Origin of the sequence: Phocoenobacter uteri, assembly GCF_900454895.1 — a bacterium.
Classification (GTDB): domain Bacteria; phylum Pseudomonadota; class Gammaproteobacteria; order Enterobacterales; family Pasteurellaceae; genus Phocoenobacter; species Phocoenobacter uteri.
The window spans coordinates 461,372-922,744 of record NZ_UGTA01000001.1 but is presented as its reverse complement, the minus strand read 5'-3'; the positions used below and the strand labels follow the sequence as shown (position 1 = coordinate 922,744).

The window sequence follows — 461,373 nt, the reverse complement described above, 5'->3', positions numbered from 1 at the left end:
TAAAAGCTCTTGCTCGTAAAGGCTATATTGAAATTTTATCTGGTACGTCTAGAGGAATTAAATTATTAGTTGTAGAAGAAGAGCAGGAAGAGGGTTTACCTTTAGTGGGACAAGTAGCAGCAGGAGAACCTATTTTAGCCATTGAAAATATTGAAAATCACTATCCAATTGACGGAGCAATGTTTTCACCAAATGCAGATTATCTTTTAAGAGTAAATGGGAATTCAATGATCAATGTAGGGATTTTAGATGGTGATCTTTTAGCTGTTCATAAAACCAGTGCTGTTCGTAATGGGCAAGTTGTGGTTGCTCGAATTGATGATGAAGTGACAGTGAAACGTCTTGAAAAGAAAGGCAAAATGATTTATTTACATCCAGAAAATGATGAGTTAGATGTTATTGTCGTTGATCCTAGCACTCAATATATTGAGATTGAAGGTTTAGCCGTTGGGGTTATTCGTAATAATGCGTGGATGTAATAATTTACATTAGAAGAAGTTAAGGGCAAATTTTTATTTGCCCTTAATTGTTTTCTATGACTAGCTTACGATTTAAAAAGGGAATAATGTAAGCCTTTTACAATATGATCCACTTCATCATCGTTTACTAACATACAAATATTATTGGTACTTGCCCCATAACTAATCAGACGAATATTATAATTTTCTAACTCGTTAAAGAGATCTTTAGCAATACCTTTTTTGGTATGTAAGCTATTGCCAACGATGGCGATTAACGCCAGTTGTTTTTCAATTTGAACTCGACAATATTGGCTCAGTTCATCAATTACTGATTTTGATAAAATTTCACTCTGTGATGTTGACCCTTTTTTATCTAAGGTTAAAGCAACACTGATTTCAGAAGTTGTAATCACATCGACAGAAATTTTATGTTTTTCTAGTACATTAAAGATATTTGCCAAAAATCCTTTGGCGTGGAACATACCTAAACTTGATAAGGTCACTAAGGTTTGATTACGGCGTAGTGCAATTGCTCGGAATGTTGGGCGCGGTTGCGGATCTTTGGTTACCCAAGTTCCACCTTGTTCAGGTGCTTTACTTGAGCCAACAAATACGGGAATATTACTACGAACGGCGGGTAATAAAGTAGCTGGGTGTAATACTTTTGCTCCAAATGTTGCCATTTCTGCTGCTTCATTAAAGCTGATTGTTTCAATGCGTTTAGCATCTTTTACTACACGCGGATCGGTGGTATAAATACCTGCAACGTCCGTCCAAATTAGTACATCTTTTGCGTCTAATACTTCAGCAAGTAGAGCTGCTGAGTAGTCACTCCCACCACGTCCTAACGTTGTGGTTTTACCATTTGGATCTCGTCCAATAAAGCCTTGTGTGATAACAACTTTTTGCTCTTGAATAAGAGGGAGAATAATTTGCTGAGCTTGTTTTTTTGTTTTTATATCATCAGGAGATGCTTTTCCATAGCAATCATTTGTTGCTACAATTTCTCGAACATCTACCCAAACAGCAGGAATGTTTTGTTCTTTTAGAAGCTGTGTGAATATGAGGGTAGACATCATTTCACCGTGGCTTATTAGTTCATCTGTTAAAGCTGGAGATGTTGCAAGGCTCGCTGATTCAGCAAGGCTTTCAATGTGTTTGAGTAATAATTCAATTTGATTTAGAACGGCGTCTGGAGACTGTAATTGATTGATGATGTTATATTGGATTTGGCAAACTTTATCTAGAATAATTTTACGTTGGGAAAGTTCGCATCCAGCAGCAAGTTCAACTAAAAAGTCCGTAATTCCTGCGGAGGCAGAAAGAATAACAACACGGGTATTTTTGTCAGAGGCAATAACATTGGCACAAGCAGACATTGCCTCAAAGTTCGCAACGCTTGTGCCACCAAATTTTGCAACGGATAGTTGGATCATTATATAATTCCTGTATTTAATGGGGATAAAGAAGATTTTTTATTAAGTCATCTCTTATCTAAAATTGTAAACACAAGTTTCCATTTTAGCATTTTAATAGTATGATTCCACCCCTTAATTAAAGATTAAGTGAATAAGTTTGATTAAGTTGGTTAAATATAGAACATTTTAAGTTTTAAATTGAATGTTTATTAACTATTTTGATAAAATTTAACTTAGTAATAAGTTTATGAATTTAAAGAATTAAATGAAAAGTGGTAGTATGAAAAAACAAGCGGTCAAATTATGTTTATTTTTTGCAATTTTAGGGGTAAGTTTTCACTTAAATGCGGCACCGAGAATACCTGAAAAATTATTAGCAAAAAGTTTAGTGTATTGTACCAATTCGTTGGGATTTTCATTTGATCCACAAAAAGCAGATGTGGGGACGAATATGAATGTCGTCACGGAGCAAATTTATGATAAATTGGTTGAATTTGATTCTCAAAATAATCGTTTAAAACCAGCCTTAGCAAAAAGTTATAAAGTGAGTGATGATGGTTTAGAAATTACATTTTATTTGCGTAAAAAGGTTCAATTTCATACCACAAATTGGTTTAATCCAAGTCGTGATTTTAATGCGGAGGATGTACTTTTTTCTTTAAATCGAGTGATGGGGCGAACTGCTGATTTACCTGAATTAAATAACCTTGATACACCTAAATATAGAAAGAAAAATTATAATAATGATGTTTTCCAAACTAAGGCAAGACGCACGCACTTTCCTTATTTTGAAAGTATTAACTTGAAAAGTAAAATTTCGAGTATCACCGCACCCTCTAAGTATGTTGTAAAAATAACCCTAACTGAGCCGGATGCCTCTTTACTTGCCCATCTTGCGAGTCAATATGCAGTTATTTTATCCAAAGAGTATGCCTTGCAGTTGAGTGCAGATAATAATCTTGCACAGCTTGATACATTGCCTGTCGGAACAGGTGTTTATCAGCTCAAAAATTATGTGCATAATAATTATGTTCGTTTACAAAAAAATGAAAATTATTGGGGTAAAAAAGCAAATATTGAAAATGTAGTGATTGATTTTTCAACCAGTAGTACGGGAAGAATGGCTAAATTCTTAAATAAAGAGTGTGATATTTCTGCTTTTCCTGAGCCAAGCCAGCTATCATCTATTTTAGATGGGGATATTATCAATACAGAAGGGGCGAATCTTTCATTTTTAGCATTTAATTTTCAAAGCGAGAAAATGAACGATATTACACTACGTCAGACGATAGTGAATGCGATAGATCGTGATCGTTTAAACCGTCAGTTATTCTATGGAACGGCTCGTGTGACAAATAATATATTACCCGCAGCATTATTTTCAGATAAATTAGTGGAACAACGTGAGCGGAATACTAACTATTCTGATTTTGCAAAAAATGAAAAAAATATGACCGCTTCTTTGAAACTTTGGGTATTGGATGAAAAGCACGTTTATAATTTACATCCATTAAAAATGGCTGAGTTGATAAAATATGATTTGGCTAAAGTAGGAATAAGTGTTGATATTCGTCAAGTAAACCGTGCATTTTTGGTTCAGCAATTGGATAACCGTACAGCGGATTATGATATGATTTTGACGGGTTGGTTAGCGAATAATTATGATCCAGATAACTTTTTATCTGCAATTTTAGGTTGTCGTTCGCAGTTTTCGATCACTAATTTAGCGAATTGGTGTGATACGGAATTAGATTCGTTATTGCTTCAAGCAAGAACCAATGAGGATAGTAAGCAACGAGCTAAGTTATATCAAGTTATAGAAAAACGATTACGCGAAGTGTTGCCTATTTTACCTTTAGTGAATGTTAATCGTGTTTTAGTTGTGAGCGATAGAGTCAAAAATGTGAAAATAACACCTTTTGGACGAGTAAATTTATCACAATTAGAATTAGTTTTATCGAAACAGAAATAGAAGAAAAATATGTTATTTGTTTTAATTCGCAAATTATTTTGGATTATTGTAACTTTATTGATTTTATCAATAATGAGCTATTATATTTTATTAAAAGATCCTCTTAATCTTTTAATTTATGATGATAGCCTACTATCTTACTGGCACTATTTACAATCTTTATTACAAGGTGATTTTGGTGTGAGCTATACATCAGGAGAGCCGTTGTTTAATCAAATTCTACGTGTTTTTCCTGCTACACTTTCTTTATGTATTTCAACAACGTTACTCTCTTTATTATTTGGGATTCCATTAGGTTTTCTCGCTTCTTATAATACACGCAATGTTATTGGTAAGTTTCTTACAATGTTAGGATCGTTAAGCTTGGCCCTTCCTGTATTTTGGTTGGCAATTGTATTGCTTTATTATGCATCGATAAACCAATGGGAAGTTGCAGCGGTAGGCGAAATTCATCCTATTTATGAAATTCCAACTATTACCCATTTTAAATTATTAGATATGTTTTTAGTGGATGTGGATATAGAATATAAATTAAAAATTACGCAGAGTTTGGCACACCACCTTGCGTTACCGACCTTGATTCTCGCGATCCCCGCGACCTTAGAGGTAATGAGAATGACTAATGAGCAAGCTAACTTTGTGATGAAGCAGAATTACGTGCAGGTTGCTCAAATTCGAGGTTGGTCAGGTTTTAAAATTTGGCGACGTCATATTGTGTGTAATACACTTCCACCGATTATTCCACAATTTGCCCGTAATATTACGTTGATTTTCGCATTTGCGATGTTAGTTGAAAATGTTGTAAGTTGGGGAGGAATTGGTCGCTGGTTAATCAATGCTGTGGCGGTACAAGATTATAATGCTGTCTCTGTTGGAGTTATTGTAATTGGTGTTTTTGTATTGATTGTAGATATTTTGGCAAGTTTCATTACAACCTTGTTAGATCCTTCAAATAAGAAAGAATGGTATGTTAGATAAAAATTTAGAACAATTTAGAGAAATGGCATACATTGCTAATTTTTGGAAAAGTTTAAGAAAAGATATTATGGCTTTAATTAGCGTGTATCTTTTTCTGATTTTACTTTTTTTAATTTTTTTTGGTTATTTAATTGCTCCTTACTCCGCTCACGAACAATTTGTTGGATTGGAATTATTGCCACCGTCGTGGAGTACTGTGGGGCAAGTGCAACATTTTTTTGGTACGGATGATCTTGGACGTGATATTTTTAGCCGAATTTTATATGGCTTTTATTATACAGCTGGTTCAGCATTACTGATTACTTTTGCAATTGCGATTATTGGCGGCATAATTGGTGTGTTGGCGGGTACTAAAGCACATTCTTATTTTTCTATCGTAAACCACTTATTTGATACGTTTTTAGTTACTCCAACATTACTGATTGCTATTATTATTGCAATTTTATTAGAGGCAAGTTTAGTTAATGCAATGCTGGCGATATTTTTAGCGATGTTGCCTCATTTTATTCATAAAATTTATTTGTTGACTCAACAAGAATTGAAAAAAGAATATGTGGTTACATTGCGATTGGACGGTGCAACACGTTGGGATTTGGTTAAGTTAGTTGTACTGCCAAATTTGACGGCGATTGCAGTTAAAGAGTTATCTCATATTTTTGTATTAGCGATTTTGGATATTAGTGCGTTAAGTTTTATTTCATTAGGTGCTCAATATCCAACACCAGAATGGGGTGCGATGATCAGGGATTCAATAGAGTTAGTTTATATTGCACCTTGGACGGTCTTTTTACCGGGGATTACTATTGTAATGGTTATTTTAATCGTGAGAATGCTGAGTAATGGCATTATTCGTGTGTTGGAAAATTACCGTTACTAGATTGAGGTTGAATTATTTATGGCATTATTAGATATTCGTCACTTAACCATAGATCTTAAAACGCCTAATGGTTATGTCAGAATGATTGACAACGTCAATTTAACCTTAGAAAAAGGCGAGATTTGTGGTCTAGTGGGTGAATCAGGCTCAGGTAAGAGTTTGATTATTAAAGTAATTTGTGGAATGGAAAGGGACGACTGGATTATTAAAGCGGATCGTTTTCGTTTTGATAATGTGGAACTTTTGAAATTATCTCGTTATCAACGCAGAAAGTTGATTAAAGATGATATTTCAATGATTTTACAAAAACCTCGTGAAAGTTTAGATCCAAGCGAAACCATTGGAAAACAGCTGATTCGTTGTATTCGTTTTACTGGAAAATGGTGGAAGTATATTGGCTGGAAAAAGAAAAAAGCGATTGAGTTATTACATCGAGTTGGTATTAAAGATCATAACAGTATAATGAACAGTTATCCGATAGATTTGACCAATGGTGAAGCCCAAAAAGTGATGATTGCGATGGCGGTGGCAAATAAACCTCGTTTATTGGTTGCTGATGAACCAACGACGATGATGGAACCGACAACAGAGCTTCAAATTTATCGTTTGTTATCGAGTATGAATAAAAATTTAGGCACTTCAATTTTATTAGCAAGTAATGATATTTTAGGTATACATAAATGGGTGGATTCCTTTAATATCTTGTATTGTGGTCAAAATGTGGAAATTGGTGCTAAGGAGCAAGTAATGGCGAATCCTTATCATCCTTATACTTCGGCTTTATTGCATAGTGTGCCTGATTTTTCACAACCATTACCTTTTAAAGGAAAATTAAATTCTTTAAAAGGTGCAACGCCAACATTAAGTCATATTTATGCAGGGTGTAGAATGGGACGACGTTGTCCTTTTGCACAAAAACAATGTATTGTAAAACCACCATTGCATCGTATCAAACAACGTGAATTTGCATGCTATTATCCATTGAATTTTCAGGGAAATAAGCAATTACAACAGATACAATCAACGCCTATTTTCACAAATGAATAATGAACTATTCACGTTTAAGATAATCAAAGGGAAATCACTTATTAAGGAGATAAAAATTGAACAATTCATTTATTAAAATATTTTCTGTGCTAAAATTAGCATTATTCACAGGGGTTGTATTTGCAAATACGCAAGCTGAAACTGAATTACAAAAACGTTTGAGTTTAGTATCACAATACAAAGCCGATTTTTCACAAATTGTCCGTTCTGTAAAAGGTAATATCATTCAGGAAGGTGAAGGAACATTCCAAGTGAAGCGTCCAAATTTATTTAAAATGGATGTAAAAACACCGCAAGAGAATGAGATTATTTCGGACGGTAAAAATTTATGGTTTTATGATCCTTTTGTTTCTCAAGTCACAGTGAATTGGTTAGAAAATGTGGTCACGGATACGCCTTTTGTATTATTAACAAATAATGAACCAAAAAATTGGAAACAATATGACGTTACCCAAGAAATGGATAATTTTGTTTTAAAACCGCTTTCTAAGCACAGTGGTATTGAACAATTTGATATTAGAATAACAAAAAATGGCGTCTTAAAAGGATTTAGTACAATTGAAAAAACGGGGCAGAGTAACCTTTATTTATTGAAAAATATCTCAAACCAAGTAGATAAAGATGTATTTAAGTTTACTGTGCCAGAGGGGGCTGAAATTGATGATCAGCGAATTAAAAAATAATAGAAATTAACGACAATGAAAGAATTTTTTGCATTAAAAGATCCACAAGCTTGGCAAAAGTTTATGGATTTATTAAAACAAGCTGTTATTGAGGATAAACTAGAAGAAGTATTATCAATGCTTTTAACTATTGAAGAGCGTAATTCATTAGGATTAAGAGTACAGGTAATCCGCTTACTTTTGGAAAAGAATTTATCACAACGTGATATTCAAAAAGTGTTAAACACCAGTATTGCAACGGTTACGCGTGGTTCAAATATGTTAAAAACAGTGAACCCAGAAATGTTGGAATGGGCTAATAATAAATTGAATGATAAAAGCTAAATTTAAAAAGGCTGTTACTTTATTGTTCTGCTTCTTCATTCCTAGAAAAATAGGTTCGATTAAAAAAATACTTTGGTTTTTATTTAGTCGAATCTTTGTTTTTTTCTTGCTACTGACATTGATTTTTTCTATCGTGCCAGTTCCTTATTCTGCCTATATGATAGAGAAAAAAGCCACTTCACTATGGCAACAAAAAAATTATTCTATTCAATATCAATGGGTTAGTCTGGATAAAATTTCGTGGAAAATGCAAATGGCAGTCATTGCAGCGGAAGATCAAAAGTTTAAGGATCATTTTGGAATTGATCTACAAGCAATAGAAACCGCAATAGAACATAATCTAAGCTCTAGAAAAACACGAGGTGCTTCAACTATTTCACAACAAATGGTTAAAAACTTGTATTTGTGTTCTTCACGCTCTTGGCTTCGTAAAGGAATAGAATTGCCTTTAACGCTTGGAGTGGAAGCCATTTGGAGTAAGGCTCGTATTTTAGAAGTCTATTTGAATATTGCTGAATTTGGCAAAGGTATTTTTGGTGTAGAAGCTGCCTCACAATATTTTTTTAAAAAACACGCAAGCCAATTAACAATGCGTGAGGCATCACTGTTAGCAGCATCGCTGCCTAATCCCTTAATTTTCAAAGTAAATAATCCGAGAAAAATGATGCGAAATAAACAACGTTGGATTATTCATCAAATTTATAATTTAGGGGCAGAAGAGTACCTAAAACATTTAAAATAACGCTGTAATCTTCATATTGAGTTGCTATAATAGTCGATGGATTATTAGTAGGATAGAGAGTATGGTAAAGAAAATATTACAAGCGGTAGGATTTGGTGTGTTTTGTGCAATTTTAATTCTTTTTGTTGCACCACAGGTTAATAATAAATTAAATTTTAATCAGAATACAAAAATAGTTTCTTATCACCACGCAGTTAAAATTGCCGCACCAGCAGTTGTTAATATTTATAATCAATCTTTTGATCTTGCATCTGATAATAATGGGCTACAAGTTAGTAGCTTAGGATCGGGTGTAATAATGACATCATCGGGATATATTTTAACAAATAGACATGTTATTGATAATGCAGATCAAATTATTGTTGCGTTACAATCAGGCACAATTTATGAGGCAACATTGGTTGGTTCGGATATTTTAACTGATTTGGCAGTGCTTAGTATTGATGCAGAAAATTTACCGACGATTCCTCAAAACCCTCACCGTCCTTATCAAATTGGCGATGTCGTTTTAGCCATTGGTAATCCATTCAATCTTGGACAGAGTATTACGCAGGGAATAGTTAGTGCCACAGAACGCAATGCACTTTCTGAAGGTGGACGACAAAATTTTATTCAAATTGATGCCTCTATCAATAAAGGAAATTCAGGTGGTGCGTTAATTAACACAGCAGGTGAGTTGATAGGAATCAACACACTAAGTTTAGGTAAAAATGCGAGTGATATTGCAGAAGGATTAAATTTTGCAATTCCAATTAGTCTTGCTAATAAAGTGATGACAAAAATTATTCGTGATGGACGAGTGATTCGTGGTTATTTTGGCGTGGGCACAGAATTATTTTATTCTGCTAAACAACTTGGTGTTGGAGATCGAGGTGTCGTGGTTACGTCTGTTTCCGAAAATGGGCCAGCGGCAAGAGCAGGGGTTAAAACAAATGATGTTATTTTACAAATAGGGGATATTGAAGCAGAAACACCTCGTCAAATAATGGGGGCTATTGCTGATATGAAACCTGATACCAATGTTAAAGTGTTAGTACTGAGACAAGGCAAAGAAATTCTCTTAAATGTAACTATTGGTGAATTTCCAGAAATAAAATAAGCGGTCATTTTTATAGTAAAATTTACAAAAAATTAGGAATAAAGATCAATGATAAAAAACAAAAATAGAGTAATTACCGTCGATGGCCCAAGTGGTGCAGGTAAAGGGACGTTATGCTATGCCCTTGCAAAACAATTAAATTTTGATTTATTGGATTCTGGTGCAGTATATCGTATTTTAGCATTAGCAGCCTTAAAAAGTAACGTAGCCTTTGATGATGAACAGGCATTATCTGATTTAGCTGAAAATCTTGATATTCAGTTTATCCCGCAAAATGATGAAGTAAATGTAATTTTAAACGGTGAAAATGTAGGTGACCAGATTCGCACTGCTGAAGCAGGGCAAAATGCCTCAAAAGTGGCAGCTTTTCCTAAGGTTCGTGCTGCATTATTACAACGTCAGCGTGATTTTAGCACTGAAAAAGGCTTAATTGCGGATGGACGAGATATGGGAACTGTTGTTTTTCCTGACGCTCAAGTGAAGTTATTTTTAGATGCAAGTGCAGAAGAACGTGCAAAAAGACGCGTTAATCAGTTGCAAAGCAAAGGATTTAATGCTAATTTTGACAAAATTTTAGCTGAAATTAAAGAACGAGATGATCGTGATCGCAATCGTGCGGTTGCTCCGCTTGTTCCAGCCTCTGATGCATTATTGTTAGATTCAACGAATTTATCTATTGAAGAAGTTATCAAACAAGCATTGGATTATATTCAAAAAACGGTTAAAATATAACGTCTGCTAGAATTTACTCTAGAAGACGCGTTTTGTTTGGCAAGGGAATGCTGGACTTTTATTATCAACCCCATTTCGCAGGAAGCAAAGTGGATGTTTTTATTTAAGAAGATTTTATTATGACTCAATCTTTCGCTCAATTATTTGAAGAATCACTACAAGCTGGAACAGAACCTAAATTAGGTGATGTTGTTAAAGGAACTGTTGTTGCAATCCAAAAAGGCTTTGTTTTAGTAGACGCTGGTTTAAAATCAGAATCTGCAGTACCTGCTGAAGAATTTATTAACGCTCAAGGCGAATTAGAAGTTCAAGTAGGTGATGAAGTTGATGTAGTGCTTAAAGCTGTTGAAGACGGTAACGGTGAAACTATCGTTTCTCGTGGTGACGCTAAACGCAACGAAGCGTGGATCGCATTAGAAAAAGCATTCGAAGCACAAGAATCTGTAACTGGTTTAGTTAACGGTAAAGTTAAAGGTGGTTTCACTGTTGAGCTAGACGGTGTTCGTGCATTCTTACCAGGTTCATTAGTTGATGTTCGTCCAGTACGTGACATTAACCTTGAAGGTCAAGAATTAGAATTAAAAGTAATCAAACTTGATCAAAAACGTAACAACGTTGTTGTATCTCGTCGTGCAGTTATCGAATCTGTAAGCAGTGCTGACCGTGAAGCGGTATTAGCAAGCTTAGAAGAAGGTGCAGAAGTTAAAGGTACAGTTAAAAACTTAACTGACTACGGTGCATTCGTTGATTTAGGTGGCGTTGACGGTTTATTACATATCACAGATATGGCTTGGAAACGTGTTAAACACCCAAGTGAAGTTGTAAACGTTGGTGATGAAGTTTCTGTTAAAGTATTAAAATTTGACAAAGAACGTACTCGTGTATCTTTAGGCTTAAAACAATTAGGTCAAGATCCTTGGGTTGCTATCGCTGAAAATCACCCAGTAAACAGCAAATTAACTGGTAAAGTAACTAACTTAACTGACTACGGCTGTTTCGTTGAAATTTTAGATGGTGTTGAAGGTTTAGTTCACGTTTCAGAAATGGATTGGACAAACAAAAATATCCACCCTTCTAAAGTTGTAAGCGTTGGCGATACTGTTGAAGTAATGGTACTTGAAGTTGATGAAGAACGTCGTCGTATTTCATTAGGCTTAAAACAATGTAAAGCGAACCCTTGGGATCACTTTGCAGAAACTCACGCTAAAGGCGATAAAGTTTCAGGTAAAATCAAATCTATCACAGATTTCGGTATCTTTATCGGCCTTGAAGGTGGTATCGATGGTTTAGTTCACTTATCTGACATTTCTTGGAAAGTATCAGGTGAAGAAGCTGTTCGTAACTACAAAAAAGGTGATGAAGTTGAAGCTGTTGTATTACAAGTTGATGCAATCAAAGAGCGTATCTCACTAGGTATTAAACAATTAGAATCAGATCCTTTCACTAACTTCCTTGACACAAACAAACGTGGTTCAGTAGTTAAAGGTACTGTAGCTGAAGTTGATGCTAAAGGTGTTAAAGTTACATTAGCAGGTGGCGTTGAAGCTTATATCCGTGCTAATGAAGCAACAAGTGATCGCGTTGATGACATTACAGCAGTAATTACTGTAGGTAGTGAAATTGAAGCGAAATTTACAGGTGTTGACCGTAAAGCACGTGTAATTAACCTTTCTGTTCGTGCAAAAGATGAAGCTGAAGAATCAGCAGCATTAGCTAAAGTAAACAAACAAGAAACTGTTGAAGTTCCTAATGCGTTTGCAGAAGCATTTGCAGCAGCAAAAGGTGAATAATTAGTTCATTTAAACGGATACATTAAGTTGTATCCGTTTCATTCTTTTGTTGAGGAGAATAATAATGACAAAGTCAGAACTTATAGAATTATTAAGCCATAAATCACCTTATTTGTCACAAAAAATGACAGAAATGAGTGTAAAGCTTATTCTAGAACAAATGAGCCAATCACTAGAACAAAAAAAACGAGTTGAAGTGAGAGGTTTTGGTAGTTTTTCATTACATTATCGCCAACCAAGAATTGGTAGAAACCCAAAAACAGGGGATAGCGTAAAACTTACCGCAAAATATGTACCGCATTTTAAAGCAGGGAAAGATCTGAAAGAGCGAGTGGATTTTCGTTAAAATAGATCAAATATCATATAAAATTAATAGGAGAATTAAAGATGAAATATATTATTGGAATAGTGGTTATTTTAGCGATTGTATTGGTTACCGTAACTATTGGTGCAAACAACGATCAAATGATTACATTTAACTACATTGTTGCTAAAAATGAACTACGTCTTTCAACTTTAGTTGCTATTTTATTTGGTTTTGGTTTGATTTTAGGCTGGTTAATCACTGGTTTCTTCTATTTGAAATTAAGAGTAAAGAATATTGCTTTAAACCATAGAGTAAAACGTCAAGCAAAACAAATTGATGAATTGACTTTACCAAAGGCATAATAAATGCTTGAATTATTGTTCCTATTACTGCCTATTGCAGCACTATATGGTTGGTATATGGGGCAACGTAGTGCAAGAAAAGCACAAGATAACCAGAATAATAAGTTTTCCCGTGATTATATGACGGGATTAAACTTTCTTTTATCAAATCAGCAAGAGAAGGCCGTCGATTTTTTCTTATCAATGCTTCAAAAACAGGAGCAAGAAGACAGCGACTCTGTTAATTTTGAAACAGAATTTGAAGCAGAATTAACATTAGGGAATCTTTTTCGCTCTCGAGGTGAAGTAGATAGAGCGTTATTTATCCATCAAAAATTAGATGAAAATCCTAACTATTCTATTGAGCAAAAGTTACTAGTTAAGCAACAAATTGCTAAAGATTTTATGAAAGCGGGTTTTTATGATCGAGCAGAAAATTATTATATTATGTTGCTTGATGAACCTGAGTTTGCAATTCATTCATTAACTCAGTTAATGAATATTTACCAACGTACTAAAGAATGGGAGAAAGCAATCAATATCGGTGAAAAGTTGCTTAAATTAACCCCTCAATCCGATACAATTCCACTATCACATTATTATTGTGAATATAGTAATGTGCTAAATTCATCGCAAAAACCTTATTTAGACTTACTACATAAAGCACTTACGGTTAATCCTAATTGTACAAGAGCGTCTATTCTACTTGGCGATTATTATTTTTCTATTAAAAACTATGAAGCTGCATTGATTCGTTTTAAGAAAATTATTGAACAAGATCCGACTTATATTAGTGAAGTTTTAGATAAAATAGAGCAGTGTTATATTGCGTTAAATGATCTTGACCGTTTTGAATCTTTTTTATATCGTGCAAATGAGATAAAACATAATAGTATTATTGATTTAGCACTAATTAAATTGATCGAAAATAAAGAAGGGATTATTCCCGCAAAATCGAAGCTTTATCAACAAGTTAGTCAATATCCTAATATACTCACGTTCCAACGTTTTATTCAATATCAAATAGAAGAAGCGGAAGGAAATGGTAAAAAGAGTCTAATTTTACTTGATAAAATGGTAGATATTAGTATCTCTCAAAGAGAAAAATACCATTGCTTGAGTTGTGGTTATAAGAGTTTCCACTTAAATTGGCTTTGCCCATCTTGCCGTAGTTGGGAAACAATGAAACCAGTAGAAAGTATTGATAAGATTTTATAATTTGCAAATTTTGATCAAAATCTTACCGCTATAACTTTATCATTCACCCCTTTTCTCAATGCCAAATAACCCAATCTAAGGTATAATCTCCTAAATTTTTTTAAACTAAATTAAGAGATTTCCATGGGGCACCGACAAGAAAAAATCAATGTTAATCAACATATAATTGATTATTTAGATTATTACTTAGATTCTCAAAGTGTTTATAAATCAAATTATGCCGTCTTATTAAGAGGGGATTGGGGTTGTGGTAAAACTTATTTTATTGATAAATTTATTGAAGAAAAGAAAAAGAATAGTAAGTGGAATTTTTGTTTCTTATCAAAACAGAATAAATATAAATTTATAAAAGTTAGCTTGTTTGGACTTAAAAATACTAATTCAATTACAGAAAAAATTTTTCAAATCTTATACCCAATAAGAGCATCAAGATGTACTAAATTTATTAAATATACACTTAATAAACATTTAAAAATTGATTTAGATCTTATTCTTAAGGGATCAATAAACTTAAATTTTATTGATGATTATCAAAGTAAAAATAAAGTAAAAATTATCTTTATTTTTGATGATTTAGAAAGAACAGATATAGATATAAAGGAAATATTAGGCTATATAAATTACTTTGTTGAACAAAATAATTTTAAAATAATACTTCTAGCAAATGAATATAAGTTATTACCGAATAAAGAAAATGATAACAGTCAAAACCAGTTATATCTTGAATTTAAAGAAAAAGTTATTGGAAAAACATTTGAAGTAAAGCATAGTTTTGAAATGATTTTAGAAGGTTTTTTAGAACATCATAAAATAGATCTTAATGAAGAATTAAATTTATTTGACATAATAAAAGAGGTATATGAATCCTCAGGATATAAGAATTTACGTTATATAGATCAGTCTATTAGTGAGTTTAAATATGTATTTAATAGAATTGACAGTAAATATAAACAAAATATTGAGTTTCTTTCGCAGTTTGCTAAAGTTTTTTTTGTAATATTAATTGAACTTAAAAATGGAAATTTGACTGAAGATACGCTTAATCCTTTGAAGGATACAAATCATACTTTAAAAGGAGATGAAAGTAAGGAAAATAAATTAAGCTCTTTATTTAAAAAGTATAATTTATCCGTTAGCGATATTTTATTTGATATTGGGGACTGGGAGATAATTTTAGTTAAGGGAGATATTTCTCAAATTAATAATATGATTCAAGGTCTTCATTTCTTTATTGAAGAAGAACAGCAGTCTTGGGTTAAACTATGGCATTTTAGAGAACTAGAAGATGATGAGTTTGATATCCAACTTAATGATATGATTAAAAAATTTAAAAATAATCAGTACTTGGATATTAAAACATTATTACATGTTACAGCACTATTAGTATTTTTTAATAATCAAAAAATAAATAGTTATGCATTGGAAGATATTAAGAATCAGATGTTATCAAATTTGGAAAATTGCTACTCTGATGGGCAGGAAGGAGTACTTATAGAAGATACTTTTTGGGGAGCTTATGGATTGGGATATTATGATAAGACTAGCCTAGAATTCCAAAACATGTTTGAGGTTTTTAAAGAACAGAACAAAATATACTATGATCATGCGGTGAATCAAAAAAAGAGAGATGATTTAAAAAATATTATTTCTAACCTTAGTAAAGGTAATATAAAAGAAATTTCTGACTTTTTAAATGGTGATGGTCTTTATATACCTATATTTGTAGAAAAAGATTGTGCTAAAGAATTTGTTGGTACCGTTATAAGCGTAAGAAATCAAAAAATGTTTGATTTCTTATATAATATTTTTTTCTCAAGATATTCAAATAGAAGAAATTTTAAAGATTATTTCTCTCAGGAATTAGATTTTTGGAAAGAAGTACAAAAAGAATTATCTAATCAACCAGTAGATTTACGAGATCGAAAAGTTAAACAATTTAATTTAAATCTTTTTAAAGAAAAAGTAACAGAAATTGTAGATAAAATGCAAAATCATAATCAATAATAAAGGAATACCAATGGCAACAATCAAAAAAAATCCGTTCGTTTTAGTGGACGGTTCATCTTATCTTTATCGTGCATTTCACGCATTTCCCCCTTTAACCAACAAAGATGGTCAGCCGACAGGGGCGATGTATGGCGTGTTGAATATGTTAAAAAGTTTAATCGCACAGGTTGAGCCGAGCCATATTGCGGTAGTGTTTGACGCTAAGGGTAAGACATTTCGTGATGAACTTTTTGAGCAATATAAAGCGCATCGTCCACCAATGCCTGATGATTTACGCACTCAAATTGAACCACTTCACACTATTATCAAAGCATTGGGTATTCCATTGATTTCGATTGAAGGTGTAGAGGCGGACGATGTGATCGGAACCCTTGCTCTACAAGCCTCAAAAGAGGGTAAAGATGTGTTGATCAGTACGGGCGATAAGGATATGGCACAGTTAGTTGATGATCATATTATGTTGATTAACACAATGAATAATACTTTATTGGATCGTGATAGTGTGGTTGAAAAATATGGTATTCCACCTGAATTGATTATCGATTATCTTGCATTGCGTGGCGATGCATCAGACGGTATTCCAGGTGTAAAAGGTGTGGGTGAGAAAACCGCATTAGGCTTGTTACAAGGTATAGGTTCGCTTAAAGAAATTTATCAAAATTTAGATAAAATCGCTGAATTAGGCTTTCGTGGTGCAAAAACCTTAGCACCCAAAATGGAGGCTGAAAAAGAAATGGCAGAGCTTTCTTATACTCTTGCGACCATTAAAACTGATGTGGAGCTTGATGTAACCCACGATCAACTTGTCACGGAACAACAAAATCAAGATCTATTAGTTGAACTGTTTGAGCGTTATCAATTCAAACGTTGGTTGGCGGAAGTTAAAGGTAACGCAAACCCTGTTACCCTGCAGCAAGAAGAAAAAGCCCCGAATAACTATCAAGCAACGACGACACAAGCGGTCAATTTAGATCAAGAATTTGCAAAAATTGAAATAAATCGTACCGCTTATCAGCAAGTAGATAGCGAAGAATTGTTACAACAATGGCTTGAAAAACTACAACAAGTGAGCGTGTTTGCGGTCGATACTGAAACCGATAGCCTTGATGTGATGACAGCAAATTTAGTGGGAATTTCATTTGGTTTAGAAAATGGCGAAGCCTGTTATATTCCACTTGAGCATAATTATTTAGGCGTGCCACAGCAGTTGGATAAACAGTACGTTTTAACCCAATTAAAACCAATTCTAGAAAATCCAGCGATCCTAAAAATAGGGCAAAATATTAAATATGACTTGACAATTTTTGCTCAAAATAACATTGAATTACAAGGTGTTGCTTTTGATACAATGCTAGAATCTTACACCCTAAACAGCACAGGGCGACACAATATGGACGCATTGGCGGATCGTTATTTAGGGCATAAAACTATTAGCTTTGAAGAAATCGCAGGTAAAGGAAAAAATCAGCTTACTTTTGATAAAATTGAACTTGAACAAGCCACGCAATATGCTGCCGAAGACGCAGACATTACAATGAAATTGCACCAAGTGTTATCCGCTGAGTTGCAAAAAATACCTGAATTAGTGAAATTATTTAATGAAGTAGAAATGCCATTGGTTAATGTGCTTTCACGTATTGAGCGTAACGGTGTGTTGGTTGATGATTATCTTTTATTAGAGCAATCGGGCGAAATTTCAGCACGTTTGATCGAGTTAGAAGAGCAGGTGCATAACGAGGCAGGCGAAGTATTTAACCTTGCATCAACTAAACAGTTGCAAGAGATTTTATTTAATAAATTAAACTTACCTGTTATCAAAAAAACACCAAAAGGTGCACCTTCAACGAATGAAGAAGTGTTAGAAACCCTAGCAAATATGGGGCATAATGTACCAAAATTGATTATTGAGCATCGTGGTTTAAGCAAATTAAAATCGACTTATACCGACAAATTACCACAAATGATCAACCCAACAACAGGGCGTATTCATACTTCGTATCATCAAGCGGTAACCGCAACAGGACGCCTTTCATCAAGCGATCCAAACTTGCAAAATATCCCAATCAGAAATGAAGAAGGCAGACGTATTCGTAAAGCTTTCATCGCTCGTGAGGGTTATGTAATTTTAGCCGCCGACTATTCACAAGTTGAATTAAGAATTATGGCACACTTATCGAACGATCAAGGAATGATTACTGCATTCGCAGAGGGAAAAGATATTCACAAAGCAACCGCAAGTGAGATTTTTGGTGTACCACTTGATGAAGTTACAGGCGAACAACGTCGCAGTGCCAAAGCGATCAACTTCGGCTTAATTTATGGAATGTCTGCTTTTGGGTTGTCAAATCAACTTGGCATTTTACGAGGCGACGCACAAAACTATATGGATCTCTATTTCAAACGCTATCCAAATGTCCAACAATTTATGTTAGACATTAAACAAAAAGCCTCAGAACAGGGCTATGTCGAAACCTTGTTAGGTCGCCGTTTATACCTACCTGAAATTCAATCAAGTAACCAAATGCGTAAAAAAGCCGCTGAACGTGTTGCAATCAATGCCCCAATGCAAGGCACCGCTGCGGATATTATCAAAGTCGCAATGATCAGCATTGATAAACAAATCCGAGATTGTGATGATATTCTAATGATTATGCAAGTCCACGATGAATTGGTGTTTGAAGTCAAAGCGGACAGAGTGGAGCATTATAGTCAGTTGATTAAAGCTGAAATGGAAAAAGCCTTTGAGTTGAAAGTGCCATTGATTGCTGATGTTGGAGTTGGGGGTAATTGGGATGAGGCGCATTGATATTTGAAAGGGAGTTAAAAATGGATTCTAAAATTTATGAAAATTACTATGCTGATATTGAGAAAATGTCATTAATACTCAATAAAGAAATAGAGGATGATGAGGTTTTAACATGAAGGAAGATATGTGGGTATATTTGGTATGATAAGTCTTTAAATATTCCTAAAGGTCCTGAAAAAATAAAAAGATATGAAGAAAGAATACAACTTTTAAAAGAGTTGCATTTGAAGTTTTTAAAGAAGAACGCCGATAATAAAAAGTATCAATATATAAGTAAAGTTGATTATATAAAAAAATCACTAGAGAGATATGATTTTTTACTATTATGTGTAAAAGCATTAGGTAAAAATAAGGATATCACTATTAGATATGAATCTCTTTTTAGTCATGGATTTTTAAGAGAATATGACTCTTCTAAAAATGCAAAGAATATATTAAAACATGGGATTTCATTCAGGGATATTATTGATGATACTAGAACTAGATATTTAGGAATAGAAGGAGGAATAGATATATTTTCTGATAAAAATGGAAATAGTGTTGTATTAGCTGAGATTTATTCAGGAGAGTTTATAATACTTATTAGTGGTTCTTCTTTTAGATTAATTTCAGCTAGATTTTTTTCAAATAAAAAAGATTTAAAAGCAATATTTTCTTATGATTTAGATTTTTTAAACTTTATATGGGAAGAAATTTTATTAAAAGATAAAAGTTTTAAAGAGTTTTATGAAAAACTTAATGGGGTTACAGAGTGAATAACTGGGTTATAAAAAAATCACCATATTCTTCTAAAATTTTACTAGAAAGCAAAATTTTTGGAGACTCAATTTATTTGTTAGATCATTATTCAGGAAGAGAACCATTTTTATATAATGGTAAAAAAAGTAATAACTTTGCAATGACTCCTCATGCTTTATTAGATTCAAATATGGTATCTGAATTGTACCTTTTTATAGAGAATAACAAAAAATCAGGTAAAAATGATTTTAGAGACTTTTTATATTTTATAACTAAAAATAGATGGAATGTATCATTACATTTTTATTATTTGGAATCATTTTGTAAAAGTGATCTTGATACTTTTAGAAAATATGCAATTAGAGATACCAAAGCTTGGTTAGAATTAATGTTAATGGATGAAGAATATTTTCTTAAAACTAGCATTGTAAAAAGAACGAATAATTCTCAACAAATTGACCATTATTTACAAAATAAATCTTTAGATGAACAGGCGACTGAACAAGTTTCTCAATTTATTGATATGTATTGTCAATTTAAAAATGATTTAGAAATTATTCAAATTTTACTAATAAAGATGATTTTAATTAAAAACTTTGAGATGAAAGATAAAAAAATAGAAAAACAATTAGAATATTTTGATTTTTTTATGCAGGAGCAATTTGGAAAAGTTTTAGGTCGAGAACTTTGTTTAGCCTACCAATATTTTACAAATAAAGCAGGAAAGTTTTTAGGTATTCAAAAGGGCACAAAATATGAAAATGCAGTAAAAAATATTATTTCAACAGCTTGGGATATATTTTTGTTAAGAATTCCTGAACTCTTCTTAAAAGAGCCTGATACTGATAAAATTTTTGATTTACAATATATAGTAACTAAAGAAAAAAGATTATTTGAGTTCTCTCAATTATTTGAATATGAAGCGATCTTGTTTGTAGATGGAGTTGCTAAGCCAATTTTTAATTTTAATATAGAGGAGCAAATAAATTATTATCCAATCAAATCAACAGATAAAGGGAAACATACAGGAGATATAGCATTATTATTAGAAGCTATGAAATTGTGTTTACAAAAGCTTTTATAAATGTAATTTATAATTATAAGAGGTGAACAATGAATTTTGATAAAGCAAAAGATTATCTTAATGAACTTTTAAGAAACCCTAAACCAACAGAAATGTTAATAGTATATTTTTCAAGTTATGGTGATAATCATAATTGTGGGATTCATCCAGCTCTTATTCCTATAGACCAAAAAGAAGATATACTCTTAGATTATGGTTGGGATTTACGACATGAAGAAGGGCTTCCTGAAAATATTGCTTACTGTTCAAATGGAGAAAAAAAGATAGAGTATCTGCGTTTTGGTAATGACAGAGGTATAGAACCATTGGTAATTTGTCGAAACTTTCATGGAATAAAAGAAGATTGTATAGAAATATCTGAAGAGTTTAGATTGTATCATAATTTATATTATGATGCTAAAAATAATACTTATCTAAAAATAGAAAGCGATGGTAGTGAAACAACAATAATTGAAGTTTCTAAAGATCAAGTGAAAATAAGAGTAAAAGAATTAAAGCAATTTTTAGCTGTAAAAGATATGTTTTTATCTATCCAATTTGATTATAGAATTGATAGTAACTTGTCTCTTGAAGAACTTAATAAAGAACAGAATTTAGAAGAGTATAAAAATGATCTATCTATATGGTCTATAGGCTATGGTGATTTTAATGGTTTTTCTTGTAAAGGATATAAATCTTTTGTACGTTTTACAGGAAAAAAACTTATTTTTCCATTTGATAAATCTAAGAAGAAGTCATCTATTAAAGATGAATATATTGATTTTATCATTGATGTCAATGATGATGGTGAAGAGATTCTATTTAATTCAAATCCTAGATTATTAGGAAATTATTTTGGAGAAAATCCTAATAATCCTCATTATTTAACTCCAGTATATTTTGATAAAGAGGTATTAAGTAAATATTATAATTTACCAAGTAAATATTCTGTAGAAGACTCATATTTAAGATGCGGAACATTATGGGGGCTTCAAATGGATAATCATCATCAAGATATGATTTGTGTTTGGCTAGGAGATCTTGGTCGGGATTTACCCTATAAAGAACAATTACATTGGCGATCTTATAATATTTTACCTAAAGGGAAAGTTAGTAATACCTTTGTTAAAAGACAGCTATTAGCAGAACCGACTGACTCAGAAGAAATAGATCATATTTTTAAAATAAAGTATCAAAAGTTGTTATCTCAAAATAACGATGGTTGGTTATTACCATTAAAGCAAAATGATCAGCATCATCTAGCGAGCTTAAAATTACCATTGACAAATGAGCAAAAAGAATTTGATGAACTTGTACTTAGTCTCACGAAAATACTTGTGGATTCATTAAATGAGAAGTTTTTAAACTCTTATCTTGATAAACAAGATGTAGAGTCTTTGAAAGGTAGTATTTCTAAATTAGAATTTGTATTAGATAAATTAGATTTAGAAAATTTTGAAGAACACATTCAATTTCTTAGAACTTTGCAAGGGCTGCGTTCAAGTAGTTCTGCACATAGAAAGGGACGTAATTATGAAAAAATTTCTAAGACTTTAGATATCGAAAATAAAGACTTGATTACTATCTTTACAGAAATATTATCTAAAGCAACAAAATTATTAGATTATTTTTTAAATATCAAATAAAAATGACAAGAATAAACCTTATCCCCCCAAAAGAACTCTGCGATCAACACCTTCTCGCAGAGTTCAGGGAACTGACTCGTATTCCTAATGCAGTCGCAAAAGGAAAATACAATTTAGTTGGAATGCCTGATGATTATAAGCTTGGTACTGGGCACGTTCGTTTTTTCTTTAATAAATTGGCGTTCTTAAAAAAGCGTTATCAAGATTTATATGAAGAATGCAAAGCAAGAGGCTTTAATGTGAAATATATTTGGTCAGATAGCTTACCAGATGATGAAAGCTTGTGGCTAGATTACGTTCCAACGATGAATGCGATTGCTGTAAATAGGGCGAGAATTCAAGAAAGAATGCCTGTAAAACCAAGATTTACGGTTAGGGATAGAAAAGTTAAATAGTATTAGTTATTCTCATAAAAATGGAAACTATCTTCACTTAAATAGATAGTTTCCATATTTATAATTATAAGTTTTATTTACCTGTTGACTTGCTTGGTTTTAAACCTGGGGTATTTCCTGGAGTATCTTTATTATCACGTCTACGTCTATCAGGTTTACCCGTCGATTTAGCAATTGGTTTTGGTCCTGGTTTAAGTCCCATTATAGTTCTCCTTCTATTATTTTGAGAGGAAGTTCTCTCAGTATTCATATAGTGTCTAGATTATAATTATCAATAGTTAAATATAATTTTTTATAACAAATTAAAAAAAATTTGCAAAAAAGCAAAAAAATCTGACCGCTTGAATTTCTTAAAATTCTCTTCAAATACAGATAAACACAATGCAAACGCTTTCCTGTGACAAAAATCAAATTTTCACAAAAATAAGGGTGCAAAAGCGTTAATTTTCGTTATAATTCAATGAAATTCTTAATCAGATTATTCAACAAAAAAGGAAAACAAAATGACAGACTTCATTAGTATTGCAAAAAATTGGTTAGAGCAAGATCCTGATGCGGAAACTCGTGCAGAGTTGCAGGCGATTATTGATCAAAATGATATTAAAGAGTTAGAAGCTCGTTTTTCAGGTCGTTTACAATTTGGTACAGCAGGATTACGTGGTAAATTACAAGCGGGTTCAATGGGGATGAACCGTGTGTTAGTTTGTCAGGCAGCAGCTGGTTTAGCACGTTTCTTATTAAGCAGAGAAAAAAATCCTACCATTGTAATTGGCTATGACGGTCGTAAAAATTCATTGCGTTTTGCACAAGATACCGCTGAAATTATGCAAGCAGCGGGCATTGAAGCTCAACTTATGCCAAGCTTACGCCCAACACCAGTGTTAGCATTCTCAGTACGTCGTTTGAAAGCAAGTGCAGGTGTAATGGTAACAGCAAGCCACAATCCACCAGAAGATAACGGTTATAAAGTTTATTTAGGTGGTGAGGATGATGGTGCTCAAATTGTTTCTCCTAACGATAAAGCGATTGCAGCAGAAATTCAATGGGTTGCAGATAATCAACGTGTTGATGAATTACCTCGTGACACTAATTACAAAATGATCGATCAAGCAATTATTGATGAATTTATTGAGCGTACTGCAAAATTAGCAACAGCCCCAATCGCTGATTTAAGCTATGTTTATACAGCGATGCACGGCGTGGGTAAAGAAACTTTATTAAGCGTGTTGGATAAAGCTGGTTTACCAAAACCGACCTTAGTGTTAGAACAATGTGAACCAGATGGCACATTCCCAACAGTTGCATTCCCTAATCCAGAAGAAAAAGGTGCATTAGATTTAGCGATTGCACGTGCAAAAGAGGTTAACGCTGAATTTATCGTGGCAAATGACCCTGATGCAGACCGTTTAGCGGTAGCTATTCCAAATGAAAAAGGTGAATGGGCAACCTTACACGGTAATGAAATTGGTTTATATTTAGGTTGGTTTATCGCAAGTAAAGCCCAAAAAGAAGGTAAAACAGGTGCGTTAGCGTGTTCATTAGTGTCTAGCCCATTACTTGGCAAAGTGGCAAAAGCGTGTGGTATGGCACACCAAGAAACCTTAACAGGCTTTAAATATATCGGTCGCGTTCCAGGTTTAATCTTTGGTTTTGAAGAAGCATTAGGTTACCTTGTAAACCCAACAGAAGCACACGATAAAGACGGTATTTCAGCGATTACTTGTTTCTTAAACTTAATCAACACATTGAAAGCAGAAGGCAAAACATTTGCACAGTATCGTCAAGAATTTATGGATACTTTCGGTGCAGCAAACAGCGATCAATTAAGTATCCGTGTTGAAGATTTAAGCCGTATTCAACGTATTTTAAAAGCAGTTCGTGCAAATCCATTTAAAGAAATTGCAGGCATTGCAGTTGAACAATACATTGATCATTTAGAAACTGAAACACCAAATGACATTTTAGTATTCCATTTAGCTGGCGGACAGCGTGTGATTTTCCGTCCATCAGGTACAGAACCTAAATTAAAAATGTATTTAGACACAACAGGTAAATCACTTGCCGAAGCACAAGAAATTTGTGCAAACATTAAAGCAGATTTAGCGGCATTTGCAGATAGCGTTGCTTAATAATTTGTTTTAATAAACTTTTTAGTTTAGTTATAAGCGGTCGTATTTTGTAAAACTTTTGCAAAATATGACCGCTTTGGTTTTATTTATACATTGTTTTTAAACTCACAGCTTGAAATAACAAAAAAATTAGCACCCTATCCCAAATTATAGGATAATAGCCCCTTATGAATTATACCTATGAGAATATTATGCTAATTTGTCCCCATTGTAAGTCTGAAGTAACCCTATCCGAAAAATCCTATCGTTGTGAGAAGAATCACTGTTTTGATCTTGGTAAAGCAGGTGATCTTAACTTGCTGCCAGTGAATCAAAAACGCAGTAAATCACCGGGTGATAGCAAGGAGATGGTTAATGAACGCCATAACTTTTTAGAAAGTGGGGCGTATTCGCCAATTGCAGAATTATTGGCGAAAACAGTGATGAAATTAACACAGGGAGAGCCTAAGATTATCGCTGATGCTGGCTGTGGAGAAGGCTATTATTTACGTCAAGTACAACGTCTTTGTTTTTCGCATTCAGAGTATTTTGATAATAACGGCGGACAGTTTGTTGGTTGGGATATTTCAAAATTTGCAGTTCAAAAAGCAGCGAAATCAGCTAAGTTTTCAGCAAAATGGTTAACAGCAAGCAATGCACATATTCCATTGGCGGATAATAGCGTGGATATTTTAATTAGTGCTTTTGGTTTTGAGGTGTCAGAAGAGTTTGCTCGTGTGTTAAAACCAAATGGCTATGTGATTACTTTAGATGCTGGCGAGAAGCATTTGCTATCACTTAGAAAAGTCATCTATCCAATGATTAAACCATTTCGTGAAAAGCCATTTTTAGATGAAATGTTGTTCCGTTGTGTTGGAACGGATTCAACTACTTATCATACGTTATTGAATAAAAAGCAACTTGCAGAGCTAATGACGATGACACCACATCTTTATCGTGCAACTTATGAAGGAAAACTTGCGGTGCAACAGCTTGATGAATTAGAGATTGATGTCGATGTGCAGTTGAGAATTTATCAACTTAATAACTAAGTATCGTTGTGTTAAGTAAGCGGTCATATTTTGTATAAAATTTGCAAAATATGACCGATCTTATATACACTAATTTATTGTAAATTTTTGTCAACATTATTTGTATAATTTTAAAATAGGTCAGATTTCCTTATCTTTGAGTTTATTGAGCTAGACAGTGTTTCTAAAATTTGTAACAATCAACCTTCACTTATTTAAGGAGAGATTATGAAGAAGATATTGGTATTAACTGGCGTTTTAACGATGATATTAAGTGGTTGTTCCAATAGCTCAGAGAATAAATTAAAAACCTATCAAATAAGTTATCATAAAGCTCGTACATTAGATAATTTCAATGATTATGTTGATTATTTAAAATATCAGACACAACAAGCGGGTATCTCTTCACAATTTCTTACTAATCAAAATGAAATTTTTTATATAGAAAAAGCTGTTGAATTAGATGAGCGGCAATCTTCTAAGAAAACGCATTCTTCTTCGCCTGCTAAGCCAAATCCTCATGGTATTACTCGTTATTTAAACCGAGTTTTAACATCTGCAAAGATAGATAAAGCATCTGAATTATGGTGGAAATATCAACCACAATTAAACTATGCGAGTGAAAAATATGGTGTGCCAAAGGAATATTTAATGGCGTTGTGGGGAATGGAAAGTAGCTTTGGTTATTATCAAGGAAATTATGATGTGCTTTCTGTTCTTGCTACGCTTGCTTTTGATGGCCGTCGTGAAGAATTATTTAAAAAAGAATTTATTAGTGCGATGAAAATTCTAGAAAATAAAACCATTCCTCGCTTTAAAATGCAGGGTTCTTGGGCCGGTGCAATGGGGCAATCTCAGTTTATGCCAAGTACTTATTTAAAATTTGCTGCCGATGGCAATAATGATGGCGAGAAGAATATTTGGTCAGAGCATTATGATATCTTTGCCTCTATTGCAAATTATTTATCTTCTGTAGGGTGGGATAAAAATATCCCTTGGGGGGTAGAAGTCCAACTTAATACACCATTAAATTTGAAATTGTCAGGCACACAACAAAGAAAAGCGAAAACATTAGCTCAATGGCAAAAATTAGGCGTGAGAATGTTGAATCCAAAAACAGAAAAGATAACAGAACTAACACAGACAAAATTATGGTTGGTTCGTCCGAATAAGGAAGCGGGCAGAGCATTTTTAGTGTCTAATAATTATCGTACCTTAAAAAATTGGAATAATTCTAATTATTTTGCTGTGAGTATTGGTAAGTTTGCAGAAGAAATTAAAGCACGAGTTTATTAAATTTATGAATGAAAATTCAGTGTAAATATTGTAAAATAACAAATTGTCATTAAAAAATAATAAAGAAATATAAAGGAAAAAATAATGGATAAGATTTGGTTCAACAATTATCCGCCACAGGCTGAAAAAACTGTTGATGTTGATAAATATGAATCGTTACTAGAGATGTTTGAAAATGCAGTGCGAAAACATCCTGATATTCCTGCTTATATCAATATGGGGCAAGTTTTAACTTTTCGTAAGTTGGAAGAACGTAGCCGTGCTTTTGCAGCTTATCTGCAAAATGAATTACGTTTAGAAAAAGGCGATCGTGTTGCCTTGATGATGCCAAATTTATTGCAATATCCAATAGCGTTATTCGGTGCATTGAGAGCAGGTTTAGTGGTGGTTAATGTCAATCCACTTTATACTCCAAGAGAATTAGAGCATCAGTTAAATGATAGTGGTGCGAAAGCGATAGTGATTGTATCAAACTTTGCAGCAACACTTGAAAAAGTAGTATTTAACACACCAATAGAACACGTTATTTTAACCAGAATGGGGGATCAACTCTCTTTTGGGAAACGTACGTTAGTTAATTTTGTGGTTAAATATGTTAAAAAACTAGTACCAAAATACAAATTACCACACGCGGTTACTTTCCGTGAAGCGTTAAATATTGGTAAACATCGTCAATATATCAAACCTGTGATCGAGAAAGAAGATTTAGCCTTTTTACAATATACCGGTGGTACGACAGGGGTTGCAAAAGGGGCTATGCTTACTCATAAAAATGTCGTTGCAAACTTAATGCAAGCAAAATGGGTGGGTGAGCCATTATTAGGTTCAGGAACTGGAAATGTGGGTGTCATTGCGCTACCAATGTATCACGTTTTTGCTTTAACAATTAACTGTTTACTGTTCGTTGAATTAGGTTTGACAGGATTGTTGATTACTAATCCACGAGATATTCCAGCTTTTGTTAAGGAGCTTAGAAAATATCCTTTTGTTGCTTTAACAGGGGTTAATACTTTATTTAATGCGTTATTAAATAATGAAAACTTTAAAGAAGTGGATTTTTCAAAATTAAAAATGTCAGTAGGTGGCGGTGCTGCGGTTCAACGTTCTGTTGCAAAACGCTGGCATGAAACCACAGGGTGTCACATTATTGAAGGTTATGGGATGACGGAGTGTTCGCCGCTAATTTCTGCGACACGTATTGACTCAACAGAATATTCAGGTTCAATTGGTGTGCCAATGCCAAATACGGATATTCGTATTGTTGATGATGAAGGAAATGATGCACCACTTGGGCAACGTGGTGAGCTTTGGGTTAAAGGTCCACAAGTAATGAAAGGTTATTGGAACAGACCAGAAGATACCGCTGATTCAATTAAAGATGGTTGGGTTGCGACGGGTGATATCGTTGAAATGGGCGAAGATCTGAATTTACGTATTGTTGATCGTAAAAAAGATATGATTATCGTGTCAGGTTTTAATGTATATCCAAATGAAATTGAAGATGTGGTTGCATTGCATCCAAAAGTAAATGAAGTCGTTGCGGTGGGTATTCCGAATGAACGTTCTGGTGAGAGCATTAAAGTTTATGTGACGAAGAAAGATGAAAGCTTAACGCGTGATGAATTGAAAAAGCACTGCCGTGAACATTTGACTGGTTATAAAATTCCTCGTGATATTGAGTTTAGAGATGAATTACCAAAAACGAACGTAGGCAAAATTTTACGTCGTGTACTAAGAGACGAGGAAATTGCAAAATTAAATGCGTAAAAAATAAAATTTTTGTGAACTTATTAGAAAATGCTCGGTCTTACTATACGACAATATGCTGAATTAGATGATTAAGTGTAGAGTTTTTCATAATCCTTAAGTAAGACCTCTCCCGATACCCCACTTGGTATCGGGTTTTTTTATGCTTTTTATTCTACTTCTGGTAACGCGTTGATTACTGCTTTAACAAGGGTAGCAAGAGGGATCGCAAAGAATACACCCCATAATCCCCATAATCCTCCAAAGATAATCACTGCGATAATAATAGTCAGTGGGTGCAAATTGACTGCTTCTGAGAATAGGAAAGGAACGACAAGATTACCATCTAGTAATTGACTGATAGCAAAGGCAAGTAAAAGATAATAGAAATCAGGCGATAGACCGAATTGAAATAATGCAACAAGTGCGATAGGTATAGTGACTAATACTGCACCAATATAAGGCACTAAAACAGATAATCCAGCTGCCACTGAGAGTAATAAAGGGTAGCGTAGCCCAAATCCTAATAAAATGAAATAAGTTACAAAACTTACGATCAAGATTTCAAGGAATTTACCACGAATATAATTTGCAATTTGTAATTGCATTTCAGTCCAAACTCGTGTTGCAAGATTACGATCTTTAGGCATAAATCTTAGAAAAGATTGTACGAAAAGATTTTTATCTTTAAGCAAAAAGAATACCATTAGCGGTACTAAGAACGAGTAAATACCAATCCCTACAATGCTGATAATTGAGTTGAGAGATAATGTGAGTAATGAGTCGCCAAAACTTAATATTTTTTGTTGTAGCGAGGTCATCATTGAGTCAAGCATTGCATAACTAATTAAATCTGGATAGTGTTCAGGTAGCGTTTGCAACCACTCATTTAAAGAATTTAACATAGAAGGTAAATCTTTTAAGAATGTCGTGGTTTGGTTCCAAAGTTTTGGTAATAGACCAACAAATAGGAGGATCAGTAATGAAATAAATGTGCCTAATACAATCATTAAACTAAACACACGAGGAAGTTTAAAACGTTGTACGAGAAAATGGATCGGCCATTCAAGTAGATAGGCAAAAACGATTGCAACGAGTAATGGCATGAGTAAATCACTAAAAAAATAGATAATACTAAAGCCAATAAAAAGGATACCTAGCAAGACGGCTGTTTGTGGGTCGGAAAATTTCTTTTTGTACCAATTTTGTAACATATCAAACATAAAGGTATCCTTTTTAAAATTATTTTTGACTACAAATTGCAATAAACTCTAATGTATTTTCAGCATCACGGAATGCTTTTAGCATTTTAATAAAAGAGGTGTGATTCTTACTTTTTAAGGCACTGCCCATAATTTTTAACACCCCAGCTAAACCTTTATAATCGATCAATCCTTTTGGAGAAATTAACGAAATTTCGCCAGAAAAGGTTTCTACATTACGAAAACCAGATTGTTTGAAGGTATCTTTCCATTCTGATTTTGTTAAAGGGGCAATCGTTGCGTTAATCACCTCTTCCAACTCCGTAATAACATCATCCGCTTCATTTTTAGCTTCCAGCATAATATCGTGTGTAAGTAATAGACCATTTGGTTTTAGAACTCGCTGATATTCCGTTAAAGCTTGTTGTTTCATTTCAGCAGGCAATAAGGTTAGCATTACATCATTCACGATAATATCGAATTGATTATCTTTAAAAGGCAGTTGAATAATGTCGCCTTGTACAAATTCAATTAACTCTGTGATTTGCTTATGTTCAGTGGCATTATGACGTGCTTTTTCTAATGTGGTTTCGTCTAAATCAATCGCTGTGATATGGCAACCAAACTTTGTGGCCAATTGAATTGCTGTATCACCATTGTTACACGCAATATTCAATACTTTTTTGTCTTTATTAAAATCACCATTTGCAATTAACCATTCATTTGCTACTCGACCGCCAGGGCGTAAATGCGTTTTACCTAAACGAGCTAAAAAGTCATATCCCATTTTTTCTTTTTCCATTTCCATAAAATCCTCACATTTTGTAAAATTATGGTTTAATATAACCGCTTGTAATTTGTATTATAAACGTTTTTTTGATTGTGATATACTAGATTAAGCAATGTTAGTCAATTTAAAATGTAATTTAAGGAGTAAAAATGGCTAAATTAAACTATAACCATCAACGTGGTGAAATAAAAGAGAGTGTGATTAAAGCAATGGTCACTGATCCATTATTTAGAACACGAATAGTTAAAAGTAAAAAAGGAAAGGGAAGCTATCAGCGTAATGAAAAACACCGAAAAGCAGTCTTAAAAGGTGAAAGCCCATTTAAAAATATTCTAGTTAGATTCTTTTTAAATGGGTTTTTTAAATCCTATTATCATCACAACTAAATTAGTTATAATAAAAAAATATATAAATTTAAAGGAATAAAAATGGAACAACTACAAACCCCTTACTATTTAATTGATAAATCAAAACTACAACGCAATATGGAAAAAATTGCGTATGTGCAACAAAAATCAGGGGCAAAAGCCTTATTAGCATTAAAATGTTTTGCAAGTTGGTCGGTGTTTGATTTTATGAATCAATATATGGCAGGGACGACTTCATCATCACTTTATGAAGTCAAACTTGGTAAAGAAAAATTTGGCGGAGAAACTCACGCTTACAGCGTGGCGTACAGCCCAGATGAAATTGATGAAGTGGTAGCAAATGCAGATAAAATTATTTTTAACTCAATCAATCAATTAAAACGCTACAAAGATAACGCAAAAAATATTCAACGTGGTTTACGAGTCAATCCACGAGTCAGTACATCTAGTTTTTTACTTGCTGATCCCGCTCGTCCTTATAGCCGATTAGGTGAATGGGATTTGCAAAAAATCAAAAAAATCTTACCGCTTATCAATGGTTTTATGTTCCATAATAATTGCGAAAATCCAAGTTTTGAGAAATTTGATGAAATGCTAACTCATATTGAAAACACCTTTGGTGAAGTATTACATCAAGTGGATTGGGTCAGTCTTGGGGGCGGAATTCATTTTACTGGCAAAGATTACCCAATCGATCAATTTGCGGATCGTTTAAAACAATTTTCAGACACTTTTGGCATTCAGGTTTATTTAGAACCAGGTGAAGCCTCAATTACATTAAGTTGTAGTTTTGAAACGACTGTTTTGGATATTGGCAAAAATGAGAAAGATTATGTGATTGTGGATAGCTCAATCGAAGCTCATTTATTGGATCTGTTGATCTATCGCAGTGAAGCTCGTTTGTTAGAAGATGAGTTTCACGGAAAAGGAGATTATCAATATTTAGTGTGTGGAAAATCTTGCCTAGCGGGCGATATTTTTGGTGAATATAAATTTGAAAAACCGCTACAAATTGGTGATCGAGTGTCATTTTGTGATACGGCAGGTTATTCAATGGTTAAAAAGAACTGGTTTAATGGTGTAAATATGCCGTCTATTGCCATTAAAGAGCTGGATGGAACGGTGAGATTGGTTAAACAGTTTGGGTATCAGGATTATGTAGAGAGTTTGTCGTAATTCCTTAATTTATAGAGAGTAAATAGCAATGAGTTTATTTGAAGCAATGTTAAGTCTTATTGTGCTGATAGTCATCAGTGCAATAGTTTCGTCATCAGAGATAGCTTTAGCAGCGGCAAGAAAATTAAAATTGCAAGATCTTGCGGATAAAGGAAATAAAAAAGCTTCGCAAGTGTTAAAGCTACAAAAGCATCCTGGTCATTTTATTACAGTGGTGCAAATTTTTCTTAATATGGTAGCGATTTTAGCTGGTATTATTGGAGAAGGTGCAATTAGTCCATATCTGTATGAAGTGTTTAGACCTTATCATCATATTAGTGGAATGGAAAATGTTAGTTCTTGGCTCTCTTTTTTAATTGTAACTATTTCTTTTGTTTTATTTGCTGATTTAATCCCTAAGCGTTTTGCTATTATTTATCCTGAAAAAGTAGCTGTGTTTACTGTTAATATTCTTCTGCTATGTATTGTAATTTTTAAACCACTAGTTTGGGTATGTGACTACATCGCAAATACATTTTTCCGTTTGTTCAGGATTTCAACGATTCGGGATGATAATATGACATCAGAAGATCTTTTTGCGGTGGTTGATGCTGGGGCTAAGGCGGGATTATTAAAGGTTCAAGAGCATTATTTAATTGAGAATATTTTTGATATGCAGGAACGTACGGTGACTTCTGCGATGACAATGCGTGAAAATATTGTATTTTTAAATCGTTCTTTTGGGAAGGAGCAAGTATTAGCGACGATTAAGGCAAATTCTCATTCTAAATTGTTAGTGTGTGATGAGAAAGGAATTGACAAAACATTGGGTTATGTAGAGAGTCATCATTTATTGACATTGTACTTGCAAGACAAAGAGGTAAAATTAACGGATCAACAAGTGTTACGCAATGCGTTATTTATTCCTGATACTTTGTCATTATATGAGGTGTTAGAGCAATTTAAGTTATCTGGTGAGGATTTTGCAGTTGTTGTAAATGAATATGCATTAGTTGTGGGTATTGTAACCTTAAACGATGTGATGAGTATTGTCATGGGTGAGCTTGTTTCGAGTGAGGAAGAGCAGATTATCAAACGTGATGAGAGTTCTTGGTTGATTGATGGAGTCACGCCATTGGAAGATGTAATGCGTGCATTGGATATTGAAAAATTTCCTGAGACTGAAAACTATGAAACTATCGGTGGTTTTATGATGTATATGCTACGTAAAATTCCAAAGAAAACGGATTTTGTGTTGTGGGATAAATACAAGTTTGAAATCATAGATACTGATAATTTTAAAGTGGATCAGTTGTTAGTTTCGATTAAAAAAGATAACTAATGTTAGAAAAAAATTTTTAATTTGTGAGCTAAATCATATTTTTTAAAATTAAATCAATTAGTTTGTAAAAATACTTTGACGAATTGCATCAAAAGTTCTAGGATTTACGCAGTTTAATTTTAATATTTTATAGGAGCACTTTATTATGGGAAAACAAACACAATCTTTTCAAGATATGCTTGACTACGTACATTTATATCGTTTAAAAAACAAATTGTTACGTGAAACAGCAGAAAATGATCGTAAAATTCGTGATAATAGAAAACGTGTTTTATTACTTGATAACTTAAATCAGTATATTACAGATACAATGACTGTTGAGGAAATTCGAGCAATCATTGCACATATGAGAGATGATTATGAAAGCCGTGTTGATGATATTACTATTCGTAACGCTGAGCTTTCGAAAGAGCGTCGTATTATTCGTCAAAAAATGGCGGTACACGCAGGTAAAAAACCAGTAAAAGATGCTGAAAAGTAATAAAAACTGATTTTAAATAAAGAAAAAACACCAAGCTAAAAAGTTTGGTGTTTTTGTATTTAAGTATTAAAAAATCAGGCTGGATTAGGAATATCAATAAACTCCACATCTAATCCATATTCATCTGCTAACCATTGCCCAACCGCTTTTATACCATCTCTTTCTGTGGCGTGGTGTCCTGCTGCAAAATAGTAAATGCCTTGTTCACAAGCACTGTGATGCGTTCTTTCTGAAATTTCCCCTGAGATGAAAGCATCTAAGCCTTTTGACGCAGCTAGATCAATATAATCTTGTCCACCACCGGTACAAATTCCGACAGTTTTAATTTGTTTTTGAGAATATTCTTCTATGAAATCATTACAAAGCGTTGGTGTTCTGCCTAATGCTTTTTCAATGCGTTGTGATAATTCTTCGGCTGAGATAGGTGTCTCTAATTCGCCATAAACAGGAATAGAATAAGTAGTATCTTCTAAGCCTTGTAAGTTTGAAATGCCTAACTGTTTAGCGAGCAAGGCATTATTTCCTAGTTCTGGGTGTACATCAACGGGTAAGTGATAACCGTATAGATTGATATCATTTACTAGTAATTGTTTAATACGTTTACCTTTCATTCCACGAATGCAAGGGGATTCATTTTTCCAAAAATAACCGTGATGTACTAAAATAGCATCGGCATTACGTTTAATTGCTTCATTGATAAGATGTAAACTTGCTGTTACACCTGTTACAATTTTACGAATTTCAGTTTTCCCCTCAACTTGTAAACCATTTGGGGCGTAATCTTTTATTGCATTACTGTCTAATTTTGAGTCTAAAATACGTTCTAATTCTAAATTATGTAACATTTACTTTCCTTATAAGCGGTCATATTTTTAATAAAATTTGCAAATTTATTAGTGTTGTTTTTCTATAAATTGATTGCTATCAAGGATAAGTTGTAAAAACAGATTAAGTGGTGGTTCAACATTCTGTTTTTTGCCTTGTGCATCAAAATATCTAAATGAGCCTTTACTTGGTCTGAGTTGGAATTGTTCATTGGTTGGCATAATTGCTACTCGCCAGTGATGATTTGCACTTAATAGCCATTTGCGATCATTATCTTTCATTAGGTTGATTCCTTGAGCGTAGTCAGAAATCGGATTTTTAACACCTAAAAACTCATTCAGCAATGTTGGCATTATATCTAAGTTGCTTGATAGCTGTTGATAATATTGGCTTTTTTCTTGCCAGTAAATCATCATTGGTATGTGAGTACGCAATTTTTCAAACGAATTATTGGTTCTGTTCGTTTTATTTATATCAGATGTGATGATGACAAGCGTATTTTGCAATAATTCTTGCTGTTCTAAGGTTTGCCATATTTGAGCGATTTGCTTATCTAATGACTGTGTTGACTGAGCTAAGTTTAAATCTAAATAGCTGAAGAAAGGCGTTGAGTGGTTATTTACAAACCATTGCTGCCATTTCTGTATTGCTTGATAATTTGAGTCCGTTGGATACAGATTTTGCTTATTAAACACGTTTTTATCATTAAATAAAGCTTGGTGATAGATCGGCTCTTTAAATCCATTTGCTGAAAAAGCCCCTAATTTATATTGATGGTGCTGCAACGTTGTGATTAACGGCGAGGCTTTATGTTCATTCAAAATAGAATCTACATATTGCCCTGTTAAACCATAGAATAAATTGACAGTGCTTGCTATTTTGGTATCACCAGCAGTGTAATGTTGTGTGAAGTTCAGAGATTTTTGACTAATTTCAAACAGGTTAGGCATTTTCTCCGCAGAAATAACCTGATTAGTTAAATTTGAAATATTGATAATGACAAAATTAACTTTCTGCTGTGGTTCTTTCATTTCTAATGCGTGTTTTGGATAGTCCAAATAAAATGCATCAGAATGCCCACGCTGTTTAACTTGTTGTTCTAATATTGAACGATTCGCTAATCCGTGTTTTTCAAAGAAGGTTTTTGCCGTCATTGGGTAAGAAAGAGGATAGTTTGCTTTTTGAGCGGTAATTGGGCGATATAACATAATATCAGCCCAAGCATAAAATAAATGTGTTGCCATAAAGCAAGTGATGAAGAAAACTGCAACAAATTTCCCCCACTTTTGACGACCGAAGCGGCGTAATTTATGCCATACCCAATAAGCACTTGCGATTTCAAAAAGCAGAATCGCAAAAATTGGAATAATAAATTGCCAATGACTAAAAAAATCAAATCCCTTAGGGCTAATAAAGAGTTTCCAGACCAAAGGGGATAAATGTAGATAGAGAGTTTTAAATACTTCAGTATCAATAAGAAGAATGCTCATTCCTATTGTTGCCACAACGACCGATACTGCACGAAAAGCTCGCTGATTTTTAATGATGAAACTTAATGGAAAAAGTAACAGCACATAAACAGCGAATATAATAAAACTAAAATGCCCGAATAAACTAATAAAAAAATAGAGCTTACCAAATAAAGTATTTGGCCAGTCAGCATTAAAGGCATAGCGAGAGGCGATAATTAAGCCAAGCCCGATATTAAATAATGCAAACCAATGTCCCCAAGTAATTTTTGGGGAAATTGTCTCGGCACGTTGTTGAAAGTATTTAAACATAGTTAGTGTTTAGTAATAAGTGAATTTTTTAATGCTTGTGAAAATGTTTCTGCCAAGCGTTCTCGTTGTTGTGGGTCGTTTACATTATTCAGCAAAATATTACTTACCATATTGCCTAATACCATTAAAGACAAATCCACTGGGGTTTTGTTCTTTTCAAGGACGATAAGTAATTCATTTAATAGTGTATCGAGTTGTTCGTTTTGATATTTTGATTTGATTGCCATGATTTTTATGAAGTTTGGTTTGTTAACTTGGATGGAATGATAGCATAACTTTTTATTTGTTATGAATAACTTTATTTAACTATTTTGATGTTTTAGGAGGTGTTTTTTGATTATAGACTGTAAAAATAGGAGAGATTAGATAATATTGTAGATGATTATTTCGTAACGAAAGGCTAATTTTATCTCATATTTTGAATGAAATGCCACTGAGCGGATCAAATTTTAAACAGGTGTGTTATAATTGGACGCTCTGCACCATATTAGATGGAGGTGCTTATTTTAATTTCTAGAAGAAGTTATATAGGTTTTTTACCACTTATGAATTAAGAAAATTGTATGTTGGTAAGTTAGGAATTAAAAGGGTGCAGTAACACTAATGATTAAATAGACAACTAAATAATTAAGTATGAGAAAATATTTTAATAAAAGCATAGTTGTTATGATACGACATAACGTATCTGAATTTTAACAAATCTATAATATAGAAATTCAAAAATTTAGAGGAAAAATAATGACAAATATTCAAGTTATATTACGTGATAATCAAGAAGTAGAAAAAGTATATGATGTCACAAGTGGAGATTTATTAACAATTCAAAATGTGAGGGGAGTGAATTATGAACTTTATAATACTCTAAATAAAACGGCTCCTCAGAATATTATTGCGAGACGTGTAGGGCAAGATCTCCTCATTATATTAGATGAAAATGAAGGGAAAGGTAGTTCACTAGAAATTGAACCAGATATTCTTATTAAAGATTATTATGGAAATATTGAAGAAGAAAAAGCCAAGGGTTTAGATAAAAGTGATGGAGAAGTAACGAATGCGACAGGTATTTTAATTGGCTTGCATGAAAATGGTAAATATTATGCTTATATTCCAGAATCAGCAGAAACGGTAGATGCAGTTAGTATTTTAGAAGATGGAGACGCAAAACCACAAGCCATTGGTGGTGATGAATTAGCTTATGGAGTCTTTTTTCCTTGGTGGGGATTATTAGGATTATTCGCTCTTATTCCTTTATTTTATGATGATTCTGAATCATCGGAACATACAGAACCTACAGTGATAGAACTACCAAATATTGATGAAAAAGTCACTCAAAATATGGGTGATCCAGTGACAATTGATATTATTGAAAAAAGTAAAGGTAAGCTTGATCCTAAAACGATTAAATTATTAGACAAAGATGGTAAGGAAGTTACAGTTATCGATGTGGCAGATGAGGGGACGTGGACGGTTGACCCTAATACAGGGAAAATAACATTTACGCCTGATATAGGCTTTGAAAAAGATCCGACGCCAATTAAATATACTGGAACTGCTATTGATGGAACTAAAGTAAAAGAACCATCAATTATAAAAATTGAGTATAAAGATACTATCGAAAATGATGTTCCGACATTAACTATTGAAGCAACCCCTGTTGTAGAAGGAGAGGAATCAACGGTCACAGTTAAATTAAATAAAGTATCAAATGAAGATATTGTTGTGATGATTACTAAGCCAGATGGTACGAAAGAAGATGTAACAATCGTAAAAGGTCAGAAAGAAGCTTCTATTAAAGTGCCAACAACGGATGATGGTCATGTTGAAGCAACACAGCACTTACCTGTTAAAGCTGTTGTGAAAGCAGGGACAACCACGAATGGTAAAACAGTTCTGAAAACAACGATAGAAGAAACGGATAATGATCAACCGACGGTGAGTTTGGTAGGTGATGAAGTTGTTGAAGGTGAAAATGCAACGATTATCGTGAGACTAGATAAAGTATCAACAACAGATGTTGTAGTGGCATTGAGCAAACCGAATGGGGAAGAAGTTGAGGTTATCATCCCGAAAGGAGAAAAATCTAAAAAAGTCATTGTTGCGACGGCGGAAGATGAGAATGTAGAAGATACACAAAATCTTATCGTGAAAGCGGTAGTGAAAAGTAATAATACAACAAATGGTACGAATGAAATCACCGCAACAATCGTTGAAAATGATAATGATGTTCCGACATTAACCATTGAAGCCACCCCTGTTGTGGAAGGAGAGGAATCAACGGTCACAGTTAAATTAAATAAAGTATCAAATGAAGATATTGTTGTGACGATTACTAAGCCAGATGGTACGAAAGAAGATGTAACAATTGTAAAAGGTCAGAAAGAAGCTTCTATTAAAGTGCCAACAACGGATGATGGTCATGTTGAAGCAACACAGCACTTACCTGTTAAAGCTGTTGTGAAAGCAGGGACAACCACGAATGGTAAAACAGTTCTGAAAACAACGATAGAAGAAACGGATAATGATCAACCGACGGTGAGTTTGGTAGGTGATGAAGTTGTTGAAGGTGAAAATGCAACGATTATCGTGAGACTAGATAAAGTATCAACAACAGATGTTGTAGTGGCATTGAGCAAACCGAATGGGGAAGAAGTTGAGGTTATCATCCCGAAAGGAGAAAAATCTAAAAAAGTCATTGTTGCGACGGCGGAAGATGAGAATGTAGAAGATACACAAAATCTTATCGTGAAAGCGGTAGTGAAAAGTAATAATACAACAAATGGTACGAATGAAATCACCGCAACAATCGTTGAAAATGATAATGATGTTCCGACATTAACCATTGAAGCCACCCCTGTTGTGGAAGGAGAGGAATCAACGGTCACAGTTAAATTAAATAAAGTATCAAATGAAGATATTGTTGTGACGATTACTAAGCCAGATGGTACGAAAGAAGATGTAACAATCGTAAAAGGTCAGAAAGAAGCTTCTATTAAAGTAGCAACGAAGGATGATCAAGAAGTTGAGACAGTACAGGAATTACCAGTTAAAGCGGTTGTAAAAAGTGGTGATATTGCAAATTCAAAAGATCCATTAGTTACAAAAATTATTGAATCAGATAATGATAATAAGGCTGACAAACCAACATTAAGTATTATTGGTGATGAAGTTATAGAGGGAGAAACGGCAACAGTTACATTAGTGTTAGATAAACCATCTAATGAAGATGTTGTAGTGACCTTGACAGAACCAGATAACACGACAGTTGATATAACTATTCCAAAAGGTGATGTTAAAAAGACAGTTGAAATAGCGACAAAAGAAGATGGTATTGTGGAAGATACCCAAAAATTGCCTGTGAGAGCAGTTGTGACAAGTAACAATACGACAAATGGTAATACAGCAGTCACAACAGAGATTGAAGAGTTGGATAATGATAAACCAACGGTAAGTTTGAGTGCGACGTCAGTTGTTGAGGGTAACGAATCTACAATAACAGTTTCCTTAGATAAAGCATCTAATGAGCCAATAGTCGTTACAGTTACAAAACCAAATGGTGATAAAGTTGATGTTACGATCCCAAAAGGAGCGACATCACAGACAATCCAAGTAGAGACGGAAGATGATGGAGAGGTTGAAGATACTCAAGAATTACCTATTGTTGGTGTGGTTAAGTCAGGGGATACAACGAATGGAAAAACACCACTTAAAACGGTAATTGAAGAAACGGATAATGACAAACCAACATTAAGTATTATTGGTGATGAAGTTATAGAGGGAGAAACGGCAACAGTTACATTAGTGTTAGATAAACCATCTAATGAAGATGTTGTAGTGACCTTGACAGAACCAGATAACACGACAGTTGATATAACTATTCCAAAAGGCGATGTTAAAAAGACAGTTGAAATAGCGACAAAAGAAGACGGTATTGTGGAAGATACCCAAAAATTGCCTGTGAGAGCAGTTGTGACAAGTAACAATACGACAAATGGTAATACAGCAGTCACAACAGAGATTGAAGAGTTGGATAATGATAAACCAACGGTAAGTTTGAGTGCGACGTCAGTTGTTGAGGGTAACGAATCTACAATAACAGTTTCCTTAGATAAAGCATCTAATGAGCCAATAGTCGTTACAGTTACAAAACCAAATGGTGATAAAGTTGATGTTACGATCCCAAAAGGAGCGACATCACAGACAATCCAAGTAGAGACGGAAGATGATGGAGAGGTTGAAGATACTCAAGAATTACCTATTGTTGGTGTGGTTAAGTCAGGGGATACAACGAATGGAAAAACACCACTTAAAACGGTAATTGAAGAAACGGATAATGACAAACCAACATTAAGTATTATTGGTGATGAAGTTATAGAGGGAGAAACGGCAACAGTTACATTAGTGTTAGATAAACCATCTAATGAAGATGTTGTAGTGACTTTGACAAAACCAGATAACACGACAGTTGATATAACTATTCCAAAAGGTGATGTTAAAAAGACAGTTGAAATAGTAACCAAGGATGATTCAGAGATTGAAGATACTCTAGATTTACCTGTTAAAGCTGTTGTTAAATCAGGTAAAACAACAAATGGAACTGAGGAGCTTACAGCCTCCATTGTTGAAAGTGATAATGATATCAGTATGGATATTACACATATTGGTCGAGTAGATCAGCCAGTAGCGGGAGACGGTAGAGAAGATAACACGGCAAATGAATATGGTCTTATTGATAATCAAACGATAGTGATTAAAGGAACTACTCAAGGTGTACCAGCAGGAACTCCTGTTACAGTTATTATTTCTACGAACACAGATGTAGTTGAAAGTAGTAAATACACTAAAATTGCAACAGTGAAAGAGAACGGTGATTGGGAAACTACGTTACCAGCAAATCAAACTGTGAATTTAATATTTGCGAAAAATCAGCCGCTTGAGGTGAGTGCAACGGTAACCGCGAAAGGTAAAACGGTTACGGATATAGATAAATCGCCAGTAACTAATACGAATGTATCTATTTATCGTACAGGGGCAGATTTTATCCAAGAAGATGTAATAGAAAAACTAACCTTTGAAATTAAGCAAACAGAGGATAGTAATAATGATGTTGCCGTAAGTTTATTGGATACGACAGTAACGGTCAAAATAGATACGATGATTACAAATAGTATTAGTAAGAATGATATTGACCATATTATATTTACTGACGCTACGGGTAATTCAAATAATTTAACAGAAGCTCAAATTAACGATCTATTTGCAAATGGGATGAATATTACGATCCCTGCTGGTTCAACAGGTATACCGAAGTTTGATATTTATCCAAAACCGGATACAGCAGGAGAAAGTAATGAAGTGGTAAAAATGAAGATTGAAAATTCCACAAATGTACTTTCACCTATCGGGCAGGATTCACAGCAAGGAACAATTATTGATAATGATCTCCATATTGATATTACGTCTATTGGCGATAATCAACAGCCAGAATCAGGTAATAATAGTGAAAATGGTGTAAATATTGTAGCAAATGCGAATGAATACGGGGTACTTAAACCTAATGGCGATCTTGTTATTAGTGGTACATCTGATGCTCCAAATGATTCGGTAGTTACTTTAACTGTTGCAACGAATAAAACATCTTTATCAGATCTAACAACAAAAGTTAAAGATGGACATTGGTCGTATATTGTACCAAAAGCCCAAATGGATGAATTAAGCTTTGAAAATGGAAAACCTCTTGAAGTGACAGCAAGTGTAACCAAAGTTAATTTAACAGTGGAAGATATTGATAAGACCAATATTCAGCTTGCACTACCAACGATTGATATTGTATCGATCAATGGTACTACACAGCCAGCCGATCAAGATACTGTGGTAACAAAAGATACAGCTAATAAATATGGCTTTATCAATAAACCAAACTTTAACCTTAATGGCGTAACGACTGAAGTTGAAGATGGTAAGGATGTGACGATTACTATTACAGATGCAAATGGCACAACGACACGGGTTACTACAACAGTAATAAATGGAGCTTGGTCTGTTGATGTAACAGAGCAAAATATTTCAAATCTTGATTTAACCAAAGGTAATTTAACCTTTAAAGCTAGTGTAACTAATGATGCTGCTCAAACTGCGACAGATACTGATTTAGCACCGATTGCAAAAACTAAGGTAATAGTGGTCTCTCCCAAAACAGTAACAGAAGGTGATAGCACAAATACATTTATTGTAAATGAAGTGAAATTAGATAATCCAACAGCAAGTGATGTAGTAACCAAAATTAGCTTTCCTGTGATTACAGGTGAGGAAATGGCAACTAAGCCAACTGATTACACAGATGTTGAATACTTTGATGTTGCAAGCAATGCTTGGAAAGCAATATTTTCAGCGGATAATCCAAATGGTGAGGGTAACGTTAAATTACCACACAACGGCTCTGTTGTGAAAATCAGAGTTAAAGTAGCCAATGATGATGTTGCAGAAGCAACTGAAAAATTACAACTAAAAGTGACCGCTTTACCGGAATATAATGGTCTGTTTGAAACTGATACAGATAAATCAAGTGCTGTGGTAAATATGATCAATGATGATGATATGACAATTGATATTACATCAATTGCTGGTGTAGTTCAGCCAAATGAAGAAAGCAATAACTCATTAGGCGATAATAAATACGGTAAGATAACTGATTTAAGTCAAGGTATAACGATTGAAGGTAAAACAGAGAATATTCCAGCTGGAACGCAAGTGAATGTGAAAATTGAAACTAATGTGGATAATGTATCAGGAAGTAAATACGATAGTGAAAAAGCGATTGTTAAAGCCGATGGTACTTGGTCATTAACGTTATCTAATGAGCGTGTGAAAGCATTAAGTTTTAAACAAGATGAGCCATTGAAAGTAACTGCGACGATTTCAAAAGAGAGTAAAACAGTTAAAGATGTGGATCAAATCGATGTGATTAAAACTGAACTAGCGATTGAGCGTACAAGTGCGACAAGTATTAACGAAGGTGATAATGATGTGAAACATACCTTTGTGATTAGTCAAATAGAAGTTGGAACCCAAACCCAAACAGCAAGCCCAATGCCGACGACGGTAAAAGCAAAAATTGATACAAGTGTGACGGATAGTATTGACAAAGCTGATATTAAGAAAGTGGTTTATACAGATTCAGAGGGTCATATTCATAACTTAACGGATACTGAAATCAATAACTTGTTAAATGAAACAGGTTTTGATGTGGTTATTCCTGCAAATTCAACAGGTAAACCAACATTTGACGTAGTTATTGAAAATGATGACAATGCAGAAAGTACCGAAATTGTTAAAATGACTATTTCTGAGACTATCAATATGGCTCAAAAAGGGTTGACGAGTATCGTTAAAGCTCACGCAGAAGGCACAATTGTAGATAATGATTTACATATTGATATCACCTCAATAGGTACAGGTAATGATCAACCTAAAAATGGTAATGGTGCTGAAAATGACGAGGATAATGTTGCGAATGCAAATAAGTATGGCGAAGTACAATCTAATAGCGATATCGTTATTAGTGGTACATCTGATGCACCAAATGGCTCAACGGTTAATTTAACAGTTGCTACAAATACAGATGTTGCATCAGGAAGCAAATATACATCAGGGCTAAGTACAACCGTTGAAAATGGACATTGGTCATATACTCTACCAGCTGAAAAAGTGGCTCAATTAACTTTTGCAGAGGGAAAACCTTTTGAAGTTACTGCAACGGTCACCAAAGGTAATTTAACTGCAATGGACACAGATAAAACAGATGTTCAAATTGAACCGACTATTATACCAAAATCTGCTCACGTTTCAGAGGAAGGTCTAGTATATGGAGTTAGAGATAATGTCGGCGTAACCACTGATGCTGATACAACCAATGCAGTTGAAGGTTTTGGTAAAGTAGCAACTACCTCAACAGTAAATAATGTGGATATTGATGCACTAAATGCACTTAAATTAACCCAAAATGGTGAGCCTATTACTTGGGAATACAACAATGGAAGTAAAGAACTGATCGGAAAACTTGCAGATGGTTCAAATTTTGTAACGGTGAATTTCAACGATCAAAAAGCAGGAGAGGGAGAAAATGAAGGCTTAGATTATAAAGTAACATTGCATAAATCAATTGATCACACTGGTGGTGTTAAACTTGATTCTAACAACAGTGGTGCGAATGAGCAGGATTTAACCATCCCAATTCAATTAACCACTGCGGATGGTTCAAGTATTTCAACAAGCATTGTGATTGAAGATGATAGTCCAAATGCAGAAGATGTAACCAAAAGTGTGAGTAAAGAAGATTCACTTACCAGATTCAATATTATGCTTACAATTGATGGTTCAGGTTCAATGGTACGAGAAGATCAAGGGGAAAGTGCTGTCCCTAAACCGGGTGGTGGTTTCTATACTAAATGGGAATTGGCTGTTGATGCAAGTTTAGCAGTATTACAAAAATATGAAGAAAACAGCAGAACAATGGTTAAATTTAACCGTTACAGTGATGGTTTAGTTCAACGAGATGGATCGAATGCTGATGTTATTACTGACTGGATGACCGTAGAACAAGCAAAAGCATTCTTATTAAATGATGATCCTAAAGGTGGTAACAGTAACTTTGCGAAAGGATTAAGACAATGGAATGAAACAACGAATGATATTCCGTATGCAGATAAAACAATTTCGTACTTTATTACCGATGGTAACCCAGAAGGTTCATTAAATCCTTGGAGATTTAATCGTTTTATTCGTAAGGGGGAATGGCAGGATATTTTAAATACCTATAAGGTTGATATGTCATATGCTGTTGCTGTGGGACGAGATGCTGATGATAATAATTTAATGAAACTATCATATGATAGAGAGCATCCGGAGAATCCACAAGCAGGGCTAATTCGTGTTGAAAATGGTTCATTGATTAAAACAGCAATATTACAAACCGTTAAAGAATATAAGCCTATAGCAATTACACAATCGCTATTAGAAGGCGACATTACTAGTGGTACAGCGGGTGTTGATACAATGTTTGGTGGAGATGGTGGTTTTGTTTCAACTATTCGAGTTGAAGGTAAAACTTATACCTATGATGCTAAAATGAATATCTCAACATCATATGATGGAACACATAAGCAAGGTGATCACATAGAAGTTACGTTAAATGATGGAAGCACGATTGACTTTAATATGCACTCAGCACAATATACTTACAAACCTTCGGTTAAAGCACAAAAAGCAGCGACGAAGGCAACGCAACAAGTTAATATAGAATTTCAATTAACGGATAGTGATGGGGATACATCGGAATTTGCAACCAACCACTTAGACTATACTGTAACAGCAAGAGCACAGGATAGAGCAGCAAGCGACATGGTTGGGTTAAACGAAAATGGTACAGATGATAATGATGTGATTGCGTACAGTAATGATCATCACATCGACGGTAGTACAGGTTTCGATGTATTAGTATTTGACCAGATTTCAGGTGAAATCCATTTAGATACAAGTAAAATCTCTAACATTGAACTGTTTGATTTAGAGGATAAACAAACACAAAATATCACTCTTACAGAGAACGACGTACTCAATATGACAGATACACATAATCAATTATTGATTGTGGCAGATGAAAATGACACTGTTACGTTAAAAGGGTTTACTCAAACTGTGGATCCTAAGCATGAAGGTGTTTACCACACCTATGTCAATGGAGACGCAACGGTGTATGTTGATAACAATGTGGAGAACATTATTTTATAATATGTTGATATAAAAATAAAAACAGCGACTTCAGTCGCTGTTTTTTTATGAAAAACTTGATTTGCAAATTTTAGTTAAAATATGACCGCTATATTTTAAATTTTTTTTAAAGACCAGAAAAGAAACTTAGTTACAGTTTCACTTATGATATAAATCTTAATTGAGCTTATCAATTTAAAATATAATGAGAAATGGCTTGTTGCCGCCGTTTATTTAATTCTTCCCGAATTGCCTGTTTTTCATAGCCATCTGCAATCACTTGTTGTACGCTTACCTGACTTGCAACTAAATAAAGCTGCTTTGCATATTCTCTTTGTGGATATGTTCGATCTTCAAAACCTAAACGTCCTTTACTGTCTGCTTCACAGACCAATAGAAAATCAAAAAAACGTTCAGGTTTTCGCCACACATCAAATTTATTAAATAATTTCATTACCGTTTTAGGCTTTAATTCCATAATCTTATGGCAATGAGTGTGATATTCAGCGGTTAGCTTCGCAAAATCTTTCAAATGTGTAGGTACTTTTAAACGATTCGACAAGGTCATTGATAAACCGACACCACGTTGTTCGTGTCCATAATGATGGGGTAAAATTGCCTTATCTGTCGTGCCTTTGCCTACATCGTGACATAATGCACCGAATAACGTCATTTCAGGATCATTGGCTTCAAGGCTTAATTTTTTTGCTTGCTCCAATACCATTAAAGCGTGTACGCCACAGTCTATTTCAGGATGATGCTTTTCAGGTTGAATAATCCCAAAAAGTTGATCAATTTCAGGAAATAGCACTTTCAATGCCCCAACCTCTCTTAACGCATAAAAATAAATATGAGGTGATGGCGTATTAAATGCTTTACGTGTTTCTAGCCAGACACGTTCAGCCGTAAGATGATCAAGTTCACCACTAGCGGTCAGATTTTTCATTAAATTTACCGTTTCTTTGGCAATCGTAAAACCTAAATGATGAAAACGAGCAGCAAAACGAGCAACACGTAAAACACGCAAAGGATCTTCTGCAAACGCAGGAGAAATATGGCGAAGAAGTTTATTTTTTAAATCTTGAACACCATTAAAAGGATCGTGCAAATTGCCATCAAGATCTTGAGCAATCGCATTGATAGTTAAATCTCGGCGGATAAGATCTTCTTCAAGGGTAATTTCAGGGGAAAAATCACAAATAAACCCATTGTAACCTTTGCCACTTTTTCGCTCCGTGCGAGCAAGGGCGTATTCTTCTTTGGTTTTAGGGTGTAAAAAAACAGGAAAATCATTACCGACTTGTTGAAACCCTTGATCTAATAAGCGTTGAGGTGTTTCACCCACCACAAGCCAATCTCGATCTTTTACAGGAATATTTAATAATTGGTCACGAACGGCACCGCCGACAAGGTAAATTTGCATAGGTTATACACGTAGAAACAGGGTATGCCCTGTTTATCAAAAATAAATATTAAAAAGACAGCGTTATACGCTGTCTCTACGAAGAATTACTCAACAGTGACTGATGTGATAACCACTTCTTCTTTTGGTACATCTTGGTGGAAACCACGATTTCCTGTTTTCACGCCTTTGATTTTATCAACTACATCCATTCCTTCAACAACTTCAGCAAATACAGCATAGCCCCAGCCTTGCATTGTTTCTGATTTGTGATCTAAAAACGTATTATCTGCAACATTGATAAAGAATTGAGCAGACGCTGAATGTGGATCAGAAGTACGAGCCATTGCAAGCGTACCACGAGTATTGCTTAATCCATTATTTGCTTCGTTACGAATAGTCGCTTTGGTTTTTTTCTCAATAAAACCGCTCTCCATACCACCACCTTGAATCATAAAACCGTCAATAACACGGTGGAAGATAGTATTATCGTAAAAGCCTTCTTTACAATAATCTTCAAAGTTTTTTGCGGTAACTGGTGCTTTTTCAAAATTTAATTCAATTTTAATGTCACCGAAATTAGTATGTAATGTAATCATTTTGTATCCTTTATTTATTAAAAATTATAAGCGGTCATATTTTCGCATTTTTTTGCAAAAAGTGAAAGAAATGTTATTTATTCATTGGAATAAACTTTGTATGGACATAATTGAAAAATGAATAAAAAATGTAAACAAATTGTTAATAGGCGTATATTTAAACAGAATTTTTAAATGCTTTATTTTCAATATAATAAGAATATGGTATATTTAAAAATCATTTATAGGATTCTCATTTTCATTTAGAGTGGGCAATAAAAAGTGTGATAATTTAATGGCAAAACAAGACGTAGATTGTATAACCTTAGATTTATTTGCACAAGAGCCAAGAGTTGGGCGTCCTCGTAGTAATCCGTTAAGCCGAGAGCAACAAATTCGGATCAATAAACGTAATCAATTAAAAAGGGATCGTTCATCAGGCTTAAAGCGAGTAGAACTGAAGTTACACTCTGATCTCGTAGCAGTTTTAGAAGAAATGTCTAAAAATCAAAATGTTACACGAGGTCAGTTAATTCAAAAAATTTTAAACGAGTATATCAATAAACAATTTATTGATTATGATTAAATTAAGATAGGAAATAAAATGGCAGCTGTTGGTTTATTTTATGGAAGCGATACAGGGAACACAGAAGCTGTATCAAAAATGATTCAAGATCAATTAGGTGCAAACTTAATTGATGTTCACGACATTGCAAAAAGTACAAAGGAAGACATAGAAGCCTATGATTTCTTATTGATTGGTATCCCAACTTGGTATTATGGCGAATCGCAAGCCGATTGGGACGATTTTATGCCGACATTGCAAGAGATTGATTTTACAGGAAAAATCATCGGTATTTTTGGTTGTGGTGACCAAGAAGATTACGCAGAATATTTCTGTGATGCAATGGGAACAGTACGTGATGTGGTTGAACAAAATGGCGGTATTATCGTTGGGCATTGGTCAACAGAAGGTTATAGTTTTGAGGTTTCTCAAGCCTTAGTTGATGAAAACACCTTTGTTGGATTATGTATTGACGAAGATCGCCAACCAGAATTAACGGAACAACGCGTTCAAAAATGGTGTGAACAGTTAAAAGATGAAATGTGTCTTTCAGCTTTAGCTTAGTAAAATCATTAGAAATAGGAAAATTTAAGGGGAATAAGATGTCTGAGCAAACTCAACAAAATAAAGAATTGCTTAAAAATGTAGGGCTAAAAATAACAGAACCTCGTTTGACTATTCTTGCGTTAATGCAAGATAATCGTGATGTTCTACAACACTTTTCAGCAGAAGATATTTATAAGCTACTTTTAGAGCAACAATCTGAAGTGGGTTTGGCGACAGTATATCGAGTGTTGAATCAGTTTGAAGAAGTTGGGATTTTGACGCGTCATTTATTTGATTCAAATAAAGCCGTATTTGAATTAAATTATAATCATCAGCACGATCATATTATCTGTAAAGATTGTGGTAAAGTGTTTGAATTTAAAGACGCTGAAATTGAACGTCGTCAAAAAGAAATTAGTCAAAAACACGGTATTGAACTTGAAAAACACAGCTTATATCTTTATGGCACTTGTTCAGATCTAAGCAGTTGTGATAATAAAGAAAAATAATTTTCTTTGACTATTTCAATATAAATCATTTAAGCTAAGCGGTATGAATTTGTAAAAAATTTACAAAATCTTACCGCTTTTATTTTTTTATTTGGTACTAAATTATGTCAGAAAACACCGCAGAACAAATTCCAGAAGCTAAAATTCGACCACCTCGCAAAATTTCAGCTTTTTGGCTATTACCACTGATTGCCTTTATGATCGGCGTCTTGCTCTTTTTTCAAATTTTAAAAGAGAGAGGTGAAACGATCACGATCCATTTTAATGATGGTGCAGGGCTTACAGCGGGTAAAACAGCGATTCGTTATCAGGGAATACAAATTGGAATGGTAAATAAAGTTATTTTTACCCCTGATTTTAAAGGCGTGGACGTACAAGCTGAAATCAATCCAGAAGTCACCTCCGTATTGCGAGAAGATACCAAATTTTGGTTGGTGCAACCGTCGGTTTCTTTGGCAGGGGTTTCGGGATTAGATTCAATCGTCTCAGGAAATTACATCACTTTATTACCTGGAGTGGGTGAGGCAGCTGATGAATTTACTGCTGTGACAGAGCCTCCCGCAGCACCTATTGCAGATGGTGATTTATCGATTAAGTTGATGGCCAAAGATCTTGGATCGATCTCCATTGGAGCGAATGTTTATTTTAAAAAAGTGCCAGTGGGAAGTGTGCTGAATTATCGTTTTACTGAAGATAAACAACAAGTTGAAATTGATATTATCATCGATAAAAAATATGCTGAGCTCGTTAAAAAAGAGAGTCATTTTTGGAATGTGACAGGTATCAATGCAACGGTAAACTTAGACGGCATTTCAGTTGCAATGGATAGTTTACAATCTTTATTGCAAGGTGCTATTGCGTTTGATTCGCCACAAAATTCAGAGATTGCTAAGCAAAATCAACGATATACGTTATATGCTAGCCAGCTTGCGGTGAAACAAATTGAGCTAGCGAAACAAAAGACATCAACCAAAATATTAAAAGCCACAAAATTATCTGGCATTAGCAAAGGCTCACTCGTGCTTTATCGAGAGTTTGAAGTGGGCGAAGTGCTGTCTGTCACGCCAAATAAAAAAGGCTTTGATGTTGCTATTTTTGTTCAACCAGAATATCAACACTTACTTTCATCAAAAAGCCGTTTTTGGGTTGAGGCAGGGGCGGAAGTTGACGTTTCGTTAAAAGGCGTGAATATTAAAACCGCACCACTAATGAAAACCTTAAAAGGTGCAGTGAGTTTTGATAATGTAAGCAATGCAAGCAGTGAAAACTTAACACTATTTTCCGATTATAAAAAAGCGACAACCCATTATTCGACGTTAACGCTTTATGCAAAAGATGGTGCAAAATTAAGTGAAGGAATGCCATTAAAATATATGGGCTTAACAGTAGGAAATGTTGAAAAGTTACAGCTAGAAAATGCAAAAAAACGTATAAAAATAACCGCTTCAATCAATGATGAATACTATTCTATCATTGCTCGTTCAGGTAGTTTGTTTAAAACGATTTCGCCAGAAATCAACAGTGCGGGTTTACAACATTTAGATGCCGTATTGCAAAATTATATTGATATTGAGGCGGGCAGTGGCAAGTATCGAACGTGGTTTTACTTAAAAGGCACGGATACCTTAAAAACAGAATATCAAAATGGCTTTCCGATTGTATTGGAATCAAGCAATGCTGAAGGGTTAGACATCAACACGCCAGTGTATTATCGTGGTTTGCAAGTGGGAATTGTAGAACGTTTGAGTTTAAATGAATTGGGCAACCGAGTCTTTTTACACTTACGCTTAAACTATAAATATCGTCACTTAGTTCGTCAAAAAACACAATTTTGGAAATCATCTGGCTATACGATGAATGTTGGATTGAATGGAGCAACCATCACATCAGGTACAATGACACAATTATTAAATGGTGGAATTTCATTTTCAACGCCATCAGATAAAATTGTGAGCCGAAAAGCAAAAGCAAATCAACACTTTATTTTGAAACCAACAATGCCTAAAGGGGCGGAGAATTGGAATCAAGGCATATATAAATAGCCAATATAATGGCGGTCAATCTCATTTTTGGGGCGTGTGACAAACACCCCCGAATACATAATATTCAAGAAATTTATAACAAATAAGCGGTCATATTTTTCATAAAATTTACCAAAATAAAAATAACATAATTTTATTTATAATAATGAAATCACTAAGCGGCTTAGTACGTATTGGATATATTCAATGTTAGATAAAATTTAAAAGAGGGAAAAATGTTTCATAGGATATTTCACTGGTTTGAATCTCGTATCGATCCGTATCCGAGTAACGAGCCTCAAACTCCAAAATCGGGTCTTATACCTTTTATTTTTGATGCAACAAAAGGAATGCGAGTTTACATCGTTTTGATGATGTTAATGACGGCAGGGATTGGTGTCACAGAGGCAATGTTGTTCAAATTTATTGGTGAACTGGTCGATTGGGTGAGTAATCTGCCACCAAGCGAGCTTTGGCAAATGAAAAAAAATACGATCTTTTTTATGCTAGGCGTTGTTTTTTTAGGTTTTATTGTGACTTATCTCAATGCAAGTTTTCGTTTTCAAACATTGCAAGGCGTGTTTCCAATGCGACTACGATGGAATTTTCATCGTCTTATGCTTGGGCAAAGTATGGGATTTTATCAAGATGAATTTGCAGGACGTGTCTCTGCAAAAGTTATGCAAACGGCTCTAGCAGTGCGAGATGTTGTGATGACGCTTACGGGGGTCATTGTACAAATTTTGGTTTATCTCATTACTTCAAGTGTGATTTTAAGCCAATTCGATCACTGGTTACTGCTACCTTTTACCCTTTGGTTAATCGGTTTAACGTTTATTATGAAAAATTTTATTCCGAAACTAGGTAAAGCATCCCAAGAACAGTCTGACGCACGAAGTTTAATGACAGGACGGATCACGGATGCTTATTCAAACATTGCCATTGTGAAGCTTTTTTCACACGGTGATCGAGAATCGCAATATGCAAAAAACTCAATGCAAGATTTTATGAAAACCGTACATAAACAAATGCGATTGGTGACATCTATTGAGGCACTTCACTATGTTAACAGTATGACATTAGTCACTTTCACGGCAATTATGGGAATAGGTTTATGGTCAAATGAATTGTTGAATGCAGGAGCGATTGCAACTTCAACTGCATTGGCATTACGGATCAAAGGCTTATCTCAATGGATTATGTGGGAATCGGCACGTTTATTTGAAAATATTGGTACTGTGCAAGATGGAATGCAAACGCTTTCAAAACCCCATCTTATTTTAGATAAACCGAATGCAACAGAACTTGTTGTGACAAAAGGCGATATTAAATTTGAACAGGTTGATTTTACTTATAATACGAACCAACAACTACTTAAAAACTTTAATTTACACATTAAAGCAGGTGAAAAAGTGGGGTTGATAGGGCGAAGTGGAGCAGGAAAGTCGACATTAACCAGTCTTTTATTGCGTTTTTATGATATCCAAAAAGGATCGATCACGATTGATGGTCAAAATATTTGCGATGTTACTCAAACGAGTTTGCGTTCTCAAATTGGATTAGTCACTCAAGATACATCCTTATTACATCGATCTGTGCGAGATAATTTGCTTTATGGGCGTCCGAATGCGACAGAAGAAGAAATGTATAAATCGGCCCAAAAAGCAGAAACCTTAGACTTTATTGCTCGTTTAAGAGACAGTAAAGGTCGTACAGGATTTAATGCTCACGTTGGAGAGCGAGGTGTTAAGTTATCAGGTGGACAACGTCAGCGGATTGCTATTGCTAGAGTGATGTTGAAAGATGCTCCTATTTTATTACTTGATGAAGCAACCAGTGCGTTAGATTCTGAAGTAGAAACGGCTATTCAAGAAAATTTAACAAAATTGATGGAAGGAAAAACCGTATTGGCGATTGCTCACCGTTTATCGACTATTATGGCGATGGATCGTTTAATTGTAATTGATAATGGATCAATTATTGAGCAAGGCACCCACGATGAGTTATTGTCTAAAAATGGCGTTTATGCAAAATTATGGCAACACCAAAGTGGCGGTTTTTTAGCCTCGCAATAATCAAATATAAGATAACGCAATTGATATTATATTTGTTAAAATGAGCATTGTATTTTCGAATTGTGAGCATTTTGATTTATTTTGCACACTATTGTGTTTTTTTATTGTGCATTATCATATTTTTTATACTTTTTTGTTCCATTTTGGCTACATAATTGTAATTTAAAAATGATTTAATAATCATTAGTGAATTTTTTAATATATTCATATTATTAGGGATATTTTTGTTAAAAATTGTTACTTTTAACATAAAAAACAACCAACTGGTCGGATGAGTTGATTAAAAAATGTAAAACCTATGTTAAATCAATCATTTACATAAAAACACAGTAATAGTCAATAGGCTATATAGGGTTGAATTTTGATATAAATCAAAAAAAAAAAAATACTCAAAATTGTCTTATGATTTTTAAAGATTCTTATTGATTTTTTTTTAGGTAGACTGATAATTGGGCTAACGAGATAGTCAAATATTTTTGGAGTATCATCGTGGTGTACAATAATGTACAATGTCTTTTTATTTATATTTTATAAATAAACAATAAGGAAATTTTAATATGTTTAACAACTTAACAACTAAAGCATATGTTTCAATCACTGAAGCATTTCACTCATTTAAAAACGACCAACGTGGTGTAACTGCGATTGAGTACGGTCTGATTGCTATTTTCATTGCTGCTTTCATTATCTATGTATTCAATACAGATGGTGGCTTCATTGACAATATGGTTAGCAAATTCAGTTCATTAAGCTCTAAAATTGCAAGCGCATCAGCAAGTCGTTGGGGCGGAAACTAATTTAATAATTAGTTATCACATACTTGCAAAGGACTTCACTCTTAGGAGTGAAGTCCTAAATTTAAGTTAGAGGATAAACAATGACTCTTTTTTTAATCGTTCTTGTTGTCCTTGTTTTGTATTGGGTCTCTTGGACAGATATATCGGCTAGAATTATTAGTAACAAGGCTGTTCTGATATTATTTAGTGTGTTATTACCTTTCTGTTGGATTTATTATGGAAAAGTATTTTTTATTCCAGCAATAGTAACATTCGTAATCGGTTTTCTATTATTTTTATTAAAAGTAATTGGTGGAGGTGATGTGAAACTGATGGCTGTTTTAATGCTCGCTGTACCTCACGAACAGATTACCTCTTTTCTATTTTTAACAAGTTTTTTCGGGTTATTACTTGTAATTTTTGGCTTGCTCTTTTTTAGAAAAGCAATTAAACAGCTGGGGTTACCCTATGGTGTTGCAATTAGCTTAGGTTTCTTAGCTAATTTGGGGTTGTACTACTAATTTCATCAGTGGATACCCTTAATCCGATAAAGTGCTAACTTTATTTTCAATTTATTATTTAAGGATTAAAGATGAATTACCGTGTCTTATTTATTATTTCCTTCCTTATACTTGGCATTGGTTTTTTGGGGCTGTTTTTTGCGCCTGAAATTACTAATAACGAAAAAGTTTCTCAAGAAATTCAAAGTGTTGTTCAAAAAGTAAAAACTAAAACTGTAGTTGTTACAACCGCAACATTGAAAAGAAATGTTGAGAAAGGTTCTTTATTACAAGAAGATGATTATCAACTTTCTGATTTAACATTAGAAACAACGGAAGGCGACGATGAACCGTTATTGGCTTACGATTTGAAGCCATTATTCGAACAAGCAAAAGTAAACTCATTACAAGGCTTTTTATTAGATCAAAATATGACAAAAGATTCAATTATTGATCCAACAAAAGTCATTGCACCAAATTCACCAGAATTTTTGGTGTCGAGTATCAATCCTGCTCAGGAAGTTGCGTATAACGTACCAGTAAAAGGTAACGATGATTATATTTTACAAACAGTGAAAAGCGGAACCTATGTGTCTGTTTATTCTTATCAAGACGGTGTGGGAAGTGAAAATCAAAATCGTAATGATTTAGTAAAAGTATTGGATAATTTACTTGTATTACAAGTTGTTTCAGGACAACAAGAAGAACAAGAAAAGAAATCGCCGGTTGCGGGTTTTGTAACGTTGAAGATGACAGCAGAACAAGCAAAAAAACTATATACCTTGCCAAAAAGAGCAAGTTTAGTGTTATTGCCTACGGATAAATCAACACCAGTAAATTCTCACGGCACATTTATTCGTAAATTAAGAGGTTAAGTTATGCGTAATATTATTTTTGCAATTCTATTTGTGGCGACGCTTTTTACATCGAGTCAGGTGTCAGCGAAGAAGTTTTATCTTGAACAAGGACAGAGTCAACATTTCCAGTTGAAAGATAAGATTGATACAATTTTTATTTCAAATCCTGCCGTTGCAGACTATGAAATTCTTGATGATAATAGTTTTGTAGTTTATGGAAAAGCGGATGGGCGTACAGAAATCAATGTATTAGATGCTGATGGTAATCAGATTATGACAGATACGTTTTTTGTAAATGCTGCAATCAACAATTTATCTGATGTAAATCAACAAGTTAACATTCGCTTTCCAAAAAGTACGTTAAGAGTTAAAAAAATTGGTCAAGCTTATGTGATTGAGGGGAAAGCAAAATCGAAACGTGAAGCTGAAGGTGTAGAGCGAGTGGTTGGTGCCGCAATTGGTGATACTGCAAAAATCACTAAACGTAGTTTAGGAGGGGAGGAAATCCCATTTTTAGACTCTTATGCTTACGAAAAAGTGATCAATAACGCAGAGGTACCTCTTGCTGAGCAAGTTAATGTAAAATTAACAGTCGTTGAGGTAAATAAGCAATTTAGTGAATCGTTAGGTATAGATTGGAGTAGTGTATCTGGTAATGCGTTGAAAAATTTGACAAGAGGACCAGGGCAAATTGTAGAGAATGCTTCAGGTGGTTTTAAAGAGCTAGGACGTATTCAAGGTAGTTTTAAAGGTGGTAAAGCTACGTTATCTTTATTTAATGCCGATAATTTAGCTGTGTTTATCAATGCGTTGAATAACCAAGATAATGGTCGAATTTTAGCTCAACCAAATATTTCAATGCTTTCAGGGGAAACGTCTAATTTCTTAGTGGGTGGTGAAGTACCTTTTGTTCAATACGATAAAGAAGGGCAGCCAACAATTATTTATAAAGAATTTGGTATTAAATTAGGTGTAGGAGCAAAGATTTTGGATAATGATAATATCCGATTGTTCCTTAAACAAGAAGTAAGTAGCTTAAATAAATCTGCGACTTATGGTAGTTTGAATTTACCATTCTTTAACACTCGTCGTTCAAGCTCAACATTAGAGTTGGCAGATGGTGAAAGTTTTGTGATTGGTGGCTTATATTCATCAGAAGATGCGGAAGGATTAGCGAAAGTACCATTCTTAGGTGATATTCCTATCTTAGGTTCATTTTTCCGCCAAGCGAAAACAAGTAAATTGGAACGTGAGTTAGTCGTGGTTGCAACAGTTAATTTAGTAAAACCAGTACAGGACGATGATATTGTTTACCCTGATTTTGAACGCACTGGTACAATGGAGCGTTTCTTTAACACAACACCATTTAAAAACATCTATCATCGTACATTAACGACTAATTTCTTAAAACGTGGAGGATTTATTCAATGATAAAATTTATAAAAATAACATTACTATTGAGCATTTTCTCTTTGATTAGTGGAACAAGTGTTGCAAAAGATAGGGATATTGCAAGATTAAATGGCGGAGATTTCACGCCTTTTGTTAATAAAAGTGCTGTGTATACTTTAAACGATTCTGATGAGGCGGGATTATTTAATTTTACGAATGATATTCGCCAAGCAGTTGGTAGTAATGTTCATAAAAAAGTAACACTTGTTTATGAAAAAAATTATAAAAAACAAGCTCTTATTGTACGTAAGGGCTTAATAAAAAAAGGTGTGTTACCAGAACGTATTCGTTTGATTTACAAAAAAAGAGCAATCTATCCTCTTTATGCTAAAGTGCATAGTATTGCAAAACAAAAATCAAACTGTCGTGATAAACGCACTGATTTAGTGTTTAACGAGGCTAGAGGCTCTTGTGCCGTAGATAGCAATCGTCGTGTTCAGTCAAAATATTAAGGATAAGGAGTAGAATTATGTTATTGCTTGATAATGAAAGTTCTACATTAAGTAGTGTTAGAAAAATAATTATTATTTCAGATGATGATGGTGTTCAAAAGGAAGTTTCACAACTATTACGTTCTCGAGGGCTTGAGAATATTGGAAATATAAAGCGAAGCCTTCATTGTGAGACAATTGCACTTGATCCAGAAGATACATTGGGTGCAATTATTGATATTAAAGATGAAGAAAACATTCAAGATATTGTTGAATGTGTAAATGCTATTGTACCACAGCAAATGTGGTGCTGTTTAATTGGAAATAGTGATTCAATTTCTCTTGCTCAAGAGTTATTAAATAAGAGCATTCTCTATTTTCATCGTGCTTCACAGTTAAACTTAATGATGGAGAGAATTCTTTCTTCAAGCATCTCTATTCCTCGTACAAGACATACTGTAAAAGTGTGTGTGTTAGGATGTAAAGGTGGTATTGGTGCAAGTTTTATTAGTGCTCAAATAGCAAATCAAATAGCGAATCAGAAAAAAGTACCAGTTTTACTTGCTCAAGGTGATAACGGATCGCAGGATTTAGATTTATTATTTGATAAAAAATTGCAGGGCGATATTGTTGAATATGATAATAATTTAGATTTATTTAGTGGTGACATTGATGTGTTATCACCAGAAGAAAAAGAAAAATATAATTTTATTATTTATGACCAGCCAATTTTTAATATTCATAAAGATAATTTCTCTAAATTTTTTGAATATAGTAATAGTTTTGTGCTGGTTGTTGGGCGTCACGTAAGTTCATTACGTGTTGCGAAACAGTTCTTAGATCAATGTCAAAGGGAACAAAGTGCGACAGGTAAACCAATTCGTACTTTTGTGTGTATTTCGGATTGTAAGTTAGAACATTCATCGCAAATGGCAAGAGCAGACGTGGAAAGCTTACTTGGCTGTCCTGTTGATGCAGTAGTTCCATTTTTGAAAAAAACAACAGCAAAAAATGTACTAGAAGTGAAACTCTCAAAAGCACATACAAAAATTTTGAATATGCTTACAATGAAAATCATCGGTGTGTTGTCGCGACAAACATCAAAAGAAAAAACAAGCTTATTCAAAAGAATTATGCAAACAATATTGAGTAACTAATTGATATGTTAACAAAAGAACAACAGATTTTTTTTAGGAATGAAATTTTAAGCAACTTAAATGTTGAGAAACTTGATTTTATAAAAAATAATCGAGATAAATTGATTGATGAGCTTATTCAGGTTATTTATCAATTAACTGCAAAAAGTAATAATTATTTGACCGCTTCAGATGCCAATATGATGGCTGAAATGATAGCCGATGAAATTATGGGCTATGGACCATTAAGAGAATTGATGGAAGATGATTCGGTCAATGATATTTTGGTTAATGGACCGGATGATGTATGGGTTGAACGAGCTGGTAAATTAGAAAAAACGCCGAAGTCGTTTATCAATAATGAGCAGTTAACAGATATTGCAAGACGTTTAGTTTCATTGGTGGGGAGACGTATTGATGATAGTTCACCATTAGTGGACTCTCGTTTACCAGATGGTAGCCGTTTGAATGTGGTTGTGCCTCCTATCGCATTGGATGGGACATCGATCTCTATTCGTAAATTCAGTAAATCAAAAAAATCATTACAAGAGCTTGTTGGATTTGGTTCAATGACTCGACAAATGGCAAACTTTTTGATTATTGCGGCACGTTCTCGTGTAAACATCATTGTTTCTGGTGGTACAGGTTCGGGTAAAACCACTTTGCTAAATGCTTTGTCTGGTTATATTTCAGAAGATGAACGTGTGATTACACTAGAAGATACGGCAGAGCTACGTTTAGACCAACCTCACGTTGTGCGTTTGGAAACTCGTGTTGCAGGGGTTGAAAACACTGGGGCTGTGACAATGCAAGATCTGGTTATCAATGCTCTGCGTATGCGTCCTGAGCGTATTATTGTGGGGGAGTGTCGTGGTGCGGAAGCGTTCCAAATGTTGCAGGCAATGAATACTGGACACGATGGTTCAATGTCAACGCTTCACGCCAACTCACCTCGAGATGCGATTGCTCGTCTTGAAGCGATGGTGATGATGTCGAGTGCAAGTTTACCTCTTGAGGCGATTCGTCGTAATATCGCCTCTGCGGTGAATATTATCGTACAAGCGTCTCGTTTAAATGATGGTTCAAGAAAAGTTATTAACATTACAGAAATTATGGGGATGGAGAATGGGCAGGTTGTATTGCAAGATATTTTCTCTTATCACCCAAGTAAGGAAAGAACAAAAGACGGTAAGATTATCGGTGAATTTGTTTCGCACGGTTTACTTTCTCGCTCAATTGTGGCTCAAAATGCACAGGTCTTTAATTTAAGTAATGAATTAGAGAGTATTTTCAGGGAGGGATAATGATTTTATATTATTTTATTCTCGCTTTTGGTGTGTTGCTTGCAATTTATACGGCGAGTAACTTTCTTAGAACAAAGCGACAAATTAACCCTTTAGATCGTGCTTCAGATACGTTGGCTGATATAGGTAGAAGCATAAAAGCAAAATTTATTTTGTGGCAGTTTTATTTTGTTGCAGGAAATCCTAAAAATCTGATTCGTAATATTTTGATTACATTGGTGGTTTTTGTGGCGATGTTTTATGCGAATGATCTTTTCTTGCAAATGGCACGTTACATTTTTATTCCTCTATTTTGGTTATTATTTGTATTGTTAGTATGGAAGTGGGGGCAAAGACGCAACCGCCTTATTTTTGAAAACTCATTTCCTGAAGTAATTCAGATTTTGAATAGTGCAACAACTGCTGGTGCAGGTTTATTACAAGCGTTAGAGCGTTGTGGACAAGATGTAACTGGGCAGCTTGGTGGGGAATTTAAAAGAATTCATAAGCGTCTTGCAATTGGGGAAGATGCGGGAGCTGTTTTTGAAGACAGTTATACTCGTTATCCTTATAAAGAGTTTTATTTCTTCGTGACTATTGTGCGTGTAAACCTTGATAAAGGTGGACAAATGCGAGAAGTAATTAGTCGTTTAGGGCGAGTAATTGCGGATAGTAAGAAAATGGAACAGAAGAAAAAAGCAATGACATCAGAAGCACGTATTTCAGCAATGATTGTTGGTTCTTTTCCAATATGTTTCTTTATCTTTATGAAAATAACAATGCCAGAGAATTTTGATTTTGTTATCAATAATCCAGATGGTCGTATCGTACTTTATTATGTATTGGGTAGTGAGGCATTGGGAATGTTCATAATTTGGTGGTTAATGAGGAAGGCAAGCTAATGACGAGATTATCCTTTTTTATTGCTTTAATTTGTTGTGGCGTATTTATTTTTATTTTTGCTATTTTAGGCAGAAATAAGTTGCAACGTAATAAAAAAATTCTTGCAGGAACACACCATAAAGAAAAAGTAACAGAAGAACCTAAAAGCGGTAAGAATAAACAGCAAATGGATCTTGAGCTATTATTGATTAGTAATAACCGATTTTTGAAGCTATTAGGTGAGATTGATAAAAATATTAAAATCAAGTTATTGATTACAGCTGTTTTATTTGCTATCTATGCTGTTGCGACTAGAGGTGGAACGCCTGATAAGATTCAACAGGCTTTTGTGTTCTTTGGTATTTTAGTGGTAACTATTGTAGTACCAGGTATTTTTACAGGTATTATTATTAAGCGAAAAATTAAATCAATTATGGTGGATTTACCTGGATTTATTGATTTGGTTGCGGTGTGTGTTCAAACAGGGATGACCATTGATATGGCATTGAAACAAATTGCGACCGATTTTAAAACATTAAATCCAGATTTGACTTACGTGATGTTACGTATTATCCGTAAGGCTGAATTAACGAGTTTAAGTTCTGCATTAGATGATTTAGCGATTTCTTTGCCTACCAGAGAAATCCGAATGTTTACCACTGTATTACAACAAAGTTTAAATTTTGGTTCATCGATTTATGGGCAGTTAATTCAGCTTTCTGCCGATATAAGAGAACTACAATTATTAGCAATTGAAGAACGTTTAGGGACACTGGCTGCAAAAATGAGCATTCCGCTAATTGCATTTATTATGTTTCCAATAGTTATTTTAATTTTAGCCCCAGGGGCGATGAGGGTCTTTCCACATGTATTCTAAAATTTTTAAAAAAACACTAGGTTTATCTTTTATTCTCGCTTTAACAGCTTGTGCTGATTTAAGATTAACACTAGCAGATAATGAAAATCACCTTGCGTCACAAGTTCCAACACCGCAGAATATTGCGACGAAGGAAAAACTTTATGAATCAACCTTGAATTATAGAGGGCTTATTTCTCTTTATAGAGAAGTCTTAAAAAATCAAGAAGATCCAAGAATTCGTTATAAATTAGCAAATAGCTATTATCAAAAAGGTAATAGTAAAGCTGCATTATTCTATTTACAACCTTTGTTGAGTAATCCAAGATTTATGGAAATGGCAATGCTATTACAAGTAAAATGTTTGGTACAAAGTCAGGAATATAATAAAGCAGTAGCTGAGGCAAATAAGTTGATTGCTAAATTCCCACACAATCCAGATTCGTATAATGCGAGAGGTATTGCTTTAACGCAAACAGGTAAGTTTGATAAAGCTGAGCAAGATTTTATTAAGGCAAGAGAACGCTTTTTAAGTGATGTTGTTGCGGTTAATAATCTAGCGATGTTAGAAATTGTGAAAGGTGAATATAAAAATGCAGTGCGACTATTATTACCGCAATATTTGGACGGTCAAAAAGAGTCACGCTTATTGCATAATTTAGTTTTTGCATTAGTGAAATCAGGTGATACCAAATACGCACTAGATATCATTAAAAAAGAGCGTTTAAATACGTCTGCAACGGATCTTGTGAATGCGTTGGAGAAAACAGAACGAGTATCTAAAGGACTAGCGGTTCGTTAATCGTAAATATGAATGAGCAGAGAGTGAATATGAGCAAATTTTTCCAAAAACTTAAACAGTTTGTAAATCATAAAAAGGGGGTATCAAGCATAGAGTTTACCCTCACAATTGGTATTTTCTTTACCGTACTATTTATCCTTTTGGAGTTTGGTCGTATCGCTCTGTTATCTGCTTATTGGGATTTAGCAATTGCGGAGGGCGTTCGTTTAACCAAGAACCAACAAGCACCAAATGGTGATTATGCAACGCTCTTGAAACAAGAATTGATAAAACAACATCAATTAAGAGAAAACGGTGGAATGGCACTTTTTATGCCTGAAAATGTCTCAATTAAGGTTGATGTTAAATATGCTGATTCGATTGATAATTTGGTTAAAGGGGTCGAGGGCAATCCTAGCGGTTTTAGACAACCTAAAAATGATGGTAATGGAAAGATAACGCCTCCAACGGGTGAGACAGCAGCGATAGCAAGCTATCGCTTAGAATATAAGTATCATTTTTTGGTTGCTTTGCCATTTTTAGGTCCTTTTGTTGACTCCCTTTTTACTCGTGAAATTTTTATGGTACAAGAAAATGAAAGATCAGTATTTTAATAGTAAGTTATTGAGACGTTTTATCAAAAACACCAAAGGTGCGGTGGCAATTGAGTTTGTCTTTATGATTATTGTACTGACAATTATGTTGGTCTTTATGGCGGATTTAGCGTTGTTACGTTCACATTTAGGTAAAATGGACAATGCTTCTTATTCATTAGTGAATTTATTACGTGAACGTACTCAGTTATATGGTAAAGGTCACGAAACGCTTGCTTTGTCTCAGATGGTAAATGGGAAGTTAGAGAATAAAGATCTGTCTGATTTTACAAAACTTGCGAAGCATATGATGTATGGGGATGCAAATAGTAAAAAAGAATTAGTGGTTGTTTTAGAATCATTACAGTTCGGTGAATCACCAATAGATGCTGAACCAACGGTAACGCATTCATTTTTAGGTGATAAGCAAAGATGTGAGCCAGCAACAAATTTACCTTCATTAAAAGATATTGCACCTCGTTCTGAAGTGAAAGAAACAAGAACGATTCCAATGTATCAAGTGACAATATGTATTAAAGATTATAGTATTTTTAAAGCTATTGTTCTGGGTGAATCTGAAAGATCAGGGCGTTTATTACGTTCTTCTTCTGTTGCAGTAGGGCGTTAATAAAAAAGTAAGGAATAAGGTATGAATAGTATAAAACGAATATATAAAAATTGTGGCAGGATTTCGCTACAATTTTTAAAAGATGAGCAAGGCGTTTATACGATAATGATGACACTAATGAGCTTCGGTTTATTAGGGTTTATGGCGTTAGTTGTTGATGGGTCTGGTATTTTATTGGATAAAGCTCGTTTCACGCAAGGGATGGAACAAGCGGGCTTACTGCTAGTAGCAGAAAATAATAAAGATAGACGAACGCACGAACACGCTAATGTTAATCGTCAGAAAGTAACAGATGAATATATTAAAGAAAAATTCAATAATAATAGATTAAAGGCGAAACAAGATAAGCGTAATAAAGAAATGATTGCGGCGGTTGTACGTAGTTATTATCAAGGTGCGACGTATAAACCAGATGATCATACAGTGACAGACCAATATACTTATCATTGTAGTCGTTTAAAAAGATCACAATCTGTTGCTTGTGCAGTAGATGGTAACTTTGACCGTCCATCGTGGCTTTATCTAGGTGAGAATTTTGGGTTAACTTTTGCAAAAACAGTAAAAATTTCAGCGGATACTATTTATGTAACGAAGAGAAGAGATGCGACTCCACCAATTGATTTGATGTTAATTACCGATTTATCAACCTCAATGACTAAAGTGGTGGATGGTAATGGTTCCCGAGATAATAAAATCACAATTCTTCGTCGTGTGTTTGGTAAAGTTTCTGATAAATTATTGAAAGATAGAAAAGATAATTATAACAGAATCGGATTTACTTCTTTTGCACTTGGTTCTCAACAGAAGGATGATACGACACAGTGCGTGTTACCTTATAAATGGAATAGCGAGGCAAACAGAACACATCAGTTGACTAAGCGAGTTACTCGGTATGAATATGATGGATATTGGAGACGTTATTATTGGAATGGTCCCTATGATTATAAATATCAAAATAGTTATCTAGATGATATAAAAGATATGTTTTCGTATAGCGAGTGGAGTTCTAATCGTCAGGGGTATCACCGTTTTAATGATGGGAGAGCTACTTATCGAGAAACTAAAGGCGATATTTTTTACCGAATGCGTGATTTGTTAAATAAAAGTGTTGATTATCCAGCAACAGTGGGGATGATCGATCAGTTTGATGGAAAGGACTTAAAAAACATCGTTACTTTTGATAAAAATGTTCTTTGTTTATTAGATGAACCCAGTAATAATGCGACGCAACAATGGTTTAAAAACAGTGAAAATAGTAAGCTAAATCAAGCATTCAGTCGAGTTAATCCACAAGGGGGGACACTTTCTAGTAGTGGATTATTGGTTGGGGCAAACTTGATGATGAATAAAAATGAAGATCCAAAAGCAAGTCCTGATAATTTGAGTGTGAATACTCAACGAACTATTATTATTCTGTCTGATGGCTTAGATGGAATAAATGTAAATCTCCCTTTTGATATTACTAAAAATTTAATCCGTAATGGGATGTGTAATAAAATTAGAAAGAGAATAGATACGTTACAAGATAAGGACTATCAATTACAAAAAACCAAAATAGGCTTTGTTGCCTTTGGTTATGATAAAGATCAGAGAAACAGCCCTCATGCTGCAACACAAGCACAAGCTTGGAAAGAGTGTGTGGGTGACGGAAACTTTTTCGTTGCGAATAACGAAGAAGAATTGTTGAAAGCCTTTGATCAGTTATCAAAACCACCAGAAGAAGTGGGACGTAGTACTAACAAAAACCCTTTTAAAAAATAAGTTGTTATCATAAGTCACAAAGCGGTAATATTTTTTATAAAATTTACCGCTTTTTTCTTTTCATAATCCGTGTGTAATTTCTCGGATTATATTGCCATCATTCCTTTTGCTAGGTAAAATCAGCCACTAAATTAAATCACAATAAATTTATATAGAGAAAAAATGTTAGATATCGTTTTATTTGAACCTGAAATTCCACAAAATAGTGGCAATATTATCCGTTTGTGTGCAAACTGTGGCTTTCGTTTACATATGATTGAACCATTTGGTTTTACGTGGGATGACAAAAAATTACGCCGTAGCGGCTTGGATTATCACGAGTTTGTGGATATTCAAAAATATAGCTCTTTTGAAGATTTTATGGCTCGAGCTAAACCAAAACGCTTGTTTGCTTTAACCACCAAAGGCGAGCCAAATCACAGTGATGTAAACTATGAATTAGGCGACTTTTTGATGTTCGGACCTGAAAGTCGTGGTATTCCAAAACCAATTTTAGACAGCTTACCGATGAGCCAAAAAATTCGTATTCCGATGTGTAAAGATAGCCGTAGTATGAATTTATCAAATTCTGTTGCGGTGGTAGTTTATGAAGCGTGGCGACAATTTGGTTATCAAAATTGCGTGCCTAAACAAGATATATAGTTAGGATACTTAATTGATGAAAAATGTTGATGTCATCATTATCGGTGCAGGCGCTGCAGGGCTGTTTTGTGCAAGTCAGTTAGGACAAGGTGGCAAATCGGTTGTTGTCTTGGATAATGGCAAAAAATTAGGACGCAAAATTTTGATGTCTGGCGGTGGAAATTGTAATTTTACTAATATGGATATTTCATCGCACCATTATCTGTGCAAAAATCCTCATTTTGTGAAATCCGCTCTTGCACGCTATACTCAGTGGGATTTTATCTCAATGGTGGCAACTTATGGCATTGCTTATCACGAGAAAGAGTTAGGGCAGCTTTTCTGTGATGATGGTGCAGAGCAAATCGTAAAAATGTTGAAAGCAGAATGCGATAAAAGTGGTAACGTGGATATTCGGTTGAGACAAGCGGTCACTTTTTTATCACTTTTTGCAAAAAATGAAAAATCTGCAAATTGTTATCAAATTCAGACCGCTAATGAAACCTATCAAACAGAAAATGTCGTGATTGCGACAGGTGGTTTATCAATGCCAGCACTGGGGGCGACACCTTTTGGTTACCAAATCGCAGAGCAATTTAATATTCCCGTATTACCACCACGAGCAAGCCTTGTGCCTTTCACTTATAAAGAAAAAGATAAAGGATTAGTTTCTCTTTCAGGGATTGCATTGCCTGTCACCGTGACCTGTGGCGAGCAATCTTTTTCAAATCAAATGCTCTTTACTCATCGTGGATTGTCAGGTCCAGCAATGCTACAAATTTCAAATTATTGGGAATTGGGTGACAGTGTTGAAATTGATTTATTACCGACAGCGTCTATCCTCGATATTTTAAACGAACTTCGTCAATCTTCGCCGAAATTACAACTAAAAAGCGTGTTATGTCGCCATCTTCCTAAAAAATTAGTTGAGCTATGGTTTGAACAAAAATTATTAAAAGAAAAAATCATTGCGGACTTAAGTAAGGTAGAATTGACCCACTTAGAACAATTTATTCATCATTGGCAATTTGTGCCAAATGGTACAGAAGGTTATCGCACCGCCGAAGTCACCAAAGGGGGCGTGGATACCGATTTTATCTCGTCAAAAACAATGGAAGTTAAACAAACCAAAGGGCTTTATTTTATCGGCGAAGTACTTGATGTCACAGGCTGGCTTGGGGGTTATAACTTCCAGTGGGCGTGGTCATCAGCCTTTGCTTGTGCAACTGGAATTTTAGAGCATTAAATTTGTTGTAATATATTAATACGTTAAACATAGGAGTATAAAATGTTGAAACAAATTAAATATTGTATAGTTCTTCTGTCTCTATTTTGTTCACCAATGAGTTTTGCTACTGCAATAACCGATGTCAATCAATTAGGACAACAAATGATGAATTTTTATCAAAATCCACAACAGCAAAATTTTGATGAAATACAGCAAAGTATGATGACTTTAATGGGAAATGACCACTCTAATATTCCGATTATGGTGGTATGGGCTAATGCGATTTCACAAAAATATGGTTGGAAAATCAATCAAAATTTTTACCCAGAATTAGTACAACAGTTACATAATCCCCAATTAGAATTTAGTCAATTTTTAGCAAATGATGAAATTGTCGTTCCTATGAAGTTGGATATGTGGTGGTCTAGCTTTTCTGCAACTGGCGAAGGTAAATATGTAAGAAAAGTTTTTGATCAAGCGATTAAACTTAAAGAAGTGAAACAATATTTGGATAATAAAAAGCAAAAAACTAATCAAGATGCATTTTATTTGATGACAGTTTCTTCTGCTAGTTGGTCATTTAAAGCCAATTGTAAACAGCATAAAAAAATTCGTGAATTTGCTCATAATTGGCAACAGGACAAGAATCTAACAATAGAAGCTAAGCAATTACTCGCCATTTGTGTAAATAGTAATTAAATAATGGCAGAGCTACGAATATTAAAAATACAAGTTCAGCGTAAATTAAAGCAAACTTTAACCTTAGCGAATATGTATTTTGAGAAAGAGTTTATAATGCCACAAGTCAATTTTAATGTACGTGGTGCAAAGGCAGGTGTAGCATATTTGCAACGCAATGAAATTCGTTTTAATCCGATTTTGTTGCAAGAAAACAGCGATGAATTTATCAAAAATGTCGTGCCACACGAATTGGCTCACATTATTGTTTATCAGCAATTCGGCAAAGTAAAACCGCACGGCAAAGAGTGGCAAGGCGTAATGGAACAAGTTTTTGGCGTGCCAGCTGAAACCTGTCATCAATTTGAATTAAGCTCAGTTAGGCAAAGTTTTCAATATAAATGTGCGTGTCAGATTCATTCGCTAACCATAACACGCCATAATGCGATACAGCAAAAAGGGCGGAGTTATGTTTGTAGAAAGTGTCGTCAAACATTGACATTACAACAGTAAATAAGCGGTCATATTTAGAACAAAATTTACAAATTTTTATTAAATCAGGAAGTTAAAATGAAACAACAACATATTCATATTTTAGGTATTTGTGGCACATTTATGGGCGGGATTGCAATTATTGCCCGTGAGCTGGGTTATAAGGTAACAGGTTCAGATACCAATGTTTATCCGCCGATGAGTACTTTTTTGGAGAAAAGTGGCATTGAGATTATTCCTAATTATGATGTAGCACAGCTTGATCCAAAGCCTGATATGGTGATTATTGGGAATGCAATGCGTCGTGGCAATCCTTGCGTGGAATATGTGTTGAATAATCAGCTTAATTTTACCTCAGCACCGCAGTGGTTACACGATCATTTATTAAAAGATCGTTGGGTGTTGGCGGTATCAGGCACGCACGGTAAAACAACCACAACGGGAATGTTAGCGTGGATTTTAGATAAAAATGGTATTGATACAGGCTTTCTAGTCGGTGGAATAGCAGGGAATTTTGGCATTTCAGCACGTTTAGGAACAAGCAAATTTTTTGTAATTGAAGCTGATGAATACGACAGTGCCTTTTTTGATAAACGCTCTAAATTTGTCCATTACAATCCAAAAACCTTAATTGTAAATAACTTGGAATTTGACCACGCCGATATTTTTGATGATTTGAAAGCGATTCAGCGACAATTTCATCATATGGTGCGAGCAATGCCTCAAAATGGCGTGATTTTATCTCATAAAGAGGAACAAAATGTTCAACAAATGTTGGATATGGGCAATTATAGTGAATTACAATTTGTGGGCAAAGAACAAGAATGGCACGCTGAGCCACTAAATCAAGATTATTCGCATTTTGCGGTTTACTATAAACAACAAAAACAGGGTGAAGTGCAGTGGAATGTAGTGGGAAAACACAATATGCACAATGCGTTAATGGCGATTGCTAGCAGTCATCACGCAGGAGTTAGCGTGGCGGACGCTTGTAATGCGTTAGGCACTTTTGTGAATGCTAATCGTCGTTTGGAAGTGAAAGGCACGGTTAATGGTGTCACCGTTTATGATGATTTTGCCCATCACCCAACCGCGATAAAATCAACCATTGAGGCATTGCGAGGAAAAGTGGGTAAGGAACAGCGGATTTTAGCGGTGTTAGAGCCACGTTCAAACACAATGAAAATGGGCGTACATAAAGATGAGATTGCCCCTGCATTGGCAGACGCAGATCAAGTTTTTATCTTACAACCAGATAATATTGATTGGAGCGTGGTGCAGATCACAAATAATCTCACCCAGCCTGCACAATGGAGTGCCGACTTAGATGAATTAGTACAAATGATCATCGCTCAAACCAAGCCAACGGATAATATTCTTGTGATGAGCAATGGGGCGTTTGGTGGAATTCATAACAAGTTATTAGAAAAACTAGAATAAATGTAATTTTTGTATAAAAACGCAGTAGATTATGGTATAAATCGTGCCGTAATTGTTATTGGCAATCAGCACTAATAAAAGGGAAGTAAGATGAGTCAGTTTTTTTATATCCACCCAGATAATCCGCAACAACGTTTAATCAATCAAGCAGTTGATATTATTAAGCAAGGTGGCGTTGTGGTGTATCCAACCGATTCTGGCTATGCGTTAGGTTGTGGCATTGGCGAAAAACGAGCGATTGATCGTATTGTTGATATCCGAAAGTTGCCCCTTAATCATAATTTTACCTTAGTGTGTAGTGATTTATCGGAGCTTTCAAATTATGCGTTAGTCACCAATGTGTCTTATCGCCTAATTAAAAATAATGTGCCGAATCCTTATACTTTTATTTTGCCAGCAACAAAAGAAGTGCCACGCCGTTTATGGACAAAACGCAAGACGATTGGCATTCGTGTACCGAAAAATAATATTGCGTTAGCCTTGTTACAAACCTTAGGCGAGCCAATTTTATCTTGTTCATTGATGTTACCCGATGAAACAATTACTCAGTCTGATCCTGATGAGATCAGAAATTATTTAGAACGACGTGTCGATTTGATTATTCACGGTGGTTATTTAGGGCAAACCCCAACAACCGTGATTGATTTAACGGATGATACGCCCGTTATTATTCGTGAAGGAACGGGCGATGTAACGCCATTCCTCGCGTAAATGTATTTATAACCGACGCTTGTGAAAGCGACAACAAAAAGGAAAGACAATGAAAGATTTGCAAAAAAAGATCACAAAACGACCGCTTAGATCTAACTCAAAACCCGCGACAAGAAAGCCAACGGTAAAGAAAATCGATAACAGATCAGAAAAAAGCATTGAGAATAAAGCTGCTGAAAAGAAAGTGAAAGTAGAAGGCGAAAAACTACAAAAAATCTTAGCAAGAGCAGGCAAAGGCTCTCGTCGTGAATTAGAGAAAGTGATTGAAGAAGGGCGAGTAAGTGTTGATGGAAAAATTGCAAAATTAGGCGATCGAGTTCAATTAGCAACAGGCACAAAAATTCGTATGGACGGACACCTTGTGCAGCTTAAAGCAACACAAAAAGACGTGTGCCGAATCTTGATGTATTACAAACCAGAAGGTGAACTTTGTACACGTTCTGATCCAGAAGGTCGCCCAACCGTATTTGATCGTTTACCACGTTTAACAGGCTCAAGATGGATTGCAGTTGGACGTTTGGATATCAACACCTCTGGCTTGCTTTTATTTACTACCGATGGTGAACTTGCTAACCGTTTAATGCACCCAAGCCGAGAAGTGGAACGTGAATATTCGGTGCGAGTATTCGGTAATGTGGATGAGGCGATGTTGCAACGTTTACGCAAAGGCGTGCAGCTTGAAGACGGAATGGCAAACTTCAAACAAATTAAAGCCGCAGGCGGACAAGGTATTAACCAATGGTTTGATGTAACCCTAACCGAAGGGCGTAACCGAGAAGTACGTCGCTTGTGGGAGTCCCAAGAAGTGCAAGTAAGCCGTTTGATTCGTATTCGTTATGGTAACATTAAACTAGAAAAAAGCTTACCACGAGGTGGTTGGGAAGAAATGGATTTAACCAACGTAAACTATTTGCGTGAGCTTGTAGGGCTGCCACCAGAAACAGAAACAAAAGTGGATGTGTCGAAAAACCGCAGAAAAACCAACGTGCGTAAGATCAGAAAATCGGTTCAACAGCATTTAAAATACAGAAATCAAAAATAATTTTTCTATGTTAGTTACATTGTTTTTTGTACAATTAGCAGGACTGGTTAGCCCCGGTCCTGATTTCTTTTATATCAGCCGCCGAGCGGCGAGTAGCAATCGCCGTAATGCAATATTTGCAGCAATAGGGATTTCACTTGGCATTGCATTTTGGGCGATGCTTGCTGTCTTTGGTCTGGGTTTCTTAGGGAAGACTGTTAAACCAATTTCTTATATTATAATGTTATTGGGTGGGCTTTTCTTAGGTTATACAGGGCTAAAAATGGTACGCGTTACTGAAAATGCACAATTTGACAATCGAAAATTAGAACAGAAAACTTCCGCTAAACAAGAAATTTTAGATGGTTTATGGATCAATTTATCGAATGCCAAAGTTGTTGTATTTTTCAGCAGTATTCTTTCTGGCTATACCGCACAATTCACTCAAATTTCAGACTATTTTATTGTTCTCGCAATGCTTGTGTTAAGCACATTTTGCTATTTTTCACTGGTTGCCATTTTATTTTCACATCAAAAAATTTGCAAATTTTATGCAAAATATAACCGCTATATTGATAATTTTTCAGGCTGTATTTTCCTCTTTTTCGGAGGAAGTTTGGTTTATGGTGCTGTGAAGTTTTTTATGTAAACGCCATTTTCTAATGATTAAGGAGGTTTTATGAGTAAAATGATTATTGGTTTTTCTGGTAGTGCAAATAGTGGGAAGACAAAAGCATTACATCGATTGATTAGTATTTTAGAAAATACTCAAGTAATAAGTGATCAAGATCTAGTCAAGGTCATAAGTTACAAAGGGAAAAATATAGGGATCAGCACAGGTGGAGATTATAAAGACCATGTTACACAGAGTCTTAGTACGCTAGTTCCAGAATGTGACATTGTTATTACCGCTTGTAGAACTTATGGTGGAACACACGATGCTATTGATGCATGGCAGAATATTTCAACTAACATTACCTATATCAGTTGTCCCTATTTTTCACCGCAAAAAGTTCGCAATAAGGATATTCCAAAGAATGAATTAGAGGTGTTTTATGAAGCAAAAGCTAGAATGCTTTTATCATATTTAGATAGCCTTATTTCATAATACAACGATAAATCTAGCTCAACGGCAATAAAAAGTTGAGCTAGAAATTTTAATCCACCATCAACAAAAACTCTTTTAACTGCTTAATTTTATCCCTTGTTGCAGCGGCTTTTTCAAATTCAAGGTTTTGAGCAAACTCTCGCATTTCAGCATCCAGTTTTTTGAGATCTTTTTCCAGAGCTTTGCGGGTTTTAGGAATATAAGCGGTCGGATTTTCTTCCACTTTTGCAGATTTTTTACCTCGTTTAGGATTGTTATTCTGTCCAATATCAAGCAGTTCAGCGACTTTTTTATTTAAGCCTTGTGGGGTAATCCCCATTTTTTCATTGTGTGCTTGCTGTTTAGCTCGGCGACGTTGGGTTTCGCTGATGGCTTTTTCCATTGAGTTGGTAATTCTATCGCCATATAAAATGGCTTTTCCGTTTAAGTTTCGAGCCGCACGTCCAATGGTTTGGATCAGTGAGCGTTCAGAACGTAAAAAACCTTCTTTGTCAGCATCTAAAATGGCGACAAGCGACACTTCGGGAATATCTAAACCTTCACGTAATAAGTTGATTCCAACGAGTACATCAAACATTCCCATTCGTAAATCGTGGATAATTTCCACTCGCTCAACGGTGTCAATATCGCTGTGTAAATAACGCACTCGCACACCGTGTTCATCAAGATAATCCGTTAAGTCTTCCGCCATTTTTTTTGTTAGAACGGTCACTAAAACACGTTCTTCTACTTCGGTACGTTTATGAATTTCTGAAAGTAAATCATCGACTTGGGTTGCCACTGGGCGAACTTCAATAATTGGATCGAGCAGTCCTGTTGGGCGAACCACTTGTTCAACCACATCGCCATTTGATTTTTCTAATTCATAATTGCTTGGAGTAGCGGAAACGTAAATCGTTTGTGGTGCAAGGGATTCAAATTCTTCAAATCGGAGTGGACGATTATCCAATGCAGAAGGTAAGCGGAAGCCATATTGTACAAGGGTTTCTTTACGAGAACGGTCACCTTTATACATTCCACCAATTTGTGGTACGGTCACGTGAGATTCATCGATAATCAACAAACCGTCAGCAGGCATATAGTCAAATAGTGTTGGCGGAGCTTCGCCTTCTTTTCTACCTGAAAGATAGCGAGAGTAGTTTTCCACCCCTGAGCAGTAGCCGAGTTCATTCATCATTTCAATGTCAAATTGGGTACGTTGTGTCAGACGTTGTTCTTCAACCAGTTTATTTTCTTTGATCAGGTATTCACGACGTTCAACAAGCTCAGCTTTGATTTTTTCAATTGCTTCTAAAATACGTTCACGAGGTGTGGCATAGTGGGTTTTAGGGTAAACCGTATAACGAGGCACACGTCCAGTAGTTTGCCCTGTTAATGGATCAAAAAGGGATAAATTTTCAATTTCATCATCAAAAAGTTCGACGCGTAATGCAAGATCATCTGATTCTGCAGGAAAAATATCAATCACTTCGCCACGTACTCTAAATGTACCACGTTGAAAGGCTTGATCGTTACGAGAGTATTGCAATTCCGTTAAGCGAGATAAAATATCTCGTTGATTGATAATTTCGCCGATTTGCAAATGCAACATCATTTTAAGGTAAGCGTCTGCATCTCCCAATCCATAAATCGCAGAAACAGAAGCAACAACGATCGTATCTCGGCGTTCAAGAAAAGATTTGGTCGCTGAAAGTCGCATTTGTTCGATTTGCTCGTTTACGGACGCGTCTTTTTCAATAAAGGTATCGCTCGCTGGAACATACGCCTCTGGCTGATAATAGTCATAATAAGACACAAAATATTCAACGGCATTTTCAGGAAAAAAGGCTTTCATTTCAGCATAAAGTTGTGCCGCAAGGGTTTTATTTGGGGCGAGTAACATTGCAGGACGGTTTAAGTCTGCGATCACATTTGCGATCGTAAAGGTTTTCCCTGATCCCGTTACACCCAGTAACGTTTGATGAGCTAAACCGTCTTCTAATCCTTCCTTGAGTTGAGCAATTGCAATTGGTTGATCTCCTGCAGGTTTAAAAGGGCTATGTAAAATAAAAGGCTTTTGTTTTTGCATTGTTTTGTTGTTGTTTGTTTCTTTGTAAAATAAGTAAATTCTTATAAAAATTTGACCGCTTAGTCAAATTTTGCTTTACCTTCAAATTCAGGAATATCAACACCCGATAGTACATATTCTTCGACTTCTGCGGTTAATTTTGCAATCGCATTTTGATAAGTTGTTTCTAAGCTCTCTTGGCTGGTTGCCATTACACCTTGATCGTTTAGATAGCCATCGTGAACATCATACATCCAACCGTGTATCGATAATGCTTTTCCTCTTTCCCAAGCCGCACGAACCACAGAAGAACGCCCTAAGTTATAAACCTGTTCAGCCACGTTTAATTGTACAAGAGTACGGGTTCTTTTTTCAGGTGGTAATTTATCTAAGATAGTTCTATATTTAGTACGAATATCTTTGATATGTAGTAGCCAATTATTCACTAGTCCGTAATCTTCTTCCGTTAATGAAGCTTGAATGCCCCCGCAGTTGGTGTGTCCGCAGATGATAATATGATGAATATCCAAGACATCAACGGCATATTCCACCACAGAAAGGCAGTTTAGATCGGTATGTACCACCAAATTTGCGATATTACGGTGAACAAAAAGCTCCCCTGATTCCAAGCCTAATAATTTCTCGGCGGGCACACGGCTATCAGAACAACCGATCCATAGAATTTGTGGTTTTTGTTGCTCTGCAATTGCATCAAAATAATCGGGCTGTTGTTTTTTCATATTCACAGCCCAAAGGTGATTCTGTTCAAAAAGTTCTTCAACGGATTTCATAATAATACCTAAATAAATTAACAACGATTGATAATAACATAAAGTCGATCTTCTGATAAGCGGTCAAATTTAAAAGAGAATTTACAAAAAGGAAAATTATTTTTACATGGCTTTTCCAACGATATATTTACTTGAACCTCAAATAATTAAATGCTAAGTAGTGAAAAATTCAGTATAATGCTCAGCTATTTTGATTGTTAAACTAAATAATTATTACGGACAATATAGATTATGGATAACAAATATCAATGGCCACAAGCAATGGCGATTTATCCCGATAGAAATAACAAAACTTATCGTTTAAAAAGGTTGCGTTATAAACTTCGTTCATTAAAGAGTTATTCAAATATTAAAAAATTTGAACAATTTATGAATGAAAATCCTGATTTTATTGGATTAGTAAATTCGCACCCAAATTATAGTTATCCTGTGGTGTATCGCTTTTTGGATAAGCGTTTTAGTGCCAAACAGCGTTTACAGATGATTTGTGAAAATTTGACTTTTTTGCCAAATAAATTATCTGAATTAGGACATGATCCATTATGGGAAAAGGAGATCAATTTTGGTGAGGTTATTCCTGATTTTGATCTTCGTCTTAAAATCAATGAATTTCAACCTATGGAAGGGTATTGGAATTTAGAATTATTTTATAAACCAACAGAAGAACTGATTTATTTGCTTAGTTTTGGCAAAATTGAACAAAGTTTATTGATTGCGGTAATTCAAGGGCCGAATCAAGAAGGTTCAAAAGAAATGGTTAAATTATTAACCAAAAAATGTCACGGTTTGCGCCCAGCTTACTTGATGGTAGAAGCGATGAAATCACTGACGCAGTTACTTGGCTATGAAAATTTACAGGGCATTCCGCAGAAATATCAAAATAAATCACGTTTTGTTCAAAGTAAGCATTACGCGGTCAATTATGATACTATTTTCAGTGAAAGTAACGGTGTGTTACAGGGATATTGGCAGTTGCCTTTATCATTAGAAAATAAGAACTTAGATGATATTCCAAGTAAAAAACGCTCAATGTATCGTAAGCGTTATGCAATGTTGGAGCAATTACAATCATCAATGAAGGAAAAATTATTTCTTTCTTAAAGGAAATAAAATGCTTAAAAAAGTTGTATTTTTAATGCTAATTTTAACTGCTACGGCGTGTTCCTCAATTTCAGGAACAGGTACTGTCGGTGGCGGTTCGAGTGGCGTTGGTGTCAGTTTAGGTATTGGCACAGGCATTAGTTTTTAATCGTTGATTAAGGACTAATAATTTTAATATTAAATTTATAGACTGTTTATCTATAAGGAAAAAAATGAAATATACACTACACAAAACAAGCGGTGTGGCTCGCCGTGGACATATGAGCTTCGAACGCAATGTAAATGGCGAAATCAAAGAATTTAAAGTACAAACCCCAGCGTTTATGCCTGTGGGAACGTACGGTACGGTAAAAGGTATGACCCCAGAAGAAGTGGCGGCAACAGGGGCAGAAATTCTGCTAGGAAATACCTTCCACCTTTGGTTACGTCCCGGTCAAGACGTGATGAAAATGCACGGTGATTTACACGGATTTATGAAGTGGGATGCACCAATCTTAACGGATAGTGGCGGTTTTCAGGTATTCAGCCTTGCAAAAATGCGTAAAATTACCGAAGAAGGTGTGAATTTTAGACACCCAATCAATGGCTCAAAAATCTTTTTATCTCCTGAAAAATCAATGGAAATCCAATATGATTTAGGCTCAGATATTGTGATGATTTTTGATGAATGTGCCCCTTATCCATCAACCTTTGATTATACAAAACAATCAATGGAAATGTCAGCACGTTGGGCAAAACGTAGCCGTCAGCGTTTTGATGAATTAGGCAATAAAAATGCGTTATTCGGTATTGTGCAAGGTGGTGTATTTGAAGAATTACGCAAAATTTCTGTTGATGAATTGCTGAAAATTGGTTTTGATGGTTATGCGGTTGGTGGCTTAGCCGTTGGCGAACCAAAAGAAGATATGCACCGTATTTTAGAATTTACTTGCCCACTATTACCAGCAGATAAACCACGTTATTTGATGGGCGTAGGTAAGCCAGAAGATTTAGTGGAAGGCGTGCGTCGTGGAATTGATATGTTTGACTGTGTAATGCCAACACGTAATGCACGAAATGGTCATTTATTTGTCACTGATGGCGTGGTAAAAATCCGTAACGCCAAATACCGTGAAGATACAAGCCCATTAGATCCACACTGCGATTGCTATACTTGTAAAAACTACACCAAAGCCTATCTATATCATTTAGATAAATGTGGGGAAATTTTAGGGGCAAGATTAAATACGATCCATAATTTACGCTACTATCAACGTTTAATGGCAGAAATTCGTCAATCTATTGATGAAGATCGTTTTGATGATTTCGTGGTTGAGTTCTATCAAAGAATGGGCAGAGAAGTGCCACCATTACAAAAGGAAGTACAAAAATAAGCGATTGAAAGAAGGTGGAATATGCAAAAGGTATTGTTGAGTCAAATTGGATTAAAAATTTCACAACAAAATGATATTTTGATTATTCGCCAAAGTAATTTATGGCGATTTGTTGGAATGTTTATTGCTGTTTTAATGCTGTTTTTGATCGCAAATTACCTTGATGATCCGAGCATAAAAATGCCACCTGCTTTATTTATACTTTTTATGGCTATCCCATTTATAAATGGAAATGCAGCAATGACAACGTTAACTATTGATCGTCAGTGACAAAAGATCATAGAGCATAAAGCCCGAGTGGTTTTCTTTATGTCATATCAAAAAGAGTATGATCTAACAGATACAACAGTAAAGCTTGAATGCTCTATTCGTGGTGGAGGTAGCGGTGTGGTTATCTCGCCAAATGAGAAAAATGCTATTATAATGAAGCTATCTTTTAAAAAAGCACAGAAAATTCAAGGAATTATCAATGAGTTTTTAGCTTTTTATTCAAAAGACTAAAATTTGCAAAATCGTAACAAAAATAAACCGCTTGTAGTAATACAGGTGGTTTTTTATTATAATCAACCAAGTTAAAACCAGCCTTAGAAATGTATATAAGTCGTTATTTTTTATCAAATTTAATTTTTGATATGTCGTATTTCATACTATATATCTTTGATTAAAAGAAGCACGACTGTGACAAAAGGAATGGTAAAAACAAGCGGTTGAAAAAAGAGGGGAATATGCGAAAAATATTATTGAGTCAGGGGAGATTAAAAATTTCACAAGAAGATAATGTTTTGACTATTCGCCAATATTTTTTATGGCGATTTATCGGCACGGGTGTGATAGGGTTAATGATTCTGAGGGCACTTTATCTTCGTGATTCAAATATTACGCCTTACTTGTTGCTTCTCGCCTTTATACTTTTTGTATTTATAAATATAAAACCCGCCATAATAGAGCTAAAAATTAATCGTAAACAACGCACAATAACAGAGTATAGAGAACGTGTATTATTTGGAAATTTCTTCTTTATGCCAACGCTAATGGATTATAAGATCATCAATCTCTATGTGAAAGCTGAACCTTCCGCTCGTGGTAAAGGTTATGATGTTTTTATCGCCTCTAATGTTAAAAATCATCTTTTCATTAGAACCTCTTTTAAAAAAGCACAGAAAGTTCAAAGAATCATCAATGAATTTTTAGCGAATGTCTCAATGGGTTTTTAATGGTCTTGTTTGGATTATCAAAACTATTGAACAAAAGATTAAAATTTGTAAAATCATGACAAAAACAAACCGCTTGTAGTAATACAAGTGGTTTTTTATTATAATCAGCCAAACTAAAATCAACACTAGAAATTTACAGAAATAATTATTTTGTATCAAATTTAATTCCTGATGTGTAGGGGCATATTATATCCCCTCTATTATCTAAATTATTCATTTGGGCGTATATAATGCGTCACTACATTAAATATAATAAATTTATTATTTCATTCTCAATTTAATTCACTATAAAAATAAAAGGAATAATATGAACAAACTTGCACTCTATTGCCGAGCTGGATTTGAAAAAGAAGTGGCGGGCGAGATTTCGGATAAAGCGACTGAACTGGGCGTTTATGGCTTTACTAAACTAAAAGAAAATACGGGCTATGTGATTTTTGAATGCTATCAGCAAGGCGATGCGGATAGACTTGCTCAAGAGTTGCCTTTGAGTGATTTGATCTTCGTGCGTCAAATGATCGTTGTTGGGGATTTATTAGAAAATTTACCTGAAAATGATCGTATTACACCGATTTTAGAGCAGTATTTGGCAAATAAAAATGAGCATTTTAATCCAGTAAAAAGTAGCGATTTAGTGGTTGAAACACCGGATACTAACGAGGCAAAAGAGCTTTCAAAATTTTGCCGTAAATTTACCATTCCATTACGTAACGCCCTGAAGAAACAAGGCTGGTTACATACTGGCTCACAACGTCAAAATAGCATTACATTACAAATTCTCTTTGTACGTTCAGGCTGTTGTTATGTGGGTTATGCCTATAATGATAACCGTTCTTCAAATCCAATGGGCATTATGCGATTAAAATTTCCAAATGAAGCACCAAGCCGCTCAACGTTAAAATTAGAAGAAGCTATTTTAACCTTTATCCCAAAATCAGAAGAAAGCTGGCATTTTAATGAAAATGTTAAAGCGGTGGATTTAGGGGCTTGTCCTGGTGGTTGGACGTATCAATTAGTGAAACGAGATGTGTTTGTGTATTGTGTGGATCACGGTAAAATGGCGGATAGTTTGCACGACACAGGGCGTATTGATCATTGTCCAGAAGACGGTTTCAAATTCCAGCCACCAAAACGTACCACCATTGATTTATTGGTGTGTGATATGGTGGAACAGCCAATGCGAATTAGTCAGTTAATTACAAAATGGCTCGTGAATGGCTGGTGTAAAGAGAGTATTTTTAATCTCAAATTACCGATGAAAAAACGTTATCACGAAGTACAACGTTGTTTGAAATTTATGACGGATACCTTAACCGAACAAAATATTCAATTTAAACTTCAAGCCAAGCATTTGTATCACGATAGAGAAGAAATCACGGTGTTTATTAAGGTTAAGAAGCAGTATTAAATAAGAAAATAAAATTAAAAAACTGATCTACGAATTTTCATAGATCAGTTTTTTATTATTTAACTCAGTTAAACCTATTCAACTTTTAAATCAACCCATACCATACGATGGTCGGAAGATACTTTTTTGCCTGTGTCAATTTTGCCATCAATCTTCGCACGCACTAACTCGCTACCTTCTTCGCCATTTTTAGGCCAGAAAACACCGCTTGCTACGGCATTCAAATTTGCTGATGGCAATACGTAGTCTAAACGCATTCCGCCGTGATGAGTAATTTGTTCTGGGTTTGCTCGATCTTTATTACGGCGAGCATCTTCACTTGCTAAAAATTCTACAGCCCCTTTACTTGTTGGAAGAAGATCGCCATTGGCAACGTTTTGATTTACACGTTTATGTGAATAAAGTCCAATAATTGCATTTTTATCGCCATCGCCAACAATAGGATCGGCATTGAGATCCCCTGCAATAACAAAGGCTTCATTTGGTGCAAGACCACCTTTTTTACCTTGATCATCGGTTAAATAATCTTGGTTATTCAAATATTCTGCCCAGAAATTTAATTCGTCACGATTGCGTTTTAAGTTATGGCGAGCAGCATTATTAAACACCGGTGGAGTAGGGTGGCTTAATAGCATATGAATCGAGGTTTTTCCGACTTTAACAGGAATGTCTACGTGATTTTTTGATGATAAACGAAAGTTATTCCAAGCGTCATCGCTGTACCATTGATCGCCACAGGCTTTGTTCTGTGGAATTTTAGCACGGACATTATTACAATCATCAATAACTGGATTTGACGCCCCTTTTAGATCTTTTTGCTTAAATTGTTGGAATGAACGAGTTTTCTCTGCATCAATCGGAAATTGCGACAAAATCGCAAAGGCGTAATGCCCAGTAAATTTACCAAAACCAAAGGCATCATTTGGCGTGCCAGTTTTTCCGTCGTTATCTAAATCAAAGCCACTTTGTAGCCCTGTATTAGTTGGAATAACTTGACCTGTTGCAAAAGGAATACCTTTTAATTTTTCTTTTTGAGCAACGGCTAAATAGTTATTCACAAAATTTTTAAGGGCAATATTACCTGCCTCTGGGCGTGTATTGTAATCAAATTCATTTAATACAAAAATATCAGGGCGCACACGCTGTACAATCTCGGCAACATTACGAATTTGTTGCACGTGTTGAGCCGTTGCTTTTTCTTCTTTTGTTAATGCTGGATCGTTTTGTGCTAAGCGTTTAAGTAACATATCTTGCTCAGCACGATTTAAAAGAAGCTCATTTTCTAAGGTTTCAGGGCTGTTTCTATCAAATGAAACATTAAAGGTTGCAACACGAACGGTATCACCTGTTTTGACATCCTTAAATTGTGGGGTTAGTGCATTCACACCAAGTGAAATTAACGGTAAAGAGGCAACTAAAAGTGTTTTGACAGTTTTCATAGAATTTTCCTTAAAAAATAGAGAACATCTGGTTGTTTATAAAAAATAAATTTATTTTTTAATGCGTCAAAATTATAATTATTTCATTATTTAGATTCAATAATAAAATGAATGTGTTAAAGGGCGGTCATTGAGGGGAGATGTCGTATTACACGTAAATTTAAGGGTGTTTAGTTAGATTGTTTTACGGGAATTTTATTATTATTTATTTTTACCTATTGCTGATTAAATAAAATTATAAAAAACAAAGCCTTAATAAAATATTATTAAGGCTTATTTATCACTAGCTATCTAAAATAACCATTTTCAAATATTGATAAATTTCACGATAGTTTTTTGGTGGTTTATTATTTTCACGTTCTTTTAAAGTACCTCGTACAAGGCTACGTAATTTTTGGCGATCTAAAGTTGGATATTCTTGCATTAACTCATTGATTGCACCATCGCCTTGTTCAATGAGCTGCTCACGAATAACTTCTAATTTATGTAACATTGCTTGTTGTTGCTTGTGCGTGTTATTCAATTTATCTAATGCTTCTTGAATAGGTTCAACATCGCATTTTCGGAGTAACTTTCCAATATATTGAATTTGACGACGACGAGCTTCCATTTTTAAGCGTTGCCCTAATTCTACTGCATCTTTAAGGCTGTCATTCAGAGGAACTGTCTCTAATTTTTGTGCTGAAAGTTCAACAAGGCTTGCACCAAGTTTTTTGAGATCTTCTGCATCACGTTTTATTTCACTTTTACTTACCCAGATGATCTCTTCTTCTTCCTCATCTGTCCAATCAATTTCATTATGTCGTTTCTTAGCCATTCTTTTTCTCGCTGTTGTTATATTTAGTCATACTTAAAATGATAGTGTAACAAAATTTGCAAAAAATTAAAAAAATTTGACCGCTTATTCGTTATTTTCTTTGAAATAAAATAGCCCAAAGTCAATTAGCATTCTCACTCGTGCAAAATATTCACGAATTCGTACTTTATAATGTCCTTCTGGATGCTGAGCAACGAAGCAGATCGCATCAATATTATGTACTTTGGCAATCAGTAAAGCACGTTCACAGTGAAATTGTTGGCTAACAATCGTAAATTTGGGAAGGTGGAATGTTTCATCAGCTCGAATAATAGAAGAAAGCGTGCTATATCCTCGATAATCTTGACGTAATAAATCGTTAGGAATCCCTTTTTTATGTAGATCCTTGGTCATGTTTTTGGGTTCATTGTAATAGCGAGAGCTGTTATCACCACTAAGTAAAAAATATTTTGCTTTTTTATGTTTAAAAATCTCAAAAGTAGCATTTAAACGGTATTTATAATAAAGGTTATCTCGTCCAGATGGAAAGTATTTTGCTGTACCGAGTACCACAGCATATTCACGGTAAGGAAGTTTATTTATATCTTTATAAAGTCTGTCTTTAACGAGATAGCCTGTTATAAAATCAATGCTAAAAATAGCCATAATCAGCAGAATAAGGCTGATGAGACTAAATTTTATAAAACGTTTAAAGAATAGTTGCATTATAACACTCGTTTAATTGCTCTAATTACTGTATCAGGCTTAGTTGCGTGAACCCAATGATCAGCATTGCTAACAATAAATAATTTTGCTTGTGGAAATTGGTTTAATACTAATTGTTTATGTTCTTTTGTGATGTAATCGGATAATGCCCCCTTGATAAAAAGGGTTGGTTTATTCACCTTAACGTCACTCCAATCGCTGATATTATCATAATTTTGTTTGAGAGCGGTCAAGTTAAATAAAAAGCGATCTGGCTGGTTAGCATCAAAAGATTTTAGCATAAAGAGCTGCACGCTTTTATCTTTAATATAAGGTTCCATCGCTCTTTGAGCTTGAACACGATTTTCTGAATCTGAATTTTTAATTGCAAATAAGCCTGCAAATGTGTTTTCGTGGCGAGATTCAATGTATTTGACAGGTGAGATATCAATAATGACCAACTGTTCTACGAGATGTGGGGCGATATCTGACAGCTTCATTGCGACTTTTCCGCCCATAGAATGCCCAATAACGACGGCTTGCTCACGGTTTAAATGCTCTAATAAATTTTTAACGTCAGTTGCCATTGATTCAAATGTCATCTCATCACGGTGAAAAGATCGACCGTGATTGCGAAGATCTAAACACAAAATATCATAATCATCTTCAAATGCACGAGCAATTCGTCCTAAATTATCAAGATCGCCAAACAGCCCGTGAATAAACACCAATAAGCGGTTATTTTTTTCAAGGTTTTTACTATTTTTTGCTGGACGTAATTTATAGTTTAAAAGTGATTGTTCCATTTTGCTATTATCCTAACTTTCATCTTAATTCTTAGGAAATTCTACCATAAAATAATAATGTTTCACTTAAATAGATCATATTCCTTTCTTTTGCCCTAAATTTAGGCAAATAAATGATCTTTTGAGATGAGAAAAAGATCTATTTTTAGTATAATGTGACTAACTTTTGCAATCTAAGAGAATAAAGGAATAATAATGAAAAACATAGAAATTGATGATGAGTTATATCAGTATATTGCAAGTCGTACTCAATTTATTGGCGAAACAGCGTCAGATATTTTAAGACGTTTATTGAGATTACCTGCAACGCCACAGCCTTTTGTTTTAGTGCAAGAAAATGTAAAAACCGAGCCAAAAACGACCGCTAAAAAAACGGTAGAAAGCAAAAAAAGTGCAGAAACAAAGAAAGATGAAGTAAAAGATCAAGACATCAGTTTCTTATTAAAACATTTGGATAACACATTAAATTCAGACGATTTTATCAATGAGAAAAAAGCAGTACGTCGTTTCTTGGCAGTGTTATCTGCCTTGCATTTTGCAGCACCACAGCGTTTTACCTACGGAACAGAAAATATTAAAGGCAGTGAGCGTGTTTATTTTGCAAAAGATGCTGAAACGATCTTGTCGACAGGTAATGGCGTGAAAGTAAAACAAATTCCTGATTCGCCATTTTGGGTGATTACCAATAATAATACGGCTCGTAAAGGGATTATTTTAAGCAAGCTAATGAACGCAATGGATATTCCACAAGATTATATTGAACGCACTCAGGCTTTCTTTATCTAAAATGCGTTTTTGTGTTTTTCCTACGAGCTTTTGGGCGGATCAAGATCCGTCTAAAACAGCAATCGTATGGAATAAATCAACGAATGAGCAAGCAAGATCTGCTTGTTTCTACGAGCAACTGCCACAAGAAATATCGTGGCAGTTGTTTGATCAACTTATTGCAAAATTTATTCAAAATTTGACCGCTTTGGGTATTCAACCACAGCAGCTCATTGCTTATTCAGGGCAACATTCCCTTATCAATTTATTATGTTATTGTGCGGTGCTTAAAATGGGGGCGAGAATTTTAATGCTTAACCCACAATTAAGTGAATCACAACGCCGTCAAATTTTAGAACAAAATCAGGTTGAAATTTTCATAACCGATCATCATTTTTTTAATCTTTCAGAAAGGGATTCATCTTATTCATTCCCTTTTGATATTCAAGCCCCCGCAACGTTTACTTTAACTTCTGGTTCATCAGGCAAACCAAAGGCAGTGGTACATTCAATTCAGCAACATTTAGCCAGTGCCGATGGCGTGTGTGAATTGATGGATTTTCAACATCAGCATAGTTGGTTGCTTAGCTTGCCACTTTTTCACGTATCAGGGCAGGGCATTGTGTGGCGTTGGTTATCGCAAGGGGCAACGCTTTATATTGATGAAAATAAGGCGACAATCTGGGAAACTTTATCAAAAGTAAGTCACGCCTCGCTTGTACCAACACAGTTACAGCGTTACTTGGCTTGGTTAGGGGGTAGAACCAAAGATCAAAAAATTCTGTTAGGCGGTGCAAATATTCCTGCGAAATTGATCGAACAGTCTCAAAAGCTAGGAATCACAACCTTTGCAAGTTATGGCTTAACAGAAATGGGTTCAACCGTGACTGCAATAAAAAATGAATGCCACGATGAATACCGTAGCGTTGGCAAAGCGTTACAAGGTAGAGAAGTTTGCACTGTCGAAAATGAAATTTGGGTAAAAGGCAAGCCCTTAGCCTTAGGTTATTGGCTTAATGGTGAAATTATTTCTTTAACGAATAAATCAGGTTGGTTTGCAACCAAAGATTGTGGTTATTGGGAAAACGGAAATTTAGTGGTTACAGGGCGGTTGGATAATATGTTTATTTCAGGGGGCGAGAATATTCAGCCTGAGGAAATAGAAAGGGTGTTATTTCAATCAAATTTAGTGCAAAATGTTGTGATTGTGCCGATAAAAGACGATGAATTTGGGGAACGTCCTGTCGCATTGGTTGAATTTAAACAAGATTTTTGTGAACAAGCGGTGCAATTTTTACAACAATTTGCAAAAAATCAGTTAGAAAAATTTAAGCAACCTGTGGCATATTTATCCCTTGAAACAGACAAATTTCAATCAGGTATTAAACTTTCTCGTCAAGTTTTGAAAGATTACGTATCAAAGAACGTTGATTTAAAAGGATAACAAATGGCAGGCAATACGATAGGCACTTTATTTAAAGTCACAACTTTTGGTGAATCGCACGGCGAGGCATTAGGTTGCATTGTTGATGGCGTACCACCGAATATGGCGTTATGTGAAGAAGATTTGCAAATTGATTTAGATCGCCGTCGTCCGAATGGTTCTCGTTACACGACTGCTCGCCGAGAAGAAGATAAAGTTCAGATTTTGTCAGGGGTTTTTGAAGGGAAGACCACCGGCACAAGTATTGGTTTGCTAATTAAAAATAGCGACCAACGTTCCCAAGATTACGATCAAATCAAAGATCGTTTTCGTCCTAATCACGCCGATTACACTTATCAGCATAAATATGGTATCCGAGATTATCGTGGTGGCGGACGTGCATCTGCTCGTGAAACGGCAATGCGTGTGGCGGCTGGGGCGATAGCGAAAAAATATTTAAAAGAGCAGTTTGGGATCAAAGTGAATGCTTTTTTATCTCAAATGGGATCGATTAAGGTTGCTCCGCAATATACGGCTAATCTTGAAAAAATGGATTGGCAACAAGTAAACAACAATCCTTTTTTCTGTCCTGATGAGAAAGCGATTCCACAGTTTGATGAGTTGATTAGAAACTTAAAAAAAGAAGGCAATTCAATCGGTGCAAAAATTACTGTGATTGCTGAAAATGTCCCTGTTGGTTTAGGTGAGCCTGTTTTTGATCGTTTAGACGCTGATTTAGCTCACGCACTGATGTCGATCAATGCGGTAAAAGGGGTAGAAATTGGCGATGGTTTTGATGTGATTGAGCAAACAGGCACGCAACACCGAGATGAAATCACCCCACAAGGTTTTAAATCAAATCACGCGGGGGGAATTTTAGGCGGGATTAGCTCTGGGCAACCTATTATTGCACATATTGCGTTAAAGCCAACGTCAAGCATTGCCATTTCAGGGGATACGGTGGATATCAATAATCAAGCTGTTGAAATTGTTACCAAAGGTCGCCACGATCCTTGCGTAGGTATTCGTGCTGTACCTATTGCAGAGGCAATGATGGCGATTGTGTTGTTGGATCATCTATTGCGGTTTAAGGCACAGTGCAAATAGAATGGTGAAGGAGGATTTAATGAGTATGGCGAATGGAATATCCTCCTGTTAACACTATTATTTGTAAAGTAAAGCGGGAGCATATCTAATGCTCCTTTACATTAAAGCATATGCAATATTAAAAAATTAGGAAACAAAATGAAATTATTAAAACTAGTGCTAGTTTCAACATCGTTGTTATTAACAGTATCAGCCAATGCGAGTTCTTGGGAAAAGATCAAATCGCCAGTGCAGGGTAAAATGCAATCGGTGGGGAGTTATGCAAATGGTTGTATTATTGGGGCGGATACCCTTCCATTAAAAGGAGAGGGGTATCAAGTAATCCGTTCGTATAAAAACCGTTTTTACGGGCATTCCAAGTTGGTGAGTTTTATTCAGCGTTTAGGAAAGAATGCTCAAAATGAAGGTTTACCGACTTTATTGATTGGCGATATGGGAATGCCTGCGGGGGGGCGTTTTGCTTCTGGTCACGCGAGTCATCAAACGGGATTAGATTCAGATATTTGGCTACGTTTTGGGCCTTTAAGTGATAAACAGGCCGAAAAACCAACGGCAACGGTGATGGTAAGTGGAAATTCTGTAAATAGTAATTGGACAAGCCATCAAGCGGATTTAGTGCGTTTGGCGGCAACGGATAAAAATGTTGCACGTATTTTTGTTAATCCAGCGATCAAAGTTAAATTATGTCAAACTGCAAAAGGTGATCGTTCGTGGTTGCGAAAAGTTCGTCCTTGGTTTGGTCATACCGCACATATGCACGTGCGTTTAACTTGTCCAGAGGACTCGACTAGTTGTAAGAACCAAGCCCCTATCCCAGCAGGAGAAGGTTGTGATGCAACCCTTTATTCGTGGTTTGAGCCAAGAAAACCGTCTAAACATACAAAGAAAAAAGCATTACCGACACCTCCAATTCAATGTCAAATGCTACTTTCATCTCAACATCTAAACTAAAAAAGATAAGTTATTATGCGTTTATTCATAGCAGAGAAACCAAGTTTAGCCCGTGCGATTGCTGATGTTTTACCAAAACCCCATAAACGTGATGATGGTTTTATTCAGTGTGGGCAAAATGATGTGGTCACTTGGTGTATCGGGCATTTATTAGAACAAGCAGAGCCAGATGCTTATGATGAACGCTATAAAAAATGGCGAATGGAACACTTGCCGATTGTGCCTCAAAAATGGCAGTGGCTACCGAAAAAAAATACCCTAAAACAGTTTAAGGTAGTTGAGAAACTGATTAAACAAGCCGATGTGTTAGTCAATGCGGGCGACCCAGATAGAGAAGGGCAGTTGTTGGTTGATGAAATTTTTGGTTATATGAATTTATCTGCTGAAAAGCGTTCACAAATTCAGCGTTGTTTAGTCAGTGATCTTAACCCAAATGCGGTAAAGAAAGCGGTCGAAAAATTGCAAAATAATACCAATTTTATACCGCTATCTACTTCAGCCCTAGCACGAGCCAGAGCAGATTGGTTGTATGGAATTAATATGACGCGTGCTTATACTTTGCAAGGGCAACGAGCAGGATATCAAGGTGTGCTTTCTGTGGGACGAGTGCAAACCCCTGTTTTAGGTTTAATTGTTCGCCGTGATTTGGAAATTGAAAATTTTGTACCAAAAGATTATTTTGAGGTGTTGGCTCACGTTGTTGTGCCTGAAACCCAAGAGCGTTTTACGGCTCAATGGAAACCAAGTAAAGCCTGTGAAGATTATCAAGATGATGAAGGAAGAGTGCTTTCAAAAGGCTTGGCAGAAAATGTTGTAAAACGTATTACAAATCAGCCCGCTACGGTCAAGGAATATCAAAATAAAATTGAAAAGGAAACCGCCCCTTTGCCTTATTCTCTTTCTGTTTTGCAAATTGATGCAGCTCGCCGTTTTGGACTTTCTGCCCAAGCAGTGCTAGATATTTGTCAAAAATTATATGAAACCCATAAATTGATTACTTATCCTCGTTCTGATAATCGTTATTTGCCAAAAGAGCATTATGGGGATCGTTTTAAAGTCACTAATGCTATTTCACAGCATTTGAATGAATATCAACACTTACCAGAAGTGGTTGATTTAGAAATACAAAATCGTTGTTGGAATGATAAAAAAGTGGAAGCCCACCACGCTATTATCCCAACGGCTCGTAAAGGTAATGTACATTTAACCGAGAATGAAAAGAATATTTATCAGTTAATTGCTCGTCAATATTTAATGCAATTTTGCCCTGACGCAGAATATCGTAAAGCAAAAATTACCTTGGAAATTGCGGGCGGAACCTTTGTGGCTCAAACAAGAGGTTTAATTGTTGCTGGTTGGAAGGAATTATTAGGCAAAGAAGACAGCGAACAACAAACCGAAACCGCCTTGCCCGTGGTTAAAAAATCTCAGCAACTTCACTGTGAAAAAGGCGAAGTTGTGAGTAAAAAAACGACACCGCCACGCTATTTTTCTGATGCGACTTTACTTTCTGCAATGACGGGGATTGCTCGCTTTGTGCAAGATAAAGAATTAAAGAAAGTGTTGCGAGAAACGGATGGTTTAGGAACAGAAGCAACCCGTGCGGGTATTATTGAATTGCTTTTTAAACGTGGCTTTTTAATTAAAAAAGGCAGACAAATTCATAGTACTGAAGCAGGACGCATTTTAATTCAAGCATTACCAGAGGTGGCAACGATTCCTGATATGACGGCATATTGGGAAATGCAGCTTAATGATATTAGTAAGAAAAAAGCAACTTATCAGCATTTTATGTCAGATCTTACCCACAAACTTCCTGATTTACTCATAAGTCAAAATCAACAAATTTTGCAAAATTTAAGCAAAATCACACCGCTTGCAAAGCCTAAATATAGAAAATAAAAGGTCAATTTTTTTATTACAAAAGAGTAACTATTTTTTTGAATTGATATTTATTATTTATATTTAATTAGTTAAAAATGATGAAAAAATATAACTTTTTTGTATGAAAATATTGTATAAATAGTACTGCTAGAGTAGAATTAAGAGAATATTCACGGCGATCATCCTGTGGTTGTTAAATTTATGTTATGTAATTGTTTTTTGATGATTACACCCATCTATATTTAAAAGGAAAAATTTCAATGAAAAAATTCATCGTATGCAGTTTAACTGCTTTGTGTTTGTCTGCATGTTCATCTAATGGGGGAAGCTTTGGTTCTAGTTCAAATGGAAAATTAGAAAGTTGGACTACTTTTGATGGCAACACAGTTAATCTACAAGAATTGGGCGATAAGCAATCTAAAGTTTATTTTTATAGAGAAAAAGACGCATTTCAAGGCCCAGCAGTAAATGTATTTATTGATGGTGATTATTTAGCATCTGTACTTGATGGTGGCTATCGTGCGGCTATCGTATGTTCAGCAGGGGATCGTATTTTGCCTTCATTTACTCGTAATACAAGCTTTGCTGATCGTGATACAGGGGTGGATTACAACTTTGTTACTGGTGAAACTGAATATGTTAAAATTATGTTAAGCAAAGAAGGGCAACCAATTTTCCAACGTGTTTCACAAGCAGAGGGTGAGGCAGCTGTAAGTAACCTTAAACAAGAAACTCAAACATTACCACGTGTTAAAGCAAATCGTTTTTGTGATAAAGCGGTGTTAGATAAATTTACATTACAAGCACATTCTTTATTTAAGTTCGATAAATCAAGTTATAAAGATATGTTACCAGAAGGTCGTGAAGAAATTAAAGAGATTGCTCGTAAAATCAATTTAGGTATTGTGGATATCAAAAATATTAAAGTTGTGGGTTATACCGATCCGATGGGAGACGATAATTATAATTTAGCATTATCAAAACGTCGTGCTAAAACAGTGAGACAAGCATTATTAAATTCAAATGTTCAAGCAGATGTTGAAATGGAAGGATTAGGAGAGCGAAATTTACTAGTGAGAGATTGTTTGAAGAAATATCCTCATGATAAAAAAGCAAGAAGGGTTTGTGATCAACCAAACCGTCGTGTAGAAATTATTATTTATGGTAATAGAAACGATAAATAATTATCCTAAAGCTATAAAGCTATAAAGCTATAAAGCTATAAAGCTATAAAGCTATAAAGCTATAAAGCTATAAAGCTTATTAGTAAAAGGGAAAGCAGTTATGTTTTCCCTTTCTAGTAAGCGGAACTTAGTCGGGACTTTATTCTTTTGAATGAAGGCTAGGTGTATAGTGATTACAAGGAAAATTTTATGAACAGTGTACAATTAAAACTTAGAGACCATTTAATAACAGTATAAACTTATCATTTAAACAATTCAAAACCCTCGTAATTAACGCACAAAAGGCCGTTAATTACGAATCATTCAGTACAGCAACTCAAGTTACTCCTCAAAATATTATTGCGAAATGTATAGGTCAAGATTCATTCATTATTTTAGATGAAAATGAAGGTGATACCAATGCAACAGGGATTCTTATAGGACTTCATGAAAATGGTAAATATTATGGTTATGTTCCAGAATATGCACAGAATGTTGATGAGTTAAAGGACGTACTGTTGGAGAGTGTTAGTGTTGCAGATTATATTATTTCTGAGGATAGTTTTAGTCCAATTGATGGTCATTCTCATCATGATTCATTAGTTATTAAAAATCAAGCGGGTAAATTTTCACTAGATTTTACAAATTTAGATTTACAACAAAAAGTAGATAACATCAGTGAAATTGATCTTACACAAGATGGTAATGATGTGACCATTTCGCAAGTGTTAACTCTTGATTATGATGCTGTGAAATCTATAGCGAAAGAGGATACTTTAATAATTAAAGCAGATGCTGAAGACGTGATACATATTGAAGGTGCTCAGTTGCTTGATCAAAATGTGTCAGGCAGTAATGCTTCTTATGTTGCCTATGACTTAAATAATGATCAATCTGCTGATTTATTTATTCAAGGTGGTACAATAATTATTTAATGTCGTTTGATAATAATACAATATGAGAAAGCCACTATTATGATATGGTGGCTTTTTATTGCTTAATTTTTATATTAAACAAGAATAAACAGGATATCTACTTGATTATATTTATTCTTTCCTTAAAATAGATAAGCCTTTATTTCTAGGGTTAGGTATTCTAGGTTTAGAATGAATTTCTAGCAGTATTTATTATTAGGATTTAGAACAATGCAAAGATTTTTTCAATTAAATAACTGTACCAAAGCGATGGCTATCGCGTCATTTATGATGTTAGCAAATGTATCTGTATCACAAGCAAAAGATTTGCGTAATATTTTACAATATGCATTAAATAATGATCCTATTTTGTTAGAAGCAGATGCGGATTTGCAAGCTGCCGAAAACCGAGTTGGACAAGCAGAATCTCTTCATTTGCCAACAATTCGAGTTGTAGGTAATAGCTTAGTTACTGAACGTACGAAAGAGGAAAGTCATAAAACAAAAAATAAATTTTCTCCAGAAGTTCAAATGAAATTGAATTTATATTCTTTTGGTGCAATTGATGCTGAAATTAAGAAAAATAAAGCATCAAAGGATTATTACACGAATAAATATAATGTTTCAAAAGAAGAATTAGGCTATAAAATTGGTGAATTATATCTTAATGCTTTAAATGCAAAACAAGCAATTTTAGTTCTACAAAAATCATTAACAAGACATAAAGCTTTTTTAAATGAGGTTCGTTCTATTGCCCGTTATGATGAGGGGCGTCAATCAGAGGTTGTTCAGGCAGAAGCACGTAAGATTTTAGTTGAACAAAAAATCAATGATCAAACAAGATTATTGGAAACAACCCTTAAAACGTTATCAAAATATTATGTGAAGCCTATCACAGTTAAAGATCTTTCTGATCCATTTGTGAAAATGACTCAAAAGAAATTAGTTTCGGAGTATTCTTTAAAAGATTTTTCAGCTAATCCAACCTATCTTGCTCAACAGGCAGAATTAGAAAGTAAAAGACACGAACTTGCAGCAGAAAAAGCGAAGCAATTACCTTCTATCAATTTAGTTGGTATGGCGGATCGAGAAGATCAGAAATTGATGGTTCAATTCTCTTGGGATATTTTTGATCGAGCGACAAGTTATTCAATAAAAGAAAAAGAAAATTTAACGAGTGCGGCAGGAATTAGACTTGATCGTGTAAATCGTGATGTTGAAGAAGAGGCTCGTTTAGCAATGATCAACATAGAGCGTAGCCGTCTTCAACTCGATATTTTAAAACGTCAAATTAGTGCAAATAATAAAGTTGCTAATTTTTATAAATCACAATTTAGGGTTGCACGCAGATCATTATTAGATGTATTGAATGCAGAAACGGAACTATCAGATGTAGAATTAGCTTATATAAATACGCAACGTGATCATAGTAAAGCGATATTAGATTATTTGCATTCTCAAGGAAAAATAGTGAGCTGGGTTAAATAATATTTAGCGACCTAAAATTTAATATCAGGACAACTTAATTTATGCAATTAATTATAGAAAATATTTCGTTATTAACACGTTTAACGGGACATCATTTACCCACTTCGGCACTTATGTCACATGTTCAACGTGATAATAAAATGCGAATTGATTTTAATTCACTTTCAGAATACCTCAAAAGTGAGGGATTTGATAATATGATTTCAGAACGTAAGTTAAATGAAATCCCAAAACTATCCCTTCCTGTGTTAGTCATTCTGAAAGATGAAGAAGCTGCTGTTATCACGCATATAACAAGCGCAGAAGAGGATGGTACAAAATATACTGTTCAACAAGTTGGCGGTATATCTCAAACTTTTACTGAGCAAGAGCTAAATCAAAATTATCTAGGTTATTGCTGGTTTATTAAGCCAAAGGTTGAAGCTGATATTCGTTCAGAATTACCTGAATATCATTTGCCAAAAGCGTGGTTTTTAAAGGTAATCTGGCGTTTTAGACGTTATTATTATCAAGTTATTCTTGCCACAATTCTAATTAACTTTTTAGCATTGGTGAGTTCATTGTATGTAATGAACGTGTATGATCGTGTGATTCCAAACAAAGCTTATGAAACCCTATGGGTGCTTTCTATTGGGGTTTTCGTTGCGATCAGTTTTGAGTTTATTGCAAAAATAATTCGAGGACGCTTAACGGACATTGCAGGCAAGAAAGCTGATTTAATTATTAGTTCTGCATTGTTTAGACGAGTAATGGGACTACGTTTCCAAGAGCGTCCTGCATCCTCGGGATCTTATGCAAGTAACTTACGTGATTTTGAATCCGTACGTGAATTTATGACCAGTGCAAGTTTATTAACGTTGGTGGATTTACCCTTCTTATTGTTATTTTTAACCGTACTTTGGTTAATCGCGGGTAAATTGGTTATTGTTCCAGCTATCTTAATTCCAACTGTTATTATTATTGGGCTTTTAGCTCAGTTCCCATTACAAAAATATATCAATGAATCAATGAAAGAGTCTTCGCAACGACAAGGTTTAGCTGTTGAAGCAATTGATGGTATTGAAACATTGAAAACTAATAATGCTTACAACTGGGCTCAGACTCGTTGGGATAACTACACAGCGAAAACAGCAAAATCTCAAATGAAAGTAAAAGATATCAGTAACTTTGTTATCTTTATTACAATGAGTTTACAGCAGTTAAATACTGTATTTTTGGTATTGTTGGGTACATATTTAATTCATAGTGATGATCCCGCAAGCCGTATCACGATGGGGGCATTGATCGCATCGGTTATTTTATCAGGACGTGCGTTAGCTCCATTAGGTCAGATTGCAGGCTTAGCGGTACGTTTTCAACAAGCAATGGTGGCTCTAAAAGGAGCGAATGGTATTGCGGAACGTCCGATTGAGCGTGATCCAAATAAAAAATATATTACTTTTGATAAGGTTCAAGGAAGAGTCAAATTTGATAAAACGACTTTTAGTTACCACAAAGATTTACCACCAGCGATAAATGAATTTAATCTGTCTATTCAAGCAGGTGAAAAAGTAGCAATTTTAGGAAAAATTGGTAGCGGGAAATCAACAGCATTAAAAATGGCGTTAGGTTTATATGAAGCACAGCAAGGTTCAGTGACCTTAGATGATGTTGATTTACGCCAAATAGATCCTAATTATCTGCGTAATCAGGTATTGCTTCTAGAACAAAAACCACACTTTTTCTTAGGTACGTTAAGAGAGAATCTTGATCTTGCAAGAATGGATGGTTTCTCGAATGATCAAGATTTATTACAAGCATTAGCACGTTTTGATTTAGTGAAATTTATTCAGCAACATCCTCAAGGTTTAGATATGCCGATTGGTGCTGATGGTCTTGGTTTATCAGGGGGACAGAAACAAATTTTAGCACTTGCTCGAATGACGTTACGTAATCCAAAAGTGGTGTTATTAGATGAGCCAACAACAGGATTAGATCAAAATTCAGAAGTGAAAGCATTGCAAGCAATTGCAGTGTGGTCTAAAAATCGTACTATGGTTGTTGTAACACATCGTCCACAAGTACTACAAATTGTTGATAGAATTGTGGTTGTTGATAATGGAAAAGTTGTTATGGACGGACCTCGTGACCAAGTTTTACAACGTTTAAAAGGTAAAACGCCTCAACCGACAGAACAAACTCAATAGTGAAAGAATAGAAAATGAAAAAAGTACATCAACTAATAAATACAGTAATAAATAAAGCAAAAAATCTGAAGGAGCCTCAAGAGCCAACTCATTCAGGTTTAAATAAAAAAGATCTTCATTTAGTGAATGACTTACATGCTGCAATGCAAGAAGAAAAACATCAGGGTATGTTTTGGAGTATCATCCTTTTTATTCTATTTGCTCTTGCTTTTCTAATTTGGTCTTATAATAGCACCGTTGAAGAAGTAACACGTGGACAAGGTAGTATCATTCCAAGTAGTCGTGAGCAGGTGATTCAGAGTTTAGATCCAGGTATTTTGAGTGAAATGCTTGTGAAGGAAGGTGATCTTGTTGAAAAAGGACAAATCTTATTACGCTTAGATAATACTCGAAGCTCTGCGATTCTTCGTGAGAGCCAAGCAAAAATGGCAAACTTAGAAGCAATTGCTGCACGTTTGACGGCTGAGTCTCAAGGAAAAAAATTAGTTTTTCCAGAACATATTCCAGATGCGTATAAACAGCGTGAAGAATCAGTTTATGACTCTAAGAAAAAATCCTTAAACGAGTCTATTGCAAGTCTGAAGAAAACGAAATCTCTATTAGATCAAGAAGCAAGAATTACAGCCCCACTTGTGAAAAGAGGAGCGGTTTCTGAGATTGAATTGTTACGAATTAAGCGTCAAGCCAGTGAGTTGCAATTACAGATCACCGAAAGAGAGAATAGATATACAACGGATGCAAACAATGAGTTGGTTAAAATTGAATCAGAGTTGTCTCAAGCAAGAGAGAATGTAAAACGTCTAGAAGATCCTGTTAATCACTCAGAAATTAGAGCACCACTAAAAGGCGTGGTTAAAAATATTCGAATCAATACAATTGGTGGCGTTATTTCAGCGGGTCAAAATATTATGGAAATTGTCCCTGTTGATGAAACATTGCTTGTAGAGGCATATATAAGCCCTAGAGACGTCGCTTATGTTATTCCTGGTATGAAAGCCGTTGTTAAGCTAACAGCTTACGATTATGCGATTTACGGCGGTTTGGATGGCGTTGTTACTTTATTAAGTCCTGGTGCATTAAGAAATGAGAAACGTCCAAGTGATTTAAACTTGAATCCGAATGAAGCATTTTATCGAGTGATTGTTCGTACGAATGACAGTAAAATGACAGATAAAAACGGTAAAGAATTGCCTATTATTCCAGGTATGATCGCGTCAGTAGATATTAAAACTGGTGAGAAAACGGTGTTCCAATATTTGATTAAACCTATTACCAGAATGAAACAAGCTTTACAGGAAAGATAAGTAGAACGCTTGTTATTATTATAAAAAGAAGCGGTTAAATTTTTATGAGATTTTACAATTTGTAAATTTAAATAAAAATTTAACCGCTTTGTTATTGCAACGTTGAGCGAAGAGTTTAAATCTGCTCAGCCATTACCGCTTCAATATCTGCAATTTCTTTTGGACAGCCAGAAGTGAGATTTTTGCAACCATATTCCGTAATTAAAATATTATCTTCAATACGAATACCAATGCCTTTATATTTTTCAGGGACATTGGCTGATTTTGGAATATAGACACCTGGTTCGATAGTGAATACCATTCCAATTTCTAATGGACGATCACGGTATTTTTTATTACGTCCGATTTTACCAACATCGTGAACATCTAAACCTAAACTATGCCCTAAGCCGTGCATATAAAATTCTTGCCAAGCTTCTTGCTCGATCAACGTGTTAACATCACCTTTTAAGATACCTAATTCAACTAATCCAGCGGTGAGCTTTTCAATATAGATTTCATTTAAGGCTTGCATTGAAATGCCCGCACGAGCTTGCTCAATAATGGATTTTTGAGCATCTAACACTAATTGATAAAGCTCACGTTGTGGTTCGCTAAATTTACCATTTACAGGGAATGTACGGCTAATATCTCCAGCATACATTGCAAATTCAGCCCCTGCATCAATCAGTAATAAATCGCCGTCTTTTAAGATTTGATCGTTTTCATTATAATGCAAGATACAGGCATTATCACCACCAGCAACAATTGAATTGTAAGATGGACCACGTGAACCAAAACGGCTAAATTCATAAATGATTTCACCTTCAATTTCCATTTCATAGCGATTTGGGCGTGTGGTTTTCATTGCACGAATATGTGCCATTGATGAAATATGACAAGCTTGTTGCATTAAATCAATTTCTAATTTAGATTTAATTAAACGCATTTCGGAAAGCATCGTTTCCCAACTAATCACTTCATCAAATACTTTAGATACGATAGCGTCGCCCCAAGTTTGTAAGCCTTCTGCATAGTAACAAGCGGTCAAATTTTCACATTTTTTTGCAAAAATTTCTTCAATATTTTCAATATTAAATGCTTCATCCATTTCTAATGTTTTTGGCGCATCTAGTGTACCTAAACGGCGACCATTCCACGTTTCCATTAAAGGATCTTTTTCACGTAAAAAAAGGATGCTTTGTGTTTTGCCTTGCTTTTTAATAAGAAGAAGTGCGGATTCCTGTTCCGCAAAACCTGTTAAATACCAAAAATAACTATCTGGTCTGAATAAGTATTCACAATCATTATTACGGCGTTTTTCCGTTTCGGTAAAGACAACTAATGCAGAATTATCTTGCATTTGTTCAAAGACTTTTTGACGACGAGCAGTAAACTCGGATTGTGGCATTTTAGCCATATAACTAAGATCCATATTTAGTTCCTTTTAAGTAAAAAATAGTTTCGTAACTTTAAGCAGTTTTAAGATGAAATTCAATAGGATTTTAAATATTATCTGTTTATCAGGTTGAAACATAAAAACAGTTGTTTTTTTAGTCAAATAATCAAATCAATTATATTTCTATTGTATTTTTTAAGAAGCCTTGCTATCTTAAATAATGGATTAAAAGCATAGTGGAAAAAATTCGTTTTTCTACTATGTTTTTCAAATTTAGGCATAATCAAAATTTTAGGTATATTTAATGGCAAAATCATTAGTAATTGTGGAATCACCAGCCAAAGCAAAAACAATAAATAAATATTTAGGCAAAGACTATGTGGTTAAATCAAGTGTTGGACATATTCGTGATTTACCAACTGCAGGTAGTAATAAAGGTGAAAAAGCAAAAGCAGTTTCAACTCGTGGAATGACAGCAGAGCAAAAAGCAATAATTAAAGCAGAAAAAGATCGCAAAGCACTTGTTAAAAGAATGGGGATTGACCCTTATCACGATTGGGAACCTAATTATCAGATTTTGCCAGGTAAAGAAAAAGTTGTTTCAGATTTACAAGCCCAAGCCAAAAAAGCCGATCATATCTATCTCGCAACCGATTTGGATAGAGAGGGAGAAGCGATTGCGTGGCATTTACGTGAAGTAATTGGGGGCGATGACAGTCGTTTTAGCCGAGTGGTTTTTAATGAGATCACTCGCAATGCGATTCAAAAAGCGTTTGAAACACCAGAACATTTGAATATGGATCGGGTATATGCACAACAAACAAGACGTTTCTTAGACCGTGTTGTGGGCTTTATGGTTTCACCATTATTATGGAAAAAAGTGGCACGAGGTTTATCCGCAGGGCGTGTTCAATCTGTTGCCGTAAAACTGTTAGTTGAACGTGAACGTGAAATTAAAGCCTTTTTACCCGAAGAGTTTTGGGAAGTTGTTACACAAAACACTACAAAAAATGGTGAAATTTCATTGGATTTAAGCCATTTTAAAGGTAAAAAATGGTCAGCAAAGAATCAACAAGAAGCCGATGAAACCGTTAAAGCCTTGCAATCAAGTGCGTTTATCGTTAGCAAAATTGATAAAAAACCAACTTCATCAAAAGCAAAACCCCCTTTTATTACCTCAACTTTACAGCAAAGTGCGAGTACACGTTTGAGTTTTGGCGTGAAAAAAACAATGATGTTGGCTCAGCGTTTGTATGAAGCGGGTTACATCACTTATATGCGTACCGATTCGACGAATTTAAGCCAAGACGCTTTAACAATGGCACGTGATTATATTGAAAATAAATTTGGCGGAGATTATTTACCAGCGAAACCAAATTTCTATTCAAGTAAAAATAATGCCCAAGAAGCCCACGAAGCCATTCGTCCTTCTAACGTAGCAACCAAAGCCAGTGATTTAGTGGGAATGGATAAAGACGCAGTGCGTTTATACGAGTTAATTTGGCGACAATTCCTTGCGTGCCAAATGACAGAAGCAAAATACGACTCTACGAGCTTAACCATTAGAGCGGGAGATTATGAATTAAAAGCCAAAGGACGTGTGTTACGCTTTGACGGTTGGACAAAAGTACAGCCTTTATTAGGGAAATCAGCGGAAGATCAAGTTTTACCTGAATTAAGCCTAAATGAAGAATTAAAACTTAATAAAGTATTACCAACCCAACATTTCACTAAGCCACCTGCACGTTTTAGTGAGGCAGCATTAGTGAAAGAATTGGAGAAAAAAGGGATTGGTCGTCCTTCAACTTACGCGGCAATCATTTCAACTATTCAAGATCGAGGTTATGTGCGTGTCGAAAATCGTCGTTTTTATGCAGAGAAAATGGGTGAAATCGTCATCGATCGTTTAGATGAATCATTCAGCGAATTGATGAACTATGATTTTACCGCAAATATGGAAGATACCCTTGACCAAATCGCCTCAGGAAATAGCAACTGGAAACAAGAATTAGATAGTTTCTTTAAAGATTTTTCAGAGCAATTAACCAAAGCAGAATTAGACGAATTAGAAGGCGGAATGCGTCCAAATAATGTGGTTGAAATTGATGTCGCTTGTCCTGATTGTCAGCGTGATATGTCAATTAGAACGGGGACTACTGGGGTGTTTTTAGGCTGTACAGGCTATGCATTGCCTCCAAAAGAGCGTTGTAAAAAGACGATCAATTTAATTCCAGAAGCTGAATTATTGAATGTATTAGATGAGGATTCAGAAACTAATGCACTATTGAGCCGTAAACGCTGTCCGAAATGTGATACGGCAATGGATAGCTATTTGATTGATCCTGAGCGTAAATTACATATTTGTGGGAATAACCCTAACTGTGATGGCTATGTGATTGAGCAAGGTACATTTAAAATCAAAGGCTACGATGGTCCGATTGTTGAATGTGATAAATGTGAAGCGGAAATGCACTTGAAATTAGGGCGTTTTGGTAAATATATGGCGTGTACTGCTTGTGATAATACTCGTAAAATTCTGAAAAATGGCGATGTTGCACCACCTCGTGAAGAGCCAACGCACTTCCCTGAATTAAAATGTGAAAAATCTGATGCCTATTTTGTGTTGCGTGATGGTGCGAGTGGCGTGTTTATGTCAGCCCATAACTTCCCTAAATCTCGTGAAAGCCGTTCGCCAAAAGTGGCGGAGTTAGTTCAATTTAAAGAACGTTTACCTGAAAAATTACGTTATTTAGCCGACGCACCACAAAAAGATCCTGAGGGTAACGAGGCAATTATTCGTTTTAGCCGTAAAGAAAAACGTCAATATGTCACTTCTGAAAAAGACGGTAAAGCAACGAAATGGCTGGTGGATTATATTGATGGTAAATGGGTGGAAAGAGCCACTGCGTCAAAATCAAAAACAACTAAAAAGAAATAATTTCTTGCAAAAATCCTCGTAAATTTAACCGCTTACGAGGATTTTTTTATCATAATTAAATACTTAAACGGAGGTTTAAAATGGACATTAAATTATTAGATGCCATTCTTGGCGATGAAGATGACATTATTTCAAGAATGGCAAATATTAGTGCTTTTTTATATGAACATATATCCGATATTAACTGGGTTGGTTTTTATATTGTACGTGGCGATGTGTTGAAAGTAGGGCCTTTTCAAGGCAAAGTTGCTTGTTCTAATATTCCTAAAGGTAAAGGTGTTTGTGGCACGGCGTGGGAGCGTTTAGAAACCATTGTCGTACCAGATACGCATCAGTTTGAAGGACATATCGCTTGTGATGCTGCTTCTCGTTCTGAAGTGGTTATTCCTATCTTGGATGAAAATGGGGAAATGTTTGCGGAACTTGATGTGGACAGTCCACTGTTAGATCGTTTTTCTGAAAAGGAAGTCGAGTTTTTAACACAAGCGAGTAAACTTGTGTTTTATAAAGGAGAAAACTAATAATTTAGAGGGATAAATTTTAAAAGATTTATCCCTTTTTGATACGACAAAGCTAAATTTCAGTTTTATCTTTATATTCACAAAGATCTTCAATAATACAAGAACCGCAACGGGGTTTACGAGCGATACAAGTGTAGCGTCCGTGCAAAATTAACCAATGATGCACATCCACTTTAAACTCAGCAGGCACGACTTTCAATAATTTTTCTTCTACTTTGACGACATCTTTTCCCATTGCAAATTTTGTACGATTACTCACACGAAAAATATGGGTGTCAACTGCTATAGTCGGGTGCCCAAAAGCCGTATTTAACACCACATTGGCTGTTTTTCTTCCGACCCCCGCAAGGGCTTCAAGCGCTTCACGGTTTTCTGGTACAATGCCATTGTGTTTTTCAATTAAATCGCGACAGGTTTTGATCACATTATTTGCTTTGCTGTTAAATAACCCTATCGTTTTTATATATTCTTTTAAACCATCCACCCCTAAATCAAGAATTGCTTTTGGTGTGTTTGCAACAGGGAATAGCTTAGCCGTTGCTTTATTTACTCCTACATCCGTTGCTTGTGCGGATAAAATTACCGCAATCAATAATTCAAAAGGTGAGCTATAATTTAACTCTGTTGTTGGATGCGGATTTTGATCTCGCAGACGTGTTAATATTTCGATTCGTTTTTCTTTATTCATAATTTTTAAAAGTAACCTTGTTCCCAGAGCATTTTTGCCACCATAAGCAGTGAAATGGTGACAATCAATGGTCGAATCAGTTTTTTTCCTTTGGTAACGACCATTCTAGCTCCTAAATTTCCCCCAATAATTTGCCCAATCATCATTATAAATCCTACCTTCCAAATAACAACACCGCCTAAAATAAAGAACAGCAACGCGGCAAGATTGGAGGCAAAATTTAATATTTTTGCGTGAGCGACCGCTTTTGATAGATTAAACCCAAGTAATGACACAAATGCAAGAGTTAAAAATGATCCTGTGGCAGGTCCAAATAAACCATCATAAAAGCCTAATCCAATGGCAACTGTAAAGCCAAATAACGTTAAACCAATACGTTGTTTGCGATCCTCATCGCCTAATTTAGGGCTAAATAAAAAATAGATAGCAATCACTAAAATTAAAAAAGGCAGTATATTTTTAAGTGCATTTACATCAATATTTTGTACTAAAATAGTGCCTGCCGATCCCCCTAAAAAGCTAAGAAGCAAGATCCATTTTATCTGTTTAAAATCGATAGCTTTTTTGCGAATAAAATACAAGGAAGCTGAAAATGCGCCCGCACAGCTTTGTAATTTATTTGTGCCAAGAACCATTGCTGGTGGAATTCCAACAGAAAGCAGGGCGGGAATCGTGAGTAGTCCGCCTCCCCCCGCAATAGCATCAATAAAACTTGCAATAAGTGCCACAAAAAATAAAAATGTTAAAATTTCAATGCTTAATTCCATAATTAACTTCCTTGAATAAAATAAGCGGTCAAATTTTTATTATTTTTTACAAAAATGGGGTGCTAGATTACCACTTATTTAATTTTGCTGGAATAATAAAAAGCGAAAAAAGTAAAATTTTGTTAGAATTATTCAAATAGGAGAAAAGATATGAAAATTAGTTTAATTGTTGCTCGAACAAGAAATAAAGTGATAGGTAAAGATAATGCAATGCCGTGGCATTTACCCGTAGATCTTGAGTGGTTTAAGCAGAATACGTTGCATAAACCAGTGATTATGGGACGTAAAACCTATCAATCTATTGGACGATTGTTACCTAATAGACAAAATATTATTTTGTCTCGTACTGACTTTCAGGTTGAAGGTGCATTATCTGCAAATAGTTTAGAAGAAGGCTTAAAAATAGCGGAATCTTTAAATGTGGCAGAAGTAATGATTATTGGTGGTGGTGAATTATTTAAACAAAGTATTCCATTAGCGAGCAGTTTATATTTAACGGAAATTCAAGCTGATATCGAAGGCGATACTTATTTCGATTTTGATGAAACGCAATGGAAAGTAGCACGAGAGCAGTGGTCTGAAATTGATGAAAAAAATAATCACCGTTGCCACTTTATGCAGTTAGATAAAATAGCGAATAAATAAGCGGTTATTTTTGAACAAAAATTTGCAAAAAAAGAATAACTATTTATTTCATAAATGAAATTCTGTTATAATCCGCGACTTATTTTTTGAATAAAAATAAACAACATTTTGCTCGATATTGACTTTTTAGGTTTTCAATATGTATCGAGTTTATTTTATTACCTAGACCTTTAATATTCTACTTTTAAAGGGAATTTGGAGAAAATGCTATAATGAAAAAAAATGTTTTAATTATTGGAGCGGGTGGGGTTGCACAGGTTGTGGCACATAAATGTGCTCAAAATAATGATGTGTTAGGTAACATAGCGATTGCCTCTCGTACCCTTTCAAAATGCCAAAATATTGTTAAAGATATTGAAGCTCGCAATAGTTTAAAAGTGCCAGCAACAATCAATTGTTATTCATTGGATGCTTTTGATATTGAACAAACCAAAGCGTTAATTCAAGAAACAAACTCACAAATCGTGATTAACGTGGCACAATCTTTTCAAAATATGCCTATTTTAGAAGCTTGTATTCAAACGGGTGTTGCTTATATTGACACAGCAATTGCAGAAGATCCTGAAAAAGTTTGCCCAACACCACCTTGGTATGCCCATTATGAATGGAAACGCTTAGATCGTTGTAAAGAAAATAGCGTTACCGCTATTTTAGGGGCAGGATTTGATCCTGGTGTGGTAAATGCGTACGCTAGCTACGGCGTAACGCTTTTTGATGAGGTAGAAAGTATCGATATTATCGACATCAATGCGGGAAATCACGGTAAATATTTTGCAACTAACTTTGATCCTGAAATCAATTTTAGAGAATTTACCGGCGTGGTTTATTCTTGGCAAAATAGCCAGTGGCAAACCAACCAAATGTTTGAAGTAAAACGTACCGATGATTTACCTGTGGTCGGTGTGCAAAATTCTTATTTAACTGGACACGAAGAAGTACATTCGCTGGCTAAACATTTAGGTGTACCAAATATTCGCTTTTGGATGGGCTTTGGTGATCATTATATTAACGTATTTAATGTATTGAAAAATTTAGGTTTATTATCAGAAAAACCAGTTAAAACAGCAGAGGGTGTAGAAATAGTGCCACTTAAAGTGGTCAAAGCCTGTTTGCCAGATCCTTCATCATTAGCACCAAATTATACAGGTTATACTTGCATTGGTAATTTAATTAAAGGTAAAAAAGACGGTAAAGACAAAGAAATTTTTATTTATAACACCGCAAGTCATGAAGACTCTTTTGCCGAAGTGGGAAGCCAAGGAATTTCTTATACCGCAGGTGTGCCAGCCGTCGCTGCTGCGATGTTAGTGGCAACAGGGGAATGGGATTGCCTTGAAATGCGTAATATTGAACAGCTTGATCCAAAACCTTATATCAATTTATTGAATAAAATGGGCTTACCAAATCGCATTAAAGATGAAGATGGCGATCGAGAGCTAGCATTTTAAGATAAAAACCTTTCTTTTTTACAGAAAATCATTATAATGTTCGCTTGCCGTTTTTATATGAACGGCAATAATTTTAGGGAAGTAGCTGGGTCGCCTGCTACTTTTATTTTTAACGGAACAATAGTTCCTTTTATATGAGAATTTAAAAATGTCATTTACATTTAAAGCCGAAGTTCGTTCAGCGCAAGGTACGGGTGCGAGCCGCCGTCTGCGTCATAATCATCAAGTTCCTGCAATCATCTATGGTGGAAGTGCAGAAGCAGTTGCGATCACATTAGATCACGACAAAGTAAACAACGCACAATTTGAAGATTCATTTTATAGTGAAGTTTTAACATTAGTTGTTGACGGTAAAGAAGAGAAAGTAAAAGTTCAAGCAATTCAACGCCACCCAACTAAACCAAAATTATTACACTTAGATTTCAAACGTGTTTAATCACTAAACTAAGTTTTTAATTTCAAAAAGATTAAGTTCGTAAGGGCTTAATCTTTTTTTTATACCAAATTTTATCTTTCTGAAATCGTAATGTGTATTTTGATAAATAAGCTATGTATATTTAAAAACAGAAATTTTACTTGTTTTGGTATCATCTTGTTTAATAAGCGTTCTGAGATGAAATTCTTATGAAATAAAACAACATAATGATTTTTATCATAAAATTTTATGTTGTTTTTTATGTTATACTTTGGTCTAATATTGTGTCATTTTCTCAACGTAATATAAGGTTAAAAAATGAGTTGGATTGAAAGAATTTTAGGTACAAAATCATCATCTCAAAGTAGTAAAGCAAGTATCCCAGAAGGGATTTGGACGAAGTGTACAAGTTGTCAGCAAATTTTATATGCTGAGGATTTAAAACGTAATATGCAAGTGTGTCCAAAGTGTGATCATCATATGCGAGTGCCTGCACGTACTCGTTTGTTAAATTTATTTGATGAAGGCAGTACACAGGAAATTGCAGCGGAATTAGAACCACAAGATATTTTAAAATTTAAAGATTTAAAGAAATATAAAGACCGTTTAAGTGCAGCACAAAAACAGACTGGCGAGAAAGATGCGTTAATTGCAATGTCAGGAACTATTTATGATATGCCAGCTGTTGCTGCGGCCTTTGATTTTGCTTTTATGGGCGGATCAATGGGAACAACCGTAGGGCAAAAATTTGTATTGGCTGCGGAACAAGCTTTAGAAAAAAATGTGCCGTTCATCTGTTTTTCAGCGTCAGGTGGTGCGAGAATGCAAGAAGCGTTATTCTCTCTTATGCAAATGGCGAAAACTAGTGCAGTATTGGCAAGATTAAAAGAAAAAGGTGTGCCTTTTATTTCTGTGATGACCGATCCAACCTTTGGTGGCGTATCAGCAAGTTTTGCAATGTTGGGTGATATTCATATTGCTGAACCAAAAGCGTTAATTGGCTTTGCGGGAGCGAGAGTAATTGAGCAAACGGTGCGTGAAACTTTACCAGAAGGTTTCCAACGAGCAGAATTTTTATTAGAACACGGTGCAATTGATATGATTGTTCATCGTCGTGATATGCGTGAAACGTTAGCTCGATTAGTGGCAAAAATGACTAATCAGCCATCGCCTTTTCAAAAAGATGTTTTGTTACTTGATAATCAAATTGAACAAAACGATCAAATGGTAGAAGAAGTCACCGAATGACAGTAACGTGTTATCCAACAGCCACGGATTCTTTGGATACGTGGCTTTCCTATTTAGAAACCAGTCATAGTAAAGCGATTGACTTAGGCTTAGAGCGTATTAAATCAGTAGCTTGTACCTTAGATTTGCTTAAACCTGCACCTTATGTGATTACTGTCGCGGGGACAAATGGCAAAGGATCAACCTGTAAATTTTTAGAAACCGCCTTACTTAAAGCAGGCAAGCGAGTGGGGGTATATTCTTCGCCACACTTAATGCGTTACAATGAGAGAGTACGAATCAATGGTGAATTGTTAGATGATGATGCACACATTCGCTCTTTTGTAAAAATCACTAAAAATAAGACCGCTTCATTAAGCTATTTTGAATACAGCACGCTTTCTGCCTTAGATTTATTCAAACAGGCAAATTTAGATGTGGTGATTTTAGAAGTAGGGCTTGGTGGGCGCTTAGATGCGACGAATATTGTCGATCCTGATTTTGCGGTGATTACCTCTATTGATATCGATCATATTGCATTTTTAGGGGATAACCGAGAAGATATTGGGCGAGAGAAAGCGGGTATTTTTAGAAAAAACATTCCTGTTGTGATTGGTGAGAGGGATTGTCCAAACAGCATTATTGAACAAATAAAATCGCTACAGTGTCACGCCTTTTTTTGTGGTAAAGAGTTTCAATATTCAATCAATGGTGAGTATTTTGAATGGCAATCTAACAACATTCATTTTGATAATTTAGCTTTACCAAAAATTCCTTATCCAAATGTTGCGACAGCCTTAGCCGTTTTAACGCAGTTGCCTTTTGATATCAGTGAGCAAATTATTCGAGAAACCGTGTCAGAAACGGAGCTAACAGGACGTTTTCAGTTTTTAAAATTACAAGATTTTGCAAATTTCTCAAAAAAACAACCGCTAGCACAGGTGATTATTGATGTAGGGCATAACCCCCATGCAACACGTTATTTAAGTGAGCGATTATCTCAGATTAAACAGCCTAATCAGAAAATTTATGCAATATTTAGTGCATTGGAAGACAAAGATTTGGCGGGAATTGTTGAGCCGTTAAAAACTATTGTTGATGAATGGCACTGTGTTACCCTTGATTGTTTTAGAGGGCAACGCAGCCAGATTATTTTGGAAAAAATTGCAAAAATCATTCCAAATATGACCGCTTATTCTTATGAAAATATGGATGTGGCAACAGAAAAAGTCTTTGATCTTGCAACAGAAAAGGATATTGTGCTGGTGTTTGGATCATTTCATACGGTTAGCGATTTTTTATTAACGATTAAACAATAAACATTAACAAGGACACAATTATGTGGAAAGAAGTTTTATTAAACTACGGTATTTTCTTATTGGAATTATTAACCGTATTTGGTGTGATCATTGCGATTGTAATGATGGTATTAGAAAGCAAAAAGCAGAGTCAGCAGGGCGAGATTTCTATTACGAACTTAACTGAAAAATATAAAGAGAGTAAAAAAGCCCTTAGCCAGTTTTTCCTAACGGAAGCTGAGCAGAAAGCGCAGGAGAAAGCTGAGAAAAAAGCCCAAAAAGAGAAAGCAAAAGCGGATAAAAAACGCTTAAAATTAGCGAAAAAATCAAAAGCTAAAAATTCAGAACAAGCTGAATTAGAAGAAGCACAAGAAGAAAGTGTGAAATCTCGTCTTTTTGTGGTTAATTTCAATGGTGATGTAATGGCAAGTGGTGTAGATTGTTTGCGTAAAGAAATTGATGCAATCGTCACCCTTGCAAGACCTGAACACGATGAAGTATTATTGAAATTAGAAAGCCCTGGTGGTGTGGTTCACGGTTACGGTTTGGCAGCGTCACAACTAGTGCGTTTAAAAGAGCGTAATATTCCATTAACCATTACAGTTGATAAAGTGGCTGCAAGTGGTGGCTATATGATGGCGTGCGTAGCGGATAAAATTATTTCAGCACCATTTGCGGTGTTAGGCTCAATCGGTGTGGTGGCACAAGTGCCAAATATTCATCGTTTGTTGAAAAAACACGATGTTGATGTGGACGTGATGACCGCGGGCGAATATAAACGCACTGTGACTTTAATGGGTGAAAATACCAAAACAGGCAAGAAAAAATTCCAGCAAGAATTAGAAGAAACCCACACTTTATTTAAACAGTTTGTCAATCAATACCGTCCACAGTTAGACATTGAAAAAGTGGCAACAGGCGAGCATTGGTTTGGTAAACAAGCATTAGAACTAAATTTAGTTGATGAAATTGCAACGAGCGATGATGTGATTTTAACGATGATTGAACAAAAAGACGTGATTGAAGTGAAATTTACGCAAAAGAAAAATGTGTTAAAACGTTTTGGGATTGAGCTTGAACAGAGTGCTGAACGTTTAATTACGAAGTTGTTGAATAAATCGGGTTCGTCAATGCTGTAGAGAACTTAATATGGAATTTCTTAGTTTTATTTCAAATATCATTACACTCAATGGTCATTATGATAAAGCTCTGTTTGTTTATGGTACTCCTATTTTTATAGCTTATGAGTTTTTTAAATTTAAAACTGATATTGTAGCAAATGTAAAAAAAGATGAGTTATTTATAAGTATTTTTAATAAAAATATAAAATCTTATGAACCATTAGTTATAGAAGAGATGTTTTATAGATATTATAAGTTTTATCTTAGCTTTGAAGAAATTCTTTATTGTACCAAAGTAACCAAACCAAAATTATTTATTAGTGATTTAAAAGCGTGTTTAAGCAAAGGATATGTTGAATTTTTTAAGGGCGAGTATTGTGATAGTTTAAGATTTAAGGGTAAATATAAAAAAGTTGCACAAAAAAATAATTTCCAGTTTTGGTGTTTGACAATATGTTTTGTTCTTTTCTATATTGTGTTATCAATTATCTTTTTAGCTCCTTATGAATTTTTAGGTTTATCCGAAAAAGAAGGGCGTAGTTTTATTATTCTTATAATTGTTATAATGGTATTGATTGGCGTCTTATCGTTTATGTTTGTATTCCCTGAAACCAAAGCATTATTTGCATATAATAGAATTATGAATAAAAAAATCTATAAATTAAGAAAGAGTGATAAATTAGAAAATATGACATCAGAGCAAATACGAGATGTGATAAATCGCTGTGTTCAGTATAAATTGTGATATTAACTTTACTAAATATAAGCGGTCATTTTTTTAATAACTTTTGCAAAAATAAATTTCTTAGAAATTATTTTATAATTACTAAAAAATTTGAACTTTTTAGGATGGCTGTACACTAAGCTGGTGTAGAGAGAGTAACAATGGAGAGTTTTAGGAGAATTAAACTCAATGAGTGAACAAAAAACCGATCAGGAACTGGTTGAACTTGCACAACAAGGAAATAAGATGGCATTTAACTTGCTGGTTGTTCGTTATCAAAATCGAGTTGCTGGATTACTCACTCGTTATATTCCACAAGATGATATTCCTGATATCGTTCAGGAGTCGTTTATCAAGGCTTATCGTGCCTTAAACTCTTTTCGTGGAGAGAGTGCTTTTTATACTTGGCTTTACCGTATTGCAGTGAATACAGCGAAAAATCACTTAACGGCATTAGGACGTCGTCCTCCTAGAGAAGATATTTTAGCCGAAGATGCGGAAAGTTATGATAGTGGAACGTATTTAAGAGAAGCAGATACACCAGAAAATTTGGTGTTATCAGAAGAATTGAAAAGAGTGGTTTTTGAAACGATAGATAATTTACCTGATGAGCTTAGAAGTGCAATTACGTTGCGTGAGCTTGAAGGACTAAGTTATGAAGAAATAGCAGAAGTGATGGAATGCCCTGTGGGAACGGTTCGTTCTCGTATTTTCAGAGCAAGGGAAGCGATTGATGCTAAAATCAAACCGTTAATGCAATAAGTTAAAGTAATTGGAGTTAATTATGCAACAGAATGAGAACCTTTCTGCTTATATAGATGGGGAACAAGTAGAAGGTAACCTTGCTGAAGCGTTATGTTCGTCACCAGAATTACAACAGAAATGGCAAAGTTACCATGCAGTTCGTAGTGTAATGCGGGGCGAAAATGTTATTTTAGGTAATGATTTTTCTATGAAAATGGAAGCATTACTTGAAAAAGAAGAGATAAAAATGCAGCCTAAGGGTATTGTGCTGACACTAAAACGTTGGAGTACACCTCTAATTCAAGTTGGGGTTGCTGCGTCAGTATGCTTTGCTGTTGTTCTGGGCGTGAATACAATGAATCTGAATAACGATGATGAGTTTGTTCAGGATCAACTTATATTACAAACCTTGCCTTTTACGGATAGCATTCAGCAAGTGAGTTTGAATCTTCAAGAAGAGATACAGAAAATTGAAGATGAGAAGAAAAAGCAAGAAGAGTTGAAAAAAGAGCTAGATGAATTAGATAAAGTTCAACAATAATAGTCAATAAAATGCGATAATAGAAAACCACCTTATGGAATAGTAAGGTGGTTTTTTAGTTAGAAGAGAGTAGAAATGGATAGTATTTTAAAACAAATTCAAGTGGTGTTAGTGGAAACCTCCCACAGTGGTAATATTGGTTCAGCTGCACGAGCAATGAAAACAATGGGGTTGTCGCAATTACGTTTAGTCAATCCTTTACAACCAATAGATGAGCAAGCGATAGCGTTATCTGCAGGGGCAAAAGATGTTTTAGAACAAGCTCAAACTTTTGCAACGTTTGATGAAGCGATTGCAGATTGTCAGTTAGTAGTTGGTAGTAGTGCAAGATTACGTCATTTACAATCAACCCTTGTTAACCCTAGAAAAGGGGGAGAGATTGTTATGACGCAGGCTCAACAAGGGAAGATTGCTGTTGTTTTTGGGCGGGAGCGAGTTGGTTTAACCAACGATGAGCTATTAAAATGTCATTATCATTTGAACGTGCCGACTAATCCTGAATATGGTTCACTAAATTTAGCAATGGCTGTTCAGTTGATTTGTTATGAAATTAGAAATGCTTATCTTGAATTAGAAAATTTGCAAAAAATAGAAAAAAAACAACCGCTTGTAGAGTATCCTACGGCACAATCTCTAGAATATTTTTTCCAACATACAGAAAAAGTGTATAGAGCCTTAGGTTTTATAAAAAACGATGCTATGATGCCCAAAATTCGTCGTTTATATCAGCGAACTCACTTAGAAACGACGGAATTAAATATTCTAAGAGGTATGTTAAGTGCCATAGAAAATCATAGAAATAAGTGATATTACATGCTTTCTGCGATTAAAAGATAGCCTTTGCCTCGAATAGTTTTGAACCAAGCAAGGCTATCTTTTCTTTTGGGTAATTTTTTACGCAAATTAGAAATATGCATATCAATGGCACGATCATAAGGACTTAGTTCTTTACCTAATATTTTAAGGCTTAATACATCACGAGAGAATAGGGTATTAGGTTTATCAACAAATAGACTAAATAATAAAAATTCAGTGGATGTTAATTGCAAATCTTGTTGATTATAACGAGCTTGCTGGGCATTTATATTTAATTCTATCCCACAAAACATAATTTTTTTACAAGGTGTATCTTTATTTGTTGATGAGGGCATTGATCTGCGTAAAATCGCCTTGACTCTAGCAACTAGCTCTCGTTCATTAAAAGGTTTTGCCAAATAGTCATCTGCCCCTAAATCAAAGGCAAGAATTCGGTCGATATCTTGATTACGAGTGCTGACCATAAGAACTGGGGTTTGATATTTTTGACGAATTTGTTTTAAGGTTTCAATGCCATTTAAGATAGGCATATTGATATCAAGTAAAATTAGATCATACTGTTGTGCTTCTAATCTAGCTAAAGTATCTTGGCCATTATGAACAGCCTGAATCTCAAAATTTTCTAATGTAAGTAATTTCATTAGGGATTGAGTAAGAGTTATATCATCATCAACTAAAAGAATTTTTGACATTACGTATTTCTACCCTCGCTTTTTTGAAGAAAATTGCACTTTTTCTAACTGTTATCTAAGAATATAACGAATTTTGTTTATTTATTCCAATCTTATTTAAAAATAATTTGAAAGTGGTTGATTTAATTGCTGATTTAAGAGAACTAATAACTTAATACGTGCTTTTTGCCCATTCAATCCTGTACTAAAAATAACCCCTTCTTGTTTTAAACGTCGTCCTCCACCCACATAATCGTACACATCTTGTGTAACACCATTGAATGCACGAGAAACCAAAACCACAGGAATCTGAGCATTTAATAAAGCAGAAACGCCAGCTAAGCAGGTTGGTGGTAAATTTCCTGCTCCTAATGCCTCAATTACCACCCCATCACATTCACTGTTTGCAAGATACTTTAATAATTCACTGTCCATCCCTGCATAGGTTTTAATAAGGGGAACATTGGTTTTTTCTAAGTGTTCAAAAGGAAAATGTTCATAACAAGTTAAACGTTGAAAATATAATACATTGTGTTTCGCAATTAACCCACAGGGTCCAAATGTTGGTGTTTGAAAAGTAGCCACATTAGTCGTATGAGTTTTAGTTACAAATTTTGCGTGATGAATTTCATCATTCATTACCACCAGTACGCCTCGATCTCTACTTTCTGGCGTTAGGGCGACTAAAATAGCACTTTGTAAATTGATTAAACCATCGGAACCGAGTTCATTATTGGAACGCATTGCACCGGTTAGCACAATAGGAATATCTGTATCAATACTTAATTCTAAAAAATAAGCGGTCTCTTCCAAAGTATCAGTGCCGTGAGTAATGATTATACCTGTATAGTGTTCCTGAAAAATTGCTTTTTCAATTCTCGTTTTTAAATAGATCCAATGGGTTAGGTTAATATGAGGAGACGGTACATTAAAGATAGCTTCTTGATCGATTTTAGCGGGGCTGTGCAATGTTTTAATTGATGCGAGTAATGGGTTCTCTTGTGAAAGGACAACGTGACCATTATCACCTTCATTCATAGAAATTGTGCCACCAGTATGCAAAATCAATAGTTTGTTTATCATTTATTTCCCTATATTCCTATTTTTCGAAGCATTATAAAAATATTTGTGAATTTTATAAAGCCGTTTATATACATTTTAAGTGAAAAATTATTTTTTTAAATCAATATGTTATAAAGCTGTTAAATAATACTTATTTCAAATGAGAATATGTTAAAGAATTTTCGTTATTGAAAGTGGAATGATTTATGTGTTGTTCAATATGATTGGATATCATCGTGAAATTTGGTAATCAATACTTGTGATACTGATTACCAATATCCAAAGAATAACTAAAATAATTAGTGAGAACTATCAGGAGTGCGTTTAATTCTCTTCCAAATATTGCCTGGTGCTGATGTTGGTGGTGCTTTTTGATTATCTTTAATAGTAGAATAACGTTCTTTTTTATGACCTCGAGGATCTATTTCTTGATAGATACCACCATTTTTACCAGTATTTTGACCTGGTTTAATTGTATTTACCATATGATTTCCTTGTAGGTTACGCTGCACTATTACAGCATTATGCTATATGGGAGTTGATTGTTTTAAAATCAATATGCTTTAGTATAAAAATTTTTGAGGATATATATACTAGATAAGTGACAAATAATTTATTGATTTATTATGTCGTTGTAATGGTCTCCTTCTCTATCTGTATTTCTAGGAATATCCCGAGTTGTTGTACAAAAGCAAAGAGGGGCATACCAGAGAGAAAGAAATCTTGACAAGTAAACAGGTTCGGAAGAACACACCTTTTATTTATATTATCACTGATAGTATTGTCACAAAGCGATAGTGAGCGTTTTCCTTATTCTTGTCCATATACATATTGAAATATATGTATTAAATAAAATTTCGGAACATTTTTTGTTTTGATCTTTGATTTATTCAATATTTTGCAAATTTTTGAAGAAAATGACCGCTTATTATATTAGAATGTTAGCGTTATATTATAGGAAAGGAATATATTATGCCATTTAGCTCTGCTCCTCGTGAATTTGCTGCTATTGATTTAGGATCAAATAGTTTTCATCTTATTATTGCTCGAGTCGTTAATGGCTCTATTCAAATTTTGTCTCGTATTAAGCAACAAGTTAGATTAGCAGAAGGCTTAGGGGAAGATCGTATTTTGAGCGATGAAGCAATGAAGAGAGGAATCGATTGTTTAGCGTTGTTTGCGAGTCGTTTACAAGGGTTTGAGGTTGAAAATGTTAAGGTTATTGGTACATATACATTACGCCGAGCATTAAATAATGATGAATTTCTTCATCAAGCAAAAGCAGTCTTTCCTTATCCAATCAATATTATTTCAGGTCGAGAAGAAGCTACATTGATTTATTCTGGGGCAAGTCATACTCAGCCAGAAAAAGGTCGAAAATTTATTATCGATATTGGTGGTGGCTCGACGGAGATGTGTATTGGTGATGATTTTTCACCGATTCGAGCAGAGAGTCGTCATATGGGATGTGTAAGTTTTGCAAAGCGTTTTTTTTCACAGGGACATTTAAGTGAACACGCATTCGAAAGTGCTTATAAAGTGGCAATGGAAAAAATTGAGGATCTTGAAGGTGATTATTGTGAATTAGGTTGGCAACACGTTCTTGGATCATCGGGTACAATAAAGACAGTGGTTTCTGTATTAAGAGCCAATGGTTATAAAGATGGTATTATTACGCTTGAACGTTTAAATTATTTAATTGAGAATTGTTTGAAATTTAATTCATTATATCAGATACAACTAAAAGGGCTATTAAAAGAACGAGCAGATGTTTTTGTGCCGGGTCTAGCTATTTTAAAAGCACTTTTTCATACCTTTCAAATAGACACAATGCGGTATTCTGATGGTGCAGTTCGTGAAGGAGTGATGTATAGCTTAGATGCTCAGTTCCAGCAGCAGGATATTAGACAGCGTACTGCGACATCTCTTGCACAACAATTTAATATTGATGTGGAGCAAGCAACAAGGGTAGAACGGACAGCATATCAATTAGTTAAACAAATTCCATTCTGGCATACTCATTCTTTAAAACAAGAATTTTACGATATTTTAAAATGGGCGAGTCAATTACACGAAGTGGGCATTACGATTAACCATAATCGTTACAATTATCATTCAGGTTATATTTTAAACAATATAAATTTACCAGGTTTTGATAATGAACAACAACTTCTTCTAGCAACGATTGTGCGTTACCATCTTCAAGACATTAAATTAAATTATATTCATCGTACTTATCGTTATAGTAAGCGTAACATTATCACATTATTAAGATTGTTTCGCCTTGCAACATTATTAAATCGTTCACGTCAAGCGACAATAAGGCCACAACAAGTAAAATTAAGAATAGATGGAAATACGTGGTTTTTATCTTTTGAAGATGATTACTTAACAAATAATCCCTTATTAGTGAATGATCTCAATTTAGAAGTAAGGGAGCTGCAAGCGGTCGGATTTGATCTAAAATTTGCATAATTATTTTTTAGTTATTTGAATTAGTTAATAGAAATTTATGATGAATCAGATTGATTTAACAACAAAGCGTTTGAATTTAAAGCAAAAGAGATCTTTTTTATAAAAAAGACTTGCTTTCATTTTAAATCTATCTATAATGAGCTACATCAGACGCGGGGTGGAGCAGCTTGGTAGCTCGTCGGGCTCATAACCCGAAGGTCGTTGGTTCAAATCCAGCCCCCGCAACCAGCTTTTTAAGCTCATCTTTCATTAAAAGATGGGCTTTATTTTTATCAGAACAAAAGATAAAAATAAACGATAGGAAGTCCAAACAGATGTTTGGGCTTTTTTGTAGGAATTAAACTATTTTCTAAGAAGGAGCTTATTATAGCTCTTTTTTTGTATTTAATTATTAGGAGGTATCTTTGGCAACATTAGAGCAAAAGTTACAAGAACTTACTCACGATTCTATTGAAGCAATGGGATTTGAATTAGTTGGAATTGAAACAGCACGAGCAGGACGTTTTCTTACTGTTCGTATTTATATAGATAAAGAAGGTGGCGTAACAGTTGAAGATTGTAGTAGCGTTAGCCGTCAAGTAAGTGCCATTTTTGATGTTGAAGATCCAATCAGTGATAAGTACAACTTAGAAGTATCTTCTCCTGGATTAGATCGACCGTTATTCACATTGGAGCATTATCAACGTTTTATTGGAAGAGATGTGATTATTCATCTTCGTATACCAATGTTTGATCGCCGTAAATGGCAAGGTGAGCTTGTGAATGTCGAGAATAATCTAGTTACATTAAAGGTTGAGAATGAAATGCACAGTTTTGCATTTGGTAACATTCAAAAAGCAAACTTAATTCCCGTTTTTAATTTTTAATATAAGGTATGTAAAATGAGTAAAGAGATTTTATTAGCAGCAGAAGCCGTATCTAACGAGAAGTTGCTACCAAAAGAAGCAATTTTTGAAGCGTTAGAAACAGCACTTGCTATTTCGACAAGAAAAAAGAAAGAATTAGATATTGATGTACGTGTGGTGATTGACCGTAAAACAGGTAATTTTGCGACTTTCCGCCGTTGGGCTGTGGTTGAAGAGGTACATAATACAACCCGTGAAATCAGTATTGAAGCAGCACAATATGATGATCCAAATGTACAAGTTGGTGATTTTATTGAAGATGAAATTGATTCAATTCCTTTCGACCGTATCACAATGCAAACTGCACGTCAGGTTATCACTTCTAAAATTCGTGAAGCTGAACGCAATAAAGTGGTTGAGCAATATCGTTCACAGTTAGGTTCTATCATTAGTGCAACAGTGAAAAAATCAAGCCGTGAGCAAATCATTTTAGATTTAGGTAATCAAGCGGAAGCAGTAATTGTACGTGAAGATATGTTACCTCGTGAAAACCTTCGTCCAGGTGACCGTATTCGTGGTGTGTTATATGAGATTAAACCTGAATCAAAAGGTCCTCAACTTTTTGTTACACGTTCAAAACCAATTATGCTTGAAGAGCTATTTAGACTTGAAGTACCAGAAATTGGCGAAGAGCTGATTGAAATTAAGGGTGCATCTCGTGATCCAGCATCTCGTGCTAAAATTGCAGTGAAAAGTAATGATAAGCGTATTGATCCTGTTGGTGCGTGTGTGGGAATGCGTGGTGCCCGTGTACAAGCGATCAGTAATGAGCTAGGTGGTGAACGAATTGATATTGTACTTTGGGATGATAATCCAGCACAATTTGCTATCAATGCGATGGCACCTGCGGATGTTGCTTCTATCGTAGTTGATGAAGATGCGCATACAATGGATATTGCTGTTGAAGAAACTGCTTTAGCACAAGCTATTGGACGCAATGGTCAGAATGTTCGTTTAGCAACACAGTTAACAGGTTGGACATTAAATGTAATGACAACCAAAGATTTAGATAAAAAACATCAAGCAGAAGATAACAAAGTACTGAATTTATTTGTAGAAGCTCTTGAAATTGATGATGAGTTTGCACAACTTCTTATTGATGAAGGTTTCTCATCGTTAGAAGAGATTGCTTATGTGCCTGTTAATGAAATTACCTCTATTGATGGTCTTGAAGATGAAGATTTAGTTGTCGAATTACAAGAGCGTGCAAAAACGGCAATTACTAAACAAGCAATGCTTGAAGAAAAAATGCTTGAAGAAGCACATATTGAAGATAAATTATTAAATCTTGAAGGTATGGAACGTCACATTGCATTCAAATTAGCAGAAAAAGGCGTAGTGACATTAGAAGAATTAGCTGAACAAGGTACTGATGATTTAGCTGATATTGAAGAGTTATCATCAGAAAAAGCGGGCGAGTTAATTATGGCTGCACGTGAAATTTGTTGGTTTAGTTAGTCGTTGTAAGGAGAATTTAAGATGACAGAAGAGAAAAAAGCACCCAAAAAATTGAGCTTACAACGCCGTACTAAGACGACTGTAAGCAGTACAACAACAGGTGGAAAAGCAAAACAAGTCCAAGTTGAAGTACGTAAATCTCGCAAAATTGATGTTGCAGCTGTAGAAGCCGCGAAACAGAAAGAATTAGCTGAAGCAAAAGCTAAAGAACAAGCTGAAAAAGAAGCAAAATTAAAAGCCGAGAAAGAGGCTAAAGCTAAAGCGGAATTAGAGAAAAAACAAAAAGCAGAGCAGGAAAAAGCAAAAGTCGAAGCTGCAGCTAAAAAAGCGAAAAAAGCAGAAGAGAAAAAACCAGCTAAATCGAAAGAAGAAGAGGAGTTCCGCCGTAAACAAGAAGAACTTGCTCTGAAAAAAGCTGAAGAAGCTGCGAAAAAAGCAGCTGAAGAAGCACGTCGTTTAGCTGAGCTTGCTGCTGATGAAGGTAAAACAGATTCATCAGCAGATGAATTTGAAGATGCTCGCTTTACTTCAAACTATGCACGTGAAGCGGATTTTGATTCGGATCGTAAGAGTGAGTCAAAAGGTCGTAAAAAAACCAAAAAAGCAACACGTAATGAAGATTCTAAAAAGAATGAACGTGAAGAAAATCGCCGTAACCAAAAAGGTAATTTAAAAGTTGGTAAAGGTAAACGCAATGTGAAAAAAGGTAATTCATCTATTCAACAAAGCTTTACTAAACCAGCAGCACCAGTGACACGTGAAGTTGTGATTGGTGAAACGATTACTGTTGCAGAACTTGCGAATAAAATGGCAGTCAAAGCGACCGAAGTGATCAAAACGATGATGAAAATGGGTGCAATGGCGACCATTAACCAAGTAATTGACCAAGAAACAGCACAACTCGTGGCTGAGGAAATGGGACACAAAGTCGTTCTTCGTAAAGAAAATGAACTTGAAGAAGCGTTAATGAGCGATCGTGACTTAAATCTTGAAAAAGTAACGCGCGCACCAGTTGTAACTATTATGGGACACGTGGATCATGGTAAAACGTCATTGCTTGACTATATCCGTAAAGCAAAAGTAGCTGCAGGCGAAGCAGGTGGTATTACACAGCATATCGGTGCTTATCACGTTGAAACAGACGATGGTAAAATGGTTACTTTCTTAGATACTCCGGGACACGCGGCCTTTACGTCAATGCGTGCACGTGGTGCAAAATCAACAGATATCGTTATCCTTGTTGTTGCAGCAGATGATGGTGTGATGCCACAAACAATCGAAGCGATTCAGCACGCAAGAGCAGCGGAAGTACCTTTAGTTGTTGCAGTAAATAAAGTCGATAAACCAGAAGCAAATCCTGATCGTGTTGAGCAAGAATTATTACAATATGAAGTTGTTTCTGAAAAATTCGGTGGGGATATTCAGTTTGTTCACGTATCAGCGAAACAAGGTACGGGTGTTGATGAATTATTAGATGCGATCTTATTACAATCAGAAGTACTTGAATTAACGGCAGTTAAAGAAGGTATGGCAAGTGGTGTTGTTATTGAATCTTACCTAGATAAAGGTCGTGGTCCAGTTGCAACAATCCTTGTTCAATCAGGTACGTTAAACAAAGGTGATATCGTACTTTGTGGCTTCGAATACGGTCGTGTTCGTGCAATGCGTGATGAAAATGGTAAAACTATTGAATCAGCAGGTCCATCAATCCCTGTTGAGGTATTAGGGCTTTCAGGCGTACCAGCAGCAGGGGATGAAGCTACCGTTGTACGTGATGAGAAAAAAGCACGTGAAGTAGCATTATATCGTCAAGGTAAATTCCGTGATGTGAAATTAGCTCGTCAGCAAAAAGCGAAACTAGAAAATATGTTTAGCAATATGACTGAGGGTGATGTTGCAGAATTAAACGTGATTGTTAAAGCAGACGTTCAAGGTTCAGTAGAAGCAATTAGCCAAGCGTTAGGCGAGCTTTCAACGGAAGAAGTGAAAGTGAAAGTTGTTGGTTCTGGTGTCGGTGGTATCACTGAAACAGATGCAACTCTTGCAGCAGCGTCAAATGCGATTATTTTAGGATTTAACGTGCGTGCTGATGCATCAGCACGTCGTGTGATTGAAACGGAAAATATTGATTTACGTTACTACTCAATCATTTATGAATTATTAAATGAAATTAAAGCAGCGATGAGCGGTATGCTTGCACCTGAATTTAAACAAGAGATCATCGGTTTAGCAGAAGTACGTGATGTATTCCGTCACCCTAAATTTGGTGCGATTGCAGGTTGTATGGTGACTGAAGGTATCGTAAAACGTAGCAACCCAATCCGTGTATTACGTGATAATATTGTTATCTTCGAAGGTGAATTAGATTCATTACGTCGTTTCAAAGATGATGTAGCAGAAGTACGTAGTAATATGGAATGTGGTATGGGCGTTAAAAACTACAATGATGTTAAAGTTGGCGACCAAATCGAAGTCTTTGAAGTGGTTGAAATTAAACGTTCAATCTAATGAATATACGTAGAGACAAGGCTCGCCTTGTCTATTTATGATATATTTTAACAATTTATAAGCGGTCAGATTTATCAAAAAATTTGCAAATTTTTTATAAAATCTTACCGCTTGTTTGCTAACAAAAGGATATAAAAAATGGCGAAAGAATTTACACGTTCAGACCGAGTCGCACAGGAATTACAAAAAGAAATTGCAATTATTTTGCAACGCGAAGTAAAAGATCCTCGTGTAGGAATGGTGACGGTTTCAGATGTTGAAATTAGCCGAGATCTTGCTTATGCAAAAGTATTCGTGACTTTCTTATTTGATGAAGATGATAGCGTAGTAGAACGTGGTTTAGAGGGCTTAAATAAAGCCTCAGGTTACATTCGTAATCTTGTTGGAAAAGCAATGCGTTTACGTATTGTGCCAGAACTACGTTTTGTTTACGACCAGTCATTAGTTGAAGGAATGCGTATGTCTAACCTTGTGACTGATGTTGTACGTAAAGATAAGCAAAAGCATTCTGAGGAATAATCGTGGGCAGAAGACCAAGTAAAAAGGGCAGAGATATTCACGGTGTTTTTCTATTAGATAAGCCTCAAGGAATGAGCTCTAATGATATTTTACAGAAAGTAAAACGTCTATTTAAAGCAAATAAAGCAGGGCATACTGGAGCATTAGATCCATTAGCCACAGGAATGTTGCCGATTTGTTTAGGTGAGGCGACCAAGTTCTCACAATTTTTATTAGATTCTGATAAACGCTACGTTGTAACGGCTAAGTTGGGCGAGAGAACAGATAGTTCTGATGCGGATGGCGAAGTGGTACAAACTCGTGAAATTAAGGTTGATCAAACTCAGATAATAGAAAATCTTGATCAATTTCGTGGCGATATTTTACAAGTTCCAACGATGTTTTCAGCATTGAAACATAATGGAAAGCCTTTGTATGAATATGCTAGAGCAGGAATTACCGTTGAACGTGAAGCACGTCCAATCACGATTTTTAAGCTTAAATTTATCAGTTATGAAGCCCCTTATTTAACTTTGGAAGTACATTGTTCAAAAGGGACTTACATTCGTACTTTGATTGATGATTTAGGCGAAGTTTTAGGTTGTGGTGCACATGTTACAGTGTTACGTCGTATTGGTGTATCAAATTATCCAAAAGATAAAATGATGGGCTGGGACGAGCTACAACAACTTGGTGAGCAAGATAATTTAGCCCTTTTAGATCAGCATTTATTGCCTGTAGATAGTGCGGTAGCGAGTTTACCTCAAATTACCTTAAATGCGGAGCAGACCAAAGCGATTGGATTTGGGCAGCGTTTGAAATTTATGAACGATCAGCAAATTTATGGTCAGGTACGTTTATTTTCAGATAAAAATAGCTTTTTAGGTACCGCAGAAATAGATGATAGGGATATTATTAGACCGAGCCGAATGGTCAATTTATAAAGGACCAGCTACTAGATTTTATATTGATAACAAGAATATGACTTATAAGAATAACGATAAAAGAATAATAAAAATCGAACCATTATTATCGCCAAAGGAATTATTAGAAAAATTGCCTGCCAGTGAAGTGGCGACAAATACCGTCGCTCAGGCACGTAACAAAATTCATAATATTATCAATGGATTGGATGATCGTTTGTTGGTTGTTATTGGACCTTGTTCTATTCACGATCCTAAGGTTGCATTGGACTATGCCCGCAAAATACAAGCGGTCAGATTACACCCTGAAATTTACCAAAATTTAGAAGTGGTAATGCGTGTTTATTTTGAAAAGCCACGTACCACGGTAGGTTGGAAAGGACTGATTAATGATCCTTATTTAGATGAAAGTTATCAAGTGAATGATGGTTTAAAAATCGCACGTCAAGTGTTATCAAATATTAACAACTTGGGCGTACCAACAGCGTGTGAGTTTTTGGATATTGTAAGTCCGCAATATATGGTTGATCTTGTAAGTTGGGGAGCGATTGGGGCGAGAACCGTTGAATCACAAATTCATCGTGAATTAGCCTCAGGCTTACCTTGTGCGGTTGGTTTTAAAAATGCGACCAGTGGTTCGGTTCAAAATGCCTTAGATGGAATGCGTTGTGCGAATACGCCACATCATTTTTTATCTATTACTCAAGATGGGCGTTCAGCGGTGGTTTCAACGCAAGGAAATAGTGATTGCCATATCATCTTACGAGGTGGTAAAGCAGGCACAAATTATCATGCTGAAATGATTGAAAAGATTGGTGAAGAAATTGCAAAAGTAGGCTATCGCCCACACGTTATGGTTGATTTTAGCCACGCCAACAGTCAAAAACAGTTTAAACAGCAATTAACCGTGTGTGACAGTATTTCAGAACAGATCACCAATGGTTCTGAATTGATTTCAGGTGTGATGATTGAAAGCCATTTAGTCGAAGGGCGTCAAGATTTGATCGCAGGGCAAGAATTGGTTTATGGGCAGAGCATTACGGACGCTTGTATTAACTGGCAAGACAGCGAAAAAGCATTATTCCAGTTAGCGAATGCTGTTGCGACTCGTCGTAAGAATAGAGAGAAACAAATTTAAAATAGGTTTAAAATGTCAAAAACAATTTTAGTGATAGATACTGCCACAGAATCTTGTTCTGTGGCTTTGTTACATAATGAAAAAACAACAACACTTAATGAATTAAGCCCACGTAGCCACACGCAACGTATTTTACCGATGGTTGATGAGCTATTAAACAATGCAAATATTCAATTATCAGATGTTCACGCCCTTGCGTTTGGACGTGGTCCAGGTAGTTTCACAGGCGTACGTGTAGGTGTCAGTGTTGCACAAGGCTTAGCTTTTGGTGCAAATTTACCAGTTATCCCAGTTTCAAACCTAACCACAATGGCCCAACAAGCCTATCAACAACTTGGTGCAGAAAATGTGATTTGTTTAATTGATGCAAGAATGAACGAGGTTTATTTCTCGCAGCTAATCAAGACAGAAAATGGTTGGCAAGAAGTCATTCAAGAACAAGTTTGCTCACCTGAAAATGCAATTGAACAGTTCAAGCAAAGTGAATTACAAAATTGTGTTGTTGTAGGAACAGGCTGGAATGCTTATCCACAGTTTAAAGAAAGTGATTTAGCTATCACAGAAACAGATATAACCCTGCCACAAGCAGAGTATATGTTGCCTTTGGCTCAAATGGAATTAGCACAAGGAAATACGCAAAATGCGTTAGAAATCGAACCTATTTATTTAAGGAATGAAGTGACTTGGAAGAAGTTGCCAAATAAAGAATAGGTTTTGAAATAAATTATATTTTTAGGAGCAAATAATGAATAAATTAAGTCTTTCAATCCTATTATCGTTAATGGTAATGGGATGTAAAACTACTGTAAATGAAGAACAGCCACTCGTATATAAAGATTATGTATTTGAAAAAAATAGTCTTTCAGCTGAAAATAAATCCGCTTTTTTTGATAAAGATTTAAAAGAATGTTTAGCTATAGCTGAAAAACAAAGTTTAGATAATTTGACAGATATAGACTTATTATCAAGCCTCTATGGCAGAAAAATAGATGCAGAGGCAATAACAGTATTAAAAGATGCTCAAGTGATTGAGTGTATGACAGGTGCTATTAGAAAAGAAAATAATGGCAAAGGCTGGGATATTAAAGAGGCTAAATAACCTTATCACTATTTATAAAGTAGGAATAAATTATGAAAAAAATTATTATATTCACAGCACTTACCCTTATTTCAGGCTGTAAAAACCTAGATACATTGCAAGTGACTCAACAAGTAATGCAACAGCTTCCATCTGTTATGCAACAAAATACTGCTTTATCGCAAGGCGATATTGCAACGGCATTACGTCAAGTATTAAATAATGGCGTGGCTAATCAAGTAACAAAGCTAACAGCTGTAAATGGCTTTTATAACAATAAATTAGCAAAAATTATGCTACCAAAAGAATTGCAAATGGTCAGCGATACGTTGCATAAAGTGGGGTTAGGCAGTTTAGCTGAAAAGGGTACAAAAGCACTGAATAGAAGTGCCGAAGAAGCAGTGAAAACAGCAACGCCAATTTTTGTGAATGCAATTCAAAATATTAAGTTTGCTGATGCAAAAAATATTTTAATGGGGCAGGATAATGCAGCCACACAATATTTACAAAATCAGACATATAATCAATTATATCGCCAGTTTACTCCTGTGATTAAACAATCATTTAGCAAGGTTGGGGCTGATTCTATTTGGCAGAATATCATCACTCAATACAACAATATTCCTTTTGTGAAAAAAGTAAATCCTGATTTGAATGATTATGTGGCACAACAAGCATTAAAAGGCGTATTCACAATGATTGCTCAAGAAGAAAAAGGCATTCGTAATAATGTTGGATTACGTAATACAAAATTATTACAACAAGTATTTAGTTTGCAAGATTATAAATAATCACATAGTTAATTCTAAATGAAAAAACTCACAATATCTCCAATTTCTAAAATCAACGGCAAAATCAATTTGATAGGCTCAAAAAGCCTATCAAATCGTGCGTTGTTATTATCCGCTTTAGCCACAAGGGCAACTAAAATCACTAACTTACTAGACAGCGATGATACTCGCCATATGCTTAATGCGTTACGAGAATTAGGTGTAAAATTCCAACTTTCCGATGATAGAACGGAATGTGAAGTGCAAGGTGTCGGTGGGGCGTTTGATATTCAAGATAGTTTAGCACTATTCTTGGGGAATGCTGGCACGGTTATGCGTCCTTTAGCGGCTGTGCTGTGTTTGAAAGGAAAAAATACTGTCGAAGTTGTGCTAACAGGCGAGCCTAGAATGAAAGAGCGTCCGATTGCACATTTGGTTGATGCGTTAAGTCAACTTGGGGCTGACATTGATTATTTAGAAAATCAAGGTTATCCGCCGATTGCGATTAAAAACAGAGGCTTGCAAGGGGGGAAAGTTAAAATTGATGGTTCAATATCGAGTCAGTTTTTAACCGCGTTATTGATCGTTGCTCCTTTGCTTGAACAAGATTTAGATATTGAGATCATCGGTGATTTGGTTTCTAGACCTTATATTGATATAACTCTTACAATGATGAAAGATTTTGGCGTGACAGTGTGTCACGAAAACTACCAAAATTTTTATATCAAAGCTAATCAGCGTTACATTTCTCCAAAAAATTATTTAGTGGAAGGGGACGCGTCTGCTGCCTCTTATTTTTTAGCCGCTGGGGCGATTAAAGGTAAAGTAAAAGTAACGGGAATTTGCAAAAATTCAATACAAGGTGACCGCTTATTTGTTGATGTTTTGGAAAAAATGGGAGCAAAAGTTACGTGGGGAAGTGATTTTGTCGAAGTTGAAAAAGGCGAATTAACAGGTATTGATGTCGATCTTAACCATATCCCTGACGCAGCAATGACGATAGCAATCGTGGCACTTTTTGCAAATGGTGAAACGGTTATTCGCAATATTTATAACTGGCGAGTAAAAGAAACCGATCGCCTAACTGCAATGGCAACGGAATTACGCAAAGTAGGAGCAGAAGTGGAAAAAGGCGAAGATTTTATCCGTATTCAACCTTTGCCTTTAAACCAATTTAAACACGCTGAGATTGAAACTTATAATGATCATCGAATGGCGATGTGTTTCTCGTTAATTGCATTATCAGGTAACCCTGTCACGATTTTAAATCCTGATTGTGTATCTAAAACTTTTCCGAATTATTTTCAGGAATTTAAGCATATTTGTTCAACTGAAATATAATATTTTTGAGCCTGTTAAAAGGCATTCTGAAAAAGCACATATGTTTTTACAGGCTCAGTAATCATACTTCAATAAACTCAGAATCCATATTTCATTCTTTAAAGAAAAATTTAGACATTTTCTTAAAAATTTGCAAAAACTTAATAAAAATAGACCGCTTATAGACTTAAAATTTAACTTTATTTAATTGTTAATGAGTTGTTTTTGCTTTGTTGCAATAGTTTTAAATTTGATTCGTTTATTTGAGAAATATCATTATCTCCCTTATTTTTCAGTGCTTTGCTTTGATTTTTCAATGATTTTACGGTATATCTGTATCCTGAAATTTTTAATTATTAGGGAAGCAAAATTATGAATCAAAATATAGCACCAGTTAAAGATACATTGAGTAGCAATATTCATATGTTGGGGGATTTTCTTGGGGAAACAATTAAGGATGCTCAAGGAAGTGAAATTCTTGATCTCATTGAAAATATTCGAATGCTTTCAAGAGCGTCTCGTTCAGGTGATGAGAAAGCAAGAGAGCAATTATTAGATACCCTTTCTACCATTTCAACTGAAAATGTTTTGCCTGTTGCTCGTGCATTTAGTCAATTTTTAAATTTGACCAATATTGCAGAGCAGTATCAAATGATTGCTCGTAATAGCAAAGAATCTTCATTTGGTGAACGTTCTTTGGGTAAGCTTTTTGAACGTTTAAAAGCGGAGAACGTGCCAGTCAATAAGGTCATTGAAACCGTTGAAAAATTATTGATCGAATTGGTGCTAACGGCACATCCAACAGAAGTGACTCGTCGTTCGTTGGTGGGAAAACACGTTGAAATCAACCGTTGTTTAAGCCGTTTAGAGCATAATGATTTGCCTGAACCTGAAGTTATCCGTTTAAAACGCCGTTTAATGCAGATGATTGCATTAGCGTGGCATACCAATGAAATTCGCACGCAGCGCCCAACACCGATTGATGAAGCAAAATGGGGTATGGCAGTTATTGAGAGCAGTTTATGGAAAGCGGTGCCTGAATTTTGTCGTCAATTGAACTTCCATTTAGAGAAAAATTTTGGTGTTCAACATAACGTTGGTTTAACACCTATTCGTTTTTCATCTTGGATGGGGGGCGATCGTGATGGAAATCCTTTTGTTACTCACGAAACAACACGAACTGTACTTGCAATGAGTCGTCGTAAAGCTGCGGAGTTGTTTTTAAATGATATTCGAGAATTAGCTGATGAGCTTTCAATCGTGGAATGTACCCCTGAATTTAGTGCGAAATATGGCGAACATTTAGAGCCTTACCGTGTGGTTGTAAAAGAGTTACGTACAAAATTGATCAATACGGTAGCTTATTATACTGAAGTATTAGACGGTAAAAATTTAACTGTTCGTAAAGAAGATATCATTACAAGCGATGAGCAGTTATGGGAACCGTTATATGATTGTTATCAATCCTTACACGCTTGTGGAATGCGTATTGTAGCAAATGGCGAATTATTGAATACATTACGCCGAGTTCGCTGTTTTGGTGTGGGATTATCTCGTTTAGACATTCGTCAAGAAAGTACACGTCACGAAATGGCAATTGCAGAAATTACGCGTTATATCGGTTTAGGTGATTATTCTCAATGGTCAGAAGAAGATAAACAGGCTTTCTTGGTAAGAGAATTGAACTCTCGTCGTCCACTTATTCCAACAAATTGGACACCAAGTGCAGAAACTAAAGAGATTTTAGACACCTGTAAAGTGGTTGCAGAGCAGCCAGAAGGCGTGATTTCTGCTTATGTAATCTCAATGGCACGTGAAGCATCTGACGTGTTAGCGGTGCATTTATTATTGAAAGAAGCAGGCTGTAAAGCGAGCATTCCAGTTGCACCATTATTTGAAACCTTAGATGATTTAGATCGTTGTGAATCAGTAATGACACAATTATTTAATATCGGTTGGTATCGTGGCATTATTGCTAATAAACAAATGGTAATGATTGGCTATTCAGATTCTGCAAAAGATGCGGGAATGCTAGCGGCATCGTGGGCTCAATATCGTGCACAAGAAGCCTTAGTGAATTTATCTGAGAAAAATGGTATTGAATTAACCTTATTCCACGGACGTGGCGGTACAATCGGTCGTGGTGGTGCACCAGCTCACGCAGCCTTATTCTCACAGCCACCTCGCTCATTGAAAAATGGTTTGCGTGTAACGGAACAAGGTGAGATGATTCGCTTTAAATTAGGTTTACCAACCGTTGCCGTAGAAAGTTTAGAATTGTATGCAAGTGCGATTTTAGAGGCGAATATTTTCCCACCGCCAGAGCCAAAACAAGCTTGGCGTGATGTAATGGCGAAGGGATCAGAGATTTCTTGTGAAGCGTATCGCAATATCGTGCGTGGCGAAGCCGATTTTGTGCCTTATTTCCGTAGTGCAACCCCTGAATTAGAATTGGGTAAATTACCGCTTGGTTCTCGCCCTGCAAAACGTAATCCAAATGGTGGTGTTGAAAGTTTACGTGCTATTCCTTGGATCTTTGCGTGGATGCAAAACCGCTTGATGTTACCCGCTTGGTTAGGTGCTGGATCTGCGTTACGTCAGCTTATGGATGAAGATAAAAACGGTGTTTTAGCTGAGATGTGTACAGAATGGCCGTTTTTCTCAACCCGTATCGGTATGCTAGAAATGGTGTTTACCAAAGCGGATTTATGGTTAGCAGAGCATTATGATCAACGTTTGGTTGATCCAAAACTACACCATTTAGGTAAAACATTAAGAGCCCAATTACAATCTGATGTAGATACTATTATGCAATTAGCTCACCACGATACGCTAATGGGGGATTTACCTGAGGTAGTTGAGTCAATCCGTTTACGTAATGTTTATACTGATCCACTTAACTTATTACAAGTTGAATTGTTACACCGTTTACGCCAACAAGGTGAGGAAAATAGAGATCCTATTTTAGAACAGGCTCTTATGATAACCATCACAGGAATTGCAGCAGGAATGCGTAATACAGGTTAATGAATATACATTGATATTAGTTAAAAAGCAGGGAATTCCCTGCTTTTTTATTGTTTAGTGCAACTAAAAGTGTAACTTGAAAAATCAGATGAGGGACGACATATTTTTATGGATTGGTACTGAAAAATAGCCACAAAAAAGCCCTAGTTACTAAACTAGGGCTTTTATTTATCAATAAAATTATGAAATGCTTGGGACTGAATTATCCGTGTTATCTTCTTTTTCAGTTTCTTCTAGTTTACCTTTTTCATCAGAATCGTTATCTGATGAAGTTGGTGTATTATCATCATTCCAGCTTTCAGGCTCACCAACAGGTCGGCGTTCCATTAGGGCTTTAATTTGTGGCATATCAATGGTTTCATATTTCATTAACGCATCTTTCATCGAGTGTAAGATATCAATATTATCTAACAAACATTGTTTTGCACGCTCGTAGCTACGTTCAACGATTTTACGAACTTCTTCATCAATCAATTTAGCGGTTTCTTCTGAAACGACTTTTGGTGCACCAAAACCTTCTTCATCTTTATAAAGAATTGGCCCTAGATTTTCAGAGAAGCCCCATTCAGTTACCATTCTGCGAGCTAAATTCGACGCAACTTGAATATCACTTGCAGCACCTGTTGAGATATTTTCTTTACCATAAATGATCTCTTCTGCTAAACGTCCGCCGTAAACACTTGCTAATTTACTTTCAAGTTGTTTGTGGCTAATGCTGATTTGATCGCCTTCTGGTAAGAAGAATGTTACCCCCAACGCACGTCCACGTGGAATAATTGTCACTTTGTGAACAGGATCGTGTTCAGGCATTAAATAACCCACAATTGCGTGTCCAGCCTCGTGATAAGCGGTCGATTTTTTCTGTTCTTCCGTCATAATCATCGAGCGACGTTCAGGTCCCATATTGATTTTATCTTTCGCTTTCTCAAAGTTTTCCATTGTGACGGTTCTTTGATTTGCACGCGCAGAGAATAGAGCAGCCTCATTTACAAGGTTTGCTAAATCTGCACCTGAATAACCTGGTGTACCACGTGCGATAATCATTGGGTCAACGTCCGCAGCCACAGGGACTTTTTTCATATGTACTTTTAAAATGTGTTCACGACCACGCACATCAGGTAATCCAACCATCACTTGACGGTCAAAACGTCCTGGACGAGTTAATGCGTTATCAAGCACATCTGAACGGTTGGTTGCTGCGATAACAATCACGCCCTCATTTCCTTCAAAACCGTCCATTTCAACCAGCATTTGGTTTAAGGTTTGTTCACGTTCATCGTGTCCACCGCTAAATCCAGCCCCGCCACGTTTACGACCAACAGCATCAATTTCATCAATGAAGATGATACAAGGTGCATTCTTCTTCGCTTGTTCAAAAAGATCACGTACACGAGAGGCACCAACCCCAACGAACATTTCTACAAAGTCAGAACCTGCCATTGTGAAGAAAGGTACTTTTGCCTCGCCTGCGATTGCTTTTGCTAAAAGTGTTTTACCGGTTCCCGGTGGTCCAACCATTAAGATACCTTTTGGAATGCGTCCACCGAGTTTTTGGAATTTAGAGGGATCACGTAAGAAATCCACGACTTCGCCGACTTCTTCTTTTGCCTCATCACAACCAGCAACATCAGCAAAAGTGGTTTTAACTTGATCAGGTGAAAGCATTTTGGCTTTACTTTTTCCAAAGCTCATCGCTTTACCGCCACCGCCTTGCATTTGTCGCATATAGAACAACCAGAATCCGATCAACAACATCATTGGGAACCAAGAAATAAAGATTTGTGATAATAAACCGCGTTTTTCTTGTGGTTGCCCTGACACAACAACGTCTTTCTTTAGAAGATCATTTAATAAGTCACGATCAGGAAGTGGCATCACAGTTTGATATGTCGCCCCATCTTTTTTAGTCACTAGAATAGCTTCATCATTTGATTTAAAATCGACTGCTTTTAAACGCTCATCTTTTAAGTCTTTGATAAATTGGGAGTATTCTACCGTATTGGCAGAAGTACTAATAGAATTGAATCCTTCAAAGGCCGTCATTAAAACAACAGCAACAACAACCCAAAGTAAAATATTTTTAACCATATCGTTCAAGGTTAAGTTCCTCTATTTGTAATAAAATTATGTATAAGGGTACTACAAAAAATAAATTTTAACTATCTATTTACATTATTGTGTAAAATTAAGCGGTTAAATTTTTATCAGTTTTTGCAAATTATCCTTTATACCCAGTTGCAACAATATAAACCTCACGAGAGCGACCACGAGATGCCTCCGGTTTACGCACTTTTACTTTTGTAAACATTGCACGAATTTCTCTTAAATACTCATCGAATCCCTCGCCTTGAAACACTTTAACTACGAAGCTACCATTTTTTGCTAAAACTTGACGGCACATATCCAAGGCTAATTCAACAAGATACATTGCACGAGGAATATCAACAGAAGGCATACCACTAAAATTAGGTGCCATATCTGACATTACCACATCAACTTTTTTCTCACCGACGCGTTCAAGCAAAGCACTTAACACGCTTTCTTCACGGAAATCGCCTTGTAAGAAGTCAACGCCAGCGATAGGGTTCATATCCAAAATATCACAAGCGATAACACGTCCTTTACCACCGATTTGTGAAACAGCATACTGTGACCAGCCACCTGGTGCAGCACCAAGATCGACAATGGTCATACCTTGTTTAAAAAGACGGTCGGTTTGTTGAATTTCATCAATTTTGAAGTATGCTCGAGAGCGTAGCTTTTGTTTATGTGCTTTTTGGACAAATTGATCTTTAAAATGTTCTGCAAGCCAACGAGAAGAACTTGCACTGCGTTTTTTACTCATTAAATTATTTTTCTTAAAAGTGAATACATTGCTCCATAATAAGGGCGAAATAATTTAATTCAAGAGGAATTGTACTTTATTTAGTTTTTATTGCTAAAAAGAAAGGCGGAGATTTTCATATGAAACGATCTTATTTGAAATTTTGTAAATTTTACTCAAAATATAACCGCTTGTTTCTTATAATGACCTAAAGGATTGAAGTAAAAAACAGCATAATGCGGATAACTTCATAAATTTCATAAAAGAATTTCAAGTTTTAATAAAAACTCAGCTATAATAGGCACAATTTTATGTGTTTTATTTTAAGGTAATAGTCAATGGCAACAATTAAAGATGTAGCAAAATTAGCAGGCGTTTCAACAACTACCGTTTCTCACGTGATCAATAAAACACGCTTTGTCGCCGATAAAACTACGCAAGCAGTTTGGGATGCGATTTCTGAACTTAATTATTCTCCAAGTGCGGTGGCTCGTAGTTTGAAAGTGAACACCACGAAGTCTATCGGTATGATTGTGACGACCAGTGAAGCTCCTTTTTTTGCTGAAATTATTTTGGCGATGGAACGTCACTGCTATGAAATGGGCTATTCTCTTTTTTTATGTAATACGCAAAATGATCTTAATAAAATCCAAAACCACTTAGATATGTTGATGACAAAACGTGTCGATGGCATTTTGGTTATGTGTAGCGAATATACTGAAAACTCCCTTGCGTTGTTAAATCGTACTAATATTCCAATGGTAGTGATGGATTGGGGGCAAGAGTGCAATAGTGATGTGATTATCGATAATAGTTTCACAGGGGGCTATTTAGCAACAAAACATTTAATTGAAAATGGGCATAAAGACATTGCGGTCATCAGCGGTAATTTGTTTAAGACATTATCTAAAAACCGTTTTCAAGGTTTTAGCAAGGCGATGTGTGAAGCGAATCTTTTGATTGAGCCAGATTGGATTCAAGAAGGGGATTTTGAGCCAGAAGGTGGTTTTGAATGTATGAATAATATTTTAGATTCAGGCAAAATCCCAACAGCGGTATTTTGTTTTAATGATGTGATGGCACTGGGTGCGATTTCTGCGATCAATCTAAAAGGATTATCTGTACCGCAGGATATTTCTGTGATTGGCTATGATAATATTCACAATTCTCGTTTTTATGCACCGCCTTTAACCACAATGCACCAATCTAAATCTCGATTGTCTGATAGAGTATTGGAATTATTGTTAGAACGTATTGCTGAAAAAGATAAGCAAAATAAACCACAAACATTGGAGTTTATGCCAGAGTTAGTGGTACGTGATTCGGTAAGAAATTTAAACAAGAAATAAGTAGGAATTTTAATGGAATTTTTAATTGATTTTTTTAGTGGATATGGCTATTTTGCCGTCTTTTTTGTATTGCTCGCGTGTGGTTTTGGTTTACCGATTCCCGAAGATGTGACTTTAGTTTCAGGTGGTGTCATTTCAGGGTTAGGCTATACCAACGTACATATTATGCTTGTGGTAAGTATGATTGGTGTGTTAGCTGGTGACAGCACAATGTATTGGCTGGGTCGTATTTATGGCAAGAAAATTTTACGTTTTCGTTTAATTAAGCCTCTCGTGCGAGGCGGTCGATTATCCGCTGTGAGAAAAATGTTCGATAAATATGGCAACCGTTTATTATTCACCGCTCGTTTTTTACCAGGTTTAAGAGCCGTCGTTTATTTGGTTTCAGGGATTACAAATCGTGTAAATTATGCTCGCTTTGTGTTTGTTGATTTTTGTGCGGCAATTATTTCTGTACCGATTTGGGTTTATTTAGGTGATTTTGGTGCCTCAAATCTGGATTGGGTAGAGGAACAAATGCACAAAGGTCAGGCGATTATTTACGTTATTCTTGTTGCAGTCATTGCTTTTGTGGCTTGGAAAATTTATAAGATGAAAAAGAAAAAAAAGGTAAAAATCAATGAAGCAAATTGAGATTTTTACTGATGGTTCGTGTTTAGGTAACCCCGGTAAAGGTGGCATTGGAGTTGTGTTACGTTATAAACAACACGAAAAAACTGTCAGTAAAGGTTATTTTCAAACGACCAATAATCGAATGGAATTGCGTGCGGTTATTGAGGCGTTGAGCTTGTTGAAAGAGCCTTGCCAAATCACGCTATTTAGTGACAGTCAATATATGCAAAATGGCATTCAGAAATGGATTTTTAATTGGCGTAAGAATGATTGGAAAACCAGTGCGAAAAAGCCTGTTAAAAATAAAGATTTATGGATTGCCTTAGATCAGCAAATTCAACAGCATAAAATTGATTGGCGGTGGGTAAAAGGGCATTCAGGGCATCGTGAAAATGAAATTTGTGATGAATTAGCCAAACAAGGGGCAAATAATCCAACCTTAGATGATGTTGGATATGAAGGTTAAAAAGAGGTTTTATGATTGATTATATTATTATTGGTATTATTGTTTTTTCTGCGTTAGTGAGTTTATGGCGTGGTTTTATTCGAGAAGTGATGTCGCTAGTTGGTTGGGTAACCGCATTTTTTGTGGCAAGTTATTTTTATCCTTATTTAAGCGGTTATTTTACACAGGTTAATTCTCCTTATTTACAAGAATCCGAGTTTTTAAGAAATAGCCTTGCCGCAGTGTTACTTTTTATTGGTACGTTGATCGTAATGAGTATTATCAATGCGTTATTAGGCAAACTCGTCGATCATACTGGATTAAGTGGTACAGATAGAGTGCTAGGCGTAGTATTTGGTGGTTTGCGTGGCGTGTTGATTGTGTCAGCAGTGCTATTCTTCTTTGATAGTTTCACACAAGCAAATCAAAGTGATTGGTGGAAAGAATCACAACTTATCCCTCATTTTGGGTTTATTGTGAGTTGGTTCTTTGAGCAACTTCAAGCTAATTCAACTTTGTTAAATAAAGCATAAGTAGATCGTTAAATGGAAAATTGCAAAATTTCTCAAAAATCTGACCGCTTACCAAAGCGTTTAATTATTGCAATTAGCGGAGCAAGTGGGGCGATTTATGCCATTCGCTTGCTTGAAGTATTGAAATCCACTGAAATTGAAACGCACTTGATTATTAGCAATGCTGCTAAGCAAACAATTTCAGCGGAAACGGATTACACCTTATCAGAAGTGAAAGCTTTAGCGGATAAAGTCTATGATATCAGAGATATTGGGGCAGCGATTTCATCGGGGTCGTTTCGTACCAAAGGAATGATCGTGTTGCCTTGCTCAATGAAAACCTTGTCAGGTATCGCCCACAGCTACACTGACGATCTGATTACACGTGCCGCTGATGTAATTTTAAAAGAGCGTAAACCCCTAGTGCTTTGTGTGCGAGAAACACCATTACACTTAGGGCATTTACGTTTAATGACACAAGTTTCGGAAATTGGCGGACAAATTATACCGCTTATGCCAGCGTTTTATCATCGTCCACAAACTGTGGCGGATATTGTTGATCAGGGGGTAAATCGCCTGCTTGATCAATTTGACATTTACCTTGAAAAGGAATTATTTAAGCGTTGGGAGTAAATGGATAAGACAATGATGAATAACGAGAATATGATTCGGTTATCTTACATTATGTTAATGGGGCTAGGATTTCCGATTATGCGTTTTATGAGTATTCATTTTGATACATTAAATAATAATGCGGTTCGGTTTTTATCTGGTGGTCTTGTTTTTTTATTTATTTGTCTTTTCAAATATAGGTATGAAGTCTATAAACTTATTAAAAACCCAACACTGATTCTTAATTTATTGATTCTAGCTGTGTTTATGACAGCGAATATGTATTTTTTCATTACAGGTCTAAAATATACCTCTGCATTAGCGGGGAGTATTTTTGGTATTTTAGCAATGCCTGTGGCGATTATTATGGCCGCTATTTTTTTCGCTGATGAACGCTGTCGAGTGAGACAAAAACATTTTTACTCGGGCAGTCTTTTAGCGATTTTTGGTTCGTTGATTTTTGTGTTTTATGGAAAGCAAGCCCACAATGGTTCAGATTTTTTCGTCGGTTCACTATTTTTAACCCTTGCCATTTTTATTCAATCTATCCAGAACTTACTTGTTAAAAATATATCAAAGACACTATCAATATTAGTTATTAGCACTTCAACGGCAATTTTATCAGGTTGTATTTATTTAATTTTTGCTGTGAAGACAGGCGTTATTTTTCAGTTACAAGATGTACAAATAGGCTTATTGCTAGGGCTTGGCATTGCAGGTATTTATGGTATGCTTACAGGTATGCTATTTGCCTTTTATATTATTCAAAAACAAGGTATTGCGATTTTTAATGTGATTCAGTTAATGATCCCTTTGGCAACGGCTGTAATAGGATATTTCGTGTTAGATGAAACATTAAATTTGTATCAAGCAATAGGGTGTATTATTGTTGTTTTAGGCTGTGTTCTTGCTTTAAAAACTTCAAATAAACAAGATAGAATTAAAGGGCTATCTACGAGCAAATAGATTATTTTCAGTTTAATCCCATAAAATATAACAGGAGGATTTATGGTTGCAATTCGTCGTTCTCACTCATTGGAACTCGCTAATTTTGAATTAGTTAGTTGGGGTGCGTCTTTGCAAATGTCCCCCGTTACTTTTGAAGAAATTCAAATTGTATGGCGTTATGCACAGGAACGATTAGAGGTAGAGCAATATCCTTTAATGTGGTTTGGGATTGAAATGGTAGAAATTTTACACGGCTTGAATATGGACGATGATAGTCTTGTTGCTGCTTTTCTTGTGCCTTTGGTTAAACATAAAATTATTGATTTAATCGAAGTTAAAGATGTGTTTAATGCCAGTATTACCGAGCTTGTGAAAGGCGTACTGGAGATGGATAACATTCGTCAATTAAATGCAGGCACGACATCTGATCTTCAAATCGATAATATTCGCCGTATGCTTCTTGCAATGGTCAAAGATTTCCGTTGTATGGTTATTAAACTGGCGGAGCGAATCACTTATTTGCGAGATGAAGATAAGACCGAAGAAGAAATCGTGCTTGCTGCCAAAGAATGTTCACAAATTTATGCTCCACTTGCCAATCGCTTAGGAATTGGACAGTTAAAATGGGAGCTGGAAGATTACTGTTTTAGAGCCTCACACCCTCAACAATATAAACAAATTGCTAAAGCACTGAGAGAACGTCGTCTTGATCGTGAAAAATATATTGCAAATTTTGTGACAAATCTGACCGCTTTATTTGACGAAGAGTTAGACGATTTTCAGGTATATGGTCGTCCAAAACATATTTATAGCATTTGGAAAAAAATGCAACGCAAACAGCTTTCATTTGAGCAATTATTTGATATTCGAGCAGTACGAATTATTGTTGCAACCCTTGAAGATTGCTACACGGCATTAGGCATTGTACATACGAATTATCAGCATTTACCCGAGCATTTTGATGATTACGTTTCTAATCCAAAACCAAACGGCTATCAATCATTGCACACCGTTGTGTTGGGTAAAGGAAATAAACCAATAGAAGTGCAAATTCGTACTCAACAAATGCACGATGACGCTGAGCTGGGTGTGGCAGCACACTGGAAATATAAAGAAGGAGCAACGGCAGGACGAGCAGGTTACGAAGATAAAATTGTTTGGTTGCGTAAATTATTAGACTGGCAGAATGATATTGCTGAATCAAGTGAGTCAATCAGCGAGTTGCGTAGTCAAGTTTTTGATGACCGAGTATATGTCTTTACCCCTCGTGGCGAGGTGATTGATCTCCCTAAAAATGCCACTCCTCTTGATTTTGCCTATGCAATTCATAGTGAAGTAGGGCATCGTTGTATTGGGGCGAAAGTGGCAGGGCGAATTGTGCCTTTTACCTATCAGCTACAAATGGGGGATCAGGTTGAAATTATTACCCAGAAAAACCCAAATCCGAGTCGAGATTGGCTAAATCCAAACAATGGTTTTATTAACACGGCGAGAGCCAGAGCCAAAGTGGTTAATTTCTTTAAAAAGTTGGATCGTGATAAAAACATTCCACTTGGCAAAGAACAGCTTGAAACGGAAATGGCAAAATTCAAGTTTACACAAAAACAGATTGAGCAATATGCACTGCCACGTTATAACCTGAAGCAGATTGACGATCTTTATGCAGCGATTGGTGGTGGCGACATTAAAGTAAGCCAGTTAAGCCATTATTTACAAAGTAAATTGATTAAACCAACAGCAGAGCAAGAAGATGAAGCAGTGCTGAAAGCGGTGACTTATAAAGCTGCAAATAACGTAAATAATAAAGGAAAGAGTAGTGACATTATTATTGATGGTGTGGGAAATTTAATGCACACTGTTGCACGTTGTTGCCAGCCAATACCGGGCGACAGCATAGTGGGCTACATCACACAAGGACGAGGAATTTCTATTCATAAATCTGATTGTGAACAACTGTTTGAATTAAAATGTATTAACCCTGAACGTGTCGTACAAGCTCAGTGGGGTGTGAATGATGCAAGAGGATTTAGCTTAACCATCAGAATCATTGCGAATGATTTTAGTGGATTACTAAGAGATATTACTGGTATTATGGCGAATGAAAAAGTTAATGTACTGGGTATCTCAAGCCGAACAGATATTAAATCTAATCTTGCGACGATCAACCTAGAAATTGAATTAACCAATATTGATTTATTGGCAAAATTACTTTCTCGTATTCAGCAGATTGATGAAGTAATTGAAGCGAAACGTTTTGTAGGATAGAACTTATGCTTCGACAAGCTCAGCAACCATGTTTTGACAGAGTTCGGTTGCTGAGCCTGTCGAAGCATAAGCACTTTTAGCGCCCCTTGGATTCTTCAATAGATCCAATAATCAAAATTAAGGAATAAAAAAATAATATGGATAACAAAGAATGAATTATGATTTACACTGCCATAGTACGGCCTCTGATGGAATGCTAACGCCCACGGAAGTTGTGCAACGAGCAGTTGAAAAAGGCGTTGATGTGTTAGCATTAACGGATCACGACACAATCAATGGGCTGGCAGAAGCAAAGCAAGCAGCACAAGACTTACCGATCACGCTAATTTCAGGTGTTGAGATTTCCATTGTTTGGCAAGATAAAAATATTCATTTAAGTGCGCTCAACTTTGATGAAACCAATGAAAATTTGGTAAATTTACTTGAAAATCAGACCGCTTTAAGAGAGCAACGTGCAATTCAAATCGCAGAAAAACTTGCCAAAGCAGGTATTCAAAATGCTTATGAAGGGGCAAAAAATCTCGCAGAGGGTGAGATTACGCGTGCCCATTATGCACGTTTTCTTGTCGAAATCGGTGCCGTAAAAAGTATCGAAAAAGCCTTTAAAAAATATTTAGGGCAGGGCAAATCTGCTTACGTTAAACCGATGTGGTGTACGATGGAAGAAGCAATCGACACTATTCATCAAGCAGGCGGAGTCATCAATGTTGCCCACCCACTACGTTATAAATTAACCGCTCGTTGGGTACGTCGCTTAATCACCGCTTTTAAAGAAGCTGGGGGAGATGGTATTGAAGTTTCTGGTTGCGGGCAATCACGAGATCAACGTCAACTTCTTGCTCGCTGGGCAGAAGAATTTGAACTTTATGCTTCTGTTGGCTCAGATTTTCACTATCCAACCCAATGGCTTGATTTTGGTAAGGATCTTATATTACCGAGCAACTGTAAACCGATTTGGACGTTGTGGGAAAGTTGATATGGGAAAATGATGATCTTTATTTTTTGCAAAAAATGAATTAAAAATGACCTCTTAAAAATAGAATCATTTGTGAGATTTGATTGTTGAGTTTTCACAAGATAATTATCAATAAAAAAAGATTAAGTCATAATGGCTTAATCTTTTTTATATAAGTTAATGAATAGAACGACTTAGTCTATTTTATTTGAAGGGGTTAGATATTCTTCTCTGTTTGGGTCAACAAGCTTTGCCTGTTGAATTGTTTTCTCAATAGTAACACCTTGAACGAGAATAGAGAACATCACCACAGAGTAGGTCATAATCAAAATAAGATCACGAACGTCCATTCCAGTATCGCCAATAAAAGCGGTTTGTGGCGGAATAGAAAGAGCCATTGCGAGTGCTAGTCCACCACGTAACCCACCCCAAGTCATAATTTTTAAAGTATAAGGGTTATAAGTTCTAAAACATTGATAGAATTTAAATGGTAACCATAAGCTAATATAACGACTAGCTAAACAAACGGGGATAGCAACGATCATTAAAATAAAGCCATAGATATTAAAATCAATCAGTAGAACGGCAAAACCAATGAGGAAGAAAAGTAATGAATTTAGGAAGTGATCGATCATTTCCCAAAAGTGATCTAAATAACGTTGACTTTGTTCTGAAAAGCCAGAATGACGAGTCCAGTTTCCGATCATAATGCCTGAAACCACCATCGCTAATGCACCAGATACGTGCAGAATATTGGTTGCAAACATAAAGCCTGCGGTTGGAATAGTTAGTGTTAGTAAGATTTCCATACTTCCATCATCAGTAGCAGAAATCAATAAGTGAGCAATAAAACCTAAAATAAAACCTAACACAATGCCGCCGACAGCTTCGTGTAAAAAGAGCTCTAAGATACTTCCAAAGGTTGCTTCTTCTCCTCCGAATGCGACTGCAAGCACGGTTACAAATATCACTAAACCTACACCATCATTAAAAAGGGATTCACCTTCTACTTGCATTGAGAGACGTTTTGGGGCTCTTAAATTTTTAATGATTGCAAGCACAGCAATTGGATCGGTTGGTGAAATCAATGCACCAAATAAAATGCAGTAAATCAGTTTGATATCTAAACCAATTAGATGGCTAATACCATAAATTAGATAGCCAATGATCATTGTTGATATAAATGTAGAGAAAAGAGCAAAAATTGAGATTTCCCATTTTTGATCTTTTAATACAGGTAATTTGATTCCTAATGAACCAGCAAATAATAAGAAGCCTAAAATACCATTTAACAAGAAACGTTTGAAATCGACTTGTTGCATTACATCTTTGGCAATGGTGTCGATATTGAACCAACCAAGCCAGCCTAAAATAAGTAAAAGTAGAGAACCAACCATTGCGGCTGCTGTAATAGCAATCGTTGATTGCACTTTGTCGCTGATTTTATGGGTAAAGAAACCGAGTAAAATAGAAAGAGCTGAAAGAAAGCAGATATATGCGTAAATATCCATTGAATACCTTTGATGATCATTTGTTAATAATTTGTAAGGGGTGAATTAAAACAATTTATAAGGGAGCTGTAAAGTAAAAAGAGACATAAGCGGTGAGATTTATATCATAATTTGCAAAATTAGCATTTTGATAATCATTGATTTTTCAGTATAATCAGCAAGATATTTTTCATTTTTAGGATAATTTACAATGATTGAAAAAATGCACGATAAAACAAATAGCTTAGGGTTCAAAATCATTTTTGGTCTTGTGGCTGTTTCTTTCGTATTAGGTGGTGTCGGCGGAACCTTGATATATAGTAAAGATGACTATGTAGCAAAAGTAAACGGTGAATCTATTTCACAACAAACCTTTAATTACACCAAAAATCGCCAACAAAGTATTCAAAGCGAACGTTTAGGGGCAGAGTTTTGGGATCTTTTAGATACCACAGAATTTGCAGCACAGTTTAACCAACAAGTATTAACAGGCTTAGTTGATGATGAATTATTAAAACAGTATATTCAAACTTTAAATTTAGGTGTGAGTGCTGAACAAATCAAATTGGCGATTGTGAATAATCCGCAATTCCAACAAGATGGTAAATTCAATAATGAGTTTTATCAAAATGTGTTAAGAAATAATAATATTTCTCCAGATTATTATGCCTCAATGGTTGCTGGTGATGTATTGAATGCTCAAATTCAAGAGGGCATTTTAGGTTCACAATTTAGTGTACCAGTTCAAGATCAACAATCAGCAAAATTATTATTACAACAACGAGTAATTAGAACAGCAACACTCTCTCTTGCAAAAGAAGTTGAAAAACAGACCGCTTCTACGGAAGAATTACAGGGCTATTATGATGAGCATAAAGCTCAATTTATCACACCTGAAAAAATGCAGGTTGAAATCGTAACGGTGACACCAGAAGATGTGGCTGATGCTTCTTCAATTAGCGATCAAGATGTTGAGGATTATTACCAACAAAATCGTGATAAATTTATTACTAAAGGCGAGCGTCATTTAGCCCATATTCAAGTGGCTGATAAGAAAACAGCTGATGAAGTAGAACAAAAATTAAATGCAGGTGAAGATTTTGCTAAACTAGCGAAAACATATTCAAAAGATATGATTTCTGCTCAAAAAGGCGGAGATTTGGGCTGGGCGAAAGCAGGTGTATTTCCTGTAGTATTTGATCAGGTTGCTGATGTATTAGAAGTTGGCAAACCAAGTAAAGCAGTTGAGATTGACGGTAATTTTCATATTATTAAAGTACTTGATCGCAAAGCTGATGTAGGTATGAGTTTAGAACAAGCAAAAGCACAAATTAAGCAGACTTTACTTAAAAATAATAGTTTGGCAGAATACGGTAAAATCTCAAATGAAATGGCAAATAAAGCGTTTGAATCGCCAGATTCATTAACGGATGTAGCAAAAGTAGCGGGATTAAAAGTGAAAACTACAGAAGAGTTTTCATTAGATAATATTCCTTCATTGTTAGCTAATCCAAAAATTCAAAATGTGTTAGTCAAAGATGAATTCCGTCGTGGTCGTCAAGTTTCTGAGGCGATTGATTTAACCGATGGTGACAAAGCAAAAACGGCTTTTATTCGTGTGATTAACAATAAGCCCGCTCACGAACAAAGTTTTGCAGAAGCAAAATCAATGGTTGAACAGCAAGTTAAAATAGCTAAAGCACAAAAAGTACTTACTGAAAAAGCACAAGCGGCCTTAACGGCATTAAATAGTGGTAATTCGACTGATGTAACATTTAGTCAGCCACAAACGTTGGTTTATATTCAAGGCTTATCACAACAACCACAGCTTACAAAAACTGTTTTTGCAATGAAAAAAGAAGCAGATAAAGTGGGTTACCAAGTTATCAATGATCAACAAGGCAATGCTGTTATTGTTGCACTTGATAAAGTAGAAGAAGGTAATAAAGAGAGTTTTAAAGCAGTTAAAGCGGCTTTATCTCAAGCGGATTTATTACAGCTTCGTGAAGAAATGTTAAGTGATTTACGTAATAGAGCAACCATTGAATATAACGAAGAGTTTTTAAGACAACAGGAACCTTAGTGTTTTACTCTTAGTTTCCTCTCTAAACTGCCCCAACTTTTTCGAAGTGGGGCAGTTTTATTTTCCTCTCTTTAAATTAGTAAATCTTCAATAAAATATTACCGCTTGATGAGAGTAAAATCGCACATTTCTGAGTATTAAAATTATTGTAAAAAATAAATTTAGTTTTTGTCTTAAAAAAATTGCAAATTCTTATTAAAATCTGACCGCTTATGATTTTATTCTAAATCTGATTCAGGTAGAATGATAAGATATTTAAAAATAATAAATTTATAACAACGTAGAAACGTAAAAACTATGGCGAAAGCAAAGAAAAAATTAGCAGATAATACGATTGCTCTAAATAAACGAGCAAGACACGAATATTTTATTGATGATGAAATAGAAGCGGGTTTAGAATTACAGGGCTGGGAAGTGAAATCTTTACGAGCGGGTAAAGCGAATATCGGTGATAGCTATGTGATTTTTAAAGATGGTGAGGCTTTTTTATTTGGGGCAAATTTTACGCCATTAAGCGTTGCATCAAGCCACGTAGTGTGCGACCCAACTCGTACTCGCAAGCTATTATTAAGTCGTCGTCAATTAGATTCACTTTTTGGTAAATTAAACCGTGAAGGCTATACTATTGTTGCAACGGCTCTTTATTGGAAAGGGGCGTGGGCAAAAGTGAAAATCGGTTTAGCGAAGGGTAAAAAACTCCACGATAAACGAGCGGATATCAAAGATCGTGAATGGCAAGTTGCAAAAAGCCGTATTATGAAAAATGCGGCACGATAATTTTCAAATTCAGTTTAAAATTAAATAAAAAAAGAAGGAAGTTAATATGATCGACCAAAATTTATTGCGTAATCAATTAGACGAAGTGGCACAAGCTCTTAAAACAAAACGTAATTTTGATTTAGATGTGGGACTTGTCGCAAGTTTAGAAGAGCAACGTAAAGCGTTACAAATTAAAACAGAAACATTACAAGCGGAACGTAATGCACGCTCGAAAAATATTGGTATGGCAAAAGCAAAAGGCGAAGATATTACTGCATTGTTAGCAGAAGTGGATTCAATGGGATCAGAATTAGACAATGCAAAAGCAGAATTAGAAAAAGTTCAAGCACAAATCAATGACATTTTATTAAGCGTACCAAATTTACCTGCCGAAGAAGTGCCATTAGGTAAAGATGAAAATGATAATTTAGAAGTTTCTCGTTGGGGCGAACCACGTTCATTTGATTTTGATGTGAAAGATCACGTTACTTTAGGCGAAGATTTATTAGGGTTAGATTTCTCAGCTGGGGCAAAATTAACAGGTAGTCGTTTTGTGGTGATGAAAGGACAAATCGCTAAATTACACCGTGCGATTACTCAATTTATGTTAGATTTACACACAGAACAACACGGTTATTTAGAAACTTATGTGCCTTATTTAGTGAACCACGACACCCTTTATGGTACAGGACAATTACCAAAATTCGGCGAAGATCTATTCCATACACGTCCACTTGAAGGACAAGATCCAAATGAAGTACAAAAATCTTATGCGTTAATCCCAACGGCGGAAGTACCAGTAACAAACTTAGTGCGTGGCGAGATCGTAGAAGGCGAAATGTTACCACTTCGAATGACGGCTCATACACCTTGTTTCAGAGCAGAAGCAGGTTCTTATGGACGTGATACGCGTGGTTTAATTCGTATGCACCAATTTGATAAAGTGGAATTAGTGCAAATTGTTGAGCCTGAAAAATCAATGGATGCATTAGAAGAATTAATAGGACACGCTGAAAAAGTATTACAGCTTTTAGGCTTACCTTACCGTAAAGTGCTACTTTGCACAGGCGATATGGGCTTTGGTTCAGCAAAAACTTACGATTTAGAAGTTTGGTTACCAGCTCAAAATACTTATCGTGAAATTTCATCTTGTTCAAATATGTGGGATTTCCAAGCTCGTCGTATGCAGGCTCGTTTCCGTATGAAAGGCGATAAAAAACCTCGTTTAGTACATACTTTAAATGGTTCAGGCTTAGCGGTAGGTCGTACCTTAGTGGCGATTTTAGAAAACTACCAAAACCAAGATGGTTCAATCACTGTTCCAGAAGTGCTACGTCCATATATGGGTGGTGTAGAAGTGATTGGTAAGTAAATTTCAGTTAATTTCTTATAAAAAAACAACCGCTTATTAGAAATGATAAGCGGTTATTTTTTGATGTTAATTTACTATTTTTTGTAAAATAGTCAGTGGGCTAGTATTCATTGCCTCACAAAGTTCAATAAACTCTAAAATATCAAGTTTCCTTTCACAACGCTCAATTTTTGCAATATAAGATTGAGGCTTATTTAATTGATCAGCAATTTGTTGCTGTGTAATGCCTTTTTCCTTTCTTGTTGCAATCAGGAATTGAATAATTTTCTGATATTTTTCTTTGTAAATTGTTTTCAAAATAAATCACAGTTAGCTATAAGTTTAGCTTGTGATTATTATCCTGTTTTAGTATTATCCCATTTTGGGATATTTGTTTGAACATATAGGAGAAAAAAATGGCTTATCGTTATGATCCCGATTTAGATTTTTTACAACACCTTGAATCTGCTGATTTAAAAGAGCTTTATGATGTACTTGTATATGGTAAAGATGGGCAATCATCTGAAACCACAAATACTTTAATGGGCGTTATTGCCAATCCTTTAGTTGCTACTGTATATAATAAAGTTACATCTAAACGCATTACAGAAACGCTTTCTTCATCAGATGAAAGAAAAAAATATGGAGATAGTTATTCTGAATATTGGCAGAGAATTGCTGAAGAATTTCAGAAGTTTGGTGGAAGTTCGTTACTGAATTTCACCCGTAATAGTGGCGTTCCTTATCGAGAAATTTTATTTGATGTATGTGATAAATTGAAGGTCAATTATAATAAAAATGCTTCAACTGTAAAAATTGAGCAGGACTTATTGATGAAGATTTTAGAAAAATCATTAGAAGATATGTCAGCTTCGGAAAAAGAGGAATTAGCTCGTAATATTGGTATTGAAAATACGGATCATATTACGCCGGAATTATTAACCGCAGCATTTTTAAAAATCTTTAGAATGGGCGGCTTTAAGTCTTATCAACTCACCGTTACGATTGTTAATGCGATATTAAAAGTATTGATTGGTCGAGGTTTACCGCTTGCGGGTAATGTGCTTTTAACAAAAACAATGAGCATTTTAACTGGCCCGATTGGTTGGGCGATAACAGGATTATGGACGGCTGTTGATATTGCAGGACCAGCATATCGAGTGACAATTCCAGCTGTAATCACAGTGATTGGATTAAGACAAAAATATATCAATAAGGATCTTTTAGCAGATCTTGATATTAAATAATTTTATGAATGCCAAACAGCCCTAAATATTTTTTATATTTAGGGCTGTTTTGTTTGTTTTTTGTCTAATTTTGGTTAGAATGAAAACTCATTTATAAAAATTAAAATAGGAAATGAATATGTCTAACACAATTTTAGAAAGTATCCCCTTAGGGGAAAAAGTAGGAATTGCTTTTTCTGGGGGATTAGATACGAGTGCAGCACTTCTTTGGATGCGTCAGAAAGGTGCAGTTCCTTATGCTTATACTGCAAATTTAGGGCAACCAGATGAAGAGGATTATAATGAAATCCCGAAAAAGGCGATGGAGTATGGTGCTGAAAATGCACGTTTAGTTGATTGCCGTACGCAACTTGCTCACGAGGGTATTGTTGCTATTCAATGTGGGGCGTTTCATATCTCAACAGGAGGAATGCCATATTTTAATACCACGCCTTTAGGACGTGCCGTCACAGGGACGATGTTAGTTGCTGCAATGCAACAAGATGGCGTGAATATTTGGGGCGATGGAAGCACTTATAAAGGGAATGATATTGAGCGTTTTTATCGTTATGGACTATTAACCAACCCACATTTGAAAATCTATAAGCCTTGGTTGGATGAGCAATTTATCGAGGAATTAGGCGGACGTTCAGAAATGTCACAATTCTTAATTAAACATGGGTTTGATTACAAAATGTCGGTAGAGAAAGCCTATTCTACGGATTCAAATATGCTAGGGGCGACCCACGAAGCAAAAGATTTGGAAGATTTGGATGTTGGAATGCATATTGTTAAACCAATAATGGGGGTGGCATTTTGGGATGAAAAGGTAAAAATTGATAAAGAAGAAGTCAAAATTACGTTTGAACAAGGAATGCCTGTCGCTTTAAATGGTAAACGTTTTGATGATTTAGCTGAGTTGATTTTAGAAGCAAATCGCATTGGTGGAAGACACGGATTAGGTATGTCTGATCAAATCGAAAATCGTATTATTGAGGCAAAATCGCGTGGTATTTATGAAGCACCGGGAATGGCATTATTACACATTGCTTATGAACGTTTAGTTACCGGTATTCATAATGAAGATACGGTTGAGCAATATCGTATCAATGGATTACGGTTAGGGCGTTTATTGTATCAAGGACGTTGGTTTGACTCGCAAGCGTTAATGTTGCGTGAATCGTCTCAGCGTTGGGTGGCAAAAGCCATCACAGGTGAAGTGACATTAGAGCTACGTCGTGGTAACGATTATTCAATTTTAAATACTCAATCGCCAAATTTAACTTATAAAGCAGAGCATTTGAGTATGGAAAAAGTCGAAGATGCTCCATTTACACCTACGGATCGTATTGGTCAATTAACGATGCGTAATCTAGATATTCAAGATACGCGTGATAAATTAGGGCTTTATACTCAAGTTGGTTTGATTTCTGGGCAGGATAGCGTTGTGCCTCAGTTGGAAAATCAATAAAAAATTAAATTAACATAAAATTCCTTTCTTATTGTAAAATATAGGGAAGGAATTTTTTTATAAGGAAACTATGAGTATAAACGTAACAGAAATCGTACTTCATCAGCTAGCAAAGACACAAACCGAGCCAGTTGAATTGAACACTATTTTAAGAGAGCAATTATTAACAGTTACGCCTGAGGTTGAGCAGATGATGTTACAGCTTCATCAAGCGTATCAAGGTAAAGCAAAAGGGTATGGATTATTTCAAGAAAATTCCAATTTTGCTCAGGAATTAAACCGCTTATTAGAGCAAGAAAATGAGTTTTTACCTTTTAGCCATAGTTGTGCAAAAATGTTGGCGAGCGAGCTAGTTAAGTATCCGTTTGCGACAGGGGGAAGCTTTATTTTATGTCGTTATAATTTCTTAGCGACAGATTATCTTTTTATTGCTCTTATTGATAACCGTTCATCGGTTTTAGTTGATGAAAAATTAGATATTAAACGCACCCAGTATTTGGAAATGGCACAGTATGATATAGCGTGTCGTATCAACCTAACTGAATTGAAATTAGACGCGCAATCTAACCGCTATTTAACCTTTATCAAAGGACGAGTAGGGCGTAAAGTGTCTGATTTCTTTATGGATTTTTTAGGTGCAGAGGCAGGGCTTGATCCAAAAGTACAAAACCAGACCTTATTACAAGCTGTTCATGATTATTGTGATCAAGGGGAATTAACGAAGGATCAAACCAGAGAGGTTAAAGCTCAGGTGTTTGATTATTGCAAAGGGCAAATTAACAGTGGTGAAGAAATTGCGATTCAAGAATTAGCAAAAGAGATCCCAATGTTAAACGATCAAAACTTTGCACAATTTACCCAAACACAAGAGTATGATTTAGAAGAAACGATCCCGCCTGTTCGTAATACATTAAAAACATTAACCAAATTTTCAGGGTCAGGAAAAGGCATTACCTTGACATTTGACGCTCAATTATTAAACGAGCGAGTAATTTGGGACGAACTAAATGATACTTTAACAATCAAAGAGATACCGCCAAATTTACGAGATCAACTTCAACGTAATAAATAATGGTATTTCAACGTCAGTTTCGGTATCATTTAGCAATCAAAATCAATAAAAGGTTAAATTATGAAAATAAAACTTCTTCTAGCAACAGTATTATTAGCATTAGGTGTAACAGGCTGCTCAACAGTTAAAAAAGTGGTTTATCGAATTGATGTACCACAAGGTAATTATCTAGAACAATCTAAGATAGATTTATTAAAAGTTGGAATGACTCAAGAGCAGGTACTTTATGTGCTTGGAACGCCAGTATTAAGAGATATTTTTGGTCAAAACCGTTGGAGTTATGTATTTATCAAACGTAAAGGACACGAAGAGCCAGTACAACGTACCCTGTTTGTTTACTTTGGTGCTGATGGGCGAGTAAGTGATATTCAGTTAGATAAGCCCCTCAAAAATACTAAAAAATAATTTTTCTATTTTATAAAGAGTAAACGTTTTATAAGCGGTAAGATTTAGTCAAAAATTTGCAAAAATTGAATTAAATCTTACCGCTTGTTTATATTAGCCTGATAATCAGTAAGCGCTTTTTTGACTAAAGATTACATGTGTTTTTAAAGGTAATAGGAGAAGTATGCAATTTCCGTTACTATGTATAGATAAGAATTATGAAAATTTACATGATGTAGAAATAACAGCTGATATAATTGACCAAGATATATGTGTAATGAGCCTAAATATGTTAGATTTTCCTAAAAGGAAAGAGCATGTATTGGAGTTAATTACTAACAATTTTTTATATTGGGAAAAATTGCTCGAGAAAGCAAATGAATTATTTTGGTTAAAAAATGATGGATACGGGGTGGCGGTATTTTATCCTGATCAATGTTGTGGCTATACAAGAATTTATAGGTATCAATGCTTAAGAAATATTGAAATTAGACGAGATAAAGTGTGGGATATTGGCTCTTGGAAATATATTCAATCAGAGACTTCGTTATTTAGTATATTGGATTCAATAGAATACGTTGCAATATTCAATAATTGGAAATCACATAATCTAAAAATTAATCGTCCTCTTACTGAACTTGCAAGTGGCCGAATTTCAAACACAACGGTTGACAGGGTAAATGTTGTTAGTAAAAGAAACGGTTGTGCTGTGTGTGGGAATTCAGCAGGCTATTATATGGCTACAACCTTAAACGCTCATGATATAGCTAATACAGTTATGTTATCAATTTTACTTTGTAAGACTCATTATCAAGAAGCCAGAGAGTCTCCTTGTATACTTCAATTTTTTGCTAGTTTATTTTACCTAAATCTTGATATACCTGCGTTAATGAAATTAGATTATATTCCTGATAATTTAATTGTTCCTTTGGCGGAGATAATAGCTTCAAATCTGAATGCAACGTTTAGTAAACCAGAGAAAAAGAAGAGAGGTTGGCATATTTGGTTTAAAATGGAAGATGACTGGGAGTGGTTACTTAGACTTAATAAGTTAACAGATTATGCTTATATACTGTTTGATCCATCAAGAAAACAAGCTCATCGCATTGATTCTGCTAATGATCATCCTGATGTACCATTTGGCCCAGATCATCAACATTTTAATCCCAAAACAAAAGGAGAATCAATAGAGCCTAGTTTCTCATATGGAATTCCTATTTTGGATTTTCCGTTGCTTAAAAAAATCAAGAATTATTATATTGGTAAACAATATTAATTTCAGATGATCTAGAAATATTTAGGTATTAGGTAAAGTCTATTTTTAGAATAGACTTTATGATCATTTTAAACTTTTATAATATCATGATCGTTTATTCCTGCTCCTTCACGTTATCCCAAATTTTATCTAATTCTTTGAGCGTACACTCTTCTAATTTCTTACCTTGTTTCAACACTGTTTTTTCAACCTGTCTAAAACGGTTTTCAAATTTGAGATTGGCATTGCGTAATATAGTTTCAGGATCGAGTTTTTGATGGCGACACACATTAACCGTTGCAAATAATAAATCCCCTAATTCTTCGGCGATTTTGTCTTCATTTTGTGGTTTGGTATTAAGCTCTTCTTCAACTTCCAAAACTTCTTCTTTTACCTTATTAAAAACATCCGTCGGATTATCCCAGTCAAAGCCTACTTTGGCACAACGTTTTTGTAATTTATTGGCACGAGTGAGAGCAGGTAAAGCAAAAGGTAAATCATCTAAAATAGAGTTGTGATTTTTAGCTTGCTTTTGTTGAGCTTTCATTGTCTCCCAATTTTGCAATGCTTCTTCGCTGTTATTTGCTTTTTGATCGCCAAAAACGTGTGGGTGGCGGAAAACCAATTTTTCAATTAAATCATTTAATACATCATTAAAATCAAAGCTTCCTTCTTCTTCGGCTAATCGGCTTAGAAAGACCACTTGAAGTAATAAATCGCCTAGTTCTTCACGTAATGCGATTTTATCTTTGGTATGAATTGCTTCTGCCACTTCGTAGGTTTCTTCAAGTAAGCAGGGGAGTATGCTGTCAAAATTTTGTTTAATATCCCAAGGGCAACCTGTTTCAGGGTGACGGAGTTGGGCTGTAATGTTGATAAGTTTTTGGATATCGGGCATTTTTGTTCCTTGCGTAACGCATTAAAATTCCGGTCATTCTAAAATTTTTTCATCTTTGACACAACCTGTCTTAGTGTCTTGGCATTCTTTGTGTATTTAACGTGTTTATGATGACTTGGAGGTGATGAAATTAGAGAAGATAACGTTATTTAGTTTCTATGGGGATTATGACGGGTAAATAGAATAAAAAGCACGTTTGAATCGTGCTTTTTTTCTCTTTATCTGATATAATCTCTCCAATTTTGCGGCTTTTCATAAGCCGTTTTTATATGAGAGAAATAAAGGAATAACAATGTCTGAACAAAGTCAAACAAACAGTTATGATTCTTCCAGTATCCGAGTGTTACGTGGATTAGATGCGGTGCGTAAACGCCCAGGTATGTATATTGGTGATACTGACGACGGTACAGGTTTACATCATATGGTGTTTGAAGTTGTAGATAATGCAATTGATGAAGCATTAGCAAATTACTGTAACGATATTATTGTCACAATCCATTCTGATAATTCAGTATCTGTGCAAGATGATGGTCGTGGTATCCCAGTGGGTATCCACCCAGAAGAAGGCGTTTCAGCAGCGGAAGTAATTATGACAGTGCTTCACGCGGGTGGTAAATTTGATGATAACTCTTATAAAGTATCTGGTGGTTTACACGGTGTGGGTGTTTCAGTTGTAAATGCATTATCAGAAAAATTACAATTAACTATTCGCCGTGATGGCCACGTTCACGAGCAATTCTATTCAATGGGTGAGCCTCAAGCACCATTAGCGATCATTGGAGACACAGAAAAAACAGGAACAAGTGTTCGTTTCTGGCCAAGTTATGATGTATTTAAAAACAAAACAGATTTTGAATATTCGATCCTTTCAAAACGTTTACGTGAGCTTTCTTTCTTAAATTCAGGTGTTTCAATTAAATTGATTGATGAGCGTGACGGTAAAGAAGATCATTTTAAATATGAAGGCGGTATTCAAGCGTATGTTGAGTTTTTAAGCGAAGGTAAAAATACAATTCACTCAACGCCTTTCTATTTAACCACTGAAAAAGACGGTATTGGTGTTGAAGTATCAATGCAGTGGAATGACAGTTATAGTGAAAATGTGTATTGTTTTACCAATAATATCCCACAACGTGATGGTGGTACTCACTTAGCAGGTTTTCGTGGGGCTTTAACTCGTGCGTTAAAGAACTATATGGAAAAAAATGTTAAGAATAAGAAAAACGCTAACGTTGATGCGTCAGGTGATGATGCTCGTGAAGGGTTAGTGGCGGTGATTTCTGTTAAAGTACCAGATCCAAAATTCTCATCACAAACCAAAGATAAATTGGTTTCATCAGAAGTAAGAGCCGCCGTTGAAAGTTCAATGAATGAGCGTTTGGCGGAGTTTTTATTAGAAAATCCACAGGATGCACAAAATATCGTAGCAAAAATTGTGGACGCAGCTCGTGCCAGAGATGCAGCTCGTAAAGCACGTGAAATGACTCGCCGTAAAGGTGCGATGGATTTAGGTGGTTTACCAGGTAAATTGGCGGATTGCCAAGAGAAAGATCCTGCATTATCTGAATTATACTTAGTGGAGGGAGACTCTGCGGGTGGTTCAGCAAAACAAGGGCGTGAACGTAAAAACCAAGCGATCTTACCGTTAAAAGGTAAAATCTTAAACGTTGAAAAAGCACGTTTTGATAAAATGCTTTCTTCACAAGAAGTCGCAACCTTGATTACAGCATTAGGTACAGGTATTGGACGTGATGACTATAATCTTGAAAAATTACGTTATCACAAAATCATTATTATGACCGATGCGGACGTTGATGGTGCACATATTCGTACTTTATTATTAACATTCTTCTATCGTCAAATGCCAGAATTGATTGAAAATGGCTATATTTACATTGCACAACCACCACTTTACAAAGTGAAGAAAGGTAAGCAAGAAACCTATATTCAAGATGATGGCGAGATGACACAATATGAATTAGAGCTTGCGTTAAGCGGTGCGGCAGTTTATGTGAGTGAAAATGCTCCCGCAATTAACGGTATTGCATTAGAAAACTTAATTAAAGAGTTCAATAATGTTCAAGCGATGATTGAGCGTATGTCAAGACGTTACCCTGTGTCGCTTTTAAAAGAGTTAGTTTATCAACCAGACTTAACGGAAGAATTTGCAAAAAATGAAGTAAATGTGACCGCTTGGGCGAATAAATTGATTGAAGTGATCTTTGAAAAAGGCACAGACGGAAGTAGTTATAGTGCAACAGTGGTTTATAATCCTGAACGTAAGATTTATGAACCACAAATTGTGGTAACTACACACGGGATGGATACCACTTATAATTTAGATTATAACTTTATTTCAGGTACGGAATATGGACGTATTATGAAATTAGGTCGTCAATTAAGAGATTTATTAGAACCAACCGCTTATGTGCAACGTGGCGAACGCAAAATGCCAGTTGAAAGTTTTGAACAAGCGATTGATTGGTTAGTAAAAGAATCTCGTAAAGGTTTAACTGTTCAGCGTTATAAAGGGTTAGGTGAGATGAATCCTGAGCAATTATGGGAAACAACAATGGATCCTGTGGCACGTAAAATGTTGCAAGTTTCAGTAACAGACGCCATTGCAGCGGATAAACTCTTTACCACTTTAATGGGCGATGATGTAGAACCACGTCGTAAGTTTATTGAAGATAATGCGTTAAATGCGAATATTGATATTTAATATTCTTAAATGATGATATAGGTCAAAGCCGTAGAACTTTCTACGGCTTTTTGTTTGTAAAAAACAAAGGCTCTTGTCATAATTAAACTTTATTTTTAGTTCGTGGGGAGCTTATGTTATTACTTATTTTAGGTTTAATTCTATTTTTGGGTATGCATTCGATTGTGATTTTTGCACCAAATTTTCGTGAAAAATACCGTTCAAAAGCATTGTTAACGTGGAAAATAGGCTATGGTTTAGTATCAATTATTGGTTTTGTTTTGATTGTTATTGGCTATAGCGACGCTCGTTTATCGTCGACTGTCTTGTATATGTCACCAATATGGTTAAAACAGATCACAATGGCAATGATGATTCCTGTTTTCGTATTCTTTTTTGCTCCTTATTTACCAGGTAAAATCTCAAATTTAACTCGTCATCCTCAATTGATGGCAGTTAAACTTTTTATGATGGCACATTTATTAGCAAATGGTACAGTGGTGGATCTTGTGCTATTTGGTGCCTTTCTAGTATGGGCTGTACTAGATTTGATGGCATTAAATCGTTTGCCGAGTCATAATCCGCCCAATGAGCCGATTAAATTAAAAGCAACAAAGTTGAATGATATCATTTTAGTTATACTGGGTATTACGGTTTATATTGCCTTCTTGACGTGTTTGCATACTCAACTTATCGGAGTGTCGTTAATATAATTGAGTACAATAATCAGCCCTTAGCATTATCGCAAGGGCTGATGTGATTTTTCTGTAAAATAGCTATTAGGTTCTTGTTAATTTTTTGATTATTTCTCTATGTTGAGGATATTTATCTAATAACTCTTTTTGAGTAAATAAATAGAATTGCTCATAGCTAAATGCAGGAGAAACAGTACAACTTACAAGTGCATAATCATTCTCTACACTAGAACCAAAAATAGTGCCAGCTGGAACGGTATATTGCAAATGTTCATCTTCTTTGAGTCCCATTTTTATCATTGAATAGTTTCCTTTTGGATCTATCATGTGAACGCAAAGACTTTCGCCACAATGATAGAACCAAGTTTCATCAGAGTCTAATTTATGAAAATGCGAGGGACTTTCATTGGTCAAAAGGAAAAGGATATTTGAAGATAATCCTCTATATGTTTCTGCAAAATATCCCCCTTCCTGATGAGGTTCTAAATTTAGTTTTTGAATCCAATATTCTTTATCCATTTTAAATACCTTATTTTTGTAAAAACTCATTAAAATATGACCGCTTCATTTTTATTATAACTTGTTGAATATCATTTAAAAAGATTTAGCTTAATTTGTTCTATTTCATTTAAGTCTGCCGTGATTATTTGATTATCACAAGAGCTATCACTTCCCATAGAAACATCAGTTTTCGTTATTTGTTCATATTGTACTTTTTTAGCAGAAAAGTGAATATGATTTACCCCTGTACTTTTAACAATGTCCAATGCATTTTTAGAATTTATTCCAGCCCCTGCCATAATTTGCATACGTCCCTTACTTTGTTGTACGAGCTGAGCAATATTTTCCCTGCCTAACCACGCTGTTTTTTTCAATCCCGACGTTAATAAACGTGTACAGCCAAGATCAATAATTTGTTCTAATGCTGTTTTAGGCTCACGACATAAGTCAAAAGCACGATGAAAAGTCACGTCCATACCATCAGCAGCCGAAATCAATTTTTTACAGGCTTGAATATCAATATCATTATTTTTTGTTAAAATACCAATAACCACACCATTAGCACCTAATTCTTGTGCAATTAAAATATCGGTTATCATCATTTCAATTTCTGCTTGATTAAATATGAAATTACCTGCACGAGGGCGAATCATGACGTGATGAGATAATTCTTTAAAATGAAGAGCCTGTTTAATCAATCCATAGGACGGTGTTAAACCACCTAATGTCAAAGCAGAGCAGAGTTCTACACGATCTAGTTTAGCTTTACTTGCTGTTTCGACAGATTGGATATTATCAATACAGAGTTCAAGTTTCATTGTTATTAGCCTGTTTAGAAATAAAGCAAATAATAGCGTATAGAATAGAGGTTGAATAGTGTTTTTAATTATTTGTAAAAAGTAATAAAAAAGTTACCGCTATAGCTGAGGTAAGTAGCTCCTTGATAACATAAAATCTGCAATAGAAGATATGTACAAAGGTGAAAAAATGAAGCACAAAAATAGCTGATGAAACCTTAATAAAGGTTAGGATTAAAAGATATACTTATAATTTAGATAATGTTGAAATGAAAATATCGCCAGCAAATAGAAAATACGCTTTTTTTGTCAAAAATGTATTTCAATATTCAAAATATCACAATCGAAGAGTATTTACTAATTTTAGAAGACGGTAAGACGGGGTATTTTCTGAATTGGAAAGATTATTCACTTGAAGTATTACCTGTAATTTATCCTGACTGAAGCAATATTAAAGCACCGGAAAGAGTAGAAAAAGAATAAATTCATATTTATATATACCATTTTATTTCATAAAACTAGGCGACAATCTTTAAAAGTTGTTGTATAATGCAAACGTTTTATTTCTGTGTACTGAGAGGCGGCTATCAAAAGTTATTTTTCTACCTGAGTAATGAAGGGAAGATGATTTTTGCTAGTCGCAATTTTTTAGGAATAAAACAGAACCTTAGATATTCAAACTTATATAGGTAATGTAATGAATCCAATTGTAAAACAATTTAAATACGGTCAACATACCGTGACACTAGAAACGGGTGCAATCGCTCGTCAAGCAACAGCTGCTGTAATGGCAAGTATGGACGATACAACAGTATTCGTTTCTGTTGTTGCTAAAAAAGATGTAAAAGAAGGGCAAGATTTCTTCCCATTAACGGTAAACTATCAAGAACGTACTTACGCAGCGGGTCGTATTCCAGGAGGTTTCTTTAAACGTGAAGGTCGTCCATCAGAAGGCGAAACATTAACGGCACGTTTAATTGACCGTCCTATTCGTCCTTTATTCCCAGAAGGTTTCTTAAATGAAATCCAAATCATTGCAACAGTGGTGTCTGTAAACCCACAAGTTAGCCCTGATTTAGTGGCAATGATCGGTGCGTCAGCAGCACTTTCATTATCTGGTGTGCCTTTTAATGGTCCTATCGGTGCGGCTCGTGTTGGTTTTATTAACGATCAATTTGTTCTTAACCCAACTATTTCTGAGCAGGCTATGAGCCGTTTAGACTTAGTCGTAGCAGGTACGCAAAATGCAGTACTTATGGTTGAATCAGAAGCAGACATTTTATCAGAAGAGCAAATGTTAGCAGCGGTTGTGTTTGGTCACGAACAACAACAAGTTGTAATCCAAAACATCAATGAATTAGTTGCGGAAGCGGGTAAACCTCGTTGGGATTGGAAAGCACCTGAAGCAAATACAGCGTTAATTGAAAAAGTAACAGCATTAGCAGAATCTCGTATTGGTGACGCGTTCCGTATTACTGAAAAACAAGAGCGTTATGCAAAAATTGATGAAATCAAAGCAGACGTTATTGCACAATTAACAGCAGAAGATGCAGAAGTATCAGAAGGTGAAATTGTTGATATTATTACTTCATTAGAAAGTAAAATTGTTCGTGGTCGTGTAATCGCAGGTGAACCTCGTATCGATGGTCGTACCAAAGAAACCGTTCGTGCGTTAGACATTTGTACTGGTGTACTTCCTCGTACTCATGGCAGCGCAATCTTTACTCGTGGTGAAACACAAGCATTAGCTGTAGCAACATTAGGTACTGAGCGTGACGCTCAAACTATTGATGAATTAACAGGTGAGAAAGCAGATCGTTTCTTATTCCATTATAACTTCCCTCCATATTCTGTGGGTGAAACAGGAATGGTTGGTTCGCCAAAACGTCGTGAAATCGGTCACGGTCGCTTAGCAAAACGTGGTGTTTTAGCGGTTATGCCAAGCGCAGAAGAATTCCCTTATGTTGTGCGTGTTGTTTCTGAAATTACAGAATCAAACGGTTCTTCATCAATGGCTTCAGTTTGTGGTGCTTCATTAGCATTGATGGATGCTGGTGTACCAATTAAATCAGCGGTTGCTGGTATTGCAATGGGTCTAGTGAAAGAAGGTGATGATTTTGTGGTTCTTTCAGATATCTTAGGTGATGAAGATCACTTAGGCGATATGGACTTTAAAGTTGCGGGTTCTCGTGATGGTATTACTGCATTACAAATGGATATCAAAATTGAAGGTATCACACCTGAAATTATGCGTATCGCATTAAACCAAGCAAAAGGTGCAAGAATGCACATTTTAGGTGTAATGGAACAAGCAATTTCTGGTCCTCGTGAAGAAATTTCAGATTTTGCACCAAGAATTTATACGATTAAAATCGATCCTAAGAAAATCAAAGATGTAATCGGTAAAGGTGGTGCAACTATTCGTTCATTAACTGAAGAAACAGGCACTTCAATTGATATCGATGATGATGGTACAGTTAAAATTGCCGCAACTGATGGCAATGCAGCGAAAAATGTAATGGCTCGTATTGAAGAAATTACCGCAGAAGTAGAAGTAAATACTGTTTATAACGGTAAAGTAACACGCGTTGTTGATTTTGGTGCATTCGTTGCTATTTTAGGTGGCAAAGAAGGACTTGTTCATATTTCACAAATTGCTGAAGAGCGTGTAGAAAAAGTTGCTGATTACTTAACGCTTGGTCAAGAAGTAAAAGTAAAAGTTGTTGAAATTGATCGTCAAGGACGTATCCGTTTAACAATGAAAGGTATTGAAGCCGCACAAAGTGAAGAATTACCACAAGAAGAAACTGTTTCAGAAGTGGAACAAACAGAAGAATAATCAATATTATTTTATTCTAAAATTATGTAGAGATGGGGGATTATCCTCTGTCTCTGCAGTGTTTTATAATTATTTTTATAAAACACAACTGCAAAACAAACACTCAAATTTAATCAAATAGAAAAGATGATTATCTTTTCCATCTAATTAGCGGGTCAGTAGTAACTTTGTTGGGTATCGTTTTGCATTATTTAGTTTAGCTTAATAAAAGGCTAAAACTAATATCCCGTTATTGTTGGGAAAATTGAAACGATAAAGCGGTCAGATTTTTATTAAAATTTGCAAATTTCTAGCAAAATTTAACCGCTATACTCAATAAATGTTAAACAGTTTTGACTGCTTATCTCAACGATATAATTTTTTATTCAATGAAAAGTCATTGGGGCTTTTCATCATTTTTTTGGACATATATGACAACCGAAACACAAATTCAAACAGAAACTCAAACACAAACTTTTGCCGATCTAGGTCTACCAGCAGCATTACTTGATGCTGTAACAGAAATGGGATTCGTGACACCGTCACCAATTCAAGCAGAATGTATCCCACATTTATTAAATGGTAACGATGTGCTTGGTATGGCACAAACAGGGAGCGGTAAAACGGCTGCGTTTGGTTTACCTTTATTAGCACAAATTGCACCAAGCCAACGTCATCCACAAATGTTGGTAATGGCACCAACTCGTGAGTTAGCGATTCAAGTTGCTGACGCATTAGAGCAATTTTCAAAAAATATTAAAGGGTTAAATGTTGTGACCGTTTATGGTGGACAACGTTATGATATTCAATTACGTGCTTTAAAACAGGGTGCACACGTTGTTGTGGGTACACCAGGTCGTATCTTAGACCATATTCGTCGTAAGACTTTAGATCTTTCACAATTAAAAGCGATTGTATTAGATGAAGCAGATGAAATGTTACGTATGGGCTTTATCGATGATGTTGAAACAGTAATGGCTGAATTACCAGAAGATCACCAAACAGCATTATTCTCTGCAACAATGCCAGAAGCAATCCGTCGTATCACTCGTCGTTTTATGAACAATCCGCAAGAAGTGAAAATTAAAGCGACACAAAAATCAGCACCTGATATTGATCAGAGCTACTGGTTAGTAAATGGTTTCCGTAAAAACGAAGCATTATTACGTTTCTTAGAAGTAGAAGATTTTGATGCATCAATTATCTTTACTCGTACTAAAAATGCAACTATCGATGTAACTGAATTATTAGAGCGTAACGGTTTCCGTGCAGCAGCATTGAATGGTGATATGACACAAGGTGCGAGAGAACAAACCTTAGAGCGTTTAAAATCAGGTCGTTTAGATATCGTGGTTGCGACGGATGTGGCAGCACGTGGTATTGATATTGAGCGTATTAGTTTAGTGGTAAACTACGATATTCCATTAGATTCAGAAAGCTATGTTCACCGTATTGGTCGTACTGGCCGTGCTGGTCGTTCGGGTAAAGCATTATTATTTGTTGAGCCAAGAGAGCGTCGTTTATTACGTAACGTTGAAAATTTGATGAAGAAAAAAATTGATGAAGTTCAAGTACCAGATCATTCAATGTTAATGGAAAAACGTAGCGAGAAATTCAAATTACAAGTGTCTAAACAATTAGAACACCGTGATTTAGAAATGTATCGTCAATTATTAGAAGATTTATTCACTGCGGATCAAGATCACGAAGAATTAGCAGCAGCAATGATGATGATGTTAACTCAGAATAAAAAATTGATTCTTCCACCAGATGCAAAAGTACGTCCTGCAAGAGCAGAGCGTAGAAATGATCGTGATGGAGGTCGTAATGATCGTCGTGGTGGTCGTGAACATCGTGAAAGTAACGGTGTAAAAATGGATGTATATCGTATTGAATTGGGTCGTGAAGATGGTGTTGAAGCACGTCATATCGTGGGTGCAATTGCAAACGAAGGGGATATCAACAGCCGTTACATTGGTCATATCAAGTTATTTGATAAACATACAACTTTAGAATTACCACAAGGTTTACCAAAACACGTTGTACAACATTTTGCGAGTAAATCACGTGTATTAAATAAACCAATGCAAATGTCATTTGTTGGCGAAGCTGATCAACAATCGGGCGGTCGTCGTGATGACCGTGGTGGCAGAGGTCGTGGACGCTCAGATGATAGACGTGGTCGTTCAAATGGTGGACGTGGCCGTCGCGATGATCGTGGTGGTGCACCAAAAGAAAAACGTTTTAATGAGCGACGTTCTGATAGACGCAGTAGCCGTTAATTATCAACAATCCTAATAAAAAGCTGAGTTTTCTCAGCTTTTTGTATTCTTTATTACCGAGAGAAATATATGTCTGAAAAAATGATTTTTTCACATTTTCCTAGTGCCGTAGAAATGTATATTCAAAATGGCGATCGTCGTTTTTTGAAGCGTTGTCGTAATATGCTTCGTTATAGTTTAGCTCGTTTAATATGTGGAAATAATACGGATAAACTGATTGATTTTATCAATAAAAATCCAATTTGGAGCAATGTATTTAAGCAGGATCTTCACCGTTTTAATGCCATTTTATTTAAACATGCTGATAAACGTTTTTCAGCTCAACAGCGACTAGATACTATTTGCAATACGTTTGTTGAAATAGAATCGTTATTAGGGTCGCAAAAGAGTCAGCAACTTGTTGAAGATAACACAATCAAATTGGTGCAGCTTACCGACGATTTTTCCTTAAATTTAGATATTTATACTATCGATCCTTTTGAAGGGTTTTTCTCTTTGAGTTTGGTCGATAATGAAAATAATCATCTTTATAACGCTTCTTTTGTACTTCTTTCTGAAAATAGATTATTGGTTACTTGTATTCAAGGACCTCGTGGTGAGGAAGCACAGGCGATTGTGAGAAATTTGACTAAGAAATTGCACGGCACACGCCCAATGTATTTGTTAGTTGAAGGATTTAAAGTAGTTGCACAAGGAATGGGTAAAACACTTGTTGGGATTCCATTGGAAAACCAAGTTAAAAAACGTTGGTATGGTTCACAAAAAGTCCATTTTGATTATAACGCTTTTTGGCAAGAAAATGGGGCAATGCGTGCCAATGATTATTGGCAACTACCATTACAAATTGAACGTCGTAATTTAGATGAAGTTGCAACAAAAAAACGTTCTATGTATCGTAAACGTTATGCAATGTTTGATCTTATGGAAACTGAAATAATAAAAGGAATCAAGGCGTAAATGTTTATTCAATCTACGCAAACGAGTTGTTCTTTAGCTATTTCAGAACAAGATGAAGCCTTTATGCGTTATGCCTTAACACTCGCTGATAAAGCTGAAGCTGAAGGCGAGATTCCTGTTGGTGCTGTATTAGTTGATAAGCTGGGTAATATTATTGGTGAGGGGTGGAATCAATCCATCTCTCTTTGTGATCCAACGGCTCATGCTGAAATACAAGCGGTTAGATTTGCAGCAAAATTTGCAAAAAATTATCGATTATTAGATTGTACACTTTATGTAACATTAGAACCTTGCACAATGTGTGCGGGGGCTATTTTGCATAGTCGAATTGGGCGTTTGGTTTTCGGTGCGAGTGACTACAAAACGGGGGCGATTGGTTCGCGTTTTCATCTTTTTGAAGACTATAAAATGAATCATTTTTTAGAAATTCGAGGCAATGTCTTACAGGCTGAATGTAGTCAAAAAATCAGTCAGTTTTTTAAGAAGCGACGATTAGAAAAAAAGCGTCAAATTAGCCAAAATAATATTTAATAAAAAGTAGCATTCTGTTAATCTATATAGGCATTTCATTTGCTACTTAATAGGGAGGAATCATGCTTGCGTCCATTCTTAATTTAAACACCACTCTTTTTAATTCCTCTTTATTTTGGACTCTTACTTTTCTTATTATTGCCGTTATTCTATTTATTAGAAATAAATTGCGAATGGATATCGTCGCATTATTGGTTATTCTCGCATTTAATTTAAGCGGTATTTTAACCATTCAAGAAACCTTTGCAGGGTTTAGTGATCCTAATATTATTTTGATTGCATTACTTTTTATTGTCGGAGAAGGGTTGGTTCGTACAGGCATTGCTTACCAAGTTAGTGAATGGTTAATGAAAGTTGCTAAAAATAGTGAAGTAAAAGTATTAGTGTTGCTAATGCTATCTGTGGCTGGATTGGGGGCTTTTATGAGTTCGACGGGGATTGTCGCTATCTTTATTCCTGTGGTGCTTGTGATCTGTCAGCAAATGAATATCTCGCCAAAACGTTTAATGATGCCATTAAGCGTGGCAGGGTTAATTAGTGGAATGATGACATTGATTGCCACAGCCCCAAATCTTGTGGTAAATGCTGAATTGATTAGAGAAACTAATGTACGATTAAGCTTCTTTTCTTTTACACCAATAGGGATTTTGATTCTTATTTTAGGTATTTTTTATATGCTTATTGCCCGTCGTTGGTTAAGTGATTCGACAACAGATGAAGATAGCGAAGAAAACAAACATTCCATAAAAGATCTTATTGATGAATATCATTTACAAGAGAGAACCCGCAGTTTTATTGTTCATCAAGGATCTGATTTTATCAATACCCCTGTCGGAGATTTACATTTACGTACGAATTACGGCTTAAATATTTTGTTTATTGAACGTTGGAAACGCTTTAGACCCATATTTTTAACCTCTTTTTTAAGTAAAATTGAGATTAAGGAAAAAGATATTTTATTAGTGGATGTGAGTGATCCTGAATTAAATTTGGAAGAATTTTGTCAACAGCATAATTTAGAAGTAGTTGAAATTCGTCAACAAAATTTTACTCGCACCTCAAAATCTATGGGAATGGTTGAGATTACACCAACACCAACAAGCGACTATTTAGGGCATTCTGTCAGTGAATTAAAATTTCGATCAAAATACCGTTTAAATATTATTGGTATTAAGCGTAATAATGAAATATTGGAAGGAAATATTGCAGAAGAGCCTTTGAAAGCGGGTGATTTATTATTAGCTGTTGGCGATTGGAAGTTTATTCAAGAAATGCGAAATAAAACTTATAGTTTTTTTGTTTTAGATTATCCTGCTGAAATTGAACGAGTGTCTCCGGCTCAGAGTCAAGCACCTCACGCACTTTTAGCTATTTTTATAATGGTGTTTTTAATGGTAACAGGCATTGTTCCGAATGTTGTTGCAGCCTTGATTGCTTGTCTAATGTTAGCTCAATTTCGTTGTATTGATGCTAAATCTGCCTATAGTTCTATCCAGTGGTCAAGTTTAATTTTAATTATTGGAATGATGCCTTTTTCTATCGCACTTCAAAAAACAGGTGGTGTGAATTTAGCAATTGATTATTTATTAACTATTGTGGGTGGCTGGGAAACTCACTTGCTTTTGATGAGTTTATTTGTTGCTTGTGCGGTGGTTGGATTATTTATTTCTAATACAGCAACAGCGATTCTAATGGCACCAATAGCGATAGAAATGGCGAACCAGTTAAAGGTTTCTCCTGTACCTTTTGCTATGGTTGTGGCTATTGCTGCCTCAGCCGCTTTTATGACACCTATTTCCTCACCAGTGAATACAATGGTGCTTGGTCTAGGGGGGTATAAATTTAGTGATTTTGTAAAAATAGGCGTACCTTTTACTGTATTGGTTATGTTGGTAACCGTATTTGTTGTACCTGTGCTATTTCCATTATAAAAATAATTTATTTTTTGTTGAAAATGTGATCTATACCAAGTTTTTTTATTTTATAAAGTGTTAGTATGAAGTTGGTAGAGTAATCATTAACACAAGGAGTTCATTATGTATAAACACGTATTAGTTGCTGTGGATCTTTCCGAAGAAAGTCTTGTTTTATTACGTAAAGGAGCAGAAGTAGCAAAAGCTTGTAATGCAAAACTATCCATTATTCATGTCGATGTTAATTTTTCAGATCTTTATACTGGATTGATTGATATAAATATGACTTCTGTTCAAGATAACGTCGTAGAAGAAACTATTCAAGTTTTAACAGAACTTTCTGAGAAAGTGGATTATCCAGTCACAGAGCGTTTAAGTGGAATGGGGGATTTTAGCCAAGTCTTACAAGATGCTGTTGATGAGTATAATGTTGATTTGTTAATTACAGGGCATCATCAAGATTTTTGGAGCAAATTGGTTTCATCGACTCGTCAAGTAATGAATGCACTGTCAGTGGATATGTTAGTTGTACCATTAAAAGATAGTTAAAATTTGAAGGGGATATCCTGATATTTACAAAATTTTATGAGAAATAAACCGCTCGTGACCGTGCTAGCGGTTTATTTTTATAAAATTAGTAATAAAATTATGTAATCTAACTAATAAATATTTTATAAAATAATAAATTTATGACAAAATAGCCCCCTAAATTGATACATAGAGTAATTACCAATGAAAACGACTTCACAAATAAGACAATCTTTTTTAGATTTTTTTGAAAGCAAGGGGCATTCAGTTATAGATAGTAGCTCGCTTGTACCAGAAAATGATCCAACATTACTGTTTACCAATGCGGGGATGAACCAATTTAAAGATGTATTTTTAGGTTTAGATAAACGCAATTATTCGCGTGCAACAACCTCACAACGTTGTGTGCGTGCAGGCGGTAAACATAACGACTTAGAAAATGTAGGTTATACTGCACGCCATCATACTTTCTTTGAAATGCTAGGTAATTTTAGCTTTGGGGATTACTTCAAGAAAGATGCGATCCATTTTGCGTGGGAATTTTTAACATCATCACAATGGCTTGCTTTACCAAAAGAAAAATTATGGGTAACTGTTTATAAAACAGATGATGAAGCGTACAATATTTGGCGTGATGAAGTAGGCGTGCCAGCTGAACGTATTATCCGAATTGGCGATAAAAGTGAAGACCAACCGTATAACTCAGATAACTTCTGGCAGATGGGTGATACAGGACCTTGTGGACCTTGTTCTGAAATTTTTTACGATCACGGAGATCACATTTGGGGAGGCCCACCAGGAAGCCCAGAAGAAGATGGTGACCGTTATATCGAAATTTGGAACTTGGTATTTATGCAATTTAACCGTCAAGCAGACGGCACAATGGAAAAATTACCAAAACCATCTGTTGATACAGGAATGGGCTTAGAGCGTATCAGTGCAGTATTGCAACACGTTAATTCAAACTATGAAATTGATATTTTTGAGACCTTAATCAAGGAAGTTGCAACACAGTTAAATGTGACCGATTTAGATAATAAATCATTACGTGTTGTAGCGGATCATATCCGTTCTTGTGCTTACTTAATCGCTGATGGGGTTGTACCTTCAAATGAAGGGCGTGGTTATGTTCTACGTCGTATTATTCGTCGTGCAGTAAGACACGGAAACTTATTAGGTGCAAAAGAGAGCTTCTTCTATAAATTAGTACCAACCCTTTCTAAAGTAATGGGTAAAGCGGGTGATTTATTAACAGAAAAACAGGCTCACATTCAAAAAACCTTAAAAGCAGAAGAAGAGCAGTTTGCTCGTACACTTGAACGTGGTTTGAGTTTATTAGAAGATGCGTTATCAAAAGTTGAAAATAACGTATTATCTGGCGAAGTAGCCTTTAAACTTTATGATACCTATGGCTTCCCATTAGATTTAACGGCGGACGTTTGTCGTGATCGTGAAATCAGTGTTGATGAAGCGGGCTTTGAAAAAGAAATGCAAGCTCAACGTGAACGTGCGAAAGCGAGCAGTAGTTTTGGTATGGATTACAACAATGTAATCAAAGTTGAAGGTACAACTATTTTTGAAGGTTATACTGAAACAACGTTAGATGAATCAAAAATTATTGCGTTATTCTGTAATGGCGAAAGTGTTGAGAGCATTCAATCTGGTGAAAATGCGGTTGTTATTCTAGATCGTACGCCGTTCTATGGTGAATCGGGTGGTCAAGTTGGCGATAGCGGTCATATTTTTACAGAAATTTGCAAATTTGCGGTAAATGACACGCAAAAATACGGTGGTGTATTTGGACATATTGGTCAGTTAGAGAGTGGTTCACTTTCTGTGGGTGATACGGTTAAAACTCAAATTGATGAACAACGCCGTAACGCAATTAAGCTGAACCATAGTGCAACGCATTTATTGCATTCAGCGTTACGTCAAGTTTTAGGCACACACGTGGCTCAAAAAGGTTCATTAGTTGCCGAAGATATTTTGCGTTTTGACTTCTCTCAACCTGAGGCAATTACTAAGCAACAGCTTGAAGAGATTGAACAAATCGTGAATCGTGAGGTACGTAAAAACTCGCCAGTCACAACCGAAATAATGGATATTGAAACGGCAAAAGAGCAAGGTGCAATGGCATTATTTGGTGAGAAATATGGCGATAAAGTACGCGTTGTTAAAATGACGGAATTCTCTGTTGAATTGTGTGGAGGAACACATGTAACACAAACAGGTGAAATCGGCTTATTTAAACTTATTTCAGAAGGTGCTGTTGCGGCGGGCATTCGTCGTGTAGAAGCAGTAACGGGCGAAAAAGCACTAGAATGGGTACAACGTCAGCAAAAAATGGTACAGCAAAGTGCTGAACTTTTAAAAGCAGATAGTGCTTCATTAGTAGAAAAAATTCAACAGTTGCAAGAGAAAGCTAAACGTACAGAGAAAGAGTTGCAACAGTTGAAAGAGAAAATGGCTTCACAAGCAGGGGCAGACTTAGCAAAACAGGCTGAAAATATTAATGGCGTAAATGTAATTATTCAACAATTAGAGAATGTTGAAACAAAAGCATTAAGAACAATGGTTGATGATCTTAAAAATCAATTAGGTTCTGCTGTTATTGTCTTTGCGTCTGCAATGGGAGAAAAAGTTAATTTAGTTGTCGGTGTTTCTAAGGATACGACTTCAAAAATTAACGCAGGGCTGTTAGTTAATGAGATGGCTCAACAGGTTGGTGGTAAAGGTGGTGGTCGTCCAGATATGGCAATGGCGGGCGGTACACAACCAGAAAACATCAATGTTGCTCTTGCGAAAGCAAAAGACTGGATTCAAACAAAACTATAAATAAAATTTCTGTTTGATATCTATAGGAGATATTTTCAATAAAGGAGAAAAATCATGCTAATTCTTACACGTAAACTAGGTGAAAGTTTGCTTATTGGCGACGAAGTTGAAGTTACCGTACTTAGCGTTCGTGGCAGTCAAGTGAAACTGGGTATTAAAGCACCTAAAGAAGTGTCTGTGCATAGAGAAGAAATCTATAAACAGATTAAAGAAACAGAAAAAGAGACTCAGCAAGATCAAGATTCGTAAAAAATCAAGAAAATCAGACCGCTTATTATAAGCGGTTTGACTTTATTTATAAGGATTCACAATGAAAGTTATTATCCCTGTTGCGGGCTTAGGAACAAGAATGTTACCTGCAACGAAAGCGATACCAAAAGAAATGCTAACTATTGCAGATAAGCCATTGATTCAATATGTTGTGAGTGAATGTGTAGCTGCAGGTGTAAAAGAGATTGTTCTTGTGACACATTCGTCAAAAAATGCCATAGAAAACCATTTTGACACCTCTTTTGAATTAGAAACGATGTTAGAAAAGCGAGTGAAACGTCAACTTTTAGATGAAGTACGTTCCATCGTGCCAAAAGATGTGACGTTAATCCATGTGCGACAAGGGCACGCCAAAGGATTAGGGCATGCGGTATTATGTGGTAAAGCGGTGATTGGGGATGAGCCTTTTGCTGTTGTGCTTCCTGATGTGCTATTAGCAGATTTCTCTGCGGATCAAACAAAAGAAAACTTAGCTGCAATGATTACACGTTTTGAAGCAACAGGGCATAGCCAAATTATGGTGTCGCCAGTACCTGAAAGTGAAATTAGTAGCTATGGTATTGCTGATTGTGATGGCGTTGAACTTAACGGTGGTGAAAGTACTAAAGTCGTTAGAATGATTGAAAAACCTAAATTGGAAGAAGCACCCTCTAATTTAGCGATTGTTGGTCGTTATGTTTTCTCAAAAAGCATTTGGAAACTGCTAGAAAGAACCCCAATAGGTAAAGGTGATGAAATTCAGTTAACAGATGCAATTGATATGTTGATTGAGAAAGAAACCGTAGAAGCCTTTAGAATGACAGGTAAAACCTTTGATTGTGGTAATAAGATCGGCTATGCCTCTGCGTTTGTGGAATATACCTTAAACCACCCACAATTAGCTCAAGATTTTAAAGCTTACTTAAAAACATTACTCTAATTTCACTGCTTGTTTTATAAACTAATTGAATGAAAACACAAATACTCCAGCACTTAAATGAATTACAAGCTGTAATGCAACAACACCAATTATGGGAATCTATTCCGCCTTCACAGCAAGATCTTGCGAATGATCAACCTTTTTGTATTGGTACGCTTTCAGCGACACAATGGCTACAATGGGTATTCATTCCTAGAATGAATGCATTGATAGATGCGAATGCGGGTTTGCCACAAAACTTCTCTATTACACCTTATTTAGAAGAAGCCTTGAAAAATGAATCTTATTTGGCTTCATTATGTAACCCTGTTCATCAAATTGAAACCAAGCTATCTAGTAGCAAATGAAGTCGTAATGGAATTAGAAATTTTATATCAAGATGATGATCTTGTTGCCATCAATAAACCAGCAGGAATGTTGGTGCATCGTAGCTGGTTAGATAAGCACGAAACTGTTTTTGCAATGCAGACGTTACGTGATCAACTTGGGCAACACGTGTTTCCTATTCATCGTTTAGACCGTCCAACTTCTGGTGTGTTACTCTTTGCGTTAAATAGTGAAACCGCACGCTTGATGAGTGAGCAATTTGAGCAACATCAAGTTAAAAAAAGTTATCTCGCCATTGTGAGAGGGTATCTTAATGGCGAGGGTAGAATAGATTATCCCCTTAAAATTCAACTAGATAAAATTGCTGATAAATTTGCCTCACAATCAAAAGAGCCACAACAAGCTATCACGGATTATTGCTGTTTAAAACAAGTAGAAATGTCTTATCCTGCAGGGAAACATCAAACCGCTCGTTACTCATTGGTTGAATTATATCCTCAAACAGGACGAAAACATCAATTAAGACGCCATTTAAAACATTTATTCCACCCAATTATTGGGGATTCACGTTATGGCGATTTACATCAGAATAGAGCATTTGTGGAACATAATCCTTGTTCTCGTTTATTTTTACATTCACAATCATTGCATTTTATTCATCCTAAAAAAATGCAAAAAATTGAAATTATTGCACCGCTTGATGAACAGTGGCAAAAGACATTTCAGTTCTTTGGTTGGGAATAATGAAAATCACAAACTGAGGTATAATCTATGAAGGATAAACATTTATCCGTCATAGATTATTTTAATAGCTCAGCCATCGCTAATGCTTTTCTTTCAATTTCTTGCCATTCTGAATGTGGATCAGAATCTTGCATAATGCCAGCACCAGCGTAAATAGTAATGGTATTTTTGTTTATTTGAGCTGAGCGTAAGGTCACGCAAAATTCTGCTTGAGCTTGGTTAAAAAAACCGAGTGTGCCAGCATACCATTGACGTTTGAAATTTTCAGTTTGGTTGATAAATTCTATCGCATTCGGACGAGGTAACCCTGCAATAGCCGCCGTTGGGTGGATTTGGTTTAGGCAATCAATATCACTAATATTTTCTTTTAATTGCATTTCAATAAAACGACGCAAGTGTTGTACTTTTGGTAAGCGTTTGAGATGTATATCACTCACAATCACAGAACTTATATAAGGTGCTAGGTGAGAACAGATGTCATCAACAACATATTGATTTTCAAGAGTGTTTTTTGAATCATTCAATAACCATTGCCCATTTTTTTCTGTTTGAGTCGGATCTTCGGTTACGGCCACTGTACCTGCAAGTGCTTCGGTGTAAAACCGTTGTTGTTCTCTTTTATAAAGTCGTTCAGGGCTTGAACCAATAAAGGCTGAGTATCGGTCTTCTTGGTATAAAAAATGAAAACAGTGTTGGTTTTTTTGTTGGCTGAGAGCGAGCAGTTCATAAGCTGAGATCGTTTCTTTACACTTAAAATTGGTAGCATTTGCAAGCACGACTTTGTTAAAACAGCCCTGTTTTATTTTTTCAATAGCCGACTGAATATTACGCGACCATTGTGAAAAGTCTGTCGCTTGGGTTGTTTCTAATATTGTGTATTGCGTTTGATTTAAGGTGCTGGCATTGTCAAATTTTTCCAAAATATCGTGAATTTGTGGTATTTCGGTGTCTAAATGATCAGTGTCAACCATTAAACAAGCGGTCATTTTTTTTTGATTTTTTGCAAATAGTAGACGAGGAAGTATAAATGTGGTTTGCCCACAAAATTTTATTCCGCCTAATAACGTATTATTATTTTGTTGATTAAATTGTTGAGCCTGTTGGATATTATCAAAGCTTTTCACTGTCCCGATAGCTGTTAATGTTAAATTATCATCTCGGTTTTGCCAGTAGAATTTAGGGAAAATTGATTGAGCATTGAGCCAACGTAAAAACAAAGTGTTTTCAGCCTTTTTATTAGATTGAACTTCAATTTTAATTAACCCTTTGTTTGGAATAATTTGTGTTAATTCATATTCAAGTTGTTGTTTTAATTGATTAAATAACATAATTTACAAATTTTAAAAAAAATCTAACCGCTTATCGTGTAAAAAGATGACTATTCTAGCGTATTTTTTCTTTAAATTCTTAATAAATCAAGGTAAAGTTATTCAAAATAGAAATTTAGTCGCAGTATGAGGATAAAATGAAACAATTTCTAAAATCAGCTAAATTAAATGATGTGCGTTATGATATTCGTGGCCCAGTTCACAAAGAAGCCTTACGATTAGAAGAGGAGGGGCATAAACTTTTAAAATTAAATATTGGAAATCCTGCTCCTTTCGGTTTTGAAGCACCAGATGAAGTCGTGGTAGATATTATTCGCAATTTGCCAAAAGCACAGGGCTATGGCGATTCAAAAGGGCTTTATTCGGCACGAAAAGCAATAGTTCAATATTATCAATCAAAAGGAATACGTGATATTGATGTCAATGATGTTTATATCGGTAACGGTGTATCTGAGTTGATAACAATGACAATGCAGGCTTTATTAAATAATGGCGATGAAATTCTCATTCCGATGCCAGATTATCCACTTTGGACGGCTGCAGCGACCCTTGCTGGGGGAAATGTAAAACATTATTTATGTGATGAAGAAAATAATTGGTTCCCTGATATTGAGGATATTCGCTCTAAAATCACTCCAAAAACTAAAGCGATCGTTGTTATTAACCCAAATAATCCAACAGGCGTGGTATATAGCCGTGAGATTTTATTAGAAATTGCACAAGTTGCTCGTGAGCATAATTTGATTATTTATGCTGATGAGATTTACGATAAGATTTTATATGATGGTGCGGTACATCATCATATTGCTGCTCTTGCCCCAGATTTGTTTACTATTACGTTTAATGGATTATCTAAGGTGTATCGTGTGGCAGGATTCCGTCAAGGTTGGTTTGTGTTAAGCGGGGCAAAACATAAGGCGAAGAGCTATATTGAAGGTTTAGATATGCTTTCATCTATGCGACTTTGTGCCAATATGCCAATGCAACACGGTATTCAAACAGCGTTAGGCGGTTATCAAAGTATCAATGAGCTTGTACAAGAAGGGGGGCGATTATTAGAGCAACGTAATATTGCGTATGATTTAGTCACTCAAATTCCAGGTATTACTTGTGTAAAACCACAAGGTGCGATGTATCTTTTCCCTAAAATTGATACTGAAATGTACAATATTGAGAACGATCAGCAATTTGTTCTAGATTTTTTAAAGCAAGAAAAAGTGTTATTGGTTCACGGAACAGGTTTTAACTGGCATAAACCTGATCATTTCCGTATCGTAAGTCTTGCTTATACACATCAGCTTGAAGACGCAATGGAACGATTAGCAAGATTCTTGAAAAACTATCGTCAATAATATTTAAAACAAGAAGGCGATACAATGTTTAATACGATTACACATAAAGTAAATGATGTGGTGCATAGGGTAACGGATGATCATTTACGATTAGCCGTAACAGGATTGAGCCGTAGTGGTAAAACAACGTTTATTACAAGTCTTGTTGATCAACTATTACATATCAATTCGATTAACAATGCACATTTAAAATTATTTGCTCCAGTGAAAAATGGACAGATTTTATCTGTAAAACGAGTGGAGCAGGGCGATTTAACTTTGCCTCGTTTTGATTATGATAAAAATCGTCGTTGTTTTGAAACATTGTCACCAAGTTGGTCGCCTTCTACTACTGGAATGAGTGAAATTCGTTTAGCTATTCATTATCAGCGTCAAGATGGCTTATTCCGTTATATCAAAGAGAAAAATACGCTTTATTTAGATATTTTTGATTATCCTGGTGAATGGTTATTAGATTTGCCAATGCTTTCTCAAGATTTTAAACAATGGTCTTTAAATCAACAACAAGTACATTATGGTGAGCGCGCGGAATTAGCTCAACGTTGGCTGACAGAAGTGCAGCAGTTAGATTTGATGGCTGAAACTGATGAAAACCAACTTGCAGATTTAAGTGAAAAATACACCGCTTATTTACTGGAATGCAAGAAGCAAGGTATGCAATATATTCAACCTGGACGATTCGTGTTACCAAGTGAATCAAAGGGAGCCCCTGTTTTTCAATTTTTTCCATTGTTAAATCTATCAGAAGAACGTTGGGCTGAGTTAGAAAAAAGCTCAAAGAAGAGCACTTATCATACATTGAAAAAGCGTTATCGTTATTATCAACAAAAAATAATAAAGCCTTTTTATGAAGATTATTTCTCGCAATTTGATCGACAAGTTATTTTAGCGGATTGTTTAACACCTCTCAATCATAGCCAACAAGCGTTTATTGAAATGAAAATTGGGTTGCAACAACTCTTTAAACATTTCCATTATGGCGAGCGTTCGTTATTTTATCGTTTATTTTCTTCTAAAATTGATAAATTACTCTTTTTAGCAACGAAAGCTGATCATATTAGTAGTGATCAACTTAGTAATTTAGAAAGTTTAATGCGTCAACTGGTGCAAGAAGAAGGGCAATATAAACAGTTCGGTAATATTGAGACAGGCTATTATGCCGTTTCAGCCATTCGAGCCACAGAACCCATTATCGTAACTCAAAATAATGAGACATTTAAAGCAATAAGAGGTATTAGAAGTTCAGATAAAAATTTAGTCACTTTATATCCAGGCTCAGTACCAAATCGTTTACCTTCTGCTGATTTTTGGGATCATAATCATTTTGAATTTGAGCAGTTTGAACCAAAACACTTGGAATTTGATGAAGTAATACCTCATTTAAGAATGGATAGTGTATTGCAGTTTTTATTGGCAGATATGTTGGATTAAAAGAAATCCCTCAGTTCGAATGAATAGAGGGATGTTCTTCATAGTATCGTTAAATTTCAAACTCAGTTAATAAGCAACCATTATTTAATGCTTTTTGTATTATTTTTGGTGTTCGCCCTTGACCTGTCCACGTTTTTTCATTACCAAATTCATCAATATATTTATATTTTGCAGGGCGTGGTTTTATTTTTTTACGCGGTTTAATGCCAGTCTTGGCTGAATTTAAAAATGAAGCGAGTTCTTCAGGCGTCAATCCGTCTTCTTGCAACATCTTTTTATATTTACTTAAATTCTCAAGATATTTTTTGTGAGCTGTCTCACGTTTTTTTACATCGCATTTTCTTTCTTCGACAACCTGTGTTAATTTTTTTAAGGCTAATTCAAGTTCTGGTAAAGAATATTCATTTGCCATTTTTCTTAACGAGCGAATATTTGTAAGTATTTTAAATAGTTCTGCCATATAGCCCCCAAACAATTAAAATTGTTTATATTTTAACTAATGTTTTAGATATTACAAATAAAATTCTTGTAATTTATTAAAAAAATTAAATAAAAATGTAATTTTTTATTGGCAAAATAAATTTTTTAATGTAGTCTTATCTCATCCTGCAAATTGTAGAGGTGCGAAAATCAAGAGTATTCTATTCGAGTGGATAACGTTGAAGATAGAAAAAAGGGAGATTCGCCGAAATCAGTTTAAGTGTCGGCTTGACTGGTTGGGGTTATATCCGAAAGGAATAACACTGTCATCATCAATAATATTAATTTTATAGATGATGGAGGGCTACTGTGATGGATTAAAATATAATGGATTATCACTAATCTTTTCTATGTTAATCAAATTTCATTTCTAGTAGAACTCGCCTTTATTTTTGTTTGATATTTATTTTTATAAACACAATTGGAGGTTTTATGAGTTTCATTGATTATTCAAATTCTATGTGGTCGTTAGTTCCACCTTTAATAGCACTATTACTTGCTATTTTTACGCGTAGAGTTATTTTATCGTTAAGTATAGGTATTATTGTTGGCGCTATTATGCTAAATAATGCAGACATATTAAATACCCTTATTTATATTAAAAATAGTATTATTTCATTGGTTTATGACGATGGAATAAATTCTAATAGCGTTAATATTTTACTCTTTCTTGTTATATTGGGTGTTTTAACAGAATTATTGAATATTTCTGGTAGTAATCAAGCTTTTGCAAACTGGGCTCAAACAAAAATTAAAAATCGTCGTGGTGCAAAATTGATGACTGCTAGTCTTGTTTTCTTTACTTTTATTGATGATTATTTTCATAGTTTAGCAGTTGGAGCCATTGCTCGCCCTGTCACGGATAAATTTAAAATTTCCCGAGCTAAACTTGCGTATATTTTAGATTCAACAGCAGCTCCGATGTGTGTGTTAATGCCCATTTCAAGTTGGGGAGCATATATTATGACTCTTGTTGCTGGTTTATTAGCTACGCATTCAATTACACAATATTCACCGATTGAAGCCTTTATGACGATGAGTGCGATGAACTTTTATGCTATTTTCTCAATTATCATGGTGTTTGTTGTCTCTTATTTTTCATTTGATTTAGCTTCAATGACAAAATTTGAACGCAAGGCTCAAGAACAAGAAGATAAAATAGAAGAGCATTCTATTGAAGAAGGAAAAGTTCGTAATTTAATATTGCCTATTATGGCTCTTATTTTAGGTACAGTTGCTATGATGATTTACACTGGGTATGATGCTCTCATTAGTGATGGTAAAGAGTTTAGTATTTTAGGTGCATTTGAAAATACAACTGTTGGTATTTCATTAGTTATCGGTGGGCTTTTAGCTTTAGGTGTTGCGACAATCTGTATTCTTATTGATCGTAAATTCCGTGCAATTAACTTTACAAAAGTTATTTTTATTGGTGCAAAATCAATGTCGGGAGCAATTTTAATTCTGTGTTTTGCGTGGACAATCAACGGTGTAGTTGGTGATATGCACACAGGAAAATACCTTTCAACTTTAGTTGCAGGTAATATTGATGCAGCATTCTTACCTGCTATTTTATTTGTACTTGCAACAGGCATGGCATTTTCAACAGGTACAAGCTGGGGAACATTTGGTATAATGCTACCAATTGCAGCTTCAATGGCCGCAAATACGGATCCAACGCTTGTATTGCCTTGTCTGTCTGCTGTAATGGCGGGAGCTGTTTGTGGCGATCATTGTTCTCCAATTTCAGATACAACCATTTTATCTTCAACTGGAGCAAGATGTAACCATATCGATCATGTAACATCGCAATTACCTTATGCTTTACTCGTTGCATTTTCTACAATACTTGGTTATTTAACTTTAGGATTTAGTAATTCGATACTTGCTAGTTTAGGTGTCACTATGTTTACATTTATTACATCCATTGTCATTTTTAAGAAAAATGATTAGTTAAAAATAATTTTCTCTTAAGCCGTTGTATATAACAACGGCTTTTTTTATTCCAAAATGAAATAACTGTTTTTATTTATTGTCTTTAAAGCAAAGGTTATTTGCATTTTATTGTATTTATCATAACTAATAAAAATATATAATATGCTCATCTAGACAGCAGAGACTTTTTACGTCAGTTGTTTTAACTTTATTTTTCATAGTAATTAAATTAAGGAGCTTTATATGAAATTAAGTAAATATGCGTTTATTATGCGTGATCCAAGTTTTGAAGTGCCACAATCAGCCCAAGTAGATTCACCTGCTTTTGCAATGACGGTTTATGGTGTAGGTTCAATGGAACAAGCGTGCGATGTGGCTAAAGAATTAGTCGCGGGCGGTATTCAGTTAATTGAATTATGTGGTGCATTTAAAGGTGAGCAGATTGAGCAAGTGATCACTGCCATTGACGGTAAAGTGCCAGTAGGGCATATGGAATACTCAGATGTTGAGCGTAAGAAATTAGTGGATTTCTTTAATAGTTAATAAGAGGTAAATAGTGTCCATTTTAGAAACAGCAAAGCAGCGTTATTCAGCAAAAGTGTTTGATACAACACGTAAAATCAGTGATGATGATATTCATACATTAAAAACAATTTTTCAATTAAGCCCATCAAGTATCAATATTCAACCTTGGCACGTGTTGATTACGGATAATCAAGAAACCAAAGCGAAGATTACCCAAGCAACGCAAGGTTATTATGCGTTTAATGAGCAAAAAATTCTTGATGCCTCTCACATAATGGTTTTATGTGTTAAAAATGAGATCAATCAAGCACATTTAGATAAATTATTAGCGAAAGAGCAGGCTGATGGACGTATTCCAAATGATGATATTTTGAATATGACCAAAACCTTGCGTGATGGTTTTCTAGCAAGTCAAAGTGAACATCCTGAGAAATTGCAAGCTTGGGCAGCGAATCAGGTTTATATTGCATTAGGGCAACTTTTATTAGCAACTGCAGATATGGGTATTGATGCTGTGCCGATTGAAGGTTTTGATGTCAATATTTTAGCGGAAACCTTTAATTTAACAGAAAAAGGGTTAACACCTTTAACTTTAGTTGCATTTGGTTACCACAGTGACGCAGATTTTAATGCAAATTTACCAAAATCACGCTTTGAATTAGACGATATCTTTACCACATTCTAGGATTTATTTTGAAAAAATTATTTAACACATTTATGGATAATTTAGCCCCTGTAACTATGATGGTTGGGCGAGTGCTACTTGGCTTATATTTTGTTGTACCAGGTATTATGAAATTTGCATTTTGGGATATGCACATTGGTTTAATGCAACATCACAATATGATTTTTATTCCTTTCCTTTTAGCAACGGCAGGAATTGTTCAGATTGTATTAGGCTCAGCCCTGATTATTAACCGTTATACCGCATTTTCAGCCTTGATTTTGGCGGGATTGGTTATTCTTATCAATATCAATTTACACGACTTTTGGAATTTCCCCGCAGAACAACAAAACTTTATTAAAAATATGGCAATTTTTGGTGGGTTATTAGTGCTTTCAGGATTTAGTTGGAAGAGCAGTAAAAAATAAGAAAAAAACAGCTAGCTTTTAAAGGCTAGCTGTTTGTATTTAGGTTAATGATTTAGATAATCAACATTAAAATGTACAATTATCATAGGCATATTTAGGGGAGGAGGTTACCATTTATACCCAAAATCTACTCCAGCAAAAGGCGATACCCCAATACTACTACCTGTAGATATTCCCCCTGTAAGTGATAGATTCATTGCACCAAATTTTACATTTCCATTTAATCCAAAACGTGCTTGAGGTGCAAAATCACTGCTGAAAGCGGTTGGATTTTGTTCTTTATTTACATAAATTTTTGGAGAATTTGCAAAACCAGCATATTCAGCAAAAATTGAACCGTTTAAATCCATTTGTGGCTGTTTTATGCCATAACCCATCGCACTTTTAACATTATAGCCAAATAAACCGGTATGCTCATTGCTGATTTTTGCACCTTTATAAGTCATAGATTGTGCTGGAAGTTGATGGTAATGTCCCGCACCGCTGAGATCAACAAACCAATTATTCCCAACATCAAAATGTTGCCCAACAGTCATACCAACTTTTGGAATAACAGCGGTATTTGTTGTACCGTCAATACTATTCTTGGCAAAAGTGACACCTGCATTTGCACCAACTCTTAACCCAGAATCAAACTCTTTTTGTGCAAATAACGTTGCTCTGGTATGCGTATTTGAACCTTTGATATGGTCATCAAACGTGCTTTTTGCTACATTCACATTCAATTGTCCGCCCAGTGTTAATCCATCTGAATTATAAAGAGCTGTTAAATGCTGATTTGCTACATCATTGCTAAAATCACGATAGTCTTCGCTCTTATGCTTAGTGAAATGACTAGAATGCCCCGCACTAGCATAAAGCGGCATATTCCATACATCATTATTATCAGCGATTAACAATGCATTTAAGCCAGATTGCATTGATGAAATCCCAGCATTAGTATATTTACTGATTTGATCTTTTTGTGAGACCTTAACCGTTGGGGTTTTCGGTGTTTCTACAACGTCTTTTTTAGGTGGTTTTACCACGTCAGTTTTTGATGTCGTTGCAGATTGTTGCTTACTTTCATTTTTATGTGTAGATGGTTTAGCAGGTTTTGACGTTACAATCGTCTCTTTAGCTTTACGTTTTGCTTGTGTATCTTTGAATAATCCTAAGAGAGTCTCTTTTGCTTTATCAACAGCAATTCCTTTTGAAATCGCTTTTTGCCAATTTGCTTTTGCTTTTTCGTACTTAGCCTGTTTTTGAGCATCGGCATCACGTTTTGCCTGTGCATCTTTTGGTAAGTCTAAGAGAATATCTTTTGCTTTATTAACAGCAATTTCTTTTGAAATCACTCTTTGCCAATTTGCTTTTGCTTTTTCGTGCTTAGCCTGTTTTTGAGCTTCGGCATCACGTTTTGCTTGTGCATCTTTTGGTAAGTCTAAGAGAATATCTTTTGCTTTATTAACCGCAATTTCTTTTGAAATCGCTTTTTTCCAATTCGCTTTTGCTTTTTTGTGCTTAGCCTGTTTTTGAGCCTCGATATCACGTTTTGCCTGTGCGTCTTTTGGTAAGTCTGAGAAATTATTGACAGTTTTCGCAAATACCCCCGCCTTATGCCAGTTGGTTTTGTATTTTTTAGACTTATCTTTATCAATCTTTGTATTATTTTCTTGTTTTGTTGCTGACAGCACATAATTTTTATCATTTTTATTTAAGTGATAACGATATGCGCCTAAATCAACATAGCCCTCAGTATTTAATGTCGCAGTAAGGGTATTTTCGCCTTTTACTTCAAAAAGCGTTAAATTTTGATTGAGTGGCTCTCTCCCTTGATCTCTCACATTAAATTTAGTGTGACCTGTGGCATTTTTATTCACAAGTACTTTATCACCTTGCTGGCTACTTAAATCAGTTAGGAAATCAATTTGTCCGCCTTCACCAATAAAACGCTCAGTGGTCAGCGTACGATAATGATCCGTTGTTGAGCGATCAAAATTATTATTAAGCGTAATACGACCTTTATCTTTTAAGGTTAGCTCGCCCACTTTTGTATCTTCTTTTAGCGTCCAGTGAGCATCATCTTGTAATGTTAAATGGGAATTGTTAAGCGTTACAGTGCTATTATTAGGTTGGTTAGTTCTCAGACGTTCCCATTCAAAAAATGGCGAAGTTTTAGCGTCGTCACCAAAATAAAGTGATGCACTGACAGTTAAATCAGGTTTTTCATTTTCTTTGATACTTCCTGTGAAATTTGAACCGCTTGCAAGGGTTACTTGGCTACCGTGATCCAGTTCAATGTTACCAGCCCCAGTGACAGCACCTTGATAATTGGCTTTGCTACCAAATTTTACTTTTGCGGTATCTGTCACAGTTAAATTACCACGAATTTCAGTTTGTGGCATTGCGTTAAAGCCTTGTGGGGTAAAGGTTGAAGTATTATCTCGGCTTCCACCATAATAACGGTTTTCAATAAATGATTTATCATTTTTGGTATAGCCTAAATTGGCAGTTGCATTCTGTTCAAGGGTAATATCAGCTGTTAGGTTTGCTACATTACGTCCTATTGCAAATTTTGCTCCATTTTTAACCGCTATATTCGCAAATTTAAATGCAGGATTTTGATAATCGTCATCATAGACAACTTCACGTTTCTCCGTATATGTTTTATTGTTATAAACAACAGGTTTATAATCTACATCATAAGCGTGCGGTGTTGGGCTACCTTGTAGAATAACCGTGCCTTTATTCACATTTAAATTATTCGCATTTGCTCCACCAGTTAAAAAGAGCGTATCGCTGTCTTTATCTGCATTTTCCACTGGTGCAAAAGTAAGATTGATTTTACCCGAATTCATTGTGTTGCTAGCGGTGTGATTTTTATCCGTTTTTGCAATTTCTTTATGACCTAAATATCCCTCAAAATAGGTGGCTTTACTTGCACCTTCACCATTTTTAGAAAGATTAGGAATATTCGGATCTTCTGACCAAATGGCGTTTTGTCCAGTAAGGGTTAGGGAAGCGGTCTGATTTTTGTTAGAATTTACAATATTTGCACCATCATCAATATGATGAATACGCTGAAATTGTAGTGCGTGACCATTTAGATCCAACTTACCACCTCGAAAACCAAAGCGAATTTTATCAGTATCAAGGGTATCGCTATTGATGACTTTAACCGTTGGACGACCGCTTACATTAAAATTAGCATCAAAATATAAACCGCCAGCATCTTGATCAATGTCGTTGTTTAAAACAAGTGAACCATCTTGTCCTGTGAAAGTAACATTCATCGCATCATTATAGTCTTGACGATAAATATCGCCTCTTTGAGCACGATGAGCAGAATTAAATAGGTTAAGTGTTTTATTTTCATTGCCACCTGTTAATGTTGCTGTTGTGGTACCGTTTTCTGGATTAGGGGTTGGATTAGCGGTAAGGGTATATTCTGTATTTGGTGTTGTATTATTAACTTCAAGATTTTTATAGCGACTTTGTTCAAGTTTATTAAATGAAGGTTTGGTTTTTACACCATAAATTCCTGCGTGTTTTAGAAAACTGTCCCAACCATATCCCTCTAATAAACCGATAAGAAGATATTTTTGCTCTTGTGCATCATAAACATAAATAGCTGAACCACTATCGCCATTCATTGCAAAAGTGATAAGAGGTTGTTCATTATCTTCTTTAGCTAATGATGGTTGATATCCCCAAATAAAATCATAATATTTTTCATTTCTATCATCATAGTCAAAATTTTTAAGACGTTCAGGCAACATTGCACCGCCAGTAAGGTAATTATATATACCGCCTGCAAAATCTCTTTTACGAGAACCATCTTCATTAAAGATAATTCTATATTGATCCCCAGAACCACGTCTTACAAAGAAAGGAAAGCGTGTTTTATCTGATAAGTCATAGGTTTTGCCATTAGCTGTATCAGGTAATTCTGCTGGTGCTGCCTCTGTAACTAATTTTGTTAAGCGAGGAAGCATATAATCGTAATTGTTAAGCTCTGTACTCGGATCTCAATAATGATGGCGATTAGCGAAAGAGTATTCAAATTCAGGATTATCTGGGTGGAATTTTGCAGTGCTTCCAAAAGAAGATTTTGTTAAATAGGTTCTATTATGAGAAACGCTCACAACATACTGTGGATCGATAAGTGTTGCGTTTCCTTTTAAACTATTGGATGAGAAATCAATCATCGGTGCATTATTTTTGAGCATTGTGCCAATATGTTTACCTTGATTATTGTAAATAGGCACATTGCTTGCCCCAACGTTAAAAGCTCCCATGTTTTCAGCAAAATCACGGAAATATTGATAAGGAATATTCGCGTTGACTTCGGATGAATAGGCTTGTTGAGATAAAACTTGTGTGATGACAAGTGCGATAAAGGTAGGTTTTAACTTTATTGTTTTCATCATTTAATCCTATTAGTAAGACATAAAATAAATAAGGTTATTATAATATATTTTGTATAAGCATTAGCTAAAATTGTAAGATGACTTGATCAATAATTATTTAAAATTATGGTTAAGTGTTGTTATAGCTTATTAAAACAAAGAAAGTAAAAGACATCAGAGCATTGGTGGGCAGAATAGAGTATAAAGGGATTTATACGGTTTTACCCCTAAATAGCGAAAAGAACGAAAATACTTAGTTTAAGTCATCTGACATTTCTGTGAGATTGATTATTACTGTTTAGCTCTTTTCAGAACTTCTGCGAAAGCATTGTAATAAATGTTCTTCATCGCGGGTTAATTCAAGCTCCTTCACGCTTGAATTAACCTGATAATCGTCTATTTATTCACTGAATTTTAAATGGCTTAATAGAAAATCAACCGCCACTTTAATTTTAGGAATTTGATAATGATGTTTTTGGTAGAGCAGATAGACACCCAGCTCGCCTTGCGTGGAAATAGTCACTTTAGGATTGATATCTAAAATTTGTAATTCTCCTGTGTCTAAATAGTTTTGTACCGTCCATTGAGGTAAAAATCCGATCCCTTTTCCTGTTAATAAATTATCCAATAACCAATTGTAATTATTGCTAATTGTTACCGCAGGGGCGGAGACATTGTGCCATTGCCCATCAATTTGGGTAAGCCAAGGTGTCACACCTTGTGGCGTACGATAATAAATGCCTTGATGATTTTTCAATGCTAGGGCAGTTTTTGGAATGCCATATTGTGCTAGATATTCTGGCGAAGCCATTGCAACAAATTCATTGCTACTTATTTTTTTAGCAATAATGCGTTCATTTGGCACATAGCCCCCACGAATTGCAATATCAACATCGTTTTCATTCAAATCTGATAATTCATCACTTAAATAAATATTTAATACGATATCAGGGTACTGCTGTTTAAATTTCTCTAATAATGGCAATAAAAAGAGTTCACCAAAAATAGTCATACTGCTAATACGTAATTCGCCCTGTGGTTGCTTCTGATAATTCGTGACAACGTCACTTGCTAAGTTTAATTGAGATAGCACCGCTTGGGTATGTTGGTAATAAGTTTTACCAATTTCTGTTAAATGCACACTTCGAGTTGTTCGTTGTAGCAATGTTGCTTGTAATTTCTTCTCTAAATCAGCAATCCGGCGAGAAAGAGAAGAGGCAGGCACGCCAAAGAAATCAGCCGATTGAGAAAAACTCCCCGTTTCAGCGACTTTGTTGAAATATTTAATTGCTTTTAATTCATCCATTTTATTTTATTGCTTTTTTGACAAAAGATTTCAGCCATTTTAACTATTTTTGATTTATTATTAAAGCTACAATAACGTATAGCTAAAACGAGCATAAGGATTTAACGATGAATATTGCGACCATTATTGAAAAACAAAAAGCCTTTTTTAATACGAATCAAACTAAAGATGTTGATTTTAGGCTTTCACAATTACGCAAATTAAAACAACTTTTAAAAGAGAATGAAAAAGCGATTTATTCCGCATTACATAAAGATCTGGCGAAATCTGAATTTGAAAGCTATTTGACGGAACTCTCAATTCTTTATTCTGAATTGGATTTTTTTATCAAAAAGATTAAAAAATTTAGCAAGCCAAAGAAAGTCAAAACCAATTTAGCGAATTTTCCTGCAAAAAGTTATCGCATTCCAGAGCCATTAGGCACAACCCTTGTGATTGGTGCGTGGAATTATCCGTTACAACTTGCGTTATTGCCTGCTTTAACCGCCTTAGCCGCAGGGAATACCGTTATTTTGAAGCCAAGTGAATTAGCCTCTCACACTGCTGACATTATTGCAAAACTGATTAACCAACATTTTGAACCTGAGTATTTTTATGTTTATCAAGGGGACGTGGCAGAAACCACAGAATTACTTTCTTATCGTTTTGATAAGATCTTTTTTACAGGAAGTAGTGAAGTGGGCAGAGTAGTGTATCAAGCGGCAGCAAAAAATTTAACCCCTGTTACTTTAGAACTTGGCGGAAAAAGCCCAGCCTTTGTTTTTGCAGATTGTGATCTAAAAATGACCGCTAAACGATTAGTTTGGGCAAAATGTTTAAATGCTGGGCAGACCTGTGTCTCACCAGATTATGTTTTGGTTGAAAAATCTATTGAAAACGCATTTTGTGAAGCTGTAAAAAATGAAATGCAACAGCGATATTCCAAACCAGAAGTCAAAATTATCAATGAAAAACATTTTTCAAGAATAGAGAAACTGATAGATAAAGAAAAGGTTTTTTATGGTGGTGTTATCGATCCACAAAATCAAACAGTATCGCCGACAATTCTAACTCATATTTCATTTGATGATCCGATAATGCAACAAGAAATTTTTGCTCCTTTATTACCTGTTATCGCCTTTGATGATCTAGATGAAACGATCGATAAAGTGAAAAAATACGAAAAACCACTCTCGTGTTATATTTTTAGTAAAAACCAACAAAAAATTGACCGCTTATTAACAGAGATTTCATTTGGCGGTGGGGCAGTGAATGATGCAATTATGCACCTTTCTAATCATAACTTGCCTTTTGGCGGTGTAGGTTTTAGTGGAATAGGGAGTTATCACGGCAAGGCTGGATTTGATTGTTTCTCGCATTATAAAAGCATATTACATAAACCATTTTGGTTTGAAAGTAGCTTGAAATATCCGCCTTATAACAAATTAAAGAAAAAACTATTGGAATTCTTAGTAGGATAAAAGTAGGGCGTACTATTTATGTTCGCCCTAAAATAAATCTTATTTTGCAGCTTTCTTTGCTTTTAATTCTTTTACAATATAATAAGCATTGATAGAGGCAACAAAAATATTTAGCCCCATTACAGGATAAGCACCTGTTAAAAATCCATAAACGATAAATAGCGAACAACCAATCGCATTCACAAAACGAAGTTTAGTTACATCCTTAAGTAAAAAAGATAAAGATACGGTAACCATTGCTACATAGCCCAAAATTTCAATATAGTTCATTGTTATTTCCTCTTATAAAAATTAGGCGGGCATTATAAAAGGATTTATTTCATATTGAAATAGCAAAAAAAAGAGCAAAGGTTTGCGTGCTAAAAATTTATAAAATCTCTGGTAAAAACAGTGGGCCAAGCGGTGTTTTAGGGATATTAAAAACTTCTGGATAATGTACATCGACCAAATATAATCCTGCTGCTTTGGCGGTTGGTGCAGCAAGTTGGCGGTTTTTCTGTTCCAATAACCATTTAATCCATTCAACAGGTTGATTGCCACAACCCACTTCAATCAAGCTACCAACAATATTTCTGACCATATGATGAACAAAAGCATTCGCTTGAATATCAATCACTACGAATTGTCCTATACGAGTAACATTTAAGTGATGAACATTACGGTTAGGGCTGTTAGATTGACATTGAGCTGCACGAAATGAGCTAAAATCATTTTCTCCTAATAAGAATTGTCCAGCTTCGTGCATTTTTTGATGATCCAACGGCATATTATAGTGGGATACGCCTTTTGGTAAGATCGCAGAACGAAGATTATTGTTATAAATAACATAACGATAACGGCGAGCAGTGGCACTAAAACGAGCGTGAAAATCCTCATTGACTTCAACAGACCACTTCACCGAAATATCATTAGGTAAATGTGCGTTTGTACCAAAGCACCAGCTTTTTAACGGACGAACAGCCACTGTTTCAAAATGGACGACTTGCCCTGTACCGTGTACACCAGAATCCGTACGCCCAGCACAAAATACCTCAACGGGAGAGTTAGCAATAATGGATAATGCTTTTTCCAATTGTTCTTGAACGCTTATTACAGATTGTTGTTTCTGCCACCCAAAATAGTGACTACCGTCGTATTCAATACCTAATGCGATTTTCATTTTATGTGATTTTATAGTTGATAAAGGAAATTTTTAAGCGGTTATATTTTATGCTGAAGTTGCAAAAAGTTAGATTTTTTTAACCGCTTAAATGAAAAATTTAAAGGCATTATTAAATGCCTTTAAAAATTATTTAACTAATTTAAGCTTAGAATTTTTTCTAGGCTTAGTTTTGATAGATTGTTTAGTTTCAGATTTAACGCTTTTTAAACGAGCAGAGTAACTTTCTTCGCTGAAATATTCTTCCTCCTGAAACATCACACCATCGCCCGTTTCTTGGGCATATAACGCGATCATTGCACCGAAAGGAATATAAATATCTCTTAACATTCCACCAAAACGAGCATCAAAACTAATTGCATCTTCATCAGCAATATATTTACCAATTGCGGTTGGTGAAAGGCTTAAAATAATACGCCCTTCATTGATATATTCTTTTGGCACATCCGTATTCAGATATTCAGCATTAACCAATATGTAAGGCGTATTATTGTTATCAATAATCCAGTTATAATACGCGTTAAATAAATAAGGTCTTAATGGTTTCATTATTCTTTATCGTCCATTAAATCTTTTGGTGGCTTACCACCGATAGATTGAATAAAGCTTTTACGTTGGAAGATGCGTGTCATATAACTTTTCACAGCTTTGCTACCTGCACCAGTAAACTCAACGCCTAAATTGTGCATACGCCATAAAAGTGGGGCAATGTAACAATCTAATAGTGTGAAATCATCATTTAAGAAGTATGGTTTTGCAGCAAAGATATTACCTAATGCTAAAAACTCTTCACGTAATTGGTTTAAGGCTTTTTTGCCTTCTTCTGCATTTGGATCTTTATTTACGATATCAATTAAAGAGTACCAATCATTTTTAATGCGGTGAATAGTTAAACGTGTTTCAGCACGAGCCACTGGATATACTGACATCAATGGTGGGTGAGGGAAACGCTCATCTAAATACTCCATAATGATACGAGAATTAAAAAGAACTAAATCACGATCAACTAATGTAGGAAGACTACCACGAGGGTTTAATTCTAATAAATCTTCATTGATTGTATTTGGCTCTACATTTTCAATTTCGTAAGGCACGCCTTTTTCAGCTAATGTGATACGTACTTGGTGGCTATAAATATCTTCTTTGTTGGAAAAAAGGGTCATAATCGAACGTTTATTTATACTCGTCATTTAATACTCCTGCAAATAATTGGTTTAAAACTTGAAAGTAACGGCAAATTATAGCATAAGTTATAAGAAGTTTTCACTTGAAAAATTTAAACAATATGAATTATCAGTAAGTTTTTCTAAAAATGTTATTTATGGTACTGAAAAAATGGTAAATTTTTACTTAAATTTAACCGCTTATTCAGTGAGGGTATTTAATAAAATAGAAACAACCGAATCGAATAGTGCCAAAAAATAATTATTTTTTCTTGTAATTTCGCTAATTTTTGTTACATTTAGCAAGTTTTGTATAACTAAATATTGAGCTTAAACTATGAACCAAAAACTAGAACTAATTAAATCTTCTATTAAATCTATTCCAAACTACCCAAAAGAAGGGATTATTTTTCGTGATATTACTTCGCTTTTAGAAGTACCAGAAGCATTCCAAGCAACAGTTGATATTATTGTTGAGCAGTTTAAAAATAAAGGAATCACGAAAGTTGTAGGAACAGAATCAAGAGGGTTTATTTTTGGTGCACCTATTGCATTGGCTTTAGAATTACCTTTTGTTTTAGTTCGTAAGCCTAATAAATTACCTCGTGAGGTTCTTTCTCAGTCTTATGAATTAGAGTATGGTCAAGATACCTTAGAAATTCACACAGATGCTATCGTTGAAGGCGATAATGTTTTAATTATTGATGATTTATTAGCAACAGGTGGAACAGTTGAAGCAACTGTTAAATTGATCAATAAATTAGGTGGAAAAGTAGAACACGCTGCATTTGTGATTGGATTACCTGCATTGAATGGTGTAGAACGTTTAGAAAAAATGGGCGTAACCTCAACAACTCTTGTTGATTTTGACGGACACTAATTAGGAAGGTTAGGGGAATGTCTTATCAGGTTCTTGCTCGTAAATGGCGACCACAACGTTTTCAAGATGTTGTAGGACAAAAGCACGTTTTAACCGCATTAGAAAATGGATTACGAGAAGAGAGATTGCACCACGCTTATCTTTTTTCTGGTACACGTGGCGTAGGGAAAACTTCTATTGCTCGTTTATTTGCAAAGGGGTTAAATTGCGAAAAAGGAATTAGTGCTACACCGTGCGGTGAATGCGAGAACTGTAAAGCAATCGAAGAGGGGCGTTTCATTGATTTAATTGAAATTGACGCGGCCTCTCGTACAAAAGTTGAAGATACCCGAGAATTATTGGACAATGTTCAATATAAACCAACCGTAGGGCGTTTTAAGGTTTATTTAATCGATGAAGTGCATATGCTTTCTCGACATAGCTTTAATGCGTTACTTAAAACCTTAGAAGAACCGCCTGAATACGTTAAATTCCTATTAGCGACAACTGATCCACAAAAATTACCAATTACAATTTTATCTCGTTGTATGCAGTTTCATCTGCGTGCTTTAGAGCAATCGCAAATTAGCGATCATCTTGCGTTTATTCTAGATAAAGAAAACATTCCTTTCGAGCATTTGGCTTTAGAAAAATTAGCAAAATCAGCACAGGGCAGTGTACGTGATGCGTTGAGTTTAACGGATCAAGCGATTGCCGTAAGTAATGCTCATATTACACTTGCTATTGTACAACAAATGCTCGGTTTATTAGATGATAATCAGCCTCTTGAATTAGTACAAGCACTTGCATTGGCAAACGGTGAAAAAGTAATGGCGATTATTGATGACGTTGCACATAAAGGTGTGGATTGGTTTGCACTTTTAAATGCGATTGCTGAAACGTTACACCGTGTCGCTATTTTGCAATTGTTACCTAGCTCATCGTCACAAGAAGAAACGCCATTACATTTTCTTGCAAAACAAATTTCGCCAGAAGATGTACAGTTTTTTTATCAACTAATGTTAATTGGTAAAAAAGAATTACCTCTTGCAAGTGAACCACGTGCTGGGGTTGAAATGACAATGTTGCGTGCATTAGCATTCCATCCGAAACGAGTTGTAGAAATTCAAAATGTGACAGCCGTAACGAATAATATTTCTCCATCTGTTAATGCTACACAAGAAAATATTAGCAAGTTAAAAGAACGCTTAAATGTGCAAGAAACACGCTCAACTACGGTAATACCAGCAAAAACAGAAGCAGTAAAAATTGCAAATAATACACAAAATCAGACCGCTTCGATACAGACAAGTGCAGTAACTGAACAAACATTAGATAATACATTAAATGTATCGCCGGCAATGGCAGCATTAAAGGCTCGTCAGCAGTTGAAAGCACATAAAACAAATTCAGAGAGCGAAAAAAAAAACACTAAATTAGTGGCTAAACCAAGTGTTGTTGAGCGTGAGATCAAGAAAAAAGAGACAACACTAGATTTACAACAACGGTTAGCTAATTTAGCCCAATCGCAACCTAAAACTCCAGACAATCAACCTAATCAAAGCACTGAGCAAAGTGAAGAACAGTATCGTTGGCAGTGGCTTGATCCTGAATTAGCAAATGAGATTGAAACTGCTAAGCCTTCAGATATTAAGCGAGCGATGATACAAGAACGTACACCTGAATTAACACAAAAGATTACAACGCTTTCTTGTGAAAAAGATGCTTGGTGTAAAATTATTTATGATTCAAAGGTTACGGGTTTATCACGTTTAATGGCATTAAATTGCTATATAATCAATCAACAAGATAACAAGTTACAGCTTGCTTTAAAGCCAGATATGGCTCATTTAGATAAAGCTGATATCCATCAAACTTTAACGACAGCCTTAGAAAAAATAGGGCTGAATTATTCATTAGTAATAAAAGAAAGTAATCAACATCAAACCGCATTAGAAATTAAGCGAGAAATTTTAGATCAATTAGTCAATGAGGCAAAAAATGCATTGTTAAGCGATTCTAAACTAAAACTTTTAAGTTCAGCCTTTGATATTTCACTTGATGAAGCAATTATTCGTCCTGTGGCATAGCGTTGTTATCTCTTTTATTCCTCTTATTTTCAAGAAAAGATGAACGCATTAGAAATTAAACAATTAGTTAAAGCTTATTCCAATGGGGTAAAAGCCGTTAAGGGAATTGATTTAACTGTAAAAAAAGGCGACTTTTATGCACTTTTAGGGCATAACGGTGCGGGAAAATCCACCACAATAGGTATTATTAGTTCATTGGTTAATAAAACCAGTGGGCAAGTGAAAGTATTTGGATTTGATTTAGATTCGCAAAAACAGCAATTAAAACAACAAATTGGTTTAGTGCCACAAGAATTTAATTTTAATAGCTTTGAAAAAGTGGAAGATATATTGATCAATCAAGCGGGCTTTTATGGTGTACCACGTCGTGAAGCAATAAAGCGGGCGGAGTATTGGTTAAAAAAATTAGATTTATGGGATAAACGCCATAGTCTTTCTTATGCTCTTTCTGGTGGAATGAAACGTCGAGTAATGATTGGGCGGGCGTTAATGCACAATCCAAATTTATTGATCTTAGATGAACCAACGGCAGGTGTAGATATTGAATTACGCCGCTCTTTATGGGATTTTCTAAAAGAACTTAATCAACAAGGCACAACAATAATTTTAACTACACATTATTTTGAAGAAGCAGAGAGCTTATGCCGAAATATTGGGATTATGCAAAATGGTGAGATTGTTGAAAATACCTCAATGAAAGCGTTATTATCTAAACTAACTAGCGAAACTTTTTTACTAGATTTAGATAAAAAACAACCGCTTAATTTAGCTGGATATTCATTCAGCTGGATAGATGATACAACCATTGAAGTTGAAGTAACAAAAGAGCAAGGGTTAAATCAATTATTTCAACTTCTTAGCGAACAAAATATCAATGTATTGAGTATGCGAAATAAAGCAAATCGTCTTGAAACATTATTTATCAATATGGCAGATTAAAATGCAAAATTTTACAGGTTTTTATACATTAGCAAGAAAAGAAACAAAACGCGTTTTTAGAATTTGGCGACAAACCTTAATTCCACCGATGATCACAACGGTGCTTTATTTCTTTATTTTTGGAAAATTGATTGGCACAAGAATTGGGGATATGGATGGCGTGAGCTATATGCAATTTATCGCTCCTGGTCTAATTATGATGTCTGCAATAACCGCCGCTTATGGTAACACTGCCTCTTCTTTCTTTTTAAGCAAATACGCTAAACACATTGAAGAGCTGTTGGTTTCTCCACTTTCTACTCATACTATTATTGCTGGCTATGTAATGGGAAGTATTGTACGAGCAGGCATTATTGGCGTGTTAGTAACAAGTGTTGCTTTTTGTTTTGTTTCTTATGATGTGCATTCGTGGCTTGTCGTGATCACCATAATGTTGATGACAATCACAATGTTTGCACTCGCAGGATTGATCAATGCGATTTATGCGAAAAGTTTTGATGAAATTAACTTAATTCCCACTTTTATTTTAACGCCTTTAACGTATCTAGGGGGCGTATTTTATTCTATTTCACTGTTATCAGACTTTTGGCAAGGTGTATCAAAATTCAACCCTATTATGTATATGATCAACGGTTTCCGTTATGGCTTTTTAGGAATCAGTGATGTGCCAATTCTTTATACATTTGCGATGTTAAGTGGTTTTATTCTGATCTTATATAGCTTAGTTTATTACTTAATTGAGAAAGGTATAGGTCTGCGTAGTTAAAATTCAAAAATCGACACCTAAAATTCATATTAGGTGTCGATAAGGATAACTATTTTAATAGCCAAACACGTCCATAATGTTTCATTAAACCTGCTTTTCGTCCTGCTTTTTTACCAATACCCTGATAAATATCAAAATGTTGTCCTTTTACAGCACCACCAACATCTAATGCGACCATTAAACGCATTTCATGTTCTCCTGTCCAATCACCATCTTCATCAACAACTGGTGTTTCAACTAATAATGGTGTACCAGAAGGCACGATATTGCGATCAGAGGCAACAGATGCAAGTGCAATCAAAGGAACGCCAGCTGAGCCTTTTACTTTTCCAGAGTAATCATTTTTAAAGAAAACATAAGATGGATTACGTTCTAACAAACCTTGCACTTTATTTGGATGACTTTCGCCCCATTCTCTGATTGCTTTAATAGACATTTTTTCTTTAGGAATTTCACCATCTTCGACTAACAATCGTCCAATGCTAACGTATTTGAAACCATTTTGACCAGCATAAGCAAAATAGTTTAAGTTACCATTACCAAAATCAATATAGCCACTACCTTGCACACCAAGTAAAAAGTTATCTAACATTGAATCACTATATGCAAGTTCTAGTCCCTTTCCTGCTAATGCACCATTATAAATTTGTTCACGAGTAAAATGTTTATTACGAGGCATCGCATAAATAGGGTGTTGGAATTGTCCTATTTTAGTATGGCGAGCATTAACTACAGGTGAATAGTATCCTGTCATCAATACATTTTTAAAACCTTCTTCTCCAGTCATTTGCTGAATATTAACGCCATAAGAAGATAAATTTTGGATTTTTGCACCTGATCTTACCCAATTTGCTAATTTATTATATGTATGAGCATAATCTTTTGTTAGAGTGTCAGAATATTGCTGAACGTTGCCAAGCTGATAAAGAAAATCGTTAGGATTCACAATTTTTTTCTGTGAAGGAATTTTCTTAACAGGAACATAAGGTGCATAAGGGTAATATTGATGCTCCTTATATTTTGCACCGAATTTTTCTTTATCACTATAATTTAATTTAGAATTGTGTGATGAATTTGAAGAACAAGCAACAACGGAAAGTACAAGAGTAGTTAAAAGTGATAATTTGGTATATTTTATTAAAGCCATAATGAATCTTATAATTGATAGTAAAGTTGTCAAAGAATAGCAAATTTTTATTTAAAAAGGTATAAAAAATAACATTGAACTGTATTTGTACTGAAAAAGATCTAATTTAAAGCACTTAAACATTAAATGTTATTTAATTATTGTATTATAAAAAAATTACTGTATTATACAAATCTCTGACGCGGGGTGGAGCAGTTTGGTAGCTCGTCGGGCTCATAACCCGAAGGTCGTTGGTTCAAATCCAGCCCCCGCAACCATTTCTTTCTGAATGTTTCTATTCATTTATCATATAAATAATCACCATATAACATTTACTCTGATTTAAAATTTGTTATTATGCTTCTATCTTTTTATCTACTCAACAATTTAACAAAATAATCAGTTATTATTATGCAAGATAATCAAGAAGAGCTTACTAAAGATGAATTGTTGGAATGCTTATTACTGATAAGTTCAGAAGATTTATTAGAAGCGTTACAAGATCCTACTATTTCTTACCGTCTAAGTGATGATGAAATATTGGAGCTTGTTATTGAGCTTGAGGCAGAGGATATATTACAAGCTGTTCAAATCCCAATTATTGTACAGCGCCTGAATACTGAAGATATAGCTACATTAATTACACAAGCTCAGTATGAGCAAAAGGAAGAGATGCGACAAGTACAGCAATCATTACAATCAAAAGCTCAAGATCAAGATGCTTGTATTATATTATTTAGCATTATTATAATTATCTTATTCTTATTAATTTTATAATAGATGAGGCTTCTTTTATTTTTATATAATCCTTTCTTTATTTCAATTTTTTAGTAAACTTATCCTATATTTTTATTTTCTATATTTAAAATGAATAATATCTTAACCGTTACTCAACTTAATTATACCGTTCGCAACGTACTTGAAATGGAGCTAGGCTATATTTGGCTTACTGGCGAAATTTCTAATTTCAGCCAGCCTGTTTCTGGGCATTGGTATCTCACGTTAAAAGATGATAAAGCACAAGTACGTAGTGCGATGTTTAGAATGAAAAATAGAGCTGTTAACTTTCAGCCTCAAAACGGAATGCAAGTACTTGTCCAAGCTAAAATTAGCTTATATGAACCAAGAGGAGATTATCAGCTTATTATTGAAAGTATGCAAATGGCTGGTGATGGTTTATTGCAACAGAAATTTGAACAATTAAAAATAAAGCTCGCTAATGAAGGGCTCTTTTCTCAAATATATAAAAAGAGCATTCCTTCATTTGTAAAAACAGTTGGAATTGTAACATCTTCCACAGGGGCGGCATTACAAGATATTTTAAATGTGTTACAACGTCGTGATCCTAGTTTAAATATTATTATTTATCCAACAATGGTGCAGGGAAGTGAAGCAACTCGTGACATTGTCACGAGTATAGAAATAGCTAATGTACGTAAAGAATGTGATGTGCTTATTGTTGGTCGAGGCGGTGGCTCTCTTGAAGATTTATGGTGTTTTAATGAAGAAGCTGTTGCCTATGCTATATTTAATTCTACAATTCCGATTATAAGTGCAGTGGGGCATGAAATTGATGTCACTATTGCAGACTTTGTCGCAGATCTACGAGCAGCAACACCTTCGGCGGCGGCAGAATTAGTGAGCCGTGATCAGCAAGAACTGTTACGCCAATTGCAACATTATTCAGATAAAGCAAATTTTGCATTCGATCGTTTATGGCAAATAAAATTGACTAAATTTGAGCAATTACAAAATCGCTTGAATTCACAGCATCCGTTACATCAAATTACACATCAAAAGAATTTATTAAACCAGCAAAATGCTTATCTATTAAAGGCTTTTCAACAAATAATTCAACATAAGAAACAAAAAATAACTCATCTTGAATATAAGATTCAATTAAATCCTCTTTCGTCTTATATTATGCAGCAACAAAAACAGCAAGATTATTTATCTCAACGACTGAATTATATAATAGAAAAAAAATTCATACAGAAGCAACAGCTATTCCAACAGCAATGTGCCAAGCTTGAAAGTTTAAGTCCATTGAAAGTACTTGCAAGAGGGTATAGTGTCACTCAAAATGAGAAGAATGATGTCATTACATCAATTAAACAATTAAAAATCGGTGATCAGATCCATACAAAGATCGTGGATGGAGAATTAACGAGTAAAATTATAAAAATTCAAAAATAGAACGATCTTAAGCGGTCATATTTATATTTAATTTTGCAAATTTTATTATAAATATGGCCGCTTGTTTTTTCTAAAAATAATTAAAATGATCTAATAAAAAATTAAATTATTTAGATTCTTTTTCATTCGCAAATTGTTGATAATCTGCATCAGAAATATGTTCTAATCCTTTATTTATTAACATTTTCAATATCTCAGTATCTTTAAAACTAGTTTTAGTTAAGATTACTGCTTTCACATGCTCTTTTTGAACACGTTCCCAAGTTAAGTTATCAATATGTTTGGTTGGCATTGTCTCTCTCTTCACATAACTAATTATAAACAAAAGAAATAATAGCAACTTTTTAAAGAAAAACAAACCATTTATGAGTTCTAATTTATTAGAAACTTAGAAATTAAATTTAAAAGCAAGTAATCACTTACTTTTAAATGGGTTAAGCAAATACCTTGTAAGCAATTGCTCACAAAATGCACTAAAATAGACTCTAATAATAGATTACAAATAAAACATTACTCACATTATTGTTTTAAAAGGATATTTTTGGAGTGGGGAAGGAGGGCGTATTTTATCTTAAAAATAAGAATAATTCAAAAAAAAACACCTGATAAAATATTAAGATGAAAATTTTATTTTTATATAAAAAATAAAAACTGGAATAAATAATAATTTTAATAAGATTGTTTGTAACAAAAAATATGGGCTAAAAATATTCTTTTAGCCCATTAAATAAATATATTTTAATAAAAAGTTTTATAATTTACATTTTTCAATAATATTATTAGTCGTTAAAAATTTTAATTCTTTTGTATCAAATCTTACGGTACGAATTCCATTTTTAGAGAAAAACTCATCTCGTTCTTTATCTAAATACCTCTTGTTTTGATGACTTGCTCCATCCAATTCAATAATCAAAATAGTTTCTAGGCGTTCATTGCAAATTAAAAAATCGACTCTTTTTTGGTTTATTTTCCAGAATAATCGCCTATTTAACTTATCATCACAAGAGGCTGGTTTTACAATGCAGGAGAATGGTATTTGTGTAAAAATGTGCAGTGATGGAAATGCTTTCTTTAGTTTATAAAAAAGTATTTTTTCAGTTCTATTCATCACTTCCATTTTATGGTACAACTTCCCATCGGGTAATCGCTTATTCTTTGAGGACTTTCTTTTTTTATTTGATGTTAAAAGCATTTTTAAACTAATAATGCCTACTAAAATAAGTAATATATAGAATTGTTGATTATTCATATGTTATTTTCCTTAATAATTTTGTGCTACCACCATATATTTTACCAGTACTTAGTTTATAAAAACACAGCCTTACCATAAATTAAGCGGTCATATTTTTTTGAAAATTTGCAATTATTTTATAATTTTTAGATTTTATCTAATAAAAATTTATAACAGGGGAGTAATAACCTTTCAAAAATGCCCTTTTTAGAATTAAAAGCTAGTCCTGCAAAAAACTGTTACAGGGTCACAACGTTTTTGGTTCAACAGATATTGAATTATGTGCTTTTGAGATGTTAAACACGTTAATGATTGCACGCCCAGAGCTTTATGAGATGTTAGATATTCAATCAGCAACGGTTGATTGGATAGATGTTACTTATTCGGCTCACATTCCCTCCGACACACTTCAAAAACAAGTCATCGCATTTTTGAAAAATGTTCATTCAGGGCAAACGAAACAAACTCGCTTCAATCGTGATTATGAAACGACAGTTTGTTGGAACAGCGGAAGCCGTAGAAAATCATTAAAAGCCTATTTAAAAGGTTATGAAGTTAATAAACGAGCAGAGGAGATCAAAAAGCAATTACAGAAAAACCCAAATTCCCCTTATTTAATCAACTCATTAAAAGTCCTTACTGATACAAAATTACAAGAATTTGCAAATAAATGTGTACGCTTTGAAGCGAGATTATTACAACGTTACTTAGATGATAAATACATACCGAGAAATTTATTTAATTTAATCAAATATCAACGAAATTATGAAAAAAATGGTAAAAATTTAATACAAGATTTATGGAATGAAGCTTTTAAAGAAATATTTAATGCGATTGGAGATACTAAAATGAATGTTTATAATGAAGAAAAAATTGTTAATTTATTACGTAGAAATTACTCAAAAATAACCCCAAAAGGCAACGTTAGTTATTCAAAAGCGGATCGTTTATACGGTTTTTATGAGCGGTTGCTAGATCGTGGCTATGACACTGTTTATCGCTCAATGTCTCGTGAAACATTTAGACGACACTTAGATGATTTAATGGCAATCGGTCTTACAAAAGCCCAACTTCAAAATCTAAAATCACACGAAAAAAATAACATTATCCCATTGATGAAGCTTGTTGTTATTGATTTCAGTCATCAAAAGCCATCGTGGTATGTTGAACCAACCTACACACATTTAAGAAAAGTCGCTTAAAGGGGAGTATCATTTATGAATAAATCAAATTTAGACCTATCAAATTATCTTTTAAAAGTGGAAATCTTGCCATCTTCACAGGTTTTTGAACGCTCAGGCGTTAGCGAAAAAACGCAAAAAGAATGGCTAATCAGACACCAACAAGCCTATATTCATTTGGGTAAACCTTACCCAAGTGAGTTCAGATTAAACCTAAAAGATGGACAAGAGCCTTATAAATCAGGGCTTTACTATATACACCCACAATCATTTAAAACGAATAATTATTCGGATAATTTACAGTTGAACGATCTTTTACTTATACCAGTAGAGTAAAGGAGTATCAAAATGTTAGCCAATACTTCGATTGAAAATATCGCCTTAAATTTAAAATACATTTCTGAGCTATTGAAGTCATCTTCGGTTTTACTTCCAGAAGGTACAGAAGATGATGAGATTTTAAATCTGATTCGTTTTTTTCTTGAAAAAGTCGGATTTGATTTAGATAAAATATCTTCTGACTTACTTAAAATAAGACCGCATTAAAAACTTAAATTGATCCCGTGATACAAACGCAGAGACGCCCGCACGGTAGGAGGACGTGAATGCGTTTGTATTACGGGAATATTTTTGATTTATAATCAAAACTTATAAGTTTTGACCATATAAATTTAGTACAATCAAAACTTTTAAATCTGAGGTTTTGACTATAGTCAAAATTAAACTCAAAGTTTTGAGTGTTAATTTATCCCTTTTTCACTTATAACCTTAACTTCGCATAAGGTATATAAAGATTATGTTAATATCCGAGTGCTATATAATCGCCCCATAGGGGCATAGCACGAGAATTTACACATAATCTGAGATTATGCGATGTTATGGTGGTTTTAAACTATGGCAAACATCACTTTACAGCACATCACCCCAATTCACTTCCACGAGACCGTAAAAGCCCTTAAAACGCTTGAATACGATATCTACTTATCAGTTGACAGGCTGGATATTAGATTTCGAATTAAAGAATTTGAGAGTCATTCAGAAACGATGAAACGCTTTGAGCAAATGGAACACATTCAAGCATTCTTATATGAGCTGACAAACTCATCTGTTCCCATAGATGACTGGGATGAGTTTATCCGCACTTATAGACGTTGAGGGGGGTTATTAGGGGAGTCTCCCCTAATATAGCGTAAGCGTAGACCAGCTATGCTTATGAGCCATTTAGGTTAGTTGTGCGTAGATTTATTTAATAATCCCACAAAACAACCCTCACCCCCTATTAGACCCATAGCGATATCGACACCTAACAGAAGTCTGAAATTGTACAAAAAAAGTTCGGGAGTTCTGTACATCCGAACTTTACCGTCTATTTGGACGGTATTTTATATTTAATCGTTATCTTTGTTGTTTTTTTCTTTGTATATTAGATCTTGCTTTGCCTCATTAAGATAGTTATCTAACAAGTGGTTTACTATGTCACTCATTTTGATTAGTTTCCCACTTTTATGACTTATCTCAATAGCTAATATTTCTAGTTTATTCCGTCTTTGGGCATTTATTCTTACCGATGTATCTTTTCTCATAATTTTCCATTTTTGGGGTTACTTAATTGAATAACTATTATATATATTTTTGATTATAAGAATAACGTATGCTTGTATGTTGCATATAAATATGCTAGATTTTATTCATTGTATGTATGTATGCGGTATATAATAAGGTGTTTTTTGACTGGCTCAAAATAGAACAAACATTTGAAACTGAATTGCCACTACTTGGTAACTTCGGTTTTGTTGGTGTTTGTTTAGAAACTGGTCAATTACAGAACACTGTAAACATTCCCACTTTTCGCCATCAAGGGAGTTTTTGCGATGTAGTTTCAATAAAAATCAATGGCTATAAATTGACAATGAGTGGTAATCCTAGTCGGTGGGGTAAATTAGAAAATTTATTTGGATTAACAACAGTGGACGCTTGTGTAAATTGTTTTAATTCGATTTTAACTGAATTGGGTTTACCGAATTTTACAAAATGCACAAAGGTTTTTTTAGGTCAATCAGAAGATGGAGTAAAAGTCACAAAATATACTGATGGGGCAATTATTAAAGAGTTGCATATCACTGAAAATAGAGCAGTAGGCAAAGGAAATGTTGAACATTATTTATCGGGGCTTGCTTCATTAAATTATAGAAATTCAGTTGCTCGATTACATTCCAATGGTCAAACAGTTGACTGGTTATCTAAACAGGGTAACGCAAATCTTATCTATCCATCCGTATATAACAAAGCATTCGAATTAGAATTACATTCCTTACAAAAAATCAAGAATAAATTTGGTGAACAATCTTCGGAAGTTAAAGAATTACTTAAAGTTATAAATTATTGTAAAGATAACGGTGTAGTCCGCTTTGAACAGAAATTAAAATCTAGATATTTACAACGTGAAAATTTGAGTTATTACGGTCTAAGCGACTTTTCTAAATTATATAAATTAAATGATGAATTTTTAAATATAGATAAAAAATTACAGGTTACTGCTATGAATTTTGAAACAATTTCCGAGACATTAGTCAATCAAGGTGTAGTTGATAATTATCGTTCAGCTAATACAACATCAATGTATGCCATTCAATGGATGCACGGTCAGGTCTTTGATTTATCAAAGAGACATTTGCAACGTCATCGAGCAAGACTTCGTAAAATTGGGATTGATATTGCTTATAAATGTGATGTTTCAACATTCAACCCAGTTAAAGTTATTGAAGTCCGTCAAATTAAAACACGAGTTTTAGAAATTCCATCTTGGTATAAAATCCCAAATTATCATTTAAAATTAGTCGCTTAAAGGGGAGTATCATTTATGAATAAATCAAATTTAGACCTATCAAATTATCTTTTAAAAGTGGAAATCTTGCCATCTTCACAGGTTTTTGAACGCTCAGGCGTTAGCGAAAAAACGCAAAAAGAATGGCTAATAAGACACCAACAAGCCTATATTCATTTGGGTAAACCTTACCCAAGTGAATTCAGATTAAATCTAAAAGAGGGGCAAGAGCCTTATAAATCAGGGCTTTACTATATACACCCACAATCATTTAAAACGAATAATTATTCGGATAATTTACAGCTGAACGATCTTTTACTTATACCAGTAGAGTAAATGGGGATTTAAAATGGTGGAAAACACGTCTATTGAAAATATCGCCTTAAATTTAAAATACATTTCTGAGCTATTGGAGTCATCTTCGGTTTTACTTCCAGAAGGTATAGAAGATGATGAGATTTTAAATCTGATTCGTTTTTTCCTTGAAAAAGTAGGATTAGATTTAGATAAAATATCTTCTGACTTACTTAAAATAAGACCGCATTAAAAACTTAAATTGATCCCGTGATACAAACGCAGAGACGCCCGCACGGTAGGAGGACGTGAATGCGTTTGTATTGCGGGAATATTTTAGGATTAAATCAAAGCTAATTACCCTTTTTTAGTTATAACTTTAACTTCGCATAATATATATTATGTTAAATAGAATATTAAAATAATAAATTTTAGATATTTTAATTATAGGTAGTCATTGGAGTTTGAAAGTAAATGCGAATTGGCGTATTACATTTAAGTTTGAAAATGGTGATGCAGAAATTGTAAATTATCAAGACTATCATTAGGAGTAAGAAAATGAGAATGTATAACCCAGCCCACCCTATGGCTATTGTAAGAGAAGATATCTTGCCAGAACTTAATATTACGATAACAGAGGCAGCGAGACAGTTAGGTATTTCTCGAGTAACCTTATCGAGATTGCTTAATGAAAAGTCAGGTATTACACCTGATATGGCTATTCGGTTGCATAAATGGTTAGGTAGAGGTCCAAGTCCTGAAGCGTGGTTAAAAATGCAGTTAACTTATGACTTGTGGCAAGCAGAACAGAAGCATAAGGAATATAATGTTATTCCTGTAAAATATGAGAGTGAATCTCTTGCTTATGCTTAAGGCAAAAAATAGCTACTAGGAAATTAGTAGCTATTATGAATATTAAGTCTTGTGTGCCACTATTCAAATAAATGAATTTTTAATGGTGCTTAAATTCCAATTTATAGCTACCCGCTTGGGATAATAGCTTGGTTTTTTGAAATTTAACATAAACGTCGATAGAACAAACATCATCTTTCGAATCTAGCTTCGTTCGCATTTGATTTCCTTCGATAAAATAAACATCGGCACTTACTCTGCCCCCTTTTCCATTATGGCAACACAACATTTTCCGCAACACCCAAAGTACCTCTTTTTGAAATATATCTTATATTTTGATTATTTACAGTCATATTTTTGAAAAAAGTATAATACCAAGTACTAACAATCTGCTTGATTCCATATAATGAATAATTATCACAATCACTTGTATTCTTTAATATTTTTGTATAAAAACGGAAAAGACCACTCTTCCCATTATTCATATTTTTATTATTTTTTTGTTTCTGTAAATAATATGGTGGAGGCATTTTAAATTTGGTATTTGGCATTGCCACATTATTACTCATCACAATAGTATGATTTGGTGAGTTGTAATTTATTGCAGAAGACCTATTGCCAAGTGATATTACCAACTCGTTAAGCAAATCGCGTGGTGAATAATCTATATTCTCTGCATTATCTAAACGGCACACTCGAACTAGATCATACCAATTTGGATCGCCACTCAAATAGGCGGATTTATGCCAATCACAAGCTGATAATACAGAATTAGATGAACTTAATAATATAATAGCGAATAATCTCTTCAATTGATATAACATATCTGTTAACGATCTAATTACTATTGATGCTTAAATTGCAATTTATAACTTCCTGATTGAGATAATAAATCAGGTTTTAATTGAAGATGTACATAAACATCAATAATACACATATCAAGGAGACTTCCTGTTCTTTGTTTATTGCGTCCTTCTATCAAATACAAATCAGCACTTACTCGCCCTCCCTTTTTATTTCGTAAAATAACATCTCTTGCTACGGCAAAAGAACCACCTTCATTTGTAAGAACAATATTTTTACCATTAACTTTCATATTTTTAAAGAAATTATAGTACCAAATGCTTCTAATATGCTTAAATCCTAAAGGGGCGGTTTCGCAGCGCCATGGTTTGAATATCTCCGTATAAAAACGAAAAAGACCCAATTCTCCATTAGCGGTTTCTCTATTATTCTTATCTTTTTGTAAATAAAAAGGTGTGGGCATTTTAAATGAAGTCGAAGGAAAAGGCATTGTATTACGGATCGTAATATTGCTGCTTGATAATTGAGCATTACTCACTTGCGGAGAATTATTGTTCACTGCAATACTACCTGACTTATTCAATAAATCACTTGGCAAAAACTTAATCTTTTCCTCATACCCCATACGACAAACAGAAACGACAGCCAATCCATAGCCTGAGATTGTCTCTGAAGCATGCCAATTTCCTAAAACAGAATCTTCATCACAAATTGCCAATGTAGAATTCGATATTGTTAATAACATCGCTGTGAATAGTTTTTTCATTTTTATAACCCCACATCAAACAAAATCTCATCTTTGATTGTCACTTTTTTACTTGGTTGTCCTGCTGTTTTAATCATATAATCCCCTTTTGGCAAGCCAATAACTTGATAGTAGCCATATTGCACCGTATAAGTTTCAGCCACTTTTTTATCATTTTGATAAAACTCAATTTTCACGTTCTCTTTTTCCGTACGTAACTGCCCTAAAATACCAAAGGTTTTCGTCAATGTATAGTCAACAAATGTTGGCGTTGCTTTTTCAACCTTAACAATAGGCTCTGGTAAGTTTTTATTTTGATATTCTAACGGTAAATTACCCATTGGGAATGAAAGTTTATATTTTCCCGTTTTAATATTTTCAAGCATATACTGATTATCACTTATTTTATATGCCTGAACAGGATATTGATCCAATTGTAGTTGAATTTCATCATCTAATGTCAATGGCTCATTATTTTCACTCTCTAAATTAACCACAATGTTTCCATAATGGCTTGGATGATACTGCCCTAACTGCACACCTTGTTTACTGTTAAACAAATTAAATGAAAATTGCAGATAAAAATAATGAGATTGATCGAAATAATTTTCACTACTTTCATTGTTAATAGATTGTTTTACTTGATTTTTATGGAAGCCAAGTTGAACGTTTGCATCATTATCAAGTTGATATTGCCAACTTAAATCATAACCATTTTGATGATTAAAATAGTCAAATGCCGCGTGTAATTTATGCTGCTCATTATAACGATAATCTGCATAAACATTATAAGCGTTATGCGAATTATTATTCCAATGCGTAACAGACGATCCCAAAGATAAATTGCTCAAAACATCCTTACTTATACGTATTTTTTGATGTTTATTTGTCCATTCTGCATTCAGGTTCGAATTATAATCAGGTAAATGCCAATTTAAGTGGTAATAATAATCGTTATAGCGATCTCGGTTAATGTTAAAATTCACATTATCTGTTAATCTCGTACTTAAATAGGCTGAAAAATACTGCTCTGCTTTCTCTGAACCATCTTTATAATGTGTGCCGTGAAAGCTAAGGTTAATTCTATCTATTGGATAAAAATTCACATTCAAATATTGTCTTTTTCCTTCTTTTTTCAGGAAATTTTTATTCATTATCTGTTGATAATGATAGTTCAAACTCAAATATTTGTTTGAATAATCTAATTGAGAATTATAAATTTTTTGTGAAATTAAGTTTTTATAAGATAAATCTAGGTTGATCTCAAACGGCAAGCCAATATTCATCCCCACCATTGTTTCATAAGGTGGATTATCACGATTTTCAAAGCTTGATTTTGTTACGCTACCACGAATAGCGACGTTATTATGCAAACCGTATTCTGCATAAAGATGGCTCGTAAAATCATTTTTCGAGACGTTGTCACGCTTTTTAAAAATATTGCCACGCTTCCCTGCCCCTGCTTCAATTAACACTTCATCGGTTGCCACTTGCGAACGTCGTCGTGATAAAAAAGGTTTATCAATGCGAATCGGCGGTTCGGATAAACTATATTCAAAAATAGCGACTTCAACGTTGTAATTATGATCGCTATAATTATCTAAATTTAAACCAACAAACTCATATTTTTTATCAAGAGCAATCCTCACTCTCGCGATAGGTCTGCCATCGACTCGCAACTCGGCAATGCCTCCCGCTGGCCCTGTGCCTTCAATGTTTCGAGCAGAAGAATAACCATTACGAGCTAACAAATGCTGAGAATAACTGCTGGTATAAGCAAGGTGTTTGGTAATATTTTTATTACTATAAGCAAAGGTTAAACCACTGTAATCGCCCTGCCCTAGCCCATAGCTATGGCGATTATTTCCCAAACGCATTGCCCAATGGTCTCTTGATTTTAACCAATATAAATTATTTACTTTTAAGCGGTCATTTTTTGATGAAAATTTACCATTTTGGTAAACCCCCAGCTCCAAGCCCCATAATCCCCCTAATAAATAACCATTCAAACCCATATTTAACGCTTGGCTCTCTTTATTTTGCTCACCGTTATACAGATCGCCATTTAATTTAATTCCTCCCAAACCAAAAATGTCAGGATAAAAATCAATTTTACGATCGCGTTTTGGCGTGTTTTGTGCTTTCTTCCCAAATGGATTTTCACTGTCCCAAGGAATATACAGCTTAATCGCTAATGAAGATTGATGATAAAGAGCGTGAATTCCTAGTGATTTAAAGGCATTTAATGGTAGATAAGGTTGATTTTGATAGACGACAATCTGATTTTTTGCAATTTGAGCGTCACCTAAAGGCGAATGAAACGCCCAATCTGTCGCTGTTTCACTTACTGGTTTTAGCCCCATTTTTTGAATAAAAAGTTCAAATGGGAGGTAGTATCCGTTTTTATTTTGCAAAACATCAATATTGGTAATTTCTTGATCGTTCACAAAAAGCCCAACTAATGCAATTTCATTATTTAATGAACTGGATTGAGCAAGATTATTCATCGGAATCACACCGAGCAATACTACGCTTGAAAAACGAAATAATAATTGCAAATTTTTCACAAAATGTCACCGCTTAATATAATTTTTGGATATGCTAAATAGAGTATAAGGGTGTATCCATACGCCCTTACCAAACAAATCCACAATGTGAAATAACTGAACAAATCGTTATTTTGTCGTTACAATAATTGGAAATCCGTAACTTGCCCCTAATGTCACTGTAATTGATTTTTGCTTCTGATCCACTTTTAATGGATTTTTGACAAAATTATCAATTTTTAACAGTGCATAATGGCGTTTTTTAGGAAAATTAGACGGCGGTCGAATAGATAATCGAACCGTCTGCTGCCCGCCCGCAGGAATCACAAAATTCTTTGGATTGATCATCGCCCAAGGAAATAATGTTTTCTTGCTTGGCTTAATTGCACGATGTTTTTTATCGACATCCACTAAGCTCAATTTAATATGTTTTTCACGTGATGGGTTATAGTTATAAATCACAAAAGATTCGTCTAATCGCTCTCCTTTGCTAACCTTCACCTCACCTTCAATACGAGAAGGTGCAATACCTAATTGAGCTGGTGGCGTGCCTGTATTATTTTTAACAACGATTTGTGTAGCACACACCACACCTGCTGTGGCAAACGCCACAGCAAGTAATATGCTTTTTTTTGAAATTGATAATCTCATTGAGGATTAGTTACCTGTTAGGGTAAATTTAAAGGTATTTGTACCTGCTGATGGAGATGCTGCCGCTTTATGTTCACCAGATTTTGTTATATGAGAAAGATCTAATGTAAAGAGTAGATCTCCAACAGTTGTTGCCCATTTAGATGGTAAACTTAATGTAGCATTCTCTTGAGAATCAAGCTTCAATTTTGTTGAATCTGATTTTATCACTACTTTACTACTATCATCAGTACCATCTTTTATCAAGTTAGGTGATTGATTTTGAACTTTTAAAGTTACATTGTTAGAAGATAGAGAACGAACGCCCCAAGCATCTTCAATAACAACATTTAACTCTTTATTTGCTAAAGGATCAGATATTCTTAAAGAACTCTCATTATCTGCAAATGTATGGTCGGTATTACTAATATCCGTTGATGACTGAATTGAAGAATTAGAATTGTAAGCCTGCTCTCCTGTTAGGGTTAACGTCGCACTATTTAAATGATATAGAACCAAAACTTCTGGAATATTTACTGTAAAGTTCGTTGTTCCACTCACTTCCTCAGCACTTACGCCTGCCGAGATTGTAGTTGCTAATAATGTCGATAATAATAGTTTTTTCATAAAAATAATCCCCTTAATTATAGAAATAAATTCCTTATTATTATAGCCTAAAATATAATAACTTGTGAACCCCAAAAGTTAAAAAACAAATGAAAACACAACAATTACAATGAGTTACTGGTAGATTTTTATCACAAACATTTAACAAAAATATAACAATGGGTTTTATTTGTTATATTTTTTAATTAAATTTATGGCATAAAAATAAAAATAAAAATAAAAATAAAAATAAAAATAAATTTTAATGTATAAATAATAGATGGCAAGCGGATATTTTTTTATCAAAATTTGCAAAAATAAATATCAATAATGAAAAGGGATTATTTATAATGTTTACATAAAATAAGACAAGGCGTGCCTTGTCTCTACGTTTTATTTGATGACCGTAGAGACAGGGCATGCCCTGTCTATTTTGCAATATTAAATTTGCAAATTTTGAATTTAATATGACCGCTATATTTTATCACCAGAGTCAAGATAACATGTTGATTTATAAGTAATTATATGAATTTGCTATCAAGTTTATTTTTGTATATATTCCTAAACGTTAATGATACTTTTTAAGAGAATATTCCCTTTTGGGGTTATAAAAAACAGACAAAGCGTGCCTTGTCTCTACGTTTTATTCGATGATCGTAGAGACAGAGTATGCCCGATCTATTGTGCAATATTAAATTTGTAAATGTTAAATTTAATATAACCGCTATATTTTATTAGTAATTTTTATATAACCAATTGATTTATAAAATATTATATGAGGTTCGATAAGTTTGTTGGTGTGTGTTTTTCAAACATTAACGATATGTTGTAGCCTGTTTGTTTATCAAACAGAAACCTATTTAACAAAGTCACAACACCCGAAATCAATAACACAACCTATTCTAAACAACATAATTACCATTCAACAACCAATCTGTTACCTATTTATTACACCTTGCAATATTTAGACAAGGTTCGGCTTTGTTGATATTAAAAATTCCTATATAATCCTCCCCATTCAGCCATTAAATTCCGCTCATAAGCGGTCATTTTTATATAAAAATTTACAAAATAAACCAAATGAATATTACTCTTCCCCCTTTAAGCCTTTACGTTCATATCCCTTGGTGTGTGCAAAAATGTCCCTATTGTGACTTTAACTCACACGCCCAAAAAGGAATAATCCCAGAGGCGGATTACATCCAGCATTTATTAACGGATTTACGTCAAGATTTGAATCGCCACAAAAATGCGATTCAACAACGTAAATTACATTCTATTTTTATAGGTGGGGGAACACCTAGTCTATTCTCTCCTGAATCTGTCACTTATTTACTTAATGAGATCAAACAGTTGATTGGTTTTGATAACGATATTGAAATAACCTTAGAAGCAAATCCTGGTACGGCAGAAGCAGAAAAATTTATGGGATACGCAAAAGGTGGAGTGACACGCCTTTCAATGGGCATTCAAAGTTTTGAACCTGAAAAATTGCTTAAATTAGGACGTATTCATAATGGTAATGAAGCCAAGCAAGCGGTCAAATTTGCACAAGATTCTGCAAATGTTGGTTTAAAAAGTTTTAATGTTGATTTAATGCACGGTCTGCCAAATCAATCGGTTCAACAAGCATTAAGCGATTTAAAACAAGCTGTTGAGTTATCTCCTCCTCATTTATCTTGGTATCAACTGACGATTGAGCCGAATACGTTATACTATTACAAACCACCAACGTTACCCTGTGACGATGAGCTGTGGGATATTTTCGAACAAGGTCATCAAATTTTAACCGACGCAGGTTATGAACAATATGAAACCTCAGCCTATTCAAAAAAAGGGTTTCAATGTAAACATAATTTGAATTATTGGCGATTTGGTGATTATCTTGCCATAGGTTGTGGTTCTCACGGAAAAATTAGCTACACTAACGGCGAAATTTATCGTTTCAGTAAAACCAAGCACCCCAAAGGCTATATGCGAGGCGAATATTTATATCAAGAAAATCAAATCGAAATGGATGATCGTGCATTTGAATATTTTATGAATCGTTTCCGCTTGCTCGAACCCACTCCGAAAATCGAATTTGAACAATACACGGGATTAAATCGCAACAGTGTCACGAAAGAAATTGGATTAGCGATTGAAAAAGGTTATATTTTAGAAATATCAGATCATTGGCAAATTACCCAAAAAGGCAAATTATTTTTAAATGAACTGCTAACTATCTTTTTGAAAGATTGATGAAACATAGCGGTCAAATAAAATTCAATATTTGCAAATTTTATATTGCATAATAGACGTGGTATGCCCTGTCTTTACAATCATCAAACAAAACGTAGAGACAAGGCACGCCTTGTCTGTTGTGAAAACATTATTGTAGTCCGTAATATTTGTAAATTTCAATCAGCCCTTTGGTGCTGTTTGATGTTGCAATAAAATCGGCTATATCTTTTACTTGTTCGCTGGCATTATTTGGGCAAGCTTTGTTTTCACAAAGTGACATAAATCCGATATCTCCCATTGAATCGCCGACGGCAATAGCCGTATTGAGGTTTATATTGCACTTTTCAGATAGCCATAATAATCCTTTTTCTTTATTGATATTTAGAGGCGTGATGTCAACGGCGGTGGTTGAATGTGCGATATTTACCCCTTTAAGATCGATGTTATCTAAAATGAGGTTATATAACGCTTCAATCCCTATACCTATAGGATTTAAACTGATACAAATTTCTTTTCCCAATTCAATTTCTGCTATTTTTGTGAACTGAGGCGATGTCGTTAAAATATCTTGAATGCCTTTTAATTGTTGCTTTGTTTTAGGCGTAATATTTGGATGATAAAGAATCTCCTCCGTACCTGTATGGTAAATATAAGCCCCATTTTCACAAATACACCAGTTTGTTAGGTTTAGCATTTGTGCAATGGCTTCCACATAAAGTGCGGAACGCCCTGTGCATAATATTGTATTTTTGTCAGTATTGTGAATTCGTTGTTTTAATTGATTTAAGGCGATGAGATCAATTTCTTCGCCTTTACCCTCTGTAATACAACCATCAATATCCAAAATAAACATAAATTTCCTCAATAATATCAATTAGGCGAAATAGTATATCGCAAATTAAAATAATGAGTTGAAACTCGAATAAAAAAAAGGATAATAGTGCCTTGATGTACCGAATATTTCAGGCGTATTGTGTATGCCAAAATCGATATAATTTATAGGATGATAAAATGAATACATTACAACCAAATTCCCCTGCTCCACTTTTCACACTTTTAGACCAAAATGAAAAAGAAATCTCACTTGCTGATTTTAAAGGAAGAAAAGTCTTAGTTTATTTCTATCCAAAAGCAATGACACCGGGTTGCACAACACAAGCCTGTAATCTGCGAGATAGCAAAACAGAATTAGAAGAATTGAATGTGAGCGTGTTAGGAATCAGCCCAGACCTACCAAAAAAATTGGCCAATTTTGAACTAAAAAAAGAGCTAAACTTTACATTACTTTCTGATCCAGAACACAAGGTTGCTGAGGCTTTTGGTGTTTGGGGAGAAAAGAAATTTATGGGCAAAACTTATGATGGCATTCATCGTATTAGCTTTTTAATTGATGAAAATGGTCAGATTGAACAGGTTTTTAGTAAATTTAAAACTAAAGATCACCATCAAGTGGTTATTGATTATTTAAAAGGAAACAAATAATGAAACAAAAAGCGATATTTTTAGATCGTGATGGCACGCTGAACATTGATCACGGTTATGTACACCAAATTGATGATTTTGAATTTATTGAAGGGGTTATCCCAACTTTACGTAAATTAAAACAAATGGGCTATTTACTTGTTTTAGTAACGAATCAATCAGGCATTGCTCGTGGTTATTTTACTGAAGATCAATTCTTACAATTAACCGAGTGGTTTGATTGGTCGCTAGCAGAACAAGGCATTGATTTTGACGGGCTTTATTATTGTCCACACCACCCTGATGGCATTGGTGAATATAAAGAAGATTGTGATTGCCGTAAACCCAAAGCGGGAATGTTTATCCAAGCGATCAATGACTTAAATATCGATCCTACAAAATCCATAATGGTCGGCGATAAATTGGAAGATTTATTAGCAGCGGAAAATGCAGGGGTAAAAACCAAAATTTTAGTAAAAACAGGTAAACCTGTCACAGATGAAGGCATTAAAAAAGCCGATTTTGTGCTGGATAGTTTAGTAGACTTACCAAAAATGTTATAGTTTTGCTGAAAAATAAAGCAAACATATAAAAAGCGGTATAATTTCCTCTTGCAAGAAAAATATGAAAACGTTATTATACCCCTCGTTTTATAGGTTCTGTAACAGAGAGTTACAGAATTTTATTTTTATAATAGAATTTGAGAGAAAATAATGTTAATAAATGGTTTAATAATTGCGTATTTAATCGTTGCGATTATCCTAATTGGATTTATCCTAATGCAACAAGGTAAAGGGGCTGATGCTGGTGCTTCTTTTGGTGCTGGTGCGTCAGGAACAGTTTTCGGTTCTGCTGGTTCTGCTAACTTTTTATCAAGAACAACTGCCTTATTAACAATTGTTTTCTTCGGAATTAGTTTAGTGATTGGTAACTTAAACTCGCACAGTACTAAAGTACAAAGCCAGTTTGAAGATTTAAGCAACGTTCAACAAAAAGTAGAAGTTGCTCCAGTATTACCAGCAAAAAAAGAAAATAACGATATTCCTCAGTAAATAAAATTTCCAAATAGCGCTCTGATGGTGGAATTGGTAGACACGCTATCTTGAGGGGGTAGTGTCCATAGGACGTGCGAGTTCAAGTCTCGCTCAGAGCACCAAATTTAAAAGCCTTGATAATTTCAAGGCTTTTTTATATCTGTATTTATATCTATTCTCAATAAGAAATCTACACAGTAAATTAAAAGTGAGCTAACAACGGCTCGCTATAAGTTTACTCAGTTAGAAATATTTTATTAAATAAATGAGTTAGATAATGGTCGTTACCAAAATTTCAGCTGTTTAATTTATATAATAAAAAAGCAAAGATAAAAATTTACCTTTGCTCTACTCTTCTAAATTAAGATTTAAGACTTATTTATTTGTTTTTTCTTTATAATGGCGACGACAAACCGCTAAATAAGTATCATTTCCTCCAATTTGGATTTGTTCACCTTGTGTGATTGCTTCACCATTTTCATTCATTCTTATAACAAAATTAGCTTTTGAACCACAATAGCAAATTGTTTTTAGCTCTTTTAATTGGTCAGCCCAAGAAAGTAAATAGCGACTACCTTCAAATAATTCAGATTGAAAATCCGTGCGTAATCCATAGCATAATACTGGAATATTAAGTTTATCAACGACTTCGGTAAGTTGATAAACTTGCTCTTTATTTAGGAATTGAGCTTCATCAATTAAAACGCAATGTAACGGATTATTTGCAACATACTGCTCTATTTCTGAAAATAAATCAGATTCGCTGTTAAATAGTAATGCTTCTTGTGAAATTCCAATACGTGATGAGACTTTTCCCACACCAAAACGATCATCAATCGCTGCGGTATAAACAAGGGTGTTCATTCCTCGTTCTTGGTAATTATAAGAAGATTGTAATAACGTTGTAGATTTTCCTGCGTTCATTGAGGAATAGTAAAAATAAAGTTTAGCCATAATAATGTCATCTATAATTTTTAAATATAAAAAAACGGCTAATCAATAGCCGTCTCTCTAAATAACAATTAAATGTTGTCAATTTGACCAAGCAAAGAACGTAAACGATCTTGGAAGTTTGCTTGTTCCATTTTCAATTGCTCATTTTCTTGTTTTAAATTTTCTTTTTGAGTTGTAAGTTCATTATTTTTCCCTTTTAACTCATCAAGTTCAAGTTGTAATAATTGAATAGTCTCAACTGCTTCTCTTACTTTATTTTCTAATTGATCAAGTATTTCAATAGACATAATTTTTCCCTAATTGTTTAATGGTTGACTTTTTTATAGTACCAAAGTTAGGTACTTTTTTCAGCTAAAAATTCGTAAATAATCAAAAAAAAGCATTGAGTGGCGAAATTTTAACAAAGCAAATGTTAATTATGCTGTTAAAATAACATTTATTTATAAACACTATAAGGAGTAAAGATGAATAGAGTATTAGCAATCGAGTTTTCTCGAGTCACCGAAGCCGCTGCTTTAAGTGCATTTTCTTGGATAGGAAGAGGCAATAAGCACGCTGCTGATGATGTTGCAGTTAAAGCAATGCGATTAGTTTTAAATCAAATTGCCATAAATGGAGAAATTATTATTGGAGAAGGTGAAATCGATGAAGCACCCATGCTATATATTGGTGAACGAGTCGGATTACTCTATTCTAAAGAAGCAGATATAACAATTGCCGTGGATCCAATTGATGGTACTCGTATGACTGCAATGGGACAAGCTGATGCAATTTCCGTTCTTGCCGCTGGAGGTAAAAACTCTTTCTTAAAAGCACCTGATATGTATATGGAAAAATTAGTTGTCGGAGGTGTAGAAAAAGGGATAATTGATCTCAACTTACCACTTAGTGAAAATATTAAGCGAATAGCAAAAAAGAAAAACAAAGTATTTAGTCAATTAACAATCGCAATTCTAGCTAAACCTCGTCATCAACAGGTTATTGAAGAAATGCAACAATTAGGTTTACGCGTTATGATGATCCCAGATGGTGATGTGGCTGCAGCTGTTCAATGCTGTTTACCTAATTCTGAGATAGACATTATGTATGGTATTGGTGGTGCACCAGAAGGTGTCGTTGCTGCGGCTGCTGTTCGTGCTTTAGGTGGCGATATGCAAGCTCGCTTAATTTTACGAGATAAAGTAAAAGGCGATACCCCTGAAAATGTGGAATTAGCCCAACAAGAAGCAAATCGTTGTAAACAAATGAATGTTCCCGTTAATAGAGTACTGAAACTAGAAGAGTTGGTCAGAGATGATAACATCATTTTTTCAGCGACAGGCATAACCTCAGGATCATTATTAAAAGGTGTCAAGAGAAGTGGCGATCTTGCTACAACAGAAACATTACTGATTCGTGGTCGTTCTCAAACTGTCAGAAAAATTGAAACGATGCATTATTTGAGTAAAAAAGATCCACAGCTAGTCAGTTTAATGTAATCCAGTATAATAAGCGGTCATTTTTTTATTAAATTTTGCAAAAAATAAATTAAAATCAAATAATTAGGTTAATTTTTCATACAAAATCAAAGTATCATTAGAATTACTTATATGTTATGCGATATAATCTAATTTGTTTATATTTGACTGTAATTTTGTTAAGAACAAGATCTTTTTTTATACATTTTTAATGCAAATTTAATGTTTGTTTTTCATAACGTTTCATTTTGCAACATAGTATGGGGCATAAAATTTGATCTTGTTCACATAATAATAATCTTACACTATTTTTTGATTGCGAATGAATGATTTATCATTATGATACGCGTGACCGAATTCAGGTTACATTTTCATTTTTTATATTCACAAATACTCATCAAGGAGAAATTACAATGAGTTCTGAAAATTCTAAAGTAAAAGGTTGGAATAAATTTGACGCCGCTTGGGTAGTCAATTTATTCGGAACTGCTGTTGGGGCGGGGGTATTATTTTTACCTATTAACGCAGGTAGAGCGGGCTTTTGGACACTTGTGGTGATGGCGATCTTAGTTGGTCCAATGACTTACTTTGCTCACAGAGGTTTATCTCGTTTTGTATTATCTTCAAGTAAACCAGGTAGTGATATTACTGAGGTGGTTGAAGAACATTTTGGTAAAACAGCAGGTAAATTGATTACGCTTCTCTACTTTTTTGCGATTTTCCCAATCCTATTGATTTATGGAAATGGTATTACTAACACCGTAGATTCTTTCATCGTTCACCAATTAGGAATGGTATCACCAAACCGTGTTATTCTTTCATTAGTACTTATTGGTGGCTTAATTTCTATTATGTTGATGAACGAGAAAGTAATGTTAAAAATTACTGAAATGTTAGTGTTCCCATTAGTGGCGATTCTATTTGGTTTATCACTTTACTTAATCCCACAATGGAATGGCTCAATGTTAAGCGAAATGCCAACAATGGGTGAATTCATTACCACATTATGGATTACCATTCCTGTGTTAGTGTTCTCTTTCAACCACTCACCTGCAATTTCATCTTTCTCACAATCTCAACAAAGAGAATATAAAGAATTTGAATTAGCTGAAAAACACGCAAGTAAAACATTAAAAGGCACTGCAACTATGTTGTTAGTCTTCGTAATGTTATTCGTATTCAGCTGTGTTTTAACTTTAACACCAGAAGAGTTAGTGTTAGCAAAACAACAAAACATCAGTATTTTATCATTCTTGGCAAACAAATTTGATAATCCGTTCATTTCATATTTAGGTCCATTGGTTGCATTCTTAGCAATCACAAGTTCATTCTTTGGTCACTACTTAGGGGCAAGAGAAGGCTTAGAAGGCTTAATCATCAAAATGAAAAATGATGTGAATCCAGAACCAATCAACAGAAAAAAATTAAACAAAGTAACCGCTGTTGTATTCTTACTTGTACTCTGGGGTGTTGCAGTAATTAACCCAAGTATCTTAGGCTTAATTGAATCATTAGGTGGTCCAATCATCGCAATGATCCTATTCATTATGCCTATGTATGCGATTGCAAAAGTACCTGCAATGAAACGTTATGAAGGTCAATTAAGTAATATTTTTGTTACTGTAATGGGCTTAATTGCAATTTCAGCTGTTGTATATGGCTTATTCTAAAAAAAATTTGAGTGGGGCAATTTCCCCCACTCCTTCTTATATCGAAAAGGGATAGTGTATGATTAGTGTATTTGATATGTTTAAAATAGGTGTTGGACCTTCGAGCTCGCACACTGTTGGACCGATGAAAGCGGGTAAAGAGTTCATTGATGACCTTATTAAAAACAATCAACTAAACGGTATAACCAAATTACACGTTGATGTTTATGGTTCTTTATCAATGACAGGACGAGGACACAACACAGATACTGCGATTATTATGGGGTTAGCAGGTTATCTTCCTCACAATGTTGATATTGACGGTATCGCACCCTTTATCTTAGAAGTAAAGAAAACATCAAGATTACCTATTGCTAAGGGCGAACATATTGTTGAGTTCAATTTTGACGAAAATATGGCGTTTCACAGTAGTTTCCTTTCTTTACACGAAAATGGAATGCGAATTACCGCATTAAGTGGCGATGAGGTCGTTTATCAACAAACTTACTACTCTATCGGTGGTGGATTTATTGTTGATGAAGCTCATTTTGGTGTTGAGGAAGAACAAGAAATTAAAGTGCCTTTCCCTTATAAAAATACCGAAGATGTGATTAAACATTGTGAAGAAAATGCATTATCTGTATCAAGCTTTATGATGCAGAATGAACTGGCATTACATTCAAAAGAAGAACTAAAAAAACATTTATTGTTGGTGTGGGACACAATGAAAACCTGTATCAACACAGGATTGCATAATGAAGGCGTATTACCTGGTCCATTAAAAGTGCCACGTCGTGCAAATATGCTATTACGTCAATTAGAATCAAAAGATCATTTATTTAATGACCCAATGGTTGTTGTTGATTGGATCAACTTATTTGCACTTGCAGTAAATGAAGAAAATGCAGCTGGGGGACGTGTGGTGACCGCACCAACTAACGGTGCTTGTGGTATTGTGCCAGCTGTACTTGCCTATTATGATAAATTTATTACTACCCTAACACCAGAAACGATTGAACGCTACTTACTTGCTTGTGGGCTAGTTGGGTCATTATATAAAATGAATGCGTCAATCTCAGGTGCAGAAGTGGGTTGTCAAGGTGAAGTGGGCGTTGCTTGTTCAATGGCAGCAGCAGGTTTAACAGAAATTTTAGGCGGAAGTTGTGATCAAGTCTTTATTGCTGCTGAAATAGCAATGGAACATAACTTAGGCTTAACTTGCGACCCAGTAGGCGGACAAGTTCAAGTACCTTGTATCGAACGTAATGCGATTGCATCGGTTAAAGCGATCAACGCAAGCCGAATGGCATTACACCGTACAACCAAACCAAAAGTAAGTTTAGACAAAGTGATTGAAACGATGTATGAAACAGGTAAAGATATGAATACCAAATACCGTGAAACATCACAAGGCGGACTTGCAATAAAAATATTGTGTGATTAACCTTTATTTTTACTAACATTAAATAAAAAAGCTTGTTTAAAAAAACAAGCTTTTTTATTCGTTTTTAAGCGGTTATATTTTTATAAGAATTTGCAAATTTTGATAAATTACTAACTTACTCTATTGGTTTATTATTGGTAGGGGCGGATTGAATGAGCAAAGCGAATGGAATATCCGCCCGTTACTCAGCATAAAAATTTCACAAAATATTGTTAAATTCACATACAGTAAAATCTTCATTTTAACGTAAATTAAGTTTATACCAATACTTACTCTTTGTGCATTGCAGATGGATATACGCAAACTACGTTTGCTAATGCCGTCCCTACTTTTCATAATGAGTACATCAAAGTATAAACACGCTTATTTTCTAACAAATGCACATTACAAATGTTAAAAATATGTTGCAAAAACATCTTTTGTTCATATAATTCCAAACTCCACAAATTCTTCATTATGTACTCTGATAAGAAAGGAAATCTTATGAAAAATTTAACCAAAAACTCGCCTTTTATCTTATATCTTTTAGTAACATAAAGTCCGCTTGGCATTGATTTGCATTTGCCCGCATTAGTTGAAATCAAAAACTATTTTAGGATTGGTAACAACCTTGCTCAACTTTCCATTTTAGTCTTTGTTTTCTATCAGAACATTTTGGAAAATGCAAAATCGGACATATTGGGGCATTATTTTTTATCATCGGATCAATTGGTGTACTCGCCATTAAAAACTACAATTTTGTGTTGCTATCTCGCGTCTTGCAAGGCTTAGGGGCATCAGTATTAAGCGTAATTGCTTAGGTTTTATTATGGCATACCTAAACATCGCCCCAATCCTAATGATGGAACAATTCGACACAACCACCTTTGTTTTCTCCGTTTGCTTTGCAATTAACGCCGCTATAATTTCCACAATGTCTTTTTTACTCAAAAAAATCATTGAAAAATTTGGTGCAATAAAATGTGTTTTGCAGGATTATCGCTACTTATCATTGCCTCACTCGGTTTATTGATTGTAGAAATTAGCATTATCCTATTTTGGGGATTGATCATTCTAGGCAGTATCGGCTTTGCTCTTGAACTCGGCCCCTCAATCTCATTCGCACTTGCAAATCATCAAGCCTACTCATCGATCGCCTCAGGTATTTTAGGTTTTTGTTATATGTCATTCTCCCCAATTATCGCTTTTATCGTATTAAGCATTAGTGGAATAAACACCCATATTTTTGGTGGCTTCTTTGCTATTTTAGGTGTGGTGTTATTTGCAATGTTGAAATTTAGAAAAATGTAATTCGTTTTTAAATAAGCGGTCATTTTATTAAAGGAATTTGCAAATTTTGTTTTTAATCCATTACAGAAATATAATATAAAGCTATAAAAATTTATAGGCTCTAAAAAATTAAGGGTTGAAACATTCAACCCTTATTCTTTTTATATACGTTAAAAAGCGAACAAACTTCACTTTTATTCATTAGAATCGTCTGCTCTAGCCTCTTTGAAACGGAAACTGTCATCTTCAATTTCGATATTATGCACGGATTCTAATAATCTATTGAAATCATTAAAGCCGTATTCTTTGTAATTCCAATGTGCATTTATATATTGTTCAACAACATTGATTTTTGCCCAACCTTTTTTATTTTTAAACTGCTGAAGGGCTTTATTTAATAATGGGATTAACTCGCCATAAGGTATTTTACGGCAATACATTCTATTTTCTGTATCATAAGTGAATTGCAAACTCTCTAATTTTTTCAGCATATTTGATAGTTTTGCATACCCATAACTACGAGGATCAAAATCAGGCTGAGTTTGAATTAAATAATTACGAATATCCCCCATATATGCCCAGCCAGACTTATCATCATTTATACTCTCTTTTACGGCCTTATATAATAAAGATCTTAATGGATTTTCTATCGTTTGCTGTGTTGTCGCAATATTTTTACTTGATGGTTCAGAGGATGTGGCTGTTTTTTCTTTTGATTCTTCTCTTGATTCCTCCACTTCTTGTAAATTTTCTATATAAAAGAACCGATCACAAGCCTGTTTGAATGCTTCAGGTGTCGTTTTACGCCCAAATCCATAAACGATTAAACCACTTTCTCGAACACGCATTGCCAATGGTGTAAAATCGCTATCACTAGAAAGTAAACAGAAACCATCAAATGTATTACTGTATAACAGATCCATCGCATCAATGATTAACTGCATATCTGTTGCATCTTTCCCTTTGGTATAAGCAAATTGCTGTACAGGAATAAGAGCGTGTTTAAGCAAGTTATCTTTCCAACCTTTTAAATGAGGGCTACTCCAATCTCCATAAATACGTTTAGCACTTGCAACACCATATTTAGCAATTTCTGCCATAATTTCTGTTATTGCAGATGAAGAGGTATTATCTGCATCAATAAGAACCGCTAATTTTAGTTGCTTATCTGACATTCAGCCTCCTTAGTCAAATTTCAAAATAAAATAGTACTACCATTTCCTGAGAATATTTTCACTTCTGACATGATTGAAAAATAAAAAAGGGCTATAAAAATTTATAGCCCTTAAGAAAGGTTATTTAGTTTGTAGCTGTGGATCTTTTTTATATAAAGGATGTTTTGGACCATAAAGGATGTTTCCATTATGTCCAGTATTAAATAATTGGGCGGTTGTTTGCCCAGCTACTTTATAACCTTTATCTGTTACCGTATTGATGATTTGATTAACCACCGCAGCAAGTAATGAGCCTAAAACTCCACCATTTTGGTTTTGGTTATCACGTGTTGCAATTCTAGCACTACCAGACCATAATGTTTGCCCCGATTTTAAATCGACCAACTTCGCTGTAGCAGAAACCGTCGTTACGCTATCTAACACTCGATAACTTGAACCGTATTCATCTACGGTCATATACATCACAGCATCAGCACCAAAAATCTGATGTAGTTTTTTCGTGTTTATACTCTGAATATCATTTCCGTTTGTTACACCATTTTCCTTAAATAACTCATTAACTAACGTAACCGGAAAAACGTAGTAGCCGTTTTCTGCCAATGGCATTGTTGCTTGAGCTAACACTGCAACATCAGCTTTTACTTCTGGGGAATTATTTTGAGGAAGAACCAATAAAATTGATTTTGGATTACTGCTCTGTAATGCCGAATAATCATAAGGTGTTGACTGATTAGCACAACCAGATAATAATGCAGCGGATAAAGAAGCCAACAATAAATAGCGTTTTTTCATTATTTAACCTCTCCTTTTTGCATTTTTAATGAATTATTTTTACGTTGTAAAAACTGAATAAAATTCGCAGACTCTGGATAAAGTGTCATTTCTTTTTGGAAATACGACTGAGCTTGTGAAGACATTCCTTGTTTTAATGAAATCAATCCTAAATGAGCATAAATACCTGGTCCTACTTGTTTACCTGATTTCTGAGCTTGACTGATAATTTGTAACATATTCTCTTGTTGTTGATCCAACGAGGTCTCATCACCGTAATATGAATAAATAGCATCTGAGTAATTTCCCCAATAATAAAGAGAAGTGTTAGGTGATTGACAACCAACCACCGCTAACCCGCATAATAAAACAGGAACCAATTTCAATGTTTTTAACATTAACCTCTCCTTATTTACTTGGTGTCCATTGACCTGATTCAATACCTTTTACTAAATTATTGACAGCTTCACGTATTGCTAAATCTAACACTTTACCATTTAATGTTGCATCGTATCCTGCTGTACCACCAAATCCAATAATTTCTCTATTAGATAAACTATATTCTCCAGCACCAAAAGAAGAATAAACAACTTCAGATGTATTAACATTTAATACATTTAATGCGACTTTCGCATAAGCAATCTGTTGTTTACCACGACCTAAAATACCGAATAATTGATGGTCACCTACGCTTTTACGACCAAATTCAGTAACATCACCAGTAATAACATAAGTTGCACCTTTTAAATGCTGTTTTTTACCCGTGATTTTTGCTTCTTTTGCCATTTCAGTTAAATTAGCACGTTCTAGAACAGAAAAACGTCCAGTCTGTTGCAAATGTGTCAGTAAAATCGTCTTCGATTGGTTACCTAAACGATCACTACCATCAGAAAAAATACCGTTTTGATAACTTGACCGATTATTAAATTTACCCAATGCAATAGGTGATTTTTGACCGTGATAAGCGGTATTATAGGTTGCTACTTTTTGTGTTTCGACGACTCTAGAGCCTTCAGTTGCACAACCAACAAGAGTAAGAACAGAAAGTCCAACGATAGGTAAGAATTTTTTCATAAATTTTCCTTAATTAGAGATGAGATTCGAAAGAGATATTAGATCATTTATTCATTATCGTCTAGTAGATTAACTATTATTTTTTCAGCAAAAATCGTTTTTTTATAAAGCTAAATCAAGTTGCTTTCCAATCTCTGTCAAGCTATTAACCGTCATCACCCCCGCCTCTTGCAATACTCTGTATTTTTCTTCTGCTGTACCTTTACTGCCACTAATAATTGCTCCCGCATGTCCCATTCGTTTGCCTTTTGGGGCGGTTATTCCCGCAATATACGCAACAACAGGTTTAGTGATATGGTGTTTAATAAATTCAGCTGCTTCTTCTTCGGCTGAACCGCCAATTTCACCAATCATTACTATTGCTTCGGTTTGGGGATCATTTTCAAATAATTTCAAAATATCGACAAAATTTGAGCCTGAAATCGGATCGCCTCCAATACCTACACAAGTCGATTGTCCTAGTCCTGCATCGGTGGTTTGTTTTACAGCTTCATAAGTTAGCGTGCCAGAGCGGGAAACAATCCCAATTTTGCCTTTTTTATGAATGCTTGCTGGCATAATTCCAACTTTACATTCATCAGGTGTAATCACACCGGGGCAGTTTGGCCCAATCATCATTACACCACTTTGATTTAAACGTTGTTTTACATCTAACATATCTAACGTTGGAATACCTTCTGTTATGCAAATAATCAGCTTAATTCCACCATCAATCGCTTCTAAAATTGCATCTTTACAGCCACTCGCCGGTACATAAATCACCGACACCGTCGCACCAGTTTGCGTGACAGCGTCTCGTACAGTATTAAAAACAGGTAAGCCTAAATGTGTTGTCCCGCCTTTATTTGGCGATACGCCACCAACCAGTTGCGTTCCATAGGCTAAGGCATCAGTACAATGCAATGTGCCTTGACTCCCCGTAAATCCCTGACAAATTACTTTTGTGTTTTTATCAATTAAAATCGCCATATTCGTTCCTTTTACTGCTCTTCCGCTATTTGAACAACTAACTGTGTCGCTTCGCTAAGTGTCGTCGTACTCATAATATTCAAATCACATTCTGAAAGAATTTGATGTGCGATTTCCGCATTATTGCCTTCCAAACGCACCACAACAGGAATTTGAATACCGATTTCATTTACCGCTGCAATAATTCCTTTTGCGATTAGATCACAACGTACAATACCGCCAAAAATATTGACTAAAATAACCTTGATATCGTGATCTGATAAGATAAGTTTAAAGGCTTCCGTGACACGCTCAATGGTAATTTTTCCGCCAACATCAAGAAAATTAGCAGGGTGTCCGCCAAAGGCTTTAATACTATCCATTGTACCCATTGCAAGCCCAGCCCCATTCACCACACAGCCAATATTTCCTTTTAAGGCGACATAATTTAAGTGATAGGATTCTGCAATTACTTCACGAGGATCTTGCTGAGTCGGATCATTCATTTGCTGTAACTCAGGCTGGCGATACAACGCGTTATCATCCACAATCATTTTAGCGTCTAAACAAACCAAATCGCCTTTTTCTGTTACCGCCAATGGATTGATTTCTAATAACGATAAATCTTTTTGCTTAAATAACGCCACTAATTGCAGAAAAATATGCGTAAATTGTTTAACTTGCTCACCTTGTAAACCTAACTTAAACGCTAGCTCTCGCCCTTGATAAGGCATTGCACCCAAAGGATCAATCACTATTTTATGAATTAAATCAGGCTCTGCTTCTGCCACATCTTCAATATTCACGCCCCCTTTACTTGACGCAACAAATACAATTTTTTGCAAAGCACGATCAATCGCAACGCTAACATAAAGCTCACGTTCTATGTTTGTACTTTCTTCTACATAAATTGTATTCACTGGTAATCCAATCGTATCAGTTTGATAAGTCACTAAACGTCTGCCAAACCACCTTTGTGAAAAAGATAATGCTGCCTCTTCATTATTAACGACTTGAATTCCGCCTGATTTGCCACGACCACCTGTATGAACTTGGCATTTTAAGACCCATTGTTCAGCTGGAATTTGTTGTAAAGCGTGTTTAATTTGGGCTGTATTTTGACAAGCAATACCTTGAGGAATAGTAATGCGATAATGATTAAGAAGTTGTTTTGCTTGATACTCGTGTAAATTCATCTATTTTACCACTTCATATGGAAATATAAGCGGTTACTTTAGCAGAAAATTTTGCAAATAAAAGAGAGGAGAAAAAGTTATTGAGCATTCCGTAAATTTTTATAAAAAAATAACCGCTTGTCGTTGTGTTTTATTAAAAAACTTTTTACAAGCGGTCAGATTTTTTTACAAATTTACAAAAAATAGTTTATAACATTTGAACTTAGCAATGATGTTATTAACGCTATGCTTTCGCCATTTTTACTAATTGAACACGAGCCATTTTCGCATCTAATGCCTCTTCTTCAAAAGCAATAAAATGAAGGCGATTATGATAGGAAATAGTCACGCCAAATTGATTAACCGCAACCATTTCAGGTACAACACCTAATTGTAACTTGATACTATTTTGAGTAAGGTATTTTTCCATTGCTTCAATATGATCTTTATTCATATGCTCAATGATTTTTAATTCCGTTTCCTCATCAAAGACTGATGCTCTTTTTAACACGTCAGCCTCAACCCAAGCAATTCGTCCAAAACCTAAAATAACGCGTGCTATTTTTACATCTAGACGATAAAACTTAAATTCATGAAAATTTTCATACATTTTTGCTCTTGGATAATGACGGAAATAATGGTTTCTTACTCGCATTAAATCAGCTTGATCAGTAATTTCAACTAGATCCCCCATTACACCTAAACGCCAACCCGTTTCAATACGATGATTACGATTTACTTCACGCATAAATAATGAAGCCTTTGGATTTTCAAGAATATTTTTAGTACGTTCAGCAACAGCTGCAGTATACACAACAGGACAACCGGTATGATCAATCACAAAAGGAGCAACCGATCCCATAGGGTAACCTGCTGATTTACTTTCTTCACGACTAATCGTGCTTAATTCACCGGCAAAATTGGTAAGATAAATATTTTGAGCATCAACATCCCCACTGCTATAACGGTTATGTTGCTTCATATTTTCATCTGTAATTTTAACTTGTGAGGATTCCATCATTTTATTTTCCTTTTTAATACGCTATTTGTCGGTAGCTTGATTTAGGATTTAATTATCATTTGTATCTAATACCGTGTCAATAAATTTTACAAAAATGTTTTATTTGTTAAAAATTTGTATAACACAAATAAATGGAATCTTATTTGTTTTTGTAAATTTATCTAAAAATATGACCGCTTCACACTAATCTAAATCCACACAAAGATATTTAAGTTCTAAATAATCATCAACGCCATATTTACTGCCTTCTCGCCCTAGACCACTAAGTTTTACACCACCAAATGGAGCAACTTCATTGCTCATTATCCCTGTGTTAATCCCAACCATTCCATATTCTAAGGCTTCAGACACTCGCCATTGTCGTGCAGTATCTTGGGTAAAAACATAACTCGCTAAACCAAATTCGGTATCATTCGCCATTTGTATCACTTCATCTTCCGTCTCAAATTTGAATAATGGACAAAGTGGACCAAAGGTTTCCTCTTTTGCAACTAACATTTGTTGAGTCACATCTCGTAGTAAGGTCGGTTCAAAGAAGGTTTTACCTAATTCACTACGTTTGCCCCCGACCAAACAAGATGCCCCTTTTGATAAGGCATCTTCAATATGTTGCTCGACTTTTAACACCGCTTTTTCATCAATAAGTGGACCTTGATTAACCCCGTCTTCTAACCCATTCCCTAATTTAAGAAATTGCATTTTTTCAACTAACTTAGTCGCTAAAGCTTCATAAATTGAACGATGGGCATAAACACGATTTGTACATACACAAGTTTGCCCACTATTACGGAATTTACTGGCTAAAATCCCTTCAGCCGCTTTATCAAGATCGGCATCTTCAAATACTATAAGCGGTGCATTTCCGCCTAATTCAAGGCTGAGTTTTTTAATATGATTGGCACTATTTTTAAAGATCAACGCTCCCACTTCTGTTGAACCGGTAAAGCTGATTTTACGAATTAAAGAATGCTGAGTGAAAGTATCACTAATTTCGCTTGCTTTACCATTGACGATCACAAAAAGATCCTGCGGAATACCCGCTTGATACGCTAGCTCTGCCAAAGCATAAGCACTTAATGGGGTTTGTGTCGCAGGTTTCACCAACATAGCACAACCCACTGCTAATGCGGGTGCGGCTTTACGAGCAATCATTGCCGCTGGAAAATTCCAAGGTGTAATTGCCGCAGTCACACCAATCGGCTGCTTTATCACCATCAATTTTTGCGTACTCTTTACGCTTGTTAAAATATCCCCATCAATACGGCGAGCTTCTTCAGCAAACCAACGAATAAAGGAAGCGGCATAATCCATCTCCCCCATCGCTTCCGTTAAACACTTCCCTTGCTCCATTGTCATTAAGCGAGCCAATGGTGCTTTATGTTGTTTAATTAAATGATACCAATACCATAAAATATCAGCACGTTCTAAAGCTGTTTTTGATGCCCATTGTTTTTGAGCAATGCCCGCTTTTTCAATTTTTTGATTGAGTTCTTGAAATGAAGTACGTTTAACATAAGCGATAATCTCTAAAGTTGCAGGATTAACAACCTCAAAATGATTTTCTGCTTGTTGAAAACAAATATCTGAATGCATTAAGAATGGTTTAATTTTTTGCATTTTCTTGTCCTTATTTGACCGCTTCTATTTCTTAACTATTTTTAATCGCCATAAACTTAGCATTTGTTAATGATGCTAAATCTTGTGGTGAAATTTCTAGCTCTAACCCACGCTTTCCACCTGAAACAAAAATAGTGTCAAATTCTTTGGCTGACTGATCAATAATGGTGGGTAATCGTTTCTTTTGCCCCAGTGGACTAATCCCACCGAGTAAATAACCCGTTGTTTTTTGTGCTAACTGTTTATCTGCCATTTCGACTTTTTTAGTTTGTAACGCCTGTGCAGACAGTTTTAAATTTAATGTAGAAGAGACCGGTACAACCATTACAGCAAGTGAGTTAGAATTATTTTGATTAACGAGCAATGTTTTAAACACTTGTTTTGGCTCTAACCCCAACATATCAACCACTTCTTTACCAAAATCAGTATTATTGGGGTTATGCTCGTAGCTATGCAATTTAAAGGTAATCTTGTTCTTCTTCAGTAGATTTATCGCAGGTGTCATTATCTCTCCTTGAAACAGATTTCACTTTTTTATGACTGAGCTTACCAAAGACATACTTATATGACGATAAGCTCTGTAATTTAGGATTATAATTTATCCAATCCCAAGACATCTGTCATATCAAATAATCCATTCTCTTTTTGGGTTAACCATTTAGCTGCACGTACAGCTCCATTTGCAAAAGTCATTCGACTAGATGCTTTATGAGAAATCTCTACGCGTTCCCCTTCATCTGCAAACCACACGCTATGCTCGCCAACCACATCGCCTGCACGAATAGTGGCAAAACCAATTTCATCACGCTTGCGTTCTCCAGTGATTCCTTCACGAGCAAATACGCCGTGTGTTTTGAGATCACGATCTAATACTTTAGCAATATGCTCCCCCATTGAAAGTGCTGTACCTGATGGTGCATCGACTTTATGACGATGATGAGCTTCAATCACTTCAATATCACAATAATCACCCATTACTTTGGCGGCTTTTTCGAGCAGTTTAAAAACAAGATTTACGCCCACACTGTAATTTGAGGCAAACACAATCGGAATTTCTTTTGACGCATTTTCAATAGCAAGCTTGCCTTCATCATCAAATCCTGTTGTACCAATCACCATTTTTTTATTATTTGCGACACAGAAAACTAAGTGTTCTAGTGTCCCTTCTGGACGTGTAAAATCGATCAATAAATCAAAATTATCCACTTGGCTTTCAAGATCGTCTGAAACAGCAACACCTAACGAGCCAATACCCGCTAATTCCCCAGCATCAGCCCCTACTAATGATGAACCTTTACGTTCAAACGCTGCTGACAACGTGACATTGTCACCATTGTTTACTGCACAAATTAACTGACGCCCCATTCTACCGCCAGCCCCAACTACTGCTATTCTTAATGTCATATCTGTTCCTTAAAAAGTGTAAATTTTTGATAAAAAATAATCGCTTATGATAAGTTTAAATATAAAAAAATGCTACTAAAAAATAGAGTAGCATTTTTTGTTAAAACTAAATAATATTCCTTATTACAACATAAACCTTAGCCCATAAAATAGTCCCATACTTAAAAGAATCACAACAAAAGTGTGACGAATAAGTAAGCTAAGAATAATCGTCCCCACTCCCGCTAAAAAATAACTGTTATGTAACAAACTTGAAAGTTGATGGGTTTCAAATGCGGATTTGAATAAAATCGGGGTAAACATTGCGGTTAGCACACAAGGTGCGGTGAACAAGAGAATATTTCTTACTTTATTATTCAAATTTATTTTAAAACTGCGAGTGAAAAATGAATAACGAATTGAAAACGTGATTATCGCCATCAGTAAAATTGCGAATGTAAAATAAGATGAGGTAATCATTTTAACGCTCCCCTATTCACTGCGTACCCAACAGACATCCCAATAAGGGCAGAAAAGACTAATCCTTGTTGAACGTTAAAATAGCTGAAAATAAGCATACAAATTGCACTCATCAAACTCGCTATCAAAATGGCTTTTGTCTTAATCATTGGCACAACCATTGCAATAAAGGTGGCGGCAATCGCAAAATCAAAACCAAGTTGATCAATATCTTTCAATAAAGTCGCAGAGTAAATGCCGACAAAAGTCGCCATATTCCATATCAGGTAAAACGAAAAGCCAGCAATAACCGCAAACCAATAATCAAAATAGCCTTTTTTATGTTGATCGGCTTGTGCTACAACAAACATTTCATCGGTTAATAAAAAAGCAAAGATGATCCGCTTAATCAAAGGCAATTTTACAATTTCACTATGAAAGGTCGCCGAGTAAAGCAAATGTCTTGCACCAATCATTGCGGTACTGTTAATTAACGCCGACCACGTTCCCCCTGCCCCTAAAAGTGCAATTCCTGAAAGCTGTGCTGCACCAGCAAAGATTAAAAGTGATGTCAGTTGTCCTTGAAGTGGCGTTAAACCTGCTTGCATTGCCAACGTGCCACACAAAATCCCCCAAGGAATACAAGAAATAGATAGAGGTAAAATGGCCATTGTGGCGGAGAGTGATTTGACAAAAATTCCTTGTTTTTTCATTCTTTTTCCTTTGTTCCTATTCCCTTTTAGTTTTTGCCCATTGTGTAATGGTTTGAGTGACCTTCTTAAAGAACCCTTTTATTGCTGCCATAAACTCCGAGCCTAATAAAAGCGTCGATACCCAAAAGAAAATCTCACCCAAAATAAGCATTATTGTGGTCATCGTTGCAACCATTGCAGTACTTAAATCAAAGAATGGAAGCAACGCTATCACGCCCCAAGCGAGCCAAGATAATATAAATAAGGTATAGCCTATTGTTTTTTTCATGTTATGTTGTATTTGCAAATTTTAATCAAAATATACCCGCTATAATTGACTTATTGCGAATGACTTAAGCATAACGCGCTTCAAAATCTTTCATAAAGCGAATCAAGGTATCAATTCCTTCCATTGGCATTGCGTTATAAATTGATGCACGCATTCCGCCAAGCACTTTATGCCCTTTTAGAGCTTGTAAGTTATTTTCTAAAGCTTCTGCAACAAATTTTGCATCTAATTCTTCATTGCCTGTCACAAAGGTTACATTCATTCTTGAACGGTTTTGTGGTGCGACCACATTTGAGAATAACGAGCTTTGATCAATAAAATCATAAAGCCTTTGAGCTTTGGCAATATTATGTTTTTCAACTTCTGCGACACCGCCTAAATCTAATAAATGTTTGAAAACAAGTGAACATAAATACCACGCAAAAGTCGGAGGGGTGTTGATCATTGAATCCGCTTTTTGCTGAACAGCATAATCCCAAACTTGCGGTGTCATTGACATTGCATTGCCGATTAAATCATTACGAATAATCACAATTGTGATCCCTGACGGACCTAAATTCTTTTGAGCCCCTGCGTAAATAATCCCAAATTTAGACACATCAATCTGACGAGAAAGAATAGTTGATGACATATCCGCCACCAATACGGCATTGCCCACTTTTGGTACATCAAAAATCTCTACACCACTGATCGTTTCATTCGGACAATAATGCACATAATCGTACTGCTCTGCCACATCTTCAAAATCTAACTCAATGACTGCCGTTTTTTCACTTTGTGGCTCTAAAATATCAATTTCTGTGACTTCGGTATATTTAGACGCTTCATTTGCTGCCATTTTTGACCAGTGTCCACTCGTTAAATATAACGCTTTTCCTTTTTGAGTTAAATTCATCGGAATGGCGGAAAACTGCCCTTTTGCCCCACCTTGCAAAAATAAAACACTGTAATTATCAGGAATATTGTAGAGTGATCTTAAATCCTTTTCAGACTGCTCCGCTAATGCCATAAAAGGTTTACCTCGATGGCTCACTTCCATCACTGAAACACCCAAATTATCCCAATTTTTAAGTTCTTGTTGTGCCTGATCTAAAACTGCTTGTGGGATCATCGCAGGCCCTGCACTAAAATTATAAACTTGTGTCATATTTGCTTTCCTTAACTATAAAAAATTATGCTATTTCTATCATTTTCAATCTATTGGATCAATTATTTTTTTATAAATTTCACATTAAAACAGCTGATTATACCAAGCACGCTCTTTTCCCTTTGTTATCTTGATTTCATAACCGTTATTATCAAAATCCACCGCTATCATTCCTACTTTTGCCGTATCTAGCACCTGAATATTCCTTTCTTTTAACCGCTTAATGACATTCTTATTCGGTAAATGCCACATATTCCAACGCCCTGTTGAAATCATCACAAATTTAGGCTGAGTGTAATTGAGTAACGTATAGCTTGTGCTTGTTTTACTGCCGTGATGTGGCACTTGTAAAAAATCTATTTTCCCTATTTTTGGAGCAAAATATGGCTCTTGTTTTTGCGTAATATCCCCTGTTAAAAGCAATCTAAAATCATAAATTTTGACTAAAATCACACAAGAATTTGCATTTTTTGATCTAAAAACGCCCGCTTGTGATGGCTTTGGATAATAACTTTGTAAGTGAAAATCTCCAAATTGCCATTGTTTTCCTTCAATACAAATTTCAGGCTGACGATCTGCGTATTTTTGCTGACTTGATGAAATCAATCTTGCTTTTGGATAGGCTTTTAAAATATCCGTCACTCCACCTGAATGATCCCGATCATCGTGGCTTAAAAAGATCGCCTCAACCTCAATATCGTTACGTTTTAAATAAGGTAAAATTTCGAGCTTTGCCATTGAATTTTGAGCCTTACCTTTGCCCCAACTGCCCCCTGTATCATAAAGGATCGCTCTCGTTTGCAAGCCTTTTCTATACACCAAAGCATTCGCTAATCCCTGCCCCACATCAAAGGTAATCCATTGGGCTTTGGGCAAGGTAAAAAAATAGCCATAAAATGCACCGTTAAACAAGAATGTGATAAATGTAATATATCGCCACCACACTTTAATTTTTTGATTTAACCACGCATATAACAGCATTAAAACCGCAAAATTGAGGGTTAGAATTTGCCATTGTTGATATTGGCTCAATGTCATCCAGTTATGTGATAACGGCGTTAAAATTTCAAGGCTGATTTGTAATAAATAATCGGTTATTTGCCACGTTTCTAACATATTATTGGTGATCAACGAGAATAAAATCATAGGTACAATAATTAAGCTATAAAAAGGCACGATACTTAAATTAGCCACAAAAGAATAAGGCGAGATACCTTCAAAAAAGTAAAATTGAACTGGGGCAAAAAGCAATAAAATACCGATTTGTAAATGCACAAGAGCAACGATAAAATGCATGATTTTGTTTGATTGCCCTGTGTTTTTCAAAGGTAACAGTGCAATAATTTGCTTTAACGGAAAATAGCGATACCAAATAATCAGACAAAGCACAGCCAAAATAGAGAGCCAAAAACTGCTTGATAATAATGTGATCGGATCACAGATTAACAATAACGCAATAATCCGCCACCAAAGTTGCATTGGTGTGTAATGTCGGCGAGCTAATTGACAGGCTAACACCATACTGATTGCCAATAATGCCCTTAATGTTGGCATGGAAAAGTTTGCAAGAAAGGCATAGCCTATCGCACAACTTAGCCCAAAAAGTAACGGCAAGCGGTAAGATAATCCCCACTTTTTGCAAATTTCACTCAAAATTTGACCGCTTATCTGTGTTGAAAAAAGCAATATTCCATATTGTAAAAGTTTTATGAGCCAGAAACTGAGCCACGCCACCAAGCCAATATGCAACCCTGAAATCGCAATTAAATGTGCGGTGGCTGTTTGCTTGAAAACGTGCCAATGCTGATTATCCAACCAAGCTCGCTCCCCAAAACCTAAGGCAAGGATAAGCCCTTGCGTAGCTAGATTTTTTGTCTGAGATTTAACATTATTCAACCATTGTGTGCGTATCGATTGTTCCGTTGTTTTTTCTAAAACACTCGCTTGCTTAACTGTTGCAATCCCCTTGATATGATTTGCAAAATACCATTGTTGTTTATTGAAATTACCCTTATTCAACCGACTTGATATAGGGCGGATTTTTAAGTTTGCTTGATAACTTTTTTCTAATTTTAACGGTTCTTTGGTTTGCCATTTGAGATACAGCTTTAAACCATTTCCTAATTGCCCGATTGCCGTTTGATAATCGGTATCGTGTAAAATTTGAGTGATTTTAACCTTTGCATTAGTTTGATAAGCGGTAATATTTTGTGCATTTTTTGCAATTTTTTGAACTTGATAAAAGCTGACTAATATTATTAAAAATAATATTCCCCAACTCAACTTTTTACAGAAAATCGTTAGTAATAAGAATGCGGCACTGATGGAAATTACCATAGAAAAACAATCTAAGGGTAACCATAAAAGTGGCAATAACAATAAACAAAATAAAATGCAAAAACGATCTAAATTCATTCATCTCAATCTTTAAAAATTTAAAGACAGTATGCAAATTTATCGCCTTTTTATCTGTTATTTCCTTGAACTTATCGATCCAGATCACAAATTTTGTTTTTGCTTTGTTAAAAAATTGTGTTTTTTGTAATAATTAAAGTTTTTTTTTTCTGTTTAAGGCATAATATACGGCACTTAAAAAGACCAAATCAGGTAAGCAATATGCAAAATACTGAACATAAAAATTTTAATGATTGGCTGAATTCTTCTGCGTTAAATGGGGCGAGTCAATCTTACATTGAAGATATTTATGAACAATATCTTGATGATCCTACAACGGTTGAAGCGAGCTGGCGTGCTATTTTCGACCAATTTCCTGCGCCATCTCATTCTGAGCAAGCACATTCATCTGTTAAAGATTATTTCCGTCGTTTAGCTAAAACCAATAAAACAGCGACCGTGATCGACAATGAAGCAAGTGCAAAACTCGTTAAATTATTACAATTTATCAATGCCCACCGTTTTCGTGGCTATTTAGAAGCAAATCTTGACCCTTTAAATTATTATCGCTGGAAAGTATCAAGCGTACCTGAATTGGATTACCGTTATCACGGTTTTAGTGATGCTGATTTAGATGAAACTTTTACCATCAATCGCTATGTTTACAACAGAGAAACCATTACGCTTCGTGAACTCGCTCAAAATCTAAAAGAGACTTACTGTGGCACGATTGGGCTTGAATTTATGCACGTACAAGATCAAGAACAAAAAATGTGGTTACAAGCAAAAATGGAAAGTATATTAAACAAACCACTTTTTACACCACAAGAAAAAGTGAAATTCTTGGAGGAATTAACCGCAGCGGACGGAATTGAACGTTATCTTGGGGCAAAATTTCCCGGGGCAAAACGTTTCTCACTAGAAGGAAGTGATGCCTTTATTCCGATGATGAAAGAAATCATTCGCCACGCTGGTCGTCAAGGTATGTCTGATGTCACAATGGGAATGGCACACCGTGGGCGTTTAAATATGCTTATCAATGTGTTAGGTAAAAAACCTGCAGAACTGTTTGATGAATTTTCAGGAAAGCATACTGGCGATAGAACAGGTGATGTGAAATATCATCAAGGTTTTTCTTCTCACTTCGCGGTGGACGACAAACTAATGCACTTAGTGCTTGCCTTTAACCCTTCTCATTTAGAAATTGTAAACCCTGTGGTTATTGGTTCAACCCGTGCGAGACAAACACGTAAAAATGACACTGAACACAACAAAGTGCTAGCAGTGACAGTTCACGGCGATTCTGCGATTGCAGGACAAGGCGTGGTGCAAGAAACCTTAAATATGTCCCACGCACGAGGTTATACTGTTGGCGGTGCGATTCGTATTGTGATCAATAATCAAATTGGTTTTACTACGTCAAATCCTCGTGACACTCGCTCTACTGAATTCTGTACTGATATTGCAAAAATGGTGCAAGCACCGATTATTCACGTCAATGGTGATGATCCTGAAGCGGTCGCTTTTGCGGCACAAATGGCAGTGGAATATCGTGCATTATTTAAACGAGATATTTTTATTGAACTGATTTCTTATCGTCGTCACGGACATAATGAAGCTGATGAGCCAATGGCAACACAGCCGATGATGTACAGCATTATCAAAAAGCACCCAACACCTCGTAAAATTTATGCAGATCGTTTAATTAACGAAGACGTTGTGACCGAAGAACAAGTAACGGAAATTATGAACCTTTACCGTGATGCCTTAGATAACGGCGATTGTGTCGTGCCTGAGTGGCGACATATGGATAAAACCAAAGCGGATTGGGTGGCTTATCTTAACCACGAATGGACAGATCCTTACGAGAGTAAATTTGATCAAGATCGCTTTACTACCCTTGCAAAACGTGTGGCAAGCTATCCTGAAACGGTTGTGCCACAATCACGCGTCGCAAAAATCTATCAAGATCGTCAAACAATGGCAAATGGCGAAAAACTTTATGATTGGGGAATGGCAGAAATAATGGCGTATGCGACTCTACTTGATGAAGGGTTGAATATTCGTTTATCGGGCGAAGACGCTGGACGTGGGACGTTCTTCCATCGTCATAGTGTGATCCATAATCAAAAAGACGGTACGGGCTATATTCCATTAACTAATTTACATTCAAACCAAGGGCATTTTGAAGTTTGGGATTCGGTGTTATCCGAAGAGGCCGTGCTTGCTTTTGAATATGGTTACGCCGTAACACTACCAAAAACCTTAACTATTTGGGAAGCACAATTTGGTGACTTTGCAAATGGGGCTCAGATTGTAATTGACCAATTTATCAGCTCTGGCGAACAAAAATGGGGGCGTATGTGTGGCTTGGTAATGCTACTTCCACACGGCTATGAAGGGCAAGGTCCTGAGCATTCCTCTGCTCGTTTAGAACGTTATTTACAGCTATGTGCCCAACATAATATGCAAGTTTGCGAGCCTTCAACACCAGCACAGGTTTACCATATGTTACGTCGTCAAGCGATTCGTAAAATGCGTCGTCCGTTAATCGTATTATCGCCAAAATCATTATTAAGACACCCGCTTGCAGTTTCAACACAAGATGAATTAGTAAATGGCACATTCCAAAATGTGATTGGTGAAATTGATAATCTTGATCCAAAACAAGTAAAACGTGTCGTGCTTTGCTCTGGTAAAGTCTATTACGACTTACTTGAACAACGTCGTAAAAATCAACAAAATGATGTGGCAATTATTCGTATTGAGCAACTTTATCCTTATCCACTTGAAGATGTGCTTAAAATACTTAAACCTTATCATCACGTTAAAGATTATGTATGGTGTCAAGAAGAACCACAAAATCAAGGTGCTTGGTATTCAAGTAAACACCATTTTGAAGAATCTATTCCTAAAAAAGCGAATTTACGCTATGCAGGACGTGAAGCCTCCGCCTCCCCAGCAGCAGGAAGTATGACGCTACACACGCAACAACAAAAACAGCTGGTTGATGATGCATTAACCCTATTGACCAAATAAAAAGCAAAGAAAAGGAAAATATAATATGACAATTGAAATTCTTGTGCCTGATTTACCTGAATCCGTTGCCGATGCAACCGTTGCCACTTGGCATAAAAAAGTGGGCGATATCATAAAAAGAGATGATATTTTAGTTGATATTGAAACAGACAAAGTCGTACTTGAAGTGCCAGCTGAAAAAGACGGTATTTTGACAGAAATTATCCACCTAGAAGGTGCAACCGTAACCAGTAAACAACTGATTGCAAAATTAAGTACCGTTCAAGAAAATGATGGCAAAGTAACCACTGCGACAATCAATCAAAATGAAGCAACACCATTAGATCGCCGAACAGCGACCATTGAACTCGACAGCCATTTATCATCAAATGGTGATCAAGGTCCTGCGATTCGTCGCCTTTTAGCTGAACATAGCTTAAACGCTGATGATATTAAAGGTACAGGGGTAGGTGGACGTATTACTCGCCAAGATATTGAAGCGATCGTGAATGTACCAAAAGAGATTAAGCCACAAGCAGCCACAGAAACCTTTGTTAATCTCAATCATAACGAAAAACGCGTACCGATGACTCGTTTACGTAAACGTATTGCTGAGCGTCTGTTAGAAGCCAAAAACACCACTGCAATGCTAACGACCTTTAATGAAGTTGATATGCAACCGATAATGGATCTACGTAAAACCTATGGCGAACGCTTTGAAAAGCAACATAGTGTACGTTTAGGCTTTATGTCTTTCTACGTTAAGGCCGTTGTTGAAGCACTAAAACGCTACCCCGAAATCAATGCGTCTATTGATAATGATGATGTGATTTATCACAACTATTTTGATATTAGCATTGCGGTTTCTACGCCTCGTGGCTTAGTCACACCCGTTCTGCGTGATTGCGATCAAATGAGTATGGCTGAAATTGAAAAAGCCATTAAAGATCTTGCGATTAAAGGACAAGAAGGTAAATTAACCGTAGAAGATCTCACTGGAGGGACATTCACCATTACCAATGGTGGCGTATTCGGTTCATTGATGTCCACACCAATTATCAATCCGCCACAAAGTGCAATCTTGGGAATGCACACCATCAAAGATCGCCCTGTGGCAGTCAATGGTGAAGTGGTTATCCGCCCAATGATGTATCTTGCCCTTTCTTATGATCATCGCTTGATTGATGGCAAAGAATCAGTAGGTTTCTTGGTCACCATTAAAGATTTATTGGAAGATCCAACAAGATTGTTGTTAGATATATAGAGTTAAAATAATATTTTCAATAACCAAAAAGCTCCTTTACCTATGTAAAAGAGCTTTTTTATATCCTAAATTGACCTAAATTTTTTATAACCGACTATTATTCATACTTCATATCCGAAGAAAAATAGGTTAAGTATTCAAACATTTAGATTCAATCTAATTATATTTAAAAAGATTAAGAATTACAGGTCTAATTCTCGTTTAATTCAAAATAATCAATATGTTTTTTATAAGATGATGAGATAAAATCTACATCTATATCTCTAAATATATCCAATTTTTTATTTTCAGTAGGAATAGTTAAACGATAATTCTTACTCATAAGAGAATATTTATCATTAGCTGGAGATATAATTTTTGACTTTAATTGCTTTATAACTTCTGGAAACAATATTAAAGAAAGATCTTTTTGAGGAATAAATAAATTGTAGACTAAAGAAATAATAAGTGCCGATAAAAAAAGGGATTTTTTCATTTATATTCCTCCTTTAATATATTTTTATACTATTACGCTCATTTTCCTAGAAATAATGATTTATTACAACAAATAAATTTATATTATTTGTATTAAATCAATATATTAAATAATATGAAAGTAACAATATTTTATTTACTGAAAGATGGTTCAATACTCTACCAAAATTAGCATAAATAACACTCAATAAAATTTTTTCTCTATTTTTATATTATATTCTTAGCCAATTTAATAATATTTCTTTTCCAAATTCTGTCATAAATGACTCAGGATGAAATTGAACACCATAGATTGGTAATGTTTGATGTGCTACTGCCATCACAACTTGTTCGTCACAGATAGCTGTAATGTCAAGTGAAGAAGAATGCAAAGAATCTGATGAGATAGTCCAAGAGTGATATAGACCGACATCAAATTGTGAGGGAAGAGAGTCAAAAATAGCGTTTTGTTTAACACAATGGATTTGCTTTCTTTGTCCGTGTCTGACTTTATTTAAGTTATACAGTTCACCACCAAAATATTCACATAATACTTGATGCCCCAAACAAACACCTAAAATAGATTTCGTTTGAGCATAGCATTGCAACATTTCAAATAATTTAGGATAAGATCTTGGTACATCAGGACCTGGTGAAATCAAAATATGACTATATTTTTCAACAATGGCTAAATCTAAATCTTCAACTAAGATAACATCGACCCTAGAGCCAATTTTACGAAATAAATCCACTAAATTAAATGTAAAAGAATCGTGATTATCAATAATCAATACCATCAAATTATCCTTATCACGCATTTTTTAATACATCTAGCTTTTTCTGTGTAAATATTTGTTTATCTTCCCATCGAATCATTGTGAGTTTGTTACCCCAAACACACCCCGTATCCAGAGCATAAATATTACTCGGAGTCGGATAATCCAACATTGCAGCCCAGTGTCCAAATAAAATACTATGAGTTTGATAAAGTGGATTATCAAATTCAAACCACGGTTTTAATTCTTCTGGTGCTTCTTTTGGAGGTAATTTGCAGTGAAAATCTAATTCTTTTCGAGCAGTGCAGAATCGCATTCTTGTTAAAGAATTTATAGTATAACGATAACGCTGAATTTCTGTAAGTTCATCTTGCCAATTAAGCGGTTCATTTTGATACATATTTTGTAATAATTCAGCGTAATGATCACTTCGTAGAATAACTTCCACTTCTTTAGCAGCGTTTTTTGCAGTAAGTAAATCCCACTCAGGACTAATACCAGCGTGGGATAATAAAAAACCATACTTTTTATGTTCTACCAATAAAGGTTGATTACGCAACCAATCTAATAACTCTTCTCTATCTTCAGCTTGAAATAAAGCGGTCAGATTATCTCGTGAATTTGCAGATTTTATACCGAGATTGGTTGCTAATAAATGTAAATCGTGATTGCCTAATACTGTTGTGGCTCGATCGCCTAATGATTTAACAAAACGTAAACATTCTAATGATTGTTCTCCACGAGCTATCAAATCCCCTGTCAATAAAAGTTCATCATTGCAAGGATTAAAATCAACTTTTTGAAGTAACTGCTTTAACTCATCAAAACAGCCATGTAAATCACCAACAATATAGGTTGCCATCAATTACACCCAACCATTATTACGTCTTCTTTTTGGTAAAATGAATGGGATGATAAGTCCAAGTAACAAACCTACACCTAACACAATCCCACCATACATAAACCACTTGATCATTATCTCGCGTTGTTCAACGTCTTGCATAATTTCTAGTTCTTTATTCTTATTCTTTAATACACTTACTTCACGTTTTAATTGTGCATTTATATCTAATAAATCACTACTTTGCTGCTCTGCTTGACCTAAACGACGACGAATCTCTTTTGTTCGCTGATTCCAATCATCATCAATCTTATTTAATTTTAATGATAATTCTTCAACTTGCTTTTCTAATGTCGGTATTCTGCTTTTTGCACTTGGCTCATTAGTTAATTTATTATTTAAAATCCATACTTGGCGATTTCTTGAATCTTGGATGAGTGAGTATTTCCCTCTTTTTTCCAAAACTGTTACTTTTTCGCCAGCTTTAACCGTCCCAGCAATACGATAATTATCGCCCGCACCACGTCTTACGTATTCGTTTAATTCATCAGTTACATAACGTGATTCACTTGCTTGAAGTGACATCGGTAAACTCGCTACCATCAATAAGATCGCGGTACATTTAGTGAGTTGCTTAATCATTTTTCCCTCATTTATGATAATTTAAAAAAGAAAGTGTCGTAACACTTCCTTTTGTTTTCCTTTTATATTCTAACGAAATATGAAATTTAAAATATGATAAATAACAATCGAAATTACTGCACCAGCAGGTAATGTAATTACCCAAGATGCCACAATATTTCTAATAACATTTAAATTTAGTGCAGCAATGCCTCGAGCAAATCCAACACCTAAAATCGCACCTACAAGTGTTTGTGTAGTAGAAATTGGTAATCCTGTTCCTGAAGCAATAACAACAGTTGTTGCACAAGCAAATTGTGCCGCAAAGCCACGACTAGGCGTTAATTCAGTAATCCCAGTACCAATCGTTCCCATTACTTTATAACCAAGAATGACTAAACCTGCAACAATTCCAATACCACCAAGAGGTAGAATCCAAGGTGCAAGTTCTGTTTTTCCAGCCACTTGCCCACCTGTTTCTACAATTGAAGCCACAGCAGACAATGGACCAATCGCATTAGCAACATCATTTGAACCATGAGCAAACGCCATCGCACAAGCTGTCGCAATCATTAAAATACCAAAGATTTTTTCCACACTGGCAAAATCATTGGTTTGAATTTTTTCAAATGCTGATCTCTTAAGATAAAAATAACACCCGATAGTTGCAAGAATGCCAATAATAAATGAAATAATAAATACTTCTGACCACTCTAAATGTAATCCAATGTGCTTTAACCCTTTTTTCATTGTAACAACACTAATGACCAATGCTGTTAATCCCATATAATATGGCGTATATTTTTTTGCATTTTTAACAGGTTCAGAAGTATCAAAAATCAAACGCTGTGTACTGATAAAGATAAGATATGCTACTACACCAGCAACAAAAGGTGTAACAAACCAACTACCAACAATGCCTGTAATCTTGCCCCACTCAACTGCACCAGCCCCCGCTGTTACACAGCCAAAACCGATAATTGCACCGATAATTGAGTGTGTTGTTGAAACTGGCCATCCCATACGAGATGCGATAAGCAACCAAGTTCCAGCTGAGAAAAGAGATGCCATCATCCCCAACACAAGCACATCTGGCATATCTGCATATAAACTAATATCAATAATGCCACCTTTAATCGTTTGGGTTACTTCCCCACCAGCAAGATAAGCCCCAGCAAATTCAAAAATAATTGCGATAATAATAGTTTGTTTAATAGTCAACACACCCGAGCCAACAGATGTTCCCATTGCATTTGACACATCATTAGCACCGATTCCGAAGGCCATAAAAAATCCGAATACAGCTGTAACCAGAATTAAAATATGACCATATTGTTGAATTAGTTCCATAATTCCTCCAAGTATTAGGATTTAGCAATCATCAGTTCAATTCGTGAACCAACACGCTGAGCTTGATCGGCTAAAACCCCAACCCACTCAATAATTTTATATAAAAACATTACATCAATAGGATTTAATTGTGATTCAAGCCCTAATAATTCTTTACGTAAAACACGTTGCAACTGATCAGTATCATCTTCAATTGCATCTAATTTAACAATCATATCATTAACAAAAGTTAACTCACGACCACGAAATCCTGTTTCTAATAACTCATCCATTTCACTAATTACTTTATGAGCCTGTTTTGCCGCATCGATACTACGAGCAACAAAATGTAAAAATGCAGGTTGTAATTCTTGTGGAATCAATAATTGACGACCAATCACACGTCCCGCAATATCTTTAGAAAAGTTAGCTAATTTATCCAACTGAGTCACAAGCTCCAATAAATCTGAGCGATCAACTGGCATAAACAAACCACGAGGTAGTTTTAAACGAATTTCACGTTTTAATAAATCGGCACGATGTTCTAATCTTCCAATTTTATGGCGATAATTTTCTGCTTCTTCCCAATTTTGTTCGAAAGTTTGTTCAAAAAAAGGTACAAGTAATTCACAGCTTTCTGTTACTTTTTGCGAATGTTTTTGTAATGGTTTAAAAGGCGATTCAGCAAATAATCCAAGAATATTATTCATAGCCATAATGGTATCTCCATTGAGTTTAAAAAATCTACACCTTTAAAAGGCAAATACTTGGTTATTTTACTTTATGTAGTTATAAAGATCATCTTTTAAAAAAATAAATTTTGATCTTGTTACAACCAAATCATTTACTTCGGTTAAATTATTATCATATTTGCAAAAATTCACAAAAATATGACCGCTTGTAATACGAATTTTACAGTGTAAATTTAGGAACGATCTCCAAATTAAACAAATCGTTAACCTAAAGTATTTTAATTTTATCAAAAACCTATAATTGTGCTTATTTTGTTATACCTTCTTCAATAAGCAATTAACTGCAAACTCAACTTTATTTTTTAAATACTTTTCGCCCGATAAATACGAAGCCTCGTAATGCGAGATGATATTCATCACCAGCAAAAAGAATCTTATTAAGAAGATTAACACCTTTTGCTACTCCAAAAGGAACGATTAGTTTTGTAATAAATAAAAATAGATATTTTTCATTTTCTTCTCTTTTTGAATAAACCAGATAAAAAAGAGAAGAAAACTAATCTTTTTTAACTCCCCAATTTTCCAATAAAATCGCTATTCCTTGTTCCAGCTCTCTTTCATTCAAATCCCCAAAACCAAGCACAAATAAGGGCTTATTTTGCCAATTTATAGGATAAATTTTAATTTTACTCTGTTCGGCTAAGTCCATTAACTGTTTTGATGATCGAGTTTCATTTTTCAATTCAATCAATAAATAAAACCCTGAACTTTCACCATAATAAGTGATTTTGTGACTATATGGCGTTAAAACACGACAAAGTTGCTCCATCTTGTTGCGGTATAATTTTCGCATTCGATTGATATGTTGCTCAAAAAATCCTTGTTGCATAAATAAACAGACCATTTGCTGATCTAAGCGTGATACCGAACAATTAAAATGTTGTTTAATCGGTTGATAATCTTGTAATAATGATTTGGGCAACACCATAAAACTGATACGAATCGACGGCATTAACAACTTAGACAACGATCCAAAATAGATCACTTTATCCGCTTGATCTAAACTTTGTAGCGAAGGAATCGGCTTACCTTGATAACGAAATTCGCCATCATAATCATCTTCAATCAGATAACGAGTCGGCTTCTCTTTTGCCCATTCTAATAACTGCTGGCGTTGTTCTATATTTAACACACTCCCAAAAGGATATTGATGTGAAGGCGTCAGATAAGCAACATCAATATTTTTTTGCAAAAAATCCGCCAAATCTAACCGCTTATCTTCTGCATTTATAGATAGCTTAACCCATCGTTTTTGATAAAGTCTTAATACATTCTCTACGATTCGATAACCAAACTCTTCCATACCATAAACAAGAGGTTTAGAATATTTCTGCTCTAAAATTAACATCAAGCACTGAATCAATTGCTCTACCCCAGAAGTAATCATAATCTGCTCTGCTTCACAACGCACCCCGCGAGATGCACTCAAATAGCTTGCCAACTGTTCTCTTAACGATAAATCGCCCTGCGTATCACTTAAATGCAATAAATGACGGTGGCTTTTATTTAAAATCTGCTTGCTTAATTTCTTCCATTTTTCAAAGGGAAAATGCTGGCTATCGATCCGATTTGGGTTAAAATCCACCTTATATTGTGATTTGTTAAGCGGTGTGATTTTTGGTGATTTTTGCAAATTTTTACAAAAATCTGACCGCTTATCCAATAACGTATCTCCCGCCTGCACATTCACAAAAAAGCCCACCTTTGACACACTCTCGATATAACCCTCTGCGATCAGCTGTGAATAGGCGGTTTCAATGGTATTTTGACTGATCTGTAAATATTGCGACAAACGGCGTTTTGAGGGTAATTTATCCCCTTTTTGTAACCGCTGTTCGTGAATAGCCGATTTTATTTGATCGATTAACTGCTGATAAAGTGGCTGTGAATTTTGTTTCTTGATGGTGTAGGCGATAAGTTGCATAGTTTTATTCCTTATAAAAACTGACCCCATAACTATATTAAAATCTGACACTTTTAACAAGTTCAATATTGCCTAAAAATGAAGCCAATTCTTACAATCACTTCAATAAGAGGAACTTAAAATGACAAACACTATTATCGGTTCAGATCTAGTAAAACGTGGTATGGCACAAATGCAAAAAGGTGGCGTAATTATGGACGTTGTGAATGCCGAACAAGCACGCATTGCTGAACAAGCGGGTGCAGTTGCAGTTATGGCGTTAGAGCGTGTGCCGTCTGATATCCGTAAAGCTGGAGGGGTCGCTCGTATGGCAAACCCTAAAATTGTGAAAGAAGTAATGGATGCGGTGTCTATTCCTGTTATGGCGAAAGCACGTATCGGACACATCACAGAAGCCCGTGTTCTGGAAGCAATGGGGGTGGATTACATTGATGAAAGCGAAGTGCTAACCCCTGCCGATGAAGAATTTCATTTGTTAAAAAGTGATTTTACCGTGCCTTTTGTGTGTGGCTGTCGTGACTTAGGTGAAGCGTTACGCCGTATCGGTGAAGGTGCGGCAATGTTGCGTACCAAAGGCGAACCAGGAACGGGAAATATCGTGGAAGCCGTTCGTCATATGCGTAAAGTCAATGCCCAAGTGCGTAAAGTGGTTTCAATGACCAATGATGAATTGATGACAGAAGCAAAACTTTTAGGTGCACCTTTTGAATTATTATTACAAATCAAACAATTAGGAAAATTACCTGTGGTAAACTTTGCTGCTGGTGGCGTTGCAACTCCTGCTGATGCGGCTCTAATGATGGAACTTGGTGCTGACGGTGTGTTTGTTGGTTCAGGCATTTTTAAATCAGAAAATCCTGAAAAATTTGCGAGAGCAATTGTTCAAGCAACCACCCATTATCGTGATTTTGATTTAATCGCACGTTTATCGGAAGATTTAGGCGAAGCGATGAAAGGTATTGAGATTTCAAAATTAAGCCTTGAAGATAGAATGCAAGAACGTGGTTGGTAATCTAAAATGAACGATTATTCTCACTTAAAAATTGGAGTGTTGGCATTGCAAGGGGCTGTTTCAGAACATCTTGCTCAAATTGAAAAACTAGGGGCAACTGCTGTGGCAGTTAAAAAAGTGGATCAATTAGAACAATTAGATGCAATCATTTTACCTGGTGGTGAAAGCACAGCAATTGGCAAGTTAATGCGTGAATATGGTTTTATCAAAGCTTTGCAAAATTTTGCTAAAAATCGACCGCTATTCGGCACTTGTGCTGGAATGATTCTGCTTGCTAAACATATTGTTGGTGGCGAGAGTTCACATCTTAATCTGATGGATATAACGGTACAACGTAACGCTTTTGGGCGACAAATCGCAAGTTTTCAAACAGATTTAACCATAAAAGGACTAAAAGGAACTGTGCCAGCAGTGTTTATCCGAGCCCCTTATATTGCAGAGATAAACAGTGATCAAGTTGAGGTTTTAGCTCAAATTGACGATCACGTTGTCCTTGCTAAACAAGGCAATCTTCTTGCTTGCTCATTTCATCCTGAACTCACTAACGACACTCAGGTTTTAGAATTATTCTTAAAAATGATTTAACGAAAATACCCTTATAATTTTCATATTATAAGGGTATAAAATTATCATTTTATTGCTTGTCTTAGCTTACCTTGATTGCTTTCTAATAATAATTTAGCCTCTTGTTTTGGCAAACCACTTAAAATCATCATAATCGCTAATTTTGAATGATTATCCGCTTCTTTTAGCACACGTTCAGCCTGTTCTTTATCACACTCTGTCGCTTGCATAACAATACGCACTGCCCTTGCTTTGAGCTTTTCATTACTCGCTTTTACATCAACCATTAAATTTTGATAGCATTTTCCCATTCGCACCATACTTGCTGTTGTCAGCATATTTAACACTAATTTTTGTGCGGTGCCTGACTTCATTCGGCTAGATCCCGTCAAAACTTCTGCCCCAACAAGGGTTTCAATCGCAATATCCGCAATTTCTACCATTTTACTGTTTGGATTGCTCACCATCGCCACAGTCGTTGCCCCAAGCTGTTTTGCATAACTTAACGCACTAATCACATAAGGTGTTCGCCCACTGGCTGCAATGCCAACCAAAACATCTTTTTCTGAAAATTGGATCTGTTTCAAATCTTCAATACTGGCTATTTGACTATCCTCCGCCCCTTCAACCGCATTACGAATCGCCTGTTCGCCCCCTGCAATAATCCCTTTAACCATTTCCGAAGAAACGCCAAAGGTCGGTGGACACTCTGACGCATCAAGTACCCCAAAACGTCCACTTGTTCCCGCTCCGATATAAATTAACCGTCCGCCTTGTTGAAACGCATCTACAATCTTATCTACTGCTAAGGCAATATGTGGCAAACATTTTTCAATCGCCACAGGCACTTTTTTATCTTCATTATTGATGAGCGTCACAATTTCTAACGCTGAAAGTTGATCGATATTTTGTGAATTTGGATTACGTTGCTCGGTTATCATCTGAGCCAGTGAATTTAATAGGTTTTGCTGTGTCATTTTATTTTCTCTGTGTGAAAATTGTAGCGACAATGCACGCATTGTCGTTGTGTCATTTTGCAATTTTATGATTATTTTTCTTTGTCTGCAATTGCTTATAACCATTGATGTAAACGGGGTACAAATTGTACCCCACTTTGAATAACTTTGTTTTTAAATTCAGTTATCGACAATCTGTCGACAACTCAAATCATTTAGGATATATCACCCCTAAACTCACAGCTTTGCTCGCCCCTGTGACGCTCGGCATATTAGAAGGTAAATTATGTATACGCTGATAAGCTAGCCACGCAAAAGCAACAGCTTCAACATAATCAAGATCTAATCCATACTCTGTGGTGGTGCTGACTTTCCATTGGGGGAGCAATTCTGTGAAACCTTGCATAATAAGGGGATTTTTCGCTCCACCACCACACACTAACAAACGGCAAGGCAATGATTGCGTGTTTAATCTCAATAATTCTTGTACCGTACTTTGAACTGTAAATTCAACAAGGGTTCGTTGAATATCTTTCGGGGAACAAGCGGTGTGATTTTTCTCAAAATTTACAATTTTTTGTTCTAGCCAAGTAAGGTTAAATAATTCTCGCCCAGTACTTTTTGGTGGTTCTTGAGAGAAAAATGGCTCATCTAATAGTAACCTTAATAATTCACTATTCACTTTTCCTGTTTTTGCCCAGTCACCATTTTTATCATAAGATTGATTAAGATGTTTTCCAATCCAAGCGTCTAATAAAAGATTACCGACACCAGTGTCATAGCCAATGACGGGTTGATTTGGCATTAACACCGAGATATTACTGATCCCACCAATATTTAACACCACTGTTGCAAATTTTGGATCAAAAAAGACCGCTTGATGAAAGGCTGGCACAAGTGGAGCACCTTGTCCACCAAATGCCATATCTTTACGACGTAAATCAGCAATTGTCGTAATCCCCGTTTTTGCTGCGATAATATTTGCATCGCCGATTTGGGTGGTAAATGGATAGGTGGTTCGTGGTGAATGCCAAATTGTTTGTCCGTGACAACCAATGGCTTCAATCTGCTCCGCATCTAAGTTATTCAAAACTAAAAATTGATTGATCGCCTCAGCATATAATTTTCCTAAACGATGATCTAACTCGCCCAGTTGCTGTAAAGTAGTTTCACCCGTTGAACATAACTTGAACAAGTCATTTCGTAACTCGTTTGGCATTGCCACAAAATGACTGGCTTTTAAGGTTGGTTGCGACGTTGCAAAATCTACTAAGGCGAGATCTACGCCATCTAAACTTGTACCTGACATTACACCAATATAATAATTTGCTTTCATATTCGTTCTCTTTTATCTATTTTCTTGATTATAAAATACTATTTTCATTTCGTAAAACAAAACGCAAATGATAAAAGCTATCATTTACGATTAAATAATAACCAAAATCTATTAAACTAATAGCTAGCAAATTTTTCATTTAAGTCTATAATGTACACAACTCATCAGGAATATCCCTGACACAAGATTCGATTACATTAAATTTTAAAAAGGAGAACACAATGATCAATAACATCGGTTTAAATACGCAAGCATCAAACAATATCGCTGTTGAATTAAATAATCTTTTAGCAAGCTATCAAGTTTTTTATACTAACGTACGTGGTTATCACTGGAATATCAAAGGGGTAAACTTCTTTGAATTACACGCTAAATTTGAAGAAATTTATAGCGATTTGGTGATTAAAGTAGATGAAATTGCAGAACGTATTTTAACCTTAGGTCAAACACCTAATAACGCATTTAGCCAATATTTAGAAACATCTCGTATCAAAGAAGATATTGCTGTAAGCGATGCAAAAGGTTGTTTAGCTGGCACATTAGAAGGTTTCCAAATTTTATTAAAACAACAACGCGAAGTAATGGAAATGGCGAGTGAAGCAGATGATGAAGGAACGGCTTCTCAAATGAGCGATTACATTAAAGAGCAAGAAAAATTAGTATGGATGCTATCTGCCTCTGTCGCTTAATCTCTCTGTAAAGGTTATAAATATAACGAGCAATAAGTATTCTTATTGCTCGTTTTTTTATCTCATTCAAGATTTATTATTTTGCTCTTGCATACACGATCTTTACATATAATATGATTTAAAAACACTCACAAGATAGGTGCTCCAAAAGAAGATCATCCAACAAATTGCCATCGGTCTAGGTCTAGGTAATAAATACTTAGTCCATTTACCTTCTTTTAAAACATCATTGTTATCTAAAATACCTATTGTTAAAGCGATAAAAATAATATCCGTATATTGTGTATAATCCGCAAAAATATAAGTAACACCATGAGTTACCGTATCACTTACTCTAAAATAAACTAAAATAGAACCAGTATAAAGCGTACTCAAAGTAAAAGTCCAATTCCAAGATATTTTACCTCGTTTATATTGACTATCTTTCATAAAAACACCTCATTTTTAGCAATTTTCGTAAGACCAATCATCAAAAGCATTAAAATAATCAATTTTTATATCCATATGAATATATGGCAAGAGAATTCTATTAAAAAAACTATTTTCATCAAATATTTTTTATTAAAAATGTGACAAAAATCACATAACTTTTACTTTTAAATCAAATGGATATACAAATAATAAAATTGATTTTATTTATCAATTGGGCATAGGTTTATATAGGTTAAATTTGTACGCTTTATTTAGTGTGGTTAAAAAAGCCGATAGCTAAAAAGTTATCGGCTTTTGTTTATCTTAATTTTGTTTGATTATTTTAATCAAGCGAAAAAACACATGCCTGTAAAAAATATCAACCAATAAATTACAAATGCTTTTACAGATAAATATTTATTAACTTTTATGCCTCGTTTTAAGCTATAAATAGAGCCTACCATTCCACCTGCACAACCAAAGAAGATTGCATCGGTATAAACAAGTACATCAGAGTAAGAATAACCTAACTTAGCACTCATTCTAAAATAAAATACAACAGTTACTATATAAATAGAATCAAGAATTAAATCTAAAACTGGATTATTTTTTTGCTCTTGCATAAACGTATCCCTCTAATTATTAATCCTGATTAAAAAACTATCTATCATCGTCATCATCATTATAACTATCTCCATAATCATAATCTACAAACTAACACTTTTTATACCCATCTAAATAGGCAAGAAAATTTTATTCAAAAAATAATTCTTATCAAATTATTTTTATTAAAAATGTGATAGCTATCACACAATATTTTCGTTTAAAATCAATTAAATAACTTAAAAAAACAACCAATTTATTTTATAAAAAAATAAAATTCATTCTTATTTTTTTACACTTTTTTCAACATTTTTATTGATAATTATTTTAATTTAAAATTTCAGTGTATTTTCCAACCAGTACATTTGTATGAATATTTTATATTGCTTATCTTTCAAAATAGCCAAAAATGAAAGGTTTTGAAGCATTTTGAAAGTGTAAAAAATTGAATTTATACCACTGCTCCGACCACTATTTCAAAATCTGCAAAAAAACACAAAAATCTGACCGCTTTCTCTTATCAATTTCAAAAAATACTCGTATAATCGTGCGTCTATAACACAACATTAAAAGGAAAAACTATGTTTAAACATATTCAAGCAGCACCAGCCGATCCTATTTTAGGTTTAGGCGAAGCATTTAAAGCGGATACTCGTTCACATAAAATCAATTTAGGTATCGGTGTTTATAAAAATGCACAGGGTGAAACTCCTATTGTCAAAGCAGTAAAAGAAGCAGAACGCCGTTTACTTGCAAAAGAAAATACCAAAAATTACCTCACTATTGATGGTGTTGCTGATTATAATTTACATACTCAAACCCTTTTATTTGGTGAAAATGCTGATGTCATTTCTCAAAAACGTGCTAAAACCGCTCAAAGTTTAGGTGGAACTGGTGCATTGCGTATTGCTGCAGAGTTTATTAAACGCCACACAAATGTAAAAAATATTTGGATTTCAACCCCTACTTGGCCAAATCACAATGCTATTTTTGATGCAGTTGGGATCAATATCAAAGGTTATCGTTATTATGACGCTGAAAAGAAAGCGTTAGATTGGGATAATTTAATCGCTGATTTAAGCCAAGCAGAAGCAGGTGATGTGGTGTTATTTCACGGCTGTTGCCATAACCCAACAGGGATCGATCCAACTCCTGAACAGTGGGATATTTTAGCGAAAATGTCTGCTGAAAAACAATGGCTTCCACTTTTTGACTTTGCTTATCAAGGCTTTGCGAACGGCTTAGAAGAAGATGCTTACGGTTTACGTTCATTCGTGAAAAATCATCGTGAATTATTGGTTGCTAGTTCATATTCTAAAAACTTTGGTTTATACAACGAACGTGTCGGTGCGTTTACATTAGTTGCAGATAATGAAGAAATTGCAAACAATGCGTTTAGTCAAGTGAAACGCATTATCCGTGTACTCTACTCTAACCCTGCGTCTCATGGGGCGAATACCGTTGCAACTGTTTTAGGCGATGAAGAATTAAAAGCAAGCTGGATTACTGAATTAGGCGAAATGCGTGATCGAATCAAGCAAATGCGTTATCAATTTGTCGCATTATTAAAAGAAAAAGGGGCAACCCAAAATTTTGATTTTATCATTGAACAAAACGGAATGTTCTCATTTAGTGGTTTAACACCCGTACAAGTAGATCGCTTAAAAGAAGAGTTTGCTGTTTATGCCGTACGCTCAGGACGTATCAATGTAGCTGGAATCACAGCAGATAATATTGATAGTTTATGTGATGCGATTGTAAAAGTGCTATAAACTAACTTTCTACCCAACGATAAGCGAATACTATGCAAAATGAAATTGAACTAAAAATTATGATCGAGCCTGAAAATATTCAGGCGATACAAACTTGGCTTGCGACACAATCTATCGTTTCAACAGAAACAAATGCGTTAGCAAACACCTATTACGATACGCCAGCGCTTTTTTTTGCAAAACAAAAAATGGGATTACGTGTTAGAAAGGTGAATCAAAATTGTGAAATGACCCTAAAAACTAAAGGGGAAATCGTGGGTGGTTTGCATATTCGCCCTGAATATAATTTAGATTTGGCCGATGAAAAACCTGATTTTAAGCGGTTCAATTCTCACTTTAATTTACAATTTCCTGATGTTGAGTATATTCATCATTCACTAGAAAAAGTATTCAGCACTGATGTTACCCGCACTTGCTGGCTTATTAACTATCAAGAGAGTGAAATTGAAATCGCACTTGATCAAGGTTGGGTAGAAAATAAATGGGGAAAAGATCGCATTTGTGAAATTGAATTAGAGCTAAAAACAGGTGATTTAAGCACTCTAATTCAATTTTTAAATGAATTACCAATGCTTGATGGAATGTATTTCAGTGCATTAAGCAAAGCAGAGCGTGGCTATTTTGTTGGTCGTTCTGATGAAATTGCAAAAAAAGTAAAAAATATAACCGCTTGTGATACCTCAAAATTCACAAGAACTGAACAATATCAATTTGAGCAAAATCTAGCTGATGTTATTCGTCTTTTACCTAATGAAAATGAGCAACTATTTAAGCTATTTACTGATCTAAGCAAGCTTAATATACCTCATTGGCAAGCTCTTCAAACTTATTTAAAAAGCAAATGCTACTTAAAACAAAACATTCAACTTATTCAAGAACTTTATTGTTAAGGAAATACTATGAAATTATCAAAAATTGCAATTTCTTTAATTGCAGTAGTAGGGGTTGTCCAAATTGGTGGTGCTTGGTACACAGGTACGCAAGCTGAAGAATATTATGAGAATCTAATCGCAGAAGTGAATAAAGAATTTAAAAAAGCTATTCCTCATGATATAAAACTTAAAATACAAAATCAGAAATTTGAACGTCATTTTTTCAATTCTGATTTTAGCTATGATTTAGTGCTTACAACACCTGAAGGTGAAACTTATAAATTCAAGGGACAAGATAAACTTAATCACGGCCCATTACCTCTTGATCGCTTAGTTAAAGGTAAACTATTACCTGTTATGGCAAATATTGAAGGTTCGTTACTTGCCGTTGAAAATACACAAAATATCTTCAAAGATAATATCGCATTAACTTCTCAAATGAATGTGAATTATGATCGTAGCTACGAAGGTAATCTGACCATAAATCCTGCAAAAACAGACAATTTTGAAACTGAAAAGACGACTGTCGTATTTGATTTTGATAAAAATAATATTGGAGATTTAAACCTTAAAAATCAATCTATTACCTTTAATTATCCAAACTCAGTAAAAGGTACGCTGAAAGAGATTGAATATAATGCTACAACAGTAAGTGATCAATATCCTAATTTAGAGTTAGGCGATTATGTTTTTAATGTAAAAGAATTTCAATTAACATCACCTGAACAAGAAGTATTTGTGATAAAAGATATTAAATCTATTGGTAAAAACAGAGTAGATAGCGAAGAATATCTTGGTAATGCAGATATCGAAATGGATCTTGTTATACAAAAGAATGGAATTAGTCAAGATCTAGGAAAAATGGCATTAAATATTGATTTAAAAGGCAATGCTGAGGCTTGGGATATCGCAACTGAACACTTTGATGATGAATCAAGCGATAATCCACTAAATGATGAATATATTATTGAAGCCATATCAAAAGGATTAACATTTAATATCAATGAGTTATCATTAAAAAATGGACAAGGTAAAAGTGGACTAAAATTAGTTCTGAATGCAGATAAGTTTGATCCTGAACTCGTTCAATCTCAACAGGATATTCTTACAATCCTAAAACAATCGGCTCTTGATGTTAATTTGAATATTCCTGCATTTCAACTAATGTTTAAACAAAAAGCATTATTAGATAAGAAAACCGAGCAAGAAGCCAATGATTTTGCCAAAGTCGCTATTGAGAAACTAATCAGTGATGCGAAACAAAGTGAAATTGCTATTGTTGATGATAAAAATATCAACGTAAAATTAGCCATAGACAATGGCAAGGTGATGCTTAATGAACGAGAATTATCGGATCAAGAAATTCAACAATTTTTATTTATACTTGCCTTTGGTTTAATGAGTATTCCACATTAAAAATAAAATTGTATAAAGAAAAACCCCAGTATCAATCGGATACTGGAGGTAACTTAATCTTACTAAGGAAATGAAAAAAACTGCTTACTTCAAAAGTATCTAGCACTTATTCAGACGCTATTGATGATAAAAAGTTCAATATAAATTTAATAAAAATAAAACTTCGTCGCAAAATAACTTACAAACAGTTAAAATAGCTGTAACGTAACGACTTTTATTACAAAATATTTTAATGCAAAATTTTATTCAAATAGCCAATCAATTTGGCAAACAAAAATCCCCTTTTTTCTTCCTCATTGACTTTGAACAGCAAAAACCGTTAATTATGCCACTTGAACAAACATATACAAGCGGTGTTATTTTTTCCTTTTTTTGCAAAAATAATATAAATGAAGAAAAAAGAATCACAAAACCGTTTGAGTTTTCATTTACACCAATGGAATATGCAAACTATCAACAAGGCTTTGAGTTAGTTAAACAACATATTCAAGCAGGTAATAGCTATCTACTTAATCTGACTTATCCAACAGCAATTCAAACTAATTTCAGTTTAGAAGAATTATTTTTCAACACTCAAGCTAAATATAAGTTATGGCTGAACGATCAATTTGTCTGCTTCTCGCCTGAAACTTTTGTCCGCATTAAGGACAATCAGATATTTTCCTATCCAATGAAAGGAACAATTAACGCTGATGAACCTAATGCTAAACAGCTATTGCTTGAAAATGAAAAGGAAATTGCCGAGCATAACACGATTGTAGATTTGATCCGAAACGATCTTTCCATTGTGGCTCACAATATTGAAGTAACCAAATACCGATATCTTGAAAAACTAACCACCCATAAAGGAGCAATTTATCAAACCAGCTCTGAAATTTGTGGGCAATTAGCTGAAAACTGGCAAGATGAAATTGGATCATTATTAGCTAAATTATTACCTGCTGGCTCAATTAGTGGTGCTCCCAAAGTGAAAACAGTTGAAATTATTCAACAGGCCGAAAAGCAGGAAAGAGGCTACTACACTGGCGTTTTTGGTTATTTTGATGGCGAAAGTTTAGAAAGTGCTGTTGCAATTCGTTATATAGAAAAACAGGGGGAACAATTTTTATTCCGCAGTGGAGGAGGAGTTACTTCACAAAGTAAACTTGATGATGAATATAACGAGATTTTAGAGAAAGTTTATGTGCCAATATCCTCTATTTGAAACCCTTGCGATTATTGATGGAAAAATACAAAATATTGAGTTTCATCAACAACGCCTTGATTATGCAATGAAAAACTATTTTCACTCAAATCAAGCGGTTACATTTTTATCAAAATTTGCAATTCCTACGCAGTTTCAACAAGGGCTTGTACGTTGTCGTCTTGATTATAATGCAAGTGATTTTGAGGTGAATTTTTATCCTTATAACTCGAAAAAAATCCAAACATTTCAATGTATTTATACGCAAGATTTGGATTATCAGTTTAAATACGCTGATCGCCAAAAACTTGATAATTTAAAAAACTCAAATTGTGATGAAATTATCATTATTAACAATGGCTTTATCAGTGATTGTACGATTGGTAATTTACTTTTTTTAAAAGAAAATCAGTGGTACTGCTCTAATCATTATTTGTTGAAAGGTACGCAACTCAGTTCGTTGATTTCTCAACAAAAAGTCCAACTTATCGAGATTAAATGTGAAGATATTTTTGGATTTGAAAAAATAATGATGATCAATGCGTTAAATCCGTTTGATGAGAACAGGACGGTTTTGATTTCGAAGGATACAATTAAAATATAATTTTTTGTAAAAAGTTATAAAAATATGACCGCATACAAAAAACAAAACCCTGCTAAAAAGCAGGGTTTATAAATTCAAAAAACTAAATTATTTTTTTGAACCTAAGATGCTGAAACGTTTGTTAAAGCGTTCTACTCGACCACCAGTATCAACAACACGTTGTTTACCAGTATAGAATGGGTGACATTTACCACACACATCTAAGTTTAAGTCTTTGCCCGCAGTTGAACGAACTTTAATAACATTACCACAAGAACAGTTTGCAGTAATTTCTTCATATTTAGGATGAATACCTTGTTTCATTATAGAAAACCTCTGTTGAGACCGTGTCGCCATTGAGCCGTACAAAATGTACCCCAACACCACACGAATTTAAAAACACTGAGTATGCCTCAGCACCAAAAAGAGACCGAATTTTACCTAAAATCAATGAAGAAAACAAGTTTTTTATTCTAATCTCTGTAACAATTACCAACAAAAACTAATCGGTTAAACGTTTTTCTAAACGACCACGATAAGTGTCTAAAATAACCGCTAAAATAATGACAATACCGGTAATAATTTGACGTGTGAAATCACCAAGCCCCATTAACAATAAACCATTTCCAAGTACGCCCATAATACAAGCACCTAAAAATGTACCAAGCATTGATCCTTTACCACCAAATAGTGAGGTACCACCAATAACCACAGCAGCAATCGCATTTAATTCAAATCCTGTACCTAAGATAGGGTTAGCAATATTTAAGCGTAACATATACATAATCGCAGCAAGCCCTGTCGCTCCGCCACAAATAGCAAAAGCAATAATTTTATATTTTACTGGGTTATGCCCTGATAAACGCACACTTTCTTCATTATTACCAATAGCGTAAATCATTCTTCCAAAGACAGTTTTACTCAAGACTAAGCCACCAATAATCACAACCAATATCGCAATAATAAAAATAACAGGGACATTAAAAATTGTCATTGCACCAAAACTATTAAAACTCATTGGAAAGCCAAAAATAGTACGAGCGTCAGCAATTTCTAAGGCGAGTCCACGAGCAATATTCAGCATTCCTAATGTCACAATAAATGAATGTATTTTCCATTTTTCACAAATTGCTCCACTAATTAGCCCACAAAATAATCCAGCTATAATACTAGCAATCACAGCAAGTGAGATTGCGACAAAAGGAGGAAAAGCAGCAAATGTTAATATTTTAGCACTCACCACAGCACAAAGAGCAAGTACTGCCCCAACGGATAAATCAATTCCACCGAGAAGAATAACGAAAGTCATTCCCGCCGCAATGATTGTGTTAATACTAATTTGAGTTAAAATATTAGATACATTGCTCATCGTCATAAACTTACTATGAGCTAAGGTAAAAAAGATCAATAATATGACTAATGCCACGCCTATTCCAGCCTCTTTTAGCAAGGCTCTTGTGATTTTTTTTGATGTCGAACTTTTGTTATTTTCAATCGCTGTCATAATAACCTCACTTTAAGATAAATAATTTTGATAGGAAAGACTTAATAATTTGGTAGATTCAAATTGCTCGCGTGTTAATTCACCACTAATTTCACCGTTACTCATTACAACAATACGATGGCAAATTCCCATCAATTCGTGGATATCTGATGAAACAACGATGATTGCTTTACCTTGTTTAGCCAATTCATTAAGTAATAAATAAATTTCGTATTTCGCCCCAACATCAATGCCTCGTGTTGGTTCATCAAGTAATAAAATGTTACCTGCTGCTTTTAACCATTTTGCAAAAATGACTTTTTGTTGATTTCCACCAGATAAATTAACTGCTTTTTGCTCTACAGACGATGATTTTATATTGAGAAGATCACGATAATGGTTACTATCTTGACGTTCAAGATCTTGCTCTAGTACACCGCCTTTTGCATACTCTTTTATGGTCGCTAAACTGATATTTTTAAAAATTTCAAAATCTAACACCAAACCTTGATGCTTACGATCTTCACTAACAAAATTGATGCCACAATTCACAGCATCTTTTGGTGTTTTGATAATTTTTCGCTCACCATAAATAAACAATTCACCAGTTGATTTCTTATCAGCACCAAAAATTGCTCGTAAAAACTCGGTTCGTCCTGCACCAACAAGCCCAGCAATACCCAGTATTTCCCCTCGTCTTGCCGAAATATTGATGTTCTTAATTTTATTCGTTGTAATGTTTTTAGCCTCAAAAATTATTTCACCAATTTGAATGCTTTCATCAAAAGGATATTCCTCTTCCATTTGACGCCCTATCATTTCTTTAATCATTTCTTCTGTTGAAATTTCATCAATCGGACAACTTTTCACAACGACACCATTGCGTAAAATACTAATATCATCACCAATTTCTTTTAATTCATTTAAACGATGTGAAATGTAAATTAGTGTTACGCCTTGCTCTTTCAAACGTTTCAGGATAGAAAATAATTTTTCTATTTCCTTCGGCGTTAACGTCGCAGTAGGTTCATCTAAAATGAGTATTCTACCATTCTTACTTAACGCTTTAATGATCTCTATCATTTGCATATAAGCAATACCAAGCTGAGAAACAGGAGTATCTGGAGAAATATCTAAATCAAATTGAGCAAGAGCTTCTTTCGTTTGAACATAAAGCTTATTTTTATCCACAAAACCAAATGTATTTCGAGGTAAATTGTCAAAAAATAAATTTTCAGCAACGGATAAATTAGGTAATAAATTCAGCTCCTGATAAACCGCATTTATCCCTAATGAAATAGCGTCAAAAGGTGTTTTTGGTAAAAAAGGTTTATTATCGAGCAACATTTCCCCTGAGGTTGGTTGATGATAACCACAAATCATTTTTATAAGGGTACTTTTCCCTGCTCCATTTTCCCCCGCAAGAACGTGACAGGTTCCTGCTCGAATATTTAAATTTATCCCTTCTAGAACCTTAACACCTGAAAAGCTTTTACATATATTGGAGAGTTTAAGTAAATAATTATCACTCATTGATACATCCTTATTTATGGTTAAGTAAAATAACGCGTTATAAAAAACAACCACTTATTCTTACCATAAAATAAATAAGTGGCTATTTTTTAATTTAGTTACTGCTAAACTCATTTATTTTTTAAGATCTTCCGCTGTAACTAATTTAACGGGTGTTTTTACCCAGCCTGATAATTTTTCGCCAGAATGAATTCGTAAACCCGTTTTGATCGCATTAACTGCTAAATCTTTCCCAAAGAAATCTTCGCTTGCTAATACTTTACCTTTTTTCATTAGATCCTGTACTGGTGCAATATTATCAAAACCAACCACTTTAATTTGTCCACTTTTCCCTGCTGCTTCAATAGCTTTAACAACGCCTAAAACCATAGAGTCATTCGCACACATTACACCTTGAACATCTGGATATTTAGTTAAAAGATTGGTCATCACTGTATTAGCTTCTTCGGTTTCCCAGTGAGCCGTACGAGAGGCAAGTAAATTTAATTGATTTTCTTCTACCACTTTCATAAAGCCACGTTTACGTTCAATCGCATTTTCTGCACCAGGATTTCCTTCAATAATGAATACTTTTGCATTTTTAGGAAGACTTTTAGCTAAGAAATCCCCTACTTCATACGCACCCTGTTCATTATTAGGACCTACAAATAAGAAGTCGTCAGGTAACCCCATTTGTTGTGAGGCTTTTTTATCTAAACGAACATCGAAATTTACAACAATAATTCCCGCATCTAATGCACGTTTGATTGACGGAATCAATGCAACAGAATTAGAAGGTGCCACAGCAATAATATCTTTTTGCTTAGTAATAAAACTTTCAAGCGTATTGATCTGAGTATCTACATCGCTTTCGTCTTTTAAACCAATAGCTTCCATTTCAAAAACATCTTTATTTTTGTCTGCATATTCCTTTGCACCGATTTCTACAGTCTTCCAAAATTCATTAGCAAGTGATTTCATCACTACACCAACTTGAACCTTTTCAGCAAATGCACTTGTGCTTAATAAAGCAGCTAACCCTAACGTAATTAGTGTTTTTTTCATAGTAAACTCCTACAGTTTTATTGACATAGAAACGTTTCGATTGTACAAACAAAATAACTTTTCTGTAAATCCATAATGTAGTATAAAAAATAAATTATGTGATTTTGTGAGATTTCAAGCAAAAATGAAATTTTAATCAAAAGAACAAATTATTTTTATGTTATGCTCTTCAATTCTTGCTTTCCTACAAGAATATGTGTCTATACCTCCTCTTTTTCATAAAAAATACACTTACATTAAGATACGAATGTTTAGTTTCTATCAAAAATGCTGATAAACACTTTATTTTAGTCAAATATCAAACAATATATGATTGAGAACATCTATTGCTGTGATTTTGATCACATTTTCTTAAAATATTATATGAAGTTGATCCCCAAAATAGTGTAAAATTCTCCTGTTTTATTATTCAAACACAATTTCTTATCATATAGGAGCAATAAAATGACTGATCGTAAACAGTTAGCGAACGCCATCCGTGTACTAAGTATGGATGCTGTTCAAAAAGCAAATTCTGGACATCCAGGTGCACCAATGGGAATGGCAGATATCGCAGAAGTATTATGGCGTGGATTCTTATCTCATAACCCAACGAACCCTAAATGGGCAAACCGTGACCGTTTCATTCTTTCAAATGGACACGGCTCAATGTTAATTTATAGCTTATTACATTTAAGTGGCTATGATCTTTCAATCGAAGATTTAAAACAATTCCGTCAATTACACTCAAAAACTCCAGGTCACCCAGAATACGGTTACGCACCAGGTGTTGAAACCACAACAGGGCCACTAGGGCAAGGTATCACTAATGCTGTGGGTATGGCAATTGCGGAAAAAACATTAGCAGGTCAATTCAATCGTGAAGATCACGATATCGTTGATCACTATACTTATACTTTCTTAGGCGATGGCTGTTTAATGGAAGGTATTTCACACGAAGCGTGTTCTTTAGCTGGAACGTTAGGATTAGGTAAACTGATCGCATTCTACGATGACAACAACATCTCTATTGATGGTCACGTTGATGGTTGGTTCTCTGATGATACTGCTCAACGCTTTGAAGCTTACGGCTGGCAAGTAATCCGCAATGTTGATGGCCACGATGCAGAACAAATCAAAGTTGCTATTGAAAATGCACAACAAGAAAAATCTCGTCCAACGTTAATTATTTGTAAAACTATTATCGGTTACGGTTCACCAAATAAATCAAATTCTCACGACTGTCACGGTGCACCATTAGGCGATGCCGAAATTCAAGCAACACGTGAATTCTTAAACTGGGAACACGCACCTTTTGAAATTCCTGCAAATGTTTACGCACAATGGGATGCAAAAGCGAAAGGTGAAGTGGCAGAAAAAGAATGGAATGCAAAATTTGCAGCATATGAAGCAGCATATCCTGAATTAGCAAAAGAATTCAAACGTCGTGTAAATGGCGATTTACCAGAAAACTGGGCAAAAGATTCACAAGCATTTATTGAACAATTACAAGCTAACCCAGCAAGTATTGCAAGCCGTAAAGCTTCTCAAAATGCAATCGAAGCTTACGCTCATATTTTACCTGAATTCTTAGGCGGTTCAGCAGACTTAGCAAGCTCAAACTTAACATTATGGTCTGGTTCAAAACCAATCCGTGCGACTGAAAACGTGGATGGAAACTACATCAACTACGGTGTGCGTGAATTTGGTATGTCAGCAATGATGAACGGTATCGCATTACACGGTGGTTTTATTCCTTACGGTGCAACCTTCTTAATGTTTATGGAATATGCTCACAATGCTGTTCGTATGGCTGCGTTAATGAAACAACGTTCATTATTCGTTTACACCCACGACTCTATTGGTTTAGGGGAAGATGGTCCAACTCACCAACCAGTTGAACAAACAACAGCATTACGTTTAATTCCAAACTTAGACACTTGGAGACCGTGTGACCAAGTTGAATCTGCGGTTGCTTGGAAATGTGCGGTAGAACGTAAAGATGGCCCAAGTGCATTGATCTTTACTCGTCAAAACTTAACCCAAATGGATCGTGATACTCAACAATTAGCAGATGTTTCTCGTGGTGGTTACGTATTAAAAGACTGTGAAGGTACGCCTGAGTTAATCTTAATCGCAACAGGTTCAGAAGTTGAATTAGCGGTTAAAGCAGCAGAACAATTAACCGCGGAAGGTAAAAAAGTACGTGTTGTTTCAATGCCTTGTACTAACATTTTTGATCGTCAAGATGACGCATACCGTGAAAGCGTATTACCAAGCTCAGTAACCAAACGTGTTGCAATTGAAGCTGGTATTGCAGATTTCTGGTACAAATATGTTGGCTTCGGTGGACGTATTGTTGGAATGAACAGCTTTGGTGAATCTGCACCAGCAGGCGAATTATTCAAACTATTCGGCTTCACTGTTGACAACGTTGTTGCAAAAGCAAAAGAAATTTTATAATTTGTAAATTATAAATAAAATATGACCGCTTAGCTGACGAGTTAAGCGGTCATTTTTTTACTGAAATTTGCAAAAATCAAGAATTCACTATTTTAGAATAGCCATCTTATATTTGCTCCAACATTGGTTTGATCTTTATGATTAGATTTATAGCCCAATTCAAGACCAAATGAAAGTTTTGGATTAAAGTGATAAATAGCTTGCGTACCAAATTGCCATTGATTTGCTAATTTCCCTATTCCAAAGCGATTTGAATCCGCTCGGAATGTTGCATTATTTCCTTTAAACCAGCTATACCCCATATAACCATTTAATTCTAAATGATTAACCATCATTCCCGCTTTTAAGCCAAGTGATGTTTTAAATGTGTTAAATTTATTATAGTGAATATCCACCTCTTTTTGCGTTTTCACATCCTTGATTTTTCCTTGTAGGAAAGAAAATGCAAGCTGTGGCATAACATTAAAGGTATCGTCTTGTAACAAATTATAGCCTATGCTTGTCCCTAAGCTGGTTGTTTTTCCTTTGAAAGTTGCACTGTTTTGAATATCTCCTTTATACCAATGCTGTCCCGCGTCTATATCAAAAGCAAACTGGTTGATATTTTTGGCAAAATTTATATTCATTCCAAAGCTATTTAAGATTGCCTCTTTCTCTCTTGGAGAAACGGTCATTTTCGTTTTGCTCATCGCAATACCAAAACGTCCAATATCTGTTGCCAAAACGCCGCCAATCATTAAGCCTCTGCTACTCGAATCATAGTTTTCTCCTTGTTTAGCAAAACTTAAATCAGTACGATAATGGGTATTATTTAAAAGATATTTTGCGAATATTCTTTGAGATTTTGATGCATTAACCTCCGATAAGAAACTGCCATTAAGCCAATCCGTTTCATTCAGCATTGCAATAGGCGATGTAGCAAAAGCCCCGAAATCAGCAGATACTTTCAAGCGTTTTGCTCCATTCGATAAGGTTTCCATTGCCGGTTGCAACACAATATCCGCAGGTTTATCTACGCCTCTTGACTGTGTTTGAGGCAATTTTTTTCCTAATTCATACATCAATAAACCACTTTCAATATTATTTACTAGTTTAAAATTAAGTGAATTTGTCCCTTTGATGCTGAATAATTTAAGCCCCTCACGAGCTAGTTTCCCTTTTACTGCAACACTCACTTTTACCTGATTATCCGCCTTAGCTAATTTAGTTTGTTGCTCTTTTTCAAAAGCCTGTTTTTGTTTGTCTTGCTCTGCTATTTTATCGGATAGTGCTTTCTCATAAGCAAGATCATAGGCTTCCCAAGCTGCCATTTGTGATTTAACCCAATCATCATCAGGGTACATAAGTGCATATCGGGAAATCAACTCTTTTCCATATAACGGTTTTGGTGCTGGCACAATCAAATCCCGTTCAGGTGGTGCTAGCTCTAATTTTTCGCCAACAAGTTTTGCATCACCATTCACGTTCAACATAGTTGGTGAATTATTATCTAGGGTAAATTTAAGCATAGGATCTGAATCGACCTTAATCTCCAAGTTATCAATATTTTGTACACCTTTTATTTCTAATACAGCATTATTCTGCAACTGCACCGTAGTAAAGGCTTTACTTTCTCCTTGATCATTTGCTTTTTGATCTAATACTAATGTCCCTTCTGAAACCGTTATTCCTCCTTGTGCTTGTCCAATACCTGATTTTATCGCCGTACCATCGCCTATTTTTTCAAGGTTCTCTGCACCATTAAAAGTAAAGTGGCGAGCTTGTTGGCGTTGATCTGCAAAAATTTTTCCCTCTTTAAAGAAAAGATCGCCCAAATCAATTTGTTGATATTTAATTGTTGTATAGTCCACCGTTGGCTCATAAGCTAAACCAATATTACCGTTTCCTAGCTCTGCCAATGAACTATACACAAATCCATTTTTATAACCTGCATTATTTTGAGATTTTCCCTCTTCTCCGCTATCAATATTTTTTGATAATGTTGCTGGTTTCCATACAATTTCGCCATCTGGCTGCACTTCACCAATAAGCAACTTACCATCACGACGTAATGGATCACCGCCACTCCCTGAAATAGACTGCCCTGAATAAATTAAGATCTCTTTTCCATTGATTTTTTTAGAATATTTAATAATAGAAAGTTGGGAATAACCGTGATCGATTGGTGTTTGCTGAGGTGCTGACCATGTATAACCACCGTCTTTACTCGTTGCCATCATTGTTTTTCCAGAAGAATTACGCATAAATAGCTTAATATCACCACTGTCTAGCTCCACCATTTGTGATTCTGTGAGTTCAAAACCTCGATTTCCACTATTTAATGTCATTGATGATTTATCATTCCAGCGATGATCGTTCGGGGATTCACTCAACACCCAATTTTGTCCGCCATCTTCGGATATAATCACTGCCGTAGATTGTTTGCCGTGTTGATTCGTATAATAAATAGGTATTAACAAATTACCATTTTTAGTTTGAATACCAACACCTGGACCAACACCAAAGAATCTCATCCAATCTTTTTTCACTTGGCTTGAAATATTCACAGGGCTAGACCAACTTTTCCCCTCATCATCAGAATGCATCAACCAAATATTTGCTGTATTTACCGCTAAAATTGGGGGATTGCTTTGAGATAAGTAAATATTCCCTATTTTTTGACCGCTTGTGGTATCAGTGATGTCACCTAAATCTTTAAATGCAATATCAGGATTGCCTTTTACGACCACGTTATAAGATGTTTTTTCGCCTTTTTCATTATAAACATCTCCATTTTCTCTCAATGTCCAACGTTCATCTATACCCTCTTCATTTGTATGACGTAATAACGGATAAGTTTTACCTGCTGTTGTTATCGTACCAGCACCGGATTCTTTAATACCAAAAAATCCCGCACCATCTGAAAACATATCTACAGCTAAGAAAACACGTCCATTATTTTTGTCTTGCAACATCACTGGATCAATCAAAAAAGCACTATTACAGTATCCACCACAACCATTATGATCACGATTTCCCCAAGCATTCCACGTCACTGGATTGTTTGGTGCAAGCGGTGATCGACCTTCATTTGCGGTTGGTAAATCTAAAATTGTTTTGATATTTGACCATGTTTTACCCTCATCATTTGAAAGACGAATTGCAGTATCAATATCTCCCCAATCCCCCCGATGTTGGAAACGCTTATCCGCAGCAGCAATTAACGTGCCATTTTGAGTTCGCAATAAGGAAGGAATACGCCAAATAGGCACATTATCTGAACCTTGTTCCGTTAAAGATTGATGAAATAATTTTTGACTATCAAAACGTTCAATACCAAATGCTTGAAATTGCTCATCTTGAATTTGAGCAAAAGAGGGTATTGAAATGGTCGCAGATAGTAAGGCTGTGCTGATAGCTAAACTTAAAACACTACGATTTCCTTTGTAGTTCATTTTTTTATGCTGTTTTGACATAAGAACATTCTCCAACTGAGTTAAAAAACCTCATCATTGAACATTTATCTTATTTTTTAATCAAGAGGGAAAATACAAATTTGTGGAGTAAATCACAAATTTAATTTTAAAATATGGAGATTTTATTCATTTTTGTTTAAAAATAAAGCATAGTAAACACGAAATATAATAAATGTTTACTATGCTTCCCTATTAACGATGAAGCTTATTTCTCACTTTTTGCTAATGCTTTCTTGTATGATTCTATCGCTTCAACACGCTCTAAATAAGTAGCGATATTCGGGTAATCTCTTTGGAAATTAAACAGTTTAATACGTCCAATCGTCATTAAATCAAAACTTGTTACAATATCCGCAGCAGTAAGCTCATTGCCTGCTAAAAATTGATTTTCTTCTAACTGATCATTCATATAACCAAGTAGTTTTTTGATACGTGGCATTGGAAAGAAGGTTGCTGCCGTTTGGGTAACACGTCTAATCAACGGACGCATTAAGAAAGGTGTTTTTTCTGTCATTGAATTAAAAATAAACACCATCAATAACATTGGCATTAAACTTCCCTGCCCTGCGTGGAACCAGTATAAATAAGGCACACGATTTTTATCGCCTTGTGCAGGACGTAATCTTTGCCCTTCTTCGCTATATTTATCTAAAATATAATCCACGATCGCATTGGTTTCTGCTAATACAACATCGCCATCTGTAATAATTGGGGCTGTGCCTGCTGGGTGTAATGCTTTGTATTCCTCTGGTGCTAACATCGTTTTTTTATCACGTGCGTACACTTTCAGTTCATAAGGTACGTTCAATTCTTCAAGCAACCAAATAATGCGAAAAGATTGTGAATTTTCTAGATGGTGTAATGTAATCATTTTAAAGCCTCTTTTTGTTGTTAATCATTCTGTTATCTTTGTACTTTACTATCAAATCAAGCCAGACTTAAATTTATCTAATAAAAATACAAGCTGTTGAAATTCATCTTCTGTGAGTAATTTATTTTGCTCTTGTTGTGCTTTTTCCCGCTCTTTTTGTACAATTTCTTTTAATTTAGCCCCTTTCTCTGTGAGTTTTACTCTTTTCATTCGCTTGTCTGTCTCACTCACAACGAGGGTAATTAAATTTTTATCACACATTTTTTTTAACATTAATGTTAAGCAACCATTGTCAATTAAGGTTTTTTTATGTAACTCGCCAACACTAATATTATCCTCTTCCCACAAAGCCATCATTGCTACATATTGCGGATAGGTTAAATTCACCTTTTCAAGTGATGCTCTATAACGCCGTGTAATTGCGTTTGAAATCACATAAAAACGATGGCAAAGCTGATTGGATAATTGGTGGTTATCTATTGTCATTAGTCTTATTTTCTCTTATTAGATTTACTGCTAAAAAGTATAACAGAAAATACTTTGCATACAAAGTTATTGCAAATAAAATTTTAATCTTTATAATACTTTACATACAAAATAAATTTAAAAAGGAAACTCTTATGTTTAAAAAACTCCTTGGACTTGCCCCACAACCCACCAAAGATGGTACATTTATTCCATCAAAGCTCGCATTAAAATTAGCCACATCAGACCAAACTGATTTTGACGGTACAATTTATCAAAATACCTATCAAGGCACGAAAAAAATCTTAATGCTTTGTACCGAAGAACAAAATATGACAATGGCTAACGGCACAAAATTTTCAACAGGAAATCACCCTGTCGAAATGCTACTACCGATGTTACATCTTAAAAATGCAGGTTTTGATGTTGATATTTATACACCAACAGGCGAATCAGTGAAAATAGAAATGTGGGCAATGCCACAAAAAGATGAAAATGTACAAAAAATCTATTCAGCGTATCAATCACAATTTGAAAATCCGAAAAGCCTAGCTGATTTTGTGCAAAACACAATGAATGACAGTGATGACTATATGGCAATTTTTATACCAGGTGGACACGGTGCGATGCTTGGCTTACCAGAAGATAAAAATGTGAGTCAGTTAATTCATTGGTCACATAAAAAAGACTTGTATATGATGGCGATTTGTCACGCCCCTGCGGTTTTATTGGCAGCGAATTTAGACAATGATAAAGAGTTTATTTACAAAGGCTATAAAATGGCAGCTTTCCCTGATAGCGTAGATAAACAAACACCGATGATTGGCTATATGCCAGGGCATTTAACTTGGAAATTTGGCGAAAAATTAGAAAATTTAGGTATTACTTTTGTCAATAAAAAAGCCGATAAAACGTGTTATATTGATAGAAAATTGATTACAGGGGCAAGCCCACAAGCCGCGAATAATTTTGGTAAATTATGTGCGGAAGAACTATTAAAATCAGTGGAGAAATAATTGTATGAATACCATAAAAAAATCGCATTTTTTAATCGGTGGATCTATTTTTACCCTAGCATTGATCTATGCAATGTTTAGTCAGCTTATCGCCAACACTGGGCAAATCCCTTGGTTCTTGATTGGTATTTACCTATTGGGAATGATACAAGCGATGTTATTTTACACTTTTGGTCATAAAATTTTTGCCAAAGGTACAATAAGCTCAGAATCAAGTGCCATTATTGCCTATCACGCTTGGGCGTGTTTTGTCTTTGGCTTGATGCTAATTTTTAATACCGAAGAATTACTGCATAGTTCCACAGGATTTACCTCAATACTTGGGAATAATAACGATCGAGTTGGGTTACAATTAACTCAAATTTGCGGTGCTTGGGTATTAGCATATTCTCTATTAAGTTATTGTTCGATTTTCTTTACAAAAGATAATGCAAAAACAGCTTTATGGTTACATAGTTTTGCTATATTTGCACAGTTATCAGAGGTGTTAATTAAATACAATTCTGATGGTGGTATATTTGGTTTAGGTGCAAGAATCAATACTCATCACGTTATTATTCAAATTATTGGATTGCTATTTTTATTTGTAGCTTCTAGAAAGATAAAAAATAAGTAATATTAGAATAGGGGCTAATATAAATTATAGCCCCAACTAATTCCCCCGCTCCGCTTTACATCAGGAACACAAATATGTTAAAAAAAATCTCTATCTGCCTTATTACCATTATTTTTATGGTGTTGTTATCTGCTTACGCATTTATCTACACCACAAGTAATAAAGGCTCAGAACAAACAATGATTACCGAGATGACTACCATTTTAAAAAACAAAATGGCACAAGATTATCAAAAAGGTAATATCAAACGAGACGCTCACCCAAAAACCTTAGGCTTATTAAAAGCTGAATTTAAAGTGCTTGATAACCTACCTGTTGAATTACAAACCGATGTGTTTCAAGCAGGAAAAACCTATAACAGTTTGATTAGAATATCGAATGCCAGTGGTAGTATAGAATCAGACAAAGAACCAGACTTTCGTGGCTTTGCGATAAAATTACTTGGTGTGAATGGCGAACGCTTTGCCACAGAACAGCATACCCAAGATTTTCTATTGATGTCGAATGAAACAATGCCATTGGGAACCGTTGAATTATTTAGAGATGCGGTCTATTACTCAATTGAATGGCACGGCACAGCCTTAGCCTTAAAATTTGCTCTAACAGGAAATTTAGGGATTTTAAAAGCGTTAGCCGATGGCGTAAAAAATCATACAAGCCCATTAGATATTACTTATTGGAGTACCACACCTTATCAATTTGGTAACACACAGGTTAAATATAAACTTGTGCCGACTTCAACAATGAAAAGTAAATTGCCAACTTCCCTAACCGACAGCTATTTAACGGATAATATGGCAAATCATTTAGCAAAGGAGAGTGCGAGTTTTGATTTTTATGTGCAAAAATTTAGTGATGAGAAACAAACACCGATAGAAGATGCAAGTATTGTGTGGCAAAGTCCATTCATCAAAGTGGCAACCTTAACCATTCCACAACAAACGATGAATACGCCTGAACGCTTTGCACTTGCTGAACAACTTTCTTTTTCACCAGCAAATTCTATCAAAGCACACAAACCATTGGGGGGACTAAACCGAGCAAGGATTGAAATCTATAAAGCTCTGTCACAATATCGCCATAACGCAAATCAAGAGCGATTGATTGAGCCGACAGTGAATGATTTTGAGAAGATAAAATAGTCTGTATTTTGGATATTCAGCTCAAAATAACTTATAATCAACTAAGCGTTAATCCAAAACAAAAGACAATGAAAAACACACTAAAAATTATTGTAATATTTATTACTTCTATATTTCTACTCACATCTTGCTCTGATAACAAACAAAAATTTGTTTATCCTTTATGGGAAGGGGCAAAGTGGGTAGATGACTACTATATTGTTGGTCAATTAGATGAGCAAACCTATGCAATTTCTGAGCCGAAAAATAATTGGTATTATAATACGAGCTATCTTCTTTTAGGTAAAGACAAAGCATTATTATTTGATACAGGTTATGGTTCAGTTGCCAACAAAGATATTATGCCTGTAGTTAAAAAACTGACGGATTTACCTGTCATTACAATGTATTCACATTTTCATCTTGATCATATTGCAAATATTGAAAAGCAAGATAATGTTTGGATAATTGACCTGCCTTATTTACGAGAAAGAGCCAAAGATAACAAACTCACGCTCACTACAAGTGAAACCTTATTATTCGATCCCCCGACTGTCACTGTTTCAAAATGGATAAAACCAAATGAAATCATTGATTTAGGTGATAGAAAAGTACAAGTACTAAATATGACAGGGCATACGACGGAATCTACCGTTTTATTTGATGAAAAATACAAACAACTCTTTACAGGCGATTTATTCTACGATCCACGATTAGATTACGTTGATTTACACGATGATACAAAAGCAGATTTATTAGTAAATTCAACTGAAAAGTTAGTTGCAACATATAATGATAATTATGTTTTTAATGGAGCTCACGGCTTTCCAAAGCAATCTTATACTACTTTAACAAAATACTTAGATTTTCTAAAAGCCTATAAAAATAAATCACTTAATTCTGAAACCATTGCGACTTCTATCGGCTTTCAAACTATTTATGAAAAAGACGGAATGCGAATGGCAACACCAACCTATGGTGGTTCAATCACTCATCAGCTTATTATCAATATCGTATTTGGCTTACTCATTTTGATGTTAGTTGTTATTTTTATTAGAAAACGAATGAGAAAATAAAATATGAAAAAATTGATTACATTTTTACTTCTAACGATATTTTTAACGGCTTGTTCAGAGAATGAAAAGTTTGAAACAAAAGATCCTGCTGAATTTAATCAAAAAATTGAGAAAAGAACCGATATTGAAACCGCTGAGCAACTGATTAAAATTTATTATAATTATCCAACAGAAGAAGGCTCGCCTAAACTGGATATAAAAAGTAAAGACATCAGTAACGGATTAACAGAAATAACGCTCATACACGATATGCTAGAAGATGATTCTCAAAGAGCGATTAAAATTGTGATGATCGCAAAACATAATGATAAAAAATGGCTTGCTCAACAAATCAAAACCAACTGGAAATGTTGGGAAGGTCGTGGGCATACTGATTGGGGAACAGAATGGTGTAAATAAAAAACCGTTCTATTCCCAAATAGTATCAGTTTAAAGATAATTTTTAAGATCTGAAAAAGAGAGTATTTCGATAATGCCTTTATCGTTATACTCTCTTTTTTTATTTGCTAAGTTTAACCAAAAAGCATCAAGCCCGATATTTCTTGCCCCTAAAATATCTTTCTCAAAGCTATCCCCTATCATACAAACTTGCTCTATCGGTAAGTTGAGTTTTTGTAACCCCTGTAAAAACGTAAAAGGGTGTGGCTTTTCGTGTCCTGTTTCTTCACTGGTTACCATATATTTAACTTTATCCGCCAAACCTAACTGCTGAATTTTTCTAAACTGAATATGGCTCGTTAAATCAGTAACAAAACAAATCTGCACCCCAAATTTATCAAAAAATTCGTCCACAAAAGGAAAAACCTGCATATTTTCTAGGAATGTATCCCAGTAAATATTATATATTTGTAATCCATAACGCAGTGGATTGATACCCAAATCTTCAAGCATTTTTTGAATATAAAGCAATCGATTATGGGAAGAGCCTGTACCTTGCAAAATAAAATGCGTTTTTTTACGAGCTTGCATATAGGCGTTTCTCACCACATTTTCATCAAGATTAAATTCGGCTTTACAAAACTGTACAACCTGATTTAAGGCAACGTTATTCGCCGAAGTATAATCATAAATGGTGTCATCAATATCTAATAAAAAACCTTTGTATTTCATATGGTTTCTTTTTTTATCTCTTGAACAAGAAAATCACACTTTGTTGAGTTTTTAAATAATGTACCTAATAAATTATCAGGATATTCTTTCTCTAATTTATTCTCAATTCTTTCTATTATTTGATCTATTTTTGATTCAATATGTTCAACATCAGGTTCAAATTTTATCTCCATTAATTCTTGTTTAAGATCTAAAAAATAGAATGTTAATTGAGATATGATTCTGTTACCATGCACCAATAAACCATATTTTCTACCACTTTTTTTAGGCAAATTTTGAATCTCTTTATATAATTTATTTTCAATTATTCTATTTACTTTTACACAATTATAAACATATATGCCTGGAATAGAGCGATTAAAAATCTCTTTATAAATACCTTTTTCTAAATTTTCATAAAATTTACCTATTCCTCTTTTTACTTGAACTGTTAATGAGGTTTTATCATTAGCACAAACAAGAGAAATTGTTGCTTCATTTAAATCAAAAGATTTATCACTTACTTTAAATGTCTCAGATCGCATAATTGAATAGTCTATACTCTCAATTGATAATTCTGTTTTAATTCTTAGTTGCTCTGGATCCTGAGATACAAAATCTCTATTTTCAATTTTATTCTGTCTATTATTTGTTCTTGTAACCTCTTCACCAAATTTTTCAGGAGTTTCATTTAAAGAAATAATTCTCAAATGCACCTTAACCGCATCAAGACTAGCCTCCGATCTTGCTTCCAGAAATTTACCTATTGTACTAACCGTTTGAGCCCCATTAACAATAGCAACATTTTTCAATTTAAATTGCCCAAAGTCCTTACTACCGCCACCCAGTTTAGATTTTTCGATTGAATCACAGATCATTGTTATACCATTATTAAAATACCAAAATGATTCTTGATTCAAAGATAATGTTTTTTTTATCTCATCATTTACATCTGTATTTCCTAAAACTTGTCTAATATTTTTTTCAAATAATTTTGTTTTATAATTTTCCCACCATGCACTAATTTCATCTCCAGAAACCATCCCATAAAATGCCTTATATGGTTCAGAAACCATTCCCCACTGCATTAAACCAAGTTCTATATCAATTGGATCATTACCTGAACTATTTGCCAAAGAACTGAAAACTTTTCCTTGATTCATTCTTTTAAAATTTACAATTTGAACTTGATTCTCATCTCCAGTATCGTTCATTTCAGTGATTAAATCCTCTAAAGGTCGCTGAGCATGTTCTGCTAAAACATTTGAAACATAAGTATCAATTAAAATAATTTCATATGTCGTGTCATACTCCGTTAATGCTGTTTCAATTAAAAATTTTTTCGACTGCACTTTATCATTAAACCTATCAAATTTAGTATTAAAAAGATCCTTAATTCCTGTGCAAAATTTATGTATGCTTGCACTGTCTGGCTCTCCTTTCCCATTTTTACTCCATTTTGATTGAACAATAATCATCTTTTTACTTGCCTGATTATAGTAAATAGCATCAATTCCATTATCATTAGCTCCATCAACAACCGCATTTCCCGCATCTTCTGCTGAGCACTCAGTTGAACTATAAATAGCATATGCAGCTAGATATCTTGTTAACAACTTATCCTCAATTGAAGAATCTGATTGATTTAAGTCCTCTATGTTAATTTTACCTTCAAAAATATCTTTAATTTTATTTCCTATTTGATTTATATGTAAAACACTCATGTTTATTTCTCCTATGTTGCATAAAATTTTTTATTTTTAACAATACTAATAAGTAAGATAGATTCCCATAATATAACAGTATCTAATAAAAATCACCTATTCCCCAGAAACCTTCAAACTCTCTAACAAAATCGCCCCAGTTTGAATATTCGATCTTAACTCCACATCATCACTCACAGCAACTAAATTTTGGTACATATCTTGCAATCTTCCTGCGATGGTAATCTCCGCAACTGGATACTGAATTTCACCGTTTTCTACCCAAAAACCTGACGCACCACGAGAATATTCCCCTGTTACACCGTTAATGGCACTGCCCATCATATCCGTGACGAGCAAGCCAGTACCCATTTCTTTGAGTAAGGTGTCTAAGCCACCTGTACGGTTTGGTTTCACGAGCCAGTTATGAATACCGCCTGCGTGTCCTGTGGATTTTAGCCCTAATTTGCGACCGCTGTATGTTGTGATTAAATAAGTTTCTAACACACCTGCTTTGATGATTTCTCGATCTTGGGTGCGTACACCTTCGCTATCAAAAGGTGATGAAGCAAGCTGGCGGAGTAAATGTGGGTGTTCTGAAATCTCAAACCAGTTTGGTAAGATTTGTTCACCAAGTTTGTCTTGCATAAAACTCGCTTTACGATATAACGCACCGCCACTGATTGCCCCAGCTAAATGTCCGATTAAGCCTGTAGCCACTTCATTTGCAAAAATAACAGGTACTTCTCTGGTGCTTAATTTTTGTGGATTTAAACGTTTTACCGCTCTAATTGCAGATTGTTCTCCCACCCATTGTGGCGATTGCAACTGATTAAATTCACGTGAAATGGTATAAGCATAATCACGCTCTAATTGATCGTTATAGGCTGAAATCACACTGGTTGAAAGAGAATAACGGCTTGAAAGATAGCCTTGCACCATTCCGTGTGTATTGCCATACATTCGCACACCAGTGTGTGAATTAAAGGTTGCCCCATCACTATTTACAATTCGCTCATCAAAATTTAATGCACTATGCTCCGCTTGAATTGCCATTTCAACAGCTTGATCCACATTGATATCCGATTGATGATATAAATCTAAATCAGGCGGATCAAAGGCTAATAATTCTTTATCTGCTAAGCCAGCACATTCATCTTCTGAGGTATATTTTGCAATTGCTAAGGCAGATTCTACCGCTTGTTGAATGGATTTTGGTTGTAGATCTGAGGTAGACGCATTACCTTTACGCTTACCCACATAAACTGAGATCCCCAGTGTGCCGTCATTATTAAACTCTATATTTTCCGTTTGTTCTAAGCGTGTTGAAACTGATAGTCCTGTCACTTTGGTCACGGCAACTTCTGCATCTGCCCCAGATTTTTTTGCAAATTTTAATGCAAAATCAACCGCTTCTTGTAATGTTTCTTTTTGTTGTAATAGTTCTTTTTTGGTAACAAATGACATAATTTTGTCCTAATTTGATGATTTTAATAAGATTATAATCAGAAAGTATTATTTATAACGTTTTTGGGTACTTTCGTTATCAAGTGATTTTAACCAATCTAATTTTTGTTTGATTTGTTTTTCTAAACCACGCTCTGTTGGGTGGTAAAATTGAGTATCTTGTAATTCAGAGGGAAAATAATTTTCACCAACAGCATAAGCATTTGGTTCATTGTGAGCATAGCGATACTCTGCACCATACCCCAAACTCTCCATCAACTGAGTGGGAGCATTGCGTAAATGGGATGGAACATCATAATCTTTGCTTTCTTTTACAAGACGTTTTGCTTCATTGAATGCAGTATAAACTGCATTACTTTTTGCAGAAACTGCTAAATAAATGACCGCTTGTGCAATTGCTCGCTCGCCTTCATACGCTCCAACTCGAGTATAGCAATCCCACGCATTTATAGCGATTTGCATTGCTCTAGGATCGGCATTTCCAATGTCTTCTGAAGCAATCGCTAATAAGCGGCGTGCCACATAAAGAGGATCTCCCCCTGCATTTAATATGCGAGCATACCAGTATAAAGCAGCATCTGGTGCTGAACCTCGAATGGATTTATGTAACGCTGAGATAAGATCGTAATAATGATCCCCGCCTTTATCAAAGCGAGAGTGACGTTCCCCTAACACTTCAACTAATAAGGCTTTATCCAATATTTTGTCTTTCCCCTGCTGCATTGCCATATCTGACATCAGTTCTAAACAATTTAACCCAAAACGTGCATCGCCATTTACATAATCAGCTAATAAAGAGAGAACATCATCTTTAATAATAAAAGATTCATTGCCTAAACCTCGCTCTTTATCCTGTAATGCAGAAGTTAAAACCTTTAGAATTTCCTGATCGGTCAGTGATTTTAAAATATAAATTCGAGTGCGAGAAAGTAAGGCATTATTGAGTTCAAAAGAGGGATTTTCAGTCGTTGCGCCAATAAAAATGATTGTGCCGTCTTCAATATGAGGCAAAAAAGCATCTTGCTGACTTTTATTAAAACGATGTACCTCATCAACAAAAAGCAATGTTTGTCTGCCTACTTGCTTATTATTTTTTGCAATTTCAATCGCTTCCCTAATTTCTTTAATACCACTCGTCACTGCTGAAATTCGTTCAACTTCGATATCTAAATGATGAGCTATAATTTCAGCAAGAGTGGTTTTTCCTGTTCCAGGTGGCCCCCAGAAAATCATAGAATGGCTATACCCTTTTTCTATTGCTCGATACAAGGGTTTATCTTTACCAACAAGGTGTGATTGTCCAATATATTCACTCAAATTTCGAGGTCGCATTCTTGCTGAAAGTGGGCGAAAATCATCAGCAAAATCAAGGGCTAAATTACTCATTCTCGTAACCAAAGTCCTCGACGAATTTGTCGCATTAACAAATAAATCCACGGCCACAGCAGACCGCTAATCAATGCACCTAATAACTCTTGTGAATGAAATTCAACATTATGTAATAGTAATTCAACAAAGAAAATCATTACTCTAATTAACGCAACATAAAGCATTATCAATATGGACTGAAACCATAACGACATATTACGTAAAATAAGGTGGTATTTTGCAACAAAATAAATCGCAATCGATAGCACAAGAGCGTGAATCCCAAGAACCGATCCTAATACAAGATCCCAAACAATACCTGTAATAAAGGCACTGCCGACGTTAATTCGTTGAGGCAAGGCAAGTACCCAATAAATAAGCAGAAGTACAATCCAAGCAGGTCTTAACCCTTGCATTTGTATTGGCCACGGCATTATTTCTAAAATAAAGGCAACAATAAAAATAATAAATAGTATAGAGAGCCTAAATAAAATATTAGTTTTCATTGTGTTCCTCAGGTGTACGCTGCTCTGGTAATTTCACTTGTGTTTTTGTGTTTGATTGCGACCTTAAATAAGATAATGGATTCAAATACTTACGCCGTTCTTGCACTACATTTCTAACATCTTGTGCAGACAATGTTTTTGCATTACGCAACTCTTCATTGGTTGGCCAAAGTAATAATAAATAACGCAAGTGATCAAAAGAAGCAAGAGGACGAGCTTTAATTCGTGCAAAATGACTTTGTTGTGTATTTGAAATAGACTCGACAACAGCTACTGGATACCCCTCAGGAAAACGCCCTCCTAAACCAGATGTAATCAATACATCGCCTTTCACAATATCAACCGTACGAGGTAGATCATCAATTAAAAGCTCATCATTTTGCCCTGTACCACTAATTACTGTTCTTACATCGTTACGCAATACTTGAACAGGCACTGAATGACTTGAATCGGTAATCAATAACACTCGACTAGAATTTTTTCCTACGGAAATAACTTGTCCAATCACACCCAACTCATCAATCACAGGTTGCCCAATAAACACACCATTTTCTTTACCTTGATTGATTACAATTTGCTGACGATAAGCATCAATTTCTGCTGTTAATACTTCTGCTACTTTTTTGTATTCATCTTGACGCAACGGCGAACTTAATAACAAACGTAAACGCTGGTTTTCAACTTTAAGATGTTCAAAACGCAATAAACTAGCATTTTTTTCCCTTAATTGCTCTTTTAGGATTTCATTTTCAAGCTGTAATTTTGAGCTATCAATAAAGCTACCGCTGACATTATCAAGCACCATTCTTGGAGTATTAGCAAAATAATACAAGCTACTTACTGCTGTTTCCATCATATTGCGAGCTTGAATCATCGCATTACTACGACCATCAAATGCAATAAGTATTATTGAAAAAGCAATAGCCAAAAAAAGCCTAATGCCGAGAGAGGGAGATTTAGAAAAGATTAGTTTCATTAAATTTCACTAATAAAATATAAAAAAGAGTTGCTAAACCTAATCAGCAACTCTTTATTTAGGTTAATTATCGTCAAGGAAAATGTCGCCACCGTGCATATCAATCATATCAAGTGCTTTACCGCCACCTAATGCCACACAAATAAGCGGATCTTCAGCAACAATAACAGGTACACCACAAGCTTCCGAAAGCAAACTATCCAAATTCTTTAACAATGCTCCACCACCAGTTAAAACCATACCTCTTTCAAAAATATCTGCTGCTAATTCAGGTGGACAACGTTCTAAAACGCCTTTAACTGCACCAACAATCCCATTTAAAGGTTGTTCGATAGCTTCTAATACGTCTTTTGAGGTTAATTCAAACTTACGAGGAGCACCTTGTGCTAGATTATGACCGTGAACTTCTGTTTTTAAAATGTCATCTTTTTCATCTTCAGAAATGCTCGCAGTTGCTAATTCTTTTTTAATGCGTTCTGCGGTTGTTTCACCAATCGCTGAACCAAAATTACGGCGTACATAAGCAATAATAGCTTCATCAAATTTATCACCACCAATTCGAACAGAAGCAGAATAAACAATGCCATTTAATGAAAGCACCGCAACTTCCGTTGTACCACCACCGATATCAATAACCATTGAACCTGTTGCTTCGTGAACAGGTAAACCTGCACCAATTGCTGCTGCCATTGGTTCTTCAATTAAGTGAACCTCTCTTGCTCCAGCTCGAATAGTCGCTTCTTTAATGGCTTTACGTTCAACCTGTGTCGCCCCAGCCGGCACACAAACCACAACACGTGGACTAGGACGTAAGAAATTACCACTATGCACTTGTTTAATAAAATACTGTAACATTTTTTCTGTTACGTCAAAATCCGCAATTACACCATCTTTCATTGGACGAATTGCATTGATACTTTTAGGTGTACGACCTAACATCAATTTTGCATTAGAGCCAACTGCTGCAATACTTTTAGTTGACATTGCACGATCTTGACGCACAGCAACAACTGATGGTTCATTCAATACAATACCTTGTCCTTTTACATAAATAAGGGTATTAGCTGTTCCTAAATCGATAGAGAGATCATTTGAAAATAATCCACGAAACTTTTTAAACATAATTTATAATCCGTTGGTATGAAAATGGGTAAAATAATAACCTAGCAAATATACAGAAAATCTATTAAAAACTCAATGAAATATTGCTTTATCAATGGATATCCGCATAAAATTACTTCAAAAAACAACGCTCAATGCTAATTCAAAAAATCGTTGTTTTTAACCATTTTGTCTATTTAACTTACATAGACATAAGTACGATATAAAAAAGCACTAATTAAAATAACAAACATCACTATTATTTGAATCAATCTTTTCTTTGTTAATTTTTCTGCTGCCATTATTTTCCTTAAAATTTTGAGTATTTTACTGAGACATAAAAATAGACTTCATTATATCAAAAAATAGTGCTAAAATTTGTTTCAAATCAAATTTTTTATCTTTTTTGGAAAGCTTTTATGAAAATTATATCTGAATCGAAAATGGTGGGGAAATGTAGCTCGATTCATTGCCAGAATTGTAGCATAAGTCAGCTTTGCTTGCCTTTTACCCTTAATGATCACGAATTAAATCAGCTTGATAATATTATTGAACGCAAAAAGCCCGTCCAAAAATCACAAATTATTTTTAAATCTGGTGACGAATTACAATCTTTATTTGCTATTCGTTCAGGTACGATAAAAAGTTACACTATTAGCGAAAATGGTGAAGAACAAATCACCGCCTTTCACCTTCCTGGTGATCTTATTGGTTTTGATGCTATCAACTCAATGAAACATATTGGATTTGCTCAAGCACTTGAAACTTCAATGATTTGTGAAATTCCTTTTGATATTTTAGACGATTTAGCAGGGAAAATGCCTAAAATACGTCATCAGATTATGCGTTTAATGAGTAATGAAATCAAAAATGATCAAGATATGATTTTACTCTTATCACGAATGAATGCAGAAGAAAAACTTGCTGCTTTCCTATACAACCTATCTCAACGCTACTCTGCTCGTGGATTTTCAGCTCGTGAATTTCGTTTAACAATGACTCGTGGTGACATTGGTAATTATCTTGGTTTGACCATTGAAACTATTAGTCGCTTGTTAAGTCGCTTCCAAAAATCGGGAATGATCACAGTACAAGGGAAATATATTACCATTAACGAAATGGATCTTCTTACTGATATGGCTGGCTCAACCAAAGCTCAAATCCCTATAATCCAAACGGCATAGTTAACGATGGAATACCAATTTACTCGCACCGCTTATGGCGTTGTAACAAAATGTTCAATGGAACACGAGGCTTTTGGATATTGGCTAAACAATGAGTCCATACAAAAAGAGAAATTACAACTTATTTTCGAAAAAATAACATTGTGTAAAGCAACTTATCCAAGTTCTTTTGAATGGCAATTAAACGGTAAAGAATATACGCTCTATATTCATGATGATGAGGTTATTGTGAAAGCAAATAGCCTAATGCTCAATTATTCAGATGATATAGAAGACGATTTTCAACTCTATACACAAGAAAGTATCGCTGTTTGTGGTATTGATGATTTTGAAAAATTTATCATTGCTTATCAAGATTTTCTACACCGTTTCCATTAAATAAGCGGTCAAATAATTTATAAAATTTGCAAAAAATAAAGGCATTGTGATTTAACAATGCCTTTTGTTTTATTATTTATTTAAGAATTCAACAGGTACTTTTACCACTATTTTACGCAATTTTTTATTTCCAGTCACAGAATTAACAGGTTTATGAGGTTCATAAGGAAGAAAAATAGCAAACGCATTCGGTGTTAACACAAGCTGATTTTTATCTTCTATAATATCTGAAATTTGATAATCATCTTGTTCGTTATATTCATTATACAAACTCAAATCAGGAGTTTGAAGTCCGTATTCGATCATCTCTTCGCCAGAAATCAGTACGTGAATATCAATCATCTTACGATGAATTTCAGCCGCTTTTCCTTCCGCAGGCGTACTTTCTAACTCCATTACATTCATTTTAACGCCTTCTTCCAGATCTTGCCAACCTAAAGGTAAATTAGCTAAATCTAAAGTTTTTAATTTCCCACATAACTGAGCAAATATTGGTGGCAAACCCACAGCATAATCATCACGAGATAAATGTCCAAATAACATAATCACTCCTCAAAATAGTTAAAAATTTCACACAAATAATAAATTTTTATTTCATAAACTTCAAGCATAAATAGAGTGTTATTCCAAAAATAAAATCTAAATTGATTTAGCTCATAAATAGGGATACAATTTCGGGTTTTTATAAAACACAAATAATAATGGATACATTAAGAGAGTATGTAGAACAATTAGTTGCTAGCCATAAAGGGGTAAGAATTACTGCGTTTTACTTTCAAGGTCAAAAATATTGGCTTAAACAGACTGAACAATTAACTGGATTTGAGCATATTTTAAAACCTTTCCCAGAAAAAGCATTACAACGTGAAATTGAACAGCTGAGTTATCTAAATGATAAACAAGTCTCAACTGCACGTTTGGTGCTAACAGGTAATAATTATTTTGTTACTAATAATGTCGGAATATCTATCGCGGCATTATTAAGACAACCACATATATCAATAACACAAAGCCATTATTTTGTTAACTCAGCAGCTAAAGCACTAAGCAAATTACATCAACAAGGTTTTATTCACGGTCGCCCTGCAATTCGAGATATAACGATGTTGGAAGATCAGATTTATTTTATTGATTTTGAAAACAAATTTTCAAATAAAAGCCTAGAAAGTAAAAAAGTGCGTGATTTGCTGATCTTTATTCACAGCTTATATCGTGCAAAGCTATCACAAGAAATTGTTGAACAAGCTGTTGAAAGCTACATTCAGGGTGGTGGAAATGAAATTTGGCAAGCTACTATGAAATATATAAAGAATAAACGCTGGCTTTATTGGCTATTATCCCCAACAAAACCGATTGCAAGAAAAGATTTAATTTCTGTTATTTATATTTTTGAATATATTTTAAATATCAAATAGTTATGCGTAAACTAGTCATTGTTACTCAGCCATTCTCTCTTGAAAACTTGTCAGGGAATGGCGTTTATTTGCACGAAACAGTTCATAATTATGTACTTAACATTCCAACACTCTCTTTTAAGAATGCTAAAAAATTGCTGGGGCAAACGCTTGATTATGCAATTTATGATATGAGTAATGGGCAAGGGGTTTGCTTTAATTTAGACGCACTTGCTATTGTCAGCGGGACGCTCGCAAGCAAGGGAACGTTAATTATTCTCTGCCCTCAATGGCAATGTTTAACCGATAATGTTGATAACGATAGCCTACGCTGGTCTGAACAAGGTTATAGTAAATCGCCTAATTTTTTTTATTATTTTCAAGAGCTTATCCATAAATTTCAATTTGAAATAGTTAAAGATTTTGATCTTAATAGACTCACAAGCGGTCATTTTTTTCCTAAAATTTACACATTTTCACAATTTACTCAGCAGCAACAATTTATTTTTAATAAATTACCTACACACAATGCAGATATTCATTTAATTACAGCCCCAAGAGGACGAGGTAAATCTACCCTATTAGGAAAACTCGCTCAAAAAATTCAACAAAACCATCAGGTTATTATTACCTCTAGGAGTCATTTTGCTTTATCTACATTTTGGCAAAATAATATAGAACAAAAAAACATTTTATTTTACCCCCCAGATAAATTACTACAACTTATTGAAAATAAACAACTAAAATCTGATTGTTGGTTATTCGTTGATGAAGCAGCAACCTTGCCTTTACCAACGTTACACCAACTGACAAATTATTTTAAAAAGGTTATTCTTGCTACCACAACACAAAATTATGAGGGGACTGGACGTGGGTTTAATCTTAAATTCTTACCTCAATTAACCCGCCCTTATAAAGAATGGTTGCTCACTAAACCTCTACGCTGGCAAGAAAATGATCGCCTTGAAAAATTTATCAATCAGTTATTGATCTTAGATGATCTTGAAGATAATGCCCCACATAGCCACCAAGCATTTTATCAACTTTTAGCAAATGCACATTACAAAACAACGCCAACGGATCTGCGACGCTTATTTGATGCCCCTAACCAATATTATTTAAAACACATCGAAAATAATCAGCTTATTGGTGGTATTTGGGCTATTTTTGAAGGAGGATTAGATCAAGATCTTGTTAAAAAGATTTGGCAAGGCACACGCCGTCCACAAGGAAATTTAGTTGCACAATATCTCTGTTTTCAAGGAAATTTGATGGAAGCAGGACGATTACGCTCAATTCGTATTTCTCGCATTGCAATCACACCACAGAAGCAACAACAAGGCTTTGGTAAGCGGTTAGTTTCTAAGCTAATTTTGCAAATCCAAGAAAAAAATGATCTTGATTTTATTTCTGTCAGCTTTGGATTAAATGAAAAACTATTTCATTTTTGGCAAAATTGTGACTTTAAATTAGTGCAAATCAGCCCAACAAAAGAAGCCAGCAGTGGCTATCATAGTGCAATGATGTTATATCCGATTACAAAAAAAGGTATAGATTTTGTCCAACAAGCCCAAACACAATTTCAACGAGATTTCTTTCTATTACCATTTTTACAATATTTGCAAAAAGTAATAAAAATTACACCGCTTGAAAACCAACTTGCATTTATGGATAGCGATCATAAAAACTTGCAAGGTTTTGCAAATGATCATCGAAGTTTAACCGCTTGCTATGCAAGTTTAAAACGGTTACAAAAACTAAATCCTAATGCGTTAATGCTCTTAAATCCAATATTAAATACAGATGCTCTACAATTACCTAATTATAAAAAAGCGTGGTTAAAAAAAGTAAGAGAAGAAGTAAAGAACATTTTAGACTAAATAAAAAAGGGCGAATTTCTCGCCCTTATCTTATTGATTATAAAAGATTACTTAATATGAAATAATCTTTTAAAGAAGTTTCTCGCTCTTTCATCAAAAGAGAGCTTTTTAACTTCAACTTTACCCTCTGGCTCAATTTTTGGGGTTTCGTTCATTCCTGCCGAAGCTTTTGCTGATGCCATAGCACTAGCCTCAACTAAGTCAGTATTAAGATTAACTACACCGCTTGCGTTTCCAGTACCATCTAGTTTTGTTAAACCCTCTGCGGTATTGGCAACTGTATCAGTGTGAGTATTGATTGTTAATGAGCCATCAACTTTGCCATCTTTACCAATTACTTTTTTGCCTGCTACAGTGACTGCTCCATCGCTGTTTACATTCACTGACGCCCCCGCTGGTTTATTCAAGCCTGCGTGTGCTTCGCTGCCTGCATTGATAGTTAAAGAACCCTCTACTTTACCATCGGTAAGTTGCTTTTTACCTGCGATTGTCACTGTGCCGTTTGAGTTTGCATTACCGTCTAGGGTTGTTAAACCCTCTGCGGTGTTCGCGGCTGTATCAGTGTGAGTATTGATTGTTAATGAACCATCAACTTTGCCATCTTTACCAATTACTTTTTTGCCTGCTACAGTGACTGTTCCATCACTATTTACATTCACTGACGCACCTGCTGGTTTATTCAAGCCTGCGTGTGCTTCACTGTCTGCATTGATAGTTAAAGAACCCTCTACTTTACCATCGGTAAGTTGCTTTTTACCTGCGATTGTCACAGTACCATTTGAGTTTGCATTACCATCTAGTTTTGTTAACCCCTCTGTGGTGTTCGCGGCTGTATCAGTGTGAGTGTTGATTGTTAATGAACCATCAACTTTGCCATCTTTACCCATCACTTTTTTACCCTCTACAGTCACTGTTCCATCACTGTTAACATTCACTGACACACCTGCTGGTTTGTTTAAACCTGCGTGTGCTTCGCTGTCTGCATTGATAGTTAAAGAGCCATCCACTTTACCATCGGTAAGTTGCTTTTTACCTGCGATTGTCACTGTGCCGTTTGAGTTTGCATTGCCATCTAGTGTTGTTAAACCTTCTGCGGTATTAGCAGCTGTATCGGTGTGAGTGTTAATTGTTAATGAACCATCAACTTTGCCATCTTTACCGACGAGCTTTTTGCCTGCTAAGGTCACTGTTCCGTCACTGTTTACATTCACTGACGCACCTGCTGGTTTATTCAAGCCTGCGTGTGCTTCACTGTCTGCATTGATAGTTAAAGAACCATCTACTTTACCATCGGTAAGTTGCTTTTTACCTGCGATTGTCACTGTGCCGTTTGAGTTTGCATTGCCATCTAGTGTTGTTAAGCCTTCTGCGGTATTCGCGGCTGTATCGGTGTGAGTATTGATTGTTAATGAACCATCAATTTTGCCATCTTTACCGACGAGCTTTTTGCCTGCTATAGTCACTGTTCCGTCACTATTTACATTCACTGACGCCCCCGCTGGTTTGTTTAAACCTGCGTGTGCTTCACTGTCTGCATTGATAGTTAAAGAGCCCTCTACTTTACCATCGGTAAGTTGCTTTTTACCTGCGATTGTCACTGTGCCGTGAGAATCCACTTTACCACCTAATTGATCAAGCCCTGCTTGTGAATTACCACCAAGCTCAGCGTGTCCGTTAACATTTATTGAACCACTCACATCGCCATTTTCAAGCTCTTTCTTACCTACGATAGCTGTTGCTATATCTGATGCAATGTTTCCACCAATCACTCCCTCATTATTCACATTGGTATTTGTTTCAAAGTTAATACTGGTATCTTTTAATGGAAGATCTTTATTAGGTTTAATTACAACATCGCCTGCTACTGATGATGAAAGATTTGAATCATTTAATTGACCGTTTTCATCGACATTCAATTTGCCGTTCATACCCACGACATAAGTGCCATCGGTATGTGCAGTTTCTTTTTTCACTTCGGTTGATAAACCTAAACCGCCTGTTGCACCGTGTCCATTAGTTGAAATATTTCCATTTGCAGCTAAATTCACTTTTGCTGCATCTTGTTTTTTAATATTACCATGAACTGTTGCTCCATTGATCGTCGAAGTATTTGCAATTTCTTGTTTATGCTCAATTTTTGTTGCCACATCAAGTTTACCATCCCCAGTTTCAGGATTGATTTTGCCATTAACCCCTATACCAAAATTAGTTTCAGTATCAGCATTTGAAATTAAGTTCACATTTTCAGCATTTATTGAACCAGTTTCTGCTGTGATAGTAGAGTTTGCTACATTAACATCTGTTTTTGAATTGATATTAAGTTTGCCAACTTGAATTTTACTACCAGCCTGCTCTTTTTTGTGGTTTTGCTTATGATTTACGCCTGCTGTTACATTTGCTGTTACAGTCTCAGTAATAATATTTGCATTTGTTTCAGCACCTACATTCGCATTTACTTCATAAGCATCTTTTTTGTTTTCAGTTGCAACAACATCAACTTTACTTGCATCGATATCTAATTTATCTGCAGTTACATTAGAGTTTTGAATCGTAACCACATTACCCGCAGAAATATTGATATTTCCACCACTAATATTCGCAGCACTTGATTTTTTCTCTAACACGTTGATGTATTGTTTATTTAAGCTTACGTTACCATCAACTGAAACGGCAATACCTAATGAAGCAGGATCAACATTGTTCGCTTTAACATTATTTACTAACCGTTTAATTTCATTATAGTTTTTTTCTAATTCAGCTTTAATTTCTTTAGCTTTTTGATAGCCTGCAATAGGATTTGCAAGATAGCCTAATAATTGCTCTCTTTCATCAACCAACTTTTTGGCCTTAGAAATTAACCCAACAACAGAAGACTGAACTTTTCCGCCCATTCCAACAATGAATTTTTCACTATCTTGTTCATATTTCGAAATATTATCAGCGTTTTGGATAATCACATTGTCTTTCGCAATAATATCAACATTACCTGTTACGTTAGAACCTGTTACAGTCACATCATCTGCCGTAATCACGACTGAACCGCCTTCAATCGTTGAAGCACTAGATACTTCAGTATCTAGATTTTCTTTTTTATGATCGAGAGTTGTGGTCACCTTACCTGATGCAGTATCATTTTTAAGTCCAAAGTCAGCATTTACACTTGCAGTTACACCATCTTTTTTAATCTTAACCTTGTTTTTACTATCTTGAATATCTACAGTTTTGGCAGATATCGTTACGTTGTCACCCTTTATATTGGAGCCATCAACGGTTACCTCTTTTTTCGCCGTAATTTCAACTTTACCGCCTTCAATAGAAGAGCCTGAATGAGTTGTCGTCGATTCTTCAATATGCTCTTTCTTCGCTATTTCCATATCAACTTTAGCACTCACATCCCCTAGCTCAACGCTTCCGTTTAACTCTTCCCCAGCTAAAATAAAGTGTGAGTCTGTGACAGTATCAGTATTATTCTTCGCACTAGCAATGGTGACATCATTAGATTCGAGTTTAACCTTAGCACCTTTTATTTTACTCCCAACAACAATCAACTCTTTTGCAATTTTAGCGGCGATTTCACCGTCACTTTGTACTACTGAGCCAATTGATTTTTGTTCTTCCTTTTTAACTTTTTTATAGTTTTCGCCTAAAATTCCATTATCAATGCCAACTTTTTTATCTAATTCATTTTTTACTGTTGCGACATCCACTTTGGCAATATTTGAATCAATATTGATATACTCCGTACCCACAACGTGACTACCTTTGGTATTCAACTGTTTTGCATCAATATCCAAATCTTTTGCATAAATGAAACTTGGTGCATTCACCTGTGTTTTTTCATTATGTTTGATTTTTCTAAATGATTTTGAAATATCATAAGATGATTGATAATCTTTTTCTAAATAAGAAGAGTCATTGTCGATCTGATCTGCTGTAATTTTCAATTTACCGTCAGACTTCAGAATAGAAGATTCTAATGCAACATTTTTAGCGGTCAGATTTAATTCATTTTTTGCAAAAATGCCACTACCTGAACCAACTTCCCGAGTCAGTTCTTCTTTATCAGTTTTTAACACAATTTCTTTGGTTTTAAGGGTATTAAGTCTTAAACTATCGACCGTTAAATCTGCTTTATCTGCTTTAATAACCGCACTATCTAAGGTCACTTTTTTACCATTTAAAGTCAACTCTTTTGCTTTAATTTCTTGACCTTTTAATTTCAGATTATTCGTATCAATCGTTAATTTATCTGCTTGAACTGACATCCCCGTGTTAATATCATCAGATAATTCAACTTCTGTTGCGTTAATATTAACTTTTTTACCCTTGATTGCAGAAGTATTGATTGCTGAAATCTTCGTTTTTCTTGCAGAATCCTCATCAACTAGACCTCGCTCATAAGCAATATCATAAGTGGCATCCACAATGACTTTTTTCGGTTTTTTAGGATTCAAGAAGTTTCGTTTTTCAACATATATTGGCATAACTTCCCAAGAGATATTTTCATAACCATCTTGTAAAAGAATATCCCCTGAAATGCTATTACTATTGATCACTTTTCTAGCGGTTATTTTTAAACTATCTTTTGCAGAAATGACAGCGTCTTTATTTTGCAATAAATCATCAAGCGTAATTACCACATCATTTGCTGAAACCATAGCTTGCTTGGCTTTCGCTTTACTGATCGCAACAGCTTCTAAAATACGTTTTTCATTGGTCTCGGTGGCATAAATATCACCTTTATTGACAAATTCAGATTTGCGTTGTTTTTGAGCAACTAAGTCTATCCCCTCTTTTGATAAGACTGTATTCTTATCAGCCACATTGAGATTATCTAAGAATTTTCTGAAATTCTTAACAATTGAGCCATCTTTCTCATAAGTGCTTTCATCATAGGTCCATTGATTTAATAATGAACCTGTCATCAATAACCAAGTATCTTTTGAGGTTAATTGCTCTTTATGAGTTTTATTCCATACCTCTTTAATGAAATTCACATCTACAATTTGACCATCTCGGGTGACCCATTTTAAATCATAAGACGCTTTATCAAACTTAACTTTACCAATATTATCAAAGGCTTTTGCTTTAATAGTGACTTTATTTTGAGCGACAATATTACCTTTGTTTGTTACTTTTCCTTTCGCATCAAGGTTAATATTATTTTTTGCTAAAAGTTCATCAATTTCAACATCAAGTAATGGAGAAGTTGCTTTTACATCAATTTGCTCTGAATAAATTTTACCTAGTTTACTTGCTTTAACATAAACCTTGCTTGGAATGAAAATAATATTGCCGTCTTTATCAATATCATTTTTGCCCAAAATTGCTGTTACTTTTTCACCAGCAGCAATTTTACCGTTATTGGTTAATACTTCTGTAAATAAATTTAAGTTTTTAACACCTTTTAATCCTTTACCTGAAATAACCACTTCTCCGCCACGCACACGTGTTGTTAAATCCTGATCAACAACCCCTGTGGTTAACGTCAATTTTTGAATGTTTTCAAAAGAAGCACCATCAACTAAAATACCACTTTCATTTGCAATATAAACGTGTAAATCTTTTGAAGAAGCAGCTTCTAAACGGCTGATAAGTTTCGTTTTATCACGCCCAGTTACGTTCATTACCGCAACATCCGCTTCTCTTTTAATTAAGTTTTTATTGGCCTCAATTTTTCCAGCAAGTACTGAATTATAATCAACATTACTGTTGTTAATGATTGTACCCTTACCTTCTACATTGAACTTTTCAAAATAGTTCATTGAAACACCGTCGCTATTTGGTGTTTCAATATCAATTTGACTTACGCCGTTGGTCATTTTAACAACTGTATGCCCAGCCTTATTTGAATCAACGACGGTATTTGCATTTACTTGCGTCGAAATTGCTGCCAAGATAGAAATAAATAATGGACTTTTTTTGAAATTTAACATTTCATACTCCTTCCTATTTAAAATTGCACATTTAATTTTATAGACATAGCACGATCATTTTTTGTATGACTATACTTCGTCCCAAAACCTATATTGTTACTTGAAAATATCACACCAGCACTTGCACCAGTTAATGTTTCCCTATTTTCAACATCTCTACCAGCAGCAAATTCTAAAAATGGATATAACGTTACTTTTTCAATTTTCACAGGATATTTCACTGTATTATTGATATAAAAAACAAAAGGCGAATCATAGACTAATGGCTCACTATCGAAATCATTATTTTTATTCGTATAAGTACATTTATCATACATTACATCGCCTGATACTAATTTAGAATAGCCTAAAAAACCGTTTAAACTATAATAATCCGTGTTAAAATTCGTGTAATTACGACTCATTAAACACTGACTATCATCACGTTTAATCGGTTCATCCTGCTTTGCTAAATTAAAATTCAGATTTGGTTTAAATTCTAATGCATAGATTTTTTTATCTTTCACAAAATATTTTAAAACACTCGCTCCAATACCTGCATCTGTAAAATCACGATCATAAATTAACGTATTTTTTAACACTTCTTTCTCATTTTCTTGAGATAAGCTTACATAAGCTGACACCATAAAATCAGGATCTTTGATAAGCTCAGTATTGGCACTCATTCCAATTCTGTGTAATTTATCTACCAACACAATGCCACTAAACTGCTCTTTTTTCTGTTTATAGCGTGTGTAATTAAGACTAAAATCAACGTCTTTAACCAAAAAACTATAATTTGCACTCAGCATTCTGTCTTGTTTTTCAAGATTTGCATTTAAGTTCAAGCGATCATTGAAACCTAGAATTTGTTCAAAATCCAATCCTAAATTGTAAGTCGTTTTTGAGGATTTATTCTGTTTACTTTTTATTGGCTTTGTATGCTTTACCTGTAATTTGGGCGTGATCTTAAAATGGTAGTCATTTTTTACAACTACATCGGAATAATGTTTTTTATCTGCATTCACAATAGACACATTTAATTTGTTAGTGCTGTTTTTGTTATATCTTGCAACAAACTCATTCACGTCATTGATATTTAAAATTTTGCCATCTAAATCTGCACCAAAAAGTTTTTTCTTTAAATTAGGAAAGAAAGTCGAACTATCTTGCATAATCACATTATTCACTTTGCCTGCAATTACTTTAATTTCGCCATTTTCAGATACAATAGACGAGGTGGCATAGCCTTTTTTTAACATCAATGCCAAGAGATTATTTAGTTCTTCTTTAAGCTCTATTCGAGTTTTAAAGGCAATTTCTTTTTTACCTAAAAGATTATCTTTATCGTTGATTTGAAGTTTGTGAGTCTTACTCGGAGATTGATTTGGAATATCAGAAACAGAAAATGATTGAAGTAGCGTATTTAAATCCGTTTGATTCAACTCAACGCCAACACCAGCATAACAAAGAGAGGAGCCACATAAAAAACCTATGCTCAAAAACGTATTTTTTAAAAGAATTTTTTTCACATTTATCCTTTTTATCAAAAAACATCATAATCAATCAAAATGGTCATAAATTATATCACAAAAAATAACCAGTAAAAGGGATATCATCTGAAATAACACTGTGTAATAATTTTGCAAAAAGTAATAAAAATCACACCGCTTACGATAGTATGATTTTTAATATAATCCACAGCATTATATCTATAAGTGACATTTCAGATATTCTTGAAGAGACGCTTTCCATTCTTTATCTGCATCAAATGGCGAAGCTAAAGGAGATTTATCCGCATTTCCTAAAAAAGCGTTTAAGCCGTGTTGAATCATATAACGTGGATAATAGTTGGGCTTTCCAATTTTTTCTAGCTTATTGCAAAGTAGTGAATTCTCTTTGAAAGATGCTTTTAAGTTTTGACTCATTTTCTCACGTTTTATGCCATCAATATTAGAAAATGTATTTATTAACAAAACTCTTACTGCTTGATGAGACGACTTATCTGTTACTCTTTTCGTATCAAAATAACCATAAGTCCTTGCAACAAAATAAAGATCAACCGCCTTCGCATAATCTTCTTTTAGTACACACTCTTGCACTCCCGTAAAAATATCTGCTGGTGTATGAGTATTTTTTAGCTCATCAATACTAATACAACCAATAGGAGAGCTTGCTTCTAAATTACCTTCCATTTCATAATTAACAATTTCTGCCTTTGAAATTAAGGTACTTAATCCAATCAATAAAATAGCTAATTTTTTCATTTTAAAGCTCTCTTATTTAATACGTTGATACTCTCCCGCCAATGACGCTCCGCCCCGACAATAACTCATCATTCTAAAACGCTCTTCAAAATTTGAGGTAAACACATCAACAGCGGTATTATTTTTGATAGGTTTTATATACATTAAAATTTCTTTTGGTTCGTTTGGTAAACGAATATCAAGCCATAATTGATTATCTTTTAATTTGGCGACACCTGAGAAAGAGCAAGCTGCTCGCCCCCGAATCTTTGAGGCGGAAAAAGTAACCAAATAATCTTTCTTTTGAGGCTCAATAGATAAGGTTTGTTTATAGCCACCTTTAATGTTTGAAACGGTTTCATACTGCCCATTATAATCAAATGTTGGCGAGTTTAATTGGCAAGCGGTTAATATAAATGTAGATAATAAGATTGTTTTCTTCATTGGTTACTCTGGAATAATCGGCATTAAAAGGCGTGTTAAAAAAGTGATTATAAGTAGAATAATCACCACATATTTGGATGAAATCCAACGTTCAGGAATAAAAGCACAAAGAATAGACAGTACTAAAATCACCGCTAATTCTATTAAATTTGATAAACTTTGTGCCCCAAAGCCTAATCCAGTTAAAAATACCCAAAATACAGAAGGTAATAGCAATAATATTTTCATTTTATACCTTACCTTTCTTATTTTTTATTACTTTCTTAGCTAGCTCTATGAGCTTAACCGCAATATAGCCCACGATTAACGCAAGAATGATATCTAACAACATAGTCGCAAAAGGTACATTTTCAATGGTATGTACAAAAGAATAAAACAGATGGGTTTGATGTGAAATAATCCCGCCTCCAACAGCAAGCATAGCAATCGTGCCAATAATCCCAATTCCTTTGATTAACATTGGCATTGCTTTAATCAAAATATTGCCCAAAGATTGATAAAATTCACTTGGTTTCTTTTTAAGATAAAATCCAATATCGTCTAATTTAATAATCACCCCAACAATGCCATAAACGGCAACAGTTGTGATCATTCCAATTAAAATAAGAACAAAAAGCTTGGTAATAAAATCACTGTCTTGTACTAATCCTAAGGTAATTACAATAATTTCAAAGGATAAAATGAAATCCGTTTTTACCGCCCCTGTTACTTTTTTATTTTCAAACTCTTGTGCTGTTAAATGGAGACCTTGTGGCTGCACGACACTATTTTGATGGTGCAAACCAAGTTTATTTAAAATACTTTCCACCCCTTCATAAGCCAAATAAATCCCCCCTAAAATTAAAATCGGTGAAATGAGCCAAGGTACAAAGGCACTCATTAACAAAACCAACGGAATAATAATAAATTTATTCTTAAAGCTCCCTTTTGCAATTTTATACACGATCGGAATTTCTCGTTTCGCTGCACTTTCTGTCGCTTTTTGTATCGCTTGCTGTCTTAAACGTTCAAGCTCCGCTAACACCTCTTTTTTCTCGTGTTCGGGCAAATTTTCGATATGCTCTTTTAATTCTTGTGTGGTTTTAACCTTTGATAATTCCTTTTCTAATATTTCAGAGGTAGTGTCATTCGTCATACTCGCAATCGCCGCCAAATCATCAACGATTAAGCCTGTCGATTTTATTCCTGCTACTTTGGTGTAAGTTGCAATGTCGTCAAACAAAAGTGCGACATCATCAAAAGAGGTGGTAATGGTTTTGGTGGTACTTGCCACCGTTTTACTTGCTAAACTGCCGATGTCATCTGCTAAAAGGGATAAATATCCCAATAATCCTGCCATAAATTTAATTCCTTGCTATTTTTTAATTGGTTTATTTTGTAATACGTTAATTATCTTATTGATAATTTCAGGGTTAGGTAAATCTTTTTTATTCATCATCGCATACACAAAATTTTCCGCCAAAACTTCTTCAGGATCGATAATATATTGCGTATTAAATCCAATCTGTTCAAAAAAGCCTGATACTTCATCTAACGAATAAATAATAGGTTGATTTTTATCGGATAAATCCACTTCTTTATTTTTCCCTTCGCCTTTTAACTTCACAAAACCAATGTTGATATAGTCAAAGAACGTGCCTTTTTGATAAGGTTTATTAGCAAATAAAATCATCAAACCATCGATAGTCTGATCCGCAACCTTTAACTTAATATAACTATCATCAAAAGGGGCATCAGGGTTAGAGATCAAATTATCTTTTAATGGCGAAGGCAGGGCAATATCATTCATCAAATGAAAGCCGATAACAGAATACAACTCTGCCCTTAAGTTTGGATTATAACGAGTTAAAATATGAAATAATTCGTGAATCAGTAAATGTTTCAGCTCTTTGTTATCCTTAGAAACTAACTCATCTTTCAAAACTATCAGATTTTCCCTTGTATATCCCTCAGCACCACCTTCTGTTTGCATTGTTGATTTGATAAATACAATCTTAGGAAGAGTGAAATGAAATCCATTTTGTTTAATTAACCCATTGATTTCTTTGTTTGTTTTGTTAATAAGTTGAATTTCATCTGGTGTCCAATCTTTTGTTTGTGCCACCATTAAATTAAGCAACTCGTTCTTTGAACCAGCTTGATTATGCAATCTTGACTGAATATCAAATTGACTTAATCTTTTAGTATATTCATCTTCTTTTTTCAACAAAGTGGACGCTTCACTTTTAGAGGCAAAACTCACATTTTCTGTCCAGTTGCTTTCCGCTTTTGAAACCGATGAAAAAGAGAAAAATAAGACGAACAATATCTGAATATAAATTTTCATACCCTTTTCCTATTTTGATAATTCCGCTGTTTTCTTCTCAGAATCCGCACGCCAAACACGATATTTCACTTGATAGCCCTTAGGGGTGTAGATCACAAGCGGTAATTTACTGTTGTAATTTTGCAAAAATCCCTCTGAAAGCACTTCACCTTTTTTCGCCTCTCTTTCAGGGCAAGCCATCATCGTACTTCTCACATTGCCATCCGTTGCTACTTGATAATAAGAATAGCCCCAACTTTTGAGATTTTTCTCTGCAAATGTTGCTGGTAACGAATGATAATTACAATCTAACATCATTTCTTTGGCTAAAAAAAGCTCCACTTTATGATCTTGCTCATTTTTCAATGGGGCAAGTGTTATGGTGTGCTGAACCTGATTCTCTTGTGCTTTGGGATACATACTTATATCCATTGTAGATTTAGAGACCCCACAACCACAAAGACTTAATACTAAAAAACCAACTAATTTTTTCATTTTTTATTCCTTTCAGGCATTCTAAAAACTAAATTGCATTCACTAAAGTTTTAATTAACGCAATTTTCTCACTGTGCAAACTTGTTAAAACATTCCAAATACTGTCTTCGTCTAACATTGCATAATCTCGAGCAAAATTATCTTGATTATCAAAATCTTGCATATATTGTGAATCATAATATTGTGCAATTTTTTGACGATTTTCTTCAATTTGTGTGATCTCTTTGTGGATCTGTTCTAATCGCTTTACATCTTCTTCACATTGAAAAAGCAATTTTTCTATTTCTGCTAATCTTTCCATTATTACTCCCCTTTTCTACAAAAACAATTCAACTGATGATCATTCACCATTCCCACTGCTTGCATAAAAGCATAGATAATCGTTGTACCGACAAAACTCATTCCATGTTTCTTTAAATCTTTTGATAGTTTATCTGAAATGTCTGAATGGGTTGGGGCTTGGCGATAATCTTGTAAATGATTTTGAATTGGTTTCCCTTCTACAAAAGCCCATAGATAATCGGCAAAACAACCAAATTCCTGTTGAATAGCTAAAAATACCTGTGCATTTTTGACAGCGGCTCGGATTTTAAGTTTATTTCTTACAATACCTTTATTTTCAAGCAATAACTGTATTTTATGCTCATCATATTTTGCTACTTTTTCAGGATCAAAATCTTCAAAGGCAACACGATAATTTTCTCTTTTATTTAAAATCGTGTTCCAAGAAAGCCCTGCTTGTGCCGATTCCAAAATCAGCATTTCAAAGAGTTTATTATCGTCAAATTGTGGAATACCCCATTCTGTATCGTGATAAATTATTGATAGCGGATTATCCAAATTTACCCACGAACATCGTTGTTTATTCTCCATTTTTAACCTTATGTTTCTGTTCAAATTCAATCAGCCATTTTTTACGCTCTAACCCACCTGCATAGCCTGTCAGAGAACCATTTTTGCCAATCACACGATGACAAGGAATAATAATGGAGATTAAATTTGCTCCATTTGCTGATGCAACCGCTCTAATCGCTTTTGGATTACCAAGTTGCTCTGACTGTGCTTGATAGCTAATGGTTGAACCATATTCTATGCTTTGCAACACTTGCCAAACAGATTTTTGAAATGCTGTGCCAACGATATCAAGTTTAACGTTAAACTGTTTTCTTTGACCGTTAAAGTATTCTCCCAGCTCTTGTTCTAGCTGGATTAAATGATTGTTTTTTCCATCAATAATTTGCTGATTAAAACGTTTTTGTAATAACAAATTACTTTTTTCAAGAATAGCTTTATCGCTAAATTCTAATAAACAAACGCCTTGCTCGGTTGCACAAGCAATCATCTTGCCTAGCGGTGTTGTGAGAGTTGTTCTTAAAATCATCAAATATTCCCTTTCTCAGACAACAAAATTGCCACTTTTTGGGTTGATTTAAACTGCGAGAGAATAATGATCATAATAACGGTGATCGGCACACTTAATAACATTCCCATAATGCCCCATAATTTGCCCCACAATGCTAAGGCAAGAATGGTTACCAGTGGGCTGATATTTAAACTTTTACCCATCAATTTTGGCTCAATCAAATTACCAACCACTTGTTGCACAGCACCGATACTCACTAAAATCGCCACAAAAGGAATAAAGCTGCCGAATTGTAATAAGCTAAATATTGCAGGAAAGACGGTCGCAATCAGTGAGCCAATGGTTGGGATATAGTTTAATAAGAAAATTAAAAATGCCCAAAATACAGGGGAATCAACACCGATTACAGATAAAATAATAAAACTTAAAAAGCCTGTTAATAAGCTCATCAAGGTTTTTACACGAAAATAACTTGATAGCGATAATTCAATTTTTTGCAAGGTATCTATAAATTTGGTGCGATTTTCTTCTGACGGAAATAACGCATTGATTTTGAGTTTAAAGCTGTCTGTTTCTAAGAATATAAATAGCAAATAAATCAATATCATCATAGAGTTAGATAAAATACTGGATAAACTCGCTGCTAATTGTGAAAGAATATTTTTAATATCTAATGAACTCAATATTGATTTCATCTCAACTTGTAAATCAATATGAAATAATTGCTCTATTTTAACGGCAATAGCGGTCACATTTTTTTCATAATTTGCAAAAGAAGCTAATAAGTCAGCAAGATTGCCAATAACAGCATTCAGCACAAAATACACCACTAAAAGTAACACCATTAACACAACAATAGATTGTAATTTAGACGGAATAAAACGGCTGAAAAAAGGAATTTTATTTGCCGTTTTTTTGAGTTGAATTGCTGCAAACCATAACAGTGTTGCAATAATAAATTGCACTAACATACTCTGCCCATAGTGCAACATTAACACCGTACCGATGGCTGCCATAAAAAAGTAAGCGATATTTTTCATTGTTTATTCCTTAAATAATTAACATTTCATTCTCTCATCATACTACTTGATTTGTAAACTGATTATCAAAACTAATTAAAATCAATAGGATCAATATCCACCACTAAACGAATATTAGACGGCACTTCAATTTGCCCCTTATCTAAATCAAATTGAGTAAGTAACTTTTGCAACATTGCTCTTGAACTATGTTGAATAAGTAACTGCCAGCGATATTGCCCTGCTTTTTTTGCCATCGGGGCGGTCATTGGGGGTAAAATTTGAAAGCCTTGCCATTGATAAGTTGCGATCTGTTGTTGAAAATAAGCGGTCATATTTTCTAAAAAATTTGCAACTTTTTCATTATCTCGCCCTGTTGCTTTAAACAGGACTTGTGCTGAAAATGGGGGTAAGTGCATAAGTTGTCGCATTTCAAGGGCGGTTTTACTAAATTCATCGTAGCCTTTGGTTAAAAGGGATTTCAACAATGGATGTTCTGGATAGTGGGTTTGCAACACGACTGTACCTTTTTTCTCGGCTCGGCCTGCTCTGCCTGCCACTTGAATATAAAGCTGGGCTAAACGTTCTTCAGCTCTAAAATCAGTGGAAAATAACGCACTATCAACATTCACAATCGCTACAAGGGTTACATTTGGAAAATGGTGTCCTTTGGCTAACATTTGTGTACCAATCAAAATTTGGCTTTTACCCTGCTGAATATCTGATAAGTGCTTATCTAATGCGCCTTTTCGCACGGTGCTATCACGGTCAATTCGAGTAATCTTATAATTTTCAAATTGTTGAACCAATTCTTGTTCCAACTGCTCCGTGCCAACGCCTGTGGTAATCAAATTCGTAGAGCCACAATGTCCACATTGTCTTGGAATAATTTTTTGCGATGCACAATGGTGACAACGTAACACATTTTTTTGTTGATGATAGGTATAAGGTTTTTCACAGGAGTTACATTCACAAATCCAACCACACTCGTGACACAGTAACACAGGGGCAAATCCACGACGATTTAAAAACAGCATTACCTGATTGCCCTGTTCTAAGTGCGTTTTCATCATTGATAACAGTTGCTGGGAAACACCTGAATAGATTTGTTGGGTTTTAAGATCGATCACAAACTGCTGAGCAAGTTGAGCATCGCCGGCTCTATTTTGTAGTAATAATTCCGTAAATTTGCCATTTTTGACATTTTGAACACTTTCTAAACTTGGGGTTGCCGAGCCTAACACAATGGGAATATTATTATTTTTCGCTCGTAACACCGCTAAATCACGTGCGTTATACCGCCAACCGTCTTGCTGTTTAAACGAGCTATCGTGTTCTTCATCAATAATGATCAAACCTAAATTTTCAAACTGGCTAAACAACGCTGAACGTGTCCCAATAATAATCGCACTCTCGCCATTCTTTGCTCTAAGCCAGACATTCAAGCGTTGCGTATCATTCAAATTAGAATGCAATGTATCAATTTCTACATTAAAACGTGCTTGAAAACGTGCGATAGTTTGTGGCGTTAAACCGATTTCAGGCACTAATACTAAAACCTGTTGCCCTTTGGCAAGTACTGTTTCAATTACCTGCAAATAGACTTCGGTTTTACCTGATCCCGTCACACCATTTAGTAAAAATACCCCAAAACCTTTTTGATATTGTAAACGGCTTACCACTAAACTTTGCTGTTTATTTAATCTTAAACGATTATCAGCGTTACACTGTTCACGATTTTCTAATTTATCCAACCAACTTTTGCTTTCAAAGGAAACTGCTATTTTTTCAATAAAGCCTTTTTCGAGTAATCCTTTCCAAGCAGATGGACTACAAGCGGTCGGTTTTTCAAAAGAATTTGCAAATTTTGTTAATTCCGTTAATAGCTGTTGCTGTTTTTTAGCTCGATTTAAAATGCCATTTAACAGTGCTTTCTGTCCCATTTCCGTTACGACAAACTGATCCGCAACCACTCGTTCACAACTTTCACCTTGACGCAATTTCACTGGTAATGCACTTTGTAATACCTCGCCAAAAGGGGCGTGATAATAATTCGCTGACCATTGAAGTAATTGCCAAATCTCATCATCAAATAATGGATTTTCGTCTAATACTGATAAAATCGGTTTAAGTTTATTCTTTGGAATATCCGTCTGCTCAGGAAACCCAACCACAATCCCAATTTTCTTTTGATTACCAAAAGGCACAACGACCCTCGTACCAATAACCGCCTGAGTGTCAGAGGGTAAAAAGTAATCAAAATAACGATTTAGTGGTACAGGCAGTGCAATTTGGATCAGATTCATTGAGTAAATATCGCAGTTAAAAATTGAGGAAAGTATAACTTATTTTAGGTAAGTTCGGCTAATCTAAAATAGGATCTTATTTTTAATAAAAAATCGCTTTTCTTAAAATTTTTGCAAATTCCTTTCAAAATATGACCGCTATGTATAACAATGTTTTACTCTTCCCACCATTCAAACTGTGGTAATTTGTTTAACTTAAAAATTTCGCCAACTCTTGGAGTAACCAATTTAATTTTATTTTGTTCTAAAACGGTATGGTTATATTCTTGCAATTTTTTCGCAATACGTCGCACTGGCTCATTCCATTGGTGAGTTGATAAATCAAATTTTCCCCAATGGATTGGCAAAACCACTTTTGTTTGAACGTCAATGCTTGCTTGTGCGGTCTGTTCTGGCAGCATATGAATATCTTTCCAGCTCTCGTTATAAGCCCCATCTTCCATAAAAGCAATATCAAAACCACCAAACCGTTGCCCAATTTTGGCAAATTCAGGAGAATAACCGCCATCGCCACTAAAATAAACCTTCAAATCAGGCGAGAGAATAACCCACGATCCCCATAATGTTTGACGATGATTAAAAATCCCTCGCCCGCTAAAATGACGACTTGGTGCAAAAACAAATTGAATATGCTTAAACGTCATCTTTTCGTACCAATCATATTCCACAACCTTATCACTTGCCACGCCCCAACGTAATAAATGTGCTTTTACGCCCAAAGGCACATAAAAATACCCTACTTTTTCTTTTAGCTGTTTGATCCCTTGATAATCCAGATGATCGTAATGATCGTGAGAAATCAGCACGATATCAATATAAGGTAAATCAGTAATTTTAGGTGTATTCGTCATTTCAAACGGCTCGACCAAAAAAGGAATTGGCGACGCATTATTAAAAACAGGATCCGTTAAAATCGTGCTATTTTGCGTTTTAAATAATACGGTGGAATGCCCTAGCCACACAAATTCACCATTCTTTAATAAATGAAGGTCTAACTTATTAGTCACTAAAGGTTTATCTGGATTCTTCCCTTTGGGTGGAAAAAGAAAATTCATTGTCAACGCAAAACGATTGATTTTTCGCTCACTTTGCGCTTTGCCAATAGATGTTGCATTGGTTGGTATAAGATTCTGAAAATGTTTGCCATCAAAATGAGAAGAATGCTGAATTCGTTGCATACTTTCTGCATTCGGTGTTCCACCAAATGTCGGATGGAAATAAACATAGGCAGAAATAACCATTCCTACTCCAATAATAAAGAGTAACAAATTTTTTAAAATTTTAAGACATTGCTTCATTTTTACTTCCACCTTTTAATGCTATTTTGTATCAGCACACTATTTTGTGAATAAAAAACAATCAAACCCTATTGGATTGATAGCTTATATCGATTTGTTTTTTGTTTTGCATAACTGTAATCTATTATTATTCGCAAGAAGATAAAAAATAATTATACTTAAATTAACAGTTGGAGACTTTTATGACTACTGAAAAACAAGGCAAATGCCCATTCCCACATCACGAACAACCTAAAACATCAGGCTGTCCTGTAGCTCATGGTGCAAGCACATCAACAGAACAATCTGTAATGGCATTTTGGCCAAATAGCCTTAACTTGGATATTTTACATCAACACGATACCAAAACAAATCCATTAGGCGAAGCATTCAACTATGCCGAAGAATTTAAAAAATTAGATTTAGAAGCATTAAAAAATGACTTAAAAGCATTGATGACAGACAGTCAAGAATGGTGGCCTGCGGACTGGGGACACTACGGCGGTTTAATGGTGCGTATGGCGTGGCACGCTGCGGGATCGTATCGTACAACTGACGGTCGTGGTGGTGCTGGAACAGGTAATCAACGTTTTGCACCATTAAACAGCTGGCCTGATAATGCCAACTTAGACAAAGCTCGTCGCTTATTATTCCCGATCAAGAAAAAATATGGTAATAAAATTTCTTGGGCAGATTTAATTATCCTTGCGGGAAATATGGCATATGAATCAATGGGGTTAAAAACCTTTGGTTTTGCGGGTGGACGTGAAGATATTTGGCATCCTGAAAAAGATATTTACTGGGGTGAAGAGAAAGAATGGCTTGAAGCAGGCGACAAACGCTATGAAGATAGCGAAGAGCGTGAGAAACTTGAAAATCCATTAGCTGCGGTTCAAATGGGCTTAATTTATGTAAACCCAGAAGGTGTTGGTGGTAAACCAGATCCGTTAAAAACAGCACAAGATATGCGTGTAACTTTTGCTCGTATGGCAATGAATGATGAAGAAACCGTTGCTTTAACTGCTGGTGGACACACAATCGGAAAATGTCACGGTAATGGTGATGCAAGTCTTGTGGGTGCAGATCCTGAATCTGCAAGCATTGAAGAACAAGGCTTTGGTTGGATGAATAGTCAAGGTAAAGGTCACAGCGAAGATACCATTACTTCTGGTATTGAAGGGGCTTGGACAACTGAACCAACTAAATGGGATAACGGCTACTTCAAATTATTGATGAATCACGATTGGTGGTTACAAAAATCACCAGCAGGTGCGTGGCAATGGGAACCAATGCACATCGAAGAAAAAGATATGCCATTAGATGCACATATTCCAGGTGTTCGTCGTAAACCAATTATGACGGACGCAGATATGGCGTTAAAAATTGACCCTGAGTACAACAAAATCTCACAGCGTTTTGCCGAAGATCAAGCGTATTTCAGTGAAGTATTCGCTCGTGCGTGGTTTAAATTAACCCACCGTGATTTAGGTCCAAAAGCTCGCTATTTAGGTGCGGACGTACCAAGTGAAGATTTAATTTGGCAAGATCCAATTCCAGCAGGTGTAACCTTAACGGATGAGCAAGTTGCGGAATTAAAAGCAAAAATCAATGCATCAGGTATTGCAAATAATGAACTGATTGCAACCGCTTGGGACAGTGCAAGAACTTTCCGTGGTTCAGACTATCGTGGTGGTGCAAACGGTGCAAGAATTGCATTAGTTCCACAAAAAGAGTGGGCAGGCAACGAGCCAGCACGTTTAAGCAAAGTGTTAGACGCATTAAATGCAATCAAACAAGCGGTTAATTTTGAAGTAAGTTTAGCAGATTTAATCGTACTTGCTGGAACAGTTGGTTTAGAAAACAGCGTTAAGCAATCAGGCTTTGCGGTTGAAGTACCTTTTGACTCAGGACGAGGCGACGCAACCCAAGAAATGACAGATGTGGATTCATTCGCACCATTAGAGCCAATTCACGACGGTTTCCGTAACTATGTGAAAGCAGATTTCGTGGTTCAACCAGAAGAATTATTGCTCGATAAAGCACAATTATTAGGCTTAACTGCTGTTGAAATGACGGTATTAATCGGTGGTATGCGTGTATTAGACACCAACTTCGGTGGCTCAAAAGCAGGCGTATTTACGGATAAAGCTGGCGTATTAAGTAACGATTTCTTCGTAAACTTAACCGATATGGCAAACAAATGGCAACCAACAGGTAAAAATAGTTACGATATCGTAGATAGAAAATCGGGCGAAACTAAATTTACTGCAACTCGTGTTGATTTAGTCTTCGGTTCTAACTCTGTACTTCGTTCTTATGCGGAATTCTATGCACAAGACGACAACAAAGAAAGATTTATTCGTGACTTTGTGAAAGTATGGACAAAAGTAATGAATAATGATCGTTTTGATTTGAAATAATACTATTTTAAATAGATAAATAAAAAGCCTGTTAATTTAATTAACAGGCTTTTTTACTTAGCTAATTAGCATTAAATCACTCAATAATCTATCTTCATTATAATCTTTAGAATTCAATCTATTACTAAAAATCTTTAATAAACTATCAATTGAAATCTCTTTTACTTTAATTCCTTCAAATTCTTCAAGTTCTTGGGTTTTACCACGAGTAATGATCCACACTTGCTTTTTCAGATTAGAAATTTGTATCGTTTTATTCGACTCACTACCATCAGACTTAATAATAGATAGGGTTAATTGTGATTTTTGATTGAGTTTATTTAAATAATTTTCTATTTGATCTTTTTTCTTCAAATAAAAATCATTTTCCAAAGTACAATCGTACATCACCGCAAAATTTCCTATCCTGAAAAAACCGTCCGCTTTACCACGCTGATCATTTCGAGAAAATTGAGAAATTTCGTGAATTCCTAATAGTTTTAACAACGCAAAAGTCATATCCTCAAAATCAGCATAATCAATATAATCTTGTGGCAAATTGTAGATAGAATTGATTAACTGACTCAACCAATTATCATAAAACTTTCCATGTGCATTAACCCACTTCTCCACACTACTATATTCTTGAGGTTCAGTAATCTTCTCTGATTTATTGATTGTGGAACTCTCGTTCTGAACTACCTGAACATTCTTATTATCAATAAGCTGAATATCGACAGCACAGAACTTACCATTTTTTAATGGATATAACTCAAAAGATACTGCTGTGCCAATATCAATACTAGACCATATTTCCTGATTGTATTGACGCTTAAATAAATACTGTTTTTCGTTTGATAAAATATAGGCATAGCCATCTTTTGAATCATCCTTACTCTTAAACTTAATTATACCAACAAGTCGTTTTTCAGTTTCGTTATCACTTGGTGATATTGTCTGATTAACATCACTTACACTAACAGGTTCATTTAGCAACTGAATATTGATAGCGCAAAATTTACCATTTTTTAATGGGCAAGGTTCAAAAGAAATTTCTGAACCTACATCAATTTTAGCCCATATTTCTTCATTATATTTGCGTTTAAATGAATACTCTATTCCGTCTGACGAAACATAAGCATAGTCATTATTATTATCATCTTTTTTAAACTTAATAATACCTGTTAGTTTTTTCATAATGTATCTTTGATATTTAAAAAATAAAGTAACAAAAATTCAAAATAATTTTACATCATCCTAAAACCCTTTCAAACCAACCACGTGAACATACTCTTGATTATTCGCAATTTTACGTACTAATTTATAAGTTGTTCCCTGCTCTGGGCTGATATTTTCAGGTGCGGCGATCAATAATTGCATATCCAATCGGTCGCACAATTCAAATAAGGTATTGATAGATTTTGCATCAAGTCGTGCAGCCTCATCAAGGAAGAGCAAGCGACAAGGTAGAATATCTTTGGCACGCATACGGCGAGATTCTTCTTCCCAGCTTTGTACTACCATTAGCAAGATTGACATACCTGTACCAATCGCCTCACCTGTTGAAAGTGAGCTACTTTGGGCTTTCATCCAACCGTCTGCACCACGATAAGTTTCAACATCAAGGTCAAGATAGTTACGGTAATCTAACAACTCTTCACCGATCGTTTGTGCAGTGCGTTGTCCGAGTTCAAGATGTGGATTTACACGTTTATACAACATCGCCAATGCCTCAGAGAAACCAAGTGTGTCACTTTCAAATAAGTCTTTGTGATTCTCTTTTTCGGTCGATAATGCGTTAAGTAAAATAGCGTGGGTATCACGAATATTTACCACCAAACGCACTCCTTTAACCTGTCCAAAGGTAATATTTTGTAACCCTTGGTTAAGCTGTAAAATACGGTTTTGTTCACGCTGAATGGTTTTACGTAAAATATTTGCAACACTTTCCGAACTGATCGCTAATTTTTTCTCACGATTTGTCAATTCACTGGTTAAGCGAGAAAGCTCAATTTCCATTTGTTCAATCGCGTCAATCGGATCGTCCGTTTTGATAATATCTTGGCGAATACGCTCACGTAAATGCTGATAAACCGCAATAAAGAATGCCACTTTATTTTCAGGTTTGCGGTTATCTTCCGACGCACGCAAGCTATCACGCAGATATTCATTATCCGCCACCGCAATACGTAATGCCCCTAAGGCTTTATCAGAAATTGAACGCAATTCTTCCGATGACATATAGGCCAACTCACGGCGATTCAAGCGTTTTTCCACATCGCTATTACGAGATAAACGCATTACCACACACCAACTCACTTTCGCTTGCACCACTTGTTCACGCAATACTTTATAATCACGCTCTGCTTTACATATCGCACGATTTAAGTTATCCATATCAGCCTCAATCACAGCTAATTGTTTTTCTAAATAACTCTTACGGCTACGTTGTTGGCTTAAACGTTGTTGCAATTCATCACGTTGCATTCTTGCACGCTCTTCTGCCTCTGAATCACCTCGCAAACCTAATTCATCAATTTCACGCACTAATTCTACAAGCATTTCATTTTTCGCCTCATAAGAACTGCGTAATGAAGTAAGCACTTGATTATATTGTGTATATTGTGTTTGTGCTTGTCTAAATTGTGCTTTTGCTTGTTCACGTTCACGCTGTGCATTTTCTAAACGCACACGCAACTGCTCCGTTAATTCTGAACCCTCTTGGGTTGAATCTTCGTAACTAAAATGCAAACGGCGATTCATTACATCAGACAAACAGAACACTTGTTGTTTTCGTAATTTTTGATCAAAAACAGACCGCTTATATTCGTCCTCTAACTGTTCAAATTTAGTCGGATCGCTTTGTAACGCAGTCGCAATCGGTTCTAATTGCGCTAAATATTGCCCAAATTGACGGATAAATTGCTCATCTTCTTGTGCTTCTAATAATTGCTCTTTGCACTCTTCGGCACGATCAATCAAGGTTTCATCTGCCAGTAATTCAACCTGTGGCAAGGCTTTATTAAGCAGTTGTAACTGCTCTTTACAATTATCTCGTTTATGGCGTAATTGTTGCTCATTACCACTAATTTGATTTAATTCACGTTCAATTTCAACACGTTGAGCAGAAATTTCTTGCATTGCTTGTTCAGGATTGACTTCAAAAGCAAGGCTTAAATGTGTCCCCACAAACTGACTTAAATGTTGATATAAACGCTGACATTTTTGTACTTTAAAGGCAAATTTTGCGTGCTGTTCTGTGATGTCTTCCTGTTCAGCTTTTAATAATTCAAGCTGTTTCTCACGTGCTGCACGTCCAAATAACGGCACTTGTGGGAATTTTGAATAACGCCATTGACGGTTTGAAACCTGTACCACAACGCCATCGCCTAATTCGGTTGCCTCAAACACATCATCATCGAACGAACTAGGATCGCCTTCAATTAAATAAAGATCATCAGGACAATCGTCTAACTGCTCTAATTGTGATTTCACGCTTTCTAAATCTCGCACCACGATTGCGTGACGAGCTTCGCCATAAAGGGCGGAGAAATAGGGGGCATCATCAATAGACACATCTTCATATAATTCTGAAAGCAACACACCACCAAAACGCTCAGCAAGTTGATTTAAGCGTGGATCTTCCGAACCATCAGGCTGGCTTAAACGCGTGATTTGCTCTTCTAAACGATCCGATTTTCTGGCTAATTTATCACGTTCTAAGGTTATTTCACGCTCTGAATTTAAGGTATCTTGCATAAACGCCATAACCTGTTGGCTTGCCTCAAATTCTCTGTCGCATTGTTCTTGTAAACGTGCTAACGCTGATTGTGCCGTGTGCCACGCAGGGGCAATTTGGGTTAGTTTTTGATATTGCTGATTAAGTTGTTCTAACTGCTGACGTTGTGTTGAACGCACTTCCACCACTTCGCCTAACTCTGCCTCAATATCTTCTAAGCTCGCTTGTTGTTCTTCAAAATAGCTCTCTAATTCTTCGGCTGTGGTAAAGTCTGTTTGAGCTTTGTGATTAAACTCGTTTAACAAACGTTCTGCATTTTGTTGTTGCTGTAATTTACGCTCTAATTCATTTAATTTTTGACGTAAACTCACTGCTTGATTTGCTTGTGATTTTTGGCTTGGATAGGCAGATAATAACGCTTTCGCCTCACTCCACGCCTCTGAGCGGTCAATTTTTCCTGAAATTTTGCAAACCAAATCATAGGCTTTATCAAACTGCTCTTTGGCAATTTCAGACACCGATAAACGCTGTTCTAATTCAAACACTTTATCCGTTAATTCTTCTGCCTGAGCCTCAAATTCAACCGCATAATCTTGAATATTGTGTAAATCTAAATTTGGCAAACCACATACTTGTTTTGCTTTTTCAAGGGCTTGCACCGCCTGTTGATATTGTAATGCTCGTGTTTGCTGAGCGTCTAAGGCTTGTTGATAATCGGCTAATTGTGAGCGTAAATCTTCCACCACTTCTTCGGCTTCTTCGGCTCTAAATTGCGAACTTTCTACCTGTTCAGAAAGCTCTTCCATCGCCATTTGTTGCTCTTCAATTTTCTCAACTAAATCATTAACTTCATCTTGATAGCGTTCTACTTTTTCTTGATGACGTAGTGCGTTCATCACTAAATTAAGATGATCGGTCGCACTATTAAATTCTGTCTCTAAATGACTTTCCGTTTCCGCAATTTCGCTGACTTCACGGCTATATTCCACTAATTGCGTTTGTGATAACTCAATTTTCGCTTTTACTTCTTGCCAGTTTTTACGCTGTGCCAACACATTTTCAACATTACCACGACGCTCATTCGCGTTACGCATATAGTCCGCAGACACATAGTTAGTACTTTCTGTAATCAACTTTTTAAACATATCACGATCAGATTGGGTAACCTTAATCGCCTCTAAGGTCATACGGTTTTCACGCAATGCCGATTCCATATCTTGGAATGCTTGGCGAACCCCTGTATTTTCAGGTAATAAATATTCACGCAACGATTTAGTAATCGCCCCTGAAATCCCACCGTAAAGAGACGCTTCGATCAATTTATAGAATTTGCTACGATCTGATGCTGATCTTAAACGTTTTGGTAACACGCCTAAATCAAATAAAAAGCTGTGATAATCGGTGATTGAATTATATTGTTTGAACTGAATTTCGGTGCTTTCGCATTTCTCTTTTAGCTCATTTAAGGCTAATACTCTCGCACTGCGATCAGCAACTTTTTCCGTTAAAATGCTGATAATAGATTGTTCAAGGGGTAAGTTTTGCAATGAAAATGGACGAATATCCACTTTTTTATCTCGTCCAGCCACTTGTTGTAAACGAACCCCTGAAATAATACGCTGTTTGCGAGAGTTTTCACTTTCTAACACCGCATAACAAACGCCTGATTTCAATTTACCGTGTAAACCTTTATCACGAGAGCCTGCTGTTGAACCTGCCTCTGTGGTATTACGGAAGTTTAATAAGGTCAAATCTGGAATTAACGCCGTAACAAAACCTGCCATTGTGGTGGACTTACCCGCACCGTTTCCACCTGAAAGGGTGGTCACTAAATCATCTAAATCAAAAGTACGAGCAAAAAAACCGTTCCAGTTAATTAAAGTTAAAGAAACAAACTTTCCTCGTGCAATACTTTCTTTTTTTGTTACAACAGTGGAAGTAAGCGGTGTGATTTCTGCTGTTTTTTGCAATTCTTGTTGTTCTTGTTCTAATTCAAATTGTTGTTCGGTCATTATTATTCCTTATCGCTCTCTTGTTCTGTTTCATCTAATTGATCATCATCTGCATTTTCTTGATCAAAAACAACCGCTTGTTTTTTTAACTCTTGGGGTGTTGTCCCTTCTCCGTCACGAATTAAGCGAAGTTGTGCTTCTCGTGGATCATCACCACTACGAACATCAGCACCAAAACGGAACACTGATTCTGAAATCACAAATTTTTTCAAATTCTGATCGCCAACACGCGTAATCATTCCAATACGAGCCAAACGACGCAACGCACCACTCACTTTTTCCAGCAATTTTGCCTTATCTAAATCCGAACCCGTTGAACGAGGGTTAATTGTTTTTAATAATTTTGTTTCATCAGCAAGGTTCAGTAACTCTTCATAAACGTCATCAAAACTAAAAATCCCTTGCTGTGCCAAACGTTCAGGGCTTAAATAAAGATAACAAAGCACCTTACCCACCAACATTTCCATTTCACTCATCACACTACGTGCAATCAACGTCGTCGCTTTCGGACGTAAATAGAAAAAGCCTTCTGGAGCTCGGATCAACTCCACATTATAACGGCGATAAAATTGCTCTAACTCTGCTTGATAATCCATTAAAAAAGCGTGTTGATCTAACAAATCAATACTAATATGTCGTCCTGCTCGCAACTGACTGTCTAATTCAGGAAAAATAGGATTAGCAATCGCGATTGCTAACTTGGTTGAAATTACGTCTTCTATGTTTTGTGTCATTATGGTTCTCTTTACCTTAAAAAAATTATATATAAAAAAATATTTTTTACTCTTCTACATCAATACATTATAAAATTAAATCTTTAGATTTTTGTACGAATATATTCAAATACCGTTTCTTCTAACTCAAGAATTCTTTCTGACTTTATGATTAATCCTAAATTATTAGGAATTCTTGAAACTGCCATCGGTCTATTCAAAGTAGATGACATTTCAATATCTCCAGTTACTGTAAACTGTGGCCCAGCATATAATATACCTAACAAGATAATTCTACTTTTTCCCAAATAAAGAGAACCTGATCTATCTCTATAGCTATTTTCATTAACAATAAGAACTGGAGAACCACTAGATCCTGGAAAAGCAGCTATATCAATCATAATTTCTTTATTCCCATTATAATCAAGTACTGGATGTGTTGCTGTAGAACCTTTTCTCAAAATTGGTTTATTATTTATAAAATCCCATATACCATTAGGATATCCGATCATTAATACTTCTTCTAACGCTGTAAACTCCTTAAGCTGTTCTGTAGTTGGTAACAACTCTTTAGTTAAAGGAATAAAAAATAAATATTCTTGTTTATCTTTCAATTGATGTATTAGTGGAGCAATTAACATTGCACATAAATCAACATTTTCATCAGGATGTAAAATCCATTTTGATTCAAAACTACCAAGTTCTACAGTCAAGTGTTCCTCATCTAGTGGATTATTTTTCTCATCTGATTTTGTAATAGTAAAACGACCTTTTAAAGCATCTTTAATAACATGTCGATTTGTAATAAGAACAGGTATAAAACTTTCATCATCATTTTCTTGAAAGTTAAAAAAGAACCCAGTACCAGTACTTAGAGAACGATCTTTTAATTCACACTCTATTCTTACTGTTGAGTAAGTTAATTTCTCTGAAATAGATAAATTCATACATGCTCCTTAAATAAATATGAGTAGATAAAAATCTAGCTACTAATTTTAATCATTATTATTAACCTATATCTATACGCATTACTTTCCAGTATATAATACCAAAAACGCACTAAAATTTCGTGTTTTTTTGGTATTCTTTTTCAATTTGATCACAAAAACAGAAGCGGTCATATTTTTGCAAATTTTTACAAAAATATGACCGCTTCATAACGTATAAAAAGTAGCATTTAATATACTACTTTTTGGATAACCTACTTAAATAATGCTTCTTTTCCTAATTCAACAACCATTAAATAACATACTACTGCACGATATTTTCTTGGGTTTGATTTGCCAATAATTTCAAACGCTTTTTCAACGATTTGATCAACTTCAGCATCATCGGTTAAACCTAATTTTTTCTTAACAAAATTTTCTTTTAAGGTGGTTACTTCATCTTTGTCACTCATCGCTACAATTTCGCCATCCGCATTGTAGATTGAAGGCCCCATTGCTTTAATTACAGCTTTTAGCAATTCATCATCAGGTGTTACATTACATTTTTCAACTAATGTTTTGCTATATAACTCAAATTTTTCGTCTAATTTACTCATTTTGTTACCTCTTTTGATTATGGAATAAACGCTTTTTGAATATAGCATATTATTTATTATTTCGCAAAAACAGGGCATTCCCTGTTTCTACGTTATTTGCTAATTTTTATATTCGTCAATTATATTCGCTTGCACTTCTGCACCTTGATTATTGATGGCTTGCCATTGTGGATAGACTGCTTGTCTGTCTTCGCTTGCCATACCTAATTTAACAGCTTGATCCACGATAATTCGAGCCACATCAAAATGGCGGCTTTCAGGGTATTTAGCAAGTTGATCTCGTAAAATTTCACTTAAATCTAACCGCTTACCTTGCTCTCGATAAAGCATTAAATGAGCTTGCATTAGTTCAATAATTTGCTCTTGCACATCAGAAAGGGATTCATATTCTAATTCTGTCGGTAATTCGCCTACGGCATCCGCTTCATTAAAGGCGAGTTCGTCATCACGTAGATCGAGCATTGATTCTGCTTTGGCAAAATATAACATCCACGGATCGTCAAAATAGCCTTGAATAGATTTGCGTAAACGTTGCCCAAATACACGATTTTTATCCATATCAATCGCTGTTCGAATAAATTTATGCACGTGGCGATCGTAACCGATCCAAAGATCGATAGATTGCTGTCCCCAACTAATAATGCGGTCTAATTTATTTTGTAAATTGACAATCAAGCTATCCACAAAGTCTAAATCATCACGTCCGATTAAACAGCTTTGAATACGCAATAATTGGGATTGTAATTTATCCCCAGCGGCGTTTAAGGTATCTTGTAATTCTCGTAAGCTGACCGATGTTTCATCTAATAATTGCTCACAACTTGAAATCGCCTCGTGCCAATTTTGACTTAATAATTGTGCAATACGATCACGAATTTGTTGCTGATTTTCGTCCATTACACGCTGAGAAAGATCGATACTGTCAAAAATCTCCGCAACAGAATATTTTAAAGGAGCAAACACTTCACTACGCCAGAAACGTTCATCGCCGTCTTTTTCGGCTGCATTTGACGCTCGTTCAATTTCATTCGCTACAATAGAGAGCTGGATAGAAAGGCGTAAGGTTGAAAATTCTCTTTGACGCACATAATAATCGGCAATCCCAACACCTAAGGGCGTTAAACGATAAATAGACAAACCTTCGGTAAAATCGCTACTGAAACGGTTTAAAAAGCGTTGTTTAACTAAATCATTGATTGCATTATTGGCACGTTGTATCAGCGTGTTTTCTGCTTGTTCAAAACTGGTAGAGACATAACGAAATAAATCAACTAAATCACTTTCAAGCAATTCGCCATCAACAGATTGCTCATTACTATAAATGGAAATAGCCAAAAGGAAGGCTAATCGATCAGTGGATAAGGAAAGAGAAAATTCGCGTGATTTTGTCCAATCAATCAGTTCTGGAAGTGTCTGTGCCAATTCATTTTGCATAGGGTTATTCATTATTCTGTGTATTATAAAAAATGGCTGTTATTGTACAATAATGGTAATGAAAAGGGGAAATTTTTTGAAAAAAGTAACTTTTTATCAAGACTCGTAAAAATAAAGGTGCCTTTTAAGCACCTTTATTCCATTTTAAGTTAAATATTATTTAACTTAAAATTAAGATTATTCTGCTTTTTTAAGTAATGCGTAAGAAACACCTGTGATTGCACTACCTAACGCAATAATACCAATGTATAGTAATGGAGCTGATACAAATGGGATTACAAATAAACCACCGTGTGGTGCTTGAAGTTCGATAGATAACATCATTGATAACGCACCAGCCACTGCTCCACCTACGATTGATGTTCCGATTACACGGAATGGGTCAGCTGCCACAAATGGTAATGCACCTTCTGAAATAAAGCATAAACCTAATACGAATGATGCTTTACCTGCTTCTTTTTCGCTATTATCAAATTTTTTCGGTGCGATTAAAGTTGCGATAGTCATTGCAATTGGTGGAACCATACCTGCTGCCATTACTGCTGCGATTGGTGTATAAACCTGAGAAGTAATCATACCCACAGAGAAAGTATAAGCAGCTTTGTTTACAGGACCGCCCATATCAACACACATCATTCCACCAAGAATAGCACCTAATAAAATCGCATTTGTGCCACTCATTGTGGTTAACCACGCTTTTAACGATTCCATAATGCCTGCAACAGGTGGGTTAATTAAGTACACCATAATTAAACCAACGATTGCTGTACCAAGTAGAGGTAAAATCAAGATTGGTTTTAACGCACTCATACTTGCTGGTAAGTTGATATTATCATTTAAGAATTTCACAATATAACCAGCAAGGAAACCAGCGATAATACCACCTAAAATCCCAGCTCCCGCTGTAGTTGCTAACATACCGCCAACTAAACCAACAGCAAGTCCTGGACGGTCTGCAATAGAAAATGCAACATAACCTGCAAATACCGCGATCATTAAGTGGAATGCTGCACCACCACCGATATCCATTAACGCTTTCGGTAAGCCGTAAGCGATATTCGGATCTTTAAAGGCTTCAATACCAAACATAAATGAAATAGCGATCAATAAACCACCTGCAACAACCACAGGTAACATATGTGATACCCCTGTCATTAAGTGTTTATATGCACCTTTACGTTCTTTTTTCTGGAAGCGATTTGAAACTTCTGCTTTACCTTCATAAATGGTTGCTTCTTTAAATGCTTTATCAAATTCTTCTGCAGTTTTTTTCAATGCTGCACCAGTTGAAGTGCGGTACATTGGTTTACCTTTAAATTGCGATAAATCCACATCAATATCAGCAGCAACAAACACAAGATCCGCCGCAGCAATTTCTTCTGCAGTAATGGCATTGCCTGTACCTACTTGACCACGAGTTTCAACTTTGATGTTCCATCCTTGTGATTTACCATATTTTTCTACTGCCTCAGCAGACATAAAGGTATGTGCTACCCCTGTTGGGCAAGCTGTTACTGCAACAATATTTTTAACCACATTTGTTGATGTCGTTGTGGTCGCTTTTGCAAAAACTTGTGAAGAATTAACCGCTTGTGCAATCGCTTGTTCAGGCTGATTAAACGCTTCATCTAAATTTAAGATACAACCTTGTTTACCTGCGGCTTCAGCTGGCACTTGGTCATTAAATAATACAACACGCTCTGCCTCTGCTGCCGACACAACGCTATGTCCTTGCTGTTGTGCTGTGGTAGAAAGCACTTTTTCTACTAAAAAAGCACGAGACTTTCCTAGATCACTTGGTAAGATAAATGATAATTTCATTTTGAAGTCCTTGTTTTAATAATAAATTGTTATAATTGAGATATTTTTACTTGTTGTAAAATCGTTTCTAATTGTGCTTTATCGCTTACACCCACATTGCTTTGAGATACTGCCAACGCAGAGGTTGCACTCGCAAAAGCTAACGTATGTGCTTGTTCAAATCCTTTCGTTAATCCGTAAATCAATCCTGCAACCATTGAGTCGCCAGCCCCAACGGTACTCACCACATTTTCACAGCGTGGTGGCTGAGCTTGCAAAATAGCGTCTTTGCTTAGCCAAATTGAACCTTCAGCCCCCATTGAGATAATCACATTCTCAATATCTTGGGCTTGTAATTCTTTGGCTGCGTCAATAATTTCATCAATGCTGTTCAATTTACGTCCGATCCACGTTTCTAATTCTCTGTGATTTGGTTTAACCAACCAAGGGCTTGCTTTTAACCCTGCTGTTAAAGCCGCATTACTGCTGTCTAACACCACTTTTAAGCCTTGATTTTTCAATGATTTTAACCAATCAGCAAACTGCTCGGCACTAATTCCTCGTGGTAGCGAACCACAAACGGCAACAAGATCAAATTGTGTATGCCATTGTTGAGAATGATCCACAAAAGTCTGCCAATCTTGTTCAGACACATTGAAACCGAGAAAATTAAGATCTGTGACATCGTTTTCTGTTTCTGTGATTTTAACGTTAATTCTCGTTTTGCCATCAATACGTTGGAATTGATCATCAAGTTTATTTTGCTCAAAAAGTTGCACAAAATCCCCTTGATTATCTTTTCCAAGAAAACCAGATACGCTTAAATCCACATCTAAATCCGCTAATACTTTGGCAACATTGATTCCTTTACCCGCTGGATAAAGTCCTAATGTTTCCACCGTATTTACTTCACCAATCTCAATACGTGGCACTCGTCCAACAAGATCAAAAGCAGGATTCAGCGTAACCGTTAAAATACGCAATGCTTGCGACATCTTATTCCCCTAATTTAGATTGAATAGCAAGACCGATACCGTCTAATGCTTTTTGAGCTTCATTACCTGTGGCAACAAAACGTAATTTATGCCCTTTTTGAACACCTAAACTCACCACTTTCATCAAGCTTTTTGCTTTCACAAGCGGGGTATCTCTATCTAAATTTTGTACCAAAATTTCGGCATCATATTTTTTCACTTCATTCACTAACACTGCACTTGGACGAGCGTGTAAACCGTGTTCATTTAACACTTCAAATGTTGCTTCAAGCCCTTCTGCTACACCAGCTTCTTCTACAACCGATTTCTGTTCAACAAATAATGCCACAACATCAGCCACCGAACCTGAAACTAAGGTTTGTTGAACCTCTTTATTTAATAATTTTTCTAACTGAGCATTCATCGTTTCATCAGCATTTGCAATAGTAACAACGGTTTGACCCGCTGTTGCACGAGCAACTGCGATACCATTCGCTTGATTACCTGATTTTGCATCATTGATGAATAAATTATCTGCTAGTTTCAACAGCGTGCTTTCTAAAAGTTCACCCACAAATGCCTGCTCTACATAGCCTTGTTGTTGTAATTTTTCAGCATTTAAGGCAGACAATGTCAATAAACTTGCTGTTTCTGTATTTAAAGAGATTAAACTTTCCGCAGTAACAGGTAATTGCTTTTTACCGCTTAAAATTGCAATAAACTCTTCAATATCCTGTGTTTTTGCCAACTGTTCTGTTGCTTTATCATCGCCTAAAATCGCAGTAAGCTGGCGTAATAATGTTAAATGCTCATCAGATTTTGCAGCAATCCCAATAACCACATAAGCAATGTTGCCCTCACCCCAATCGACACCTTTTGGAAATTGACAAACTTGAACGCCTGTATTTTCAACTAAATGGCGTGTGTTTAATGTTCCGTGTGGAATCGCAATACCATTACCTAAGTAAGTTGAAGTTTGAGTTTCACGAGCAAGCATTCCTGCTTCATAATCTGCTTTTACATTCCCATTTTGCGTTAAACCTAATGCTACAAGGCGAATTGCATCCGCCTTATTATCTACGGCTGCATTAAGCTGAACATTCTTATTTGACAGTGCTAACATTTAGACCTCTTTAAAAATTAACTAAAAAATAACTGAGCGGAATTATAATTTAAAATTAAAATAAAAAATTCTATGTGATTGCAAAAGTGTGACTTAGATCACAATTTTATTGTTAAAAAAATCACAAGTACTCAAAAACAAAAAAGAATGCGTCTTAAAAATAATCAAAAAACTAAAAATTTGTAAATTTTTAAATAAAAATGACCGCTTAATTTTTATCAAAAATGGACTTTTATGGATAATTTTGAAGAAAATATATACGACAGAGGGAATAGGATAGTATGCTAATGAAAATTCAGATGCGTTTTTATTATCTTTTTGAAACATTTAAGCTTTGTCAGGCTTATTACAAAATCAAATTAGATAATACATTAAGATCAAAAAGATGAAAAAAGAAGATAAAAAAGAAGGAAAAAATACAAAGATTCTTCAAACTAATATAAGCGGTCAAATTTTTATCACAATTTGCAAAAAAGCTCAAAATCAGACCGCTTCTACTTTATTTATAATTTTACTTGTTTAGAAGGCAAAATGATTAAAGTAGTAATCAAAATAAGCCCAACCACCGTTGTCACAATTCCCCCTTCAAAACCAAATGAGCCCCCTGAAATAAAATCATTTCCAGACAGAGGCAAGGAGCGGAAAATTGTTTCATCAATTGGATTACCTGACACCAAAGAACCATAAATAAAGCCTTGTGAATAATTCCATATTCCATGAGCAAAACCAACAAGCCACAAACTTCCCGATTTGTAATAAATCAATGAAAAAACAACACTCGCAATCATTAAGTTAATCACTGGCATTAGGGTCATTCCTGGATTTAATACATGTAATCCTGTAAATAAGATACTTGTCATTACAATAGACCATTTAATGCCCATCGCTTTTGAAAAATGCGTCATTAGATAACTTCTATAAACCAATTCTTCATAAGTACCTTGAAAAGCAAAAAAGACTAAACCGAGCAATAATGTTTTCAAATATTGAGGTTGAAAATGATATTCTGTGGTTACTCCACCAAGCATATTGATAACAAATGCCACAATACTAATAGCGAGAAACCCACACACTATACCTATTACAATTTTTGAAAATGCACCAGTTGTTTTTAACCCTAAATCCGTAAGACTAACTTTACTTACCTTTGTAAAAATAAAGAGTGTGAATAATACGGTTAAAATCATTTCTGAAGTTGAATAAACAGAAATTAAACTTGTTCCCGAAGGTGAAAAGATAAGCATCATTGATGCCCCAATGAACAATGGTGCAAAAATCACCATTATAAGAGATAAAATCAACGGGATAATAATCAGTCTGTTTTGTGAGCTAAATGGAATTCCCGCTTCCCTTTTTTTGAAAATAATATTCGACATTCTAGTCTCCTTATTTAATAAATGATTTGTTATTAAAAATCAGCAGAGGCAGCATAATAATGACAAATAGAATTTCAAATGCCACAAAATAAAGACTCGTTTGTTTTCCCACGCCGAGCAAACCACCAGCAATCAGAAAAAAATCCCAAAGCCAGTGAAAAATCATAAGAGGTATAATGCTTACAGCCTTGATTCGTAATAGAGCAAAAAACAATCCTGCAATAAATGTCATTAGCAGTTGAATAACCATTGCTGAAAATGTAAGTCCGCCTAAAATGTTCATTGAATGTAATAGAGAAAAAATAATCGCACTTGTAAAAACACCTGCAATAAGTCGATTTTGTTTAATAAATGCCCCTAGAATAATCCCTCTATACAATAATTCTTCTGAGAATCCTACTAAAAATGTAGTAAAACCAATCAGGGCAAATAAAGACCATTTCTCCGAACTAATATCGTGATTCATCACAAATTCAACAATATCAAATCCCATCAGTAGGATCACGATGAACATTGGCACTAACCACAATAACTGCTTTGTATTGAGTGCCGTAAAACCAAGATCCTTCCAAGAAAAAAATCGAATCGCTGCACCAATAACCAAAGCCGTCATAATGATTTCAAATCCCCACAATGTTTCCACCATTTTAGGATCTTCATAACTTATTCCATTGATATAGAATGAAGTGTACATACCCACACCAATCAACACGGTGTAAGTTAACGCAGTTATATAACCCACTTTTTGAAGTGATATATTTTTCATCATATTCCCTTATATTTTTGTTTATGATTTAAACGAAAAAAGAAGTGTGCGATGCTAACAGAATAAAATCTTTTTGCAAATTTTGAATGAAATGCGATCGATTATATTTTATTCAAAAATACTTCCCTAAAAATATCTTTTTTAATTTGATGGTATTCTCACACATTATCTCCGTTTGACATAGTCTCATTTCGTACTATAATGGTACAAAATAGGACTCTTAATTAAATAGGAATACAATGAACTACCGCAAACAAATGGATAAAATTGGCATTCATCTTGGCAAAATTACCAAACTCTATTACGAATGTGCAAAATCACAGGGGTTGACTTATAACACAACGATGGTACTGGGTGCATTACGACATTATCAAGTTTGTACACAAAAACAAATTGTTGAAGAATGGGGATTACCGAAACAAAGCGTAAATACCATTATTAAAAAACTCTTTGATGATCAATATGTTGAGTTTTCACAAGGTCGAAATAACAAAGAGAAATTGGTTTCTTTTACTAAGAAAGGCAAAATTTTTGCGGATAATACACTGCAACCTATTTTAGCAATGGAAGAGCAAGTTTTACAACACATTGGCGAAGAAGAATGCCAACAGCTTGAAAAGACTATATCAAAATTTGCTTATTTTTTTGAAAAAGAATTTCTTGCCTATCAACAAAATCAATCTATTTAATTCAATTGAGAGCTTATGGTGAAATTCACAAAATGTAAAAAAATCATACTGGTTTTGATTAGTCTAATACTGATTACTTTTAGTGTTGCCAAAATATATCAAAAAGAGATCGTTGCTTATGTGACAAGTGGCAGTTTTGGGCTGCACGACAAAGATAAACTGACCTTACCAAAAGGAGTAAGTTGGTTTGATGATTATTATAGTGTGCAATATATTAACAAAAATACCCTTGCGATTGGTGAGCCAAGATATTGGCAGCAAAATATTAACTATCTTATTTTAGGTAAAAACAAAGCTGTTCTTTTTGATACAGGTGTGGGTAATGAAGATATTTTGCGTGTAGTAAAATCGATTACTGACTTACCATTGATCATTATTCCGAGCCATTTACATTTTGATCATATCGGAAATTTTGATAAATATAAAAACTTAGATATAAGACTTGCCAAAATTCAAGTAGAGAATGAGGAGGTTGTGAATAACACCTTAACCCCTACTGATGATGATTTCTTAGGCTGGGTAGAAGGAAGAGATACCCCAAAAATCACTTATAGTGCTTTATTGACTGATAATGAAGTATTAGAGTTAGGCGATCGCTCCCTTACCGTAGTAAATACAACAGGACATACTAGCAACTCTATTAGTTTATTCGATAAAGAAAACAACATCGTTTTTACAGGTGATTTTTTCTATAAAGGAACATTACTTGCGTCTGAACAAATGCCAACATCTAGTCTGAGTGCCTATCAACAATCACTGAGCAAGTTACAAGCGATGACGAATGAAAATACGCTATTTTATGGTGGACATACAACCCAATGGAGAACACCTGAATTAACCGCAAAAGACTTAAATGCATTGACTTCATTTTTACAAGGTAAAACAAACAATAAACCACCGAAAGAGAAGGTCATAAACGATAATATCACCATATCATTTTAAAACTATGAGGTAAAAACAATGAAAAAATCCCTATTAACCCTATTAGTTGCAAGTGTTGCAACACAAATGGCATTCGCTGTCGATCCCGCCGATATGGTCTTCAAAAACGGCGATATTGTCACTGAAAACGCTAAACAACCACAGGCTGAGGCAATGGCGATTGATAATGGTAAAATTGTTTTTGTTGGAAGCAATGACGAAGCGGTCAAATTTATTGGTAAAAATACCAAAATCGATGATTTACAAGGAAAATTTGTTATTCCTTCATTTATTGATAGCCACGCTCACCCGGGGATGGTTGCGGTGACATCAAGTAATGGCGAATTAGCAAAATATCAACTCCCTGATACCTCAAAAGAAGACACCTACGCTTATTTACGCCAAATTGCCAAAGAAAACCCAAACTTACCTTTCTTAATGGTGGGAACTTGGTCAAATCCACTATGGGGCGTAGAAGGTCCTGATAGAAAAGAAATTGATGATATTTTTCCAAATACTGTCGTAATTTTACTTGATAGCAGTGGGCATAGTTACTGGTTAAATACCGCTGCATTTAATGCTTTTGGTATTGATGAAAATACCCCTGATTTAAAAGAAAATTTATCCTTTTTTGTGAAAGATAAAAACGGACGTAAAACAGGCTGGGTAAAAGAATTTGTATTAATGCCTTATTTAACGACGGTTATGCCACAAATTGATCCCGCGCTACTCGCTCCAGCGATTGAAAATTACCTTAATTTCTTAGCTAAAAAAGGGGTATCATCAATAATGGACGCGGGTAATTTTAATAATGAATTAACGATTATCAAAGCTATTCAGTTACTTGATAAAACAGGAAAATTACCAGTTCGTTATGATGCAAGTCACCATTTATATATGCCTGATCAATTAAAAGATGCGGTTAAAACTGTTCTTGATTACAGAAAGCAATATAGTAGTGATTTATTGACGTTTAACACCATTAAAATTCATTTTGACGGTGTAAATGAAATCAATACGGGGGCTTTATTAGAAGATTTTGCCAACGAAAAAGGCAATAAAGGGGGTATGCTTTATAGCGAAGACGAGTTAAAAAACTTATTATTAGAAATGGCTCCACATAAAATGAATTTGCATTTGCATTCTGTAGGTGATCGTGCAGTAAGAACCGCATTAAACGCTTATGAAAAAGCCCAAAAAGAATACGGTAAAAAACTACCTGTTGAGATGACTTTATCACATATGGAAGTTGTAAATCCTGATGATATGAAACGTTTTAAGGAATTAGGTGTACACGCAAACTTCACACCACATTGGTTCGGTGGCACAACCTTTAAAGGTTCTGATGTTGCTTTAGGTCCAGAGCGTTATTCACACAACCAGCCTGCAGGTTCGGTATTAAAAGCAGGAGCAAGCGTTGGTTTTTCTAGTGATGTCGTTTCTAAACCGCAAGAATACCGAGCTAATCCATTTATGGGTATTCAAATGGGTGCAACTCGTCAAGAACCTGAACTTGGTAAAGATACCCCTGTTTTTGGTCAAGCCGATGATAGAATCAGCGTTGCTGATATGATTAAGGGTTACACCATCAACAACGCCAAAGCGATGAATATTGCGGATAAAACGGGGTCACTTGAAGTGGGAAAATCTGCTGATTTTATGGTGTTGCCGTCTAATTTAATGAAAATGGACGTATATAAGATTAAAGATGTGAAACCGACAGCAGTTTATTTTCAGGGCAAAGCGGTTAAATTACATTAAATAGTTTCTGTATAGGCGCTATATTTTAGTGCCTATTTTCTCAATGCTAATAACAGTATTTGTTATACATAAAGAGTAAGATAGTCATGATTTTATTATTCAAAATACTTTTCCAGGGATTTAAAACGGATAAAGAATTTCAATTTCTCTTCGTTTTTATTATTCTATTGCTTATTGGTGCGAATATTTTTTATACGACAATAGAAGGCTGGTCAATTATTGATGCGTTATATTTTTCAGTGATGACAATGGCAACTATTGGATATGGCGATCTTACTCCAACCACAGATGTTAGTAAGATTTTCACCATTATTTACGCCTTTATTTCTATCGGTACTTTTGTTGCATTTACAGCAAAATATGTGCAAATAATGCTGATGAACCATCAATCTAGACAAAAACTTTTTTCAAAAAATCAGCCATAAATAGAATGATGAAGCGGTCATATTTTTACTAACATTTGCAAATTTTTCATAAAATATGACCGCTTTATTACACTACTCGACTTCTTGTAATAATTCTAAAATGATCCCATCAGGATCTTTAAAATATACTGCTTTACTTTTTCCAAACCCATCCGCTGAAAAATCAAAAAATTGCGGTTCAGATAAAAATTCAACATTCTGGGCTTTTAATCGCTGATAGCTTTGTTCAATATCCTCAACCGCAAAGCAAACTTCGGAAATACTGGTTTTGGTGAGAGTTGCTCTGTCGATTTTACAGCTCGGAGAAACAAATTGAAGTAACTCAATCGGCGGTGCATTTAATTCATCACTGCCATTCAAATATGCCACTTTTACCACACAATTTTGCTGATTAAACAGCAAGTCTGTTTCTTTGCCTTGCATTGTCATTGAACCAAGATATTTTAAGCCTAAAACGTCACGGTAAAATGCCACTGATTTTTCAAGATCGCTCACTGTAATACCAATATGAATCACACTTTTAATCATTTTTTGTCCTTTATTCTTAAAAGATAGTCAAAATTACTGCTATAAATTATACTATTCATTATTGCATAAAAGTGATCATATAAGGGGAATAAAAATGAAAAAGAATGATTATGTGCTTATCAATAGTATAACTAGCGTGCTTATTTTATTTCCTTATCCTTATATTTTATTTGGAGCAGTAATGATATTAGCCTCACCAACTAAGCAAGATATTTATTCTCAATGTGCTTATTTACTATGCTACTTTGTACTTTTATATCCCATTTCTTGTATTATTGGTTGGATAGGTACTTTTATCAATAACAAAAAACTCAGTTTAGTACCTTTATATCATATAGCTATTTTTGCTATCTGCTTAACTTCAATTTTGGTTTTAGAAAGAATAATGCAATGACGATATCCAAATGTAGAATAAATTTATTAAATAAAAATTAAGAGGTCAGATAACGATCAAAATTTGCAAGTTTTTTACAGAATAATACCATTCCATACTTCGATATTTAAAGTATTAGATAAATAAGGAAATCCTACAATCTACTGTAAAAAATAGCGAATCTAATCAATCCATTATAGAATATATCAACTCAAATAGTACCTTACATTATCTTTTACCATAATTAATCATTTTTTGTCCTTTAATTGTTAATTTTTCAACTGAGCGTAACACAGTTAATTGAGAAAATACAAATATAAGCGGTCATGTTTTTTAACAATTTTGCAAAGTTTTATTACATCATTTGACACATTTGTTCTATTTTTAGAACCTATCAATTTAATTATCATTTTCTTTTATAAAATCTTACACTTTCACTTCAAAAAATGGTAAATTTATACCGTTTTTCTAAAACATTTAGAATGGTTGATCACTCATCATTTTTTTATTATTTATATCATAAGGAGTCTTTATGCTTATTGGTGTACCAAAGGAGCTGTTGGCCGGTGAAAATCGTGTTGCAGCAACCCCTAAAACAGTTGGGCAGATCCTTAAACTCGGCTTTGATGTTATCGTAGAACACGATGCAGGTTTTAAAGCGAGTTTTGAAGATAAAGCATTTGTGGAAGCAGGTGCGTCTGTCGGCGATCAAAAAACAGTATGGAATGCAGATATTATTTTTAAAGTAAATGCACCTACTGACGAGGAAATTGAGCTGATGAAAGAAGGAGCAACCCTTGTTAGCTTTATTTGGCCAGCTCAAAATGAAGCGTTAATGCAAAAATTATCTGCGAAGAAAATCAATGTATTAGCAATGGATAGCGTGCCTCGTATTTCTCGTGCCCAAGCATTAGATGCGTTAAGCTCAATGGCAAACATTGCAGGTTATCGTGCGGTGGTTGAAGCAGCTCACGAATTTGGTAGCTTGTTCACTGGTCAAATTACGGCTGCGGGTAAAGTACCACCTGCGAAAGTATTGGTTATCGGTGCTGGTGTTGCAGGTCTTGCAGCCATTGGTGCAGCAAGTAGCTTAGGGGCAATTGTTCGTGCTTTTGATGCTCGTCCTGAAACGAAAGAGCAAGTTGAAAGTATGGGCGCATCATTCCTTGAAGTGGATGTAGAAACCGAAGTAAGTACCGATGGTTATGCAAAAGAAATGTCTGAAGAATTTAACAGAAAATCTTTGGAGCTTTATGCTGAACAAGCAAAAGAAGTTGATATTATTATCACAACAGCGTTAATTCCAGGTCGCCCTGCTCCTCGCTTAATCACCAAAGAAATGGTTGATTCAATGAAACCAGGTTCTGTGATCGTCGATTTAGCGGCAGCAACAGGCGGTAACTGTGAATATTCAAAAGTTGATGAAGTAGTAATTACTGACAATCAAGTAAAAGTGATTGGTTACACTGATTTACCGGGACGTTTACCAACACAATCATCGCAACTTTACGGTACAAACTTAGTTAATTTATTAAAACTACTTTGTAAAGAAAAAGACGGCAACATCAACATTGATTTTGAAGATGTGGTTCAACGTGGTATGACGGTTATCCGTGAGGGTGAAATCACGTGGCCTGCTCCACCAATCAAAGTGTCTGCTCAACAACAACCAAAAGTAAAAGAGCCTGTTGCGAAAAAAGAAGAAAAACCAGCAGATCCTCGTAAAAAATACGGTGCAATGGCAATCGCAGCCCTTGCATTCTTAGGTTTAGCCTCTGTTGCACCACAAGAATTTTTATCACACTTCTCTGTGTTCGTGTTAGCTTGTGTTGTGGGCTACTATGTGGTTTGGAACGTTAGCCACGCATTGCATACTCCGTTAATGGCGGTAACCAATGCAATTTCAGGTATCATCATTGTGGGTGCATTATTGCAGATCGCACAAGGTGGTGTATTTATTAGTATCGTTGCATTTATTGCAATTTTAGTCGCAAGTATCAATATTTTTGGTGGCTTCAAAGTTACCCAACGTATGCTTGCAATGTTCAGAAAAGGTTAAGGAGAAAACGATATGTCATTAGGTTTTGTACAAGCTGCTTATATTATATCGGCTCTACTTTTCATTATGAGCTTAGCAGGACTTTCTAAACACGAAACTGCCAAAGCAGGTTGTTGGTATGGTATCGTGGGTATGGGAATTGCATTATTTGTGACCATTTTTGGACCACAATCTCACGGTGTATTCTGGATCATCATTGCAATGGCAATCGGTGGTGCATTAGGTATCCGCCAAGCATTAAAAGTTGAAATGACTGAAATGCCTGAGTTAGTTGCAATCTTACACAGCTTTGTAGGTTTAGCTGCCGTATTAGTGGGCTATAACAGCTATGGTTTACACGAAGCATCAACGCCTGTTTTAGAGAATATTCATAATGTTGAAGTATTTTTAGGTATCTTCATCGGTGCGGTAACTTTCACTGGTTCATTAGTTGCATTTGGTAAATTAAACGGTAAATTAAATTCAAAAGCGTTAACTTTACCACATCGCCATAAACTAAACTTAGCCGCGCTTGTTGTTTCAGCATTATTGATGATCGCTTTCGTTAAACACCCAGAAAACTTATTCCCAGTGTTAGTAATGACAGTAATCGCACTTGCATTCGGCTGGCACTTAGTGGCATCAATCGGTGGTGCAGATATGCCAGTGGTTGTATCAATGCTAAACTCTTACTCTGGTTGGGCAGCAGCGGCAGCGGGCTTTATGCTAAACAACGACTTACTAATCATCACTGGTGCATTAGTAGGTTCATCAGGTGCGATTCTTTCTTACATTATGTGTAAAGCAATGAACCGCTCGTTCATCAGCGTAATCGCAGGTGGATTTGGTAACGATGTTCAAGTTTCTTCTGATGAAGAACAAGGTGAACACCGCGAAACAACCGCAGAAGAAGTGGCTGAAATGCTTAAAAATGCAAGCTCTGTGGTTATCACACCAGGATACGGAATGGCAGTTGCTCAAGCACAGTACCCTGTTGCAGATTTAACCCAACGCTTACGTGATTTAGGTGTAGAAGTACGTTTTGCAATCCACCCTGTTGCAGGTCGTTTACCTGGTCATATGAACGTGTTATTAGCAGAGGCAAAAGTGCCTTATGATATCGTACTTGAAATGGACGAAATCAACGATGACTTATCTTCAACAGAAGTGGTATTAGTTATCGGTGCAAACGACACAGTAAACCCAGCAGCAATGGAAGATCCAAACAGCCCAATCGCAGGAATGCCAGTGTTAGAAGTATGGAATGCGTCAAATGTTATCGTATTCAAACGCTCAATGGCTGTAGGCTATGCAGGGGTTCAAAACCCATTATTCTTTAAAGATAACACTCAAATGTTATTCGGCGATGCGAAAGATCGTGTTGATGACATTTTAAAAGCGTTATAATTTATCGATATTAAAGTGAAATCTAAAATACCGTTATTGAAAAATAGCGGTATTTTTTTATCTATTTTTTACCAAAAAAATTTTTAGTGTGAAATATTTCTTTATATACTTAATGAAATTTATTATAAAATACATTATTCACAAAAAATAAAGGGAAATACTATGTGTACCAATCTAAATAATCAAGCAAAACAAAAACTTAACCAATTATTTGAACAGCATAGTATTCCTAAAAATTTGCAAAACCCTGAAAAAATCACACCGCTTATTACGAGCATTGCGATGTCTGATTTTGTGTTTAAACAACTTCAAAAACAACCTGATTTATTGCTTGATTGGTTACAGCAATTCCCAATACTTAAAACCTCAAACGACTATCACAGTGAATTATCACAACGCCTTGAAAATCTTACTGATGAGCCCCTTTTTCATCAAGCATTACGCTTATATCGCCATCGAGAAATGGCAAATCTTAGCTTTTTGCAATCCAATAAACTTGCCTCTGTGGAACAGGTTTTTAATGCGTTATCAGAATTAGCCGAAGCCTTGATTTTAAATGCCAGAAATTGGTTATTTGCTCGTTTATGTGAAGAAATCGGCACGCCTAAAAATTCACTGGGCGAAATCCAAGAATTGATTATTCTCGGTATGGGAAAATTAGGTGGTGGCGAGTTAAACTTTTCTTCGGATATTGACCTGATTTTTTGTTATCCCGATCAAGGTCAAACAGAAGGAGGACGCAAATCAATTACCAATTATCAGTTTTTTACTCGCTTGGGACAGCGTTTAATTCAAGCCTTAGATCAAATTACTATTGATGGTTTTGTGTACCGAACCGATATGCGATTACGCCCCTTTGGTGAAAGTGGTGCGTTGGTGTTTAGCTTTGACGCACTAGAAGATTATTATCAAGAACAAGGGCGAGATTGGGAACGTTATGCAATGATTAAAGCAAAAATTCTCGGCGAAGATCCAACAAATGTTAATCATCGCTACCTTACCCAACTGCTCCGCCCTTTTGTGTATCGCCGATATTTAGATTTTAGTGCCATTCAATCGCTAAGAGAAATGAAACAAAAAATCACTCGTGAAGTGGTTCGCCGTAACCTAACAGACAATATCAAGCTCGGGGCTGGCGGTATTCGTGAGATTGAATTTATCGTGCAAACCTTTCAAATGATTCGTGGTGGGCGTAATAAAACGTTACGTTCTCGCAGTCTGTTGCAAAATCTGAGTGAATTTGAACAGCAACAAATTCTCAACCGCGAGCAAATTACACACCTTTATCACGCTTACATTTTTTTACGCCAAGTGGAAAATGTGTTGCAGGCCATTGATGATAAACAAACTCAAACTTTGCCGAGTGATGAAACGGATCAGTCACGCCTAATTTTTGCGTGTCAGTATTTTATACAAGGCGATCAACAGATTGATTATCCGATTTCTGACTGGCAAAGTTTTATGGCGGTTTTACACCAACATCAAACCAATGTAAGGGCAATTTTTAATCAAATTATTGGCGAAGAACCACAAGAAATAGAACAAGAAGATGAGCCAAATTTAGTCTTTTGGCGAGATCTTTTGCACTACCCTATTCCTGAACAAGAGTTAGATAACCTTGTTAATCATTATAAAGTTAAAACTGATGATCTTGCTGACATTTTGCAACATTTGAATTCTGCCTTACAAGAATGGAGAAAAAAACCGATTGGGGGGCGTGGTAGAAATGTGTTAAATAAGCTAATGCCGAGAGTAATGGACAGCGTTTTTCAGCAAGCGGATTATCTCGTATTACTGCCAAGATTGCTTAATATTCTTGATAAAATCACACTTCGTACCACTTATTTAGAGCTTTTATTGGAAAATAAGCACGTTTTACCCCGTTTGATTTTACTCTGTGGCAAGTCAGTAATGGTCGCTAAACAAATTGCTCGCCACCCAATGCTGCTAGATGAGTTTATTTTAAAAGGAAAAATTAGCTGTTTAAACACGAAAATTGCCTATCAGCAAGCCCTATCTGACTATTTACTACGCATTTCAGAAGATGATGAAGAGCAGCTAATCGATTCATTACGTCAATTTAAGCAAACGCAACTACTAAATATTGCTACCGCTGATATTCTCGGCGAATTACCAGTAATGAAAATTAGCGATCAACTGACTTATTTAGCAGAAACGATCATTTATTCAGTGGTTAATATCGCTTGGAAATTACTCACCAAACGCTTTGGTTATCCGAATCATCTCACAGAAAATCAGTGTGATTTTACGGTGATTGCCTATGGAAAATTAGGGGGCATTGAACTAGGCTATAATTCTGATTTAGATTTGGTATTTTTACACCAAGCACCGATAAATGGAATGACTGTTAATGGTAAAAAATCGATTTCTAGCCAACAGTTCTATTTAAAATTAGCCAAAAAAATTAACTCTATTTTTAGTTTAAACACCACGTCTGGGATTTTATATGAAATTGATATGCGATTACGCCCTTCTGGTGAATCTGGGTTGCTTATCAGTTCATTTGAGGCTTACGAGGATTATCAGCACAATGAAGCGTGGACGTGGGAAAATCAAGCGTTAGTACGTAGCCGTTGTGTTTATGGCACAGAACAACATCAGCAACAATTTGAAAAAATCCGCCAAAGTGTACTGAAAAAAGAACGAGTAAGCGGTCATTTAAAACAAGAAATTTGCAATATGCGACAAAAAATGTATCAACATTTAACCTCTCAGTCTGCAAATCGCTTTCATCTAAAACGAGATCAAGGTGGAATTACCGATATTGAATTTATTGCTCAATATTTAGTGCTAAATTACGCCCATCAATATCCTGAAATGGCAGTGTGGTCGGATAATGTACGTATTTTTGATACCGCAATGGAATGCAATACTTTAACAAAAGAACAAGGAAAACAGTTAAAAGAGTGCTATACGACGCTACGTAATAAAATTCATCATCTTAATTTACAAGGAAAACATAGTTTGGTTAAGAATGATCAATTTAAAGCAGAAAGGGAATTTGTGATTGAAATTTGGGATAAATTGCTTTCTATCAAATAAGCATAAAAAAAGCCTCTTATTAAAAGAGGCTTTTTAAGAAATCTGTATTAGTAGCTAATTAGATAACTTTTACGTCAATCGCAGCTGGGCCACGTTGGCTATCTTGAACGCTGAATTCAACGTTATCATTTTCATTTAATGATCTGTAGTTATCACCAACGATACCTGAAAAGTGAACGAATACATCTTTTCCACCATTAGATGGAGTGATGAAACCAAAACCTTTATCAGAGTTAAACCATTTTACGATACCAGTTAATTTAGACATGTGTCTTCCTTATTTTTAAAAATTTATTGAAATGCTTGAATATTCAAGCGGCAAAACTAATCACTTTATAAATGTAGATGGATATTAAAAGGACTATCAAGAAATAAAGTAAAAACTTTGAAATGATGAGGAAGAACTATAATAACTAACTTTTTTAACTGCTCTTAGCTAGGTCTGTATTAGAACACGTCTATAAAATAAAAGCAAGCTATTTATGACATTTAATTTTATATTTAAAAATAAACAATTTAAAACAATGGGTTACGAACAAACTCTTCTTAAAAGCACAGAACCTAAGTTAAAATATAACAAATATATTTTATAACCATAAAAAAGCCTCTTATAAAAAGAGGCTTTTAAGAAATCTGTATCAGCAGTTAATTAGATAACTTTTACTTCAACCGCAGCTGGACCACGTTGGCTGTCTTGAACTTCAAATTCAACATTATCGTTTTCATTTAATGTTCTGTAGTTATCACCAACGATTCCTGAAAAGTGAACGAATACATCTTTTCCGCCGTTAGATGGAGTGATGAAACCAAAACCTTTCTCAGAGTTGAACCATTTTACGATACCAGTTAATTTAGACATAGGTCTTCCTTATTTTTAAAAATTTACTTAAATGCTTGAAAATTCAAGCGACAACGCTAATCACTTTATAAATAAAGATAGATATTAACACTGCTTTCAATAAATAAAGTAAAACTTTTAATTTGGAAAAACTATAATAACTAACTTTTTAACTACTCTTAGCTAGGTACGCATTAGAGCATACCCCTCATATTAAAGCAAACAGTTTTCATCGTTAATGTGACATTTATCTCAATTTTTTCAAAAAGATAGCTCAAGCGTTCAATTATTGATCAACAATACTCTTTTTTACAAATTTAAAAATTGTTTTTTGCTTATATTTTTCTCCTGCTTTAACAATGCCACCATATTTTTGCCATTCTAAATGGTTAGGTGTATCAGGTAGTGCTTGGGTTTCTAGTGCAATTCCTGAGCAATCTTTATACTTTTCATTACAACGATTCGGTGTTCCTGCAAGATAATTCCCCGTATAAACTTGTAATGCAGACTGCGAAGTGAATACTTGTAATTGTAATGCGTTATCTGAGGCAGTTAAAATCGCACAAGGTTGATCACTTTTTTGATTTAATAAGAAAGAATGATCATAGCCTTTGGTTAGCTCTTGCTCTTCTTTCAAAAATTCTTTACCAATCACTTTTTCATTCCTAAAATCAAAACTAGTGTTTTCAACGGCTTTTAAAGGGGCATTTGGAATACCTTCCTTATCAACAGGTAAAAAATAGTCTGCATTTAGCTGTAATTTATGATTGCGAATATCCGTCCCTAGCTCCGCATTATCTAAATTAAAATAACTATGATTGGTTAAATTCAGTGGCGTATCTTGGTCAGACTCCCCTTCAAATTCAATTTTTACTTCATTATTTTCTGTTAAATGATAAGTCACAAAAACCGTTACATTACCACCAAATCCTTGATCGCCATCTTCTGAAAAGAGTGAAAACGTGACTGAATTTTCACTTTTCTGTTTTAGATCCCAACGTCTATGGCTAAATCCATTACCACCGTGTAACTGGTGCTTACCTTGATTAGCAACTAATTTATATTCCTTACCATTTAATTGAAAGCTCGCATTGGCAATACGGTTCGCATAACGCCCCACTGTCGCACCCAAATACACCTGTTGCAGAGGATAATCCTGTGGTTGGCAACCTAATAACACTTCTTTTGGCTGATGATTAACAGGCACTTTGCACGACACCCACGTTGCACCCCAATCCATTACTTGAACGGACATTCCATTGCCATTCGTTAAAGTAAATAGGTGAAAAGGTTGGTTGTCAGGCGCTATGCCAGTGACGGTTTCCGTTAGCATACTGATACCCCTTGTGATGCAGTACAAACATAGAAAGTCTCTTTTAAGCCTGTTTGTTTTTGGTAATTATCTGCAATAATTTTTTGGACGGCTTCCACTTTTTCCGTTGGTGCAATCGCCACAATACAGCCACCAAAGCCACCGCCTGTCATTCTTGCCCCCCCTGTTGAGCCAATCACGACTTGAGCTAATTCCACTAAATAATCAATTTCAGGCACGGTAATTTCAAAATCATCTCGCATTGAATCGTGGGAAGCATACATCAATTTGCCCAATAAGGTTAAATCACCTTTTTCTAAGGCTTGCACCGCGTCTAATACACGTTGATTTTCAGTGACCACGTGTCTTGCTCGTTTTGCCATTTCAGGATCGCAAGCGGTCAATTCTTGTTCTCTTTTTGCAAATTCTTCAATAGACACATCTCGCAATGCTTTTACACCAAAAAATTCAGCTGCTTTTTCACATTGCTGGCGACGAGTGTTATATTCCCCCGTTACCAAATCGTGTTTCACATTTGAATTTACAATCATCACAGCAACATCTTGTGGCACTGGCGTTGGTTTGGTTTCTAAGCTACGACAATCAATCATCAATAAATTATCTTTTTGCCCTAATGCTGAAATTAGCTGATCCATATTGCCACAATTTGCACCCACAAATTGATTCTCCGCTTTCTGCCCGATTAACGCAATTTCAGTATGAGAAAGTGAAAGATTGCCTAATTGCTGACAGAATTTTCCTACCGCCACTTCTAATGATGCCGAAGAACTCAAACCCGATGATAAAGGTACATTGCCACTGATGACTAAATCTGCCCCCTGTTTAAATTCAGGGCAACGCTCTTGAATAAATTTAACCACACCACGTACATAGCCTGTCCATTTAGCTTTACTATTTTTTGTGATCGGTTGGCTTAAATCAAATTCATCAAACTGATCTAAATCAGCTGCATAGACTTTGAAAATCGTATCATTACGTTTTACTCCGCTGATTGCCGTTCCATAGTTGATCGCACAAGGCATAACAAAGCCATCATTATAATCAGTATGTTCACCAATCACATTGACTCGCCCTGGTGCATACACACACAATGTTGGATCTTGATTAAATTTCTCAATAAATAATTGTTTAGATTTTTCAACTGGTTGCATAATGAGTTCCTCTTTTTGCAAATTTTGATTCAAAAATGACCGCTTATAATGACTATTCCGCCTGTAATTTATAATGTACGTCTGGCAATGCTCTTAATCGTTCAGCCGCTTGCTCTGCCGTTAAATCTCGCTGACTTTCTGCCAGCATTTCATAGCCCACCATAAATTTACGTACCGTTGCACTGCGTAGTAAAGGCGGATAGAAATGGGCGTGTAGCTGCCAATGTTCATTCTCTTTGCCATTAAAAGGTGCAGCGTGAAAGCCCATTGAGTAAGGGAATGAAATACCAAATAAATTATCGTATTTGGTTGTTAGCTGTTTTAACGCAAGGGCTAAATCAACTTCCTGAGCAGGGGTTAAATCGGTTAAACGTTTAATATGCTGTTTTGGAAGTAGCAAGGTTTCAAATGGCCATACCGCCCAATAAGGCACAACCGCTACCCAATATTCTGTTTCTACCACAATACGTTCTTTTAGTTCTAACTCACGATTGACGTAGTCCATTAAAAGCACTGAATGATGTTTTTTCAAATATTCAGCCTGTGTTTTATCCGCTTGGGCGACTTCATTTGGTAAGAAATTACTTGCCCAAATTTGACCGTGTGGGTGTGGATTTGAACAACCCATTGCGGCTCCTTTATTCTCAAAAATTTGTACCCATTGATATTTTTGACCTAATTCCTGCAACTGCCCTTGCCACGTTTTGATCACTTCGGTGATTTCATCAATCGTCAATAAAGGTAATGTTTTACTGTGATCCGGTGAGAAGCAAACGACTCGGCTTTCTCCCTGTGCCTGTGAACTTTGAAATAGGGGATCTTGCTGCTGTTGAGGGGCGGGAGTATCACTTAAAAGAGCTGAAAAATCATTTTTAAATACGAAAGGTTGAGTATAAGCGGGATTTTGTTCCCCTGTAATGCGTTTATTACTCGGGCATAAATAGCAGTTCGGATCATAACTTGGTTTATTCTCTTCCACCACTTTCTCTTGCTGACCTTGCCAAGGGCGTTTTGCTCGGTGAGGTGAAACTAAAACCCATTGATCTGTCAAGGGGTTATAACGACGATGCGGGTGTTCGGTTGGGTCAAATAAATGTTCCATACTATCTCCTTAAAAACAATTTTAAAATTCACTGTAAACGGTTACATTTTATTTTTGTATAAAATAGCACATCTAGATAAATAAACTATGATCTATGTCACATTTTTACAAATTTAATCAAAAATAATACCGCTTGTTGCTATAAAACACTCAATCGGAAAAGTAATCGCTTTCAATTTATATGCTTTTTTATTATGATGTCATCATTATTTCATTCTCAAATTAAGAGCGATATATGGTCACTATCCGTGATGTTGCAAAATTAGCGGGCGTCTCTGTTGCAACAGTGTCAAGAGTATTAAACAATTCAATTTCAAGTGAAAAATCTCGACTTGCTGTATTACAAGCTGTTGAAAAACTCGAATATTCTCCTAATGCAAATGCACAGGCTCTTGCATTGAAAAATACTGATACCATTGGGGTTGTCGTGACCGACGTAACCGACTCTTTCTTTGCAATTCTCGTTAAAGCCGTTGATCAAGTCGCCTCTGAGTATGGTAAAAGTATTTTAATTGGCATTGGTTATCACAATGCGGAGAAAGAAAAAAATGCGATTGATACCTTATTGCGTAAACGTTGTAGTTGCTTGGTGGTACATAGCAAAGCCTTAGATGATAAGACGCTTAAAAATTATTTGGATAATGTACCCAGTATGGTCATTATCAACCGTGTCATAAAAGGGTATGAGCATCGTTGCGTCAATTTAGATAATCAGCGTGGCACATTTTTAGCAACAGAAACCCTCATCTCTTTAGGGCATAAAAAAATTGGTTACATAGGCTCTAATCATAATATTTCCGACGAAGAAGAACGTCGAAATGGGTATTTAGATGCACTAAAAACCTATCAACTCAATAAATTAAATAGTGCAATCGTACATACTTCGCCTGATTTTGATGGTGGCGAAAAAGCAATGATTGAGTTATTAAGTTATCATTCAGATCTCACTGCAGTAGTGACCTATAACGACAATATCGCCGCAGGGGCATTGTCGGTTTTAAATGAAAATAATATTAAAGTGCCAGAACAGTTTTCAGTTATTGGCTTTGATGATATGCCGATTGCTCGCTATCTTATTCCCAAATTAACCACCATTCGCTATCCTATTGATTTAATGGCAAGTTATGCTGCAAAACTAGCATTGAATCTTGCCGATAAAACGTTTGAATGCCCTTCTTATGTTCAGTTCAAACCAACCTTAGTGAAACGGTTTTCAATTGAAAATGCACCGAAAAAGTAGCATCCACAACGTTTTTTGTGATCTAGATCGTATTGTATAATTTTTTTTTGCAAACGTTTTCATAATTGTGAAACAGATCACAGAATTGTTTAAAAAATTACAGTATTATGCCGAGCAATTATCCAATTCTGAGACGGATAAGTTCAACTATTGATAATAAAAACTTTTAATATCAATAAAAACAATACTTTGTATTACAAACATTTTTCAGTGGAGAAACACATTATGAAAAAAACGCTTTTAAGTGCAGTAGCATTAGCAGTCGGTTTTGGTTCAGTCGCAACAGCATCAGCAGCTGATATGCCTATCGGTGTAACCATTTACAAATACGACGATAACTTTATGGCGTTGATGCGTCAAGAAATTGAAAAAGAAGCGAATGCACTTGGTGGCATTGAGTTAAGTATGAATGACTCTCAAAACCAACAGTCAATCCAAAATGACCAAATTGATGGTCTGCTTTCAAGAGATCCTATCGTAAAAGCATTAGCAATCAACTTAGTTGACCCAGGTGCAGCAAAAACTGTTATCCGTAAAGCAAAAGGCGACGATGTTCCAATCGTGTTCTTCAACCGTGATCCAGGTAATGCAGCACTTGATACTTATGATAAAGCTTACTTTGTAGGAACAAACCCTGAAGAGTCTGGTGTAATGCAAGGTCAATTGATTGCTAAACAATGGAAAGCACATCCTGAATTTGACTTAAATAAAGATGGTAAAATCCAATATGCTTTATTAAAAGGCGAACCTGGACACCCAGATGCTGAAGCACGTACTAAATTTGTTATCAAAGAATTAAACGATCAAGGTTTCAAAACTGAAGAACTCTTTATCGATACCGGTATGTGGGATGCTTCAATGGCTAAAGATAAAATGCAATCTTGGTTATCTAATCCTAAAGGTAAAGATATTGAAGTTGTTATCTGTAACAACGATGGTATGGCAATGGGTGCATTCAATGCAATCAAAGCCGCAGGTAAACAATTACCAATCTTCGGTGTGGATGCTCTTCCTGAAGTTTTACAAATGGTGAAAAAAGGTGAAATTTTAGGTACTGTTCTTAATGATGGTGTAAACCAAGGTAAAGCTGTTATGCAACTTTCTAAAAACTTAGCAAGTGGCAAAGTGCCAACTGAAGGTATGAGCTATCAAATGAAGGATAAACGTATTAACGTTCCTTATGTTGCAATTGATGCAGACAACTTAAATGAATTCTTAAAATAATTTGTAATATATTGGAGGGGATTTATATCCCCTTTTTTTTGATAGAGGTTGAATATGACAGCACAAAACACAGCATCAATACCTAAAGGTGAAGTGCTACTTGAAATGACAAATGTCAGTAAAACCTTTCCTGGAGTAAAAGCACTTGACCAAGCAAATTTAACAGTACGGTCCTACTCGGTTCACGCACTAATGGGTGAAAATGGAGCAGGAAAGTCAACTTTATTAAAGTGTTTATTTGGTATTTATGCCAAAGATGAAGGGGAAATCCTCTTTTTAGGAAAGCCAACAGATTTTAAAACATCAAAAGAAGCCCTTGAAAACGGGATATCAATGGTTCACCAAGAACTAAATTTAGTTCGTCAACAAAGCGTTATGGATAATATCTGGCTGGGACGCTACCCAACCAAAGGTGGTTTCATTGATCATAAAAAAATGTATAACGATACAAAAGTCATCTTTGATGAGCTAGATATTAACGTTGATCCAAAAGAAAAAGTCGGTAAATTATCCGTTTCACAAATGCAGATGATTGAAATTGCAAAAGCGTTTTCTTATAACGCTAAAATTGTAATTATGGATGAACCAACATCTTCCCTTTCAGAAAAAGAAGTGGATCATCTCTTTAAAATTATCAAAAAATTACAAGATCGTGGCTGTGGCATTATCTACATTTCTCACAAAATGGATGAAATCTTCAAAATTTGCGATGAAGTGACAATCTTACGAGACGGTAAATGGATCAACACTGTCAATGTCGCAGATTGCACGATGGATGATATCGTTTCAATGATGGTAGGTCGTGAATTAACACAACGTTTCCCACCAAAAACCAATACGCCAAAAGAAGTAATTTTAGAGGTCGAAGGACTCACTGCAACAAACCAGCCATCCATCCAAGATGTCAGTTTTAACCTACACAAAGGTGAAGTTTTAGGTATTGCAGGCTTAGTGGGTGCAAGACGAACCGATATTGTCGAAACAATTTTTGGTGTGCGTGAGAAAAAATCGGGAACGATAAAATTACACGACAAAATTGTTAAAAATCGTACCGCTTTAGAAGCCATTAACAATGGATTTGCCCTAGTAACCGAAGAACGTCGTTCTACTGGTATTTATGCAAACTTAAGTATTGAATTTAACTCGTTAATTTCTAATATGAAATCCTATTTAGGTTCTCTTGGATTATTGAGTAATAAAAAAATGAAAAGCGATACCCAATGGGTTATCGATTCAATGAATGTGAAAACGCCCTCTCATCAAACAACAATTGGCTCACTTTCAGGGGGTAACCAACAAAAAGTGGTTATTGGTCGTTGGCTACTGACCCAACCTGAAATTTTGATGCTTGATGAGCCTACTCGTGGTATTGATATCGGTGCAAAATTTGAAATTTATCAGCTCATCTTAGATCTCGCTAAAAAAGATAAAGGTATCATTATGATTTCATCAGAAATGCCGGAGCTTTTAGGTGTAACGGATCGAATCTTAGTAATGAGTAACGGAAAAGTTGCGGGTATCGTCAACACAGCAGAAACCTCGCAAGAAGAAATTTTGCAATTAGCGGCTAAATATTTATAAAAGGAACAGCATTATGTCAGCCTTAAAACAAAACAAATCTCTTGATTTTTTAAAACAAAATGCAATTTATTTTGTATTATTGATCTTACTTACTGTGATTATTTCACAAGATTCAAGCTTTTTAAGTTTACGTAACTTTAGTAATATCTTAACCCAATCATCAGTACGTCTTATCATCGCTCTTGGGGTAGCAGGATTGCTTGTTACACAAGGAACCGACTTATCAGCAGGTCGCCAAGTAGGTCTTACTGCGGTAGTCTCTGCAACATTATTACAATCACTTGATAACGTAAACCGTGTTTTCCCTGATTTAGGCGAAATTCCAATTCCAGTGGTTATTTTAATCGTCTGTGCGATTGGTGCAATTATCGGCTTAATCAATGGTCTCGTTATTGCGGTGCTAAACGTAACCCCATTCATTGCAACCTTAGGGACAATGATCATCGTTTACGGTATTAACTCTCTATACTATGATGCTGTTGGTGCTTCACCAATCGCTGGATTTAGTGATGCCTTCCTAGATTTCACCCAAAACTTCTTTAGAATAGGTTCATTTAAACTCTCCTATATCACCATTTATGCTGCCATTATTACCGTGTTAGTTTGGATTATGTGGAACAAAACCCGCTTTGGTAAAAATATCTTTGCTATCGGTGGTAACCCAGAAGCCGCTCGTGTATCAGGGGTAAACGTAACTCGCAACCTCATCGTCATCTATATGATCGCAGGTATGTTATACGCTTTCGCTGGTATGCTTGAAGGTGGACGTGTAGGTAGTGCAACCAACAACTTAGGTTTTATGTACGAACTTGATGCCATCGCAGCCTGTGTGGTTGGGGGCGTATCCTTCGCGGGTGGTGTGGGTACTGTTGCTGGTGTGGTAACAGGGGTACTTATCTTCACCCTCATCAACTACGGCTTAACCTATATCGGTGTAAACCCATACTGGCAATACATCATCAAAGGTAGCATTATCATCTTTGCTGTTGCGATTGATAGCTTAAAATATGCGAAGAAAAAATAATTTTTGTAAATAGTTAAAAATAAATGACCGCTTATCTTCATTAAATAAGCGGTCATTTTTTTATTAAATTTTACTAAATTACTTCAACGTAGTTTAGTTTAATAAAAAGTAGACTAACGCCAAGCCTTAAACTGATTGATCAAACCATTGGTTGAACTATCGTGGCTTGCAATCGTTTCATCATTTTCAAGCTCTGGAAGAATACGGTTCGCTAATTGTTTACCTAATTCAACGCCCCATTGGTCAAAGCTATAAATGTTGAAAATAACACCTTGTACGAAAATTTTATGCTCATACATCGCAATCAATGCACCTAAACTATAAGGTGTGATTTTCTGTACTAAAATTGAGTTAGTTGGACGGTTACCTTCAAACACTTTGAATGGTACGATTTCCGCTACTTCTTCAAGGGTTTTACCTGCGTCTAAAAACTCTTTTTCCACCACTTCTTTTGATTTACCAAACGCTAATGCTTCTGTTTGGGCGAAGAAGTTTGACAGTAATTTACTGTGATGATCCGACACTTGGTTGTGTGTTTGTGCCGGTGCAATAAAATCACAAGGAATGATTTTTGTGCCTTGATGGATCAACTGATAGAAAGCGTGCTGACCATTTGTACCTGGTTCGCCCCAAATAATTGGGCCTGTTTGATGTGTCACCACTTTGCCATCACGTCCAACATATTTACCGTTCGATTCCATATTTCCTTGTTGGAAGTATGCCGCAAAGCGGTGTAAGTATTGATCATAAGGTAAAATTGCTTCAGTTTCAGCCCCTAAGAAATTGCTGTTCCAAATACCAATTAAGGCTAAAAGTGTTGGGATATTTTGCTCAACAGGTGCAGTTAAGAAGTGATTATCCATTGCGTGTGCCCCTTCAAGCAACTGCTCAAAGTTTTCAAAACCAATAGATAACGCAATTGAAAGCCCGATTGCTGACCATAATGAATAACGTCCGCCAACCCAGCTCCAGAATTCAAACATATTTTCAGTATCAATACCAAATTTTGCGACTTCGGTTGCATTAGTTGAAAGTGCCACGAAGTGTTTCGCTACTGCACTTTCATCTTTCGCACTTGCTAATAACCAATCACGTGCTGAGTGTGCATTCGTCATTGTTTCCTGTGTTGTGAAGGTTTTTGATGCCACTAACACAAGCGTCGTTTCAGGGTTGCATTTTTTCAAGGTTTCTGCAATGTGTGTACCGTCCACGTTAGACACAAAGTGCATTGTTAAATGATTTTTATATGGACGTAACGCTTCAGTTACCATATAAGGACCTAAATCTGAACCACCGATACCAATGTTAATTACATCAGTAATCGCTTTATCTGTATAACCTTTCCACTCGCCAGAAATTACACGCTCACAAAATCCTTTCATTTTTGCTAGCACAGCATTTACTTCTGGCATTACATCGCTACCGTCCACCATAATTGGCGTATTCGCACGATTACGCAATGCAGTATGCAATACCGCACGATCTTCGGTACGGTTAATTTTTTGACCAGAGAACATCGCTTGTTTTGCAGATTCAAGCTGACACTCTTTCGCTAATTTATACAATAAATCTAAGGTTGTTTGATTGATCGCATTTTTTGAAAAATCCACTAACATTTGATCTTCAAATTGACGTGAATAGCTATCAAAACGCTGATTATCCTGTGCGAATAACTCTGCGATAGTTAAATTTTCCGCTTTATGCTGCTCTAATTGAGACCATGCAGCCGTTTGAACTGGATTGATATTTTTCATTTATTTTCCTTATTTTATATTTAATATTGAAATTGTTACTTTAATTTGAGCTGTGATTCTAGCTGAATTATCTTGTTATTTTAATTTATTAGTGTAATCAGTAATTTCAATCATCATTTCTCAAAATGAGGATATTTTTAAACAGATTGCGATACTAAAACAAAGCCAACTTATTACCAACACTAATATCAATAAAATTTTTGTAGGAACAAAGCATACTTTAACGCTACAAAAATATAATCAGCAATATTTGTAAATTCTACAAAAAATACAACCGCTTATTTCTGCTCTGTTGAACTCATTTCATCTAAGCGTTTTTCTAATTCGTTTAATTTTTCACGGGTACGCAATAAAACTTGTGATTGCACATCAAATTCCTCACGGGTTACCACGTCTAATTTTGATAATTGAGCTTGTAAAATTTGTTTGAATTTTTCTTCTAAATCGCTACCCACATTTTTTAAGCCTTGTGGTAATGAATTATGAAGTTGTTGGGCGATATTTTCTAATTTTTTAGGATCTAACATTCTTTTCTCCTTGCTAATTAAAGAGATAAGCGGTGATATTTTTGTAAAAATTTACAATTTTATGACCGCTTACCTCTTACTTTTGACTAATTATTTTTTACTTTTCTTAATAAATTTCATCAAACGTTTACGTTTTCTTAATTGATTTGGTGTCAATTTATTACGTTTGCCCGCAAATGGGTTGTCGCCTTCTTGGAATTGAATGCGAATTGGCGTACCGATAATTTTCAAGCTTTTACGGAAATAGTTTGATAAATAACGTTTGTAAGAATCGGCTAATTTTTCTAGCTGATTACCATGCACCACAATAATCGGCGGATTATAACCACCTGGATGAGCATATTTTAATTTCACTCGGCGACCATTCACTAATGGTGGCTGATGATCATCAACGGCAATCTTTAATACTCGAGTAAGCATCGAAGTTGTCATTTTTTGTGTTGCACAGCCGTAAGCCTCTTTGATTGAGTCAAACAAGTTACCCACACCACTACCGTGCAATGCTGAGATAAAATGAACACGAGCAAAATCAATAAAATTCAAACGGCGATCTAATTCTGATTTTACAAATTCTTTATCATCGTGAGTCATTCCGTCCCATTTATTCACCACAATCACAAGTGAACGACCCGCATTTAAAATAAAGCCTAACAATGATAAATCTTGATCTGAAATCCCTTCACGAGCATCAATGGTTAATAACACCACGTTTGCGTCTTGAATCGCTTTTAAGGTTTTGATTACCGAGAATTTTTCAACGGCTAAATTTACCTTACCACGCTTACGCACACCAGCGGTGTCAATAATCGTATAATGCTGATCATCACGTTCCATTGGGATATAAATGCTGTCACGCGTTGTACCCGGTAAATCGTAAACCACCACACGATCTTCGCCTAAAATTCGGTTGGTTAAGGTTGATTTTCCGACATTTGGACGACCGACAATCGCAATCTTGATATTTTGATCTTCTTCTTGCTCTTCATTTAAAGCTTCATCTAATAATGCTCTATCTTCTTCATTATTGAAATCAAAATCACTTTCCCACTCATCAACCTCTTCCGTTTCTACTTCCTCCGATTCAACAGCTTGTTCTACCTTTTCCGCCAAAGGAATCAATACTTGCTCGATAAGTTGGTTTACGCCACGCCCTTGTGATGCGGCAATTTGTTCAATTTCACCTAAGCCAAGTTGATAAAATTCTGCACAATGTGAATTTGCATCAATGCCATCCACTTTATTTGCGACCACAACAGTGGTTTTTTCACGGGTACGCAAATATTGAGCGATCCCCAAATCCGCTGGTACTAAGCCCGCTCTTGCATCCACCATAAAAAAGACGATATCGGCTTCTTCAATCGCTTGTAACGATTGTTCTGCCATTTTTTCTTCAACGCCCTCTTCCGTACCGTCAATACCGCCGGTATCAATCACGATAAAATCGTGTCCGTTGATATGAGCTTGACCGTATTTACGATCTCGAGTTAAACCTGGAAAGTCTGCAACAAGTGCATCACGAGTACGCGTTAAGCGATTAAAAAGCGTGGATTTTCCCACATTTGGACGCCCAACGAGCGCAATAACAGGTGTCATATAAATTTTTACCTTTAATAATTTCTTTAATAGCCTCGTATTATAACAAAAATCACCAAATTATATATGACTATTTTTAGCAGATTAAAATAACTACAAATTTTTAAGCAAACGATTACGCAAACGATTGCCTTAATAAAAAAAGTAGTATAAGATCCGCTCTGTCTTCACTTAATCTTTCACTTAAAAAGGAAAAACACGATGAATTTTATTAAATCCTATTTTGGTATTGATGGTCAAAACACCACGATTAAAAAAGAAGTAATCGCTGGATTAACCACTTTTTTAACGATGGCGTATATCATTTTTGTGAACCCGAACATTTTATCCACCACAGGAATGGATAAAGGGGCGGTGTTTGTTGCGACCTGCCTAGCTGCGGCAACAGGCTGTTTCATTATGGGCTTTGTGGCAAAATTACCTGTCGCTCTCGCACCAGGTATGGGATTAAACGCGTTCTTTACTTATAGCGTGGTTCTCGGTATGGGATACACTTGGCAAATCGCCTTAGGTGCAGTCTTCCTTTCTGGCTGTGTGTTCTTATTATTAGGTATTTTTAAAGTTCGCAAATGGATTATCAATGCGATTCCAAAAGGATTAAAACAAGGGATTGTGGCAGGTATCGGGGCTTTCCTTGCGTTTATTGCAATGCAAAATTCGGGCATTATCGTCGATAACCCAGCGGTGCTTGTCGGACTTGGCAAATTTACGTTCTCATCATCAATGGCACTACTCGGCTTTTTACTGATTACCGCATTAAGCCATTTCCGCATCACAGGAGCGGTTACTATCGGGGTGCTATCTATTGCGATTATTAGTTTGCTCGCAGGATACACACAATATTCTGGCTTTGTTTCTATGCCACCTTCAATCACACCAACCTTAATGCAACTTGATATTGCAGGGGCATTTAATATTGGTATGGTGAGTGTTATTTTTGCTTTCTTATTCGTTGATTTATTTGATACGAGTGGCACGCTCATTGCCGTTGCAAAACAATCTAAATTGATGGACGAAGAAGGTGAAATCAAAAATTTAGATAAAGCCTTATTAGCAGATGCAACCGCAACCATCACCGGTTCATTATATGGTACATCATCAACAACCAGTTATATTGAAAGTACTGCCGGTGTAGTTGCAGGCGGTCGTACAGGTTTAGTCGCTGTCGTGGTCGGTGCACTTTTCTTATTAAGTTTATTCTTTGCTCCGTTAGCAGGAATGATTCCAGCTTATGCAACAGCGGGAGCCATTTTATATGTTTCAGTGCTAATGCTTGAATCATTAACGGATCTTAACTGGAAAGACATTCGCGAATTTGCACCTGCCGTTGTATGTACTATCACCACACCACTTACCTACTCTATCGCAGACGGTATCACAATTGGCTTTATTTCTTACACCGCTTTACAAATTTTAACGGGTAAATTTAAAGAAATAAATGCAGTGGTATGGGTATTAACTGCAATTTTAGTACTTAAAATTACAGGGCTATTAGATATGATCTTTGCAACATTAGGCACAATGTAATCATTAAAAGACTCGAAATGATTCAAAAAAGGGTGTTTATCTTAAGGGTAAACGCTCTTTTTTATGGAATAAAATTTGATCTTGTTCACATAAATAGACATCTAATCTGCTATTCACCTCATAATTTGCTAAGATCTTTTAACGAATTTAAAATTTTTTTAACAATACGAAGGAGTATCTTATGTCTAAACCTCATATTGGATTTTTAGGTCCACAACCTTATATGAAACAGGCAATCGATGAAATGAATAAACACCTTGTGGTACACGAGCTAAATCCAACCACTTGGAAAGATGAAGAAATGGAAGCAATTGCACAAGAATGTCGAGATAAAAATATTACTGCTGTCGCTGGTTTTGCACAAAAAGATGCGTTTCATCATATTTTAATCAACGAACGTTTAGGCAATCCAGTGCCTTCTCGTCTTGCATTTTTATATTGTATGAACAAATATTTAATGCGTACTCTTGAAGCAAATCCATTCTGGTTTGATTATGTTGATCCATTAGCGGAAACCGATGAAGAAATCATCGCAAAAATTGCAGAATGGCCATTTATGTTGAAAAACACCTCCCTTTCATTAGGTCGTGGTATTTTCAAAATCAAGAATGAAGATGATTTACGTGCCGTTTTAAAAAGCTACCGTGAAGATACAAAATTACAAGAGCTAATCGCTTATCAAAATAAAGAATATATGAAAGGTATTCCTGAAAGTGAATTACCACCGGTGATCCCACCATTTATCGCAGAGCATATGGTTGATATGAACGTGGCGATTGAATATTGCTACGAAGGTTATATCACCGCAGAAGGTGAAATCGTTCATTATGCGTTAACTGAAGAAGTCTATTTTTCAAATCACCAAGCATTAGGTTATGTTACACCACCGATCAGCATTGATTCTGATATGGCAAACAAAATTGAAGCGTGGGTTGATGATTATATGGGACGCTTTGCGGATCTTGGCTATAAAGGACAATTCTTCAACCTTGAGTTCTGGATTATGCCAGACGGCACAATTGCCTTAACAGAAATCAATCCTCGTGCAGCACACAGCTACCACTATAACTACTTATATTCATTTGGCGATTCACTTTATGAAGATAACTTGAAACTGGCTGCGACAGGTAAAAAAGTGTCTGATGAAACCCCTTGGACAAAATGGCGTCAAGGTGGCGACTTCCTTTATACGTTAATCGTGTTAATTACCTCAAATGAAATGGGTAATGTGAGTGATATTTTAGATTACGACTATGTTGCACAATTAGAGCAAGAAGGTGTGCTAATTCGTCACACTCGTCAAAAAGATGATGTGCTAACCGCAGAAGATATGACCGCAGCGGGCGTAATGTTACAACAGATGTGGATTACGGGTAAGACCAAACAAGATGTGATCGCCCGTGAACACGAAATCCGTGCGAAAATCTTTAAAAATAAAGATAAAGTAGCAGGGTGTGATTATCCTGAGTATTGGTCTTTATAATTAAGTAAATCTATATGATGGTTGTAGGGGAGCATTAGCAAACATTGTTTGCGTATATGCTCCCAAACACACAGAACAAAATTTTTGCAAATTATAAATTCTATATCGAGCAACGGGAGGATATTCCATTCGCGTTGCTCATTCAATCCTCCCCTACTATTTAATAACCAAATTTCAAAATAATAAAAGCGGTCATATTTTTATCAAAATTTGCAAATTACAAAAATAATCAAAAATCTGACCGCTTATATTTTTTTATGAATAGTGAAACAACATAGAAAACAGGATATACCCTGTTTCTACGGTTATTTTTAACAATCATCAAAAATGTAAGATCAACGCATTCCTTGATAAATACCTAATTTTAAAGATCGCAAAGCAGTCATATTTTTACCAAAATTTGCAAATTGCAAAAATAACAAAAAATCTGACCGCTTATATTTTTTTATGAATAGTGAAACAACATAGAAAACAGGATATACCCTGTTTCTACGGTTATTTTTAACAATCATCAAAAATGTAAGATCAACGCATTCCTTAATAAATACCTAATTTTAAAGATCGCAAAGCGGTCATATTTTTACCAAAATTTGCAAATTGCAAAAATAACAAAAAATCTGACCGCTTATATTTTTTATGAATAGTGTAACCTGATAGAAAACAGGGGATGCCCTGTTTCTACGAGGAGAATTTAAAAATTATTTTTCTACATTCTCACTTTTCGGCTTTCTACGTTTACCAATATTTTTGGTATCTTTTGAGCGAATTTTGGCTTTATTTTTCTTTTTCAAAAGCTCTTTTTTCGCTTCTTTCTTTTTCTTGATCCTTGCTTTTTCTTTTTTAGATTTTGACGCTGACTCACCGTCTTTTGGTGCTTTGGTGCGTGGCTCTAAACCTTCGATCACACGAGCTTTTAATACTTCGTCCGTATAACGTTTGATTTTACCTAATAATTTGTAATCGTGAGCTTCTACAAATGAAACGGCTGTCCCTTTTTTACCTGCACGAGCGGTACGTCCAATACGGTGTAAATAGGCGTCTGCGTTGTACGGTAAGTCAAAATTAAGAACAAAATCCACGTCATCAATATCGATACCTCGAGCAGCAACATCTGTTGCCACTAACACATTTACCACGCCCGTTTTCAAACGTTCAATCGCTTGGGTGCGTAAGGTTTGTGCCATTTCGCCTTCAAGATAAGTGGAACGTAACCCACGTTTACGCAGAATATCACTTAATTCACGGGTCATTTCACGACGACGCACAAAAACGATCCCTTTTTCTACGTTGTTTTCACTAATAAAGCGAGCTAATTGTTTAGTTTTATGCTCTAAATTATCACTATGATAATACCATTGTGTGATTTTTTTACGTTCACGACGGCTTGGCTCTGCGTCAATTTGTAGTGGTTCTGTCAAAATACGATCCGCAAAATCTGTTAATAATTCGCCTTCAAGGGTCGCTGAGAATAACCACGTATGTTTACGCCAGCGAGTTTCAGCGGCAACGGTTTCAGCATCTTGTCCGTAGCCCATTTGCAACATTCTGTCGGCTTCATCAAAAATCAGTACTTCCACTGCTCGACAATCAAAGTTTTCTTCTTTGATATATTGCAATAAACGCCCCGGTGTTGCCACGACGATATCTTGGTTGTGATTGAACACTTCGCCGTGATTTTGATACGCCACACCACCTGTGATAGTTGCAATATCTAAATGGGTAAATTGAGCTAATTCTTTTGCTTGATCCGCCACTTGCATTGCTAATTCACGGGTTGGCGTTAAAATTAAAATACGTGGTGGGCCCGAATGACGGCGTGGGTAATCCAACAAATGTTGAATCGCAGGCAATAAAAATGCCGCGGTTTTTCCTGTGCCTGTTGGGGCTGAACCTAATAAATCACGTCCATCCATCGCCACTGGAATGGTATTTTGTTGAATTGCGGTTGGGGTGTTGTACCCTTTTTGTTTGATCGCTTTTAATAATTCTTGCGATAAATCGAGTTCTTCAAATGTAATTGGTGCTTGGTGTGTCATAATTTCTCAATGGTTTAATAAAATAACTTTGTGCTAATGATACCACAAAACTCATTTTAAACTTTACAAATATTCTTTTAAAAAGGTATTCTACGCTTAATTTAGGACTAAATTGATAGGAAACGAGGATGAGAAAAAATTATATTGACTGGGATAGCTATTTTATGGGCATTGCGATTTTATCCGCAATGCGAAGTAAAGATCCGAATACGCAAGTCGGTGCGTGTATTGTAAATCAGGATCACCGCATTATTGGCGTGGGATATAATGGTTTTCCTGCTGGCTGTAAAGATGAGGATTTCCCTTGGGAACGTGAAGGCGATTTTCTAGAGACTAAATATCCTTATGTCTGCCACGCGGAACTAAATGCGATATTAAATAGTATTAAATCCTTAAAAGATTGTACGATTTATGTAGGGCTTTTTCCTTGTAATGAATGTACAAAAGCCATTATCCAAAGCGGTATTAAAGAAATAGTCTATTTATCTAATAAATATGCCCATACAGATACACAAAAAGCCTCACAAAAAATGTTGGATAGTGCGGGGGTCAAATATCGACAATTAGAAATGGATAAAGAGAAAATCGAACTTTGGTTTGATAAGTGATCAATTTTATTTTTTAGATTACCAATACGAAGACGATTAGCAAATAAATAATCAGCTCAAGAAGGAATAAGATGATGTTCAATGAAGATCTATTTTATAGTATTGTTGGGCTGTTATTTATACTAAATATGAGCTTCTATTTAATCTTTAAAATAAAATCAAAATATAAAGAAAAAATACGACAAAGGGCTAAAAAACAATTTGAAAGTTTTATTCAAGAAATAAAGCAAGAGAGCTTAACTGACTATATAAAACTACATTTAAAATATGAAGAAAACCTAAGCCTTTTTACCAGTAAGATAGGCGGATTACCTTATATTCCTAAAAATAAAAATGCAATTTTAGATAATGAAGGGGATCCAATGTATTTATTGGTACAAATAAACTGTGAAGAATTACCTAAAAATAATATTTATCCACCAAAAGGAATATTACAATTTTTTGTTTGAAATTTGCAAAAAATGAAAAAAATATGACCGCTTCTTCCCCTTCTTCGATATTTAACCAATAAAAAAGACTGAACCTAAACTAAGCTCAGTCTTTTATTCGGTTAAGTATAAAACTTAGTTAACAATGGATGTCTTAGTAAATAATTGGATGATTCTCAATATCTACGTAAACTTTTGCCCCATCTAACTCATATAAGTTATAACCTGCGTGACCTGAATTATCATTCTCTACAAAGTTCTTTAAGACAATTCGATCATCTTTCTCTGCATTGATAAATAATTCATTATCGCTGTCAGTCATTTTCTTCACTGTATCAGAAGAAATATCTAACACATTATTTCTTCCATCTAGTAAATCAATGATTTCGATACCATTTAGATCCTCAGCATCTTTAGAAAGTAAGAAGTTCGAGATATCTAATCTTTCTTCATGGCGATCCAATCTGATCGTATCTGTTCCTGAACCACCTTTAAGACGAGCATCATCCAAATCAAAGATTAAGATATCATCACCGCTACCACCATAAAGTCGGTCAGAACCACCACCACCTTGGATAACGTCATTACCTGAATAAGCTGAGAAGTATTCATCTTCATCGTTACCGATCATTACGTTATCGCCTTTGGTCCCTTTGATACCATTAGAACCTTTACTTGAAACATCCACTTTGTGATGTACACTTACAACAGCCACATCGGTTGCTTTACCATCAGTGATACCATAGTTAAAGGTACCTATATCAGACTTATCATCCATCTTAACTTCAATATGCACTTTATCGGTATCAACCATCACATTGTCTTTACCATCAAGCCCAATTCCAATATGTCCTGTCAAGAAACTCAATCCCTTTTTAGGACTTTCAGCTTGATCAAAATGTGTCGTTGAACGAATCGTGTCATTTGCCATTAACGTATCAATGTCAATTTCAATACTGTTAATATCTTGTGACGTTAAGATATAGTCTTCTCTTGCATTTAAACGATAAATATCTAGTAACTGTTCTGCCGCAACAATATCGCCATCGTTATCGCGTACGTTAAAGTAAATAGGTTCTTTATATCCTCTTACTGTTCCAACAGTTTGATAACTATATTGTCCTTTAGTATATAAAACATCCGAAACTGTTCCATCCTCAGCTGTTACCTGTTTAGTACCATCACTAAGATGCACGCTAAATATACCGCCTGTTGTTTTAGACTTCACTGTTAGTAAATGTATATTTTGATCATAAGTATTTTGATCATTTTCTCTTGGTTTGGAGCTTACTACCACCTTTGAACCATCACTTGCTGTAACTGTATTAGTTTTTTCATTGAAGGTATAAGTTACGCCACCCACAGTAATTGAAGCAAATCCTCCTTCATCAGCCCCTAGACCACCATCAAAGGCGAGGTTACCACCTGTTAAGAGATCACGATCTTTTGATTCTGGTGCTTCAATAGATTCAACTAATTGTTTTGATAAATCTTTAAAGTCAGCGTGAATACCATCTTTCTTGCCTGCACCATTAGGATCGACATCACCAGAAGCACCATCATGTGAAATCGCATGTAAGAATTTAACTGGGACATTACCCATAGCATAAGCAAATGCTTCAATCTTATTATCTGTTAAGAACTTAATCCAAGTTGCTTCTTCACCTGCTTGAATTCCCATATCTTTAAAATAATTTAATGACGTTTGATAACCGCTTCCGGTTAATGTACTACCTCCTAAACTTTCTGTTGTAGGATAAGTTGCATCTACTCCTGTATGGCGATAAGTATATCCATTCTGCTGTGTATAATAAGAAAGATTTTTGGGAGTATTTGTCATACCATATGTTGGCGTTCCATCTGTCATAAAATAAGTACGATTCATATCCGCATTTGGAATACGACCTTCGTTATCATAAACTTCCATTGCTGTAATAAGTGCATCATCGTAGTTAGTACCACCATCAGCTTTTAACTTATAAAGTACTTCACGTACTTGTTCAGCTGTTACCCATTTACTACCATTGACCTCTTTTCCATTACGATCAAAATCAACTAATTGGAATCGAGAGGTATAAGTACTTCCTACATTCTCATAAGCTTCTAGCATATCTAAAATCGCATTTTGCATAACTTCTAAACGACTTAAATCACGATTATAAGTCGCAACATCCCCCACTTTATCTTCATCATAGGTAAGTTTTACTAATTTATTCTGATAATGTGTAATCAAATTACCACTTGGATCGGTTATGGAAAAATCAGCCTCTCCCTTAGCATTACGAAGATAAACCCCTTTAGTATAAATATCAGCATTTTTATCTTCTGGCAATTCTATTACTTTACCAGTCACATCAAACATCGCAAAATCGCCAGTTACTTCACCAGCCGTTTTACCTGCTCCCCAAGCCATACTTCCAGATGTATCCAATACAAGCTGAATATTTGCTGTTAATGGTTCAAGTAAGATTATTTCTTTACCTTCTGCCACTAATGGACGATCATCTTCGATGATCACAGTTAAATTACTTGCCAATGAATCTGCTTTGCCATCATTAACCACTGTTTGGAAATTTAAGGTAAGTAGATCTTCATCATTCTGTTCATCAGAAAGATCACCATTTTTACCTAAATTATGTTCATGATCGACTGCATGCTGTAAGGTTACTTTATAGTCAGCTGTGAATTTGCCTGTTGCATCCGCATCTTTAATATCACCCACTTCAACTTTTAATACATCAATTGGTTGCGTGCTTCCAGCAAGAGTTACCTTACCTTGTAAAGTGCTTGTTGCTTCATCCCAGCTCCATTGAACCTGTTGCCCTTGTACCGTTAGATCTACATTTTTTGGCACAATTTTAAAGCTTTCCTTCGTTAAGTTATCAACATCAGTAAACGTAATTGTTCCTGTTGACACTTTTTCATCCGTTTGGTCAAAGCTATTCTGCGGTGCTTGAGCTTTCGCTTCTGGCAATACAGCCTCTTTTGCTTTTGATAACGCTTCTGCTTTTTCTTGAGCTAAAAGTGCAAATTTCTCTGCTTCTTTAGCATACTCTGTATTTTTTGGATTTTCCCTTGCTAACTTATTGTATTTAGCTGCTTCTGAAGCTGCATCAGTGGCTTCTTTAGCTTCTGTTACAACGTGAGCAGTTACGTAATCATTGATTGATTTAGCTACAACAGCATCTTCCTGATTGTAACTTAATTTATCAGCAATACCACCGTTCAATCCTTCTTCTGATACACGTGTTGATGTGATTTCAAGTATATTTGGTGCATCATTTTTACCATCAATAGTGATTGATAATACTGCATCATCAGATAATGTACCGTCACTCATTGTGTAATTAAAGCTTTCGTTTAATGTTTCACCATCATTCAATTTCTGAACATCTGCGTTTGTTTCGTCAACTTTATAGGTGTATGAGCCATCGGTATTAAGAGTTAATGTACCATATTTACCTTTTAATGCCTGACCAACAGTACCCGCATCACCTTTACCTTCATCACTACCTAAGCGAATACCAGTTACTGTTGCATGTGCACTTGTTGGATCATCTGCTACATCTTGACCACCGCCATTGAGAACATTACCTGTTGCATCTTTACCGGCTACGTTATTATTTAACCCACCTGCTTCAACAGCTGTTCCTGCATCATTATTAGCTTTAATATCATCATTTGTGATCGTTCCAAGCCCTTCTCCATCAGCAATAGTTGCATTAACAGGATTAGACAATTTCACTTTATAAGTTTCTGTTGGCTCCCAGTTATCATCACCTTTCACCGTTACATCAATAGTCGCAGTAGTTTGACCTTTTGGAATTGTGACTTGTCTTATTTCAGTGGTCACATCACCAGTATCAGCATTCACATTTTCAATAGCTACATCAACTGTTGTATCAAATTCACTTGCTTTTGACTGCGTTACAGTAAATTGAACAGTTTGATCTTCATCTGTTTCTGCAACAGTAACATCATTGATAGAAAGCGTTGGTTTATCAGCATCATTTTCTTCCGGTGTACTAGAATTATCATCATCTTTGATAGTCCCTTCTGCCGTCACTTTCTTAGGTGTTGCATTTTCAACATCGCTTAAATTCATTGTTAATGTTTCTGATTTCTCATAAACATCGTCTTGTTTTGCAACAAAAGTGAATTTAGGCATTTTTTCTGCTGTTGTGCCTGCTGGAATTTCAACATCAAAACCTGCTTTAAGCTCTTCAACAGTCACCGTTTGAGTGTTACCTTTAGCATCCGTATAAGTCACATTTTCTTCAAGATCTGCTGTTTCAACATCACCTAAATTCAGTGTTACTTTCGCGGTTGTATCTTTTTCACTTTCACCAACTTGCTCTACTTTAAATTCAAGTTTGTTATCAGTGGTCACATTACCATCTTGACCACCTTCAATCGCAGTAGGATCTGTCGCAACAATATTTACAACTGGCTTATCGCCTTCTTCAGCTTCGCCTTGTGCATTCGGCTCATCTTTGATAACACCTTTTACAGTATCAGTGCCTTTCGTTGCATTTTCAACCTCACTTAAATTCATATTAAGTGTTTCTGATTTCTCATAGATTGAATCTTGCTTCGCAACGATAGTAAATTTAGGCATATTAGCTTCTGTTGTCCCCGCTGGGATTTCAACAGTAACGCCAGCTTTTAACTGTGCAACTGTAATAGTTTCATTATCACCGTTAGCTTTAGTATAAGTGATTGATTCAATATCACCGTCTTTGATTTCATCTAAATCAAGTTTCACTTTTGCTGTGGTATTTTTCTCACTATCACCAACTTGCTTAACTTTAAATACTAGTTTGTTATCTGTTGTTGCATCACCATCTGAACCACCTTCAATCGCAACGCCATCTTCAACAACAAGATTTACGACTGGTTTATCTGCATCGTCTTTATCTGTCGTTGTCGCATTATCGTCATCTTTGATAACACCTTCTGCCGTATCAGTGCCTTTAGTTGCATTTTCAACGTCATCCAAGTTCATTGTTAAAGTTTCTTTAACTTCATAAACTTTATCTTGATCTGCAACGATGGTGAATTTAGGCATTTTATCCACTGGCGTTCCTGCTGGAACTTCAACGTCAATACCCTGTTTCAGATCTTCAACCGTCACAGTTTTGTCTTCACCTTTAGCATTAGTGTAAGTGATCGATTTAATATCCGATTCTTCAACGTCACCCAAATCAAGTTTCACTTTCGCTGTAGTATCTTTCGCACTATCACCAACTTGATTCACAGTAAAGACTAATTGATTATCTGTTGCTAAATCTCCAGATTTTCCTCCCTCAATTGCAACACCATCAGTTGCAACAAGGTTTAAGACTGGTTTATCACCTTCTTTTAGAACACCGTCTTTGTTAGTTTCATCATCAATCACACCTTTTGCTGTTTCAATGCCTAAGTTAGCCTCCTTAGGATCAATAATCTCAAGTACAACATCTTCTGATTGCTCATAAGTGTTATCATCTTCTGGTGTTAATTTAATCACAGGTGCTTTTTTAGAGCCTGCTGGGATTTTAATTTCTGCACCATTTTCTAAGAAGTTTTTGATCTCAGCTGGATCGTCTAACACTACAGCTTGATCGTTTACATCCGTATATTCAATTTTTGCAATATCTTTCGGAACAATCGTGCTGTCTTTACCTAATCGAACAGTTACCGTGCTATCCAGTTCACTTAACTTATCTTGAGTAATCTCATATTGTAAAGCTGTATCATCACCTTCAACAGATTTAGCAACTGTTGCTTTAATAGAAACGGTTGGTTTATCGCCCTCTTCTTTTTCACCTTTTTTATTTGGTTCATCTTCAATCACACCTGTTGCTGTTGGTGTGCCTAAATCTGCACCTTGAGGCTCAGAAATATCAAGGATCGCGTCTTCTGACTTCTCATAGATCTCATCATTTTTCGGTGTTAATTTAATTGTTGGAGCATCTGTTTCTCCAGCTTTAATCTTAACTGTTGTACCATTATCCAAGAAATTTTTGATCTCTTTAAGCTCAGTTAACACCACATTTTTACCAGCCGCATCGGTATATTCTACTTTTGCAAGATCTTCTGGTTCAATTGTGCTAGCTTTTCCTAAATTTACTTTAACAGTAGTATCATCATTGCTTAGTCTATCTTGGCTAATAACATATTCTAATGCTGTATCCTTACCTTCAATAGATTTAGCAACCGTTGCTTCAATAGAAACTGTCGGTCTATCACCTTCTTCTGGCGTACCCTCTTTATTCGGCTCATCTTTGATCACACCTTTTGCTGTCGGTGTACCTAAGTCCGCCCCTTGAGGTTCAGAAATGCTAAGTACAGCATCTTCTGATTTCTCATAAACTTTATCATTTTTAGGTGTTAATTTAACCGCTGGAGCTACTTGCTCTCCTGCTGGAATTTTAATTTCCACCCCATTTTCTAAGAACTCTTTAATAGCAGCTTCTTTAGTTAAGGTTACTTCTTCACCATTCTCATTAGTATATTCTACTTTCGCAATGTCTTTTGGTTTAATGGTACTCGCATCATCAAGCTTCACTTTAACCGTTGTTTCACTATTGCTTAGTTTATCTTGACTAATAACATACTCTAAGGCTTTATCTGTACCTTCAATAGATTCAGCAACTGTCGGTTTAATAGATACTGTTGGTTTATCACCCTCTGTCTCTACACCTTTATCATTTGCTTCATCTTTAATTGCACCGGTTGCGGTTGCTGTACCTAAGTCTGCACCTTCAGGATCTGAAATTTTAAGTACTGCATCTTCTGATTTCTCATAGATATCATCGTTCTTAGGCGTTAACTTGATCGCTGGAGCTTCTTTACTTCCCGCAGGAATCTTAATTTCCGCTCCTTTTACTAAGAAGTTTTTAATTTGCTCAGGCTCTGTCAATACAACTTTATCGCCATTCGCATTCGTATATTCTACTTGCTTAATATCTTCTGGCTTAGCAATACTGTTTGAAGCTAACTTCACATTTACTGTTGTATCTGTTTCGCTCAGATTATCTTGGCTGATAATATATTCTAATGGTGTATCTTTACCTTCCGTTGCTTCTGGAACTATGGCCTTAATAGAAACAGTTGGTTTGTCACCTTGTTTTGGCACACCAGCTGTATTTGACTCATCTTCGATCACACCAACAGCTTCATCAATACCAACTTTAGCATTAACAACCTCAGACATATTCAACGTTAATTTTTCTGAAACCTCATAAGCGGTGTCATTTTCTGCAACAAATGTAAACGTTGGTTTCTTATCTGATCCTGCTGGAATCGTTACTTCAACACCATTCACTAATTGATCAACAGTATAAATTGTGGTTTTCCCAGCAGTATCTGTATAAGTGATCGATGCAATATCATCTTTCTCTACAGTACCTAAATTTAATTTGATTTTTGCTGTTGTATCCGTTGAACTTGTCGTTGTTTGACTAACTTCAAATACCAATTTGTTATCTGCCGCTGGATCTTTGCTTGTAGAACCTTCAATTGCTTTTGGATCTGTTGCTTTTAGGTTTATTTTCAAGGCATCATCATCAATGATATTACCTGTTCCTTCTGAACCACCAATAGTTAATTTTGTTGTTTGATCAGGTTCATTCTCTTTATCCTCCACCGTTGGATAAGTAACAGTAAACTCTTTCACACCAGCAGGTACGGTAATCGTGCCATCGGCATTTAATTTCACTCCGTCAGAGAAGGTAGGTTTATTTTCATAATCTTTTCCCTCTTTCGCTGAACCATCTGCTAACTTAAATGGATAAGTAATATCCGTTTCACTGTCACCATTTACTGTCACAGTATGAACTAAATTATCACCTTCTTCTGCTTCCGCATCACCAACAGTTAAGGTCGGTTTATCGCCATCTAATGGATCAGTAGAGTCTTCTGGATTCTTTGGATTATCTCCATTATTATCTTTTTGATCTTCATCTTTGATCGTTGCAGAATCTTTATCTTGAGCAAGATTTGCATTGTTAACATCTGATAATGTCATACCAAATTCTTCTGATTTTTCATAAATTGCATCATCATTTGGTGTAATCACAAAACTTGGTACAGTTTTAGAGCCAGCTGGAATTGTGACAGAAATCCCCTCAATTGCTTCATCAACGGTTACTTCTTTCGTTTTACCATCACCATCTGTAAACAAGATCGTTTCAATATCTTTAGCCTTGATTTGATCTAAATTCAATTTTACTGTTGCAGTTGCTTCAAGGTCTGTTTTACCCTCTAACTGAACTTCAAATTTGATCGTATCATCCGCTTTTCCTTCTACCGCGATATCATCAGTTGCAACAAGACGAAGCGTTGGTTTATCGCCTTCTTCTGCAATACCTTGAGTATTTGCTTCATCTTTGATCACACCTTGTGCAGTATCATCACCTAAATTTGCATTTTTAGGATTAGAAATTTTAAGCACAGCTTTTTCTGATTTCTCGTAAACATCATCGTTATCAGGCGTTAATTTGATTGCTGGAGCTTCTTTAGAGCCAGCTGGGATTTTAATTTCTGCACCATCTTTGAAGAAGGCTTTAATCTTATCCGCCGTATCTAAAACAACTTTTTTACCATCTGCATTCGTATATTCTACTTTTGCAATATCTTCTGGTTTAATCTCACTTGTTTTTCCTAAATTAACCTCAACAGTCGTATCAAAATTACTCTCTTTATCTTGACTAACCACATATTCTAATGCGGTATTATCACCTTCAATCGATTCTTTAACTGTGGCTTCAATAGAAACTGTTGGTTTATCACCTTCTTCAAGCATACCATCACTATCAGCCTGATCCTTGATCACGCCTTTCGCTTTATCGTCGCCTAAATCTACATTTTTAGGGGCTGAAATTTCAAGTACGACATCTTCTGATTTTTCATAAATCTCATCATCTGCTGGCGTTAATTTAATCGCTGGAGCTTCTGTTTGACCTTTAGGAATTTTAACTGTTACGCCATTCTCTAAAAATTCTTTGATTTTCTCTGCATCTTCCAACACAACATCTTTACCATTTTCATCGGTATATTCTACTTTCTTAATATCCGTTGGCTTAATCGTGCTGTCTTTTCCTAAGTTAACTTTAACCGTTGTGTCTAAATTACTTGGTCTGTCTTGACAGACAGTGAATTCTAGAGGTTTATCTTTACCTTCAATAGATTTAGGTACTGTTGGTTCAATAGAAACTTTTGGTCTATCGCCCTCTTCAGGTACACCTTTTTCATTTGCTTCATCTTTAATCACACCCGAAGCATGTGTTATACCTGTTTCTGCATTCTTAACATCAGCCATATTTAATGTTAATTTTTCAGAAATCTCATAAATTTTGTCATTTTTAGCCGTAAGGGTGAACGTCGGTTCAGCATTAGAGTTAGCAGGGATTGTTACATCGACTCCGTCAATTAACTGCTGTACTGTATAAATTGTTTCCTCACCTTCAGCATTGGTGTAAACAATAGAACTTATATCCACATCTTCAACAGCACTTAAATCTAATTTGATTTTCGCAGTTGTATCACTTGAACTTTCTCTCGTTTGAACAACTTTAAATACCAATTTATTATCCACTAATGGATCAGCTTCTTTAGAACCCTCAATTGCAATATTATCCGTTGCAACCAAATTTACCGTTAATGAATCATTATCGACAATCTCACCAATACCTGAAGAATTCCCAATCGTTAGTGTAGTCGTTTCTGGAGACTCATTCTCATTATTATCAATTGTTGGATAGGTCACATCAAAACTTTTCACGCCTGCAGGCACAGTAATAGTGCCATCAGCATTTAATGTCACACCATTTGTGAATGTTGGTTTATTTGTATAGTCTTCGCCGACTTTAGCTGGTTCATTACCATTCGTCCCATCTAATGAAGAACCATCTTTTAACTTAAATGGATAAGTAATATCTGTTTCACTATCACCATTTACTTTAACATGATGAACTAAAGGTTTTCCTTCAATTGCCGTTGCATCTCCAACAGTTAAACTTGGTTTATCTCCATCAAGCGGATCTTTTGGATCTTCTTGATTCTTAGGATTATCATCAACGTTGTCCTTTTGATCTTCGTCTTGAATCGTCGCTGTATCTACTTTCTTCCCTAAACTTGCATTTTTTGGATCAGATAATGTTATAGTGAAACTTTCTGATTTCTCGTAAATTGCATCATCTTTTGGCGTGATTTCAAAACTTGGAACAGTTTTAGAACCTGCTGGAATAGTTACTTCAATGCCTTTAATCGCATCTTTTACACTAACTTCTTTGATATCACCGTTACCATCTACAAACTTGATAGTTTGAATATCAGTTTCTTTCAGATCACCTAAATCTAATTTAACTGTTGCTTTTGTCTCAAACTTCGTATCGCCTTTTAATTGCACTTCAAATTTAATAGTGTCATCGGCTTTTCCTTCCACAGCGGTTTTATCTGTTGCTTTAAGACTAATTACTGGTTTATCACCATCAACTGGATCGGTTGAATCATCTGTGTTCTCTGGGTTATCCGCTGTATTATCTTTTTGATCTTCATCCTTAATCGTTGCTGTATCGGTTTCTTTACCTAAACTTGCATTTTTCGGATCAGACAATGTCATACTGAAACTTTCAGATTTCTCGTAAATTGAGTCATCTTTCGGCGTAATTTCAAAAGTTGGTGATGTTTTAGAACCAGCAGGAATAGTGACAGGAACACCCGCAATAGCATCTTCAACGCTAATGGTTTTAATTGTTCCATCACCGTCTGTAAATGTGATGGTTTTAATATCATCAGCTTCAATATCACCTAACACAAGCTTCGCTGTAACTGTTGTATCAACAGTACTTTCATTATTTTGTGACACTTTAAAGATAATTTTATCTTCTGAGCCTTCAACCGCTTCTGATGGATCTGCAGCAATGCTTACAACAGGCTTATCACCATCCTGTTTATCGGCAGGATCGTCTTGGTTCTTAGGATTATCAGCTGTATTATCTTTTTGATCTTCGTCTTTAATCGTTGCTGTATCAGTTTCTTTACCTAAACTTGCATTTTTCGGATCAGATAATGTCATACTGAAACTTTCTGATTTCTCGTAAATTGAGTCATCTTTCGGCGTAATTTCAAAAGTTGGTAATATTTTAGAACCAGCAGGGATAGTGACAGGAATACCAGCAATAGCATCTTCTAAGCTAATAGTCTTAACCGTCCCATTACCATCTGTAAATGTGATTGTCTGAATATCTTCAATTTCAATATCACCTAACACAAGCTTCGCTGTAACTGTTGTATCAAAGTTACTTTCATTATTTTGTGACACTTTAAAGATAATTTTATCTTCTGAGCCTTCAACAGCCTCTGATGGTTCTGCTGTAATACTTACAACAGGTTTGTCACCGTCTTGTTTATCTTTTGGATTATCTGGATTGTTCGGATTATCATCAATATTATTTTTTTGGTCTTCATCTGTGATCGTACCTGTTCCGGTATCGCCACCAATGGTTAATTTTGTAGTTTCTGATTTTTCATAAATTCGGTCATCCTTTGTTGGATAACTTACTTCAAAACTCGTCACACCTTGTGGAACAGTAATTGTGCCAGTGTCAGGATCATAGGTCACACCGTTAGTAAATTCTGGTAGATTTTTAAAATCTTTATTTTCTACCGCTGTACCGCCTTCCAAATTAAATGAATACTGTTCAGATTCAGTACTTGTTTTCGACAATGTAACTTTATGAACTAATTTATTACCTTCAACAACTTTCGCATCTTCAACCGTCACTGTTGGTTTTGATACTGGTGTTGATGGCTCAGAATCATCTTTATCTCTGTTATAATAAATCGCACCGCCAATTGCTAATGCTAAAAGCCCTGCAAAAGCCCACCAAGGAATAAAGAAACCACAAGAGATCTCTTCACCACCAATTGCTTGAGGCTCTGCCATACCGTCTTCTAAAATACTCACGGCATCTTGACTCTCAGCACTTTCTGGGATGTACGCGTAATATTTTCCATTCTCGTGTAAACCGACTAAAATACCGGTTGCATCAGTATTTCCTTCTTCACCACGATCTTCGCCATAGTAGCCTTTAATCACAACATCCGCTGTTACTTCATCAGGGCTACCCGAACCTTCATTTTCATCTAATATAATAAATAAATCTTGCCCATCTCTTTTGGCAATAATATTTTGAGGAGCTGAGCCATTTAACGCGTTAAACAGTTCATAGTTAACACCACGAGTATTCTGAATAATAAGTTGTTGACCATCAACAACATTATATACTTCTGTTACTTCTTTATTGTCGTGTAATATTACTTGGATATTTTTCATGATTCTTGTTCCATAAAATCTTTAAATATAATGTAATCTAGCGAAAATAAGCACTTTTAAAAGCACTCAAATTGATAAAGCTAGATTACGCTTGTAGCTTGTGTAAAGTCATTGCTTTACTATCATTATTTTTTATCTGCTAATTTTCTAATGCCTTCTATCTTCACGATAACTCGACGATCTGGTTGTAAACATTCCGTTAGTTTATGTTTCGGAGAAACACCATAACAACCATCGGTTACTGGCTCATTCTCTCCAGCACTATCTACACTAATTTGTGTTTGAATTCCATGAGACTGTAAATACGCCTTAACTGTTTCTGCTCGGTTTAACCCTAACGTATAATTATAATCATCACTACCTAAACGATCGGTATGACCGACTAACGCGATTGCATTAACGTGTGTATATCCGGTCATTAACTTATTCGCTAAATCATCAAGTGTTGCCTTCCCTTTGGCTAACAAGTCATCTTCTGCGTATTTATTAAATTTAAATAATGCATCTGCTGCAAGATTTATCTCTTCTTGCACAGGTTGGTGTTCATAATTACATTGAATATTTCTATACTGATAACTACTACATCCCACAACTAAGCTTGCTAGACCTAATAGTAATACTTTACATTTGACATTCATTTATGTGCTACTCCTCAAAAATACAGCAAGACCATTTGCTATATTCATACTAATCTTATTTACTCAAAACATTCACAAAATAATCACATTCTCTACATGATTCAAATTATAATCGCAAATATATTATCGGTTTTAAGTACATTAAATCAACTACTTACTTTGAATTTATGTCGAAATTTTCCTTAAAATTCAAAATTCAAAATTCAAAATTCAAAATTCAAAAACTTGACCATGTACTAGCTCTACAGTGTATCAAATTTTAATCATTTATACAAAAAAGATTAAAATTTGTTATAAAAAAATAAACAATTATTTCCTATTTATTATTAAAAACCGTCAAGCTTGCTCAAAAAAAGCACTAAAAGACTTCTTTTTGTTCAAGTTTATTATGCCTAATAGCCAAAACCTATTATTACAATTTACAAGATTATTAACATATTTTTTCAGAAAAATTTGCAAAAAAGCGATTAAATTTAACCGCTTATAAAAGGATACTAAAATATTAAGAAATCACTTTTTCAAGTGTATAAGGATGGATTTTTATACAAGTATGATTCTCTGTTGAATCAACAAAACTAACGGCAATAGATGGATTAGGTAATTGCTCACCATCCACTTTAGGTTCGCTAACTTTTACTTTTAATTGAGGATTTTTATGCCATAGAAAAGTGGTCTGAATTCGTTCACACCATTGTTGCGTAGTTTCATTTTCAACAAAAGGCATCACAATTTCAATATGCTCTAGCCCCTCAACAGGATACGTTTTTCCTTTTGGAAAAGGCAATTCGATCACATCTACTTTTTGATTTGCTATTATCAACGGCTCATTTAATTTTATGATATAAATTGGACGCCCATTCACCATATTATCACTAATCACTTTTCCGTATTTTAATAATGTTACTAAGCATAATTGTGCTGTTTCTTTTTGATTCAATCTGATTGCTAAATGGTCAATTTGATAATTATTCAGTGAAACTCTCATCACTTTTGCTAATTTTTTAATTTTTTCTTCAAAAAGTGAAAATTTTTTAAAAAAAATTTCATTTTGTTCAAATAATAGTTTATGTTTCATTTTTTAGATATAGTTTAAAAAAAGAACAATATTATGACACAAAACCATATAAAAGACTAAACTTTATTAAACCGCCTCTAAAAGAGATCAAAAAAGAAACTTGCTTTGTGTATATTTGCAACAAAAATAACCATTGTATAATTTCGCCGCTTAAAATCCACTCAAATCGGAGGCAAATTATGAACAATAATCGACATGTTATTTTTAAGTATAAAAATATTCCTTTATATATTCCACTATCAGCTTTATTGTTAAGTAATCACGCAATGGCAGGAACGGGATCCGTGCTAAATCCAGTACAAATAGAGAAAACAGAATGGGAAGCACTAAAACAAACTGTTCAGTGGAATAGCAACAGTATTAGCTATATTCAGAAAGAGTCCAGAGAATCTCCTCTTCAAATGACAGATAAACGGAAAATAGATTCTCAAAAAATTGATCTTGGTGGAGGAAGTGCAATAAAATCAGGAACAGTATATGGCGGATATAACGTATCACTTGGTGCTTATAATCATATTTCTGAATATGATGATGATGTTGTGCGTTCTACCGCGTTAGGCTATCAAAATAGTGCAACAAATAATGATGCGGTTGCAATTGGCTATTCATCATCAGCGCAAGGGCAGGGGGCTTTAGCAATGGGAGGATGGGCGAATAAAGATACTATACAAGACTCTTGGTATCGCTACGAAACCAGACCTCGAGCCGCCATTCCCCAAAAAGCAGAACGCCATTCTGAATTTGAAAAAGGAGGAACGGCATTAACGCGAGGCAGTATCGCCATTGGTGCTGGCACAGTGGCAGGTAAAAAACATACGGATAAAGCAGAAAAACAAGAAGAAGCCGTTGCTATTGGTTATTTTTCACAAGCTACAGGACACGAAACCTTAGCCATCGGTTTTGACTCTGTTGCGAGTATCGACGGAGGGATCGCCTTAGGAGCTGATTCAAGAACCACCGTAGATAAAAATATAAAAGGCTATGGCTACGATCAAGCACATCAAAATAGAACCACAAATAGCACCGAAGAAGAAGCTGCTTGGCAATCCACGCGAGGGGCACTTGCTATTGGGAATGCACCAATGGGCGTCACACGCCAAATCACAGGCGTAGCAGCAGGAACAAGAGATTCCGATGCAGTAAACGTTGCCCAGCTTAAACTTGCAATGGAAAAAGCCGCAACCAACACACCAATTGAAAAAACAATATTAACCAATGGCACAGGCACAACGGTTTCAGGTACGGGTACGCAAGCCGATCCTTATAAAGTCGCGATTGATTTTGGCTCAGTACAACAAGGCGATACAAAAGCGGTAAAAGGTGGTGATGTGTTTAATGCCATCGAAGCCGCCAAAGAAGAAGTAAAAAGTGGCAAAGGTATCAAAGTTACCTCAAAAACAGTTTCGGGCAAAGGCAAAGAATTTACGGTTTCTCTGGATGAGGCTACGCAACAAGCCTTAGCCAATGCTCAAAACAAACTAGATAAAAGTGCAATCCAAAATATTAGAGGCAATGGCATCACCGTAAGCGGAAATGGCAATCTCACCGATGGTGATGTCACACTTGGCTTAGCAGACAACGCCGTTACCACCGCAAAACTCGCAAATAATTCGGTGACAACAGAAAAACTCGCCGATAAATCCATCACTGAAGCCAAACTCTCTGATGAAACAGTGCGAGCTTTTAAACAAAAATCCGTTGAAACAGTGTCAAAAGGCGATGGCGTTACTATAAAAGCAACGGATGGTACAAATGGCAAAGATTATAAAATTTCCGTTAACGTTGATGATGAAACCATTAAAGTCATCAATGGTAAATTAAAAGCCATTGGTGATGGACAGGCTTATACAGCAGGACAAAATATTGAAATTAAAAATCACGTAGTTTCCACAAAATCAGAAGTCTCTTTTGATAAAGTTGCAGTGGGTGATGTCGCTATTGAACGCAACGGAATCAATGCCGGCAATAAAAAAATCTCTCACGTTGCAAATGCGACAAATAATGATGATGCCGTAAATTTAGGACAGTTAACAGAAAAACTCTCAGCTAAATTGGATAAAACCGCATTACATTCTATTAAAGGCGACGGAATCAATATCACCAATAATGGAAATCTAGCCAATGGTGATGTTACCCTGAGCCTTGCCAATAAATCCATCACAGAAGCCAAACTCTCTGATGAAACAGTGCGAGCTTTTAAACAAAAATCCGTTGAAACGGTATCAAAAGGCGACGGCGTTACTATAAAAGCAACGGATGGCACGAATGGCAAAGATTATAAAATTTCCGTAAATGTTGATGGTGAAACCATTAAAGTCATCGATGGAAAACTGAAAGCTGTGGGTGATGGGCAAGCCTATTTTGCAGGCAAAAACATTGAGATAAAAGATCATGTTATTTCTACAAAATCCGATGCATCTTTTGATAAGATTGCGGTAGGTGATGTCGCGATTGAGCGTAAAGGGATCAACGCGGGCAATAAAAAAATTACTCACGTTGCCAATGCCACCCAGCATTCTGATGCTGTAAACTACGGACAATTACTCTCAAGCAATCAAAAGATCTATCAAACGATCGATAAAGTGGATAAAAATGCCCGAGCGGGGATCGCAGGCAGTGCGGCAATGGCAATGCTCGCCCATCCGATGAAAAGTGGCGAAGGTATAATTAGTGCTGGCGTGGCTTCACATCGTGGAGAAACCGCATTAGCCGTCGGCGTTTCAGCGTCATCGGATAACAGTAAATGGATTGTGAAAGGTTCTCTTGCCGTCGATTCAACCTCTCACACCACTGTCGGTGCATCAGTAAACTATAAATTATGGTAGAGTGATCCTATCAATTTCAAAAATAACATCGCCCTCAACATCATATTTGAGGGCGATTTTTTGCAAAATCTTAGAAAAAAATGACCGCTTATAATATGGTTTGTATTGCTAGGTTTACGATAAATCCGCCAACAATAAGTCAAATCAAACAAACATTTCCAAAATAGTGAGAAATTTCACACCTGTAAATTATGATGAATTACGTCTTATAAACCTCAAAAATAAAACCGCCCTCAACAATCTCATTTGAGGGTGGTTTTTTGCAAAATCTTAGAAAGAAATGACCGCTTATAATATGATTTGCATTGCTAGGTTTACGATAAATCAGCCAAAGCGAATATTTCCAAAATAAAAATGCTATATCAGTAAATGATGGTGGGTTACGTCCATCAACCTAAAAATAAAAACGCCTTCAACTATCACATTTGAGGGCGTTTTTGCAAAATCTCAGAAAAAAATGACCGCTTATAATATGGTTTGTATTGCTAGGTTTACGATAAACCCGCCAACAACAAGCCAGACTAAAACGAGTGTGCCTAAAATAAAGGGCTTCACGCCAGCTTGTTTTACGGATTCAATGCGGGTTGTTAAACCTAGTGCCGACATTGCCATCATCAGTAAAATATTATCCAGTGTAATCAATAGTTCAACTAGCGATTGCGGAAGTAATTCCAATGAATTAAACAGTGCCACACCGATAAAATAGACCGCAAACCACGGGATCATAATTTTATTTTGACGGTTTTCTTTGTTTAAAAAATAAGATAAACCAAATAAGAATGGGGCTAGCATCATCACGCGGATCATTTTAGTAATCACGGCATTATCTGCGACCGTTGCACTGATATTTCCACCCGCTGCATAAACTTGAGCCACTTCGTGAACCGAAGAGCCGATATAAATCCCAAATTGGTGTTGAGATAAATATTCCGCCAAATAAGGGTACATTATCGGATATAAAAACATACTGATTGTGCCAAAAATCACAATCACGGCAATCGCCACAGCAACCTTATGGGATTCTGCTTTCACCACAGGCTCCGCTGCCATTATCGCTGCTGCCCCACAAATACTACAACCCGTTGCGGTAAGTTGTACAATTTGTTTATCCATTTTTAGTAGATACACCCCCAACCATAACGTGATGAAAAAGGTGCTAATCAACATAATCGCATCACTTGTGATCGCATTTATGCCGACAGAATTGATATCCGTTAAGGTAATTTTAAAGCCATACAATACAATCCCCGCTCGCAACAATGTCCCTTTGGATAAGATCACGCCTTGATTGGTGTAGGATTCAATTTTTGAAAAAAACGTATTGCCCATCGCAATCCCGATCACAATCGCAAGGGTTAAGGCTGAAAAGTGGATTTGAGTGAAAAAAGTAGTTTTTTCTAACACACTAGAAATAACGGTGATTATGCCGACAAGTAATAATCCGAATAGTGTATTTTTATATTTCATTTTTATCATTTCCATCGTTGTTACAAAACTATAAATACAACGCCATTACTACCGCATTTTCTTTGCCGCCGTCAGGGGTGGGATAATAATTTTTACGAATATCCACTTCGACAAAATCTAAGCTTTGGTATAAGCGGATTGCATTTTGATTACTTTCTCTTACTTCTAACCATAGCGTGATAATATCTTGTTGTTTTAATTGTGAAATTAACTCACAAAGCAACTGTTTGCCATAGCCTTTTCCTTGAAATTTTGGATCGATGGCGATATTAAACAACGTCGCTTCATCTAAGGTTTTATGGCAAATCGCAAAACCGACAATCTGATTCTGCTCGGTCAATTTTAAGTTTAGATAGCGTTCGCCTTGATTATTCAGTAACGTACCTTTTGACCAAGGGACAAGATGGGCGTTTTGTTCGATTTCAAATAAAATGTCAAAATCGGTTTCTTGAATTGGGGTTATCATAATCTCTCTTTTGGTTCACAAAATGGTTCTATCTGTTGCCAAAATTGGCGTTTGTTGATTGAAATAGCAAGATCTTGCCAACTATTATTTTTCCAAGCGACTAAATCTGCAAATTTTTCAGTTAAAATGACCGCTTGTTTTTCTGGCTGTATCATCCATAAAATCGGTTGATGATCAAAATTCAAACGTAACGATTGTTGAAAATCCACCCATTGATATTGCTGTTTTGATAGGTGTAAACTTTGTAAAATATCTTGAAACAGTCTGCTATTTTGATGATCGCTCTCACAAATCACGACTAATTTCACCTCTGCGGACAACCTAATTTGGGCATCGCCCTTTAAAACTTGCGGTTTTGTGAGTACCCATTGGGTAATATTCATCTCATTTAAGAGTAAATCTCGCCTATTCATCACTATTCCTTTTTAGAATCTATTTTATTTTTAAAATAAAAACGCTAATTAACGCCTGATAGTATAAGGGATCTCTTCGCTTTTTAATATTCAAAAGTTAATTTTTATATGAGTTACCACAATTTTTATAGGTAATCGGATTTTGTGGTGCTTTGTAATCTTGATCTTTTGAATAAGTTGTTTTATTAACAAGCACTTGATAAATGTCAGAATCCGCCGTTAATATTTCCCCCTCAAAAAACCAACGCCCTTTAATTTTGGTTAATCGTTCTTGTTTCTGTTGCTCTGTTAAATGTGAAAGATCTTCTAACTTTTCTAAATCAGCTAAATTTGTCGGAGATGCTAGCCATTTTGAGATTTTATAAGCCGCAATTGTCCAACCACGATAAACAGCAACGGCATAAATAGCGTTATTTCGGTTTTTTCCGACAACCCAATATTTACGTGTTCTTTGATAAATTTCTTGCTCACGCTCACTTTCAGCAATCTCACCGTTACGCATCGCTTTTTTTAAGTCGTCATATCCACGATTGATAGTAATCAAAATAATCGGCAAATCTGTTTTTAATTCTTGTGGATCATATTGTTTATATAATTCAGAGAGGCTCATTAACCCTCTTTGATCGGAATGCGTGCCACCTTGTCTATTGGTTAATGGCTTTTGACTTGGTTTAACAATTGAAAGTAAATCAATAGCCAAAGCCTCATATTCTAAGGCTTGCACTTCATCTTGAATATTGTGTCTTAAAATATAATATTTAGGTTCAAAGCCTGCTTGTTGAATTTCTTTAATAAGTTCAAGTTTGTCGCTGGGTTCAAACTTCTCTTTTTCAGCCCCTTTAGCGTGCTGAAAAACGCGATCACCCGTGCCTTTTCCCACATAAAAAATATTGTCATCGCGTGGATCAACTAAGCAATAAATATAATATTTAATTTTTTCTATTATTCCTGTCGAGAACATATAACCTCCCTTTGATTTCAATCTTTGACACAATCGAAGCGGTCAAATTTTTAGTAAAATTTGCAAAAAATGACCTAACCTACCGAGTATTGCCACATTTTACAAAGATACTATTTTTAATCCGTTTTTCACTTCTTTTAAAGTAAATAATCTAACACACTTTGCCAGTTTGGAAATTTGTCTGTTCCAAAATGAATATGTTCGCCTGTAAATTTATCCGCTCCATTGCGTAAACGATCATCAATAAGATAATCGCCCATATTCAAATTTTTATGGTGCGAAAGAATTAAGCGTTTATATAACACGCTATCACTTTCTAAGCCAAAATATTTTTGGATCCATTCTATCTTATCCGTCCAACACGAGGAGTTATACCAAGTCGCCGTTGAAAGCACATAAATATCGTATTTTTCCGCTAATTTATGCACTGCTTCAATAGCATTTGGCATCGGATCCATCAGTCCAAAAATACCTTCTACATCGTCATAATGACCGTCATATTCAATCTGTGTTTTTTGATCGAGTTTTGCAATACCAGATGCAAAATCGACAAGGACATTGTCCATATCTATATATACAATTTTTTTCATAAGTTACGCTTAATTTTATTTGTTAGGAAAATTATCAGAATGATAAGGGGGGATGCAAGATTTGCAATGTTGTGATTTTAGCATAAAAATTAAGCTTGTCAGGACTTATAAAGCACAAAATTCGGCAACAATAGAATAAAAATATAAAAAGAGAGAATGAAATTAAACGTAAAATAGGTACAATGAGCGTCGTAAATTTTAAATTAGAATAAAGGAACAAAATGTTATCAAGCGAAAGTGAAGTTCTATCACGCCATCTAGAACTCTTTGAAAATAAAAATGTGCTACTTTTTGGCTATATGAAAGATCAATTTGCCCAAAAAATCCGTTCACAAGCAAAAAATGTGGCGGTTTTTAGCAGTTATTTTGATTTTGTCAGTCAGAATAAAGGTGTGGAATTTGGGGTTGAATGCAATCAGCAAGCGGATTTAGGAGTGTTTTATTGGACAAAGAATAAACAAGAGTGTCAATTTCAATTATTACAATGGCTTTCAACGACGAAGGTTGGGCAAGAATTGTTAATTATTGGCGAAAATCGTAGCGGAGTGCGTTCAGTTGAGAAAATCTTATCTGATTTTGGGCATATTGCAAAAATCGATTCAGCTCGCCGTTGTGGGTTGTATCATTTTGAATTAACCACTGTACCCGATTTTAATTGCAAAAAGTTCTGGAAATCTTACCGCTTACCTTTTGCTGATTTAACGATTGAAACGCTTCCTGCTGTTTTCAGTTCTGCCGATTTAGATATGGGGACAAAATTATTGCTTTCTACTTTTAATAAAGCGGACGGTATTAAGGGTAAAACCTTAGATTTAGGCTGTGGTGCAGGTGTGATTGGAGCGTTTTTAAAACAATTATTCCCTAAAATTAAGCTGACGATGTCAGATATTCACGCAATGGCATTGCAATCTAGCGAACAAACCTTAAAAGAGAATAACTTAGAAGGAAAAGTGGTTGCGAGTAATGTTTTTTCACATATTGATGAGCGATTTGATTTAATCGTGTCTAATCCGCCGTTCCACGATGGCATTGATACCGCGTATAAAACCGTTGAAAATTTAATTATTGATGCGAAAAACCATTTAACGCGTGGCGGGGAATTACGTATTGTGGCGAATAGCCATTTACCTTATGAAGATTTGTTAGATCAAGCCTTTGGCTCACATCAAATTCTCGCACGAACAAATAAATTCAAGGTTTATTCCGTAAGAAATTTTAAATAAAAATCAATAAATTAAGTGAATGATGGTAAGGGAGGATTGAATGAGCGTAGCGAATGGCATATCCTCCCATTTCATTCTAAAAGTAAGATCACAGGAGCATATACGCAATAAATTGCTAATGCCCCCTTACAATAATTAGCAATAATACTCTTTTACAACTCAAATTTAATTCAAAAGATAACGGCTTTTATTCCTCTATCGTTGTGACTATGCTACAATCCACAATCAATTTTTATATAACACAGACAAAAAATAACTATGGCTCATAAGAAAAAAACACGCAAAATCAGTGATATTATGCCTGCTCGAAAAGGCGAAAATAATTGTACTCTTAACTCGTGCAGAATCAGTAAAAAACAAAAAACACGTTACGAACTTGATGCTCAAGCTCGTCTTGATAAGAAAAAGAAAAAGCATAAAGGATTAAGTTCTGGTGCACGTCATAATGTCATCACAGAAAATCAAAAAACGCAGCAAGAGAAGAAAGATCCTCGTGTTGGTAGTAAGAAAAAAATTCCGTTAATGGTAGAATTCGTGAATAAACCTGAAAAAGGTAAAGTGATTCCGCCAATGAAGAAGGAATTAAAACCAGCACCAAAACTTGCCCCTGAAGTTGAATTAGCACAATTGGAAGATAACGAATGTTTACACCAATTACTTGACGATATTGAAAACGGTAAGAAAATTTCAGCGGAAGATCAAAAATTTGTGGATGAATGTTTAGATCGTATCGATGAATTGATGTCTGAATTGGGAATCAATGATGAGGATGAAAAAGACGATGACTATGCGTTGCTTCGTCAATTTGAAACCGCTAACTTAAATGAATATCGTTAGGAAAAATAATGTTTAGATTTTTTGTTATCATTCTGGCAATGCTAATTATTTTAGCACTTGCCGGCTATGCGTTATCGCTTTTTTGGAAATTACGTAAACAGCAAAAATTTATTCAAAATGCACAAAAAGAACGCTATTTAAACATCAAAAATAGCGTTGATATTATTGCTAAATCAATGCTTGCCGATCAATGTAATTTATCGGAAGGCGTACGTCGTTTAAAGCCTTTGTTAGATGTTTTAGGGCAACCAAAATTAAGTCAATTTAATGCGATGTGGGCGTTGTTTAAAGTGGTTGAGGATATGCCGATTTTAGAAGAACGTAAAAAATTGGCTCGCAATCAACGAATGAAGCTTGATTTAGAGCGTGAAGATGCTGAGATGAAATATCAAGATGAAATCAAGCAAGAGTTACGCAAGCTACTTATTGAAATAGAACAATTTTAAGTACTAACCTTAATTAAAATACCGTTAAAAAATAGTTTATTGATTCAGAATATTTGTTTACATTTTGATATTTCTTCAAGAAATGTGACTAATAACCATTTCTGCGAATTATTTAGGAATAAAAATGATGAAAGATTACCGTTATACACTCCTCTCTCTTGCGATTATGACTGCGTGTGCTAGTCAATATGCGAATGCTGATTTAAAAACCCAGTGTCGCTTAGGCATACCTCATTTTTCAGGTCAAATTGAACAAGGAGAACCTGAAACGTTACCCGTCTATATTGAAGCAGACAAAGCGACAATAACAGAGCTTAAAGAGGCTGTATATTCAGGTAGTGTTCTTATCAAACAAGGTAACCGTACGATTAACACGCAGCAGTTTACTGTATCGCAGAATCCACAAAATAATCGTTTTGCAACCTTAAATAACTCTTTTAAATATCAAGATAACTATATTCGTGCCACAGGAAAAAAAGCGTCAATTGATTTAGCTGGTAGAAAAGCAGATTTATCCAATGTTGATTATCAATTAGTAGATAAACAAGGGCGTGGTTCAGCTGAAACAATATTACTACGCGATCAAGTTCGTCGTTTAAAAAATGCAACTTATACAGCTTGCTTACCGAGTGATAATGCTTGGCAAATTGATGCAAGTGAGATGACACAATATATTGATAAAGAATATGCAGAAATGTGGCATGCTCGTCTAAAAGTGGGTGACGTGCCTATTTTTTATACCCCTTATTTGCAAATTCCATTAGGTGATCGCCGTCGTACAGGATTGTTAATGCCAAATTATAGCCATTCAACCAAAACTGGCTTTACATTCCATATTCCGTTTTATCTGAATATTGCACCAAATATGGATGCAACTATCACGCCGACCTACTACTCTCGTCGTGGCTGGCAAATTAGCCCTGAATTTCGTTATTTGACACAATTAGGGCAAGGAACGATTGCTGGCGAATATATGAAAAAAGATCGTTATGAAGATTGGGCTGATAAAAACCAATCTCGTCATCTTTTCTACTGGAAACACAATGCAAGTTTCCTCTCTGATTGGCGTTTAAGTTTAGATTATACAAAAGTAAGTGATAAACAATATTTATCACATTTTGATTCTTCATATGGGGATAGTACCGATGGGTATGTCACACAAAATGTGAAATTTAGTTATCATCAACCAAATTACAATCTCTCTATCGCAGGTAAAAAGTTCCAAATTTTTGACACAAAAAATGGGGCAAAACCTTATCGTGCATTACCGCAAATTGAGTTCAATTATTATAAAAATAATATTTGGAAAAATGCTGATTTTAGTCTCTTCTCACAATTAACTCATTTTGATAATGATAGTAAAGAAATGCCGACAGCGTGGCGTTTACATATTGAACCAAAATTAAACCTACCATTAAGTAATAACTACGGTAGCGTTAATTTTGAAACTAAACTTTATGCAACACAATATTGGCAAAAAGCAGGAAAAGAACAGAAAGATAAAATTAAATCTCACGTTACTCGTGTGCTACCACAATTTAAAGTAAACTTTCAAACAGTGTTAGAATCAGACACACAGCTTATCTCTGATTTTATTCAAACTTTAGAGCCACAAATTCAATATTTATATCGACCATATAAAAATCAATATGATATCGGTACAACGCAATACCATAGCTTAGGATTAGGTTATGATTCAATGCTAAGACAACAAGATTACTTCTCTTTATTTAGCGACCGTCGTTACAGTGGCCTAGATCGTATCGCATCAGCAAATCAAATCACTATTGGTGCAACAACTCGCTTTATGAAAGAGACCACAGGACAAGAATATTTTAATTTAAGTTTAGGACAGATTTATTATCTTTCTAATTCTCGCATTGATGATTCAAGCCCAAATAGCAATACAGATCGTTCTACATCTTGGGCATTAGAAACCAACTGGCGATTTAATAAAAACTGGAACCTAAATGGTAGCTATCAGTATGATACTCGTTTAGACGAAACCTCTTTAGCTAACCTTGCATTACAATATAAGCCGCAAAATGACAAAGTTGTGCAATTTAATTATCGTTATGCAAGCCAGCATTATATTGACCAAAACTTACGCTCTAATCAATATGGACAAGATATTAAGCAATTAGGTGTCGTTTTAGGTTGGAATATTAACGATAATCTTTCTATTATGACAAGTCATTATCAAGATCTTGCGTTAGATAAATATGTAGAAAGCCAACTTGGTTTAACTTATAACACCTGCTGTTGGAAAGCGACAAGTTACATTTCACGTCACTTAATCCCAACACCAAATGGTGAGCGAGACGATCCAACTGATGTTTATTATGACAATAGCATTGGAGTGAATTTTGAACTTCGTTTTGGCTCAGGCTATAACACTGGCGTATCAAAAATGCTTAAAAAAGGCTTGATTCCTTACACCGAAGAATTTGATATCAACTAATAAATTATAGCGGTTAAATTTTAATTAAAATTTGCAAAACTTTATAAAAATTTGACCGCTTATTGATCTAAATAATAAAAAATTATGAGCGAATACAAGAAAAAATCCGACGATAAACGAATTGAGCAAATCAACATTGCCCCTCATTCTTTAGAAGCTGAGCAAGCTGTACTAGGCAGTGTAATGCTAGATAATTCTTGCTGGACAGAAGTTTCTGAAAAAGTACAAGCCAGTGATTTTTACAATTATGCCCACCGCATTATATTTGAACAAATGCTTGAGCTTGATCGTAATAATCAACCTATTGATATCATTACGCTTGATGAAACCCTTAAAAATAAAGGTGTATTAGATGATGTCGGTGGTTTTGCTTATCTTGCTGAACTCTCAAAAAATACGCCAAGTGTGGCAAATATCCTCACTTATGCTGAGATTGTGAGTGAAAAAGCAATTTGCCGTGAGTTAATTTCAGCAAGTAATAAAATTGCAGAAATGAGCTACAATCCAAAAGGAATGCCTGTAACAGAAGTGCTTGATCAAGCTGAAAAAGCCGTATTCCATATCGCAGAAAAACGAACGTCTAGCGATGAAGGTCCTAAAAAGGTAACAGATATTTTGGCTGCAACATTAAATAAAATCGAAGTGCTTTCACAGAGTAATAATAATGGGGTAACAGGTGTTTCATCAGGTTTTACTGATTTAGATAAACGTACTGCAGGTTTACAGCCATCGGATTTAATTATCGTTGCTGCTCGTCCATCAATGGGTAAAACAACCTTTGCGATGAACTTATGTGAAAATGCCTCTATGATTAACGATGAAGAAGGAAAGCCTTGCAAACCTGTTCTCATTTTCAGCCTTGAAATGCCATCGGATCAAATTATGATGCGTATGCTCGCTTCACTTTCAAAAGTGGATCAAACTAAGATCCGTACAGGGCAATTAACCGATGATGAAGATTGGGCAAAAATTTCAAGTACCACCGCAATTTTACAAGAACGTAATAATATTTTTATTGATGATAGCTCAGCTTTAACACCATCTGAATTACGTTCTCGTGCAAGACGTTTACACAGTGAGCGTGGCGGACTAAGCTTAATAATGGTCGATTACCTTCAACTAATGCGAGCACCAGGATTTAGCGATAACAGAACCCTTGAAATCGCTGAGATTTCACGTTCATTAAAAGCCCTTGCCAAAGAATTAGAAGTCCCTGTTGTGGCTCTTTCTCAGTTAAACCGTAGCTTGGAGCAACGTGCTGATAAACGCCCTGTAAACTCAGATTTGCGTGAATCAGGCTCTATTGAGCAAGATGCCGACTTGATTATGTTTATCTATCGAGATGAAGTTTATCACGATCAATCTGAACTAAAAGGCATTGCTGAAATTATTATTGGTAAACAGCGTAATGGTCCGATTGGTAAAGTTAAATTGGCGTTTAATGGTCAATTTTCTCGCTTTGATAATCTTGCACCAAGCTCTTACAATAATTATTACGATGACGAATAAGGAAACAGAATGATTTGTGCAATTTATAGAAGCTCTAAAAAGGAAGGAATGTATTTATATATTGAAAAGAAAGAGGATTTTTCATCTCTTCCTGAGGAATTATTAAACAGTTTTGGAAAGCCGCAATTTGCAATGTTGTTTAACCTTAAAGGGGAAAAGCAGCTTAGAATTGCTTCTAATGATGAAGTATTAAATACGATCAAGCAACAAGGCTTTTATTTACAAGTTCCGCCACTTCCTGAAAATTTATTAAATTCATTAAAATAATCAATGTTAACCCATTCTTCCTTTATCATTTCAAAGGAAGAATGACGATTGTTCCAGTCTTATTTTCCATTTTAATGCTAAACAAACTAAAATCTTCTCTAAAAATATCAACTATTTCTCAAAAATCGCATCTGCATATTTAAAATCATTGATTTTCCAGCTATCATAGACGGCTAGATTTCTTTTTATTGAACGTTGAGGGTAAGTTTTAATGAATATTCGTACTATTGCTGGTCTTATAGGGATCTGTATACCTATTGTGTCGTGGGCAGGAAAAGGCGTTCAATTAGATGTAAAAGGCATCAAAAATCCCAATGTTTTAAAAAACGTCACACTTTATTTATCACAAATTGATAAACAAGAAGCCGATGGTTCAGAGCGTTATAAACATTTAGTCACTCAAATGGCCGATAAAGCATTGCGTGCCGAAGGTTATTATCACTCAAAATTTGAGTTCAATAATAATAAAGATAAATTAAACCTTAATGTTACTCTCAATAAACCTGTTCGTTTAAATGAACGTAATATTAAAATTATTGGCGAAGCGACAGAAAATAAAGACTTTCAAAACTTAATCACTAAACAGGTACCGAAAAAAGGCACAATATTAAATCACGGTACTTATGATAGCTTTAAATCTAAATTAGAAAATCTTGCACAAACGGAAGGTTATTTTGATAGCCGCTGGCTGTACCATCGTTTAGAGGTTTATCCAACTCAATATTTAGCAAACTGGCAACTTGGTTATGACAGTGGCAAACGCTATCATTATGGACAAATCACTTTTAAAGATAGTCAAATTGATCAAGATTATCTTGAAAATGTATTAAAAATTAAATCTGGTGATCCTTACTTAATGTCTGATCTTTCAACATTAACCAACGACCTCTCTTCAAGTAAATGGTTTTCAAGTGTTTTAGTAGAACCTAAAAAACGCTCAGATTCACAGCTTGTGGATCTTGATGTATTACTTTTACCAAAGAAAAAAAATCAAATTGAAATTGGGATTGGTTATGAAACAGAAGTTGGACCTCACTTACAATTTAACTGGAAAAAGCCTTGGCTTAATCAATATGGGCATAGTATAGAAACTCATACTTATGTTTCAAAACCAAAACAAACTATTGATTTTGCCTATAATTGGCCTTTAAAAGTACATCCATTGTCTTACTATTATCAAGTTGCAGCCTCATTGGAACACGAAGATCTCAATGATATTCGCTACTCTGCTTCAACCTTAAGTTTTCAACGCTTTTGGAATAGACCAAAAAGCTGGTCTTATAATTTAGGTTTAAAAATGCGTTACGATAGTTTTGAGGAAGGCAATAAGCGTCATAAAACATTTTTACTTTATCCAACAGCCTCATTTAAACGCATTCGTTCAGATGGTAATGCATTTCCACAATGGGGGGATTCACAAACTGTGACGGTAAACTATGCCGATACAGCATTAAAATCAGATGTTAGTTTTTATAGTATCAAAGCCTCTACCGCTTGGGTAAGAACCTACTATGCCAATCATCGTGTTTATCTAAGGGCAGAGTTGGGATATTTACACAGTAATGAATTTGAAAAAATTCCTGTAGCATTACGTTTTTTTGCTGGGGGCGATAATAGTGTTAGAGGCTTTGGCTACAAACAGATCTCGCCCAAAGATCCCCAAACAGGTAAGTTGATTGGTGCATCTCGACTTGCAACTGCAACCGCTGAATATCAATACCAATTTTTACCCAATTGGTGGGGAGCGACTTTCTATGATACAGGTTTAGCCGCAGATAATTTTAATAAAAAATATCTTAATTCTGGTGTCGGTTTAGGTATTCGTTGGATTTCTCCGATTGGAGCAATCAAATTTGATATTGCTAAGCCTGTGAAATCAACAGAAAATAAAAATGGTATCCATTACTATATTGGATTAGGTTCAGAACTTTAACAAGTTATTGAATGTCTAATCTCTTTATATTTAATTTAAATTCTAAGTAAGTTGAAAGAATATGAACGATATAACAGAATTACCTCAAACAGAAGAAACAGAACGCCCAATAAAAACAAAAAGTAGATGGCGTTGGCTTGGTTATTTTTTCTTAGTCCTTGTTTCTATTTTTATTATTGTAATGGGTTTATTAACAACCAGCTTTGGACAACGTCAAGCTATCCTTTTAGCGAATAGATTAGTCGATCAACTTTCTATTTCAGAGGTTTCAGGTAATTTACAAGATGGACTAATTCTAAAAAATTCCCAATTTAAAATGGACGGTGTTAATGTCAAATTAAAAGAGGCAAATTTAAAATTAGATTTTAATTGCGTACTCGATTCAAAAGTATGTGTTGATCGTATTCAGTTACAAGATCCAACGATCCTTATTGATACAGCTAAACTGCCAAAGAGTAAAGCTGATCATACGAATAAAGTCATTAAATTTAATTTACCTATACCAATTTCAGCACAACAACTGTCTGTACACAATTTACATCTAAAAATTGATGAAACAGAACTTGATGTACAAAGTTTCACATCTGGTATTCAAGGAAAAGGTAAAGACTTAACCTTACAACCAACTAATATCCAAAATATTAGTTTATTGCTACCACCACAAGCGGTCAAATCTGAACAAAAATTTGCAAAAAATGAAAAGAATATGACCGCTTCTAATAAAAAGAAATTTGATATAGCAGCATTAAAAGATCGTCTTGCACAGCCTTTATTGACATTACCAAATGAAATTGCTATTCCATTGAATTTAGCCATTTTACAATTTAATGTTAAAAATATAGAGATTAAACAAGCGATTAAAGATCACGCTCCTAAATCGTTAATCAATATACATTCTGTTGCTATTAAAAAATCACAACTTAAAGATCAACAACTTGATTTAACCACTTTTTCTGTTACAAGTGATAAAGGTAATATTGATGCACAAGGAAAAATAATCTTAAAAGAGAGCTATCCTCTTGATTGGAAAATCAATGCAGATACCCCTTTATTTGAAGAATTGAAACTACCAGCATCTCAGGCTGAGATCACGCTTTCAGGTGCATTAAAAGAGAAAACAGTTCTCAAACTAACAACACAAGGGGCATTAACGAGCAAACTTAAAGGACATATTCAATTAAGCAAACCAAAAGCACCTTTTAAATTACATTTAACTAGCCCTAAGATTTTATATCCTTTTATTAAAGATAAACAAAAAAGCGAGCAATTTAATGCTCAAAATATTATGTTTAATTTAGACGGCAATTTATTAAATTACAATATTGATTTAGTTGCCAAATTGCTCGATCAACCTTTATCCCTTACAGGTAAACTTGCAAGCACGGATAAAGCGTGGATAGACGTACAAAATACGCTGTTTTTATACGGAAAAAATGAAATCAAAATGCACGGTCTAATTGGAGAGAATTCTGATTTCCACACTAATATTTCTGCTCCTGATTTAACAGGGTTAGTGCCTCACTTAAATGCAACGCTAAATGGTACATTGAATTTAAAAGGTAATGTAACTCAACCTAACATTGATTTAGATCTCATTGCTAAAAATGTAAATTATAAAAATTTAACCTTACGATACTTAACCACGAAAGGGCATATTTCGAGTGATGAACAAATAAAAGGTCATTTAAAAGCAAAATTAGATAAATTCAATTATAACGATATAAAAATAAATGATGCCGATCTTAATATTACAGGAACAGAAAAAGAGCATCATTTGACCTTAATCTCTAATGGTTCGCCTGTGGCAGGAAATTTGCAAATTTCTGGAAAATTTGACCGCTTATTACAACAATGGCGTGGTACTATACAAAATGTTAATGTCCAATCTCCTGTTGGTGTATTTAAAAATCAGCAAGATGTAAAAATAACCTATCTACATAAATTAAATCAGGCAGAAATATCTGCCCACTGTTGGCAAAATAAGAATATCGATCTCTGTTTTCCACATCAATTTAGTGTTGGAAAGGCTGGATCCGTACCTTTTAATATAACAAAGCTCAACCTAGATATTATCAAACCTTATTTAGATAAGAAAACCCAACTTAATGGCATTATTGAGGTTGTGGGTAATGCTCAATGGTTTAAAAATAAACCACCACAAATTGAAGTTGAAGCAAAATCAGAGCTTATTGGGATAAATCATAAAATTGACTATCGTCATTTTCCAATCACTGTTATGCCATTAAAACTTTCGGCAAAATTGCTTGATAATAATTTGAAAGTAAACACTGTTGCTCAAATAAAAAACAACGGTATATTAACCAGTGAATTAACCATTCAAGATATTACAGGACAACGTTATCTAGATGGATTTTTGAATATTGATGATATAGATATTAAATTACTAAAACCATTACTTTCAAAAAGTGAACATGTAAAAGGTAAAATAAATGCGAATCTAACTTTTGCTGGTACAACAACATCTCCTCTTTTAAATGGCGAATTAAATTTGAGTCAACTTAATGTTCGTGCTTACACTTTACCTTTTGATGTTACAGAAGGTTATTTAAAAATGTTATTTAAAGGTACACATTCAACCTTAGACGGCGGTATCAAGTCGCCTAATGGTCAACTTTCTTTAACTGGCGATGCAGATTGGACTGATTTAGCAAATTGGAAAACGCGAGTACACGCATCAACTGAAAGTGAAAACTTCCGTTTGAATATTCCAAATATGGCAAAATTAGATGTTGTTACTGAAATTGAAGTCAGTGCAACGCCACAAAAACTCACTTTAAATGGGGATATTTTTATTCCTTGGGCAAGAGTTGAAATTGAAGCTCTCCCTGAAAACACCATCAGTGTAAGTAGTGATGAAGTGATTATGGATGGCTCAATGCGCAATAAAAATGAATTGCTTAAAAAATTGCCTCAAAAAGATAATTCAATGGCAATTGAAGCCAATGTGAATATCCGCCTTGCTGAAGATGAAGTTAAACTAAATGCTTATGGCTTAAAAACAGATCTAAATGGAACAATCAAAGTTTCACAAGGTGAAAAAGGACTTGGTCTTTATGGGCAAATTTTCTTAGATAAAGGAACATATAATTCTTTTGGGCAAAATTTGGTTATTCGTAAGGGAAGTATTATTTTCGCTGGCATTCCTTCTCAACCAAGTTTAAATATTGAAGCAATCCGTAATCCAGAAGCAATTGAAGACAACAATGTAACAGCTGGTGTAAAAATTACAGGTGTTGCTGATGCTCCACAGGTAACCGTTTTCTCTGAACCTGCAATGTCAAAAGCAAATGCTCTTTCTTATATTCTAACAGGACGAGGGTTAGAAAATAGCAGTGAAGCAGGATCTCAAAACTCTATCGCAGCGGCAGCAATCGGACTAGGATTATCACAAAGTAGTAAATTAGTCGGAAATATTGGAAATACTTTTGGTATTCACGATCTGCATGTGACCACAGCAGGAATTGGCGATAACACCAAAGTGGTGGTAAGCGGTAGTTTAACGCCTAAATTTAAAGTAAAATACGGTACGGGTATTTTTGCTGCATTATCAGAATTAACTTTACGTTACCGCCTTGCACCACAACTCTACTTACAATGGGTGTCAAGCGTCAACCAAACTGTTGATTTAATGTATAAATTTGAATTTGATTAACACTTTTATGAAAAAAGTAATTTTATTATAGGTTTTTAAATGGATAAACAACGCCAGAAACATCTTCAAAAATGGTTAAAACAACAACAAAAAATTATTAAAAAATTAACTTATCTAAATATTACATTAGGGTTTCTCGGTGGCTTATTCACCATTGCTCAAATGGCGATTTTAGCGATTATTTTGCATAATTTGATTAGTTTGAAACAGATTCCTTCATCATTTTATTTACTCTTGTTCACCTTAATAGGCTGTTTTTTCGGACGAGCGTTGATTGTTTGGCTACGTCAAAAAATTGGCTTTAAAGCAGGTATGTTGTTACGCGTTCATTTGCGTAACCAAATTATTGAAAAAATGAATGCTGTTGGTCCAATGATGATGGCTCAAAAACCCGCAGGAAGTTGGGCAACCTTAATTTTAGAACAAGTAGAAAGTTTACATAATTTCTATGCACGTTATCTGCCACAGCAAATGCTGTCGGTGTTAATTCCAATCGCCATTCTTTGTGTCGTATTTCCACTCAACTGGGCAGCAGGCTTAATTCTACTTGGAACTTTGCCTTTATTGCCTTTGTTTATGATTCTCGCGGGGATGAAAGCAGCAGAAGCGAACCAACGTCACATCAATATTTTATCACGTTTGAGTGGGCAATTTTTAGATAAACTAAAAGGCTTAGAAACGATTCGCTTATTTGGTCAAGGCAAACAACATACCGAGCAAATTCATCAAAGTACCGAGCATTTTCGCCTTAGTACGATGGATGTGTTAAAAATGGCATTTCTTTCTTCTGCCGTTTTGGAATTTTTCACTGCAATTTCAATTGCAATTACTGCCGTTTACTTTGGTTTTACTTACCTTAATCAGATTGATTTTGGCAATTATGGGACGGAAGTTACTCTACTTATCGGTTTTCTTTGCTTAATGCTCGCCCCTGAATTTTATCAGCCACTGCGTGAGCTAGGCACGTTTTACCACGATAAAGCGGCGGCTATTGGTGCGGCTGATAGTATTGAAGAATTTTTAACGACGGACGTGATTACTCAGCAACAGGGTACGCAATCATTAACGGATAATAATATTGAAATTCAAGTGACAGATTGTGTCGTGCTATCGCCACAAGGTGCTGCACTTAGCCAACCTTTGAACTTTGAAATTAAACCACAGCAACGCATTGCCATCGTTGGGCAAAGTGGTGCAGGAAAAAGCTCTTTAATGAATATGTTTTTAGGCTTTTTACCTTATCAAGGTTCGGTAAAACTCAATGGTATTGAATTAAAGGATCTTGATATCAAGCAATGGCGAGAAAAATTAGCGTGGATCGGACAAAATCCCCAGTTAATGAAAGGATCGTTAAAGCAAAATATTCTGTTAGGCTGTGATGAATATCACATCTGTGAGGAACAATTAAATCACGCATTAAAACAAGCAAATGCCACCGAATTTGTTGAAAAATTAGGATTAGATTATCAGCTCCAAGAAAATAATATTGGGCTTTCAGGCGGACAGGCTCAGCGTATTGCGATTGCTCGTGCTATTTTGCGTCCATCAACATTCTTATTATTAGATGAACCGACCGCAAGTTTAGATCAGCACGCAGAACAGCAAGTACTGACTGCGTTACATAATCTTAGCGAGCAGAAAACCACACTGATGATCACTCATAGAATTGAAGATCTTAAACAATGCGATAACGTATTGGTAATGAAACAGGGCGAAATCGTGCAACAAGGCACATTTGAACAGCTTGAAAATAAAGGCTATTTTCAACAATTACTCAATTCTCAAATCATAGACAAGGAATAATATGCGATCACTTTTTCCCTTTTTTTCATTGTTAAAAAATCACGCTATCCATTTAATCTTAGGGATTATTTTAGCTATCACAAGCCTAAGTGCGAGCATTGGATTATTAAGTCTATCAGGTTGGTTTTTGGCAGCCTCATCACTTTTTGGCTCAGTAATGGTGTTCAACTTTTTCTATCCATCATCAGGGGTGCGAGGACTAGCTATTGGTCGTACTATCACACGTTATTTTGAACGAATTGTTACCCACGATGCCACATTCAGAGTGCTAGCAACCTTACGAGTAACGGTATTTAAAAAGATTATTCCCCTTAGCCCTGCACAAATCAATCAATATCGTAACAGTGAATTATTAAATTTTATGGTTGCTGATGTAGATACCCTTGACACCCTATATCTCAACCTACTCTCGCCATTTGTGAGTGCCATTATGGTTATTCTCTTTATGGGATTTGGCTTATGGTTTGTCTCGCCAATTATTAGTCTTGTCATTTGTGGCACACTTTTTGCATTATTACTTATTTTTCCAACCGCTTTCTACCATTTAGGGTTAAAAACTGGTAAAACCATTATTGAAGATCGTAGCCATTATCGTGCAAAATTTGTGGAATGGGTGCAACTTCACAGCGAATTTTTACTCTTTGGAATTAACGAAAAAGCGACTCAACAATTACAACAAACCGAGCAAGATTGGATAAAAAGTCAAAGCACTCAAAATCAATTAACCGGCTTATCCAATGCCCTGTTGATTGCGAGTAATGGCTTGCTTGTGACCTTTGTGATTTACCTCTGTGCAACTGCAATTCAACTACCAAATATTGAAAATAATGAGGCTTTAATCGCGTTGGTTCTGTTTTGTACCCTTGCCTCGTTGGAAATTCTCACACCAATTGGTGTCGCATTTTTACATCTTGGGCAAGTGATTACCGCTGCAGAACGTTTAACCAAAGTGACAAACCAATCCCCTATTCAATTTGGTACAAAACAATTTTTGCAAAATAATGTTCAAAATAGCCCACTTATTCAATTTGAGAATGTGAATTTTCATTATAACGAGCAACAAAGCGTCTTAAATGCCTTTAATTTAAGCATTAAACAAGGCGAAAAAGTCGCAATTTTAGGGCAAACTGGCTGTGGTAAAACCTCTATTTTTCAGTTATTAAACCGTAACTATGCCCCAATAAGCGGTCATATTTTTTTGAATAATTGCAAAATTGAAGATTACACCGAAACCGCATTACGCCAAAGTATGATTACCCTTAACCAGCGTGTACATATTTTTAGTAGCTCATTGCGAGATAACTTACTGATTGCAAAACCTGACGCAACAGACAGCGAGCTAATTCAACAGCTCAATAATGTTGGATTAAACCATTTAGTTGAACAACCAGAAGGGTTAAATTTATGGTTAGGCGATGGTGGAAGACCACTCTCGGGCGGTGAACAACGTCGCTTAGGGCTTGCTCGTGTTCTATTACACCCTGCTCAAATTCTGTTACTTGATGAACCAACCGAAGGTTTAGACCGAGAAACCGAACAGCAAATTTTAAACTTAATTTTTGAAACAACCCAAGATAAAACTTTACTGATGATAACTCACAGACTTAGTCAAATGGCACGTTTTGATCGTGTGTATCATTTAGAGAATGGAGCTATCACAATGAATTAACAACGTAGGGGCGTATCGCATACGCCCCTACATTTCAATAATCTATTATCGTTCAGAAAATATAGAGTAATAAAAATGAACAACATAAATTTTGCAACCCTTTCATTTAATGAAACAAACACGCCAGTTTCCACACAATTTGATGATATTTATTTTTCAACCCAAGACGGTCTTGCAGAAAGCATTTATGTCTTTCAAGAAGGCAATCAGTTATGGGAAAAATGGCAAAATCATACACTTGCGTTTTTTGTGATTGCAGAAACAGGTTTCGGTACAGGATTAAACTTTTTTGCGGTGGCAGAAAAATTCCAGCAATTTAAACAACAAAATCCGACGCATATATTACAACGTTTATATTTTATCTCTTTTGAGAAATATCCTTTAACTTCGCAACAATTAACGCAAGTTCACAGCAATTACCCACAATTTGCAAATTTTTCAAAAAATTTAACCGCTTGTTGGAATGTCTGGCAAACAGGTTGCCAACGTTATCATTTTGACCATATTTATTTAGATCTCTGGTTCGGAGATATTTTAGACAACCTGCCACAACTGGGCGATTTATATAATGATAAAATTGATGCGTGGTTTTTAGATGGCTTTGCACCTGATAAAAATCCACAAATGTGGTGTGAAAGGTTATATCAGCAAATGTTTCGCTTAACCAAAAACGGTGGATCATTTGCCACTTTCACAGCGGCAAGTGCGGTGCGTAAGGGCTTACAAGCGGTTGGATTTGAAGTTAAAAAACGCAAAGGTTTTGGTAAAAAGCGGGAAATGTTATGGGGAGAGAAACCGCAACAAAGTGAAAAACCAGCCATTAACGTGCCTTATTATTATCAACAACCACAAGCTGAAACGGACGATATTGCGATTGTTGGGGGCGGAATTGCAAGCCTATTTTTAAGTTTATCTTTATTAGAAAAAGGCAAAAAAGTGACTTTATATTGCAAAGATAATGCCCTCGCTCAAAATGCCTCAGGCAATCTACAAGGGGCAATTTATCCGCAACTTAGCGATGACGATGAACGAAATATCCGCTTTTATGTGCATAGCTTTGATTATGCATTGCAACGTATTCAACAGTTAGAGCCACAAATTGATTTTGAACATAATTTAAGTGGCGTGGCGATTTATGGCTACAATCAGAAAAATCAGGATAAACTACAAAAGCTTGCTGATCTTAATTATGACTTATCTTTATTTGAATTATGTAATGCAGAACAATTAAGTGAAAAAATTGGCTTGCCTGTCACAAATGGCGGAGGCTTTATTCCTCGTGCGGGGTGGTTATCGCCAATTCAATTTGTACAAAATAGTTTTGCTTATTTAGAGAAAAAAGGCTTAAAAATCGTGCTTAATCACGAAGTGGCTAATCCTATCTTTAAGGATAATCTTTGGCAATGGCAACATAATGGCGAGACCTTTTCTCATCAAACCTTAGTGCTAGCTAACGGACATAAACTCAAAGATTTTGTACAAACAGAAGGTATTCCACTTTATGCGGTGCGTGGACAAGTCAGTCAATTTCCAACAACCGCTGAACTACAAAAATTAAAAACCGTTTTATGTTACGACGGTTATTTAACCCCTGTTTCTGCACAAGGAACACATTGTATTGGGGCGAGCCACGTGCGAGATAATACGGATACCCATTTCAGTTTAGAAGAACATCAGCAAAATATTGCAAAATTACAACAAAATATGACCGCTTGCGAATGGAATCAAGGAATTGATTACTCTCAAAATCTCGCCAGAATAGGTGTGAGAGCCACATTAAGGGATCGTATTCCAATGGTGGGATTAGTAGGAGATTTAGACAAACAGCGAGAGCAATATAATAATTTATTCAACCTTCGCCGTCTCAGAAAACCAATTGAAACTGCGGCTGTTTATCCGCAACTTTATACTATTGTTGGTTTAGGATCTCGTGGCTTAACCACTGCTCCACTGCTTGGCGAACTGCTTGCGAGTCAGATTTGTAATGAACCGATCCCATTAAGTGAAGATTTATGGCACGCCTTAAATCCAAATCGAGTATGGTTAAGAAAGCAATTAAAAGGTACGCCAGTTTAACACTAGGCATTAAATATAATTTAAAATTTTATAAAAACGATGAAAAAAAGCATTTACGATACCCCAATTTTCTTTGAACGTTATCAGCAACTGAGAAAAAATCCTATCAGCCTAAATGAGATTGTTGAAAAACCGACAATGTTTAGTTTGTTACCTGATTTAACTCATAAGCGAGTATTAGATTTAGGCTGTGGTACGGGCGAACATTTATCTTATTACTTAACCCAACAGGCGAATTTTGTGATGGGAGTTGATCTCTCAGCGGCAATGATTGAACAAGCAAAACAAAATTTTGCAAAAAATCAGCAAAATCCGACCGCTTATGCTTTTCAAACATTGCCAATGGAACAACTTGATACCTTAGAACAAAGTAACTTTGATATTATTACCAGCTCTTTTGCTTTTCATTACATTGAAGATTTTGGGTTGCTGTTGGATCATATTAAGCAAAAACTTGCCCCAAATGGTTATCTGATTTTTTCACAAGAACACCCAATTGTTACTGCACATAAGCAAGGGGATCGTTGGGAAAAAGATGAAAATAAACAGCAAGTAGCTTATCGTTTAAATCATTATCGAGAAGAAGGATTGCGAGAAAGAAACTGGTTTAAACAGCCTTTTAAAACCTATCATCGCACAATGGCGACCATTTTAAATACGCTTATTCAAGCGGGCTTTGACATTGAAGAAGTGTCTGAACCAATGTTACAAGAACAACCACAGTGGCACGATGAGTTTAAAGATCTACGTCACCGTCCACCGTTGTTATTTATTAGAGCAAAATTAAAATAAATCGCTCGGTTGCTGAGCCTGTCGAAGCACGAACATTACCCTTCGACAAGCTCAGGGAACTAAACATAAAATCGTTAATCAGACTTTTTACCAAATTGATTGCCAATCAAAAACGCAATCAATCCTACGATAATCGCTGGCACAATGGTGTGAAAACTGAAAAATTTAATGCCTGTTATCACTAAAAATCCATAACTTGCTAAGCCACCAATCATCGAGAAAATCGCCCCCATTGCGTTGGCGTTTTTCCATAAAAAGCCAAGTAAAATCACCCAAAAGAACGTCGCTTCTAATCCGCCAAGTGCATTAAGGTTAAGCCAAATTAACATTTCAGGAGGATTCATTGCCGCAATAATCAATAAGACTGTAAAAATAAGCGTTGTTAGGGTTGAGAGATTTTTAATTTTGGCTTCATTTTGAATGGCATTTGGTTTGATCGCAATATATAAATCTTTAATTAAGGTTGAAGAGGCTTGAATTAACATTGAATCAATCGAAGACATTATCGCAGCCATCGGAGCAGCTAGAAAAATACCTGCAACCATCGGTGGCATAACTTGTAACATTAAGGTTGGGATAATTTTATCCGACACGGTTAAATTCGGATCTAACGCCCGTCCTAGCACGCCTGATAAGTGCATTCCCAGCATTAAAAATGCCACTACCACCGTACCAATAATAATACCTTGATGTAATGCTTTGCTGTCTTTGTATGCCATACTACGCACAATTAAGTTGGGTAATCCCATAATGCCAAAACAAACTAACACCCAAAAAGAGAGCATAAAAGTAAAATCAAGCGGACGAGATTCAATGCCATAGGGCGTAGTTAAATTCGGATCAATCGTTTCTAAGGTTGTGATGGCATTCTCAATACCACCTGTTGCATAAATGACACCGCCAAGTAGCAAAGTGGTACCCACGATCATCACCACACCTTGAATGGTATCCGTTAGCACCACAGCACGAAAACCACCAATAAAAGTATAAATACCAACAGTTAACGCAAAAATTAAAATAGCCGTTTGATAAGGAATACCTAAGATTGTTTCAAGCAAACGTCCCGCACCAAAGAATTGCACCGTCATCATCGCAAAGAAAGAAATTAACAGCGAGAAACTGGCGATCCAGACCACAAAACGATTTTTATAACGAGCATAAAGCAGATCGTTGATCGTCACACTTTGAGTTTTGCGAGCTAAAATGGCTAACCGCTTCCCTAGTACGCCTAAAGTCAAAATCACCACTGGCACTTGAATCATTGCCAATAGCACCCAGCCTAAACCGAATTTATAAGCAGCCCCCGGTCCACCAATAAAAGAACTCGCTCCCACATAAGTTGCCGCCGTTGTCATCGCTAACACAAAGCCCGACATTGAACGGCTACCCATATAATACTCGTTTAAAAAACTTTGTCCTTGACGTTTTTGATAAGCATAAAAAGCGACACCAAATACAAAAAGCAGGTAAACGATTAAAGGAATTAACATATCAAGACTCATTATTTACCTCTAAATCAATCTCTTTAAACAGTAATTTCACCACAGCGATCGTGATAAAAATAAATAAGATGGGAAAGTAAATACAAGCGAACTCAAACCAAATAGGAAAACCAAGTAGACCTTTACCTGTTGGTGAAAAATAGCCAAACCCAACCCAGCCGATGATATAAAAAACGGTCAAAAATAAAGACCAGCGAGCTTCTTTAACAAGCTGCTGTGTCGCTAAAAATTTCATTATTTCCCCTTTGAAGCGGTGATATTTTTATAAGAATTTGCAAAAATTTTTATGACTAAAAATCAATATTGCCAATCTTTTGGATCAATGCCAAGTTCTTGCATTTTTAGTTTTGCTGCTTCTGGAATTTCATCGTGACGTGCTTTCATTAAGTCTTCATCGGTTGGAAGTGGTTGCCCTGTAAATGCGTGTAAAAATGCTTCACAAAGTAACTCACTATTTGTGGCGTGGCGAAGGTTATTGATCTGACGACGAGTACGCTCATTGGTTAAAATTTCTAATACCTTTACGGGTATAGAAACCGTCACTTTGCGTACTTGCTCACTTTTTTTACCGTGTTCAACATAAGGGCTAATATATTCGCCGTTCCAATCTGCCATTTAAATTCCTTACAATTTAATAAATTAGGGGTAATTCTAACAAATAATGAATATAGCCGTCTAGACTTCTTATGATTTTGTTGGTGTTTAGAGCAAATTTAAGTAAAATAAGCGAACTTACACAGGAGAGTAAATATGAAATTTAAACAAATCTTGAAAAAAACAACGCTGATTCTAGCAATCGCAGCTATTACTGCCTGCTCTTCCCTTGATTCCGATGGTGTGAGAAAAGATCCATTAGAAGGTTTTAATCGAGCAATGTGGGCAGTAAATTATAATGTACTTGATCCTTATATTCTAAAACCTGTCGCAAAAGGCTGGCGTGACTATGTACCAAGTCCAATCAAAACAGGGCTAACTAATGTTTCAAGCAATCTAAGCGAACCCGCAAGTTTCTTAAACCGTTTACTACAAGGTGATGGACAAAAAGCAATGGTGCATTTTAACCGTTTCTGGATCAATAGTACCTTCGGCTTAGGGGGCTTGATTGACTTCGCAAGCGAAATGAACGGATTAAAATTAGAAGAAGTAAGAACGTTTTCTCATACATTAGGAAAATATGGAATGGGTGACGGTCCTTATGTTATGTTACCAGTTTTAGGCCCAAAATCACCTCGTGATTTACTTTCAGAAGTAGATTATACCTACCCAGTATTATCACTTTTAAGCTTACCTGCAACTATTGGTAAGAAAGTGATTGATGCGGTGGATACTCGCTCAAAACTACTTAATCAAGATGAAATGTTGAAGCAATCGCAAGATCCTTACATCACATTCCGTGAAGCCTATTTTCAGCATAAAAACTTTGAATTACGTGATGGAAAAGCCAAAGAGCAAAATGTTCAAGAACGTAAATTTTCAGAATCTGAATTGATGGACATTGATTAAAATGAAAAAATTACTTGTCATCAGAAACGATAAATTAGGGGATTTTATGTTAGCTTGGCCCGCTTTTGCGATGCTAAAACAGTCTATGCCTGATACAAAATTAGTCGCTCTTGTGCCATCTTATACAGCCCAAATAGCGAAGGTTTGCCCCTATTTAGATGAAGTCATTATTGATACCAAAGAACTCGGCGAAACTATTTTAGAGGTGAAAAAATATCAATTTGATGGTGTTATTAGTTTTTTCTCTAATTTTGATAATGCAAAGCTTGTATGGAAAGCGAAAATTCCTTACCGCTTAGCTCCAGCAACAAAACTATTTCAATTTCTTTATAATCATCGTTTAACACAACGCCGTTCACATTCTAAGAAAGCGGAATTTGAATATAATCTTGATTTAGCTAGAGAATTTTTGAGACAACAAAATATAACGATTGTTGAACCACAACGTCCTTATTTATCTTTTGATGAAATTTCATTGCAACAGCAAAAAGACAAATTAAGTTCTCAGCTCAAACTTGATCAAAATAAAAAATGGTTATTTGTGCATTCAAGCACAGGGGGATCTGCAAACAGTCTATCCTTGCAGCAATATACGGATCTTGTAAAGGCCATTTTAGCACATTATGATTGCCAAGTGATTTTAACCGCAGGCCCAAATGAAGGTGAAAAAGCAAATTCTTTGGCGACACAAATCAATGATGAACGTGTTGTTGTTTATGATAAGAATGAGGGAATGGTTGATTTTTCTTGCTCGTTAGCCTGTTCTGATTTATTCATTTCGGGTTCAACAGGTCCGTTGCATATTTGTGGAGCATTGGATATTCCAACTATCGGTTTTTATCCAAGTAACCGTAGTGCCTCGCCAATTCGCTGGCAGCCAACCAATAATCCAAATAATCACATTTCTTTTTGTCCACCCGCAACGAAAGAGACAGAAAAAGATTTAACGGTTATTTCCATTCCAGCAGCATTAGACACTATTCTGCCATTTATTAAGAAAATATGGCAATAATGATAAGCGGTTATATTTTGTGAAAAATTTGCAAAATATAACCGTTTGATTGAATTTTATTTATCCTGTGTACGAACCCATAGGTCTGCATATTTCACAAAAGTTGAATGAGTTGAAAGTAACGCAAGAAGTAAACCTTGTTTACCATCTAAAAATCCCGCTTTTAAAATATACATTTTAATGAAGCAACCTAAGGCGTGAGTAATACCTTGAAATAATGTTGCTTTTTTCCCAGCTCGCTGTTTTTGCTCAGCCCAAGCTTTCGCATAGCCCGCTGATTTTACTAAATAATGATGAAGATCTTTATAAGTAAAATGTAATAAATCACCTGTTAACTTCACAACCTCAGTTTGGCTTGGATACTCTACTTTTTCGTGAACAAGCGAATCATTATAATGAGCAAAATTTGTTTTATATAAACGCACCACATAATCAGGATACCAACCACTATGACGAATTTCACGTCCAAACACTTCACTTAAACGCCCAATAGAATAAACAACATTAGATTTATCTTCTTTGACAACTTGAATGATAGACTGCTTTAATTCTTCGGTTACTCGCTCATCCGCATCAATCCAGAAAACATAATCACTAGTAATATATTGTTGTGCTAGCTGACGCTGTTTTCCGAAACCTTGCCAATCAGTATTGGTATAAAATTTTGCATCGTATTCACGTGCAATCTGCTCTGTTTTATCGGTGCTTCCTGAATCTAAAATGACAATTTCATCAACCCAATCTTTGACGGTATCTAAACATTGTGCAAGATCTTGTTGCTCATTTTTGACAATCATTGCAACGCTAAGTGTTGGCATAATTTATTCCTATCTTAATATTGTTTGTTTTTCTTTTTCAGATGACTGACTAAATAAAGTTGTTCTGAGTGAACTCAATAATTCTTGACGTACCACTGATAATTTAGGGCGTTCATTCGCTTGAAATACGACTGGGCGACAAAATTCTATCGCTTTGATTCCAAGTCTTGCAGAAAGTAGACCAACACCAATTCCTTGTGCGGCACGCATTGAGAATTTAGCAGTTAAGTTTTGTGAAAAATAATCCATTCCAATATCGCTCGCAATCTCTGTTGCACCTGCAAATGCCATATTGGTTAATACCATTTTAAACAATTTTAAACGACTAAAATAGCCCAGCTCCATTCCGTAAACTCGGGTAATTTTATTCACTAATGCAATATTTCGCCACGCGACCATTAACACATCAACCACTGCTAATGGGCTAACCGCCACAATAATTGCATTTTCAGTCGCACTTTTGCTGATCAACTGTTTTACTTGTTTATCAAGTGGTTTCAAAATATCTTCATTAAACAAGTAAAACACTTCCTGTGAATTATAGGCTTCATCAAGTTGATTTTGCCAATTTTGTGCAGATTGCTCTGTAACAGGCAAAGTTTTTAAAATATTTTTGCAAAATTTAACAGTAATTTCACCGCTTGTTGATGACGGATCATTGAGTAGCAATTCACTTGTTTGTTGATTTTTTTGATGTTTACGCAAATAAACCAACTTACGCCACTCTGAAATAATCGCACCTATTCCCGCCAAGCTGATACCAAAAAATCCTATCGCAAACACAAAGTAAATCCATTGATGCTGTAACCAAGTATCAATTAACCATTGAATACTTTGAGCAAAAATAGCAAAACCTAATAATAAAAATGCACCAAGCAATAAACGTACCCAAAATCGAGACGGTTTTAAACTTTTCTCAATAATCAGATCAGCAGTAGTTTCTTCAACGTATTCTTTTTCAACTTCAACAACAAAATCACCTTCTAAAAATTCTTTTTTAGGTTGAATTTCAGGTTCATTTGAAGGGATTTCTGTACTAAAAATACGTTTTTTCATAATCTTACTCTGCTAATAAATTGCTAATAAGTGACTGATGACGAATGGCTTGGACATTATGTTTTAAACGCTCTGCAATTAAAATACTTTTAAGATCCGTTAATGCAGTTTGAAAATCATTATTGATAATCACATAATCAAACTCATTATAGTGGCTCATTTCAGATACTGCCTGTGCCATACGTTTTGCGATCACTTCTTCAGAATCCTGCCCACGTCCAATTAAACGTTTTTCCAATTCTGCTTTTGATGGTGGCAAAATAAAAATTGTTTTTACATTTGGTAATTTTTGTTTAATTTGCTTCGCACCTTGCCAATCAATATCTAAAAAAACATCAATACCTTGTTCAAGACTTTTTTCGATCATTGGTAAAGAGGTACCATAATAATTACCAAATACTTCGGCCCATTCTAAAAAATGATCTTTAGCAATAAGATCTTTAAATTCATCGTGATCAGTAAAGTAGTAATGCACGCCATTCTCTTCACCAGGACGAGGATTCCGAGTAGTATGTGAGACCGAAAGTTGCACCTCACTGCGAGGTAAGTCAGAAAGTAACGCATTGATTAGTGATGATTTTCCTGCACCACTTGGTGCAGAAACAATATAAAGGTTGCCTAAGTTCATAATTATTTTTTAATATATTTTTGTTGGATACGAATAGAGACGTTATACAACGTCTCTACTTTGATACTTATACTATAATTGATAAGAATTATTTTCTTGCCAATGGTGGCACAAAATTCAAGCCTAAATCCCAAGGTTGCTCAATCCAAGTATTTTGTGGAATATCAATTATATAGTCATCGACAAGAGGAGCGCCTGCTGGTTTTGCAAATACAGTCACAAAACGTGCTTTTGGATACATTTCACGAATCGCTTTTGCTGTATTACCCGTGTCAACTAAATCATCTACCACGATGAAACCTTCACCATCGCCTTCCGCACGATGAATTACTCTTAAAGTATCACTTTGAGTAAAATGATCTTCATAGCTTGCAATACAAACCGTTTCTACGTGTCTAATCCCCAATTCACGAGAAATAACCGCTGCTGGAAACAAGCCTCCACGACTAACAGCAATAATTCCTTTCCATTGTGTTGCAGGAAGTAATTTTTCTGATAACTTGCGAGCGTGCATTTGGAACATGTCCCAAGTTACGATGTACTTTTCACTCATAAAATCTCCTAGTAAGAATAGTGAGTAGCTTTAATGCTTTGTTAAAAATAAAATTTTTGCAATGATACACGAAAACAGCGTGTTTTTCTAGTGATGTTTCTTACTAGATCCCATAAAACATATACTTTTAATGCTTGATTTAATAAACCTGTATATTATGCGGGAAAGGCATTATCCTCTCGAAAATATCTAGGTGATATTTTAACTAAAATCTGATATCTAGTGGAAGCGGTTATTTTTATTTTATTTTTTGCAAATTATTTAGTTTGCTGTAAAACTTTTGCCACAGGTGCAAAACTCTTGCGATGAAAAGGGGTTGCGCCTAATTCCATCAGTTTTTCAAAATGTAATTTTGTTGGATAGCCTTTATGTTTTGCAAAACCATATTCAGGATATTGTTTGTCCAGCTCTTTCATTTCATTATCACGCACGACTTTAGCTAAAATGGAGGCAGCACTAATTTCTGCGACTAAACCATCACCTTTAATAATAGCTTGTGAAGGCACAGCAAAATCAGGCGTTCTATTCCCATCAACCAACACAAAATTAGGTTGAATTCTTAGCCCTTGTACTGCTCGTTGCATGGCTAACATAGTGGCATTTAAAATATTGATTTGATCAATTTCTTCTGGCTCAGCACGCCCAATTGACCAACATAACGCCTTTTCTCGGATCTCTTCCGCTAAACTTTCGCGACGTTTCTCAGACAATTTTTTAGAATCATTTAAGCCTTCAATTGGGCGATTAGGATCAAGAATCACAGCAGCCGTGACCACAGCACCCACTAATGGACCTCGCCCCACTTCATCAACGCCTGCAATCAAATCTACATTTGGATAAATAAATTCTGTACTCATAAAAATCACTTCCATTAAATAAAACAAAAGGACTGCCGAAACAGTCCTTTAGATTCCAAATTACTTTAAAAAGTAATTAAAAATTGATTAAATTAACCTTTGTAGTTATGAACTAATGAGATTAAATCACAAACTTTGTTTGAGTAACCAGTTTCGTTATCGTACCAAGATACTAATTTAACGAAAGTATCAGTTAATGCGATACCTGCTTTTGCATCAAATACAGAAGTTTCGATTGCACCGTTGAAGTCAGTAGAAACTACTGCATCTTCTGTGTAACCTAAAACACCTTTCATTTCATTTTCTGATGCACGTTTTAATTCTGCACAGATTTCTTCATAAGTTGCTGGTTTTTCTAAGTTTACAGTTAAGTCAACAACAGAAACGTTTGCAGTTGGAACGCGGAACGCCATACCAGTTAATTTACCGTTTAATGCAGGTAATACTTTACCTACTGCTTTAGCAGCACCAGTAGATGATGGGATGATGTTTTGAGCCGCACCACGACCACCACGCCAGTCTTTCATTGAAGGACCATCAACAGTTTTTTGAGTTGCTGTTGTTGCGTGAACTGTTGTCATTAAACCATCTTTGATACCGAATTTATCGTTAATAACTTTCGCTAATGGTGCTAAACAGTTAGTTGTACAAGAAGCGTTAGAAACGATATCTTGACCTGCATACTCGTGGAAGTTTACACCGTTAACAAACATAGGTGTAGCATCTTTAGAAGGACCAGTTAAAACAACTTTTTTCGCACCTGCTTGGATGTGTTTACGTGCTGTTGCGTCGTCTAAGAATAAACCTGTTGCTTCTGCAACAACTTCAACGCCAGCTTCGTCCCATTTTAAGTTTGCAGGATCACGCTCAGCAGTTACACGGATTTCTTTACCGTTTACTACTAATTTACCGTCTTTAACTTCAACAGTTCCGTTGAAACGACCGTGAGTTGAATCATATTTCAACATATATGCCATATAATCAACATCAATTAAGTCATTGATTGCTACAACTTCAATGTCATCACGAAGTTGTGCTGCACGGAATACGATACGACCGATACGACCGAAGCCGTTAATACCAATTTTAATAGCCATAGATTTTTTTACCTATATTTTAAGTTAAACAAAATTTTTCTTTTACACCTAACTATGCAAAAGATACTGTGAATTATATCACACTTTTTCACATTGCTAAGCCCAAAAGCACGGAAAGAAATATATCAGATAAAGGTTATGTGATCTATGTCAAATTTTAAATTATTCATCAACTTAGCAACTTTTGCAAATAACGTTTAAAATATAACCGCTTATCTTTTTTCATATTGCAATCCTTCTTATTTCTTTTTCTGTTGCTCTGCTCGTTTACGGCGAATTTCTTTTGGATCTGCAACCAGTGGACGATAAATCTCTACTCTATCGCCATCATTTACTGTATCCGTTAATTTTGCAGGGCGACTAAATATCCCCACTTTATTCGTCTTCAAATCAATTTCTGGGTATTTTTCTAATACACCCGATTGTGTAATCACTTGCTCAATACTAAGCGGTGTATTTAATTCCACTTTTTGCAAAAAATACCGTTCAGGGTAAGCATATAATACTTCAACCTTTATGTTATCAGACACCATAAACCTCTTTTGCACGCTTTTTAAATGAATTGATCATTTTTTGGGTTAATTCATTAAAAATTTTACCAAATACCATTGCAATCATTGGATTAGAAAATTCAAACTCTAAATGTAGTGCAATTTTACAGCTTTGCTCATCAAAAGGCGTAAATGTCCACGCACCTTGTAAGTTCTTAAAAGGACCATTTAATAGCTGCATTTCAATTTTCTGATTGGGTATCATTTTATTATGGGTGCTAAAACGCTGACTAATTCCTAATTTTTGAATATGCAACTCAGCTTCTAATTCATTTTCTGCAGTTGTCAGTGTTTTTGCCCCCACGCACCCTGAAAGAAATTGTGGGTAACTTTCATAATCATTCACAAGTGCATACATCTGCTCTGCACTATAAGGTACTAAAGTAGATTGATTGATTATTGGCATTGCTTATTTTTCTTCTAAATCCTGATGATCAAACAAGTAATTCGCAAGTGATACATAATCTTTTAAGCTTAAATTCTCTGCTCGAGCTTGCAAATCCATACCTAATTCTTCTAATTGCTCTGCTGTAAATAGCTGTGACAATGAATTTCTTAATGTTTTACGACGTTGATTAAACGCTTGAGTAACCACACGATTTAAGAAACTGACATCTTTTGCTGGATAAGGCAATTCTGTGTAAGGTACTAAACGAATAACCGCTGAATCTACTTTTGGTGCAGGTTTAAATGCTGCTGGTGGCACTTCTAACACAGGCATTACTTGACAATAGTATTGTGCCATTACCGTTAAACGACCGTAAGCCTTACTATTTGGTGCCGCACACAAACGCTTAACCACTTCTTTTTGCAACATAAAGTGCATATCTTGGATAAGATCGTGGAAGGTTAATAAATGGAAAATCAACGGCGTTGAAATGTTATAAGGTAAGTTACCAAATACACGAATGCCGTTTTGCTCTGTTAAATTTAAACTTTCAAAATAATCACGGAAATTAAAATTTAAAGCATCTTGCTCAATAACGGTTAATTTCTGATTAAGAAAAGGGTGATGGCGTAAACGTTCCGCCAAATCACGATCCAGCTCGACAACCGTGAGTTTATCGACTTGATCCGCAACAGGCTCAGTTAAAGCCCCTAGACCTGGACCAATCTCAATAAGAAAATCACTCTTTTGAGGATTGATTGCAGCAACAATATTATGGATTACATCTTGATCGTGCAAAAAGTTCTGACCAAAGCGTTTACGAGCTGTATGCCCTAAGTGTTTTTTTGAATTAGATGACATTATTTACCTAAATGAATAAAAAAATTTGCGGTATTATACCTCAGCCATAAAAAAAAAGCCTCTGAAAACAGAGGCTCAATCTAATTATTTACGTTTAACGTATTCTATCTGTGCTTTTTTGCGTAGTGCTTTTATCCAGTCTTGTGATGCCTCTTGTGCTTGTTCATCAAACAAGTGTTTGTAAGCTTCCTGTAAATACACTTCTTTAGTCGTATCTTTTAAACGTGTTTCTGTTACTTTTAAGATATGCCAACCAAACTTTGATTGGAAAGGTTCAGAAATTTTACCAATTGGTGTTGACGTTATACGCTGTGCAAAACGAGGATCATACGCCTGTGGGAAATTCCAACCTAAATCACCGCCATCAATGGCTGAGACATAATCTTTTGAATTTTTTGTGGCGGCCTGTGCGAATGTCATTTTACCAGATTTAATATCTGCAACAATCTGCTGTAATTTCTGTTTTGCTTGTTGATCATTCAAAATAGGATTTGTTTTAATCAAAATATGACTAACACGATACTGCTTTGCTGTTGATTTTTTCAGCTTTCCTTTTTGAGCTTCATCATTAAGCATTTGCTCTGCCAAAATTTGCACATTTTGTGGGCTAACTTGAATTGATTTACCAATACTTACTTGACGAACCTGTGCCATCATCATTTGATGAGCAATTTGCTGACGATATTGATTTAATGAGATACCTTGATAGTCCAACGCATCCAGTAATTGCCCGTAGGTTATCCCATTTTGAGAAGCAATATTTTCAATCGCTTGGTTTACTGTACGATAGTTAATTTGTACACCAGATTCTTTAATTGCTTTTTGAACTAGATAATCATCAATGGTTGCTTCAAGTGCTTTACGATGATTCGCTGGTGTATCAGGACGAGAACCTAATTGCTGCTTCACCTGACTTTCCATAATCATATAGCCATCAACCAATGCTTCTACTCGCTCTTGTGCAACAGCCATCTGAGTTGTTGCAAATAATGCAATAAGCGTTAAGAAAGATGATTTTATTAAGTTACATTTCATTATAAATTCCTTTAATTATTTTAAAATAATGATGGGGTGTTTGAGTAATACAGTATCAAAAAGTTCACTCTTATCCAAAATTACGATGTTTGAATCTTTTTAATAATATTTGACGTTGAACACCCATTTTCAAAATTCAAGACTCGAACTTCGCCACCATTTGCCCATACTTCTTGGCTACCAGCGATTTCTTCTGGCTTATAATCGCCCCCTTTAACCAATAAATCAGGCAAGATCTCACTAATTAAACGTTGTGGCGTATCTTCTTCAAAAGGCACGACCCAGTCTACAGAAGAAAGCCCCGCAAGAACAGCCATTCTTGCATTCAAATCGTTAATAGGACGCGTTTCGCCTTTCAAACGTTTTACCGACTCATCACTATTTACAGCAACAATTAAGCGATCCCCTAATTTACGGGCATTTTCTAAATAAGACACGTGTCCAGGATGAAGAATATCAAAACAACCATTCGTCATAACGACTTTTTCGCCTGATTGTCTTGCTTTTTGCATTACTTCTTTTAATTCACTTTCAGAAACAACACCAAATCCTGTTTCATCACGTTGGTGAATCGCATTTTCAAGCTCACTTGGTGTTAATGTTGAAGTACCTAATTTTCCAACTACAACACCTGCTGCTGCATTTGCAAGGTAGCATGCTTCTTCATAAGAACGCCCATCAGCTAATGCGGTAGCTAATACGCTGATAACTGTATCGCCAGCCCCTGTCACATCAAATACTTCTTTTGCCAAAGTTGGTAAGTGATAAGCTTCTTGATTAGGACGAAGTAACGTCATTCCCTTCTCAGAACGAGTCACTAATAATGCTGAAAAATCATAATCTGCAATCAATTTCAGCCCTTTTTCAATAATTTCTTCATCGGTTTTACATTCACCTACAACAGCTTCAAATTCCGACATATTCGGTGTGAGCAACGTTGCACCACGATAACGTTCAAAATCTGTGCCTTTTGGATCGATTAACACAGGTACATTTACGTTTCGAGCAATTTGAATCATTTTTTGCACACTATCCAATGTGCCTTTGCCATAATCAGATAAAATCAATGCACCATATTGTGCCACTTCATCGCTTAATTGTGCTAATAATGAATCACTTGCAACGTTATGAAAATTTTCTTCAAAATCTAAACGTAGCAACTGTTGATGACGAGATAACACTCGCAATTTGGTAATAGTTGGGTGTGTTTCTAATGCGACACAATGATTTTGAATTTGATGATCGCTCAATAATTTACCTAACGCATTTCCAGCATCATCTTGACCAATTAAACCGTGCAACGTAACTGGCACATTTAATGCCGCGATATTCATCGCTACGTTAGCCGCACCGCCCGCTCTATCTTCATTATCTTGAATTTTAACAACAGGCACTGGAGCTTCTGGGGAAATTCGATTTGTTGCACCAAACCAATAACGATCTAACATTACATCACCAAGTACTAATACTTTGGCATTTTTAAATTGAGAAGAATATTGCATCATAATAATTATTTTTCTTTAAAATTAAACCTTTGTAGATTCTAACACATTAAATAAAATTTGTGGAAAAGAGATTCATCGCAGTGCTGAAATAGACGACAATCACACTTCATCAATCACAAATTCAAACCAATCGATCACATCTTTTTCGTGTATAGGATTTTTGATTAACACATTTGCTTTTTTAACCGAGTTTTGATCTTTGGAAATCAACGGATGCCAATCAAATAAAGGCTTACCCTCATAAAGCAAACGGTAAGCACAAGTATGAGGTAGCCATTTAAAATCAGGCAAGTTTTTCTTGGTTAATTTTGTGCAATCTGGCTCCAACTTAAAACGTTCAGTATAATGGCTACACAGCCCCGTTGCTAGATCCAATTGATTACACGCAATACGAGTGAAATAAAGACGTTCACGCTTGCCTCTACCCTCAATATGCTTATGAAAGCAGCATTTTCCACAGCCATCACATAATGCTTCCCACTCGTCATCATTCATTTCAATGAGGCTTTTATGTTCCCAAAATAGCGGTGTGATTTTTTCTAAATTTTGCAAATTTTTCTCCAAAAACTATCACTGATAGAAACAGCTTATTTAGCTAACTGTTGTTTCAATAATTCAAGGGCTATTGCTCTGTGTGAGATTTTTTTCTTCTCAACACTTTCCATTTCTGCAAAAGTACAATTCTTAGGTGGGTAGAAAAACAGAGGATCATAACCAAAACCATTTGAACCACGCTCTTCCGATAAAATTTTACCAAAGCACTCTCCCATTGCAATTTTAGGGGTTGGATCCGTTGGATGTTGTAGTAACACAATGCAACTCACAAATTTTGCAATACGTTTTTCGTCTTCTACATCTTTTAATTCTGTCACCAATTTTTGACGGTTAGCCACATCATTGCCGTCTTCTCCTGCATAGCGAGAAGAATATAATCCAGGTGCACCGCCAAGTGCTTCAACGGATAAACCCGAATCATCAGCAATCGCTGGCAAGCCTGTTTTTTCACTAGCATAACGTGCTTTTAAAATCGCATTTTCAACAAAGGTCAGCCCTGTCTCTTCTGGGGATTCGATCCCAAATTCACTTTGTGCAATGACTTCAAATCCAAATTCACTTAATACATCTTGCATTTCTTTGACTTTACCCACATTGCCTGTCGCAAGCACAATTTTTGTTTTTTGCATTACCATTCCTAATTTCGTTCTAAAAAATTAGGCTATTTATACCATATTTTAATAAGAAAGTGCACTTTGAAATATAACACTGCTACATCAAGGTATTTATAAGGTAAAAAACCTTAAAGAATCTTTGTACTGTATCCAAATACCACTCTCAGTTCAAAAAATATGACAAATATTTCATAATAAATAAAGTGAGGGAAAGCACCTGCATAAATATCATAAAACAAGCGGTCATATTTTATTGATTTTTTTGAAAATTTTATAAAAAATATGACCGCTTGTTAAATTAAAATAAAAACGTTCTTGAACTATCATCAAGAACGCTTTTATTATTTTTAATAGTAAGTTTAGCCTTTAAAGTTAGGTAATACGCCAAACATATCTAAGAAATGAATTACTGCCACTGCAATACCGAAGATAATCAACACCGCTAGCAAGAAATTTCCGCCACCAATATGAAAGCCTTCTGTACCATTTCGCTCGCGTGCTTTTTTCACTAATAAGGCTGGCACAATACAAGTCCAAATCGTTGCTATTGCCCCCGCATAACCAATCGCTTTAACAAAACCGAATGGGAATAATACTGATAGAATAAGTGGTGGTAAGAAAGTGACTGCCCACGATTTAATTCGTCCTTGTGTACTATTATCAAAGTTAAAAAAATCTGCTAAATAATCAAACATTCCTAAACCAACACCAATAAATGAAGATAATACTGCAGCTATTGAGAACGCATTGATAATATTGGTAACTGTTTGTGATTCAATAACTTGCCCTAATGCACCAAGTAATGCTTTCCATTCGCCACCATCAACAAAAACTTGTTTGAAGTCTGCACGTGGTAAATTCCCAAAGATACTAAATGTCCAAAGTAGATATAGTACTAATGCAATTGATGTACCTCCAAGAATGGCATATTTTGCTTTGTTCTCCGAGCCATAGTAAATTCGCATTGATGCAACACTGTGATGATAACCAAATGAGGTTAGAGCAACAGGTAACATGACAGCAGCAAAACGCATATAGTCGCCTTGCTCATTGCCTGAGTCTAATAATATTGTCATATCAATATTTGTTGCAAGCCCTGATACCCCAAAAATAAAGGTAAACACCATCACTAAAATAAGTAAAACTGAAATGCGATCAACAGCTCGGGTTGAATGCCATACGAGACCAGAAAAAGTCAGTACAAAAATAATTGACCAAATCCCAATAGAATTATCACCAAACACACTACCTAATAAACCATCAAGAGTTAAACCAGCCACAGTTGTATAAGCATAAAGCAATATTCCACCCACAAAATACACAGATAAGTTACTGATAAAATTGATTTTATTTCCTAATAAATCTTTTGTGACTGTGCTAAATGATGCCGTTAGTTCATACTTTTTATAAGCTTCTAGTAATAGCCAGCCCGAAAGAGTCATCATTAACATTGTAAAAACAAGTGCAAGACTAGAATAAATTGTCCAAGCTCCTGCACCTTTGATTGGAATCGCAAGCATGCCTGCTCCAACACAAACACTGGCGATAATACACGCTCCGCCTAAAATTGAAGGGGTATTTTTTTTCATTAGATGACTCCTGTTCATTATTATTAACTTCAAACCCAGAACTATTGTACTAGTACAAAATGCAAAAGCAATAGTTTTATGTGATTTTTATTAAATAAATTACGCAAGAGGAAATTTATAATGGCTAAAAATTAAAAAAGGAGGGAAAAGATAAAAAGAAGCACTTATGCTTTGGTAAATTCAGCAAAAGTGCCTCAATAAACTTAGTTATAATTCTCTAATACTAATTTTTAACCTTTAAAGACAGGTAAAATGCTCATCATATCTAAGAAATGTATAACCGCCACGCTAATGCCAAAAAGAATGAGTGCGACAAGTAACCCATTTCCACCTCGAATATGAAAACCTTCTATTCCATTTTTTTCGCGGGCTTTTTTGGTCAATAATGCTGGAATAATACACGTCCAAATTGTTGCAACTGCTCCTGCATAGCCAATCGCTTTGACAAAGCCAAAGGGAAATAATACCGATAAAATCAGCGGTGGTAAAAAGGTCACTGCCCAAGATTTTATTCTTCCTTGTTTAGTGTTATCAAATTGAAAGAAATCCGCCAAATAATCAAATACCCCTAAACCAACGCCAATAAATGAGGATAATACTGCCGCCATTGAGAACGCCTTAATAGTATTTGTTACTGTTTCTGATTCAATCATTTGACCTAATGCACCAACCAGTGCCTGCCATTCCCCTCCACTCTCGAAGACCTGCTTAAATTCTGAACGAGGCAAATTTCCAAAGATACTGAATGTCCAAAGTAAATATAAAATGAGTGCAATGCTTGTTCCACCTATAATTGCATATTTTGCTTTCATTTCAGAACCGTAGTAAATTCGCATTGAAGCAACACTGTGATGATAGCCAAATGACGTTAATGCAACAGGTAACATTGTCGCAGCAAATAATGTATAACCGCCTTGTTCATTATTTGAATCTAACAATATTTTCATATCAATATTACTTGCTAGTCCAGACACACCAAAAATGAAGGTAAATATCATCACTAAAATGAGTAATACTGAAATACGATCCACTGCTCTAGTTGAATGCCATACAAATGAAGAAAAAATAAAAACGAAAATAATTGACCAGATACCCGTAGAATTTTCGCCAAAAATAGAGCCAAATAAATCTGTCAGGGTTAAGCCTGCGACTGTTGTATAGGCATAAAGCAAAATGCCACCCACAAAGTAAACCGCAAGATTATTGATAAAATTGATTTTAGAACCGAGTAAATCCTTTGTTACAGTACTAAATGAGGCAGTTAATTCGTATTTTTTATATGTTTCAAGTAACAACCAACCTGAAAGAGTCATCATTGTCATCGTAATAAGTAAGGCAAGGGTGGAATATATTGTCCACGCTCCCGCCCCTTTTATCGGAATAGCCAACATTCCCGCACCGACACAAACGCTCGCAATAATACAAGCACCACCAATAATTGAAGGGCTATTTTTTCTCATAATAAAACTCCTTACCATAAGTGATAGTTAAAAGGTTGCACGAGGGCAACCTTTATATTTCAAGTTTTATTCAATCTCTTTTAAACGAGCGGTAAAATGACGTAATACTTTAGGCTCATAACTAAATGTTAACCCTTTAATATTTTTCGCATTTTCTTTTACTTTTTGGAATGCTTCAATAATGAAATCCATATGGCTTTGCGTATAGGTCGCACGTGGCACGGTTAAACGTAGCAACTCGGCAGGACAAGGTAATTGTTTACCTGTTTTTGGATCACGACCTAACAAGAATGAACCAATTTCAACCGCACGAATACCTGCTACTTTATAAAGTTCACAGGCTAATGCTTGTGCAGGGAATTGATCCGCAGGGATATGAGGTAATAATTTACCCGCGTCAACAAAGGCAGCGTGTCCACCCGGTTGTTGGCAAACCACACCGATTTTTTCTAAGCCATCAACTAAATATTCAATTTGACGAATACGATAAGCCAGCCAATCCTCACGCATACCGTCGTATAAACCGACCGCTAAACGCTCCATTGCACCACCTTCTAAACCGCCATAAGTTGGGAAGCCTTCTTGTACCACACATAATGTACGGCACTCGTGATACACATCTTCCATTTCTTTATTTTTGAAACAGAGTAATCCGCCCATCGGCACCATTGCATCTTTCTTCGCCGACATTGCAAGGGCATCAGCATATTGATAGCACTCATAAGTGATTTTCTCAATCGACCAATCTTTGCACTCTGCTTCACGTTGTTTAATGAAATACGCATTTTCAGCAAAGCGAGCTGAATCCATCACCACAGGAATATCGTATTTACGTGCAATCGCATACATTGCTCTTAAGTTTGCAAGAGAAACTGGCTGACCACCGGCTGAATTACAAGTAATGGTTGCTACGATGTAAGGTACATTTTTAGCCCCTACTTTTTGAATGCCTTCTTCTAATTTTTCAAGGTTAAAGTTTCCTTTAAAATCGTGTTCCACACCTGTATCAAAAGCTTCTTTAATGTAAACATTGTTTACTGTCGCCCCATTTAATTGAGAGTGACCTTGTGTGGTATCAAAGAAATAGTTAGAGAACACCACCATTTTGTCACGTTCTAAGCCTTTTTCCTGTTCACGTTTTTTGATTAAAACAGGAATATAAATTTGCTCTGCACCACGCCCTTGATGGGTTGGGATCGTAAATTCGTAACCAAAAATAGCTTTCACAGCATCTGCTAACGCATAATAACTACGGCTACCACTATATGCCTCATCACCACGCAACATCGCCGCCTGCATATCTTGAGTCACCGCACCCGTTCCGCTGTCTGTTAACAAATCAATAAAAATATCTTTACTGTCTAACAAAAATGGGTTCATTCCTGCTTTTAGAATGGCTTCTTCACGATACTCACGCGTGGTTCTTTTCACTGGCTCAATCACACGGATACGGAATGGTTCTGGTAAATGTTTAAACGTATTCATCATAAAATCCTCATATAAATAGATACACACCTTTCATACATTTAATCTGTAAATGTAGAAGAAATAAAAATAGAAAAGATAAAAAAATGAAGAGAAAATTATGGAAGACAGAGAAGCATTCTAGGATCAATTACGAACCACGATTTTAAATAAAATAGAAAGAATCGCATAAATTTATCCTCTAAAAAGAATGTAAATTTGATTACCTTTTGAACTAAGGCGAGATGAGAATAGTATAAATTTATCGCGATGTCATTGATGATATGTTTGTTTTGTGATCGATTTCACATTATTATGAGACAGTATTTTATTAGAATAAAAAACGAAGCACTATCGATGCTTCGTTGCTATTTTCTAAGCTAAAAAATAATGAGCAACTTACTATTACTCTTTATCTTTTTTCACTTCATCTGTGACTTTTTCAAATTCAGCGTCTTCGATTTCACTTTCTTTTTCATCATCTTTCATTGCTTTTTTAAAGTCTTTCATCGCACCACCAAGATCAGAACCAATATTTCTTAATTTCTTTGTTCCAAAAAGTACCACGACAACCAATAAAAGAATCAGTAATTGCTGCCAGCTAAATCCCATTTTCCATCTCCTACAAGATAATATGATAAATGTAGCTGAATAACTTTGACATATCCAACTACATTTATTTATATAACTTAATGTTATTCTATTTACTTAATACAGATATAAGCATTGCCATAATATTCTGATAAAACATCGTTTTTGTTTTTATTTTTTGAACCTTATCATTAAATGGAATTAACCAATTTAATAAATAATTTTCTACAAAATCTTGCTGTTTTTCAGAATCAGAATATGTGACTAATTTATTCAGAATTTGCAAATAAACACCAACGTGATCACTTGGCTCTTTACTTTCTTGATTAAATTGCAATCCAAATTGTGCTAACAATGAATCCATATAGTTGAGGTTCGTTGTTAAAGCCTCTTCTTCTAAATAAGCAGAAGCATAAGGCAATGCACTAGATTGTCCATCAAGTAAGAAAAGCTGTGTAAAATCAGCCGCTAACTCTAACTGACCGTAAGGCATCTCATTGATTTGAACTATATCAGATTTTATCTGCTGAACCTGTGATGAAAATCCTTGTTCAGATAATAATTCAAATAATGGCTCAAACATACCTTGTTGATACTGTTTGAGCTGCTCATCTGTCAGCTCGTGGCTTAGCAAACTGCCAAACCACGTGCAAAGAAATGCTTTTTCTTCTTTTGCTAAGTTAATCATATTTTATTATAGCTTAACTTCTGTTGGACCAGTAAATCCGTTTGGTGCTGGTGCATCACCTTGATATTTCTCAACATTTACGATACAAGTATTCGCTGACACAGCCTGAGCAAGATCCGATGTTGCAATATCTAAAGTCATCGTATTTGGACAACCATAAGTATCAATCGCTCCTACTTCTGCACCTAATGGAGAATACCAAGCACCTTCTTGTAAACGTAATACACCACTTGGGAAGTTATCTGATAAATGTGCTCCAACAATCGCTTGACCACGATCATTATATACACGTACTAAATCACCGTGAGCAATACCTAATTTTTTCGCATCTTCTGGATTCATAAACAGTGGTTCACGACCTTGAATACTATAAGTATCACGCAGTTCTTTAGATTCACATAATTGTGAGTGTAAACGTTTATCTGGGTGACAAGATTGTAACCAGAATGGATATTTATCTGATTTAGGTCCACCGTGAGAGCGTTCTTCTTTTTCGAACCACATTGGGTGTCCTTTACAGTTGTTATAACCATATTCGGCAATCTTATTACTATAAATTTCAATTAAGCCTGAAGGTGTTCCTAATGCATGCACTTCTGGATCTTCAATAAAGTCAGCATGACGTACCCAAGGTTTACCTTCTGGGAATAACACATAACCTTTTTTCCAGAATTCTGCAAATGGTGGCATTTCAAATTTACCATTATTCTCTTTACGGCAATCTTCATAAAGTGATTCAACCCATTGCATTTCATCCATTCCACGAGAATATTCTTTATCTTTACCAAAACGCTTACAAAGATCTCTGAAAATTTCAAAATCAGGACGAGATTCATAAAGTGGTTCAATCAATTTTTGCATTGCAATCACACCACGAGAGCTATATGAACCATAACCATCAATATCGTTACGTTCAAATGGTGTACATGCTGGTAATACAATATCAGAGAAGCGACAAGTTGCTGTCCAGCTATAGTTAACAGAAACAACTGTTTCTAATTTTTGGAAAGCTTGTTTCATCTTGTTATGTTCTGATTGACGATGCCATTGGTTACAACCTGAGAAAATAACCATTTTATAAGGTGCATAAACGACTTTTTTACCATTATAGTTAATGGTTTCACCAGCATAAAGTAATGAATCTGTCGCTCTTGCAACAGGAATAACAGAGCTATAACCTTTATAATCTTTGTTATCGTAAACTGGTTTTTGACCTTCATCTAAGTTTAATGGGAATGCACCAGGCATCGCTGCACCAGAACTAGAAACCCCAACAGAACTATAATGGTGAGCATAACTGATACCACCACCAGCTTGACCAATCTGTCCTAACATTGCTGCTAAAACAGCACCCATCCAATATGGTTGTTCACCATGTTGCTGACGTTGAATCGCCCAACCAAAAATAAGCTGAGTACGTTTACCTACTAATGAACGAGTAAATTCACGAATTTTATCTGCTGGTACACCACAGATTTTTTCTGCCCATTCAGGTGTTTTCGCTACTTTATCTTCTGTTTTACCCATTAAATATGGCACGAAGTCTTCAAAACCTACTGTATAAGTATCAATAAAGTCTTCATCATAAAGTTTCTCAGTATAAAGCACATATGCCATTGCTAACATCATCGCAACATCCGTTTGTGGATTGATATATTGATGTTCACAACCTAAGAAATTCTGTGTTTTTGTTTTCACTGGATCAACAGAAATTACATTCACGCCTTTCGCTGCAACTTTTTGTTTTAATTGCTCTAAATAAGCATAAGCTTCGTGAGTTTCACAGTTCCAACCTACTTGTAAGTTTTTCACAGGATCGCTTGACCAGAAAATAATATTTTCACTTTCTTTTAAGATTACATCCCAAGAAGTACCTTGTGAATATACTTCTGTCGAACCTAATACATAAGGAAGAATTACTTGCCCTGCACCTGTTGAATAGTCTCCTGCTGAAGTTACGCTATTACCAAACATACTTACAGCACGGATCATATGGTTACCACAGCTGTGGAATTGACCCGTTGAACGCCAGCCTACGTTTGCAGTGTGTAATGCCCAAGGACCATAATTCTTTTGAACGCGATCTAATTCTTCATAAAATAAATCTAATGCTTTATCCCAAGAAACACGCACGAAACGGTTATCACCACGTTCAGCAGTGTTACTTTTTTCACGGTTTTTAAGCCAATCTAAACGTACCATTGGATAACGAATACGTGCTTCGCTATAAATTAACCCTTTGATACCTTTGATCATTTCTGTTGGGTGCTTATCATACTCAAATGGTTTAACTTCACTTACCTTACCATTTTCAACTTTGGCACGAATCGCTCCCCAGTGTGAACCCGTTAATTTCCATTCTGCTGACTCTGCATTTGCAAATGCACTTCTTGAAACAAGAAAGCTAGGCATTGAAAGCGTTGCTGCCATTGCAGAGGCGTTAGTTAAAAACTGACGACGAGATTGTTGCATAATTTTTCTCCTTATTTATTCGGATGAGTTTCAAAATCAGATGAATGCATTTGTAAATAGCGTAATACTTGTTTACCGGTTGCTTCGTCTATATTCGTAAAGCCAATCATACCACTAAATAATCCAACCCATGTATTCGCATCAAAATGTGCAATATCTGGTTGCTTATGACAGGTACTACATTGTGTTTTATAAATTCCTTCCGCTTTTGCCCAAAGGGTATCAATATTATCGACTAACTGAGATTTCGCAATCCAAGCTTGTACTTTCACTTTTTGCCAAGGTAAACGAGTTTCTTCATCTTTTACTTTTTCGATTACAGTATATGGTTTTGGTTTTGTTTTCATAAACTCTTTTGTTAAAACCGCGTCAGTGATACTTTTACCTTTTTCATGATACCAAACACGACCAAAACCTTTCGCTTTACGCCACATTTCTAATTCTACTAAATCTGCATTTCCTGTTGATTTGATAAATTTAACTGGCACAGCCCACTCTAAATTACCAATTTCTTGTTGCATATTTTCATCAGCAAATAAGCTAGCACTTGCTTTAGTAAAATAAGTTGTTCCTTCTGTTAATTCACTTACTGCTTCAACCTCTTTCGGTTTTGGTAAATGATGTGAAATACCTTTATGGCAATCAATACAACTTTGATCTTTTGCTGCCGCAGCTTTCATTGCTTCACGTGCTGCAGGTTTCATTTCATCAAACTTCATTCTGTCATAACGGTGACAGTTTTTACACGCTTGTGAACCATTCGCTGACATTCTTGCCCACTCTCTTTCTGCCATCTCTAAACGATGTTTTTCAAAAGAGCCTTCTTCATCATATTTACCTGTCATTTCCGCAAAAATTTCTTTTAATGCTTCAATTTTGCGTAAATATTTATCAATTTTCTTGTGTGGCAAGTGACAATCTGCACAAGTAGCCGCTACACCAAATTTATTTGAAAAGTGAGCTTTTTCTTTCAATTCTTCTAATGGTTGCTCCATTGAGTGACAGCTCACACAAAATTCTTCAGTACTCGTTTCCTCTAATACTGTATTAAAAACTATCCAAGCAATAATACCTGCAATAGCACCTGTTACTAATAAAACGCCTAAACCTAATTTAGACGGTTTAAAGAAAAAATTCTTTAATAAATGAAGTAATTTCATTTTTTTCCCCAACTTAAAATAAAAATAATAAATAGCTAGATAATCTAACTATAAAATACGAATAATGTTAACTTTGTATTATACAATCGTGAGATGTAAATATACAGTTACAATCCCTAATAAAAATTGTTTGAAATCAAACAATCATTGTTTACTAAACTTCCTTTTATGCAAGCGGTAATATTTTAGACAATTTTTGCAAAATCAATAAAAAATATGACCGCTTACTCCATTTCTCTTACCAATCTTCTTGATAAGTAAATGTTTGACTAAATCCACTATATTGTAAATATTTCACAAGACTTTTACTCCTTGTGCCATTACTACAAATAAAAATATAAGATTTAGATTTTGATAGAAAATCACTTGGATTATCTAATAATTGATCAGGTGTAAAATAGGCAGTCGCATATTCACACGGTTTTACATTTACTTCATTTTCTCGACGAATATCAATGATTTCATAACCTTGTTTCAATGCTTCGCTTAATTCCCCTTGAAAAACTAAATTTGCCGTATAGCGATTCACAACTATTTTATCATTCTGCGAATGACAACAATCCTGATCAAAAGGAATAGCGATCTTGTTTAAACTCAACGAATAAAAATCAAAATGATAAAGCGTACTTTCTGCCACAGGATAAAATCCTGAAAGTAGCTTAATCGCTTCTAACGCTTGCAAACAACCCATCGTTCCCGGAACTGGTCCTAATACCCCAAGAATATCGCAACTTCCTGTTACTTCTACACCTTCTGGCCACATACAACGGAAACAGCTAAATGGCTGATCTTTTTGAGGGATCATCGTGAAAAGTTGCCCTGTCATTGCTGAGGCATTCGCAAAAATAACGGGAATTTGGCGTAAAATCGCGACATCATTTAACATATAGCTAAAAGACAACATATCGGTACAATCTAATACCACATCATATTGTGAAATTAAACGTAATAATGTTTGCACATCTAACGAAGCCCCAATGGCTTTTACATCTAATTGCGGATTACGTGCCAATAAATACTGCTTAACCGTTTCTGCTTTATTGTTACCTAAATCATTTTGGGTAAACAACGTTTGACGGTGCAAATTACTTGGCTCGATATCATCATAATCAACAATCGTAATATGCCCAATGCCTGACATCGCTAAATAACTGACCGCCGTTGTTGCTAATCCACCAGCACCGATCACTAAAACTCGACTGTTATTTAACTGCTGTTGTTTCTCCGCCGTCATTCCTTTTACAAGTAATTGACGAGAAACATCAAGGGTTGAATGTTGCATAAACTAAGGTCGGCTCTCAATATTTGAAACCCACTCGTGTGTTTCTTTGTCTAAGTAAAACTCTTTTTTCCAGATCGGCACATCAGCTTTCAAAGTGTTGATAATATACTGACAAGCCTCAAAGGTTGCGCCACGATGTTTGGCACTCACGCCAACCCACACTGCTAAATCGCCAATCGCTAATTTACCCACACGATGAATACAAATTGCCTCTTCAATATCAAATAGTTCTTTTGCCTGAGCAACAATTTTCTCGCCTGTCGCAACGGCTAACTCTTCATACGCACTGTATTCCAATCCACGCACTTGGTTATCATTGTTATGATTTCTTACCCAACCTTCAAAACTACAATAACCGCCACATTCATCTAAACGTAGCTCTTTTTTGTAGCTTTCAATATCAAATTCTTCGGATTTAATTAAAAACATTGTTAGCCTCCTGCCACTGGTGGAATAAATGCCACGATATCATTTGGCATAATAACCGTATCCCAAGCGGTAAACTGATGATTCACGCTCACTCGCACTTGTTTTTGAGATAATTCGACACCTAGCTCTGTACAAATATTGCTAAATAACATTTCAGCAGTTAGGCTGTCACTTAACGGACGTATTTCTTCTGATTTATTCGCTTTTTCTTGAAAAACCGCAAAATATAAAATTTTAAAGGTATTATTTGATACAGACATCTTTTTTACCCCCTGTTTTTTCTAATAAGCGAACTTCTTCAATAATCATATTGTGCGTTAATGCTTTACACATATCATAAACCGTTAAAGCCGCAACGCTGGCTGCGGTTAAGGCTTCCATTTCAATCCCTGTTTTATGGGTGACTTCCGCAGAGGTATAAATCGTTAAAACTGGCTCTGTTTCTGAATATTCAAAAGAGACTTTGCATTTTTCCAAAGGTAATGGGTGGCAAAGTGGAATTAAATTTGAGGTCTGTTTTGCCCCCATAATCCCCGCAATTCGTGCGATCCCCTCAATTGATCCTTTTGGGGTTTGACGATCATTTTCCAAAATAATTTGATAAATATCTTGTGGAAAACGGATCTTAGCCATTGCTTTGGCTGTGCGGTGTGTGGCAACTTTATTGCTCACGCCCACCATATTTGCATTTCCATTATTATCTAAATGGGTAAAATTCATTCTTTTTAACCTATATGTTTTCTATATTGCGTGTACTGTTGCTTTGCGTTCTCAAACTGCTCTGGCGTATTAAAATTGCAACAGAAACTCACAGAATCTGGCAATTCAATTTCTTTCATCTTAAATTGATCACAAAATGGCATGACTCGGCGATTGCCAGCTAATAAATAATCTTTTAAATCCTTCGCCAATGATGTGTGATATAACCCTACCAACGGCAATAATTTGTGATTTTTTAGTAAAATTGTTTTTGTTTGTGTATCTTGATTTGCATCGATTTCATCGATCGCTTGCTGAAATAAATCAATAATTTCTGATGGTAACAACAACGCATCACAACTATATACCCACAACCACTGCTGATTGGCTAAATAGCTCTGCTCTAACACAGGTTGAATGGCAGATAATGCCCCTGATTTATTCAGCAATAAATCAGGGGATAACGTAATATTCTGCGTTGCAATTTCTGAATAAGTGTAATCATCAGCACATACAAAAGTGGCTAAGTCTAATTGACGAGCGTCTTGCACCAATCTTGAAAGCAAGGTCTCACCTTCAAAAAGTAGCTGTGCTTTATTCTGCCCCATTCGGCGACTGTTGCCACCTGCTAAGATAGCGATATGTGCTAATTTATTCATTGTTACTCTTTACGACAATTATTTGATAAATCTAACGTGTGGTACAAAGTTGCAAGGTTTAGTTCTTGCATCTAATTGATTTTCTAAAATGTCGCCCCACGCTGTTTTACAGGCACCCGTTGAACCTGGAATAGCAAAAATCAAGGTACGATTTGCCACGCCTGCTACTGCACGTGATTGAATCGTTGATAATTGAACGGTATTTTGTGAGCATTGACGGAATACTTCGCCAAAGCCATCAACGGTTTTATCAAATAAAATGCTTACTGCCTCAGGAGTAATATCTTTATCGTAAAAACCTGTTCCACCCGTGATAATCACAACTTGGCATTCTTTATCCGCAATCCATTGACTTACGATTGCACGAATATCATAAAGATGATCGGTACACAATTTACGTTCATATAAATTATGTCCTGCTTTTAATAACGACTCTTGCAAGTAATCGCCTGACGTATCTTCCGCAAAAGTACGGGTATCCGATACGGTTAAAATGGCAATGTTTAATGGTTCAAATTGTTTTCCACCATCGTGCATTTTCTTATCCTCCAATCATAGATAAATTTGTAATTAAGCCAGAATTGTTTTCATGTAAATGGTGCATTTCTGGTTTTTGTGGCATTAAATTTTGTAAATAATTGATCAAATCTGACCGCTTACCATCCGCCAAATAAGGACGAATATTAAACGCACAACTGTCAAACAAGCATAAATGCAAGTTCCCCATTGCGGTTACTCTTAAACGGTTACAATTTTTACAAAAATCTTTGCTATAAGGTGCAATCACGCCCATTCGTCCCATATAGTCAGGATGAGCATATTCTACGGCAGGACCTGCGTCTTTACCTCGTGGTAACGCCGTCCAACCTTCTCTTTCTAAAATTTTCACAATACGGCTCGCACTTAAATGCGAATTTTCAAATAATAAATTATTTTCTGCGGTTTGCATTAACTCAATAAAACGAAAGCTGATCGGTTTATCCTTGATAAATGCCAAAACACTGTGAAGTTGCTGAACGCCACTTTCTTTCAACAATACCGCATTCAATTTGATCGGTAATGGCTTATAATCCATTATCAAATCAATCGCTCTTAAAATTGAGCTTAAAGAACGTCGTCCTGTGATCTGCTCAAAGGTATCTTCGTCCAAACTATCCACACTGATATTGATCTGATTCAGTCCTGAATCGATCCACTTTTTATAATGCTGCTCCAACTTCCAACCGTTAGTCGTTAAAGCAACTTTTTGAATATTTTCAGGTTTCTGGCAGACTTGGATAATCTCGTTAATGTCTTTTCTTAACGTCGGCTCGCCACCTGTTAAACGGATCTTCTTTGTGCCTAAATCCGCAAAAGTTGAAACCAAATTATCAATTTCAGACACCGTTAATTCATTCTTCGGCTTCTTTCCTTGATAACCATCTGGCAAGCAATAATTACATTTAAAATTACATAAATCGGTTACTGACAAGCGTAAATAACTCAATCTCCGCTGAAATAAATCAGTTAATGGTGCTGATTTATTATCAGTCTCGGTAAGATTTCTCATTTACACCTCTACAAAAATTTGCCGTTTAAAGGGAAAATCTCAACATATTCCTCTTTTTCAAACTCAGCTTTTTCTGCTGGCAAATAGACAAACGCATTCGCTTGACTTAACTGATAAATACGGTGTGAATCTTGTGAGAATTGCGTGTAAACCACCCAATCATTATTTGCGTCTTTCTCAACAAAACCACGTTGTAATTCAGTACGACCTGAACGGCGTTTAATTTCATTGCCTAATTTTGCTTTTACGCTTAATTTCGGTAAGGTTACACCAAAATATTGATAAATGGCAGGAAGTAAGAATAAGGTTGCACTGATTGTGGTTGAAAGCGGATTACCTGGTAAACCAAAATAACGTGCCTTGCCTAAGTGACCAAATACAAAAGGTTTACCGGGTTTTAATGCAACTTTATATTGCACAATATTACCCAGTTTGCTCACGCAATCTTTTAAGAAATCATAATCGCCAACAGACACACCGCCAGAGGTTACCACGATATCATTTTCGCTCGCCGCTTTTTCTAAAATACGGCTGATTTCATCAGGATTGTCTTTGATAATGCCGTAATCATTGATGATCACAGGGAAAGATTGCAATAATGCTTTCACGGTTGGGCGGTTTGAATCGTAGATTTGCCCTTTTTGTAATACTTCACCCGCTTCACGCAATTCATCGCCTGTTGAAAAAACCGCGATTTTTAATGGCTTATAAACATTGACTGAACCACAGCCCACGCTTGCTAATAAAGGAATATCAGTAACAGAAATACAATGCCCTGCTTTTAATACTGCTAACCCCTTAGACACTTCCTCACCTTCACGACGGATATTATTGCCCAAAGGTTGCGTTTTCATTAGCTTAATTGTGATTTTATTTTCTGTTTCTTCACGCTGAACATTCTCTTGCATGACCACGCAATCGGTATTTTCAGGAATAACCGCACCGGTCATAATACGCACGCATTCGCCAGAACCTAACACGCCATCAAAAGGTTTTCCTGCGATAGATTCCCCAATACACACAAATTCGCAATTTTCTTGAAAATTTTGACCGCTTGAATGTAACGCATAGCCGTCCATTGCTGATACTGACGAAGTTGGAATATTGATATCAGAGACAATATCCTCGCTTAACACTCGCCCAATGGCATTTAACAATGCAACACTTTCTGATTCGGTTTTCTTTGGAATACTGTTTATATCTTCAATAATAATGCGACGGAGATCTTCAACGTGAATCATATTCTGTACCTATGTTTAATAAAATTTATTTTTCATATTTGCCATTCATTTTAATGAGCGACAATAAATCTGAAAGATTATAACAAATCAGCGTACATTATGTAAGGAAGTTGTTTAATTTCAGTTTAAAAGGTTAATTTTACGACAAAACAAGTTAATGATAGTAATAATCAATAGTAGATAAAAGTTGCATATTTTTATGTTTTAGCGTATAAATTATCGCCCTAAAATATCTTTTATATTATAAGGTTATGAAGACCCATTTTATTTGGAAATTAGTTACTTTTATTATCACTATCATCGTGTTATTGCCATTATTGGCCATTATCTATCACTCATTTAATGGTGAAATAGAAAATCTAATTCATTTATGGAATACTACTCTTGGTACTTACGTTATAAACTCAGCTTTACTCGTATCTGGCACGGTTGCCTTTGCCCTTTTTTTTGCACTTCCTTCTGCTTGGTTAGTTTCTAATTATCAATTTAAGGGCAAACAATCCTTACAATGGTTGTTATGTTTACCACTTTCAATCCCAGCTTATATCAGTGCTTATATTTATACCGATCTATTAGACTACTCTGGTGAGATACAAACCTTATTACGAAATATTTTTGACTGGCAAAATGCCCAAGATTATTGGTTTCCACAAGCAAGGACAATGTATGGTGCGTGCTTTATTTTAGCTCTCGTACTTTATCCTTACATCTTCTTGGTTGTACGAGTCGCATTGCTTGAACAATCAGAAAACTTATTACAAAGTGCCAAAATATTAGGTGCAAATAGAATCAAAACCTTTTTAAAAGTAACATTTCCACTGTGTCGTTCAGCGATTGTCGTCGGTATATCCTTAGTTGCAATGGAAACTTTAGGTGATTTTGGTACAGTCTCTTATTTTGCTGTACCTACCTTAACTACCGCAATTTATGATTCTTGGCTAGGCTTTGGCGACTTTGGTACAGCTAGCCGAATTGCTGTTTTTATGCTATTGATCATTTTTATATTTATTAGTATAGAAAATTATAGTCGCCGTAAACAAAAAATTTATCAACGTGGCTATGAGCAAAAAGTACAACAAAAACAATTACGTGGCAAAGGATTGTTCTTTGCTTATTTATGGTGTGGTACATTACTCAGCCTTGCCTTTTTTATTCCTTTTGGGCGTTTAATTTATTGGACATTCCATTATTTTGAACAATCTTGGAATTCAGGTTTTTTAGAATTTGCCCAAAATAGCCTAAAAGTATCTATTATCGCCTCAATCATCGCAGTAATACTCACATTGATTCTTCATTTTACAGCTCGTTTTTCACAAAAAAATAAATTGGAGCAAGGGTTTTCACGCCTTTCATTACAAATATCCTCTCTCGGCTATGCAATACCTGGAACAGTATTAGCCATCGGCTTACTCGCCATTTTAACAACAGCCGATCACCAATTACACGGATTCCTAAAATCACTCGGATTAGCTCCTGTTGGGCTTATCTTTTCAGGATCAATTTTTGCCTTAATTATCGCTTATGTCATTCGATTTTTAGCAATGGCCATTGGTGGAATTGAAAATTCATTGAGTAAAATATCCCCCTCATTAGATATGGCAAGCCAAACGATGGGAAAAAATGGAATAAAAATGCTCACTAAAATTCACTTCCCTTTAATATCCAAAGGAATTATTACCGCAGGGTTAATGGTTTTTATTGAATGTATGAAAGAGCTGAATGCCTCACTACTTTTACGACCGTTTAATTTTGAAACCTTAGCGACTTATTTATTTAATTTAACATCAACAGAACAGTTAGAAGAAGCAGCTTTATCTGCTGTAATATTAGTGATTATTGGTATAATCCCAGTAATTTGGCTAACTCGTTCTCTTATTTCTCAATCACAAAAAGAGCGTTAATATGACATTGCTTGATATTCAACATTTAAGTACTGAATTTGGTACGACAAAAGTCTTAAAAGATCTCAGTTTACAACTAAAATCAGATGAAATCATTTGTCTATTAGGTGCAAGTGGCTGTGGAAAGACAACACTCCTCAAAGCAATTGCGGGGTTAATTGAAATTAAACAAGGGACAATCACATTAGCAGAGCAAGATTTAACACGAATTGCTGTTGAAAAGCGTCAAATCGGCTTTATTTTTCAAGATTATGCTCTTTTCCCCCATCTAACTGTCGCAGAAAATATTCAATTTGGACTAGAAAAACAGTCACAAAAAGAAAAACAATCTATCACAGAAGAAATTCTTAACACAGTAAAATTGCAAGAATTTGGAAAACGCTACCCTTATGAATTATCTGGCGGTCAACAACAGCGTGTTGCTATCGCTCGTTCACTGGTTTGTAACCCTAAATTACTTCTTCTTGATGAACCTTTTTCAAATATTGATACCCAAACTCGCTACGAAATGATTGATGAAATTAAAGCATTACTAAAAAGTCAGAATGTACCAGCTATTTTTGTTACTCATAATAAAGAAGAAGCCTTTGCGTTTGCAGATCGTATTGCCATTATGGATCAAGGAAAAATAATTCAATATGAAGAACCAACAACTCTTTATAATAAACCAACAAATAAATTCGTTGCTGATTTTTTAGGAGAAACCAATTATTTAGATTGTGACGTTTTAGATACACATCGTTTAAACAGCCCACTTGGGCAAGATTATTTTGAGCATATTCCTTATATAAAAGGTAAATATCAATGGCTTATTCGCCCAGAACAAATTGCAATAAACATCAATTCACAGGGACAAGGCAAAGTAACAAAAAAATTATTTTTAGGACAACAATATCGCTATAACATTGCAATAAATGACTTAAATATAACCGCTTATCATCGCCAAAATATTCCGATTGGCACTGCTGTTGATATAGGTTTTATCGGTAATGAAGTTGTATTACTTTAAACTTTCACTTTGAATCTTATTCAGACAATTCTGCCAATAGAAATAAAAAAAATGCCTAAAAAAATTTAGGCATTAAATTAAAAAGAAGGGAGTTTATAAAAATTTGTAAGCTAACATACCACAACTAAATGTGATCATCACCGTCATCATTACTTTCGCATAAGTCGGGATCGTTTTATTTTCTTGCCAATCTCTGATCGGTTTTCCTAAAATTCGATGATTGAACAGCCAAGAATGAAAACGTTCTGAACTACGAGAGAAACAGAATAAAGCAAGTAATACAAAAGGTGTTGTTGGCATTAAAGGTAAAATTGCACCTATCACCCCTAGTGCAACACAAATCCAACCTGATACAAAAAAGAGTATTCTTTTAATGTTATATTTAGTCATAAATGACGATTTCCTTATATCTCAATATCCGACACATTATAGCGAATAATTCTCATTTAATCATTAAAAATATTAAAATGCATCACATACATTTAAACACATCCGCATATGTATATATTTCTAACTAGGTTGAAAATAAATGATTATAAGATAACTTATTGTATCTATTTTATATTTTCTAAAAATGTAGCATTAAGCGGTAATATTTTTATAAGATTTTGCAAAATCAATTTACCCAAAAAGTAAATCCATATTTTCTATCAATTCTTTGCTTGGCTTATCAAAAAACACCCCATTTTGTGCTTTTCCGTTCATTGCACGCAAGAATAAATAGCCCACGCCACCAAAATCTCGCTCATAATCGTAATCTTCTAAGCGAGATTTTAAATAGCGGTGAACCGATAACGTGTAAAGTAAATACTGCAAATCATAGCGATATTGCCCCATCACACGTGCTAAATTTTGAGCAGAATAATCTTCTTCAAATTGCCCTAAGAAATTCGATTTATAATCAAAGAGATAAAATTTTCCGTCCACTTTCACAAGACAATCAATAAAACCACGCACAAAACCTTTTATTTGTGGCAAGGATAACGGCGGTAGATCCTTTAATTTGGCGTATTTTTTAATTAAGCGGTTTAATTCAGGCAAGGCATTACCATTTTTTAAGCGTAAATAAAACTGCAATTCATTTAAGCGTTGGGCATTTGGAATTTGGTTTAACGCAAAACCTTGCTCGGTTAACGGCGTGGCTAAAATCTGATCAAACCATTGTGTGGTTGGCTCAATCCACTGCTCGTCTAAATGCAACTGCTCACATAATTTCGCCACTTTCTCACATTCGATCGGTTGCGTAAAATCACAATGTTCAAAAAAGCTGTGTAAAATCGTCCCCACTTTGGTGCTGTGTGGGAAGGTAAAGGCGGAATAACGCTGTGCCGTTTCCTCATCAATATCAGAATGCACCATATTTTGATAGTCGTAATCTTGTACCTGTTCTTCTTTTTGCTCGTCTTGCCATTGATGATAAGAATGCAACGCACTAAAACTGGTTACTCGTCCATCAAATTTGATTTTTTGGGTAAACTGTTTTGCTTGTAAATTTGGAACGATTTCTTTGCGAGAAACCCAATCACAAGCGGGTGGATTTTGTGCTAAATTTACCAATTCGCCCGCAAGCTGTTTTTTCTCTAATAACGTCGTGGTTGGCAATAATTCAATATCGCTCGCCGTTTCCCCTATCTCGCCATTGCTCAATAAATACGCCATTGCATTCCAGCTATTTTTACCCTTGAACTGCTGTGGCAAAATAAAATTGATTTGAAAAACGGCACGTGTAATCGCCACATAAAGCAGGCGTAATTCTTCCGCAAGCTCTTCTTTTGCAATGGCATTTTTGATCTCATCAGAGGCATTTTCAAAAACCCATTGTTGCTGATTATGTTGATCTCGATAAATCACTTGATCCATTTTTGGCTTAACAAGTCGCCCCACAAAAGGCAACCAAACCACAGGATATTCCAACCCTTTTGAGCCGTGAAAGGTAATAATTTTAATCAATTTCTGTTCCGTTTCTAAACGCAACACCTGATCTTCTTGATGTTCAAGGGCATTTTCTAGCTGAGTTTCATACCAACGCACTAACGCCGTTTCATTTTCCAAACTTGGCATCGCATTTTGTAGCAGTTCCGCCAAATGCAATAAATTGGTAATTTTACGATCCGCATTATCCGTATTTCGCAATTTTGCAATCAATTCTTCCTTGATAAAAATATGGTGTAACATCGGTAACACGCCCTGTTTGAGCCAAATTTCATTATAGTGAGCAAATTTTTCCAACCAATTATCCCACTGCATTTCATCATTTTTTAACTCAAATAATTCACTGGCACTAAACTGCCACAACGCCGTTCCTAGCGAGGTTAAAATCGCTTTTTGATTGGTAAAATGTAAGCACGCATAGAGTAAAAATAGAATTTGTTGTGCCTCGTCCGATTTATAAACGCTGTTTTTTTCAGACAGATACACCGATTGAATATTACGGTCTTTCAGAGCTTGTTGAATACGCTCTGCCTGACTTGCACTTCGTACCAAAATAGCAATATCTTGTGCTTGAAGCGGCAACTTTTGATCGTCTTTTTGCAAATATAATTTGCCCTCTTCGGCTAATTTTAATTGCTGTTGAATTTCACTCGCACAATGCTCAGCACACAACGTCAAATCAAATTCTTCTTGTAATAAATAGCGTACATTTTCCTGTCCTAGCAACGCTTGCCCTTTCTCTTTAAACGCCACAGGTTGAAAGCGAATATCCTGATAAATAAAAGGGCTAATATCATTTTTAAAATCAAAAAGATGATTCGTTTCCGTAACCACGTTGGGCAACGAACGCCAGTTTCTCTCTAAGGTCGCGGTTTCATCAGCTTGCTGGGACGCTTTAAGGTAAGTAAAAATATCCGCCCCACGGAATTTATAGATAGATTGCTTTGGATCGCCAATCATTATAAACCCTTGATTTTGTACATTTTTATCCATGAAAATCGCACTAAACACTTGATATTGTGCAAGGTTGGTATCTTGGAATTCATCAATCATCGCAAAAGGATAAAGCTGGCGAATTTGCGTTGCCAATTTTTGCCCTTTTTCACTTTGCAAAGCAAGATTCAACTCATTCGTAAAATCACTAAAATTTCGTTCTTTGTGGGTACGCTTATAATTGGCTAACTTTTGGCGTAGCGTGAATAAAAATTTTAATTCTAAAATAATGCCCTGTTGCTTAAATAACGGCTCAAATTCTTGCTGATAAGCGGTCAAATATTTTTCATTTTTTACAAAAAATTCACTGTATAGCGGATCTTTTCCTTTTGCGGTTTTCTCATTGATATAAAACTGACAAAAACGATCAAAATGCTCGGGCATTCCTGTCGTCTTTGAATTCGCCCAACTGTCCATTTTGGCAACCCAAGAATTGACATAACGCACCTGATAAGAACGTCCATTTAATGATTTTTTGGTACCTTTATCCAAATCATCATAAAGCAACTGAGCCATTTCTTGTCCATTCTCACACCAATGCTGTTTAACTTCCGTTAAAAAATCATTATATTTTAATAAGTTATCATTTAAACGGCTATCTAATTGCATTTTTTGTGTTTCAGATAATGAAGGTAAGCTATCATTTAGTTGCGAACGAATTTTCTTTAAAATGGCTTGTGGTGATTGTAAATTGCTTAGAATAAAATCCGCCTCAATTTCTGTACAAGAATAGAACAACTCACGCCATACATCTTCGCTCAAACGGGTTAATAATTCCGTTTCATCGGGCTGTAATTCAATATCAAATCGCATTCCTGAATCAAACGCAAAGCTTGATAACATTTTTTGACAAAAACTATCAATGGTAAAAATGCTTGCCACATCAATATCTTGCTCGGCAATGCGTAATCGCAACAATGCAGATGCAAGCTGATTTTCAATATTTTGGTAAATTTCCCATAAAAAATCATCGCTTGTTAATGCTTCACACGCCCCTTTCTCACTATATTCCTGAAAATATTTTGACACTTCCGCCACCTTCACACGAATACGATCTCGCAATTCTTGGGTTGCCGCACGCGTAAAAGTTACCACCAAAATTTGCTCCACTGTCAAAGGCTGACAGCCCACACCGAGCAACAATCGCAGATAAAGATTCACCATTGTATAGGTTTTACCCGTACCAGCAGACGCCTCAATTAAAGCGACTTTATTTAAAAGAAGTGAGATAGGATCAAGCGTTTTCATAAGCAACCATTTTTGTTTAATAAGCGGTGGTATTTTATAGAAAATTTGCGGATTTTTATAGGAAAAATAATTTTTGAATTTTGAATTTTAATTTGGGGGAATAGCCTATTTAAGTAACACTAAAAAATAATTTTTAATCATCTATAACTTTGGAGATTCTATTATGAAATATAACAAAACTATTGAACAAATCAAAAATAGAAAAATGGCTCGCTCAGAGTTAGCAAGACTAAAAGTTAATACTGAAAATATATATAAAAAAGGAGATTTAGATGCTAAATATGTCATCAACACAATTGATTCAATAATACCTACCGATACTCATATTGTATTTATGGAATTTTGTCCCAATGCAAATGTCCATAATCGACGTGATATTAGGTGGCGTTCAAAAGGAATATGTGAATTTGATTTTTTTAAAAGTCAAAAGCAACTGAAAAAATTTTACAGTGTATGTAAAGGAGATTTAGTTATATTAAAGAAAAGAGAAAAATTTGGAAAAACAATGAAGCTATATGGTTATGGACGAGTAATAGCTATTGCTTACGATGAATATAACGTTAGATATCTAAAAATACAGTGGTCTTCCCAAGAAGAAATTATTGAAGTTCCATTGATGGGATGTAATTCAACTGTTGATATAAAAAATAGACTTTATTGAAGAACAAATGCCAGAAAAATTTTACTCTTGGTTAAATACATAATAATTGCTATTAGTTTACATAGAAAATAACTTAAATCGACTTCATTCTCAACATTTCAAAATTGAGAATGAAGTAAACAACTACTCTCCTTTAACCACAGGGAAACCGCCTAACTCTTTAAATTTATTAACCATTTTGCAAAAGAGTTCAGTGGTAATTTCAGTGTCGTATAACGCACCGTGAGCTTGTTTATTATCAAAAGGAATACCTGCCATTTGGCACGCTTTTACTAGCACGGTTTGTCCGTACACAAAACCTGCCAAAGTTGCTGTGTCGAATAGAGCGAAAGGGTGGAATGGATCACGTTTAGCACCGATACGTTTGACGGCTTGTTGGATAAATGCCTGATCAAAAGTCGCATTATGTGCCACAATCACAGCACGCTGACAGCCTTGCTCTTTCATTGCTTTACGGATCATTTTGAACATTTCAGGAATGGCAATAACTTCTGCCACAGCACCACGATTTTCATCTTCAAGATCAATACCGTTGATTTTTAATGAATCAGGGTTGATATTTGCTCCTTCAAAAGGTTTGATATGAAAATGACATTTTTGGTCAGGGACTAAATAGCCATTTTCATCCATTTTTACAGTAATCGCTGCCACTTCAAGTAGTGCATCCGTTTGAGCGTTTAAGCCTGCGGTTTCTACATCAATCACTACAGGAAGATAGCCACGAAAACGGTGTTTAAGTAAATTATAATCAATGGTTTCTGTTTGTGTTTCTTGCTGTTGTTCTGGTTGTTTTTGATTGTTTTCTGTCATTATGTTGTCTATTTTATAAATTTTTATGGATTAACGAGATAGAGTTTAATTTTTAGCTAAAATTTCTCTTACCTTATCTAAATCCTCTTGGGTATCTACGCCAACTTCTGGAGCCTGTTTGGCTAATGCTAAATGGATTTTTTCACCATACCATAAAGCTCTTAGTTGCTCTAAAGATTCTAACTGTTCCAATTGAGTTGGTTGCCAGTTTACATACTGTTTAATAAAGCCAGCTCGGTAGGCATAAATACCAATGTGGCGGATATAATTTTGTTGTGCCACAAATTCATCATCGCAATCTGCAAAAAAATCACGTGCGTAAGGGATTGATGCACGAGAGAAGTAGAGAGCAAAGCCGTCTTTATCCGTTAATGCTTTCACCACGTTTGGATTAAATAATTCTTCTTTGGTGGTTAATTTAACCCCTAGTGTTGCCATATTACTTTTTGATTTGATTAAGTTTTCTGCTACTTGATTGATAATCACAGGGGGAATTAAAGGCTCATCGCCCTGTACATTCACGATCACTTCATCATCAGTGATCGCCATTTTTTCAATCACTTCGGCAAGACGTTCCGTCCCTGAATTATGATGTTCTGAGGTTAAACACACTTCCGCCCCAAAACGTTCAGCAACTTGTTGAATTTCACTGTGATCGGTGGCAATAATGACACGATCTGCACCCGCTTGGATAGCTTGTTGCCAAGTGTGCTGAATCATCGGTTTACCACAGATATCTAATAATGGCTTGCGAGGTAAACGGCTAGAAGCATAGCGCGCTGGGATTATAACGGTAAATTTCATTACTTATTTTCCTCTAATGGCAAGCCACTTTCAGGCAACAAAACAGCAATGCCATTTTCTATCGGATAAGCTAACTGCTGTTCGTTACAAATTAGACGGTTGTTCTCTTTATCCCACACTAATTTTGCATTACAGTTTGGGCAAGCAAGATTATTTAATAATTTCTCATTCATTTTCTATTCCTAATTTTTGTAAAATTGGACCAAGTAATTGTTTGGTTGAAATTTCAGAAAAAGTCGCGTTAATTGGCACAAAAAACCAATTATCTTCGGCGAACGTACGGCATTTTACAGCATCTTTTTCTGTCATCAATAAAATTTCATTCTGTTTTGCTAGCGGATTTAATTGCTCTTTTGAGTAAGCTTGATGATCCGCAAAGCTGTGACAAGCGGTCAAATTAAAGCCTAAATTTGCAAGCATATTAAAAAAGCGTGGTGGAAATCCTATGCCCGCCATTGCAACACATTGTTGCTGTGCTAATTCACTTAATGCTACTTTTTCATTGGTTTTAACATTGATTGCATATTCCGTAGATAAAGTCATTTTATGCTCATTATCTTGGGTAATTCCCCCATTACAAATTAACGCATTCACTGACTTTAAGCGGCTTGGTAATTCTCGTAATCCCCCTGCTGGCAATACAAATCCGTTTCCAAAACGACGCTCACCATCGATCACCACCCATTCAAAATCACGCTGTAATTTATAATGTTGTAAGCCATCATCAGCAATAATTAAATCTAATGAATAAGTTTTTAAAAGTAATTCAATGCTTTGCTGACGATTTGGCGAAATTGCAAGTGGTACACCTGTGCGTTGTACAATTAAAACAGGCTCATCGCCAACTTGTTCCGCTGAGCTTTGAGCAGTCACCAGTTGAGGATATTCTTTGGTTGAACCACCGTAACCACGAGAAATCACACCTACTTTAATGCCTTTTTGTTGTAATTGTTCCACTAACCAAATAACAAGTGGTGTTTTACCATTTCCACCGACACTAATATTCCCGACGATTAAAATAGGCACTGGTGAGCGGTAAGATTTTAAGTAGTTTTTGCAAAAAAGTGTGCGACGAATGGTACTGATAATATAAAACAGTAGAGAAAGAGGGGATAAAAGCCAAGTAATAACTGAGCGAGTTTGCCAAATTTTCATTTTAATAAATTTATGTGGTTATGATAACGACAGGGCAAGCCCTGTCGTCATAAATATTGGTTAATCAATTTTTGGTTTATCGCCTTTTTCAATACAATTTTTACCCACTGTAACTTTAGATTTATTTTCCAAAGAAGGTAGGCTATACATAGTATCAAGCAATAATTCTTCAACAATTGAACGTAATCCCCTTGCACCTGTTTTGCGATCCATTGCTTTTTTAGCAATCGCAAGCAGAGCATCACGGGTGAATTTAAGCTCAACATTTTCCATTTGAAGAAGGGCTTGATATTGTTTGATAATCGCATTTTTAGGCTCAGTTAGAATCTGAACTAAGGCTTTTTCATCTAATTCTTCTAGTGGCGTAACCACAGGTAAACGACCGATAAGCTCAGGGATTAAACCAAATTTAACCAAATCTTCTGGCTCAACTTGTTTAAATAATTCCGTTAATGCTTGACGATCTTTATCTTTTTTCAGTTCCGCTTTGAAACCGATTCCACCTTTTTGATTTGAACGTTGCTCAATGATTTTATCCAAACCAGCAAACGCACCACCACAAATAAATAAGATTTTTGAGGTATCAACAGGGATAGTTTCTTGTTGTGGATGTTTGCGTCCACCTTGTGGATTGATATTCGCAACGGTTCCTTCTATCAATTTAAGTAACGCTTGTTGCACACCTTCGCCTGAAACATCACGAGTTAATGACGGATTCTCAGATTTACGGGTAATTTTATCGATCTCATCAATAAAAATAATACCACGTTCAGCTTGCTCTACATCGTAATCACAGCTCATCAATAATTTTTGAATCACATTCTCAACGTCTTCCCCAACATAGCCAGCTTGAGTCAGCGTTGTTGCGTCGGCAACCGCAAAAGGTACATTTAAACGGCGTGCCATTGTTTCCGCGAGTAATGTTTTACCACAACCAGTTGGACCAATAAATAAAATATTACTTTTTCCTAATTCTACACCATCGGTTTCTTTATTATCATTTAATGCGTTGCGTAAACGTTTATAGTGATTATAAACTGCGACAGAAAGTACTTTTTTAGCGTGTTCCTGACCGATCACATAATCATCCAAATGCGCGTGAATTTCTTTTGGGGTTGGGATATTTTCAAAAAATGCTTCTTTTTTCTCATCTTTTTCATCAATTAACGGTTCATCATTCCCATTTAATAATGCATAAGACTCTTCGATACATTCACTACAAATATGCCCCTCAGGACCTGCAACTAAGGCATCTACTTCATTTTTTTGCTTACCACAAAAGCTACAATGTGGCATTTTTCCAAATTCTGCCATTATTTATTTCCTCGAGTGGTGACCACTTCATCCACAAGTCCATATTTTTGAGCCGCTTCCGCCGACATAAAATTATCACGATCAGTGTCTTTTTCGATCACAGAAAGTGGCTGTCCCGTATGTTCACTCAAACGCTCATTTAAGGTTTGTTTAATGTGTAAAATTTCTTGGGCGTGAATTTGAATATCTGACGCTTGTCCTCTAAATCCACCTAATGGTTGATGAATCATTACACGAGCGTGCGGTAATGCAAAACGCTTACCTTTTTTACCTGCTGAAAGTAAAAATGCACCCATAGAACAAGCCTGACCGATACACACCGTGCTGACATCAGGTTTAATGAAATTCATTGTATCAAAAATTGCCATACCAGCCGTTACTGATCCACCCGGTGAATTGATATAAATACTGATATCTTTTTCAGGATCTTCTGACTCTAAAAATAATAATTGTGCAACAATCAAATTAGCCATATTATCTTCAACTTCACCACTTAAAAAAATGATACGCTCTTTTAATAAACGTGAATAAATATCAAAGGCTCTCTCGCCTTTTGAAGTTTGCTCGACCACTGTTGGTACAAGTGCATTGTTAGGAATTATCATTATTTTTCCTTTGTTATAAATTGATAAAAACGCATCATTTTAACAGAATTCAGCAAGGAATAAAATTGGTTAAAGATCTCTATTCGATTAAATCTAGAATTAGACAGTTAGACATCATCCTGTTATCTAGGCTAGTCAAAAGGAAATCCCGCAATACAAAAATGCTTTTGCTTCAACAAGTTCAATCATACATCATAATCTTTCTAATTTTATTAAAGGGGTAATTCCGTAGAATGTTTAATCGTATTTAAAATAATTTCTGATTTGATATTTTTAATACCAATATCTTTATTTAGATAATTTACTTTTAATTTATTAAATTCTTCTAAATCAGAAACAAACACTTTCAGAATAAAATCATAATCGCCTGCCATAAGATGACACTCTGCAATTTGGGGAAGTAGTTTCATTTCAAAAATAAAACGTTCTCTTTTTTTATAATCTTCTTCAAAAAAGGAACCAAGAACATAAATCATAAAATTACAATTTATTTTGGAAGGATTAAGCAAAGCAACATAGCGATCAATAATACCTTTTTCTTCTAGGATATTCACTCGCCGTAAACAAGCTGAATTTGATAATCCAACTTCTTCAGCAAGCTCAGTATTTTGTAAACGTCCATTTCGTTGCAATGCTCGTAAAATACGAGTATCAATATTATCTAATTTTTCGTTTTTCATATAAGTCTCAATATGTTAAATAAAGCACAATTTACTACTTACGAATAAAAGGTTACTTTTACCCTCAACAGATAAAAGTAACCTTTTGTTATATTAACATATTTATGTTGGTTATGCGTATAATTGCACTTGAATTAACAATAAAATAGCTGAAATTACAAACATTCCACCTACCATTGGCATAATAAATCTTACCCACTTATTAAATGGAATGTGAAGCATTTGCAAGGTGACTAATACTAATCCTGTTGGTGCAAGGAATAGCATAATGTACTGTCCCCAGTTATATGCAGATACGATAATATCACGTGGGATTCCCACTGTATCAGCAAGCGGAGCCATAATTGGCATTGAAAGCACCGCTAAACCAGAAGAGGATGGTACAAATAAGCCTAGTACCACAAATACAACTAGTTGCCCGATAATAAATACACTTCCGGACATTCCAGCAACCATATTGGAAAGAGAGAATAAAATAGTATCAGATACCATGCCCTGATCAAGGATCATATTTACACCACGAGCTAACCCAATAATGAGAGATACAGCTACAAGTTCAGATGCACCTTTATTAAAAGCATTCACAATATCTTCTTCACAAAGTCCCGAAATAAACATAATGATGATTGTGATAGTTAAGAACGAAGCCGCCATCGTTGGGAACCACCATCCCCCGTACATAACTCCCCAAATCATAATAGGGAAACCCGCACAGAATAATGTTAAAATAATTTTTCTTTTGAGTGTAAATTCAGGAATATCTACATTCGAATCATCTCGATAAGAATGGTAGAATTTTTCTCTTTCTTCATAAACAATGGACGTTGTTGGATCTGCTTTGATTTTCTTTGCATACCAATAAAGATATGCAATTACCATTATTTCACCCACTACTAGCCCAACAGCACGCCAAGTTATACCTTCGGTAAATGCAATGCCCGCAGCATCTGAAGCAATAACGACTGAAAATGGGTTAATTGTTGAGAACGCTGTACCCATTGACGCAGCTAAGAAAATAGCACCAACGGTAATAATTGCATCATACCCTAACGCAATAAATACAGGTGCTAAAATCGGATAAAACGCAACTGCCTCTTCTTCAATACCACACGTCGTACCGCCAATAGCCATTAGAACACAAACTGCAAATACAATGGTGAATTCTTTACCCTTAGTACGATTTGCTAATGCACTAAGCCCTGCTGCAAAAGATCCTGTTTTATTGATTACACCAATCATACCACCGAGAACAAAGATAAATACCATTATATCCGCGGCTTCAATTGTTCCTTTAACCATACTTATCGCAATATCTGAAATACCTTTTGGATTTTGCTCTACACGAGTATAAGAATTAGGAACAGCAATAGGTTTTCTAAGTTTTCCGCTCGTAAAATTACTGATATCAATTTTAATATTAAGATTATCTAAAGTTTCTTTTGTTGCTGGAAGAGTTTGATCTTGTTGTTGATACTGTTTAATAACAAATACATTTTGTGCTTTATTATAGGTAAGTTTTGAATAAGAGCCAGCCGGAATTATCCAAGTTAAACCGACAGCTATAATAATAATTGCAAATAAAATTGTGAAAGCTGTGGGGAATTTAAACCCCTTTTTTTGTTTTGTTGTCATAATAAACTCCTTAAATGAGAGAGTGGATGAACAAACAACATCCACCATTGATTAGAGTGTAATTATTCCATTAAAAACATAATTGATATGGTAACTTTGGTAGTACAATAAATCACAAATTAACGTTATTCCTCAAAGTTACCATACTTAGATACTACAATGAGTTTTTACAAGTCATCTCGAATAAGAGGCATCGACATACATCTTGGACCACCACGTCCACGTGATAATTCAGAAGATGGAATAACGTGTAATTTTATGCCATGTTTCTCTAATAGAGCATTTGTTACATAGTTACGAGAGTAAACCACAACTTCTCCAGGTGCGATAGCTAATGTATTTGAACCATCGTTCCATTGTTCACGAGCAGAAATAATCTCATCACCGCCACCACATTGAATAAGCGTTACATCACGTTTCAAATATTTACTTAAAATATTTTCAAGTGTATCCACTTCTTTTGTGGTTTTTAACTCGGTTGGATTGTCAGGATCTTTCGTAATTGCATACACATTCAATGGACCGACTATTCCTGGATGAACGGTAAATTTATCATAATCTACTTGAGTAAATACGGTATCTAAATGCATAAATGCACGACTAACGGGGATTTGGAAAGCAAGAATAGTTTTAAACGAAGTATCATCTGAAAAAAGAATTCTCTCTGCTAGTTTTTCCACAGAAAGAGAATCTGTTCTTTGTGAAATACCTACTGCTAGAATATCCTTAGATAAAATTAGCTCGTCGCCTCCTTCGATAGATGTATTCTCTCCACGATTGAACCAAAGCGGAATATCTTTATCTTTAAAGCGAGGGTGTGCTTGGAAAATATACTTAGCAAAGATAGTTTCACGATTACGTGTTTCAGTACGCATATGATTTAATGTAATACCGTGTCCAATGGTTGCAAATGGATCGCGAGTGAAATAAAGATTCGGCATTGGATCACATACAAACGGATAGGTTACATTGACTAAATCACAAAGAGACTCACTGTGATAATCAGATAATTCTTCTTTACGAATACCTGCCATCATTTTATCTACCATTGCCTTATTGTCAAAACTTAATAGATAACTTACCAGTGCTTTATGTAATGATTCACTTTGAACATTTGCCTCGTTGATAAATTCATGAATAAATTCCATTTTGAGTTCTTCACTTGTTGAAATTGCCTCTGCAGCCAATTCCTCTAAATAAAGCACCTCAACACCCGCATTACGCAATGTATCTGCAAAAGCATCGTGTTCTTCTTGAGCAACTTTTAGATATGGAATATCATCAAACAACAATCTTTCTAATAAATCGGGGGTTAAGTTTTCAACTTCTTCACCTGGTCTGTGTAACAAAACTGTTCTTAATTTACCGATTTCAGAATTCACGTTTAATATTCTATTATCTTTCATAATAAATCTCCGTTTCAAAGTGGCAATAATAAAATTGCCACTTTATTTGATGATGATTAGTAGTAAGAAATATCTTCTACACTGTTGGTAATCCTTGTTCCAGCTTTACCTTTCACAATATCAACAATGTCAGATAATGAACCGATTACGGCATCTTTGCCCGTTTGTTTAGTAAAATTAACCGCAGCTTGAACTTTTGGTCCCATAGAACCTGCTGCAAAGCCCATTTTACCAATTTCATCTGGGTGTGCTTTTGCAATTGCTTTTTGATCTGGTGTTCCCCAATTGACGAATACGGCTGAAACATCTGTTGCAATGATGAAAAGATCGGCTTCTAAATTATCAGCAAGTAATGCTGAGCATAAATCTTTATCAATTACGGCTTCAACACCTTGAAGATTGCCTTGCTCATCGTAGTAGGTTGGAATACCGCCACCACCAGCACAAATCACGATACTGCCTTTTTCAAGTAACCACTTCACAGGGCGAATTTCAAAAATTCGTTTTGGTAATGGGCTTGGTACGACACGACGGAATTTATCGCCATCAGGTTTAATTGCCCAGCCTTTTTCAGCCGCTAATCTTTCTGCTTCTTCTTTACTATAAACAGGACCAATTGGCTTAGTTGGATTTTTAAATGCTGGGTCATTTTTATCCACTTCGACTTGAGATAACATTGTCGCAAATGGCACATCAAAAGGTACAAGGTTACCTAATTCTTGTTGAATCATATAACCGATCATACCCACAGATTCAGCCCCTAAAACATCTAATGGATAAGTTGGCACATCTTTATAAGCAGCCCCTTGTAGTGCTAATAAACCAACTTGTGGGCCATTACCATGAGCAATGACTAGCTCATTATTTGGGTAAATTTTCGCAATTTGTTCGCAAGCGATTTTCACATTTTGACGCTGATTTTCAGCGGTTAATGGTTCGCCACGACGCAATAATGCGTTACCCCCTAGTGCTATAACAATTCTCATTATAACTCCTTAATTTTACTACATTAAACCTAGCTTAAACTTGCAACCATTACTGCTTTAATAGTGTGCATACGGTTTTCTGCCTGTTCAAATGCCACGTTCATTGGCGATTCAAACACATCTTCAGTCACTTCAATACCATTTGCTAATTCAGGGTATTTCTCAGCAATTTGTTTACCCACTTTGGTTTCACTATTGTGGAACGCTGGTAAGCAGTGCATAAATTTCACTTTTGGATTTCCACTGCGAGCCATCAATTCAGGTGTAACTTGGTATGGTAATAAAATTTTGATACGTTCGCCCCAGCTTTCTAATGGTTCACCCATTGAAACCCAAACGTCTGTGTGAACAAAATCAACATCTTTCATTGCTTTATCAATGTCGTCAGTTACCATAACTCTTGCACCGCTTTCTTTTGCGAAACCTTCACACATTTCAACGAGTTTAGGTTCAGGAAGCAATGATTTAGGTGCACAAATACGTACATCCATACCTAATTTAGCTCCGATAAGTAATAAAGAATTACCAACATTGTTACGGCCATCACCGATATAAACATATTTAATTTCAGTTAATGGTTTATCGCAATTTTCCATCATGGTTAATACGTCAGCAAGCATTTGAGTTGGGTGGAATTCGTCCGTTAAACCATTCCAAACTGGTACACCTGCATAATCTGCTAATTCTTGAACAACACTTTGTTTAAAGCCACGATATTCAATACCATCATACATACGACCTAACACGCGAGCAGTGTCTTTCATACTTTCTTTATGACCAATTTGTGAAGAGGTTGGATCAATATAAGTCACCCTTGCACCTTGATCATAAGCAGCTACTTCAAACGCACAGCGAGTACGAGTTGAGGTTTTTTCAAAAATCAATGCAATATTTTTACCTTTTAATACTTGTTGTTCGCAACCTGCGTATTTCGCACGTTTTAAATCACGTGATAAATCCAATAAGTATTTAATTTCACGCTCTGTGTGGTGAACAAGACTTAAAAGATGTCTGTTTTTCATATTAAAAGCCATGATATTTTCTCCTGATTGAAGTATAAACAAGGGATAAAATGCAATAAAAATAGAGAGTTACATTTTATTTAGATAAGCAAATCTATACCTATTGCTTGCTGTAAATAATACAAAACCCAATTTAGAATTTGTAACCTATTTTCAATTAAAAATAACAATTTTTCGCATAAAATTCTAAAAATCATTTTTTTATGCAATAAAATTCATTATTTAAAATAAGGGGAATAATAGTGTGCGAAAAGAAGAAAAGAATAAGCGGTCATATTTTTTTAACTTTTTGCAAAAATATCAAAAAATATGACCGCTTAGGTTTGATTTTATATTTAATTAACTCAATTCAATATATTAAAATTCATATTGTAAATTAAGTTTGACATTACGCTCTGGAGCATGGAAGCGTTCGATACCTTGATTTTGAGTATTACAACCATTATAACTGCTCTTCTCTCTACAAATCATATTAGTTGTACCAAAAGTTCTAATTGAACGTGCACTATCCCAAGTCATATATTCTTTGTTGAATAAATTATAAACACCAGCTTGAATAGTCATCCCTTTCAAAGGCTTATAAAATCCGATTAAATCAAAAAGATTATAAGATTCACTTCTTGGCTCAACAAAAGGACTACCATCTTCTTTATGGAACGTATTGTATGTATCTTTATCTTTTTTAGCTGATACGTGAGTAAAATACACATCAACACCATAATTACCTTTATCAGAAACATAGCCAACATTGAAAACATGTTTGGTTGGCTGAATCGCATTCATAGGGTAATCACCGGTTTCTGTTTTGACAATTTTTTTACCATACTTACCACTTTCAAAAGTATTCTTGGTACCAGTAATTTTACCTTTTTGATAAGTATATTTATAACCAAGACTGAATCCTTTTAAACGTGAATTAAAGTCGCCTAAATAGGCTTTACTTGCAATTTCAAAACCCGTTACCTTAGCATTTTGTTGATTGATATTTTGATAAACATTTTTATCAATACCTGTAATTTGTGCTTCATAAACGCCTTGATTTTGTAAATCAATAAAATCTTGATAATCCGTTCTAAATCCACTTAGAGTGATAAAACTTCTTTGATTATGCAAGGTGAAAGCAACTTCTTTTGTATTTGCTAATTCTGGTTTTAAGCGTAAATTAGGACGAATATTAAAACTTGGGTGTGCAAAGGTAAAATACATTTCTTCTGGTGTAGGAGCTCTAAATCCTTTGGAATATTTTGCTTGTACACGCAAGTATTCCGTTGGATCAATCGTTGTTCCTAATGAATAGCTATGATTCTTAAAAGACTGCGTCTGAGTCGTCATATACTCTTTATTCGCTTTCTTATTTTTCTCAATTTGAGGAATCATCGTTCTGTAATATTCATCATATTGACTTTGTGCAACCATATTTTCAGCCCAAGATTTATTTCTATCCCAAGCGGGTTTCTTTTTCAGATCTAGTTGTTCATGTGCATTGAAGAACATACCCAATGGAATATCTGGCGATTTTCCTTGCACATAAGTTGGTTTATAAGAAACTTTATCATAACGATAACTTGCATCAAAGCTTAGCCAGTCATTTACACGAATATTATCCGTTAAATATAATGCACCATTTTTTGTTTTCACTGGAATCAAAAATGAAGTTACTTCATTTTGACGATAACAGTTCGGTGAACCTTTCTCCCCCCATCCATTTAAAGAACAAAGAGGTGTTCCATTTTCATCAACTTTATCAAAATAGCTATTCAATGCCCACCATTTTACATTGACTAATCGCTGACCAGAATAATTAACCATTGATTTTTCAGTATGAGCAAAGCTTCCACCATAAGCGAGAGAATGCTCAATATCTTTCGTGTCAAAATATTTTTCAAAATCTAAATTGATTTGTTTCGTTTTAGTATTTAAGTGTCTATCTTTCCAGTCTGCACCAATATAACCACGAGATGGTAAGATTAAGTTATAATTAGGAGAAAGCTCTTGGCTCCAAGTTTTATTTACAAAATCATATTTTTGCTGTGTCATTTTGATACGTTTATAATGTGCTTTACCTTTTCTCACATCATCAACGACAAATTGTGTTTTCATCCTAATTTTTTGACCCTTATCGAACCAACTCTTACCTATATAATCATCGGTAACTTCACTATTAGCCTGATTCAGATTAAGGTCTATAAAATGTCGATCATCATTTACAAACGATTTTCCATCATTAAGATGGTAATATCTCAACGGACTATTACAATCAAATGTTGTACAGTCTAGTAAAATATCATCTCCCTTATGCTCATTATTGTACAAATACCAATGATCACTTTGATTTTGTCTCGTACCAAACATCCCCTCTAATGGATAATCATACTCTTCACCTTTGCTATTAACTAACGCTAGCGTTGTTTCTGTTGGATCTTTTTCATATTTTGGCTCACTATAACTGCCAACATTTTTCCATTTTGGTACTTCTTTAATATTTAATGGGTTACCTTCTTTATCAACAATTTTTCCATCTTTTAATTTAATATCAAGAGGGTTTGTCGTATATGAACAATCATTATTACCAACACAATAAGTATCCGTTTGAGCACGTTGTACAATTTTTTGACTCGAAACAGTAACTTTCGCACTATCCCAAAATAAATTAGAATCATAATTTTCATAGGCAAATGAAAGATTTCGACGTGTACTACTATCATTAGTATGGCGAGTTTCATTACCATAGCTCATAGTATAAGACCAATCATGCCCTTTTGAGGTATTCTTACCATCATCTAACATCAAGGTAAAACGATTTGTTTCATTAGGGTTATAACCTAATTTAATCAACGTATTCTGTTTTTCGATATGATAAGGATCGGCTTTCTGTCTTGATTTTCCCTGAGCCTTATCATCAAATTCATCATAACCAAAATTCTCTAATTGCGTACCATCTCGATCTGTTCTCACTAATAACGCATCAAAATCCTTATAACGTCCTGCAATAGTATGTGAAAACATATCTTCATTATTAGCAGAAGAGTAACCCGCTTTGAATTTATAATAGAAATTCTTATTGAGTAAAAAGTCACGGGCATCTTTGGTTGCAAAAATAACTGAGCCACCTAACGCTCCACTACCGACTTTTGTTGAATCAGCACCCTTCGCAAGACTCACTTCTTTAATATTTTCGACTTCAATACCATTACGCGTATTATTAAAATTACCGTAACCTTCGAATAATTCTTTGAATCCTTGTGAAGACATATTTTCTGCTTGTTGTAAACCATCAATTGTAATGTTTACACGGTTTTCATCAACACCTCGTACAGCATAACCACTTGATCCCATACGTCCTTTCTCAACAACAGAAATACCCGTTTCATATTTTACGAGATCGCGAGTATCTGAAACTTGTTGTTTCTCAAGTGTCTTAGCGGTTTTTATTGTTTTACCGATTTTTTTATTTTGAATACTTTCCGGTGAGTCCACTACATTAATTGTGCCAAGTTCATCGGCTAGTGCTGTGGAAATGGATAAAGAAAGAACGGAATAGCAAAAGACTTTGGTTACCCCTCCTTTTCTATTTGTTTTTTGAATTGGGAAACCCTGTTTTGACATTCTGTCCTCCAAAATTGATAAAATATACTAAATGATAATGAAAACATTTTTCATTAAGGTTAAGGCTATTGTATCGTAATTTTCCTACTTATGCGAATTTTTATAGGTTTTTAATGAACTTTCTGAAAAAAAGGTAATGTAAGATAAAACACTCAAAATTTTTGCAAAAATTCCTAAAAATCCTACCGCTTATTTTGTTATACTTAGTCACAAATTTTATTTTAATAATTTATCTAACCAGCAAGAGGATACTATGCTCAAAATTTACAACACTTTAAAACGTGAGAAAGAAGAATTTAAACCTTTAACCCCAAATAAAGTTGGCATTTATGTCTGCGGTGTAACGGTTTATGATCTTTGTCATTTTGGACACGGTAGAACCTTTGTTTCTTTTGATGTGGCGGTGCGTTATCTACGTTATTTAGGCTACGATGTGAAATATGTACGTAACATTACCGATGTGGACGATAAAATTATCAAACGTTCCCTTGAAAACAACGAAACCTGTGATGAATTAGTGGAAAGAATGGTCGTAGAAATGCACAAAGATTTTGACGCATTAAATATTTTACGCCCAGATGTCGAGCCACGTGCCACACAACACATTGCTGAAATTATCGCAATGGTAGAACGTTTAATCGCTAAAGGACACGCTTATGTTTCAGAAGATGGCGATGTAATGTTTAGCGTACCAAGTTTTAAAAATTACGGTGCATTATCTCGTCAAGATTTAGAGCAATTACAAGCAGGTACAAGGGTTGAAATTAAAAGTATCAAACGCAACCCAATGGATTTTGTACTTTGGAAAATGTCGAAAGAGAATGAACCAAGCTGGGATTCTCCGTGGGGCAAAGGTCGTCCAGGTTGGCATATTGAATGTTCGGCAATGAACAGCAAAGAACTTGGCGAACATTTTGATATTCACGGTGGCGGTGCAGATTTAATGTTCCCACATCATGAAAATGAAATTGCACAATCTTGCTGTGCGAACGGTGGCAATTATGTAAACTATTGGTTACATACAGGAATGCTAACCATTGATAAAGAAAAAATGTCAAAATCATTGGGGAATTTCTTTACCATTCGCACAATGTTAGAACGCTATGATGCGGAAAGTTTACGCTATTTCTTCCTCACTGCTCATTATCGTAGCTTACTTGATTACAGTGTAGAAAACCTAGATTTAGCTCGCACAGCCTTAGAACGTTTATATACTGCATTGCGTGGTTGCGATTTATCTGTATCAGCACAAGCGGTCGAATTTGATCATTATATTGCAAATTTCAAAACCTCAATGGACGATGATTTCAACACACCGGGAGCATTAGCAGTATTGTTTGAAATGGTGCGTGAGTTGAATAAATTGAAAAAAGAAGATCAAGTAAAAGCAAATCAACTCGCAATTAAATTAAAAGAGTTAGCAGGCGTACTTGGTCTATTAGAACAAGATCCTGAAAGCTTTTTACAAGGCGATAGCAACGATGATGAAGTGGCAGAAATTGAAGCTTTAATCAAACAACGTAATGACGCACGAGCGAATAAAGACTGGGCAAAAGCCGATGAAGCACGTGATAAATTAACGGCAATGGGCATTGTGCTAGAAGACGGTGCAAATGGCACAACGTGGCGTAAAGCGTAAGCGGTTATATTTTATAGAAAATTTACAGTTGTAGTTTATCAAAGCACGGTTGCTGAGCTTGTCGAAGCATAAGTGCTTTTTATATAGTTTTCTTACCCTTCGATGGTTGGATAAGCTCACTAACCACCAGCACGGGGAGTGAAAACAGCAATATCGGAAAATCAAATGAAACCACAAACCAATATTTTATTTGTCTGCTTGGGAAATATTTGTCGCTCGCCAATGGCAGAATATATTATGCGACACAAAATTAAACAGGCCCATCTTGAAGATCGAGTATCTATTGACAGTGCAGGCACATCAGGTTGGCACGATGGCGAAGATATGCACAAAGATACTAAAAAGCAACTCGCTAAACATCAGATTGATCATTTTGGTTTTATAAGCCGTAAAGTGCGAAAACAAGATTGGGATTATTTTGATTATATCATCGCAATGGATAATCAAAATCTCAAGGATTTAGAACGATTATTTGGTAAAAATACAGAGAAGCTATTTAATGTCACATCACTTTGCCCTGATTTGGCTTACGATCATATTCCTGATCCGTGGTACACCGGTAATTTTGATGAAACTTATCAATTATTAGATCAATGTTGTGATGTTATGCTAGAAAAATTAACGCGTTAGCTGTCATACATTAAAAAGCTTCGTTTCCTAAATTGAGGGAATGAAGCTTTTTTTCATTACTATACTCACTTTTATTTATTGATGCCGTGATTCCTGCTAAATTTCGCTTCAAAAACGCATAGCTTAAATCAACATATTGTGGTACGTCTAAAAAATAAAATATATATCATCTTTTCCTGCATCCACTGCTTCATTTTTACAATGTAATATTTTGCAAATTTTAAAAAGAATATGACCGCTTAATGTTATCAATTCTATCCTATCACTTACGAATAGCTTATTTTTAAACCAACAAAATACCTTTATATTACAATTCATTACAAAAAAAATCATTTTTATTTTTTTAAATTTGTGAACTTTAACTAATTAGCTTTGACAAATAGTGCGGATGAGGAATCATCTCACATTATAGATATTATAAATGTGTTTATATTTATTTTATTAGGAGTATTTTAAATGAAAAAATTAGTTTTAGCTTTATCATTCGCTGGCATTGCAGCATCAGCTTCAGCCGAAGGTCTTTCTGCAAAATGTACAGAATATTTTCATAAAGTAGAAACAAATTTAAAAGCATTGCCTGTAGAACAATTGGAAGTTGCACAAAAACAATATGATGAAAATAAAGCACAATTGGCTTTATTAGATGAACAAACCCAAGATAAAACTTGTACTGAAGCTTTAGAGCAAATGAAAGTTTCAGAGGAGAGCAAAGAAGAAACAACAGATAATGTAAAAGAAGAAGCAAAATAATCTAATAAAGGGGCGTGTTATAACGCCCCTTTATTATCCATTCTCTAAATTATTTAAGCATATACAATACGCCACGACCACTTAAAATATATTTTTAACTTTTATGTGGATTTCTTGTATTCGTTCCTTCTAAATTTCGCATCAACAACGCATAGTTTAAATCAATATCTTGTGGTACATCTAAAAAGACAAAATGTCCATCGCCTTTTCCTGAATCCACTTCTTCATTTTTACGGTTTAACATTTTGCAAATTTTAAAGGTAATATTACCGCTTGGTGTCATCAATTCAACGGTATCACCCACTAAAAATTTATTTTTAACCGCAACTTCTGCCATGCCTTGATCGTTACGTTTACCCGTAAATTCTCCAACAAATTGTTGTTTATCAGAAATTGAATAACCATAATCATAATTTTGGTATTCATCGTGAGTGTGACGACGTAAGAATCCTTCGGTATACCCACGATGTGCAAGGCTTTCAAGGGTTGTCATTAAACTACGATCAAATGGCTTACCAGCGGCTGCATCATCAATCGCTTTACGATAAACTTGTGCTGTTCTTGCACAATAGTAGAATGATTTAGTACGCCCTTCAATTTTCAGTGAATGTACGCCCATTTTAGTCAAGGTTTCCACGTGTTCAATCGCACGTAAATCTTTTGAATTCATAATATAAGTGCCGTGTTCATCTTCAAAGGCACTCATTTTTTCTTCTGGTCGACCTTTTTCAGATAAAAGATACACGTTGTCCGTTGTTTCGCCTAAACCCAGCGTTGGTGCAACATTCTTGATTTCAATTTGATTTTCTTTATCAACAATATTGCCTACTTCATCCACTTTTGCTTCTTCGGTTTTATATTCCCAACGACACGCATTAGTACAAGTACCTTGATTTGGATCACGCTTATTGATATAGCCAGAAAGTAAGCAACGTCCAGAATACGCCATACACAATGCACCATGTACAAAAATCTCAATTTCCATATCAGGCACTTCTTTGCGAATTTCTGCAATTTCATCAAGAGAAAGCTCACGAGATAAAATCACACGAGTTAAGCCCATTTGCTTCCAGAACTTAACCGTTGCCCAGTTTACTGCATTTGCTTGCACAGAAAGATGAATATCCATTTCAGGAAAAGCTTCACGCACCATCATAATTAAACCTGGATCAGACATAATCAAGGCATCAGGTTTCATATCCACGACTTTTTTAATATCACGGATAAAGGTTTTTAATTTTGAATTGTGTGGTGCGATATTTACCACCACATAGAATTTTTTGCCAAGTGCGTGGGCTTCATCGATCCCAATTTGCAAATTAGCGTGATTAAAATCGTTATTTCGTACACGCAAGCTATAACGAGGTTGCCCCGCATAAACAGCGTCTGCACCATAAGCAAAGGCATAACGCATATTTTTCAAATTTCCCGCTGGGGATAATAATTCTGGTTTGGTTTTTGTATCTAACATAATAAGTAATTCCCATCTGATAACAAGTCAGTATTTCCTCACAAGAGAGAAAATGTAAAGCGGAGTATTTTCTAGTAAAATGATCAAATTTGCAAATGTTAATGAAAAATAAACCGCTATTTATTCTTCTTAAATTTTAGAATATGAAAAACCTCTTCTCTTTTAGATTGCTCCATTAGAAAAGAGGTTTGTATAATGTGTAAAATTCAAAACTCAATTATTGCTTTTTCGCACCAAACACAGCCCAAATAACTTTTTCTTCATCTAATCTTTTAGCATATTGACCACTTAGCTCTGCGGCTTTATTACCATAAAATTGTGCTTTTAATAATTCTCCTTTATTCATTTTTTTATCCTCATACATATGATTGATAATATATTCAGATTGATTACTAAATGATTTCGCTCCAATTATTATCGTAGGAATATTCAAGCCATTTTTACCTTCTTTAAAATCTTTTAGTGACCCAGATATTTTCTTATTCACAAAATCTACTGTAAATTCACTTTTACCTTCAACCCATCCACTTTCAAGATGGTATAAATCTTTTTCAGGATTATTAACTATTTGTTTTTCTATTCGTAACATTGCCAATCCATTACCACGGTAGGTTACATTAGCACTTTTCGGCAAATCGTTTTGGGAGGTTACAACTCCTTGTGTAAACGTAAGAAAATAATTATCTTCCGAATCAACAAAAACACCGAAACGAGAATTTTGATAATTTCGACCACTTACAATCAAACTTTCTGTTTCCTGAAGAGCATTTCCAACACTATTATGTATATCTTTGGCATCTATATAATGAAATACGCTATTTGATTTCACTTTTTCAGGGATTAAAGAAACAGTTACCTCTTTTCCCTTAAATTTTCCCTCATTCGGTATAAGTGCTAATGTATTGATCCCGTGAGTATGTTTATGAGGCTCTATCAAAGTTTCAGACATAAAAAATGCAGAAACTTTTGTTCCTTCTTTTTCTGCAAAATTAGGTTGTTCCATTGAAGAAGATGAACCTCCACCACTACCACAAGCGGTTAAAATCAAAGAAAGAGTTATCGCTAATACTAATTTTTTCATTATTACATCCTTTTTAAACAAGTGAACGCAGAATAATTGTGCAAAAAACGGTATGGTTTATCAACAATTATTTGAATTTATTATGCAAAATAGTTGCTTTTTTTGTTCAACAATATTATAAATGCTCCACTCAAAAATCTTTTAATCTATACAAAATGCGTTTTATTACATTAACTACTTTTCTATTACTGATTACAACCAAAACTTTTGCAGATATTAACGTCGCTGTGGCAAGTAATTTTGTCCCAACAATGCAGAAAATTGTTGCTAAATATACGTCAAATAACGTGAACGTGCTTTCAGGTTCAAGCGGTAAGCATTATGCACAAATCCAATATGGTGCGCCGATCGATTTATTCTTTTCAGCGGATCAAAAACGCCCTAATGAATTATTAAAACAGCAAAAAGCGATTCACACTTTTACTTATGCCGTAGGACGTTTGGTATATTGGCAACCACAATACAAAGGTTCAAAAATTAATTTTGAAAATACCATCAAACAACCAACTAAACATTTGGCGTTAGCAAATCCTAAATATGCACCTTATGGTATTGCCGCGAGAGAAACACTAACCAAACTCACTTTATTAAAAGAAAAAGAGCCGTTATTTGTGTTAGGGGAAAATATCGCTCAAACCTATCATTTTGTAGAATCAGGTGCGAGTGATTCAGGCTTTGTGGCATATTCTCAAATTAAACAAAATAAAAATATGAATGAAAATACTTTTTGGCTTGTCCCACAACATTATCATTCGCCGATCAAACAAGATGTCGCCATTATTCACGATAATGAAGAAGTCCAACAATTCTTAAATTTTTTTCAATCTAAGGACGCAAAAGATTTGATTTTAGCAGACGGATACTCACTCAATGATTGATGAACTCTCGTTTCAAGCACTGTTACTTTCATTTAAATTGAGCATTACAACAACGGTGTGCCTACTTATTATCGGCACACCGATTGCGTTTTGGCTCGCAACCTCTCGTTGTCGTTTCAAATTTATTATTGAAGCTCTGATTGCTCTACCACTGGTATTGCCACCAACGGTACTCGGCTTCTATCTGCTAATTTTATTAAATCCAAATAGTTTTATTGGTTCAACGGTGTTCAAACTCACCGGAGAAACCATTTTATTTTCTTTCTCTGGTTTAGTAATTGGTTCGATTGTGTATTCATTCCCCTATGTAACTCAACCTTTAACCAATGCGTTTGCAAGTATTGATAAAAACATTATTGAAACAGCAAAAGTGCTGAATACCAAGCCGTTGGATCGCTTTATTCACATTGTATTACCTATGGCAAAACGAGGCTTTATGACGGCATCTGTTTTAGGATTTGCACACACATTGGGGGAGTTTGGCGTAGTGTTAATGCTCGGGGGTAATATTCCGAATAAAACACAGGTTGTCTCCATTGCGATTTACGATCACGTGGAATCACTCAATTATTTACAAGCTCACTGGCTAGCGGGCATTCTGTTAGTGATCTCTTTCGTTCTATTATTATTTATCTTTAAAATCAATCATTCATTTAATAGTGTGGTAAAACTGTAATGACCATAAAATGCGATTTCAATATAAAACGAGCTGATTTCTCACTCTCTTTTAAAACAGAATTATCCAGCGATAAAATCACCGTGATTAAAGGAAAATCAGGCTGTGGCAAGACCAGTTTATTACGCCTAATGGCAGGCTTAGACCAATTACCAACAGGATTTTTTAGCCTAAACAATCAAATTTTTCAACAAGATAGTTTTTTTATTCCCACTGAAAAACGCCCAATTGGTTATGTCGGACAAGACAGTCAATTATTCCCTTTTATGAGTGTAGTAAAAAATATCGCCTTTGCTCAAAAAAGACGCTTTTGCACCGATTATGCTCTCCCAAATTTAGATGAATTATTTGCCGTTTTTGACTTAGAACACTGCAAAGATAAATTACCTGAACAGCTTTCATCAGGTGAAACTCAACGTGCATTAGTGATTCAGTCCTTAATGAATACACCTAAATTATTCCTCTTTGACGAGGCTTTTTCAGCGATTGATGAATACCGCAAAGGGATTATTTTAAACTATTTAATGGACTATCTAGCTCAACGTAAGCTCCCCGCAATTTATATTTCTCACGATTCTGAAGAAGTAAAAAAAATCCGTTCAGTTCAAATTATTGACCTTGATTAAACTCTTCACAAGCGGTCATATTTTTTAAGATTTTTACACATTTTGCGATCTAAATCGCAAAATAAATATTTTGATGTATAAAAAAACCAATAGGATACCTATAATTCCCTTATTGAAAAATTGCAGATAGACTATATAATAATCAAAAAGGAGCAATACTATGGATAAACAAAATTACAACGAACAGGATCACCTCACATCAAAAGATCTACTCAAAGTAATCATTGATATTGCTCAGCATTCTGCTACCCGTGAAGAACTTCGTGATACAAGAGAAGAGCTACTCACTACACGTAATGGATTACAAAAGGAAGTAAAGGATTCTCGAATTGAATTGCGAAGTGAAATTCAAAATGTTAGAACTGAGTTGCAAGAAACCCGAACTGAACTTAAAAATGATATTCAAGATGTTCGAACTGAACTCAAAAATGACATTCAGAGCGTTAAATCAGAATTACACAATGAAATAAAAGATGTACGCTCCGAGTTACGTGAATTTCGTACAGAAAGCAAACATAATATGTATTGGATTATCGGTACAATGATTGCTCTAATGGGACTACTTCCTAACCTAGACACGATTATTTCATTCTTTAAATAATCCTTTTTCACTATTTTTATTTCTATTTTTACTTTTTTGCAAATTTTGATCTAAATCCGACCGCTTTTCTTTTCAATTTTTGTTAATTTCAGGTAAAATTCATCGGTTATACATTTACAAACTAATTACAGGAAAATATTTCTTAAAAATAGCATTCCTTATAAAAAATAGAAAATGGACATATAAAATGGAAATGAAAAATATTCGTAACTTTTCAATCATCGCACATATCGATCACGGAAAATCAACCCTTTCTGATCGTCTAATTCAAACCTGTGGTGGTTTAACAGATCGTGAAATGGCTGAGCAAGTTTTAGATTCGATGGAGCTAGAACGTGAGCGAGGCATTACAATTAAAGCACAAAGTGTCACCTTAAATTACAAAGCTAAAGACGGTGAAACTTACCAATTAAACTTTATCGATACACCGGGACACGTGGATTTCTCTTATGAAGTATCACGTTCTCTTGCGGCTTGTGAAGGTGCATTATTAGTTGTTGATGCAGGACAAGGCGTTGAAGCTCAAACCCTCGCAAACTGTTATACCGCTTTGGGTATGGATTTGGAAGTTGTGCCGATTTTAAATAAAATTGACTTACCAGCAGCTGAGCCAGAACGTGTCGCAGAAGAAATTGAAGACATTGTTGGTATTGAGGCGATTGAGGCTGTTCGCTGTTCAGCAAAAACAGGCGTGGGAATTGAAGATGTTTTAGAAGAAATTGTCACTAAAATGCCAACACCAGAAGGCGATCCTAATGAAAAATTACAAGCCTTAATTATTGACTCTTGGTTTGATAATTATTTAGGCATTGTGTCATTGGTGCGTATTAAAAATGGTACGTTACGTAAAAATGATAAAATCAAAATGATGAGTACCGGTATCAATTATAATATTGATCGTTTAGGGATTTTCACGCCAAAACAAACCGATACAGATGTATTACATTGTGGCGAAGTGGGCTGGGTTGTTTGTGGTATCAAAGACATCTTAGGTGCACCAGTTGGGGATACCATCACTCATCAGCATAATGCTGCCGCCAATGTTTTACCAGGTTTTCAAAAAGTAAAACCACAAGTTTATGCGGGTTTATTCCCTGTGAGTTCTGATGATTATGAATCATTCCGTGACGCACTGGGTAAATTAAGCCTAAATGACGCGTCATTATTCTATGAACCAGAAACCTCATCAGCACTTGGCTTTGGATTCCGTTGTGGTTTCCTTGGCTTATTGCATATGGAAATTATCCAAGAACGTTTAGAGCGTGAATATGATTTAGACTTAATCACAACCGCCCCAACCGTGGTTTATGAAGTAGCACTAAATAATGGTGGTGTTGAATATGTGGATAGCCCAGCGAAGTTACCGCCATTAAATAATATTGCGGAAATTCGTGAGCCGATTGCAGAATGTAATATCCTTGTGCCACAAGAATATTTAGGTAATGTGATTACACTTTGTATTGAAAAACGTGGTGTGCAAACCAATATGGTTTATCACGGTAATCAAGTTGCTTTAACCTATGAGATCCCAATGGGTGAGGTAGTATTAGACTTCTTTGATAAAATTAAATCGACTTCTCGTGGTTATGCATCATTGGATTATAATTTCAAGAAATTCCAAGTCGATGATATGGTACGTGTGGATGTGATGATCAATGGAGAGCGTGTTGATGCCCTAGCCTTGATTATTCATAGAAGTAATGCTGCTTTCCGTGGTCGTGAATTAGTACAAAAAATGAAAGAGCTGATTCCTAGACAACAATTTGATATTGCTATTCAAGCTGCGATTGGTAACCAAATCATTGCTCGTTCAACGGTTAAACAATTGCGTAAAAACGTATTAGCAAAATGTTATGGTGGTGATGTAAGCCGTAAGAAAAAACTATTGCAGAAACAAAAAGAAGGTAAAAAACGAATGAAATCTGTGGGTAATGTTGAATTACCACAAGAAGCATTCCTTGCAATTCTTCACGTTGGTAAAGATTAGTTTCACATTAGATTATTTATAAAGGGCTGATTACCGTATTTCACGGATATCAGCCCTTTTAGTTTAATATCAATTTCGTATTTAAATAAAGCCAATAAAAAAGCAAAATAATCCCCCAAAGTTTTATATAAACAATAGGCTATTTTAAAACACCTCAATGAGAATTATCATTAAAGAGTAAACACATTAGACCAATTATCCCGCTTCTTATTGATAACAATTCTTATTGACATCTTTGTTTTCCTAAATTACTATTAGCTACCTATCCATTTCTCTATGGATTGTTTATTTTTTCACTCTCAAATTTAAGGAAAATATGATGAAAAAAATTTTATCAACTTGTGCTTTAACACTTCCTCTTGTTCTATCAACAACCGCTTTTGCTAAAAATGAAGTTAACGTTTATTCTTATCGTCAACCTCATTTAATTAACCCAATGTTAGAACAGTTTGAAAAAGATACAGGCATTAAAGTCAATGTCCTTTTTGCTGATAAAGGTTTAATTAAACGTATTCAAGAAGAAGGAGAATTAAGCCCTGCTGATGTGCTATTAACCGTAGATATTTCTCGTGTAATGGAATTAGTTGATTCTAATTTTACTCAAAAAGTAAAATCTGATGTATTAGAACAAAATATCCCAATGCAATTCCGTGATTCTGATGGAGACTGGTTTGCATTAACAACGCGTTCAAGAGCGGTTTACACCTCAAAAGATCGTGTAGGAAAATTACCAGCTGACTTTGATTATATTGATTTAGCAAAACCAGAATACAAAGGTAAAATTTGTATCCGTTCAGGTAAACACCCATACAATGTATCATTATTCGCTTCTTTAATTGAGCATTATGGTGTAGATCAAACTCGTGATTTCTTAAAAGGGTTGAAAGCAAATTTAGCTCGTAAACCACAAGGTAATGACCGTGCTCAAATTAAAGGTATTGCATCAGGCGAATGTGATTACGCATTAGCGAATAGCTATTACTTTGGTAAAATGCTAACTGATCCAGAGCAAAAACCATTAGCAGAAAAAGCAATTATCAACTTCCCTAAAGGTAAAAATGGTGCTCACTTAAACATCAGTGGTATGGCACTTTCTAAATATGCACCAAATAAAGAAAATGCAATTAAGTTGATGGAATACTTAACTGGCGATAAAGCACAAAAACTTTATGCTGAATTAAACCACGAATTCCCAGTTAAAAACGGTGTTGAACGTTCTGAACTTGTAGCAAGCTGGGGAGAGTTTACACCAGATCAATTACAATTAGAAAAAATTGCTGAACATTACAAACAAGCATTACAACTTGTTGATGAAGTACAATTTGATATTGAAAAATAATTTTCATCTCTAATAACACGCCCTTTTCTATTTAAAAGAAAAGGGCGTTTTTATTTCGATTCATACTATATCAAACAAATTTTTATAGGATAAAACATCAAAATTTGTTACATTACCATTCTCATATCTAAAACTTGATAAAAAATAAGATAATACAATGATATCAACGCTTTACCATTATCAGTTACCTATTCAAACAAACCTAATTCTAAGAGGACATCAGCTCCATTATCGTCAAGGTCTCATTATTGAACTTAAATATAATGGAATAGTTGGCTATGGAGAAATCGCTCCCCTTCCCTTCTTTAGCGATGAAACACTTGAACAATCAGAAAGACAAATTAAAGAGCTATTAAATCAATCCTGCAATTTAGATGATATTTTACTAGATAACTTATATCCCAGCGTTGCATTTGGACTAAGCTGTGCATTAGCTGAATTAAAAGGAGAGCTCCAATCAGCTAAAAAACTTTCCAGCGTCCCATTATTTAAAGGTGATCTCGCTATTTTTAAAACTGAGCTTGAAAAAATGCCAATAAAAATTGGTAAGTTTAAAGTGGGAATAGAATCATTAGAAAAAGAGGTCGAAAAAATAAAATATCTCTTTAATAACATTCCAAATTTAAAATTACGTCTTGACGCAAATCGTCAGTGGAACTGGCAACAAGCGGTCGAATTTGGTAAAAGATTTACAAAAAATGACCGCTTAAAATTTGATTTTATTGAAGAACCTTGTGCAACCCCCGAACAATCAAGCATCTTTGCTCAACAATTTTTGATCCCTATTGCTTTTGATGAAAGTTTACGAGAAAGTAATTTTTTTGCAAAAAACATCCAAAATATGACCGCTTATATTATTAAGCCTACCCTAACTGGGTCACTTGAAAAATGCCAAAAACTTATTGAACAAGCCCACAAACAAGGATTACAAGTTGTGATCAGTTCAAGTATTGAATCAAGCCTTGCTTTATCACAACTTGTTTGTTTTGCACAAAAACATACGCCGAATACATTAGCAGGATTAGATACCTTAAATTTGATGCAACATCAATTAGTTCGTCATTTTGAGAATTCTAAATTACCATTATTAAGTTTAAAAAGTGATTATGTAAAACAGATTGGAAAATGGGAAATAAAGGGATAAAAGATAAAAATTGGGGCGTTTAATTTACACCCCAAATAATTTATTCACTGATCACTGGCTTACTAAAACGATATTCTGGTTTAATCAACTCTTCAATCTCTTGCCAGTAAAGCATTAACTCTTTTTGCCCATCAGCATAAGCACCAATTTCATACACGGGATAAACAAAATTGATCCCTACCGCTGAAAAATAGAAATCAGCTGGTAGATAAAGCTTCTGTTTGCTCTTAAAGAAAAAGCCCATATTTCCATCAGCAGAATTATACTGTGGCTCATAGCGTTGCCATAACATCTCTTTTAATTTTGCTTGATTTTCTTGGCTAAACAAATCATCCAACGTTAACATCTTCTGTTTATTTAAATCTACGTTAATATAATTTGTATGATACATACCATGTGCACCACCGATGTAGCTATAATAAGATTGTGTAAAAGTTGCAATATTCTCTTTCTGCCCTACATAATCCATATTTGTGTGATCGACCGCACTAAAATACGTCCCACTAATTTTTTCTTTTGGTTGATCCGCAAACAGTTCCTTCGCTTCATTCATTTCATTTTGGTATTTTTGTTCCATAATTTTAATCAATTCAGCTTTTGGATTTTCTATTTTCAGCTCTTGTTTAGACTCCATTTGCTTGACTAATAATTGCTCAACCAATAATGAATTCAGCCATTCTTTGTTTGTTTTTAATGTTGTAATAGAAAACTCAACAGGGTATGTTTCATCTTGCTTTTGAAACAAAACGACTTTATCTTCTACTTTTACCATCTGCTCTTGCGTTAACTGTTTAACTTGAGCTTCTAACTGCTGAATCTTTTGCTCTGCTTTATCATCATTACACCCTACCAGTAATAATGTTGACATAATTAAGCTACTTAAAAATAGTTTTTTCATTTTTTATTCCTTATTTGAATTTAAGACAAAAACGTTCCAACTCAAACCAAATTTCATCGCTAAACTCTTTTTTAACCAATCGTTCAAGCTCAGCAAGGGTTTGGCATAATTGGAAAAGTTGTTGATAATTCAAGCGGTTCATTATATTTTGGTATAAGCCTCGCTTGTTTTGCCACACTTTTAAGCGGTCAAATTCTACACGTAAATTTTGATGGATAAGCGGTCTATTTTTATCGAAATTTTGCAAATTATTACAACTCAATTCCATCAAAGTAAATAATTCTTTTTGAATAATTCTTAATAAAACAACTGGTTGAGTATCTTCATTTTTAAGATAAGATAAAATGCGAATCGCACGTTTTATTTTGCCTTCAAGCAAAGCGTCTATCCATTGAAAAGGGGTAAATTGTGAAGACTGTTCAATAATCTGATTAACTTTTTTTACATCTATTGTTTTGCCTGAAAAACGCAATTCTAATAATTGTAAAGCCTGTTTCAAAGCCAATAAATTCCCTTCATAGCTGTAACATAAAAGCTGTGTTGCCTCATTGTCTAACACTAAATTCATCGTCTGACTACGATGATAAATCCATCCTGCTAACTTGTTTTGATCTGGCGTTTGACAGTTAATTTGTATGCCATTAAATACACTTACCCACTTTTGTTTTTCAATGGTTTTATTAAATTTTGGTAGATGAAAAATCAGCAAAATATCAGAATGAACAAACTCAGCGAGTTGTTGTAACTGCTTTTGATAAGCAATATTGATATTTTCTGGTAGATTTAAAATAATAATTTGACGGCTAAAAAATAACCCTGTTGATTGTATTTGCTCAAATAAATTATCCCAATTGGTATCATTGGCAACCGTGATTTCTACTTTTTCATCAAAGTCTTGATCCCGTGCTGTTTGCACAATAAGATCTTTGGTTTCATTAACCAATAACAAATCATTACCTACTAAAAAATAAGCACTTTGTAATCCTTTTTCCAAGCTTATTTTTACTGTTTCAGGATAAATTTTTTGCATAATTTAAACTTATTTAATACTTTTATGTAAAGCAATCATTTTAATAATGATACGGCGAGAAGCTTGGCGATACATATCCGCTACCATCATTTCTTTTTCTGATGATTTTGCTAATGCGGCACGAGAGTCATCAAAGAAAGTGCGATGCACCACCACTTCAATCGGATAACTTCCGCTCTTATTTGGTAATGTTAAACTTGCGGTTACTTTTACACTTAAAATTTTCTCCGCTCCACGTGCATTTTTAAATACTGACGCAACTTGTGATGAATTGGATGTGTTATTCAAACGCAACACGGCAATATCTTTTTTATCTTGAACCAACGTAATATTATTAAGTAATAATTCATTACGCAATGTTCGTGACATATCACTGTAAGGCTCACTCGTTTCAAAGGTTAGTGTTTGCAATGTTTTAGGCAAAATTTCAGCATTTTTAAAATGCCAGCCACAAGCAGTGAGCATTGTTGTCATAAAAAGTACAACGATAAGCGAAAGTTTTTTATACATAATCTTACCTATTTTAAATCCATAATGTAGCGACAGGGCAAGCCCTGCCGTCATCAACTTACAAAATTATTTTATGGTTTTACAACCACATTTAATAATTTACCTTTCACATAAATCACTTTGACAATGTTCATTCCGTCGGTAAAACGTTTCACATTTTCATCATTTAAGCCAAGCTCTTTAACGGTTTCTTCATCAGCGTCTGCGGCAACGGTTACTTTACCACGCACTTTACCGTTTACTTGAACCACAATCAGTTTTTCATCTTCAACCATTGCAGCTTCATCAAAAGTGACCCATTCGGCATTGTCAATATTGGTTTCATTGCCTAACACTTTCCACAATTCAAAACAGATATGTGGTGTGATTGGATAAAGCATACGCACAACCGCACTTAACGCTTCGCCCATAATCGCTTTGTCTTGATCATTTTCAAGTGGTGCTTTGGTTAATTTGTTCATCAACTCCATTACTGCTGCGATAGCGGTATTGAATGTTTGACGACGACCAATATCATCACTCACTTTGGCGATAGTTTTATGCACTTCACGACGTAATGCTTTTTGATCCGCATTGAACGCAGAAGGATCTAATGCAACCGTTGCAGGTGATTGTTGATAATCAAACACTAAATTCCATACACGACCTAAGAAACGTTTTGCACCTTCTACACCAGACTCTTGCCATTCTAATGTCATTTCAGCAGGTGCTGCGAACATCATAAATAGACGCACCGTATCCGCACCGTATTTTTCCACCATTTCTTGTGGATCAATACCATTATTTTTTGATTTTGACATTTTGGTCATACCAGTATGCACCAACTCACGCCCTTCTTTATCAACGGCTTTGGTAATACGACCTTTTTCATCACGCTCAATCGTCACTTCGGTTGGTGATACCCAAATACGCTCGTTATTATCGCCTGTGTAATAGAATGCGTCTGCTAACACCATTCCTTGACATAATAATTTTTCTGCTGGCTCATCACTAGTTACAAAGCCTGCATCACGCAATAATTTATGGAAGAAACGGAAGTATAATAAGTGCATTGTAGCGTGTTCAATTCCGCCGATATATTGATCCACTGGTAACCAGTAATCTGCTTCATCAGCATCTAACATTGCGGTATTGCATTGTGGTGTTGTGTAACGTGCGTAGTACCAAGATGATTCCATAAAGGTATCAAACGTATCAGTTTCACGCGTTGCAGGCTGTCCGTTAATGGTGGTTTTTGCCCATTCAGGATCCGCTTTAATTGGACTTTTCACACCGTCCATTACCACGTCTTCTGGTAAAACAACAGGAAGATCACCCATTGGTACGGTAATCGTTTCACCATTTTCTAAAGTCGCCATTGGAATTGGGGCACCCCAATAACGTTGACGAGAAACACCCCAATCACGTAAGCGATAATTTACTTGACGTTTACCACAACCTAAACTTTCTAATTTATCCGCAATGCCATTAAATGCACCGTCAAAATCTAAGCCATCAAACTCGCCTGAGTTCACTAATTTACCGTGTTCAACAAAAGCAGCCTTGCTTAAATCAATTTCAGTTGCATCATCAAGCGGTGCAATTACTTGGTTAATTTGCAAATCGTATTTTTTTGCAAATTCAAAATCACGTTGATCGTGTGCAGGCACAGCCATTACCGCCCCTGTTCCGTAGTGCATTAACACAAAGTTTGCGACCCAAATTGGCACTTCTTTGCCTGTTAATGGGTGGATAGCAAACAAGCCTGTTGCCATTCCTTTTTTCTCCATTGTCGCAAGTTCGGCTTCTGCCACTTTGGTATTTTTGATTTCATTCACAAAACTTGCAAGTTTTGGATTATTTTTGACCGCTTGTTGCACTAATGGGTGTGCTGCTGCCACCGCAACATAGCTCACACCAAAGAAGGTATCTGGGCGAGTGGTGTAAACAGGCAATTTCTCTTCACTGTCTTTAATCGCAAAGGTAATTTCTACCCCTTCACTGCGACCAATCCAGTTGCGTTGCATTGTTTTAACCATATCTGGCCATTGTGGAAGATTATCTAATCCGCCCAATAATTGCTCTGCATAATCAGTAATTTTGATGAACCATTGTGGAATTTCTTTTTGTTCCACAGGGCTATCACAACGCCAACAACAACCTTCGTGAACTTGCTCATTTGCAAGTACGGTTTCATCATTCGGACACCAGTTTACCGTTGAAGTCTTTTTGTAAACTAAGCCTTTTTTGTATAATTCTGTGAAGAACCACTGTTCCCATTTATAATATTCAGGACGACAAGTTGCAATCTCACGATCCCAATCATAACCAAAACCTAACATTTTCAGTTGGTTTTTCATATATTCGATATTATCGTAAGTCCACGCTGCTGGGGCGGTTTTATTTTTGATCGCCGCACCTTCTGCTGGTAAACCAAATGCGTCCCAACCGATAGGCTGTAACACGTTTTTACCATTCATACGTTGATAACGAGAAACTACATCGCCAATCGTATAGTTACGCACGTGTCCCATATGTAAACGACCAGATGGATAAGGGAACATTGAAAGACAATAATATTTCTCTCTTGACGCGTCTTTCACTGCTTTAAATACTTTATTTTCTGCCCAGTAATGCTGAACACTCTTCTCAATTTCTTTTGGATTATATTGTTGTTGCATAATGATTTTGTGACCTTTAAATTTAATAGAAAAAATTACCCGATAGGATAGCTTAAATTTACTTTTTTTTAAATAAAAAGCCGACACTTTCAAGTGATTTTTATACAAAATCTAGATAGATATAAAATACTATCCATAATTGGATTATTAAATGGACTATTCTTCCCTATTATAAGAGTAAAATATTACCTCAATCTATATCTAATATGGCTGTTTCTAAACGAGGAAATTGCTCAATTTTTGTGAAAACTTGTTAAAAATAGAGCAAT

401 protein-coding genes, 3 tRNA genes, 5 pseudogenes and 1 riboswitch (1 of these 410 running past the window's edge) are annotated in these 461,373 nt (G+C 35.3%); of the genes and pseudogenes, 225 read left to right on the top strand and 184 right to left on the bottom strand.

The window, feature by feature from the left end; genetic code table 11:
- A protein-coding gene (lexA, locus tag DYE60_RS04050; protein WP_115315358.1) for a transcriptional repressor LexA crosses the window boundary here: on the top strand, positions 1 to 479 show its 3' portion. The gene continues 145 nt to the left of window position 1, outside the view; only the last 479 of its 624 coding nucleotides appear in the window; its start codon lies beyond the left edge, outside the window; the stop codon is at positions 477 to 479.
- Between the two features lie 65 nt (positions 480 to 544).
- Here lexA and lysC read toward each other — a convergent pair whose 3' ends face one another.
- Entirely contained in the window at positions 545 to 1,897 is a 1,353-nt protein-coding gene (lysC, locus tag DYE60_RS04045; RefSeq protein WP_115315357.1) for a lysine-sensitive aspartokinase 3, read from the bottom strand.
- A gap of 247 nt (positions 1,898 to 2,144) precedes the next feature.
- Here lysC and DYE60_RS04040 point away from each other — a divergent pair, with 247 nt between their 5' ends.
- From DYE60_RS04040 to DYE60_RS03950, 19 genes are all read left to right on the top strand, one after another.
- Complete coding sequence (locus tag DYE60_RS04040; protein WP_424450099.1) at positions 2,145 to 3,851, top strand: ABC transporter substrate-binding protein; 1,707 nt, start codon at positions 2,145 to 2,147, stop codon at positions 3,849 to 3,851.
- Between the two features lie 9 nt (positions 3,852 to 3,860).
- A complete protein-coding gene (locus tag DYE60_RS04035; RefSeq protein ID WP_115315356.1) occupies positions 3,861 to 4,829 on the top strand; it encodes an ABC transporter permease in 969 nt (322 codons plus the stop codon).
- On the top strand, positions 4,819 to 5,706 hold the full coding sequence (locus DYE60_RS04030; RefSeq protein WP_115315355.1) for an ABC transporter permease subunit: 888 nt from the start codon (positions 4,819 to 4,821) through the stop codon (positions 5,704 to 5,706). The genes DYE60_RS04035 and DYE60_RS04030 overlap by 11 nt, the downstream gene beginning before the upstream one ends.
- A gap of 18 nt (positions 5,707 to 5,724) precedes the next feature.
- Positions 5,725 to 6,753, top strand: a complete 1,029-nt coding sequence (locus DYE60_RS04025; protein ID WP_115315354.1) for an oligopeptide/dipeptide ABC transporter ATP-binding protein — start codon at positions 5,725 to 5,727, stop codon at positions 6,751 to 6,753.
- 56 nt (positions 6,754 to 6,809) lie between these two features.
- A complete protein-coding gene (gene lolA / locus DYE60_RS04020) occupies positions 6,810 to 7,436 on the top strand; it encodes an outer membrane lipoprotein periplasmic chaperone LolA (protein ID WP_424450098.1) in 627 nt (208 codons plus the stop codon).
- A 15-nt stretch (positions 7,437 to 7,451) separates the two neighbouring features.
- Positions 7,452 to 7,760 carry a trp operon repressor gene (gene trpR / locus DYE60_RS04015; RefSeq protein ID WP_115315353.1) on the top strand — a complete coding sequence of 103 codons (309 nt, stop codon included), beginning with the start codon at positions 7,452 to 7,454 and terminating at the stop codon, positions 7,758 to 7,760.
- Positions 7,747 to 8,502 (top strand): monofunctional biosynthetic peptidoglycan transglycosylase, encoded by a 756-nt coding sequence (gene mtgA / locus DYE60_RS04010; RefSeq protein ID WP_115315352.1) that lies wholly within the window; start codon positions 7,747 to 7,749, stop codon positions 8,500 to 8,502. Before trpR ends, mtgA begins: the two co-directional genes overlap by 14 nt.
- A 61-nt stretch (positions 8,503 to 8,563) precedes the next feature.
- Positions 8,564 to 9,601, top strand: coding sequence for an outer membrane-stress sensor serine endopeptidase DegS (degS, locus tag DYE60_RS04005; RefSeq protein WP_115315351.1), 1,038 nt, complete (start codon positions 8,564 to 8,566; stop codon positions 9,599 to 9,601).
- 48 nt (positions 9,602 to 9,649) lie between these two features.
- The gene (gene cmk, locus DYE60_RS04000; protein WP_115315350.1) at positions 9,650 to 10,333 is read left to right on the top strand and encodes a (d)CMP kinase; all 684 of its coding nucleotides are present in this window, start codon (positions 9,650 to 9,652) and stop codon (positions 10,331 to 10,333) included.
- 119 nt (positions 10,334 to 10,452) lie between these two features.
- A complete protein-coding gene (rpsA, locus tag DYE60_RS03995) occupies positions 10,453 to 12,123 on the top strand; it encodes a 30S ribosomal protein S1 (protein WP_115315349.1) in 1,671 nt (556 codons plus the stop codon).
- 64 nt (positions 12,124 to 12,187) lie between these two features.
- The gene (locus DYE60_RS03990; protein ID WP_115315348.1) at positions 12,188 to 12,469 is read left to right on the top strand and encodes an integration host factor subunit beta; all 282 of its coding nucleotides are present in this window, start codon (positions 12,188 to 12,190) and stop codon (positions 12,467 to 12,469) included.
- 41 nt (positions 12,470 to 12,510) lie between these two features.
- On the top strand, positions 12,511 to 12,792 hold the full coding sequence (locus tag DYE60_RS03985; RefSeq protein WP_115315347.1) for a LapA family protein: 282 nt from the start codon (positions 12,511 to 12,513) through the stop codon (positions 12,790 to 12,792).
- A 3-nt stretch (positions 12,793 to 12,795) separates the two neighbouring features.
- A complete protein-coding gene (gene lapB, locus DYE60_RS03980; protein WP_115315346.1) occupies positions 12,796 to 13,989 on the top strand; it encodes a lipopolysaccharide assembly protein LapB in 1,194 nt (397 codons plus the stop codon).
- 123 nt (positions 13,990 to 14,112) lie between these two features.
- Positions 14,113 to 15,993: a P-loop NTPase fold protein gene (locus DYE60_RS03975; RefSeq protein WP_115315345.1), complete on the top strand. Its 1,881-nt coding sequence runs from the start codon at positions 14,113 to 14,115 to the stop codon at positions 15,991 to 15,993.
- Between the two features lie 13 nt (positions 15,994 to 16,006).
- Positions 16,007 to 18,802, top strand: coding sequence for a DNA polymerase I (gene polA / locus DYE60_RS03970; protein ID WP_115315344.1), 2,796 nt, complete (start codon positions 16,007 to 16,009; stop codon positions 18,800 to 18,802).
- Positions 18,803 to 19,026: 224 nt separating this feature from the next.
- Positions 19,027 to 19,557 carry a BrnT family toxin gene (locus DYE60_RS03965; protein ID WP_115315343.1) on the top strand — a complete coding sequence of 177 codons (531 nt, stop codon included), beginning with the start codon at positions 19,027 to 19,029 and terminating at the stop codon, positions 19,555 to 19,557.
- Complete coding sequence (locus tag DYE60_RS03960) at positions 19,554 to 20,624, top strand: hypothetical protein (protein ID WP_115315342.1); 1,071 nt, start codon at positions 19,554 to 19,556, stop codon at positions 20,622 to 20,624. The genes DYE60_RS03965 and DYE60_RS03960 overlap by 4 nt, the downstream gene beginning before the upstream one ends.
- Before the next feature lie 29 nt (positions 20,625 to 20,653).
- Positions 20,654 to 22,249: a hypothetical protein gene (locus DYE60_RS03955; protein WP_115315341.1), complete on the top strand. Its 1,596-nt coding sequence runs from the start codon at positions 20,654 to 20,656 to the stop codon at positions 22,247 to 22,249.
- A gap of 2 nt (positions 22,250 to 22,251) precedes the next feature.
- A complete protein-coding gene (locus DYE60_RS03950; protein WP_115315340.1) occupies positions 22,252 to 22,644 on the top strand; it encodes a pyrimidine dimer DNA glycosylase/endonuclease V in 393 nt (130 codons plus the stop codon).
- 73 nt (positions 22,645 to 22,717) lie between these two features.
- Here DYE60_RS03950 and DYE60_RS10370 read toward each other — a convergent pair whose 3' ends face one another.
- The gene (locus DYE60_RS10370) at positions 22,718 to 22,846 is read right to left on the bottom strand and encodes a hypothetical protein (RefSeq protein ID WP_279525362.1); all 129 of its coding nucleotides are present in this window, start codon (positions 22,844 to 22,846) and stop codon (positions 22,718 to 22,720) included.
- Between the two features lie 301 nt (positions 22,847 to 23,147).
- Between DYE60_RS10370 and DYE60_RS03945 the strand changes: the two genes are divergently transcribed.
- From DYE60_RS03945 to fadD, 4 genes are all read left to right on the top strand, one after another.
- Positions 23,148 to 24,773: a phospho-sugar mutase gene (locus tag DYE60_RS03945; protein WP_115315339.1), complete on the top strand. Its 1,626-nt coding sequence runs from the start codon at positions 23,148 to 23,150 to the stop codon at positions 24,771 to 24,773.
- Between the two features lie 167 nt (positions 24,774 to 24,940).
- On the top strand, positions 24,941 to 25,804 hold the full coding sequence (locus tag DYE60_RS03940; protein ID WP_115315338.1) for a putative RNA methyltransferase: 864 nt from the start codon (positions 24,941 to 24,943) through the stop codon (positions 25,802 to 25,804).
- A 204-nt stretch (positions 25,805 to 26,008) separates the two neighbouring features.
- Positions 26,009 to 27,079 carry a lytic murein transglycosylase gene (locus tag DYE60_RS03935; protein WP_115315337.1) on the top strand — a complete coding sequence of 357 codons (1,071 nt, stop codon included), beginning with the start codon at positions 26,009 to 26,011 and terminating at the stop codon, positions 27,077 to 27,079.
- 84 nt (positions 27,080 to 27,163) lie between these two features.
- Positions 27,164 to 28,846 (top strand): long-chain-fatty-acid--CoA ligase FadD, encoded by a 1,683-nt coding sequence (gene fadD / locus DYE60_RS03930; RefSeq protein ID WP_115315336.1) that lies wholly within the window; start codon positions 27,164 to 27,166, stop codon positions 28,844 to 28,846.
- A gap of 149 nt (positions 28,847 to 28,995) precedes the next feature.
- On the opposite strand, the gene DYE60_RS03925 is transcribed toward fadD, so the two are convergent.
- Together DYE60_RS03925 and DYE60_RS03920 are read right to left on the bottom strand one after the other, a co-directional pair.
- Entirely contained in the window at positions 28,996 to 30,048 is a 1,053-nt protein-coding gene (locus tag DYE60_RS03925) for an AI-2E family transporter (protein ID WP_115315335.1), read from the bottom strand.
- A gap of 19 nt (positions 30,049 to 30,067) precedes the next feature.
- Positions 30,068 to 30,829, bottom strand: a complete 762-nt coding sequence (locus tag DYE60_RS03920) for a class I SAM-dependent methyltransferase (RefSeq protein WP_115316417.1) — start codon at positions 30,827 to 30,829, stop codon at positions 30,068 to 30,070.
- Positions 30,830 to 30,966: 137 nt separating this feature from the next.
- Between DYE60_RS03920 and DYE60_RS03915 the strand changes: the two genes are divergently transcribed.
- The 4 genes from DYE60_RS03915 (at position 30,967) to DYE60_RS03900 (ending at position 34,163) form a co-directional block, all read left to right on the top strand.
- Complete coding sequence (locus DYE60_RS03915) at positions 30,967 to 31,203, top strand: alternative ribosome-rescue factor A (RefSeq protein WP_115315334.1); 237 nt, start codon at positions 30,967 to 30,969, stop codon at positions 31,201 to 31,203.
- A 42-nt stretch (positions 31,204 to 31,245) separates the two neighbouring features.
- A complete protein-coding gene (nspC, locus tag DYE60_RS03910; RefSeq protein WP_115315333.1) occupies positions 31,246 to 32,361 on the top strand; it encodes a carboxynorspermidine decarboxylase in 1,116 nt (371 codons plus the stop codon).
- Between the two features lie 28 nt (positions 32,362 to 32,389).
- Positions 32,390 to 33,682 (top strand): polyamine export protein PaeA, encoded by a 1,293-nt coding sequence (gene paeA, locus DYE60_RS03905; protein ID WP_115315332.1) that lies wholly within the window; start codon positions 32,390 to 32,392, stop codon positions 33,680 to 33,682.
- Between the two features lie 145 nt (positions 33,683 to 33,827).
- Positions 33,828 to 34,163, top strand: coding sequence for a DUF496 family protein (locus DYE60_RS03900; RefSeq protein ID WP_115315331.1), 336 nt, complete (start codon positions 33,828 to 33,830; stop codon positions 34,161 to 34,163).
- A 74-nt stretch (positions 34,164 to 34,237) separates the two neighbouring features.
- Here DYE60_RS03900 and DYE60_RS03895 read toward each other — a convergent pair whose 3' ends face one another.
- Genes DYE60_RS03895 through DYE60_RS03885 form a run of 3 tightly spaced genes read right to left on the bottom strand, consistent with a single transcriptional unit; the run spans position 34,238 to position 36,996 of the window.
- Positions 34,238 to 35,008: a Nif3-like dinuclear metal center hexameric protein gene (locus DYE60_RS03895; protein ID WP_115315330.1), complete on the bottom strand. Its 771-nt coding sequence runs from the start codon at positions 35,006 to 35,008 to the stop codon at positions 34,238 to 34,240.
- Positions 35,009 to 35,056: 48 nt separating this feature from the next.
- Positions 35,057 to 36,769 (bottom strand): DUF3413 domain-containing protein, encoded by a 1,713-nt coding sequence (locus DYE60_RS03890; protein ID WP_115315329.1) that lies wholly within the window; start codon positions 36,767 to 36,769, stop codon positions 35,057 to 35,059.
- Between the two features lie 2 nt (positions 36,770 to 36,771).
- Positions 36,772 to 36,996: a YejL family protein gene (locus tag DYE60_RS03885; protein ID WP_115315328.1), complete on the bottom strand. Its 225-nt coding sequence runs from the start codon at positions 36,994 to 36,996 to the stop codon at positions 36,772 to 36,774.
- Between the two features lie 511 nt (positions 36,997 to 37,507).
- Here DYE60_RS03885 and DYE60_RS03880 point away from each other — a divergent pair.
- Positions 37,508 to 46,555, top strand: coding sequence for a hypothetical protein (locus DYE60_RS03880; protein ID WP_115315327.1), 9,048 nt, complete (start codon positions 37,508 to 37,510; stop codon positions 46,553 to 46,555).
- A 169-nt stretch (positions 46,556 to 46,724) separates the two neighbouring features.
- On the opposite strand, the gene DYE60_RS03875 is transcribed toward DYE60_RS03880, so the two are convergent.
- Together DYE60_RS03875 and DYE60_RS03870 are read right to left on the bottom strand one after the other, a co-directional pair.
- Positions 46,725 to 47,957, bottom strand: a complete 1,233-nt coding sequence (locus tag DYE60_RS03875) for a multifunctional CCA addition/repair protein (RefSeq protein WP_115315326.1) — start codon at positions 47,955 to 47,957, stop codon at positions 46,725 to 46,727.
- Between the two features lie 86 nt (positions 47,958 to 48,043).
- Positions 48,044 to 48,535 carry a peptidylprolyl isomerase gene (locus DYE60_RS03870; protein ID WP_115315325.1) on the bottom strand — a complete coding sequence of 164 codons (492 nt, stop codon included), beginning with the start codon at positions 48,533 to 48,535 and terminating at the stop codon, positions 48,044 to 48,046.
- A gap of 274 nt (positions 48,536 to 48,809) precedes the next feature.
- On the opposite strand from DYE60_RS03870, the gene ybfE reads away from it, so the two are divergent.
- From ybfE to DYE60_RS03735, 27 genes are all read left to right on the top strand, one after another.
- Positions 48,810 to 49,100 (top strand): LexA regulated protein, encoded by a 291-nt coding sequence (gene ybfE / locus DYE60_RS03865; protein WP_115315324.1) that lies wholly within the window; start codon positions 48,810 to 48,812, stop codon positions 49,098 to 49,100.
- 18 nt (positions 49,101 to 49,118) lie between these two features.
- Positions 49,119 to 49,643, top strand: a complete 525-nt coding sequence (gene fldA, locus DYE60_RS03860) for a flavodoxin FldA (RefSeq protein ID WP_115315323.1) — start codon at positions 49,119 to 49,121, stop codon at positions 49,641 to 49,643.
- Between the two features lie 38 nt (positions 49,644 to 49,681).
- Positions 49,682 to 50,134 (top strand): ferric iron uptake transcriptional regulator, encoded by a 453-nt coding sequence (gene fur, locus DYE60_RS03855; RefSeq protein ID WP_115315322.1) that lies wholly within the window; start codon positions 49,682 to 49,684, stop codon positions 50,132 to 50,134.
- 104 nt (positions 50,135 to 50,238) lie between these two features.
- Positions 50,239 to 52,176, top strand: coding sequence for a PqiB family protein (locus DYE60_RS03850; protein ID WP_115315321.1), 1,938 nt, complete (start codon positions 50,239 to 50,241; stop codon positions 52,174 to 52,176).
- A 215-nt stretch (positions 52,177 to 52,391) separates the two neighbouring features.
- Entirely contained in the window at positions 52,392 to 54,230 is a 1,839-nt protein-coding gene (locus DYE60_RS03845; protein WP_115315320.1) for an ABC transporter ATP-binding protein, read from the top strand.
- 557 nt (positions 54,231 to 54,787) lie between these two features.
- On the top strand, positions 54,788 to 55,027 hold the full coding sequence (locus DYE60_RS03840; protein ID WP_115315319.1) for a Flp family type IVb pilin: 240 nt from the start codon (positions 54,788 to 54,790) through the stop codon (positions 55,025 to 55,027).
- An 80-nt stretch (positions 55,028 to 55,107) separates the two neighbouring features.
- Entirely contained in the window at positions 55,108 to 55,527 is a 420-nt protein-coding gene (locus tag DYE60_RS03835) for an A24 family peptidase (protein WP_115315318.1), read from the top strand.
- A gap of 71 nt (positions 55,528 to 55,598) precedes the next feature.
- The gene (locus DYE60_RS03830; RefSeq protein WP_115315317.1) at positions 55,599 to 56,381 is read left to right on the top strand and encodes an RcpC/CpaB family pilus assembly protein; all 783 of its coding nucleotides are present in this window, start codon (positions 55,599 to 55,601) and stop codon (positions 56,379 to 56,381) included.
- Positions 56,382 to 56,384: 3 nt separating this feature from the next.
- The gene (locus tag DYE60_RS03825) at positions 56,385 to 57,794 is read left to right on the top strand and encodes a type II and III secretion system protein family protein (protein ID WP_115315316.1); all 1,410 of its coding nucleotides are present in this window, start codon (positions 56,385 to 56,387) and stop codon (positions 57,792 to 57,794) included.
- Positions 57,791 to 58,267, top strand: coding sequence for a hypothetical protein (locus DYE60_RS03820; protein ID WP_115315315.1), 477 nt, complete (start codon positions 57,791 to 57,793; stop codon positions 58,265 to 58,267). Before DYE60_RS03825 ends, DYE60_RS03820 begins: the two co-directional genes overlap by 4 nt.
- 17 nt (positions 58,268 to 58,284) lie before the next feature.
- Complete coding sequence (locus DYE60_RS03815; protein ID WP_115315314.1) at positions 58,285 to 59,403, top strand: CpaE/TadZ family protein; 1,119 nt, start codon at positions 58,285 to 58,287, stop codon at positions 59,401 to 59,403.
- Between the two features lie 5 nt (positions 59,404 to 59,408).
- On the top strand, positions 59,409 to 60,686 hold the full coding sequence (locus DYE60_RS03810) for a TadA family conjugal transfer-associated ATPase (RefSeq protein ID WP_115315313.1): 1,278 nt from the start codon (positions 59,409 to 59,411) through the stop codon (positions 60,684 to 60,686).
- Positions 60,683 to 61,567 (top strand): type II secretion system F family protein, encoded by an 885-nt coding sequence (locus DYE60_RS03805; RefSeq protein ID WP_115315312.1) that lies wholly within the window; start codon positions 60,683 to 60,685, stop codon positions 61,565 to 61,567. The genes DYE60_RS03810 and DYE60_RS03805 overlap by 4 nt, the downstream gene beginning before the upstream one ends.
- On the top strand, positions 61,567 to 62,424 hold the full coding sequence (locus DYE60_RS03800) for a type II secretion system F family protein (protein ID WP_115315311.1): 858 nt from the start codon (positions 61,567 to 61,569) through the stop codon (positions 62,422 to 62,424). Before DYE60_RS03805 ends, DYE60_RS03800 begins: the two co-directional genes overlap by 1 nt.
- Complete coding sequence (locus DYE60_RS03795; protein WP_115315310.1) at positions 62,414 to 63,205, top strand: tetratricopeptide repeat protein; 792 nt, start codon at positions 62,414 to 62,416, stop codon at positions 63,203 to 63,205. Before DYE60_RS03800 ends, DYE60_RS03795 begins: the two co-directional genes overlap by 11 nt.
- A gap of 29 nt (positions 63,206 to 63,234) precedes the next feature.
- The gene (locus DYE60_RS03790) at positions 63,235 to 63,798 is read left to right on the top strand and encodes a TadE/TadG family type IV pilus assembly protein (protein ID WP_172460355.1); all 564 of its coding nucleotides are present in this window, start codon (positions 63,235 to 63,237) and stop codon (positions 63,796 to 63,798) included.
- Entirely contained in the window at positions 63,779 to 64,405 is a 627-nt protein-coding gene (gene tadF, locus DYE60_RS03785) for a tight adherence pilus pseudopilin TadF (protein WP_115315308.1), read from the top strand. The genes DYE60_RS03790 and tadF overlap by 20 nt, the downstream gene beginning before the upstream one ends.
- Positions 64,406 to 64,426: 21 nt before the next feature.
- Positions 64,427 to 66,166: a vWA domain-containing protein gene (locus DYE60_RS03780; protein WP_115315307.1), complete on the top strand. Its 1,740-nt coding sequence runs from the start codon at positions 64,427 to 64,429 to the stop codon at positions 66,164 to 66,166.
- 162 nt (positions 66,167 to 66,328) lie between these two features.
- Positions 66,329 to 66,808 (top strand): tRNA (uridine(34)/cytosine(34)/5-carboxymethylaminomethyluridine(34)-2'-O)-methyltransferase TrmL, encoded by a 480-nt coding sequence (gene trmL, locus DYE60_RS03775; protein WP_115315306.1) that lies wholly within the window; start codon positions 66,329 to 66,331, stop codon positions 66,806 to 66,808.
- 16 nt (positions 66,809 to 66,824) lie between these two features.
- Positions 66,825 to 68,033, top strand: coding sequence for a BaiN/RdsA family NAD(P)/FAD-dependent oxidoreductase (locus tag DYE60_RS03770; RefSeq protein ID WP_115315305.1), 1,209 nt, complete (start codon positions 66,825 to 66,827; stop codon positions 68,031 to 68,033).
- Positions 68,034 to 68,075: 42 nt separating this feature from the next.
- Entirely contained in the window at positions 68,076 to 68,714 is a 639-nt protein-coding gene (locus DYE60_RS03765) for a hypothetical protein (protein ID WP_115315304.1), read from the top strand.
- 3 nt (positions 68,715 to 68,717) lie between these two features.
- The gene (locus DYE60_RS03760) at positions 68,718 to 69,206 is read left to right on the top strand and encodes a SprT family zinc-dependent metalloprotease (protein WP_115315303.1); all 489 of its coding nucleotides are present in this window, start codon (positions 68,718 to 68,720) and stop codon (positions 69,204 to 69,206) included.
- Positions 69,207 to 69,263: 57 nt separating this feature from the next.
- The gene (gene mpl, locus DYE60_RS03755; RefSeq protein ID WP_115315302.1) at positions 69,264 to 70,625 is read left to right on the top strand and encodes a UDP-N-acetylmuramate:L-alanyl-gamma-D-glutamyl-meso-diaminopimelate ligase; all 1,362 of its coding nucleotides are present in this window, start codon (positions 69,264 to 69,266) and stop codon (positions 70,623 to 70,625) included.
- A gap of 90 nt (positions 70,626 to 70,715) precedes the next feature.
- Positions 70,716 to 71,336 carry an L-threonylcarbamoyladenylate synthase gene (locus tag DYE60_RS03750; protein WP_115315301.1) on the top strand — a complete coding sequence of 207 codons (621 nt, stop codon included), beginning with the start codon at positions 70,716 to 70,718 and terminating at the stop codon, positions 71,334 to 71,336.
- Positions 71,337 to 71,385: 49 nt separating this feature from the next.
- Positions 71,386 to 72,378, top strand: a complete 993-nt coding sequence (rluB, locus tag DYE60_RS03745) for a 23S rRNA pseudouridine(2605) synthase RluB (RefSeq protein ID WP_115315300.1) — start codon at positions 71,386 to 71,388, stop codon at positions 72,376 to 72,378.
- 7 nt (positions 72,379 to 72,385) lie between these two features.
- Positions 72,386 to 73,006, top strand: coding sequence for a LysE family transporter (locus DYE60_RS03740; RefSeq protein ID WP_115315299.1), 621 nt, complete (start codon positions 72,386 to 72,388; stop codon positions 73,004 to 73,006).
- A gap of 30 nt (positions 73,007 to 73,036) precedes the next feature.
- Positions 73,037 to 73,465: a hypothetical protein gene (locus tag DYE60_RS03735; protein ID WP_115315298.1), complete on the top strand. Its 429-nt coding sequence runs from the start codon at positions 73,037 to 73,039 to the stop codon at positions 73,463 to 73,465.
- Positions 73,466 to 73,514: 49 nt separating this feature from the next.
- Here the strand turns inward: DYE60_RS03735 and uvrB are convergent, their stop codons facing one another.
- Together uvrB and can are read right to left on the bottom strand one after the other, a co-directional pair.
- Entirely contained in the window at positions 73,515 to 75,533 is a 2,019-nt protein-coding gene (uvrB, locus tag DYE60_RS03730) for an excinuclease ABC subunit UvrB (protein WP_115315297.1), read from the bottom strand.
- Between the two features lie 59 nt (positions 75,534 to 75,592).
- A complete protein-coding gene (gene can, locus DYE60_RS03725; RefSeq protein WP_115315296.1) occupies positions 75,593 to 76,303 on the bottom strand; it encodes a carbonate dehydratase in 711 nt (236 codons plus the stop codon).
- 231 nt (positions 76,304 to 76,534) lie between these two features.
- On the opposite strand from can, the gene DYE60_RS03720 reads away from it, so the two are divergent.
- From DYE60_RS03720 to rlmM, 7 genes are all read left to right on the top strand, one after another.
- Positions 76,535 to 77,404 carry a VirK/YbjX family protein gene (locus DYE60_RS03720; RefSeq protein ID WP_424450097.1) on the top strand — a complete coding sequence of 290 codons (870 nt, stop codon included), beginning with the start codon at positions 76,535 to 76,537 and terminating at the stop codon, positions 77,402 to 77,404.
- 10 nt (positions 77,405 to 77,414) lie between these two features.
- Positions 77,415 to 77,552 (top strand): hypothetical protein, encoded by a 138-nt coding sequence (locus tag DYE60_RS10190; protein ID WP_172460354.1) that lies wholly within the window; start codon positions 77,415 to 77,417, stop codon positions 77,550 to 77,552.
- Between the two features lie 64 nt (positions 77,553 to 77,616).
- Positions 77,617 to 78,777, top strand: a complete 1,161-nt coding sequence (gene tgt / locus DYE60_RS03715) for a tRNA guanosine(34) transglycosylase Tgt (RefSeq protein ID WP_115315294.1) — start codon at positions 77,617 to 77,619, stop codon at positions 78,775 to 78,777.
- A gap of 21 nt (positions 78,778 to 78,798) precedes the next feature.
- Positions 78,799 to 79,047, top strand: a complete 249-nt coding sequence (locus DYE60_RS03710; RefSeq protein WP_115315293.1) for a hypothetical protein — start codon at positions 78,799 to 78,801, stop codon at positions 79,045 to 79,047.
- Positions 79,048 to 79,086: 39 nt separating this feature from the next.
- The gene (locus DYE60_RS03705; RefSeq protein WP_115315292.1) at positions 79,087 to 79,278 is read left to right on the top strand and encodes a hypothetical protein; all 192 of its coding nucleotides are present in this window, start codon (positions 79,087 to 79,089) and stop codon (positions 79,276 to 79,278) included.
- Positions 79,279 to 79,502: 224 nt separating this feature from the next.
- Positions 79,503 to 79,991 carry a hypothetical protein gene (locus tag DYE60_RS03700; protein WP_115315291.1) on the top strand — a complete coding sequence of 163 codons (489 nt, stop codon included), beginning with the start codon at positions 79,503 to 79,505 and terminating at the stop codon, positions 79,989 to 79,991.
- A gap of 307 nt (positions 79,992 to 80,298) precedes the next feature.
- Positions 80,299 to 81,399, top strand: a complete 1,101-nt coding sequence (gene rlmM, locus DYE60_RS03695) for a 23S rRNA (cytidine(2498)-2'-O)-methyltransferase RlmM (protein WP_115315290.1) — start codon at positions 80,299 to 80,301, stop codon at positions 81,397 to 81,399.
- 74 nt (positions 81,400 to 81,473) lie between these two features.
- Here rlmM and DYE60_RS03690 read toward each other — a convergent pair whose 3' ends face one another.
- The 4 genes from DYE60_RS03690 to DYE60_RS03675 form a co-directional block, all read right to left on the bottom strand.
- A complete protein-coding gene (locus DYE60_RS03690; protein WP_115315289.1) occupies positions 81,474 to 82,838 on the bottom strand; it encodes an endonuclease/exonuclease/phosphatase family protein in 1,365 nt (454 codons plus the stop codon).
- Positions 82,839 to 83,121: 283 nt separating this feature from the next.
- A complete protein-coding gene (gene yjgA, locus DYE60_RS03685; protein WP_115315288.1) occupies positions 83,122 to 83,655 on the bottom strand; it encodes a ribosome biogenesis factor YjgA in 534 nt (177 codons plus the stop codon).
- An 84-nt stretch (positions 83,656 to 83,739) separates the two neighbouring features.
- Positions 83,740 to 84,360 (bottom strand): SanA/YdcF family protein, encoded by a 621-nt coding sequence (locus tag DYE60_RS03680; RefSeq protein ID WP_115315287.1) that lies wholly within the window; start codon positions 84,358 to 84,360, stop codon positions 83,740 to 83,742.
- Positions 84,360 to 85,145: an alpha/beta fold hydrolase gene (locus tag DYE60_RS03675; protein ID WP_115315286.1), complete on the bottom strand. Its 786-nt coding sequence runs from the start codon at positions 85,143 to 85,145 to the stop codon at positions 84,360 to 84,362. Before DYE60_RS03675 ends, DYE60_RS03680 begins: the two co-directional genes overlap by 1 nt.
- A gap of 195 nt (positions 85,146 to 85,340) precedes the next feature.
- Here DYE60_RS03675 and seqA point away from each other — a divergent pair, with 195 nt between their 5' ends.
- The 10 genes from seqA to DYE60_RS03625 all read left to right on the top strand — a co-directional run bounded on the left by seqA (position 85,341) and on the right by DYE60_RS03625 (position 98,330).
- Positions 85,341 to 85,931, top strand: coding sequence for a replication initiation negative regulator SeqA (seqA, locus tag DYE60_RS03670; RefSeq protein ID WP_115315285.1), 591 nt, complete (start codon positions 85,341 to 85,343; stop codon positions 85,929 to 85,931).
- Position 85,932: 1 nt separating this feature from the next.
- Entirely contained in the window at positions 85,933 to 87,354 is a 1,422-nt protein-coding gene (gene menE / locus DYE60_RS03665; protein ID WP_115315284.1) for an o-succinylbenzoate--CoA ligase, read from the top strand.
- A gap of 3 nt (positions 87,355 to 87,357) precedes the next feature.
- Entirely contained in the window at positions 87,358 to 88,440 is a 1,083-nt protein-coding gene (gene aroC / locus DYE60_RS03660; RefSeq protein WP_115315283.1) for a chorismate synthase, read from the top strand.
- A 138-nt stretch (positions 88,441 to 88,578) separates the two neighbouring features.
- Positions 88,579 to 89,391, top strand: coding sequence for a penicillin-insensitive murein endopeptidase (gene mepA / locus DYE60_RS03655; RefSeq protein WP_115315282.1), 813 nt, complete (start codon positions 88,579 to 88,581; stop codon positions 89,389 to 89,391).
- A gap of 15 nt (positions 89,392 to 89,406) precedes the next feature.
- Positions 89,407 to 91,293 (top strand): DNA topoisomerase III, encoded by a 1,887-nt coding sequence (locus DYE60_RS03650; RefSeq protein ID WP_115315281.1) that lies wholly within the window; start codon positions 89,407 to 89,409, stop codon positions 91,291 to 91,293.
- A gap of 242 nt (positions 91,294 to 91,535) precedes the next feature.
- Entirely contained in the window at positions 91,536 to 92,459 is a 924-nt protein-coding gene (locus DYE60_RS03645) for an OmpA family protein (protein ID WP_115315280.1), read from the top strand.
- A 497-nt stretch (positions 92,460 to 92,956) separates the two neighbouring features.
- Positions 92,957 to 93,373 (top strand): hypothetical protein, encoded by a 417-nt coding sequence (locus DYE60_RS03640; protein ID WP_115315279.1) that lies wholly within the window; start codon positions 92,957 to 92,959, stop codon positions 93,371 to 93,373.
- Positions 93,374 to 93,583: 210 nt separating this feature from the next.
- Positions 93,584 to 94,840: a TolC family protein gene (locus DYE60_RS03635; protein WP_115315278.1), complete on the top strand. Its 1,257-nt coding sequence runs from the start codon at positions 93,584 to 93,586 to the stop codon at positions 94,838 to 94,840.
- Positions 94,841 to 94,881: 41 nt separating this feature from the next.
- Positions 94,882 to 97,026: a type I secretion system permease/ATPase gene (locus DYE60_RS03630; RefSeq protein ID WP_115315277.1), complete on the top strand. Its 2,145-nt coding sequence runs from the start codon at positions 94,882 to 94,884 to the stop codon at positions 97,024 to 97,026.
- 14 nt (positions 97,027 to 97,040) lie between these two features.
- The gene (locus DYE60_RS03625; protein WP_115315276.1) at positions 97,041 to 98,330 is read left to right on the top strand and encodes an HlyD family type I secretion periplasmic adaptor subunit; all 1,290 of its coding nucleotides are present in this window, start codon (positions 97,041 to 97,043) and stop codon (positions 98,328 to 98,330) included.
- Positions 98,331 to 98,445: 115 nt separating this feature from the next.
- Here the strand turns inward: DYE60_RS03625 and pepP are convergent, their stop codons facing one another.
- On the bottom strand, positions 98,446 to 99,744 hold the full coding sequence (gene pepP / locus DYE60_RS03620) for a Xaa-Pro aminopeptidase (protein WP_115315275.1): 1,299 nt from the start codon (positions 99,742 to 99,744) through the stop codon (positions 98,446 to 98,448).
- Between the two features lie 268 nt (positions 99,745 to 100,012).
- Here pepP and topA point away from each other — a divergent pair, with 268 nt between their 5' ends.
- Both topA and DYE60_RS03610 read left to right on the top strand, forming a co-directional pair.
- Complete coding sequence (topA, locus tag DYE60_RS03615; protein ID WP_115315274.1) at positions 100,013 to 102,646, top strand: type I DNA topoisomerase; 2,634 nt, start codon at positions 100,013 to 100,015, stop codon at positions 102,644 to 102,646.
- A gap of 80 nt (positions 102,647 to 102,726) precedes the next feature.
- Positions 102,727 to 103,167, top strand: coding sequence for a GAF domain-containing protein (locus DYE60_RS03610; protein WP_115315273.1), 441 nt, complete (start codon positions 102,727 to 102,729; stop codon positions 103,165 to 103,167).
- A 52-nt stretch (positions 103,168 to 103,219) separates the two neighbouring features.
- On the opposite strand, the gene nth is transcribed toward DYE60_RS03610, so the two are convergent.
- Both nth and DYE60_RS03600 read right to left on the bottom strand, forming a co-directional pair.
- A complete protein-coding gene (gene nth, locus DYE60_RS03605) occupies positions 103,220 to 103,855 on the bottom strand; it encodes an endonuclease III (RefSeq protein ID WP_115315272.1) in 636 nt (211 codons plus the stop codon).
- A gap of 5 nt (positions 103,856 to 103,860) precedes the next feature.
- Positions 103,861 to 104,622 carry a TSUP family transporter gene (locus DYE60_RS03600; protein ID WP_115315271.1) on the bottom strand — a complete coding sequence of 254 codons (762 nt, stop codon included), beginning with the start codon at positions 104,620 to 104,622 and terminating at the stop codon, positions 103,861 to 103,863.
- 150 nt (positions 104,623 to 104,772) lie between these two features.
- On the opposite strand from DYE60_RS03600, the gene folA reads away from it, so the two are divergent.
- The 10 genes from folA to trmJ all read left to right on the top strand — a co-directional run bounded on the left by folA (position 104,773) and on the right by trmJ (position 113,592).
- Complete coding sequence (gene folA / locus DYE60_RS03595) at positions 104,773 to 105,267, top strand: type 3 dihydrofolate reductase (RefSeq protein WP_115315270.1); 495 nt, start codon at positions 104,773 to 104,775, stop codon at positions 105,265 to 105,267.
- A gap of 212 nt (positions 105,268 to 105,479) precedes the next feature.
- The gene (locus DYE60_RS03590; protein ID WP_115315269.1) at positions 105,480 to 106,715 is read left to right on the top strand and encodes a saccharopine dehydrogenase family protein; all 1,236 of its coding nucleotides are present in this window, start codon (positions 105,480 to 105,482) and stop codon (positions 106,713 to 106,715) included.
- A 148-nt stretch (positions 106,716 to 106,863) separates the two neighbouring features.
- The gene (rplY, locus tag DYE60_RS03585) at positions 106,864 to 107,151 is read left to right on the top strand and encodes a 50S ribosomal protein L25 (RefSeq protein ID WP_115315268.1); all 288 of its coding nucleotides are present in this window, start codon (positions 106,864 to 106,866) and stop codon (positions 107,149 to 107,151) included.
- Positions 107,152 to 107,448: 297 nt separating this feature from the next.
- Positions 107,449 to 108,378, top strand: a complete 930-nt coding sequence (accD, locus tag DYE60_RS03580) for an acetyl-CoA carboxylase, carboxyltransferase subunit beta (RefSeq protein ID WP_115315267.1) — start codon at positions 107,449 to 107,451, stop codon at positions 108,376 to 108,378.
- The gene (gene folC, locus DYE60_RS03575) at positions 108,375 to 109,676 is read left to right on the top strand and encodes a bifunctional tetrahydrofolate synthase/dihydrofolate synthase (RefSeq protein WP_115315266.1); all 1,302 of its coding nucleotides are present in this window, start codon (positions 108,375 to 108,377) and stop codon (positions 109,674 to 109,676) included. Before accD ends, folC begins: the two co-directional genes overlap by 4 nt.
- Positions 109,677 to 109,696: 20 nt before the next feature.
- A complete protein-coding gene (gene sohB / locus DYE60_RS03570) occupies positions 109,697 to 110,794 on the top strand; it encodes a protease SohB (RefSeq protein WP_115315265.1) in 1,098 nt (365 codons plus the stop codon).
- Between the two features lie 10 nt (positions 110,795 to 110,804).
- Positions 110,805 to 111,521, top strand: a complete 717-nt coding sequence (locus DYE60_RS03565; RefSeq protein WP_115315264.1) for a hypothetical protein — start codon at positions 110,805 to 110,807, stop codon at positions 111,519 to 111,521.
- Between the two features lie 168 nt (positions 111,522 to 111,689).
- Positions 111,690 to 112,262 (top strand): RNA polymerase sigma factor RpoE, encoded by a 573-nt coding sequence (rpoE, locus tag DYE60_RS03560; protein ID WP_115315263.1) that lies wholly within the window; start codon positions 111,690 to 111,692, stop codon positions 112,260 to 112,262.
- 22 nt (positions 112,263 to 112,284) lie between these two features.
- Complete coding sequence (locus DYE60_RS03555) at positions 112,285 to 112,785, top strand: sigma-E factor negative regulatory protein (protein WP_115315262.1); 501 nt, start codon at positions 112,285 to 112,287, stop codon at positions 112,783 to 112,785.
- A 75-nt stretch (positions 112,786 to 112,860) separates the two neighbouring features.
- Positions 112,861 to 113,592, top strand: coding sequence for a tRNA (cytosine(32)/uridine(32)-2'-O)-methyltransferase TrmJ (trmJ, locus tag DYE60_RS03550; RefSeq protein ID WP_115315261.1), 732 nt, complete (start codon positions 112,861 to 112,863; stop codon positions 113,590 to 113,592).
- A gap of 2 nt (positions 113,593 to 113,594) precedes the next feature.
- Here trmJ and DYE60_RS03545 read toward each other — a convergent pair whose 3' ends face one another.
- From DYE60_RS03545 to DYE60_RS03535, 3 genes are all read right to left on the bottom strand, one after another.
- Positions 113,595 to 114,293: a response regulator gene (locus DYE60_RS03545; RefSeq protein ID WP_115315260.1), complete on the bottom strand. Its 699-nt coding sequence runs from the start codon at positions 114,291 to 114,293 to the stop codon at positions 113,595 to 113,597.
- Between the two features lie 96 nt (positions 114,294 to 114,389).
- The gene (locus tag DYE60_RS03540) at positions 114,390 to 115,355 is read right to left on the bottom strand and encodes an asparaginase (RefSeq protein ID WP_115315259.1); all 966 of its coding nucleotides are present in this window, start codon (positions 115,353 to 115,355) and stop codon (positions 114,390 to 114,392) included.
- 278 nt (positions 115,356 to 115,633) lie between these two features.
- On the bottom strand, positions 115,634 to 115,819 hold the full coding sequence (locus DYE60_RS03535) for a hypothetical protein (protein WP_115315258.1): 186 nt from the start codon (positions 115,817 to 115,819) through the stop codon (positions 115,634 to 115,636).
- Between the two features lie 487 nt (positions 115,820 to 116,306).
- Between DYE60_RS03535 and ppx the strand changes: the two genes are divergently transcribed.
- The 13 genes from ppx (at position 116,307) to ppc (ending at position 131,434) form a co-directional block, all read left to right on the top strand.
- Positions 116,307 to 117,809, top strand: a complete 1,503-nt coding sequence (gene ppx, locus DYE60_RS03530; protein ID WP_115315257.1) for an exopolyphosphatase — start codon at positions 116,307 to 116,309, stop codon at positions 117,807 to 117,809.
- A 151-nt stretch (positions 117,810 to 117,960) separates the two neighbouring features.
- Positions 117,961 to 118,037: transfer RNA gene (locus tag DYE60_RS03525), tRNA-Met, on the top strand.
- A 176-nt stretch (positions 118,038 to 118,213) separates the two neighbouring features.
- On the top strand, positions 118,214 to 118,675 hold the full coding sequence (rimP, locus tag DYE60_RS03520; RefSeq protein ID WP_115315256.1) for a ribosome maturation factor RimP: 462 nt from the start codon (positions 118,214 to 118,216) through the stop codon (positions 118,673 to 118,675).
- 15 nt (positions 118,676 to 118,690) lie between these two features.
- The gene (gene nusA / locus DYE60_RS03515; protein WP_115315255.1) at positions 118,691 to 120,172 is read left to right on the top strand and encodes a transcription termination factor NusA; all 1,482 of its coding nucleotides are present in this window, start codon (positions 118,691 to 118,693) and stop codon (positions 120,170 to 120,172) included.
- A 21-nt stretch (positions 120,173 to 120,193) separates the two neighbouring features.
- Positions 120,194 to 122,680, top strand: coding sequence for a translation initiation factor IF-2 (infB, locus tag DYE60_RS03510; RefSeq protein ID WP_115315254.1), 2,487 nt, complete (start codon positions 120,194 to 120,196; stop codon positions 122,678 to 122,680).
- Between the two features lie 138 nt (positions 122,681 to 122,818).
- Entirely contained in the window at positions 122,819 to 123,199 is a 381-nt protein-coding gene (rbfA, locus tag DYE60_RS03505) for a 30S ribosome-binding factor RbfA (RefSeq protein WP_115315253.1), read from the top strand.
- A 2-nt stretch (positions 123,200 to 123,201) separates the two neighbouring features.
- Entirely contained in the window at positions 123,202 to 124,122 is a 921-nt protein-coding gene (gene truB, locus DYE60_RS03500) for a tRNA pseudouridine(55) synthase TruB (RefSeq protein ID WP_115315252.1), read from the top strand.
- Between the two features lie 37 nt (positions 124,123 to 124,159).
- Complete coding sequence (aroG, locus tag DYE60_RS03495; RefSeq protein ID WP_115315251.1) at positions 124,160 to 125,239, top strand: 3-deoxy-7-phosphoheptulonate synthase AroG; 1,080 nt, start codon at positions 124,160 to 124,162, stop codon at positions 125,237 to 125,239.
- A 12-nt stretch (positions 125,240 to 125,251) separates the two neighbouring features.
- Positions 125,252 to 125,950, top strand: a complete 699-nt coding sequence (gene tsaB / locus DYE60_RS03490; RefSeq protein WP_115315250.1) for a tRNA (adenosine(37)-N6)-threonylcarbamoyltransferase complex dimerization subunit type 1 TsaB — start codon at positions 125,252 to 125,254, stop codon at positions 125,948 to 125,950.
- A 34-nt stretch (positions 125,951 to 125,984) separates the two neighbouring features.
- Positions 125,985 to 126,338: a hypothetical protein gene (locus DYE60_RS03485; protein ID WP_115315249.1), complete on the top strand. Its 354-nt coding sequence runs from the start codon at positions 125,985 to 125,987 to the stop codon at positions 126,336 to 126,338.
- 32 nt (positions 126,339 to 126,370) lie between these two features.
- Positions 126,371 to 127,108, top strand: coding sequence for a DUF4197 domain-containing protein (locus DYE60_RS03480; RefSeq protein WP_115315248.1), 738 nt, complete (start codon positions 126,371 to 126,373; stop codon positions 127,106 to 127,108).
- A gap of 18 nt (positions 127,109 to 127,126) precedes the next feature.
- Positions 127,127 to 128,428, top strand: coding sequence for a 3-phosphoshikimate 1-carboxyvinyltransferase (gene aroA, locus DYE60_RS03475; RefSeq protein ID WP_115315247.1), 1,302 nt, complete (start codon positions 127,127 to 127,129; stop codon positions 128,426 to 128,428).
- 351 nt (positions 128,429 to 128,779) lie between these two features.
- Positions 128,780 to 131,434, top strand: coding sequence for a phosphoenolpyruvate carboxylase (gene ppc / locus DYE60_RS03470; protein ID WP_115315246.1), 2,655 nt, complete (start codon positions 128,780 to 128,782; stop codon positions 131,432 to 131,434).
- Positions 131,435 to 131,614: 180 nt separating this feature from the next.
- Here the strand turns inward: ppc and ftsH are convergent, their stop codons facing one another.
- Positions 131,615 to 133,531: an ATP-dependent zinc metalloprotease FtsH gene (gene ftsH / locus DYE60_RS03465; protein WP_115315245.1), complete on the bottom strand. Its 1,917-nt coding sequence runs from the start codon at positions 133,529 to 133,531 to the stop codon at positions 131,615 to 131,617.
- A 121-nt stretch (positions 133,532 to 133,652) separates the two neighbouring features.
- Entirely contained in the window at positions 133,653 to 134,279 is a 627-nt protein-coding gene (gene rlmE / locus DYE60_RS03460; RefSeq protein WP_115315244.1) for a 23S rRNA (uridine(2552)-2'-O)-methyltransferase RlmE, read from the bottom strand.
- 317 nt (positions 134,280 to 134,596) lie between these two features.
- On the opposite strand from rlmE, the gene purR reads away from it, so the two are divergent.
- From purR to rnm, 8 genes are all read left to right on the top strand, one after another.
- A complete protein-coding gene (purR, locus tag DYE60_RS03455) occupies positions 134,597 to 135,607 on the top strand; it encodes an HTH-type transcriptional repressor PurR (protein WP_115315243.1) in 1,011 nt (336 codons plus the stop codon).
- 12 nt (positions 135,608 to 135,619) lie between these two features.
- On the top strand, positions 135,620 to 136,240 hold the full coding sequence (locus DYE60_RS03450; RefSeq protein WP_115315242.1) for a DedA family protein: 621 nt from the start codon (positions 135,620 to 135,622) through the stop codon (positions 136,238 to 136,240).
- The gene (gene rnhA / locus DYE60_RS03445) at positions 136,227 to 136,685 is read left to right on the top strand and encodes a ribonuclease HI (RefSeq protein WP_115315241.1); all 459 of its coding nucleotides are present in this window, start codon (positions 136,227 to 136,229) and stop codon (positions 136,683 to 136,685) included. Before DYE60_RS03450 ends, rnhA begins: the two co-directional genes overlap by 14 nt.
- An 11-nt stretch (positions 136,686 to 136,696) precedes the next feature.
- On the top strand, positions 136,697 to 137,197 hold the full coding sequence (locus tag DYE60_RS03440) for a CvpA family protein (RefSeq protein ID WP_115315240.1): 501 nt from the start codon (positions 136,697 to 136,699) through the stop codon (positions 137,195 to 137,197).
- Positions 137,198 to 137,209: 12 nt separating this feature from the next.
- Positions 137,210 to 137,809 (top strand): UbiX family flavin prenyltransferase, encoded by a 600-nt coding sequence (locus DYE60_RS03435; protein ID WP_115315239.1) that lies wholly within the window; start codon positions 137,210 to 137,212, stop codon positions 137,807 to 137,809.
- Positions 137,810 to 138,754 (top strand): DMT family transporter, encoded by a 945-nt coding sequence (locus tag DYE60_RS03430; protein WP_424450096.1) that lies wholly within the window; start codon positions 137,810 to 137,812, stop codon positions 138,752 to 138,754. It begins immediately after the preceding gene.
- 42 nt (positions 138,755 to 138,796) lie between these two features.
- Positions 138,797 to 141,001 carry a GTP diphosphokinase gene (relA, locus tag DYE60_RS03425; protein WP_115315238.1) on the top strand — a complete coding sequence of 735 codons (2,205 nt, stop codon included), beginning with the start codon at positions 138,797 to 138,799 and terminating at the stop codon, positions 140,999 to 141,001.
- A 151-nt stretch (positions 141,002 to 141,152) separates the two neighbouring features.
- Positions 141,153 to 141,977 (top strand): RNase RNM, encoded by an 825-nt coding sequence (gene rnm / locus DYE60_RS03420; protein WP_115315237.1) that lies wholly within the window; start codon positions 141,153 to 141,155, stop codon positions 141,975 to 141,977.
- Positions 141,978 to 142,150: 173 nt separating this feature from the next.
- Here the strand turns inward: rnm and DYE60_RS03415 are convergent, their stop codons facing one another.
- A complete protein-coding gene (locus DYE60_RS03415) occupies positions 142,151 to 143,467 on the bottom strand; it encodes a cation:proton antiporter (RefSeq protein ID WP_115315236.1) in 1,317 nt (438 codons plus the stop codon).
- A 190-nt stretch (positions 143,468 to 143,657) separates the two neighbouring features.
- Here DYE60_RS03415 and DYE60_RS03410 point away from each other — a divergent pair, with 190 nt between their 5' ends.
- From DYE60_RS03410 to serS, 3 genes are all read left to right on the top strand, one after another.
- Positions 143,658 to 145,529, top strand: coding sequence for a SurA N-terminal domain-containing protein (locus tag DYE60_RS03410; protein ID WP_115315235.1), 1,872 nt, complete (start codon positions 143,658 to 143,660; stop codon positions 145,527 to 145,529).
- Between the two features lie 297 nt (positions 145,530 to 145,826).
- Positions 145,827 to 146,306, top strand: coding sequence for an SsrA-binding protein SmpB (gene smpB / locus DYE60_RS03405; RefSeq protein WP_115315234.1), 480 nt, complete (start codon positions 145,827 to 145,829; stop codon positions 146,304 to 146,306).
- A gap of 46 nt (positions 146,307 to 146,352) precedes the next feature.
- On the top strand, positions 146,353 to 147,660 hold the full coding sequence (serS, locus tag DYE60_RS03400; protein ID WP_115315233.1) for a serine--tRNA ligase: 1,308 nt from the start codon (positions 146,353 to 146,355) through the stop codon (positions 147,658 to 147,660).
- Positions 147,661 to 147,726: 66 nt separating this feature from the next.
- On the opposite strand, the gene DYE60_RS03395 is transcribed toward serS, so the two are convergent.
- Positions 147,727 to 147,957, bottom strand: coding sequence for a helix-turn-helix domain-containing protein (locus DYE60_RS03395; RefSeq protein ID WP_115315232.1), 231 nt, complete (start codon positions 147,955 to 147,957; stop codon positions 147,727 to 147,729).
- 98 nt (positions 147,958 to 148,055) lie between these two features.
- Between DYE60_RS03395 and DYE60_RS03390 the strand changes: the two genes are divergently transcribed.
- The 5 genes from DYE60_RS03390 to DYE60_RS03370 all read left to right on the top strand — a co-directional run bounded on the left by DYE60_RS03390 (position 148,056) and on the right by DYE60_RS03370 (position 153,068).
- Positions 148,056 to 148,886, top strand: coding sequence for a YaaW family protein (locus DYE60_RS03390; RefSeq protein ID WP_115315231.1), 831 nt, complete (start codon positions 148,056 to 148,058; stop codon positions 148,884 to 148,886).
- A gap of 118 nt (positions 148,887 to 149,004) precedes the next feature.
- The gene (argG, locus tag DYE60_RS03385; RefSeq protein WP_115315230.1) at positions 149,005 to 150,336 is read left to right on the top strand and encodes an argininosuccinate synthase; all 1,332 of its coding nucleotides are present in this window, start codon (positions 149,005 to 149,007) and stop codon (positions 150,334 to 150,336) included.
- Between the two features lie 70 nt (positions 150,337 to 150,406).
- On the top strand, positions 150,407 to 151,408 hold the full coding sequence (gene yejK / locus DYE60_RS03380) for a nucleoid-associated protein YejK (RefSeq protein ID WP_115315229.1): 1,002 nt from the start codon (positions 150,407 to 150,409) through the stop codon (positions 151,406 to 151,408).
- Positions 151,409 to 151,468: 60 nt separating this feature from the next.
- Positions 151,469 to 151,813, top strand: a complete 345-nt coding sequence (gene bamE / locus DYE60_RS03375; protein WP_115315228.1) for an outer membrane protein assembly factor BamE — start codon at positions 151,469 to 151,471, stop codon at positions 151,811 to 151,813.
- Between the two features lie 163 nt (positions 151,814 to 151,976).
- The gene (locus DYE60_RS03370; protein ID WP_115315227.1) at positions 151,977 to 153,068 is read left to right on the top strand and encodes a hypothetical protein; all 1,092 of its coding nucleotides are present in this window, start codon (positions 151,977 to 151,979) and stop codon (positions 153,066 to 153,068) included.
- A gap of 94 nt (positions 153,069 to 153,162) precedes the next feature.
- Here the strand turns inward: DYE60_RS03370 and mazG are convergent, their stop codons facing one another.
- Positions 153,163 to 153,945 carry a nucleoside triphosphate pyrophosphohydrolase gene (gene mazG, locus DYE60_RS03365; protein WP_115315226.1) on the bottom strand — a complete coding sequence of 261 codons (783 nt, stop codon included), beginning with the start codon at positions 153,943 to 153,945 and terminating at the stop codon, positions 153,163 to 153,165.
- Between the two features lie 292 nt (positions 153,946 to 154,237).
- On the opposite strand from mazG, the gene gyrB reads away from it, so the two are divergent.
- Together gyrB and DYE60_RS03355 are read left to right on the top strand one after the other, a co-directional pair.
- On the top strand, positions 154,238 to 156,667 hold the full coding sequence (gyrB, locus tag DYE60_RS03360) for a DNA topoisomerase (ATP-hydrolyzing) subunit B (protein WP_115315225.1): 2,430 nt from the start codon (positions 154,238 to 154,240) through the stop codon (positions 156,665 to 156,667).
- Positions 156,668 to 156,780: 113 nt separating this feature from the next.
- Positions 156,781 to 157,359 (top strand): NnrU family protein, encoded by a 579-nt coding sequence (locus DYE60_RS03355; protein ID WP_115315224.1) that lies wholly within the window; start codon positions 156,781 to 156,783, stop codon positions 157,357 to 157,359.
- Positions 157,360 to 157,425: 66 nt separating this feature from the next.
- Here DYE60_RS03355 and DYE60_RS03350 read toward each other — a convergent pair whose 3' ends face one another.
- Positions 157,426 to 157,860 carry a cupin domain-containing protein gene (locus DYE60_RS03350; protein ID WP_115315223.1) on the bottom strand — a complete coding sequence of 145 codons (435 nt, stop codon included), beginning with the start codon at positions 157,858 to 157,860 and terminating at the stop codon, positions 157,426 to 157,428.
- A 71-nt stretch (positions 157,861 to 157,931) separates the two neighbouring features.
- The gene (locus DYE60_RS03345) at positions 157,932 to 158,660 is read right to left on the bottom strand and encodes a copper homeostasis protein CutC (protein WP_115315222.1); all 729 of its coding nucleotides are present in this window, start codon (positions 158,658 to 158,660) and stop codon (positions 157,932 to 157,934) included.
- 676 nt (positions 158,661 to 159,336) lie between these two features.
- Here DYE60_RS03345 and pnp point away from each other — a divergent pair.
- The 11 genes from pnp to truC all read left to right on the top strand — a co-directional run bounded on the left by pnp (position 159,337) and on the right by truC (position 172,763).
- The gene (gene pnp / locus DYE60_RS03340) at positions 159,337 to 161,478 is read left to right on the top strand and encodes a polyribonucleotide nucleotidyltransferase (RefSeq protein WP_115315221.1); all 2,142 of its coding nucleotides are present in this window, start codon (positions 159,337 to 159,339) and stop codon (positions 161,476 to 161,478) included.
- Positions 161,479 to 161,888: 410 nt separating this feature from the next.
- A complete protein-coding gene (locus DYE60_RS03335) occupies positions 161,889 to 163,739 on the top strand; it encodes a DEAD/DEAH box helicase (protein WP_115315220.1) in 1,851 nt (616 codons plus the stop codon).
- Positions 163,740 to 163,808: 69 nt separating this feature from the next.
- Positions 163,809 to 164,696, top strand: a complete 888-nt coding sequence (locus DYE60_RS03330; RefSeq protein WP_115315219.1) for a VirK/YbjX family protein — start codon at positions 163,809 to 163,811, stop codon at positions 164,694 to 164,696.
- Entirely contained in the window at positions 164,697 to 165,227 is a 531-nt protein-coding gene (gene tadA / locus DYE60_RS03325) for a tRNA adenosine(34) deaminase TadA (RefSeq protein WP_115315218.1), read from the top strand. It begins immediately after the preceding gene.
- 62 nt (positions 165,228 to 165,289) lie between these two features.
- Positions 165,290 to 167,158: an SLC13 family permease gene (locus DYE60_RS03320; RefSeq protein WP_115315217.1), complete on the top strand. Its 1,869-nt coding sequence runs from the start codon at positions 165,290 to 165,292 to the stop codon at positions 167,156 to 167,158.
- Positions 167,159 to 167,263: 105 nt separating this feature from the next.
- Positions 167,264 to 167,689 carry a universal stress protein gene (locus DYE60_RS03315; RefSeq protein ID WP_115315216.1) on the top strand — a complete coding sequence of 142 codons (426 nt, stop codon included), beginning with the start codon at positions 167,264 to 167,266 and terminating at the stop codon, positions 167,687 to 167,689.
- 183 nt (positions 167,690 to 167,872) lie between these two features.
- Complete coding sequence (gene alaS / locus DYE60_RS03310) at positions 167,873 to 170,503, top strand: alanine--tRNA ligase (protein WP_115315215.1); 2,631 nt, start codon at positions 167,873 to 167,875, stop codon at positions 170,501 to 170,503.
- A gap of 54 nt (positions 170,504 to 170,557) precedes the next feature.
- Positions 170,558 to 170,752, top strand: a complete 195-nt coding sequence (csrA, locus tag DYE60_RS03305) for a carbon storage regulator CsrA (protein WP_115315214.1) — start codon at positions 170,558 to 170,560, stop codon at positions 170,750 to 170,752.
- 61 nt (positions 170,753 to 170,813) lie between these two features.
- Positions 170,814 to 171,692: a UTP--glucose-1-phosphate uridylyltransferase GalU gene (galU, locus tag DYE60_RS03300; protein ID WP_115315213.1), complete on the top strand. Its 879-nt coding sequence runs from the start codon at positions 170,814 to 170,816 to the stop codon at positions 171,690 to 171,692.
- A gap of 29 nt (positions 171,693 to 171,721) precedes the next feature.
- On the top strand, positions 171,722 to 172,039 hold the full coding sequence (locus DYE60_RS03295) for a YqcC family protein (protein WP_115315212.1): 318 nt from the start codon (positions 171,722 to 171,724) through the stop codon (positions 172,037 to 172,039).
- 7 nt (positions 172,040 to 172,046) lie between these two features.
- Complete coding sequence (gene truC, locus DYE60_RS03290; protein ID WP_115315211.1) at positions 172,047 to 172,763, top strand: tRNA pseudouridine(65) synthase TruC; 717 nt, start codon at positions 172,047 to 172,049, stop codon at positions 172,761 to 172,763.
- Between the two features lie 56 nt (positions 172,764 to 172,819).
- On the opposite strand, the gene DYE60_RS03285 is transcribed toward truC, so the two are convergent.
- Positions 172,820 to 174,091, bottom strand: coding sequence for an isochorismate synthase (locus DYE60_RS03285; RefSeq protein WP_245942671.1), 1,272 nt, complete (start codon positions 174,089 to 174,091; stop codon positions 172,820 to 172,822).
- A gap of 137 nt (positions 174,092 to 174,228) precedes the next feature.
- Here DYE60_RS03285 and DYE60_RS03280 point away from each other — a divergent pair, with 137 nt between their 5' ends.
- Together DYE60_RS03280 and DYE60_RS03275 are read left to right on the top strand one after the other, a co-directional pair.
- On the top strand, positions 174,229 to 175,443 hold the full coding sequence (locus tag DYE60_RS03280) for a pyridoxal phosphate-dependent aminotransferase (protein ID WP_115315209.1): 1,215 nt from the start codon (positions 174,229 to 174,231) through the stop codon (positions 175,441 to 175,443).
- A gap of 24 nt (positions 175,444 to 175,467) precedes the next feature.
- Positions 175,468 to 176,874 carry a YcjX family GTP-binding protein gene (locus DYE60_RS03275; protein WP_115315208.1) on the top strand — a complete coding sequence of 469 codons (1,407 nt, stop codon included), beginning with the start codon at positions 175,468 to 175,470 and terminating at the stop codon, positions 176,872 to 176,874.
- A gap of 49 nt (positions 176,875 to 176,923) precedes the next feature.
- Here DYE60_RS03275 and DYE60_RS03270 read toward each other — a convergent pair whose 3' ends face one another.
- Positions 176,924 to 177,334, bottom strand: coding sequence for an H-NS family histone-like protein (locus DYE60_RS03270; protein ID WP_115315207.1), 411 nt, complete (start codon positions 177,332 to 177,334; stop codon positions 176,924 to 176,926).
- Positions 177,335 to 177,482: 148 nt separating this feature from the next.
- A riboswitch (Lysine riboswitch) is annotated at positions 177,483 to 177,669 on the top strand.
- A gap of 117 nt (positions 177,670 to 177,786) precedes the next feature.
- Between DYE60_RS03270 and DYE60_RS03265 the strand changes: the two genes are divergently transcribed.
- The 4 genes from DYE60_RS03265 to DYE60_RS03250 all read left to right on the top strand — a co-directional run bounded on the left by DYE60_RS03265 (position 177,787) and on the right by DYE60_RS03250 (position 180,906).
- Positions 177,787 to 179,307, top strand: coding sequence for a Na+/H+ antiporter NhaC family protein (locus tag DYE60_RS03265; RefSeq protein ID WP_115315206.1), 1,521 nt, complete (start codon positions 177,787 to 177,789; stop codon positions 179,305 to 179,307).
- Positions 179,308 to 179,532: 225 nt separating this feature from the next.
- Positions 179,533 to 179,832 carry a DUF6506 family protein gene (locus DYE60_RS03260; protein ID WP_115315205.1) on the top strand — a complete coding sequence of 100 codons (300 nt, stop codon included), beginning with the start codon at positions 179,533 to 179,535 and terminating at the stop codon, positions 179,830 to 179,832.
- 13 nt (positions 179,833 to 179,845) lie between these two features.
- The gene (gene nfsB, locus DYE60_RS03255; protein WP_172460353.1) at positions 179,846 to 180,499 is read left to right on the top strand and encodes an oxygen-insensitive NAD(P)H nitroreductase; all 654 of its coding nucleotides are present in this window, start codon (positions 179,846 to 179,848) and stop codon (positions 180,497 to 180,499) included.
- Positions 180,500 to 180,507: 8 nt separating this feature from the next.
- Positions 180,508 to 180,906, top strand: a complete 399-nt coding sequence (locus DYE60_RS03250; protein ID WP_218563612.1) for a DoxX family protein — start codon at positions 180,508 to 180,510, stop codon at positions 180,904 to 180,906.
- A 107-nt stretch (positions 180,907 to 181,013) separates the two neighbouring features.
- Here the strand turns inward: DYE60_RS03250 and DYE60_RS10315 are convergent, their stop codons facing one another.
- The 3 genes and pseudogenes from DYE60_RS10315 to DYE60_RS03235 form a co-directional block, all read right to left on the bottom strand.
- Positions 181,014 to 183,746, bottom strand: a complete 2,733-nt coding sequence (locus DYE60_RS10315; protein WP_424450107.1) for a pertactin-like passenger domain-containing protein — start codon at positions 183,744 to 183,746, stop codon at positions 181,014 to 181,016.
- A gap of 723 nt (positions 183,747 to 184,469) precedes the next feature.
- Positions 184,470 to 185,315 (bottom strand): annotated as a pseudogene (locus DYE60_RS10415) (S6 family peptidase); the annotation flags it as partial.
- 382 nt (positions 185,316 to 185,697) lie between these two features.
- On the bottom strand, positions 185,698 to 186,603 hold the full coding sequence (locus tag DYE60_RS03235) for a LysR family transcriptional regulator (protein ID WP_115315201.1): 906 nt from the start codon (positions 186,601 to 186,603) through the stop codon (positions 185,698 to 185,700).
- A gap of 107 nt (positions 186,604 to 186,710) precedes the next feature.
- Between DYE60_RS03235 and DYE60_RS03230 the strand changes: the two genes are divergently transcribed.
- The gene (locus DYE60_RS03230; protein WP_115315200.1) at positions 186,711 to 188,063 is read left to right on the top strand and encodes an aldehyde dehydrogenase family protein; all 1,353 of its coding nucleotides are present in this window, start codon (positions 186,711 to 186,713) and stop codon (positions 188,061 to 188,063) included.
- A 39-nt stretch (positions 188,064 to 188,102) separates the two neighbouring features.
- On the opposite strand, the gene DYE60_RS03225 is transcribed toward DYE60_RS03230, so the two are convergent.
- From DYE60_RS03225 to DYE60_RS03210, 4 genes are all read right to left on the bottom strand, one after another.
- Positions 188,103 to 188,333 carry a YgjV family protein gene (locus tag DYE60_RS03225; RefSeq protein WP_115315199.1) on the bottom strand — a complete coding sequence of 77 codons (231 nt, stop codon included), beginning with the start codon at positions 188,331 to 188,333 and terminating at the stop codon, positions 188,103 to 188,105.
- A 97-nt stretch (positions 188,334 to 188,430) separates the two neighbouring features.
- Positions 188,431 to 189,222, bottom strand: coding sequence for a tRNA pseudouridine(38-40) synthase TruA (gene truA / locus DYE60_RS03220; protein WP_115315198.1), 792 nt, complete (start codon positions 189,220 to 189,222; stop codon positions 188,431 to 188,433).
- A gap of 129 nt (positions 189,223 to 189,351) precedes the next feature.
- The gene (locus tag DYE60_RS03215) at positions 189,352 to 189,771 is read right to left on the bottom strand and encodes a ClpXP protease specificity-enhancing factor (protein WP_115315197.1); all 420 of its coding nucleotides are present in this window, start codon (positions 189,769 to 189,771) and stop codon (positions 189,352 to 189,354) included.
- Positions 189,771 to 190,412 carry a glutathione S-transferase N-terminal domain-containing protein gene (locus tag DYE60_RS03210; protein ID WP_115315196.1) on the bottom strand — a complete coding sequence of 214 codons (642 nt, stop codon included), beginning with the start codon at positions 190,410 to 190,412 and terminating at the stop codon, positions 189,771 to 189,773. The genes DYE60_RS03215 and DYE60_RS03210 overlap by 1 nt, the downstream gene beginning before the upstream one ends.
- 310 nt (positions 190,413 to 190,722) lie before the next feature.
- Here DYE60_RS03210 and apt point away from each other — a divergent pair, with 310 nt between their 5' ends.
- From apt to DYE60_RS03190, 4 genes are read left to right on the top strand one after another with little or no spacing between them, the layout of a single operon-like run.
- Positions 190,723 to 191,265, top strand: coding sequence for an adenine phosphoribosyltransferase (apt, locus tag DYE60_RS03205; protein WP_115315195.1), 543 nt, complete (start codon positions 190,723 to 190,725; stop codon positions 191,263 to 191,265).
- 17 nt (positions 191,266 to 191,282) lie between these two features.
- Positions 191,283 to 193,334 carry a DNA polymerase III subunit gamma/tau gene (gene dnaX, locus DYE60_RS03200; protein WP_115315194.1) on the top strand — a complete coding sequence of 684 codons (2,052 nt, stop codon included), beginning with the start codon at positions 191,283 to 191,285 and terminating at the stop codon, positions 193,332 to 193,334.
- A 39-nt stretch (positions 193,335 to 193,373) separates the two neighbouring features.
- Positions 193,374 to 194,273: an ABC transporter ATP-binding protein gene (locus tag DYE60_RS03195; protein ID WP_115315193.1), complete on the top strand. Its 900-nt coding sequence runs from the start codon at positions 193,374 to 193,376 to the stop codon at positions 194,271 to 194,273.
- A gap of 1 nt (position 194,274) precedes the next feature.
- Positions 194,275 to 195,039 (top strand): ABC transporter permease, encoded by a 765-nt coding sequence (locus DYE60_RS03190; protein ID WP_172460352.1) that lies wholly within the window; start codon positions 194,275 to 194,277, stop codon positions 195,037 to 195,039.
- Positions 195,040 to 195,088: 49 nt separating this feature from the next.
- Here the strand turns inward: DYE60_RS03190 and mltA are convergent, their stop codons facing one another.
- A complete protein-coding gene (mltA, locus tag DYE60_RS03185) occupies positions 195,089 to 196,186 on the bottom strand; it encodes a murein transglycosylase A (RefSeq protein ID WP_115315192.1) in 1,098 nt (365 codons plus the stop codon).
- A gap of 180 nt (positions 196,187 to 196,366) precedes the next feature.
- On the opposite strand from mltA, the gene DYE60_RS03180 reads away from it, so the two are divergent.
- From DYE60_RS03180 to xseA, 3 genes are all read left to right on the top strand, one after another.
- Positions 196,367 to 196,443, top strand: a tRNA-Met gene (locus tag DYE60_RS03180).
- A 133-nt stretch (positions 196,444 to 196,576) separates the two neighbouring features.
- Entirely contained in the window at positions 196,577 to 196,942 is a 366-nt protein-coding gene (locus DYE60_RS03175) for a type 1 periplasmic-binding domain-containing protein (RefSeq protein ID WP_115315191.1), read from the top strand.
- 90 nt (positions 196,943 to 197,032) lie between these two features.
- Positions 197,033 to 198,361: an exodeoxyribonuclease VII large subunit gene (xseA, locus tag DYE60_RS03170; protein ID WP_115315190.1), complete on the top strand. Its 1,329-nt coding sequence runs from the start codon at positions 197,033 to 197,035 to the stop codon at positions 198,359 to 198,361.
- Positions 198,362 to 198,467: 106 nt separating this feature from the next.
- Here xseA and DYE60_RS03165 read toward each other — a convergent pair whose 3' ends face one another.
- Positions 198,468 to 198,653, bottom strand: coding sequence for a hypothetical protein (locus tag DYE60_RS03165; protein ID WP_115315189.1), 186 nt, complete (start codon positions 198,651 to 198,653; stop codon positions 198,468 to 198,470).
- Positions 198,654 to 199,112: 459 nt separating this feature from the next.
- Positions 199,113 to 199,610 carry a DUF2726 domain-containing protein gene (locus DYE60_RS03160; protein WP_115315188.1) on the bottom strand — a complete coding sequence of 166 codons (498 nt, stop codon included), beginning with the start codon at positions 199,608 to 199,610 and terminating at the stop codon, positions 199,113 to 199,115.
- A gap of 159 nt (positions 199,611 to 199,769) precedes the next feature.
- On the opposite strand from DYE60_RS03160, the pseudogene DYE60_RS03155 reads away from it, so the two are divergent.
- The 4 genes and pseudogenes from DYE60_RS03155 to DYE60_RS03140 all read left to right on the top strand — a co-directional run.
- A pseudogene (locus DYE60_RS03155) lies at positions 199,770 to 200,794 on the top strand (phage/plasmid replication protein, II/X family); the annotation flags it as partial.
- Between the two features lie 15 nt (positions 200,795 to 200,809).
- Positions 200,810 to 201,109 (top strand): single-stranded DNA-binding protein, encoded by a 300-nt coding sequence (locus tag DYE60_RS03150; protein WP_115315187.1) that lies wholly within the window; start codon positions 200,810 to 200,812, stop codon positions 201,107 to 201,109.
- Between the two features lie 12 nt (positions 201,110 to 201,121).
- Positions 201,122 to 201,319, top strand: coding sequence for a hypothetical protein (locus tag DYE60_RS03145; RefSeq protein ID WP_115315186.1), 198 nt, complete (start codon positions 201,122 to 201,124; stop codon positions 201,317 to 201,319).
- A gap of 348 nt (positions 201,320 to 201,667) precedes the next feature.
- On the top strand, positions 201,668 to 201,928 hold the full coding sequence (locus DYE60_RS03140) for a hypothetical protein (RefSeq protein ID WP_115315185.1): 261 nt from the start codon (positions 201,668 to 201,670) through the stop codon (positions 201,926 to 201,928).
- 233 nt (positions 201,929 to 202,161) lie between these two features.
- Here DYE60_RS03140 and DYE60_RS03135 read toward each other — a convergent pair whose 3' ends face one another.
- The gene (locus DYE60_RS03135; protein WP_115315184.1) at positions 202,162 to 202,356 is read right to left on the bottom strand and encodes a hypothetical protein; all 195 of its coding nucleotides are present in this window, start codon (positions 202,354 to 202,356) and stop codon (positions 202,162 to 202,164) included.
- Positions 202,357 to 202,493: 137 nt separating this feature from the next.
- Here DYE60_RS03135 and DYE60_RS03130 point away from each other — a divergent pair, with 137 nt between their 5' ends.
- From DYE60_RS03130 to DYE60_RS03110, 5 genes and pseudogenes are all read left to right on the top strand, one after another.
- Positions 202,494 to 203,618 carry a phage/plasmid replication domain-containing protein gene (locus DYE60_RS03130; RefSeq protein WP_115316413.1) on the top strand — a complete coding sequence of 375 codons (1,125 nt, stop codon included), beginning with the start codon at positions 202,494 to 202,496 and terminating at the stop codon, positions 203,616 to 203,618.
- 15 nt (positions 203,619 to 203,633) lie between these two features.
- The gene (locus DYE60_RS03125) at positions 203,634 to 203,933 is read left to right on the top strand and encodes a single-stranded DNA-binding protein (RefSeq protein ID WP_115315183.1); all 300 of its coding nucleotides are present in this window, start codon (positions 203,634 to 203,636) and stop codon (positions 203,931 to 203,933) included.
- Between the two features lie 13 nt (positions 203,934 to 203,946).
- Positions 203,947 to 204,144, top strand: a complete 198-nt coding sequence (locus DYE60_RS03120; RefSeq protein WP_115315182.1) for a hypothetical protein — start codon at positions 203,947 to 203,949, stop codon at positions 204,142 to 204,144.
- A gap of 202 nt (positions 204,145 to 204,346) precedes the next feature.
- Positions 204,347 to 204,439, top strand: a pseudogene (locus DYE60_RS03115) (type II toxin-antitoxin system RelE/ParE family toxin); the annotation flags it as partial.
- A 10-nt stretch (positions 204,440 to 204,449) separates the two neighbouring features.
- The gene (locus DYE60_RS03110; RefSeq protein ID WP_115315181.1) at positions 204,450 to 204,764 is read left to right on the top strand and encodes a HigA family addiction module antitoxin; all 315 of its coding nucleotides are present in this window, start codon (positions 204,450 to 204,452) and stop codon (positions 204,762 to 204,764) included.
- 251 nt (positions 204,765 to 205,015) lie between these two features.
- Here DYE60_RS03110 and DYE60_RS03105 read toward each other — a convergent pair whose 3' ends face one another.
- From DYE60_RS03105 to DYE60_RS03085, 5 genes are all read right to left on the bottom strand, one after another.
- Positions 205,016 to 205,567, bottom strand: a complete 552-nt coding sequence (locus DYE60_RS03105; RefSeq protein ID WP_115315180.1) for a hypothetical protein — start codon at positions 205,565 to 205,567, stop codon at positions 205,016 to 205,018.
- Positions 205,568 to 205,587: 20 nt separating this feature from the next.
- Complete coding sequence (locus DYE60_RS03100; protein ID WP_115315179.1) at positions 205,588 to 206,313, bottom strand: hypothetical protein; 726 nt, start codon at positions 206,311 to 206,313, stop codon at positions 205,588 to 205,590.
- 2 nt (positions 206,314 to 206,315) lie between these two features.
- Positions 206,316 to 208,859 (bottom strand): hypothetical protein, encoded by a 2,544-nt coding sequence (locus tag DYE60_RS03095; protein ID WP_115315178.1) that lies wholly within the window; start codon positions 208,857 to 208,859, stop codon positions 206,316 to 206,318.
- Between the two features lie 108 nt (positions 208,860 to 208,967).
- Complete coding sequence (locus DYE60_RS03090) at positions 208,968 to 209,489, bottom strand: hypothetical protein (RefSeq protein ID WP_115315177.1); 522 nt, start codon at positions 209,487 to 209,489, stop codon at positions 208,968 to 208,970.
- 6 nt (positions 209,490 to 209,495) lie between these two features.
- A complete protein-coding gene (locus DYE60_RS03085) occupies positions 209,496 to 210,095 on the bottom strand; it encodes a hypothetical protein (RefSeq protein WP_115315176.1) in 600 nt (199 codons plus the stop codon).
- 1,059 nt (positions 210,096 to 211,154) lie between these two features.
- Here DYE60_RS03085 and hemW point away from each other — a divergent pair.
- The gene (gene hemW, locus DYE60_RS03080) at positions 211,155 to 212,315 is read left to right on the top strand and encodes a radical SAM family heme chaperone HemW (RefSeq protein ID WP_115315175.1); all 1,161 of its coding nucleotides are present in this window, start codon (positions 211,155 to 211,157) and stop codon (positions 212,313 to 212,315) included.
- Positions 212,316 to 212,445: 130 nt separating this feature from the next.
- On the opposite strand, the gene DYE60_RS03075 is transcribed toward hemW, so the two are convergent.
- Positions 212,446 to 213,150: an HAD family hydrolase gene (locus tag DYE60_RS03075; RefSeq protein WP_115315174.1), complete on the bottom strand. Its 705-nt coding sequence runs from the start codon at positions 213,148 to 213,150 to the stop codon at positions 212,446 to 212,448.
- Positions 213,151 to 213,308: 158 nt separating this feature from the next.
- Between DYE60_RS03075 and bcp the strand changes: the two genes are divergently transcribed.
- The 4 genes from bcp to DYE60_RS03055 all read left to right on the top strand — a co-directional run bounded on the left by bcp (position 213,309) and on the right by DYE60_RS03055 (position 214,914).
- The gene (gene bcp, locus DYE60_RS03070; RefSeq protein ID WP_115315173.1) at positions 213,309 to 213,779 is read left to right on the top strand and encodes a thioredoxin-dependent thiol peroxidase; all 471 of its coding nucleotides are present in this window, start codon (positions 213,309 to 213,311) and stop codon (positions 213,777 to 213,779) included.
- Positions 213,779 to 214,321, top strand: coding sequence for a D-glycero-beta-D-manno-heptose 1,7-bisphosphate 7-phosphatase (gene gmhB, locus DYE60_RS03065; RefSeq protein ID WP_115315172.1), 543 nt, complete (start codon positions 213,779 to 213,781; stop codon positions 214,319 to 214,321). The genes bcp and gmhB overlap by 1 nt, the downstream gene beginning before the upstream one ends.
- Before the next feature lie 150 nt (positions 214,322 to 214,471).
- Positions 214,472 to 214,810: a preprotein translocase subunit SecG gene (gene secG / locus DYE60_RS03060; RefSeq protein WP_115315171.1), complete on the top strand. Its 339-nt coding sequence runs from the start codon at positions 214,472 to 214,474 to the stop codon at positions 214,808 to 214,810.
- A gap of 18 nt (positions 214,811 to 214,828) precedes the next feature.
- Positions 214,829 to 214,914: transfer RNA gene (locus tag DYE60_RS03055), tRNA-Leu, on the top strand.
- Positions 214,915 to 215,167: 253 nt separating this feature from the next.
- Here the strand turns inward: DYE60_RS03055 and DYE60_RS03050 are convergent.
- Together DYE60_RS03050 and DYE60_RS03045 are read right to left on the bottom strand one after the other, a co-directional pair.
- The gene (locus DYE60_RS03050) at positions 215,168 to 215,746 is read right to left on the bottom strand and encodes a thymidine kinase (RefSeq protein ID WP_115315170.1); all 579 of its coding nucleotides are present in this window, start codon (positions 215,744 to 215,746) and stop codon (positions 215,168 to 215,170) included.
- Between the two features lie 68 nt (positions 215,747 to 215,814).
- A complete protein-coding gene (locus tag DYE60_RS03045) occupies positions 215,815 to 216,033 on the bottom strand; it encodes a cell division protein ZapB (RefSeq protein ID WP_115315169.1) in 219 nt (72 codons plus the stop codon).
- 177 nt (positions 216,034 to 216,210) lie between these two features.
- Between DYE60_RS03045 and glpX the strand changes: the two genes are divergently transcribed.
- From glpX to DYE60_RS03020, 5 genes and pseudogenes are all read left to right on the top strand, one after another.
- The gene (glpX, locus tag DYE60_RS03040) at positions 216,211 to 217,224 is read left to right on the top strand and encodes a class II fructose-bisphosphatase (RefSeq protein WP_115315168.1); all 1,014 of its coding nucleotides are present in this window, start codon (positions 216,211 to 216,213) and stop codon (positions 217,222 to 217,224) included.
- A 392-nt stretch (positions 217,225 to 217,616) separates the two neighbouring features.
- Complete coding sequence (locus DYE60_RS03035) at positions 217,617 to 218,873, top strand: HAAAP family serine/threonine permease (RefSeq protein WP_115315167.1); 1,257 nt, start codon at positions 217,617 to 217,619, stop codon at positions 218,871 to 218,873.
- Between the two features lie 58 nt (positions 218,874 to 218,931).
- Entirely contained in the window at positions 218,932 to 220,296 is a 1,365-nt protein-coding gene (locus DYE60_RS03030) for an L-serine ammonia-lyase (protein ID WP_115315166.1), read from the top strand.
- Between the two features lie 641 nt (positions 220,297 to 220,937).
- Positions 220,938 to 221,096 (top strand): annotated as a pseudogene (locus DYE60_RS10410) (MFS transporter); the annotation flags it as partial.
- Between the two features lie 160 nt (positions 221,097 to 221,256).
- Positions 221,257 to 221,586, top strand: a complete 330-nt coding sequence (locus tag DYE60_RS03020) for a hypothetical protein (protein ID WP_115315165.1) — start codon at positions 221,257 to 221,259, stop codon at positions 221,584 to 221,586.
- A gap of 173 nt (positions 221,587 to 221,759) precedes the next feature.
- Here DYE60_RS03020 and DYE60_RS03015 read toward each other — a convergent pair whose 3' ends face one another.
- From DYE60_RS03015 to DYE60_RS02945, 15 genes are all read right to left on the bottom strand, one after another.
- Positions 221,760 to 222,740, bottom strand: a complete 981-nt coding sequence (locus DYE60_RS03015) for an NYN domain-containing protein (RefSeq protein ID WP_115315164.1) — start codon at positions 222,738 to 222,740, stop codon at positions 221,760 to 221,762.
- Positions 222,741 to 222,860: 120 nt separating this feature from the next.
- Positions 222,861 to 223,532: a DUF799 domain-containing protein gene (locus tag DYE60_RS03010; RefSeq protein ID WP_115315163.1), complete on the bottom strand. Its 672-nt coding sequence runs from the start codon at positions 223,530 to 223,532 to the stop codon at positions 222,861 to 222,863.
- Positions 223,532 to 223,909 carry a DUF4810 domain-containing protein gene (locus DYE60_RS03005; protein ID WP_115315162.1) on the bottom strand — a complete coding sequence of 126 codons (378 nt, stop codon included), beginning with the start codon at positions 223,907 to 223,909 and terminating at the stop codon, positions 223,532 to 223,534. The genes DYE60_RS03010 and DYE60_RS03005 overlap by 1 nt, the downstream gene beginning before the upstream one ends.
- A 10-nt stretch (positions 223,910 to 223,919) precedes the next feature.
- Positions 223,920 to 224,585 (bottom strand): CsgG/HfaB family protein, encoded by a 666-nt coding sequence (locus tag DYE60_RS03000; RefSeq protein ID WP_115315161.1) that lies wholly within the window; start codon positions 224,583 to 224,585, stop codon positions 223,920 to 223,922.
- Between the two features lie 102 nt (positions 224,586 to 224,687).
- Positions 224,688 to 225,554, bottom strand: coding sequence for a succinate--CoA ligase subunit alpha (sucD, locus tag DYE60_RS02995; protein ID WP_115315160.1), 867 nt, complete (start codon positions 225,552 to 225,554; stop codon positions 224,688 to 224,690).
- 11 nt (positions 225,555 to 225,565) lie between these two features.
- Positions 225,566 to 226,729: an ADP-forming succinate--CoA ligase subunit beta gene (gene sucC, locus DYE60_RS02990; RefSeq protein ID WP_115315159.1), complete on the bottom strand. Its 1,164-nt coding sequence runs from the start codon at positions 226,727 to 226,729 to the stop codon at positions 225,566 to 225,568.
- A 223-nt stretch (positions 226,730 to 226,952) separates the two neighbouring features.
- Positions 226,953 to 227,729 (bottom strand): HugZ family pyridoxamine 5'-phosphate oxidase, encoded by a 777-nt coding sequence (locus DYE60_RS02985; protein ID WP_115315158.1) that lies wholly within the window; start codon positions 227,727 to 227,729, stop codon positions 226,953 to 226,955.
- A gap of 183 nt (positions 227,730 to 227,912) precedes the next feature.
- Positions 227,913 to 229,346 (bottom strand): NAD-dependent succinate-semialdehyde dehydrogenase, encoded by a 1,434-nt coding sequence (locus DYE60_RS02980; protein WP_115315157.1) that lies wholly within the window; start codon positions 229,344 to 229,346, stop codon positions 227,913 to 227,915.
- 31 nt (positions 229,347 to 229,377) lie between these two features.
- Positions 229,378 to 229,851 (bottom strand): Cys-tRNA(Pro) deacylase, encoded by a 474-nt coding sequence (gene ybaK, locus DYE60_RS02975; RefSeq protein WP_115315156.1) that lies wholly within the window; start codon positions 229,849 to 229,851, stop codon positions 229,378 to 229,380.
- Positions 229,852 to 229,937: 86 nt separating this feature from the next.
- Entirely contained in the window at positions 229,938 to 230,750 is an 813-nt protein-coding gene (gene dapB / locus DYE60_RS02970) for a 4-hydroxy-tetrahydrodipicolinate reductase (RefSeq protein ID WP_115315155.1), read from the bottom strand.
- Positions 230,751 to 230,873: 123 nt separating this feature from the next.
- Complete coding sequence (locus DYE60_RS02965) at positions 230,874 to 231,209, bottom strand: AzlD domain-containing protein (protein WP_115315154.1); 336 nt, start codon at positions 231,207 to 231,209, stop codon at positions 230,874 to 230,876.
- A complete protein-coding gene (locus tag DYE60_RS02960; protein WP_115315153.1) occupies positions 231,206 to 231,901 on the bottom strand; it encodes an AzlC family ABC transporter permease in 696 nt (231 codons plus the stop codon). The genes DYE60_RS02965 and DYE60_RS02960 overlap by 4 nt, the downstream gene beginning before the upstream one ends.
- A gap of 16 nt (positions 231,902 to 231,917) precedes the next feature.
- The gene (locus DYE60_RS02955) at positions 231,918 to 232,169 is read right to left on the bottom strand and encodes a transporter suffix domain-containing protein (RefSeq protein ID WP_115315152.1); all 252 of its coding nucleotides are present in this window, start codon (positions 232,167 to 232,169) and stop codon (positions 231,918 to 231,920) included.
- Positions 232,170 to 232,233: 64 nt separating this feature from the next.
- On the bottom strand, positions 232,234 to 233,316 hold the full coding sequence (gene serC / locus DYE60_RS02950) for a 3-phosphoserine/phosphohydroxythreonine transaminase (RefSeq protein ID WP_115315151.1): 1,083 nt from the start codon (positions 233,314 to 233,316) through the stop codon (positions 232,234 to 232,236).
- An 84-nt stretch (positions 233,317 to 233,400) separates the two neighbouring features.
- Entirely contained in the window at positions 233,401 to 235,731 is a 2,331-nt protein-coding gene (locus DYE60_RS02945) for a DNA internalization-related competence protein ComEC/Rec2 (protein WP_115315150.1), read from the bottom strand.
- A 201-nt stretch (positions 235,732 to 235,932) separates the two neighbouring features.
- Between DYE60_RS02945 and sucA the strand changes: the two genes are divergently transcribed.
- Together sucA and odhB are read left to right on the top strand one after the other, a co-directional pair.
- Positions 235,933 to 238,749 carry a 2-oxoglutarate dehydrogenase E1 component gene (gene sucA, locus DYE60_RS02940; protein ID WP_115315149.1) on the top strand — a complete coding sequence of 939 codons (2,817 nt, stop codon included), beginning with the start codon at positions 235,933 to 235,935 and terminating at the stop codon, positions 238,747 to 238,749.
- A gap of 25 nt (positions 238,750 to 238,774) precedes the next feature.
- Positions 238,775 to 239,992 (top strand): 2-oxoglutarate dehydrogenase complex dihydrolipoyllysine-residue succinyltransferase, encoded by a 1,218-nt coding sequence (gene odhB, locus DYE60_RS02935; RefSeq protein WP_115315148.1) that lies wholly within the window; start codon positions 238,775 to 238,777, stop codon positions 239,990 to 239,992.
- 190 nt (positions 239,993 to 240,182) lie between these two features.
- Here odhB and DYE60_RS02930 read toward each other — a convergent pair whose 3' ends face one another.
- The 7 genes from DYE60_RS02930 to pdxR form a co-directional block, all read right to left on the bottom strand.
- On the bottom strand, positions 240,183 to 240,467 hold the full coding sequence (locus DYE60_RS02930) for a hypothetical protein (protein WP_115315147.1): 285 nt from the start codon (positions 240,465 to 240,467) through the stop codon (positions 240,183 to 240,185).
- A 211-nt stretch (positions 240,468 to 240,678) separates the two neighbouring features.
- Positions 240,679 to 241,242: an anthranilate synthase component II gene (locus tag DYE60_RS02925; RefSeq protein ID WP_115315146.1), complete on the bottom strand. Its 564-nt coding sequence runs from the start codon at positions 241,240 to 241,242 to the stop codon at positions 240,679 to 240,681.
- Between the two features lie 13 nt (positions 241,243 to 241,255).
- Positions 241,256 to 242,083 (bottom strand): bis(5'-nucleosyl)-tetraphosphatase (symmetrical) ApaH, encoded by an 828-nt coding sequence (apaH, locus tag DYE60_RS02920; protein WP_115315145.1) that lies wholly within the window; start codon positions 242,081 to 242,083, stop codon positions 241,256 to 241,258.
- Between the two features lie 3 nt (positions 242,084 to 242,086).
- Positions 242,087 to 242,704, bottom strand: coding sequence for a TIGR04211 family SH3 domain-containing protein (locus DYE60_RS02915; protein ID WP_115315144.1), 618 nt, complete (start codon positions 242,702 to 242,704; stop codon positions 242,087 to 242,089).
- Between the two features lie 69 nt (positions 242,705 to 242,773).
- Positions 242,774 to 244,033, bottom strand: coding sequence for an inorganic phosphate transporter (locus tag DYE60_RS02910; protein WP_115315143.1), 1,260 nt, complete (start codon positions 244,031 to 244,033; stop codon positions 242,774 to 242,776).
- A 14-nt stretch (positions 244,034 to 244,047) separates the two neighbouring features.
- Positions 244,048 to 244,728 (bottom strand): TIGR00153 family protein, encoded by a 681-nt coding sequence (locus DYE60_RS02905; RefSeq protein WP_115315142.1) that lies wholly within the window; start codon positions 244,726 to 244,728, stop codon positions 244,048 to 244,050.
- 532 nt (positions 244,729 to 245,260) lie between these two features.
- Entirely contained in the window at positions 245,261 to 246,688 is a 1,428-nt protein-coding gene (gene pdxR, locus DYE60_RS02900; protein ID WP_115315141.1) for a MocR-like pyridoxine biosynthesis transcription factor PdxR, read from the bottom strand.
- A 121-nt stretch (positions 246,689 to 246,809) separates the two neighbouring features.
- Between pdxR and pdxS the strand changes: the two genes are divergently transcribed.
- Positions 246,810 to 247,700 carry a pyridoxal 5'-phosphate synthase lyase subunit PdxS gene (gene pdxS, locus DYE60_RS02895; RefSeq protein ID WP_115315140.1) on the top strand — a complete coding sequence of 297 codons (891 nt, stop codon included), beginning with the start codon at positions 246,810 to 246,812 and terminating at the stop codon, positions 247,698 to 247,700.
- A gap of 6 nt (positions 247,701 to 247,706) precedes the next feature.
- The gene (gene pdxT, locus DYE60_RS02890; protein ID WP_115315139.1) at positions 247,707 to 248,285 is read left to right on the top strand and encodes a pyridoxal 5'-phosphate synthase glutaminase subunit PdxT; all 579 of its coding nucleotides are present in this window, start codon (positions 247,707 to 247,709) and stop codon (positions 248,283 to 248,285) included.
- A gap of 44 nt (positions 248,286 to 248,329) precedes the next feature.
- Here the strand turns inward: pdxT and murQ are convergent, their stop codons facing one another.
- On the bottom strand, positions 248,330 to 249,241 hold the full coding sequence (gene murQ, locus DYE60_RS02885) for an N-acetylmuramic acid 6-phosphate etherase (RefSeq protein WP_115315138.1): 912 nt from the start codon (positions 249,239 to 249,241) through the stop codon (positions 248,330 to 248,332).
- A 190-nt stretch (positions 249,242 to 249,431) separates the two neighbouring features.
- On the bottom strand, positions 249,432 to 250,556 hold the full coding sequence (locus tag DYE60_RS02880) for an anhydro-N-acetylmuramic acid kinase (protein ID WP_115315137.1): 1,125 nt from the start codon (positions 250,554 to 250,556) through the stop codon (positions 249,432 to 249,434).
- A gap of 221 nt (positions 250,557 to 250,777) precedes the next feature.
- Here DYE60_RS02880 and DYE60_RS02875 point away from each other — a divergent pair, with 221 nt between their 5' ends.
- Positions 250,778 to 251,245, top strand: a complete 468-nt coding sequence (locus DYE60_RS02875) for a Dps family protein (RefSeq protein WP_115315136.1) — start codon at positions 250,778 to 250,780, stop codon at positions 251,243 to 251,245.
- Between the two features lie 102 nt (positions 251,246 to 251,347).
- Here DYE60_RS02875 and DYE60_RS02870 read toward each other — a convergent pair whose 3' ends face one another.
- Both DYE60_RS02870 and DYE60_RS02865 read right to left on the bottom strand, forming a co-directional pair.
- Positions 251,348 to 251,674 carry a hypothetical protein gene (locus DYE60_RS02870; RefSeq protein ID WP_115315135.1) on the bottom strand — a complete coding sequence of 109 codons (327 nt, stop codon included), beginning with the start codon at positions 251,672 to 251,674 and terminating at the stop codon, positions 251,348 to 251,350.
- Positions 251,675 to 252,003: 329 nt separating this feature from the next.
- Positions 252,004 to 252,279: a hypothetical protein gene (locus DYE60_RS02865; protein ID WP_115315134.1), complete on the bottom strand. Its 276-nt coding sequence runs from the start codon at positions 252,277 to 252,279 to the stop codon at positions 252,004 to 252,006.
- Between the two features lie 561 nt (positions 252,280 to 252,840).
- Between DYE60_RS02865 and DYE60_RS02860 the strand changes: the two genes are divergently transcribed.
- From DYE60_RS02860 to DYE60_RS02840, 5 genes are all read left to right on the top strand, one after another.
- Positions 252,841 to 254,031 (top strand): amino acid aminotransferase, encoded by a 1,191-nt coding sequence (locus DYE60_RS02860; protein ID WP_115315133.1) that lies wholly within the window; start codon positions 252,841 to 252,843, stop codon positions 254,029 to 254,031.
- A 32-nt stretch (positions 254,032 to 254,063) separates the two neighbouring features.
- Complete coding sequence (locus DYE60_RS02855; RefSeq protein WP_115315132.1) at positions 254,064 to 254,921, top strand: CYTH domain-containing protein; 858 nt, start codon at positions 254,064 to 254,066, stop codon at positions 254,919 to 254,921.
- Between the two features lie 9 nt (positions 254,922 to 254,930).
- On the top strand, positions 254,931 to 256,319 hold the full coding sequence (locus tag DYE60_RS02850; RefSeq protein WP_115315131.1) for a YdgA family protein: 1,389 nt from the start codon (positions 254,931 to 254,933) through the stop codon (positions 256,317 to 256,319).
- Between the two features lie 232 nt (positions 256,320 to 256,551).
- On the top strand, positions 256,552 to 257,523 hold the full coding sequence (locus tag DYE60_RS02845) for an aminodeoxychorismate synthase component I (RefSeq protein WP_115315130.1): 972 nt from the start codon (positions 256,552 to 256,554) through the stop codon (positions 257,521 to 257,523).
- Entirely contained in the window at positions 257,501 to 258,106 is a 606-nt protein-coding gene (locus DYE60_RS02840; RefSeq protein ID WP_115315129.1) for an aminotransferase class IV family protein, read from the top strand. The genes DYE60_RS02845 and DYE60_RS02840 overlap by 23 nt, the downstream gene beginning before the upstream one ends.
- A gap of 87 nt (positions 258,107 to 258,193) precedes the next feature.
- Here the strand turns inward: DYE60_RS02840 and rpmE are convergent, their stop codons facing one another.
- The 4 genes from rpmE to DYE60_RS02820 all read right to left on the bottom strand — a co-directional run bounded on the left by rpmE (position 258,194) and on the right by DYE60_RS02820 (position 262,145).
- Complete coding sequence (rpmE, locus tag DYE60_RS02835; protein WP_115315128.1) at positions 258,194 to 258,409, bottom strand: 50S ribosomal protein L31; 216 nt, start codon at positions 258,407 to 258,409, stop codon at positions 258,194 to 258,196.
- A 178-nt stretch (positions 258,410 to 258,587) separates the two neighbouring features.
- The gene (locus DYE60_RS02830; RefSeq protein ID WP_115315127.1) at positions 258,588 to 259,589 is read right to left on the bottom strand and encodes an ABC transporter permease; all 1,002 of its coding nucleotides are present in this window, start codon (positions 259,587 to 259,589) and stop codon (positions 258,588 to 258,590) included.
- A gap of 12 nt (positions 259,590 to 259,601) precedes the next feature.
- Positions 259,602 to 261,101 carry a sugar ABC transporter ATP-binding protein gene (locus DYE60_RS02825; RefSeq protein WP_115315126.1) on the bottom strand — a complete coding sequence of 500 codons (1,500 nt, stop codon included), beginning with the start codon at positions 261,099 to 261,101 and terminating at the stop codon, positions 259,602 to 259,604.
- A gap of 114 nt (positions 261,102 to 261,215) precedes the next feature.
- Positions 261,216 to 262,145, bottom strand: coding sequence for a sugar ABC transporter substrate-binding protein (locus DYE60_RS02820; protein WP_115315125.1), 930 nt, complete (start codon positions 262,143 to 262,145; stop codon positions 261,216 to 261,218).
- A gap of 444 nt (positions 262,146 to 262,589) precedes the next feature.
- Between DYE60_RS02820 and tkt the strand changes: the two genes are divergently transcribed.
- The gene (gene tkt / locus DYE60_RS02815; protein ID WP_115315124.1) at positions 262,590 to 264,587 is read left to right on the top strand and encodes a transketolase; all 1,998 of its coding nucleotides are present in this window, start codon (positions 262,590 to 262,592) and stop codon (positions 264,585 to 264,587) included.
- Positions 264,588 to 264,679: 92 nt separating this feature from the next.
- On the opposite strand, the gene DYE60_RS10185 is transcribed toward tkt, so the two are convergent.
- The 3 genes from DYE60_RS10185 to DYE60_RS02800 form a co-directional block, all read right to left on the bottom strand.
- Positions 264,680 to 268,042 (bottom strand): exo-alpha-sialidase, encoded by a 3,363-nt coding sequence (locus tag DYE60_RS10185; RefSeq protein ID WP_172460351.1) that lies wholly within the window; start codon positions 268,040 to 268,042, stop codon positions 264,680 to 264,682.
- 205 nt (positions 268,043 to 268,247) lie between these two features.
- On the bottom strand, positions 268,248 to 268,913 hold the full coding sequence (locus DYE60_RS02805; protein WP_115315123.1) for a glutathione S-transferase family protein: 666 nt from the start codon (positions 268,911 to 268,913) through the stop codon (positions 268,248 to 268,250).
- A gap of 51 nt (positions 268,914 to 268,964) precedes the next feature.
- The gene (locus tag DYE60_RS02800; RefSeq protein ID WP_115315122.1) at positions 268,965 to 269,399 is read right to left on the bottom strand and encodes a MarR family winged helix-turn-helix transcriptional regulator; all 435 of its coding nucleotides are present in this window, start codon (positions 269,397 to 269,399) and stop codon (positions 268,965 to 268,967) included.
- Between the two features lie 134 nt (positions 269,400 to 269,533).
- Between DYE60_RS02800 and hchA the strand changes: the two genes are divergently transcribed.
- The 5 genes from hchA to DYE60_RS02775 all read left to right on the top strand — a co-directional run bounded on the left by hchA (position 269,534) and on the right by DYE60_RS02775 (position 273,606).
- Positions 269,534 to 270,394 carry a glyoxalase III HchA gene (hchA, locus tag DYE60_RS02795; protein ID WP_115315121.1) on the top strand — a complete coding sequence of 287 codons (861 nt, stop codon included), beginning with the start codon at positions 269,534 to 269,536 and terminating at the stop codon, positions 270,392 to 270,394.
- A 4-nt stretch (positions 270,395 to 270,398) separates the two neighbouring features.
- On the top strand, positions 270,399 to 271,010 hold the full coding sequence (locus tag DYE60_RS02790) for a hypothetical protein (protein WP_115315120.1): 612 nt from the start codon (positions 270,399 to 270,401) through the stop codon (positions 271,008 to 271,010).
- 74 nt (positions 271,011 to 271,084) lie between these two features.
- Complete coding sequence (locus DYE60_RS02785; protein ID WP_115315119.1) at positions 271,085 to 272,152, top strand: catalase family protein; 1,068 nt, start codon at positions 271,085 to 271,087, stop codon at positions 272,150 to 272,152.
- Between the two features lie 68 nt (positions 272,153 to 272,220).
- Positions 272,221 to 273,207 carry an MBL fold metallo-hydrolase gene (locus DYE60_RS02780; RefSeq protein ID WP_115315118.1) on the top strand — a complete coding sequence of 329 codons (987 nt, stop codon included), beginning with the start codon at positions 272,221 to 272,223 and terminating at the stop codon, positions 273,205 to 273,207.
- A 3-nt stretch (positions 273,208 to 273,210) separates the two neighbouring features.
- Positions 273,211 to 273,606 carry an outer membrane protein assembly factor BamD gene (locus tag DYE60_RS02775; RefSeq protein ID WP_115315117.1) on the top strand — a complete coding sequence of 132 codons (396 nt, stop codon included), beginning with the start codon at positions 273,211 to 273,213 and terminating at the stop codon, positions 273,604 to 273,606.
- A gap of 30 nt (positions 273,607 to 273,636) precedes the next feature.
- Here DYE60_RS02775 and DYE60_RS02770 read toward each other — a convergent pair whose 3' ends face one another.
- The 7 genes from DYE60_RS02770 to DYE60_RS02740 form a co-directional block, all read right to left on the bottom strand.
- Positions 273,637 to 274,317, bottom strand: a complete 681-nt coding sequence (locus tag DYE60_RS02770) for an HAD family hydrolase (protein WP_115315116.1) — start codon at positions 274,315 to 274,317, stop codon at positions 273,637 to 273,639.
- Positions 274,314 to 276,020: an AIPR family protein gene (locus DYE60_RS02765; protein ID WP_115315115.1), complete on the bottom strand. Its 1,707-nt coding sequence runs from the start codon at positions 276,018 to 276,020 to the stop codon at positions 274,314 to 274,316. The genes DYE60_RS02770 and DYE60_RS02765 overlap by 4 nt, the downstream gene beginning before the upstream one ends.
- 96 nt (positions 276,021 to 276,116) lie before the next feature.
- Positions 276,117 to 277,466, bottom strand: a complete 1,350-nt coding sequence (gene pmbA / locus DYE60_RS02760) for a metalloprotease PmbA (RefSeq protein WP_115315114.1) — start codon at positions 277,464 to 277,466, stop codon at positions 276,117 to 276,119.
- Between the two features lie 48 nt (positions 277,467 to 277,514).
- On the bottom strand, positions 277,515 to 278,852 hold the full coding sequence (locus DYE60_RS02755) for a replication-associated recombination protein A (protein ID WP_115315113.1): 1,338 nt from the start codon (positions 278,850 to 278,852) through the stop codon (positions 277,515 to 277,517).
- The gene (gene mreD, locus DYE60_RS02750) at positions 278,849 to 279,340 is read right to left on the bottom strand and encodes a rod shape-determining protein MreD (protein WP_115315112.1); all 492 of its coding nucleotides are present in this window, start codon (positions 279,338 to 279,340) and stop codon (positions 278,849 to 278,851) included. The genes DYE60_RS02755 and mreD overlap by 4 nt, the downstream gene beginning before the upstream one ends.
- Complete coding sequence (gene mreC / locus DYE60_RS02745; RefSeq protein ID WP_115315111.1) at positions 279,330 to 280,316, bottom strand: rod shape-determining protein MreC; 987 nt, start codon at positions 280,314 to 280,316, stop codon at positions 279,330 to 279,332. The genes mreD and mreC overlap by 11 nt, the downstream gene beginning before the upstream one ends.
- A 63-nt stretch (positions 280,317 to 280,379) precedes the next feature.
- Positions 280,380 to 281,438, bottom strand: a complete 1,059-nt coding sequence (locus tag DYE60_RS02740; protein ID WP_115315110.1) for a rod shape-determining protein — start codon at positions 281,436 to 281,438, stop codon at positions 280,380 to 280,382.
- A gap of 398 nt (positions 281,439 to 281,836) precedes the next feature.
- Between DYE60_RS02740 and DYE60_RS02735 the strand changes: the two genes are divergently transcribed.
- Together DYE60_RS02735 and DYE60_RS02730 are read left to right on the top strand one after the other, a co-directional pair.
- Positions 281,837 to 282,601: an FNR family transcription factor gene (locus tag DYE60_RS02735; RefSeq protein WP_115315109.1), complete on the top strand. Its 765-nt coding sequence runs from the start codon at positions 281,837 to 281,839 to the stop codon at positions 282,599 to 282,601.
- A 6-nt stretch (positions 282,602 to 282,607) separates the two neighbouring features.
- Positions 282,608 to 282,979 (top strand): YacL family protein, encoded by a 372-nt coding sequence (locus DYE60_RS02730; RefSeq protein WP_115315108.1) that lies wholly within the window; start codon positions 282,608 to 282,610, stop codon positions 282,977 to 282,979.
- Positions 282,980 to 283,051: 72 nt separating this feature from the next.
- On the opposite strand, the gene nanQ is transcribed toward DYE60_RS02730, so the two are convergent.
- Positions 283,052 to 283,522 (bottom strand): N-acetylneuraminate anomerase, encoded by a 471-nt coding sequence (gene nanQ, locus DYE60_RS02725; protein WP_115315107.1) that lies wholly within the window; start codon positions 283,520 to 283,522, stop codon positions 283,052 to 283,054.
- A gap of 158 nt (positions 283,523 to 283,680) precedes the next feature.
- On the opposite strand from nanQ, the gene DYE60_RS02720 reads away from it, so the two are divergent.
- Together DYE60_RS02720 and DYE60_RS02715 are read left to right on the top strand one after the other, a co-directional pair.
- Entirely contained in the window at positions 283,681 to 284,394 is a 714-nt protein-coding gene (locus DYE60_RS02720) for a BUD32 family EKC/KEOPS complex subunit (RefSeq protein ID WP_115315106.1), read from the top strand.
- 2 nt (positions 284,395 to 284,396) lie between these two features.
- A complete protein-coding gene (locus tag DYE60_RS02715) occupies positions 284,397 to 286,253 on the top strand; it encodes a tRNA(Met) cytidine acetyltransferase TmcA domain-containing protein (RefSeq protein WP_115315105.1) in 1,857 nt (618 codons plus the stop codon).
- Positions 286,254 to 286,300: 47 nt separating this feature from the next.
- Here the strand turns inward: DYE60_RS02715 and DYE60_RS02710 are convergent, their stop codons facing one another.
- The 14 genes from DYE60_RS02710 to DYE60_RS02645 form a co-directional block, all read right to left on the bottom strand.
- Entirely contained in the window at positions 286,301 to 292,189 is a 5,889-nt protein-coding gene (locus tag DYE60_RS02710; RefSeq protein WP_115315104.1) for a hemagglutinin repeat-containing protein, read from the bottom strand.
- Between the two features lie 17 nt (positions 292,190 to 292,206).
- Entirely contained in the window at positions 292,207 to 293,700 is a 1,494-nt protein-coding gene (locus DYE60_RS02705; RefSeq protein ID WP_115315103.1) for a ShlB/FhaC/HecB family hemolysin secretion/activation protein, read from the bottom strand.
- A 180-nt stretch (positions 293,701 to 293,880) separates the two neighbouring features.
- Complete coding sequence (locus DYE60_RS02700) at positions 293,881 to 294,435, bottom strand: hypothetical protein (RefSeq protein ID WP_115315102.1); 555 nt, start codon at positions 294,433 to 294,435, stop codon at positions 293,881 to 293,883.
- A gap of 12 nt (positions 294,436 to 294,447) precedes the next feature.
- Positions 294,448 to 294,858, bottom strand: coding sequence for a hypothetical protein (locus DYE60_RS02695; RefSeq protein ID WP_115315101.1), 411 nt, complete (start codon positions 294,856 to 294,858; stop codon positions 294,448 to 294,450).
- A 3-nt stretch (positions 294,859 to 294,861) separates the two neighbouring features.
- Positions 294,862 to 295,086, bottom strand: a complete 225-nt coding sequence (locus tag DYE60_RS02690; RefSeq protein WP_115315100.1) for a hypothetical protein — start codon at positions 295,084 to 295,086, stop codon at positions 294,862 to 294,864.
- Position 295,087: 1 nt separating this feature from the next.
- On the bottom strand, positions 295,088 to 296,197 hold the full coding sequence (locus DYE60_RS02685; RefSeq protein WP_115315099.1) for a DUF808 family protein: 1,110 nt from the start codon (positions 296,195 to 296,197) through the stop codon (positions 295,088 to 295,090).
- 15 nt (positions 296,198 to 296,212) lie between these two features.
- On the bottom strand, positions 296,213 to 297,184 hold the full coding sequence (locus tag DYE60_RS02680; protein ID WP_115315098.1) for a DUF4157 domain-containing protein: 972 nt from the start codon (positions 297,182 to 297,184) through the stop codon (positions 296,213 to 296,215).
- Positions 297,185 to 297,193: 9 nt separating this feature from the next.
- A complete protein-coding gene (locus tag DYE60_RS02675) occupies positions 297,194 to 297,658 on the bottom strand; it encodes an ecotin family protein (RefSeq protein WP_115315097.1) in 465 nt (154 codons plus the stop codon).
- A 28-nt stretch (positions 297,659 to 297,686) separates the two neighbouring features.
- Entirely contained in the window at positions 297,687 to 297,959 is a 273-nt protein-coding gene (locus tag DYE60_RS02670) for a DUF4298 domain-containing protein (RefSeq protein ID WP_115315096.1), read from the bottom strand.
- A gap of 2 nt (positions 297,960 to 297,961) precedes the next feature.
- Positions 297,962 to 298,531: a DNA-3-methyladenine glycosylase I gene (locus DYE60_RS02665; protein ID WP_115315095.1), complete on the bottom strand. Its 570-nt coding sequence runs from the start codon at positions 298,529 to 298,531 to the stop codon at positions 297,962 to 297,964.
- Positions 298,521 to 299,039, bottom strand: coding sequence for a methylated-DNA--[protein]-cysteine S-methyltransferase (locus DYE60_RS02660; RefSeq protein ID WP_115315094.1), 519 nt, complete (start codon positions 299,037 to 299,039; stop codon positions 298,521 to 298,523). Before DYE60_RS02660 ends, DYE60_RS02665 begins: the two co-directional genes overlap by 11 nt.
- Positions 299,039 to 300,061: an AI-2E family transporter gene (locus DYE60_RS02655; RefSeq protein ID WP_115315093.1), complete on the bottom strand. Its 1,023-nt coding sequence runs from the start codon at positions 300,059 to 300,061 to the stop codon at positions 299,039 to 299,041. The genes DYE60_RS02660 and DYE60_RS02655 overlap by 1 nt, the downstream gene beginning before the upstream one ends.
- A 71-nt stretch (positions 300,062 to 300,132) precedes the next feature.
- On the bottom strand, positions 300,133 to 302,346 hold the full coding sequence (priA, locus tag DYE60_RS02650) for a primosomal protein N' (protein ID WP_115315092.1): 2,214 nt from the start codon (positions 302,344 to 302,346) through the stop codon (positions 300,133 to 300,135).
- A gap of 155 nt (positions 302,347 to 302,501) precedes the next feature.
- Positions 302,502 to 303,644 (bottom strand): MBL fold metallo-hydrolase, encoded by a 1,143-nt coding sequence (locus DYE60_RS02645; protein ID WP_218563610.1) that lies wholly within the window; start codon positions 303,642 to 303,644, stop codon positions 302,502 to 302,504.
- Positions 303,645 to 303,826: 182 nt separating this feature from the next.
- Here DYE60_RS02645 and katG point away from each other — a divergent pair, with 182 nt between their 5' ends.
- Positions 303,827 to 306,043: a catalase/peroxidase HPI gene (katG, locus tag DYE60_RS02640; RefSeq protein ID WP_115315090.1), complete on the top strand. Its 2,217-nt coding sequence runs from the start codon at positions 303,827 to 303,829 to the stop codon at positions 306,041 to 306,043.
- A 57-nt stretch (positions 306,044 to 306,100) separates the two neighbouring features.
- On the opposite strand, the gene DYE60_RS02635 is transcribed toward katG, so the two are convergent.
- From DYE60_RS02635 to DYE60_RS02585, 11 genes are all read right to left on the bottom strand, one after another.
- Positions 306,101 to 307,219, bottom strand: a complete 1,119-nt coding sequence (locus tag DYE60_RS02635; RefSeq protein WP_115315089.1) for a hypothetical protein — start codon at positions 307,217 to 307,219, stop codon at positions 306,101 to 306,103.
- Between the two features lie 60 nt (positions 307,220 to 307,279).
- Positions 307,280 to 311,773, bottom strand: a complete 4,494-nt coding sequence (gene mukB / locus DYE60_RS02630; protein ID WP_115315088.1) for a chromosome partition protein MukB — start codon at positions 311,771 to 311,773, stop codon at positions 307,280 to 307,282.
- A 2-nt stretch (positions 311,774 to 311,775) separates the two neighbouring features.
- Positions 311,776 to 312,507, bottom strand: a complete 732-nt coding sequence (gene mukE / locus DYE60_RS02625) for a chromosome partition protein MukE (RefSeq protein ID WP_115315087.1) — start codon at positions 312,505 to 312,507, stop codon at positions 311,776 to 311,778.
- 83 nt (positions 312,508 to 312,590) lie between these two features.
- The gene (locus tag DYE60_RS02620; RefSeq protein ID WP_115315086.1) at positions 312,591 to 313,433 is read right to left on the bottom strand and encodes a S1 family peptidase; all 843 of its coding nucleotides are present in this window, start codon (positions 313,431 to 313,433) and stop codon (positions 312,591 to 312,593) included.
- A 254-nt stretch (positions 313,434 to 313,687) separates the two neighbouring features.
- Positions 313,688 to 314,029 (bottom strand): DUF2853 family protein, encoded by a 342-nt coding sequence (locus DYE60_RS02615; RefSeq protein ID WP_115315085.1) that lies wholly within the window; start codon positions 314,027 to 314,029, stop codon positions 313,688 to 313,690.
- A 99-nt stretch (positions 314,030 to 314,128) separates the two neighbouring features.
- Entirely contained in the window at positions 314,129 to 315,463 is a 1,335-nt protein-coding gene (gene mukF / locus DYE60_RS02610) for a chromosome partition protein MukF (RefSeq protein WP_115315084.1), read from the bottom strand.
- A gap of 177 nt (positions 315,464 to 315,640) precedes the next feature.
- Positions 315,641 to 317,284, bottom strand: coding sequence for a fructose-specific PTS transporter subunit EIIC (locus DYE60_RS02605; RefSeq protein WP_115315083.1), 1,644 nt, complete (start codon positions 317,282 to 317,284; stop codon positions 315,641 to 315,643).
- Positions 317,285 to 317,313: 29 nt separating this feature from the next.
- Entirely contained in the window at positions 317,314 to 318,258 is a 945-nt protein-coding gene (gene fruK, locus DYE60_RS02600) for a 1-phosphofructokinase (RefSeq protein ID WP_115315082.1), read from the bottom strand.
- 1 nt (position 318,259) lies between these two features.
- Positions 318,260 to 319,360 (bottom strand): fused PTS fructose transporter subunit IIA/HPr protein, encoded by a 1,101-nt coding sequence (gene fruB, locus DYE60_RS02595; RefSeq protein WP_115315081.1) that lies wholly within the window; start codon positions 319,358 to 319,360, stop codon positions 318,260 to 318,262.
- Positions 319,361 to 319,863: 503 nt separating this feature from the next.
- Positions 319,864 to 320,736 (bottom strand): CPBP family intramembrane glutamic endopeptidase, encoded by an 873-nt coding sequence (locus DYE60_RS02590; protein ID WP_115315080.1) that lies wholly within the window; start codon positions 320,734 to 320,736, stop codon positions 319,864 to 319,866.
- A 10-nt stretch (positions 320,737 to 320,746) separates the two neighbouring features.
- Positions 320,747 to 321,502, bottom strand: coding sequence for a CPBP family intramembrane glutamic endopeptidase (locus DYE60_RS02585; protein ID WP_172460350.1), 756 nt, complete (start codon positions 321,500 to 321,502; stop codon positions 320,747 to 320,749).
- 239 nt (positions 321,503 to 321,741) lie between these two features.
- Here DYE60_RS02585 and DYE60_RS02580 point away from each other — a divergent pair, with 239 nt between their 5' ends.
- The 4 genes from DYE60_RS02580 (at position 321,742) to DYE60_RS02565 (ending at position 325,298) form a co-directional block, all read left to right on the top strand.
- The gene (locus DYE60_RS02580; protein WP_115315078.1) at positions 321,742 to 322,191 is read left to right on the top strand and encodes a MarR family winged helix-turn-helix transcriptional regulator; all 450 of its coding nucleotides are present in this window, start codon (positions 321,742 to 321,744) and stop codon (positions 322,189 to 322,191) included.
- Positions 322,192 to 322,206: 15 nt separating this feature from the next.
- Positions 322,207 to 323,133, top strand: a complete 927-nt coding sequence (locus DYE60_RS02575) for an MBL fold metallo-hydrolase (protein ID WP_115315077.1) — start codon at positions 322,207 to 322,209, stop codon at positions 323,131 to 323,133.
- Positions 323,134 to 323,151: 18 nt separating this feature from the next.
- Positions 323,152 to 324,873: an amidohydrolase gene (locus DYE60_RS02570; RefSeq protein WP_115315076.1), complete on the top strand. Its 1,722-nt coding sequence runs from the start codon at positions 323,152 to 323,154 to the stop codon at positions 324,871 to 324,873.
- Between the two features lie 86 nt (positions 324,874 to 324,959).
- Entirely contained in the window at positions 324,960 to 325,298 is a 339-nt protein-coding gene (locus DYE60_RS02565) for a potassium channel family protein (protein WP_115315075.1), read from the top strand.
- Positions 325,299 to 325,370: 72 nt separating this feature from the next.
- Here the strand turns inward: DYE60_RS02565 and DYE60_RS02560 are convergent, their stop codons facing one another.
- Positions 325,371 to 325,826, bottom strand: a complete 456-nt coding sequence (locus DYE60_RS02560) for a VOC family protein (RefSeq protein WP_115315074.1) — start codon at positions 325,824 to 325,826, stop codon at positions 325,371 to 325,373.
- 94 nt (positions 325,827 to 325,920) lie between these two features.
- Between DYE60_RS02560 and DYE60_RS02555 the strand changes: the two genes are divergently transcribed.
- The 4 genes from DYE60_RS02555 to glnE all read left to right on the top strand — a co-directional run bounded on the left by DYE60_RS02555 (position 325,921) and on the right by glnE (position 332,707).
- Positions 325,921 to 326,220: a hypothetical protein gene (locus tag DYE60_RS02555; RefSeq protein WP_115315073.1), complete on the top strand. Its 300-nt coding sequence runs from the start codon at positions 325,921 to 325,923 to the stop codon at positions 326,218 to 326,220.
- A 511-nt stretch (positions 326,221 to 326,731) separates the two neighbouring features.
- Entirely contained in the window at positions 326,732 to 328,258 is a 1,527-nt protein-coding gene (gene pntA / locus DYE60_RS02550; protein WP_115315072.1) for a Re/Si-specific NAD(P)(+) transhydrogenase subunit alpha, read from the top strand.
- A 12-nt stretch (positions 328,259 to 328,270) separates the two neighbouring features.
- Positions 328,271 to 329,644 (top strand): Re/Si-specific NAD(P)(+) transhydrogenase subunit beta, encoded by a 1,374-nt coding sequence (gene pntB / locus DYE60_RS02545; protein WP_115315071.1) that lies wholly within the window; start codon positions 328,271 to 328,273, stop codon positions 329,642 to 329,644.
- A gap of 162 nt (positions 329,645 to 329,806) precedes the next feature.
- Positions 329,807 to 332,707, top strand: a complete 2,901-nt coding sequence (glnE, locus tag DYE60_RS02540) for a bifunctional [glutamate--ammonia ligase]-adenylyl-L-tyrosine phosphorylase/[glutamate--ammonia-ligase] adenylyltransferase (RefSeq protein WP_115315070.1) — start codon at positions 329,807 to 329,809, stop codon at positions 332,705 to 332,707.
- A gap of 58 nt (positions 332,708 to 332,765) precedes the next feature.
- Here the strand turns inward: glnE and cspE (DYE60_RS02535) are convergent, their stop codons facing one another.
- From cspE (DYE60_RS02535) to galT, 5 genes are all read right to left on the bottom strand, one after another.
- Complete coding sequence (gene cspE, locus DYE60_RS02535; RefSeq protein ID WP_115315069.1) at positions 332,766 to 332,975, bottom strand: transcription antiterminator/RNA stability regulator CspE; 210 nt, start codon at positions 332,973 to 332,975, stop codon at positions 332,766 to 332,768.
- 381 nt (positions 332,976 to 333,356) lie between these two features.
- Entirely contained in the window at positions 333,357 to 333,566 is a 210-nt protein-coding gene (cspE, locus tag DYE60_RS02530; protein WP_115315068.1) for a transcription antiterminator/RNA stability regulator CspE, read from the bottom strand.
- 265 nt (positions 333,567 to 333,831) lie between these two features.
- Positions 333,832 to 334,878: a galactose-1-epimerase gene (gene galM / locus DYE60_RS02525; RefSeq protein WP_115315067.1), complete on the bottom strand. Its 1,047-nt coding sequence runs from the start codon at positions 334,876 to 334,878 to the stop codon at positions 333,832 to 333,834.
- Positions 334,872 to 336,029, bottom strand: coding sequence for a galactokinase (gene galK / locus DYE60_RS02520; RefSeq protein ID WP_115315066.1), 1,158 nt, complete (start codon positions 336,027 to 336,029; stop codon positions 334,872 to 334,874). Before galK ends, galM begins: the two co-directional genes overlap by 7 nt.
- A gap of 52 nt (positions 336,030 to 336,081) precedes the next feature.
- The gene (galT, locus tag DYE60_RS02515; RefSeq protein ID WP_115315065.1) at positions 336,082 to 337,131 is read right to left on the bottom strand and encodes a galactose-1-phosphate uridylyltransferase; all 1,050 of its coding nucleotides are present in this window, start codon (positions 337,129 to 337,131) and stop codon (positions 336,082 to 336,084) included.
- Between the two features lie 235 nt (positions 337,132 to 337,366).
- Between galT and DYE60_RS02510 the strand changes: the two genes are divergently transcribed.
- The 4 genes from DYE60_RS02510 to mglC all read left to right on the top strand — a co-directional run bounded on the left by DYE60_RS02510 (position 337,367) and on the right by mglC (position 342,200).
- Positions 337,367 to 338,371: a substrate-binding domain-containing protein gene (locus DYE60_RS02510; protein WP_115315064.1), complete on the top strand. Its 1,005-nt coding sequence runs from the start codon at positions 337,367 to 337,369 to the stop codon at positions 338,369 to 338,371.
- 225 nt (positions 338,372 to 338,596) lie between these two features.
- Positions 338,597 to 339,595, top strand: a complete 999-nt coding sequence (mglB, locus tag DYE60_RS02505; RefSeq protein WP_115315063.1) for a galactose/glucose ABC transporter substrate-binding protein MglB — start codon at positions 338,597 to 338,599, stop codon at positions 339,593 to 339,595.
- A gap of 54 nt (positions 339,596 to 339,649) precedes the next feature.
- Positions 339,650 to 341,176, top strand: a complete 1,527-nt coding sequence (gene mglA, locus DYE60_RS02500) for a galactose/methyl galactoside ABC transporter ATP-binding protein MglA (RefSeq protein WP_115315062.1) — start codon at positions 339,650 to 339,652, stop codon at positions 341,174 to 341,176.
- 13 nt (positions 341,177 to 341,189) lie between these two features.
- Positions 341,190 to 342,200 (top strand): galactose/methyl galactoside ABC transporter permease MglC, encoded by a 1,011-nt coding sequence (mglC, locus tag DYE60_RS02495; RefSeq protein ID WP_115315061.1) that lies wholly within the window; start codon positions 341,190 to 341,192, stop codon positions 342,198 to 342,200.
- A 113-nt stretch (positions 342,201 to 342,313) separates the two neighbouring features.
- On the opposite strand, the gene pgi is transcribed toward mglC, so the two are convergent.
- The 3 genes from pgi to der form a co-directional block, all read right to left on the bottom strand.
- Positions 342,314 to 343,954, bottom strand: a complete 1,641-nt coding sequence (gene pgi / locus DYE60_RS02490; RefSeq protein WP_115315060.1) for a glucose-6-phosphate isomerase — start codon at positions 343,952 to 343,954, stop codon at positions 342,314 to 342,316.
- Positions 343,955 to 344,232: 278 nt separating this feature from the next.
- The gene (gene ubiK, locus DYE60_RS02485) at positions 344,233 to 344,481 is read right to left on the bottom strand and encodes a ubiquinone biosynthesis accessory factor UbiK (protein ID WP_090923173.1); all 249 of its coding nucleotides are present in this window, start codon (positions 344,479 to 344,481) and stop codon (positions 344,233 to 344,235) included.
- A 90-nt stretch (positions 344,482 to 344,571) separates the two neighbouring features.
- Complete coding sequence (gene der, locus DYE60_RS02480; protein WP_115315059.1) at positions 344,572 to 346,074, bottom strand: ribosome biogenesis GTPase Der; 1,503 nt, start codon at positions 346,072 to 346,074, stop codon at positions 344,572 to 344,574.
- A gap of 201 nt (positions 346,075 to 346,275) precedes the next feature.
- On the opposite strand from der, the gene DYE60_RS02475 reads away from it, so the two are divergent.
- Positions 346,276 to 347,601, top strand: a complete 1,326-nt coding sequence (locus DYE60_RS02475) for an NCS2 family permease (RefSeq protein ID WP_115315058.1) — start codon at positions 346,276 to 346,278, stop codon at positions 347,599 to 347,601.
- 181 nt (positions 347,602 to 347,782) lie between these two features.
- Complete coding sequence (locus tag DYE60_RS02470) at positions 347,783 to 349,084, top strand: ATP-grasp domain-containing protein (RefSeq protein WP_115315057.1); 1,302 nt, start codon at positions 347,783 to 347,785, stop codon at positions 349,082 to 349,084.
- A 698-nt stretch (positions 349,085 to 349,782) separates the two neighbouring features.
- On the opposite strand, the gene srmB is transcribed toward DYE60_RS02470, so the two are convergent.
- Entirely contained in the window at positions 349,783 to 351,120 is a 1,338-nt protein-coding gene (srmB, locus tag DYE60_RS02465; RefSeq protein WP_115315056.1) for an ATP-dependent RNA helicase SrmB, read from the bottom strand.
- Between the two features lie 128 nt (positions 351,121 to 351,248).
- On the opposite strand from srmB, the gene DYE60_RS02460 reads away from it, so the two are divergent.
- Positions 351,249 to 351,728, top strand: coding sequence for a deoxycytidylate deaminase (locus DYE60_RS02460; protein ID WP_115315055.1), 480 nt, complete (start codon positions 351,249 to 351,251; stop codon positions 351,726 to 351,728).
- A 71-nt stretch (positions 351,729 to 351,799) separates the two neighbouring features.
- Positions 351,800 to 352,177, top strand: a complete 378-nt coding sequence (locus DYE60_RS02455) for a DUF1963 domain-containing protein (protein ID WP_115315054.1) — start codon at positions 351,800 to 351,802, stop codon at positions 352,175 to 352,177.
- Between the two features lie 133 nt (positions 352,178 to 352,310).
- Here the strand turns inward: DYE60_RS02455 and DYE60_RS02450 are convergent, their stop codons facing one another.
- The 3 genes from DYE60_RS02450 to DYE60_RS02440 all read right to left on the bottom strand — a co-directional run bounded on the left by DYE60_RS02450 (position 352,311) and on the right by DYE60_RS02440 (position 366,191).
- Entirely contained in the window at positions 352,311 to 364,478 is a 12,168-nt protein-coding gene (locus DYE60_RS02450) for a VCBS domain-containing protein (protein ID WP_115315053.1), read from the bottom strand.
- A 125-nt stretch (positions 364,479 to 364,603) separates the two neighbouring features.
- Positions 364,604 to 365,116: an OmpA family protein gene (locus tag DYE60_RS02445; protein WP_115315052.1), complete on the bottom strand. Its 513-nt coding sequence runs from the start codon at positions 365,114 to 365,116 to the stop codon at positions 364,604 to 364,606.
- Positions 365,117 to 365,618: 502 nt separating this feature from the next.
- On the bottom strand, positions 365,619 to 366,191 hold the full coding sequence (locus DYE60_RS02440) for a VOC family protein (protein ID WP_115315051.1): 573 nt from the start codon (positions 366,189 to 366,191) through the stop codon (positions 365,619 to 365,621).
- Positions 366,192 to 366,370: 179 nt separating this feature from the next.
- On the opposite strand from DYE60_RS02440, the gene DYE60_RS02435 reads away from it, so the two are divergent.
- The gene (locus DYE60_RS02435; protein ID WP_115315050.1) at positions 366,371 to 369,016 is read left to right on the top strand and encodes a YadA-like family protein; all 2,646 of its coding nucleotides are present in this window, start codon (positions 366,371 to 366,373) and stop codon (positions 369,014 to 369,016) included.
- A gap of 465 nt (positions 369,017 to 369,481) precedes the next feature.
- Here DYE60_RS02435 and DYE60_RS02430 read toward each other — a convergent pair whose 3' ends face one another.
- From DYE60_RS02430 to DYE60_RS02410, 5 genes and pseudogenes are all read right to left on the bottom strand, one after another.
- Positions 369,482 to 370,483, bottom strand: a complete 1,002-nt coding sequence (locus tag DYE60_RS02430) for a YeiH family putative sulfate export transporter (RefSeq protein ID WP_115315049.1) — start codon at positions 370,481 to 370,483, stop codon at positions 369,482 to 369,484.
- Positions 370,484 to 370,511: 28 nt separating this feature from the next.
- Positions 370,512 to 370,949 (bottom strand): ribosomal protein S18-alanine N-acetyltransferase, encoded by a 438-nt coding sequence (gene rimI, locus DYE60_RS02425; RefSeq protein ID WP_115315048.1) that lies wholly within the window; start codon positions 370,947 to 370,949, stop codon positions 370,512 to 370,514.
- A complete protein-coding gene (locus DYE60_RS02420; RefSeq protein ID WP_115315047.1) occupies positions 370,946 to 371,362 on the bottom strand; it encodes a DNA polymerase III subunit psi in 417 nt (138 codons plus the stop codon). The genes rimI and DYE60_RS02420 overlap by 4 nt, the downstream gene beginning before the upstream one ends.
- A 97-nt stretch (positions 371,363 to 371,459) precedes the next feature.
- Positions 371,460 to 372,323 (bottom strand): LEM-3-like GIY-YIG domain-containing protein, encoded by an 864-nt coding sequence (locus DYE60_RS02415; protein ID WP_115315046.1) that lies wholly within the window; start codon positions 372,321 to 372,323, stop codon positions 371,460 to 371,462.
- A 143-nt stretch (positions 372,324 to 372,466) separates the two neighbouring features.
- Positions 372,467 to 372,913: pseudogene (locus tag DYE60_RS02410) on the bottom strand (5' nucleotidase, NT5C type); the annotation flags it as partial.
- A gap of 221 nt (positions 372,914 to 373,134) precedes the next feature.
- Here DYE60_RS02410 and rsmC point away from each other — a divergent pair.
- From rsmC to DYE60_RS02350, 12 genes are all read left to right on the top strand, one after another.
- Entirely contained in the window at positions 373,135 to 374,136 is a 1,002-nt protein-coding gene (gene rsmC / locus DYE60_RS02405) for a 16S rRNA (guanine(1207)-N(2))-methyltransferase RsmC (RefSeq protein ID WP_115315044.1), read from the top strand.
- 258 nt (positions 374,137 to 374,394) lie between these two features.
- Positions 374,395 to 374,973 carry a Der GTPase-activating protein YihI gene (yihI, locus tag DYE60_RS02400; RefSeq protein WP_115315043.1) on the top strand — a complete coding sequence of 193 codons (579 nt, stop codon included), beginning with the start codon at positions 374,395 to 374,397 and terminating at the stop codon, positions 374,971 to 374,973.
- A gap of 8 nt (positions 374,974 to 374,981) precedes the next feature.
- Positions 374,982 to 375,419, top strand: coding sequence for a DUF2489 domain-containing protein (locus DYE60_RS02395; protein WP_115315042.1), 438 nt, complete (start codon positions 374,982 to 374,984; stop codon positions 375,417 to 375,419).
- Positions 375,420 to 375,543: 124 nt separating this feature from the next.
- Positions 375,544 to 377,880 (top strand): LPS assembly protein LptD, encoded by a 2,337-nt coding sequence (gene lptD / locus DYE60_RS02390; protein WP_424450095.1) that lies wholly within the window; start codon positions 375,544 to 375,546, stop codon positions 377,878 to 377,880.
- An 84-nt stretch (positions 377,881 to 377,964) separates the two neighbouring features.
- Positions 377,965 to 379,389: a replicative DNA helicase gene (locus DYE60_RS02385; RefSeq protein WP_115315041.1), complete on the top strand. Its 1,425-nt coding sequence runs from the start codon at positions 377,965 to 377,967 to the stop codon at positions 379,387 to 379,389.
- Between the two features lie 9 nt (positions 379,390 to 379,398).
- The gene (locus DYE60_RS02380; protein ID WP_115315040.1) at positions 379,399 to 379,656 is read left to right on the top strand and encodes a YcgL domain-containing protein; all 258 of its coding nucleotides are present in this window, start codon (positions 379,399 to 379,401) and stop codon (positions 379,654 to 379,656) included.
- A gap of 211 nt (positions 379,657 to 379,867) precedes the next feature.
- Positions 379,868 to 381,589: an autotransporter assembly complex protein TamA gene (gene tamA / locus DYE60_RS02375; protein WP_115315039.1), complete on the top strand. Its 1,722-nt coding sequence runs from the start codon at positions 379,868 to 379,870 to the stop codon at positions 381,587 to 381,589.
- Between the two features lie 61 nt (positions 381,590 to 381,650).
- On the top strand, positions 381,651 to 385,262 hold the full coding sequence (tamB, locus tag DYE60_RS02370; protein WP_115315038.1) for an autotransporter assembly complex protein TamB: 3,612 nt from the start codon (positions 381,651 to 381,653) through the stop codon (positions 385,260 to 385,262).
- Between the two features lie 39 nt (positions 385,263 to 385,301).
- The gene (cydD, locus tag DYE60_RS02365) at positions 385,302 to 387,065 is read left to right on the top strand and encodes a heme ABC transporter permease/ATP-binding protein CydD (protein WP_115315037.1); all 1,764 of its coding nucleotides are present in this window, start codon (positions 385,302 to 385,304) and stop codon (positions 387,063 to 387,065) included.
- Between the two features lies 1 nt (position 387,066).
- Positions 387,067 to 388,734, top strand: coding sequence for a heme ABC transporter ATP-binding protein/permease CydC (gene cydC / locus DYE60_RS02360; RefSeq protein ID WP_115315036.1), 1,668 nt, complete (start codon positions 387,067 to 387,069; stop codon positions 388,732 to 388,734).
- A gap of 75 nt (positions 388,735 to 388,809) precedes the next feature.
- Positions 388,810 to 390,810, top strand: a complete 2,001-nt coding sequence (gene mnmC / locus DYE60_RS02355; RefSeq protein WP_115315035.1) for a bifunctional tRNA (5-methylaminomethyl-2-thiouridine)(34)-methyltransferase MnmC2/FAD-dependent 5-carboxymethylaminomethyl-2-thiouridine(34) oxidoreductase MnmC1 — start codon at positions 388,810 to 388,812, stop codon at positions 390,808 to 390,810.
- Between the two features lie 39 nt (positions 390,811 to 390,849).
- Positions 390,850 to 391,602 carry a class I SAM-dependent methyltransferase gene (locus tag DYE60_RS02350; RefSeq protein ID WP_115315034.1) on the top strand — a complete coding sequence of 251 codons (753 nt, stop codon included), beginning with the start codon at positions 390,850 to 390,852 and terminating at the stop codon, positions 391,600 to 391,602.
- Between the two features lie 74 nt (positions 391,603 to 391,676).
- On the opposite strand, the gene panF is transcribed toward DYE60_RS02350, so the two are convergent.
- The 3 genes from panF to metJ all read right to left on the bottom strand — a co-directional run bounded on the left by panF (position 391,677) and on the right by metJ (position 393,719).
- Positions 391,677 to 393,104, bottom strand: a complete 1,428-nt coding sequence (panF, locus tag DYE60_RS02345; protein ID WP_115315033.1) for a sodium/pantothenate symporter — start codon at positions 393,102 to 393,104, stop codon at positions 391,677 to 391,679.
- Positions 393,094 to 393,339 carry a YhdT family protein gene (locus DYE60_RS02340; protein ID WP_115315032.1) on the bottom strand — a complete coding sequence of 82 codons (246 nt, stop codon included), beginning with the start codon at positions 393,337 to 393,339 and terminating at the stop codon, positions 393,094 to 393,096. The genes panF and DYE60_RS02340 overlap by 11 nt, the downstream gene beginning before the upstream one ends.
- A gap of 62 nt (positions 393,340 to 393,401) precedes the next feature.
- The gene (gene metJ / locus DYE60_RS02335; RefSeq protein ID WP_115315031.1) at positions 393,402 to 393,719 is read right to left on the bottom strand and encodes a met regulon transcriptional regulator MetJ; all 318 of its coding nucleotides are present in this window, start codon (positions 393,717 to 393,719) and stop codon (positions 393,402 to 393,404) included.
- A 135-nt stretch (positions 393,720 to 393,854) separates the two neighbouring features.
- On the opposite strand from metJ, the gene DYE60_RS02330 reads away from it, so the two are divergent.
- Positions 393,855 to 394,607 carry an MlaA family lipoprotein gene (locus DYE60_RS02330; RefSeq protein WP_115315030.1) on the top strand — a complete coding sequence of 251 codons (753 nt, stop codon included), beginning with the start codon at positions 393,855 to 393,857 and terminating at the stop codon, positions 394,605 to 394,607.
- A gap of 1 nt (position 394,608) precedes the next feature.
- Positions 394,609 to 395,619 carry a glycosyltransferase family 9 protein gene (locus DYE60_RS02325; protein ID WP_115315029.1) on the top strand — a complete coding sequence of 337 codons (1,011 nt, stop codon included), beginning with the start codon at positions 394,609 to 394,611 and terminating at the stop codon, positions 395,617 to 395,619.
- Positions 395,620 to 395,675: 56 nt separating this feature from the next.
- Here the strand turns inward: DYE60_RS02325 and DYE60_RS02320 are convergent, their stop codons facing one another.
- The 28 genes from DYE60_RS02320 to moeA form a co-directional block, all read right to left on the bottom strand.
- A complete protein-coding gene (locus tag DYE60_RS02320; protein WP_115315028.1) occupies positions 395,676 to 396,437 on the bottom strand; it encodes a glycosyltransferase family 2 protein in 762 nt (253 codons plus the stop codon).
- A 9-nt stretch (positions 396,438 to 396,446) separates the two neighbouring features.
- Positions 396,447 to 397,493 (bottom strand): TIGR01620 family protein, encoded by a 1,047-nt coding sequence (locus tag DYE60_RS02315; protein ID WP_115315027.1) that lies wholly within the window; start codon positions 397,491 to 397,493, stop codon positions 396,447 to 396,449.
- 4 nt (positions 397,494 to 397,497) lie between these two features.
- Positions 397,498 to 398,121: a guanylate kinase gene (gmk, locus tag DYE60_RS02310; protein WP_115315026.1), complete on the bottom strand. Its 624-nt coding sequence runs from the start codon at positions 398,119 to 398,121 to the stop codon at positions 397,498 to 397,500.
- An 88-nt stretch (positions 398,122 to 398,209) separates the two neighbouring features.
- Positions 398,210 to 398,674, bottom strand: a complete 465-nt coding sequence (gene gpt / locus DYE60_RS02305; protein ID WP_115315025.1) for a xanthine phosphoribosyltransferase — start codon at positions 398,672 to 398,674, stop codon at positions 398,210 to 398,212.
- A gap of 257 nt (positions 398,675 to 398,931) precedes the next feature.
- Positions 398,932 to 399,531 carry a ribonuclease HII gene (gene rnhB, locus DYE60_RS02300; protein ID WP_115316410.1) on the bottom strand — a complete coding sequence of 200 codons (600 nt, stop codon included), beginning with the start codon at positions 399,529 to 399,531 and terminating at the stop codon, positions 398,932 to 398,934.
- 92 nt (positions 399,532 to 399,623) lie between these two features.
- Complete coding sequence (gap, locus tag DYE60_RS02295; protein WP_115315024.1) at positions 399,624 to 400,628, bottom strand: type I glyceraldehyde-3-phosphate dehydrogenase; 1,005 nt, start codon at positions 400,626 to 400,628, stop codon at positions 399,624 to 399,626.
- A gap of 239 nt (positions 400,629 to 400,867) precedes the next feature.
- Positions 400,868 to 401,161, bottom strand: a complete 294-nt coding sequence (locus tag DYE60_RS02290) for an RnfH family protein (RefSeq protein WP_115315023.1) — start codon at positions 401,159 to 401,161, stop codon at positions 400,868 to 400,870.
- A complete protein-coding gene (locus DYE60_RS02285; RefSeq protein ID WP_115315022.1) occupies positions 401,151 to 401,585 on the bottom strand; it encodes a type II toxin-antitoxin system RatA family toxin in 435 nt (144 codons plus the stop codon). The genes DYE60_RS02290 and DYE60_RS02285 overlap by 11 nt, the downstream gene beginning before the upstream one ends.
- A gap of 3 nt (positions 401,586 to 401,588) precedes the next feature.
- Entirely contained in the window at positions 401,589 to 402,431 is an 843-nt protein-coding gene (rsmA, locus tag DYE60_RS02280) for a 16S rRNA (adenine(1518)-N(6)/adenine(1519)-N(6))-dimethyltransferase RsmA (RefSeq protein ID WP_115315021.1), read from the bottom strand.
- Between the two features lie 81 nt (positions 402,432 to 402,512).
- Positions 402,513 to 403,463, bottom strand: coding sequence for a peptidylprolyl isomerase (locus DYE60_RS02275; RefSeq protein WP_115315020.1), 951 nt, complete (start codon positions 403,461 to 403,463; stop codon positions 402,513 to 402,515).
- 80 nt (positions 403,464 to 403,543) lie between these two features.
- On the bottom strand, positions 403,544 to 404,968 hold the full coding sequence (hldE, locus tag DYE60_RS02270) for a bifunctional D-glycero-beta-D-manno-heptose-7-phosphate kinase/D-glycero-beta-D-manno-heptose 1-phosphate adenylyltransferase HldE (protein WP_172460349.1): 1,425 nt from the start codon (positions 404,966 to 404,968) through the stop codon (positions 403,544 to 403,546).
- 99 nt (positions 404,969 to 405,067) lie between these two features.
- Positions 405,068 to 405,520, bottom strand: a complete 453-nt coding sequence (locus DYE60_RS02265; protein WP_115315018.1) for a YcgN family cysteine cluster protein — start codon at positions 405,518 to 405,520, stop codon at positions 405,068 to 405,070.
- Positions 405,521 to 405,555: 35 nt separating this feature from the next.
- Positions 405,556 to 406,152, bottom strand: a complete 597-nt coding sequence (gene rdgB, locus DYE60_RS02260) for an RdgB/HAM1 family non-canonical purine NTP pyrophosphatase (protein WP_115315017.1) — start codon at positions 406,150 to 406,152, stop codon at positions 405,556 to 405,558.
- A gap of 344 nt (positions 406,153 to 406,496) precedes the next feature.
- Positions 406,497 to 407,726 carry an aromatic amino acid transporter gene (locus DYE60_RS02255; RefSeq protein WP_115315016.1) on the bottom strand — a complete coding sequence of 410 codons (1,230 nt, stop codon included), beginning with the start codon at positions 407,724 to 407,726 and terminating at the stop codon, positions 406,497 to 406,499.
- A 230-nt stretch (positions 407,727 to 407,956) separates the two neighbouring features.
- On the bottom strand, positions 407,957 to 409,186 hold the full coding sequence (locus DYE60_RS02250) for an aromatic amino acid transporter (RefSeq protein ID WP_115315015.1): 1,230 nt from the start codon (positions 409,184 to 409,186) through the stop codon (positions 407,957 to 407,959).
- Positions 409,187 to 409,252: 66 nt separating this feature from the next.
- Positions 409,253 to 410,671: a tryptophanase gene (gene tnaA / locus DYE60_RS02245; RefSeq protein ID WP_115315014.1), complete on the bottom strand. Its 1,419-nt coding sequence runs from the start codon at positions 410,669 to 410,671 to the stop codon at positions 409,253 to 409,255.
- Between the two features lie 384 nt (positions 410,672 to 411,055).
- Positions 411,056 to 411,262: a twin-arginine translocase TatA/TatE family subunit gene (tatA, locus tag DYE60_RS02240; RefSeq protein WP_115315013.1), complete on the bottom strand. Its 207-nt coding sequence runs from the start codon at positions 411,260 to 411,262 to the stop codon at positions 411,056 to 411,058.
- 88 nt (positions 411,263 to 411,350) lie between these two features.
- The gene (gene torD / locus DYE60_RS02235) at positions 411,351 to 411,929 is read right to left on the bottom strand and encodes a molecular chaperone TorD (protein WP_115315012.1); all 579 of its coding nucleotides are present in this window, start codon (positions 411,927 to 411,929) and stop codon (positions 411,351 to 411,353) included.
- A 6-nt stretch (positions 411,930 to 411,935) separates the two neighbouring features.
- Complete coding sequence (torA, locus tag DYE60_RS02230) at positions 411,936 to 414,401, bottom strand: trimethylamine-N-oxide reductase TorA (protein WP_115315011.1); 2,466 nt, start codon at positions 414,399 to 414,401, stop codon at positions 411,936 to 411,938.
- 11 nt (positions 414,402 to 414,412) lie between these two features.
- On the bottom strand, positions 414,413 to 415,561 hold the full coding sequence (gene torC, locus DYE60_RS02225; protein ID WP_115315010.1) for a pentaheme c-type cytochrome TorC: 1,149 nt from the start codon (positions 415,559 to 415,561) through the stop codon (positions 414,413 to 414,415).
- Positions 415,562 to 415,799: 238 nt separating this feature from the next.
- The gene (locus tag DYE60_RS02220) at positions 415,800 to 416,843 is read right to left on the bottom strand and encodes a HesA/MoeB/ThiF family protein (RefSeq protein ID WP_115315009.1); all 1,044 of its coding nucleotides are present in this window, start codon (positions 416,841 to 416,843) and stop codon (positions 415,800 to 415,802) included.
- A 3-nt stretch (positions 416,844 to 416,846) separates the two neighbouring features.
- Positions 416,847 to 417,272, bottom strand: a complete 426-nt coding sequence (locus tag DYE60_RS02215) for a molybdenum cofactor biosynthesis protein MoaE (protein ID WP_115315008.1) — start codon at positions 417,270 to 417,272, stop codon at positions 416,847 to 416,849.
- 2 nt (positions 417,273 to 417,274) lie between these two features.
- Positions 417,275 to 417,532, bottom strand: a complete 258-nt coding sequence (locus DYE60_RS02210; protein WP_115315007.1) for a MoaD/ThiS family protein — start codon at positions 417,530 to 417,532, stop codon at positions 417,275 to 417,277.
- Positions 417,516 to 417,992 carry a cyclic pyranopterin monophosphate synthase MoaC gene (moaC, locus tag DYE60_RS02205; RefSeq protein ID WP_115315006.1) on the bottom strand — a complete coding sequence of 159 codons (477 nt, stop codon included), beginning with the start codon at positions 417,990 to 417,992 and terminating at the stop codon, positions 417,516 to 417,518. Before moaC ends, DYE60_RS02210 begins: the two co-directional genes overlap by 17 nt.
- 5 nt (positions 417,993 to 417,997) lie before the next feature.
- Positions 417,998 to 418,630, bottom strand: coding sequence for a molybdenum cofactor guanylyltransferase (gene mobA, locus DYE60_RS02200; protein ID WP_115315005.1), 633 nt, complete (start codon positions 418,628 to 418,630; stop codon positions 417,998 to 418,000).
- Positions 418,631 to 418,648: 18 nt separating this feature from the next.
- Positions 418,649 to 419,167, bottom strand: a complete 519-nt coding sequence (gene moaB, locus DYE60_RS02195) for a molybdenum cofactor biosynthesis protein B (RefSeq protein WP_090922710.1) — start codon at positions 419,165 to 419,167, stop codon at positions 418,649 to 418,651.
- A gap of 4 nt (positions 419,168 to 419,171) precedes the next feature.
- On the bottom strand, positions 419,172 to 420,179 hold the full coding sequence (moaA, locus tag DYE60_RS02190) for a GTP 3',8-cyclase MoaA (RefSeq protein WP_115315004.1): 1,008 nt from the start codon (positions 420,177 to 420,179) through the stop codon (positions 419,172 to 419,174).
- A gap of 8 nt (positions 420,180 to 420,187) precedes the next feature.
- The gene (gene moeA / locus DYE60_RS02185; RefSeq protein ID WP_115315003.1) at positions 420,188 to 421,420 is read right to left on the bottom strand and encodes a molybdopterin molybdotransferase MoeA; all 1,233 of its coding nucleotides are present in this window, start codon (positions 421,418 to 421,420) and stop codon (positions 420,188 to 420,190) included.
- 251 nt (positions 421,421 to 421,671) lie between these two features.
- Between moeA and DYE60_RS02180 the strand changes: the two genes are divergently transcribed.
- Positions 421,672 to 423,321, top strand: a complete 1,650-nt coding sequence (locus tag DYE60_RS02180) for an ABC transporter permease (protein ID WP_115315002.1) — start codon at positions 421,672 to 421,674, stop codon at positions 423,319 to 423,321.
- 1 nt (position 423,322) lies between these two features.
- Positions 423,323 to 424,330: an ABC transporter ATP-binding protein gene (locus DYE60_RS02175; RefSeq protein WP_115315001.1), complete on the top strand. Its 1,008-nt coding sequence runs from the start codon at positions 423,323 to 423,325 to the stop codon at positions 424,328 to 424,330.
- A gap of 93 nt (positions 424,331 to 424,423) precedes the next feature.
- On the opposite strand, the gene DYE60_RS02170 is transcribed toward DYE60_RS02175, so the two are convergent.
- Both DYE60_RS02170 and recB read right to left on the bottom strand, forming a co-directional pair.
- Positions 424,424 to 424,720, bottom strand: a complete 297-nt coding sequence (locus DYE60_RS02170; RefSeq protein ID WP_115315000.1) for a YbaN family protein — start codon at positions 424,718 to 424,720, stop codon at positions 424,424 to 424,426.
- Between the two features lie 231 nt (positions 424,721 to 424,951).
- On the bottom strand, positions 424,952 to 428,503 hold the full coding sequence (gene recB / locus DYE60_RS02165; protein WP_115314999.1) for an exodeoxyribonuclease V subunit beta: 3,552 nt from the start codon (positions 428,501 to 428,503) through the stop codon (positions 424,952 to 424,954).
- Between the two features lie 163 nt (positions 428,504 to 428,666).
- On the opposite strand from recB, the gene DYE60_RS02160 reads away from it, so the two are divergent.
- Positions 428,667 to 429,164 carry a hypothetical protein gene (locus DYE60_RS02160; protein ID WP_218563609.1) on the top strand — a complete coding sequence of 166 codons (498 nt, stop codon included), beginning with the start codon at positions 428,667 to 428,669 and terminating at the stop codon, positions 429,162 to 429,164.
- Between the two features lie 123 nt (positions 429,165 to 429,287).
- On the opposite strand, the gene rnt is transcribed toward DYE60_RS02160, so the two are convergent.
- The 12 genes from rnt to DYE60_RS02100 form a co-directional block, all read right to left on the bottom strand.
- Entirely contained in the window at positions 429,288 to 429,974 is a 687-nt protein-coding gene (rnt, locus tag DYE60_RS02155) for a ribonuclease T (RefSeq protein WP_115314998.1), read from the bottom strand.
- Between the two features lie 45 nt (positions 429,975 to 430,019).
- Positions 430,020 to 430,778, bottom strand: a complete 759-nt coding sequence (kdsB, locus tag DYE60_RS02150) for a 3-deoxy-manno-octulosonate cytidylyltransferase (RefSeq protein ID WP_115314997.1) — start codon at positions 430,776 to 430,778, stop codon at positions 430,020 to 430,022.
- Positions 430,778 to 430,951, bottom strand: coding sequence for a Trm112 family protein (locus DYE60_RS02145; RefSeq protein ID WP_115314996.1), 174 nt, complete (start codon positions 430,949 to 430,951; stop codon positions 430,778 to 430,780). Before DYE60_RS02145 ends, kdsB begins: the two co-directional genes overlap by 1 nt.
- Positions 430,944 to 431,933 (bottom strand): tetraacyldisaccharide 4'-kinase, encoded by a 990-nt coding sequence (gene lpxK, locus DYE60_RS02140; RefSeq protein WP_115314995.1) that lies wholly within the window; start codon positions 431,931 to 431,933, stop codon positions 430,944 to 430,946. Before lpxK ends, DYE60_RS02145 begins: the two co-directional genes overlap by 8 nt.
- Positions 431,934 to 431,993: 60 nt before the next feature.
- A complete protein-coding gene (gene clpX, locus DYE60_RS02135) occupies positions 431,994 to 433,247 on the bottom strand; it encodes an ATP-dependent protease ATP-binding subunit ClpX (protein ID WP_115314994.1) in 1,254 nt (417 codons plus the stop codon).
- On the bottom strand, positions 433,247 to 433,852 hold the full coding sequence (clpP, locus tag DYE60_RS02130; protein WP_115314993.1) for an ATP-dependent Clp endopeptidase proteolytic subunit ClpP: 606 nt from the start codon (positions 433,850 to 433,852) through the stop codon (positions 433,247 to 433,249). The genes clpX and clpP overlap by 1 nt, the downstream gene beginning before the upstream one ends.
- A gap of 212 nt (positions 433,853 to 434,064) precedes the next feature.
- A complete protein-coding gene (locus tag DYE60_RS02125; RefSeq protein WP_115314992.1) occupies positions 434,065 to 434,532 on the bottom strand; it encodes an Lrp/AsnC family transcriptional regulator in 468 nt (155 codons plus the stop codon).
- Positions 434,533 to 434,643: 111 nt separating this feature from the next.
- On the bottom strand, positions 434,644 to 436,164 hold the full coding sequence (locus DYE60_RS02120) for a YfcC family protein (protein ID WP_115314991.1): 1,521 nt from the start codon (positions 436,162 to 436,164) through the stop codon (positions 434,644 to 434,646).
- Between the two features lie 167 nt (positions 436,165 to 436,331).
- Positions 436,332 to 437,570, bottom strand: a complete 1,239-nt coding sequence (arcA, locus tag DYE60_RS02115) for an arginine deiminase (protein ID WP_115314990.1) — start codon at positions 437,568 to 437,570, stop codon at positions 436,332 to 436,334.
- A gap of 56 nt (positions 437,571 to 437,626) precedes the next feature.
- Entirely contained in the window at positions 437,627 to 438,556 is a 930-nt protein-coding gene (gene arcC / locus DYE60_RS02110; RefSeq protein WP_115314989.1) for a carbamate kinase, read from the bottom strand.
- Positions 438,557 to 438,585: 29 nt separating this feature from the next.
- On the bottom strand, positions 438,586 to 439,590 hold the full coding sequence (locus tag DYE60_RS02105; protein ID WP_115314988.1) for an ornithine carbamoyltransferase: 1,005 nt from the start codon (positions 439,588 to 439,590) through the stop codon (positions 438,586 to 438,588).
- Positions 439,591 to 439,935: 345 nt separating this feature from the next.
- Positions 439,936 to 443,184 (bottom strand): TonB-dependent receptor domain-containing protein, encoded by a 3,249-nt coding sequence (locus DYE60_RS02100; RefSeq protein ID WP_115314987.1) that lies wholly within the window; start codon positions 443,182 to 443,184, stop codon positions 439,936 to 439,938.
- A gap of 253 nt (positions 443,185 to 443,437) precedes the next feature.
- On the opposite strand from DYE60_RS02100, the gene cysS reads away from it, so the two are divergent.
- From cysS to DYE60_RS02085, 3 genes are all read left to right on the top strand, one after another.
- Positions 443,438 to 444,823 (top strand): cysteine--tRNA ligase, encoded by a 1,386-nt coding sequence (gene cysS, locus DYE60_RS02095; RefSeq protein WP_115314986.1) that lies wholly within the window; start codon positions 443,438 to 443,440, stop codon positions 444,821 to 444,823.
- Positions 444,824 to 444,988: 165 nt separating this feature from the next.
- Complete coding sequence (locus DYE60_RS02090) at positions 444,989 to 445,453, top strand: low molecular weight protein-tyrosine-phosphatase (protein WP_115314985.1); 465 nt, start codon at positions 444,989 to 444,991, stop codon at positions 445,451 to 445,453.
- Between the two features lie 456 nt (positions 445,454 to 445,909).
- A complete protein-coding gene (locus tag DYE60_RS02085) occupies positions 445,910 to 446,203 on the top strand; it encodes a DUF5339 family protein (protein WP_115314984.1) in 294 nt (97 codons plus the stop codon).
- 94 nt (positions 446,204 to 446,297) lie between these two features.
- Here the strand turns inward: DYE60_RS02085 and trhP are convergent, their stop codons facing one another.
- Together trhP and DYE60_RS02075 are read right to left on the bottom strand one after the other, a co-directional pair.
- Positions 446,298 to 447,674, bottom strand: coding sequence for a prephenate-dependent tRNA uridine(34) hydroxylase TrhP (gene trhP, locus DYE60_RS02080; protein ID WP_115314983.1), 1,377 nt, complete (start codon positions 447,672 to 447,674; stop codon positions 446,298 to 446,300).
- A 217-nt stretch (positions 447,675 to 447,891) separates the two neighbouring features.
- A complete protein-coding gene (locus DYE60_RS02075) occupies positions 447,892 to 448,755 on the bottom strand; it encodes a transferrin-binding protein-like solute binding protein (RefSeq protein WP_115314982.1) in 864 nt (287 codons plus the stop codon).
- A 155-nt stretch (positions 448,756 to 448,910) separates the two neighbouring features.
- On the opposite strand from DYE60_RS02075, the gene modA reads away from it, so the two are divergent.
- The 7 genes from modA (at position 448,911) to menC (ending at position 456,006) form a co-directional block, all read left to right on the top strand.
- On the top strand, positions 448,911 to 449,633 hold the full coding sequence (gene modA, locus DYE60_RS02070; protein ID WP_147285443.1) for a molybdate ABC transporter substrate-binding protein: 723 nt from the start codon (positions 448,911 to 448,913) through the stop codon (positions 449,631 to 449,633).
- A complete protein-coding gene (modB, locus tag DYE60_RS02065) occupies positions 449,626 to 450,309 on the top strand; it encodes a molybdate ABC transporter permease subunit (RefSeq protein WP_115314980.1) in 684 nt (227 codons plus the stop codon). Before modA ends, modB begins: the two co-directional genes overlap by 8 nt.
- Complete coding sequence (locus DYE60_RS02060; protein WP_115314979.1) at positions 450,309 to 450,935, top strand: ATP-binding cassette domain-containing protein; 627 nt, start codon at positions 450,309 to 450,311, stop codon at positions 450,933 to 450,935. Before modB ends, DYE60_RS02060 begins: the two co-directional genes overlap by 1 nt.
- A 160-nt stretch (positions 450,936 to 451,095) precedes the next feature.
- Positions 451,096 to 451,536 (top strand): hypothetical protein, encoded by a 441-nt coding sequence (locus DYE60_RS02055; RefSeq protein WP_115314978.1) that lies wholly within the window; start codon positions 451,096 to 451,098, stop codon positions 451,534 to 451,536.
- Between the two features lie 193 nt (positions 451,537 to 451,729).
- A complete protein-coding gene (gene lepA / locus DYE60_RS02050; protein ID WP_115316409.1) occupies positions 451,730 to 453,523 on the top strand; it encodes a translation elongation factor 4 in 1,794 nt (597 codons plus the stop codon).
- A gap of 319 nt (positions 453,524 to 453,842) precedes the next feature.
- Positions 453,843 to 454,862, top strand: a complete 1,020-nt coding sequence (locus tag DYE60_RS02045; protein ID WP_115314977.1) for a Fe(3+) ABC transporter substrate-binding protein — start codon at positions 453,843 to 453,845, stop codon at positions 454,860 to 454,862.
- A 157-nt stretch (positions 454,863 to 455,019) separates the two neighbouring features.
- Positions 455,020 to 456,006 (top strand): o-succinylbenzoate synthase, encoded by a 987-nt coding sequence (gene menC, locus DYE60_RS02040; protein ID WP_115314976.1) that lies wholly within the window; start codon positions 455,020 to 455,022, stop codon positions 456,004 to 456,006.
- A 40-nt stretch (positions 456,007 to 456,046) separates the two neighbouring features.
- Here the strand turns inward: menC and DYE60_RS02035 are convergent, their stop codons facing one another.
- The 4 genes from DYE60_RS02035 to leuS form a co-directional block, all read right to left on the bottom strand.
- The gene (locus tag DYE60_RS02035; RefSeq protein WP_115314975.1) at positions 456,047 to 456,904 is read right to left on the bottom strand and encodes an RsiV family protein; all 858 of its coding nucleotides are present in this window, start codon (positions 456,902 to 456,904) and stop codon (positions 456,047 to 456,049) included.
- 10 nt (positions 456,905 to 456,914) lie between these two features.
- Positions 456,915 to 457,934: a DNA polymerase III subunit delta gene (gene holA / locus DYE60_RS02030; RefSeq protein WP_115314974.1), complete on the bottom strand. Its 1,020-nt coding sequence runs from the start codon at positions 457,932 to 457,934 to the stop codon at positions 456,915 to 456,917.
- Between the two features lie 9 nt (positions 457,935 to 457,943).
- Positions 457,944 to 458,444, bottom strand: a complete 501-nt coding sequence (locus DYE60_RS02025; protein WP_115314973.1) for an LPS-assembly lipoprotein LptE — start codon at positions 458,442 to 458,444, stop codon at positions 457,944 to 457,946.
- 71 nt (positions 458,445 to 458,515) lie between these two features.
- A complete protein-coding gene (gene leuS, locus DYE60_RS02020; RefSeq protein WP_115314972.1) occupies positions 458,516 to 461,104 on the bottom strand; it encodes a leucine--tRNA ligase in 2,589 nt (862 codons plus the stop codon).
- Positions 461,105 to 461,373 lie beyond the last annotated feature (269 nt).

Coding starts and splice junctions, on each gene's coding strand:
- DYE60_RS03925 (WP_115315335.1), bottom strand. CDS start 30,048: ATGTTTGATATGTTACAAAATTGGTACAAAAAGAAATTTTCCGACCCA.
- mglB (WP_115315063.1), top strand. CDS start 338,597: ATGAAAAAAACGCTTTTAAGTGCAGTAGCATTAGCAGTCGGTTTTGGT.
- DYE60_RS02820 (WP_115315125.1), bottom strand. CDS start 262,145: ATGAAAAAAACACTAATTACGTTAGGGTTAGCTGCTTTATTAAGCACA.
- holA (WP_115314974.1), bottom strand. CDS start 457,934: ATGCAAAAAATTTATCCTGAAACAGTAAAAATAAGCTTGGAAAAAGGA.
- DYE60_RS03765 (WP_115315304.1), top strand. CDS start 68,076: ATGTTGAAACAAATTAAATATTGTATAGTTCTTCTGTCTCTATTTTGT.
- DYE60_RS03705 (WP_115315292.1), top strand. CDS start 79,087: ATGTCATATCAAAAAGAGTATGATCTAACAGATACAACAGTAAAGCTT.
- DYE60_RS03450 (WP_115315242.1), top strand. CDS start 135,620: ATGGAATTTTTAATTGATTTTTTTAGTGGATATGGCTATTTTGCCGTC.
- rplY (WP_115315268.1), top strand. CDS start 106,864: ATGTCATTTACATTTAAAGCCGAAGTTCGTTCAGCGCAAGGTACGGGT.
- DYE60_RS02060 (WP_115314979.1), top strand. CDS start 450,309: ATGACCATAAAATGCGATTTCAATATAAAACGAGCTGATTTCTCACTC.
- DYE60_RS03280 (WP_115315209.1), top strand. CDS start 174,229: ATGAAACAATTTCTAAAATCAGCTAAATTAAATGATGTGCGTTATGAT.
- hldE (WP_172460349.1), bottom strand. CDS start 404,968: ATGATGCAATATTCTTCTCAATTTAAAAATGCCAAAGTATTAGTACTT.
- serC (WP_115315151.1), bottom strand. CDS start 233,316: ATGACACAAGTTTATAATTTTAGTGCAGGGCCTGCGATGATCCCACAA.
- mreC (WP_115315111.1), bottom strand. CDS start 280,316: ATGAAACTAATCTTTTCTAAATCTCCCTCTCTCGGCATTAGGCTTTTT.
- DYE60_RS03090 (WP_115315177.1), bottom strand. CDS start 209,489: ATGAGATTATCAATTTCAAAAAAAAGCATATTACTTGCTGTGGCGTTT.
- DYE60_RS02985 (WP_115315158.1), bottom strand. CDS start 227,729: ATGATGGAATCCTCACAAGTTAAAATTACAGATGAAAATATGAAGCAA.
- recB (WP_115314999.1), bottom strand. CDS start 428,503: ATGAAAACGCTTGATCCTATCTCACTTCTTTTAAATAAAGTCGCTTTA.
- degS (WP_115315351.1), top strand. CDS start 8,564: ATGGTAAAGAAAATATTACAAGCGGTAGGATTTGGTGTGTTTTGTGCA.
- DYE60_RS02955 (WP_115315152.1), bottom strand. CDS start 232,169: ATGAAAAAAACAATAGGCTATACCTTATTTATATTATCTTGGCTCGCT.
- DYE60_RS02590 (WP_115315080.1), bottom strand. CDS start 320,736: ATGTCGAATATTATTTTCAAAAAAAGGGAAGCGGGAATTCCATTTAGC.
- DYE60_RS02690 (WP_115315100.1), bottom strand. CDS start 295,086: ATGAAAATATTATTGCTATTACCTTCTGTATTTTGGGTATTTTTAACT.
- DYE60_RS03710 (WP_115315293.1), top strand. CDS start 78,799: ATGCAAAAGGTATTGTTGAGTCAAATTGGATTAAAAATTTCACAACAA.
- ybfE (WP_115315324.1), top strand. CDS start 48,810: ATGGCAAAACAAGACGTAGATTGTATAACCTTAGATTTATTTGCACAA.
- DYE60_RS02765 (WP_115315115.1), bottom strand. CDS start 276,020: ATGAGTGTTTTACATATAAATCAAATAGGAAATAAAATTAAAGATATT.
- moeA (WP_115315003.1), bottom strand. CDS start 421,420: ATGATTCACGTTGAAGATCTCCGTCGCATTATTATTGAAGATATAAAC.
- DYE60_RS03335 (WP_115315220.1), top strand. CDS start 161,889: ATGACAACCGAAACACAAATTCAAACAGAAACTCAAACACAAACTTTT.
- DYE60_RS02805 (WP_115315123.1), bottom strand. CDS start 268,913: ATGATTACATTACACCATCTAGAAAATTCACAATCTTTTCGCATTATT.
- mukF (WP_115315084.1), bottom strand. CDS start 315,463: ATGCAAAATGAATTGGCACAGACACTTCCAGAACTGATTGATTGGACA.
- pmbA (WP_115315114.1), bottom strand. CDS start 277,466: ATGTCATTTGTTACCAAAAAAGAACTATTACAACAAAAAGAAACATTA.
- DYE60_RS02870 (WP_115315135.1), bottom strand. CDS start 251,674: ATGAAAGATAGTCAATATAAACGAGGTAAAATATCTTGGAATTGGACT.
- trmJ (WP_115315261.1), top strand. CDS start 112,861: ATGGATAGTATTTTAAAACAAATTCAAGTGGTGTTAGTGGAAACCTCC.
- DYE60_RS02560 (WP_115315074.1), bottom strand. CDS start 325,826: ATGATTAAAAGTGTGATTCATATTGGTATTACAGTGAGCGATCTTGAA.
- DYE60_RS03955 (WP_115315341.1), top strand. CDS start 20,654: ATGAATTTTGATAAAGCAAAAGATTATCTTAATGAACTTTTAAGAAAC.
- leuS (WP_115314972.1), bottom strand. CDS start 461,104: ATGCAACAACAATATAATCCAAAAGAAATTGAGAAGAGTGTTCAGCAT.
- DYE60_RS03320 (WP_115315217.1), top strand. CDS start 165,290: ATGCTTGCGTCCATTCTTAATTTAAACACCACTCTTTTTAATTCCTCT.
- DYE60_RS02670 (WP_115315096.1), bottom strand. CDS start 297,959: ATGGAAAGATTAGCAGAAATAGAAAAATTGCTTTTTCAATGTGAAGAA.
- DYE60_RS02180 (WP_115315002.1), top strand. CDS start 421,672: ATGAAGACCCATTTTATTTGGAAATTAGTTACTTTTATTATCACTATC.
- tkt (WP_115315124.1), top strand. CDS start 262,590: ATGACTGATCGTAAACAGTTAGCGAACGCCATCCGTGTACTAAGTATG.
- DYE60_RS03885 (WP_115315328.1), bottom strand. CDS start 36,996: ATGGCAATCAAATCAAAATATCAAAACGAACAACTCGATACACTATTA.
- DYE60_RS02720 (WP_115315106.1), top strand. CDS start 283,681: ATGGATACATTAAGAGAGTATGTAGAACAATTAGTTGCTAGCCATAAA.
- uvrB (WP_115315297.1), bottom strand. CDS start 75,533: ATGCAAAAACAAAAGCCTTTTATTTTACATAGCCCTTTTAAACCTGCA.
- nth (WP_115315272.1), bottom strand. CDS start 103,855: ATGAATAAAGAAAAACGAATCGAAATATTAACACGTCTGCGAGATCAA.
- rpoE (WP_115315263.1), top strand. CDS start 111,690: ATGAGTGAACAAAAAACCGATCAGGAACTGGTTGAACTTGCACAACAA.
- DYE60_RS02685 (WP_115315099.1), bottom strand. CDS start 296,197: ATGGCAGGATTATTGGGATATTTATCCCTTTTAGCAGATGACATCGGC.
- DYE60_RS02275 (WP_115315020.1), bottom strand. CDS start 403,463: ATGAAATGTAACTTAATAAAATCATCTTTCTTAACGCTTATTGCATTA.
- nanQ (WP_115315107.1), bottom strand. CDS start 283,522: ATGTTATTTGGACATTTATCTCGTGATGATTATGCTGTGGGTTTGCCA.
- DYE60_RS02340 (WP_115315032.1), bottom strand. CDS start 393,339: ATGAAATTTTTAGCGACACAGCAGCTTGTTAAAGAAGCTCGCTGGTCT.
- tsaB (WP_115315250.1), top strand. CDS start 125,252: ATGTCAAAAACAATTTTAGTGATAGATACTGCCACAGAATCTTGTTCT.
- fur (WP_115315322.1), top strand. CDS start 49,682: ATGTCTGAGCAAACTCAACAAAATAAAGAATTGCTTAAAAATGTAGGG.
- lepA (WP_115316409.1), top strand. CDS start 451,730: ATGAAAAATATTCGTAACTTTTCAATCATCGCACATATCGATCACGGA.
- rnt (WP_115314998.1), bottom strand. CDS start 429,974: ATGACAGAAAACAATCAAAAACAACCAGAACAACAGCAAGAAACACAA.
- DYE60_RS02965 (WP_115315154.1), bottom strand. CDS start 231,209: ATGATTACCTCATCTTATTTTACATTCGCAATTTTACTGATGGCGATA.
- DYE60_RS02770 (WP_115315116.1), bottom strand. CDS start 274,317: ATGAAATACAAAGGTTTTTTATTAGATATTGATGACACCATTTATGAT.
- DYE60_RS02580 (WP_115315078.1), top strand. CDS start 321,742: ATGAACTACCGCAAACAAATGGATAAAATTGGCATTCATCTTGGCAAA.
- DYE60_RS03020 (WP_115315165.1), top strand. CDS start 221,257: ATGTGTTTTGCAGGATTATCGCTACTTATCATTGCCTCACTCGGTTTA.
- DYE60_RS03900 (WP_115315331.1), top strand. CDS start 33,828: ATGGGAAAACAAACACAATCTTTTCAAGATATGCTTGACTACGTACAT.
- DYE60_RS03545 (WP_115315260.1), bottom strand. CDS start 114,293: ATGTCAAAAATTCTTTTAGTTGATGATGATATAACTCTTACTCAATCC.
- mukE (WP_115315087.1), bottom strand. CDS start 312,507: ATGACACAAAACATAGAAGACGTAATTTCAACCAAGTTAGCAATCGCG.
- DYE60_RS03430 (WP_424450096.1), top strand. CDS start 137,810: ATGGATAAGACAATGATGAATAACGAGAATATGATTCGGTTATCTTAC.
- DYE60_RS03135 (WP_115315184.1), bottom strand. CDS start 202,356: ATGAGAAAAGATACATCGGTAAGAATAAATGCCCAAAGACGGAATAAA.
- DYE60_RS03875 (WP_115315326.1), bottom strand. CDS start 47,957: ATGCAAATTTACCTTGTCGGCGGTGCCGTTCGTGACCAATTATTAAAT.
- aroC (WP_115315283.1), top strand. CDS start 87,358: ATGGCAGGCAATACGATAGGCACTTTATTTAAAGTCACAACTTTTGGT.
- DYE60_RS03415 (WP_115315236.1), bottom strand. CDS start 143,467: ATGGATATTTACGCATATATCTGCTTTCTTTCAGCTCTTTCTATTTTA.
- DYE60_RS03410 (WP_115315235.1), top strand. CDS start 143,658: ATGATTGAAAAAATGCACGATAAAACAAATAGCTTAGGGTTCAAAATC.
- DYE60_RS02875 (WP_115315136.1), top strand. CDS start 250,778: ATGATCAATAACATCGGTTTAAATACGCAAGCATCAAACAATATCGCT.
- rdgB (WP_115315017.1), bottom strand. CDS start 406,152: ATGCAAAAAACAAAAATTGTGCTTGCGACAGGCAATGTGGGTAAAGTC.
- DYE60_RS03270 (WP_115315207.1), bottom strand. CDS start 177,334: ATGGCAGAACTATTTAAAATACTTACAAATATTCGCTCGTTAAGAAAA.
- srmB (WP_115315056.1), bottom strand. CDS start 351,120: ATGACACACCAAGCACCAATTACATTTGAAGAACTCGATTTATCGCAA.
- DYE60_RS02585 (WP_172460350.1), bottom strand. CDS start 321,502: ATGAAAAATATATCACTTCAAAAAGTGGGTTATATAACTGCGTTAACT.
- DYE60_RS03000 (WP_115315161.1), bottom strand. CDS start 224,585: ATGAAAAAATTCTTACCTATCGTTGGACTTTCTGTTCTTACTCTTGTT.
- DYE60_RS02025 (WP_115314973.1), bottom strand. CDS start 458,444: ATGTATAAAAAACTTTCGCTTATCGTTGTACTTTTTATGACAACAATG.
- kdsB (WP_115314997.1), bottom strand. CDS start 430,778: ATGAAATTTACCGTTATAATCCCAGCGCGCTATGCTTCTAGCCGTTTA.
- fldA (WP_115315323.1), top strand. CDS start 49,119: ATGGCAGCTGTTGGTTTATTTTATGGAAGCGATACAGGGAACACAGAA.
- rpsA (WP_115315349.1), top strand. CDS start 10,453: ATGACTCAATCTTTCGCTCAATTATTTGAAGAATCACTACAAGCTGGA.
- sucD (WP_115315160.1), bottom strand. CDS start 225,554: ATGGCGATTTTAATTGATAAAAACACAAAAGTAATTTGTCAGGGATTT.
- mltA (WP_115315192.1), bottom strand. CDS start 196,186: ATGGCTTTAATAAAATATACCAAATTATCACTTTTAACTACTCTTGTA.
- DYE60_RS02120 (WP_115314991.1), bottom strand. CDS start 436,164: ATGACAACAAAACAAAAAAAGGGGTTTAAATTCCCCACAGCTTTCACA.
- DYE60_RS02450 (WP_115315053.1), bottom strand. CDS start 364,478: ATGAAAAATATCCAAGTAATATTACACGACAATAAAGAAGTAACAGAA.
- DYE60_RS02755 (WP_115315113.1), bottom strand. CDS start 278,852: ATGAGTAATTTAGCCCTTGATTTTGCTGATGATTTTCGCCCACTTTCA.
- DYE60_RS03175 (WP_115315191.1), top strand. CDS start 196,577: ATGCAAGATAATCAAGAAGAGCTTACTAAAGATGAATTGTTGGAATGC.
- DYE60_RS03890 (WP_115315329.1), bottom strand. CDS start 36,769: ATGTTTAAATACTTTCAACAACGTGCCGAGACAATTTCCCCAAAAATT.
- DYE60_RS02215 (WP_115315008.1), bottom strand. CDS start 417,272: ATGTTTTTAATTAAATCCGAAGAATTTGATATTGAAAGCTACAAAAAA.
- DYE60_RS03440 (WP_115315240.1), top strand. CDS start 136,697: ATGATTGATTATATTATTATTGGTATTATTGTTTTTTCTGCGTTAGTG.
- DYE60_RS03370 (WP_115315227.1), top strand. CDS start 151,977: ATGCAATTTCCGTTACTATGTATAGATAAGAATTATGAAAATTTACAT.
- DYE60_RS03235 (WP_115315201.1), bottom strand. CDS start 186,603: ATGGATGAATTAAAAGCAATTAAATATTTCAACAAAGTCGCTGAAACG.
- DYE60_RS02470 (WP_115315057.1), top strand. CDS start 347,783: ATGTCTAAACCTCATATTGGATTTTTAGGTCCACAACCTTATATGAAA.
- DYE60_RS02430 (WP_115315049.1), bottom strand. CDS start 370,483: ATGAAATATAAAAATACACTATTCGGATTATTACTTGTCGGCATAATC.
- DYE60_RS04040 (WP_424450099.1), top strand. CDS start 2,145: ATGAAAAGTGGTAGTATGAAAAAACAAGCGGTCAAATTATGTTTATTT.
- mobA (WP_115315005.1), bottom strand. CDS start 418,630: ATGAATAAATTAGCACATATCGCTATCTTAGCAGGTGGCAACAGTCGC.
- DYE60_RS02290 (WP_115315023.1), bottom strand. CDS start 401,161: ATGGTGTCTGATAACATAAAGGTTGAAGTATTATATGCTTACCCTGAA.
- DYE60_RS03675 (WP_115315286.1), bottom strand. CDS start 85,145: ATGGAACAATCACTTTTAAACTATAAATTACGTCCAGCAAAAAATAGT.
- DYE60_RS03230 (WP_115315200.1), top strand. CDS start 186,711: ATGAATATTGCGACCATTATTGAAAAACAAAAAGCCTTTTTTAATACG.
- tamA (WP_115315039.1), top strand. CDS start 379,868: ATGAATATTCGTACTATTGCTGGTCTTATAGGGATCTGTATACCTATT.
- DYE60_RS03190 (WP_172460352.1), top strand. CDS start 194,275: ATGCAAAATTTTACAGGTTTTTATACATTAGCAAGAAAAGAAACAAAA.
- menE (WP_115315284.1), top strand. CDS start 85,933: ATGCGTTTTTGTGTTTTTCCTACGAGCTTTTGGGCGGATCAAGATCCG.
- DYE60_RS02035 (WP_115314975.1), bottom strand. CDS start 456,904: ATGAAAAAACTATTTTTAAGTAGCTTAATTATGTCAACATTATTACTG.
- DYE60_RS03160 (WP_115315188.1), bottom strand. CDS start 199,610: ATGAATAATCAACAATTCTATATATTACTTATTTTAGTAGGCATTATT.
- DYE60_RS03005 (WP_115315162.1), bottom strand. CDS start 223,909: ATGTTAAAAACATTGAAATTGGTTCCTGTTTTATTATGCGGGTTAGCG.
- DYE60_RS03800 (WP_115315311.1), top strand. CDS start 61,567: ATGACGAGATTATCCTTTTTTATTGCTTTAATTTGTTGTGGCGTATTT.
- DYE60_RS02675 (WP_115315097.1), bottom strand. CDS start 297,658: ATGAAAAAATTAGTTGGTTTTTTAGTATTAAGTCTTTGTGGTTGTGGG.
- DYE60_RS02090 (WP_115314985.1), top strand. CDS start 444,989: ATGAAACCACAAACCAATATTTTATTTGTCTGCTTGGGAAATATTTGT.
- folC (WP_115315266.1), top strand. CDS start 108,375: ATGACAGTAACGTGTTATCCAACAGCCACGGATTCTTTGGATACGTGG.
- DYE60_RS03590 (WP_115315269.1), top strand. CDS start 105,480: ATGAAAAAAAATGTTTTAATTATTGGAGCGGGTGGGGTTGCACAGGTT.
- DYE60_RS03285 (WP_245942671.1), bottom strand. CDS start 174,091: ATGTTATTTAATCAATTAAAACAACAACTTGAATATGAATTAACACAA.
- DYE60_RS03720 (WP_424450097.1), top strand. CDS start 76,535: ATGGATAACAAATATCAATGGCCACAAGCAATGGCGATTTATCCCGAT.
- DYE60_RS10190 (WP_172460354.1), top strand. CDS start 77,415: ATGCTTAAAAAAGTTGTATTTTTAATGCTAATTTTAACTGCTACGGCG.
- DYE60_RS02910 (WP_115315143.1), bottom strand. CDS start 244,033: ATGGAACTAATTCAACAATATGGTCATATTTTAATTCTGGTTACAGCT.
- DYE60_RS03120 (WP_115315182.1), top strand. CDS start 203,947: ATGGTGGAAAACACGTCTATTGAAAATATCGCCTTAAATTTAAAATAC.
- DYE60_RS03840 (WP_115315319.1), top strand. CDS start 54,788: ATGTTTAACAACTTAACAACTAAAGCATATGTTTCAATCACTGAAGCA.
- tadA (WP_115315218.1), top strand. CDS start 164,697: ATGTTTATTCAATCTACGCAAACGAGTTGTTCTTTAGCTATTTCAGAA.
- DYE60_RS02715 (WP_115315105.1), top strand. CDS start 284,397: ATGCGTAAACTAGTCATTGTTACTCAGCCATTCTCTCTTGAAAACTTG.
- DYE60_RS02085 (WP_115314984.1), top strand. CDS start 445,910: ATGAAAAAATTAGTTTTAGCTTTATCATTCGCTGGCATTGCAGCATCA.
- smpB (WP_115315234.1), top strand. CDS start 145,827: ATGGCGAAAGCAAAGAAAAAATTAGCAGATAATACGATTGCTCTAAAT.
- sucC (WP_115315159.1), bottom strand. CDS start 226,729: ATGAATTTACACGAGTATCAAGCAAAACAACTTCTTAATCATTATCGC.
- DYE60_RS02645 (WP_218563610.1), bottom strand. CDS start 303,644: ATGAAGCAATGTCTTAAAATTTTAAAAAATTTGTTACTCTTTATTATT.
- DYE60_RS03915 (WP_115315334.1), top strand. CDS start 30,967: ATGGCTAAATTAAACTATAACCATCAACGTGGTGAAATAAAAGAGAGT.
- aroG (WP_115315251.1), top strand. CDS start 124,160: ATGACTTATAAGAATAACGATAAAAGAATAATAAAAATCGAACCATTA.
- DYE60_RS03480 (WP_115315248.1), top strand. CDS start 126,371: ATGAAAAAAATTATTATATTCACAGCACTTACCCTTATTTCAGGCTGT.
- DYE60_RS02330 (WP_115315030.1), top strand. CDS start 393,855: ATGAAATTTAAACAAATCTTGAAAAAAACAACGCTGATTCTAGCAATC.
- folA (WP_115315270.1), top strand. CDS start 104,773: ATGAAAATTAGTTTAATTGTTGCTCGAACAAGAAATAAAGTGATAGGT.
- odhB (WP_115315148.1), top strand. CDS start 238,775: ATGACAATTGAAATTCTTGTGCCTGATTTACCTGAATCCGTTGCCGAT.
- argG (WP_115315230.1), top strand. CDS start 149,005: ATGTCTAACACAATTTTAGAAAGTATCCCCTTAGGGGAAAAAGTAGGA.
- DYE60_RS02475 (WP_115315058.1), top strand. CDS start 346,276: ATGAATTTTATTAAATCCTATTTTGGTATTGATGGTCAAAACACCACG.
- cydD (WP_115315037.1), top strand. CDS start 385,302: ATGGATAAACAACGCCAGAAACATCTTCAAAAATGGTTAAAACAACAA.
- mukB (WP_115315088.1), bottom strand. CDS start 311,773: ATGACCGAACAACAATTTGAATTAGAACAAGAACAACAAGAATTGCAA.
- DYE60_RS03075 (WP_115315174.1), bottom strand. CDS start 213,150: ATGTTTATTTTGGATATTGATGGTTGTATTACAGAGGGTAAAGGCGAA.
- DYE60_RS03945 (WP_115315339.1), top strand. CDS start 23,148: ATGACAGACTTCATTAGTATTGCAAAAAATTGGTTAGAGCAAGATCCT.
- DYE60_RS03050 (WP_115315170.1), bottom strand. CDS start 215,746: ATGGCTAAACTTTATTTTTACTATTCCTCAATGAACGCAGGAAAATCT.
- DYE60_RS03085 (WP_115315176.1), bottom strand. CDS start 210,095: ATGAAAAAACTATTATTATCGACATTATTAGCAACTACAATCTCGGCA.
- trmL (WP_115315306.1), top strand. CDS start 66,329: ATGTTAGATATCGTTTTATTTGAACCTGAAATTCCACAAAATAGTGGC.
- DYE60_RS03780 (WP_115315307.1), top strand. CDS start 64,427: ATGAATAGTATAAAACGAATATATAAAAATTGTGGCAGGATTTCGCTA.
- gmk (WP_115315026.1), bottom strand. CDS start 398,121: ATGAACTTAGGCAACCTTTATATTGTTTCTGCACCAAGTGGTGCAGGA.
- gap (WP_115315024.1), bottom strand. CDS start 400,628: ATGGCTATTAAAATTGGTATTAACGGCTTCGGTCGTATCGGTCGTATC.
- DYE60_RS02980 (WP_115315157.1), bottom strand. CDS start 229,346: ATGCAAAAAATTAAACCATTCTTAATGCATTCAGATATTTGTTTTCAA.
- DYE60_RS02125 (WP_115314992.1), bottom strand. CDS start 434,532: ATGAAAAACGAAAAATTAGATAATATTGATACTCGTATTTTACGAGCA.
- alaS (WP_115315215.1), top strand. CDS start 167,873: ATGAAAACGACTTCACAAATAAGACAATCTTTTTTAGATTTTTTTGAA.
- DYE60_RS02605 (WP_115315083.1), bottom strand. CDS start 317,284: ATGAAATTATCATTTATCTTACCAAGTGATCTAGGAAAGTCTCGTGCT.
- mazG (WP_115315226.1), bottom strand. CDS start 153,945: ATGCCCGATATCCAAAAACTTATCAACATTACAGCCCAACTCCGTCAC.
- mreD (WP_115315112.1), bottom strand. CDS start 279,340: ATGAAAACTAATATTTTATTTAGGCTCTCTATACTATTTATTATTTTT.
- DYE60_RS03990 (WP_115315348.1), top strand. CDS start 12,188: ATGACAAAGTCAGAACTTATAGAATTATTAAGCCATAAATCACCTTAT.
- DYE60_RS02315 (WP_115315027.1), bottom strand. CDS start 397,493: ATGAAAAAACGTATTTTTAGTACAGAAATCCCTTCAAATGAACCTGAA.
- DYE60_RS03750 (WP_115315301.1), top strand. CDS start 70,716: ATGAGTCAGTTTTTTTATATCCACCCAGATAATCCGCAACAACGTTTA.
- DYE60_RS03835 (WP_115315318.1), top strand. CDS start 55,108: ATGACTCTTTTTTTAATCGTTCTTGTTGTCCTTGTTTTGTATTGGGTC.
- DYE60_RS10315 (WP_424450107.1), bottom strand. CDS start 183,746: ATGAATTCGGGTAAAATCAATCTTACTTTTGCACCAGTGGAAAATGCA.
- rluB (WP_115315300.1), top strand. CDS start 71,386: ATGAAAGATTTGCAAAAAAAGATCACAAAACGACCGCTTAGATCTAAC.
- DYE60_RS03355 (WP_115315224.1), top strand. CDS start 156,781: ATGTTATTACTTATTTTAGGTTTAATTCTATTTTTGGGTATGCATTCG.
- DYE60_RS03140 (WP_115315185.1), top strand. CDS start 201,668: ATGGCAAACATCACTTTACAGCACATCACCCCAATTCACTTCCACGAG.
- DYE60_RS02460 (WP_115315055.1), top strand. CDS start 351,249: ATGAGAAAAAATTATATTGACTGGGATAGCTATTTTATGGGCATTGCG.
- DYE60_RS03985 (WP_115315347.1), top strand. CDS start 12,511: ATGAAATATATTATTGGAATAGTGGTTATTTTAGCGATTGTATTGGTT.
- lptD (WP_424450095.1), top strand. CDS start 375,544: ATGATGAAAGATTACCGTTATACACTCCTCTCTCTTGCGATTATGACT.
- modA (WP_147285443.1), top strand. CDS start 448,911: ATGCGTTTTATTACATTAACTACTTTTCTATTACTGATTACAACCAAA.
- fruK (WP_115315082.1), bottom strand. CDS start 318,258: ATGTCGCAAGCATTGCGTATTTTAACGGTTACGCTGAATCCTGCTTTT.
- tamB (WP_115315038.1), top strand. CDS start 381,651: ATGAACGATATAACAGAATTACCTCAAACAGAAGAAACAGAACGCCCA.
- rpmE (WP_115315128.1), bottom strand. CDS start 258,409: ATGAAACAAGGTATTCATCCTAAATATGAAGAAATTACTGCAAACTGT.
- DYE60_RS03770 (WP_115315305.1), top strand. CDS start 66,825: ATGAAAAATGTTGATGTCATCATTATCGGTGCAGGCGCTGCAGGGCTG.
- DYE60_RS02075 (WP_115314982.1), bottom strand. CDS start 448,755: ATGAAAAAATTAGTATTAGCGATAACTCTTTCTTTGATTTTAACCGCT.
- DYE60_RS02915 (WP_115315144.1), bottom strand. CDS start 242,704: ATGATTAAGCAACTCACTAAATGTACCGCGATCTTATTGATGGTAGCG.
- DYE60_RS03315 (WP_115315216.1), top strand. CDS start 167,264: ATGTATAAACACGTATTAGTTGCTGTGGATCTTTCCGAAGAAAGTCTT.
- DYE60_RS02700 (WP_115315102.1), bottom strand. CDS start 294,435: ATGAAAAAATTAGCTATTTTATTGATTGGATTAAGTACCTTAATTTCA.
- DYE60_RS02175 (WP_115315001.1), top strand. CDS start 423,323: ATGACATTGCTTGATATTCAACATTTAAGTACTGAATTTGGTACGACA.
- gyrB (WP_115315225.1), top strand. CDS start 154,238: ATGTCTGAACAAAGTCAAACAAACAGTTATGATTCTTCCAGTATCCGA.
- metJ (WP_115315031.1), bottom strand. CDS start 393,719: ATGGCAGATTGGAACGGCGAATATATTAGCCCTTATGTTGAACACGGT.
- yjgA (WP_115315288.1), bottom strand. CDS start 83,655: ATGGCTAAGAAACGACATAATGAAATTGATTGGACAGATGAGGAAGAA.
- infB (WP_115315254.1), top strand. CDS start 120,194: ATGACAGAAGAGAAAAAAGCACCCAAAAAATTGAGCTTACAACGCCGT.
- DYE60_RS02435 (WP_115315050.1), top strand. CDS start 366,371: ATGAACAATAATCGACATGTTATTTTTAAGTATAAAAATATTCCTTTA.
- DYE60_RS03625 (WP_115315276.1), top strand. CDS start 97,041: ATGAAAAAAGTACATCAACTAATAAATACAGTAATAAATAAAGCAAAA.
- ubiK (WP_090923173.1), bottom strand. CDS start 344,481: ATGTTAGATCCTAAAAAATTAGAAAATATCGCCCAACAACTTCATAAT.
- DYE60_RS02825 (WP_115315126.1), bottom strand. CDS start 261,101: ATGAGTGATAATTATTTACTTAAACTCTCCAATATATGTAAAAGCTTT.
- DYE60_RS03265 (WP_115315206.1), top strand. CDS start 177,787: ATGAGTTTCATTGATTATTCAAATTCTATGTGGTCGTTAGTTCCACCT.
- priA (WP_115315092.1), bottom strand. CDS start 302,346: ATGAATCTGATCCAAATTGCACTGCCTGTACCACTAAATCGTTATTTT.
- DYE60_RS03225 (WP_115315199.1), bottom strand. CDS start 188,333: ATGAACTATATTGAAATTTTGGGCTATGTAGCAATGGTTACCGTATCT.
- topA (WP_115315274.1), top strand. CDS start 100,013: ATGGCAAAATCATTAGTAATTGTGGAATCACCAGCCAAAGCAAAAACA.
- glpX (WP_115315168.1), top strand. CDS start 216,211: ATGAATAGAGTATTAGCAATCGAGTTTTCTCGAGTCACCGAAGCCGCT.
- fadD (WP_115315336.1), top strand. CDS start 27,164: ATGGATAAGATTTGGTTCAACAATTATCCGCCACAGGCTGAAAAAACT.
- DYE60_RS04035 (WP_115315356.1), top strand. CDS start 3,861: ATGTTATTTGTTTTAATTCGCAAATTATTTTGGATTATTGTAACTTTA.
- bamE (WP_115315228.1), top strand. CDS start 151,469: ATGAAAATAAAACTTCTTCTAGCAACAGTATTATTAGCATTAGGTGTA.
- paeA (WP_115315332.1), top strand. CDS start 32,390: ATGAGTTTATTTGAAGCAATGTTAAGTCTTATTGTGCTGATAGTCATC.
- DYE60_RS02045 (WP_115314977.1), top strand. CDS start 453,843: ATGAAAAAAATTTTATCAACTTGTGCTTTAACACTTCCTCTTGTTCTA.
- csrA (WP_115315214.1), top strand. CDS start 170,558: ATGCTAATTCTTACACGTAAACTAGGTGAAAGTTTGCTTATTGGCGAC.
- dnaX (WP_115315194.1), top strand. CDS start 191,283: ATGTCTTATCAGGTTCTTGCTCGTAAATGGCGACCACAACGTTTTCAA.
- nspC (WP_115315333.1), top strand. CDS start 31,246: ATGGAACAACTACAAACCCCTTACTATTTAATTGATAAATCAAAACTA.
- moaA (WP_115315004.1), bottom strand. CDS start 420,179: ATGAGAAATCTTACCGAGACTGATAATAAATCAGCACCATTAACTGAT.
- rlmE (WP_115315244.1), bottom strand. CDS start 134,279: ATGAGTAAAAAACGCAGTGCAAGTTCTTCTCGTTGGCTTGCAGAACAT.
- rsmC (WP_115315044.1), top strand. CDS start 373,135: ATGTTATCAAGCGAAAGTGAAGTTCTATCACGCCATCTAGAACTCTTT.
- DYE60_RS02665 (WP_115315095.1), bottom strand. CDS start 298,531: ATGGAGAATAAACAACGATGTTCGTGGGTAAATTTGGATAATCCGCTA.
- polA (WP_115315344.1), top strand. CDS start 16,007: ATGGCAACAATCAAAAAAAATCCGTTCGTTTTAGTGGACGGTTCATCT.
- DYE60_RS02780 (WP_115315118.1), top strand. CDS start 272,221: ATGAAAAACACACTAAAAATTATTGTAATATTTATTACTTCTATATTT.
- DYE60_RS02325 (WP_115315029.1), top strand. CDS start 394,609: ATGAAAAAATTACTTGTCATCAGAAACGATAAATTAGGGGATTTTATG.
- menC (WP_115314976.1), top strand. CDS start 455,020: ATGATATCAACGCTTTACCATTATCAGTTACCTATTCAAACAAACCTA.
- DYE60_RS02960 (WP_115315153.1), bottom strand. CDS start 231,901: ATGAAAAAACAAGGAATTTTTGTCAAATCACTCTCCGCCACAATGGCC.
- pdxS (WP_115315140.1), top strand. CDS start 246,810: ATGACAAACACTATTATCGGTTCAGATCTAGTAAAACGTGGTATGGCA.
- DYE60_RS03105 (WP_115315180.1), bottom strand. CDS start 205,567: ATGTTATATCAATTGAAGAGATTATTCGCTATTATATTATTAAGTTCA.
- pntA (WP_115315072.1), top strand. CDS start 326,732: ATGCTTATTGGTGTACCAAAGGAGCTGTTGGCCGGTGAAAATCGTGTT.
- DYE60_RS02575 (WP_115315077.1), top strand. CDS start 322,207: ATGGTGAAATTCACAAAATGTAAAAAAATCATACTGGTTTTGATTAGT.
- DYE60_RS03920 (WP_115316417.1), bottom strand. CDS start 30,829: ATGGAAAAAGAAAAAATGGGATATGACTTTTTAGCTCGTTTAGGTAAA.
- sucA (WP_115315149.1), top strand. CDS start 235,933: ATGCAAAATACTGAACATAAAAATTTTAATGATTGGCTGAATTCTTCT.
- DYE60_RS03645 (WP_115315280.1), top strand. CDS start 91,536: ATGAAAAAATTCATCGTATGCAGTTTAACTGCTTTGTGTTTGTCTGCA.
- clpX (WP_115314994.1), bottom strand. CDS start 433,247: ATGGCAGAATTTGGAAAAATGCCACATTGTAGCTTTTGTGGTAAGCAA.
- cmk (WP_115315350.1), top strand. CDS start 9,650: ATGATAAAAAACAAAAATAGAGTAATTACCGTCGATGGCCCAAGTGGT.
- lysC (WP_115315357.1), bottom strand. CDS start 1,897: ATGATCCAACTATCCGTTGCAAAATTTGGTGGCACAAGCGTTGCGAAC.
- DYE60_RS03215 (WP_115315197.1), bottom strand. CDS start 189,771: ATGAAACCATTAAGACCTTATTTATTTAACGCGTATTATAACTGGATT.
- cspE (WP_115315069.1), bottom strand. CDS start 332,975: ATGTCTAAATTAACTGGTATCGTAAAATGGTTTAACTCTGATAAAGGT.
- DYE60_RS03845 (WP_115315320.1), top strand. CDS start 52,392: ATGTTTCATAGGATATTTCACTGGTTTGAATCTCGTATCGATCCGTAT.
- DYE60_RS02845 (WP_115315130.1), top strand. CDS start 256,552: ATGCAAAATTTTATTCAAATAGCCAATCAATTTGGCAAACAAAAATCC.
- DYE60_RS02250 (WP_115315015.1), bottom strand. CDS start 409,186: ATGAGAAAAAATAGCCCTTCAATTATTGGTGGTGCTTGTATTATTGCG.
- DYE60_RS03870 (WP_115315325.1), bottom strand. CDS start 48,535: ATGATTACATTACATACTAATTTCGGTGACATTAAAATTGAATTAAAT.
- trpR (WP_115315353.1), top strand. CDS start 7,452: ATGAAAGAATTTTTTGCATTAAAAGATCCACAAGCTTGGCAAAAGTTT.
- DYE60_RS03760 (WP_115315303.1), top strand. CDS start 68,718: ATGGCAGAGCTACGAATATTAAAAATACAAGTTCAGCGTAAATTAAAG.
- DYE60_RS02860 (WP_115315133.1), top strand. CDS start 252,841: ATGTTTAAACATATTCAAGCAGCACCAGCCGATCCTATTTTAGGTTTA.
- DYE60_RS03850 (WP_115315321.1), top strand. CDS start 50,239: ATGTCAGAAAACACCGCAGAACAAATTCCAGAAGCTAAAATTCGACCA.
- DYE60_RS02565 (WP_115315075.1), top strand. CDS start 324,960: ATGATTTTATTATTCAAAATACTTTTCCAGGGATTTAAAACGGATAAA.
- yihI (WP_115315043.1), top strand. CDS start 374,395: ATGGCTCATAAGAAAAAAACACGCAAAATCAGTGATATTATGCCTGCT.
- DYE60_RS03810 (WP_115315313.1), top strand. CDS start 59,409: ATGTTAACAAAAGAACAACAGATTTTTTTTAGGAATGAAATTTTAAGC.
- truC (WP_115315211.1), top strand. CDS start 172,047: ATGGAATTAGAAATTTTATATCAAGATGATGATCTTGTTGCCATCAAT.
- DYE60_RS02620 (WP_115315086.1), bottom strand. CDS start 313,433: ATGAATTTATCTATTTCAGAGAAATTAACTTACTCAACAGTAAGAATA.
- tnaA (WP_115315014.1), bottom strand. CDS start 410,671: ATGAATACGTTTAAACATTTACCAGAACCATTCCGTATCCGTGTGATT.
- DYE60_RS03690 (WP_115315289.1), bottom strand. CDS start 82,838: ATGAAAACTGTCAAAACACTTTTAGTTGCCTCTTTACCGTTAATTTCA.
- DYE60_RS03260 (WP_115315205.1), top strand. CDS start 179,533: ATGAAATTAAGTAAATATGCGTTTATTATGCGTGATCCAAGTTTTGAA.
- pntB (WP_115315071.1), top strand. CDS start 328,271: ATGTCATTAGGTTTTGTACAAGCTGCTTATATTATATCGGCTCTACTT.
- mnmC (WP_115315035.1), top strand. CDS start 388,810: ATGAACAACATAAATTTTGCAACCCTTTCATTTAATGAAACAAACACG.
- DYE60_RS02865 (WP_115315134.1), bottom strand. CDS start 252,279: ATGCAAGAGCAAAAAAATAATCCAGTTTTAGATTTAATTCTTGATTCT.
- purR (WP_115315243.1), top strand. CDS start 134,597: ATGGCAACAATTAAAGATGTAGCAAAATTAGCAGGCGTTTCAACAACT.
- moaC (WP_115315006.1), bottom strand. CDS start 417,992: ATGAATTTTACCCATTTAGATAATAATGGAAATGCAAATATGGTGGGC.
- DYE60_RS10370 (WP_279525362.1), bottom strand. CDS start 22,846: ATGGGACTTAAACCAGGACCAAAACCAATTGCTAAATCGACGGGTAAA.
- hemW (WP_115315175.1), top strand. CDS start 211,155: ATGAATATTACTCTTCCCCCTTTAAGCCTTTACGTTCATATCCCTTGG.
- DYE60_RS02695 (WP_115315101.1), bottom strand. CDS start 294,858: ATGAAGAAAACAATCTTATTATCTACATTTATATTAACCGCTTGCCAA.
- torC (WP_115315010.1), bottom strand. CDS start 415,561: ATGAAATTACTTCATTTATTAAAGAATTTTTTCTTTAAACCGTCTAAA.
- tgt (WP_115315294.1), top strand. CDS start 77,617: ATGAAATATACACTACACAAAACAAGCGGTGTGGCTCGCCGTGGACAT.
- xseA (WP_115315190.1), top strand. CDS start 197,033: ATGAATAATATCTTAACCGTTACTCAACTTAATTATACCGTTCGCAAC.
- DYE60_RS02880 (WP_115315137.1), bottom strand. CDS start 250,556: ATGAAAGCAAATTATTATATTGGTGTAATGTCAGGTACAAGTTTAGAT.
- DYE60_RS03895 (WP_115315330.1), bottom strand. CDS start 35,008: ATGTTACATAATTTAGAATTAGAACGTATTTTAGACTCAAAATTAGAC.
- DYE60_RS03740 (WP_115315299.1), top strand. CDS start 72,386: ATGTTAGTTACATTGTTTTTTGTACAATTAGCAGGACTGGTTAGCCCC.
- DYE60_RS02790 (WP_115315120.1), top strand. CDS start 270,399: ATGAATACCATAAAAAAATCGCATTTTTTAATCGGTGGATCTATTTTT.
- DYE60_RS03880 (WP_115315327.1), top strand. CDS start 37,508: ATGACAAATATTCAAGTTATATTACGTGATAATCAAGAAGTAGAAAAA.
- DYE60_RS03815 (WP_115315314.1), top strand. CDS start 58,285: ATGTTATTGCTTGATAATGAAAGTTCTACATTAAGTAGTGTTAGAAAA.
- ybaK (WP_115315156.1), bottom strand. CDS start 229,851: ATGACACCTGCGATAAATCTACTGAAGAAGAACAAGATTACCTTTAAA.
- DYE60_RS02735 (WP_115315109.1), top strand. CDS start 281,837: ATGAAAATTATATCTGAATCGAAAATGGTGGGGAAATGTAGCTCGATT.
- mtgA (WP_115315352.1), top strand. CDS start 7,747: ATGATAAAAGCTAAATTTAAAAAGGCTGTTACTTTATTGTTCTGCTTC.
- DYE60_RS03680 (WP_115315287.1), bottom strand. CDS start 84,360: ATGCAACTATTCTTTAAACGTTTTATAAAATTTAGTCTCATCAGCCTT.
- DYE60_RS03630 (WP_115315277.1), top strand. CDS start 94,882: ATGCAATTAATTATAGAAAATATTTCGTTATTAACACGTTTAACGGGA.
- DYE60_RS03295 (WP_115315212.1), top strand. CDS start 171,722: ATGAAAACACAAATACTCCAGCACTTAAATGAATTACAAGCTGTAATG.
- ppx (WP_115315257.1), top strand. CDS start 116,307: ATGCCATTTAGCTCTGCTCCTCGTGAATTTGCTGCTATTGATTTAGGA.
- der (WP_115315059.1), bottom strand. CDS start 346,074: ATGACACCTGTTATTGCGCTCGTTGGGCGTCCAAATGTGGGAAAATCC.
- DYE60_RS02255 (WP_115315016.1), bottom strand. CDS start 407,726: ATGAAAAAAAATACCCCTTCAATTTTAGGCGGAGCGTGTATTATCGCC.
- DYE60_RS03330 (WP_115315219.1), top strand. CDS start 163,809: ATGTCTGAAAAAATGATTTTTTCACATTTTCCTAGTGCCGTAGAAATG.
- DYE60_RS02740 (WP_115315110.1), bottom strand. CDS start 281,438: ATGTTTAAAAAGTTTCGTGGATTATTTTCAAATGATCTCTCTATCGAT.
- DYE60_RS02420 (WP_115315047.1), bottom strand. CDS start 371,362: ATGAATAGGCGAGATTTACTCTTAAATGAGATGAATATTACCCAATGG.
- DYE60_RS03485 (WP_115315249.1), top strand. CDS start 125,985: ATGAATAAATTAAGTCTTTCAATCCTATTATCGTTAATGGTAATGGGA.
- mepA (WP_115315282.1), top strand. CDS start 88,579: ATGAAATTATTAAAACTAGTGCTAGTTTCAACATCGTTGTTATTAACA.
- aroA (WP_115315247.1), top strand. CDS start 127,127: ATGAAAAAACTCACAATATCTCCAATTTCTAAAATCAACGGCAAAATC.
- cydC (WP_115315036.1), top strand. CDS start 387,067: ATGCGATCACTTTTTCCCTTTTTTTCATTGTTAAAAAATCACGCTATC.
- DYE60_RS03035 (WP_115315167.1), top strand. CDS start 217,617: ATGAGTTCTGAAAATTCTAAAGTAAAAGGTTGGAATAAATTTGACGCC.
- DYE60_RS02905 (WP_115315142.1), bottom strand. CDS start 244,728: ATGGCTATGAATAATATTCTTGGATTATTTGCTGAATCGCCTTTTAAA.
- DYE60_RS02615 (WP_115315085.1), bottom strand. CDS start 314,029: ATGAGTAAATTAGACGAAAAATTTGAGTTATATAGCAAAACATTAGTT.
- DYE60_RS10185 (WP_172460351.1), bottom strand. CDS start 268,042: ATGTCAAAACAGCATAAAAAAATGAACTACAAAGGAAATCGTAGTGTT.
- DYE60_RS03045 (WP_115315169.1), bottom strand. CDS start 216,033: ATGTCTATTGAAATACTTGATCAATTAGAAAATAAAGTAAGAGAAGCA.
- DYE60_RS02680 (WP_115315098.1), bottom strand. CDS start 297,184: ATGAAAATTTATATTCAGATATTGTTCGTCTTATTTTTCTCTTTTTCA.
- DYE60_RS02710 (WP_115315104.1), bottom strand. CDS start 292,189: ATGTTAAATTTCAAAAAAAGTCCATTATTTATTTCTATCTTGGCAGCA.
- rlmM (WP_115315290.1), top strand. CDS start 80,299: ATGAACAAACTTGCACTCTATTGCCGAGCTGGATTTGAAAAAGAAGTG.
- DYE60_RS02395 (WP_115315042.1), top strand. CDS start 374,982: ATGTTTAGATTTTTTGTTATCATTCTGGCAATGCTAATTATTTTAGCA.
- DYE60_RS02830 (WP_115315127.1), bottom strand. CDS start 259,589: ATGACAGCGATTGAAAATAACAAAAGTTCGACATCAAAAAAAATCACA.
- DYE60_RS02655 (WP_115315093.1), bottom strand. CDS start 300,061: ATGAAAAATATCGCTTACTTTTTTATGGCAGCCATCGGTACGGTGTTA.
- DYE60_RS02775 (WP_115315117.1), top strand. CDS start 273,211: ATGAAAAAATTGATTACATTTTTACTTCTAACGATATTTTTAACGGCT.
- DYE60_RS03540 (WP_115315259.1), bottom strand. CDS start 115,355: ATGATAAACAAACTATTGATTTTGCATACTGGTGGCACAATTTCTATG.
- galM (WP_115315067.1), bottom strand. CDS start 334,878: ATGCTAACGGAAACCGTCACTGGCATAGCGCCTGACAACCAACCTTTT.
- cysS (WP_115314986.1), top strand. CDS start 443,438: ATGCTCAAAATTTACAACACTTTAAAACGTGAGAAAGAAGAATTTAAA.
- dapB (WP_115315155.1), bottom strand. CDS start 230,750: ATGACATTAAGAATAGCAGTAGTTGGGGCTGGCGGTAGAATGGGGCGT.
- truA (WP_115315198.1), bottom strand. CDS start 189,222: ATGAAAATCGCATTAGGTATTGAATACGACGGTAGTCACTATTTTGGG.
- DYE60_RS03345 (WP_115315222.1), bottom strand. CDS start 158,660: ATGAAACTTGAACTCTGTATTGATAATATCCAATCTGTCGAAACAGCA.
- pepP (WP_115315275.1), bottom strand. CDS start 99,744: ATGGATCTTAGTTATATGGCTAAAATGCCACAATCCGAGTTTACTGCT.
- DYE60_RS03825 (WP_115315316.1), top strand. CDS start 56,385: ATGCGTAATATTATTTTTGCAATTCTATTTGTGGCGACGCTTTTTACA.
- DYE60_RS03145 (WP_115315186.1), top strand. CDS start 201,122: ATGTTAGCCAATACTTCGATTGAAAATATCGCCTTAAATTTAAAATAC.
- DYE60_RS02210 (WP_115315007.1), bottom strand. CDS start 417,532: ATGTCTGTATCAAATAATACCTTTAAAATTTTATATTTTGCGGTTTTT.
- gmhB (WP_115315172.1), top strand. CDS start 213,779: ATGAAACAAAAAGCGATATTTTTAGATCGTGATGGCACGCTGAACATT.
- DYE60_RS02105 (WP_115314988.1), bottom strand. CDS start 439,590: ATGGCTTTTAATATGAAAAACAGACATCTTTTAAGTCTTGTTCACCAC.
- DYE60_RS03735 (WP_115315298.1), top strand. CDS start 73,037: ATGAGTAAAATGATTATTGGTTTTTCTGGTAGTGCAAATAGTGGGAAG.
- pdxT (WP_115315139.1), top strand. CDS start 247,707: ATGAACGATTATTCTCACTTAAAAATTGGAGTGTTGGCATTGCAAGGG.
- ppc (WP_115315246.1), top strand. CDS start 128,780: ATGAATCAAAATATAGCACCAGTTAAAGATACATTGAGTAGCAATATT.
- DYE60_RS02785 (WP_115315119.1), top strand. CDS start 271,085: ATGTTAAAAAAAATCTCTATCTGCCTTATTACCATTATTTTTATGGTG.
- DYE60_RS03030 (WP_115315166.1), top strand. CDS start 218,932: ATGATTAGTGTATTTGATATGTTTAAAATAGGTGTTGGACCTTCGAGC.
- DYE60_RS02840 (WP_115315129.1), top strand. CDS start 257,501: ATGTGCCAATATCCTCTATTTGAAACCCTTGCGATTATTGATGGAAAA.
- DYE60_RS02350 (WP_115315034.1), top strand. CDS start 390,850: ATGAAAAAAAGCATTTACGATACCCCAATTTTCTTTGAACGTTATCAG.
- bcp (WP_115315173.1), top strand. CDS start 213,309: ATGAATACATTACAACCAAATTCCCCTGCTCCACTTTTCACACTTTTA.
- DYE60_RS03790 (WP_172460355.1), top strand. CDS start 63,235: ATGAGCAAATTTTTCCAAAAACTTAAACAGTTTGTAAATCATAAAAAG.
- seqA (WP_115315285.1), top strand. CDS start 85,341: ATGAAAAACATAGAAATTGATGATGAGTTATATCAGTATATTGCAAGT.
- DYE60_RS03940 (WP_115315338.1), top strand. CDS start 24,941: ATGAATTATACCTATGAGAATATTATGCTAATTTGTCCCCATTGTAAG.
- DYE60_RS03110 (WP_115315181.1), top strand. CDS start 204,450: ATGAGAATGTATAACCCAGCCCACCCTATGGCTATTGTAAGAGAAGAT.
- DYE60_RS02160 (WP_218563609.1), top strand. CDS start 428,667: ATGAAATATAACAAAACTATTGAACAAATCAAAAATAGAAAAATGGCT.
- DYE60_RS02145 (WP_115314996.1), bottom strand. CDS start 430,951: ATGAATGAGAAATTATTAAATAATCTTGCTTGCCCAAACTGTAATGCA.
- DYE60_RS02730 (WP_115315108.1), top strand. CDS start 282,608: ATGGAATACCAATTTACTCGCACCGCTTATGGCGTTGTAACAAAATGT.
- DYE60_RS02455 (WP_115315054.1), top strand. CDS start 351,800: ATGATGTTCAATGAAGATCTATTTTATAGTATTGTTGGGCTGTTATTT.
- mglC (WP_115315061.1), top strand. CDS start 341,190: ATGTCAGCCTTAAAACAAAACAAATCTCTTGATTTTTTAAAACAAAAT.
- DYE60_RS02945 (WP_115315150.1), bottom strand. CDS start 235,731: ATGAATTTAGATCGTTTTTGCATTTTATTTTGTTTATTGTTATTGCCA.
- murQ (WP_115315138.1), bottom strand. CDS start 249,241: ATGACACAGCAAAACCTATTAAATTCACTGGCTCAGATGATAACCGAG.
- DYE60_RS02100 (WP_115314987.1), bottom strand. CDS start 443,184: ATGTCAAAACAGGGTTTCCCAATTCAAAAAACAAATAGAAAAGGAGGG.
- trhP (WP_115314983.1), bottom strand. CDS start 447,674: ATGTTAGATACAAAAACCAAACCAGAATTATTATCCCCAGCGGGAAAT.
- torA (WP_115315011.1), bottom strand. CDS start 414,401: ATGCAACAATCTCGTCGTCAGTTTTTAACTAACGCCTCTGCAATGGCA.
- DYE60_RS02415 (WP_115315046.1), bottom strand. CDS start 372,323: ATGTTCTCGACAGGAATAATAGAAAAAATTAAATATTATATTTATTGC.
- rbfA (WP_115315253.1), top strand. CDS start 122,819: ATGGCGAAAGAATTTACACGTTCAGACCGAGTCGCACAGGAATTACAA.
- rnhB (WP_115316410.1), bottom strand. CDS start 399,531: ATGAGTACAGAATTTATTTATCCAAATGTAGATTTGATTGCAGGCGTT.
- lpxK (WP_115314995.1), bottom strand. CDS start 431,933: ATGAAAATTTGGCAAACTCGCTCAGTTATTACTTGGCTTTTATCCCCT.
- DYE60_RS02320 (WP_115315028.1), bottom strand. CDS start 396,437: ATGCCAACACTTAGCGTTGCAATGATTGTCAAAAATGAGCAACAAGAT.
- hchA (WP_115315121.1), top strand. CDS start 269,534: ATGTTTAAAAAACTCCTTGGACTTGCCCCACAACCCACCAAAGATGGT.
- clpP (WP_115314993.1), bottom strand. CDS start 433,852: ATGATAATTCCTAACAATGCACTTGTACCAACAGTGGTCGAGCAAACT.
- DYE60_RS03535 (WP_115315258.1), bottom strand. CDS start 115,819: ATGGTAAATACAATTAAACCAGGTCAAAATACTGGTAAAAATGGTGGT.
- DYE60_RS02055 (WP_115314978.1), top strand. CDS start 451,096: ATGGATAAACAAAATTACAACGAACAGGATCACCTCACATCAAAAGAT.
- DYE60_RS02170 (WP_115315000.1), bottom strand. CDS start 424,720: ATGACTAAATATAACATTAAAAGAATACTCTTTTTTGTATCAGGTTGG.
- DYE60_RS03600 (WP_115315271.1), bottom strand. CDS start 104,622: ATGGAATTAAGCATTGAAATTTTAACATTTTTATTTTTTGTGGCACTT.
- DYE60_RS03010 (WP_115315163.1), bottom strand. CDS start 223,532: ATGAAAAAACGCTATTTATTGTTGGCTTCTTTATCCGCTGCATTATTA.
- fruB (WP_115315081.1), bottom strand. CDS start 319,360: ATGTTAGCACTGTCAAATAAGAATGTTCAGCTTAATGCAGCCGTAGAT.
- DYE60_RS03830 (WP_115315317.1), top strand. CDS start 55,599: ATGAATTACCGTGTCTTATTTATTATTTCCTTCCTTATACTTGGCATT.
- sohB (WP_115315265.1), top strand. CDS start 109,697: ATGTGGAAAGAAGTTTTATTAAACTACGGTATTTTCTTATTGGAATTA.
- galK (WP_115315066.1), bottom strand. CDS start 336,029: ATGCAACCAGTTGAAAAATCTAAACAATTATTTATTGAGAAATTTAAT.
- galU (WP_115315213.1), top strand. CDS start 170,814: ATGAAAGTTATTATCCCTGTTGCGGGCTTAGGAACAAGAATGTTACCT.
- DYE60_RS03650 (WP_115315281.1), top strand. CDS start 89,407: ATGCGTTTATTCATAGCAGAGAAACCAAGTTTAGCCCGTGCGATTGCT.
- DYE60_RS04030 (WP_115315355.1), top strand. CDS start 4,819: ATGTTAGATAAAAATTTAGAACAATTTAGAGAAATGGCATACATTGCT.
- DYE60_RS02385 (WP_115315041.1), top strand. CDS start 377,965: ATGAGCGAATACAAGAAAAAATCCGACGATAAACGAATTGAGCAAATC.
- DYE60_RS03150 (WP_115315187.1), top strand. CDS start 200,810: ATGAATAAATCAAATTTAGACCTATCAAATTATCTTTTAAAAGTGGAA.
- DYE60_RS02220 (WP_115315009.1), bottom strand. CDS start 416,843: ATGCAACATTCAACCCTTGATGTTTCTCGTCAATTACTTGTAAAAGGA.
- DYE60_RS03700 (WP_115315291.1), top strand. CDS start 79,503: ATGCGAAAAATATTATTGAGTCAGGGGAGATTAAAAATTTCACAAGAA.
- DYE60_RS03100 (WP_115315179.1), bottom strand. CDS start 206,313: ATGAAAAAACTATTCACAGCGATGTTATTAACAATATCGAATTCTACA.
- DYE60_RS02570 (WP_115315076.1), top strand. CDS start 323,152: ATGAAAAAATCCCTATTAACCCTATTAGTTGCAAGTGTTGCAACACAA.
- pgi (WP_115315060.1), bottom strand. CDS start 343,954: ATGAAAAATATCAATCCAGTTCAAACGGCTGCATGGTCTCAATTAGAG.
- katG (WP_115315090.1), top strand. CDS start 303,827: ATGACTACTGAAAAACAAGGCAAATGCCCATTCCCACATCACGAACAA.
- DYE60_RS03565 (WP_115315264.1), top strand. CDS start 110,805: ATGGAATTTCTTAGTTTTATTTCAAATATCATTACACTCAATGGTCAT.
- DYE60_RS03390 (WP_115315231.1), top strand. CDS start 148,056: ATGGCTTATCGTTATGATCCCGATTTAGATTTTTTACAACACCTTGAA.
- DYE60_RS02285 (WP_115315022.1), bottom strand. CDS start 401,585: ATGCCAATAATCAATCAATCTACTTTAGTACCTTATAGTGCAGAGCAG.
- DYE60_RS03975 (WP_115315345.1), top strand. CDS start 14,113: ATGGGGCACCGACAAGAAAAAATCAATGTTAATCAACATATAATTGAT.
- arcC (WP_115314989.1), bottom strand. CDS start 438,556: ATGAGAATTGTTATAGCACTAGGGGGTAACGCATTATTGCGTCGTGGC.
- arcA (WP_115314990.1), bottom strand. CDS start 437,570: ATGAAAGATAATAGAATATTAAACGTGAATTCTGAAATCGGTAAATTA.
- nusA (WP_115315255.1), top strand. CDS start 118,691: ATGAGTAAAGAGATTTTATTAGCAGCAGAAGCCGTATCTAACGAGAAG.
- gpt (WP_115315025.1), bottom strand. CDS start 398,674: ATGAGTGAAAAGTACATCGTAACTTGGGACATGTTCCAAATGCACGCT.
- modB (WP_115314980.1), top strand. CDS start 449,626: ATGATTGATGAACTCTCGTTTCAAGCACTGTTACTTTCATTTAAATTG.
- apt (WP_115315195.1), top strand. CDS start 190,723: ATGAACCAAAAACTAGAACTAATTAAATCTTCTATTAAATCTATTCCA.
- pnp (WP_115315221.1), top strand. CDS start 159,337: ATGAATCCAATTGTAAAACAATTTAAATACGGTCAACATACCGTGACA.
- DYE60_RS03350 (WP_115315223.1), bottom strand. CDS start 157,860: ATGGATAAAGAATATTGGATTCAAAAACTAAATTTAGAACCTCATCAG.
- DYE60_RS03795 (WP_115315310.1), top strand. CDS start 62,414: ATGTATTCTAAAATTTTTAAAAAAACACTAGGTTTATCTTTTATTCTC.
- DYE60_RS03275 (WP_115315208.1), top strand. CDS start 175,468: ATGTTTAATACGATTACACATAAAGTAAATGATGTGGTGCATAGGGTA.
- DYE60_RS02440 (WP_115315051.1), bottom strand. CDS start 366,191: ATGAAACATAAACTATTATTTGAACAAAATGAAATTTTTTTTAAAAAA.
- DYE60_RS02930 (WP_115315147.1), bottom strand. CDS start 240,467: ATGAAAAAATCCCTTTTTTTATCGGCACTTATTATTTCTTTAGTCTAC.
- DYE60_RS03165 (WP_115315189.1), bottom strand. CDS start 198,653: ATGCCAACCAAACATATTGATAACTTAACTTGGGAACGTGTTCAAAAA.
- mpl (WP_115315302.1), top strand. CDS start 69,264: ATGAAACAACAACATATTCATATTTTAGGTATTTGTGGCACATTTATG.
- moaB (WP_090922710.1), bottom strand. CDS start 419,167: ATGCACGATGGTGGAAAACAATTTGAACCATTAAACATTGCCATTTTA.
- DYE60_RS02555 (WP_115315073.1), top strand. CDS start 325,921: ATGAAAAAGAATGATTATGTGCTTATCAATAGTATAACTAGCGTGCTT.
- panF (WP_115315033.1), bottom strand. CDS start 393,104: ATGAGTCTTGATATGTTAATTCCTTTAATCGTTTACCTGCTTTTTGTA.
- DYE60_RS03610 (WP_115315273.1), top strand. CDS start 102,727: ATGGACATTAAATTATTAGATGCCATTCTTGGCGATGAAGATGACATT.
- DYE60_RS03435 (WP_115315239.1), top strand. CDS start 137,210: ATGGAAAATTGCAAAATTTCTCAAAAATCTGACCGCTTACCAAAGCGT.
- tadF (WP_115315308.1), top strand. CDS start 63,779: ATGAAAGATCAGTATTTTAATAGTAAGTTATTGAGACGTTTTATCAAA.
- DYE60_RS03555 (WP_115315262.1), top strand. CDS start 112,285: ATGCAACAGAATGAGAACCTTTCTGCTTATATAGATGGGGAACAAGTA.
- secG (WP_115315171.1), top strand. CDS start 214,472: ATGTTAATAAATGGTTTAATAATTGCGTATTTAATCGTTGCGATTATC.
- serS (WP_115315233.1), top strand. CDS start 146,353: ATGATCGACCAAAATTTATTGCGTAATCAATTAGACGAAGTGGCACAA.
- DYE60_RS02445 (WP_115315052.1), bottom strand. CDS start 365,116: ATGAATGTCAAATGTAAAGTATTACTATTAGGTCTAGCAAGCTTAGTT.
- DYE60_RS02800 (WP_115315122.1), bottom strand. CDS start 269,399: ATGACAATAGATAACCACCAATTATCCAATCAGCTTTGCCATCGTTTT.
- pdxR (WP_115315141.1), bottom strand. CDS start 246,688: ATGCAACTTATCGCCTACACCATCAAGAAACAAAATTCACAGCCACTT.
- torD (WP_115315012.1), bottom strand. CDS start 411,929: ATGATTAACTTAGCAAAAGAAGAAAAAGCATTTCTTTGCACGTGGTTT.
- DYE60_RS02850 (WP_115315131.1), top strand. CDS start 254,931: ATGAAATTATCAAAAATTGCAATTTCTTTAATTGCAGTAGTAGGGGTT.
- DYE60_RS02925 (WP_115315146.1), bottom strand. CDS start 241,242: ATGGTATTGATTATTGATAATCACGATTCTTTTACATTTAATTTAGTG.
- tatA (WP_115315013.1), bottom strand. CDS start 411,262: ATGGGATTTAGCTGGCAGCAATTACTGATTCTTTTATTGGTTGTCGTG.
- DYE60_RS03015 (WP_115315164.1), bottom strand. CDS start 222,740: ATGTCAGATAAGCAACTAAAATTAGCGGTTCTTATTGATGCAGATAAT.
- DYE60_RS03950 (WP_115315340.1), top strand. CDS start 22,252: ATGACAAGAATAAACCTTATCCCCCCAAAAGAACTCTGCGATCAACAC.
- rnhA (WP_115315241.1), top strand. CDS start 136,227: ATGAAGCAAATTGAGATTTTTACTGATGGTTCGTGTTTAGGTAACCCC.
- rnm (WP_115315237.1), top strand. CDS start 141,153: ATGAATTATGATTTACACTGCCATAGTACGGCCTCTGATGGAATGCTA.
- DYE60_RS02635 (WP_115315089.1), bottom strand. CDS start 307,219: ATGAAAAAACTAACAGGTATTATTAAGTTTAAAAAAGATGATAATAAT.
- accD (WP_115315267.1), top strand. CDS start 107,449: ATGAGTTGGATTGAAAGAATTTTAGGTACAAAATCATCATCTCAAAGT.
- mglA (WP_115315062.1), top strand. CDS start 339,650: ATGACAGCACAAAACACAGCATCAATACCTAAAGGTGAAGTGCTACTT.
- cspE (WP_115315068.1), bottom strand. CDS start 333,566: ATGTCTAAATTAACTGGTATCGTAAAATGGTTCAACTCTGAGAAAGGT.
- DYE60_RS03210 (WP_115315196.1), bottom strand. CDS start 190,412: ATGACGAGTATAAATAAACGTTCGATTATGACCCTTTTTTCCAACAAA.
- glnE (WP_115315070.1), top strand. CDS start 329,807: ATGTGTACCAATCTAAATAATCAAGCAAAACAAAAACTTAACCAATTA.
- can (WP_115315296.1), bottom strand. CDS start 76,303: ATGAAATCCGTTGAAGAACTTTTTGAACAGAATCACCTTTGGGCTGTG.
- rimI (WP_115315048.1), bottom strand. CDS start 370,949: ATGATAACCCCAATTCAAGAAACCGATTTTGACATTTTATTTGAAATC.
- yejK (WP_115315229.1), top strand. CDS start 150,407: ATGAGTATAAACGTAACAGAAATCGTACTTCATCAGCTAGCAAAGACA.
- galT (WP_115315065.1), bottom strand. CDS start 337,131: ATGGAACATTTATTTGACCCAACCGAACACCCGCATCGTCGTTATAAC.
- DYE60_RS02510 (WP_115315064.1), top strand. CDS start 337,367: ATGGTCACTATCCGTGATGTTGCAAAATTAGCGGGCGTCTCTGTTGCA.
- DYE60_RS04025 (WP_115315354.1), top strand. CDS start 5,725: ATGGCATTATTAGATATTCGTCACTTAACCATAGATCTTAAAACGCCT.
- DYE60_RS03195 (WP_115315193.1), top strand. CDS start 193,374: ATGAACGCATTAGAAATTAAACAATTAGTTAAAGCTTATTCCAATGGG.
- apaH (WP_115315145.1), bottom strand. CDS start 242,083: ATGGCAACCTATATTGTTGGTGATTTACATGGCTGTTTTGATGAGTTA.
- lapB (WP_115315346.1), top strand. CDS start 12,796: ATGCTTGAATTATTGTTCCTATTACTGCCTATTGCAGCACTATATGGT.
- DYE60_RS02380 (WP_115315040.1), top strand. CDS start 379,399: ATGATTTGTGCAATTTATAGAAGCTCTAAAAAGGAAGGAATGTATTTA.
- DYE60_RS02855 (WP_115315132.1), top strand. CDS start 254,064: ATGCAAAATGAAATTGAACTAAAAATTATGATCGAGCCTGAAAATATT.
- DYE60_RS02660 (WP_115315094.1), bottom strand. CDS start 299,039: ATGATTTTAAGAACAACTCTCACAACACCGCTAGGCAAGATGATTGCT.
- relA (WP_115315238.1), top strand. CDS start 138,797: ATGGTTGCAATTCGTCGTTCTCACTCATTGGAACTCGCTAATTTTGAA.
- DYE60_RS03820 (WP_115315315.1), top strand. CDS start 57,791: ATGATAAAATTTATAAAAATAACATTACTATTGAGCATTTTCTCTTTG.
- DYE60_RS03125 (WP_115315183.1), top strand. CDS start 203,634: ATGAATAAATCAAATTTAGACCTATCAAATTATCTTTTAAAAGTGGAA.
- DYE60_RS03635 (WP_115315278.1), top strand. CDS start 93,584: ATGCAAAGATTTTTTCAATTAAATAACTGTACCAAAGCGATGGCTATC.